Consider the following 357,565-nt stretch of genomic DNA (forward strand, 5'->3'; position numbering starts at 1 on the left):
CCGCAACGGGCCCGTGGCAACCGACCCTGCCGCCGCTGCCGGCGGTCGAGGCCATACCGCCCGCCCATTTGGCGCGGCTGCTGGCGGCGGGGGATGTCACCCTGCTGGATGTCGGGTCCAGCCCGGCCTTCCGCCGGGGCCACATTCCGGGCGCCCGCTTCATCATCCGCGCCCGGCTGGCGACCGACCTGCCGGCGGCGGCACGGGCGGGGACCATCGTGGTCACCTCGCCCGACGGCGTCGCGGCCCGCTTCGCCGCCGCCGACCTCCAGGCCCTGATCGGCCGGCCGGCCCTGGTGCTGGTGGGCGGGACCACCGCCTGGACCGCCGCCGGGCTGGAGGTTGAGACCGGGGAGGGTGTCCGCCTGTCGGCGTTCGACGATGTCTATCGCCGCCCGTATGAGGGTACGGACAACGCGGTGGAGGCCATGCAGGCCTATCTCGACTGGGAATACGGCCTGGTGGGCCAACTGCGCCGGGACGGCACCCACGGCTTCTTCGTCATCCCGCCATCGCGCGAGGCGCACGACACGCCCCCCTCGTTGTCGCCGCACCTGGCGCACGGCCACTGAGGGCGCACGGCCACCGAGGCGGCAGGGTCGTTATCATTGATCAGGTTCCGTGGCGGCGGCCCCTGAAATGGCGGAGCGGGTCAGGGGTCGCGGTTCGGGTCGCGGCCTGGGTCGCGCATGGCCCGGAACAGCCCGACCATGCCGGCGGCGGCGCCCAGGAAAAACCCGATGATCAGCCCCCAGGGCTTGCTTCCCAGTCCCCAATCCAACGCCCAGCCCACACCGGTGCCGAAGGCGAGGGCGGCCACCAGTTCCATGCCCGCGCGGGAATAGGCGCTGGAGGCGGCGGCAAGGGGTGGGGGGGCGAGGCGCCCGCGCTGCTTCTTCCACGCCTCGTCCAGCCGTGTGGTCAGTGCCTGCATCTGGGCCTTGTCGTCGGGATCGGGCATGGGAGGCGCATCCTTGTGGTCGGGGGAGAAGGCGCCCTTGCGGACGCCGGGTGGTCCAGGGTGGGAAATCATCCCAGGCGGATCCGCACCTGGTGCAGGGCGGCATCATCCACCAGAGGCAGGCGTAACGGCCGTTCCAGCAGGGGCGTTCCATCAAGGCTGGCGTGCGCCACGCCGCGCTCCACGCCATCCGGGTTGTCGACCCGGATGTGATAGCGGGCGCCGCCATGACGCAGCGTGATGTCGAACCCGGGCCAGCCGCCAGGGATGCAGGGGTCCAGATGGAGGACCGCGCCCCGGATCCGCAGGCCCAGGACGCCTTCCATGCCCGCCCGCTGCATCCAGCCCGCCGACCCCGTGTACCAGGTCCAGCCGCCGCGCCCCAGGTGGGGCGGGACCGCGTAGATGTCCGCGGCCACGACATAGGGTTCCACCTTGTAGCGCTGCGCGTCGGCCCGGGTGAGGCTGTGGTTGATGGGATTGAGCAGGGACAGCAGTTCCATGGCCTTGCCGCCTTGGCCCAGGGCGGCGAGCGCCAGCACCGACCAGGCGGCGGCGTGGGTGTACTGGCCGCCGTTCTCCCGGATGCCGGGTGGGTAGCCCTTGATATATCCCGGGTCCTGCGGCGTCTGGTCGAAGGGTGGGGTGAACAGCAGCGCCAGCTTGTCGTTCGGCAGGATCAGGTGGCGTCCCACCGCCGCCATGGCGTGGGCCGCCCGACCCACCGGGGCGGCACCCGACAGCACGGCCCAGGACTGGGCGATGGCGTCGATGCGGCATTCCTGGCTGGCCGCCGACCCCAGCGGCGTGCCGTCGTCGAACCAGCCCCGCCGGTACCAGCCGCCGTCCCACGCCTCCCGCTCCAGCGCGTCCTGCAGGCCGGTGGCGTGGGCGCGCCACGCCGTCGCGCGGGGGGAATCCCCCCGGGCGTCGGCCAGGGGGGCGAAGGCCGTCAGGGTGGCGTACAGCAGCCAGGCCAGCCAGACGCTTTCGCCGCGGCCGTCTTCGCCGACGCGGTTCATCCCGTCGTTCCAGTCACCCGTGCCGATCAGCGGCAGGCCGTGGGCGCCGAGGGCAAGGCTGTCGTCCAGCCCCCGGGCGCAATGATCGAACAAGGTGCCGACGGTGTCGGAGATGGTGGGGGCGAAGAAGATGTCATGCTCCCCGGCCGCCAGGCGCGGCCCTTCCAGGAAGGGTACCGTCACGTCCAGGATGCCAGCGTCGCCCGCCGCGGCGACATAGTGCGCCGTGGCATGGGCCAGCCATACCCGATCATCGGAAATGCGGGTGCGCACGCCCTGGCCGGAATGCGGCAGCCACCAATGCTGGACGTCGCCCTCGATGAATTGCCGGCCCGCCGCCCGCAGCAGGTGGTCGCGCGTCAGGGCTGGGCGGGTATGGACCAGCGCCATGCCATCCTGCAACTGGTCCCGGAAGCCGTAGGCGCCACTGGATTGATAGAAGGCTGATCGGGCCCAGACCCGGCAGGCCAGGGTTTGGTACAGCAGCCAGCCATTCAGCATGATGTCCAGGGCGCGGTCGGGGGTCTTCACCTGGACCGCACCCAGCACCGCCGCCCAATGCGCCTCCACCCCGGCCAGGATGGCGTCGGGGTCGGTGGCGCGATACCGGGCGACCAGGTCGCGCGCCGCCTCGGCATCGGCCGCCTCACCCAGCAGCAGGATGACGTCGACGGTGCCGTGGGCGGCCAGGGCCAGCGGGGCGCGCAGGGCGCCGCAGGGGTCCAGCCCGGCCCCCACCGTGTTGGAAAGCGGCGCCCGGCCGCCCAAGGCGGCGGGGTTGGCCAGGGTGCCGTTGCGCCCGATGAATTCGCGGCGGTCGCCCGTCCAGTCGGTCTGGCGGCCGCCGAGGTCGATGAAGGCGACACGGGCGCCAAAGGCCGCGTTCCAGCGGTTGCGGGCGAACAGGGCGCCGGTGCCGGGGTCGATCTCCGTCATCACGAAGGGGGCCGAGCCCGAGCGCGATGGGCCCAGCACCCATTGCACATAGGCGGTGAGCGACAGACGCCGGGGACGGCCGGAAACGTCGTGAAGGCGCAGGCGGGTGATCTTGACCGGATCGTCCAGGGGGACGAACTGCACCAGGTCCACCGCCAGGCCATGGGCCGTGTGCTGGAACCGGCTGTACCCCCAGCCGTGGCGGGCGGTGTAGGTGGTGGCCCGCTCGCGGATGGGCTGGGCCAGCGGGCTCCACAGCGCGCCGCTGTCATCGTCCCGCAGGTAGAGCGCTTCGCCCGGGCGGTCGGTGACGGGATCGTTGGACCAGGGCGTTATCTGGTTCTCCCGGCTGGACACGGACCAGGTGTAGCCGCCGCCGTCGGTCGAAACCTGGAAGCCGAAGGCGGGGTTGGCGATGACGTTGATCCAGGGCGCCGGGGTGGACTGGCCGGGCCCGAGAATGGTGACATATTCCCGCCCGCCGTCGGCGAAGCCGCCCAGGCCGTTGAAGAACTCCAGCGCCGCCGGCGGGGACGATGTGGTTTCCGTAAGCGCGGATGGGGGCGGAAGGTCGGGGCGCCGGGGGGGCGGCCTGGCCGGGACTTTGGCTTCCGGCGCCTGGTCCAGCTGGTCGGACAGGGGGCCGCGCCACCCCGCCAGCACCACGCGCGCCACCGACAGCAGCAGGGCGCGGGCGTCTGTCGGCATGAGATCGGCGCGCAGCAGGAAGACCTGTCCGGACGGCCCCGCCACGTCGACCTTGGGCCGGGCCTGGGCGGACCGGGTCAGCGCCTCCAGCGCCACCTGGAGATCCTGGACATAGGAGGAGCCACGCTCGTTCAGGATGACGACGTCGACGGCGAACTGCTTCATCCGCCAATATTCGTGGGCCCGCAGCACCTGGCGGGCGAGGTCGAGTTCGTCCGTCTCCGTGATGCGCAGCAGCAGCAGGGGCAGGTCGCCGGAAATGCCGTGCGGCCACAGTCCCGCCTGTCCCCCAGCCCCGCGCCGGATGGTGTCGGAGGAGGGGCGCAGGGTGGGTGCCGCGTGCAGCAGATGCCCCGCCAGGCGCTGGAACACGCCGGCCTCGCCGGGGTCGATGCCCAAATGGTGAAGCTGAACCTGCGCCTGCGTCCAGGCCAGGGTGGCGGTGCGGTCGAAGGCGGTGATGTCGCGATGGGCGTCGGCCAGGTCCAGAACGGCGTCACGGCTGGGCGCGACCAGGGTCCAGAAGGCGATCCGCGTGACGCCGCCGGGAAGCACGCGGACCCGGCGGCGCAAGGCGAAGATCGGATCCAGCACCGTGCCGGTGGTATTGGACAGGGGCCGGCCGTCGACCACGGCGCCCGGCGCCCGCACCTCCCGGCCGCGCCCCAGGAAGCGGGCCCTGTCGGTCTCGATCTCCGCCTTGCCCACGGCGTCCCCCTCGACGACGGCCATGTGGGCCGCCCAGACCTCTGGCTCCATCGGCGTCCGCCGCCGCCGGGTGGCCAGGATGGCGCCGACCTCCGGCAGGTATTCGGTCTGGACGAACAGCTTGGAGAAGGCGGGATGCGCCATGTCGGCCGCTTGCGGGGCCAGCACCAGCTCCGCGTAGGACGTCACCTCGATCTCCCGCGTCCGCTCGCCGGTGTTGTACAGGGAGACGCGGCGGACCTCGCCCGCATCCTCGCCGGAGACCAGCACGTCCAGGGTCGTGGTCAGGCTACCGTCGCGCCGGGTGAATTCGGCGCGGTCTTCCTTGAACGCCACCTCGTAGGCATCGGGTTCGGCACCGCTGGGCTGGAAGGCGGCGGACCACACGGTCTCGCTGGCGACATCGCGCAGGAAGATGTAGCTGCCCCAGTCGTCGCAGGTGGCGTCCTCGCGCCACCGGGTCACCGCCAGGTCGCGCCAACGGCTGTAGCCGGACCCGGCGGCGGTGATCATCACCCCGTATTGCCCGTTGGACAGCAGGTGGGCGGCGGGTGACGCCCCATGCGGGGAGGTGAGGCGCCGGCCGCTGACCAACCTGACGTCGGGGACCGCCGCGCCGGACGTCGCCTCCGCCGCCAGCGGCCGGGCGATGGCCACGTCGCGCGGCGTGCGCTCCTGCAACAGCAGTTCCGCCGCCTTGACCATGGGTTCGGCATGGAAGCGGGTCCGCATCAGCCCGTCCAGCAGGGTGTCGGCGATGGCGACGATGGTCATGCCCTGGTGATGCGCCATGTAGGCGCGCACGATGGCCAGGCTGTGCCCCTGGGGCAGGCGCTGGGCGGTGTAGTCCAGCGCCTCGTAATAGCCGTAGCGCCCCCGCGCCCCGACCCGGGCCAGCAGCGCCAGGTTGCGGGCGGCGGCGGCCGGGTCGACCATGGTGGCCAGCGCCGTGGCGTAGGGCGCGATCACGGTGCTGTCGCCCAGGCCGCGCTTCAGCCCCAGGCTGGGGACGCCGAAGTTGGAATATTGATAGGTGAATTCCAGGTCGCGGGCGTTATAGGCGGATTCCGAGACGCCCCAGGGGACGTTCCGGGTCGCCGCGTAGTCCTGCTGGCGCCGCACGATCAGCCGGCTGGTCTGTTCGATCAAGCTGCCGGCCGGCGCGCGCATGACCAGTGAGGGCATCAGATACTCGAACATCGATCCCGACCAGGAGATCAGGGCGGCGCCATGGGCCACGGGCGTGACCGTGCGGCCCAGCCGGAACCAGTGCCGCGCCGGGACGTCCCCCTTGGCGATGGCCAGGAAGCTGGCCAACCGCGCCTCGGACGCCAGCAGATCATAGCAACTGGGGTCCAGCGTGCCCTCGGGCACGAGGTAGCCGATGGACAGCAGCATACGCTCCCGGTCCAGCAGGAACTCGAAGTCCATGGCCAGCGCCATGGCCCGGGCCGTTTCCTCCAGGGTCGACAGGCGTGAGGTCAGATCGCCGTCCAATCCCTCCGGGACCGTGCCGTCCGGTGTGTCCAGGTCGCGCCGATGGCTGGCGATGGAGCGCTGGACGGCCCCCACCCAGAACAGCATGTCCAGGCCCTCGCCCGCCGTGGTCTGCTCGCCGTCCAGCGTGCTGGCGATGCTGTCCAGCGCGCCGGTTTCAGCCGCCAGATCGGCCAGCCGCCGCGCCAGGGTTTCGCCGTCCAGCGGACTGCGCGCCAGGCCCTCCGTCAAGGCGGCCAGCGCCGCATCGAGATGGCGCCGGGTCGCCGTGGCGCCTTGGCCAGCACCCTGGCCGCGATCGTCCAGCCGCTGGATCTCCTCGCCCGCCACGTCCAGCGCGTCCATGATGCCGGACAGTCGCCGGGCGTCGGCCAAAGGCGCGCGCCGCCAATCCGCCACGGCGTTGGCCAGCGCGATCAAATGGCCCGCCAGGTTGCCGCTGTCGACCGAGGAGATGTAGGGCGGGTCCAGCGGCCGCCGATCCTGCGTGTCGTACCAGTTGTAGAAGTGCCCGCGAAAGCGGCTCAGCGAGGCCATGGTGGCCAGGGTGGCCTCCAGCCGCTCCACCGCCTCGATCGATCCCAGCCAGCCGAAATCCCGGGCGCTGGCCACCGACAGGAGGTAAAGGCCGAGGTTGGTGGGCGAGGTGCGGTGGGCCAGCACGGGCGCCGGGTCTTCCTGGAAGTTGTCGGGCGGCAGCATGTGGTCGGCGGCCGTGACGAAGCGCTCGAAAAAGCGCCAGGTGCGGCGGGCGGTGCGGCGCAGGGCTCCGGCCTCCGCCGCCGACAGGGCCATGCGCTCCATCATGCGGGGCGACAGGCTGATCCGATGGGCGATGGCGGGGGATGCCAGCCACAGGACGGCGAAGGCCGCCGCCAGCGGCTCCGTTCCCTGGCCCGACAGCCAGGCGGCGCCGATGGCCACGACACCGAGGGCTGGCGCCGCGGCCATGCGGCGATAGAAGCCCAGGCGGCCTGGGCGCGGACCATCGGCGGCCTGCGCCGCGGTGACCCATTCCAGCAGGTGCCGGCGGGTGACGAACAGCCGCCCCAGGGTCCGCCCGATGGCGTCGGCCATCAGCCACGCGCGGTGGGCCAGGAACGTGACCTGCAGGGCCGACAAGGTCAGCGCCAGGCGCAGATCGCCCGCCAGGGCCCGGAGGTGGCTGCGCAGGGTGATGTCGCCATGGCGGGGCAGGACCGCGCCCAGCAGGGGAACCAGGGGCGGCAGCAGAAGCGTCACCAGCATGAAGGCCGTCCACGCCAACGCGTCAGGGAACGGCAGGGTCCAACCCGCCAGCAGCGCCGCGACCGCCAGGGGCGCTGTCAGCGTCCGCCGCAGATTGTCGATCATCTTCCAGCGGCCCAGGATCGGCACCGTCCCGGGCGCGCGCCCCAGGCCCAGTATCCAGGGCAGCAACTGCCAGTCGCCCCGCGCCCAGCGGTGGTCGCGCTGGGCGGCGACGTCATAGCGGGCGGGGAATTCCTCCACCACCTCGATGTCCGAGGCCAGCCCGGCGCGGGCGTATACCCCCTCGAACAGATCGTGGCTGAGCAAGGTGGAGTCCGGCACGCGGCCGGCCAACGCCGCCTCGAAGGCGTCGACCTCGTAGATGCCCTTGCCGGCGTAGGAGCCTTCGCCGAACAGGTCCTGGTAGACGTCGGAGACGGCGCCCGCGTACGGGTCGATGCCGCCGATGCCGGAATAGGCGCGCTGGAACAGCGACCCCTCGCGCCCGATGGGCAGCGCCGGCGTCACCCGTGGCTGCATCACCGCATATCCCTCCACCACCCGGCCGGCGCGCGCGTCGAACCGCGGCCGGTTCAGGGGGTGGGCCATCTTGCCGATCAACCGCCGCACGGTGTCGCGGGGCAGGCGCGTGTCGGCGTCCAGGGTCAGGACATAGCGGATCCCCGTCGGCACGGTGGGGATCTGGCCGTCTGTCGCCACGAAGGTGGTGGCGGTGTCGCCCCGCAACAGGCGGTTCAGTTCATGCAATTTGCCGCGCTTGCGCTCCCATCCCATCCACCGCCCTTCGCCGGCGTTCCACACCCGGCGGCGGTGGAGCAGCAGGAAGCGCGGGCCGCCGTCGCCCGGCACCGGGCCATAGCGCCCGTTCAGGCGGTCGATGCCGGCCGTGGCATTGGCCAGCAGGACGTCATCGCCTTCCGCGCGCTCCCCGTCGGCATCCAGCCAGTCGGTCAGCAGGGCGAAATGAAGGTTGTCCTCCGGGTTGGCGAGATGATGGACCTCCAGCTGTTCCAGCAGGTCCTCGACCGCGCGGGGCGTGCTGAGCAGGCTGGGAACCGCCACCAGGGTGCGCAGCGTGGCCGGAACACCATGGCGCAGTTCCAGGGCGGGCAGCAGGGCGGCGCCGAAGCCCCAGAGGGCCAGGCGATTGACGATGGCGACGGCGGCGTCGATGGCCGGGATCGCGCCCAGGGCGCCCAGCAGCGCCAACCTGGGGCCCGACAGTCCCGTGGCCGCGATCCCCAGCAGTGGTGCCGCCAACAGGACGGCGGTGATCAGGACGATGGCTCCGCCATAGCCGCCCAGCCCCAGCCGCTGGTTGAGGCGGCTGGACAGGCGGCGCAGCGGTGGACGATAGCCGATGGCGGCTTCGAAGGCGGCCCGGCCGCCGGCGATCAGATGGTATCCGGAATCGCCCCGGCGGTCGCCGTCTTCTTCGCGTTGCCGGCCCCGGGCCGCGGTTCCGACGGCATAGTGGGCGATGTCGATCTCGCTGAGCGCCGATCCCCGCGCCAATGTCTCTATGGCGCTGCGGTAGAGATTGCGCGTCGGGAAATCCATGGTCTGGAAGGTGCCGTCGGCGGCCAGCACGTCATCGACCAGGCTGACCCGTTCCACCAGGTCCATCCAGTCGACATCCGACACCAGGCGCATGCTGGTGACGATGTTGCGGACGGTGACGCTGGCGGCACCCTGGCGCTGATGCACATCCTGGACGACGGCGTCGACCGTGGTGTCCCGGTCCGCCAGCCGCTGGTCCAGCCAGGTCAGCGCCGGTGTCACCCGGGGGTCCTGGTCACGCAGACGGTATACCAGTTGGACCGCCAGGGTGTCGGGCAGGGGCGTGCCGTCATGGGGGGCCAGCACGGCCGCCGCCGGTTCCGCCTTGCGCTCGCCGGCGCCCAGCAACCGGTCGGCCAGGGCGTCCGCCGTTTGCCGGGCGGTCCGGTTGAACACCGTGGCCTCCGCCAGGCGGCGCAGGTTTTCGATCAGCACGAAGCGCAGGGTGATGGCCAGCGCCCACAGCTCGCCGACGGTCAGCGGCTGAACCTGCTGATAGGCCCGCACGTATCGGCACAGCGTCTCCGGATCGAAGCGGCTGTCGGTGTGGGCGACGAAGGCCCAGGCGACGCCCAATACCCGCGGATATCCCTGGAAGGGTCCCACGGCCAGCTTGGGTAGCTGCCGGTAATAGCCGGGCGGCAGGTCGGTGATGACCTCGTGTATCTGGCGCTCGACGAGATGATAGTTGTCGATCAGCCATTCCGCCGCCGGGGTGATGGCATCCCCCGCTTCGGCGGCCTTGACCAGGGTGCGGTGGGCGGCCAGCAGCGTGGCGGCGTTGTCCGCAAGTCGCGTCGCCAGGGGGCGCCCGGCCGCCGCCCTGGCCGTGACCGCCTGGGCGGCGGCCAGGCTGCGGGCATGGTCCTCCAGCCGTTCGACGCTGAACAGTTCGGCCCGGATGGGGGCCGTGTTGTCCCACGGCGCGGTCCTGGCGGGTCGGCTGAACGGATGGCGGAGGCGGTGGAGAAGGCTGGTGGCGTGAAGGGCGACGGGGGGGCGGGCCAAACTCATTGATCTCCTATGCGCCCGGTGTCTCGGGTGGGGGCTTTGCGGCGGCCGGCGGTCCCTTGAGCGCCGGCAGGGCGATGGCGTGCTGGATCGCCCGGACCAGGTCGGCCTCGTAAAACGGCTTCTGGATCGATACCGCCCCCGGGTTCCGCGCCTGGACGCCCGCGCGGTCCCCGCTGATGAACAGGTGCGGAATGGCGTCCTGGCGCGCGATCGTCGCCATGGCGCCGAGGCCGCTGCCTTCGCCCAACTGGGCGTCGACGATCATCAGGTCCGGCCGTAGCTGGGCCGCCGCCGCCACGGCACCGGCCTCCGTCGTCTCGATGGCGCACACCTCGTGCCCCAGATCGACCAGCATCTCGGCCAGCAGCAGGCTGATCAGGGCGTTGTCTTCCACCAGCAGGATGCGGAGCGTCCTCATGGGCGGGGGGCGCTGTCCGGCCCGCCTTCGTTGGTCCACGATTCCAGGGAACCATCGGGTTTCGACAGCGCCGTCATGCCACCGGGGCCGACTTCCCCCTCGCCCATGGCGCGGGCCAGGCGGCGGAACCGTGAGGGCTGGACCGCCGCCGGGGCGTGGTGGGACTCGACCAGCCATAGCTGCTGATCGATGCCGCGCGTGATCTCCATCAGGATGTCGGCCGTCGCCGGGTCGCCGGCCTCCACGGCGTTGCCCGCCGCCTCGCGCGTCGCCTGCCCGAAGGAGGCCAAGGCGCCCGACAGGGCGAACAGGTGGCGCGGCGCGTCGGCGACGCCCAGGTGATACGGCAACAGAAAGGATCGTTCCGCCGCCGCCTGGACCGTGCAGTGGGCGGTACCGCCCAGGGCGGCCGTGCGTCCGGCCAGCAGGTTCGCGTAGCCGTCCACCCGCGCCGCGACCCGATCAAACAGCAGGTGCAGTGCCACGCAATTGGCGCCGCGCACATTCCATCGCGCCTGCCTCACCTGGGCGTGCAGATCGATGGCGGACGCCAGATGGTGGTTCAGGGTGTCGACGGATCGCGTTCGCACCGTCGACGGCAAGGTGTTGCGGGTTGGGTGCATGGGCATGGTCTCCGGTGCGGGGCCCAACTGGCGTCGAGGGGCGGGCGTCGAGAGGCGGCCGTCAGTAGGCCGGGGGGCGCGGTGCCGCGGCTAGCGGCGTATCTTGGAAATCTTCGTGCCTTCGATGCTGATGCCGGCCATCAGCCCTTGCTGGTCGAAGATGAAGGCGTAGGCGTCGTCCTGCAGCGAGGAGGAGGACAGGTTCTTGGCGACGCCCTCATCCACGACGACGACCGTCGGCCCCACGCCGATCTCCCAGCCCTTGCTGTCGTAGACATAGGTTTCCGCCTTGGCGGTCATCAGGAAGACGACGTAGCCGTAGGACTGGGCGCCCGCCTGCAGGCCCCAGGAACCGGTGACGGAATTGTAATACCCCTGCACCTTCGGCCCCTGGCGCAGCACGCCCTCGCCATAGGCGCCGCCGAACACCAGGCCGGCCTTGACGATGTTGGGGAAGATCAGCACCGACCGCGCCTTGCGCGACAGCGTTTCCGCCAGCGGGTTGGTCTTGTACAGGCGGTGCAGGGCCTGGTCGGCATCCTTGTTCAGGTCGTCCGCCGTGGCGGCGGTGGCGGTCTGGCCCGGTGCCAGGGCTGTCATGCCGGCCGTGGCCAGTGTCGCCGCCAGGAAAAGGGATCGGATCATGCTCATGGCAATGCGGTCCTGATTTTTGAGGACGGCGGTTGAGCCCCCGCTTGGGAGGGTCAGCGCCAGGGCCCTGCCGCCGGATTTTCATCGGTCGGAACCCAGGGGAGACGGAACCGGGGGAGGTGACGGCGCCCAGGGCGGCCGGCGTCTCCGCCACGTCTAATGGCAGTGTGACGATAGCGGCATGCCTTCCGGCGCGGCAGCGTCGGAAACTACTCAGGCCGCCGACCGCGAATGTTGGCTATTCGGCGAAATGTCCCGGGCCCTGTCCGGCCAAGGAGGCCTTGAGGGCCCCGCTGATTTCCTGGATGAGGGCGGTTTCGAAGAAGGGCCTCTGCGTCGTGGCGAACCAAGGTCGCTGCGTCGCGATTTCGCTGCCGTCCCCGCGGATGAACAGGTGGGCGACCGGACCCGCGCGGTCGGTGTCGCCGATCCTGTCACCGACTTCGGCCAGCCGAGCGTCGACGATCATCAGGTCGGGCCGGTGCATGGTCGCGGCCGCCACCGCGCCCGCCCCGGTATGTTCAAGCGCGCAGACGTCATGCCCCATGCCGGTGAGCAACTCGGCCAAAAAGCGGCCGACCAGGACATTGTCGTCAACGACCACGATACGGAGCGACTTCATGGCTGCCTGCTTTCTAGAGGATGGCCCCCCCATCGCCGTTGACGGGGTCGGATGATGAACGCGATCCAGGTCCCCGGGCGGCGGTCAGCGCCGCATTCGGGCGATCCTGGTGCCGTCGATATTGATACCGGCCATCAGCCCGTCCTGATCGAAGATGAAGGCGTAGGCGTCGTCCGGCAGCGATGAGGACGACAGTTTCGCGGCCGTCCCCTCATCCACCAGGACCACCGTCGGGCCCACGCCGATCTCCCAGCCCATGCTGTCCTGGGCGTAGATTTCAGCCTTCGGCGTCATCAGGAAAACGACATAACCATAGGGCTGGGCGCCCGGCCACAGGTGGTCCGCCGGCAGGCCCAAGGGGGCGGCGACGCAATTGTAATAGCCCTCGACCCTCGATCCGCGTTTCAGCACCCCCTCGCCATAGGCGCTGCCGAGCACGAGGCCCGCCTTGACGACATTGGGAAAGATCAGTACCGAGCGGGCTTTTCGCGACAGGGTTTCGGCCAGGGCGTTGGTCTTGTACAGGCGATGCAGCGCCTGATCGGCGTCATTGTTCAAGTCGTTCACCGCCGGGAGGTCAAGCAATGACGCCCGGTCCATCGGCGTGAACGTGGCCAGCGACACAGCCAGAAAAAGCTGCTTTGCAATCAGAGCCATAGGCGCGCTCCTTTCCCATGATGGAAACGTCGGCACTATTCCAACTATAAATCCCGCTTGGGCCCGGTGGTGGAACCTCACCTCATGGTGGCCCCATCGGACTCGTGCCGCTCGTGCAGACCGGGCGTCACTAAAATCCCAGGATGAATGTGGGTAGGTGCGGCAATCTCTAATTGTCGAGCCTAGCGATGGTCCGCCGGTCGCCACAGAATCGGAAAATACTTATAGGCCGGGGGTATATGCCGTATCGGCAGTTTTTTATTCGAAGTTCATGTATAGTTCTCCTTTAATGAAGAAGTTGTGGTATCATTAAGTTCTTCGCCGTTTTTTGGCGGCAATCAAAAGAATGAGAGCATGGCACTGAACCTTCCGGCCCAAGGGGGCGCGTGGCCGTCGGGTTTGTGCAACGGGGTGGGGGATGCTGTCCTCAAAGGGGGCACCCTGTGGCTGCTGTGAACATCACCGTCGTTGGGATTGGTGCTTCGTCCGGGGGGCTTGAGGCCTGCCAGAAGCTCATGGACGCGCTGCCGCCGGACAACGGCATGGCCTTCATCCTGGTGCAGCATCTCGACCCCACGCATGACAGCATGATGGTGGAATTGCTGGCCGGCCACACCACGATGGCGGTGCGGCAGGCCGCCGACGGCATGGCTGTCGAGCGTGATCATGTCTACGTCATTCCGCCGGGCACCTACCTCTCGGTTGGCGACGGCGCCCTCCATCTTTCCCCGCCGCAAGCCCCCCACGGCGCCCGCCTGCCATTCGACTTCCTGCTGCACAGTCTGGCGGACGTCTACGGCCCGCGCGCCGTGGGCGTGGTCCTGTCCGGCACCGGGGCCGACGGCAGCCTGGGGATGAAGGCCATACGGGAGAAATGCGGCCTGGTCATCGCCCAGGACCCGACGGAGGCCGGCTTTGATGGCATGCCGCGCAGTGCCATCCGGACGGGTGTCGTCGATCTGGTCCTACCCGTGGCGGCGATACCGGACGCGCTGATCACCTATGACCGGCGCATGCTGTTGGTCCAGGCGCCCGATCCGGCGGCCCCGGCGGATTGGCTGCCGGAAGTCATCGCCCTGCTGCGGTCCCGCACCGCCTTCGATTTCACGCGCTACAAGGAGGGGACCCTGCGCCGGCGGACGGAGCGGCGCATGGCCATGGTGGCGGCCGGGGCGGACGGCATGGAAAGCTACCTGGATATCCTGCGCGCCGACCCGGGGGAGCTTGACCTTCTGGCCCGGGACCTCCTGATCAACGTCACCCAGTTCTTCCGCGACCCGGCGGTCTTCGACTATCTGGCGGAAAAGGTCGTGCCCGGCATGGTTGAAAGCCATCCGCCCGATCAACCCCTGCGCATCTGGATCGCCGGTTGCAGCACGGGCGAGGAAACCTATTCCCTGACCATGATCTTCCTGGAGGGGATCGTGGCGGCGAAGCGTGCGGTGAAGTTGCAGGTGTTCGCCTCCGACGTCGATCCCGACGCCGTGGCCACCGCCCGCAACGGCGTTTACCCGGAAACGATCGCCAACGACGTGTCCCCGGCGCGGCTGGCCCGTTTCTTCACCAAGGAGGACCAGGGCTATCGGGTGTCGTCCGACATGCGCGCGGTGGTGGTGTTCACGGTTCAGGACCTGCTGGCCGACCCGCCCTTCTCCCGCCTGGACCTGATCTCCTGCCGCAATCTCATGATCTATCTGCAGCCGGAGGCGCAGGCCAAGGTCATTTCCATCTTCCATTTCGCCCTGCGCGACGGCGGCGTCCTGCTGCTGGGCAGTGCTGAGACGGTCGGCGACACCGGCGGCCGCTTCACCGTCATTTCGAAGGCGGAGCGGCTGTACCGCCATGTCGGCGGGATGCGGCCCGGCGATTTCAACCTGCCGGTCCTGGCTGGTGACGGCATACGGCCCTTGGTCCGGGTGGGGCAGGGGGGCGCCCCCCCGCGGCAGGCCGTTCTGGCGGATCTGACCCGGCGGCTGGTGGCGGAGGGCTACGCGCCGGCGGCGGTATTGGTCAATCGCCGCTATGAATGCCTGTATTCCCTGGGGCCGACGGACCGCTATCTGCGCGTCGCGCCCGGATATCCGTCCCATGACCTGCTGACCCTGGTGCGCCCGGGTGTCCGTACCGCGCTGCGTTCGGCGCTGGAGCGGGCCAGCCAGGAGAATACGCCCGCCGTCGTCTCCTCCGGCCGGATGTGGGACCAAGAGGACGGGCTTTCTTTCAGCATCGATGTGCAGCGGGTTCGCCATGATGGCGAGGACCTGCTCCTCGTTTGTTTCATCGATGCGCAGAAGTCCCCCGTGGCCCGCGACCATCCGGCCCCGCGGCTCAACCCGCCCAACGCGACCGATCTGGAACGGGAGCTTGAGATCACGCGCATGGCGCTGCAGGACGCCATCCGCAACCTGGAGATATCCAGCGAGGAACAGCGGGCCATCAATGAGGAGGCGCTGTCGGTCAATGAGGAATACCAGTCCACCAATGAGGAACTGCTGACCTCCAAGGAGGAATTGCAGTCGCTCAATGAGGAACTGACGGCCCTCAACAGCCAGCTCCAGGAAACGTTGGAGCGCCAGCGCACCACCTCCGACGACTTGCAGAACGTGCTGTACAGCACCGATATCGCCACGCTTTTCCTGGACACGGAGTTGAAGATTCGCTTCTTCACCCCCGCCACCCGGGCGCTGTTCAGCATCATCCCCGGCGATGTCGGCCGCCCGCTGGCCGATTTGCGCGCGTTGGCGGCCGATGGCAGCCTGCTGACCGACGCGCAGGCCGTCCTGCGCGACTTGACCGCGGCGGAAAAGGAGATCGAGGCACCGGGCGGCCTGTGGTTCGTGCGGCGTATCCTGCCCTATCGCACCCACGGCCACGGGGTGGAGGGCGTCGTCGTGACCTTCACCGACATCACGGAGCGCAAGCGCACGGCCCAGGCTTTGGAAGACGCCAAGCGCGAGGCGGAGCAGGCGACGGCCGCCAAGTCGAGCTTTCTGGCGGCCGCCAGCCACGACCTGCGCCAGCCGTTGCAGACCTTGGCCCTGTTGCAGGGGATTTTGGCCAAGGCCGTGGACGGCCCAAAAGCCCAGGCCCTGGTGGCGCGGCTGGATGAGACGCTGGGCGCCATGGCGGGGATGCTGAACGCCCTGCTGGACATCAACCAGATCGAGGCCGGCGTCGTCAGCGCCGATGTCGCCGACTTCCCGGTCAACGACCTGTTCGACCGGTTGCGGGATGAATTCACCTATCATGCGCAGGCACAAGGGCTGCAGTTCCGCCTGGTCCCCTGCAGCGTGCCGATCCGCAGCGACCCACGTCTGCTGGAACAGATGCTCCGCAACCTTCTGTCCAACGCGCTGAAATACACCAAGCAGGGCCGCGTGCTGATGGGCTGCCGGCGCTATGCCGATCATCTGAGCATAGAGGTGTGGGACACCGGCATCGGCATCCCGGAGGTGGCCCTGAAGGCCATCTTCGAGGAATACCACCAGTTGGACAACACGGCCCGCGTGCGCAGCCGGGGCTTGGGTCTGGGCTTGTCCATCGTCCAGCGCCTGGGCGCCCTGCTGGGTCATCGCGTCAACGTCCGATCCTGGACCGGCCGGGGCTCCGTCTTCGCCATCGAGATCCAGCCGCCGCCGCACGGGCCCATTCCCGTGGCGGCGATCGCTGGCCGGCACCGCGATCCGGCCAAGGATGCCCACCGCACCGGCATCCTGCTGGTGGTGGAGGATGATCCGGAGGTGCGGAGCGTGCTGTGCACGCTGCTCAAGGATGATGGACACCACATCGTGTCGGCCGCCGATGGCGCCGAGGCCGTGGACCTGATGACCCGGGGCGGTGTGCGACCCGATCTGATGCTGGCCGACTATGACCTGCCGGGCGACCTGGATGGCCTGCAGACGGCGACCCGGGTGCGTGAGAAGCTCGGGACCCCGCTTCCCGTGATGATCCTGACCGGCGACATCTCGACCCGAACCCTGCGCGCCATCGCTGATCACGATTGCCTGCACCTGAACAAGCCGATGAAGGCCCGGGAATTGCTGTCGGCCGTCCAGGGGGTGCTGACGCGCATGCCCCCCCCGCCGGCGCTGTCCGCCGACCCGGAGGACGCCCCGGAGGACGCCCAGGATGACGCCCCTGGGGGGCCCGTCATCTTCATCGTCGATGATGACGCCCATGTCCGCGACAGCCTGCGTGAGGTGCTGGAGGCGGACGGGCGGATCGTTCGCGATTACGCCTCGTGCGAGGTTTTCCTGGAGGCCTATCGCCCGGGGGGCGAGGCCTGCCTGCTGGTCGACGCCGCCTTGCCGGGGATGAAGGGCTTGGACCTGTTGCGGCATCTGAAGCAGGCCGGTCATGCCCTGCCGGCGATCATGATCACCGGCAATGGCGATGTTCCCCTGGCCGTGGACGCCATGAAGGCGGGTGTTTCGGACTTCATCGAAAAGCCGGCCAGCCCGGGGGAGCTGCTGATCAGCGTGGACCATGCCCTGGAACGGGCGCGGGACGGGGGAAAGCTGCTGGCCTGGCACACCAGCGCCGCCGGCCATATGGCGGAACTCACCGATCGCCAGCGGCAGATCATGGACATGGTCCTGGCGGGCCATCCCAGCAAGAACATCGCAGCCGACCTCGGCATCAGCCAGCGCACGGTGGAAAATCACCGGGCCGCGATCATGAAGCGGACCGGGGCCAAATCGCTGCCGGCCCTGGCCCGCCTGGCCCTGGCGGCCGCCTGGACGGCCGAGGACTAAGCAGATTTTCCGAGCCCGCCCATGTGGGGGCGGAGTTCGGAAAATCTGCTGAACCGCTGAACCATAGAGTCGGCCGGCTTCCGAGACCGTCCCGTCCCGCGCGGCGGCGTCCTGGTCCCATCCTACCGTAGGTAATTTCCGATTCTACCGCCGGGCGGTGGCGGGCCTTATCCTTCACCATCATCCCAGGGTTTCGTTCCAGCGCTGGTCGTGGAACTGGGGCAGGCGGGTGGGGCCGGGGCACGCGATGCCCGTTTGTCCCCTCCGGCTGTCCAGGCTGTGCCCCAACACCATCAAGGGGCCGCCCGGGTGGTCAACCCGGCGCCATCCCTTCAGGAGTTCGTGTCATGAGCCTCGGTACCATTCTGCTGATCGTCCTGGTGTTGCTGCTGATCGGGGCCTTGCCGCGATGGTCGCACAGCGCTTCCTGGGGGTATTACCCCAGCGGGGGCCTGGGCCTGGTGGTCATCATCGTCCTGGTCCTTTTGCTCGTGGGCCGCATCTAGGGCGCGGAGCGGATTTTCTTGAACGGGAGGCCCCTGTCATGAACTTGGGCATCATCCTGCTGGTTCTCCTGGCGGCCTTCCTTGTCCACGCCGTGCCCCTGCGGCCGTTCACCGCCGCGAACTGGGCATACCATCCCAGTGGCGGGTTGAGCGGCGGCCTGGGCGTCATCCTGGTGCTGAGCGTGGCCCTGCTGGTCATGGCCAACCTGTGAAGATCGCGACCGCGAAAGCCGCCGCCGAACGCCGAGGATATGAGACCATTGACCACTGACGACCATGCCGTCCCGTCCGACCGCGCCACGCTGCGCCAGGCCACCCGGGCTTATGAGGGGACCAGCCTTTGGCGCAGCCTGGGACAGTTGGCGACCTCCGTTCCCCCGTTCCTGGCGCTGTGCGCGCTGATGTACGCCAGCCTCGACCGATCCTATCTGCTGACCTTGGCCCTGGCGGTTCCGGCGGCGGGCTTTTTTGTGCGCGTGTTCATCATCCAGCACGACTGCGGGCACGGCTCGTTCTTCCGGTCGCGCTGGGCCAACCGGGTGGTGGGCATGCTGTGCAGCCTGATCACCCTGACCCCCTACCTGATGTGGCGGCGCCAGCATGCCGGGCATCATAGCCACTGGAACAACCTGGACCGCCGCTTTTCCGGCAGCGACATCTATTCCGGCTGCCTGACGCTGGCGGAATTCCAGCGCCTGTCCCCCCTGCGGCGGCGGGTGCAGCGGATATTGCAGCATCCCCTGGTCGCCTGGGGCGTTCTGCCACCGCTGATCTTCCTGGTGCTGTACCGCCTGCCGTTCGATACGCCGCCCGACTGGCGCCGGGAGCGGCGCGCGGTGCATCTGACCAATCTGGCGCTGCTGCTGCTGTACGGCGGGCTGGGGATGGCGCTGGGCTTCACGGCCGTGGCCCTGGTCCAGGGCCCGATCCTCGTCATCGCCGCCACCGCCGGCGTCTGGCTGTTTTCGATCCAGCACCGCTTTGAACAGGCGCTATGGGCGCGGCAGGGGGCATGGGATCCCGTGTCCGCGGCCTTGCGGGGCAGTTCCCACCTGACCCTGCCCCGCCTTCTGCAATGGTTCACCGGCAATATCGGTTTCCACCATGTCCACCACCTCAATTCCCGCATCCCGAACTATCGCCTGGAGGCCTGCCACGACGCCATCCCGGCGCTGGGGACGGCCCATGTCCTGACGCCGTGGCAAGGCCTGCGGGCCTGGCGGGCGGCGCTGTGGGACGAGGCGGGCGGCCGCATGGTGCCCTTCCCCAAGCGCACCGCGCCGGATCGGCGCTGACGGGTTGGCGCTGAGGAGCCGGATCAGGTGCGCCGATGGCGGGTGAGCCACCACAGGACCAGCAGCCCGTTGGTCGCCGACAGGATCGAGGCCCCCAGGATGCCCAGCTTGGCGGAGTTGAGCAGGTCGGGGCCAAACGCCAGCTCGGCGATCAGCAGCGCCATGGTGAAGCCGATGCCGGTCAATAGGCTGCCGGCCGCCAGTATGGCCCAGGAAAGGTCCGGTGGCCGGATGGCGAGGCGCGCCGCCACGGCCAGGGCGCTGAACACGGTGACACCCAGCGGCTTGCCCACGACGAACCCCACCAGGATCGCCAGGGTCATGGTGCCGCTGACCCGGTCGGGAAAGATGGGAAGGCCGGCGTTCGCCAGGGCGAACAGCGGCATGATGGCGAAGGCGACCCAGGGATGAAGCAACATTTCCAGGCGTTCGATGGGCGATTGGGCTTCACGCGTGGCGACGACGGCCCGCTGCAGGTCCTGCGTGCTGGTGCCGTCACCGGTGTCGTGGTCGCCGGGCGGCCGCGCCGTGATCCGTTTCAGGATGGCGTGCAATCGGCGGTCGCTGACCCAGCTGCGCGCCGGCGTCATGAGGCCCAGCGCCACCCCCGTCAGGGTGGGATGGATGCCGGACGCGTCCACCGCCAGCCAGACCCCCACTCCCAGGGCGCAATAGACCGGGATGCCGCGGATCCCCAGCCAGGCGATCATCGAAACCGCCGCCAGGCCCAGTCCCGCCAGTCCCAAGGCCAGCCAGTTCACGGTCTCGCCATAGCCGATGGCCACCACCAGGATGGCGCCGATGTCGTCGAAAATGGCGAGCGACAGCAGGAACAGCCGCAAGGTCAGGGGGATGCGGCTTCCCAGAAGGGCCAGGCAGCCGATCATCAGGGCGGTGTCGGTCGCCATGACGGTCCCCCAGCCCTGCGCCCCGGTGGCGCCATGCTCAAGGGCCAGGAACAGGCCCGCCGGGACCACCATGCCACCCAGGGCCCCGGCCAGGGACAGCGTGGCCAGCCGTGGGCTGCTCAAGTCCCCCAGCACCATCTCGCGCTTCAATTCCAAGGCGCCGGTGAAGAAGAACAAGGTCATCAGGCCGTCGTTGATCCATTGTTTCACCGTCCGGCCATAGTCGATGTCCCCCAGGCGAATGCCGACATGCAGTTGCCACACCGCCATGAAGCGGGCCCCCGCCGTGGTGTTGGACAGGATCAAGGCCAGCGCCGCGCAGAACAGCAGGGCGCCGCCGGCCAGGGCCTCGATGCGCAGGAAGCGCATGAAGGGTTTGGTCACCCGGTCCGCCGGTTCCGTCGGCAACCGTTCCAGCGAATTGTTAGGCAGGCTGTGCTCCTTTCCTTGGGACTCGCCGGGGCTGATCGGGGGGCTGGCGACGGGACGCTATTCCGCCTCGGCCAATCTCACCAAGGCTGGCCGGTCGATAAGATCGATGTCCGCCGCCGCCCGCCGCGCGATCAGTCCCAGGCCATGCAACTTGGTCAAGGTGCGGCTGATGGTCTCCGTGGTCAGGCCCAGGTGATCGGCGATGTCGCCGCGCGACATGGGCAGGTGGACATTGATTTCCGATCCCGATCGCACCGCCATCTCCAGCAGGAACGCCGCGACCCGTTCATCCGCCGTCTTGCGGCCCAGCAGCATGACTTGCCGTTGCGCCTTGGCCAGCCGCCGCGTCATGTCGGCCAGCAGGGTGTGCATCAGGTGCTTCTTGCCCACCGGGAAGCCGTCGAGCAAGGCGCGGGGATAGGGCGCTACCGTCGTGTCGATCACCGCCTCGGCGGAATTGGCATGGCGGTCGGCACCGCCAAATCCGAAGAAATCGCCCACCATGTGGAACTCGCTGATATGGCGGCGGCCGTCCAGGAGGATGCGCGAGCTGCGCAGGGTGCCATTCAGCACATGGTAGAAAAAGCCAGCCGGGTCGCCTTCTTGGAACAGGGCTTGGCCGCGTCCGATGATGATGGGTATCGGTCGGCCGCCCTGGGCCGACACCTCCCGGGCCATCGCGTCGGACCTCTCCGGGGCGCCGACGTTGGCGGGGCGTATCCACGCTTTGCTGGCCACCGCCGCGTTGTGCGAGGTCACGATGTCTGTCGACATGGGGGCGCACCTTTCATCCTTTGGGGGCCGCGACCGCCGCGTGGCCCATATCCGCATCGCTGGGAAGGGATGGGGCCCCTGGATGCGTACGCGGGGGCCGTGGAGGGGCGTGCGCCCACACCGTTCCCCAACAGTGCCGCATCAACGGTTCGGCGGGCAATCCAACCGCCCCCGTCCTTTCTTGACCCCGATCAAGAACCGGGTGGATTTCCGGGTGTGTGGGGCACCGGCCCTTCTTTCCCGCGATACCTCGGCCCCCGATACCTCGGCCCCCGGTGCCCAGGCCCCCGGTGCCCAGGCCCTGGAACGCGGGGGGCGGGATGATGACAGTCACCCAGGCCCCGTTGAAACGACGGCCCCGGCCGGAAGGGGGGCGACCACCACCACCCGTTTGGCCGGGCGGCGGCTCCGCCTCTCCCTCCAGGCCGGGATGGCGCTGGCTGGCCCAGGTGGCGCTGGTGGTGCGCTTCGAAAAGGGCGAGGAACTCTACGGTGACGACAGCCGGGCCGATGCGATGTTCGCCATCATCACCGGCATGGTGAAAATCCACAAAGTCCTGCCCGACGGGAAAAGGCCCATCCTCGCCTTTCTGTTCGCCGGGGACCTGCTGGGGGTCACCGACCAGACGACCCACGCCGTCGCCGCTTCGGCGGGGAGTGCGGTCACCGCTTATCGATATCCAAGCGTCCTCCTGGAAAGGTCGCTTCATCAGGACGCCTTCCTGGAATTCAATCTGCTGATCCGGCAGACCCTGTGCCGGGAGGTGCGCGAGGCGCGCGAGCATGCCCTGATCCTGAGGCGCCTGGACGCCGCCGGCCGGCTGGCGGGCTTCCTGTCGCGCCTGCTGGCGCGGGCCCAAGGAATGGGGGAGGGTGATTGGGACCTGTATCTGCCCATGGACCGATCGGATATCGCCGCCTATATCGGCACGTCGCCGGAAGCGGTCAGCCGGGCCTTCCGCCGGCTGGCGGACGATGGTGTCGTGCGGTTTCGCGACAGGCGGCACGTCCGGATCACCAACCCGGATGGGCTGGCCGCCCTGGCGGCTGGCAAGACGCCCCGTTAAGGGATTTCCGATGCTGCCCTTTTCACCGGCCGTCGACTATCCTGCCGTCCGGCGATCTCTTCTCGGAATCACGTGGACGCTTCCCTGGGTAGGGGAAGCCATTTGGGGGCGTTTGGAAACATGATCGTAAGCCTTGACGACGCGCGTGGGGCTCTGACATGACGGCTGAAGGCGGGGCGGCGCCGGAATCCGCCGCCGTCCAGACGCCGCCGGTGGAAGCGGGGTGGGGCGGAATTCTGGGGCCCGGCCTGATCACCGGCGCCTCGGATGACGATCCCAGCGGCATCGCGACCTATTCGCAGGTGGGCGCTCAATTCGGCTATGGCCTGGCCTGGACCTTGTTGTTCAGCTATCCCTTGATGGCGGGGATTCAGGAAATCAGCGCGCGCGTCGGCCGGGTCACCGGCTTCGGCATCGCCGGCAATCTGCGGCGCCATTACCCCGGCTGGCTGTCGGGCGGGCTGGTGGCCATTTTGCTGGTGGCCAACGTCATCAATCTGGGGGCGGATCTGGGGGCCATGGGGGCGGCCCTCAAGCTCCTCATCGGCGGTCCCGCCCTGGCCTATGTCTGCCTGTTCGGTGTGGTCTCGGTGGTGGTGGAGGTGTTCACCCGCTATGCCACCTATGTCGCCATCCTGAAATGGCTGTGCCTGTCCCTGTTCAGCTACGTCATCTGCGCCTTTGTCGTCGACGTGCCGTGGGCCGAGGTCGGATGGGCCGTCATCTGGCCGCCGCTGTCGGCGCAGCCCAGCTACATCATGGCTGTGGTCGCCGTCCTGGGCACCACCATCAGCCCCTATCTGTTCTTCTGGCAGGCGGAGCAGGAGGTGGAGGGGGAAAAGGAAAGGGCGGGGGCCCGGCCCCTGATCCGGGCGCCGGAACAGGCGCGGGCCGCGTTCGCCCGTATCCGCGCCGACACCTATCTGGGCATGGCGCTGTCCAACATCATCGCGTTTTTCATCGTCGTGACGACGGCGGCCACGTTGCACGCCCACGGCCAGACGGACATTCAGACCTCATCCGAGGCGGCCGAGGCGCTGCGCGCCGTCGCCGGGCGCTTCACTTTCGCCGTGTTCGCCACGGGCATCATCGGGACGGGCCTGCTGACCCTGCCGGCCCTTTCCGGGTCGGCGGCCTATGCGGTGGGCGAACTGTTCTCCTGGCATGTCGGCCTCGCCCGGCTATGGTCCCGCGCCAAGGCGTTCTATGCCGTGGTCGCCGCCGCGACGGCGGTGGGCGTCGGCCTGAATTTCACCGCCATAGACCCGGTCAAGGCCTTGTACTGGAGCGCGGTGTTGAATGGGGTGGTCGCTGTGCCGGTGATGGTGGCCATCATGAATCTGTCCATGCGCGCCGACATCATGGGCCGCTTCACCTTGCCCCGTCCTCTCCAGGTGCTGGGGTGGGCCGCGACCGTGGTCATGGCAGTCACCGTGGCCGCCATGATGGCGGCCTGGCTTTTCCGGTTCTGACCCCCGACAGCCGGCGGGCGCTTATCCGGCGGCGTCCACCGGGACCACCCGCGCCTTATCGTCGTCCAGCGCGTTGGCCAGGTCCTGGGGATCGACCGGCACGGTCTGGCGCACGCCGCTGGCGGTCGCCAGCGCGGGAAGATGCAGCAAGGTGGCGGCACGGCGAAACGCCAGGAAGGAGAGGGCGTCGATGCTCTCCTCCTCCACGGACACCTGATAGGTTCCCGCGGGCTGTAACTCGTCAAGGGGCGCCAGCCGGAAGGCGTGGCGGAAGGTGACGGTGGTTTCCGTCGTCCGGGTCGCCATGGCCGACCGCCTAACCCTTCTTCTTGGTGGCGGTCGCGGGCTCCAGGATGCCTTTGATGGTCGCCGGGGGCGCGCTGGCGGCCGGCGACTTGACCATCTTCGGCTTACGGACTTCCCGATTGCCGTGTTTCCGATCCTTGCTCATATCAAAATCTCCTGATTTAAAAACAAAGCCAACGCCTTACAGGGTTGCGCCTGTGTATGTTCGGAAGGTGGAGGTCACGCCAAATAAATTTGGTGCGACCTAGCTAGTCCACTCTGCTCGTGTATTAATATTTAATCAAATCGTATATTTATTTTATTATTGGGCGCCGAAATAAAATGAAAATTATCGGGGAAGGAACGGCCAACGTCGGCGTGAAAATAGTCACTCGTCGAGCCTGGGCGGCGCTTTGGCATCGCTGCCGGGCGGTGACGATACGGGGGCATGGCTGTGGGCGGCGGAATAACCATTGCGTGGGAGTGGGCGTGCGCCCATGCTCCCGGGGCATACCGGCGGGGGATTGTCTTCCGTGACGGTGATCGGCATCCCGGCGGGAGAGTGCTTGGTGGAAATTCGCGTCGGCTGCCTGATGACCTATGAATTGGCGCAGGTCACGCCCATGATCCTGATGCTGACCGTCCACGCCTCACGGGTGGCGGATCTCACGCAACCGGACACGGTGGTGACGACGCCCGCAGTGCCCGTCACCGGATATCACGACGCCTTCGGCAACTGGTGCACGCGGCTGGTGGCGCCGGCCGGCCGGTTCACCATCCAGACCATGGGTATCATCCGCGACAGCGGCCAATGGGAAACGCCCGATCCCAGCGCGCGCGAAGTCGCCATTCCGGACCTGACCCCGGAAACGCTGGTGTTTCTCCTGGGCAGCCGCTACTGCGAAACCGATCGTTTGTCGGAGATCGCCTGGAAGCTGTTCGGGCAGGTGCCGCCGGGTTGGGCGCGGGTGCAGGCCATTTGCGACTATGTGCATGGCCACATCACCTTCGGCTATGAACATTCCCGGGCCACGCGCACGGCGGCCGAGGCCTTTGAGGAAAGGCGCGGCGTCTGCCGCGACTACGCGCATCTGGCGCTGACCTTCTGCCGTTGCCTGAACATCCCCGCGCGCTACTGCACCGGGTACATCAGCGATATCGGTCTGCCGCAGCCCCACGCCCCCCAGGACTTCGCCGCCTGGATCGAGGTGTTTCTGGACGGCCCGTCCGGGGGCCGCTGGCACGTTTTCGACCCGCGCAACAATGATCCGCGCATCGGCCGGATTTTGATCGCCCGGGGCCGCGACGCCGCGGACGTGCCGCTGTCGCTGACCTTCGGTCAACACACCCTCGCGGGCTTCCAGGTGACGGTCGAAGAGGTCGCGGCGTCCGCCGCCGCGCCGGTCTGACCCCCGGGGCGGCCGATCCGCCAAGGCTGGTGGAACGGCGTATCCTCCCTTAATCTCCTCCCTGCGCAAATTGCTGGACGGAGACTGTGCATGCACCCGACCCTCACCGCCTTGGCGGATGTCCCCGTACTCAATTCGGTGGACCAGAAGACCCAGGCCGTCCTGGTGAGCCTCAACGCGCTTGTGCCGTGGGTCGTGACCAACGGGGTCAACCTGCTGGCGGCGGTTCTGATCCTGCTGGCGGGATTGTGGCTCTCGGGCAAGGTTGGCGGGATGGTCGCGACGCTGCTGGCGCGCACCCCCCAGTTCGATGCCATGCTGCGCGGCTTCTTCAGCAGTCTCGCCCGCTATGCGGTGTTGACGCTCACCGTGTTGGCCGTGCTTGCCCAGTTCGGTATTCAGACGGCCAGCCTGGTCGCGGTCATCGGTGCCGCCGGCCTCGCGATCGGCCTGGCTCTTCAGGGCACGCTGTCCAGTCTCGCGGCCGGGGTCATGTTGCTGATCTTCCGGCCCTTCAAGATCGGCGACAAGGTGCAGGTCGGCGGCGTGACAGGTACCGTGCGCGACCTCTCGCTGTTCTGGACGGAACTCATCTCCGACGACCAAATTCAGATCATCATCCCCAACAACGGCGTTTGGGGGCAGGCGCTGCGTAACATGAGCATCCACGCGGCACCGCCCCATGCCGGTGAACTGCGCTTCCGCATTCCGGAAACCAGCGATCTTGATGGCGTGGCCGAGGCGGTGCGGCGGCTCGCGATGGCCGATCAGCGCATCCTCGCCATCCCGGCGCCGACCGTACTGTTTGATCGGACCGGTGACCAGCGGGCCCTTGACGTCGTTGTCGGGTTCGCCACCGCTGATGACGTCGTCCCGGCCGTGAAAAGCGACCTTATTCGCGCCTTGCACCGGGCGGGGCTGCCCACGGGCGCGCCGACCGACTGACCGGGAAGGCCGCTAGGTCGCGGCCGTCTCCTCCCCGATATGGACCGCAAGCCAAACGGTCGGCTGATCCGGATCGGTGAACGTCACGCGGTGGCTGACGTTCGCCGCGATGAACAGATGATCCCCGGGCCGGAGCGTGGTCTCCCGCCCGCCCATGTCCACTTTGGCCGCGCCGGCCAGGAGAAGCACCCATTCGTCATGTCCCTGGCGATAGGGACGGTCGATCGGTGTCGTCTGCCCGTGGGAGACGATGCGCTCGATCCGGCAGCCCGGACGGCAAAGGATATCCGTGAAGCGCTCCTCCTCCACGGCTGGGGGCAACGCTTCCAGTAGATTGCCAAGTGGCGGGACAGCAGCGGCCATGGGAAACGACACCATCAGCTTGTTCTGGTGGGCATTCTCCCCTCGTGGGGCGGGGATCGCAACCCGTTCCGTCGACACCTGTTCCGTCGTCAGGCGCCCGGCCGTCTGACGGATTCGGCCGCCGCCTTGTCGAACCGGGAGAGCAGGCACCTCAGGCCGGCAGGCCACATCATTCCGGACACGCATAGTATTTATGAATGGATAGTGAAATCATTACAATTTGACGTATCAAAGCCGGTAATTGATTTTTTCAACACCGATGGTTCGTTAACCGATGCCAGATTGAACGGTTTGGACGCGGCTTTCGGTGTCCAGGGGGCGGCGCCGTCATTCAGGCCCGCCATGGCCCCTTGGGTGGTCAGGCAAGCTACGCAGTGGGGAGATCATGAAAAAATCAACGTCCCGGTCGTTCAATCCGGGCAAAGGCCAGCAAGTGGGTGCTGGCGCGCGGGCCCTGTGGGCCGGAGCCGGTGTCGGCGCCCTGCTGCTCGGCATGGCGGCCTCGCCGGCCATCGCGGATGAAGCCCCGGCCGATGCCAGCGGCCTGCAGGAAATCGTGGTGACCGCCACCCGGCGCCCGGAGCGGCTGGACCAGGTGCCGATCGCCGTCTCCGTCCTCAGCGGCGACGTGGCGGAACGCCGTATCCTGAACGACATCCAGGACATCAGCACCGCCGTGCCCGCGCTCAATTTCCGGACCGGCGCGTCGAACAAGGACCGCAACATCTTCGTCCGCGGTATCGGCACGATTACCACATCGCCAGGTGTGGAACCCTCGGTCTCCACCGTCGTGGACGGGGTGGTGCTGGCCCGGCCGGGGCAGGCGACCCTGGATCTGCTGGACATTGACCATGTGGAGGTGTTGCGTGGTCCGCAGGGCACGCTGTTCGGCAAGAACGCCACGGCGGGTGTGATCAACATCGTGTCCAAGGACCCCACCGAAGAGGCCCACGGCTATGTCGACGCGGCCTATTTGAGCGGCGGCGATGAATACCGGGTGAAGGCTGGCGTTTCCGGCGCCCTGGTCCCGGGCAAACTGACCGGCCTGATCTCCGCCATGACCAGCGGCTATGACGGCAACGTCACCAACAAGGCCACGGGCGACACCGTCAACGGCTATACCCACAGCGGCGCCCGCACCAAGTTGCGCTTCACGCCCAATGACGATGTCACCGTGACGGTCGCGGCCGACTATCTGTTCTCCCGCGACAGCGTGCCCACCGGCGTCTTCGCCGGGACGACGCAGACGGCCTATCCGACCAACGCCGTCACCAACAGCGCGCCCTTGGCGGCAAGCCTCGCGGCGGCCGGGATCCACCCCTCGGCCTACAACACCGAGGTCAGCGCCAACACCAACAGCGGGACCAAGGACAATAACGGCGGCATCGCGGCCACCGTGGACTGGAACCTGAACGGCTACACGCTGACCTCCGTCACCGCCTACCGCAAATGGCAGAACATCCAGTCCCAGGATTATGATCAGCTGTCGGTGCTGTCGACCGGCCTGCCCAACGTCGTGGACAATGGGTATCTGCTGTTCAGCCAGACGTCGGAGGAACTGCGCCTGGCCTCGCCCAAGGGCGGTCTGATCGACTACGTCACCGGCGTCTATTACATGCACGCCGTCGACACCGAGGTTTACCAGCGCGCGGTGACCCAGGTGTCGGGTGGTGGCACCCTGTCGAACAACGGCACCTCGCGTTTTGGCACCACCGGCGACAACTATGCCGCCTTTGGTGAGGCCAACATCAACATCACGCCGGATTTCCGCGGCATCGCCGGCGTCCGGGTCGTGCATGACGACCTGGACTATCATTTCCAGCGCGTGGCCTCCTCCGCCACGGCGGTCACCGGCATCCAGCCATCCTATGCCAGCAACGGGTCTACCGGTACCACCGACTACGCGGATCGCCTGGGGCTGCAGTGGGACGTGGACAGGGATGTCTCGACGTATTTCACCTATTCGCGCGGCTACATGGGCCCGGCCTACAACGTCTTCTTCAACATGACCTCCACGGCGGCCCTGGCGCTGAAGCCGGAAACCTCCGACAGCTATGAGGTGGGCGTGAAGGCCAAGCTGCTGGGTGGGCGCCTGCAGGCCAACCTGGCCGGCTACATCACCAATTTCGACAACTACCAGGCCAATTTCTCCGACACCGTGGCGGGGGCCATCGTCACCCGCCTGATCAACGCCGGCCAGGTGTCGACCAAGGGTGTTGAGGCCGATTTCACCTACCGGCCTATCGACAACCTGACCCTGACCCAGTCCCTGGCCTGGACGCAGGCGCGGGTGGATCATTTCCAATGCCCGGCGGGGGCGGCCAGCAGCTGCGACATTGACGGCCAGCCCTTGCCCTTCGCGCCGGACTGGAAGCTGGACAGCGCGGCTAGCTATACCGTGCCGCTGTCCTCTGGTCTCAAGCTGGTGTTGGACACCGACTACCGGTGGCAGAGCAAGGTGCAGTACCAGCTGACACAGACACCGGACACCATCCAGGGCGCCTATGGCATCTGGAACGCGGGGGTGACGCTGGCCAGCGAGGATCAGGGCTGGCGGGTCACCGGTCTGGTGAAGAACCTCCTCGATACCCACTATTCCTCCTATCTCGCGCGTGGCAACCTCGCCGGCGTGGTGCGCTGGGTGCCGCGCGACGGCAGCCGGTACTGGGGCGTGGCCTTGCATAAGGACTTCTGACCGGTGCTTCCCGGACGCCGTTGGATGCTGGCGCTCATATTGGGCGCCTGTATCCTCAACTACGCTGATCGCCAGATCATCGCCTTGGTGAAGCCCCTGCTGTCCCAGGAGCTGGGGTGGACGGACGCCGACTATGGCCGGCTGACCGCCGTCTTCCAGCTGGCGGCGGCCTGCGCCTTCCTGTTCGCCGGCCGCTTCGTCGATGTCGTGGGGGTGAAGTGGTCCAACCCCCTGGCGGTGGGCTCGTGGAGCCTGGCGGCCATGGCCCACGCTTTCGCCGTCACCTTGCCGCAGTTTCTGGCGGCCCGGGTGGCGCTGGGGGCGACGGAGGCGCTGGGCACGCCGACCGCGGTCAAGACCATCGCCGCCACCTTCGGCCCCACCGGCCGGACGGCGGCCCTGGGTTTCATGAACGCCGCCGGCAGTGTCGGGGCCATCCTGACGCCGCTGGTCATCCCCTTCCTTGCCCAGCGTGTCGGCTGGCGCGCCGTCTTCCTTATGACCGGGGGACTGGGGTTGGTCTGGGTGGCGCTCTGGCTGTTGGTCATGCGCCGGGGCGGCCTGGAGGCCGGGACGGCTTCCGCCAGTCCCATTGGCCCGCGCGCGGGCCAATGGCGGGAGGCGCTGGCCGACCGCCGCACCTGGGCCATCGCCGGCGGCAAGGTGCTGTCCGATCAGGTGTGGTGGTTCCTGCTGTACTGGGCGCCCGACCTGTTCACCCGCGTTTTCCATCTGGACATGGCCGGGGTGGCGGTGCCGCTGGCCCTCATCTACCTGGCCGCGGCCGTCGGTTCGCTGCTGGGGGGTACGGCTTACGGCTGGCTGGTCCGGCGTGGCGGCTGGGACATGAACCGGGCGCGCAAGACCATCCTGCTCGTTTGTGGGCTGTGCGTGCTGCCCGTGCCACTGGTCCTGGCGGTGGGCAATTTGGGGGCGGCGGTGGCCCTACTGGCCCTGACCCTGGCGGCGCACCAGGGCTTTTCCTCCAACCTGTTCGGCATCATCACCGACATCGTGCCGCCATCGCGCATCGGCATGGTGACCGGCCTGGGCGCCCTGTCCGGCAACCTCGCCGGCATGCTGATCCTGCAGGTGACGGGTTGGGTGCTGGCGGGGGGCGGCGGCTATCTGCCCATGCTGGCGCTGGCGTCGGTGTCCTACCTGCTGGCCCTGGGCTGGATACACCTGTTGCAGCCTGTGCTGCGGCCGGCCGCTGGAACCTATAGACCCAACGACGTGAGCCATAGGCTCACATCGTCGTAGGACGCGACCGCGTCCGCCGGAAGTTTTCGGGGAGCGAAGCGGACTGAAAACTGAGGATAAGCCAAGCGGCCGGATGGCCGCGCCTGGCGACTGAGGGCGTTTTCAGACACCAAGCAGCATTCCCTCCACCGTCGCCATGTGCTGGGCCGCCACCTCCTTCACCAGATGGCGGAACCGGGCCACAAGGGCGGGGGTGGGGCCGATGGCCGTGGGTTCCAGCAGGGTGAAGTTGGAGGCCACGCGGGGATGGAAGCGCCGAATCTGAACGCCCACCTGGGCGAACAGGGGGGCGGAGAAGGGTTCCGCGATGGTGATGCCCAGGCCGGCCGCGACATAGCAATAGGCGGGGAAGGAATGCTGGGTCTCGATCAGGCGGTCGACCACCACGCCTTCGGTCATCAGCATGCGGTCGATGTCGTCCCACAGGGCGTCCGCCTCGTGCATGGGGCCGATGAACCGCTCCCCCGCCAGGTCGCCGGCCTCGATGACGGCCTTGGCGCCCAGGCGATGGCCCGGCGGCAAGACGCAGACATACTCGGCTTGCACCAGGGTGCTGGTGCGCAATCCCTGGCGGGACGGCGCCTCCACGCCCAGGCCCAGGTCCGCCTGGCCCAGGAACACCCTGTCCTCCACCCCCCGTTGCCCCTGCGATTCCACCGTCACCTTAACGTCCGGATATTGGGCGTGAAAGCGGGCCATCGTGGCCGGCAGGATGCCGCCGGCCAGGGCCGCCAGGGCGGCGACGCGGATGGTGCCCACGGGGTGGGCGCGGATGCGCCGCGCCGCCTGCTTCAGCAACTCCACGCCCGTGAAGCTCTGACGGACCGCCTCATAGAAGCTGTTGGCCTGTTCGGTGGGAACCAGCCGCCGGCCGCGCCGCTCGAACAGGGCGAACCCCACCGACCGCTCCAGATCGGAGATCAGGCGGCTGACGGACGGCTGGCTGATGTTCAGCATGGAGGCGGCGGCGGTGATGCCGCCGCTGACCATCACGGCGCGAAAGGCTTCGATTTGGCGTATCTGCATGCATCCATAGTATTCTGGGATGATTTGGGAAATCAATTCGATTGGAATGAATGGATCGGCGGTGGCACCGTACATTCGATGGATTTCACGATCCCCTTGTGGGGTAAGTGGCGCAACGATCAGAGGGAATTGAGCGGTGTCCGAGACGACCCTGCCGGCGACATGCGATGTCGCCTGGTTTTCCGCCCTGTGCGATGACGATTACGAATTTCTGGGCGTGCCCGACAGCCGCCTGCAATCATCGTTCGAGCATTGCCGCGACATCGTCTTGTCGGCGGAAAGCGGCGGGTACGACACCATCCTGCTGCCCTCCGGCTACGCCCTGGGCATCGACACCATCGCCTTCGCCGGCGCCATCGCGCCGCTGACCCGGCGCATCCGCCTGCTGACCGCCATCCGGTGTGGTGAGCTATGGCCGCCGCAGGCAGCGCGCCAGCTGGCGACGCTGGACCGCCTGGCGGGCGGGCGCCTGGCCATCAACATCATCTCCAGCGACCTGCCGGGCGAGACGCTGGAGTCCGGCCGGCGCTATCGCCGCGCGACCGAGGTGATGGCCATCCTACGCGCCTTGCTGAACGGCCAGTCCATCGACCACGCCGGGGAGTTCTATCGCCTGACGCTGGACCCGCCGCGTATCGGCACGGTCAGCGGCAAGGCGCCGCCCTTCTTCTTCGGCGGCCTGTCGGAGGATGCGCGCGAGGCGGCGGCGGAGGGGGCCGACGTCTACCTGATGTGGCCGGACACCATGGACGGGGTGGCGTCGGTCATCCGTGACATGAAGGCGCGGGCGGCGGCGCGTGGCCGGACCCTGCGCTTCGGCTACCGCGCCCACGTGGTGGTGCGCGAGACGGAGACGGCGGCCCGCGCCGCGGCTGACCGCCTGCTGTCGCGCCTGGATGCGGACACGGGCGCCACCATCCGCCAGAAGTCGCTGGACCATGCCTCCGTGGGCGTGCGCCAGCAGGCGCAGTTGCGCGAGGCGGCGGCCGGCGACGGCTATGTCGAGGACAATTTGTGGACGGGCATCGGCCGGGCGCGGTCCGGCTGCGGTGCCGCCATCGTCGGGGATCCGGACCAGGTGCTGGCCAAGCTGCGGGCCTATCAGGCGCTGGGCATCGAGGCCTTCATCCTGTCCGGATATCCGCACATGGCGGAGGGCGACCTGTTCGCCCGCCACGTCCTGCCCCACCTGCCGCACGCGCCGCTGGCGCTGGGCTGACGTTCTCCCAAGGAGTGAGCGAAGGATGAGTGCGCGTCTGCGTTTCGGTATCGTCGGCACCGGCATGATGGGGGTGGAGCATATCACCAGCCTGGCGCTGTCGCCGGAGGTGGCGGTGACGGCCATCGTCGACCCCACGCCGTCGTCCCTGGACTGGGCGCGGGACGCCCTGGGCGACCGGGCGGCCGGGGTTGCCGCCTACCGCACGGTGGCGGAGATGGTGCGGGAGGGGAAGCTGGATGGCGTGATCATCGCCTCCCCCAACCACACCCACCATGACGTGCTGCAACCCCTGCTGGGCACCGGCCTGCACATCCTGTGCGAAAAGCCGCTGTGCTCCAGCCTGGGGGACGCGGCCCGGGTGGCGGACGCCGCGACCGGTCATAAGGGCGTGTTCTGGGTGGGCATGGAATACCGCTACATGCCGCCGGTGGGCCGCTTCGTGGAGCAGGTGCATGGCGGCCGCGTCGGTCGCCTGGTCATGCTGTCGATGCGGGAGCATCGCTTCCCCTTCCTGACCAAGGTGGGGGACTGGAACCGTTTCAGCCGCAACACCGGCGGCACGATGGTGGAGAAGTGCTGTCACTTCTTCGACCTGATGCGCCTGACCGTGGGGGCGGAGGCGGTGCGGGTCTACTGCTCCGGCGCCATGGACGTGAACCACCTCGATGAGCGGTATGGCGGTGAGACGCCGGACATCATCGACAACAGCTATACGGTGGTGGACTTCGCCAACGGGGTGCGGGCCCTGCTGGACCTGTCCATGTTCGCTGAGGGCGCGCAGGAGCAGGAGGAGATCGTCGCCGTGGGCGACCAGGCCCGCCTGGACGTCACCATTCCCCGGGGCGATCTGGTCTACAGCCCGCGCGACGCCTTCCGCCGGCCGGAAAGGGTGGAGCGGACGCACGTGGCGGTGGATGGTGCCGCGCTGGCCGCCGGCAGCCACCATGGCGCCACGTATTTCCAGCACCGCGCCTTCCTGGACGCCATCCTGAACGGCGCTCCGGTGGCGGTGTCGGCGGAGGACGGCTACCGCGCCGTGGAGATCGGCGCGGCGGCGGAACTCAGCGCCCGGGAACGCCGGGCGGTGGACTTGGCCGAACTGCGGCGGTGAGGGGGGCGGCACCCGGTACGGACAGCCCTCAGCCCAGGGTCACGTGCTGCCCGTTGCGCAGCACCGGCACGGCGTTGCGGCGCAGGTGGCCGACGCCCGGGTCCAGGATGGGCAGGGCGGAATACTGCATCAGATAGACGCGGCGCAGGTTCGGCGTGTGATTGCCGCCGGTGGCGTGCAGCAGCCGGCTGCTGAAGGCGACGACACTGCCGGCCGGCACCTCCACCACCACGCCGTCCTCCGGCCCGGTCCACGTCGCCACCAGGTCACGGCTGGCCGGGTTGCGCTCATGCGGGAGGATGGCGTCGCGGCTTTCCGGCACCTGGGAGAAGGGCAGCAGGCGTACCGTGCCGTTCTCCACCGTCGCATCGTCCAGCGGGCACCAGCAGGTGAGATAGGGTAGGTGGTCCACAGGGCCGCCGTTGTGGGCCATGTAGCCGGAGTCCTGGTGCCAGCTGAAGGCCATGCCCTTGTCGGGCCCCTTCACCACGAACTGGTCATAGAAGAAATAGGCGTCCGGTCCCAGGGTCGCCCGGCAGATGTCGGCCATGACCTGGCCAAACAGCACCGCGCGCAAGGTTGGCTGCTGGCGCTGGCATTCGCCGGCGAAATAGCGGCGGCCGCGGTGGGTGATGCCGTCCACCTCCACGCCCAGCGCGTCCAGCCGCGCGTCCTCCAGGGCCACGAAGCGCTGACACTCGTCCCGCAGCAAACCCAGTGCCGCGCCCTGCAGCGCCCTGTCGAAGACAGCATAGCCCTCGGCGGCGAATTGCCGCCGCTGCGCCTCAAACATCATGTCCGGATTCCCTGAAATGTTTTCCTCCCGTTCAGGAGGAACGGTGCCCGCAGGGTGGGCGGAAATCCAATCGAATCAATTTCACCACTCATTTGGCGAGGCTATGCATGGGGGGATGGCCTACATTTGGAAACCCCGGGCCCTGCCGGTTCCCGGGCGACGAGCGGGACTTTAGCGCGGTCCGAAATTCAGGGTGCGGCTGAAGAAGGGCAGCACCTGATCTTGAATGCGGAACGCCACGTGGCTGGTGTGGGTGCCCGGATAAATCTCGAAGGTGTTGGGGATGTGATAGGCGTCCAGCGCCTCATGCAGCTTGGCCGCGTCGACCCTCAGTCCATCCTGGTCGCCGACGTCGATGGCGATGGCGCGATAGCGCCGCAGGGCCCCCACGTATTGGTCGATGAAGGTCAACGGGGCATTGGCCGCCCATTTCGCCAGCACGTCGGGACGCGCGGCACCGTCCTTGACCGGTAGATCCAGGTAAAGCGGCGGATTGAGCGGGTTGGGTGACCAGGCGGCGGCGGTGGCCAGTTGCGCCCGGGCCATGAACGGCAGCGCCGCGGAATCCGCCGGTGTCTTCACCGCCTCCAGCGCTGCCTCCGTCGCCGGATCGACGGCGCCGGGCGTGCGGGGGGACAGGCAGCAGGGGCTCAGCATGTACAACGCGCCGAAGACGTCGGCGTGCCTCATGCCGATGCGGGCGGTGCCGTATCCCCCCATCGAATGGCCGGCGAGCCCCCGGCTCTCCCGCGCCGCGATGGTGCGGTAATGAGCGTCGATGTAGCCGACCAGGTCGCGGGCGATGAACGTCTCGAAATCGCCCGTGGTCACGGAACCGGAATACATCGATCCGTTGTGCACCGTCTTGGCGTCCGGCAGGACGACAATCATTTCCCGGGCGCCCTGCGCGAACGCGCCCTCCACGGTTTGGGGAACATGGATTTCCGCCATCCATTGCGCCGCCCCGATGGAATAGCCGTGCAGGGCGTAGAGGACGGGATAGCGCTTGTGCGGATGGGCGGCGTATCCGGGTGGCAGGAGGACGAAGACGTCCCTGCCGGCGGCGTCCCCCTCCAGGCTTCCTTCCAAGGCCGCGCCATGGACTTTGATGTGGTCCACGGTCACCGGTTTCGCGCCCACCACTGGTGCGGGGCTTTCCGTGGCCATTTGGGCGCGGGCGGGTGCCGCGAGGGCGAAGGCCGCCAGCATCGCCGCCAATATCCTGTGGGCAGGCTTCTTCATCGCGTTCTCCCCTCCTGCGTGGTCGTCAGTCGGCGTTCCGGACGGGGAACGCATAGATGGATGTGGACAGCGGCGACACGGTCAGCCCGCCGCGGGGGGCGGGGGCCCGGCTCTCGGTGATCGTCACACCAGGGGTGGCCCCCACCTTGTTCTCCGCTTCCGGCGTGGCGCCGGACAGCCGCCATACCCGTCCGTCGCCCCGCAGTTGGGCGCCCTCCAGGGCGATGGACACCGGCTGGGGTTTGGTGGTGGCATTGACGACGGCGATCAGCAGCGTCCGCCGGTCCGGCGCCAGGCCGGCGATGATGTCCAGGGGATAGGTCGGGCTGCCCGCCTTCACCCGCGGGTGATCATAGCCGACCGGAAACCTTGGGTCGGGCCGCGGGGAATTGCCCGTCACCGCGACCGGGATCACGCCGGCCCCGAAATGGTCGCCGTACAGCTTGAAGATCTGTCCCGTGGCATTCAGCGTCGAGGCTGCGGGTGTGGTGTCCAGCGTGGAAATGCCGAAGGTGAAGGCGCTCATCGTGATGAAGTCGGTGTGCCGCAGCATCTCCTGCAACACCATGGCATAGGCCAGAGCCATCTTCAGGGTCGGCTTGGCGCCGATATAGGCGTACTCATCAATGGACAGGAAGATGGGCTTGTCCCGCATCGCCGGGAAGCGCTGCTGGTAGATGGCCCATTCCTCCGCCTTCATTCGCACCTGGTTGGAGGGGGAGCGGACGAATTCCATCAATTCGGCGTCGGGCGGCGCATCGGGACGCTTCTCCACGCGGTCGTACCAGTGCTCACTAAGGCCGTCGAAGTCGCCCCATGCCTTGGCCAGCAGGCCGCCGGTCCAGTCATCCTCCGTGCCGAATTTGGGCTGGATGCTGTCCAGGCTGGCGTTCTCCTTGGCATCGCGGGGATGCATCTGGTCCGGCATGGCGCCGGAGCCGATCAGGGTGATGGTGGGATCGACCGCGCGCATCGCGGCGGCGAAGTCGCGATGCTTGATGACGAAATAATCCAGCGTGGTCTTGCCGATCTGCCACCAGCCGTAGGGCTCGTTACCGATGTTCCAGAATCGGACGCCGTAGGGTGCCTGATGGCCGTTGGCGGCGCGCTTGGCGCCCCACGCGCTGGTGGCGGGGCCGTTCAGGTATTCCACCTCTTCCGCCGCCGAATGCGCGTCGCCCAGTCCGGCATTGACCGTGACATAGGGGGCGACGTCCAACAGCCGGGTCAAGGTCATGAACTCGTCCAGGCCCACGTCGTTGGGCTGCATGGCGCTCCAGGCATAGTCGTACACCGGCGGGCGACGGTCGCGCGGGCCGGTGGCGCCGTGCCAGTCCCAGTTGGACAGGAAGTTGCCACCCGGCAGGCGCCAGAAGCCGGAATGGAGCGTCTTCAGCAGTGCGGTCGTGTCGGCCCGCCATCCGTCGATGTTGTCAGCCGGCATCAAGGATACGGTTCCGACCGAGAACGCGCCGGTGCCCGTGCCGGTGATTTCAAACCGCGCGTCTTCGGTGTCGGCGCCAGCGGTGACGGTGAACGGCAGGCGTTGCCAGTCCGGGCCCAAGGCGGGCAGGTTGACCGTCCGACGCTGGTCCGGCCCGGGCCCCCAAACCAGCGCCACCTGGATCGCGGCTCCCGCCGCCCCCCTGGCCACGACATGCCCGGCGTACGCCTTGCCGACGGTGACCGCCACGCCGTTCTGGCCGAAGCCATGCGGCCCTATGCCATCCAAAGCGACGCGGACGCTGTGCGTGCCCACATAGGGCTGGGTCTTGTCCATGGTCACGGCGGCGGCGTCGCCCAGGGGGCGCCATTTCCGGTTCACCAGGGCGGGCTTGCCCTCCACGGACTCAGGCTGCGGCGGATCCTGGCCCTCCGCCACCACCGGGAAATAGAATTTCCGGTCGTCCAGCAGTTCAGCCCACAGCGCGCGGTTCAGCAGGCCGCCGATGGGTTCGATGAACATGCCGTAGGCATAAGGGGTGACCGCAGCCGCCGGATGGGTGAGATCGATGCGTGCCGTCACGGCTTGGCCATGGGCGGCGCCCGCCGTGAGCAAGGCGGCGGACATCACGCCGGCCAGCCGGACGGGCCAGGGCCGCAAGCCGCGTTTCATGGAGATCGCCATCTGTCCTCCCGGGGGCGCGAGCCCCTTGTTTTGCATCCACCAAGCGTCGAGGCTGGGCGTCCGGTACCGGTAACATTGAATCGGCACCATCCATTTGTCTGAGTATTGACATGGAGTCAAGATCTGCCAGTTTAGGCCGCAAAACCGGGGAGGATGGGATGTCCATGGGGGAAACAGGGCTGACGGGAGCAGTGGATGGCGCGGCGCGTGCCCTTTCGACCCCTGCCGTGTTCCGCCGCGACGATGCCATGTCAACCATGACGGGTGATCGCCGGGCCCTTTTGTCGGAGTTACACCGCTCTCGCGGCTTCCGGTGCGCATCCGCGCCCATCCCCGGGTGAGCGGCATCGGCTGACCTAGCGTTCCCGGCCGCCTTCAGGGGCTGGCCCTTAGAGCCTGAACCAATAAAACCGGAGGAAAACATCATGCGTCTGCCCAAGTCATTCCTGGCATCGCTGCTGGGCACGGTCTTCCTGACGCCCCTCCCGCCCGCGCGGGCGGCGGAGGATGCCAAGCCCGCCCCCGTCGTGGCCGAGGCACGGGAAAAGGCGGCGGCGCTGGTGGCCCGCATGACGCTGGAGGAAAAGCTGGGCCAGTTGGTCAACGTGGCGCCGGCCATCCCCCGCCTGGGCATTCCCGCCTACAACTGGTGGACGGAATCACTGCATGGGGCCATCGGCGCCGTGCCCACCACCAATTTCCCGGAACCCATCGGCCTGGCCGCGACCTTCGACACGCCCTTGATCCATGACGTGGCCGCCGCCGTCAGCCAGGAGGTGCGGGCGCTGCACACCCTTGGCCGCGACACCGGGCATCTGGGGCGCATCGGCACCGGGCTGGACACCTGGTCGCCCAACATCAACATTTTCCGCGACCCCCGTTGGGGCCGGGGGCAGGAGACCTATGGCGAGGACCCCTACCTGACCGCCCGCCTGGCTGTGGCCTTTGTCGGCGGCATGCAGGGCCCCAACCCCGACCTGCCGGACGTGGTGGCGACCCCCAAGCATTTCGCCGTGCACAGCGGACCCGAATCCACGCGCCACACCGCCAACGTCTATGTCTCGCCGCACGATCTGGAGGACACCTACCTGCCGGCCTTCCGCGCCGCCATCGTCGATGCCCGGGCCGGGTCCATCATGTGCGCCTACAACCGCATCAACGGCCAGCCCGCCTGCGCCAGCGACCTGCTGTTGAAGGAGCGCCTGCGCGGCGCCTGGCACTTCACCGGCTATGTCGTGTCCGACTGCGACGCGGTGAAGGACATCGCCGACAATCACAAATACGCACCCGATCCCGCGGCGGCGGTGGCGGCGGCGGTCAAGGCCGGCGTGGACAATGAATGCAACGTCGCCACCCTGTTCGGCGGCGGCCCCGGCCTGGCCGACCGCTACCGCGAGGCCTTTCGCCGGGGGCTGATCAGCGCGGCGGACATCGACCTGGCCCTGCTCCGCCTGTTTTCCGCCCGCTATCGCAATGGCGACCTGGCGGGGCTCAACGCCCGCACAGTGGCGCCCGTCCCCGTCCAGGCCATTGGCACGGCGGCGCACCGGCAACTGGCCCTCACCACCGCCGCCAAGAGCCTGGTGCTGCTGAAGAACGACGGCGTGCTGCCGTTGAAGCCCGGTCTGACGGTTGCGGTCATCGGGCCGCACGGCGATTCCACCCGGGTGTTGCGCGGCAATTATTCGTCATCCCTGTCGGCGCCCCCCGTCTCCCTGCTCGACGGTCTGCGGCAAAGCTTGGCCGGCGCCCGGGTGATCCACGTGCCCTTCCAGCCCACGCCCATGGACGGCGATCCGGTGCCGACGGCGGCCTTGCAGACACCCGATGGCGGGCCCGGCGTCCTGGCGCAGTACTTCAACGCGGTGGGGGAGCCCAAGCCGCCGGCGCCGGACGCGCCTTTCGGCCAGATGCCGCCGCTGACGGTGGCGGACCAGCCGGTGGTGACGCGGACGGAGCCGATTGTCGGCGGCAGCGGCCATGATCTGAAAGCCGTGGCCGATCAGTACCGCGTGGTCTGGAGCGGCTTCCTGGTGCCGCCGGAATCCGGTACCTACCGCCTGGGCCTGGCCGGCTTTTCCGGTGATTTTGAATTCGACGGCCGGCATGTCGACATTGGCCCGGTGCAATGGGGCGAACTGCCCAAGCTGGAAGCCGTCACGCTGGAAAGGGGCCGGCGCTATCCCATCCGCATCGCGACCGACGTGCACGGCATGGGCGGGGCGGAGTTCTTGTGGAAGCGGGTCTCCACCGCCGCCGATGCCGCCGCCGACCAGGAGGTGCGGGCGGCCATCGCCGGGGCCGACGTGGTGGTGGCCGCGGTGGGCCTCAGCTCCGACCTGGAGGGGGAGGAGATGAAGCGCCAGATCGAGGGCTTCGCCGGCGGTGACAAGACCTCCCTGGATTTGCCGGCGGAGCAACGCCACCTGCTGGAGGTGGCGAAGCAGGCCGGCAAGCCCCTGGTGGTCGTTCTGCTGAACGGCAGCCCCCTGGACCTCAGCTGGGCCAAGGACAACGCGTCCGCCATCCTGGAGGCCTGGTATCCCGGGCAGGCCGGGGGCCAAGCCATCGCCGACGTGCTGTCGGGCAAGGCCGACCCGGCGGGGCGCCTGCCCCTGACCTTCTACCACAGCGTCGCCGACCTGCCGCCGTTCGACGACTATGCCATGACCGGTCGGACGTACCGCTACTTCACCGGCCAGGCGGTCTACCCCTTCGGCTTCGGCCTGTCCTACAGCCGCTACAGCTATGGCCCGCTGACGGTGCAACCGGTGGGAGGGCGGGCGGAAAACGGCGTGCGCGTCACCGCCACCGTGACCAACACCGGCGGCCGCGCGGGGGAGGAGGTGGCGCAGCTGTACCTCAAGCCGCCCGCGTTCGACGGCGCCCCCCGCCTGGCCCTGCGCGGCTTCCAGCGCCTGTCCCTGGCGGCGGGCGAAAGCCGCACCGTGTCCTTCGACCTGTCGCCGCGCGACCTCAGCTTCGTCACCCGCGAAGGTGACAGGCAGGTCATGGCCGGGGCCTACGAGGTCAGCGTCGGGTCCGGCCAGCCGGATACCGGCGTCGCGGGCCAACACGCCCGCTTCACCACGGCGGCCGGCGTTCCCTTGCCCCGTTGACCGTCAGGCCTTCAGCGTCTGGGCCGTGTCCCGCAACGCCTCGGTGATCAGCAGCCGCATGGCGTTGCGGGCGGCCTCGGCATCGCCGGCGGCGACGGCGTTCAGGACATAGCGGTGCAGGGGGATGGGCTCGTTGGGCACCGCCCCCTGCCGAATCTTGTAGATGGTGGACCACCGCACGGCGGCGGCGATACTGACGGCCAGCGCACCCATCAGCGGGTTGCCGCTGGCCTCCAGCAGGGTATTGTGGAAGTCGCTGTCCGCCGTCTGGCCCGCCTCGGTCGCCAGGGTGTGGCGGTCCATGGCATCCAGGGCCGCCGTCATGCGCGTCAGTTGATCCTCCGTGCGGCGCTCCGCCGCCAGCGCGGCGATCCCAGGCTCCACGATCATGCGCAGCTCGAACAGGCTGTAGATGAAGTCCGCGCTGGGTTCGGTGGCGAAGTGCCAGGCCAGGATATCGGGATCCAGCAGGTTCCAACGGGAACGGGGGCAAACGTGGGTCCCCGTTTTGGGCCGGCTTTCCACCAGCCCCTTGGCGGCCAGGATGCGCAAGGCCTCCCGGTAGGCGGAGCGCGAAACCTTCAGCCGTTCACTATTGGCGATCTCGTTTTCCAATATCTCCCCCGGCCGGTACCGGCCGGAGACGATGTCAATGCCCAGCTGACGCGCCACCACCCCATGCAGGCGCAAAGGGGAACCACGGCCAAGCCGGGTCAGCCCGGCGATCATTTCATCCATGAACCACTGTCCGTTGGGACCTATGCCAATCGAGATATCTTTATTTACCGCAACGCGCGCCCGGGCCGAAGCCCCATGCGGCGGCGATGACCAACCGGAACGGCGCCACCTCAGCCGGAGCGGGCAGGGGGGCTGCGTAGCGGTCGCGCCATCGTTGACGGTCCGTATTTGCCCTTGACCCGCCCCCTTGCCGGCAATAAATATGCTTTAACGATACAGTTAACGTTAACTGACACCTCGTGGCGTCGGTTGCGGACAATGCCGCGCTTCGGGCGCGACTGGGGGAAGGGCTCATGGCATGGCGGTCCGCCTGAAGGACATCGCCCAGGATTTGGGGCTGTCTGTCGTCTCCGTTTCCAAAGCCCTGCGCGATCATCCGGATATCGCGGAGGAAACCCGCAGGCGGGTGCTGAAACGGGTGGGCGAACTGGGCTATCAGCCCAATCTCACCGCGCGATCCCTGGTCACCGGGCAGGCGTGGACCATCGGGTTGGTCGTCCCGGATCTGCTTCATCCCTTTTTCGCCGGTATCGCCAAAGTCATTTCCAGCGACATCCGCGCCCAGGGCTATGGCCTGCTCATTTCCTCATCCGACGAGGATCCGGATTTGGAACGGCAGGAAATCGAGCGACTGCTGGCCCGCCAGGTGGACGTCATCGTGCTGGCGTCCACGCAGTCGTCGGCGGCGGGTTTGCGCAGGATGGTGGAACAGAAGATGCCGTGCGTCCTGTTCGACCGTCGTCTCGACGGCCTTGACGCTCACTTCGTGGGGAATGAGGACCAGGAGGTCGGCGCGCTTGCGACCGCCCACCTGATCGAGCAGGGCTGTCGCCGTATCGCCCATATCCGGGGACCGGAGGTCAGCACGGCTGCCGGGCGTCTGGCGGGCTATCGCCAGGCGCTCGCGGCGCACGGCCTGGAACCGTTGCCGGGGCACGTCGCCCCGTTGGGCCGCTCGGGCGACCATCGCGGCGAACGGGCGGGCTATGAGGCCGCGCAACGGTTGCTGGCGACGCCGACCCCTCCCGACGGCATCTTTTGTTACAACGACCCGTCCGCGATGGGGGCGATGCGGGCCATTCTGGACGCGGGACTGCGCATTCCCGAAGATATCGCCGTCATTGGCTGCGGCAATGTCTCCTACTCCGACTTCCTGCGCGTGCCCCTGTCCTCCATCGACCAGGGGGGCGAGGCCATCGGCAGGCGCCTCGCCGCCCTCGTTCTCGACCTCGCCGACAAGAAGAATGGGCGCCGGTTGTCGCCGACCACCGACCTGGTGGCCGCGCGTCTGGTTCCGCGCGCCTCCACCCTGCGCCAGCCTCTCGTAAAGGATGATACCGTCTGATGACCAACCTCACCCGACGTGACTTTGTGCGCCGTGGCGGATCAGCCGCCGCCCTGTCCATGGCTGCCGGCGCGCTTCCCGCCACGGCGACGGCCGCGGGGGCGGGCCCTTTTCTGCCCACCTGGGATTCCCTGGCGGCCGGTTACACGCCGCCGCAATGGTTCCGCGACGCGAAATTCGGCATCTGGGCCCATTGGGGGCCGCAATGCGCGCCGGAGTTTGGGGATTGGTATGCCCGCCGGATGTATATGCAGGGCGATCCGGTCTATGAGCACCACGTCAAGACTTATGGCCATCCCGCCCAGTTCGGATTCATGGAGCTGATTAACCGCTGGAAGGCGGAACGCTGGGATCCGGAGGAGTTGACCACGCTCTACAAGGCGGCGGGCGCCAAATACCTGGTGTCGATGGCGTGCCACCACGACAATTTCGACAATTTTGATTCCCACCACCACGCCTGGAACGCCACGCGGGTGGGACCGAAGAAGGACATCGTCGGCGGTTGGGCCGCCGCCGCGCGCAAACATGGGCTGCGCTTCGGTGTCAGCAACCATGGCGCCCACGCGTGGCACTGGTACCAGACGGCCTACGGCTATGACGCCGTGGGGCCGCGGGCGGGGGAACGCTATGACGCCTTCCGCTTGGCCAAGGCCGATGGCAAGGGGACATGGTGGCAGGGGCTGGATCCGCAGGATCTGTATACCGGCCGCAACATCGTGATCCCCGATGGGATCACCGATGTCGCGGCGATGGAGGCCTGGCACCAGGCCCATGATGGCGTCTGGGATGAATCCGTGCCGCCGCACAATCGCGCCTTCGCCGAGCGCTGGCTGAAGCGCGCCAATGATCTGACCGACCGCTACCAGCCGGATCTGGTCTATTTCGACGATACCGGCCTGCCGCTTGGGGAATACGGCCTCAAGGCCGTCGCCCACTACTACAATCAGAGCCTGTCCCGGCACGGCAAGGTGGACGTGGTGGTGAACTGCAAGGAACTGACGGACCTGCAGCGCCGCGCCGTGGTGGCCGATATCGAGCGCGGTTTCAACGATCACGTGGTGGCGGAGCCCTGGCAGACGGACACCTGCATCGGTGATTGGCATTACAGCCGGCCGCTGTATGAACGCGACGGCTATCTGACCGCATCGCAAGTGGTGCAGCGGCTGGTCGACGTGGTCAGCAAGAACGGTTGCCTGTTGCTGAACATCCCCGTGCGCAGCGATGGCACCATCGACGAACGGGAACGCCGCGTCCTGCAGGACCTGGCCGGCTGGATGGCGGTGAACGGCGAGGGGATTTTCGCCACCCGGCCGTGGTCCGCCTATGGGGAGGGCCCGACCCAGGTGGCGGCGGGCAAATTCAACGAGACCAAGCTTCAGCCCTTCACGGCGCAGGACATCCGGTTCACCACCAAAGGTGACGCGCTCTACGCCTTCGCCATGGAATGGCCCGTGGGCGACCAGCTTACGATCCGTACGCTGGGGAAGCGGGCGAGGACGATCAACCGTGTCGACCTCCTGGGCGGCGACGCCCTGCGCTTTGACCAGGGCGATGATGGCGTCGTCATCACGCTGCCGGCCGGCCGGCCGACCTTCACCCCCGCTTTTCGCATCCGATGAGCGGTGGCGGTTCCGACCCGATCATAGTGACATGAAGAGAAAACAATGAAGACGCGTTTCTCCCGCCGGTCGCGCACGTCGCTGATCCGTTCCGCCATCATGGGCTTGCCCATCATGGGCTTGCTATGCGGCGCATGGGGCGGACTGGCCGCCGCCCAGGATATGCAGGCGCATCCAAACTGGCCTGGGCCGGGACAGCTGTTCGTGGGGGCCTGCTATCAGCCCATCGACCGCTCGCCCGAGGAGATCGACCGCGATATCGCCATCATGAAGCGCGCCGGCTTCACCGTCGTGCGCCTGGGCGATCTCTCCTGGGATTCGTTCGAACCGGCGCAGGGCAAGTTCACTTTCGAGTGGTTCGACACCGTCATGGACAAGATGCGGGCGGCCGGCATCCGGGTGATCCTGGATATTCCGGGCACGCCCGCGCCCATCTGGCTGCACCGGAAATATCCGGGGGTCGACCTGGTCAACCAGTCGGGTGACCGCGTGCCGCCGGCGGAGCGCTACATGGACAACATCAGCGATCCTGATTACGTGCGCGAGGCGGGCATCCTCGCCGACATGCTGACCAAGCGCTATGCCCACCACCCCGCGGTCATCGCCATCGGCTACGACAATGAGATCGGTAACGGTTTCATGTCTTATTCGGAGGCGGACCGGCAGCGCTTCATCACCTGGCTGCAGCGGAAATACGGCACGGTGGAGGCGCTCAACAAGGCCTGGGCGACACAGCGCTGGTCGCGCCGGCTCAATGATTTCAATGACGTCGACCTGCCCCTTGCCGATGGGCCCGGCCCGGCGGAACGCTACCTGGATCTGCACCGCTACTGGTCTGACGTCACCGTGGCCCGCTTGCGCGAACTGGATGAGATCCGCCGCCGCAACATGCCGGACATGCCCACCCTCTCGAACCTCTGGGACAACGCGCCACGGCGCGGCTTCGACTATCTGTCGACCTACAAGTCCTATGTCACCTATGGGGCGGAGGGCTTCTACCCGGCGGATCCCGTCAGCGGCGCGCTGGGCGCCTTGATGACCAAGGGCGACCTGCCCACCCCCATCTGGTTCAACGAGTTCACCGCCGGGGGCGGGGGGGACTACGGGACGCCCGGCCGCAGCCGGATGTATGCCTATCTCAGCCTGATCCTGGGCGCCCAGGGCATCCTGGCCTGGACCTTCAACAGCCACCTGGGCGGGGAGGAGCAGGCCCTGTTCGGCCTGGTGGACCATGACGGCACCCCGTCATGGAAGGTGGATGAGTTCGGCCGCATCGCCACGGAGTTCCGGGAGCTCGCCAAATACGGCTTCCCGAGATACACCCACCCCGAGGTGGCGATCGCCTATTCCTTCGATTCCGCCATCGCCTCCCACCCCAACGGTCCGTCGAGCACCACCCGGCAATACTTCCAGTCCACCTATGGCGATCAGGTGCAAGGGGCCTTTGAGCCGCTGTTCCGCGACAACATCGACACGGCCATCATCAATGTCGGACACGACGCCCTGGCATCCTACAAATTGGTTGTCGTGCCGGCCGACTATCTGATGGACGCCGCCAGCGCCCAGGCGCTCCGCGACTATGTCGTCAACGGCGGCACCGTGCTGATGACCGGCTATTCGGCCAAGATCGACGAGCATGGGCAATGGTTCAACACGCCGCTGCCGGGGCGTCTGTCCGATGTCTTCGGGCTGAAGACGAACGCCTTCTATCGCGCCGACGCGCCGCTGAAGATTGGTATGGGCCAGGACACCATCACCACCGGTGTCCGGTACTACGAGGTCCTCGAACCCTCCACGGCGAAGGTCCTTGCCACCTTCACCAACACGCGGGAGCTGTCGCCGGCGGTCACCGTCAACAAGTTCGGCAAGGGCACGGCGATATACCTGGCCACGGAGTCCAACGTGTCGGTTGTCGGCCCCATTCTGCGCCAGGTTTACACGATGGCCGGCGTCCACCCCGGACCCCAGACGCCCGAGGGCGTCTACGCCCGGGTTGTCGACGGGCGTACGCTGTTCGTGAATACTACAGGCGAGGAAAAACGGATCCCGATCGCCTCCCGCAAGACCGGTATCATCAGTCGTCACGCCTACGACGGCGCCATCGTCCTTGGGCCGCAGGAAGCGGATCTTGTTCCGTGAGCATGGCTGGCGGTCCCTTCCATCCGCGCGGCGCCGCGCATAAAATGGAATGAAATTTCCGTTTATTGCTGAAATGAAAAATTGATACGATCAAGAGATGGCTGGGGTGGCCCGGCACGGGTTGAGGCGGGATCGGCACATGGCGGACGGCGGCACGGGGATCAGCAGGCGGCGGCTGCTCAAGACCGCCGGGGCGGCGACGTCATTGCTGGCCGTGGGGGCTGGTGTCAGCGCCGGGGCGCGGGCCGGGGGTATGCCCGCATCCACCGCCCCGCGCGATGTGCTGCTGCTGGACCAGGGGTGGCGCTTCTTCGAGGGGGATATTCCCTTTCCGGAAATCCTGGGCCAGGACGAATCCTACGACAATGCCAAGGCGGGCAAGGCGTGGGGGGCCGCTGCCCCGGGCTTCGATGATTCCGACTGGGCCGAGGTGCGCCTGCCCCATGATTTCGTCAGCTTCCAGCCGATCGAGCCGGACGCCAATCGGGCCCAGGGCTATCGCCGGCGGGGTATCGCTTGGTATCGCACGTCGCTGCGCTTCGATCCCGCTGATCAGGGGCGCCATATCGAATTGCAGATCGACGGGGTGGCCACCCATGCGACGGTGTGGTTCAACGGCACCGTCGTCGACCGGAACTGGAGCGGCTACAACGGCGTCACCATCGACCTGACACCCTTCGCCACCTTCGGCGATGACCTGAACACCTTGGCGATCCGGGTGGACGCGCACGCCATGGAGGGCTGGTGGTACGAAGGCGGCGGCCTCTATCGTCCCGTCCGCATCGTCAAACGGGATCCCGTCCATATCGTCACCGACGGGGTCTTCGCCCATCCCGTGCCGGAGGGGGGCGGCTGGGTCCTGCCGGTGGAGGTCACCGCCTATAACGCCGGCACGGAGGCGGCCGCGCTGACGGTGGTCAGCAGCCTTGAGGACGCTGACGGCCGGGTGCTGGTCGGCGGCCGGACGCCGGTTTCCGTCCCGTCGCTGGAGCGGGCCGTCGCGCGCCTGGATTTGCGCGTCGCGGCACCGCGGCTGTGGAGCGTGGAGACACCCACGCTCTATCGGGTGCGGACGGACCTGATGGCGGACGACCGCCGCGTCGACAGCGTCGTCACCACCTGTGGTTTCCGCGCCGCCCGGTTCGACAAGGACAAGGGCTTCTTCCTCAACGGCCAGCCGCTGAAGATCAAGGGCGTCTGCGTGCACCAGGACCACGCCGGCGTCGGTACCGCCATTCCGGACGCGCTGTGGGACTACCGCATCCGCCGGCTGAAGGAACTGGGCTGCAACGCCATCCGCTGCACCCACAACGCGCCCACGTCCGTGGTGTTGGATTTGTGCGATCGGTACGGGTTGCTGGTGATGGACGAGAACCGGCAATTCAACCCCGCGCCCGACTCCCTGGCCCAATTGCGGTGGATGGTGCGGCGTGACCGCAACCATCCTTCCATCATCCTGTGGTCGGTGTTCAACGAGGAACCGATGCAGGGTTCCGCCGCCGGCTATGAAATGGTTCGGCGCATGGCGCACGCGGTGAAGGCGCTGGACGGCACGCGGCCGGTGACGGCCGCCATGAACGGCGGCCTGTTCACGCCCGTCAACGTGGCCCAGGCGGTGGATGTCGTCGGCTTCAACTATCAGCAGGACAAGTACGACGCCTTTCACGTCGCCCACCCGGATGTCCCCCTGATCTCCTCGGAGGACACCAGCGCGCTCAGCACCCGTGGCGCCTATGTGACGGACAAGGACGCCCGCACCATCGCCGCCTACGATGACCCGGTGAAGGGCTGGAACACCCATCGCGGCGCCTGGAAGGAGATCGCCACCCGTGATTTCATCGCGGGCGGCTTCGTCTGGACCGGCTTCGACTACCATGGCGAGCCGTCGCCGTGGGGCTGGCCCTCCAATTCCTCTTTCTATGGCATCATGGATCTGTGCGGTTTCGCCAAGGCCGCCTTCCACATCCATCGGGCGCAATGGGTCACGGACCGGCCCGTCCTGGCGCTGGTGCCGCATTGGAACTGGCAGGGTCGGGAGGGCGAGGCCATCAAGGTCATGGCCTGCGGCAATGTCGAGGAGGTGGAACTGTTCCTGGAGGGGCGCTCGCTGGGCCGCCAGCCCGTCGACCCCTATGACATGAACCACTGGCTGGTCGTCTACGCGCCGGGCCGGCTTGAAGCCGTGGGCTACACCGGCGGCAAGGTGGCGGCCCGGGCCGGGGTCGAGACGACGGGGCCGGCGGTCGCGCTGAGACTGACGCCGGATCGCGACCGTCTGGTCGGCGATGGGCTGGACGCCATGCCGGTCACGGTCGAGGCGGTCGACGCCCGTGGCCGGTCGGTCCCGTTGGCCCAGGATTTGGTGACGTTCACGGTCGAGGGGGCCGACATCATCGGCCTGGGCAACGGGGACCCCAACAGTGCGGCCCCGGAGAAGGGGAACCGCCGCGCCCTGTTCAACGGCCTGGCCCAACTGATCGTGCAGACGCGGGCGGGCGGTCCCCGCACCCTGGTGGTGCGGGCGACGGCCCCCGGTTTGAAAGGCGCCAGCAGCCAGGTGGCGGTCGATGCGGCGCCATCCCCCCGCCGGCAGATGACCGCGCCGACCGACCTTCCCCTGGACACCTGGTACGCGGCCCCGCTGGCGCCAACGGCGGAAGACGCGCTGGCCTTCCGGGCCGCGGACATGACCGCTTGGGATGATTTCGGCACCCGGTGGCCGCACGATCCGCAGGCGGGGGACGGCTACACCTTGTGCTCCGTCCGGTTCACACCGCAGGCCAGGGTCGGGCGCCACGGTGGACGCGTGGTTTTCCTGAGCCTTGTCGGTGCCTGCGATGTGTACGAGGGGGGGCGCCTGCTGGGTCGCAAGACCGAAGCGGCATCCGGGCGGATGGAGGTGGCACTGGCCGCCGGCGCGGGGGGGCGGCGGCTGGATCTGCTGTTCCGGACACCCGCCGGCGCCGATTTCGGCTTCAGCGGCAACGTCCTGGTGCGTCAGGCCTGACCAATGGCGCGGGGCCGGCGCCCGGCGGTCTTTTGCAGGACATCATCCTTGGGCAGCAGCCGGTGCAGGAAGGGCAGGGTGGCGGCCCCGGCGGACATGGCGTGGGGGGCGACCACGATGCGGACGCGGCCCGGCAGCTTGTTCCCGCCCGCGAGGCGTCGCTCCAGCGCGCGGGCCAGAAGGTCCAGCAGGGATGGCGGCAGCCGGCCGCTCAGGTGGATGGCGGGCGGGTTGACCAGGCAGGTGATGGTGACGATGGGCCCCTCCAGCAGGCGGGCGCAGATGTCGACCCAATCCATGACCACACTGTCGCCCCGGTCGGCCAGGGTGGTCAGCGCCTCCTCGCCGTCGATGACCCGTCCATGGGCCGCCAGGTGGCGGTGCAGGCCGGCCAGGGAGACGGTGTTGCCCATCCCCATGGCGGCCGATGGCCCGCCATGGGGGATCAGCAGGTTGATATCGTTGCCGTGACCGCCCGTCCCGGGAAAGGGCCGGCCTTGCAGGACCAGGCCGCCGCTCAACGTCCGCCCGATCAGAATCTGGAAAAAGCTGGGTTCGTGCAGCCCGGGGCCGAAGTGCAGGTCGCCCAAGGCCGCCGCGATGGCTACGGTTTGGGCGTGGACCGGGTAGGGCAGCTGGCCGGCAAGCTGGCGCGCCACCGCCGCCGCCAAGGCGTGGCCGGGATCAGGCGCATAGGCCAACCCCAGCCCGATCGGCCCCCGGTCCCCGGCGCCCGGTGCCAGATCCCGGATACCGTCCAGGATGGCCTCCGCCCAGGCGGTCGGGATGGCGCGCGGGATGAGGCGGGTCAGCCGCTTCGGCATGCGGCCCCCCAACTCCATCAGCGTCAGGGTCAGCCGCCCCTCTTCCATGTCGGCCCCGATGGCCATCGCACCCGTCGGGTTGATGGACAGGATACGGCCCGGCCTGCCCCGGACGGCGACCGGCGGGTCCCGTTCCAGCAACAGCCCATCCCGGACGAGGCGCCGGCAGATGTAGGCCACGGCGGGACCCGTCAGGCCGGTGATGCCCGCCACCTCCGGTCGGGACAGGGAACCGGCCGACCGGATGGATTGCAGGATGATGCGCTGATTATAGTCCCGCGCCTGTGCGCCCGTGGTGCCGGACAGTCCCCGCCCCACGGCTGTCCGAGGCCCGTCATCGCCGGGCGGCGGAAGGGCGGGATGGGGTGGCCCGGCATTCATGGGCTGTCCCTTTTCTCGCGGGGGGGGCTGATCAGCAGTGGATGCAGCGGTCCAGCAGGTCATGCAGTAGCGGATCGGTGGGCTCCCACTCCCCGATCGCCGGGTGGATCAGGAAGGCCATGCGGGCCGTCAGCCGGTCCGTGTTCATGGCCGACCGGATGGCCGCCCGCTCATAGGACTTCACGGATTGCACCAGGCCGTGAACCTCATCGGGAAGGGCTTCCAGCGGCTCGGGTATGATGGTGTCGCGGCTGATCTGACAGGGCGTTTCGATGATGTCCCCATCCGGCAGGTTGGGCACCGCGCCATCGTTGCGCGTGTTGACGATGATCCGCGCCGGCTTGTCGCCGCGCAGCGCCGTCATGACATCCAGCGCGATGCGGTGGTAGCCGCTGGCCACCCGGAAGGGGTCTTCATCAAAGGGGGCGTCCTTGTCGAAGGCCGAGCCCGCCGAGGCCTCGAGCTTCATGTAGGACCCGGAACGGCGGTTGAGATAGGCGGCGTAGGCGGCGACCGCCCCCTCGCCATCATCGGCGCCCAGCCGGTCCTTCAGGGTGGTGAACAGGTCGCGGTTCAGTTGCTCCACCTCCGCCCCCCGGCTGCTGCCCTGGCGCTTCTGGTTTTCCAGCGCCCGGCGGCGGCTGTAGTAGAAGAACAGGTATTCCGTTGGGATCAGCCGCAAGGTGCGGATCATGGCGAAGTCGAACAGCGGGGCCGTGTACAGCTGCGACAGGATCGTGTCGTCGTTCAGCACCTGCTCGGTCACATCCTCGCCGCGCAGGCGGATGCGGCGCACCCAGCCCAGATGGTTCAGGCCGACATAGTCGCACACCACCTCGTCATGGCGGGCGCCCAGCGCCAGCGTGATCCGATGCAGCAATTCGGTGGGGGTGTCGCAGATGCCGACCACCCGCGCCTTGGTATGGCTGCTGATGGCCTGGGTGATCAGCCCGGCGGGGTTGGTGAAGTTGACGATCCAGCCGTCCGGCGCCAGACGCTCCACCGTGCGCGCCTGTTCCAAGGCCACGGGAACGGTGCGCAGCGCCATGGCGGCCCCCGCCGGCCCGGTGGTTTCCTGTCCCGGGTAGCCGTGCTTGATGGCCGCCAGCTCATCCGCCGCGCGGGAGGCGATGCCGCCGACGCGCACACTGTTGAGGATGAAGTCGGCACCCTCCACCGCCTCCTCGATGGAGGAGGTTTCACGGATCTTCAGGCTGCCGCCTTCCTTGGCGACCACGGCGCGACCCAGGGCGGCCACGATGCGCAAGCGTTCCTGGTCCGGGTCGTACAGCACCATTTCGCGGGCGCCCAAGGTCTCGGCCGCCTCGTTGACGCCGAAGATGACCAGCGGGGTGCGCACGCCGCCGCCGCCGATCATCGCGATCTTACGATCGGTAGGTTTGCTCATAGGTGCTCCATAGTTCCGTTCGGTCGGGGATGCCCCCCAAGGCGCCCGCCACCCGGGTGGACAGGGCGCCACAAATACAGGCGCGGCGCAGGCGTTCAAGCACCGGCGCGCCGTCGAGCAGCGCGTCGATATAGCCCGCGTCGAAGGCGTCGCCGGCGCCGGTGGTGTCCACCGCGTCCACCGGGGGCGGGGCGGCGGTCACGATGCCGTCATCGTCCAGGCCCATGGCGCCGCGCCGGCCCAGTTTCAGGACTGGGTTGGCGAGCGCCAGGCGGTGGGCCATGGCCAGATAGTCGTCCGCCGCGTCGCTGCCGCAGAACAGCGCCGCCTCCTTCTCATTGGGCAGCAGATGGTCCACCGCCCAGCAGGTGGCATGGTTCGCCGGATCGGGCAGCCAGATGGGCTGGAAGCCGACATCCAGCGACGTGGTGCAGCCGGCGGCCCGCAGCGCGGGCAACAGGGTGTCTGCCACGGCCCGGCCCAGCGGCAGCGCGAAATGGACATGGCGGGCGCGGCACAGGTCGGCCACCGTCGAGGGGGTGGCCAGCAGGGCCGGCAGGGCACCGTTGACGCCGACATGGGTGAAGAAGGACCGGTCCTCGCGGGTCGAGACGCTTATGCTGGTGCCGCTATGGCCCTCGCCGATGCGCAAGCCGCCGCTATCCAAGCCATAGGGGGCCAGGCGCCGCCGGAACCAGTCCGCGTCCGCCTCCCCGATGAAGCCGACCAATCGGACCGTGCGGCCCAGGCGGGCCAGGCCGCAGGCGGTGTTGGCGGCCCCGCCGCCCACCTCCCGGGTGTAGGCGTCGGTCGTCACCTCCTCCCCGGGCTGGGGCCAACTGGCGAAGCCGCTCAGCACATGGTCGATATACAGTTCGCCGACCACCGCCACGTCGATAATCTTGTCCGTCATGGCGCCGCCCGCCAGGCCGGATACCGGAAGGGCCAGGCTCCTTCGCGCCGGGACTGCGCCAGATAGACGACGACGCCAAGGCTCAACATCGCCACGCCGATGGCGATGTGCCGGGGCTGGCTGGTGGCCACGATGTACAGCCAGCCGGCGATGGTGATGATCACCGGCAAGGGGTACAGCGGCATGCGGAACTGTCCGGGCGCCGCGGGGCCTTGCCGGCGCAGCATGACGACGGCGACGCACTGGGCCGTGAATTGGAACAGCGTCTGAATGACGATCAGCACCGCGATGAGATCGGCCAGGGAGAAGAAGCAGGCGACGGCGGACGCCACGCCCATGAACAGCAGGGAGATGGTGGGGAAGCGCCCCTCGGGGTGCAGGGTCGCGAACGGCTTGAAGAAGCGGCCATCCACGGCGGCGGTGTAAGGCACGCGCGAGAAGCCGAGCAGCACCACCAGCGCCGACCCCCAGCTGGCGATCAGGATCAGCAGCGAGACGACGACACCGCCCCAGCGGCCGTAGATGACCTGCATGAACTCCGCCACCACCGCCTCGGACTTCTGCGCCACCTGCCAGGGCAGCGTGCCCAGGATGGACAGGTTGAGGCCCAGGTAGAGCAGGGCGACGATGCCGATGGACAGCAGGACGGCGCGTGGGATGGTCCGGCCGGGATTCTTGATCTCCTCCCCGATCATGCAGACGTTGTTGTACCCGCCGTAATCATAGACCGCGATCAGGGTGGCGGAGCCCATGCCCATCCAGAAGGCGCCGGTGGGCTTGAACGCGCCCTCGGGGAAGTCGAAGGCCAGCTTGGCGTCGAAATGCAGGGCGCCGCTCAGCACGATCCAGAGACAGGCGGCGACCACCACCACGGTGATGCCGATGGACAGCCGCTGGATGGAGCGGATATCGCGGTATAGCAGCGCCGTGTTCAGCAGGCACACACCCGCCGCGACCGCCATCATGTGCCAAGGCTTCATGTCGGGGGCGAGGAAGCTGGCGTACTGCGCCAGCCCCACGGTGCCGGAGGCGATGGACAGGGGCCCGATCAGCAGCGATTGCCAGAGGTAGAGGAAACTGAACAGCCGGCCCAGGCGGGCGGGCCCGAAGGCGTGGAGCAGATAGTGGTAAGGGCCGCCCGAGCGGGGAAAGGCGGACCCCAGCTCCGCCCACACCAGGCCGTCATAGGCGCAGAGGACGGCGCCGACCAGCCAGCCCAGCATGGCCTGCGGTCCGCCCATGGCCGAAATGGCCAGTGGGATGGTGATGAAGGGGCCGATGCCCACCATGTTGAGGATGTTGGCGGCAAGGCCACCGCCCAGGCCGATGCCGCGAACCGGCCTGAGGGTGGGGTTGGTCGAGGGCGCCGCGGCCGGCGTCATAACCGGACCGCCTGGCCGGTGGCGACGGATTGGGCGGCTGCCTCCGCCAGGGCCAGGGCGGCCACACCATCGGCATAGCCGACGCTTGGCTTGGCGCGGCCGGCCAGGATGTCCGCGAAATGGGCGACTTCGCGGCGATAGGCCTCGGCATAGCGATCCAGGAAGAAATTCTGGAAGGCGTCGCTGGCGATGCCCGGCGCGCCGGCGCTTCCGCCCCAGGTGGAGACGGCGCTTTCCAGGATATTGTCGGCGCGTAGCAGCCCGCGCGAGCCGAAGGCCTCGATGCGTTGGTCATAGCCATAGCCGGACCGCCGGCTGTTGCTGATGACGCACAGCTTGCCCGACGCGGTTCGCAGGATGGTCTTGGCGGTATCGACGTCGCCGGCGGCGGCGATGGCCGGGTCCACCAGGCAGCTGGCGGCGGCGTACACCTCCGTCACCGGTTCACCCAGCAGCCAGCGCGCCATGTCGAAGTCGTGGATGGCCATGTCCTTGAACAGCCCCCCGGACACCTTGATGTAGCTGACCGGCGGCGGGGCCGGGTCGTGGCTGGTGATCTGCAGGGTCTCCAGCGCGCCCACGGCGCCGGCGTCGAGTCGGGACTTCAGGGTGGCGAAATGCGGGTCGAAGCGGCGATTGAAGCCCAGCATCAGCGGGACGTCACCGCCCAGGGCGGGGGCGGCGGCCTGGGCGCGGGCCAGGTCCATGTCCAACGGCTTCTCGCACAGCACGGCCTTGCCGGCGGCGATGGCGCGGGCGGCCTGGTCCAGGTGCAGGTCGGTTGAACTGGCGATGATCACGCCCCGCACGCCCTCATCCGACAGGACGGCATCGATGTCGGCCACCGCGGCGCCGGTTTCAGCCGCCACCGCGCCAGCGGCCGTGCCGTTGGGATCGGTGACGTATTTCAGGCGGAGATCCGGATGGGCCGCGACGTTGCGGGCGTGGATGCGGCCGATGCGGCCGGCGCCCAGGATGGCGATGTCGAACATGCAGGCTCCCTGTCAAGGCCCGGCCGCCGGTGGTGCCGACTTTCGCGGTCCAGCGGGCGGTCATCATCATATTATGGAATGAAAATATCATACAACGGGGTATGATGGAATATCCATAACGCCGGGCGGCGTTGCCTTCACCCGGTCTGCGTCTATGCTTGGGGATACATTGAATTTTGGAGGGGCGATGACGGGAACTGCCACCGTGCCGCGCACGGCCGAGGAGCTGCGGGCCGCCATATTGGAACGCTACGATACCTTCAGCAAGCGGCTGCAGCAGATCGCGCGTTTCGTCCTGGACCATCCGGACGACCTGGCGCTGGAAACCCTGGCGGTCGTGGCGGAGCGCTCGGGCGTGCAGCCCTCGGCCATCGTCCGCTTCGCCAAGGCGCTGGGCTATTCCGGCGCCATGCCCATGCAGCGTCTGTTGCGCGACGGCCTGTTGGCCAACCATACCGCCTTGGGCTATGGCGAACGGGTGCGGCAATTCAACGTCGCCCTGGACCAGCAGGCCGGCGTCGACGGTGACGGCGATCTGCTGGCCGAATTCGTGGATCGGGACACGCTGGCGCTGGAAAATCTGCGCCAGACCATGACCAAGACCGAACTGACGCGCGCCGTGAAACTGATAGACCAGGCGCAAACCCTCTATGTCATCGGTTTCCGCCGCGCCTTCCCCGTGGCGTCATATCTGGCCTATTCGCTGCAGCAGGTGGGCAAGCGCACCATCTTTGTCGATGGGGTGGGGGGCCTGACCGGCCAGCAAATGGGTGCCGTGGGGGAAACCGATCTGCTGATCGCCATCAGCTACCATCCCTATGCGGAGGAAACCGTTCACGCGGTCGAGGCGGCCGTTTCCGCCGGCGCGAAGGTCCTGTCCATCACGGACAGCCTGGTCAGCCCCATGGCCAAAATGGCGGCCCATGTGCTGCAGGTGCGCGAGTCCGAGGTGCGGGGTTTCCGGTCGCTCGCCGCGTCGCTGTGCCTGGCGCAGACCCTGGTCATCACCCTGGCGTTCGAGCGTGAGCGGGCGGGCGCCAAGTCCGCGTCGCGCACCCGTCGTCGGAAGGCGTGACCCATTTCGTGATATGTTATTTACAGGAACATGAAACTTGGAATATATGTTCCATTCGATCGGGTGCTGATCCGGCACCCCCAAGGCTGGAACCGGCATGGCGTCTTCTGCGCAATCCCCCGCCCAAAACCCTCCCAAGTCGCTTGATCTGATCGCCATTGGCCGGTCCAGCGTGGACCTCTATGGCCAGCAGGTCGGTGGCCGGCTGGAGGACATGGCGTCCTTCGCGAAATACCTGGGCGGAAGCCCGACCAACACGGCTGCCGGCGGGGCCCGTCTCGGTTTGCGTACGGGGCTGGTGACCCGGGTGGGGGCCGACCACATGGGCCGCTTCATCCGCGAGGCGTTGGAACGGGAGGGGGTCGACGTCACCGGCGTGGTCTCCGACCCTGACCGGCTGACCGCGCTGGTGCTGCTGGGTATCCGTGACCGCGAAAACTTCCCGCTGATCTTCTATCGCGAGAACTGCGCCGACATGGCGCTGGATGTGGGGGACCTGGATCCGGACTGGCTGCGCGGTGCCGCGGCCGTGCTGATCAACGGGACCCACCTGTCCCAGCCCCAGGCCTTCGCGGCCAGCATGACGGCGGCCCGCCTGGTGAAGGAAAGCGGCGGTCGCGTGGTGTTCGACATCGACTATCGGCCCGTGCTTTGGGGCCTCACCGGCCGCGACCGGGGCGAGGACCGCTTCGTCGCCCATGGCGGGGTCACCAGCCGCCTGCGCGAGGCGTTGCCCCTGTGCGACCTGATCGTCGGCACGGAGGAGGAAATCCACATCCTCGGCGGCGTGACCGATACCCTGGCGGCGCTGCGCGCCATCCGCGCCCTGACCGACGCCGTGATCGTTGCCAAGCGCGGGGCGGCGGGGTGCGCCGCGTTCCCGGGCGCCATACCGGCCGCCCTGACGGACGGCATCGTCGTTCCCGGCTTCCCGGTGGAGGTCTTCAACGTCCTGGGGGCGGGCGACGCCTTCATGGCGGGCTTCCTGCGCGGCTGGTTGCGCGATGAGCCGCTGGAACGGTGCTGCACCTGGGGCAACGCTTGTGGCGCCATCGTCGTCTCCCGCCACGGCTGCGCCCCGGCCATGCCCACCTGGCCGGAACTGGAATGGCTTCTGTCACAGTCCAACCCGCCCCATCGCCTGCGGGATAGCGCCGAGCTGGAACATATCCATTGGGCCACCACGCGCACGCACCGCTATGACGAACTGACGGTGCTGGCGGTGGATCACCGCAGCCAGTTTGAGGACCTTGTGGCGGAACTGGGGGCCGATCCCGAGCGCATCCCGGTATTCAAGACACTGGCCCTGCGCGCGGTGGAGGCGGTGGCGGATGGCGACGACCGCTTCGGCCTGCTGCTGGATGGGCGCTATGGTTTCGAAGCCCTGGCCAGCGCCGCGGATGACCCCTACTGGATCGGGCGTCCCATCGAGGAGCCCAAGTCCCGCCCGCTGGTGTTCGAAAGCTCCGCCGACGTGGCGACGGAGCTGGCGGAATGGCCGCTGAACCATGTGGTGAAATGCCTGGTCTTCTATCATCCCGACGATCCGGCTGATTTGCGGGAGCGGCAGGAGCGGCAGCTGCTGCGCCTGTTCGACGCCTGCCGCAAGACCCGGCACGAGATGCTGGCCGAGGTGATCCTGCCCGCCGACCTGCCCGTCGACGCCATGACGGTGGCCCGGGCCGTCCGCCGGCTCTACGCCGTGGGGATCAAGCCCGATTGGTGGAAGCTGGAACCGGTGGCCGACCCCCTGGCTTGGCGCAATATCGAGGCGGCCGTGCTGGACAACGACCCCTATTGCCGAGGTGTGGTGCTGCTGGGCCTGTCGGCGCCGGAGGAGGAGTTGCTGGCCTCCTTCCAGGCGGCGGCGCCGTTCGGCATCGTCAAGGGCTTCGCCGTCGGGCGCACCATCTTCTATGATGCCGCGCGCGGCTGGCTCGCCAACCGCCTGGATGATGACGAGGTGGTGGCCATGATGGCGGGCAAGCTGAAGACCCTGGTGGATGCCTGGCGGCAGGCCCGGGCCGCGTCTGGCGGGGGGGCGGGGGCGTGACGGCGGCGACCGGCACGGGCCTGGTGCGCCTGACCGCCGCCCAGGCCATGGTGCGGTACCTGGCGGCGCAGCGGGTGCAGGGGCCGGACGGGCCGGTGCCGTATTTCGCGGGCTGCTGGGCGATTTTCGGCCATGGCAACGTCGCTGGCCTGGGAGAGGCGCTGCAGGCCAGTCAGGACGCCCTGCCGACCTATCGCGCCCACAATGAGCAGGCGATGGCCCATGCGGCCATCGCCTTCGCCAAGCAGGCACGCCGCCGGCGGGCCATGATTTGCACCACCTCCATCGGGCCGGGCGCCACCAACATGGTCACGGCGGCGGCGTTGGCCCATGTCAACCGCCTGCCGGTGCTGTTCCTGCCAGGCGATGTCTATGCCAGCCGGCGCCCGGATCCGGTCCTGCAACAGATCGAGGATTTCGGCGACGGCACCGTGTCGGCCAATGATTGCTTCCGGCCCGTGTCGCGCTATTTCGACCGCCTGACGCGGCCGGAGCAGATCCTGGACGTGCTGCCCAAGGCCATGGTCGTGCTGACCGACCCGGCCGCGTGCGGCCCCGTCACCCTGGGCTTCTGCCAGGATGTGCAGGCGGAGGCGTGCGACTACCCCGAGGATTTCTTCGCCCCCCGCCTGTGGCGGTTCCGCCAGCCCCCGGCCGATCCCTATGATTTGGCCGATCTGGTGATGCGCGTCCGCGCCGCGCGGCGACCGCTGATCATCGCCGGCGGCGGTGTGCTGTACGCCGGGGCCGAGGCCCTGCTGGCCGACCTTGCCGCCACCACCGGCATACCGGTGGCGGAGACGCAGGCGGGCAAGGGGACCTTGCCGTGGGACCATCCGTGCAACCTGGGCGCCGTGGGCGTCACCGGCACCGGGGTGGCGAACGCGGCGGCGGCCGGGGCGGACCTGGTCATCGGCATCGGCACCCGGCTTCAGGATTTCACCACCGGTTCCCGCGCCCTGTTCCAGGGGGCGGACCGGACCTTGGTCCAGGTCAACGTTTCGGCGCATGACGCCGCCAAGCAGGGGGCCGTGGGCGTGGTGGGCGACGCGGCCGCCGTGCTCACGGGGCTGGCGCCGCTGCTGACGGGCTGGCGCGTGCCGGCGGACTGGACGGAGGCGCTGGCGGCGCCGGTCTCGGGCTGGAACCAGGCATGGCGGGCGGCGACGGCCGCGCCGGATGGCGACGCCCTGCCCAGCGACGCCCAGGTGCTGGGCGCGGTCTGGCGCCAAACCGCCGAGGACGCGGTGGTGGTGTGCGCCGCCGGCGGCCTGCCCGGTGAACTGCACAAGCTGTGGCGGGTGCGGCGCCCCGGCGGCTACCATGTTGAATACGGCTATTCCTGCATGGGGTATGAGATCGCCGGCGGCCTGGGCGTGAAGATGGCGGAGCCGGAGCGCGACGTCCACGTCCTGGTGGGCGACGGCAGCTATCTCATGATGAATTCGGAAATCGCCACGGCGGCCATGCTGGGCCTGAAGCTGACCATCACGGTGTTGGACAATCGGGGCTTCGGCTGTATCAACCGGCTGCAGCGCGCCACCGGCGGCGCGCCCTTCAACAACCTGCTGGCCGACACGCGCCACACGGCCCTGCCGGCCATTGATTTCGCCGCCCATGCGGCCAGCCTGGGCGCGCGGGCGGTCAAGGTGGCGGACATCGCGGGACTGGAGGCCGCCCTGGCCGAGGCGCGGACTGGGGAGGACGTCCATGTCATCGTCATCGACACCGATCCGGCGGTGTCCACCGCCGCCGGGGGCGCCTGGTGGGATGTCGCCGTGCCCGAGGTGTCCGGCAGGGCGGCCGTCCGCCAGGCCCGCGCGGCCTACGAGTCGAGAAAAAAAGATCAACGCTAGGGAGCACGGTCCATGTCCATCCGCTTCGGTGTCAGTCCCATCGCCTGGATCAATGACGACATGCCCGAACTGGGCGGGGCGACACCGGTGGAAACGGTGCTGGCCGACGCCCAGGCCATCGGGTTCAGCGGGATCGAACTGGGCGGAAAGTTCCCCCGCGATGCCGCCGTGTTGAAGCCCTTGCTGGCCCGCCATGGCCTGGACCTGGTGGGCGGGTGGTACAGCGGCGGCCTGTTGGCCCACGACGCGGACGCCGAGATCGCCGCCCTGCAAGGGCACCTGGCCCTGCTGAAGGCCATGGGCAGCACCGTGTTCGTCCATGCCGAAACCAGCAACGCCATCCACGGCGACCGTGGCCAGGCCTTGGCGCGGACGCCCCGGCTGGATGACGCCGAATGGGTCGCGTTCGGCCGGCGGCTGACCGAGGTCGCCGACTACATCGCCGGGCAGGGGCTGCGCTTCGCCTATCACCATCACCTGGGCACGGTGGTGGAACGGCCGGAGGACTTGGCCCGCTTCCTCGCGCACACCGGCCCCGCCGTGGGCCTGACGGTCGATACCGGCCACGCCGCCTTGGGTGGCATCGACGCGGCGGAGATCATCCGCGCCCATCCGGGCCGGGTCGCCCATGTGCATTGCAAGGACGTGCGGCAACCGGTCTTCCAGGCCCTGATGGATCGCGGCGGCAGCTTCCTGGACGGGGTGCTGGACGGCATGTTCACGGTGCCGGGCGACGGGCGGCTGGACTATGGCGCCGTCATGCGGGCCCTGGCCGACATCGGCTATGCCGGCTGGGTCATCATCGAGGCGGAGCAGGACCCCGCCAAGGCCGACCCGCGCCGCTATGGCGAGATGGGCCTGCGCCACCTGCGGCAGGCGGCGGCCGGCGCGGGCCTGGCGGTGGCGCCATGACCGCCTCCCCGCTGCTGGTGCGCCCGCGGGCGCCGGGCGCCGACGGTCGGGTGCTGGAGGTGACGCCGGAGAGCGCTGGTTGGGCCCATGTCGGCTTCCGCCTGCACCGCTTGGCGGCGGGGCAGGCCCTGGACGGGGCGGAGCCCGGGCGCGAGGCCTGTCTGGTGGTGCTGTCGGGCACGGCGCGGGTGACGGCGGGTGGCCAGGATCTGGGCCCCATCGGCGGACGCGCCAGCGTGTTCGAGGACAGGGCGCCAGGCGCCGTCTATCTGCCGGCGGGGCGGGCCTACCGTGTGGTGGCGACGGACGCGGTCGAGCTGGCGGTCTGCACCGCCCCGGGGAACGCGAACGGTGCCGTCCGGATCATCGCCGCGGATGAAATGCCGCGCGAGGTACGGGGCCAGGGCACCAACACCCGTCACGTCCGCAACATCCTGCCGGAGGGCAAACCGGCGGACAGCCTGCTGGTGGTGGAGGTCATCACCCCTGGCGGCCATTGGTCCAGCTATCCGCCGCACAAGCATGACACCGCCGAGGCCGGGCGGGAGACGGCGCTGGAGGAGACGTATTATCACCGTCTGAACCCATCCCAGGGGTTCGCCTTCCAGCGCGTCTACACCGACGACCGCAGCCTGGATGAGACCATCTGCGTGCAGGATGGCGACGTGGTCATGGTGCCGCGCGGCTATCACCCCGTGGGCGCGCCGCATGGCTACGACCTTTATTACCTGAACGTGATGGCGGGTCCGGAACGGCGGTGGATTTTCCGCAACGACCCCGCGCACGACTGGATCATGCGCCGCTGATGCCGGTCAGGGACCGAGGTCCAAGCGGATCACCCGGTCCCAGCTGTCCATTGGGTCCCCCACCGGCGCCTCGCCCGCCGCGGACGGCAGGGTCAGTTCCAGGCCGTCGGGGCGGGCGTGGACAGCCACGCCACTGCCGTCGCGCAGCAGCGTCGCCTTGGTTACGGCCTGGGTCAGGGGCAGGAACAAAGGACCGTCTTTCCAATCCAGGACGTGAACATAGATGCGGCCCGGCGCCTGGGTGGTGACACCCCAGGGGCGGGGCGCCACTGGGCCGCCGCGGGTGCGATAGACGCTTTCGCCATAGCGCTTCAGCCATTGACCCATGTCCTTCAGGGTCCGCACGTTCTCCGGCTGCAGCTCGCCATTGGGCATGGGGCCGGTGTTCAGCAGGAAATTGGCGTTGCGGCCGGCGGCCCCCACCAGGCTGCGCACCAGGGTCGCCGTCGATTTGTACTGGTCGTCGATCAGGTTGAAGCCCCAGGACCCATTCATGGTCTCGGCCATTTCCAGGGGCAGGTCGCTGACGCCCGCTTTGTTGAACCCCATGCTGTTCTCGCCCGGGAGGTCGCGTTCGAACATCTGGAAGTCTTCACCCGGGAAGGGCGCCTGGTGATGGTTGTTCCCGATCAGCGCTGCCGGCTGCAGGCTGTGAATCAGGCGGTAGGTCTCATCCAAGCGCCAGCGGTTGCGGTAGGCGGTGTCCTTCTGGTCCCACCAGCCGTCGAACCAGATGCCGCCGATGGGGCCGTAGTGGGTCAGCAACTCACGCAACTGGGCCTGTTCGAAATCGATGTAGCGGTCCCAGTCGCCATCGGCGGGCCGTTCCGACCCATGGCCGGTTGTGCCTTGCGGGAAATAGTCGGGGTGGTGCCAGTCCAGCTGCGAATAATAGAAGAACAGTTTCAGCCCGGTCCTGCGGCAGGCGGCCGCCAATTCGGCCAGGGGGTCGCGATGGAAGGGGGTGGCGTCGACGACGTTGTAGGGGCTGGCCTTGCTGGCGAACATGGCGAAGCCTTCGTGGTGCTTCGACGTGATGACGACATAGCGGGCCCCCGCCGCCTTGAAGGCCTGCGCCCAGGCGTCGGCATCAAAGGCCGTGGGGTTGAAGAACCGGGCCAGGCGCTCGTATTGCCGGGCCGGGATCTGGTTGTCGTCCATGATCCATTCGGCGATGCCCATCTTGCCGGCGCCGCCCAACTCGCTATACAGCCCCCAGTGCAGGAAGACGCCGAACCGCGCGTCCTGGAACCATTGCCGGGCGGCCAGATTGTCGGGCGCGGGTGTGTAGGCGGGCGCGGGCGTCGTTTCCGCAGCACCGGCGGTGGTGATTGCCCCGATGTCCATGGCCAGAACGGTGGCAAGGGCGGTGCCGGCCAAGGCGGCGGCCAGTCGGCGAGGGATGACAGCCATGGGGGCGCCTTTCGTCTCGTAGGGCGAAGATATGATAATTATATTCCGGTAAAGTAAATAATGAAAATGATATTTCATTTTGGTGGTTGACCTTGGCTGCCGAGTCGGGGCGATGGTGGCACCCGGTGGATGTCTCCGGAAAGGGGGGCCTTCCACCTCTGCACCGGTAAGTGGTGGCCGCCTGGAAACCGGGCGACGAAGGTGTCCATTGGCAGAGCAATGAAACGACACCGTGCGCGTCCGTCATGCTGAAGGCGGGCCCCGTCGTTGCCCTTGTTTTAGTGATATTAGCGATTCCAAGATGTTCAACGGCGGCATCCTCGGCATCCTTGAACCACGGTTTCATGCCGACGCCCGCATGGAATGGAATTTTTAGATCAAAAATAAAGAAAATAGAAAAATTGAATTGACTTGGGCGGCCGGCCTGCGTTCCTCTGTAGGTAGAACGGTGGGCTGGACCGAACCTCAGCCGGGGACCGATGCCCCGGGGGAAGCCGGCTACCGCTCCACCAAAATCGGGGAGCACAAAATGGGCCTGGGCAAATTCAAGGCTGGCCTTCTGGCGGGATCGACGGTGATGGCGTTCTCGCTGCCGGCCATGGCAGGGAACATCACGGGCACGATCGTGGATCCGGCGACGGGCAAGCCGTTGGCCGCCACATCCATCACCATTCCGGGCACATCCTATTCGGCCTCCTCGGCCGAGGACGGGTCCTTCACGCTGGCCAACGTGCCGGAGGGGACCTACATGATCACGGCGTCGCGCGCCGGCCTCCACACCAGTTCAACCCGCGTCACCGTGCCGAAGGATGGCGCCGTGGCCGTGAGTTTCGAGGCCTACTCGGCCGCGCTGGAGGAGATCGTGGTGGCGGCCAACCGCTATCAGGCCTCCAGCCTGCAAATGAATGCCAGCAACACGGTCGACGTCATGTCGGCGGCGGATCTGGAACATACGGCCGTCCACAACGTCGCCGAGGCGCTGGGCCTGCTGCCGGGCGTGAACGTCATGAACACGGGCCAGTCCTTCGTCGGGGGCGTCGATGGCGCGTCGCGGGGCGAGGGCATGTTCACCTCCATCCGCGGCCTCAATGGCGAATACAACGTCAACCTGATCAATGGCGTGAACGTGGCCCAGGGCATGCCCTACAGCCGCGAGGTGCAGCTGAGCCTGCTGCCGCCGTCGGGCTTGCAAACCATCGTGGTCAACAAGACGTCCAAGGCCGATATGGATGGCGACGCCATCGGTGGTACCGTGGACTTCCGTACCCCCACGGCGTTCGACTACAACGAGCCGCTGATGTTCAGCTTCACCGCCAGCGGGCGGCTGGAGACGCGGGCGCAGGATTACAAGAAGGACAGCCTGGGCTACGGCCTGGCGGGCGAGGGGGCCGGCAAGTTCGGCCGTGACAACCAGTTCGGCGTCTACGTCAGCGCCTATTACGACATCCGCCACTACGCCAACAGCGAGATGGGTGCCGTGATGGAATCCACCTGCTGCGACAACGCCTGGGCTTTTGCCGTGGCCAACGCCGACGGCACCAACCCCAGCGGCATGGACCCGGCCAAGAACCTGGAGACGACGGGCTTCAATGTCGGCGTCTCGTCGGGCTACACCGAACGCTACGGCGGCAACGTCTCGCTGGATTGGCAGCCGGACGACACCACCAGCGCCTATTTCCGTCTGGGCTATGCCGTGGCGAAGACGGAGCAAAACAGCACCCTGAGCCAGCTGGTCGGTATGGGTGTGAGCTATGACCAGATTGGCAGCACGGGCCTGTACCATCCCAACATCCAGTACCTGTCCACCCGCTTGTGGTACGAGACCAACCCGGAATACTCGGACCTCGCCACCGCGCAGTTGGGAGGTGAGAAGAAGTGGGGCAACTGGACCATTACCCCCAACGTCTTCCTGAGCTGGGGTGACAACGACCGCCCCAACCATATCGAGATTTCCACCCGCTCCACCCAGAACGACGGCAACGGCTTCGCCTACGGCAACAGCACGCTGGCCACATATGTGAATGACCTGCCGTATCCGCTGGTCAGCTCGCAGGTCATCTCGCAGTTGGGCAACGTGGCCAGCCTGCCGGCCCGTGACCGGGGCGAGCTGACGGAACAGTACAGCGGCCAGGTGCGTGGCGGCGGCAAGCTGGACGCCCGCTACGACATCAACGCCGGCCCGCTGGATTACATCAAGTTCGGCGTCAAGTACCAGGACAGCCAGCGCCAGGTGACCAACCGCGATTGGTACAACGGCAATTTCAGCGACGGCCGCACCTTCGGCTCGCTGGGCATCATCAGCGGCAACTATTCCTCGGTCTATCCCGGCGTCTACAACTGGTCGGTCCCGGTCATCGACCAGGCGGCCCTGTTCCGCCTGTACAACACCTATGCCAGCGCCAGCAATCTGGACAGCTGCGGCAGCCTGTACGTCAACAACTGGAACTGCAACACCCAGAAGGGGACGGAGGCGGTGTCCGCCGCCTATGTCCTGGCCAACCTGAAGTTCAACGACCTGGAGGTCATCCCGGGCTTCCGCTTCGAACACACGGCCATCCACAACACCTATTGGGTCACCCCCCACGACAGTGACGGCAACGAGTTGGCGGGCCACTGGGGCTACAACGCCACCCATTATGACGAGCCCCTGCCCAGCATCTTCGCCAACTACCGGCCCGACGACAATTCGGTGTACCGCGCCGCCATCTGGACCAGCTACACCCGGCCGCCCTTCGTGCAGCTGGGCGGCGGGTCGCAGACCAGCATTTCCAACGGCGTCACCACCATCACCGAGGGCAACCCCAACCTGAAGGCCATCACCGCCGTCAATTACGACGTTTCCGGCCAGTGGGAAACCGGCCACGGCGGCAATCTGTTGGTCGCCGGCTATGCCAAGCAGGTTTCCAACTACATCTATGACAACGGCAGCACGTACGCGAACCAAATAAGCAGTGGCAGCAGCTCTGTGATCTACAAGCACCCCACCAACGGCGGGGATGGTCAGATCTACGGTGTCGAAATCTCGGCCCGGCAAAAGTTCCAGGACATGCCGGCGCCGTTCGATGGCTTCGGCATCGGTGCCAACCTCACCCGCCAGTGGACGTCGGTCAACACCCTGGCGCCCGGCCTGGACAAGAACGAGCGTATTCAGAACGCCCCGGACTGGATGGCCAATATCGAGGCCTTCTATGAAAAGGACGGCTTCACCCTGGACCTGATCTACCACTACACCGGCGCCTACGTCGCCCAGTACGACTACCTGGGGCAGGGCAGCAGCTGGGACGACCTGTGGGTCCGGTCCTCCCAGCGGGTGGATCTGCACGCCGGCTACGATTTCGGCCATGGCGTGCGGGCCGACCTGTCGGTCGCCAACCTGTTCGACGACATCTCGTACTGGTCGCATATCGGCAAGCAGAGCCTGGCCATCTCCGACGTGGTGGAGACCGGCCGGACCATCCTGGTCAGCGCGAAGTACAGCTACTGATCCCGTTGGAGACGAAGGGTCCCGGTGACATGCCCGCGTGGCGGTCACTGGGACCTTTCCCTATTCTACCCTCGACGGGAACCGGATCACGGCCGCCATCAGGCCCCAGCGACGGGATGAGCATGCCGGCACGCCGAGATATCTTGAAAATGGCCCTGGCCGGGGCGGGACTGGGCTTGGCGGGTCCCGTTCCGGCCGGTGCCATGCCCACCCCCTCCCGGCGGCCACCGCCCGGCCAGAGAAGCTATGCCAGCCCGGCGGTGGAGGCGGTGCTCCGCGACGCCCGGGGGGCCATCGCGGACGCTGAACTCTATTGGCTGTTCCAGAACTGCTATCCCAACACCCTGGACACCACCGTGTCGCTGGGCACGCTGGAGGGCGGGCCCGACGCCTTCGTCATCACCGGCGACATCCCCTGCCTGTGGTTGCGCGACAGTTCCGCCCAGGTGTGGCCCTATCTGCCCCTGGCGCGCGCGGACGCGGCCTTGCGCCAGCTCTATCAGGGCCTTATCCGCCGGCAGGCGCGCTGCATCCTCATCGATCCCTACGCCAACGCCTATACCCGCGATCCGGGTGCTGCCACCCCCTTGGGCTGGGCGGCGCAGGACATGACCGAGATGAAGCCTGGCGTCGCCGAACGGAAGTGGGAGGTGGACAGCCTGTGCCACGTTATCCGCCTGTCGCATGGCTACTGGCGGGCCACCGGCGACACGGCGCCCTTCGATACCGATTGGCGCCAGGCCATGCGCCTGGTGGTCCGCACCTTCCGGGAGCAGCAGCGGCTGGACGGGCCGGGCCCCTATCGGTTCCAGCGGCCGACCGAGACGCCCACCGACAGCCTCCCCCTGGACGGCCAGGGCTTCCCCACGGCGAAGGTGGGGCTGATCCATTCCATGTTCCGGCCATCGGACGACGCCTGCGTCCTGCCCTTCCTCATCCCCGCCAACCTGTTCGCGGCCACCAGCTTGCGCCAGCTGGCGGAGATGGCGCAGGTCATCCATGATGACGCTGGCTTGGCCGCCGCCTGTCGCAGCCTGGCGGAAACGGTGGAGGGGGCGTTGGTCCGGCATGGCCGCATGGCCGATGGGGAGGGGCGGGACATCTGGGCCTATGAGGTCGACGGCTTCGGCAACGCCCTGTTCCTGGACGACGCCAACGTGCCCAGCCTGCTGGGCCTGCCCTATCTCGGCTGTTGCCACATCCATGACCCGCTGTATCAGCGGACGCGCGGCCGGGTCTTGAGCGGGCGCAACCCCTATTTCTTCAAGGGCCGCGTGGCGGAAGGCGTGGGCGGCCCGCATGTCGGTCTGGGCATGATCTGGCCCATGGCCATCATCATGCGGGCCCTGACCAGCGACGACGATCGGGAAATCCGCCAGTGCCTGATATGGCTGAAGACCACGCACGCCGGCACCGGTTTCATGCATGAGGCCTTCGGCCAGGACGATCCCGCGCATTTCACCCGGCCCTGGTTCGCCTGGGCCAATAGCCTGTTCGGTGAATTGATCCTGAACCTGATGGCGCGAAAGCCGGCGCTGCTGCGCCAGCCCCTGAATTGACGGCGCCGAATTGACTGGGCGAATTGACGGAGGGCCTATCCCATGATGACACGGCGTGACCTGCTGGGCGGTGTGGCCGCCGCCGCCCTGATGCCGGTGACCCTTGCGCCGGGGGCGGCGTTGGCCGGCATCGCCCGGGGGCAGGGCGGGGGCTTTTGCCGCCATGTCGACCCCTTCATTGGCACGGGCGGGCATGGCCACACCTATCCCGGCGCCACCGTCCCCTTCGGCATGGTGCAGCTGAGCCCGGACACCAACACCGCTGGCTGGGACGCCTGCTCGGGCTATCATATCCAGGACAGCACCATCCTGGGCTTCTCCCACACCCATCTCAGCGGCACGGGCGTGGGCGATATGCTGGATGTGCTGGTGGTGCCCCGGGTCGGGCCCGTCCGGCTGGACCCCGGCACGCCGGAAAACCCGGACGAGGGCTATCGTGCCCGCTTCGACCATGCCGAGGAGCGGGCCACCCCCGGCGATTACCGCGTGCGCCTGAAGGATAGCGGCATCGAGGCGGAGTTGACCGCAACGGCGCGGGCCGGTTTGCACCGCTACCGCTTCCCGGCGGCGACGGGCGCCCACCTGCTGATCGACCTGGCCCATGGCTACCAGGATCCAGCGGGCTCCGTCACGCGGATCACCGGCGCCTCGTTGCGTCTGGTGGGCGATGACACGCTGGTCGGTGGACGCCACGTCCACCAGTGGGGTCAGGGCCGGGTGATCCACTTCGCCCTGAAGCTGTCCCGGCCGTTCGCCGGCGCGCGGCTCTACAGCAACGACCGCGCGCTGCCCGAGGGCGCGCGGGAGGTGGAGGGGGCGGCGCTGAAATGCGTGCTGGATCTGCCCGATGCCGCCGCGGCGCCCGTGCTGGTCAAGGTGGGGTTGTCCGCCGTGGACGTCGACGGCGCCCTGCGTAACCTGGAGGCGGAAATTCCGGGCTGGGATTTCGACGCCGTGCGCGCCGCCGGCGCCGCCGCCTGGGAGGCGGAACTGGGCCGGTTGGCCGTGCGGGGGGGCGACGCCGCCGATCTCAAGATTTTCTACACGGCGCTGTACCATGCCCTGCTGGCGCCCACCTTGTTCAGCGATGTGGACGGCCGCTACCGGGCCATGGACAGCACGGTGCGCCAGTTGCCGCCGGGGGCGAACAACTACTCGACCTATTCGTTGTGGGACACCTACCGCGCCCTGCACCCCCTGTTCACCCTGGCCCAGGATCCGCGGCGGGTGGGCGACGTGGTGGGCGGCCTGGTGCGCATGGCGGAGGAAAGCCCCGCCGGTCCGCCCGTTTGGCCCCTGCAGGGCACCGAGACAGGTTGCATGATCGGCTGGCATTCGGCCGTGGTCCTGGCCGAGGCGGCGGCCAAGAACATCCCCGGCGTGGATTATGCCCGCGCCTGGCCCATCTTCCGCGACCGGGCGTTCAAGGGCCAGACCAGCGGCCTGCCGGAATACCGGTGCCTGGGCTACATCCCCAGCGACACGGTGGAGGAGGCGGTCAGCAAGACCCTGGAATACGCCTATGACGACTGGGCCATCGCCCGGCTGGCGGAGGCCGCCGGCGCCCGGGACGACGCCCAGGCCCTGCGTCAGCGCTCCCTGAACTACCGCAACCTGTTCGACCGCGACACCACCTTCATGCGCCCGCGCTTCACGGAGGGCGCCTGGGCCCAACCCTTTGATCCGCGCGGCATGGGCCATAGCCGCAAGTGGCGCGACTTCACGGAAAGCAACGCCTGGCAGGCCACCTTCCTGAACCAGCATGACGTCTATGGCTACATGGACATGTTCGGCGGTCCGGCCGCGTTCGAGCGCAAGCTGGATGAATTGTTCACCACCAGCTCAGACCTGCCGGATGACGCGCCGCCCGACATCGCCGGCCTGGTCGGCCAGTACGCGCATGGCAACGAGCCCAGCCACCACATCGCCTATCTCTACGCCTATACCGGCGCCCACCATAAGACCCAGGCCCGGGTGCGCAGCCTGCTCAAGACCATGTACCGGGCCGATCCGGATGGCCTGGCCGGCAACGAGGACTGCGGCCAGATGAGCGCCTGGTATCTGATGAGCGCGCTGGGGCTTTACGCCGTCGATCCGGTGACACCCATCTACGTCTTCGGATCGCCGCTGTTCGACCGGGTGGACGTGACGGTGGGGGATGGCCGGACCTTGACCATCGAGGCGCCGGGCAACGGGCCGGGCAGTCCCTACATCCAGTCCGTCACCTGGAACGGAAAGCCGTACACCCGCACCTGGATCAGCCATGCCGACCTGACGCGGGGGGGACGCCTGGTTTTCGTCATGGGGGACAAGCCGAACCCCCGTTTCGGCGCCGGCCGGGACGACCGGCCGCCGTCCTTCGACATGGCGCGGGCTTGAGGCGCTTTTACCGTTTCGTCAGGCCCCCCGGCGTGGCATCATTAATTTAATTTGGTTTCATTAATGATAAGCCATGGTCGTGGGAGGCCTGTCGATGTCCCGTATTTCCTTGCCGTCGCGCCGTGCCGTCCTGGCGACCGGGGCGGTTTCCAGCGTGGTGTCCCTGGCTGGGAAGGGCGCCTGGGCGGGGGCAGCCGCGCCGGCACCCTGGGGGGCGGTTCCCACGGCGCGGCAGCTGGCCTGGCACGAGATGGCGGCCTACGCCTTCATCCACTTCAGCATCAACACCTTCACCGACCGCGAGTGGGGGTATGGTGATGAATCGCCGGCCTTGTTCAATCCCACCGACTTCAGCGCCGACCAGATCGCGGGCGCGGCCAAGGCCGCCGGCCTCACCGGCCTGATCCTGACCGCCAAGCACCACGACGGCTTCTGCCTTTGGCCCAGCCGCCATACCGATCATTGCATCCGCAACAGTCCCTACAAGGGGGGCCAAGGTGACATCGTCGCCGAAATGGCGGACGCTTGCCGGCGGGCAGGCCTGAGGTTCGGCATCTATCTTTCGCCCTGGGACCGCAATCACGCGGAATACGGCCGGCCCGCCTACATCACCTATTACCGCAACCAGCTGCGCGAGCTGCTGACCGGTTATGGCCCCTTGTTCGAGATGTGGTTCGACGGAGCCAACGGCGGCGACGGCTATTACGGCGGGGCCCGGGAAAAGCGCTCCATCGATGCCGAGACCTACTACGACTGGACCAACACCTGGGCCCTGATCCGGCAATACCAGCCGGATGCCGTCATCTGGGGCAACTGGGGCCGAGACGCCCATGGGCCGTGGGGGGCTGATGCGCGCTGGGTCGGGAACGAGGAAGGCTATGCCGGCGATCCCTGCTGGGCCACGGTTGGTGACGATGCCTATACCCAGGAGATCGGTGAACACGGCCGGCGCGGCGGGGCGCATTGGCGCCCGGCGGAGGTCGATGTCTCCCTGCGTCCGGGCTGGTTCTGGCACGCGCGGGAGGATGCGGACGTCAAGCCGGTCGGCCGGCTGGTTCGGCTTTATTTCGAATCCGTGGGGCGGGGTGCCAACCTGATCCTGAACCTGCCGCCGGATCGGCGGGGCCGCATCCCCGACCAGGACGCCGCCATGCTGAAGGGGTGGGGCGATGTGCTGCGCGCCGCCTTTGGCACCGATCTGGCCCGGGGGGCGGTGGCGCGGGCCAGCGCCGTGCGCGGTGCCGGCTTCGGCCCTGAAAACGTCCTGGACGGGCGGAAGGACACCTATTGGTCGACGCCGGATGGCGCCCGCGCCGTGGACCTGACATTGGAATGGCCGGACACCCGCACCTTCGACGTCGTCCGCCTGCGCGAACACCTGCCCTTAGGCCAACGTGTCGGTGGCTTCACTCTGGAGATTTGGGAGCCGGGGCGGGAGACCTGGCGGGAAGTGGCCCGCCATACCGCCATCGGCAGCCAGCGCCTGGTGCGCTTGCCGGCGCCGGTCAGCGCGACGCGGCTGCGCCTGCGCATCCTGGACGCCGACGCGTGCCCCGCCCTGCGTGAGATGGCCGTGTTCCGCCTGCCGGATCTGGTGGAGGAGCCCACGATCCACCGCGACCGCAAGGGCATGGTGACCCTGTCCAGCGACGTGTCCGGCGCCGTCCTGCGTTACACCATCGATGGCGGCGCGCCCACGCCATCCTCCCCGGTTTACCAGTCCCCCTTCGCGCTGCCCGACGGCGGCGTGGTCCAAGCCCTGGCCTATCTGCCGCGCACGGGCATCGCCAGCGCCGTGGTCACGCGCGCGTTCGATGTCTCCAAGACGGAATGGCGGGTGGTTTCCGCGACGGCGCCGGGAGCGGAGGCCGTCATTGACGAGGATCCGGGCAGTGTGTGGACCACCAGCGGCCGGGCCTTGCCCCATGCCGTCGTCGTGGATCTGGGCGCCGTGCACCCGCTGAAGGGTGTGACCCTGCTGCCGGCCGGCCAGCACGCCACGGTCCAGCGCGCGGCGGGCGTGGGCGCGCCCGGCGATTATCGCATCCAGGTCAGTGCCGATGGTCAGGCGTGGGGGCCGGCGGTGACGGGGGAGTTCGCCAACATCGCCGCCAATGTGGGGGAGCAGCGGGTGATGTTCCCCGATGTCCGGGCCGCGCGCTTCGTGCGTCTGGAAATCAGCCGTGCCGCTGGTGGCGAGGGGCATATCGCCTTCGCCGAAATCGGGGTGGTGACCCGCTGAGGGGGCGGGGCCACCAGGGGAGTCACGGCTGGGGGATCAGCCAGGCCTCGGCCACCTGATGTCCCCGGCCACTTCCGCCCAGCCCGGGGGGGCGCGTCCACTCCAGGTCCAGCTGGCCATCGCGGATGGCGCCGACCGGGATGTTGAACTCCAAGGTCGCCGGGTTGTTGGGCCGGGGCAGGGCGGCATGGATTTCCACCCCGGTCCCGGCCTTCAGCCGCATGGGCAGGGCATAATCCTCCCCGGCATAGGTCACGCGCAGGGTATAGCGGCGGCCGGGATCAAGGTGGCGATAACGCAGGTGGATGGGCCGCTCATACAGGGTTTCGGCATAGGTGATCCAGGACAGGCGCCAGCCGTCATCCGGGGTGCGGTCGGCGATGCCATCGATGGCGCTGGCGTATAATTCCGGATCACGGTCGAACCCCGCTCCCCGGACCAGGTGCGGTTCGCGCCGGGGATCACCCAGGTCGTCGTACAAGGTGCCCGGCGCCGGTTGCGTCCAGGCGACGATGTCCGCCAGGTCCCGCTGCCGCGTGGCCTCGTCGGGCTGGCGCGCGATGTCGGCGAACCGCCGGGTCAGCCAGACGCGGTCATTCAGGCTGGTGTCCACCCTGTCCAGGTTGGCACCCCGCTCGATGCCCGAGGCGCCGTAGAGCGGGACGCTGAGTTGCAGGCCAACATGGGTCCACAGGCGGTGGGCGAGATCGAACAGCTGGTCGCGCAGGCGCGCAGTCTCCGCGTCGTCGGGCTGGGACAGGGCGGCTGTGGCGGCGGCCATGGCGTCGTGACTGCCCTGGACGGGCGCCTGGGTCAAGGCGGCCATGGCGTCCGTCTGGCGACCCGCTTCCGCTCCCGCCCGTGCGCGGGCGTAGGCATCATAGGTGGCGCGATAGAGCAGCGACTCGAAACGCCAATTGTCCTTCAACGCGGGCTCAGTCGCCAGGGCCTGGAAACCCTGCAGCGTGGCGTTGATGCCGGTGTTTTCCGCGATCGGACCCGTCCAGTTGCGTTCCAACGCCGGGATCAGGGCCGCCAGCCGGTCGTCGGGGCCACCACCCATGAAATAGCGGGCATAGTCGCGCAGCGTCTCCTCCGGCCGGGTGGCGGGCGACCATCCCAGCCGTGTCCACAGCACCTTGTTGACGTCGTCGTTCACCCCCTCCGAATAGGTCATGAAACCGGTGGTCAGGCCGGCAAGGCGGTTGAAGATGAGCGTCTGGTCCCGGGGGCGGGGATTGATCGGCTCCCGCCCCTCCAGCAGGGCGAAGACGGGATCGAATTCGGGCACCGGGAACTGGGCGTGCAGGGTGTGGCCGATGTCGGGATAGAACTGGATGGGGTAGCGGCGGGGGATGCGGGCGCGTTGCACCGGCAGCGGGTCGCGCGATTGCGGCCCGAAGAACACCCCGGTCAGCCAGGCGGGGCGCCTGCTCAGCAGGCGGTAGAAATCTTCATAGAACGCTTGGTCGAAACCCTGGGCCGATACCCACAGCTGGGCTCCGGGGTGGTAGCGCCGCAGGATGTTGGCCTGTCGCTCCAGCAGGGGGAACAGCAGGTTCGGCGGCGTATGCCCCGGGTCGCCGCCCGGCACGTACAGCGCGTGGATGTGGGGGAAGCGCTTTACCAGATCCTCGAACGCCGCCAGTTCCGCCGCCACCGTGGCCGGGTCCGCGTAGTCCTTGCGCATTTCGGGATAGTACAGGTCGCAGTCCAGGCCATACTTGTCCAGCAGCTGGGCGATGCCCAGGACCGTGTCCAGGGCGGGGGCCGGGAATAGCGGGCTGGTGGGTTCGTCATCCGAATCGGGGGCGATCAGTTGGATGGCGTTGGCGCCGAACACGGCCAGGTCGCGGATCTGCTGTTCGAACTGGGCCAGCGTCCAGGCGTCGTACGTGTTGTTCTTGAAGCGATAGCCGATCTGATGGCCACGCTCCGCCTGTGCCGGGCTGGTGGACAGGTTCAGGGGCTGGTCCAGGACGACGCGGCCCGGGGCCATCGCCAGCGTGCGCAGAACGTGGCCGATGCCGAACAGCACGCCCCGGTGGTCGTTGCCCGCGATCACCAGCGTGGCCTGATTTCCCCGCCGTTCGGTTCTAAGGCTATACCCCTCCGGCTTTTTCGCGCCGGTGGCGTGGGTGATGACGATGCGGACCTTGGCTTGGCCGGCCGCCGGGACCAGCGGCCAGCTGACGCCGGTGCGCTTGCTCACCTCGTCCACCAGCATGTCGACGGCGGCCTTCTCAGGCCCGGCGGCATCGGGCGCGACGACGACGGCGGCTGTCAGATCCAAGGCGGGCAGGGGGGAAGCTGCGTCGGCGAAAGGCGCCGCGCCGCCGATGGCCAGGGTGGCCAGCAGCACGGCGGCCCAATGCCGGCTGGTGGGCATTACCGGGTGCGTTCCCACAGGCGGGCCGCACCCCGCACGCCGGAGGAATCACCCCAGCGCGCCGGGACCAGCTTCGCCTCCCAGACGTCGGTGAACATGTAGGGGCGGATGGCGGCGGGCAGGCGGTCGTAGATCTCGGACACGTTGGACAGACCGCCGCCGAAGACGAAAACGTCAGGGTCGACGATGTTGCTCACCAGCGCCAGCCCACGTCCCAGACGGTCGATGAACCGCTCGAAAGCGGCGACGGCTTCCGCCTCACCCCGGCGCATGCTCTGGATGATGGTTTCCGCATCCAGCGCGCGACCGGTGACAACCTTGAATTCCCGGCTGAGGCCGGTGCCCGACACCCATGTCTCCAGACAGCCCTTCTTGCCGCACCAGCAGTCGGGGGCCGGCATCTCATCCGCCTTGGGCCAGGGCAACGAGACGTGGCCCAACTCACCGGCAAGCCCGTTGGCGCCCTCGACCAGGCGGCCGTCGATGACCAGGCCGCTGCCGCAGCCGGTGCCCAGGATGACGGCGAAGGCGGTGTGCGCCCCGGCCGCGGCACCGTCCACCGCCTCGGACAAGGCCAGGCAATTGGCATCGTTGGCGACCCTGACCTCACGACCCAGCGCCGCGCTGATGTCGCTGTGGAAGACACGGCCGTTCAGCCAGACCGAATTGGCGTTGCGCATCAATCCGGTTTGCGGGGAGATGGAGCCCGGGACCCCGATGCCCACCGTTCCCTGCGTTCCCGCCTCAGCCTCCACCCGGTGGATAAGGCGGCAGATGGTGGCAAGGGCAGCGTCATAGCTGCCTGGATTGGGTTCGCGCAGCCGTGACAGGAAACGGCCATTGAGATCCAGGGCAGCGGCCTCAATCTTCGTGCCGCCAAAGTCGACCCCGATTTGAATCATGCGTGCGCCCTCGTGCAAGCCGGCTGGAAATACATGGCGGGCGGTGATACGGCCCCGTGCCCCTGTTCCGGACCCATTGTTATGTTCATCGGAACATACTCATTAAAAAGGCAAAATGAAATAATTAATGAGATCACTCGGCCGCTGTTTTCATCAGCGTCGTCCTGGTTGGCAGCAGCCGGTCGGTGAACGGCAGCAGGGCTGCGCCTATCGCCGGAGCGTCGGTGGAGGTGGCCGCCCGATGGACGGGGACAATGACTGGAACAGTGCCTGAATGCGCCCACAGCCGGTCGTTGATCATCTGCGCCAGTCGGTCAATGAGAGGGGCCGGGAGGCGACCGCCGAAAAACACCGCTTCCGGGTTGATCAAGCAACTGACGGCCAAAATGGGGGTGGTCAGCAGTTCGGCCGCCAGGTCCAGCCAGTCGTTCAGCAACTGCTGGCCGACGCCGTCCAAATCCAGCAGCTGTTCGGGCCGGGTGACGGGCCGCCCACGGGCGGCCATGAAGGCATAGAGCGCGGATAGTGAAACCGCCTCTTCCAAGGTGCTGGCCGATGTGCGGGGGGAGATGATGGGCAGAAACCCCAGTTCACCGCTCCGCCCGTGGGCGCCGCGGAAATACTGGCCGTCGATCACCATGCCGCCGCCCAGTCCCTGGTTTATCAGCACATAGAAGAAGCTGGGATCCCGCAGGCCGTAGCCGAACTGAAGTTCCCCCAGGGCGGCCGCGGCCGCGTCGTTTTCCATGAAAACGGGAAGGGAAACGCTGGCCGTGAACAGGCCGGGGATATCCGTCGTGCTCCAGACATCAAAGCTTTTCGGCCGGTTCGGCAGGTTCACCTGGCCCAGGTCATCGGGAAGCGCCACCCCGACACCGATGATGCGCCGGGGGGGGAACAGCTGGCTGCGCGCCAACTCATCCATTTGGGCCTTGAAGAAGGCATTGACGGCGGCGGGCAGGGGAAAGTCGACTTCCAGGACGGCGCGATGGCGCACCTGGCCCAGCAGGTCCAGAACCACCAGGGTGACGTGGTCGCGGTCCACGTTGACGCCGATGGCGAAACAGCCATCCGGGTTGATCGCCAGGCGCATGGCCGGCTGGCCCCGCGTGCCGTGCAACAGTCCGACCTCCCGGATGAGATCGTCGTTCAGCAGGCGTCGGGTGATGTTGGCGATGGCCGGCGGGGTCAATCCGGTGATTCGGCCCAAATCCGCCCGGGTCAGGGGGCCGCTGACCCGGATGGCCTGTAGCATGACCCGCTGATTGTGATCGCCCGCCCGCTCCAGGTTGGTGCCGGAAAGGCTGGCCCCCAGGGTTGGATGAAGCTCGGGCTGCTGACTGAAGGGCGGCTGCATCCGGCCGAATTCCCTTTTCAATTTGAAATTTTTATTCGCTCCGCATGATGAGACACCGTTGTCAGAGACTCAACGACACATTTGCGCCTGGGCAAAGAAAGTCGCTTGCGCAGTCGCGATGAACGGTTGTGGCGCCCTCGGGGCTGCTAGCGGAGGCCCCTCAGACGGGCCCTCCGCCATCGCGTTGACCGGTGACCCAGGTGCCAAGGACATGCAGATTCGCGTCCAGCAGCACCAGATCGGCCTGGAAGCCCGCCGCCAACTGGCCGAGGCGCCCATCCAGTCCCAGGAAGCGCGCGGGATAGAGTGACGCCATGCGCAATGCCTCCTCCAGGTCCACGCCCAGGAGGCGCATGGTGTTGCGTACCGCCTGCGCCATATCGATGTCGGCGCCGGCCAGCACGCCGTCATCCGTCACCAACCGGCCATCGCGGCGGTGGATGCGGTTGCCGTACAGGGTGAAGCTGGTGGCGTCGGTGCCGGTGGGCGGCATGGCGTCGGTGACCAGCATCATCTTGCCCCGTGGCTTGGCGGCCAGGGCCAATGTCAGCAGGTCGGGATGCACGTGCACGCCGTCGACGATCAGGCCGCACCAGGCGTCCTTCGCGGCCATGGCGGCCAGGGCGATGCCCGGCGCCCGGTTGCCGATGGGTGGCATGGCGTTGAAGAGATGGGTGAAGCCCCTCAAGCCGGCGCGCAGCGCTGCCTGCGTGCGCTCCAGGCTGGCGGCGGAATGACCACCGGCCAAGATCAGGCCGGCGCGCACCAGGCGGGCTATGTCGGCGTCCTCCACCTGCTCCGGCGCCAGGGTCAGCAGCACGCGGCCAAGATCGCCGAAATGACGGGGCAGCGCGGACAGCCGGTCCAGGTCCACGCCGTTGGGGCGGCGGATGTGGTTTTCGTTATGCACGCCGCGCCGCCCGGGACTGATGAACGGGCCTTCCATATGGACGCCGATGACGCCGCCGCCTGGCACAGCGGCCGCTTCGGCGGCCGCCTCGGCGGCGGCCATCATGGTGTTGAGATCATCGGTGATGACGGTGGGCAGCAGCGCGGTGGTGCCGAAGCGACGGTGTGCCGCGGCGATGGCGAGCGCACCGGCGGCGGTGGGCGTGTCGTTGAACAGCACACCGCCGCCGCCGTTGACCTGGGTGTCGATGAAGCCGGGCGCCAGCAGGCTGCCCTCAGGCAGGGTCACCCGCGTCGCCCCCGCCACGGTGGCGACCGCCGGGACGATGTCCAGGATGTCGGGCCCGTTCAGCAACAGGGCGTGGTCGTCCAGCAGCATGTCGCCCGTGAACAGGCGGGCACCGGTCAAAAGGTGGCGCATGTCACACCGTCTCCGTCACCTTGGCGAGGTTGGGGGGAACGTCGGGGTTCAGGCCCCTGTCGGTGGCGACGCGGTGTATGCCCATATAGAAGCTCAGCGTCGCCGCCAGCGGGGCCAGTTCCACGGGAACGCCGGGGACGGTGGGCAGGGGCACGACGCCTGGGACATCGGTGGCGGTGGACAGCACGGTGCCGCCCATGGCGACCATGCGCCTGATCGCGGCGATGGTGGGGGGCAGGGTGACGTCATCCTGCGTCAGGGCCAGGACGGGGAAGTCGGGACCAACCAGGGCCAAGGGGCCATGGATGACCTCGGCCGCGCTGAAGGCGTCGGCCTGCAGACGGCTGGTCTCCTTGCATTTGAGCGCCATTTCTTGGGCCGCCGCGGCACCCAGTCCCCGGCCGATGATGTAGAGGCCGCGGGCCGCCGTCAGGTGGGACAGGCCGGGATACCAGTCCAGCGCCACGGCGCGTTCCATCCATTCCGGCGCCTGGGCCAAGGTCGACACCAGGAGCGGATCGGCCTTCCAGTACGCCACCATCTGCAAGAAGGCGAACAGGGAGGTGAGATAGGACTTGGTCGCGGCGACGCTCTTTTCCGGGCCGGCGCACAGCGGAATGGCGACGTCGACCAGTTGGAACAGGGGGGACGTCTCATCGTTGACGAACGCCACGGTCAAGGCGCCGCCGGCCTTGGCCGCTTCCGTCAGGCGCAGCAGGTCGGGGCTGCGCCCGGACTGCGACACCGTGACGTAAAGCGAGTCTTTCAGCTGCAGGGGCGTCTGGTACAGCGACACCACCGAGGGGCCGATGGACGCGACAGGCAGGCCCAGCCGGGTTTCGATCAGGTACTTGCCGTAGGTCGCGGCATGGTCGCTGCTGCCGCGGGCGCCGGTCACGACGAAGCGGGGCGCCAGGCGGCGCAGTCGGTCGCCCAGGTCCTGGAACAGGGGCGTGCAGCGGTCTATCTGCCGGCGGATCGCGTCGGGTGTCTCGGCGGCCTCGCGGGCCATCAGGGGCGTCAGGGTCATGACAGGGCGCTCTTGGCGATTGGAAGGTGGGTATTGCGGCGGGCCATCAGAAGGGCGCCCTCCAGGGCGTCGCCTTCCGGTTCGACCAGCAGGGACCGGGCCCAAGGGCTGAGCCAGGGGGTCAGCGGGGTGGACAGACCGCCCATCAGGCACAGGTGCGGCGCCCCCAGGGCGTGCAGATGGCGGATATAAACCTCCAGTTCCTTGGCGGCCTTGGCGAGGATGGCGCAGGCGACGGCATCGCCCTGGGCGGCGTGGGCCAGGACATCAGGGGCCAGATGGCCATAATCGGCGGGTCCGGCGTCGTTCACCCAGGCGATGATGGCGGCCGGGGAGCCGCCCAGTCGCTGCCGGACCTGACGGGTCAGTCCGGTTTCGGGGGAGAGGTTGTCATGGGCGCGCAAGGCGACGCGGATGGCCTCGCGACCAATGCTGGCGCCGCTGCCCTCGTCGGAAACCTCGAAGCCCCAGCCCCCGACGGCGTGGCCTTGACCGTTGATCAGGGCATAGCCCGCGCTGCCGGTACCGGCGATCAGGATGGCGCCATCCCGGCCGGAGAAGGCCCCCAGGCAAGCGGTGTGGGCATCGGTTTCGGTGGACAGGCTGGCGAAGGTGGGCGCGGTGGCCCGGGTTCGGACGCGGTCCGCCGGCGTCACGATGCCGGCCAGGCCCATGCCGACATGCAGGCGGGCGAAGGCGCTGGCGTCGAGGCCGGCCTGGGCCAGGGCCTTCTGGATGGCGTCAAGGATGCTGGACCAGGCACGGTCCAGACCCAATCGGATGTTGGCGGGGCCACCCAGGCCCTCGCCCAGCAACAGGCCATCGGCGGTGCGCAGGCGGGCGCGGCATTTGGTGCCGCCGCCATCGACGCCCAGATAAAAGTGTTCGGAGGTCATGAGCATTTTTCGAGAAGAAGCGGATGATCAGGCGAGGGAGGGGGCGGTGGCGGCGGCCTTGCGGCCAACGCGATGGCCGTGGAGGGCGAAGTACAGGATGTAGAGATAGGCCGGCGCCATGAGGCACAGGAAGACGGCCTGGAAGGGGTAGTGCTGCTTCAGTTGGACGAAGAGCTGCGGGATGACCGCACCGCCGGCGATGCCCATGATCATCAGCGCGGACCCGATTTCCGTATGCCGACCCAGGCCGCGTATGCCCAAGGGGAAGATGGCGGGCCACATCATGGCGTTGGCGAAGCCCAACGCCGCCACGCACGCGACCGAGGCATAGCCGTGCGTGGCATAGGCCGCGACCGTCAGGACCACGCCAAGGATGGCCGACAAGGCCAGGTAGCGCTCCTGCGACACCACGCGGGGGATCATCACCAGGCCGCCCAGATACCCGGCCAGCATGGCGGCCAGGGTGAAGGAGGTGAAGAACTTGGTTTCATCCAGCGGCAGGTCGAAGCCATGGCCATAGGTGCCGATGGCGTCGCCGGCCATGACCTCCACCCCGACATAAAGGAACAGGCAAAGGACACCCAGCCAGAGGTGGGGCGTACGGGCCAGGCTGGGCGTGTCGTCCACGGCATCGCCGCCGCCGTTGCTGGACTTGGCCGACACCTCCGGCAGGGGGGAGCGGACGACCCACACCGCCAGCAGGGCCAACAGGGCGGCCATCACCAGGTAGGGAGCGTGGATCTTCGACGCGAAGGCGGTCAGCAGAGCCTCGCGCGCTTCGGGCGTGGGGGCGGCCTGCACCTGCTGGTCCAGCGTGTCGATACCGCTCAGCACCAGGGCGCCGATCACCACCGGCGCCAGCATGCCCGCGAGCTTGTTGCAGATGCCCATCACCGCGATGCGCTGGGCGGCGCTGTCAATGGGGCCGAGGATGCTGATGTAGGGGTTGGCGGCTGTCTGCAGAAGCGACAGGCCGGCGCCGATCACGAACAATCCCGCCAGGGCGCCGGGATAAATCCGAATCGTGGCGAATTCACCGAAGACCAGGGCGCCGATGGCCATGACGAACAAGCCGGCCGCCATGCCCTTCTTCATCCCGGTATACCGCAGCACCCAGGACGACGGGATCGAAAGGAACAGGTACGAGAGGTAAAAAACCATCGGGATCAAGAAAGCGTTAACATCGTCCAGATCAAACGCCAACTTCACGAAGGTGATCAGCGGCCCATTCAGCCAGGTGACGAATCCGAAGATGAAAAACAGCACGCCAATGACGATCATTGGTCCCCGATACTGGTTTGGGGCAGGCGGTGGTTTCACAGAGGCCATGGGCGCTGTCCTTGATCTAGGGTCGAGAATGGGCTGCCGGTCCGCATTGTGGCTGAATTATGACTGGCCGGAGGGGGAGGTCACGGGGAAAGTAACCCGTATGATGCTGATATCCCTCACTTCCACTGCTGCCCGTTGATCCTATCATCGGGGCAAATGACGAATTATGAAAGCAAATTAAAAAAAAATTGACGGCGGGCAGGTTTATCCGGCAGTTTGGGTACCGCTAACACCGCCCGCAGCACTGCTGGCGCGCAATGTAATGGCGTGAGGCGTGCGGCCTCGCCAAAAATAAAATTCAAGCAGGGGAACGAAGACAATGGGAATCCGGAAATATGCCTTGGCGACCACCATGCTGATGAGCATGGGGATGTCGGCTGGTGCGTTGTCGCAAGCCAGCGCAGCAGAAGCCAATGGTGGCGATGAACTCCAGGAAATCGTTGTTACCAGTATCCGTAAGAGTCTTGAGCGTTCCATCGAAGTAAAGCGTGAAGCAAACGCTATCGTAGACGTGATTTCCGCGGAAGGTGTTGGCAAGTTCCCCGACACCAACGTCGCGGAATCGTTGTCGCATCTGCCGGGCATCAGCGTCGATCGCCAGTTCGGCGAGGGCGAGAAGATCAGCATCCTAGGTACCGACCCGGCGCTGAACCGCGTCTTGGTTGACGGCCAGACCATTGGATCGGCCGACTGGGGTGGCAATCCCAACGATCCGAACAGCCGTACGTTCAACTACACGCTGCTGTCGCCGGAAATCATCGATCAGGCCGAGGTCTACAAGTCGACCGAAGCCCGCATCGACGAGGGCAGCCTGGGTGGCACGGTCATCATCCACACCCGCAAGCCGCTGGACCTGGACGCCAACACGATGCGCGCGTCCTTGGGGTATTCCTATAACACCCGGTCGGCCGAAGGGAATCCCCGCGGGTCGCTGCTGTACAGCTGGAAGAACGCCGCCAACAACTTTGGCGTCATGGTCGCTGGCACCTACGACAAGGAAGATCTGTCGCGCGCCGGTATCGAGTTCTTCGGGTATTCGAAGGGCAGCACCATCACCTCCAACCCGACGGTGACGGGCAGCGGCAGCCTGGCCACGGCGACCTACCCGGCCGGCATCAACGCGGCCTATTTCCAGCAGACCCGTGAGCGCCAGGGCCTCCAGGGTGCCATCCAATACCAGCCGACCGACACGCTGGACCTGAACCTGTCTGGTATTTACATCCACGGCAACTACAACAACTTCAGCCAGTCGCGCTTCATTTACCCGGCGGCCAGCACCAACGCCTTCACGGCGGTGACGTTGAACAACGGCCTCATCACCGGTGCCACGCTGGGCAACGGCGCCTACACGGAACTGGACACGAACTACCGCAAGACCACCGTCCAGACGGCCCGCGTCAACTTCGCCGGCACGTGGACGCCAACGGCGGATTGGAAGGTCGTCACCGATGCGGGCTTCACCCGCGCCTATGGTGGCAAGGACCCGGAATACCTGCTCTCGTTCTATTCTTCGGCGCCCTACAGCTTCTCCTATGATGGTTCCAAGACCAGCGTGACCTATGCTGGCGGGTCTTCCGCCGCTGACGATATGACCACCAAGGCCACTGGCCAGCAGGTTGGCGGTATCGCCGCGCAGATGAACACGGACCAGGAAGCCTACTTCCAGCAGGACGTCACGCATGACGTCAATTGGGGTCCTCTCAGCAGCGTGCAGGCCGGTGTGAAGTACACCGACCACATGAATTCCGTCCGCGCCTACGGTAGCAAGACCTACTCCAACGGGTCGGTCAGCCTCAGCTCGCTGGGCGCCAGTTCCATTCCCACCGACCTGTTCGATGGGCTGGACGCCAGCGGTGACTTGGTCAAGTTCTCGACCATCAGCAAAGACGCGGTCATCAAGTACCTGGACTCGCTGAACACCACCTACTACCGCGACTATGGTTCCGAGTATAAGGTGACGGAGGCCAACAGCGCCGCCTACGTCCAAACCAACTTCAAGGGTGACAAGTACCGCGGCAACCTGGGTGTCCGGTATGTGCACACGGCGGACGACATCAAGTATTGGGACTCGCCTGACAGTGGAAAGACTTATGACGGTGTGACCCAGACCAGTCGTTATGGTCGTTTCCTGCCGTCGTTCAACTTCGCCTATGACGCGGCCGACAATGTGGTCGTGCGTTTCGGCGCCGCCGAGGTGGTCGCCCGTCCCCGTTACGCCGACATGGCCGGCGCCTTCTCGAAGGACGACACCCAGCACACCGCCAGCGGTGGCAACCCCAACCTGAAGCCCTACGAGTCCAACAATTACGACCTGTCGGCCGAGTGGTACTTCAACAAGGACTCGCTGGTTTCCGGTGAATTCTTCTTCCGCCAGATTTCCTCGTACATCGTCACGACCACGACGACCCAAGTTCTGGCGGATAACACCCATGGCGGAACGGCCTCTTACGACGTGTCGCATCCCGTGAACTTCACGGATGCCAACGTGAAGGGCTTCTCCGCGATGTTCCAGACCAACATCGCCTATGGCTTCGGTATTCAGTCCAACTATACCTACGCCATTGCCGACACCAGCAACGGCTACAACATGCCGTATCTGTCGCGTCATACCTACAACATCATCCCGTATTACGAGGATGGCCCCATCCAGGCGCGTGTCAGCCTGGGCTGGCGTTCCAACTATTTCACCAGCATCGGCCGGTTGGCTTCGAACAACATGACCGACAGCTATATGCAGCTTGATTTCTCGACCACGTACAGCATCAACGACAACCTGCAGGCCACCTTCAACGCCTCCAACCTGCTGGATGAGATGTACTATCAGTACAACAACACCAAGGCGGCGCCGATCGGTTACTACCGTAACGGCAGCGTCTACTCGATCAACATGTCCTACAAGATGTAAGCCTTCCTCCCCCTGGGCCGTCGCCGCGCGTTTTGGCGACGGCCCATTCTTTTTCAAATTAAAGAAAAAATTTGGCAGAATACGTCCATCGCGTTCGCGATTGGCTTGGGTCCGTCTCCGTTCCAACAGCAGGGTGGAGGCCAATGGCAAGGAGCCCCGGGGTGCTGGGATCAGATACAAGAGCGGCTCAGGTCTTCCGGCCCCCGGTTCTGGTTCCCGTGCCCTGTCGTGTACCGCCCACCATGGCCTCCACCCGGCTTGGCCCGGATAGTCCCCGACAGTTCCGCGGCCCCCTTGCCGGTGCGCGCGGCGGCGATGGCGCGCCCGCCCTCCAATTGGATGGCCGCCGTCTCATCATCGCCCTCGACAATCGGGCCGGTTTGGCCACCATGTCCGCCGATACCATGCCTGAGACTGGGCTAGACCCGTCTCCGCTAAGGCGCCCGTCCCGCCTTGATTCCAAGCAACAGCCCGTTACGGAGAGCAAGCCATGACCTGCCGTTCCCCCGGTTCGATCATTCGGGCGCGCGTGCGCGCCGGCCTGATGGCGGCGGCCATGGCGTTGGTGACGCCCATGGTCGTGGCCGCCAAGCCGGTGCCCGCCGACGCGACCGCGCCCACCGCCGACACCGTGTCCCCCGCGCAGATCGATGCCCAGTGGCAGAAGGCCACGGCCAAGCACGCCCCGGAACGCGCCGCCGAACTGAAGCGCGTCGCGGAAGGGGACGGGCAGGGGCCCTTCCGTCCGGACTGGGCGTCGCTGAAGGCCTATCAGGTGCCGCAATGGTATGCGGATGCCAAGTTTGGCATCTTCATCCATTGGGGTCTGTACTCGGTGCCCGCCTTTGGCAACGAGTGGTATTCGCGCAACATGTACACCAAGGGCAGTGCCGCTTACGAACACCATATCCAGACCTATGGGCCGCAGGCGAAGTTCGGTTACAAGGACTTCATTCCCCTCTTCACAGCGCAGAAATACGACCCGCAGGCGTGGGCCTCGCTGTTCCGTGCCGCCGGCGCCCAGTATGTCGTGCCGGTGGCGGAGCATCATGACGGTTTCGCCCTATACGCGACCAAATTGTCGGATTGGTCGGCGGTGCGCATGGGCCCCAAGCGAGACCTGATCGGCGATCTGGCCCGGGCCGTGCGGGCCCAGGGACTGCATTTCGGCCTATCCTCCCACCGCGCGGAACACGACTTTTTCTTCGATGAAGGGCGCAAGATCGCCTCTGACGTCAATGATCCGCGCAACGCCGACTTCTATGGCCCCGCCCAGCTGCGGGTGAAGGAGAAGGGGACGGACGATGCCGACGTGTTTGGCGATTTCACGCCCGTGTCGCAGGGCTGGCTGGACGATTGGCTGTCCCGCTCGGCTGAACTGGTGGACCTCTACCATCCCGATCTGATCTATTTCGACTGGTGGATCAGCCAGCCCAACTTCCGCGGCACGCTGCCCAAGTTCCTGGCCTATTACTACAACACCCAGGCCAAGCTGGGCGGTTCCGCCATCGTCAACTACAAGGTCGGTGCCTTTCCGGAGGGCGCCGGCGTGCTGGACATCGAGCGCGGTCAGCTGCCGGGTATCCAGCCCCGCGTCTGGCAGACCTGCACCTCCATCAGCAACGACAGCTGGGGCTTCATCGAGAACGACACTTATAAGACCCCGCTGGCGCTGATCCATCTGCTAGCCGACGTCGTTTCCAAGAATGGCAACCTGTTGCTGAACGTCGGGCCGCGCGCCGACGGCAGCATCCCGCAGGCGGCGCAGGATACCCTGACCGCCATGGGCGGCTGGCTGAAGGTGAACGGCGAGGCCATTTATGGCACCCGGCCGTGGCACCAGTTCGGCGAAGGCCCGACCGAGGTCGCCAGCGGTTCCTTCCAGGAAGGCAAGGCCAAGCCGTACACGGCCCAGGATTTCCGCTTCACCACCAAGGGTGATGCCCTTTACGCCATCGAGCTGGGATGGCCGGCGGATGGCGCCACCGTCATCCACGCGGTGAAGGCCGATGACCATGTCACGTCCGTCACCCTGCTGGGGGCCAGCGGCCCCACGCCGCTGAGCTTCCGTCAGGAGGACGACGGCCTGCATCTGGTCTTGCCCAAGCAGCCCAGCGGCGACTTCGCCTACGTCTACCGCATCGAGACGCGCTGATGCCGGCGCCGCCCCGGGACCCATCGTCCCGGGGCCCGGCGCCCCACCGACAACCTCAAGGAGACTTCATGAAACGCCTGCTGGGAATTCTGGCCGCTGGCCTGTCGAGCCTCGCGCTGGTCTGCGCGGCGCCGTCCATGGCGGCCGCCAAGGCGCCGACGGCCTTGTTCTATATGATGGAAACCCAGAAATCGATTAACTCGTTCGAGCAGCACATCGACAAGATCGACTTGCTGGTGCCGACCTGGTACGGCGTCGACCAGAACGGGATGCTGTATGGTCAGCCCAATCCCTACGTGCTGAAACTGGCCCACCAGAACAAGGTGCCGGTGATGCCCATCGTCTCGCCGGTGGACAAGCAGAAGTTCCATGAGTTGATCACCAGCGAGGTGGCCAAGAAGGCCATGATCTCCGCCCTCGTGCAGCAGGGCAAGGAACACGGCCTGGTTGGCTATCAGTTCGATTTCGAGAACATCGTCTGGACCGACCGCGACGCCTTCACCCTGCTGATCAAGCAGACGGCCGACGCCCTGCACGCGGCCGGCATGAAGCTGTCCATCGCCGTCGTGCCCAACGCGCCTGGCCATGCCGGCCGGGGCCCGTTTTCCAAATGGATGTGGGAATACTGGCGCGGGGCGTTCGACTACAAGGCCATCGCCGACGCGGTAGACCTGTTCTGTCTCATGACCTATGACGAACACACCCGCTGGACGGTGCCGGGCCCGGTGGCCGGCATGCCCTGGGTGATGGAACACCTGAAGTACGCCCTGCAGTACGTGCCGAAGGAAAAGCTGTCCCTGGGCATTCCGCTGTACGGCTACCGCTGGTACACCGACAATCCGGTGAAGCCGGATGGCACCGAGGCGTCCAACATCGCCGGCGCCTACTTCGATGCCGATGAATCCATCCCGATGGCCAAGCAGTATGACGCCAAGATCCAGTGGGATCCGGTGGAACATGAGGCCTTCTACTATTTCTACCGCGACCAGATGCGGGAATGGGTGTTCATGCCCGAGGCCCGCAGCTTCCATGACCGTTACGCCCTGGTGAAGGAATACGGCCTGGAAGGCTTCTGCTCCTGGGTGCTGGGGTCCGAAGATCCCAAGGTCTGGGATGAGCTGCCGAAGTCGCAGCGGTAGAGCGTAATAGGTGATGAGCGGGATGCGGTCACAGATGATCGCATCCCGCTGTAAGGCATAGAGGGAGAGCGTCAGGGTGAAGGGACTGGGATTGCGGGCCGCGCTGGCGGCACTGGCCATGGCCTTGGGTGTGCCGTCGATGGCATCGGCGGACGACGGGGCCCCGCTGCCCATGATCCCCCTGGCGGCGGAGGTTCTTCCGGGCCAGGGCGCGTTCACCGTGTCGGCGGGGGCGGTCATCGCCGTCCCGGCAGGCGATGCCCAGGCCCGGTTCGCGGCGTCCCAACTGGCCGACATGGTGCGGCGGGTGCGGGGCCTGAACCTGGTGGTGCGGGAGGGCGGCCAGGGGGCCGCCATCACCCTGGCCATACGGCCCGACGCGCCCGTCGCCCAGGCGGAGGGTTATGCCCTGCGCGTCACCGCCCAGGGCATCCGTGTCACCGCCCGGGACGAGACAGGTTTGTTTTATGGCGCCATGACGGTGGCCCAGCTGCTGACCCCCGAGGGGGCGTCGGGGGCCGACCAGGGCCCGGCGACGGTGGCTGCCCGGGAAATCCGTGATTGGCCGCGCTTTTCCTGGCGCGGCATGATGCTGGACGTGGCCCGCCACTTCCAGCCCTTGGACAGCGTCAAGGCCCTGGTCGACCAGATGGCCGCCCATAAGCTGAACCGCCTGCACCTGCACCTGACGGACGACCAGGGCTGGCGGCTGGAGATCAAGCGCTATCCCGAGCTGACCAAGGTCGGGGCCTGGCGCACGCCGCCCACCGCCGGCGGGCCGGCCAATCCGGACGAACGGTGTGGCGGTTTCTACACCCAGGACCAGATGCGCGATCTGGTGGCCTACGCGGCCGCCCGCCATGTGACCGTGGTGCCGGAAATCGACATGCCCGGCCATGCCCAGGCGGTCATGGCCTCCTACCCCGCCATCGGCGTGACCGGCGAACGGCCCAAGGTGGCGGTGGATTGGGGGGTCAACCCCTATCTCTTCAATGTCGACGAGGGCAGTTTCACTTTCATCCAAGGGGTCTTGGATGAGGTGATGGCCCTGTTCCCCTCCACCTACATCCATGTCGGTGGGGATGAGGCGCTGAAGGACGAATGGAAGGCCTCCCCCCGCGTTCAGGAACGCATGCGGGCATTGGGCCTCAAGGACGAGAACGCGCTGCAGACCTGGTTCATCGAACGGGTGGGCCAGTACCTGGCCGCCCATGGCCGGCGCATGATCGGTTGGGATGAAATCCTGGAGGGCGGCATCCCGCCCACAGCCACCATCATGTCGTGGCGGGGCATCAAGGGGGCGGTGGACGCCGCCCGCATGGATCACGACGTCATCCTGTCCCCGGCCCCCACCCTGTACCTCGATAGCCTGCAAAGCCGCCGGAATGATGAGCCGGCCGGCCGCCTGGCCATCGTCGGCCTGGCCGATATCTACGCCTATGACGCCATGCCCGCCGAACTGGACGCCACCATGGCGCGGCATGTGCTGGGCGCCCAGGCCAATGTCTGGACCGAATACATGATGACGCCGTGGCATGTGACCCACGCCGTCTATCCCCGCATCGACGCCCTGGCGGAAGGGCTGTGGTCGCCCAAGGAACGGCGCGACTGGCACGGGTTCCTGGCGCGGCTGCCGGCCCAGCTGGCCCGCTACCGTCACCTGGGCGTGGATGCGGCGGACAGCGCCTTCGCCGTCGATTTCACGGTGGAGGGCGGCGCCAACGCGGCACTCGCCGCCGGGGCCGCCACGGTCGCCCTGTCCAATCAGGCCGGATTCGGCACCATCCGCTACACGACGGACGGCAGCGCGCCGACCGTCGCGTCCCCGCGTTATGAGGCGCCGCTGCGCCTCACGCCGCCGGCTGTCATCGACGCGGCCGTTTTCAGCGACACCGGCCAGCTGTTGGCGGCCCCCCGCCACTATGACCTGACGGCGGAGGCGTTGCGCACCCGGCAGAGCGGCGAACTGGCCGCGTGTCCGCAGGGCGAAATGGGCTTGCGCGTGCCGCTAACACCCGACGCCACCGGGCGGTCCCCCGTGTTCAACGTCAACCTGTTCGACACCTGCTGGGTCTATCCCAAGGCCCGCCTGGATGGCGTTACCGGGATCATGGTGCGCGCCGCCCGCCTGGCGCGCAATTACGGCCTGGCGCATGACATCGTGAAGGTGCGCAGCCATCCCGCCACCACCCCGGATGGTGAACTGGTGGTGCGCATGGACGGCTGTGACGGGCCGGTGGCCGCCACCATCCCCTTGCCGCCGCCGTCCCAGGCGCCCGCCCAATTCCCCCTGACCGCGCGCCTGCCCGTCACGGTCGGTGAGCACGATTTGTGTCTGACATACACTGCGTCCATCCAGGGGCCGCTGTACGCCATCGGCAGCGTCACCCTGCGGACCGAACCATGACCAAGCCCACGCAGCACCAGAGGAAATCCGCGATGCCACGCACCCGCCTCCCGTTCCGCCCCCTGTCCTTGGTCCTGGCCCTGGTTCTGGCGGCCCCTGGCCTGGGGCGCGCGGCGCCGGTGGTGCGGGAACTTGACCAGGGTTGGACCTTCCGTCTGGCGCCGCAGGACCCCGCCGCCAAGGCCCACGCCGCCGAGACCCAGTGGCGCGCGGCGCGCGTGCCAGGGGCGGTGCAGACCGACCTGTTGGCCCTGGGCCGCATCGCCGATCCCTTCTACCGGGATGCGGAAGCGGGTTTGCAGTGGATCGGCTTGGCGGATTGGGATTACCGCACCACCCTGACGGTGGACGAGGCGACGCTGCGCCATCAGCATGTGGACTTGATGTTCCAGGGGCTGGACACCTTTGCCGATGTCAGCCTGAACGGCGGTGCGATCCTCTCGGCCGACAATATGTTCCGCACCTGGCGCGTGCCGGTGAAGACCGCGCTGCGGCCGGGCGCGAACACCCTCACGGTGGCGTTGCACTCCCCCATCGCCAAGGTGCAGCCCTGGCTGCTGAAGCAGCCCTATGCCCTTCCCGGCGAGTTCGACAGCGCGTTTGGCGATGAGCCCGCGGGCAAGCAGACCTCCAATTACGTGCGCAAGGCCAACTACCAGTACGGCTGGGACTGGGGCCCCCGCTACGTCACGCTGGGCATTTGGCGGCCCGTGCGGCTGGAGGTCTGGGATGGGCCCCGCCTTTCGGATTTCCATATCGACCAGCGCAAGGTCGATGCGGGCTCGGCTGTGCTGGAGGCGCAGGCGGAGATCACCGCCGACCGTAGCGGCCCTGTGCGGGTCACCGTCACCGCGGTGGCGCCCGATGGCACCACCCTGCCGGCCGTCAGCCAGGATGTGACGCTGGACGCCGGCGCCAACCATGTCGAACTGCCCATCCGGGTGGAGCATCCGCAGCTGTGGTATCCCGTGGGCTACGGCGCCCCGGATCTTTACACTTTCCACGTCGAGGTCAGCGACGGCGCCGAGGTGGTGGCGTCGGGCACCCGCCGTACCGGCCTGCGCCATGTCGAACTGCGCCGTGCGCCCGACCAGTGGGGCAAGAGTTTCGAGTTCGTGGTGAATGGCATCCCGGTTTTCGCCAAGGGCGCCAACCTCATCCCCATGGACAGCTTCCCCAGCCGTGTGCCGCAGGAGACGGCGCGGGCCCTGCTGCAATCCGCCCGTGACGCCAACATGAACATGCTGCGCATGTGGGGCGGTGGCCATTACCAGGATGACGCCTTCTACGACCTGGCCGACGAGATGGGGGTCATGGTGTGGCAGGACTTCATGTTCGGCGGCGCCATCACCCCCTACGACGTCGCCTTCCGCGAAAGCAGCCGGGCGGAGGCGGTGGATCAGGTCAAGCGCCTGCGCGACCACCCCAGCATCGTCCTGTGGTGCGGCAACAACGAGGTGCAGACCGGCTGGGAATCCTGGCCCGACCGCCAGCAGTTCAAGGACAGCGTCGCCCCGGCGGAGCGGGAGCGCATCGTCACCGGCATGACCGTGCTGTTCGGCGATGTGCTGCGCGGCGTGGTCGCGAAGTACGCCGGCGACGTGCCCTATGTGGCCAGCACGCCCAGCACCGACTTCGACGGCCCCGCCGACCAGATGGACGATGGCGACAAGCATTATTGGAAGGTGTGGTCCGGTTCCGCCCCGCTGGAGGATTACCTGGACACCACGCCGCGCTTCCAATCGGAATACGGCCTGCAATCCTTCCCGGTCATGGCCACGGTCCGGGCCTTCGCCAACGCCGACGACCTGGCCAGCCCCAATTCCCCGGTCATGCGGGCGCATCAGAAGTTCGCCAACGGCAATGGCAACGACCGCCTGCTGTTCTATATCCGCAAATATTATGGGGAGCCCAAGGACTTCGCCTCCTTCGTCTATCTCAGCCAGGTGATGCAGGCCGAGGGCATCCAGATGGCGGCGGAGCATCTGCGCGCCTCGCGGCCACACAGCATGGGGTCGCTGTACTGGCAGTTGAACGACGTGTGGCCCGGCGCCTCCTGGTCCAGCGTCGATTATTTCGGCCGGTGGAAGGCGCTGCAATTCCACGCCCGCCGCTTCTACGCGCCGCTGCTGGCGGCGGCGCAACGGCATAACGGCAAGACCGAGGTGCATCTGGTCTCCGACCTGACGACGCCGGTGGACGCCCAGTGGCGCCTGCGGGTCATGGACATGGACGGCACCGTCCGGCAGGAGCGCGTGACACCAATCACCCTGGCGCCGTTGGCCAGCACGGATGTCGGCACCTTCGATGACGCGGCCTTGCTGAAGGGGGCGGATCCCAAGCGCACCGTCGCCGTGGTGGAACTGCTTCAGGGTGGGCAGCCGGTGTCGCACGAGGTGGTCTACTTCGCCGACGCCGTGGATCTGGCGCTGCCCGATCCCGGCATTACGGCGGAAGTGTCGCCGTCCGCCGGCGGCTATGTCCTGACGCTGAAGGCCGGGAAGCTGGCCCGTGGCGTTTGGGTGGAGTTCGGTGAGCAGGACGCCACCCTATCCGACAACGCCTTCGATCTGCTGCCGGGCCAGAGTGTCGTCATCGCGGTGCGCAGCGCCGCCGATATCGCCACCCTGCGGCGCACCCTGGTGGTGCGATCCCTCGCCAACGCCACCAAGGGGGGGCGGGCATGATCCGTCGCCTCTCGCTGGCGGGCGTGGCGCTGCTGTCGCTGGCGCCCGCCGCCGGGGCCCAGACGGCCGACAGCGACGCCCTGGTGAGCCGCATGACCCTGGCGGAGAAGGTCGGCCAGATCCAGAGCGCGGCACCGGCCATCCCGCGCCTGGGTCTTCCCTCCTACGAATGGTGGAACGAGGGGCTGCACGGGGTCGCCCGCGCCGGATATGCCACCGTCTTTCCCCAGGCCATCGGCTTGGCCGCCACCTGGGATGCCGACGTGCTGCGCCGGGTGGGCGACACCGTCTCCACCGAGGCGCGGGCCAAGTACAACGCCGGTGGCGGGGCTAAGGCGGATCACGACCGCTACCAGGGCCTGACCATCTGGTCGCCCAACATCAACATCTTCCGCGATCCGCGGTGGGGGCGGGGGCAGGAGACCTACGGCGAGGATCCCTATCTGACGGGGCGCCTGGGCGTGGCCTTCATCCAGGGTATCCAGGGGCCGGATCCGGCCCATCCCAAGGCCATCGCCACCGCCAAGCATTTCGTCGTCCATAGCGGGCCGGAGGCCGGACGCCACGCCTTCGATGTCGATGTGGCGCCCCATGATCTGGAGGCCACATACCTGCCGGCCTTCCGGGCGGCGGTGACGGAAGGGCAGGTGGGCTCCATCATGTGCGCCTACAACGCGCTGCACGGGACGCCGGTCTGCGCCGATCCGGAGTTGCTGAACGGCAGGCTGCGGCGGGATTGGGGCTTCAAGGGCTATGTCGTGTCCGACTGCGACGCGGTGGACGACATGACGCGCTTTCATCACTATCGCCCCGACAACGCCGCCTCGGCCGCCGCCGCGCTGCTGGCTGGCACCGATCTGAATTGCGGTGGTGGCGGTCGCTACGCCTATGCCGATCTGGGCGCCGCCGTCAGCCAGCGCCTGGTCACGGAAGGGGCGGTCGACCAGGCCGCCCGCCGGGTCATGGCCGCCCGCGCCCGGTTGGGCGCTTTCGCGGCCACCGATCCGTACGCCGACATCGGGACGGAGCGCATCGACGATCCCGCCGCCCGCGCCCTGGCGCTGGAGGCGGCGCGCAAGTCCATCGTGCTGTTGAAGAATCGCAACAACGCGCTGCCCTTGGCGCCCGGGGTCAACCTGGCGGTGGTGGGCCCCAACGCCGATGCGCTGGGTGTCCTGGAGGCCAACTACCACGGCACCATGGTGGAGGCCTACACGCCGCTGGCCGCCCTGCGCATGGCGCCCGGGGTGGGCACGGTCCGCTACGCCCAGGGATCGACCTTGGCCGACGGGGTGCCCGTGCTGGTGCCGGAGACCGCATTGCGGACGGGGGCCGGCAGCGGGGCGGAGCCCGGCCTGACCGGCGACTATTTCGACAACACCGATTTCAGCGGCGAGCCGCGTCTGACGCGCACCGATCGCACGGTCGATTTCGACTGGGACAAGGTGCCGCCCGTGCCAGGGATGGATGCCGGCCGTTACGCCGTGCGCTGGACCGGCCTGCTGGTGCCCCCCGGGGCGGGCGATTACACGCTGGCCGTGCGGGTGGACCGCTGCTTCGATTGCGCGGGCCATGACGCCATTCGCCTGTACCTGGACGGCCGGCTGGTGCTGGACGATCCCGGCACCGGCAAGGATGGTGACCTGACGGTGCGCCTGCATGCCGAAGGCACGGCCCCGCACCGCCTGCGCCTGGAACTGGTGCACAGTGGCCAGGACCAGGGCGTGCGTCTGCAGTGGCTGGCCCCGGCGGACGTGCAGCGGGTGGAAGCCGTCGCGGCGACCCGGGGCGCCGACGCCATCGTCGCCTTCGTCGGTTTGTCGCCGGACTTGGAAGGGGAGGAGCTGGGCATCGCCGTGCCGGGCTTTGATGGCGGTGACCGCACCGATATCGATTTGCCCCAGCCGCAGCGGCAATTGCTGGAGGCCCTCGCCGCGACCGGCAAGCCCCTGGTGGTGGTGCTGATGTCGGGCAGTGCCGTGGCATTGAATTGGGCGCAGGATCACGCCGACGCCATCCTCGCCGCCTGGTATCCGGGCGAGCGGGGAGGGCGCGCCATCGCCGAGACGCTGACCGGCGCCAACAACCCATCGGGCCGCCTGCCCGTGACCTTCTACCGGTCTGTGCGCGACCTGCCGCCTTTCGTGGATTATGCCATGACCGGGCGGACGTACCGCTATTTCCAGGGGACGCCCCTCTATCCCTTCGGCTTCGGGCTCAGCTATACCCGCTTCACCTATGACGACCTGACATTGTCCGCCGAAGCGCTGCCGGCGGGCCAGCCGCTGACGGCCACCGCCATGGTGCGCAACGTCGGCGACCGGGGCGGCGAGGAGGTGGTGCAACTGTACGTCACGCCGCCGTCGACGCCACTGGCGCCCCGGCGCCAGCTGGTCGGGTTCCAGCGCGTGCGCCTGGAACCGGGGGAGAGCAAGCGCGTCACCTTCCAGGTGCAGCCCCGCGACATCAGCGCTGTGGATGCCGCCGGCAATCGCGCGGTGGAGGCTGGGCGCTATCGGATTTTCGTGGGCGGCGGCCAGCCGGACTTCACCGCCGGCATGGAAAAGTCCTTGGACGTCCAAGGCCGTCAGCCGCAAGCGAAGTGAGGCACAAGCGAAGTGAGGAATGCGCCATGATCAGCCGTCGTGACGCGGTATGGGGCCTGGCCGGCTGCGCGCTGGCCGGGGCCCTGCCGGCCGCGCGGGGGGCCGCGGCGCCGGCCGCCCGGCCCAGCCGCCGGCCGGCGCCGGCCCAGCGCAAGGTGTCCAGCCCGGCGGTGGAACGGGAACTGGCGAGGGTCAAGGCCGCCATCGCCGATCCGGACCTCGCCTGGTTGTTTGAGAACTGCTTCCCCAACACGCTGGACACCACGGTTGAGCTGGGGCGCCTGGACGGCAAGGCCGACAGCTTCGTCATCACCGGCGACATTGAGTGCCTGTGGCTGCGCGACAGCTCCGCCCAGGTGTGGCCCTACCTGCCGCTGGCCAAGGGCGACGCCGTCCTGCGCCAGGTGTTCCAGGGGCTGATCCACCGCCAGGCGCGCTGCATCCTGATCGACCCCTACGCCAACGCCTTCCTGCCCGATCCCAGGGGGACCACGCCCAACAAATGGGCGGTGGGCGACCTGACGGACATGAGGCCCGGCGTGGCGGAACGGAAGTGGGAAATCGACAGCCTGTGCTATCCCATCCGCCTCGCCCACGGCTACTGGCAGGCCACGGGCGACCTGACGCCCTTCGATGAGGAGTGGCGGGCCGCCATGCGCCTGGTGGTGGCGACCTTCCGCCAGCAGCAGCGCAAGGACGGCCCTGGCCCCTATCGCTTCCAACGCAAGGCGGAGGCGCCGACGGAGACGCTGGCGCTGGACGGCTACGGCTTTCCCACGCGCAAGGTCGGCATGATCCACGCCATGTTCCGGCCCTCGGACGACGCCTGTCTCTACGCCTTCAACATCCCGGGCAACCTGTTCGCGGTGACCGCCCTGCGCCAGTTGGCGCCGCTGTGGCGGGCGGCGGGCGGGGACGAATCCTTGGCGCTAGACGCCTTGGCGCTGGCGACCGAGGTGGAGGCGGCGGTCCACGCGCATGGCCGCATGACCGACGCAGAGGGACAGGACATCTGGGCCTATGAGGTCGACGGCTTCGGCAATCGGCTGTTCATGGACGACGCCAACGTTCCCAGCCTGCTGGGGCTACCCTACCTCGGCTGCTGCGCGCCCACCGATCCCCGCTATCGCCGGACGCGGGCGCGGGTGTGGAGCGCCGACAACCCCTACTTTTTCCAGGGTACGGCGGCGGAGGGGATCGGCGGCCCGCATGAGGGCCTGCGCATGATCTGGCCCATGGCCATCATCGTCCGCGCCCTGACCAGCGACGATGACGCCGAAATCCGCCAATGCCTGGCCTGGCTGAAGGCCACGCACGCCGGCACCGGCTTCATGCACGAGGCTTTCGACCAGGATGATCCGGCGCATTTCACCCGATCCTGGTTCGCCTGGGCCAATACCCTGTTCGGGGAACTGATGATAGACCTGCTGGCCCGCAAGCCGGCGCTGCTGCGGGCGCCACTGCCCTGAGGGTTGTTGCCCTGAGGGGGGCGGGGCCTTCACCCCCGCCCTTACGCGCCCCGCGCCATTGATGAGGTGGAAATCCCATGATCCCCCGCAGAACCTTCATGGCCGGTGCCGCCGGTCTCGCCCTGGGGGCGGCGCTGCCAGCGTCGGCCGCGCGTGCCGCCGGTGGCCGTTTCACCGTCCAGGGTGACCAGTTCCTGCTCGACGGTCAGCCGCTATGGCTTCTGGCGGGGGAGCTTCACTATCCCCGCATCGCCCGCGCCGACTGGCGCGACCGCTTGCGCAAACTGAAAAGCCTGGGCCTGAACACGCTCAGCACCTACGTCTTCTGGAACGCCCACGAAAAAGCCCCGGGTCACTATGACTTCACCGGCAACCTGGATTTGGCGGCCTGGGTGTCCCTGGCGCAGGAAGAGGGCCTGCATGTCTTCCTGCGCGCCGGCCCCTATGCCTGCGCCGAATGGGATGGCGGTGCTCTGCCGGCCTGGGTTTTCCCGGATGAGACGGTGAAGGCGCGGACGCTGGACCCCACCTACATGTCCCTGTCGGGCCGGTGGTTGAAGCGCCTGGGCCAGGAGGTGGCACACCTGGAGGTCGACAAGGGCGGCCCCATACTCATGACCCAGGTGGAGAATGAGTACGGCTCCTTCGGTCAGGACCGCGCCTATATGGAGGCCGTGCGCGACCAGATCCGGGCGGCGGGCTTCGATGGGCCGCTTTACACGGTCGATGGCGCCTCGGTCATCGAGAAGGGTGCGTTGCCGTCGCTGATCAACGGCATCAATTTCGGCACCACCGACAAGGCGGAGGAGGAGTTCAAGCGCTACGCCGCGTTCAAGCCCACCGGTCCGCGCATCTGCACCGAACTCTGGGGCGGCTGGTTCGATCATTTCGGCGAGGTGCATTCCTCGATGCCGGTGCCGCCGCTGCTCGACAGCCTGAAATGGATGCTCGACAACCACATCTCCATCAGCTTCTACATGGCGCATGGCGGCACGTCCTTCGGCTTCGACGCCGGCGCCAATTTCGACCGCAAGACCCAGACCTATCAGCCCGACATTTCCAGCTATGACTACGACGCCTTGCTGGACGAGGCCGGGCGGCCGACGCCGAAGTACGACGCGGTGCTGGATCTGTTGAAGCGGTACCTGCCGCCAGAACGCTTCGCGCCGCTGCCCGAGCCCCGCAAGGCCCTGGAGGTGCCGCGTTTCCGTCTCACGGAGACGGCGGCGCCGACGCCGCTGTGGGGCAAGGCGGTTGAGGCATCTGCCCCCCGCACGCTGGAATCCCTGGGCCAAAGCCATGGCCTGATGCGCTATCGCCACCGCTTCGCCAAGGCGGCCAAGGGGACGCTGCGGGTGGGTGAGGTCCGCGACTACGCCGTCGTGTCGGTCAACGGGCGCCGTGTCGGCGTGTTCGACCGGCGGCTGAAGCAGCGCGAAATCGACATTTCCGCCCAGGCCGGTGATTGGCTGGAGGTGCTGGTCGACACCATGGGGCACGTCAATTATGGCGAGCGCATCGGCATGGACCAGAAGGGCCTGATGGGCGGGGTGACGCTGGACGGCCAGCCGGTGACGGGCTGGAGCCATCAGGGTCTGCCCCTGGACGATCTGACCGGCCTGACCTTCCAGGCGGGAGCGGGCGACGGCCCCGCCTTCCATCGCGGCACCTTCGAGGTGACGGAGGCGGGGTACACGTTCCTCGACATGCGCGGCTGGGGCAAGGGCTATGCCTGGGTCAACGGCCACAACCTGGGCCGCCACTGGTCGGTCGGGCCGCAGCGCAGCCTGTTCGTGCCCGAGAGCTTCCTGAAGATCGGGACCAATGAGGTCGTCGTCTTCGACCTTCATCCGGCCACGGAAGGAAGCATGGCCGGCGGTCGCGCGCAGATTTGGGACCTGCCCGGGCAGGTCAAGGAATGAATGCCGGTGCCCGCGGCCATGAGCCGTGGCGCGGATGGGGAAGGAGAGCATCATGTTGACACGTCGGACGCTGCTGGGGGGGACCGCCGGCCTGGCGCTGCTGGGCGGAAGCGGGGTGCCCATGGGGCTGGCCCGGGCAACGGAGGGGGAGGACCTGACCCGTTGGGTCGATCCCTTCATCGGCACCGGCGGGCATGGCCACACCTACCCTGGCGCCACCGTCCCCTTCGGCATGGTGCAGGTCAGCCCCGATACGGACAATGGCCGTTGGGATTCCTGTTCCGGCTATCATGACGACGACCGTACCCTGATGGGCTTCTCCCATACCCATCTCAGCGGCACCGGGGTGGGCGACCTGCTGGACGTGCTGGTGGTGCCCAGGGTGGGCCCCGTGGTGCTGCAGCCGGGTAGCCTGGAAAAGCCGGAGGGTGGCTATCGCGCCCGGTTCGATCATGCCGACCAGCAGGCGTCGCCCGGCTACTACCGCGTGCGCCTGAAGGACAGCGGCATCGTGGCCGAGCTGACGGCCACGGCGCGGGCGGGCCTGCACCGTTATGACTTCCCCAAGGGCGGGGACGACGCCCACCTGCTGATCGATTTCCATCACGGCATGCAGGACAAGCCTGGGGTGCCCACCCGGGTGACCGACGCCACCTTGCGCCTGGTCGGTGACGATACCCTGGTGGGCGGCCGGCGCGTGCACCAGTGGGCCGATGGCCGCCATATCTATTTCGCCCTGAAGCTGTCCCGCCCCTACACCCGGGCGCAGCTCTATTCCGATGACCAGCCGGTGGCGGGGAACCAGGTGGCCGGCACGGTGCTGAAATGCGCCCTGCATTACCCCGACGCGGACAAGGCGCCCTTGCTGGTCAAGGTCGGCCTGTCGGCGGTGGACATCGACGGCGCGCTGCGCAACCTGCAGGCCGACATCCCCGGCTGGGATTTCGACCGGGTGAGGGGCGCGGCGCGCGACGCCTGGCAGGCGGAACTGTCGCGCGTGCGCATCGAGGCTGACAGCGCCGCCGACCGTCGCATCTTCTACACCGCCCTGTATCATTCCTTCGTGGCCCCGACGCTGTTCAGCGACGTGGATGGGCGCTATCGCGGCATGGATGACGCGATCCATCAGATGCCGGCCGGGCGCCAGACCTACTCGACCTACTCGCTGTGGGACACCTACCGCGCCCTGCACCCGCTGTTCACCCTGGCGCAGCCGGAGCGGGTGCCCGATCTGGTGGACAGCCTGGTGCGCATGGCGGTGGAAAGCCCGGCCGGCCCCCCGGTTTGGCCGCTGCAGGGGCGGGAGACCGGCTGCATGATCGGCTGGCACTCGGCCGTGGTGCTGGCGGAGGCCCAGGCCAAGGGCTTCAAGGGCATCGACTACAAGGCCGCCTGGCCCGTCTTCCGCAAGCGGGCGTTCGAGGATACGGTCCTGGGCATGGGCGAGTACCGGCGCCTGGGCTACATCCCCAGCGACACGGTGGATGAGGCGGTCAGCAAGACCCTGGAATATGCCTATGACGATTGGGCCATGGCCCACTTGGCGGCGGGCGCTGGCGCCAAGGATGACGCCCGCGCGCTGGTGGAACGGTCGCGCAACTACCGCAACGTCTTTGACCGCGACCTGGGCTTCGTGCGTGCCCGCGATGGCGCCGGCAAGTGGATCGAGCCGTTCGATCCCCGCGCCATGGGTCATATGAAGAAGTGGCGGGATTTCACCGAGACCAACGCCTGGCAGGCCACTTTCCTCAACCAGCACGATCTTTACGGCTACATGGCCCTGTTCGGCGGGCCCGAGGCGTTCGAGCGCAAGCTGGACGAGCTGTTCACCACCAGTTCGGAAATGCCGGCGGATGCCCCGCCCGACATCGCCGGCCTGGTGGGGCAGTACGCCCATGGCAACGAGCCCAGCCACCATGTCGCCTATCTCTACGCCTATACCGGGGCGCATCATAAGACCCAGGCCCGGGTGCGCATGCTGCTGCGGACCATGCACCAGGACCAGCCGGATGGCTTGGCCGGCAATGAGGATTGCGGCCAGATGAGCGCCTGGTACCTGATGAGCGCGCTGGGCCTGTACGCTGTCGATCCGGTCACCCCCCTCTATGTTTTCGGCGCGCCGCTGTTCCAGCGGGCGGAGGTGGCGGTGGGCGCCGGCCGGCGTCTGGTGATCGAGGCGCCGGGCAATGGCCCCGACAGCCCCTATATCCAGTCGGTCACCTGGAATGGGGCCGCCCACACCAAAAGCTGGATCAGTCACGCCAGCCTGGCCATGGGGGGGCGGCTGACCTTCCATATGGGCCCGAAGCCCGATCCCCTTTTCGGTGCCGCCGCTGCCGACCGGCCCCCCTCCTTCACGCCCCTTGGGGCCGCCGGGGGTTTTTAGGAAAAGGGGGACAGGGCATAAATCACGGCTGCGGAAACGGCCGCCCGCGCGCATGAATGGCCCGTGCGCGCGGGAAATTCACGGGGGAGGATAGCGATGAACCGCCATGTCCTGATGCTGGATCTGAAGTCGGATCCCGCGCTGATCGAGCGATACCGCCAATGGCATGCGCCGGGAAATGTGCCGCCGGCGGTGATCCGCGCCATCCGTCAGGCCGGCATTACGGAGATGGAAATCCATCTCTGTGGCGACCGGTTGGCCATGATTATCGAGGTGACGGACGCCTACGATCCCGCCGGGAAAGCCGCCGCCGACGCCGCAGACCCTGATGTGCAGGCCTGGGAGGCGCTGATGGACACGTTCCAGCGTCCGCTGCCCTGGGCGCGTCAGGGGGAGAAATGGGTGCCGGCGGACCGAATTTTCAGTCTGTCGGCGCAACCGGAGGGCTGATGGCTTAGAGCTTCACGGACAGACTCAGCTATAGCCGGCTGTGGTTTCGATTAAACGCTGTTGGCTATAGCTTCTAAGCCGTACCGATGTCCTTGCTCCAAATCGACACGGCCAGCCCGTATTCCGTATCATGGGCGCGAGCCATCACATCGTCGACGTCATCAACGGCAGGAGCGGCCCGAATGCCTCCTCGGTAACGACGCGTGCCGTTCAGGCGAACAAGTTGATCATGCTGCCCATCAGCTTCTGGGTGCCCGTTTGGCCGATGGTCCAGTTTTTCATCGTCGTCAGCTGGTCGCTCAGGGCGTTGGAGATGGCGGCGGCGTTGGGGGAGATGCTGGCGCTGGTGCTGGCGGCGGTAACAGTGGTGGTGTAGTCCTTGGAATAGTCGCCAGCGGCGACCTGGACGCCATAGTTGACCTTTTCCGTCAGCTTGGTTCCGGTGGCGCGCGATACCTTCAGCACATAGGTCCCGGCATCCAGCGTCGTCTGGCCGTTGATCATGCTGGTGAACGCGTCGTAGGCCTTGCCGGACTTGCTGTCGCTGTCCGCCAGGACGGTACCGGTCTTGTTCATCACCTGCAGACGGGTTTTCCCTTGGTCCAACAGGCCGAGATTGATGGCGCTTTTCCGGCTCAGCTTGAAACTCAGATAGTCCGCCTGGTCGCCAGCGGCCAGGCTGCCGAAAGCGTTCACGCGGGTCTGTCCCTTGGTCACCGTGCCGATGTCGGTGGCGGACGCGACGGTGTTGTAGACGGATTTCGCGGTCGACTTGGTGAAATTCTGAACGGTCCCCACCGCGCTGGAGGTCTGGGCCGACCCTTGGGTGTTCAGCGCGTCATTCTGCGCCTGCAATTGGGCCTGGATCTGCGCCAACTGCGCGAACACCGACGCGTTGGAGGCAGCGGTCGCTGTCGTTGATACGGCGGTGGTGGCTACGTTGCTCACGGGAAAGGTTCCCTGCTGATGATGCCCTTAGCGCCAAGGGCGGAACGAGGCCGTTGGGCCGTTAAACCAAACTGGACCAAGCGCGACCGCCAAGTCGGATTTATGACGAACTACCTTGCAACAGTCTGAAAGATAGAAACATAAAATGCAAGATATTTACCGTCGCCTCAATGGGGGGTGAATTTTTACCGCCCGCTTTGGCGCCGTCCTCCGTTTAGATCGATATGTTGAACTTGCCTACCCCACCTGCCGCCATTCCCGGGGCCATACCGGGTCGGGGCGCCGCTGGCGCCGCGCCGGTCGGCTGCGCCATGCCCGGCGGGCGGGGGGCGCCGACCGGCATCGCCGGGGCGGCCGCGTTGGTCGCGTCGCTGGGACGCTGGGACAGGCCGGCCGCGATGTTGCGATTAATGTCGATGAGCGAGTCCAGCTTGGTTGCGTCCAGGTCGCCCAGCCGCTCGAAGGTCTGGCGATCGACGATCAAGGACAGCACCAGGATTTTTTCGCGTAAGTCCTTGGGCAGGGGACAGTCAGGTTCCGCCATCGATGACTGGAAGATGGTCCAGAGGCGCTGGTTCAGCGACAGCGCCTGGCGCATTGGCTCCGGGTCGTTGGGGGTTTGCTGCGCCTGCAGCAGGCGCCGCGCGGCCTCGGTAAGGCCCCAGGCCTCGACATCGCGGGGGTTGTCCGACGCGGGACGGTTGGAATATCCGGCCGAAGGCTTCATCAGATCACGTGATCCCTGGCTAACTCGTTTGCGGGTGGCGGGCACCGCAACGGCGCCGTTACCACCCTCCACCTTCACCGGCATGTCCGTGGCTCAAGCACCCTGGACCTGCCGGACCTTGTCCTTCCCAACCACCCCGAAGGGTGGTCCAACCCCCTAGGCGTTCCCCCGCCCCGCCCGGAAGCAGGCGGGACGCGGGAGGCGTATGCCTAGGGTAGCACCCTTGTCAGTATTTCATACTCACTTGGGGCCAGCAACCCGGCAACGTGCCGGGGGAAAGGCCGGTGCATACCCGTGTGGTCGCCGCCGGTCCCAACCATCGTCGCACCTGTTTAGGGCATAAAGGTAAAAATACCCTGAACTGGTTTATTCCCTGATGGGGACCTGTCCGTTTGGGCGGGAAGGGGTCAGGGGGTGCCGTAGGCTTCCACGATCGGTATCCGGGCGGCCCGCCAGGCGGGAAAGAAGCCACCGACGAAACCGACGATCAGTGCCAGGATGACACCCTGCAAGGCCACGGCCGGTGTCAGGCGGAAGGTGAAGACGATTTGCGAGAACGTGGTGCCGGACAGGGTCGAGGCCGTCAGGCCGTCGAACGCCGCCCAGGTGACCAGCGCGCCCAGGATGCCGCCCGCCAGTGACAGCACCAGGCTTTCCGCCAGGGTGCCGAGAAAGGATGATGTGCCGCTGAAGCCGATGCAGCGCAAGGTGGCGATTTCCTGCGCCCGGGCGGCCACCGAGCTGTACATGGTGTTCAGCGCGCCGGCCAAGGCGCCGAACGCCATGGCGATGGCCAGGGGCCAACCGAGCTTTTGAATCAGGTCCGACGTGCGGCTGGCCTGTTGGGCGTAGTAGTCCGCCTCCGTCGTGACATCCAGTTTTAGCTGCGGGTCGTTGGCGGCATAATCCTTCAACGCCAGCAGGGCATCGGGGCTGGTAAGGCGCGCGCGGATGGATTGGAAGACGTTCTGGCGGTGGAACAGGTCCTGGACCACCGGCGTGTCGGCCCACAATTCCGACTCAAAGACACTGCCATCCAACTCGAACACGCCGACCACCACCCAGCTGGCGTTGCCCAGCTTGACGGTATCGCCCAGGTTCATGCCCACGAAGTCCTTTTGCAGCGCGCGGCCCACCATCAGTTCGTTGGTGCCGGGGGTGAACCGACGCCCTTCCACGATCTTCAGCCCCGGGCGGACGGCGATGCCGGCGGGCCCGAGGCCGCGGAGCGTGACGTTGGATTTGGGCGCCTTCTTCATGTTGCCGTCGTCCGGCAGCGCGGACTTCTTCACGGCGTCGACGATAACGTACAATTCTGGCGAAACCAGGGGCTTGCCGTCCGGCCCCTTGAGGACGCCGGGCGCCTCCTCGATCAGGCGGGCCTGGTCGCGGCTGACGCCGCTGTTGAGTTCCGCCTGCGCGCCCGCGCGCATCAGGATGGCCATGTCCTTGGCCCCCGTGCCGCGCAGGGTCTGCTGAAAACCGGCCGCCATGGCCAGGAAGGCCAGCAGCACGGTAACCACCAGGCCCACCGCCACCACGGTGGACAGCGACGCCCAGAAGCGTTGCGGGATGCTCTTGATGCAGATGACGGTGACCACCGCGATCTCGTTGAACACGCGCATGACGGTCTTTCCCTTCAGAGGCGGTCGGTCACAAGCGGCCGAGGGCGGTGACGATGTTCAGGCGTAGCGCGGTCCAGGCCGGCACGAAGCCGGTGATCAGCCCCAGCAGCACCATGAAGCCGACGCCCAGGGCCGTCACCGGCAGGGTCAGCGCCAGGCCGGGAATGGCCCCGGACACGCCTTTCGCCAGCAACGTCACGAGAAGGGCGGCCACTGCCAGTCCGGGCACGCCACCCAGCAAGGCGAGCAGGACGGATTCGCCCAGCACCTGGCGCCAGATGCGCCAGGAGGGGAAGCCCAGGGTCTTGAGCACCGCGATCTCCTTGGTGCGTTCCCGCACCGCCATCACCATGGTGTTGCCGACGATCATCAGGATGGTGGCGAAGGCGGCGCCCACCACCAGGGTGATGATCAGGGCGATGTTGCCCAACTGCGCCAGGAAGGCCTTGCCGAAGGCTTTCTCCGACTGCGTGTTGGTTTCGGCGGTCGAATTGGCGAACAGGTCATCGATGGCCGCCGCCACCTTGTCGTTCACCGTCGCGCTGTCCGTTTCCAGCGTGATCCAGCCCACGGTGTCCTTGCCGAAGGTTTTGCTCTCGTTGAAGTTCTCATGCTGGAACAGGATGAAGTTGGTGTTGGACGCCTCCTTGGCGGCGTAGGCGATGCCGGCCACGGTGAGTTCCCAGGTGTGGCTGCCGTCCGCCTTGTTGGTGAAGATGTTGGAATTGAGGGGGATGCGGTCGCCGGCCTTCCAGCCATACTTCTTCGCCACGGCCTCGCCCACCAGCATGGTGGTGCGGTCATGGATGAAGGTGTCGTGCGCCTCGGGATCGATGCGCAGGTCATCCCGGTAAACCCGCATATAGCTTTCCGGATCGACGGCGTAGGTGCCGATCTGATTGCGTGGATCCTGGTAATAGCCACCGAACCAACTGGCGTAGGTGACGTTCTTCACGCCCTTCACCGCCGCGATCTTGTTGACGTAGGCGAAGGGCATGGGCTGGATGAAGGTGATCTTGTTGGTCACCACCAGCCGGTTGTCGGCCACCGAATCCACGCCGTGCTCAAAGGCGTAGTTGATGCTGCCCAGGACGCCGTAGATGACGAAGGCCACGAAGATGGCCAGCATCATCAGGAAGGTGCGCAGCTTGCGGCGGAACAGGTTGCGCCAGAGCAGGTAGAGGTCGCTCATGCCACCAGATCCCGTTCGGTGAAGCGCCCCTTGTCCAGGTGCAGGGTGCGCCGGGCATACTTGGCGGCCTCGGGGTCATGGGTGACCATGACGATGGTCTTGCCCATTTCCCGGTTCAGCAGTTGCAGCATGGCCAGGATCTCATCCGCCGTGGCGCGGTCCAGGTCGCCGGTCGGTTCGTCGCACAGCAGCAGCTTGGGGTCGGAGATCAGGGCGCGGGCGATGGCCACGCGCTGCTGTTGGCCGCCCGACATTTCCCGCGGATAGTGGCTGGCACGTTCCGCCAGTCCCACCAGGCTCAGGGCGGCCTCCACCCGCCGGCGGCGCTCCGCCCGGCCGAAGGAGGTCAGCAGCAGGGGCAGTTCCACGTTGCGCGCCGCCGACAGGGTGGGCATCAGGTTGTAGAACTGGAAGATGAAGCCGACGTTGTGGGCCCGCCAGCGGGCCAATTGCCCCTCCGTCAGGGTGTCGACCCGGGCGCCGTCGAAGGTGATGGCGCCCTCCGTCGGCTGATCGATGCCGCCCAGCAGGTTCAGCAGAGTGGTCTTGCCGGACCCGCTGGGACCCATCACCGCGACGAAGTCGCCGACGGGGATGGTCAGGCCCAGATGGTCGAAGATGGTGATGGTGTCCTTGCCCTTCACGAACCGTTTGGAAACATCCTGCAGATGGATCAGCGTCTGGCCCGTCATGGCCTCAGGCTCCCGGTTTGGTGGTGTGGGACTGGATGGGGATCAGGCGAGGCGGCGTGGTCAGCCGCCCTTTTGGTCATCGAGGAAGGTCACCTTGGCCGCCATGTTGGGCAGGATTCGCGGGTCCTTGGCCGCGATGGCCACGCGCACCTTGATGGTGGCCTTCTCCCGGCTGGCGGTGGGGATGATGGCCAGGACGGAGGCTGGCACCTTCCAGTCCGGATAGGCGTCCAGCGTCGCCTCAACCTTTTGGCCGGGGCGCACCCTCGCGATGTTGGCTTCGTTGACCTCCACCTCGAATTCCAGGCTGTCCATGTCCACCAGCGTACAGACGCCGGTACGGGTGAAGCCGCCCGAGGACAGGGGGGAGATGATCTCGCCCGGCTGGGCGTTCTTTTCCGTGACCACACCGGTGAAGGGTGCCCGCACCAGGTGGCGATTCACCATCTCGGTGTCATAGGCGACGGTGACCCGCGCGGCGTTGACGTCAGCCTTGGATTTCACCAATTGCGCCCGCAACGAGGCCGCGCGGCTATCGGCCTTGATCAGGTCCGCTTCGCTGGAAAAGTGGTTGCCGGTCAGCGCGCGGGTGCGCTCCAGCGTCTTTTCCGCGTCGACCAGATCGGCTTGGTTGGCGACGACGGCGGCCTCCGCCGACGCCTGGCGGGCACGCGCCAGATCCAGATCGTTGCGCGCCAGCACATCGTCCAGGGTGGCCAGCACCTGACCCTTCTGGACCAGCATACCCTCCTGGACCATCACCTCCTGCACGCGGCCGGTGATGTCGGCGGAAACAGTGGCGACGCGCCGGGCGACGACATAGCCCGAGGCGATGAGGCTGCCACCCCGCACCTGCGCCACCGGGGACGCCGATACCGGTTGGGTCAAGCCGGTGGACGCCGCCAGCGCCGGTGTCGCCGCTGCCTGAGGCGGGTCACCGCCGCCTGGGCGGTTGAACAGGCCGGTCGACCAGGCCACGGCGGCGGCGATCGCCACCACCGCGACGCCGGCCCCCAGGCCCAGCGCCAAGCCACGTCCCCCGCCGCCGCTGCTCACCGGCACCGCCGCCCGATCAATGGCGATGGACCGCAAAAGTTCCGCTTTGTCCCGCTGCACCTGGCCCCCCGACTGGCACATGTTTCACGGCCATCATAGCGCTTACCACCTAGGGTCGCACCACAAATGGTTGATCTGGAAGGCGGCGGGCGACAGGGCCACCTGGCGTATGTCGGTGGGGGCCATTTGGAAGGTGGACCAATTGGAAGGCGAAAAGGCGAAGGGCCGGCGGATCGCTCCGGCCGGCCCCTCGTTTAACGGTGTTGGGCGTCGCAATCAGATGGCGGCGCCATCCACCAGATCGGCGTCCTCGTCGAAACGTGACAGCAGGGTGAAAATGTGGTTGGCCGCCTGCTCGGCGGTCATGGCCTGGGTGTCGATGCGCACGTCCGGGGATTCCGGCGGCTCATAGGGGCTGTCGATGCCGGTGAAGTTCGGCAGCTTGCCGGCGCGCGCCTTGGCGTACAGGCCCTTCACGTCGCGCCCCTCGGCGACCGACAGGGGCGTATCCACGAACACCTCCAGAAACTCCCCCGGGCCCAGCAGCTCGCGCGCCATGCGCCGCTCCGCCCGGTAGGGGGAGATGAAGGAGACCAGCACGATCAGGCCCGCGTCCACCATCAGCTTCGAGACTTCCGCCACCCGCCGGACGTTTTCGACCCGGTCGGCGTCGGTGAAGCCCAGGTTGCGGTTCAGGCCCTGGCGGACATTGTCACCATCCAGCAGCATGGTGTGGCGGCCGTGGGCGTGCAGCTTCTTTTCCACCAGATTGGCGATGGTGGACTTGCCCGCACCGGACAGGCCGGTGAACCACAGCACGCGCGGACGCTGGCCCTTCATCTGCGAGCGGGCGCGCTTGTCCACGTCCAGGATCTGCCACGGCACGGTGCGCACGATGGCGGATCGGATGAGGCCGGCGGCCACCGTCTCGTTGGTCAGGCGGTCGATGAGGATGAAGCCGCCGGTATCCCGGTTGTGGCGATAGACGTCGAAGGCGACGGGCTGGTCCAGGCTGAGTGTCGCCAGGCCCACCTCGTTCAGGCTCAGGGTCTTGGTCGCCAGCTGCTCCAGGGTGTTGACGTTGATCTTGTGCTTCAGCGTCGCCACCGTCGCCGGAACCGACTTGGCGCCCACCTTCAGGATGTAAGGGCGGCCCGGCAGCAGCGGCGCCTCCGACATCCACACCAGCGTCGCCTCCATCTGGTCAGCCACCTCGGCGGCCCCATCCAGGGCGGAGATGATATCGCCGCGGCTGATGTCGATCTCATCCGTCAGGGTCAGGGTGACGGACTGGCCAGCGGCGGCCACGTCCAGATCGCCGTCATGGGTGACGATGCGGGCCACCCGGCTTTCCTGGCCGGAGGGCAGGACGCGGATGCGGTCGCCCGGTCGCACGGTGCCGGCGGCGATGGTGCCGGCATACCCCCGGAAGTCCAGGTTGGGACGGTTGACCCATTGAACCGGCAGGCGGAAGGGGTCGTTGGCGCGGAGGTCGGTGACCGCCACCGTTTCCAGATGGCCGATCAGGGTCGGGCCCTGGTACCAGGGCATGGCGCCGGTGAGGGTGGTGACGTTGTCGCCTTTAAGGGCGGACAAGGGAATCGCCTGGATGTCGGTCAGATCCAGTTGACGGGCGAAGGCGCGGTATTCGGCGACCACCCGCTCGAAGACGGCCTGGTCATAGCCCATCAGGTCCATCTTGTTGACCGCCAGAACGATCTTGCGGATGCCCAGCAGGGAGACCAGGAAGCTGTGGCGCCGCGTCTGGGGCAGCACGCCCTTGCGGGCGTCGATCAGGATGATGGCAAGGTCGGCGGTGGAGGCGCCGGTGACCATGTTACGGGTGTATTGCTCATGGCCCGGCGTGTCGGCCACGATGAACTTGCGCTGGTCGGTGTTGAAGAAGCGATAGGCGACATCAATCGTGATGCCCTGCTCACGCTCCGCCGACAGGCCGTCGACCAGCAGCGCGAAATCGAGATCGCCGCCCTGCGTGCCGACCTTGCGGCTGTCGGCCTCTAGCGCCGACAGCTGATCCTCGAACAGCATCTTGCTGTCGTAAAGCAGGCGACCGATCAGGGTGCTCTTGCCATCGTCGACGCTGCCGCAGGTGATGAAACGCAGCAGGCTCTTGGACTGTTGTGCGGCCAGATAACGCTCGATCTCGGACACGCCTGCCTCTCCGGTGCTGGGCAAGGTATCGGGGGCCATCAGAAATACCCTTCCTGCTTCTTCTGTTCCATCGAGGCGCCGCCGTCACGGTCGATGACGCGGCCCTGCCGCTCCGACGTCCGGGCCAGCAGCATCTCGCGGATGATGGCGGGCAGGCTGTCGGCGTCGCTGTCGATGGCGCCGGTCAGGGGGTAGCAGCCCAGTGTCCGGAAGCGGACGCGGCGCTGCTGCGGCACCTCACCCGGCTTCAGGGGCATGCGGTCGTCATCCACCATGATCAGGGCGCCGTCACGCTCCACCACCGGACGGTCGGCGGCGAAATACAGCGGCACGATGGGAATGTTTTCGACGTAGATATATTCCCAGATATCCAACTCGGTCCAGTTGGACAGGGGGAAGACGCGGATGCTTTCGCCCTTGTTCTTGCGGGCGTTGTACAGCTGCCAGAGTTCCGGGCGCTGGTTCTTCGGATCCCAGCGGTGCTGGTCCGTGCGGAAGCTGAAGATGCGTTCCTTGGCGCGGCTCTTCTCCTCGTCCCGGCGGGCGCCTCCAAAGGCGGCGTCGAAGCCGTAGCGGTCCAACGCCTGCTTCAAGGCCTCGGTCTTCATCACCTGGGTATGCACGGCGGAGCCGTGGGTGAAGGGGCCGATGCCCCGGGCCAGGCCCTCAGGGTTGGTGTGGACCAGCAGATCAAGCCCCAGATCGGCCGCGCGCTGGTCGCGGAAGGCGATCATCTCCCGGAACTTCCAGGTGGTGTCCACATGCAGCAGCGGAAAGGGGGGCTTCGCCGGATAGAACGCCTTCATCGCCAGGTGCAGCATCACGGCGCTGTCCTTGCCGATGGAGTACATCATCACCGGGTTTTGCGTCTCCGCCACCACTTCGCGCAGGATGTGGATGCTTTCCGCTTCCAGGCGCTGCAGATGGGTCAACCGGTGGGATGGAAGTGCGCCTGCGAGCGCGGCCGGAAGGGGGGAAGAGGGGGGCTTAAGGATGCTGTCCAGCACTGCCGCGTCTTTCACGTCAATCGCTCTTCCGTCATGCAAAGGCATGGGATTCAACGCCTGTCCACCTTTATACGGCCACCAGCTTAGTACGCCTGCGGTGGCACGCCAAATGTTCCCCCGGCTGTCGGGAGGTTCCTCAATACGCATTCAAGAAACGTATAAAGGAAACTTTTACAGTTGGCATTGCGATTATGGAATTCCTGTGGTGGCGAAAATCGCCTGCTGTTGATGGCAATAAATAACATTTAGCGACATGTGGTTTCCCGATGAGGGCGGGAATGCGCCCCCGTTTGACCCTATCAATCCGCTGGTTCCAGGAAGCGCTGGCCCAGCGCCTCCCAGGACTGGGCTCCGATGGTGCTGATCAGGCGGCCAAGCGACCGCGCGCGATGCGTGTCGCCGGCCTCGCAGGCGGCCTGCAGCTGGCGTGCGGCATTCTCCAACTGTCTTAATCCACAGTTTCCGGCAGTGGAAATCAGGTCATGCGCCTGGCGGCCCAGCGCCCCAAGGTCCAAGTCGCCGGTCTGCGTCGCCAGCCGGCTGACGATGTCGACCCGGCTGCTGCCGCCATCGATGAAGTCGCGGATCAGGCTCTGGAAGGCGGGAGGGCCGGCCAGGGGCTTCAAACGGGCCAGCACCGTGTCCTCCAGCAGCGGCAGGGTGGGGTCTATGGTCATGGCCGCGGTCGCTTCGACTGGAAGACTCGGCGCAGTCCCCTGGCCGGCCGACCACCGATATACCGCCTGCAGCATTTGCTGCTGGCGGAAGGGCTTGTAGACGCAATCATCCATGCCGGCGGCGGTATAGTCCGCGCTCATCCCGGCCATGGCGTTGGCGGTCATGGCCAGGATGGGGGTGCGTCCGCGCCCATCGGCGGTCTCAGCCGCCCGGATGCGGCGGGTGGCTTCCACACCATCCATCACCGGCATCTGCACATCCATCAGGATGATGTCGTAACGATCGTGGGCGCAGGCCGCGACGGCCTGGGCACCGTCTTCCACCACGGCGACGGTGTAACCGGCCTTGCGCAGCATCAGCGCGGCGACGGCTTGGTTAGTGGGGTTGTCCTCAACCACCAGCACCCGGCGGCCTTGGCCGTCCGGTACCGCGTCCGGTTCGGCCGTTTTCGCCGCGCAGGGTGGCATCAAGCAGCCGAAAGCCCTGGCCACCGCCTCATTCAGGGAAAGGCGCCGCACCGGCTTCGGCAACAGGGCGTCGTAGCGTATCCCCTCCGACCCATCTTCGGGCTCGACGGAACTGACCAGTATGATGCGCAGGTTCTGGAAGCGGGCGTCGGCGCGGATGCGGGTCACCACCTCGGGGCCGCTCAGGCCCGGCATGCGGTTGTCGATCAGCAGGATGTCATAAGGATCGGGTCCGTCCGCCGCCGACCACAGCCGCTCCAGCGCCGTTTCCCCGTCTGAGGCCTCATCAACACGGAGTCCCAGGTCGAAGCCCAGGTTGTGGGTCAGAATCAGGCGGTTCATGGCCAGATCGTCCACCACCAGGGCGTGGCGGCCGCGCACGCTTTCCAGCGAGGGCAAGGGGGCCGTCGCCGGTTCCGCCGGCGCCAGGGGCAGCTCGAACCAGAAGACGGAGCCCTGGCCCGGCGCGCTCTCCACACCGATATCCCCATCCATCAGCTCCACCAACTGCTTGCAGATGGCCAGGCCCAGACCGGTTCCACCAAAGCGGCGGGTGACGCTGGCGTCCGCCTGGGTGAATTTCACGAACAGGCGACGCACCTGATCCTCGCTAAGGCCGATGCCCGTGTCCTGCACCGTGAAGCGGAGACGGTGGGTGCCCGGCGTGTTGCCGGCCATGCAGGTGACGATGATGCTGACCCAGCCGCGGTCGGTGAACTTCACGGCGTTGCCAGCAAGGTTCAGCAGGACCTGGCGCAAGCGGGTGGGGTCGCCATGCCAATGGCGCCGCGCCTCCTCCACCACCAGGACACCCAGTTCGATGCCCTTGTCGCGGGCACGGGGGGCCAGGATGGCCGCCACACCCTCCACCAACTCACCCAGATCGAAGGAAAGGTTCTCAAGATCGATCTTGCCGGCCTCAAGCTTGGAGATGTCCAGGATGTCATTGATGACGCCCAACAGGGCGTCGGCACTGTCACGGATGGTTTCGGCGTAGCCCCGCTGTTCGGCGCTGAGGTTGGGGGTGTCCAGCAGCAGTTGCACCATGCCGACCACCCCGTTCATGGGGGTGCGGACCTCATGACTCATATTGGCCAGAAAGTCGTTCTTGGCGCGGTTGGCCTCCTCCGCCCGGCGCTTTTCGGCCGTCAGCGCCTGCGCGCTTTCCCGTGCCGCCGTCACATCCCAGTTCACGCCCACGATCTTGAGCGCTTGCCCGCTCCCGTCCCGTTCCACCAGAGCGTTGGTTTTGACGTGTCGGACCGCGCCACCCGGCAGACGGATACGGAATTCCGTGTCCAGTGGGGTTTCACCACGGATGGCGGCCTGCACCTCCGCCTGCATGCGGCCCAGATCGTCGGGATGGCAGCGCGATTGCCATACGGCGAGGGGCAGAGGCCCCGGAATATTGGGGTCCACATCGTACAATTGGAACATGCGGGCATCCCAGACCAACTCGTTGGTGAGCAGGTCCAGTTCCCAGACGCCGATACCGCCGGCCCGCGTCGCCAAGGTCAGGCGGTTGCTGGTGGCCAGCAGTTTGGCGTTGATGGCGCTCAACTCCCGCGTCATGCCCTCGGCGATCGCGGTGGCGCGGGCGCTCACCAGATGCAGATTGGCGGTCAGCGCGGCCAGCATGAGGGCGATGAAGGACAGGCTGGCGGCCGCCAGGGCCGCCCCCGCCTGACCGGCCGAGGCGAAAGTGGGGCTTCGTGTCCAGGCCAGGGTCAAGGCGTGGCCGCCCTCATCAATGCGGCTGGTCTGGTCATGGCGGTCTGGCTTCAGCCCCAGGCGCGTGGCGAGACGGCTGCCAAGGCTGGCGGCGGAGGTCTTGCGGTACAGCAAGGCGTCGGGTTTCACCTCGCCGCCGTCGTAAACGGCGACGTCAACCTCATCCACCATGCCGCGCAACGCCTCGCGGAAGAAGACTTCGGAGATGAAGGGGGCGTAGATCCAGCACCGCAGGGCCTGGCGCCGTTGCGCCACGGTGTCCAAGGGGAGACCGGGGACATAGACGGGAATGAAATAGAGAAAGCCCGCCCGCCGCTGGGTGTCCTGCACCAGGGTGATGCGTTTGGTCATGGCTGGCTGGCCCGTGTCGCGGGCGCGGCGGGCGGCCTCCCGCCGGTTGGCCTCCGTCGCGATGTTCAGGCCTTGGGCGGCGGCGTTGATGTCCGCCGGCTCGATATAGGTGATGACGTCGTATTCCAGAGCGTCGGCGAAATCGTCGAGGATGGGCTCGTGGGAGGCGGCGCGAAGCGTGAAGTTGGGGGCGCCGTCGGCCCGGACCTTGCGCAGAAAGGCCTCCAGCCCGTCGGCGGCGACGGGATAGATGACGCCAATGCCGTTGATTCCGGGGTAGCGGCCGTCGACGTTGATCGTTTCGGCGAAGGCCTGCCATTCACGGCGGCCCACGGGCAAGCCGGTGGCATAAAGGGCGGCCCCCGCCTCCAGCGCGTTGGAATAGACCAGCAGGCGTTCATGGATGCGGCCCATGGCGGTGTCGACGATCTTGTTCAGGTGGGCTTCATCGCGGGACCGGGCGATGTCCGTCCTGTCCAGGAAGACGCCCGTGGCCACCAGGCAACCGACCAGGAAGACCATGGAACCCAAATGTGCCGACTGTCGCGGGATGTCGGAGAAAACGATGGCTGTCAGGGCGAAGGTGGCCAGCATCGCCTGCATGTTCAGCAGACTCTGGTTCAGGCCGGCATCGATGAAGGGGCCGACGCCCGCCGCGGTGGCGACGACGAAGACCGCGGCGGTGAGCACCACCACCAGCTGGGCCGCCGCCGGGCCATAGCGGCGGGCGGTCAGCAGAATGGCCGGGTAGAGAAGGAAGATTCCCAGCGCGGATGCCGGACCCAAGAGGGAATGGGCGGCCGGCAGGAAGGCCAGGATAAGCGCCGCGGCGCTCAGGCCCAACACGGGCAGCAGGCCACTGAACAGGGAGGCCCACAGGCGCGCCGGATGGTAGTCGGCGGGCTTGACCTCCCGCAGGGCCACCAGCAGGGCGTTGACGATCAGGATGCCCAGGGCGTCGCCCGTCCACCAGGTGACCCAGATGGCCCCCAGGTTCACGTCCCAGGTCAGGTTGCCGGCGACCAGCAGGGTGGAGATGCCCACCGTGGCGCTGCATACCGGGGCGACGATGGCGGCGAGGCCATGGGCCGCGGCGCGCGAGACCTGCAGGCGTTCCTTGTCGATGCCGTCGATACGGGCGAACAGCATCGCGCCCAGCAGCGCCTCACCGGTGTTGCCCAGGGCGATGGAGGCCGCCGCCGGCAAGCCAACCTCTGGTGTCAGGGCGTTGGCGACGAAGGCGCCCAGAAAGACGAAAGGCCAGGTTTCCCGGCCGAATATCAGCAGCCCCGCCACCGCCAGGCCCGATGCTGGCCAAACCGGGCTGGCACTGTCGCTGAGGCTGGCCAGCGCCAGCCCCAGCCGGGCCGTGGCCAGGTACAGCACGGCCAGGGCCAGTATCTTCACCGTGGTCGCCAGGGCGTGCCCCGGGGATGGACGCATGTCGCCGCCTGTTGCTTGGAACGTGCGGCCATTTGGGCGCCGCCCTTTGAGCACCAAGTCTAGCGGGACGGGGCGGGCGATAGAAGCGGTGCAATTGGTTGTAAAAGAGCGGCCGGGCGGCGGGCGCCCGGCCTTACTCTGCGGGGAAGGCCGCCTTCAGGGCGGGCGGTGTCAGTTCGCCGGCACCACCGGCAGGTCGATGAAGCTGGCCTGCGCGCCCTGGTGGAAGACGCGCTGGGTCGCCTTGTGATAGTCGCCGGGCTTGGCCAGGAAGATATTGTCGACGAAGGTCTGCGGGTTGCGGTCATAGAGCGGGAACCAGCTGGACTGGACCTGCACCATGATGCGGTGGCCGGGCAGGAAGACATGGTTGGCGTTGGGCAGGGCGAAACGGTAGCGCTGCACCTTGTCGGCCGGGATGGCGGTCGGGTGTTCCAGGCTGTCGCGGTAGCGGCCGCGGAAGATGTCCATGCCGACAGCCAATTGATAGCCGCCCATCTCGGGCTGCGACGGCACCTCGTCGGGGTAGACGTCGATCAGCTTGACCACCCAGTCGCTGTCGGTGCCGGAGGTGGACGCGTAAAGATTGACCACCGGTTCGCCACTGATCTTCAGCGGCGCGGTCAGGACCTCGCTGGTGTAGACCAGCGCGTCGGTGCGGTCCGCCACGGCGCGCTGGTCGGTCACCAGCCAGGGCTTCCACGTGTCGCCATCATTGAAACGGATCGGCCGCCGGATGTAGGGCACCGGTTTCGCCGGATCCGAGACATATTCATCATAGGCTGTGCCGCCCTTGCCTGGGGCGGTGAAGCCCAGGCCGCTGTTGGCCTGGAGGTACAGCGGTTGGGGCGTGGCGGCGCAGCCCGTCGGGCAGGAGATCGGCCAGGCCTGCAGACGTCGCCAGACATTGGTGCCGGTCTCGTACGCCAGGACCGGCGGGGTGTCGGCCTTGGGCGCGCCATCCTTCAGGTGCTCGTTCAGGAAGGGCAGCATGGTGTCGCGCCGGAAGTTCAGCGCGGTGTCGCCATTGAACTTCAGCGGGCCCAAGGTGCTGCCGTCATAGTTCACGCCGCTGTGCCGCCACGGACCCAGCACCAGATAATTCAGGTCGTTGCGCACGTCCTTGGGCTCGATCGCCTGATAGGTGTGAACGGCGCCGTATATGTCCTCCTGGTCCCACAGGCTGGCCACGATCATGGTGGGCACCGTGGGCGTGCGGGCGGCGAGGATCGTGTCCACCGCCTGATTCCGCCAATAGGAGTCATAGGCCGGGTGTTCCGACAGCTTGCGCCAGAACGGCAACTGATCGAGGCCGTGCTTGTGGGCGAAATCGGCGGCGGAACCGGCGCGCAGGAAGGCCTCGTAGTCGTCGCGGGTGCCGTGGGCGAAATCGTCGCCCTGGCCGCGCACGGAGGTCTGATGCTGGATGTAGTCGAAGTTGCTTTGACGGAAGGCGCCGTTATGGAACCAGTCATCGCCCTTCCAGCCATCGACCATGGGGTTGATGGGTACGGCGGCCTTCAGCGCCGGGTGGGGATTGACCAGGGCCATCAGCACCGTGAACCCTTCATAGGACGACCCGATCATGCCGACCTTGCCATTGCTTTCCGCAACGTTCTTCACCAGCCAATCGATGGTGTCATAGGCGTCGGTGGAATGGTCCACTGGGGTGTCGTTCAAGGGGCCGTGCAGAGGGCGGGTCATGACATAGTCGCCTTCCGACCCGTATTTGCCCCGGACATCCTGGAAGACGCGGATGTAGCCTTCCTGGACGAAGCTCTCATCCCCCATCTGCAGGGTGGACAGCATGGACGGGCTGACGTCCCGCTCGGCCCGCCTGCTGGCGTTGTAGGGGGTGCGGGTCAGCATCATGGGCGCGTTGCTGGCGCCTTTGGGGATGACGATGACGGTGTGCAGTTTCACCCCATCGCGCATGGCGATCATGACATCGCGCTTGATGTAGTCCGCACCCTCGATGGTGCGGTCGAGCTTGGCTGGAATGTCTGGCTGCATGTACGGCGTCATGGCCGCCTGTGGCGCCGCTTGCGCCCATGCCCCTTGGGTGACTGCCGTGCCTGCCAGCAGCAGGCTCAGCCCCAACCCAGCCCCGGCGCGCGCCCATCCGCCCACCGGGGACCCCTTCACCAACCACGCCATGACTTGCCCCTTTTTATCCGATATCCCGCCCACATTCCGGGCGGGCATGACGATACCGGGGTAGGCCGGCGGGTCAAACAGCCTTCGGTAACGGAAGTGTTACAGGGCGGTATTTTAATTCCTCAGGTAGAACTATTTAACGCCGATGCGCGCCATGATATTGTTGCGCCGCAACAAGGAGGCGCGTTCCATGCTGATCAACCCCTTCATTACCGACCCGACCAAGGCGCTGACCCAGGATCTGCTGACCGAGTTCGAGGCCATCCTGGGCAAGGGGGTCTTGGGCACGCCGGTGGAAATTCCGGGTGGCCTGATCGTCCCCGTCAACATCACCACCTTCGGCGTGGGGGTCTACGGCGGCAGCGTGTGGGGGGAGGCTGTGGGCGGCGGTGGTGGGGGTGGGGTCATCCCCTGCGCCGTGCTGGTGGTGCAGGACGGCAAGGTGACCTTCCATCCCATCTCGCCGGAGGCCACTCGGGCGGCGGCGGAGCATGTGACCGACATGGTGACCAAGATGCGCGGTCCCCGCCTGCCGCAGGATGACGTGCCGCCAGCCAAGACCTCGGTCACGGCGGTGGTTCCCGCCGACGCTTAAGGCGCTCCGGTGTCCGGCACCAGGGGGTAGTAGGTGGCCAGGAAGGACCAGAAGGCATTGTCCATCAGGGTCTGCGCCCGCTCTGGCAGGGTCTTGTACTTGCCCACCATGCCGTCGCCGATGTGCGTCTTGTGCCAGTGGGTGACAGGGTCGTAGAGGTTGGGAAGGGTGTCGGTGCCGGCGTTTTCCACAAAGCGGCCGCCTTGCTCCATATCCGCCAGCTTGCGTTTGACCGTGCCGGTCAGCAGGCCCTTATGGATGCTCCGCAGCACGTCATCGGGCGCCCGCGCTCCGATCAGGTCGGCGATCCGGGCCACGGACTCCATCTGATCGTGGAAGCCGTCTTCATAGCGGAAGACCAGGGTGCGCCGGCCCTGGGCCACGCAGGGCTGAACCCGCCGCACACTGCGCAGGACATAAGCGAAGGCCTCGTTGAACGGCATGCCGAAGCGCTGCATCAGCGAGGCGACGCAGTCGCGCGGATCGCGCAGGGTGATGACGGTCGGGATGTCTTCGTGCGCGATGCGCACTTGGGTCATGCTGTCCGGGTGATGCGTTTTCAGCACCAGGGGAACCTTGGCCCTTTCCCCGATTTCGACATAGTGGTTCAGGTCGTTGCGATAGTCGGACTTGAAACCATCGTCGCCGTGCGTGTGCGCCAGCAACTGGCGCACCACGTTGAAGGACCAGGTCGAGGCGCTGCCCGGCATGCCGACGCAAATAATGGCACTGCTGTTATTAATGTCGGCCGCGCTTTCATTTTCTTGCAGCATTGCAATAACTGGAATCCCTGTTATAGTTAACTGGGCTTGGCCCAAATGATTTGTACGATTGCTAGCGGATAATTTGTCGCACTCCCATCGTCGGAAGGGCGGAGTGGTCTAGCCAATTCGGCAGAGAGGGGCGGTGCGACGCCTTTTCGACGTCTTCGCGGAAAGACGTCTTCGCGTAAATGGGGGTTGAACTAAGTCACTCGACTTCCTATGTCGGGCGGGCATGGCTTCGAGGGGGCGGATGATGTCGCCCGCACCCGGGGGGGACACCGGGAAGTCATGTCAGCGAAATCTAGCCATCTGAGAGAGGGGCTGACGTGATCAAGACCTTGGGATATGCGGCCTATAAGGCCAAGGAAGCGCTGGCGCCGTTCACGTTCGAGCGCCGTGACCCCCGTGACCACGATGTGGTCATCGACATCCAGTACTGCGGCATCTGCCATTCCGACGTGCACCAGGCGCGCGACGAATGGGGCGGCAGCGTATTCCCCATGGTGCCGGGGCACGAGATCGCCGGCATCGTCACGGCGGTGGGATCAGCGGTCACCAAATACAAGGTGGGTGACAAGGTCGGCGTCGGCTGCTTCGTCGACAGCTGCCGGCAGTGTGAGTATTGCCGTCAAGGGCTGGAGCAGTTCTGCGTCCAGGGGATGACCGGCACCTACAACGCCCTGGAGCGGGACGGCAAGACCTTGAGCCAGGGCGGCTATTCCGGCGCCATCGTGGTGGACGAGAACTACGTCCTGCGCATTCCGGATAACCTGCCCCTGGACGCCGCCGCCCCGCTGCTGTGCGCCGGCATCACCCTCTATTCTCCCCTGTCCCATTGGAAGGCGGGGCCGGGCAAGAAGGTGGCCATCGTCGGCATGGGCGGCCTGGGCCATATGGGCGTGAAGCTGGCCCATGCCATGGGTGCCGAGGTCACGGTGCTGAGCCAGTCGCTGCGCAAGCGGGACGACGGCCTGCGCCTGGGTGCCGACCATTTCCACGCGACCTCCGACGCGGAGACCTTCAAGAAGCTGCGCGGCACTTTCGATCTGATCATCAATACGGTGTCGGCACCCCTCGATTGGAACGCCTACCTGGGCCTGTTGAAGGTCGACGGCGCCCTGGTGGTGGTGGGCGTGCCGGAGGAGCAGGTGCCCGTCGGCGCCTTCTCGCTGATCATGGGGCGTCGCAGCCTGGCCGGTTCCCTGATCGGCGGCATCCAGGAAACGCAGGAGATGCTGGATTTCTGCGGCCAGCACAACATCACCAGCGATATCGAGACCATCGCCATCCAGCAGGTGAACGAGGCGTATGAGCGCGTCGTCGCCAGCGACGTCCGCTACCGTTTCGTTATCGATATGGCCTCGTTGAAGGGCGCCGAAGCGGCGTTCTGAGCTATCCCGCAGGATGATTCGGACGGGCGGCAGGGGCGACCTTGCCGCCCGTTTCGTTTTGTGAAATTGAATTTAAGCCGCTCGCGTCGCGGTCTGGTTGCCGGCCATCCCGACGCGGACTACGCTTGGGGCCATCCCTCGGGCTTGAAGCGGTGACGTCATGCGTCCTGGTATGCTTATCCTTGCCGGCGTGGCCGCCCTCCTGTCATCCGGGGCCTGGGCCCAGTCCACCGACAGCCCGGCCGCCGGCCCCGCCGCGGCGCCAGCCTTGAAGACAGACCAACTGCCGCGCGACATCATCATCACCCCGCGCGTGCTGCCGTCACCGGAGGAGGAGAAGGCGTACCACGATGCGGAATACGCTCGGCTGAAGGCGCTGTTCGGTCCGCCGGAGCTGCCACCCATTTCGCGGGGCGATGCCTTGAGCAGAAACGAATCCCTGAACACCGGCACCGTCGCCGGGCCCAAGGCGGTGAACTGCCCGGATATCGTCGCCTGCTACGCGCCGCCCCAGTAACGCTCAGTGCGGCATGTTACGCCGCAGCCAGCGGGCGGCGACGGCGACGACGCCGGCGCACACCGGCACGGCGATGGCCACGATGCGGCTGGTGGAGGGCCATCCCTCCGTTTCCGGTAGGCCGTGCATCACCTTTTCCACCAGGGACACCAAATAATAGGTGATGCCGACGATGGACAGGGCCTCCACCGCCTCCTGGATCCGGACATGCATGCGGGAATTACGGTCCAGTGAGGTCAGCAGGGTGGCGCTTTGGCTGGAGAGGCCAACGTCCACCCGGGTGCGCAGGCTGGCCTGGGCGCGTTCCATGCCGGCCGCCAGTTCGCCCTGCAGGCGATCGGCGGCCTCCACCGTGCGGATGCCGGGGCGCAGCCGCCGTTTCAGGAACAGGCCCACCCGCTGCAGGCCGGGGATGCGCTCCTCCCGCAGTTCCTCCAGCCGCTCGCTGACGATCTCGCCATAGGCCAGGCTGGCGCCGAAGCGCCAGCGGTTGCGGGTCACCAGGTGGCCGAGGTCGACGGCCAGGTCGGTCAGGCTGTCCAGGATGGCGCGGTCCTCGGCGGCGGTCTTGCTGTCGCGGATGCGGCTGACCGTACCCTCCAACCGGCGTTCCATCTCAGTCAGCACGGCCATGGTCTCCCGCGCCTGGGGGAAGGCGAGGAAGGCGGCGGCGCGATAGGTCTCGATTTCCAGGATGCGCTGCACCAGCCGGCCCAGCCTGTCCTCGGTCAGGCCCCAATTCTGGATCAGGGCGCGGCTGTACCCGTCGTCATCGATGTGGAAATCCAACGCCACCAGCGCCTCGCCGCCATTGACCACGGCACCAGCGCAACTGCCGGTGGGAAAGCGCGCCGTCAGGGTCCGGGGGGCGGGCAGACCATCCGCCTGTTCCACCTGGATATGAACGGCGGCCAGGCGGCGGGGGCCCAAGGGGCTGAACACTTCATCCAGTAGAGCTTCCACCGCCGGGCGCGTGTCGGCGCCGGCCTCGCCGCTGACCGCCACGCTGGTGCTGAGGAATTCGGTGTGGTGTTCCCACTTCACCTGCGCGGCCCGGCCGGCGATGGCGGTTTCGATGACGCCATAGCGTGGCGCCTCCGCCTCGGGAGAGGGTAGGGCGGCCAGTGCGGTCAGCAGGCGCCCGGCGCAGGCGGTCCCCTCCACCGGGGTGCAGAGGAAGGTCACATGGAAAATCTCCGCCGGGGCCCGCAGGGGCATGGCCATGCGGGAGTGCAACTCCTGCATCAACACGCTCCGCAATGGGTGATCCGCCCCGATGCCCATGATGCCCCGCCCCCAAATCCGATGCCGCCCGAACCGGTGGATCCTATCAATGTGGGGTGGTGAGGGCCAGGGGCGCGGCCATGTGACAGTGTGGAATTTTCCGGGGCCGAGGCCGGCTCCCGCGCGCGTCCGTCCGCGCGCCGCTTCACGCCCAAAGGCGATGCCGCCTTCGGGCGATCCGCTTAAGGCCCTTACGCGGCCTGGGGGCGCCCCTTGCTCAGGATCTCCAGGATTTCCGCGGCGGCGGTGGGGATGTTGGTGCCGGGGCCATAGATGGCGGCCGCACCTGCCTGGTACAGCATGTCGTAGTCCTGCGGCGGGATGACGCCGCCGCACACCACCAGGATGTCGCCCGCACCCTGGGCCTTCAGGCTGTCGATCAGGGCCGGCACCAGGGTCTTGTGTCCCGCCGCCTGCGACGACACGCCGATGACGTGCACGTCGTTCTCCACCGCCTGGCGGGCCGCCTCCTCCGGCGTCTGGAACAGCGGGCCGACGTCGACGTCGAAGCCGATGTCGGCGAAGGCGGTGGCGATGACCTTGGCGCCCCGGTCGTGGCCGTCCTGGCCCATCTTCACCACCAGCATGCGCGGCCGGCGGCCCTCCGCTTCCGCGAAGGTCTCCACATCCTTGCGGATGCGGGCGAAGCCCTCATCGCCATCGTAAGCCGAGCCATAAACCCCGCTGACGGAGCGGATGACGGCGCGGTGGCGGGTGAAGACCTTTTCCAGCGCGTCGCTGATTTCGCCCACCGTGGCGCGGGCGCGGGTGGCCTGGATCGCCAGATCCAGCAGGTTGCCGGTGCCATCGGCCGCACCCTGGGTCAGCGCTTCCAGTGCCGCCGTGACCGCCGCGTCGTCGCGGGTGGCGCGGATCTGCCGCAAGCGGGCGATCTGGGCCTCACGCACGGCGGTGTTGTCGATGTCCAGAACGTCGACCCGTTCCGGGTTCTGGGGGCGGTACTTGTTGACGCCGACCACCACTTCCTCGCCCCGGTCGATACGGGCCTGGCGGCGGGCCGCCGCCTCCTCGATCATCAGCTTGGGCAGGCCGCTGTCCACGGCCTTGGTCATGCCGCCCATGCCCTCCACCTGATCGATCAGCTTTTCTGCCTCGGCCACCAGGCTGTGGGTCAGGCTCTCCACGTAATAGCTGCCGCCCAGCGGGTCGACCACGTGGGGCACACCCGTTTCCTCGGCGATGATCAACTGGGTGTTGCGGGCGATGCGGGCGGAGAAGGGCGTGGGCAGGCCCAGCGCCTCGTCAAAGCTGTTGGTGTGCAGCGACTGCGTGCCGCCCAGCACGGCGGCCAAGGCCTCGATGGTGGTGCGCACCACGTTGTTGTAGGGGTCCTGCTCCGTCAGACTGACGCCCGAGGTCTGGCAGTGGGTGCGCAAGGCCAGCGAGCGCGGGTCCTGCGGATCGAAATGCTTCTTCATCAGCTTGGCCCACAGCAGGCGGGCGGCGCGCAGCTTCGCCACCTCCATGAAGAAGTTCATGCCGATGGCGAAGAAGAAGGACAGGCGCGGCGCGAACTGGTCGACCTTCAGGCCCTTGGACGCCGCCGCCCGCACATATTCCAGCCCGTCCGCCAGGGTGAAGGCCAGCTCCTGCACCGCCGTCGCCCCGGCTTCCTGCATGTGGTAGCCGCTGATGGAGATGGAGTTGAACTTGGGCATGTTCAGCGCCGTGTACTCAATGATGTCGGCCACGATGCGCATGCTGGGGGTGGGCGGGTAGATGTAGGTGTTGCGGACCATGAACTCCTTCAGGATGTCGTTCTGGATGGTGCCAGACAGCTTGTCCTGGGTGACGCCCTGCTCCTCCGCCGCCACGATGTAGCCGGCCAGCACGGGCAGCACGGCGCCGTTCATGGTCATGGACACGCTCATCTTGTCCAACGGGATGCCGTCGAACAGTGTCTTCATGTCCTCCACGCTGTCGATGGCCACACCGGCCTTGCCCACGTCACCCACCACCCGGGGGTGGTCGCTGTCATAACCACGATGGGTGGCCAGGTCGAAGGCGACCGACAGGCCCATCTGGCCGGCCGCCAGATTGGCCTTGTAGAAGCGGTTGCTTTCCTCCGCCGTGGAAAAGCCCGCGTACTGGCGGATGGTCCACGGCCGGTGGCTGTACATGGTGGCGCGGGGACCACGGGTATAGGGGGCGAAGCCTGGCAGGCTTTCCACCGCCAGACCTTCCAGGTCGGCCGCCGTGTAAAGCGGCTTCACCGCGATGCCTTCGGGCGTGGTGCGCACCAGTCCTTCGGCATCGGCACCGAATTCCTTGGCGGCCAGGCGCTGCCAATCGGCCAGGGTCTTTTGCGGGAAGTCGCTCATGATGGTCACTCGAACTCGATGATGATCTGGTCGACGGCCAGGGACGAACCCTTCTCGGCCGCGATCTTCTTGACGGTGCCGTCGGCTTCGGCGCGCAGGATGTTTTCCATCTTCATGGCCTCCACCACCGCCAGTTCCTGGCCGGCCTTGACCTCGTCGCCCACCGACACCGCCACGGTGACCAGCAGGCCCGGCATGGGCGACAGCAGGAACTTGGACATGTCCGGCTTGGCCTTGACCGGCATCAGGGCGGCGAACTCCGCCGCGCGGGCCGTCAGCACCTGGACCTCGATCTCCGCCCCGCCGTGGAACAGGCGATAGCCGATGCCGGTGCCGTCCACCTGCACCGCCAGGGCATGGCCGTCCACGGTGCCGGTCCACAGCGGCTGGCCGGGTTCCCATTCGTCGCCGCGCACCGCCAGCGTCTGGTCCCCCAGCGCCACGTCGTGCCCGCCATCCACGGCGGTGACCTCCACCGGGTGGTTGTCACGGCCGGCGCGCACCACCCAGGATGACGGCACCACGCGGTGGTGCCCCGGCATCTGGCCGGAAATGGTGGCGTCCCGCTCCACCCGGCGGCGGTGGATGCTGGCGGCCACGGCCAGCAGGCGGGTCAGCACCTCGGCCGGCAGTTCGCGGCCGTGGAAGCCGTCGGGGAATTCCTCGGCGATGAAGTTGGTCGTCAACCGGCCTTCGCCGAAGCGGCGCGACTCCACCAGTGCCGCCAGGAAGCTGATGTTGTGGCCCACGCCGCGAATCTGGAAGCGGTCCAGCGCGTCGCCCATGGCCGCGATGGCGGTGGCGCGGTCGGGGCCGTAGGTGATCAGCTTGGCGATCATGGGGTCGTAGAACATGCTGATCTCGCCGCCCTCATGGATGCCGGTATCCACGCGGACGACACTGCCGTCCTGGGCGCCCGGGCCCTCGGCCGGCGGGCGGTAGCGGGTGACGCGGCCGATGGACGGCAGGAAATTACGCGTCGGCTCCTCAGCGTAGACGCGGGATTCCAGGGCCCAGCCGGTGAGTTTCACGTCGTCCTGGGTCAGCGGCAGCTTTTCGCCCGCCGCCACGCGGATCATCAGTTCCACCAGGTCCAGGCCGGTGATCATCTCCGTCACCGGATGTTCCACCTGCAGGCGGGTATTCATCTCCAGGAAATAGAAGTTACGGTCCTTGTCGACGATGAACTCCACCGTGCCGGCGCTGCGGTACTGCACCGCCTGCGCCAGGGCCACGGCCTGCTCACCCATGGCCTTGCGCGTGGCCGCGTCCAGGAACGGGCTGGGCGCCTCCTCGATCACCTTCTGGTGGCGACGCTGGATGCTGCATTCACGCTCACCCAGATAGACGCAGTTCCCAAAGGCATCGGCCATCACCTGGATTTCGATGTGCCGGGGCTCGGTCACGTACTTCTCGATGAACACCCGGTCGTCGGCGAAGCTGGACCGCGCCTCGTTACTGGCGCTGCGGAAGCCTTCGCGCGTCTGGGTGTCGTCCCAGGCGACGCGCATGCCTTTGCCGCCGCCGCCAGCCGAGGCTTTGATCATCACCGGATAGCCGATGTCATGGGCGATGCGCACCGCCTCCTCATCGTCCTTGATGACGCCCAGATAGCCGGGCACGGTGCTGACGCCGGCGGCCTTGGCCAGCTTCTTGGACTCGATCTTGTCGCCCATGGCGCCGATGGCGTGGACGTCGGGCCCGATGAAGGCGATGCCGGCGGCCTTGAGCGCTTCGCAAAACGCGGCCTTTTCCGACAGGAAGCCATAGCCGGGGTGCACGGCCTCGGCACCGGTGTCCAGGCAGGCCTGGATGATGCGGTCGGCCACCAGGTAACTCTGGGCGGAGGGTGCCGGGCCGATGGCCACGGCCTCGTCCGCCATCTGAACGTGCAGGGCGCCGGCGTCAGCCTCGGAATACACGGCCACCGTCTTGATGCCCATGCGGCGCGCCGTCTTGATGACCCGGCAGGCGATTTCGCCCCGGTTGGCGATCAGGATTTTGGAGAACATCGCGGGTCAGGCCCCCAGAGCGGCTGTTTCAGAGCGGCAGGTTGTCGTGCTTCTTCCAAGGGTTCTCCAGCGTCTTGTTCTTCAGCATGGAGAACGCCTTGATCAGGCGGCGGCGGGTGTTGTGCGGCATGATGATGTCATCGATGTAGCCGCGCGACGCCGCGACGAAGGGATTGGCGAACTTGGCGCGGTATTCCTCCGTCCGGGCGTCGATCTTGGCGGGGTCGCCGATGTCGCCGCGGAAGATGATCTCGACGGCGCCTTTGGGACCCATCACCGCGATTTCGGCTGACGGCCAGGCGTAGTTGACGTCGCCGCGGAGGTGCTTGGACGCCATCACGTCATAGGCGCCGCCATAGGCTTTGCGCGTGATCAGGGTGACCTTGGGCACCGTCGCCTCGCCGTAGGCGAACAGCAGCTTGGCGCCATGCTTGATGATGCCATTGTATTCCTGAGACGTGCCGGGCAGGAATCCCGGCACGTCCACCAGGGTGCAGAGGGGGATGTTGAAGGCGTCGCAGAACCGCACGAAGCGCGCCGCCTTGACGGAGCTGTCGATGTCCAGGCAGCCGGCCAGGACCAGCGGCTGGTTGGCGACGAAACCCACGGTCGACCCGTTCAGACGGCCAAAGCCGATGATGATGTTCCGGGCGTAGTCCGCCTGCAACTCGAAGAAGTCACCCTCATCCACGACCTTCAGGATCAACTCCTTCATGTCGTAGGGCTTGTTCGGGTTGGCCGGCACCAGGGTGTCCAGCGACGGCTCCGGCCGGTCGATGGGGTCGGCGGTGACGCGGGCGGGCGGCTGTTCCCGGTTGGACAGCGGCAGGAAGTCGAAGAACCGGCGGGTGTGCAGCAGCGCCTCGACATCGTTGTTGAAGGCGAGATCGGCCACGCCGGATTTGGCGGTGTGGGTCACGGCCCCGCCCAGTTCCTCCGCCGTCACCACCTCGTGCGTCACCGTCTTCACCACGTCCGGGCCGGTGACGAACATGTAGCTGCTGTCCTTCACCATGAAGATGAAGTCGGTCATGGCCGGGCTGTAGACGGCGCCGCCGGCGCAGGGCCCCATGATCAACGACAGCTGCGGCACGACACCGGAGGCCAGCACGTTGCGCTGGAACACCTCGGCATAGCCGCCCAGGCTGGCGACACCTTCCTGGATGCGGGCGCCGCCGCTGTCATTCAGGCCGATGACCGGGGCGCCCACTTTCATCGCCTGGTCCATGACTTTGCAGATCTTCTCCGCGTGCGCTTCCGACAGCGACCCGCCGAAGACGGTGAAATCCTGGCTGAAGACGAAGACCAGGCGGCCATTGATGGTCCCGTGGCCGGTGACGACGCCGTCGCCCGGCACCTTCTGCTCCGCCATGCCGAAATCGGCGCAGCGGTGCTCCACGAACATGTCCCATTCCTCGAAGGAACCGGTGTCCAGCAACAGCTCCAGCCGTTCGCGCGCCGTCAGCTTGCCCTTGGCATGCTGGGCCGCCACGCGCTTTTCGCCACCGCCCGCCCGGGCGCCCTGGCGTTTGGCTTCAAGGGTTTCAATGACCGTGAGCGTCAACGCCCGTCTCCTGACCGGTTATGGCGGCACCTTAGCGGTGGCGATTGGTGGCTTCTGCTGGGGCGGGGCAAAGGCGTGACGGGGCCCGCCCGCCCCGATTGACAGCTGCGATGTTTGCAAACACTGTGATCCCAGTTCAAGCGGATGCCACGCGAAATCGTGCGACGCCGGGCCGGTTATTTTGTAAATTTTGTGAAGACATAGGGTGGATCGGCGGTCATGGCGGGCAAGATTTTCGCGGGCGAACGGGTGCGGCGGCTGCGTCAGCAGCGGGGCATGGCGCTGTCCGCCCTGGCGCGGGCCAGCCACCTGTCGATGAGCTATCTAAGCCAGATCGAGAACAATCAACGTCCCCTCAGCATCGCGGCCCTGGGCGCCATCTCCGCCGTCTTCGGGGTGGAACCGCGCCATTTCGCCGATGACCGTGACTTGCGGCTTGGCAGCGAACTGCGTGAGGTGCTGGGCGATCCCCTGTTCGCCGACGATGGCTCGGGCTTGAGCGCCATCAGCGACGCCGTGCGCGCCGCCCCCGGCATCGCCAGCCAGTTCATCAAGCTCTATCGCGCCTACCAGCATTTGATGGAGGAGGGGGCGCGCCATCGCCTGGACCAGGATTTCGAAGCCGCCGGGGCGGAGGCGGGGGGCACCGCCCCCTTCCCCTACGACGACGTGCGTGATTTCGTGCAGAGCAAGCGCAACCACTTCGCCGCCTTGGACGTGGCCGCGGAAACCCTGTTTGAAAACCAGGGTTTCGCCTCCACCCGTCTATTGGAAGATCTGATCGACTATCTGCGCGACCAGCACGCCGTGACCTGCGCCGTATCGGCGGCGCTGGGAAACGAAGGGGTGCTGTGGCGCTATGATCCGGGATCCCGCCAGCTGCACCTGGCGGAAAGCGCGCCGCGCGAAAGCCGCATCTTCTTCCTGGCGCAGCAGATCGGCCGCATGCAATTCGCCCCCCTGATCGAAGAGGAGGTGCGCAAGGCGCCGCTGGGCAGTCCGGAGGCGCGCGCCCTGGCCTACACCGGCCTGGCCAACTATTTCGCCGGCGCCCTGATCCTGCCCTATGGTCGCTTCCTCACGCAGGCGCGCCTGGTGCGCCATGATATCGAGCGGCTGCAGCACCATTTCGGCACCAGTTTCGAGCAGGTGTGCCACCGGCTCAGCACCATGCAGCGGCCGGGCAATGCCGGCATCCCGTTCTATTTCCTGAAGGTCGACCGGGCGGGTAACATCTTCAAGCGCAGCAGCGCCACCCGGTTCCAGTTCGCCCGCTTCGGCGGCGCCTGCCCCCTGTGGAACGTGCATGAGGCCTTCGCCCAGCCGGGCCGCATCCTGGTGCAGGTGGCGCGCACGCCGGACGGCATCACCTATCTCTGCATCGCCCGGACCGTCACCATGACCGGCGGCGGCCACCTGTCCCGCCCGCGCGAGGCGGCGCTGGGCCTGGGCTGCGAGATCAGCCATGCGGCGGATCTGGTCTATTCCGCCGGTCTGGATTTGCAGAACCAGGAGACGGCGGTACCGATCGGCTCCAGCTGCAAGGTCTGCGACCGCGACGACTGCCGCCACCGCGCCTTCCCCTCCATCGGGCGCGGACTTGCCATCGCGGGCCACGAGCGTCACGTCGTGCCGTTCAGCATGACGCCGGCGGGGGTGAAGTAGCCCCAGGGGGGGCGTCTCGGGCTATCCAGGAAGTCAGCCTTCCGGTTCGGCCCGTTCCACTTCCCAGCTGACGGCGTAGACGTAGGGTTCCAGGCTGAGGCGTCCCACCATCTGTTCCAGCGCCGCGTCGTTGCGGGAGGGGGAGACCGCCTTGGCGGTCACGTCGACCTTGGTGGTCTCCGGCACGTCCTGACTGTCGATGCGGCGCAGGCCCAGCCCCCCGTGGGTCAGGGCGTGCATGAGCAGGGACCGGATGTGCGCCTCCTCCGCCCCCTTGCAGGTGACGGAGACGGTGTAGTGCGTCTCCACATCCACGGCCACCAGGATGCGCCGGTTCATGCGGCGTACCAGCGGGCGCAGGATCAGGTTGGTGACCACCACGAAACCCGCCGCCGCCAGGCTGGGCAGCAGATAGCCGCCACCGGCGAAGGTGCCCACCATGGCGGAGCACCACAATGTCGCGGCGGTGTTCAGCCCATGGACGTTCACGCCCTCGCGCAGGATGACGCCGGCGCCCAGGAAGCCGATGCCCGACACCACCTGGGCGGCCACGCGGGTGGGGTCGCCCTGGCCCACCATGGCGGAGAAGATGACGAAGCCGGCGGAACCCAGGGCCACCAGGGCGTTGGTGCGCAGGCCGGCCATCTTCTGGTGCAACTGGCGCTCAAAGCCGATGGTCGAACCCAGGGCCAGGGCCGTGGCCAGGCGGAGCACCACCTCCAGCGGGTTCGTCAGATCGCCTATCATCCTTGTCTTCTCTTTATCTTTGGGACGCGGGCCGGACGGCGCGCCGGGGCGCTAACAGGCGGTGTCGTTTATGACCGCCGCCGGTCTATAAGACAAGCGCCGGGGAGGGGGCTGGTGCCGTTGCGACGATGTGGCAAAGCGCGGACGCGCGCCCCATATCGATGGTGATTTGAGCGGAGACGGGCGGCGGTGAGCCGCCACCGGAAAGGAGCTTGGGGCATGGGTGACTACGAGGTCGTGCGCACGGACGAGGAATGGCGCCAGTTGCTGACACCGGAACAGTACGCCGTCATGCGCGGCCACGGCACCGAGCGGCCGGGCAGCTGCGCCCTGAACCATGAGAAGCGGCCGGGCCTGTTCTCCTGCGCCGGTTGCGGCCAGCCGCTGTTCCAGTCCACCCGCAAGTTCGAGAGCGGCACCGGCTGGCCCAGCTTCAACGATCCCGTGGAGGGTTCCGTCGCCACCACGGTGGATCGCAGCCACGGCATGGTGCGGACCGAGGTCCACTGCGCCCGCTGCGGTAGCCACCTGGGGCATGTCTTCCCCGATGGGCCGCCGCCGACGCACCAGCGTTATTGCATCAACGGCGTGGCCATGAACTTCGAGGCCGATTGAGGCCGGCGGGGCGAGAAGGACCTCAGTGCCGGCCCAACTTGGCCGCGGCGGGGCCGGCGGCGGTGACCACCTGGTCGGCGCACTTGTCCAGGGTGTTCTCCTGGCAGGTCACCTCGCTGAAGCCCAGGGTCTGGCCCTGGACTGAGGTGAAGCGGATGGGGAAGGCCAGCTTGTAGTGGATTCCGGCGCGCGCGGCGGCCGTGGGGCTCTGCACCACCACCACCAGGGCGTTGGCCCTTCCGCCGCCGCTGAGCACGAAGGCGTCGCTGCGCCCGAAGGCCTGGGCGACGCTGGCGGCCAGGGTGACGGTCACGCCGTCATCGCCGTTGCGCACCACCTCGACCTCCGTTGGCGCGCCGGCATGGGCCGTGAGGGGAAGGCTGGCAAGCGACAGCGCCGCCGCCGCGATCCTGGAAATTGAGCGCACCGCTACCCCCATCCAAAAAGCTTTGCCGAAGATCCACCGGTGATCATGCCGCCGGTGAAGTGCTTGTTATCGGCCGTCATATGATCTCCGCGCCCCGAAGGCAACGTGCCTCGGACGGGCGCCTACCGTATAGCCTATGGCCTTACGTCGATTGCCGGATAAAGGTGCCAGACTGTAAAAGAAAAGGCGTATGAACCGGTTAGGTCGCCGGGTCGCGGTCCCGGCGGGGAAGCGGTTGCGCAAATGCGGATGGCCTGTGGGCTGCGGGGTCCGCTTCGGGGGTACGAACATGGCGTTGGTTAAGACCTCACGGCTGGCAGGGGTAAAAGGCAGGGCGCGTGGCCAGGCCCCCAGTCAGACGGCGGAGCAGCCGACCGCCCCGATCCCGGGGGCCCCGACGCCCAAGCGCCCTCGGCGCCCGGTGGCCGCCACCCGACAGACCGTGACGGAGCGGGTCGCCGCGGCAACCGAGGAACTGGCCAGCGGCGTGGCCGAGGCGGCGGCGGCGGCCGAGGAATTGCGCCGGTCCATGGAGCAGATTTCCGCCGCGGCGGAGGAGGCGGCCAGCGCCAGCCACGAATCGTTGGCGGCGGTGGTGGCCATGGCGTCCGCCTTCGCGCAGTCACGCGGGCGGGCGGACCAGTCCCGCACCCGCACCCTGAGCCTGCAGACCCAGCTGACCGAGGCGGCGACCCTGATCGAGGCGTCGGTGGCGGCCGTGATGGCCAGTGCCGAGCGGCAACTGAAATCGGTCGAGGTGGTGGTCACCCTGGAACAGCATGCCGGCGCGGTCGGCGACATCACGCGGGTGGTGGCCGACATTTCGGACCAGACCGGACTGCTGGCGCTGAACGCCGCTATCGAGGCGGCCCGGGCCGGGGACCATGGCCGGGGGTTCGCCGTGGTGGCGGACGAGGTGCGCGCCTTGGCGGAGGCGTCGGAAAAGCGATCCCATGACGTGCAGACCCTGGCCGATGCCATCATTGATGAAGTGCGGGTGATCGCCGCCCGGATCCGCGCCGCCGCCGCCGCCGCGAAGGCCGAGGCGGCGGCGGCCCGCGCGGTATCGGGGCAGTTGGCCATCATGCGTGCCGACCTGGCGGAACTGGTGGACGGCGCGCAGGACATTCTGATGGCCACGGTGGAGGCGGACGCCGCCGCGCGAGAGGCCCAGAAGGCGGCCGAATCCGTCTCCAGCGCGGCGGAGGAACAGGCGGCCGCCGCGGCGGAAGCCCAGCGTTCCATCGCGCAGCAGAGCGAGGCGCTGGACCAGAGCCGGCAGACGGCCGAGGCCCTGGCCGAACTGTCCGAGGGGTTGCGCGAGGATGACCGCCGCGCCACGCTGGCGGAAGAGGTCGGCGCGTCGGCGGAGCAGTTGTCGGCCGCCGTGCAGCAGCTGGCGGGGGCGGCGGGGGAAATCCTGATCGCCATCAACCAGATCAATCGCGGCGCGCAGATGCAGGCGGCGGCCACCCAGGAGTCCGGCGCCGCCATGGCCCAGATGCAGCGGGCGGCCCAGTCCACCGGGGAGATCGCGGCCAGGGCGTTGGACGGGGTGGAGCGTGCGCTGGCCCGCCTGCGGGAAAGCCGGGGGGTGGTGATCCGGTTGACCACCGGGGTCAGTGACGCCCTGGTTGAAACCCGCGCGGTGATCGGCCTGGTCGGCACGCTGGAGGATACGGGCCGGCGCATGGAGAAGATCGTCGACGCTATCGCCATCCTGGCGGTGCAGACCACCATGCTAGCGGTCAGCGGCTCGGTCGAGGCGGCGCGGACGGGCGACCAGGGGCAGGGGTTCGCCGTCGTGTCCACCGACATTCGCGCGCTGGCCAGGGAATCGGCTGAAAACGCGGACCGGGCCAAGGATCTGGTGCGGGTGCTGCAAAACCAGGTGAATTACGTCCGCCGCGACCTGGAACAGATCGTCGTCGTGACGGAAGCCGAGGTCCAGAAGAACAAGGAAATCAACGTCCGGCTGGGGACTGTGGAGCAGGGTGCCGACGATCTGCGCGCCATCAGCGTCGAAATCGCCAGCGGCGCCGGGGCGATCGCCAACACGGTGCGGGACGTGCAGTCCGGTGTTGAACAGATCGCCCAGGCGGCGGAGCTTGCGGGTGCCGCCGCCATCCAGGCGGCCACCGCCGCCCGGCAGCAATCGCGCGGGGCGGAGGATTTGGCCGCCGCCATCGAGGAGATCGCCTCCCTGGCCGATGAACTTCAGAAGTCCGGGGGCTGAGGTGGGGCCGGGGCCCGGCATGGGCCGGCAAAAGGTTCTGACCTTCCGCATCGGCGCCACCCGACTGGCCGCCGCCGCCGGTGACGTGACCGAGGTGTTCCGCCGTATGAAGGTCACCCGCGTGCCCCATGCGCCGTCCGGCCTGATGGGGGTGACCAACGTGCGCGGCGCCGTGGTGCCGGTCGTCTCCCTGGCCCGCCTGATGGGCGGTCAGGAGGCACCGGTCACGGCCGCGTCGCGCGTTCTGCTGTTGCAGGCGGGCGAGCCGGTGGCCGTGTCCGTGGACGAGGTGGGGGCCCTGGTCACGCTGGAGGCGGACGCGAGTGGTGGCCCGGTGGCGCCCGGCACCCTTTACGCCGATTGCGACGGCGCCACGCGCCTGCTGGACCTCGCGGCGTTGCTTCGACGTGATTTCGCTGGCCTGGCCAAGGGCGGCGGGGCCGGGACCGGGGGCCGGGCTACGCCGCCCGCCGCCGTGCGGGCCAAGGACGAGCGGGCGTTCCTGAGTTTTGAGTTGGCGGGCCAGGATTACGCCCTGCCCTTGGCGGAGGTGGGGGAAGCCATCACCGTGCCGGATCATCTGGCCACACTTCCCCGCACGGATGAGGCCATGGTGGGCGTGGTGACCCTGCGCGGCACCCTGCTGCCCATCGTTTCGCTGCGCGTGTTGCTGGGTCTTGGCCGGGGGGGCATGGATGCCCGCGCGCGGGTCATCGTCGCCCATATCGGCAACGCCCGCGTGGGCTTGCTGGTGGATCGCCTCAACGCCATTCTGCGCGTGCCGGCCACCAGCGTCGGCGCCGTACCGGCACTGCTGAACCGCGGCCGGGGGGAGGCCCAGATCGGGGCCATCTGTCGGCTGCCCGATGGGCGCGGGCTGGTTTCCATCCTGTCCGGCGAGCGGCTGTTCCGGGAGGACGGCATGGCCCGCATCCTGTCGGACGGCCGGCGGGCGGAAGAGGGCGATGAAAGGTCAGCCGACATGACGGACCGGCATCAGGACGCGGCGGGGGAGCGGATCGTCGTCTTCCGATTGGGGGACGAGGAATATGGCCTGCCCATCGACGCGGTCGAGGAAGTGGTGCGCCTGCCCGACACGCTGACCCGCTTGCCCCGGGCGCCCGCGTTCATCGAGGGGGTCATGAACCTGCGCGGCCAGGTGCTGCCGGTCATTGACCAGCGTGGACGCTTCGGCATCGACGGCGCGGGGGCGGCCCGTCGCCGGCGCGTGATCGTCACCCGTGTCAACGGCACGCTGGCGGGGTTCGCCGTCGACGCCGTGTCGGAGATTCTGCGCCTGCCCGCCGACCGGGTGCGGGAAACGCCGGGCCTGGCGGCGGCGGACGGGGCCCCCCTGTTCGACCGTATCGCCAACCTGGAGACGGCCGACGGGGTGGGCCGCATGATCTTGCTGATCCAGCCGCAGGCGCTGCTGGATCAGGCGGAGCGCGATCTGTTGGCGGCGCTTGACGACACGCTGGGCGGGGCGGAGGGCGCCCCCGGTTCGGCGGCGCCGTGATCCGTCTTCTGATCGTCGATGACAGCGCGCTGATCCGCCGCCTTCTGGGTGACCTGTTCACCGCCACCGGCGATTTCGAGGTGGCGCTCGCCCGCGACGGGGTGGAGGCGCTGGCGCAGGTGCGGGAGTTCAAGCCGGACGTGGTCACCCTGGACGTCAACATGCCCCAGATGGATGGGCTGACCTGCCTGGATCAGATCATGGTGGAGCGCCCGTGCCCCGTCGTCATGGTGTCGTCGCTGACCGAGGCCGGGGCCGAGGTGACGCTGGAGGCCTTGGCGCTGGGCGCGGTTGATTTCATCCAGAAGCCGGATGGCGCCATCTCGCTGAAGATGGATCAATTGGGACCCAGCCTGGTGGAGAAGGTGCGGGTGGCGGCGACCGCGCGCCTGCGCCGGTCCCATCGCTTGACGGAGCGGGTGCGGCGCCAGGGAGGAGGCCTGGCCGCCAAACCCACGCGTGTTCGCGCCCTAACGGATGTCGCCGTCGAGGGAAGCGAGGGGGCTGCCGTGGGGAAGCGGGCACCGCCCGGCTTGGTGATCGTGGGATGCTCCACCGGCGGTCCGCCGGCGCTGGACGCCCTGTTGACGGGCCTTCCAGCGGCTTTCCCCTGGCCCGTCCTGGTGGCGCAGCACATGCCGGCCAGCTTCACCGGCCCCCTGGCCCGCCGGCTGGACGGCTTGTGCGCCCTGACGGTGCGGGAGGTGACACGGCCGACGCGCATCGAGGCCGGCCACGTCTATATCGGCAAGGGGGATGCCGATCTGGTGATGGGCATGCGGCCTGCCGGCCTGATGGCCTTGCCGGTGCCAGCCAAGGCCGAGTATCGCTGGCACCCCAGCGTCGACCGGCTGGTCGAGAGCGCGTTGGGCTTGGTCGACCCCCGCCGCCTGGTGGGGGTGCTGATGACGGGCATGGGCTATGATGGGGCCGAGTTCATGACCCGCATGCGTGACGGCGGCGGCCGCACCATCGCCGAGGCCGAGGAGACGGCGGTGGTCTGGGGCATGCCGGGGGAACTGGTCCGGCGGGGCGGGGCGGACTGCGTGACGCCGCTGGATCAGATCGCTGGCCAGCTCGTTCGCCTGGTGGAGGGCCGATGACCCGTCGCCGCGCCCCGCCGCGCCCACCACCGCAGGCCGGGCAACCGCCCTTGCTCAGCGCCACCGATCTGGGCCGGTTTTGCGAGTTCCTGTACGTGCGCACCGGCATGCAGTTCGGCGAGAGCAAACGCTATTACATCGACCGCCGGCTGGCGGGCCGCATGGCGGCCATCGGTGCCGCCACCTTCGCCGACTACTTCGCCCGGCTGCGGGCGGATGCCAGCGAAATCGAGCGGCTGATCAACAGCTTCACGATCAACGAGACGTATTTCTACCGCGAGGACCGTCAGCTGCTGAGCATGAGCCGCGACCTGTTGCCGGAAGTCGTCGCCACCCGGGGGGCCGGTGACAAGATCCGCATCTGGTCACTGCCGTGCTCGACAGGGGAGGAGCCGTACTCGATCGCGCTCTGGCTGCTGGAAAATTGGCGGCTGGTGGATGCCTATCATGTGGAAATCGTCGGTTCCGACATCGATACCCAAGCCTTGGCGGAGGCGCGTCTCGGGCGCTACTCCGTCAGGGCGCTGGCCCACCTGCCGGAGGAGCTGGTGCGGGACTACTTCGAACCGCTGCCGGGTGGCGTCCGTGGCGCCGACTTCGAACTGATCCAGGACCTTCGGGAATCGGTCAGCTTCACCACCGCCAATCTGGTGGATGCCGAAACCTTGGCCATCCATGGGGCGTTCGACATCATCTTTTGCCGTAACCTACTGATTTATTTTGATGATGCGTCCCGTCACGTCGCGGTCGACAATCTTTATGATCGCTTGGCGCCGGGCGGCTTCCTGTGTCTCGGGCATTCGGAATCGCTGGCGCGCCTGACCGACCGGTTCGAGGTGCGGCGGTTCGAGGATGCCGTCATCTATCAGCGGCCCCGGGATAGCAGGGCGGGCGGGCGCAAGGATGGGGGCGGCCCCCATGGATGAGCTTCTGGAACAATTCCTGGTCGAAGGCCCGGAGCAGGTGCAGCAGGCGAGCGACGCCCTGCTGGCATTGGAGGACACCCCCGACGATGCCGGCCTGATCGACCAGGCCTTCCGCGCCATCCATACGCTGAAGGGATCGGTGGGGTTGTTCGACCTGCCGGCCATGGGCCAGGTGCTGCACGTGGCGGAGGACCTGTTGGGGGCCTGGCGCGATGGCCGCCTGCCTCTGTCGCGCCCAGGAGTGGATGCCCTGATCTCCGCCACCGCCCAGACGGAGCGCTGGCTTGGGGCCTTGGCGGCGACGTCGGGCGCGCTGCCGGCCGACGCGGGCGAGGCGGCGGCCCACCTGGTGGGACGGCTGCGCCGCTTCCTGGGCGATGATGGCCCCGCCGCCTCAGTTGGCACGACGCTCCCGGCGGACACCGCCTGGATCGAGGATCTGTTTCGGACGCGGGGATTGGACCCGGCGCGCCATCCCACGCTGACGGCCCTGCGCTACGCGCCGGACCCGGGCTGCTATTTCCGGGGGGAGGATCCCATCGCCTTGGTTCGCCGGGTCCCTGGCCTGGTCGCCTTGCGCATCGGCCGGGCGGGTGATGCCGTCGCCCCGCCGGATGACGTGTACGACCCCTATGCCTGCGACCTGGTGGTGGAGATATTGTCCAACGCCGCGCCGGACGCGGTCAGGGCGCCCTTCCGTTTCATGCCCGACCAGATCCAAGTGGTCGCCTGGTCACCCCCTCCGGCTGTCCTGGCGGCCGTCGCCCCCCCGGCCCCAATGATCGCGGATACGGTGGGCCGCACCCTGCGCGTGGATTCAGGGCGGATCGATGCCCTGGCGGAACTGGTGGATGAACTGGTCGTCACCAAGAACGCCCTGTCCGATCTGGTCGCTCAGATGACAGGCCCGGCGGTGGGCGCCGCCACAGGGGGGGGGGAGGCTGCGGTCCGCAGCCTGGGCGACCGGCAGGCCGCCCTGGATCGGCTGGTGGGCCGTCTGCATCGCACGGTCATGGGCATCCGGCTGGTGCCCCTGCTGCCCCTGTTGCGCCGCTTTCCCCGGATGGTGCGGGAAATGGCGACGGCACTGGGCAAGGAGGTCGACCTCGCCGTCGAGGGCCAGGACGTCCAGGTCGACAAGGGCGTCGTTGAGGGGTTGTTCGAGCCGCTGACCCATCTCCTGCGCAATGCCGTCGACCACGGCATCGAGCTGGCCACGGAGCGGACGGCCCAGGGCAAGCCCGTCCGGTCGCGGATCGTTTTGCGGGCCCGGCGCGAGGACGACCAGGTGGTCATCGAGGTGACGGACGATGGTCGGGGCATGGATCCCGCCCGCATTCGGCGGGCGGCGGCTGAGCGGGGCCTGATGCCCGCCCGCGCCCTTGACGCCCTGCCCGACGATCAGGTTCTGGACCTGGTGTTTCGCCCCGGCTTCTCCACCGCGGCGGCGGTCACGGACCTCTCGGGCCGCGGGGTCGGCATGGATGCCATGCGCGCCGCCGTCGGGCGGCTGGGGGGCAGCGTCGGCATCGACAGCACGCCTGGGCAGGGAACGACGGTGCGCCTGGTTCTGCCGCTCAATCTGGTGCTGGCCCGGGTCATGGTCGTGTCCGTGAATGGTGAGCGCTATGGCATTCCCATGGACGGGATCGTGGAGACGACCCGCGTGGCGGGGGACCATATCCGTCCCATCCGCGCCGGCCGCGCGTTCGTGCTGCGCGACGCCGTGCTGCCTTTGCTGGCGCTGGCCGACCTGTTGGGTCTTCAGTCTGGGACGGCGGCGCCCAGTATGCCGGAAGGCGGCGACGCGCGGCGGGCGGTGGTCGTGCGCGTGGGCGGGGAACGGGTGGCGGTGGAGGTTGACGCCTTCATCGGCCGCCGGGATGTCGTCCTGCGCCCGATGACGGGATTGCTCCGCGCCATGCCCGGCCTTCTGGGCACAACTCTTTTGGGGGATGGGCAGGTGCTGATGGTTCTGGATGTCCCCGGCCTGATCGACGCCATCCCCGGCCCGTCGAGGGAAGCTGAATCATGACCGTGGTGGTGGAAAATGATTTCATCCGGCTGGAGGGGGCATGCGCCGCCGAGGACGCAGAAACCCTGGTATCAGCCCTGCAAGGGGCGGCTGATCCCATAGTTGACGTCAGCCGATGCCTTCATCTCCATGGCGCGGTGGTGCAGGTATTGCTCGCCTTCCGGCCATCTGTACGCGGTATGGCCGAGGATATATTTCTCCGGGACTGGGTCATACCCCATTTGGTGGCAGACTGATAAGTCTTTCGCGGGTGAGATTATTGGCGCGCCCCTATACATAGCAGGGAGCCGGCAGTATATGTGGAACCCGATGACTTGCCGGAAAAGACAATTGGCGGATTGGACGACTTGGGTGGGATGGGTCAAATGGGTACTACGGTTTTAATCGTCGACGACAGCAAGCTGGCGCGCATCGTCGTGGCCAAGGCCATCGCGGCGTTGCAGCCCGGCTGGGCCAGGGTCGAGGCGAGCAACGCGGATGAGGCGCTGGCCGTCCTGCGCGATGGCAAGGTCGATCTGGCCATTTTGGATTTCAACATGCCTGGCCGCAACGGCCTGGAACTGGCGGAGCAAATGCGACACCGCTATCCTGACATGCCCATCGCCTTGGCCACCGCCAATGTGCAGGACGAGGTGATCGCCCGCGCCCGGGCCGCCAACACCACCTTCGTCAGCAAACCCATCACCGAGGAGGGAATTCGCGATTTCCTGACCGGCGCAGCGTTGAAGCTGCGCGCGGTGCACGGATGACCTTCGCGCCCTACGCCCTTGAGGACCTGGAGACCGATGCGCTGACCGAGTTGGTCAACATCGGTGTGAGCCGTGCCGCCGTCAGCTTGCGCAAGATGGTCGGCAGTCAGGTGACGCTCTCCGTTCCGTCGGTGGAGGTGGTGGGGCGGCGCGCGGCGGTCACCCTGATCCGGGAGCGTGAAAGCGACCAGCTGGTGGCCGTGCGGCAGGATTTCAGCGGCGCGTTCAGCGGCCGCGCGCTGCTCATCTTTCCCGAGGCCAATAGCCTGGAACTGGTGCGCGCCGTCACGCATGACGAACTGTCCGGCCAGGAGATTGTGGACATCGAGGAGGAGGCGTTGGCGGAGACGGGCAACGTCGTCCTCAATGGCTGCCTGGCCACCATGGCCAACATCCTGCAGCGGCCTCTGGCCATGTCGCTACCCCAGGTCATGAAGGGGGATGGCCAGATTCTGTTCGAATTGTCAGAGGAACCGGACGACAATGGCGTCGTCCTGTTCCTCTACATCAATTTCGCGATCAGCGGCCGCGACATCCGCGGGTATATCGCCATGCTGATGGATCTGCCGTCGCTGCGTTCGCTGAAGGAACTGATCGGTGAGTTCATCGCGCGGGTGGTGGGCGCGGGTGGTGGGGACGGATGATGATGCGCGGTGACCGGCGATGCCGCCAAGGCGGTTGGGGGACACGGGCATGAGCGGCCGGGCGGAGGCTGTGGTCATGGGGGTGGAGCGAGGTGGCGTGCCGCCTGAGATACGCGCATTGTGCGGCCCTTTACTGGACACCTTGATCCAGTCCGGCATGCCCTTGACCGTGACCGATCATCGCCGCCCCGGCGAACCGTTGGTTTTCGCCAATCCAGCCTTCGAGCGCCTGATCGGCTGCGGCTTCGCCGAGCTGGTGGACCTTCCGTTCGGCTTTCTGGCGGCCGCCGATGCCGACCCCGGCATCCTCGCGGGGATAGAGGAGGCGCTGTCCGCCGACAGGCCGCTGACCGCCGACCTGCGCGTGGTACGCAAGGATGGCAGCGTGTTCTGGGATCGGCTGCGCTTGACCCCCGTGGTTGACTCCCTGGGGGCCACGCCCTTCTTCCTCTGGACCCATTGCGACCAGACGTTGGAACTGGCCCGCGCGGAGGTGGAGGCCGAGCTGGCCGCCAGTCGTCAGGCCCTGACCAATGCCCGGGAAAGGGCCCGCTTGGCCCAGGCGGTGGGCGGCACCGCAGGGGCCTGGGAGTGGGATGTCGCGACAGGGCGGTTCTACGCCGATGCCCGTTTCGCGGAGCTTTACGGCCTCGACCCCGTGGCTGCCGGCAACGGCCTGGGCACGGACGCGTTCTTCGAATCCATCCATGCCGATGATCGCATGCGCATCCGCATCGCCGTGGCGGGCGTGATGCATGGCGCCGACATTTTTTCCAAGGACTATCGCGTCGTGGGGCGCGACGGGACGGTGCGCTGGGTGTCCGCCCGGGGCGGCGCCGACCGTACCGCCGACGGCGGCGTCCATCGGTTCCGGGGCGTTCTGGCCGATATCACCGAACAGAAGCGGGTCGAGGAACAGCTGCGCGTCGCCCAGACCGCTGGCGGCGTCGGCACCTTTGAGTACGTCAGCGGCTTCGGTACCGTATCGGTATCGGAACAGTTCTGCCGCCTGTTGGGTCTGCACCCTACCCGGGCGTTGCCGGTGCGCACGGTCAACGCCGTGGTGCACCCCGACGACGCCCCCCTGATCGCCAGTCTGGACGGAAGCAATCCCGGCGAGCCCTATCGGGAATTCCGGATCGTGCGTCCCGACACCGGACAAATCCGTTGGCTGGCCCAGCGCGGGGAGCATCGCCGCGATGGCAAACGGGACCGTGACGGTGGTCAAGGGGCCGGTGGGCTTGGTGGTGGCGTCCGGGCGGGAAGCCGCTTCATCGGCGTCATCTACGACATCACCGCGTCCAAGGACGCGGAGGAGAAGCTGCGCCTGTTCGCCGAAACGCTGGAGGCGCGGGTGGAGGAACGGACGCGGGAGCGTGACCGTGTCTGGAACAATTCCCGCGACCTGTTGGTGATCATTGGCGCGGACGGCGTCTGCCGGGCCGTCAGCCCGTCCTGGACCGCCATCCTGGGCTATGACGTCAACGAGATCGTCGGTCGCCAGATCCAGGATTTCGTCCATGAGGAAGAGGTGGAGACGACGGCCGAGGCGTTGAAGGGCGCGATCCATGACCAGAACCTGACGAATTTCGAAAACCGCCAACTGCATAAGGATGGCGGCACGCGCTGGATTTCCTGGAACACCTCCAAGGAAGGGGATCTGGTCTACGCGTACGGCCGCGACATCACCGAGGACAAGCAGCGGGCGGACACGCTGCGCCAGACGGAAGAGCAATTGCGCCAGGCCCAGAAGATGGAGGCCGTGGGCCAGTTGACCGGCGGTTTGGCGCATGACTTCAACAACATGCTGATGGGTGTCATCGGTGGCCTGGACATCGTGCGCCGGCGCATCGCCCAGGGCCGTCTGAACGATTTGGACCGATTCATGGACGCGTCCATGGCGTCCGCCCAGCGGGCCGCGGCGTTGACCCACCGGCTGCTGGCCTTCTCCCGTCGACAGACGCTGGACCCCAAGCCCATCGACATCAACGACTTGGTGATGTCGATGGAGGACCTGCTGCGCCGGACCCTGGGTGAGCAGATCGAGCTGCGCGTCACCATGGCGGAAAACCTGGCGGCGGCGCGCAGCGACGTGAACCAGCTGGAGAGCGCCATCCTGAACCTGGCGATCAATGCCCGCGACGCCATGCCGGATGGCGGCATCCTGACCATAGAGACCGGCCGCGCCACTCTGGATCGGGCTTATACCATCCGGCATGATGGCCTGTCGGCCGGCGACTACGTTATGATCCGGGTCAGTGACACCGGCATGGGCATGCCGCCCGACGTGGTGGCCAAGGCCTTCGATCCCTTCTTCACCACCAAACCCATCGGCCAGGGCACCGGCCTGGGTCTGTCGATGATTTACGGCTTCGTCAAGCAGACGGGCGGCCATGTGCGCATCGACAGCGAACCCTGGCGCGGAACGGCCATCACCATGTACCTGCCGTGTGACGGGGGCGAAAGCATGGTGGATGGTAGCCTGATCGGTACCGGGGAGACGCCGGAAGGGGCGGGGGAGATCGTCCTGGTGGTGGAAGATGACGAATCCGTGCGCTTGCTGGTCCTCGATGTGCTGCAGGAGTTGGGCTACACCGCCCTGCACGCGGCGGAGGGACGCGCGGCGCTGAATGTCATCGAATCCTCCAGCCAGATCGACCTGCTGATCACCGATGTGGGCCTGCCTGGCCTGAACGGCCGCCAGCTGGCGGAAATCGCCCGCCGGCGGCGGCCCGACTTGCCGGTGCTGTTCGTCACCGGCTACGCCGCCAACGCCGTCGTCCGGGGTGATTTCCTGGATGAGGGCATGGACATGGTGATGAAGCCCTTCGCCATGGATGAATTGGCGGCCAAGATCCGGGGCATCCTGGAAAATCGCCATAAGGAGCGGGTGGGCGCGACACCCTTATAGCGCGCGCAAAAATAATAAGATGATCGCGAAGATTGCGTATCGGCCCGCTTTGCGGCATACAGCCCACTCGGTGTATCCAACCCGGGGGGCGGTCATGTGGGGGAAGCGGTTTTTCGGTGTCGCGGTTCTAGCCCTTCTCACGGGCTGCGCCACGACCGGAATGGGGCAGGGCGGTGGTGGGCAGCAGGCCACCCCGGCGCAATTGTTCGCCCGATCCCTGAACGCGGCGGCGGTGGCGCGGCCGGATCTCCTGGGGCCTGACCTCGTGCGCATCGCGCCGGACAACCCCAAGCTGGTGTGGCGGGACGGGCCGCATGGCCGCCAGGTGCTGGTGGCTTCCACCATGGCGGCGGCGGCCTATGAGAAATACTACGCCGGCAAGGCGGGCGGCACCTCGCCTGACGCCTGGGGCACCATGTGGGTGACGGCCGTGCCGCAATTGCAGGAGTTCTGCGCCCGCGCCACGGGGGACGCCACCGCGACGGCGGAGCGGGTGAAACAGTATCTGGGCCTGGATCCCGCCCGCGACTATTCCCAGGTGGTGGAGATGTGGGTGTCGCCCGATGCCCTGGCCCGGCCCTGCCCGGACACGGATGTGACGGCCGCCCACTGCACCTTGGACGCGTCCGCGACCGTGGCCCGGCCCAGTTGCGCCGCCGGCGATACCCCGTGCCTGGAAAAGCAAGGCTATTGGGATTGGTTCGCCCGCAACATGCGCGTGAACTATGTTGAGGGCGGCGCCCCCTGGACGCGCCTGGGCTATACCTACGACTGGCATCCCAAGGCCGACGCGCCCGATGGCGCCGTGCGCTATGGCGCCAGTGAATTCATCCTCAAGCCCAGCAAGCCTTATGACATCCGTGCCGCCCATACCTTGGCGGACTATTGCCGTAAGCCCGGGGCGTGAGGTCGCTCACTCCGGCAGGACCGGCGGCGTCTGCCGCCGGGCGCTGAGCGTGGCGCCGATGGAGGCGACCATGATGGTGGCGATGGCCAGCCAGTGCAGGGGCGACAGCGCCTCCCCGAGCAACAGCAGGGCCATCAACGCCCCCACCGCGGGTTCGGCGCTGGTCAGCGTGCCGAAGGTCTGGGCCGGCAGGCGCCGCAGGGCGAACATCTCCAGCGTATAGGGCAAGGCGCTGGACAGCGCCCCCACCATCACGGCGCTGACCAGTATCGCCGGCTGGAACAAGGTGGCGGCGCCGGTGTGGGCGATGCCAACCGGCAACACCAGACACGCGGCGATCAGCGTGCCCGCCGCCGTGGCCTGGGTGCCATGGGCGCCCCCCACCTTCTTGGCGGCCAGGATGTACAGCGCCCAAAATACACCGGCGCCCAGGGCGCAGGCGATGCCATGGGGGTCCAGCTGGGCGGCGGCCGGCTCCAGCGGCAGCAGCAGCGCCAGGCCCGCCACCGCCAACCCGATCCACAGGAAGTCCGCCTTGCGCCGCGATGACAGCAGGGCCAGGCCCAGGGGGCCGGTGAACTCCACCGCGATGGCGATGCCCACGGGAATGGTTTGCAGGGACAGATAGAACAGGAAGTTCATGCCCGCCATGGCGCCGCCATAGGCCAGCAGCGGTCGCCAGCTTCCCCGCGTCAGCCGCAGGCGCCAGGGCCGCAGCAACAGGGTCAGCAGGATGGCCGCCGTCGTCAGGCGCAGGGCCGTGGTGCCCTCCGCCCCCGTGACCGGGAACAGCGTCTTGGCGATGGAGGCGCCGGTGGTGACGGACACCATGGCGGCGAACAGGGCGGCCACGGGCACGAACAGGGGCAGGGTGGCTGCCCCTTGGACGGTGCCGGCGGGGGGAAGGGCGGTATCGGGGGACATGGAACGGGGCGGTCTTCGACGGCGGTATGGCCGGGACGGGGCGCCCGGACGACGCGGCATTTTACCCGGTGATGGCGCCCAGCATTGTCAATTATGGGCGATTGATGATAATTTTTATCGCATGCGGCGATGTTGAGGATAAATGCTCTTACCGGACCTGGACGCCCTCGACCGCAAGCTGCTGGAGCAACTGCAGGCGGACGCGCGTCTGCCAATACCGGTGTTGGCCGAACGCGTCGGCCTGTCCGGTCCGGCGTGCTATCGCCGTATCCGCCGCCTGCGTGAGATCGGGGCGATAGAGCGCGAGGTCGCCGTCGTCCGTCCCCGTACCCTGGGCTGGCCCCTGACCATGATCGTGCTGGTCACGCTGGAACGCGACAGCGGCCGGGCGTCCGACGCCGGCGGCGGTCATGCGATCGACCAGTTCATGCGCAAGATCGCCGCCGTGCCGGAGGTGGTGGAGGCGTGGTACGTCACCGGCGACCATGACTTCGCGCTCCGCATTGTCGCCCGCGACATGGAGGGCTACGACGACCTGACCCGCCATATCCTGCTGGATGACGAAAACGTCCGGACCTTCAAGACGCTGGTTGTCATGCGGCAGGCCAAGGCGTTGAGCCCGGTTCCGGCGGCGCCGTGATCCCGCTGGGGCGTCGCGGCCCTCATCGCCGCGCCAGGCCGACCAGTCCGGTCATGCCGCCGGGAAGCGGCACGGCCCTGATCGCGATCCCATCCGCGGCGAAACCCCCGGCGATCATCAGGGCCCGCAGGCCGTTCGCGTCGAACAGGCGATGCGTCTCCGCTTCGGCGAAGGGCCAGCGCCGCATGGCGTCGGCGTCGGTGACGTACACCGCCATCACGCCATGGGGCCGCAGCACCCGCCTGACTTCACCCAGCACCGCGCCGGGTTCGCTCCAAAAATAGGCGACGTTCACCGCCAGAACCTTGTCTACCGACGCCGTCGCCAGCGGCAACGCGGTGAACCGCCCCAGGTGAAGATGGACGCGACCGGCCGCGATGTCCCGCCGATTGCGCCGTCGGGCATGGGCCATCATGACGGCCGACTGGTCGATGCCATGGACAACGGCCGGGGCGACCCGGGCGGCGGCCAGGGCGATGCCGTGGCCGGGCCCGAAACCCAGTTCCAGAACCGTGTCGCCCGGCGCCAGGCGAAGGGCGTCGATGGCCAGGCGATTGGGACCGGCGTTGATCCGTCGCATCAGGTGGCCAACCACCCGCCCGGTCCAGCCGGTGGGGTGGCGTAGTTGCCGCCCCAGCATGGCCCAGGCGGTCATTGGTTCGCCGCCAGCTTTTGCTGCGCGCGTGCCAGGAGGGCGCGCACCTCACCACGCCGCCCGGCGTCCCATACCGGCCGGTCAGGCGCGGGGGGGGCCGCCAAGGCGTGCGTCAGCACCTCCGCCGCGTGGCCGTAGTCCTTCAATTCCAGCAGGAAGTCGCCATAGAAATAGTTGGAATCCAGGCCGTCGGGGTTGATGGCCAGCCCTTCCTCAAGGTACCGGCGGGCCTTGGTATCGTCACCAAAGCCCAAGGGAAATCCGGGGACCTTGGCGTAGAGCGACCCCAGGCTGATGGGAATGGCGCCGTTCAGGGCGCGATAGTCCAGCCGGGCCGCCTGCTCGAACAGCTCGCGCGCCTGGCGGGCCCGGCGCAGGGCGCCCAGACCGCCTTCGAAGCCGGCCTCGCTGCACAGGGCCAGGGCCTGCCAGACCAGGGGTTCGGCATGGCCTGGATTTTGGGCCGCCACCGCCGCGGCGGCATCGATAAGCCGCGTCATCTGGGTCTGCTGTGCCTGGGGATCGCCGACCTCATAGTTGATGTGCGACCAGGTTTGCTCCAAGCGGCGGAGGGATTCATCCAACGGGGCCGCCGGCAAAGGGGCCGCCGGATCGACCGGCGTTTCGATACCGACGCCGACAGGGGCGGCCTGGGCGCTTCCGCGCCCGTGGGGCAGGGCGGTCCCGATGGCCAACAGGGAAACGGCGAGAAGGCCGGTGGCGAAAAGGCGGGCGGACATGGCGGCTTCTCCTATCGGGGCAGGGCGGCGGGGCGCAGGGCGTGACGGATGGCGTCGTCCATGCCCGCCCGCCGCAGCTGACGGTTGATGACCCGGTCCAACAGGCCGGGCAGCAAGGCTTGAATCAGGCCGTAAAGGCGTTCCGGCCCGGCGGGATAGATGGTGTCGGCGCCCCGCAAGGCGCCGTCCCAGATGGTCCGGGCGATGTCTTCCGGTTCATCCAGGCGCATGCCCAATGGCTCCACCACGGCTTCCAGGCCGTCCAGCGCCGGGGTGTGGGCGCCGCGCGGGGCGGCATGACTGACGCCGATCCCCAGGTCCCGCACCTCCCGCCGCAGGGCGCCGGACAGGCCGCGCAGACCATGCTTGGTGGCGCAGTAGGCGGTGAACAGGGGGTAGGGGATGTCACCGAACAGGGAGCCGATGTTGACGACCCGGCCCCGGGCCGCCGCCAGCAGGGGAAGCAGGTCGCGGGTCAGTGCCAGCGGCGCCACCAGATTGACGGCCACCATGGTCTCCAGCGTGGCGTCCTCCAGATCCGACAGGGGGCCGGCCGTCAGCACGCCGGCGTTGTTGACCAGGAAATCCAGCCGGCCCCAGACGGCCGCCACATGCTGGCACAGGGCGGTGCGGGCGGCGGCATCCGTCACGTCGCCTGGCACGATGGCGCAGACCGTGCCGGCGGCGACGCGTGCCGCCGTTTCCTGCAGCGCCGTGAGCCGGCGGCCCGTCAGCACCAGCGAGGCGCCGCGGTGGGAGGCGTCCACCGCCAGGGCGCGGCCGATGCCGGAACCGGCACCGGTGATCATGACGACCTTGCCCTTAAGCGGCATGAAGGACCTCCTGCCGCTGACCCAGGTCCCGGAATATGTCGCCGTACAGCTGATAGACGACGCGCGCGGTTTCGGTGATGACCGGGAGGGCGTCCGGGTCGCACAGGGTGTTCACCAGCCTCTCGAAAAAGGCGACATGGTCCACGTCCAGGGCGCCGTGGGTGGTGAGATAGCGGAAGCCGGCGCCGCCCTGATGGCGGAACGCGTGGGAGAGGGCGTCGGCCGCCCGCTGCGCCAACAGGGTCGACATGCCTTCCAGCACGTGCACCATGCCCAGCATGGCATAGGGGCTGATGCGATCGATGGCGTAGTGGACATAGCCCACCAGGGCGCTGCAGGCGGCGCCCGGTTGACCAGACGCGACCCCGACGGCGTCTCCGCCCAGGGCGGCGATGTCATCCAGGATCCAGGCCTCGTGCCCGCGCTCCTCGGCGATGTAGTCGAACAACGCTTCCCGATAGGGCGTGTCCTCCGTCCGGGCCGCCGCCAGGGCCAGTAACCGGCAGGTGTGGCGGACATGGTGGTAGGCTTGTTCTAGGAAGGCCAGGTACAAGGCCGGCGTGATGCCCCCTGACAACGCCTGGGTCAGGACGGGAATGGCGAGGAAGCGGTCGCGGGCCGCGGTCGTGTCGGCCAGCAGGCGGTGATAGCGCGTCGGATTCATGGCAATGCCTGTGCGGTGGAATGGGTGGGGGCCAGCACGAACCGGTAAGCGGCGGCGGCCTCACGGCGACGGATACGACCGTTGCCGGTCAGCAGTCCCCGATGAAACAAGTCGGCCAAGGGCACGACGGCGTGGCGGCGGGGGCGGGCGTAGGCGGGGACCGTGGCGCAGCACTCGTTGATCAGGGCTTCGACCTGGGCCGGGGTGGCGGTATCGAACCAGGGCCGTCCGGCGGTGGAGGGAGCCAGCAACAAGGCCAACTCCATGTCGGGCCCGCCGGTCAGCAGACACAGGCCCACCCGTGGATCGCCCAAGACCAGGGATTCGATCCATTCCGGGCTGACGTTGCGGCCCCAAGGGGTGACGATGATGGTGTCCAGACGGCCGTGGACCGTCAGGTAACCATCCGCATTCAGGCTGCCGTGGTCGCCGGTGCGCCATACGCCCGGTCCCTTGGCGCGATGAGGTTTCGCATGAAGGTAGCCGCGCATGACCGGCGGGCCGGCAACGATGATTTCACCACCATTGATGGACACGGCAAGGCCGGGCAGGGGTGGTCCCGCCGTTTCGGCGCGGCGCGCGCCCGGCCGGTTCAGGCTGACCACGGAACAGCATTCCGACAGGCCGTAACCCTCATAGACGGGGATGCCCAGATTCCAGGCCCGGCGGGCCAGGGCTGGCGGCACCGCCGCCCCGCCCACGGCCACCACGCGCAGGCTGTCGGGTGTGGCACCCGCCGTGCGGGTCAATTCCTCCACCCACAGGGCCAGCAGGTGGGGCACCAGGACCAGACAGGTGGGGCGCGTCGCGGCCACGGTGGCGGCCAAGGGCGGACGGTCCCCGGTGCCGAAGCCGTCCGTCAGTGACGGCGCCAGCGTCACGCGGCCCCCGGCCAGCAGGGGAACGGCGATGGCGCACAGCGTTTCCAGCAGCAGCGCCAGGGGAACCGCCGACAGGTAGTGATCATCGGGCCCGGCGTTGACGGCGTTGGCCAGCGCACCCGCCGTCCAGGCCAGCTGGTCGTCCCCCAGACAGACGCCCTTGGGCGTTCCGGTACTGCCGGAGGTGTAGATGATCTGGGCGATCTCCGCGCCGGCCTTCGGCGGCGGTGGGGCTGATGCCAGGATGGGCGCCAGGCGGAGGGTCACGACACCCGGGAATCCGGCGGCGTCCGCCGCCGTCAGCACGTGGGTGACACCGGCGTCCCGCAGGATGTGGCGTGTCTGGTCCGGGCTGAAGAAGGGCGGCAGCGGCACCGCCGTCAGGCCCGCCTGCCACGCGGCCAACTGGCCGACCACCCAATCCACCCGGTTGCCACCGGCCAGCCCGATGACCGGATCACCGGCACCATCCGGTGAAGGCAGCGCCCGCAACTGCGCCGCCGCCCCCCAGACCCGGCGGGCCAGGGTGGCATAGTCCAGCGTCTCGGCGCCGTCGCTGAGGGCGATCTTGTCGGGCGTCGCCGCGGCGTGGCGGTGCAAGGCGTTCAAGACCTCATGCATGGGAAGGGGTCTCCCAGGCGTTGCCGCCGGCACAGACCATGGGCGCCTGGTCGTAATAGCGCCCCCACTGGCCGGCGTTCGGCAGGCGCGCGGGGTCGGCGGCTGCCAGTTCCCGCACCGGCAGGCCAAGGCGGTTCAATAGCCCGCGCAGGCGCCGGGTGGCGGTGAAGAACGACCATTCGAAGCCGACCACCTCACCAAAGCGCGCGATCTGGCAGACGAAGCGGGGGCACAGGCTCGGGCTGCGGCTGGCCAGAGTCGTCACCTCGAACACCTGGCTGCGATGCACATGCCGGCCCGCCTGGACGGACAGCACCCGGTCAACCGGGTTGTCGAGGTAGCATTCGGAAAAAAAACCGTCGCTCGAGGTGCGCAGCCCCGCGGCGCACACGGGCCTTTCGGCGGCGTCGAAGGTCGCGACCATCAGGCGGGGGAAATTCGGTAGGCGCGCGCCGAACGTGTCGCGGTACAGGTCACGGACCATGTCCTCGGCGGCGGGCCGCAGCGGATGGTCCCGCATCAGCAGTTGCAGGTTGGGGCCCTGACCGCCGGCATGGATCGCCGGGCCGGGGGCATCAGGGCTGGAAAGGCCCTGAGCGGGAACGGGCGCCGCGCCGGATGCGGATCCGGGTGATGAAACGGGAAGCGACGAGAACATCGGACCACCCTCGCTGGGTTGCTGGGCCTCGTCATGGTCGGGCCCTGGTCCCACGGGGCCGGCCCTCGGGGCCATGGCGATGGATGGATGGTAGCGATGGGGGTGTGGAGTTGTGTGGAGATGGACACGCGATCCATCTCATCTTTCAGCGCTGTATGTCCGGATTCCCGTCGGCGTCATGGCCCAGGGGCAGGTCCATCTCCACCACCAGGCCGTGGGGGTGGTTATGGCGGGCGCGTATGCCGCCCCGGTGCAATTCCATCACCCGCTTGCAGATGGTCAGCCCGATGCCGCTGCCGCCGGTGGCGCGCGCCCGTGCCTGATCGACGCGGTAGAAGGGCTCGAACAACTGATCCATGGCGTCGTCGGGCACGCCGGGTCCCTGATCAGCGACGGTGATGCGCAGCCCGCCGGTGCCCGCCCCGGCCGGATGGTCCAGGCGTTCCAGCGCCACCGCCACCGGCACGCCGGGGCTGGTGTAGAACAGCGCGTTGCGCACCACGTTCTCCACCGCCCGGCGCAGCAGGTCGGCGTTGCCGTCAAGGATCGCGGGTTGACCATCCGGGTTGAAATGGACATCGCCGGCGCGTTCCGGCACCTCGAACAGGGCGTCGTCGATCACGTCGGCGATCAGGCTGGCCAGATCCACCGGCCCGACGGCCACGGCACTGTCCGCCCCCTCCAGCTTGGCCAGCGTCAACAGTTCCGTCGCCAGGCTGGCGATGGTCGCGATCTCGCGTTCCATGCGGTCGAATTGCAGCGGCGCGTGGGCATCGGCCACCCGTCGCGCCAGGCCCAAGGCCATGCTCAGACGGGCCAGGGGCGACTTGACCTCGTGCGAGATGTCGCGGATCAGCCGGCGCTGGGCGGCGATGGCGGCCTCCAGCTCGGTGGTGCGGGCGGCCACCTTGCCTTCCAGCGACTGGTTCATGCCCTCCAGCTCCGCCATCGCGCGCTGCAGCGTTTCGGTCATGCGGTTGAAGGACTGGGCGAGGAACCCCAGCTCATCCTCGCTGGAGACGGGGACCCGGATGTCCAATCGGTCGGTGTCGGCGATCTCGCGTACCACCCGGGTCAGGTCGCTGACCGGCGCCGTCAGGCGCCGCGCCAGCCAGCGCACGGAAATGACGATGGGCAATCCCAGGCACAAACCCAACAGCACCAAATCCAGCGCCACATGGCGCAAGGGCCGGGTGACGGTCGGCACGTCTTGGGCCACCACCACTTGCCAAGCCCGCAGCAACCCGTCGTGGGTGACCGAGCGGCCGATGATATAGGCGTTCGCGCCCGTCGGCGGATTGGCCGAATCCAATCCGGCCTGCCGGGCCAGGGCGGCCGGGCTGGCCGACAACACGTCCACGCCCGGGCCCAGGCGGAGCAGGACCGTTCCGGTATCCAGCCCGTACAGCAAGGTTTCCAGCGCGGGCCAGGGCAGGGTGACCACCAGCGTGCCCAGGCGGAAGTCCGGCGCGAAGGTTCCGAGGATGGGGATGGCCAGGGCCACGGTCCAACCCCCGGAAATGGGATCGCGATGCTTGTCGAGGAAGGTTGGCGCCCGCCCCTCCACCCGCCATTCCGGCGGCAGCGACCGGAGACCACCTGGGGTGGGAGCGGTGGGCGGCTTGACGGCGGGGAGGGGGTGCGGGCTGGAACTGGCGATCAGCGTGCCGGCGGTATCGAAGGCATAGATGTCGCCCGGCAGGTCATAGAGGCGCTTCAGCCCCTCCAGCGCGGCCGTCACCCGCTTGTCCACGTCGCCGGACACCAGATCGTTCATCACCTCAAGTTGCGACCAGGCCGTCAGGTTGTCGGCCAGGGCGTCGATGCGGGTGGCCAGCCGTTCGTATTTCAGGTCCGCCAGTTGGTTCAGGGCGCCGGTGCCGGCCTCCATCAGGCCGTTGCGGATACCGGAATAGACCACCAGGGCGGTCGCGACATAGGTGACGACATAGATGGCCATCAAGGCCGCCAGGATCTTGGCGCCGATGGACCGGGTGATCAGTCGCATCATGGCGGACCACCATTGTTGGGGCTCCAGCCATCGGGAACGGTGACGCGGGCCACGACGTGCACGTCAGCGGGCAGCGGGATGCCGCCGCTGACATACCCCACGGCGCCGGGCACGCGTTCGACGAAGGCCAGGACCGACTGCTCGGATTCCTGCACCAGGGGCGGGAACTTGCCCCGGAAGTGCATTTCATTCCAGTAGGCGGCCAGACTGCCGGGGTCCTGGCGCAGCACCAGGGTGGTGAATTTGCGGCGGAGGTCGCTGGCGATCTCGCGGTTCACAGGCACGATGGGATGGCCGTCAGGCCAGACGGTGGTGCGCAGCAGGTAGATCGCCGCCACCTCGCCGACGCCGATGGAGCGCGTCAGGGCGACCGAGGGATGGGCGATGATCACGATGTCTTCCGCCCGGACGGGGCCGGCCAGCGCCAATCCGGAGAGAAGCAGCGCCATCAAGCGGTGGCGTGGCATCCTCGCCACCGCTAAAACAGCACCGACCAGGAGGCGAACAGCCCGGTGGGATTGACCGGCCGCCCCCCGACGTTCTGCACATATTCCAGCTTGAAGACCATCGCCGGATGGGGGCGATAGGCCACGCCGCCCAGGAGGTCCTGGGCCGCGGCGTCTTGCAGGCGGCCGCTGTAGATCTCGTACCAACCGTAGACGGACCACTGGTCATCCAGCGCGTATGAGGGCGACAGGAAGCCGCCCCATTCCCGGGAACGCGTCCGCGTGCCGGGTCCCGACAAGGTTGAGTATGTCCATTCCCCCTGAAGGGTCAACCGGTCGACCGTATAGTGCCCATCCAGCCCGTAGAGGTGCTGCTCCGTCCCCTGGTCATCGACGGAGCGTTGAAACGACAGGCCCACCTTGTCCAGCAGGGCCAGGGGCACGCTGACATGGGCGCCCTGGACCAGACGGTAGCGGTTATCGACGATGCTGTCGGGGCGGGCGGAAAGCTCCTCCGCCGGTTGCCAATAGACCTGGATGTCGGGCAATGCCGCCGCCGGGTCGGCGTATAGGACGGACAGGCCCGTCGCGTATTCGCTGAAGTTGCGATACGTGACGGCCGGTCGCACGGTGGACAGCACCAGCGGGGCCGCGTGGATCTGGTTCCATTCGCCGACGGGTGCCAGCATCTTTCCGGCGCGCAGGGTGAACCCGTCGGGCAGGTAGATGTCGTTGTAGACCCGTTCCAGGACGACGTAGCCGTCACGATGCCGATCGCCGTCGCCACCCCACCGCGTGAGATCCAGTCCCGTCAGTTCCGCTTCCACGAACGGATTGACCAGGGAGGTGACGTGGCCGCTGATGAACAGGCTGAGGTCGTCTATCGCCAGCGATTTGTGTCCCTGGTCGGGCAGGGCGGCGGTGACGCTGGAGTAGCCCGCCAGATTGATCGGCCCCAGCTCCAACCCCTGGCCCAGCTGGTAGTCGTCAATGCCGGCCTGGGCCGGCGCCGCCAGCAGCAGGCCCGCCGTCAAGGCCAGAGACGCCAGGAGGGGGGACGCCAGAAGGGCGCGCGTCAGGCGGGCGGCTGGGGGGCGGCGGCGCACGGCGGGGATCACGGGACCGATACGGCGTAGATATAGCCGGCGTTGCGCACGGTCTTGATGCGCTGTTCCTGGTCGCCGGCGGGTCCCAGCTTGCGCCGGACCTTGCTGACCAGGGTATCGACGTTGCGGTCGGCGGTCGCCGAATGATGGCGGCCGAAGGCCGCCACCGACAACTCATCCCGGCTGACGATCCGGCCGGCGTTGCGCAACAGATGTTCCAGCAGGCTGAATTCGGCGGAGGTCAGATCCAGGCGCCGGTCCTCGCACCACGCGCTTCGCGCGGCGGGGTTCAGGCGGACCTCGCCCACCTGCACGTCGCCATTGGACCGACTGCCCTGGCCGGTGCGGCGCAGGACGGCGCGGATGCGGCCGACCAGCTCGCGGGGATTGACCGGCTTGGACACATAATCGTCGGCGCCGATCTCGAAACCGACGATGCGGTCGACGTCGTCGTCCCGCGCGGTCAACATGATGACCGGAACCATCGACCGTTGCCGAAGACGCTTCAGGACATCGAAGCCGGATAGGGCGGGCAGCATGACGTCCAGGACGATAAGATCCTGGCGTTCGGGATCGCGGCGAAAACAGGTGGCGCCGTCATGCGCGAGGTCCACGGCGAATCCTTCCTGTTCCAGGTATTCGCGCAGCATTTCGGCAAGGGCGACGTCATCGTCAACGATCAGGATACGGTCCATGCACGTCAATCTACAGTCGGTGCGACGGTCGGCGCCAGAGGGCGGTTACCAGGGGGGGGCGGTTGCCAGGGGCGCTGTTGACGGCGGGTGGTTGACCGGCGCGCCCGGGTGGGCGGGGGGCTCGCCAAGCGAACCGGTCAACGCATCCCGGCCCGGGATCCGCCCGGCGAGCGCCGCCGGTCACGGAACCCGTTTCGGGACAGGGCTGGTCAGAGGATGGCCTCAGGCCAAGATGTTGACGTTGTTGCCACGGTCCTTGTCGACCACGCCCGGAACGTCCCGATCACCGTCGTGGTCGGAGTCCTGGGTCGCGGCCGGCGCGGGTGCCGCGGCCGCGGCCGTCGGGGTGGCGGACTGCAGCGGGGTATAGGCGGCGGAACCGCCGATGGAGGAAATATTCATGATGAGCACTCCTTGGCGGGTCCGAATGGGCTGATCCGACTGCGAACCCGCAAGACCGATTATAGCCGCTCGCCCCTCCGCTGATTGTGGAGTTTTGTCGACTTCTATGGCGTCTGATCCACAGCTCCCGCGACAATGATGCAAACAGCGGGGCGTCCCGGCGGTCGTGGGCCCCGTTGACCCCGGCCCGGTCAGCGGGCCGGTTCCGCCGCCTTGTTGGCGTGCGTGGAGGTCCGCAGGCGCGGGCGGGGCTCCATCCGCCCCAGCAGCACCAGCATGGCCGCCGGCGGCAGGCTTAGCGCCAAGGCCGCCAGCCATTGAATCCGGCCGGCCTGGTCGAGGGATGGGGGCAGCGCGGCGCGCGGGTCGAAGCCGGTGAACGCCAGGGCGTGCAGCACCAGGAAGGTGGTGACGGCGGCGGCGACGTCGAGCAGGAAATGGAAGGAGGCGTAGTAGCTGGCGGCGGGAACGTCGGCGTTGCGGGCGGCATGGCTGTCCAGCAGCCGCCCCAGCAAGGCACGGATGAGAATGAACTCGGTGCCGTTGACCAGGCCCCGCAGGACCGCCAGCGCGATGAAGGGCGCCAGCCGTCCATGCGGCAGGAAGGCCAGCCCGATGGCACCCGCCACCTGCAGCAGGGCGATCAGGCGCAAGGTCGGCACGGTGCCCAGTCGGCGATGGACCGCCAGCCACGGGGGGATGGAAACCAGGCCGCAGGCGAACTGCAGCAGCATCAGGGTCATGCCCCAATCCCCCAGGCCCAGGCCGGCCCGGACCAGGAACAGGTAAAGTGCCGCCTCCACGGCGGTATAGACGCCCATGGCCGCGAATAGGGCGGCCACGGGGGCGAAGTCGGCGCCTCGCAGTGGCAAGACATAGATGCGCCACACCTGGCGAAGCGACAATCGGCTGGGCGTCGCCGGCCGTTCCGGGACCCTGCGGGCCAGGAAGACCAGGCTGACCGGCAGGGTGACAAGGATCAGGCTACCGGCGAAGATCATGTGCGGCGCCACACCCGCGACCGGCCACACCTGTTCGGAAATGGCGGGTGCCAGCGAGAACAGGATCATGGCGCCATAGCCGATGAACTGGCGCATGCCGAAGATGCGGGCGCGCTCGTCAGCCCGGGCGCTGATTTCCAGGGACCAGGCGCCATGCGGCACGTTGATCATGGTCCATCCGGTGCACAGCACCACCATGGCCAGGACGAGGCACCAGGCAGGCAGGTCCGGCCTGGCGAAATAGATGGTCGCGGTCGCCGCCATGACCCCAGGCGTGGCCGCCACCATCCATAACTTACGGCGGCCGAAGCGGCTGGATGTCGCGTCGGACAGGGCGCCGATCAAGGGCGCGATCAGGGTTTCCCAGAGACGGACGACGGACAGCAATGTCGCGGTCATGCCCAGCGACATTCCGAAATGCTGGGTGAAGTAGCTGGGGAAGACGACGGTTATGGACCAGTAGAAGCCAACGAACGCGATGCCCGGGGCTGATAAAACAGTGATTTTTCCCCAAGTAAAGATTGGGCTCGGCCGGTTGTTCTGCACGTTCTGGCCCTGGTCGCGGATCAGGCGGGCGGGATCATGAAGCCAACCGGGCAACGATGATTGTTAATTTTTTGGGTCCAGCCAGGCGTGCAGGCTGGCAACCACGGCGGCGGTGGCGGCGACTTGATCGGGGTGTTCGCCCGCCAGCATCGTTTGACCAAGGCTGGCCATGGCGAACGCCTGATTGGTCAGGGCGTCGTGGTCATGAGGCGCGCCGGTCTTGGCGGTCAGGTAACGATTGACGTTTTCGCCCCGGCGGCGGCGCATGGCGGCGGCGCATGCCACCAGTTCCGGCGCGCGTGTCGCCGCCAGGGCGATGGCGAAGGTGCCTCTGGCGATCGGTGCCGGGCTGTACGCGTCATCGCCGGGCACGACCGTGGACGAAGCGGACGGCAGTGAGTCCAGCTGCCGCCACATCTGGCGGATGATCCCTTCAAGGCCGGCCTTCAGCAGGTCCTCCTGCCGGCGAAAATGATAGGCCAGGGTGGAGACGGGGACGTCCGCCGCCTTGGCCACGGCGCGATGGGTCACAGCCTCCGCCCCCCGCCGGACGATCAGGATGGCCGCGTGGGCCATGGCCTTGATCTCCAACGGGTTGTGGAACAGTTGGGCCCGGTCCAGGGCCACGGTGTCGGGCAACTGCGCCGACTCGTCATAGAAGACCTGGAACAGGCGCAGGTCGGCCGCCCTCTCCGCCACCGGCGCACGGGGGCCGCACAGTCGCCGGAGTGTCAGCTTGCGCAGCCAGGCATAGGGGGAGTGTGATCCCAGGGCCAAGGAGAAGGCGGTTTCATCAATGCTATAGGCGTGCAGCAAGGCGGCCAGATTGACGGTGGGCGGCGCCCTATGCGGCGCGGCGGCGGCACATAGTTGGCGCCAAAAGGCCTGCCGTGTTTCCAGCCACGGCCCCAGCGCCGCGCGGACCGTGTCATCCCAGGCGCTGGCCTGGACCAGTTCGCAGAAGAACAGCGTCCGGGTGGGGTGATCCCGCGTCAGCCCGTCGACAACCGCCTCCGCGATATCGGCCAAGGCGGTGCCGCTCAGGCCGGCCACCCCCTCAATCCTCCGCGTCCAGGCGTGCCAGAACATCCGCTCCTGCCGATGCGCCGCGTCGATCAACTGGGTGATCAGGTGTTCCTTCTTGCCGAACCGGTAGGTGAGCGACGACAGGCTGACACCAGCCGCCGCCGCCAGCCGCCGCAGGCTCAACGCGCCCACCCCCTCCTGCGCGACCAGGGTCAGGCTAGGAAGCAGCATGTCCGTACAACTGTTCTGTTCTGGTTCAGTCATGGGGTCCGGAGAAGGTTCTCGGTCGCCAGGGGACGACATCACTATACGCGTCCAGTGGTCGCGTCGTTCAGGAAAATACCCAATTTTAAGGCGAAAATCCAGTAACGACTGTTAGCATCTGGCTCAAATTCCCGGCGGCGAGCGGATCTTCGCTGGTGCTGCCAAGCTCTGCACTCAGGCGTGAAATCCGTACATGTGTCACAATCTCTTCACTCGGCGCTTCTGGGGACGTGGGTTAAAAGCCGCGGGACCATGCACGGCACCGCCCCGCCGTCGCCCCTTTCGAGCCCCGGGAAAACATCAATGTGGAAGAATCGGATCACCGCCCTGATGGGCGCCACCATGCTGGCCACGTCTGGCGTCAGCGCCGCCGCGATAGCGGCCGAGGGCTCCCAGTCCCAGGTGCTGGATGAGATCGTGGTGACGGCGCAGCGCCGTGAGGAAAGCCTGCAGGAAGTTCCCATCTCCATCACGTCCCTCAGCGGCAAGGCCCTTGAGGAATCAGGCTACCAGTCGGTGACGGACCTGCAATACATGGTCCCGGGCCTGCAGTACGATCCCACCCAGGGCGCCGCCTTCCAGATTCGCGGCGTGGGCAGCGAGTCCTTCGATTTCTCCAACGAGAAGTCGGTCAGCATTGTGGTTGACGACGTGGTGATGGACGGTCAGCGCGACAATGGCATGACCGGGCTGGACGATATCAAGCGCGTCGACGTACTGATGGGCCCCCAGGGCACCCTGTTCGGCAAGAACGCCACCTCCGGCGTCATCGCCATCACCACCAACGATCCGGAACTGGGCCGCTTCTCCGGCAAGGTCAGCGCCAGCTATGGCGAGAACAACGACAAGATCGACAGCGCGCGGGTGAACGTACCGCTGGGTGACAAGGCCGCGCTGCGGTTGTCGACCTTCTACCAGGGCCAGGACGGCCATGGCGAATACAAGGTCCTGCACCAGTCGCTGGGGTCTTTTGAAGACTACGGCACCCGCGCCAAGCTGCTGGTCCAGCCGACGGACACCCTGGAAATCCTGGCCGCCGGCGACTACGCCCACCATTGGGACAGCACCATCCGCACCGCGGTGTCGGGTGCGCCGGCCACGGTCACGGCCCACGAGATCGCCCTGGGCGTCACCCCGGGGCCGGAGAATGTCGACAGCGCCGACGGCTCCAAGGGCCAGATCACGACGGATGAATACGGCGGGTCGGTGCGCGTGAAAGCCGACATCGGCAGCGATACCCTGACCGCCATCACCGCCCTGCGCTATACGACCTATAACAACGACACGCCGGCCGATTTGCTGCCGGGCAACATCTACGCCTACATCCCCTACAACCAGGGGCGCCTGGACACGACGAAGTTCAGCGAGGAAATCCGCTGGGCCTCGCCCACCGGGCAGTTCCTGGAATATCTCGGCGGTGTCTTCTTCAACGTCCTGACCGCCGACCAGACCCAGTTGCAGCTTTATACGGCGGGCCAGCCCCTGGTGAACGCCGCTGGCCAAAAGCTGACCAGCTTCTACAGCACGACCTCGCCCTACGGCAGCGGCAACGAGGCGCGTTTCAAGTCGCGCAACCGCACGGCCGCCGCTTTCGGCCAGGTCAAGCTGAACCTGACCGACAAGGCCAGCATCGCCTTTGGTGGACGCTTCAGCGACGACCGTAATTCACAGGGCCTGACCTTCCCCACCGCCGACGTCGACGCCATCACGGGGGTCAAGACCACGGTCATCGGTACCAGCAAGGTCCCCTACCTGACCCACGGATCGGTCTCGGGCCAGGACTTCTCCTACCGCATCTCGCCGCAGTACAAGTTCAACGACGACGTCATGGTCTATGCCACCTATTCCACCGGCTACAAGCCGGGCGGCGTGGCTTTCGTCGGCAGCCTGTACGACCCTTACAAGGCGGAAACGGTCAAGAGCTACGAAGTCGGTGTGAAGTCGGAACTGTTCGACCGGCGCCTGCGCGTGAACTTCGATCTGTTCCAGGAGGACTTCACCGATTTCCAGGCCTCGATCCTGACCAATGTCCCGGGCGCCGTGGTCCAGCAGGTGGTGATCGGCAACGCCGGTGGCCTGACCAGCAAGGGGGCGGAACTGAACGTCGCCTGGCGGGCCACCGACGCCCTGACGCTTAACGGATCGGTGACCTACACCGACGCCGCCTTCACCGATTACGTCTACAACACCACGACCGACTACACCGGGACCAAGCTGACCAACTCCCCGCGCTGGATGACCACGGTCAGCGCCAACTATGACCAGCCGATCGCGGAGGACATGACCTTCCACGGCACCGTCAGCTACAGCTACCGTTCCACCATGTTCACCGTGGTTGGCGAGCCGGCATATTCGCGCACGCCGGGGTATGGTCTGGTCAATCTGCGCGCCGGCGTCAGCCTGGACGACGATGCCCTGCAACTGGGCGTCTACGCCAAGAACCTGTTCAACACCTACTTCTCCACCGGCTGGCAGATGTACGGATCCTTGGGCCTGCTGCACTACACCTCGCTGGATGCGTACCGCACCGTGGGTGTCTTCGCCCAATATTCCTTCTGATCCCGCCGAACGCACGGACACCCGGAAATGAAGAACCGATTTGTCGTGGCCGCCCTGTCCGGGCTGGCAATGACCGTCGCCGCCCACGCCGGTGCGCAAACCACTTCGGCGGCGGGGGAGTATGCCAACGCTCCCGACAGCCTGAAGATCAACCAGCTGCAGGTCCTGGGCACCCATAACAGCTACGCCATGCCGGTCGACCCCCGGGTGCTGGCCCTGGCCGCACCAGGCTTTGAAAAGATGGTGGCCGCCCTGCGACAACTGCCGGCGGAGCGCCGCGCCCTGTTTGAGGAGGAGCATCCCAACCCGATAGGCATCCTTGAAGCCTTGAATTATGCGCACCCCGATCTGAAGACGCAGTTGGAGGAGGGGGTGCGCAGCCTGGAAATCGACGTCAATCCCGACCCCAAGGGCGGCACCTTCAGTGATCCCGTGGCCTATCGGATGCTGCGCGCCCAAGGCGTCACCGATCTGCTGCCCTTTGATGCCACCGGCCTGGACAAGCCGGGCTACAAGGTGCTGCACATTCCCGATGTGGATTTCCGCAGCCATTGCCCCACGCTGACGCTGTGCCTGCGGCAGATCCGCGATTGGTCGGATGCCCATCCGCGCCACGGGCCGCTGTTCATCATGCTGGAGGCCAAGGTGGACGACGCGTCGCCTCTGCCGAACGCGACGCGCACCGTGCCGTTCGACGCCAAGCTGTTCGATGATCTGGACACAGAGATTCTGTCCGTCCTGGGGCGTGAACGTCTGATCACCCCCGATGACGTGCGGGGCCGTCATACCACCTTGAACCAGGCGGTGCGGGCGGGCGATTGGCCGACCCTGAAGGCCGCGCGGGGCAAGATCATGTTTTTCATGATCACCGCGTCGGGCCCGGCCGGCACGCTGGCCTACCTGGACGGCCACCCGTCGCTGAAGGGGCGCGTCGCCTTCCTGCGGGCGGAGCCGGGGGAGGACCACGCGGCCGTGCTGCTGATGGACAACGCCCTGGTGCGCGCCGACGACATCCGTCGCTATGTGAAGGAGGGATACATCATCCGGTCGCGGTCGGACATCGAGACCTATGAGGCCAAGGTGAACGACATGGGGCGGGCGAAAGCCGCCTTCGCCAGCGGCGCGCAGATCGTTTCCACCGACTTCGAACATCCCGGCAACGCCTATGGTACCGATTATGTGGTCCGCCTGCCGGACGGGGGGCCGGTCCGCTGCAATCCCGTGCTGGCGCCCAATTGCAAGCCGACGCCGACCGCCCCGCCGAGGTGATCGGCACTACAGCCAATATTTCCATAACGTATATTATCGGCTCTTTATGAGTTTCAACCAGATTGAAGTGTCAGGGCACAGGGCACTGCGCGAGGTGGAAGTGTCAGTGCCGGGGCGGGTGATGATTTGCGGATCCCCGCACGTCATCGCAGACCTGATCACCGGTCGCCGCCCGGCGATAGAGACTGCGGAGCCGGCGATCAACCGCTATTAATTGCCCGCTTCAAGCCCTTAAATTGAAGGAAGGACTGACCATGACCATCACCCGCATCGATCAAGGCCCGCGCATGAGCCAGGCCGTGATCCACGGCGACACCGTCTATCTCGCTGGCCAAGTCGGCAATCCCGGCGACAGTGTGACGGAACAGACCAAGACCGTCCTCGCCAGCATCGAATCCCTGCTGGCGCGGGCCGGCAGCAGCAAGAACCACCTGCTCGCCGCCACCATCTGGTTGGCGGACATGGCCGATTTCGCCGAGATGAACGCCGTGTGGGACGCCTGGATCGCCGGCGTGCCGGCCCCGACCCGCGCCACCGGTGAGGCCAAGTTGGCCGCCGCCGGTTACAAGGTCGAGATCATCATCACCGCCGCCAAGGCCTGACGGTCCGGTGAGGCGCCGCCGCTTGGACGGTGGCGCCTCCCATGGACAGCGGGAAAATCAGCGACCAATCCGTCCCTACGCCGGAAGCACGTCCCAGCGGGCCTTGTTGAACTGTCGGATCAGGTTGGGGTCCATGTTGGTGTGCTGGGCCACCAATTCCGGTGGGGTGCAGGCCAGCCATTGCGCCAGCGAGACCTCCTGGAAGCGGTCGGCCTTGAAGATTTCCAGGAACACCAGATCGTCGGTGCCGGTGTTCTGGACATAGTGGCCGAAGCTCTTCTTGACGTAACCGAGATCCCCGGGGCGGAAGTCGGCGGTCTGCGCCCGGGGGCCGGTGCTGAACACCGTCATACGTCCCTGCCCCTTCAGGTAGTACTGCCATTCATCGGCGTTGGGGTGCCAGTGCAACTCCCGCAGTCCGCCGGGCTTGATCGTCACCAAGGCGGCGGCGATGGTCTTGCTGACCGGGAAGTTGCGGGTGTCGACCACTTTGACCGAGCCGCCGCGCGTCACCCGCGTGGGCTTCATGGTGCCCATGGAGAAGGTGAACTCGAACTCCGGCTCACCCAGTGGCGACTTCACGGCCTTCTGCACCTCCTCCAGCGGCGGGATCGGGTCCTTGGCCTGGTAGATCCACAGGTCATCCACGGGAATGTTCCGAAAGGCGCTTTGCGGCAAGCCGAAATTATCGGCCAGCACTTCCGGCGGGGTGTGGGCCATCCATTCCGTCAACAGCAGCGTGTTGAATTCCGACGCCCGGCCATTGTCGAACACCAGGGTGAATTCCGCGCCGCTGGTGCCGATGCCCTGCAATGAATGCGGCAGGCCGGGGGGGAAGTACCACAGGTCCCCTTCCCTCACGTCGCGCACGGCGGGGCGGCCGTCGGCGTCGATGACGGTGATGCGGCATTTGCCGTCCGTCATCACCGCCCATTCCGCCTGCTGGTGCCAATGCAGTTCGCGCACGCCCCCGGGCCCGAGCCGCATGTTCACGCCCGACACCGCCTCGGAAATGGCGAAATCGGCCTGCGTCACCTCCCGCGCCCAGCCGCCGTCCTGGATGCGCTTGTGCGCGTTGTTGAAGGAGGCCCAGAACAGGTCCATGCCGGCCACGTCGGTGGCGGGCGGGTCCTGGAAGGACGGGAACTGGTTGGCCAGCGCCGAATTTTGCGGCCCCGGTTCCTGCCCCGCGATGGGGTTGCTGAGGTTGACGCGGCCCTGGGCCGGGCGGTCGGGGTTGCCGAAGGTGGCGGCACTGGCGGAGCCGGCGGCGGCGGCCGCCGCGACGGCGCAGGCCGCGATGATGTTGCGCCTGGTAAAGTCTGTCATGACAGGAACCTCGGGCAAGGCACGGCGGGTCCCGTTCATACACCCCTCCATACCAATGTATGGTTTCGGGGTGGGCACGGGACTGCTGTGATCTTCTGGGACGATTTGTCGCCGGGTGGCCAGCCATCCGTTCCGATGACTTGATCCCGGCCCGCCAACTATGGCTTAAGTCGACGAACGATTTGCAGTAATAACAGTCATTACTGAGGGGAATGACCCCGTGTTCGATCTCCACCAGCTGCGCACCTTCCTGGCCGTGGCCGAGGCCCGCCATTTCACGGCGGCGGGCACGGCGCTGGGCATAAGCCAATCGACCGTCAGCCAGCACATCCGCCGGCTGGAGCAAGCCTGCGGCCGCCAGCTGTTCGAGAGGGACACGCATACCGTGGCGCTGACGGCCGACGGTGCCGTCCTGGCGGAATTGGCGCGCGACATCGTGGGCCTCAGCCAGCGGGCGGCGGACTATTTCGCCGACAGCGCGCCGCGCGGCCGGGTGCGGCTGGGCGTGTCGGACGACCTGACCCTCACCCGCCTGGCCGACCTGTTGCGCGACGTGGGCCGCGCCAACCCGAATCTGGGGGTGGAACTGACGGTGGGCCTTACCAGCGCCCTGTACCAGAAGCTGGATTCCGGCCGCCTGGACCTGGTGTTCGCCAAGCGCCAGCCGGGCGATGACCGGGGCGTCCTGATCCATCGCGAACGCCTGGCCTGGCTGGCCCACCGGGAATTCACCCTGGGCACCGACGAGGCCGTGCCCCTGGTGCTTTACCCCAACTCCAGCATCACCAGCACCCTGGCGCTGGAGGCCCTGAACGGCGTCCAGCGGCCCTGGTTCGTCGCCTGCTCCAGTGAGACGCTGGCGGGGTTGCGGGCGGGCACGCAGGCTGGACTGGGGGTGATGGCGCAGTCTCCCCTGCTCATGCGGGCGGCGGGGTCGGACCTGGTGGTGGTGGACGGGCGCGCGGCCCTGCCACCCCTGGCGGAGGTGGAGTTCGTCGTGCTGGGTCGCAGCCGCCGGCTGCAGGGCGCGCCCGGGGCCTTGGCCGACCTGATCATGGAAAAGGGTCCGGGCCTCTGGGCCTGAGACACAAAACCAGAAACCCTGGGCGGAAAACTCAAGACTGGGCGACCACCCGCAGGCGGCCGTCGCCGTCCACCACCGGCATCAGACGTTCATAATTGGGCACCAGGGGATGGTGGGTCTCCATCGGCTGGTGGTGGGTGGCGGAGATCACCGCGATGGCGGCGCCCGCCGCGTCCCCGGCCGCGATTCCGGCGGGCGCATCCTCCCACACCAGGCAGTCCGTCGCCGCCACCTCCAGCCGGCGGGCGGCCAGCAGGAAGGGATCGGGTGCGGGCTTGCCGCGTCTGACGTCATCGGCGGTGATCATCATTGGCGGCGGCGTCAGGCCCGCGGCCGCCAACCGCACCAGGGCCAGCGCCCGGGGGGCCGAGGTCACGATGGCCCAGCGCTGTGGCGGCAGGGCCGCCAGGAAGGCTGACGCGCCAGGGATCGCGACCGTGCCGGCCACATCGTCGATCTCATCCCGGGTCAGTTGGGCGGCCTCCGCCTCCACGTCCGTGCCGGGTGCCGCCCAGCGGCGGATGGTCTCCACCGCGCGCACGCCGTGCATGGTCGCCAGAATGGCGGTCGGATCCTGGCCGTGGCGCACCGCCCAGCGTGTCCACGCGCGGTTGGCGGACGCGATGCTGTCGATCAGGGTGCCATCCATGTCGAACAGGAAGGCGGCGAAGGAGCGGTCGGGGTGGGGTATCGGGGGCATGCGGGATCCGGCGGGCGGGACAGGGGGCGCCATCCTGCGGTGGTGGCGGCCCCCTGTCGACGTCCGCGAACGCACGGCACCGAAGACGTGGACAGGGGCATGGTCCGGCGGGTGGGCCCGGATGGACCGAGGTCAGACCGGCAATGGATTGGCCGATGACACGCGGTCACGGCCATGCGGGGCGGCGAAATCCAGGGCGGGCCCCACGGGCACGATGCCGGTGGGGTTGATGGACCGGTGGCTTTCGTAGTAGTGGCGCTTGATATGCTCCAGGTTCACGGTCGCGGCCACGCCCGGCAGTTGGAAGAGGTCGCGCAGGTAGGCCGACAGGTTGGGATAGTCGGCGATGCGGCGGATGTTGCATTTGAAGTGGCCGACATAGACGGCGTCGAAGCGCACCAGGGTGGTGAACAGGCGAATGTCCGCCTCCGTCACATGGTCGCCGGTCAGGAAGCGGCGGCTGGCCAACCGCTCGTCCAGCCAGTCCAGGGTGTTGAACAGGGGGGCGACGGCCTCTTCATACGCGGCCTGGGTGGTGGCGAACCCCGCCTTGTAGACCCCGTTGTTGACGGTGTCATAGATGCGGCTGTTCAGCGCGACGATCTCCGGCCGCAACGCCACCGGATAATAGTCACCGGGCGTGGCGCCCACGCCGTCGAACGCGGTGTTCAGCATGCGGATGATTTCGGAGGATTCGTTGTTCACGATGGTCCGCCGCTGCTTGTCCCATAGCACCGGCACGGTGACCCGGCCGGTGTAGTGGGCGTCCGCGGCAAGATAGACCTGATACAGCGCGTGGGCGCCGTTCACCGTGTCCGGCACGGTGCCGGGCCCTTGCGTGAAGGTCCACCCCTCCTCCAGCATGCGCCAGTGGACGACGGAGACGCTGATGGCGTCCTCCAGCCCCTTGAGCGCCCGCAGGATCAGGGTGCGGTGCGCCCAGGGACAGGCCAGGCTGACATACAGGTGATAGCGTCCGGGTTCGGCCTTGAAGCCCCCTTCCCCACTGGGACCGGCGGCGCCGTCGGCCGTCACCCAATGGCGGAAGGCGCTGTCCTTGCGCACGAAGCGGCCGCCGGTCGATGTGGTTTCATACCAGACGTCGCGCCATTCACCATCAACCAGCAATCCCATATCCATCTCCGCGATCCTGGGCCGGTCGCCCAGGGGGGCGCCAGCCGTCCGCCCATACATAGCCCCGAAGGGCGGCGGGCGTCAGGGGCATAATCCTGCGCCTGTCGTTCAGGAATGCGGAACGGTGTGGCGGATGCCAATGCCACCGATCGGCAATTTCATCGTGGATGAGGTGGCGTGGCGCATGGCGTTGGACTTGGCCTCCGAGGTGAAGCGCCTGACCGTCAAGCCTGGCCATCAGCGTTCACCGCGAAAGTATTTCCACCGTGCCGTGCTTCTTTGAGGGGAACCGCGCCGTTTCCGTCACTAAGTGGTCCTATCCTGGCCTGTGTATAACTTTAGTATGAATTCCGCGCCATGAACCGATGACGCGCTTCCTGAGATTAATCTAGGCCATGGCTATGCCTATGTTCCCACCACGACCCTGTCCCTCCTGCACAAAACCCACCGTGCCCAGCATGGCTGATTTGGCTAAGAGTGCCCCCTTTATCTGTCCCAACTGCGGGGCGGAGGTTTATGCGAAGTGGACTTTCATTCTGCTCATCCTGTCGCTTGAGCCGTTCGTCTGGCTGATCATACTGCTGTTCGCTTTCGCGGCATTGGCTCTGGGGCGATATCTGCCGGGCGTCGTTGTCGTCGCCATCTTGGTGGCGGGAGCCATTTTGTGGATTGTGGCGACCAAGCTACTTTGGCCGTTGGGGGTGAAGAAGGACAATGCCAAACGGGGTGACGCGCCCGCTATGCGTCCGTCGGGAGGGAGGACCGGATCATTGCCGACCCGGCCCTCCTGACACTGTTGGGCTTTACACCCCCGTCTCCGGCGGCTTCGGCCGTTTGACCAGCTGGTCCAGCCCGCCCTGGGCCATCAGCAGGCTGACCAGGGCGTCGACCAGGGTGCCGTGGCCAGCCTCGTTGCCGCCCAGGGCCACGGTGGGCACCAGGGGCACCTTGGCCTGGGTGATGGCGCCGCTCAGCATGGCGGCCACCTCCTTGGACAGGGCCATGTCGGCGCCGCCGAAGGCGTCGACCTGGGCCTTGGCGGCCTGGGCGTTGGCCTCGCCGATGGCGGCCACGCGGTCGGCCTCGGCCCGGCCCTCGGTGCGGGTGCGCATGGCCGTGGCCTCCGCCATCACCTTGGTCGCCTCCGCCTCCTGGGTCTTGCGGGCCAGCTCGGCGCGGCCGTGGTTCTGCGCGACCTCGATGGAGACGGAGGACTTGGTCAGGTCGCCCTGGGCCGCCGCCCTGGCCTCCGCCGCGCGCAGTTCCAGTTCCTTGGCGGCGGCCACCTGCTGGCTTTCATAGGTCTCCACCTTCTCCCGCGCCACCTGGCGGGCGCGCAGCTGTTCGAAGATGGTGTCGATGTGGGTGTCGCCCTTGGCGGCGCGCGGCGTGCCGATCATCACCTCCTTCACGTTCAGGCGGTATTTGGCGAAGCGGGCGCTCATCGCCGCCAGGGCCTCGCGCTGCACGTCCGCCCGCTGGTTGACCAGTTCGATCAGCGTGCGGCTCTGCGCCGCATCCTTGAACCAGGCGCTGACCATGGGATCCAGGGTCTGTTCCACCAGCTTCTTGATGTCGGCGAACTGCTGCACCACCCAGGGGGCGTCGTCGTAACCGATGTGGACGACGATGGACAGGGGCAGCACCGGCTCGAACGCGTCCTTGGTGATCAGCTTGATCTCCGCCAGGTTGTCGTCGAAGCCGTGGGCCTCGCTGCGCCCCTCGATCCAGCGCAGGACGAAGTTGGTGGTCGGCACCGTGCTGACCTTCACGGCGTAGGGGTTGATGGCGTACTTGCCGGGGTGCAGCGGCGTGCGCCAGACGCCGCGCTGCCCCTGCTCCACCAACTCGCCATGCTTGTGGTCCATGCCCGACACGTCCAGCCCGCGCGGCCCGGTGAAGCTGACCACCACGCCGACATTGCCGATCTCCACCTGGGTTTTGGGCCGCACCTCCACCGTGGCGAACAGGCGGTTGATGTAGTAGGTGCCCTCCACCAGCACCTGCTCCTGCCGGCCCCGGCGGCCGCCGGCGGCCAGGAAGGTCTCCGGATCCTGGAAGGAGTTGTGGAAGGTGGCGCCGTCACCGGCGTGGGTCCCCACCGTGGGGGCGATGATCTCGCCATGGTCCAGCGCCGGGCCGTCATGGACGGTGACGACGCCCACCGCGTCCTCATGGTCACGGATGATCAGCGGGCGGAAGCCGTCGCGCTGCTCGATCAGCTGGCGCATGGTTTCAACGGCGCGCGCGTCGCTGGCGTCGCCCAGCACCACGGCATGGGTGGCGGATTCGGTGAAGACGATGAACTGTGCCGTGTTGATGGCGTAGACGCCCTCGCGCAGGATGCGGCGTTGGGGGCCGCGCTGGCCGCCTTGCTGCAGGAAGGCGCGGGCGTTCTCCACCCCCACCCCGTTGGTTCCCACCCCGGTCGGCCAACGGGCCAGCGCCTGGGAATTGGGCAGGGCCTGGCCGCCGCGGGCGAACAGATAGGCCAGGCTGCCCTGGGGTACCGTCACCAGATTGGCGCGGTGGACGCGATATTGCAGCGGCACGAAGAAGTGGAAGCCGCCGCGCAGCGTCTCCGGCCGGAAGCCGGCCTCGCCGGCCATGGCCAGGAACCCCTCCTCGACCGAGCCGCCCAGCGCCCAGAGCTTCTCGACGATGCCAACGGCATCGTTGCGGATATAGACGATGGCGCCGGTCGCGAACGCCAGGATGAGCACACCCAGGACGCCACCCGCGACATAAAGCGTGGGGATCGCCCAGGACGGTAATTCCAGCATGTGAGCCTCGTGGAAAGCGGGTCTGGGATGGGTGGCCAGGGCGGACCCGCATCGGATCCTGGCGCATCGCCGGCCCGGCCGGCACGAAAGGCCGCGCCGGCCGGAAAGCGGATGAAGAAGATGAAGGGGCGTTACTTCGACGGGGCCGCGTCCGGCTTGGCGTCGCCCTTGCCGAACATGCCGCCCAGCGCGCCCAGCAGGCGGTCGGGCACGGCCACCAGGCTGGCGGGCAGGCCCCGCGTCCGCAGGCCATCACCCAACCCTTCCTTGACCCGCACATCGGCCAGGGCCTGCAGCACCGGCAGGGAACCGGCCACGGTGGTGGCGATATAGGCGTCGTTGATGGCCTTCTGCACGGTCGCGTCGAACTGGAAGGTGTCGGCCCAGCCCAGGAATTCCAGGGTGATGCCCATGGTGGCGAACCAGGTGGCGGCCTCCTTGGTGACCTTGTCCATGATGATCCCGGCCTCGGCGTTGCCGGCGTTCAGCGGACGCGCCGTCAGTTCGGCACAGATCAGGGTGCCGATCTTCTTGCGGCCGACATCGTCCATGACGTCACCCAGCGACCGGCCATAGAAGACGGAGGTGAAGATGACGTTGGGGTCGGTCCTGTCGATGCCCTTGTAGCCCTGTTGCTGGACGCCGAAGTGATAGAGGAAACGGGCGGCGTTGGTTTCCGACACCGAGGCGGCGACGGAGACGCCGACCGTCACGTCCAGCCCCTCCTTGCTTTGGCAATGGATGCCCTCGTCCCGGCTGGACGTGCCGCGCTGGGCGCTGGACACCCACTCCCGCGAATAGGGGCTGCGGTCGACGATGATCAGGCGGCCATCGGGAACATAGGCGTCCCAGCCGATGTAGCCTCCGGAATTGGCCAGCTTGTGGTGCGGAATGATGAAGCGCTTCAGCGCCACCTTGTGGGAGGTGAGATAGGCCTCGGAGTCATATTGGACCTGCCCGTCCTTGTTGTCGCCGATGTCTGGGATCCAGAACGCGGACTCGTTGGGCAGGATGGTGTAGGCCTCCGTCCGGTCGCTGTTGTTGTAATAGGCGCGGGCCTCATTGGGCAGGCTGGCCACCATCAGACCGGCGACCGCCGACAGTGTCGCCAGGTGCCGGACCAGGACCGCCAGCGGACGGCGCCAGATCAGGAACAGCAGCACCGCCGCCACACCCATGATCAGGATGTTGGGCAGGGACCAGAGCGTGGCGGCGGTGGCGAAGCTGACGGCACCACCGTCACTGGCCTGGAACTGCCGGCCTGCGGCGGCGGCGCCCGCCCGCGTGGCCGATGGGGAGACCAGCGCGCCGACGGCGCCGGCCGTGAGGGTGACGACCAGCGTGGCGGCGACGCGCCAGGCGACGCCGGTGACCTGGCGAAGGGGGATGTTTTCCATGATCTGCGCCTTACTAGGGGCTAAGACGGGCGTGGGGGGGCCGGCGCCGGCTGGCGGGGCCAGGGCGTGGGACGACGGCCGCGCAGGAGCGGCCGGCAATGGGCGGCATGGATGCCCTCGTTATCGCGGACCAGGATGTGGGCGCCCGGTCCGGATCCGCTGACGGGATCCGGGCGCACAACCGCTTTGGCCGGCACCCGGGCAAAGGGCGTCCGACAGGCGGGAACAGTGTGGAATTGAGGAAGGGTCAGGGGCCGCCGGTGTCAGGGGCGGCGCTGGCTCATACCGATCTCGATGAAGCCTTAAACACGGGGGCCGAAGGCGGCGGGACGCCGCGAGGCCAGGGCACTGGGCCGGGAAAGCCGGAAACCGGAACGCCGCATCAGGGGGTATCCGAACCGTTTGTCGATGGCACCGATTTTACCATGACGCCCGTGTGACACAACGCACAGTCGCAATGCCGGCGTTTTCATCCAGTGCCGCGCGCCGCGCATACCGGTTTGCGTGGACAAGGCTTGCGATCGGAGTCCGCAGGCGCTTCACGGCCCCGGGGCCGCTGCCGCTAGATCTGGCAGGACAGGGTTGATGAAGTTAAAATATAATTTAACCCTTGCCCTCATCTCAATGACCAGAACTCGTGCCATTAAAATAAATTTTAATTGCGCCTTATAAATCATGTGGTGTTATTTGAGTGAAATAAAAGATGGTGTGAAACCAGATCTATATTTATCGATAGCGTTCATTTATCGAATGATCATCAAATATTATCAGGCACCTTCACTCAAAACGTAACAATTCTCGGTAGGATTGGGCCTCGCGCTGATTGGGCGCGATCGTTGGTCGATGAAGGGTCCTCAAAATGTCCAAGCAAACGCGGACGTCCCCATACGGACGAACCGGCGTGTTCCTGTTCACCGCCGCTTGCGGCCTGCTGGCCGGCCTGCCGGCGCGGGCCGCCGACACCACCAGCCAGGAGGTTCAGCGCCTGCGCGCCCAGTTGGAGGCGCAGATGAAGGTCAGCCAGGCCATCCAGGCGCGTCTTGACGCGCTGGAGGCGCGCGAGGCGACGGATGCGAAGGCGTCGGCCGATACCAAGGTCCAGGCCGAGCAAGTGGCGGCCCAGGCCGCGACGCAGGCGAAAACCATCGCCAAGCTGGAAGCCAGCGGTGGCGAGAACGGCAGCTTCACCATGGCCGGCGGCCGTCCCACCTTCACCGCCTTCGGCGGCAAGGGCACCTTGCAGATTGGCCTGCAGGCGCAGTTCGACGCGGCGGCCTATTTCGAGGACAACGCCAGCGTGAAGCGCTCCGGCGTGGATCTGGGCGATGGTGTCAACGCCCGCCGCATCCGCATCCCCTTCGTTTTCCGTTATGGCGATCTCACGGCGACGGTGACGCCGGACTTCGGTGGCTCCCCCGACGGCCGGCAGAACAGCCAATACCTGTATGAGGCCAACCTGGCCTATATGCCGTTCAAGGGCTTCACCGCGGCGTTGGGCTATCTGCAGCCCAACATCAGCCTGCAGGACGCGCCCAGTTCCAACGACTTCATGTTCATGGAACGGCCGGCCATCATGGATGTGGAACGCAACATCGCCGCCGGCGACGCCCGCGCCGCCGTGGGCGCGCGGTACTATCAGGACCGATTCTTCGTGTCCGGCTTCCTGACCGGCCAGGCCTATGGTGGCCAATCGACCACCACCGCGACCTCGACCGTAGGCGGCAGCGGCTCGGTGACCACCGCCATCTCCACCACCCAGCCGTCGAACGGCCAGCAGACCGGCGCGGTAATGCGCGTGGCGGGGCGGCCCCTCTATGGCGAGGACTACGACATCCACCTGGGCTTCAGCGGTTCCAAGGTGTTCAGCATGAACCAGAACGACGGCAACCGTCTGGCGCAGAACATCGCCCTGTCGGTGCAGCCGGAACTGCGGGTGGACGCGAACAAGCTGATCAATACCGGGTCCATGCCCGCCACCGGCATCTATACCTGGAACCCGGAACTGGGCTTGCGCTATCAGAACTTCCTGATCCAGGGCGAGTATGTGGAGATCGGCGTCAATCGCCAGCATCAGGCCAGCGCCGGCCTGGGCGGCTCAACCCAGACGCCGGATCTCACTTTCTCCGGCGCCTATGTCGACGCCTCCTGGATCATCACCGGCGAAACACGCGGGTACCAGACGGCGCGCGGCGGCTTCGGCGGCCTCAAGGTGGCGCACCCCTTCGATCCCGGGACAGGCGACTGGGGTGCCTTCGAACTGGTGGCGCGCTACAGCGACATAAACCTGAACAGCCATGTGCAACGCTTCCTCGCCCAGTCGGTGACAGGCGGCGTGGCCGGCGGCCGGCAGGACGTGATCGGGCTGGGCCTGAACTGGTACCCCAACGACCATCTGAAGTTCATGGCCGATTATCAGATCGTGGACGTGGACAAGCTGAGCGGCGCCACGCTGCAAAACCAGACCGGCCTGCGTTACCAGGCCGTGGGCTTCCGCGCCCAGGTCGCGTACTGAAGCTGAAGACGGTCAACGGACAAGGCGGACTTGGCCCTTACGGGGGCCAAGTCCGCGTCTATAGAATGACGGCCCATAAATAATAGGGCCAGCACAGGCCTTGCCACCAGGCGGAGGCGAAAAGCAGGTCGAAGACCATGCCGGGCAGGACGAACCAGAGGATCATGTGGAAGGAGACGCGCTTGTCCATGCGAGTCACCACACGCCTGCTGAGTCTGACGGTATGGCCGGTGATGATGCCCTGGTAGCCGTCCTCCTCCACAACATCGGAGTCCGGCCGTTTGAATAGCAGGCGGCTGACAATGGTCAGCAGGATGCCGGTTCCCGCCAATGTGCCGAGGGACGCCGTCACCAAGGCATAGCCGGGTATGGGGTTGGCACGCCGGAGCGCGCGTTCCAGTTCAACGGCGAGCAGGACCGATCCGTAACTGCTGACCAGCGCCGAGAAAATGCCTGCTATGGACCAACCGAGAAAATCATTGAATCGCCACACTCCAGCGCGCTCCCAATCGTTCGGCGGCGGCGATACAGTGCTTGAAATGCCAGCACAACCCTAGAGGGTATTCAAGCGATCTCAGTCCATCTCCAGCATCAAGCCATCATGGGCCGGCTCCACCCCCCGGCGGCAGGGTCGCCATCAGGGTACGGTAGTCCAGGGTGTGGTTCATGTTGTGCGATCGGGAATGGAATTATAACTTCCAGATACGCTCACTCCGAGCGATATGAGAGGATAATGGTATGAATTTATTTCGTATTTTAGTCACTTGCGCTGTTCTGGCGTTGCCCGCTACGGCGCTGGCAGATATCACGCGCGTCGGTCGCGTGAACGTCAACGTGTCGCCCGCCAGCGGTTCTGTCATCACTGTGCTGGCGCCGGCCAATAATGTCGGTGGCGCAATCATCCGCAATGCGAATATGAACGTCGCCGGTGGCCAGATCGTGCTGATCGTCAGTCCGACTACGCCCACCGGCATCAAGGATGGGACCATCCTGCTGATGGCCGCATCTGCGAACACCTCAACGGATGGCACGGCCGTTCTGCCGCGAGAGGCATACGTGCCACCGGGGTATGGCATTTACGGCCTGGCGTCCACCAGCGTTTCCGTGAACTCCACCATCTGGGTCAATTTCGACGTCCAGCAGTGACCGGCATGACGTGCGGCCCCATCCGGACCGCTCACGTCATGGACTTACGCCATGTCGATGCCCCACCCGTCGTAGGCCGGCTCCACTCCCGGCGGCAGGGTCGCCATCAGGGTGCGGTAGTCCATGGTGTGGTTCATGTTGCGCGATCGGGAATGGAAATATAACTTCCCGATACGCTCACTCTGGGCAATATTGAGAGGATAGCGATATGAACTTATTTCGTATTTTAGTCACTTGCGCTGTTCTGGCGCTGCCCGCGACGGCGCTTGCCGATATCACGCCCGTCGGTCGTATGAACGTCAACGTGTCGCCCGCCAGCGGTTCTGTCGTCACTGTGCTGGCGCCGGCCAATAATGTCGGTGGCGCAATCATCCGCAATGCGAACATGAACATCGCTGGTGGCCAGATCGTGCTGATCGTCAGTCCGACCACGCCCACCAGCATCAAGGATGGGGCCATCCTGCTGATGGCCGAATCCGCGAACACCTCAACGGATGGCACGGCGGTTCTGCCGCGCGAGGCATATGTGCCGCCGGGGTATGGCATCTACGGCCTGGCGTCCACCAGCGTTTCCGTGAACTCCACCATCTGGGTCAATTTCGACGTCCAACAGTGACCGGCATGGCGTGCGGCCCCATCCGGGCCGCACGCCATGGACTCACGCCATGTCGATGACTAACCCATCATAGGCCGGTTCCACCCCCGGCGGCAGGGTCGCCATCAGGGTGCGGTAGTCCATGGTGTGGTTCATGTGGGTCAGATAGGCGCGGCGCGGCTTCAGCCGTTCGATCCAGCTGAGCGCCATGTCCAGGTGGGCGTGCACCGGGTGGGGCTCGATGCGGGTGGCATCGACGATCCAGGTGTCCACGCCGGCCAGGACATCCCAGGCCTTCTCATCCAGATGCACCACGTCGGTGGAGTAGGCGAAATCACCGATGCGGAAACCCAGGCTGGGGAGCCGGCCATGGTCCTGGTGGAAGGGGATGAATGTCAGGTCGCCGATAGTGACGGGGCCGGTGATGGTGTGGGGCACCAGGCAGGGCCGGGGGAACCAGTCCGGGCGGTCCTGCGGCTTGAAGCAGTAGTCGAACCGTTCGACCAGCTGTTCCAGGTTCACCGTGTCGGCGTAGACCGGCAATGGCTTGCGGGTCAGCCAGTTGACCTGCCGCAGGTCGTCGATACCATGGGCATGGTCGGCATGGGCATGGGTGTAGACCACGGCGTCGATGCGGGTGACGTGCGCATCCAGCAATTGCTCCCGCATCTCCGGTCCGGTGTCGATCAGGACGGTGGTCGTCCCGCTCTCCACCAGGATGGAGGCGCGGCGGCGGCGGTTGCGCGGCTCATGGGGATCGCAGTCGCCCCAGACGTTGCCGATCATGGGCACGCCGCCAGAGCCGCCGCAGCCCAGGACTCGGACCCGGAACGGCACCGTCACAGCCCCCTCCTCATGCGGGGAGGTCCTTCACGAAGGTGCCGCACTCGGCCGGTGGGATGCGGTCGAACAGCGTCAGCATGGTGGCGCTGGTCTGGCGCGCCAGCTCGGCCGGGTCCATCCCCTTCACCTCCGCCAGCAGGCGGGCGGTGTGGGCGACGAAGGACGGTTCGTTGGTCTTGCCGCGCATGGGTACCGGCGCCAGGAAGGGCGCATCGGTTTCCACCAGCATGCGGTCCAGCGGCACTTCCTTGGCGAAGTCGCGCAACTCTTCGGATTTCTTGAAGGTGACGATGCCGCTGAAGGAGATGTGCAGGCCCATCTCCAGCGCCTGGCGCCCCAGCTCGGGCGAGGAACTGAAACAGTGGAGCAGGCCGCGCAGATTGCCCTCGGATCCGCCCTCCTCCCGCAGGATGCGGACCATGTCCTCATCCGCGTCGCGGGTATGGATCACCACCGGCAGGCCGGTTTCGCGGGCTACGGTCAGGTGGGCGCGGAAGCTGGCTTCCTGCACTTCCTGCGGGCTCTTGTTGTAGTAATAGTCCAGACCCGTCTCACCCAGGCCCACCACCTTGGGGTACGCCGCCAGCTCGCGCAGCTTGTCGACGGAGCAGAGCTCCTGCTCCTCCAACGCCTGATGGGGGTGGACACCCACCGTGCACCAGACGTCGGGATAGGCCTGCGCCACGGCATGCACCTGGGGGAAGCGGCTGAGATGGGTGCAGATGGTCAGCATGGCGCCAACCCCGGCCGCCCGCGCCCGCTCCACCACCGCGTCGCGCTGTTCGGCGAAGTCGGGAAAATCCAGGTGGCAGTGGCTGTCGATCAGGAAAGGTTTCAGGGAAAGACCGTCCGGCATCAGGCCGCCCCCTCCGCTTCCTCGACATGGCGGGGGAACACGCCCTGCGGCGGCGGCAGGGGCGTGCCCGGCACCAGGGCCTGGTCCAGGTGGGCGAAGTCGCGGGCATCCTCCGGCACGGCCAGCAGGTCCAGCACCTTGGCCATGGCGCCCGGCATGAAGGGCTGGGTCAGGATGGCGACACGGCGCACCGCTTCCGCCAGCACGTACAGCACGGTGGCCATGCGCGCCGGATCCGTCTTCTTCAGGGCCCAGGGGGCCTGCTCGTCGATGTAGCGGTTGGCATCGCCCACCACCACCCACAGGGCATCCAGCGCCTTGTGGAAGGCCTGCACGTCCAGTTCGGCGCGCAGGGTGGCCAGCAGGCCGCGGGCGGCGTCCAGCAGGGCGTTATCGGCTTCGGTGAACGGGCCGGGCGTGGGTACCACGGCGCCGCAGTTCTTCTGGATGATGGATAGGAAGCGCTGGGCCAGGTTGCCGTAGCCGTTGGCCAGTTCGCTGTTGATGCGGGTGACCATGGCCCGGCGGGAGAAGTCACCGTCGTTGCCAAAGGGGATCTCGCGCATCAGGAAATAGCGCGTCTGGTCCAGGCCGTACTTCTCCAGCAACTCGGCGGGCGCCACCACGTTGCCCAGGGACTTGGACATCTTCTCCCCTTCAACCGTCCACCAGCCATGGGCGAACACGCGGGTGGGCGGCTGCAGGCCGGCGGCCATCAGAAAGGCCGGCCAATAGACGGTGTGGAAGCGCAGGATGTCCTTGCCCACCATGTGCATGGCGCCGGGCCAATACTGGGCGTAGGGCGTGCCCTCCCCCGTCTCGGGATAGCCGATGGCGGTGATGTAGTTGGTCAGCGCGTCCAGCCAGACATACATGATGTGCTTTTCATCGCCCGGGACGGGAATGCCCCAGTCGAAGGTGGTGCGGCTGACCGAGAGGTCTTTCAGCCCGCCCTTCACGAAGCTCATCACTTCATTGCGCTTACCGGGCGGGAGGATGAAGCTGGGGTTGGCCTCATAGAAGGCCAGCAGGCGGTCGGTCCAGGCGCTGAGGCGGAAGAAATAGCTGAGCTCCTCCACCCATTCGCATTCGGCGCCGGTGGGCGCGAACTTGCGGCCCTGGTCGTCGGTGCGCAGCTCGTCCTCGCCGTAATAGGCCTCGTCACGGACGGAGTACCAACCGGCGTAGGAGCCCAGGTAGATTTCACCATTCTCGACCAGCGTGCGCCACAGCGCCTGGACGGAGGTGACGTGGCGCGGCTCCGTCGTGCGGATGAAATCGTCGTTGGAGATGTTCAGCAGGCCGGTCAGGTCGCGGAAGTTCTGCGACACCTTGTCGGTGAAGGCCTGCGGGTCGATGCCGGCGGCCTTGGCCGACTTCTCCACCTTCTGGCCGTGCTCGTCCGTGCCGGTCAGGAACTTGACGTCAAAACCGTCCAGGCGCTTGAAGCGGGCCATCACGTCGCAGGCGATCGTCGTGTAAGCGTGGCCGATGTGCGGCACGTCGTTCACGTAATAGATCGGCGTGGTGATGTAGAAGGGCGGGCGCCCGGACATGGCAACTTCTCCGGCTTTGCAGGCTGTCAGAATATCATTTGGGGCACGGACGCCCCGTTGTCAGCGCCTCAGGACGCCGCCGCCTCGATCGTGCGCAGCGCGCTCAACATCACCTGCTTGCGATCGAGATTGGCGCCTTCCGCCTTGGCGAACAGGCGGTTAACGTTGTCCCATACCTCCATCCAGCGATCAAGCGCACGATCCCGGCGCGCGGCGAAGGACAGACGTTCCATCAGCGCCGCCTCGCCCTCCACGATTTCAGCCGCCGCCTGACCCCGGGCCAGCGCGCGGTTGAAGCGGGCCAGCCACCACAGCAGCAGGTCGGTGGTGGTCTCCCATACCGTGTCCTGGCCGGAGCGCGCCACCTGGTCGGCCAAGGCGTGGGCGGCGGCCAGGTCCAGGCGCGGCAGGGTGTCCAGCACCCCCAGCAGCACGCGGTAGAGATCCAGCCCGCCGGCGGCGGCCAGGTCCAGGCCCCGGCCGATGCTGCCATCCGACAGGGTGGTCAGGGCGGCGGCGTCCGCCATCTCCAGGTCCGGCATCATGCGGTTGACCAGGCTGCGCACCGTGGTGGTGGGCAGCGGTTCCAGCATCAGGGTGCGGGTGCGCGAGCGGATGGTGGGCAGCAGCGCGCCCGGATTGTCGGCCACCAGCAGGATCAGGGCCCGGGGCGGCGGCTCCTCCAGGATTTTCAGGATGGCGTTCTGGCCGCTGGGGTTCATCTGGTCGGCGCCGTCAACGACGACGATGCGCCAGCCACCTTCCGCCGCCGTCAAGCGCAGGAAGGGGGCGATGCGCCGCACCTCCTCCACCGGCAGGTCGCGCTTGAAGCGCTTGCGCTTCTCATCCCAGGTGCGCTGGATGGTCAGCAGGTCGCCGTGCGCGCCGGCGGCCACCCGCCGCGCGGTGGGGTTTTCGGGCGAGACGTAGAGGCTGGTGGGTGGCGGGGGGGCGCCGAACAGTCCGTCTTCCTGCCGCTCCGCCCCGCCTGTCAGCAGGAAGCGGGCGAAGCGATAGGCCAGCGTGGCCTTGCCGATGCCAGGTGGGCCGCCGATCATCCAGCCATGGTGCAGTCGCCCGCCGGTGGCCGCCTTCAGCAGCGTCTGCTCCGCCGCCGCGTGGCCCATCAGATCATGGGTGGCGATGGGGGTGGGCACGCTCTCGCGGTCGAAGGCTGGCGCGGCCATCAGGCGGCCCCCCGCAAGAGCCGCCCGGCCACCGCGTCGAGGAGGCGGGCGTGCACCGTCGCGATGTCGCCGGTGGCGTCAATGATGGCGCAGCGGCCGGGATCGTGGGCGGCGATGTCCAGGAAGCCCCGGCGCAAACGTTCATGGAAGGCCATGCCCATGCGCTCATAGCGGTCTTCCAGGCCAGGCCGGGTGCCGGCACGGGCCAGACCGGCCTCCACCGGCAGATCCAGCACCAGGGTCAGGTCGGGCATGAGGTTGCCGGTGGACAGGCGGTGCAACTCGGCCAGGATGCCCCGGTCCACACCCATGGCGTAGCCCTGATAGGCCACCGTGCTGTCGACATAGCGGTCGCACAGCACCCAGGCCCCCCGGGACAGGGCTGGGCGGACCAGCGCTTCGACATTCTCATGCCGGGCGGCGTTGTGCAGCAGCGCCTCCGTCAGGCGCTGCCAGGGCGTGTCACCGGCGACCAGCAGGCCGCGGATGGATGCCGCGCCATCGGATCCGCCGCCCGGCTCCCGCGTGGTCACCACCTCCACGCCCCGGTCGGCCAGGGCCTGGGCCAGCAGGCGGATCTGGGTGGACTTGCCCGCCCCCTCCCCGCCTTCCAGGGTGATGAACCGACCGGTCGCCATCAGGTCCCTCAGCTGCCGAAGATCATGCGGTGCAGGCCGGCGCCCATGCGGCCGAACAGGCCCAGCCGCGGCACGTCGTTGGCTGCCACCAGGGGGATTTCCACCGTCTGCAGATCGGGCGCCGTCACCTTCAGCGTGGCGACGACGCTGCCCTTGGCGACCGGTGCCGCCAGCGGCAACTGGCTTTCCACGGCCACCTTCATGGCGCGGCGCTGTTCATTGGTCAGGGTGATCTTGAGGCCGTCGGCGACGGTCACGGGCACGGTGGCGGCGGTGCCGAGCGACACCGGCAGGGTGTCAACCGTCTCGCCGGGCTTGAACAGGGCGTAGTCATCGAACTCATGGAAACCCCATTCCAGCAGGCGGGCCGGCTCATCCGCGCGGCTCTGCATGCTGGTCAGGCCGTTGACCACCAGCACCAGCCGGCGGTCACCGCGCTTGGCCGACGCGATCAGGCCGTAGCCGCCGGCCTCGGTATGGCCGGTCTTCAGGCCGTCCACGCCCATGCCACGGTACAGCAGGGGGTTGCGATTGCCCTGCTTGATCTTGTTGTAGGTGAACTCCAGCTCCGAGAAATAATGATAGTACTCGGGGAAGTCGTGGATGGTGTGGATGGCCAGGATGGCCAGGTCGTGCGCCGTGGAATAGTGATTGGCGTCCGGCAGGCCGGCGGCGTTGGTGAAGTTGCTGTCCTTCATGCCCATGTCGTGGGCGCGCTTGGTCATGTTGCGGCAGAAGGCTTCCTCCGTGCCGCCCAGGCCTTCCGCCAGCACGATGGTCGCGTCGTTGCCGGACTGCACCAACACGCCGCGGATCAGGTCCTCCACCTTCACGTTGGCGCCCAGCGGCAGATACATGGTGGAGCCTTCGGTCTTGGCCCCGCCCAGGTCCCAGGCGCGCCGGCTGACCGGCAGACTATCCTCCAGCGACAGCTTGCCGTTCTTCAGCCGGTCGAAGACCATGTACATGGTCATCACCTTGCTCATCGACGACGTCGGCATGTGCTGATCGGCGTTCTTGGCGAACAGGACGGTGCCGGTGTCGGCATCCATCAGGATGGCCTGGCGGGCCTCGGTGTCGATGGTGGCGGCGGAGGCCGCCGTGCCCAAAAGGCCGCTCAACAGCCCCAAGGCCAGGGCCATCCGCCTGACGGCGCCGCGTGTCGCCAAAACCTTCAATTCCATGTCTCTTCTATCCCGACTACGTGTCCGATAGCTCTAATAGCCTTAAAGCACGGCGGGGCACTGATGCCCCATGAACGGCCGCCATACCAGTCTCCAGACGGCCTATGGCCAAAATGTCCCACAGCCGGCGGCACTCCCAGGGGCGTGGGCCCGGCGATAGGGTGCGGCGGCGGGTGGGGGCATTTCAAGCCTTACTCGACGATCACCCGGGCGCCATTGTTGCCGGCCGCCACCACCTGGTCCAGCACCTGGTCGGCCTGTTCCGGCGTGTCCAGCGGCCCGACGCGGACCCGGAAGAACTGCGTTCCCCCCACCATGGTGGGCGCCAGGAAGGACGGCCCGATACTGGCCAGGCGCGCGCGCAGCTTGTTGGCGTTGTCGTACAGGGTGAAAGAGCCCGCCTGCACATAGATGCGCTTCACGCCCGGCGTCACCGCCACCTGCTGCACCACCGGTGCCGGCATGAAGCGGCCGTCGGGCTCGGTCGTGCCGGGGATGGTGGTGGGGGCCGCCACGGTGCGTGCCGGCGGCACCGGCTTGGCCGGCGGCAGGGACTGACCCTGTACCGTCACGCTGGGGCGCGGGGCGGCCTTGGGCACGGGGCTGCCGTCCGCCATGGTGGTGGGCACGGGCGCGCTGGCCGCCGGTTCGTTCAGCGCCACCTGGCTGCCGCCGGCCTGCATGGCGGCGGCGGCGATGGCGCGGCTTTCATCGGCCAGGATCTGCACGCGCACCTTGGCCGTACCCTGTTGCTCCATGCCGAGCAGTTGGGCGGACCGGCGCGACAGGTCGATGATACGGCCGGCGGCGAAGGGGCCGCGGTCGTTGATGCGCACGACGATGGAGCGGCCGTTGTCCAGGTTGGTGACCCGCACCAGACTGGGCATGGGCAAGGTTTGGTGGGCGGCCGTCAGTTCGTTCTGGTCGAAGGTTTCGCCGTTGGCGGTACGTTCCTGATGGAAGCCCGGCCCATACCAACTGGCGATGCCGGTCTGGTCATAATCATAGTCGGCGCGCGGATAGTACCAGATGCCGCCGATCTGATAGGGGTTGCCCACCTTGTAGGTCGGCTGTCCGGTGGCGGCCGCGCTGGGCGTCGGCGTCTTGACGGCGGCGGCGGGGCCGGGCGCCTCCTGCTTGTGGGCGCAGCCGGCCATCAGCAAGGCGCCCAGCGACAAGCCGGCCAGCGCCCCGGTCTTCCAGGGGGACCTGTTTGTCGATTCGTTGGCGGCGATGGCCGTCGCCGTCCGCCTCACCAGATTTGCCCGGCTCATCACTTGCACACCGCTATGGATTGTGGTCGCACCCTACAACAACTCACAGTGCCGCGCCAAGTTGATCGGCCAGCAAACCAACGGTGGTCGCAAAATAAGTCGACCGGTTCCAGTTCATGATGGTGCGGTAGTTGTCATAGACCAGGAAGGCCCGTCCGTCCGGGCCGTCCGGGATGACCAGCGAGGCCGACAGGGCGCGGGCGGGCAACGGCTTGCCTTCCAGCGTGCGCACGCCCGCCTTGGCCCATTCCCCGAGGGTACGCTTCTTGTCCAGGCCCGCTGCGGCGGCGGCGTCCAGTCCCTTCGCGGGCAGCTTCACCTCCCTGCCCCAACTCGTGCCGGCGTCCCAGCCCACGGTGGACAGGTAGTTGGCGGCGGAGGCCAGCACATCCGGCGTCCTGGTCCAGATGTCGCGGCGACCGCAACCGTCGAAATCCTGGGCGAACTTGAAGAAGGCGCTGGGCATGAACTGCACCTGCCCCATGGCGCCGGCCCAGGAGCCTTTCATGGTGGCGGGGTCGACCTTGTCCTCCTCGACGATGCGCAGGGCCTGGATCAGTTCCTTGCGGAAATAGGCCGGGCGGCGGCCGTCATGGGCCAGCGTCGCCAGGGCGTCGATGATGCGGAATCCCCCGGTGATCTTGCCGTAATTGGTCTCCAGGCCCCACAGCGCCACGATGTATTGCGGTTGCACATGGTACTTGGCGCTGACCTGGGCCAGCAGCGCCGCGTTTTGGCGCATCAGCTCCCGCCCCTTCTCCACCCGATCCTTGCTGAGCACGCGACCGGCATATGTGGCGAAGGTGACGGTACCCTCAGGCTGCTTGCGGTCCAGGTCGATGACGCGCGGCAGCTCCTGCACATTGCCCAGCGCCGCGTCCAACGTCGCCTTGCTGATGCCCTGGGCCATGGCCTCCTGGCGCACGCCGTCCAGCCAGCGGGCGAAATCCGCCTGTTGTTCCGGGGTGATGACGGTGGGCGGGGGGACCACCGGGGGCTTGTCCACCATGACCGTGGCCGCTGGCGGTGCTGCGACGGGTGACCCGGCGGCGGCCGGCGGCCCCCCGGCGCAGCCCGTCAACAGCAGTGCCGACAGCAGGCCGATGCCGATGCTGCGGGACGGAAGGGGGCGGCTGAAGGCGGACCGGAAAGGGATGGAGGGCACGGGGGCGGGTTCCTTGAAGGCGGGCGGATGGTCGTCAGCGGAATTAGAAACGGGATCAGGGCGTTTTGGTGGCGGGTTCGGGCGCCGGGAACAGGGTGTCGGTTCGGCCCAGCAGACGATAGGCCGCAAGGCCGATATACTCGTGCACCGACTGGGACAGCAGTTCCAGGCCGCGCAGCAGATCGAAGTCCAGCCGGTACAGCAAGGCTTTCGGCGCCCGTATGTCCACGGGATAGGGCACCACCGGCCAGCCGATGTGGCGGAAAATGCCAACGGACCTGGGCATATGAAAGGCCGACGTCACCAGCACCCAGGTTTGGCCCGGTGCCGGACGCATCAGGTCGCGGGTGAGCAGGGCGTTCTCCCAGGTGTTGCGCGACTCCCCTTCAAAGGTCACGCGGCTGATGTCCATGCCCATCTGCTCCAGGGCGGCGCGGGCCACCGGCGCCTCCTTCTCATCCGGTGACCGCAGCTCACCGGAGCCGCCGGAAAAGACGATGCGGGCATCGGGATAGCGCCGCGCCAGCTCGGGAACGACCATCAGGCGTTCGGCGGCGGCGTTCACCTCCGGCCGACCCGTCTCCGCCGTGGCGACCTGATCGACCGAGCCCCCCAGGATGATGATGCCGTCGACCCGGTCAGGCAACGCCGCCGGGGCGGGAAAGCGGGCTTCCAGCGCCCGCATGCTCCACGCTCCCACCGGCACCAAGGCGATGATCAGCAGGCCCAGAGCCGCAGCACGGGCGCAACGCAAGTGGTGTTGAAGCCTAAAGCTTCCAGTTGTAAAAAGTCCAAATATTAGAAATATAAGTAACAAATTGCCCGGGGCACTCAGTGCCCAGAAGACTTTGGACAGGGCGAAACTCAAGGTACTTGCCTCCCATAATAATTTGTCAGGTCCGTCGAATCAGCGGCGATGCAAGCCGTTCTAACCAGCGGCCGGGTGGGACGGTGCACTGAATCGTCAGATTTGCTGGGGTTTGCCGAATATTGCGGGAGCAGCGCAGTTTCCTCATGCGGGCCGGACAGAAAATGGTCTAAGGTCAAAATCAATCGAGAACAAGCTGGCCTAGCCCTTATCGTGACCGAAGCCTGCCTGACCGTCGCCGCCCGATCCGACGCGGCCCCCCCCAGTGCTGGTGCTTTGCAGGATATTTCCGTCTTCACCCGCCGGATTGACGATCACCTGACCAGCCATAGCGGCCCCTGCGCCGTCCTGGTCATCGAGATCTCGCGCATGGCGGAACTCTATAAGCTGCTCGGCCAGCAAGCGCTGGACACCTCCATGGCCATCATGGCCGAGCGGGTGTTGGGACTGTGCGGCGGCGAGGATGCGGTTTGCCGAATCGCGCGGGCGCAGTTCGCGGTGTTCCTGCCCGACCTCAGTCACGCCAGCAAGGCGCTGTTCACCGCATCCGCCCTGTCTTCCCGCGTCGGCGAACCCATCCTGGTCGAGGGCCGGCTGCTCTACATGGTGGCCAAGATCGGTGTCGCCGTGTCCCCCGATGACGGCACTAGCGGCCAGGCGCTGCTGCGCAACGCCGCCATCGCCCAGGGGGAAGTGGCCAAGTCAGGCTCCGTCCACTACCTGCATTACACCGAACAGATGCGGGAGCGGCTGCGCCACCAGTTGATCACGGAGACGGAGCTGCGCCAGGCCCTCCTGGATGAGGCGTTCGTCCTGCACTATCAGCCCAAGGTTTCCATCGCCGACGGGACACCGATCGGCGGGGAGGCGCTGATCCGCTGGCGGCATCCCACCCGCGGCTTGGTCTACCCGATGGAATTCATTCCCATCGCCGAAGAGACGGGGCTGATGGTGCCCATCGGCGAATGGGCGCTACGCGAGGCCTGCCGCCAGATTCAGACCTGGATCGAAGCGGGGAGCCAGCCGCTGCAGATCGCCGTCAACGTATCGGAGCGGCAGTTCCGCTGGGGCCACTTGCCCGCCTTGATTGACGTGCTGCTGCGGGAAACGGGCATCCCTCCCCATCTGCTGCAACTCGAGATCACCGAATCGGTGCTGCCGGAGGATCTGGAGGGCGCCTTGCGCCAAATGGCCTGGATCGCCGATTGTGGTGTGGCCCTGGCCCTGGATGATTTCGGCACGGGTTACTCTTCGCTGTCCTATCTGCGCGAACTGCCGCTGGACTGCCTGAAGGTCGACCGTAAATTCGTGCAGGACATGGAACAGGATATCGGCACCCGCCATATCGTGCAGGCCATCGTCGCCATGGCCAAGGCCATGGGGCTGAAGGTGGTGGCGGAAGGCGTGGAAACCGAGGGTGAACGCAACCTGTTGCACGGCATGGGGGTGGAAGAGGGCCAGGGCTACCTGTTCGCCCGCCCCCTGCCCGTCAAGGAATTCGAGCTGTTCTGCGGCCTGTGATCGTCGGCGCCAGCCTCGCTAAGCCGGCGGTTGCGCCGTATCGTCCTGCCTGACGGGTTTCGTGCCGCTCACTGCGCGAACCCAGCCGGCGACGATGGCGCCAACGCCGTCGCGCTCGAACTCGATGCCCACACCGGCATCGGTATGGCGCACGATGCGCACGGCGGCGGCCACCGGCGCACCGGGCAACCGCAGGACCCCTTCCGTTCCAATGGACAGATTCGCCCCGGGGGCGCGGGGGATAAGGAAGGCGCCACCGGCGGAAACATCGGCGATGCGGCAGGAGACGACGGCGTCACCACAGCTGAGCTGCACTTCGCTGTCCACCGACAGGCGGTCATAGGTGCGACGGTTGCTGGGCCGCACCAGACTGGACAGGACACGCTTGAGACCGCCCCAGGCCATATGCCGCCCCCTCCTCTAGAGTGCGATGGGTTCAGGCGGAACGCGCGGCGGTCCGTCGGGAAGGCGGGCGCGCTCAGCCATGTCATGGTCGCAGTGTGACGCCAAAGTTGCGGCGACGCAAATGCCTGGGGGGAATGCCTTTACCGCGAGCATCTCCTGGCCGCCACGCCCTGTGGTTTGTGTGCATTTTATTTCGGCAACGGAATGATTGTCGCCATTCGGAACGGGCGTTCAGCGGCGCGCAGGGACGATACCGTTCTCAGAACGGATATCCGCCAAGTCGAGGACATAGGACTCGAGTGCCAGCCGCTCCGCTGGACTGGCATCGGCGTATGCCCGAGTGCCACGGATGCGGGATAGCATCTCCGCCGCCCGCGCCAGGGCGATATCGGCGACTGTGCATGGGGATACGGCATTGCCCCTGGGCTGGGGGCTCCCTATCGTTGCGCCGGGATCGCCCTTGCGATCGTCTTGAGGATTGGACATCGTCCAAAATCTCCCCTGACAACAGTGGGCACTGATCTACAACGGAAATTGTTTATACAGCTTGCGTAGAGGCGGAGGAACGGAGGCGGGGGGACTATCTCCAAATCGACAGGAACAGGCGGACGCTTCTTCAATTATGCCGGGCGGCCGCCTCTGACGGGCCCACGACGGTCAAGGAAGGATCGCCACCTTGACGGGCATCAAGCACCTTGTGCACCGACTGGCCGATCATGCGGATCTCGTCGAACTGGGTGACCAACTCGAAACAAAACAGGAAAGCCAGGGTATAACAGGGCGCGGGAAAGCGCATCATGACCCGCAGGATAGGGGTGGCGTACAGCGGCCGGACGGCGTCGCGGGTCATCGCCAAGGTGATCAGTATGCCGATCACGGCGCCGCCCAGGATGTCTGTGGGGTAGTGAAGCCCCAAATAGACCCGCACCAGGCAGACGACCAAGGCCGTGTAGATTCCGGCGATGATGCCAATCCGACGCCACACCAGGAAGATGCCGGTGGAAACGGACATCCACAGCATGGCGTGGTCGCTGGGAAACGAACTCCATGTCCTGAGGATGGTTTCGGTTGTGCCGCTCAAGGGAAAGCGGAAAGGCACCTCCGGATCATAAATGGGACGCGGGCGGAAGGGCAGGAAATGGGCCAGCAAGCGCCCAGCGGCCAGCGACAGCAGGCCACTGACGAAGGTGGCGATGACCATCTCCTTTTCCCACGCCCCGCGCCTGCCCCCTCGAAACCAGACCCACCACAGGATGGCGACGAGAAACAGCCCCTTGAACAGGGAGAAGTCGGCGATGGTGCGGATGGCGTGATTGACCACCTCGGATGTGAAGGCGTGCCGGGTCAGAAATTCCTGGATGGCGCTGTCGAAGCCGTTCATGCGTCGTTCTTCCTCCCAGACCTCCAGCCGGCCCTTGGCACCAAGGACAATCCCTCAGGGCATGACGACAGCGTTTCCGGCCGCGATCATGCGGCCGGAGGATACGGTCATCCCCGTTTGCCCCAGGAATTTGGCTGGCGTCGGGAACGCGGAGACCAGCGGTTCCGACGCCTGACATTTAAATGCCAATAAAATGTAATAAAAACTTTATCTTCAGGAGCGCCGCCCCCAAAGCGATCTTTAGAAATAGGCCGTGCCGGCCGACTTAGCGGCCGAGCGGGGTATAGGCACGCTGACGAGTCCAGGCGTCCAACGCCAGTTCCACTGGGCGGAACAGGGGCTGCGGCAAGGCGTCCAGACCGTACCAGCCCCAGTCCGCGATTTTGTGCGGTTCCAGCACCTGGGGTTCCCCCGGTTCCACCTCCTCGGCAATGAACTGGATGTCCACATAGTGCTTGTCGTAGGCCAGGATGTTGTGCAGGCAAAGGAAGCGCAGACGGCGCACCACCAGGCCGCATTCCTCCCGCACCTCACGGATGGCGCATTCCTCGAAGGTCTCGCCATATTCCAGGTGTCCCCCACACCAGGAGTAGCTGCCATCGCCATGACTGTTGCGTCGGCGGCCCAGCAGGATGCGTCCCTCCCGCTGGATCAGGACCCCGATGCCGACCTTGGGCACGCCATCGGCGGCGGATGCTAGGGATGGGGTCATGGGGGTGCTCCGGATACTAATTGTGGCGGCTCAGGCCCGCCGAGCGGTATCATGATCGCCACGTCCCGCCAAGTGTCCGTCTTTCTTTCCGGAGTCGCCCCCCCATGTGCGGTCGTTACGCCGCCGTCACGCCGGCCCAGGCCATGGAAGCGCTGTTCCAGACCTTGGGCGCCCTGCCCAACTTCCCCGGCCGCTTCAACATCGCGCCCACGCAAACCGCCCCAGTGGTACGCTGGAACGCGCAAACGGGGGAACGGCGGCTGGATCTGCTGCGCTGGGGCCTGGTGCCGTCGTGGGCGGAGGATCTGTCGGGGGGCGCCCGGATGATCAACGCCCGGTCGGAAAGCGTGACCGAGAAGCCAACCTTCCGCCAGGCCTTCGCCCGCCGCCGCTGCCTGGTGCCGGTGACGGCCTTTTATGAATGGCGGGTCGAGAATGGGGCCAAGCAGGCCTACGCCATCGCTCCCGCCGATACCGGGACCGCCGCCTTCGCCGGCCTGTGGGAAGGCTGGAAGGATCCGACCAGCGGCGTATGGGTGCGCACCTACACCATCCTGACCACGGTGGCCAACGACGCCATCAGCCACATCCACCATCGCATGCCGGTCATCCTGGCGCCCGACCATTGGCCGGCCTGGCTGGGCGAGACGGATGCCGACGCGCCAGCGCTCCTGGACCTATTGCGTCCCTACCCCGCTAACGAGACGCGCTTTTGGGCGGTGGGACCGCGGGTCGGCAACGTGCGCAACGACGATGCCGACCTGCTGGTGCCCCAGGCGGCCCTGAGCCTGTTTTGACAATTACCGTTAGGCTTGTCGCAGGGCCCCCATCTTTTCGGTGACGCCGTCAAAGACGCAGCCCGATCTGCATCCAGAAATTCTCCCCCTGGGCCCGGTGCTCGGCCATGAACTCATGCTGCCAGGTGAAGGTGGCATCCAGCGGGCCGATATTATGGCTGATGGCCGGGCCTGCGGCGAAAGCCTTGCCACGGTAGCCGTCGCTGTCCACCTTCAACCCGTTCTGGGTGTCATCCTCGTACTGGACATAGAAGTAGCCGGAAACGCCGAAGCGCCATCCATCGACATTGCGGGCGACGGCGAAGTCCAGGTCGAAGTCCGAACCGGAGTGGTAGTGGGTGGCGTCGTTGGTGGTGTTGAACGCCAATCGTGGGGAAATCTGCGCCTGCCAACCTTCGGGATCAATGTAGGCCAGTCCAAGCGTGGGCTGGAAGGACCAGACATTGCGGCCGATGTTGGCCAGCGAGTTGGCGCTGTATTGTCCCACCGGCATGAAAATGTCGGTGCCCCATACCAGCGACAGGTTGGGGGCCAGATGCCATCCCAGCAGAATGGGGGTGATGCCGATATCGCCAAAACCCAACTTGCTGGTCTTTTGGCCGGCCACTTCGGCATGCAAGTCGACGATGGGGACGATGACTTCCGTTGCCACCTGCGCGCCGAACAGCTGATAGGGCGTCACCACGAAGCCGCGAAAGGTTTGGGAGACGGATTCCACGCTGAAGGCCAGCGGCAGCTTGTTGCCGCCGCCATCATTCATCTGATCTGCAGTATAATAGTTGGGCTGTAACAGAAGGTATTCACCGGGGGGCGGCATCGCGCCAGCCAGGTATATACTGGCACCAGGTGGGTAGCTGTTGCCACCGCTTTCGGTGGCGGTCGCTGTTTCCAGATTTGCAAACGCAGTTACGCACAGAATTGCTGCGCCAATCGCCCAATTTTTCAAAGAGCACGTCCTCCACATTGTTGAGACCATACGCGGGTGGCCTCATTTTATTCTGATGTGGAGAAAATCGACGAAAGTGGCCGCCTGGGACAAGGCGCATTATTCAATAGGGACTTATCTGTTCGGACGATACACCGTGCGGTTGCCACGGCGTCGCGGCGATATGTCGCGACGCCGGTGTCGGTGCCGGCACCCGCCATGAAACAGACTAAGCTATTGAAAAGATGGTGATCCCGGTGGGATTCGAACCCACGACCCCATGATTAAAAGTCACGTGCTCTACCGGCTGAGCTACGGGATCGACCGCGGGGAAAACGCCTTGGCTTTCCGCGAACGAAGACGGCGCCCGTGGGCCGTCCCGGTGTGGCGCGCACCATAATGACGGGTATGGGCGCGGTCAATGGAAAGAGGCGGGGTCCCGCCTTTTAGCGGCGCATAGGGCCCCTGCCCCAAAAAGATCACCTTGACGGACGGCTTACTCGCCGGCCCCGCCGGTGGCAGGATCTATCCCTTGCCGGGAGTCCTGGGCGAACCGTTCGGCCAGACGGTGGGCGACGCGCGGACTGACGAAATGGGCGATGTCCCCGCCCAACCGGCCGATTTCCTTCACGAAGCGGGAAGAGATGAACTGGTGTCGGTCCGACGCCATCAGGAAAACGGTCTCGACCTGCGGGTTGAGGCGCGCGTTCATGCCGGCCATCTGGAACTCGTACTCGAAGTCCGACACGGCGCGCAGGCCGCGGATGATCACCTTGGCCTGGCAGCCCACGGCGAAGTTCATCAGCAGGGTGTCGAAGGGCCGCACCTCCACCGAGATGCCCTTGGCGATCAGGGGCGCCACCTCGTCCTGCACCAGGGCCACCCTCTCCGGGGTGGAGAACAGCGGCCCCTTGCCGGCATTGCTGGCCACCCCGATGATCAAATGGTCGACCAGTTTGGCCGCCCGCTGGATGATATCGAAATGCCCGTTGGTGATGGGGTCGAAGGTGCCGGGATAAACCCCGATGCGACGCTCGCTCATCCTTCCCCCCGCCGATCCAATCCGCCCATCGTTCAGCTCCGTCCGCCGGCTTCGCCCTTGGGCCGGGTTTGAATCCCCTGCGGGGTCAAACCCGGTCGCCCTCAGTTGCCGGTTCCCTCGTCCGGACCCGCAGCGGGCCCGGCTTCACCTGGCGCGGCGTCATCCACCCCGCCTTCATCGGTACCGTCGTCGGCCAGCCGTGCCACGGACACCACGCCTTCATCCGCCGACAAGCGGAACAGGGTCACGCCCTTGCTCTTGCGCGCGGTGATGCGCACATCGTGCACGGGCATGCGGATGACCTGGCCGCCGTTGCTGACCATCATCACCTGGTCGGTCTCGGCGATGGGGAACACGGCGGCGATGGCGCGGTTGCGATCGCCCATGTCCATGTTCCAGATGCCCTGGCCACCACGGCCGGTCAGGCGGTATTCATAAGCCGACGTGCGCTTGCCGAAGCCCTGGACCGACACCGTCAGCAGGAATTCCTCACGCGCCTTCATCTCAGCGTACATATCCGGTGCCAGGGTGCCGACATCGCCGGTGGCTTCAGCCTCGACATCCGCTGGCGCATCGTCGACCTCCTCGCCCTGCTGGCGCCGCTCCGCCCCCGCTTGCTTGAGGTAGGCCGCCCGCTCCTCGGGGCTGTACGGGGTATGATGCAGGATGGACAGGCCGATGACCTCATCACCATCCGCCAGACGAATGCCACGCACGCCGGTCGAGGTGCGCCCGGCGAACACCCGGACATCCTCCACGGGGAAGCGGATGCAGCGGCCCAAGCGCGTGGCCAGCAGCACGTCATCCGCCTCGGTGCAGGTGCGGGCCGCGATCAGCAGTTCGCCCTCCTCCTCCAGCTTCATGGCGATCAGGCCATTGGCGCGGATGTTGGTGAAGTCGGACAGCTTGTTGCGGCGGACATTGCCGTGGCTGGTGACGAACAGCACATTCAGGTCGCCCCAGCTGGCCTCGTCCTCGGGCATGGGCATCACGGTGGTGATGACCTCGCCCTCCTCCAGCGGCAGCAGGTTGACCAGGGCCTTGCCCCGGGTCTGCGGCTGGCCCAGCGGCAGGCGCCAGACCTTCAGCTTGTAGACCATGCCTCGGCTGGTGAAGAGCAGCATGGGCGTGTGGGTGTTGGCCACGAACAGGTCGCTGACCGTATCCTCCACCTTCAGCTGCATGCCGCTGCGGCCCTTGCCGCCACGGGCCTGCGCCCGGTAGGTCGAGACCGGCACGCGCTTGATGTAGCCGCCCTGGGTGACGATGACGACCATGTCCTCGCGCTGGATCAGGTCCTCGATGTCCGCCTCGAACTCCAAATCCTCGATCTTGGTGCGGCGCGGCGTGTTGAAGCGGGCCTTCACCTCGATCAACTCGTTGCGCAGGATGGTCAGCAGCAAGGAGCGGGAGGACAGGATCTCCAGGAAGTGGCGGATCTGGTCGACCACGGCCGTCAGGTCGGCGCCGATCTTGTCACGCTCCAGCCCGGTCAGGCGGTGCAGGCGCAACTCCAGGATGGCCTTGGCCTGGGCCTCGGACAGGCGGTAGGTGCCGGCTTCCGACAGGCCGCGGCCAGGCTCGTCGATCAGGGTGATCAGCGGCGCCACGTCGCTGGCCGGCCATTCACGGGCCACCATCTCCTCACGCGCCGTCGCCGGATCCGGCGCCCGGCGAATGAGGGCGATCATCTCGTCCAGGTTGGCCACGGCCACGCCCAGGCCGACCAAGGTGTGGGCGCGTTCGCGGGCCTTGCCCAGCTCATACTCGGTGCGGCGGGTGATGACCTGTTCGCGGAACTTCACGAAGGCCGCGATGATGTCCTTCAGGTTCATCATCTCCGGCCGGCCGCCGTTCAGCGCCAGGGTGTTGACGCCGAAGGAGGTCTGCAGGGCGGTGTGGCGGAACAGCTGGTTCATCACCACGTCGGCCACGGCGTCGCGCTTAAGCTCCACCACCACGCGCACGCCGTCGCGGTCGGACTCGTCACGGACGTCGGAGATGCCCTCGACCACCTTCTCGCGCACCACCTCGGCGATGCGTTCGATCAGCTTGGCCTTGTTCACCTGATAGGGGATTTCGGTGAAGACGATGGCCCAGCGGTCCTTGCGGATCTCCTCGATCTCGCTCTTGGCGCGCATGACGACGGAGCCGCGGCCCGTCTCGAAGGCGGAGCGGATGCCGGCGCGGCCCAGGATCAGGGCGCCGGTGGGGAAGTCCGGACCGGGGACGATCTCCATCAGTTCGGGGATGGTGATGCCCGGGTTGTCGACATAGGCGCAGCAGGCGTCGATCACCTCGCCCAGGTTATGGGGCGGGATGTTGGTGGCCATACCCACGGCGATGCCGCTGGCGCCATTGACCAGCAGATTGGGGAAGCGGGCCGGCAGGACCGTCGGCTCGTCCTTCGACTCGTCATAGTTCTTCTGGAAGTCGACCGTCTCTTTGTCGATGTCATCCAGCATGGCCTCGGCCGACTTGGCCAGGCGCGCCTCGGTGTATCGCATGGCGGCGGCGGGGTCGCCGTCCATGGAACCGAAGTTGCCCTGCCCGTCGATCAACGGCAGGCGCATGGAGAAATCCTGCGCCATGCGGACCATGGCCTCATAGATCGAGCTGTCGCCATGGGGGTGGTAGTTACCCATGACGTCGCCGACCGCCTTGGCCGATTTGCGGTACGGTTTGGTGCTGTCGTACCCGCTTTCCTTCATCGCATACAGGATGCGACGGTGCACAGGCTTCAGGCCGTCGCGCACGTCGGGAAGCGCGCGGCTCACGATCACGCTCATGGCGTAATCGAGATAGCTGCTGCGCATCTCCTCTTCGATGGCGATGGGGGTGATATCGCTGGCGGGGGGGGCCGCGGGGGGCGTCGGAGTCGTGACCAAACCAGAATCCAGAATCAAGGAAAACCAAGCCCTCGGGGCGGATGGACACCCGTCCCGGGGCGATGGGGATATGTCGCTTTTCTAACACCATTCGCGCATGCGAACAATGAAACCGGCATCCGCGTCCCATATGGGCGGCACCGCCGGGCGGCGACTCGCCCATCCGGGCTCCTCCGGGTTTTGACGTCCCTGGCCCTGGGATGCGACAGTGCCGCCGTTTCCCCGTGGCACCGGTCCCTTCGCATGACTCCCCCCTTCCGCGTCCGCGGCTTCGATCACGTGGCACTGCCCGTCACCGACATGGCGCGGGCGCTGGCCTTCTATCGTGATATCCTGGGATGTCCGGTCACGGCGACCTATCCGGAGGATGCCCTGGTGCGCCTGGCGGTGGGTGACGCCGACCTGTTCCTGGTGGATGTCTCGGCGCCCAACGGCGCCTGGGCCAAGCCGCCGGCGGGGCCGGGGCGCAACCTTGACCATCTGTGCATCGCCCTGGCGCCCTGCGACGAAGGGGCGCTGCGGCGCCACCTGGCCCGGCATGACCTGAGCGTCCTTGAGGAAAGGGTGGGGGACAACCGCCATGGTCCCACCCTCTCCCTGTACATCCGCGATCCGGAAGGCACCCAGGTCGAGCTGTCGCTGCCGCGCTGATCGCCCGCGAGGTCCGCGCGCTTGAGGCTTCCTATGACCGGCTTTCGCGCCGCGACAGCAGGTGGAACCGCGCCATCAGCACCGACACCGCCACGACGCTCGCCACCAGGATGCCCTGGAAGATGCCCATGACGCCGTGGCCCAGGTGGAAGGCGGCATAGGCCGCCGTGGGGATCATGACGCCATAATAGCTGAAGAAATGCAGGGCGGTGGGGATCCAGCTGTCGCCCTGGCCGCGCAGCGCGCTGGCCATCACCGCCTGCCCGCCGTCCGCGACCAGGATCCACGCCATGAAGGCGATCAGCGGCACCAACTCGCGGATCAGGGCCGCATCGCTGGCGTAGAGGCGGGCGATGGCTTCCGGCAGGCCGGCGAACAGCAGGCCCACGCCGGCCAACACCAGAGCGGTGATGGCCAGACCCGTCCAGCCAGCCACCGAGGCCTCGCGCCGATGTCCCGCCCCATGCGCCTGACCCACCTGCACCGCCGTGGCCGAGGCCAGGCCCAGGGCCGCCATAAAGGCCAGGGCCAGCAGATTCAAGCCCACGGCGTAGGCGCCCAGCCCCAGGGCGCCCAGCCAGCCGGCAAAAATGCCCATGGTGCCGAAGGCGGATGATTCCGCCCCCTGGCTGAGGCCGGCGGCATAGCCCAGGTGCCGGTGCGGCCGTCCGGAGCGCCAGTCCAGGAAGGAACCGCGGACGCCGTAGCGGGCATGATCGCGCATGGTCCAGACATAGGCGCACAGGCCCAGCGCGGTGACCCAGCGGATGGTGGTGGTGGCGATGGCCGAGCCCATGGCCCCCAGGGCCGGCAGGCCGAAATGGCCGAACACCAGGGTGTAGTCCAGGGCGAAGTTCAGCAGGTTGGCGATGATCATGGAGATCATGGCCGGGAACGGCCGCTTGATTCCCTCCAGGAAGAAAGAGGTGCTGATCTGCACCACCGCCGCCGGCATGCCCAGCCCCAGGATGATGATGACGGGGGCGGCGCCATGGGCGATGCGCGGGTCCTGCCCCGTCAGCCGGAAGAAGGGCTCGCCGAACAGGCAGCCCACCGCCACGACGCAGCCCACCAGCAAGGCATAGGGGACGGAGCGGCGCCAGACCGCCCCCGCCTCCCGCGCCCGGCCACCCCCCACCGCCTGGGCCACCAGGATGATGGTGCCCATCATCAGGCCGACCACCGTGGCGAAGGCCGTGCCCACCGGGGTGTTGCCCAGGCCGAAATAGGCCAGTTCCTCCGCGCTGTGGCGGCCAACCATGGCGGTATCCACGGTCTGCATGAACAGCTGGCCCATGCGTGTCAGCATCAGCGGGGTGGCCAGCACCACCAGATCCCGGGCGTGCGCCAGAACCCGTGCCAGCAACGCGCCCCCCGGAGCCTCGGGCACAGCTCCGCCCGCCGTCGCCTCGTCCAGGGGCGGCAGGGGCGTCACCGTGGCTGACAGCTCCGGCGGCACGGGGGTTTCATGCTGGGCCATGGTGGAACGCTCTGGCGGCTTTATCGTTGCCCGGAAAGGCGGCCGGGCGGCCCTTCTGCCTACCGCGTGGCGCCGCGTCCCGCAACCCACGAGCGGCGCACGGCAGCTGGGCGCTCTTCTAGAAATTACCCGTCACCCGTACCCAGGCGCGGGTGCGTCGTCGCAGACCATCGCTATCCAGGCCGTTGATGCGGCCGGGATTATCGCCCACGACCTGGGCCAGGGTGGCGTCGACCGCCAGGGCATCCCCCGGGCGCCAGGAGACGGCGATGCCCAGCCCCTGCACGCCATAGTCGTTGGGCAGGTCCGTGCCCCGATTCCACCTGGCCCAGGGGGTGACGAACTGGCGGATCCAGCCGCCGTCCCAAAAAGCGGCGAAGCGCAACCCGGTCACCGGGCGCCAGCGCAGTTCCAGCGTGCCCACCGCCCCTTCCGCCCCCTGCCCCTCATTGACGGGATAGGCGCGGACGCCATCCGGACCGCCCAGGGCCAGGCGCTCGGAGCTGTCCAGATTGCCACTGGCCCATTGCCCGGACAGTCTCAGCATCACCTCCACCCCCTCACCCAACGGCTGCGCGTGGCTGGCGGTCATCGCCAGCTTGGCATAGGCGCCGCTGGTGCGGACGGATGCGGCGTCCAGCGCCAGGTTGTCCGGTACGCCGCCCAGGTCGACAGTGCCCCCGGTGAGCGCCACGTCCACCTGATTCGCCCCGCCCCAACCATCGCGCACCACGCCGCCCGCGCCCAGGGTGGCGGCGTCGATGACGCTGACACTGGTGACGATTTGGGCCGTGCGGTTCACCAGCCGGCGATGCTCATAACTTAGGCGCCCGTCCAGGGCGGTATCCTCCGACCGCCACACCGGCAGGGTGGCCATGGCCCCACCGGTGGCACCCCAGCCATCCGGCGTACCGGCGTTGAAGTCGTGGGCGACGCGGTAATCGAAGGCACTGCCATTCAGGCCCAGCCGCAGGCCGGAATAGCCCACGGGCGCGGTAGCCGCCAGCCGGCCGTAGGTCGTGCCCAGGCTGCGCATGCCGGTCAGGATGGTCTGGTCGCCGATGCCGTCCACGTCATTGGCCGACAGCACGGCGATGCCGCGCCAGCCCCCACTGGCCCGTTGCGCCTGGTTGTCCACCAGGGCAATGCCGTTGAACAGCGGCCCCTCGGTCAGCTTCAGGCGGATGTCGGTCTGGTCCGGCGCGCCGCCCGCTTCCGCCGTGGCCGTGGCGGTGATGCCGGGCACGGCGTCCAGGGCGGCGACCCCCTGTTCCAGCGCATTTAGGCGGAGCGTTTCTCCCACCGCCTGGCGGTTCAGCAGATAGCCGGCGGCCAAATCGCCGTCCAGCCGGGTGTCGCTGGCGGAATCCACCACCACCCGACCCAGCCGGCTTTCCTGCACGGCGATGGTGACGACACCGTCGCGGATCTCCTGCCGGGGCAAGTAGGCCCGGGCCAGGTAGCCATGCTGCCGGTAGTAGGTGCTGATGGCGCCGGCGGCCGACTGCAACCCGCCCAGGGTGAGGTCGCGGTTGCGGAAAGGCGCCACCACCGTCTGGAGGTCGGCCTCCGGGAACAGGGTGGTGATGATGTGGAAGGCCGTCACCCGCACCGTGGGGCCCTGGGCCGCCGGCACCCGAGGGGGGCCCTCGGGTGCAAGGGGGCGCAAAGGGGCCGGTGGGGCGGACAGGCTGGGGGATGAACGTTCGGTGTCACGCAGGATGCTGCCGGCGTCGGGTGTCTGCTGCCCGTGCGCCCATGCAGGCAATAAGACCACGCCGGCCAAGGCCGCCATACCCCAGGCCGGACATGATCGAGACATCGGAGTTCCAGCCTGCGGGCGAGCATTGCACCAACAGGTTGAACCCTACATCCGTAGCCGGCCCGCCGGCGGCATGATGGTGGGTCCGCTACAGAAAGGTCACTGCGGGATCACCCGGTGAAGCGCGCCGTCAGGGGGAAGCGCCGGTCCTTGGTGGTGGGGGACTTGCGGTGGACCTTGGGGCCGGGTGGCGACTGGAAGCGCTTGAACTCCGCCCGGCGGACGCGGCGGCGGATGTCCTGCACGAATTCCAGTGGCTCGCCCAGCTTCTCGGCGATCTGGGCGTCGGTCTGGCGCTCCTTGGCGTCCTCCATCTCCCACAGCACCGCGTCCAGGCGGGGATATGGGGGCAGGCTGTCGGTGTCGCGCTGGTCGTGCTTCAACTCGGCGCTGGGGGGCACGTCGATGGTGGCGCGCAGCGCGGCCTGGGCACCGGCGTCGTAGGGTTCCAGCGGCTTGCCGAAGGCCTGCCGCCAGACGCTGGCGAACAGCGGGTCGGGCGCCTGGGCCTGGGCCAGGCGCATCTCCAGCATGGGGAAGACGTCGATGGCCTTGTACAGGTCCTTCAGCGGGTTGAAGGCGCCGCGCATGTCGCCGTAGAGCGTGCCGTATCCCATCAGGATCTCGCTCTTGTTGCTGGTGCCCAGGATGGCGCGGCGGCCGTGGTCGTTGGAGATGGCGGACAGGGTGTTGCCGCGGATCTGCGCCTGCAGGTTCTCATCCGCCAGGCTGCCCATGTCGCGACCGAAGGCGTTGCGGAACTTGGCCAGCCCCGCCTCATACTCCACCGTGATGGGCAGGCTGATGGCGCTGAAGCCGCCGCCCACGCCGGCGGCGAAATCCGCCGCCCGGGTGTTGGAGCCGGCGGTGGTGTAGGGCGACGGCATCATCACGGCGTTGACTTTGGCCGGCCCGAAGACGTCGGCCGCCAGCGCCGCCACCAGGGTGGAATCGGCACCGCCCGACAGGCCGAAGACCACATCCTGGAAGCCATTCTTTTCGATGTAGTCGCGCAGGCCCAGGCCCACGATCAGATAGCGCTCCTGCGCATCGGTCAGTTGCACCGGCGCCTGGGTGTGGGTCAGGCGTAAGCCCTGGCCCGTGTCCGCCAGGGTGACGGTGTCCGCCCCTTCCCGCCCGATCTCCATCTCATAGATGGCCCCGGCCGGGTCGACGACGGCGGAGCAACCCTCCCACACCAACTCGTCATTGCCGCCCACCTGGTTGACATAGACCAGGGGCAGGCCCGTCTCCTGGATGCGCTGGTCGAACAGGCGGCGGCGGAAGTTGCCCTTGGCGATGGCGTAGGGGCTGGCGTTCAGCGAGACGATGACCTCCGCCCCCAGGTCCTTGAGCGCCCGGGTGACGTCATCGAACCAGATATCCTCGCAGATGCAGAATCCCAGGGTGACCGCCCCGCCATCGGCCTGGAACGACAACACCCCCAACGTCGCGTCGGGGCCCTTCTGCTCCGCCCGGCTTTCAAACCAGCGCACGTCATCGAAGACGTCGTAATTGGGCAGGTGGGTCTTGAACTGGCTCAGCGCCTCCCGGCCCTTGTCGAACACCACCAGGCCGTTGCCCATCTTGCGGCCCGCGACCTTCCCTCGCAGCGGCGTGCCCACCGCGATGGCGACCTGCGCGGCCTCCGACAACAGCCGGTATTGCTCCGTCCAATGGACGACGGCCTGCTGGTAATCGGCCTCCAGCAGATAGTCGCCGGCGGCGTAGTTGGCGACGGCGCATTCCGGCAGGACGTGCAGGTCGGCATCCCGGCAGGCCAGGATGCTGGCCTTGGTGCGCTCGAAATTCCCCCGGAAATCGCCCGTGGTGTAGTTCATCTGATGCAGGGCGACTTTAAGCGTGCGCATGCGGTTCCGTCTCTCGATTCCAGTGCCGGGGCGCCACCCTATCATCCGGGGGCGGGACGCGGGCAGTCCCTGGAAATCGACGGCGGCTTTTACGCCGCCGCATGCGTGGCTTCACCCGGCGTGCCGCCGCAGGAAGGGCAGCAGGAGGCACGGCGCATGTCGTTCAGGGGGGGCGCCAACGACAGGGCGGGCCAGGCCTGGGGCACATCACCGATGGGGAATGCCGTCACCCCGGCCGCTCCCGGGTGCGGATACCGTCGGGAACGAATGTCGGGCCCCGGGCCTTGAACCAGGGTCGCCCCCAACGAACGCCCCCAAACGAACGCCGGAGACGCGGGATCATGCCCCAGGATGAAGATGCCCCTCAAACAGCCCCCCGGGATAAGCGGCAGTCGGACCAGCGCGCCACAGCCGACAGCAAGCGCGACGTGGGGGATGCCAGCGACACCCAGCGCCTCAAGGACGAATGGGCCATGACGGGCCACGCCGCGACCAGAAAGCCGGGCGGGCCGGAGCACGCGCCGCCACCGCAGCAAGGGGGCGCCCGCCCCGCCCCGGGCAGCAAAGGGGACTGGGACGCCAGCGGCAGCGGCCAGCGCGGCCCCCAGGGCGACCGGTCGGAAAGCACGGCGGGTACCGGTGCGCGGGCCAACAGCAACCGGGGGCGGGGCAGCACCTCCTGACGCCGAAAGCATGGCACGCATCGCGAATGGTCCGCGATAACGCGGCCCTAGGTTGATGTGTCCACACCGTTGTCGTCACCAGAAATTCCGTGCCAATCTGCGATGATGCACGGGAGACTGGTATGGTGTTGCTGGATGATCTGAAAAAGGCGATCGCGGACAAGCGGGCGGTGATCGTCGCGGGTGCGGGCACCACCATCGCCGCCGTGGGGCCGGGGACAAGACATGCCAGTTGGACGGGCCTGATCGAGCATGGACTGCGGCGGGCCCACCAATTGGGGAAGATCAAGGACAAGGCGCTGAACGCGGCGCTGGCCAACCTTGAGGCCGACGACATGACCCTGCTGCTGGCGGCGGCGGAGATGGTCGCCCATAGGCTGGGGCAAAAGGACGGCGATGGTGAGTTCGCTGGCTGGTTGCGGACCACGGTGGGCGACTTGACAGTCATCGACGGCGCGGTGCCATCCGCGTTGGCCCACCTGCATCGGCATGGCGTCCTGATCGCCACCACCAACTATGATTCCATCCTGTGCGACGCCTGCGACAGCGCGTCCGTCGTCCTGCCCACGGACAGCGGAAAGAGCCTACGGTGGTCGCGGCGGGAAGACCGGGGCATCTTGCATTTGCACGGCCATTGGGAACGGCCCGAAAGCGTCGTGCTGGGTGTCCAGCGATACCGGGAAACGGCGCAATCCCCGTTTCAGCAATTCCTGCAACAGGTGCTGGCCGCCAGTGCCTCCCTGGTCTTCGTCGGCTGCGGCGGCACCCTGGACGATCCCAATCTCGGCCCGCTGCTGGATTGGATCGATACCACCCTGCGGGGCGCCGAGCATCGGCATTACCTGCTGTGTCGCGACGGTGAGCTTGCCAGCTGGCGGGCCAAGGGCTGGATGCGGATCGTGCCCCTGGCTTTCGGCCCCGGCCACGCTGACCTGCCCGGATTCCTTGCCAGCCTGCCGCCCGCCAGCGGGGCGCTTGCATCCACCGGCACGGGGGGCAATCCCGCCCCCTCCCCCCTGGTCACCGCCGTGCCCCGCCCTACGGACAATTTCGTGGGGCGGGCCGGGGAGGTGGCGTCGGTGGTGGCCGCTCTGCTGGCCGGCAGCCACGTCGCCATCCTGGGGCCCGGCGGCATCGGCAAGACGGGCCTGACCCAGCATGTCGGCCATGACCAGCGGATCATGGCGGCCTTCCCCCGGCGGGTTTTCGTGCGGCTGGAGGCGGCCGGGACCGGCGCGGACATGGCCCTGAAGATCGCCACCGCCCTGGGCCTGGAGGCCGGCCCCCCCCCGCTGGAACGCGCCGTGGCGGATTTGGGACGACAGCCGACCTTGCTGATCCTGGACAACGCCGAGACGCCGTGGACACCGGACCCCCATGGCGTGGGACAGGTTCTGGCAGAGTGTGGCGCCGTCGCCCGAATCCTGTTGTCCATCCGCGGCCGGCAATGCCCCCAGGGACTGACATGGCAACGCCTGGAACTCGACCGCTTGGGCGGGGCGGACGCCCGCGCCCTGTTCCTGGGCCTGGCGGGCCCGCAGTTGGCGACGGACGCCCTGCTGCCCATGGTCATTGGCGTGGCCGATGGTGTTCCCTTGGCCATCCGGCTGTTGGCGGCGCAGGCGGATGGCTTGGCCGACCTGCGCGACCTGTGGGCACGTTGGCAGGCCGAACCCGCGGCCCTGCTGCGGCTGGGCCGTGCGGCCAACCGGGAAACGGATTTCACCACCTCGGTCTCCCTCAGCCTGGAAAGCCCCCGCCTGACGCCGGACGGCCGCCGTCTGTTGGGCCTGCTGGGGCGCCTGCCGGACGGCCTGGCCCGTTCCCTGCGCGATGATTTGCTGGGCCAGAACGCGGCGGCCGCCGCCACCAGTTTGGTGCAACTGGCCCTGGCCCGGGAGGAGAAGGACAGGCTGCGCCTGTTGGTCCCGGTGCGGGAGGTGGTGAGGGCGAGGGTGACTCCGTCGCCAGCGGACGCCGCCGCCCTGCACGATGCCATGATCGCCCTGGCCGAACTGGGCGATCAGCTGGGGCGGGAGGATGGCCAGGACGCAGCCGCCCGCATCACCGTGGAATTCCAGAACATCAACAGCGTTCTGGACATGGTCTTGGACGACGATGGATGTCAGCGCGCCATCGACGCCATCGTCTCTTTAGCGCAGTTTCAGCGCTTCTCCGGGGCCGGCACTCCCGAGTTGCTGGAAAGGGCGGTAGGGCGAGCCCAGGCCCTGAACGACACGCGTCGTCAGGCCCGCTGCATCAAGAGCCTAGGGGACATCGCCCTGGCACGCTCCGACCACGACGCGGCCCGTGCCCGCTATGAGGACGCCCTGCCGCTCTACCGGCGGGTCGGTGACGTGCTGGGCCAAGCCAACTGCATCCGGAGCCTGGGGAACATCGCCCTAAGACGCTCCGACCACGACGCGGCCCGTGCCCGCTATGAGGACGCCCTGCCACTGTACCAACAGGTCGGTGACGTGCTGGGCCAAGCCAACTGCATCCGGAGCCTGGGGGACATCGCCCTAAGACGCTCCGACCACGACGCGGCCCGTGCCCGCTATGAGGACGCCCTGCCGCTCTACCGGCGGGTCGGTGCCGTGCTGGGCCAAGCCAACTGCATCAAGAGCCTGGGGGACATCGCCCTGGAACGCTCCGACCACGACGCGGCCCGTGCCCGTTATGAGGACGCCCTGCCGCTGTACCGGCGGGTCGGTGCCGTGCTGGGCCAAGCCAACTGCATCCGGAGCCTGGGGGACATCGCTCTAAGACGCTCCGACCACGACGCGGCCCGTGCCCGCTATGAGGACGCCCTGCCGCTGTACCGGCGGGTCGGTGCCGTGCGGGGCGAAGCCAACTGCATCCGGAGCCTGGGGGACATCGCTCTAAGACGCTCCGACCACGACGCGGCCCGTGCCCGCTATGAGGACGCCCTGCCGCTCTACCGGCGGGTCGGTGACGTGCTGGGCGAAGCCAACTGCATCCGGAGCCTGGGGGACATCGCCCTAAGACGCTCCGACCACGACGCGGCCCGTGCCCGCTATGAGGACGCCCTGCCGCTGTACCAACAGGTCGGTGACGTGCTGGGCGAAGCCAACTGCATCCAGGGCTTGGGGGATAGTCTTGCACGGGAGGAACAGCCCGAAAAGGCCCGCCGGCACTATCAGCAGGCGCTGGGCCTGTATGAGCGTATCCCGGAGCCCTATTCCATGGGCTGGGCGTCGCTTCGCCTTTCCCGGATGGCCGGAAGTGAAAGCGAGCGGCGCGCCCATGTGGCGGCGGCGCGAAAGGCGTGGGAAGGACTGGGGGATTGGGGGCTACGCTTGATCGCCGAGCATCTGGGGCCCGAGGCGGATGACGCGGAGGTGCCTTGAAAAGGAAAGGGCGCGTCCCGTTTCCCGGACGCGCCCCTTATCCCTGCCCCGTGCCGGCCGGTCAGAACGGGATTTCGTCGTCCAAATCGTCGGCCGGCTTGCCGCCGCCGAAGCCGCCGCGCGAACCGCCACCGCCGGCGGCGGGGGAACCGCCACCGCCGTAGCCCCCACCGCCGGCCGGGGCCCCGCCACCGCCATAGCTGGGGGCGCCGCCGCCGAAGTCGCCGCCCGATTCGTAGCCGCCGCCACCGCCGCCGCCGCCGTCACGGCCTTCCAGCATGGTCAGTTCGCCGCGGAAGGGGCGCAGCACCACCTCGGTCGTGTACTTCTCCTGGCCCGACTGGTCGGTCCATTTGCGGGTTTCCAGCTGGCCCTCGATATAGACCTTGGAGCCCTTCTTCAGGAAGCGCTCGGCCACGCCGATCAGCGCCTCGTTGAAGATCACCACCTGGTGCCATTGGGTGCGTTCCTGCCGCTCCCCGCTGTTGCGGTCCTTCCAGGTCTCAGAGGTGGCGATGCGCAGGTTGCACACCTTGCCGCCGTTCTGCATGGACCTGACCTCCGGCTCCTTGCCGAGGTTGCCGATGAGGATGACCTTGTTGACGCTGCCAGCCATGTCCGATCCGTCCTGAATCACAAAAGGGGGCGTGAAAGCCCCGTCGTTGATGGGGAGAGCCTACACCGCCGCACCCGTGCGATGCCACAGCGATGGTGGTGCCGGCCCCCGGCATGCCCAAAATATCGATCCGGTCCCCCCAAACGGGCAGTCCCGACCCGACCCCGGCCCCCTACAAAAGGGGATGAATCCTGCTGTCGCCTTTTGACACCGGCATCCCCATATTAAGACGCTGCCCGGCTGGCCCGGGGGAACGGTGGCGGGTGCCGCCTATTCCCCCTTGCCAGCCCCCGCCCCGATCGACTATTCAGAACATACCATGAACAAATATATCAGTGTCCGCGGCGCGCGGGAACATAATCTGAAGAACGTTGACGTGGATCTGCCGCGCGACCAGCTGGTGGTCATCACCGGGCTGTCGGGTTCCGGCAAATCCTCGCTGGCCTTCGACACCATCTACGCCGAGGGGCAGCGGCGCTATGTGGAAAGCCTGTCGGCCTACGCGCGTCAGTTCCTGGAACTGATGCAGAAGCCGGACATGGACAGCATCGAGGGGCTGTCCCCCGCCATCTCCATCGAGCAGAAGACGACCAGCCGCAATCCCCGCTCCACCGTCGGCACGGTGACGGAGATTTACGACTATATGCGCCTGCTCTATGCCCGGGTCGGCGTCCCCTATTCCCCGGCCACGGGCCTGCCCATCGAAAGCCAGACGGTCAGCCAGATGGTGGACCGCATCCTGGCCATGCCGGAGGGCACCCGCCTCTACCTGCTGGCGCCCACGGTGCGCGGCCGCAAGGGCGAGTACAAGAAGGAGCTGCAGGAGCTGCGCAAGCGCGGCTTCCAGCGCGTGAAGATCAATGGCGAGATGATGGAGATCGACGAGGCGCCGGCGCTGGACAAGAAGCTGAAGCACGATATCGAGGTGGTGGTCGACCGCATCGTCGTGAAGGAGGGCTTAGGGAATCGCCTGGCCGATTCCCTGGAAACGGCGCTGGAACTGGCCGACGGCCTGGTGTTCGCGGAGAACGCGGACACGGGCGAGCGCACCGTCTTCTCCGCCAAGTTCGCCTGCCCGGTCAGCGGCTTCACCATCGAGGAGATCGAGCCGCGCCTGTTCTCCTTCAACAACCCCTTCGGTGCCTGCCCGGCCTGCGACGGCCTAGGCCAGAAGCTGTATTTCGATCCCGACCTGGTGGTGCCGGACACGCGCCTGTCACTGAAGAACGGGGCCATCACCCCCTGGGCGGGGTCCACCTCGCAATACTACGCCCAGACGCTGGAAAGCCTGGCCCGCCACTGTGGCGCCAGCATGGACACGCCGTGGAGCGACCTGCCGGACACGCTCAAGAACCTCATCCTCTACGGCTCCGGCGGCAAGCCGGTCACCCTGCGCTATGATGACGGCCTGCGCGCGTACGAGACCAACAAGCCCTTCGAGGGCGTGGTGCGCAACCTGGAACGCCGCTGGAAGGAGACGGAAAGCAACTTCATGCGGGAGGAGCTTTCCAAGTACCAGTCCGCCCAGCCGTGCGAGGCCTGCAACGGCGCCCGCCTGAAGCCGGAGGCGCTGGCCGTCAAGATCAGCGGCAAGAACGTGGCCGAGATCAGCCGCATGTCCATCCAGGAGGCGGGAGCCTGGTTCGCCGGCCTGGATGAGCACCTGTCGCAGAAGCAGAAGGAAATCGCCTCCCGCATCCTCAAGGAAATCAATGAGCGGCTGGGTTTCCTCAACAATGTCGGGCTGGAATACCTGGCCATGGACCGCGCCTCCGGCACCCTGTCGGGTGGGGAGAGCCAGCGCATCCGCCTGGCCTCGCAGATCGGCAGCGGCCTGACGGGCGTGCTCTACGTCCTGGACGAGCCCTCCATCGGCCTGCACCAGCGCGACAACGACCGCCTGCTGATCACGCTGAAGCGCCTGCGCGACCTGGGCAACACCGTCATCGTCGTCGAACATGACGAGGACGCCATCCGCACCGCCGACTATCTGGTGGACATGGGGCCGGGCGCCGGCATCCATGGCGGCACGGTGGTGGCGGCCGGCACCCCGGCGGAGGTCATGGCCAACCCGGCCAGCGTCACCGCCGACTATCTGACCGGCCGGCGCCGGATTCCCCTGCCGGAGCGTCGCCGCGCCGGCCACAAGGGCCAGTTCCTGGAGGTCATCGGCGCCCGGTCCAACAACCTGCAGGACGTCAACGCCCGCATTCCGCTGGGCACCTTCACCTGCGTCACCGGCGTATCGGGCGGCGGCAAGTCCACCCTGATCATCGAGACGCTGTACAAGGCCCTGGCCAAGCGGCTGAACGGCGCGCGGGAGCATCCGGGCGCCCATGACGACATCCTGGGCCTGCACCATCTGGACAAGATCGTCGACATCGACCAGTCGCCCATCGGTCGCACGCCCCGGTCCAACCCCGCCACCTACACCGGCGCCTTCACCCCCATCCGCGACTGGTTCGCCGGGCTGCCGGAGGCCAAGGCCCGCGGCTATGGCGCCGGCCGGTTCAGCTTCAACGTCAAGGGCGGCCGGTGCGAGGCCTGCCAGGGCGACGGCGTCATCAAGATCGAGATGCACTTCCTGCCCGACGTCTACGTCACCTGCGACGTCTGCCACGGCAAGCGCTACAACCGCGAGACGCTGGAGGTCCTGTACAAGGACAAGAGCATCGCCGAGGTGCTGGACATGACGGTGGAGGAGGCCGCGACCTTCTTCCAGGCCGTGCCCGCCATCCGCGACCGCATGCAGACGCTGGATGAGGTGGGGTTGGGCTACATCCATGTGGGCCAGCCGGCCACGACCCTGTCGGGCGGCGAAGCGCAGCGCGTGAAGCTGGCCAAGGAGCTGTCCCGCCGCGCCACCGGCCGCACCCTCTACATCCTGGACGAGCCCACCACCGGCCTGCATTTCGAGGACGTGCGCAAGCTGCTTGAGGTGCTGCACGCCCTGGTCGACCAGGGCAACACCGTGCTGGTCATCGAGCATAACCTGGAGGTCATCAAGACCGCCGACTGGATCATCGACATGGGCCCCGAGGGGGGCGCTGGCGGCGGCCGCATCGTGGCGGAGGGCACGCCGGAACACGTGGCCACCATCACGGGCAGCTACACCGGCCACTACCTGAAGCCCTACCTGTCGGAGGTGGCGCCAACGGTGGAGGCCGTGGCGCCGAAGAAGCGCAAGGCGAAGGCGGCGTCCTGAAAGGGCGCCGCGCTTCTGCCCCTCAGGTGGGATCAGCGGCTGTGATGGCCCGGGGAATCCGGCCGCGTCTTCTCCGCCTCCTGCCGCTCATCCCCTTTGCCGGTGACGGCATTGTCCTTGGACGGACGCACCTCATGGGGGATGGGGGGGAAGATGTCCGGCGTGGGCGACCGTACCGCCTCAATGGCCTCCACCACCTCTTCCAGGATGATGTTGCCCAGGATGCTGCCGTTGTCGGCGTCGTCCTTCGGGTGGTCTGGCTTCTTGGTCATGGATCCATTTCCTTCGTGCGGGGGCGCGGATAAAGCAGTATACGCCGCCCAAAGGTTCAAGGGGGCTGCGTTGGATCACTTTGCCGTCCTATTGGCCGCCCTATTGGATAACCCCGAACCAATAAGGCGTCTTGGCTGACCAGGGCGAGTGAGAAAAGCGGCGGTGCAGTTCCTGATAGGCCGCGCGGGACCAGGGGCCATTGTCCACCCGGCAGCTATAGCGCGTCGCCATCACCGCCCGGTGCAGGGCTTCCGCCAGCAGGTCATCGCCTTCCAACCAGCGGGTGACCACCCCCTCGTCCCGCGCCCAGGCCAAGACATCCTTGGTCAGGCGCTCGGACGCGTCACCCCAGCGGCCTGGAGTTGTGGGCGTCTGCGGATCCATTGGCTTCAGCAGGGGAATAACGGCGAGTACCTTCGCCTTTTGCTGTTCCTCTGCTTGCCGACTCTGTTTCCAATACGGGTCATTCGGATCGGAGGATCGCGGTGGCGGCAGGGCTTCCCGCGCGGCGGCGTCTATATCGAACACCAGATAAGGACCGAACGGTATCGAAGCAAATATAAGACTGTCAGCGGCTTCTGACCGGAAGACCGCCGGATCGGCGGAACACCACCAATTGCCATCGCGGGGATTTTCCCGGTCGAAGGCGTTCCAATCGCCGGGCCGGGCTGGGCCGTCTCTCAGGCTGTCCGTCAGGATGCTGTAGTGGTCCTCCCCACCCGGCGGGCGCGCCCAGGATGGTCGTGCCACCAATCCTGGGTTACGCAACAGCAGCATGGTGATGAGGTGGCGTTGTTTGGGGGGCCACCAGGTGCGCTCGATCCGGTCGATGTCGGGGGCCAGGGATGGCTGCGCCAGCCGCAGATCCGGCAACCATGCCCGTATGTCGGCCCAGCGACGCTGAGCGTAGGCTTGGGCAATGGCGGCCCCCACCAAAGCCCTGCGGTCGTCAGGAGCCAACCGGGGATGTCGGGCGAATTCGACCAATGCCTTGGGCGGCATCAGGTCGAATAAAGCCCTGGCCCAACCCAGCTCGATCAGGCCATCAACCGGCCGCAAACCCACAATGGGATGGTTGTAAAGATCGTCTACGGATTGTGCCAGCGCCGGCTTCAACTCTTCTGACACGGGGATGCCGGTGGCCTGCCCCACCGTGATAGCCCAGTGGCGCGCCGCCTCCAGATCGGCACGGGCCACGAACCAGCGAACGCCATCGTCGAGGATGGTTTTGGATGCGGTGGCGATATCTGGAACCCGATCCCTCCGCGTCAAGGCCCGGCGATCTTCCCGCGTAAGACTATCGAGAGCGGCAATGCCCTCGTCGGCCCGCCCAGCTTGGTAGAGGATGCGCACCCGTTGGGCGACCAACCGCCAAGTCAGAGCGGCGCGGGCCGTGGCTGTCAAACCCGGCCAGGCGCGTACGGCGGTCACCGCTTCCGCGATAACGGCACCGTCGGCCGGGTCTCGGCTATGCTCCGCCACCGCCAGGGCCCAGAGCGGGTTGCGGCTCTTCCGCCACTGTTGGCGGGCGTGGTCCAGAAGGGTTGGGTTCAGGATGGCGTCGCGGCTGCCCGCCTGCCCCGGTGTGTGATAAGGCCAGGGAGCCACGAGGGCCGCCAGGGCATCGATGACCGGATCGCGGGCGGCCATGGCGGCCGCGGCCCGGTCATAATGGGGCAGCGGCCAACGCTGATCGCGGTCCGGCTCCGGCGTCTCGTCCGCCAGCCAGATATCAGCTTCCGCAGCGCGTCGAAGCTTGAGGATGGTTTCGTAGCCCTGCAGGGTCAGCGGGAGCGGTTTTGTCAGTTCCTCCGAGGCTCGATCAGGTGGGCAAATGGCGGCGGTGGGCGCCGTCATGAAACGGCTGACCTCCGCCAACCGGGCTGCCGCCAGCGGAAGGGCACTCGTCCCGTAACGCATCCTGCCAATCAGGGTCGCCGCGGCATGCTCGAACTCCGATAGCGTCTCGTCCCGCAAAAGGGCATCGATGCGGCGTACGCCTTCATCGAACATGCCTGCGCGAAAAGAGGCCCGTGCGGCGCTGTAAGCCGCCGCCGCCCGGAAGGGTGACGACGTGTCCTTCACCACTTTGTCGAAGCCAGAAATGGCCTGGGTGAAGTACCCCAGTTCGTAGGCAAACGCCGGTTCGGCATAGGCCGCCAACTGATCCGGCTTCGGTTCCCAGGGGCGGTAGTACTGCTGCCCCTCTCCGAATGAAACCGGCAAAGGCTTGTCCAAGGGCACAGCACGCAGTGCCGCCAGAATTTCCTGGGTCGGGAAGAAGGCACGCTCCCGGATGTCTTCATCCGTCCACGGATGAGGTGATAGGGCGCTCCACAACGGCCAGTACTGCGTCAGGATCCGGCAATCGGTCGGTGGCGCATCCTTCGCGGCGGCAACGGTCACGGTCAGGAAAAGCATCGCCGCCGGCAACAGTGCGGACGGCGCCTTCAATACCCGCAAGCCCATCTTTACACCAATAGCGCGACTGATTGTGGGGGAGCGGCGCACACAATCCACCGCGCCGCGCGCCCGGTCAATTCAAGCTTGAAGGGCTATTCGGCCTTCTGCTTCCCCTGCCCTATCTTGGGCTCCGTCCCCGCCAGAAGACGGCGGATGTTGGCGTGGTGGCGGAGCCAGACCAGGATGGCGATGGCCAGGGCCAGGACGGATTCGGCCGGGCCGGCGCCGAAGCCGGCAGCCGCCGGGCAGACCGTGGGCAGGACCCCGGCGACCACGGGCGCCAAGGCCAGGGCCACCAAGGCCGAGAGGGAGGAGATGCGGAACAGCACGGCCACCAGCAGCCAGGTCAGGCAGGCGATGACGCCCACTGGCCAGGACGTGGCCAGCAGCACGCCCAGCGCCGTCGCCACGCCCTTGCCGCCCTTGAAGCCCAGCCACACCGGGAAGGTGTGGCCCAGCATGGCGCCGCCGCCGGCCACCAGGCCCGCCAGGTGGGGCGCGTCGGGCGCCTGCAGGAAGTTCAGGGCCAGGCAATGGGCCAGGCCCACGGCGATGGCGCCCTTGCCGCTGTCCAGGATCAGCGTGGCGGCGGCCAGCGGTTTGTTGCCGGTGCGCAGCACGTTGGTGGCGCCAATGTTGCCGGAGCCGATCTTGCGGATGTCGCCATGGCCGCCGAGATAGGCCAGCACCAGGCCAAAGGGAATGGACCCCAGCAGATAGCCGCCGGCCAGCGCCAGGATCAGGGCCGCCACGGGCAGGGTAGCGCCGTCCATGGGGTCAGCCCGCCCGGGCGGGAGCCAGGGTGAAGACGGTGCGGCCGTCCACCAGGGTGCGCAGCACCCGGCCTTGCACGGGGTGTTTGTCGAAGCAGCTGTTCTTGGACTTGCTGTGCAGCGCCTCCGCGTCCACCCGCCACGGCCGTTCGGCGTCGAAGATGACCAGGTCGGCGGCGGCCCCGGTGCGCAGGCGGCCCAGGTTCAGTCCCAGGATGGCGGCGGGCTTGACCGTGACGGTGGCCAAGGCGTCCAGTAGGCTCATATGCCCCTTGTGCACCAGGTCCAGGGTCAGGGGCAGCAGGGTTTCCAGCCCCACCGACCCGAAGGCCGCCTGGGCGAAGGGCACGCGCTTGGCGTCCTGGTTCCAGGGCAGATGGTCGCTGGTGATGCAATCGATGGTGCCGTCGGCCAAGCCCTCGACGATGGCCTGGCGGTCATCCTCGCCGCGCAAGGGCGGCGACAGCTTGAAGAAGGTGCGATAGTCGCCGACGTCCCGCTCGGTCAAGGTGAAGTATGGCGGGGCGGTGTCGCAGGTGATCTTCAGGCCCCGGCGCTTGGCGGCGCGGATGACCGCCACGGACTCGGCGGTGGAGATGTCGGCGGCGTGGTAACGGCCCCCCGTCGCCTCCACCAGGCGCAAATCGCGCTCCAGCATGATCACTTCGGAATGCGCCGGGATGCCGGACAGCCCCAGGCGGGTGGCGATCTCGCCGGAATTCATGGCGCCGCTGCCCGACAGGCGCGGCTCCTCCGGATGCTGCAGGATGGGCCGGCCCCAGATGCTGGCGTAGGACAACGCCCGCTGCATCACCAGGGCGTCGGCCACCGCCTTGCCGCCGTCGGTGAAGCCCACGGCGCCAGCCTCGGCCAGCAAGCCCATCTCGGTCAGTTCCTTGCCGCCCAGGTCGCGGGTGATGCCGGCATAGGCGAAGACTTTGACCAGCCTGACCTCGCGCGCCCGCCGCGCGATGAACTCCAGCCCCGCCACGTCGTCGATCACCGGATCGGTGTCGGGCAGGCAGGCCAGGGCGGTGACGCCGCCGGCCGCCGCCGCCTGGCTGGCGGTCTTCAGCGTCTCATTGTCCTCGTGCCCCGGCTCCCCCACCTGGGCGCGCAAATCGACCAGGCCGGGCGCGACGCAGGCGCCATCCGCGTCGATGACCTCGACACCCTCCGGCACCCCGTCCCGGAACAGGCCGGGGCCGTGGTCGGCGATCTTGCCGCCGTCGATCAACAGGGAGCCGCGCTGGTCGAGACGGCTGTCCGGGTCCAGCAGGCGGGCGTTCAGGATGGCGGTGCGGGGATGCGGGGGCATGGGCGGCGGGTCCGGGAAGGCGGGAGACGGGGGTGGGGCGGGCGACGCTGGGGCCGGGCGTCAGGCCGGGTCGTTGCGGCCGTGCTGGGTCAGCAGATCCAGGCAGGCCATGCGCACGGCCACGCCGAATTCCACCTGCTGCAGGATGACGCTGCGGTTGATGTCGTCGGCCACCAGGCTGTCGATCTCCACCCCGCGGTTCATCGGGCCGGGATGCATGATCAGCGCGTCGGGCTTGGCCGCCGCCAGCTTCTCATAATCCAGACCGAAGAAGTGATAGTACTCCCGCACCGATGGCACGAACTGGCCCTGCATGCGTTCCATCTGCAGGCGCAGCATCATGACGATGTCGGCGTCCTTCAGGCCGGTGGCCATGTCGTGATGCACCTCCACGCTCAGCTCGCCGATGGCGCGGGGCAGCAGGGTGGGCGGGGCCACCACGCGCACGCGGGCCCCCATGATGTTCAGCAGCTGGATGTTGGAGCGGGCGACGCGGCTGTGCAGGATGTCACCGCAGATGGTGACGGTCAGGCCGTCCAGCCGCCCCTTGTTGCGGCGGATGGTCAGGGCGTCCAGCAGGGCCTGGGTCGGGTGCTCATGCGCGCCGTCACCGCCGGAGATGACGGCGCAGTTGACCTTGTCGGCCAGCAGCTTCACCGCGCCCGACTCCGGATGGCGCACCACCAGCACGTCCAGGTGCATGGCGTTCAGCGTGGTGGCGGTGTCCAGCAGGGTCTCGCCCTTCTTCACGCTGGACCCGTCGACCGACATGTTGATGGCGTCGCCGCCCAGCCGCTTGGCCGCCAGTTCGAAGCTTGTGCGGGTGCGGGTGGAGTTCTCGAAGAACAGGTTCACCACCGTCTTGCCGCGCAGCACGTCCGACTTCTTGTTGGGGCTGCGGTTCTGATCGACGTAGGTGTCGGCCAGATCCAGGATGGTGTTGATCTGGGCCGGGCTCAGGCCTTCGATGCCAAGCAGGTGCCGGTGCGGAAAGCGCATGGGATCCCTTGGGGGGTCAGAGGGGACGGCTTCGCCCCCGGCCACGGGGACGCCACCGCATCGGGGCCGGACTATGGCCCCGCCGCCGCGCGCAGGCAAGAACGGGATGGCTGCCCGGCGGGTGGCGCAGGCCCGCGCCCGTTTGCGCCCACCTTTCGCGCCGCCTGGCGTCCAGGCCGGCCGGAGCCCCATGAAACGCGATGATTTGTGACAAATAGTTATATTGGATTTGATGCAATTATTACAATCACCATTGAAAATGGAGACCATACCTGGGTAGCTCGCCTCCGCCACCGAGTTAGTACTTTACTAGTATTCGATAAGAACTATGCTGTCAGACGGTTACAGGGATGGCAGTCCCTGCCCCGCATCGATGGGACGGCCGTCGCGCTTGCAGGACGGACCGCATTACGGCTTTCAGGAACGACGACATGCCGCTTGCAGTCCACGGTGCGCCCCTGGGGGCCGACCCCACGGCGCCCCCGCCCGGCCCCCTTCCCCGCCCCTTGGCGCCGCATCCCGTGATGTTGGAGCCACCCCGGGCGGATGGCGTCTCCCGCGTGGCGCGCGATACCGGGGCCTGGTCGGATGAGACGGACGCCCTGCACCTGCTGCCGCTGCATCTGCTGCCCTTGACCGTCAGCGGGTTGAAACGGGCGCGCCTGGTCAAGACCGCCCGCCTGGAAACCATGGTGGAACTGTTCCGCGACGCCCGCGCCGGCACCGGCCTGATCCAGATCGAGGGACTGGGGCGGGAGTTCGCGGCCGACCCGACGTTGCTGGAGCGCGACATGGCCTTGCTGCTGAAGCTGGGCACCATCGCTTCCTTCGATGTCTATTCCCTGCGCATCGAGTTGCGGGCCCTGGGCATCGCCGTGGATGAACACCAGCATCTGGTGCTGTCGCCAGAGAAGCAGGAGGAACTGACCCAGTACATGCAGGGCTTCACCCGCCCCCTGCTGCGCCGGGTCTATGGCGAGCAGGCCAGCCAGGTGGACAACATGGGCGACCTGACGGCCCTGCTATCCAACCCGGACCGGGAGGAGACGCTGGCCAACCTGCGCCATATCGCCGGCCGCCTGGGCCTGAAGCTGAGCGAGATTCCCGAGTTCCTGGCCCAGTATGGCGACATCTTCCTGTCCGTGGCCTATTTCCGCAGCTGCCGCGACGGCGCCCACGCCCTGCTGGAAGAGTTCGATCGCTGGCTGGCCGAGTTGAGGCGGGCGCCCCTGGTGCAGGGCGACAGCGCCACCCAGCGCCTGATCGCCGCCGTGGATGCCAGCCTGGACACCATCATGACCCAGCTGGAGGGCTGCTTCCGCAGCTTCGACCGCATGACCCGCCAGTTGTGGGACGATTTGTCGGCCGAGGGCTTCCAGGCCATGCGCCGCGAGATCGAGGCGCACCACACCGGCGTGGGCGCGTTGTGCTGTGGCCTGGCGGTGAAGCTGGGCGGCTGGAAACGCGCCTTCCCCACGGTGGGGCGCGGCGCCCCCGGTCAGAAGCTGGACTGGATACGGCAGGAGATGGTGCCGGGCCTGGCCGACCTGGTGGAGACCGGCCTTGCCGCCAACCGACGCCAGCCGTCGAGCCCGCTGGCCTGATCGGCTTGACGATCATCAACGCCGCGACGGCCGGACCATTTCAAGTCTATAGCCGGCTGCGTTCACTCAGAACCACAGCCAGCTATAGATGAGTCTGTCCGCGAGCAGCTTCACGTCCAAAGGCGACCGCCTTTGGACGATCTGCTCTAATCCGGCACCTTCGTCCGCAACGTCACGAATTCCTCCGCCGCCGTCGGGTGCAGGCCGATGGTGCTGTCGAAGACGGCCTTGGTGGCGCCGGCGTTCATGGCCACGGCCACGCCCTGGATCATCTCCGGCGTGTCGTCACCCACCAGATGGCAGCCCACCACCCGGTCGCTGGCCCGCTCCACCACCAACTTCATCAGCATGCGCTGATCGCGGCCGGAGAGGGTGTGCCGCATGGGCTTGAAATTGGTGCGGTAGGTGTCGACCGCCGGATAGATCGCGCGCGCCTGGGCCTCCGTCATGCCGCAGGTGGCGACCGGCGGGTTGGAGAACACGGCGGTGGGGATGTTGTGATAGTTCACGCCGCGCGGCTTGTTGCCGAACAGCGTGTCGGCCAGCACGTGCCCCTCGGCGATGGCCACCGGCGTCAGGTTCACCCGGTCGGTGACGTCGCCCAGGGCGTAGATGTTGGGTACGGTGGTGCGGTACTGCTCGTCCACCTTGATGGCGCCGCGGTCGTTCAGTTCCACGCCCACGCGTTCCAGCCCCAGGCCGCGCACGTTGGGCCGGCGGCCGGTCGCATATAGCACGGCGTCCAATTCCAATGTCGCGCCATCCGATAGGGTCGCCACCAGGCAGCGCTCCGTCTTGTCCAGCCGCTTGATGGTGGTGTGGGGGCGCAGGTCGACGCCGGTCTTGGCGATTTCAGCCCCCAGGAAATCCCGCACATCCTCGTCAAAGCCGCGCAGCAGCTTGTCGCCCCGGAAGATCTGGATGGCGTGGGAACCCAGGCCGTTGAAGATGCCGGCGAATTCCGTGGCGATGTAGCCCCCGCCGACAATCGCGACCCGCTCTGGCCGCTGGTCCAGGTGGAACACCTCGTTGGAGGTGATGGCGTGGTCGCGCACGCCGGGCTTCTCCGGCAGTTCCGGCCAGCCGCCGGTGGCGATCAGGATGCGCTCCGCCGTCACGCGCTTGCCGCCCACGTCCACCGTATGCTCATCAACGATGGTGGCGCGCGCCTCAAAGATGGTGGCGCCCGCATTCTCCAGCAGGCGGCGATAGATGCCGTTCAGGCGGGTGATCTCCGCATCCTTGTGGGCGATCAGGCGTTGCCAGTCATGCGCCTTGGCCGAGACGTCCCAGCCATAGCCGGCGGCGTCCTGGAAACCGGCGGAATACTGGGCGGCATAGACCAGGAACTTCTTGGGCACGCAGCCGACATTGACGCAGGTGCCACCCAGGTACCGTTCCTCCGCCACCGCCACACGGGCGCCGTGGCCGGCCGCGATTCGGCTGGCGCGAACCCCGCCGGAACCGGCGCCGATGGTGAAAAGGTCGTAATCATAGGCGGCCATGACGGCATTCCCTGTGGTGAGGACGGCGCCCTGCGCCGATCGGACGTGCCCAGATGTCGTATCTTTTCCCATTCCGCGCAAGGGATGGCGATGCGGGTGGCGGACCCGCGACGGGCCCATGCTACCCTCGGCGGCGCGGGGCGGTGATCATCGCCCACCAGGGATGGAATGGGGGACTGGGTATGAAGGGCTTGGTTGGAAACACGCGGACGCGGCGCGGGATGGGCCGGGTTGCGGCCGTCGCGCTCGTGATGGCGGCGGGCATGGGCGCGACTGCCGCCCATGCCGACATCAAGCTGGGCCTGGGCGCCCCCTTGACCGGCCCCAACGCCGTGGTGGGCGAACAGCTGCGCCGGGGCAGCGAACAGGCCATCAAGGATCTCAACTCCAAAGGCGGCGTGCTGGGGGAGCAGATCGTGCTGATCCAGGCCGACGACGCCAGCAACCCCAGCCAGGGCGTGGCGGCGGCCAACAAGCTGATCACCCAGGGCGTCGTCGCCGTCATCGGCCACTACAACTCCGCCGTCTCCATCGCCGCCGCCAAGGTCTATTCCGAGGAAGGCGTGGTGCAGATCTCCCCCGGCTCGACCAATCCCCAGCTGACGGAAATGGGCAGCCACACCACCTTCCGCACCTGCGGGCGTGACGACCAGCAGGGCGAGGTGGCGGCGGCCTACATCGCCCGGAATTTCCCCAAGGCGCGCATCGGCATCCTGCAGGACCAGACGACCTATGGCCGGGGCCTGGCCGATGCCACCCGCGCCGCCCTGGCCAAGGCGGGCCTGAAGGAGGTGGTGTATGAGGCGGTGACCGTGGGCGACCGCGACATGTCCTCCGTCATCACCCGCATGAAAGATGCCCAGGTCGACTTCGTCTATTTCGGCGGCCTGCATACCGAGGCCGGGCTGCTGGTCCGCCAGATGGCGGAAAAGGGCCTGAAGGCCCGGTTCATGGCCGGCGACGGCATCGTCTCCAACGAGTTCTGGAACATCACCGGCCCGACCGGCAATGGTGTGCTCAACACCTTCGGCGCCGATTACCGCCAGCAGCCGGTGGCAGCGGAGGTGGTGAAAAGCTTCCGCGCCCAGAACTATGAGCCCGAGGCCTACACCCTCTATTCCTACGCCGCGGTGCAGGCCTGGGCCCAGGCGGTGACGGCGGCCAAGAGCACGGATTCGGCCAAGGTGGCGGAGGCATTGCACAAGGGCGGCTTCCAAACCGTGATCGGCCCCCTCTCCTTCAATGCGAAAGGAGATCGCACCACTGCCGATTACACAGTTTACCAATGGCGCGATGGCACCTATACCGAGGTCAAGTAGTGTGAATTAGCCCCCTCCCGGTTCAGGAATAACAGTTCAATGCGCGTTCCCGCCTTCGCCCGTGTCGCCGTTTTCGCCCTGCCCCTGCTGTCGATCAGCCTGCCCGCCTGCGCGGACATCAAGATCGGCGTCGGTGTCCCCCTCAGCGGCCGGCTGGCGGCGGTGGGGACCCAGCTGCGGCGCGGCGCCGACCAGGCCGTGGCGGACATCAACGCCAAGGGCGGCGTCCTGGGGCAGAAGCTGGTGGTGGACGCCGTGGATGATGGGGGGGAGCCGACGCAGTCCGTCGCCGCCGCCAACCGCCTGGTGACCGACCGGGTGGCCATGGTCATGGGCCACATGACCACCGGCACCACCATGCCGGCGGCCCAGGTCTACGCCGATGAGGGCGTCATCGTCATCACCCCCAGCTCCACCAGTCCGGAGCTGACGGCCCAGGGCTGGGACACGCTGTTCCGCACCTGCGGCCGCGACGACCAGCAGGGCCAGGTCATCGGCGCCTATCTGGCCGACCATTACAAGGGCGGCAAGATCGCCGTCGTCGACGACCAGACCACCTACGGCAAGGGCCTGGCCGACGCCGTGCGGGCTACGCTGAAGGCCCGGGGCGTGCCCGTCGCCCTGAGCGGCACGGTGACCGCCGGCGAGAAGGACTTCAGCAGCATGGTCACCCGCCTGAAGTCGGCGGACGTGGACGCCGTGTTCTACGGCGGCCTGTACCCGGAGGCGGGATTGCTGGTGCGCCAGTCGCGCACCGCCGGCGTGAAGGCCGCCTTCCTGGCCGGCGACACCCTGGCCAGCGATGAGTTCTGGACCACCGCCGGCAGCATGGGCGAAGGCGTCATGATGGCCTACAACGCCGACGTCCGGCAGAGCCCGGCCGCCAAGGAGGCGCTGGACAGCTTCCGCAAGAATGGCGGCGAACCGAACATCTTCTCCCTCTACTCCTACGCCGCCGTCCAGGTCTGGGCCCAGGCGGCGGCCAAGGCCGGCACCGTGGACCCGAAGAAGGTGGCGGCCGTGCTGCACAGCGGCCAGGAATTCACCACCGCCGTCGGCACCGTCTCCTACGATGCCAAGGGCGACCGCAAGCAGAACGATTACGTCATCTACAGCTGGCACAACGGCGCCTACGCCCCGCTGGCCAAGCCGTAAACACCGGGAAAGGCAGACCGTTTATGGATTCCGTGGCGCTCATTGATGCGGATGGGGGCGTCACGGTGAGCGGCGCATCCGATCGGGTGCCCTGGTGGAGCTTCACTAAAACGGTCCTGGCGATCGCCGCGTTGCGTCTTGTCGAGCACGGTCTGCTTTCCTTGGACGGGAAAGTCGCCGGAGAGTCCTATACCTTGGCGCACCTCCTCCGCCACCAGGCGGGGCTGCCCGACTACGGCGGCCTGGCGCGATATCATGAGGATGTCGAGGCGCGGAAATCGCCCTGGCCGGTTGGCCGCCTTCTCCAGGCGCTGGACGTGGCGCGACCTCGCTACGAACCTGGAGCCGGATGGGCCTATTCAAACATTGGCTATCTCAAGATACGGGGGCTGATTGAGACCACGACCGGCGGATCCTTGGCGGACGCGCTCGACCGGCTGGTATTCGGGCCCGCGGGATTGACGACGGCGCGCCTGGCCACCCAACCGGCGGACCTCGCCGACGTCCGAATGGGGCCTGGCGGGGAAGGCTACCACCCCGGATGGGTTTATCATGGCCTGGTGACCGGGACCGCCGCCGACGCGGCCCGACTGCTCAAGGAACTGATGGTGGGCCCCCTGCTGCGGCCCGTGACGTTCGCGGCGATGCTCGAACGTCACGCCCTGCCGGAATACCGGAACGGCATCTTCAAGGATCCCGCTTACGGGCTGGGCCTCATGCTGAACGCCGCCTCCCCTCTCGACCACCCCATTGGTCATCGAGGCGCGGGACCGGGCAGCACCATCGCCGTCTATGCCCAGGGCCAAAGAGCGTGTGCCATCTGGCAGGCATCGGCGCAAGACCCCGACCTGGTGGTGGATAAGGTCTTCCAGCGACTGGCCCTCGCCGGGTAAGGCGGGCCGTCTCCCCGCCCTCAGGGAGATGGGCGGATTCTTCCTCCTCGGTCAGTTCGCCGCGACCGGCAAGCCCAGCGCGTGGCGCACCTTGCCCTCTGCCGTGGTCGGCGGCTCGAAGGGGTTGATGGTGCTTTTCAGATGGCCGTCGGGGCCCATCAGGAAGATGGCGGCGTTGTGCTCCATGGCGTACTCGCCGGGATGGGCATCGGGTGGTAGCGGCGCGCCATCAGCCGACACCTTGCGGTAGACGACCTTGTAGCTGGCGGCGGCCCCGGCCACCTGGGCGGGGGTGCCGGTCAGCGCCGCGATGTGCGGGTTGAAGTTGGCCATGTAGTCCTTCAGCACCGCCGCCGTGTCGCGCGCCGGGTCCACGGTGATGAACAGGCCCTGCACCCGGTCGGCGTCGGCGCCCAGCCCGTCCAGGATGACGCTCATGGAGGCGAGGCCCGTGGGGCAGACATCGGGGCAGTTGGTGTAGCCGAACATGACCATCAGCGTCTTGCCGGCATAGGTCTTGTCCGTCACCGCCCGGCCGTCCTGATCCACCAGATCGAAGGGGCCGCCGATGCTGGCCAGGGTGGGCACGGCCGGGTCCTGGGACGCCGGGTGGCCCAGGAAGCCCCAGGCGCCGATGGCGATGGCGGCCAGCACCAAGGCGGGGGCCGCCCAGCGAACGACGGGGGAGCGGCGGCGGGCGGTCTGGCGCGGCATGGTCGTTCTCAAGGCAACCGAAGGGCGTCGGCATTTGGAACCGTGCCGCGCGTCCGGTCAAGAAGCTAGCTTGCGGCCTGCTCCAGCCACAGGGTATCCAACGGTCTGGACGACCCGGCGCGGGGCCAGCGGCCCCCAGACGCCCGCTATTGAGGATGCCGCCATGGCCAAGGACTATATGCCCCCGTCGGATTTCCTGCGGGACCTGATCGACGAGGATGTGGAGATCGAAGCGGACGATGAGGCCACCATCGCCCGCCTGCTGACCCTGTTCCGCGACGCCGACGCCGCCAACCGCGATTGGGCGGTGTTCCTGCTGGGCCAGTCGGAGGCCGACACCAAGGCGGTGCGCGCGGCCCTGGTCGCCGCGCTGGACGATGCCGACGACGGCGTGCGCGCCGAGGCCCTGGTGGCCCTGGCCCAGCGCGATGGCGATCTCGCCCGCCCCCATGTGCTGGAGGCGCTGAGCGCCGAGAGCGTCTATCCCACGCTGTTCGAGGCGGCGGCGCTGTGCGCCCACCCCGACCTGATCAAACCCCTGCGCGGCTGGCTGAAGGCCACCGGCGACAAGGAAGTGGACCAGCTGGTGGTGGAAGCGGTGGCCGCGTGCGAGGCCAGCGCAAAATAGAGGTTTAGGCGCAAGCGGGCCGCCGCCAGGCGCCTGAGGGCGGAAGAACTAATCCTCCACGCTGTCCTCCACCGCCCGGGGCATGGCGGCATCGTCGCCGCCCCGGGGCAGCAGGGTGGTGATGGCCGGGCGCGCGTCCAGCAGGCCGGCGGCGCGCAAATCGTCCACGCCGGGCAGGTCGCGCAACGATTCCAAACCGAAATGATCCAGGAACGCCGGGGTGGTCAGCCAGGTCAGCGGCCGGCCCGGCGTCTCCCGCCGGCGGCCAGGCTTGATCCAGCCCGCTTCCATCAGGATGTCCAGCGTGCCCTTGCTGGTGGCGACACCCCGGATGCTCTCAATCTCCGCCCGGGTCACCGGCTGGTGATAGGCGATGATGGACAGGGTCTCCACCGCCGCGCGCGACAGGCGGGACGCCACCTCCGTCTCCCGTTGCAGCAGGGGGGCGAGGTCTGGGGCGGTGCGGAAGGCCCAGCGGCCGGAGGCGGCCATCAGGTGCACGCCGCGATGGCTGTAATGGGCCTGCAACTCGGTCAGCAGGCCGCGCAGGTCGGCGCCCTCGCCCAGGCGCGCGGCCAGGGCGGCCTCCTCCACCGGCTCGGCCGAGGCGAACAGCACCGCCTCCACCAGGCGCAACTGTTCGGCGCGGCGGTCGAAGCCGTCTTCGGTCTCACCGGCAGGCACGGGTGACGATGTTTCGGCGGTCATGGCTTCTTATCCGTGATCTCGGCGGCGGGCGCGTCCACGCGGCGGACGTACAGGGTGCCAAAGGTGCCGTCCTGCCGCACCTCCAACTGGCCGGCCTTGGCCAGTTCCAGCGTGGCGACGAAGGTGGCGGCCAGGGCGGAGCGGGCCTTCAGCTTGTCTTCCCGGCTGCCGCCACCGCGCCAGTCGGGCGGCAGGAAATGGTCCAGGCGCGTCCAATCCGGCAGGCGGCCCAGCATCGCCTCCACCCGGCGGATGGCGTCCTCGATGGTGAACAGATCGACGGGCGGCAGGTGCAGCGGCCCGGTCTTCTGCTGCCGGCGCTTGATGTCGCCATAGGCGCGCAGCAGGTCATAGAGCGTCACCTCAGTCACCCGCCGTTCGAACACCGGCAGGTCCTCGGGCGCGCCACGGGGGAAGATGTCGCGCCCCAGGCGGGGGCGGGCCATCAGGCGGGCGGCGGCGTTCTGCATCGCCTCCAGCCGCTGCAACTGGAAGGCCAGGGCCTGGGCCAGTTCCTCGCCGGTCGGCTCCTCCGTTTCGGGGGATGGCAGCAGCAGGCGGGACTTGAGATAGGCCAGCCAGGCGGCCGTCACCAGATAGTCGGCCGCCACCTCCAGCCGCAGGCTGTGCGCCGCCGCGATGAAGGCCAGATACTGCTCCGCCAGCGCCAGGATGGAAATGCGGGTGAGGTCGACCTTCTGGTCGCGCGCCAGGGTCAGCAGCAAGTCGATGGGGCCTTCGAACTCCCCCAGATCGACCAGCAGGGCGGGTTCCCCATCAGCCAGGTCGGCCGTGGTGGTGGCACCCCATTCCTCATCCTGCCCCTTGGCGTCGGCCATCAGTTCAGTCCCGTCACCTTCATCAGCACGTCGTACAGCAGGGCCACGGGCACGCCCACCAGCCAGCGCATGGGGTTCAGGTTGCCCAGGCCCATATGGTCGAACAGGTAGGGCAGCAGGAAGAACGCGGTCAGCAGGATCATCATGCCCTTGTCCTCCAGCGCGGCGAAGCGCTGGCCCAGACGTGGGGGCAGCAGGCCCGTCACCACCCGGCCGCCATCCAGCGGCGGGATGGGCAGCATGTTGAAGACCGCCAGGAACAGGTTGATCTGGATGCCCGCCGTCAGGTTTTGCCCCACCCAGGCCTGGCCCGCGCCGGGCAGGAAACCCACGACCTTCAGCAGCAGCAGGCAGACCAGGGCCAGCAGGATGTTGGTCATCGGCCCGGCCAGGGCCACCAGGATCATGTCGCGACGCGGCTTGCGCAGGTTGCGGAAATCGACCGGCACCGGCTTGGCCCAGCCGAACATGGCGCCGGTGCTCAGGAACAGGGCCGCCGGCAGGATGACGGTGCCGAAGGGGTCGATGTGCTTGGCGGGGTTGAAGCTGACCCGCCCCAGGCGATAGGCGGTCGGGTCCCCCAGCTTCATCGCCACCCAGCCGTGGGCGGCCTCATGCATGGTGATGGCGATGATCATCGGCAGGGCGATGACCGTCAGGGTAAGGGCCAAGTCTTGAAGAGTGGTGATGTCCAAGGGGTCAGTCCCAATGTCCGGCGAGATCGGTGAGGCGCGCGCGCCAGGCGGCGACGGCGGGCGCATCGGCGGCGGCGGAAACCCGGCGGCCTTGCGCGCGGGCCCAGCGGGCCTGCGCCTCAGGCGTCAGCGGCGGCATCAGCGCCGCCACGGCGGCCATTTCCGCCACCGTGCCATTGCAATGCAGGGCCACGTCGCAGCCGGCGGCCAGCACGGCCACGGCCCGTTCCGCCACCGTGCCCGACAGCGCCTCCATGGCCAGATCGTCGCTGATCAGCAGGCCGTCGAAGCCGATGCGGCCGCGCACGATGTCCCGGATCACGGTGGGCGAGATGCTGGAGGGGCGGTCGGCATCCACCGCGGTGAACAGGATATGGGCCACCATGCCCAGCGGCAGGTCGGCCAGGGCCTTGAACGGCGCGAAGTCGATGGCGTCCAGCGTCGCCAGGTCCGCCGTCACCCGGGGCAATTCCTTGTGGCTGTCAGCCAGGGCCCGGCCGTGGCCCGGCAGGTGCTTCACCACCGGCAGCACGCCCCCGGCCATCAGGCCGTTGGCCTGGGCCTGGGCCAGCAGGGCCACCCAGGCCGGATCATGGCCGAAGGCGCGGTCGCCGATGACGTCGTGGGCACCCGCCTGGGGCACGTCGGCCACGGGCGCGCAATCGACATCGATGCCCAGCGGCGCCAGGGTGGCGGCCAGCAGCCGGCCGTGCAGCCAGGCTGCCTCCTGCGCCAGATCGGCGTCGGCGATGGCCCCCACCCGGCCGGCCGGCGGCAGGGACGGCCAGTGCGGCGGGCGCAGGCGGGCCACCCGCCCCCCCTCCTGGTCGATCAGGATGGGGGCGTCGGGACGGCCGACACTGTCGCGCAGGGCGGTGGTCAGGGCCGCCACCTGCTCCGGCGTCTCGCAATTGCGGCGGAACAGGATGAAGCCCAGCGGGTTGGTCGCCGCGAACAAGGAGCGTTCGGCCTCGGTCAGGACCGGGCCGGTGCAGCCGAAGATGATCGCGGCTGGTGCGGGGGAGAGGGGCATGATGGTCACCGTCAGCGCACGGGAATGCAGCCGTCCTTAGCCGCCTTCACCGCCTCGCAGATGCGTTTCGCCTGGGCCTCGTCAACCGGCCCCGACTGGACCCGGTAATAGATGCCCTTGGCGCCCAGGTCGGCCTTCACCAGCCGCAGGCTGAGCCCCCCCAGAACGGCGGCATGCTTGCGCTGGATGCGCTGCAACTCCGTCTGGGCCTGGCCCTCCGACGGGATGGAGGCGAACTGCAGCTTCACCGTTCCGCCGCCAGCGGCGACCGGCGCGGCGGCGGGCGGCGGCGGCGGAACGGGCTTCTCGACCGGTTTGTCGGCTGGCTTGGGCGCCGGCGGCACCAAGGATGTCGGTGGTGCTGTCACGGCCGTCGTCTGGGGCGACGGGGCCGGCGGCACGGCGGGCTTGGCGGCCGGCTGGGCCGCTGGCGCCACGGGCCTCGTCTCCGCCGGTGCTGGCGGCAACACTGTGGGCGGCAACACCGTGGGCGGCTGGACGGTGGGAGCGGATGCGGGCGCCGTCTGCGCCGGGGCGGCGGCTGGGGCCGGCGGCGACGGCGGGTCGGCGACAACGGGCGGCGGCGGGGCCTTGGGCCGCTCCATCGGCGCCTCCGGCGGCGGCAGCAGGCGCTCCACCCCCGGTTCCGTCTTGTTCTCGCCGCGCAGGCGGTCGTAGATCAGCCGGTCCTGGTTGGGCACTTCCATCCCGCCCGGCGTTTCCGGCTTCACCTTGGTCGGGCCGGGATCGGCATGGATGATAGGGGCCACCGCCTCCGTCCCCGCCCGCTGGCCCTGGGTGTAGACGAAATAGATCAACGCGCCGAAGGAACCGACGGCCGCCACCACGACGCCCAGGCTCAACAGGCCACGCCGCCGGGGGGCGGGCTTGCGCCGCCCCTGCCAGTCGTATCCCGGATCGTAGTCGTAGTCGGGGTCGCCGTGATGGTCGTGCATGTCACTCATGGATCAGCGCAACTCCTCGGCCGGAACCACGCCCATGATGGCGAGGCCGGACGCGATGACCAGCGACACGGCGGTCACCAGGGCCAGGCGGGCCCGGGTCAGTGCCTCGTCGCCCTCGATGATGAAGCGCAAGGTGGTGTCGTCCTTGCCCTGGTTCCACAGGCCGTGGAAGGCGGCGGCCAGTTCCTGCAGGTAGTAGGCGACGCGGTGCGGCTCATGCGCGTCCGCCGCCGATTCCACCGTGCGCGGCCAGTTCAGCATCAGACGGACAAGGTCGACCTCCGCCGTGGAGGCCAGGCCGTCGAAGGAGACGCCCGCCAGGGCCGGGGCCGACAGGTCCCAGTCCGGGTGCAGGCTGGCCGCCTGACGCAGGACGGAGCGGCAGCGGGCATGCGCGTACTGCACGTAGAAGACGGGGTTGTCCTTGGACTGTTCCGTCACCTTGGCGTAGTCGAACTCCAGCGTCTGGTCGTTGCGCCGGGTCAGCATGATGAAGCGCACCACGTCGCGGCCCACGGCGTCCATGACGTCGCGCAGGGTGACGAAGGTGCCGGCGCGCTTGGACATCTTCACCGGCTCGCCGTTCTGCAGCAGGGTCACCAGCTGGCACAGCTTCACGTCCAGCGCCGCCTTGCCGTCGGAGATGGCCTTGGTCGCCGCCGTCATACGCTTGACGTAGCCGCCATGGTCGGCACCCCAGACGTCGATCAGCACCGGGCAGCCGCGCTGGTACTTGTCGTAGTGATAGGCGATGTCGTTGGCGAAATAGGTCCACGACCCATCGGACTTCTTCAGCGGACGGTCGACGTCGTCGCCGAACTGCGTGGCCTTGAACAGGGTCTGGGGCCGTGGCTCCCAATCATCCGGCTTCTTGCCCTTGGGCGGCTCCAGCACGCCGGTATAGATCAGGCCGGCATCCTCCAGCGCCTTGAAGGCACGGTCGACGGCACCGTTCTCCACCAGCGCGCGTTCGGAGCTGAACAGGTCATGATGGACGTTCAGGGCCGTCAGGTCTTGCCGGATGCCGGCCATCATCTCGTCGATGGCGAAGGCGCGGACCTCCGGCAGCCACACCTCTTCCGGCACGTCGCGCCACTTGATGCTGTCGCGGTCGGCCAGGGCCTGGCCCACGTCCTTCAGATATTCGCCCGGGTACATGCCGGCCGGGATCTCGATGTCCGTCTCGCCCAGCGCCTCGCGGTAGCGCAGATGGGTGGAGCGGGCCAGCACGTCGACCTGGGCGCCGGCGTCGTTGATGTAATATTCCCGCGTGACGCTGTAGCCAGCCTTTTCCAGCAGGGCGGCCAGGGCGTCGCCGACGATGGCGCCACGGGCATGGGCGGCGTGCAGCGGGCCGGTGGGGTTGGCGGAGACGTATTCCACATTGACGTGGATGCCGTTGCCGACGGTGCTGGCGCCAAAGCCCACACCCGCCGTGAGGATATCCGCCAGGCGGGCGCGCCAGTAGCTGGCCGCCACCCGCAAATTGACGAAGCCGGGACCGGCGATGGTGACCTCGGTCACGTCCGGCAACGCCCGCAGGTGGGGGGCCAGCGCCTCGGCGATGGCGCGTGGCGGCTTGCCGGCGGGCTTGGCCAGCACCATGGCGGCGTTGGTGGAGATGTCGCCATGCGCCGCCTCACGCGGCGGTTCCACCGTCACGCGGGAGAGGTCCAGCCCGGCGGGGATGCCGCCTTCGGCCGCCAGAGCCTCCAGCGCGCGACGGACCAGGGCTTCGAATTCCTTGTAGACGTTCATGGCGATCAGACCGGCAAATCCAAAAGAGATACGTTCACCGATCCATGGTGACCGGCGGTGCGGCACCATACAAGGTTCCAACCGTTCAGGTCACGGGTGGAGTTGGGAGGGCAGATCCGCCGGGCCGACGTCAGGCCAGCGGATCGGGACCGAAGCGGTTGTCGCCACGCTTGCTTGGCATGAATGCAACCTGCGCCATTACCCAGTATTCTCCGAGAAAGGGGACACCGCCGAGCAGGAGGTACCAAGCGCTGAAATTGCGGTCGTGCATGCGTTTGACTTGGACCGCGAATCCCGGCCACGCGGAAGCGATGAGCAGGAAGGCCAGCGCCGCGCCGGCCACGGCGTTGTGCCCGGACCCATCCGCCGTCAGCCATCCAATGACCACCACGGCCAGGAACGAGCCAATCCAGGGCAGTTGGTATTTCAGCCAATATTCGCGCCGCGTGACGCGGCCCTGGATGGAAAACAGGAACCACGGCCAGGTAAAGGGCCGACGGTGCCGCCGGACAGGCATAAGGCGCCCCTCCTCAACGAACTCCACCTCCGCTCCCACTGCGGGCGGCGCCACTCCCAGCCACTGGTCCTGGGCGAAATCGACGCGCGTACCATCAGGGGTGGCCACCGAGCCCTTGCCAGTCACTTCATCGAATTCAAGAATCTTTCCCCGCATCCCCATCTCCAAGCACAACCGGACGCATCCGATTTCCGCCAGTTTCGCCCTATGGCGGCGTAGGAAGCAAGACCACCCCCCGCTGGCGGACTACCCCGCGATCAGCTGCGCCTGGCGGATGGCGAAGCGGTCGGTCATGCCGGCGACATAGTCCAGCAAGCCCTGCGCCCAGCCCGCCCGCTCATAGGGCAGCAGCCGCGACTCAGGCATGGTTTCCAGCAGGGAGGCCCAGCGGCGGGGCAGCTTGGCGCCAGGGCCCAGCTTTTCCCGGCCCAGCAAGGCCTCGCCATAGGCGTCCAATAGGGTGGTGATGGTGCGGGCGGCGATGATGTCGGTCTCGCACCGCTGTTGACCGCGATAGATGCGCTCGTGGCTCACCTGTTCGATCTGGCGCAGGGCGGGGGCACGGGCGGATAGGGTCAGCAGCGGCTTGCAGAACTCCCCGGCCATCAGGCTGGGCAAGCGGTCCAGGAAGATTTCCGCGGCGTCGCGCACCAACCGGTCGATCGCCTGGGCCCGCAGGAAGATCAGCTTGCGGTCCTCATCCTCCAGCGTCTTGTAATCCGCCTCCCAATCCTTGGTCTTGTCGTCGCGGATGAAGGCCAGGAGCAGATCCTCGGCATGCTCGAAACTCAGCATACGCATCTTGGCCGCGTCCTCGATGTCCACGACATGGTAGCAGGCGTCATCGGCCGCCTCGACCAGATAGGCCAACGGGTGGCGGCACCAGGCGCCGGGGCCCGTCTCAACCAATCCCACCTCGGCGGCGATCTCAGCGAAAACCTCCTGTTCGCTTTCGAAAAAGCCGTACTTGCGCTTGTGCGGCCGCTTCACCGGTCCGCCCGGGATCTCCACGCCCCAAGGATACTTGGCGCCGGCCGCCAGGGTCGCCGCGGTCAGCTGCAACCCCCCCACCCCGCGCCACCCCTGCAGCCGGGTCAGCACCCGGAAGCCCTGGGCGTTCGCCTCGAATTTGCACAGTTCGGCCTGGTGGACCTCGCTCAGCCCCTCGCGGATGCGACGGCCGGTGGCGCTGTCGGCGAACCAGTCGGAAATGATGTCCTCGCCCGTGTGGGCGAAGCACGGTGTGCCGACGTCATGGGCCAGCGAGGCGGCGGCCACGACATGGCCGATGTCGGCGGGGGTCGCCTTCAAGGGGTAGGCGATGCTGCCCAGGATGGCCGGCCCCACCCACATGCCCAACGACCGGCCCACCCGCGCCGCCTCCATGGAATGGGTCAGGCGGGACCGCACATAGTCCGATCCGCCGATGCCGTGCACCTGTTGCTTGTCCGCCAGGCGGCGGAAGCTGGTGGTGAAGGTGATGCGGTCGATGTCGATCTCATAGGCGCTGCGATGCGGCAGTTCGGGGTCGGCCGTGGTCTTGGCCAACCGCTTGCGCGACAACAGGCTGTTCCAATTCATCATCGCCGCATACCTCATGCCAGACCCGTGCGGGCACCGAATGGTTCCAGGTCCTTTGACGGATCGGGTCGGAGCGCCTACATACTATGGGCGTTACAGAGGAACGTGGTCCCTGTCCAGCCGCCTTTTTACCGGAGACGTGGGCGCGGGTACTACATTCTACAACCGGAAAGACCCGTCGATGACCGTCACCGACACCACCCCGACCGAGACGTTCGCCCCGCCCCCCGCCCGCGCCATGAGCCTGAGCGCCAGCGCCGCCAAGCGTGTGCGCAAGCTGGCGGAGATGGAGGGCGGCCCCCACTTCATGATGCGCCTGACCGTGTCGGGTGGCGGCTGCTCCGGTTTCCAATACGGCTTCAGCTTTGACGACACCACCACGGACGAGGACCACGTGTTCGAGCGGGAGGGCGCCAAGCTGGTGGTGGACGACACCTCGCTGGACCTGCTGGCCGGCGCCGAGGTCGACTTCGTCGAGGAACTGGCCGGTTCCTACTTCAAGATCAACAACCCCAACGCCAGCTCCTCCTGCGGCTGCGGGCAGAGTTTTTCTCTTTAAGCTTTCCCTCAGACGCCGGGCGCGGCCATCCGGCGCTTGGCTATCCTCCCTTTTCAGTCCGCTGACGCTCCCCGAAAAGGTCCGGCGGAAGCGGTCGCGTCCTAAAGCGCCGTCGGGCTGATACCCTGCTCGCGTTGACCGGGGCTTCGCTCTATGGTGCGCCGGAATTGCCCATTAGAGAGCCCCTGATATGCGCATCGCCACCTGGAACGTGAACTCGGTCAAGGCCCGCCTGGCCAACGTGACCGGCTGGCTGGACAGCGCCAAGCCGGACGTCGTGCTGTTCCAGGAAATCAAGTGCGAGACGGCGGCCTTCCCCCTGCAGGCTTTCCAGGATCTGGGCTATCACTGCGCCGTGGTCGGGCAGAAGGCCTACAACGGCGTGGCCCTGCTCTCCCGCCAGCAGCCGCATGACATCATCACCCGCCTGCCGGGGGAGCCCGAGGACGAACAGGCCCGCTATGTCGAGGCCACGGTGGGCGGCGTGCGCATCGCCAGCCTGTACCTGCCCAACGGCAACCCGGTGGGCACGGAGAAATATCCCTACAAGCTGCGCTGGATGGACCGGCTGAAGGCCCACGCCGCCACCCTGCTGGTGCAAGAGGTCCCCTTCGTCCTGGGCGGCGACTACAACGTCATTCCCGAGGCGCGCGACGTCTACGACCCGCAGGCCTGGATGACCGACGCCCTGTTCCGGCCCGAGACGCGCGCCAAGTTCCGTGAGATCACCCATCTGGGCCTGACCGAGGCCTTCCGCGCCGTGCACCCCAATGCCGAACGCGCCTACAGCTTCTGGGACTATCAGGCCGGCGCCTGGCCCCGCGACATGGGCCTGCGCATCGACCATTTCCTGCTGTCGCCCCAGGCCGCCGACCGCCTGGTGGGCTGTTCCATCGACAAGGGCCCGCGCGGCCAGGAAAAGGCGTCCGACCACACGCCGGTGGTGCTGGAACTGGCGGACTGAGATTTCTGTCCCCGCAATGGCGTGAACTGGTGTCTCACGCCATTGGCCCTACCCCTCCCGCTTGCCTGTCAGCAATTCCACGGGGCCGCTGAAGGGGTAGAGGAACTGGCGGAAGAAGCCGCCAGGGATGGGCTTCACCGTGCCGTATTTCTCTGGCCAACGGTCCTTGGGCTGATGATAGGTGCGGAACACCAAATCCCAGAAGGGCGTGTGGGCGCAATAGTTGCGGTCCAGCGCCTCCGCATCGGAGGCGTGATGCCAGTGGTGGAACTGCGGCGTCACGATGACGTAGCGCAGCCAGCCCAGATCCATGGCGATGTTGGAGTGGATCAGCACCGCCTGGATTGACACGAAGATCAGGTAGGCGAATACGGTATCCTGCGGGAAGCCCAGCAGGAAGATGGGCAGCAGGATCAGCGACCGGGTGATCAGCACCTCCAGCACGTGCAGGCGGGAGCCAGAGAGCCAGTCCATGTGCTGGGGCGAATGGTGGACGGCATGCAGGCGCCACAGCCACGGCACCTCATGATAGGCGCGGTGGCTGACATACTCCACGGCGTCGGCCGCCAGCAGCACCAGCAGGAAGCGCACCACGGCCGGCAAGGCCGTCACCTGCGCCTGCACCCAGCCGTTCACCGCCCAGCCGAACAGATCGTGCGCGAAGTGGTTGGAGATCAGCAGGAAGGCGCCAATCAACAGATGATTGACGGTGAAGTAACTGAGATCCAGTTGCCAGCCCTCGCGCAGCACCGGCTGGTCTGGTGCGACGCGGGGCAACAGGCGTTCCAGCAGGATGAAGGCGCTGCCGGTGAAGAACAGGTCCAGGACGAACCAGTCCAGCCCCACCCAGGTGCGGGCCTGATCGAAATCCTCATACGGCACATAGGGGCCGCCCAGGAACAGGGCCAACAGCACGCCGCAGATACCGATGATTCCCGCCCGCCGGCGACGATTCCGCACGCAATCGGCCAGCCCCAGGAACACGCCCACGCCCATGGACAGCGCCAAGGTGAGGCGCAGCAAGTCCATGTTGTAATGGGGCCGCAACTCCGGCGTCGTCAGCCAGGCGGGATAGCGCAGGCACAGAACGGCGGCGATGCTGAGCAGGCCGATGGCAAGGGAGATGGTGCCCGCGACCCTGCCCGCGACCAGCCTGGACCACAGCGTGCCCACGGTCCGCGACTTTTCCGGGGCCATGCCCGCCTCCTTCTCGATGGAATCAGCTAGCCCCCGACTCAATCAAGAACGCGGCAAGGATGCAACCGAAACGGTGTGAACGCCGCGTATCATGGACGCGCCACGGTGGGGCACATGATGGCGTGAATTGTCCCATCTTTGTCCGCCAGGGCCATTATCCCATGCTACGCTGCGGGCTAGCATCCAGGCCATCCCCCACCCCAGATGGCAGGAGACAGCCCATGGCCGCCACATCCGACACCGCCCTCATCGTCATCGACGCGCAAGAATCCTTCCGCCACCGGCCCTATTGGGTCCAGGCCGAGTACGACGCCTATCGCCCGCTCCAGCAGGATCTGGTGAACGCGGCCAAGGTCCGGGGCATCCCGGTGGTCCAGGTCTTCCATGTGGATGGGGAGGCGCCGTTCAGCCATGAGTCCGGCACCATCCGCACCCTGGACGGGCTGGACATCACCGCAGACGCCACCTTCCACAAGGCGCGGCACAGTGCGTTGGTGGGCAGCGGGCTGGATGTGTGGCTGATCAGCCAGGGCATCCGCCGCGTCGTCATCTCCGGCGTGCGGACGGAACAGTGCTGTGAGACCACGACGCGTCACGCCTCCGACCTGGGTTTCGACGTCACCTACGTGACGGAGGCGACGCTGACCTTCCCCATGACGGACGCCAAGGGACGGACCTGGGGCGTGGACGAGATCAAGGCCGCCACCGAACTGGTGCTGGACGGACGCTTCGCCCGCATCGCCACGGTCGCCACGGCCTTCGACGCCTGAGGGCCGCCGCATGACCGTTTCCACCGGCCCCGCGCGCACCCTGCCCGTCTATGTGGTGCTGCCGCCCAAGACCCTGTTGCTGGACGTGGCGGGGCCGGTGGAGGTGCTGCGGCGGGCCAACGTGGAACAGGACGGCCTGCGCTTCGCCGTCCGCTACGTCGGCCCGGCGGCATCGTTGGTCACCTCCATCGGCCTCAAGGTCACGGGCATCGAACCCTTGCCGGACGCCCTGCCGGCCGACGCCATGGTCCTCGTGGTCGGGTCGGTGGAGGAGATGATGGGGGACGATCCGCCAGACGCCGCGGATGTCGCCGCCGGCAACCAGGCCATCGTCGACTGGCTGCGTCGCGCGGTGGGGCCGGGCCACCGCCTGGTCTGCATCTGCGCCGGCGCCCTGCTGGCCGGGCGGGCGGGCCTGCTGGATGGCCGGCCCTGCACCACCCACTATAGCGATTGCGCCACCCTGGCCAGCCTGGCGCCCCAGGCGCGGGTGCTGGAAAACCGGCTGTATGTCGAGGATGGCCTGGTGGCGACCAGCGCCGGCGTTACCGCCGGCATTGATCTGATGCTGCATCTGGTGGCGGAGCTGGTGGGGCCAGCCGTGGCCCTGGCGGCGGCGCGCGCCCTGGTGGTCTACCTGCGCCGGGCGGGCGGTGACCCGCAACTGTCCGCCTGGTTGGAGGGGCGCAACCACGTCCACCCGGCGGTGCACCGGGTTCAGGACGCCATCGCCGCCGATCCCGCCCGGCCCTGGACGCAGGAAACCCTGGCGGACGTGGCCGGGGCCAGCCCCCGCCACCTGTCACGCCTGTTCAACGATCATACCGGGATGACGCTGCCGGACTATGTCAATCGGCTGCGGGTGGCGCTGGCGGCCCAACTGCTGGGCCACACGCGGCTGGACATGGAAAGCGTGGCGGAGCGTGCCGGTTTCGCCTCAACCCGCCAGATGCGGCGCGTCTGGCGAAGCTATCATCCAACGTCCCCCAAGGCCGCCCGTGGCGCCCACGGGACTATGCCCGACCACCAATAAAGGCCCGCCCCTCGATAAGGGGAACGACGATGGACGGGGATCAGAAGCTGTGGATACGGGCCACCGCCAATTGCTCACCGGCGTAGGCCTGGCGACTGGCCAGGCAGGCGTTCAGATGGTCGGCGCGCTGGGCGCCCTGTTCGAGCCCGGGGAAAAGGTCGGACGCGGACTGCGCGCAGCTGGAAAAGGCGGGATTCTCATCGGCCACCTGGACATAGTCATGGTCCGGCGCGCCGCTGCAGGCGGCGATGGGCAACAGCACGCCCAGGGTGGGCAACAGGCGGCCGGGCAACAGTCTGCGCACCCAATGATTGATTTTCCGGGCCATGGCGTCATCCTCGAATTTCAGCGTCGTTCCGTATCGGAAGGTAGCGGAGGGCGACGCGGTCGGGAGTGACGACCGTCATAAAGGCGTCATTACACGGGCATAGGGGGGCCCCGCCTCCTGCATGACGGGGCCGGGCCTGTTATCCCTGCGCGTCCTGGTGGGTGCGCCAGGCGTGCGTCAGGCGGACGAAGCCCGCCACCTCAATCTCCTCCGCCCGCGCGGTGGGGGCGATGCCGGCAGCCTCAAGCAGCGGTTCCGGCTGGGGCACCAGGCCCCTGAGGCCGGCGCGCAGCATCTTGCGCCGCTGGTTGAAGCATGCCGCCACCACCCGCTCCATATCCTTGAAGGACGGGGCGTCGGGCGGCAGGACGCGCGGGGTGATGTGGACCACCGAGGACATGACCTTGGGTGGCGGGGAAAAGGCCTGGGGGGGAATGTCGAACACCAGCTTAGGCACGGCCAGCCACTGGCTCATCACCGCCAGACGGCCGTAATCCTTGGTGCGCGGCGTGGCGACGATACGGTCCACCACTTCTTTCTGGAACATCAGCGTCAGGCTGCGGAATTCCTGGATCTGCCGCAGCCAGCCCACCAGCAAGGGCGTACCCACGTTGTAGGGCAGGTTGGCGACGATGGCGCGGGGGCTGGGGGCGATGGCCGTCATATCGACCTCCAGCGCGTCGCCCTCCACCAGGGTCAGGCGACCGGCCGCCGCTTCCACCACATCGGCCAGGGCCGCCACGAAGCGGCTGTCCCGCTCCACGGCGATCACCGCCTTGGCGTCGCTTTCCACCAGGGCGCGGGTCAGGCCGCCGGGGCCGGGGCCCACCTCGATGACGGTGACGCCGGCCAGGTCGCCGGCGGCGGCGGCCACCCGCGCGGTCAGGTTCAAATCCAGCAGGAAGTGCTGGCCCAGCGCCTTGCGGGCCCCCAGGTCGAAACGGGCGATGACGTCGCGCAGCGGCGGCAGATGGGCAAGGCTGGTCATGGGGACTTCTTGAATGAAAGGGATGTCAGGTCGCGAGCGCCCGCCGCCGGGCCAGCCGGTCGGCGGAGAGCAGCGCCGCGACCAGGCTGGACGGGCTGGCCTTGCCCGTACCCGCCAACGACAGGGCCGTGCCGTGGTCGGGGGAGGTGCGGATGAAGGGCAGGCCCAGCGTGATGTTGACGCCGGTGTCGAAATCCAGGGTCTTCAGCGGGATCAGGCCCTGGTCATGGTACTGGCAGATGACCGCGTCGTAGGTCGCCCGCGCGCCGGCGTGGAACAGGGTGTCGGCGGGCAGCGGACCGGTGACGGCCAGCCCCTCCGCTTGCAAGGCGGCCACGGCCGGGGCGATGATCTCGATCTCCTCCCGCCCCATGGCGCCGCCCTCGCCCGCATGGGGGTTCAGCGCCGCCACGGCCAGGCGCGGCCGGGCGATGCCGAAATCGCGGCGCAGGGCCTGATACGTCACCCGCGCCGTGTGCAATAGCACGTCCTGGGTCAGCAGGCCGGCCACATCCTTCAGCGCCACGTGGATGGTGGCCAGCGCCACGCGCAGGCCACCGCCTTCCAGCAGCATGATGGGCTCGTCCGTCAGCCCGGCCAGATGGGCCAAGTATTCGGTGTGACCCGGATGGCGAAAGCCGGCGGCGTAGAGGCTGCTCTTCTGGATGGGGTTGGTGACCATCGCCGCCGCCCGCCCCTGCCGGACCAGGCTTACCGCCCGGTCGATGCTGGCGATCACGGCGCCGCCATTGGCCGGATCCGGCCGGCCGGGCACGACGACGGCGGGAAGATCCTGGCGCAGCACCGGCAGGGCGTCGCCGAAGACGCCCGCCGCCTCCGCCGGCGTCGCGATCTCCCGCACCGGCACGTCGAGGCCGGTGGCCGGGCCCAGGGCGGCCAGGCGGGTCGGATCGTCGATCAGGAAAAACGCGGGCAAGCCGCGTTCCCGCCGCAGGCGCCAAGCCATCAGCGCGATCTCACCGCCGACGCCGGCCGGCTCCCCCATGGTCAGGGCCAGGGGCGGGACGATCGAGGCGGTTGGCGCTGTCATGGGAGCGGATACGGGGGGCGCGTGACCGCCCCCCGCCCTTCAGCTGCGGATGTCGATGGTGGCGGCCCGCCGCAGATCGCGCAGGTTGCGCCGCTGTAGCATGTCCATGCGCTCGCCACCGATGATGTTGGCCACCTGGTCACGCGGCGGGGCGCTGCCCTCCGGCACCTTGCGGTCGCACACCATCAGCAGCATCAGGCCGGCCTGGGTTTCCAGCGGATCGGTCGCTTGGCCCACGCCCAGCCGGCCGATCAGCTTGGCGACATCGCCGGGGATGTCACCCAGGCGGGTCATGGCCTGGGCACGGGTGGTGGCTCCGGGCAGATTGGCCTTGGCGGCGGCGGCCAGGGCCTCGCAGCTGTGGGAGTTGTCGCCAACCTTCTTCACGGTTTGGCCCAGGGTCTGGACATCGGTGCCCGGCGGCACCGGCACCACCACCTGCCCCACCGCCACCTGGATGTCGTTGGGATCGCCGGCGGTCACCAGGCGCTCATCGCGGACCAGGAAGATGTAATAGCCCCCGGCGCCCCGCAGCGGAACGGAGACCTGGCCTGTCGGCAGGCGCTGCAGCGCACGGTCCAGCGCCGGCTCCAGCTGCCCTTGCTGCACCCAGCCCATGTCGCCGCCGGTGGCGGCGGTGGCGCTTTGCGAGAACTGCTGGGCGACGGCGGCGAAGTTGGCGCCATGGGTGATTTCACCCACCAGCTTGTCGGCCAGCTGGTGCGCGTCCTGGTCCAGCTTGGGATTGTCGACGGAGATGAAGATTTCCGTCAGCAGGTATTCCGGCTTGCCGGCGTTGGCGATGATGCGCGAGGTGCGGCTGTCAATTTCCTCATCGCTCACCTGGATGGTGGGGCGGATGCGGCGCTGCACCACCTTGTTCCAGGCGATGTTGGCGCGCATCTGCTCCTTCAGCGAGGAGACGGGGACGCCGCTACGTTCCAGCGTGGTGGCGAAGTCGTCCGGTGTGGCCGCCTTGTTCTGCTTGGCCAGGCGGGCGAATTCGCGATCAACCTCCTCGTCCGTCACGACCAGGTTGTTCTTTTTCGCTTCCTGAAGCTCCAGCTTCTCGTCGATCAGCAGGCGTAGAACCTGGGGCTTCAGCTTCTGCGCCACGTCCGGCGTGTCCGGCAGGCCGGTGTTGATGATGGCCAGGCGCATGCGTCCGGCCAGATCGGTCTGGGAAATGGCCTCGTCGTTCACCACGGCGACGATGCGCTCCTCCTGCTGCCCCATGGTGGGGACGGCGCGCGGGCCAGGCAGCGCCATGCCGCTGGGGGCCGCCGCCGCGCGGGGGCCGGCCAGCTGCGCCAGCGCCGGGGTGGCCAGACAAGTGGTCAGGGCCAAGCCAAAAACGAACGCGGCAGCGGCGGAACGGCGGGAGAGTTGGATCATCTGACCTTACCGAGAGAGCGAGGAACGGAACTTATAGTGCCAAGGATGGGCGAAGGCAAACGGGCCCCGCAGGGGGGGCGGCCAGGGCGGGCGGGCGCTCAGCCATCCTCCAGATGCAGCAGCGCCGCCGCCCCCAGCATCAGGCAGATGCCCGCCGGCGCCCAGGCGGCCAGGAACACCGGCAGCACGCCGCTGCGCCCCAGCGCCAGGATGATGTTCTGGCTGACATACAGCACCAGCGCTGTCACCAGCCCGGTGCCCAGCATCTGCAAGGTGCCCCCGCGGCGGGTGTGTCGCAGCGAGAAGGTGCCGGCGAGGAACACCATGGCGCAGAAGAAGGCGGGCACCGCCAACATCGACTCGTAGTACATGCGGTGGCGCACCGACGACAGCCCTGTCTGTTCCAGCGTCTGGATGAAGCTGGGCAACTCCCAGAAGGACAGGGTGTCGGGCTGGGCGAAGCTTTCCTGGATGCGCGCTTCCGTCAGGTCCGTCGGCAGGGCGATCACGTCGACATGCTGGGTGGGACGGCCTGGCCGGTTCATCCACGCGTTACGCAGGACCCATTGGCCCTTTTGCAACTCGGCCGTATCGGAATCCAGGCGCCCCACCGGAATCTGGTCGCTGCCGTTGAACAGCAGGATGGTGACGGTGCGCAGGTTCACCGGCTTGCCCGGCCCCACCTGTTCGGCATGGATCAGATAGTTGCCGTTCTCCCCCTCCTGCACCTGGCGCAGCCAGACGCCGGAGCGCGCCACATCCAGCGAGCTTTGCTGGCCGCGCAGATAGCGGCCCTCCAACTGCTCATACCGCGTCAGCATGGTGGCGAACACGGGGCTCAGCAGCGTGATGTTGATGATCCCGGCCAACAGCGCCGTCAGCAGCACCGGCGTCATGAATTGCCAGACGGAGATGCCGGCGGCGCGCACCACCACCAACTCCTGACTGCGGGTCATGCGGCCGAAGGTGTACATGGCACCCCCCAGGACGCCGAAGGGGAAGATCTGCTGCCCGATCTCCGGCAGCTTCAGGATGGCCATCCCCAGCACGATCTGGAAGGTGGCGTCGGTCTTGGCCGCCGCCCGGCGCAACAGCTCCACCGTGTCCAGCAGCAGGACCAGGGCCAGCATGCCGCCCAGGATGACAAGGAACCAGAACAGGAACTGGCGGGTGATGTAGACGGAAAGCGTGGGCGAGATACGCATGGGATCAGGCTGCCTTTCCGCCCAGGGGCCCCGGAGGGGCCGCGTGCCCGGGCCTGGCCCGGCTGAAGCGGCGCCAGTTCCGCAGATACCAGTAGCCGGCGACGACGGGTCCGATGCCGACCAGATACATCACGGCGTTGAAGGCTTGGGTCTTCACCGCCAGGTTGGAAATGCCCAGCATCATGGCCTGCAGCAGCATGCCGAAGACGACGGCCAAGGCGATGCGCCGGGCCTGGCCGCGGCGGGAAAATTCCCCCGACATCAGCGCCGTCAGGGCGATCATGGCGAAGGCTGGCGCCAGCAGGGGTGTCGCGAAGCGCTGATGCAGTTCCTGATTCAAACGGGGCCGCAATTGGGTGTCGGTTGGGTTGCCGGTGTCGAACAGCAGGTCGCTCAAGGGCCGTTCGCGGGGGTCGGGCCAGCGCGGCGCCTCCCCCGCGCTCAGCACCTTGAGGTCCACGGTGTAGCGTTTGAATTCCAGGTTGGAGGCATGACCGGTATCACGGTCATATTCCTGGCGCACACCGTCATAGACGATGACGCGGGGGCCGGCCTCGGCCGAAACCAGGATGCCGTGATCGGCGATGGTGGTGACGGGATGCTGCGGCTTGCTGCCGTCATAGATGATCAGGCCGCTCAGCATACCCTCCGCCCCGCGCTGACGGACATACACGGTCTTGCCCTCGCCCACGTCGTTGAACATGCCCTCACGCAGCAGGACCGAGGAATAGTCGGTCCGGATCTCCTCCCGCAGGCGCACGAACTCCCGCTGGGCCGCTGGCGCCAGGAACAGGTTCAACAGCAGGCAGAGGAACAGCACGGCGGCGGACAGTTGCAGGGCGGGCCGGGCGAGTGTGACCGGCCCCATACCGGCGGCGCGCATCACCACCAACTCGCTGTCCAGCGTCAGCCGGTTATAGGTGAACAGGGTCGCGATCAGCACGCCCCAGGGCATGACCAGCGCCAGGAAGGTGGGCAGCGTCGAGAACGCCAGGCGCAGGAACATGCTGATCGGCGCGCCGCCTTCGACCACGAGCTGGATCAGGCGCAGGGATTGCGTCATCCAGATGGTCGATGACAACCCGGCCGTGATGAAAACCATCGCCACGACGAGGTTGCGCGACAAATACCGGCCGATCAGGTTCATCGTGCTCCACAACACCAAAAGCGGTACCGCACCGGCGGACCGGGCCACTATAGGGTCCCACACTTTGGCGAAACCAGGGCACTTTGCCCCAGGCCCCGAAGCGGGGCAGCCGTGCGGACCCCGCCCAACAGGCAATGGCACGGCTGTTCTTATCGACTCCCGTCTCTGGAAACAACCGCCAGGGACATCGGGGCTGGATTTCCAGCGTTGACGTACAACATTGAGAAATCCTGTATAGGAGTTCAAACGCCATAAAGGCGAAGCCATCCGGACGGGCTTGGCGCCAGGGGCGCCACCGTCCAAAGGGACGACCAAGAGAGGCAAGATGAAGATCGCGTACGCCCAACCCGCCCTGCCGCAATCCGGCATGCTGGCCATCACGGTGTCGCAGGGGCGCGGGCTGGGCAGCCTGGGCGCCGAACTGGACCAGAAGACTGGCGGCGCGCTGGCCCGCGCCATGGAAGCGGGCCGCTACACCGGCAAGGCGGATGAGACGCTGACCGTGCTGGCCCCCGCCGGCACCGAGTATTCGCGCGTCCTGCTGGTGGGCATCGGCCCGGCGGAGAAGGTGACCGACCTCAGCGCCCAGTCCCTGGGCGGCACGGTCGCGGCGGCCCTGGCCCGCGCCGGCGACTCCGACGTCACCCTGGTGCTGGACGACCATGCCGGCCTGGTGCTGTCGGTCGCCGCCTTCGCCGCCAACGTGGGCTTTGGCGCCCGCCTGCGCTCCTACCGTTTCGACAAGTACAGGACCAAGGAGCCTAAGGACCAGAAGCCGACGCTGAAGAAGCTGACGCTGGCCACGGCGGAACACGCCGCCGCCAAGAAGGCCTACGGCAAGCTGGAGAAGGTCGCCGACGGCGTCTTCCTCACCCGCGACGTGGTGTCCGAGCCGCCGAACGTCATCTATCCGGAAACCCTGGCCGAGCGCTGCCAGGCCCTGACCGACCTGGGCGTCGAGGTCGAGGTTCTGGACGAGAAGAAGATGGCCAAGCTGGGCATGGGCGCCCTGCTGGGCGTGGGCCAGGGGTCGTCCCGCCCGCCGCGCCTGGTCATCATGCGCTGGAATGGTGGCGACAAGAACGACGCTCCGCTGGCCTTCGTCGGCAAGGGCGTCACCTTCGACACCGGCGGCATCTCGATCAAGCCGGCCGGCGGCATGGAAGACATGAAGTGGGACATGGCGGGCTCAGGCGCTGTCATCGGCCTGATGGCGGCGCTGGCCGGCCGCAAGGCCAAGGCCAACGTGGTGGGCGTGGTGGCCCTGGCCGAGAACATGCCGGACGGCAACGCCCAGCGCCCGGGCGACGTCGTCACCTCCATGTCCGGCCAGACCATCGAGGTTCTGAACACCGACGCGGAGGGCCGCCTGATCCTGGCAGACGCCCTGTGGTACACCCAGGCGACCTTCAAGCCCAAGTTCATGGTGGATCTGGCCACGCTGACCGGCGCCATCATCGTGTCGCTGGGCAATGAGCATGCCGGCCTGTTCTCCAACAATGACGAACTGGCCCAGCGCCTGACCGACGCCGGCCAGAAGACGGGTGAAACCCTGTGGCGCATGCCGCTGGGGGCCGCCTATGACAAGGACATCGACTGCGACGTCGCCGACATGAAGAACATCGGCAGCCCCGGCAAGGCCGGCAGCATCATCGGTGCGGTCTTCCTGCAGCGCTTCGTCAACGACGTGCCGTGGGCCCACCTAGACATCGCCGGCACCGCCTGGGCCAAGAAGGACGGCGCCACCGTGCCCAAGGGGGCCTCGGGCTACGGTGTCCGCCTGCTGGACCGGCTGGTGGCCGACCACTATGAGGGCTGATGGCCCTAGTGGCTGACAAGGGGAGCTGACTGGGGGCTGACATCAGTCCACCCAGTCAGGGTAAGATCGGGGGCGGCCCGCGCGACGGGCCGCCCCTTTCCTTTCGCGTCGGATGCCCCATGACCGAGGTCAACTTCTACCACCTGCAGCGCAGCAGCCTGGAACAGACCCTGCCCGACCTGCTGGAACGGTCGCTGGCGCGCGGTTGGCGGGCGGTGGTGCTGTCGACGGTCGAGGACCGGTCGGAGCAGCTGGCCCAGCACCTGTGGACCTGGCGCACGGACAGCTTCCTGCCCCACGGCACCGCCAAGGACGGCCATGCGGCGGACCAGCCCATCTGGCTGACGGCCACCGACGAGCGGCCCAATGAGGCCCAGGTGTTGTTCCTGATCGATGGCGCCACCAGCGCGCGCATGACCGAATACACCCGCGTCTGCGACATCTTCGACGGCATCGACCCCGACGCCGTGGCCGCCGCCCGCCAACGCTGGAAGGCCGCCAAGGACGCCGGGCTGGACCTGACCTACTGGCAACAGACCGACAAGGGCTGGGAAAAGAAGGCGTAAAGGCGGGGAGTCGCGGCAGTAACGTTATCCCCCGCAACCACTCCGTCGGGATTCCTATCGGTTAATTTTTGTAACGCTGCCGGCGTTTCAGGTTCCCAACGCGTTGAACGCCCCTAAGAGTGGCCGGCGCGAATTGAAGCGGAGCTGGACATGGGCATGGCGCGTCGTACGATCACGGGGCTGGCGATCGTGGGGCTGGTGTGTGGCGCGTCGCTCGCGGTGTGCCGACCGGCGCGGGCCGGCTTGCCCGCGATCATGGTGGCGACGGATGCTGACAACCATGCGCGGTTCGTCACCACGGCTGGCCAGTCCTTCATTCCCCAAGGCGTCAACTGGGTGGTCGTTTCACCCGGGACCCCTGCCACCCAAAAGAACATCAGCTTCAACCCAGACTATTACCTGTCCCACCGCTCAGTCATTCATGAGAGCCTGACGGAGATCGCCCGCAGCGGATTCAATTTCGTCCGCATACGGCTGGATGCGGACGGCATCTCCGGACCGGCGGGGACGGTCGAACTGAACCGCGCCTATATGGCCAACGTCATAGACTTCATTCGCGCGGCGGCGGACAGCGGCCTTTACGTCGAGCCGACGGGGCAATGGCTGCCGGCGAACTACTATATGTTGGTATCGCGGGACGGCTTCCCCGACCCGGATCGAGCGAACACCTCGGGGGTCAACGCGTTGCTGCTGAGCCAGGGTCTCATCCACGCCTATGGCCGCTATATGGCCGATGTCCTGGACGCCATACGCGCGGCCGACCCTGGATTGCTGTCCGCCGTCTTCTGTGTGGATCTGTGGAATGAACTGGCGTTCGAGTCCACGGATCTGCCTTTTTCCCGCGAGGCGGGCCGGTACACCGCGGAGGATGGCAGCCTTGTCGAGCTATCGGACGCCGCCAGCCGCCAACGCCTGGCGGATACGGCCGCCCGGCGTTGGATCGACGGCGTGGTCACGCTGGCCAAGCAGGCGGCCCCAGGCGTGCTGTTCACAGTCAGCGTCTTTGCGCCCAGCGATGTCTTTCGCTCTGGCTATCTCGGCGTTTTCCAGCGCGATGCGCAATGGGGTGATCCACGCCAGCCCTTACGCCTGTCCGCCGTCCAGGACTCAAAGGCCGACTTCCTGGAAATACATCTCTATCCCCACGCGGCGGGCGCCACGCTGGATGACCAGCTGGCCTCGCTGGAATACCTCCCGGCCCGCGACAGCAAGCCGGTGTTGCTGGCGGAAACCGGCGCGTTCAAGAGCGAGATCAAGGAAATCGGACAGGTCGACGGCACGCTACGGGGAATCTTGCGCCAGTCCTGCGCGCTGCGCTTCGCCGGCTGGGCCTTTTGGACTTGGGATACCGATGGGCAGACAGACCTGTGGAACCTGAGGGAAAGCGACGGATATCTGCAAAAGCGGTTGTCGCCCAGAGGCTTCGACTGGTGCGGCGCGTAGCCTGGGCCATCTCCATCACCGCCACTGTGCATATGCAGCATGGATGAGCCCCGCCCCCCTGGAAAGGTGTCGGGGCTTTCTTATCTAAGGCCGATGAACAGCCTATCCATCGCGCGCATCCTGCTGGTCGAGGACGATCCGGCGATGCGCACCCTGATCTTGCGTGTGCTCAAGGAAAACGGGTTCGAGGCCACGGGTGTCCGCGATGGCCGGGAGATGGCCGACGCCCTGGGCCAGGGCAGCTACGATCTTGTGCTGCTGGACGTGATGCTGCCCGGCCAGAGCGGGTTGGACATCTGCCGCGAACTGCGGCGCGTGAGCCAGGTACCCATCATCATGGTCAGCGCCCATGGCGAGGAGATCGACATGGTGCTGGGGCTGGAGATGGGGGCCGACGACTATGTGCCCAAGCCCTTCCGCGCCAAGGAACTGCTGGCCCGCATCCGCGCCCTGCTGCGCCGGTCCGCCAACACCGGCACCGCCGCCGGATCGATCGGCGGCGCCCCGCAGGATGTGATGGTCTTCGCCGGCTGGCGCCTTGACCGCCGCCGCCGCGAGCTCACCGATCCCGATGGTGTCGCGGTGGAGTTGTCGGGGGCGGAACATGACCTGCTGGTCAGCTTCCTGGAAAACCGCCAGCGGGTCATCGGCCGTGACCGCCTGCTGGAACTGTCGCGCGCGCGCCTGGGCGAGGTGAACGATCGCAGCATCGACGTGCTGGTCAGCCGCCTGCGCCGCAAGCTGGGGGACGAGAACCGGCTGATCCGCACCGTGCGGGGCGTGGGCTATATTTTCACGGCCGATGTCACGATCCTATGACCGGAGGCCCCGCTATCCACAGATGGCCCCACCGCTGGGCCCATCTGTGGCCCCGCAGCCTGATCGGCCGTCTGGGTGTGGTGTTGTTCGGCGCCGTGCTGCTGGCGGTCATCGGCAACGCCATCGTCCTGGTCCAGGCCGAACAGGACTATGGCGACGAAACCCAGACCTGGCACATCGCGGAGCAGGTGGAAACGGCGGGCCACGTCCTGTCGGCCATCGAGCCTGAGCGCCGCGAGGCGGTTGCCGACTCCCTGTCCTCCCCCTTCCTCACCTTCACCTGGGTCCCCGCGCCGACACAGCGGGCCGACCAGGGCGACAACCCCGCCAGTTGGCTGCTGCGCCATGAGATGATCGAGCATAGGCCGGCGCTGGCGGGGCTGGATTTGCGCCTGCGCACCGGCGCCCAAACGCCATCCAAGGCGTTCGACGGCGACCTGCTTCTGGCGGATGGCAGCGCCCTGCGCTTCGGCGCGACCGATCTGCCCGCCTACGTTCCTGTCCTCTACGCCCAGTTGGGCTCCATCGCGCTGCTGTCCATCGGCGTGTTGCTGATGGCCCTGTTCCTGGTGCAGACGCTGGCCGCCCCGCTGAAGATGCTGGTGAAGGCGGCGGACGCGGTGGGCCACGGCCCGCCGGTCTTTGTGCCCACGCGCGGGCCCCAGGAAATTCGGCGGGTGGCCCAGGCTTTCAACGCCATGCAGCGCCGCATCGACCGGCTGATCGCCAGCCGGACGGAGGCGCTGGCCGCGGTGTCCCATGATCTGCGCACCCCCATCGGTCGTCTGCGCCTGCGGGCGGGCTTCCTGTCCAGCGCCGAGGACCGGGCCGCCTTCGACGGCGATCTGGATGAGATGGAGGCCATGGTGAATGACCTGCTGGACTATCTGGGTGGGGAGGAGGACCCGGAGAAGCCGCGACGCACCGACCTGCCGGCGCTCTTGTCCACCCTGGTCGACAACGCCACCGACGCCGGCCACGTGGCGCGCTACGACGGGCCTGAGCGCCTGACGCTGAACGTGCGGCCACTGGGCATGCGCCGGGCGTTCTCCAACATCATCAACAACGCCATCGCCTATGGCGGCACTGCCCGGGTGGAGGTGCGCGACACCGGCGCCAGCGCCCTCGTCCGCGTCAGCGACGACGGCCCCGGCATCCCGGAAGCGCATTTTGATGCGGTGTTCGAGCCCTTCCACCGGCTGGAGGAATCCCGCAACCGCGGCACGGGCGGCACGGGCTTGGGCCTGACCATCGCCCGCCAGGCGGTAGCGCGGGAGGGTGGGACCATCACGCTTCAAAATCGGCCAGGGGGCGGGCTGACAGTAGTCATTTCGATTCCGAAATAGTATCAACCGGCGCAAAAGGTCGGCAGACACACTTTGTCATAAACGAAACGTACCTGGGAAAAACTCGGGCGCTACGTCTTGAGGGCCCCCAACGGGGACGGTGGTTCGCGGTGATCCCGCCCAGCGCCGTCCGACCGGGGATCATCGACTAACGCGAGGGTCTTCCCATCATGGACAGCATCATCGACGGCGTGTCGCATTTCCGATCTGTTGTCTTCCCCGAGCAGCGCTCCCTCTATCAGCGCCTAGCCCATCACGGCCAGCAGCCTAAGGCGCTGGTGATCTCCTGCGCCGACAGTCGCGTCGTCCCGGAGATCATCACCCAGAGCGGGCCGGGGGAAATGTTCGTCTGCCGCAACGCCGGCAACATCGTGCCCCCCTTCACCCAAGCCAACGGCGGCGTGTCGTCGGCCATCGAATACGCCGTGGTCGGCCTGGGCGTGGTCGACATCGTCGTCTGCGGCCATTCCGACTGCGGCGCCATGAAGGCCCTGCTGAGGCCGGAGGCGCTGAAGGACATGCCCAACGTGGCCGCCTGGCTGCGCCACGCCGAAAGCGCCCGTCACGTCCTGCGTGAGGCCTACAGCGTGCTGTCGGACGCGGAGGCCGCCCGGGTGCTGGCCATGGAGAATGTGGTGGCGCAGCTGAACCATCTGCGCAGCCACCCCTCCGTCGCCGCCAAGTTGGCATCGGGCCAGTTGAACCTGCACGGTTGGTTCTTCGACCTTGAAGTGGGCCACATCCTGGCCCTGGACGGGGAGACGGGCAAATTCCTGCCCGTGGGCGACCGCAACACGACGCTGCAGGTGGCCGTGCGCGGCCTGCGCCGGGCCGTGGCGGACCCCTGCTGCGGGCACCACGCCGCCGCCGTCACCGCCGCCGAATAAGGATAGCGATCCATGCAGCGGTTCTTACCCGCCACGCTGGCGCGCGATCTGCCCGCGTCCATCGTGGTCTTCCTGGTGGCGATGCCCTTGTGCATGGGCATCGCCATCGCCTCGGGCGCCCCGCCGGAAAAAGGGCTGATCACCGGCATCATCGGCGGCATTGTCGTGGGTCTGCTGGCGGGGTCGCCCTTGCAGGTCAGCGGCCCCGCCGCCGGCCTTGCCGTCATCGTCTTCGAACTGATCCGCGATGCCGGCATCGGTGCGCTGGGGCCGGTGCTGATCCTGGCCGGCCTGATCCAAATGGCGGCCGGCATGCTCAAGCTGGGGCAGTGGTTCCGCGCCATCTCCCCCGCCGTGGTGCACGGCATGCTGGCCGGCATTGGTGTGCTCATCGTGGCGGGCCAGCTTCACGTCATGCTGGACGCCAAGCCCCAGGCCGGCGGCTTGGCCAACATCCTGACGGCGCCCGCCGCCTATCTCGGTCTTTTCCCCTTCAACGGCGACGCGGCGGAGGCGGCGCTGGGCATCGGCCTCCTGACCATCGCCACCATGCTGGTATGGGAATGGGTGCGGCCCCAGCGCCTGCGCCTGGTGCCGGGCGCCCTGGTGGGCGTGGCGGTCGCCACCTTGGCCGCCACCCTGCTGAGCCTGCCCGTCGCCAAGGTGGCGGTGCCGGAAAGCCTGTGGGGCGCCATCCAGCCGCCTGACTTCGCCACCGGCTTCGGCCTGCTTGAGCCCAAGCTGATCATCATGGCGGTGGCCATCGCCTTCATCGCCAGCGCCGAAACCCTGCTGTCGGCGGCGGCCGTGGACCGCATGCACGACGGCGTGCGCACCAACTACAACAAGGAACTGACCGCCCAAGGCGTGGGCAACCTGCTCTGCGGCCTGGCTGGCGCCCTGCCCATGACCGGCGTCATCGTCCGCAGTTCCGCCAATGTCCAGGCCGGCGGCGCCACCCGGCTGTCCACCATCCTGCATGGTCTGTGGATCCTGGGCGCCGTGGCCTTGCTACCGTGGCTGTTGCGGGCCATCCCCATGTCGGCCCTGGCCGGCGTGCTGGTGGTCACCGGCTATCGCCTGGTCAGCGTGACCCATGCCCGGCACCTGTTCGACCGGTACGGCGCCCTGCCGGCCGCCATCTGGGCCGCGACGCTGATCACCGTGGTCGCCACCGACCTGTTGACCGGCGTGTTGGTCGGCCTGGGCCTGAGCCTGATCGAACTGCTGCCCCAGGTGCGCCGCTTGCGCCTGCTGGTCATCACCCGGGAGAAGGCCCCGGGCGAGTGGGAGGTGGTGCTGTCCGGCTCCGCCAGCCTGGTGCAGTTGCCCCGCCTTGCCCATGCGCTCGAAAGCCTGCCGCCAGCCCGTCACGTGACCTTGCGCCTGCGCTCGCTCTGGTTCGTCGACCACACCTGCGCCGAGCTGATCGGCGGCTGGCTGGACCGTCGACGGGCCCAGGGCGAGCGGGTGGTGATCGACGACGGTGACGTCGTCCGCCACCAGGAACTGGCCGCCAAACTGCAGTTCAGTCCCGGCTGATCGCCCCACATCCCATCATTATCGTCGCAAGGAGGAAAAACATGCGCACATCCCTGTCCAAGGCCCTGGCCGCCCTTCCCCTGTTGGTCGCCCTGACCGTGCCGGTGGCGGCGGCCCACGCCGCCGGCACGGCCCAGATCCCCGCCATCACCGTGACGGCCGCCCAGACCGACGCCGCCCGCCGCGTCTGCCGCGACACCCTGGGCCTCGCGCCCGCCAATGTCGACTATGCCGCCTGCGTCGAAAGCCTGAAGACCCAGGCCGCCGCCGCCCAGCAGCCAGTGCCGGAGGCCCGCGCCTGTGCCGAGATGGGCCACACCCCGGGGGGCAGCGATCATCGCCATTGCGTCGCCCAGCTGGCCTCCGCCGTCAGCCATGCCCAGACACCACTGAACTAAAGCGGCCTCCGCTTCTTCCCTTCAGAGACTTCAGATCCGGCGGCGGTCTGACTGCCCGGGTGCGGCTCCCATCCACCCGGTCCCTACCCTCCCGTCCGCTGGTGCCCATCCCTCGTCCCCCGGGGGATGGGCTTTTTTCATCCCGAACGGTTCGCTTCATGATATGAAGGCGCATAAGATGGATATGATTTACATTTTTTACCACGCAATCGCCGCTTGGCCGCCCCATGCATCCCTATCTGCGTTCCTTCCGCCCGACCCAGCCCGGACTGGTGCCGCTTGAACGGGCGCGCGTTTTCGCGGGCGCCCTGCTGGGTCTTCTGCTGACCACGTTGATCAGCCGCTGGTGGCTGGGCGGCACTGCCGGCCTGCCCTATCTGGTGGCGCCCATCGGCGCATCCAGCGTGCTGGTGTTCGCCGCCCCCGCCACACCGCTGGCGCAGCCTTGGGCCGTGCTGGGCGGGAATGTCGTTTCCGGCCTTGCCGGGGTGCTGTGCGCCAGGCTGATCCCCGATCTGGCGCTGGCTGGCGCCGCCGCCGTGGCCCTCGCCATCGTCGCCATGTCGCTGTTGCGCTGCCTGCACCCGCCAGGCGGGGCCGTGGCGTTGACGGCGGTGCTGGGCGGACCGGCCATCCAGGCGGCGGGCTTCGGCTTCGTCCTGGCACCCGTGGCGGTGAACACCGCCCTGCTGGTCGCCATGGGGCTGGTTTTCAACAACTTGACCCGGCATCGCTATCCCCATACCGCCCCCGCCCAGCCCCAACCGGCGGCGCGCAACAGCGCCGGCTACACCATCGAGGATCTGAACCAGGTGCTGGCCCACTACGGGGACCAGCTGGACGTGGACCGCGACGATCTGGACGCCGTTTTCCGCCAGGTCGAGGCACGGGCCTATCAGCGCCGCCATGGCGACATCCGCTGTGGCGCCATCCAACGTAAGGTGCCGGCGGCGGTGGGGCCGGAGGATACGGTGGCCACCGTGCGCGGCCTGATGGCCGACTATCACCTGCGCACGGTGCCGGTGACGGATGAGAAGGGACGCCTGCTGGGCGTCATCCCCAGCCAACCCGCGAGCATCCAGGGCCGGCATGGCATCCGGCGCCTGGTCCAGCCGGCGGTGACGGCCCTGGTCGGCACGCCGGTGGTCAACATCCTGCCCGCCATGACCAGCGGCGCGCACGAGGCCATGGTGGTGGACGAGGCGGGTCGCCTGGTCGGCATGATCACCACCGCCGACCTGTTGTCGGCGCTCTATGGGAATGAGCCGGTGGCGCTGGCGGGGTGACAGCCCCCGCTGCGGCCCGAACCCTTAGCGCTGCGCCTTCTCCCGCAGGTCGCGCCAATTGGCAACGTTGCGGTTATGGGCATCGAGCGTCGCGGCGAAGGCGTGGCCGCCGCTGCCGTCGGCGACGAAGTAAAGGTCGTCGCTGGCCATGGGGTTGGCCACGGCGCGCAGGGCCTCACGGCCCGGGTTGGCGATGGGGCCGGCGGGCAGGCCCGTCACCTTATACGTGTTGTAGGGCGAATCGACCGCCAGATCCGCATGGGTCAGCGGCCGGCCGAGGGGGCCGGCGCCATCGGTCAGGATGTAGATGACCGTCGGGTCGGACTGCAGGCGCATGCCCAGGCGCAGGCGGTTGTAGAACACGGCGGCGATGTGTGGCCGTTCCGCCGGAACGCCTGTCTCCTTCTCCACCAGGGAGGCCAAGGTGACCATGTCTTCCGGCGACTTCAGGGCCACGCCCTCGGCACGGCCGGCCCAGATCCTGGCCACCGTCCGGCGCATCTCCGCCCGCATGCGTTCCACCATCAGCGCCCGGTCGTCGCCCAGGGCGAAGTTATAGGTCGCGGGCAGCAGGCTGCCATCGGCGGGCCGTTCGGGGCCTTGCGTGGGCAGTGGCGCGCCGGAAAGTGCGGGGTCGGCATTGATCAGGGCCATGATCTGGGCCGAGGTCAACCCCTCGGGCACCGTCAGGCGGTGGACCACCGTCTTGCCGCTGCGCAGCAAGGCAACCGTGTCCTTCAGGGAGATATGGGCGGGAAAGGCGTATTCGCCGGCCTTGATGACCTGTTCGGACTCGGTCAGGCGCACGGCGGCGACGAAATCCAGGGCGCCGCGGATCACCCCGGCGTCGGCCAGGGTCTGGGCCACGCGTTGCAGGCCGCCATCCCTGCCCACCACCAGGGTGGTGTCCTGCGCCAGTGGCCCGGCATCGACGTAGCGGTGATACCCCACCCAGGCCAGGGCGGCGGAGACCAGAATCACCAAGGCCGCCGCCCACAGAAGGCGGCGGCCCAGGGATGGACGTGTCGGGGGAACCGGGGCCGGAACCTTCGGGGTCACGAGCCGGCGTATTCCTTGAAGATCAGGGACGCGTTGGTGCCGCCGAACCCGAAGGAGTTCGACAGCGCGGCGCGAACACGGCGCTTCTTGGACTTGTTGGGCACGAGGTCAACACCGGCGCATTCGTCCGACGGCGTGTCCAGGTTCAGGGTGGGCGGCACTTCCTGGTCCCGGATGGCGAGGACGGAGAAGATGGCCTCGATGGCGCCCGCCGCCCCCAACAGGTGGCCGGTGGCCGACTTGGTGGACGACATGGAGGCCGTCTGCAAGGCGTCGCCGAACAGGCGCTTCACAGCCCCCAGCTCGATCAGGTCGCCCAGCGGCGTGGAGGTGCCATGGGCGTTGACGTAGTCGATGTCCGCCGGGGTCATGCCGGCGCGCTTCAGGGCCATGGCCATGGAGCGGTAGCCGCCGTTGCCGTCATCGGCCGGAGCGGTGATGTGGTGGGCGTCGCCAGACAGGCCGTAGCCCACGACCTCGGCATAAATCTTGGCGCCACGGGCCTTGGCGTGCTCCAGCTCTTCCAGCACGACCACGCCGGCGCCTTCGCCCATGACGAAGCCGTCGCGGCCCTGGTCATAGGGCCGTGAGGCCTTTTCCGGGGTTTCGTTGTAGCCGGTGGACAGCGCGCGGGCGGCGGCGAAGCCGGCCATGCCCAGGCGGTTGATCGCGGCCTCGGCACCGCCGGCGATCATCACGTCGGCATCTTCCCACATGATCAGCCGGGCGGCGTCGCCGATGGCGTGCGCGCCGGTGGAACAGGCGGTGACGGCCGAGTGGTTCGGGCCCTTGAAGCCGTGGATGATCGACACATGGCCGGAGACCAGGTTGATCAGGGCCGACGGGATGAAGAACGGGGAAATACGGCGCGGGCCCTTTTCGGCCAGCAGCAGCGACGTCTCGTAGATGGCGGACAGGCCACCGATGCCGGAACCGATCATGACGCCCGTGCGCTCACGATCCTCTTCCGTCTGCGGCACCCAACCGCTGTCCTTCACCGCCTGGGCCGCCGCGGCGACGCCGTAGACGATGAAGTCGTCCATCTTTTTCTGGTCCTTGGGCGGCACGAACTCATCAGCATTGAAGGTGCCGTTGGTGCCGTCGCCCCGGGGAACCATGCCGCCGATCTTGGCGGGCAGATCCGACACATCGAAAGTGTCGATGGCGCGGATGCCCGACTGGGCATCGAGCAGCCGTTTCCACGTGTGCTCAACGCCCGTTCCCAGAGGAGTGACCAACCCGAGACCGGTGATGACGACGCGACGCATGGGGCAGACCTGTACTTAGTTCCAGAAAAAGAAAGGTCCTGAATCGGGAATGAACTGGAGGTTCCACCCTCCTCAGGCCCTGATAACCAACAAGATCTTTTCCGGTTCCGGGCGCGACACCGGCCAAGGTGGCGGTGCCGCGCCCGAAGTCCCGGGAAAGCGGGGATCAGCCCTGCTTGCTGGAAATGAAGTCGATGGCGTCCTTCACGGTCAGGATCTTCTCCGCCGCGTCGTCCGGGATCTCGATCCCGAACTCTTCCTCGAAGGCCATGACGAGTTCGACGGTGTCGAGGCTGTCGGCACCCAGATCGTCGATGAAGCTGGCGGTGTCAGTGACCTTGCCCTCTTCCACACCCAGGTGCTCGACGACGATCTTCTTAACCCGTTCGGCGATGTCGCTCATTTCCTATACCTTCCCGAATTTCCACAGTTGGGGTTGTTTACTGACTTGTCTGATCGGCGTGGCACGTCCGGCAGGACGAATTCGAGCGCCCATCCTTTGGAAAAGTGCCGTCAGATACCACAGGTGGGCTATCTTGCCTAGCGCCCGCAGGACATTGGATGTCCATAGGTGCCGGGCGCCCGTCGATACGTTGGGGGCCGCCCCCGAAAGGGCAACCCCCAAGACCCTTTTGATGCCGATCAGATCATGGCCATGCCGCCGTTGACGTGCAGCGTCTGGCCGGTGACGTAGCCGGCCTCGGTAGAGGCCAGATAGAGCACGGCGGACGCGATTTCGTCCGGCGTGCCCAGGCGACCGGCCGGCACGCCGGCGGTCAGCTTTTCCTTTTGCGCGTCGGCCAGCACGTCGGTCATCGCCGTCGCGATGAAACCGGGGGCCACGCAGTTGGCGGTGATGTTGCGCGACGCGACCTCGGCAGCCAAGGCCTTGGTCATGCCGATCATGCCGGCCTTGCTGGCGGCGTAATTGACCTGGCCCGGGTTGCCGGTGACGCCGACGATGGAGGTGATGCCGATGATGCGGCCCCAGCGGCGCTTCATCATGCCCTTCACCAGGGCGCGCGACAGGCGGAAAGCCGCCGTCAGGTTGACGTCGATGACCGACGCCCAATCCTCATCCTTCATGCGCAGGATCAGGCCATCGCGGGTCAGCCCGGCGTTGTTCACCAGGATGTCCACCTGGCCCAGCTTGGCCTCCGCGTCCTTGGCCAGGGCCTCGACGGCCGCCGGGTCGGACAGGTTGGCGGGCACGACCACGGCGCGGTCGCCCAGCTCGGCGGCCAGGGCCTCCAGGGCCTCGACCTTGGTGCCGGATAGGGCCACGGTGGCGCCGGCCTGGTGCAGGGTGCGGGCGATGGCGGCGCCGATGCCGCCGGAGGCGCCGGTGACGAGCGCGGTCTTGCCGGTCAAATCGAACATGGGGTGTCCCCTATCGTTCCGAAAAAGGTGTCCGTTCAGGCCTTCAGGAAGGCGTCGATGTCGGCGGGCAGGCCCAGTGACACGGCCGTCAATTCCTTGTCGATGCGCTTGGCCATGCCGGCCAGCACCTTGCCGGCGCCCAGCTCCACCAACTGGTCCACGCCCTGTTCCTTCATGAACAGCACGCTCTCCCGCCAGCGGACGGAACCGGTGACCTGCTCCACCAGCAGGCGGCGGATCTCGGCGGGGTCGGTGACGGTGCTGGCGATGACGTTGGCGACCAGCGGCACGCGCGGCGTCTGGATCGTGGTTCCGGCCAACGCCTCGGCCATGGCGTCGGCGGCCGGCTGCATCAGCGGGCAATGGAAGGGGGCGGACACCGGCAGCAGCACGGCGCGCTTGAAGCCACGCTCCGCCGCGATGGCGATGGCGCGTTCCACCGCCGTCTTGTGGCCGCTGATGACCACCTGGCCCGGCGCGTTGTCGTTGGCGGCGGTGCAGACCTCCCCCTGGGCGGCGTCGGCGGCGATACCCCGGGCGGCCTCGAAATCCGCGCCGATGATGGCGGCCATGGCACCCACGCCCACCGGCACGGCGCGCTGCATGCTCTGCCCACGCAGCTTCAGCAGCCGGGCGGTGTCGGCCAGCGTCAAGGCACCGGCGGCGCACAGCGCGGAGTATTCACCCAGCGAATGCCCGGCGACGAAGCGGGCGGCCTTGGCCAGATCCAGCCCGCCGTCCTTTTCCAGCACGCGGGCCACGGCCACGGACACCGCCATCAGGGCCGGCTGGGCGTTTTCCGTCAGGGTCAGCTCATCCAGCGGTCCCTCGAACATCAGGGCCGACAGCTTCTGCTTCAGCGCCTCGTCCACCTCGCCGAAGACATCGCGGGCGGTGGCGAAGGCGTCGGCCAAATCCCGGCCCATACCCACAGCCTGGCTGCCCTGGCCGGGAAACACGAAAGCGCGAATCATGTGCAGATACCCTGGAAGCTCAATTCAGGCGCGATGCCCCATCCCCAACCCCCGGTTCCCCAACCGGGGGCCGGTCATGACGATTACCGTCACGGGCCTGAAGTCGGCATCGCAAGTCGCGCCATGCATACCGCCTGCAATCAATCTGTCAATCGTCATTGCGCGGCATGGTGCAGGGGTGACGTGGGCTGCGCCTGGCTTTCAGGGCCGCCAAGCAGACTTTCCGAACTCCGCCCCCCCCATGGGCGGGCTCGGAAATCTGCTGAACCATAGAGTCGGCAGGTTACTCCAGGCCGGGCCAGGTGTGGCCCGATCTGGAGTAACCTGCTTAGGCCGCCGTCCAGGGGATGAAAGGCCGGCCATGGCCCTGCGGCGTCTCCGCGTCGAGGAAGCCGTCCAGCGCCGACGGCGCCACATCCGCCTCCGCCGCGATCCGACGCGCCAGATCCACCGCGGCGGCGCGCATGCGCCCCGGCGGGCGGTCCAGCCAATAGCTGGTGGGGTTCAGCACGGTGCGCGGATCCACCGGCACCACCCCGCCGTTCCGCAGCGTGGATTGGACCAGGGGCGGCCGGGCCAGCGCCACGCCCAGGCCGCAGACGCAGGCGTCCAGCACCAGGTTGTAGTCTTCGAAGCGCCGATCCTGCGGCCGGGGGCGATAGTCCAGGCCATGGGCGGCGAACCAGGTGCGCCACCCCGACGCGTCGGAGTCGTGGATCAGCGGGAAGGCCAGCAGGCGTTCCGGTTCCCCCTCTCCGATCTGCGCCGCCAGCGTGGGCGCGGCCAGGGGATAGCACCATTCCTCGAACAGCTTCAGCGATACCCGGCCCGGCAGGGCGCCCCAGCCGCAGCGGATGGCCAAGTCCATGCCCTCGTCCGCCAAATCCAACGCGCGATGGTCGACCGACAGCAAGATTCGGAGTGCCCCGCCCGGATCGCCCCCCCTACCTTCCAACCCAGCGAGCCGGGGCATGAGCCACAGGCCGCACACCGACGGCAGCGAGGTCAGCCGCACCACGGCCGTGCCCCGGGGTTCCGTCCAGCGGTTGGAGGTATCGGCGATGAGGGCGAAGGCTTCACTGGTGCGCTGGAACAGGCGCTGGCCATCCGGCGTCATGGTCACGCCGCGCGCCTGGCGGTGGAACAGCCGCAGGCCCAGCCACTGTTCCAGCTTGGCGATCTGGCGGCTGATGGCGCCGTGGGTGAGGTTCAGCGCCTCCGCCGCGGCGGAAAAGCTGCCAGTCCGCGCCGCCGCCTCGAAGGCGCGCAGCGTGTCCAGGGGCGGCAAGGGCTGTGAGCTGTGATCCATGCTCACAGTTGGCTGATGATTTGTTCGATTGTCAATCAGCTGCACCCGGCGCGTACTGCGTTTCGTGTTTTCCGTTCACTCCAGGATCGTCCGCGATGTCCGCCACGCCGCTCACCGTTCCCTGCCCCTCCCCCGCCGTCGCCAAGGGCGCGCCCCGTCTGGACGGCGCCACCGCGTTCGCCGTGGTGGTGACCGTCATCATCTGGGCTTCCGCCTTCGCCGCCATCCGCGCCGGCCTCAAGGCCTTTGGCCCGCTGGAACTGGGCGCGGCGCGGTTCACCATCGCGGCGGTGCCCGCGGGCCTCTACCTTGCCTTCATCCGCCCGGCCCTGCCCCGCCTCAACGAGCTATGGCGCTTCGCCGCCGGCGGCCTGCTGTTCGTGGCGCTGTACACCGCGCTGCTGAACATGGGGGAGCGGACGGTGCCGGCCGGGGCGGCGGCCTTCATCATCAACATCAATCCCATCATCACCGCCGTCCTGGCCTCCTTCCTGCTGGGGGAGCGATTCGGCCGCTGGGGATGGATCGGCACCGCCGTGTCGTTCAGCGGCATCGGCCTGATCGCGCTCAATGAGACAATGGGGAACGAGGCGATGGGCGCCGGCCTGCACCTGGGCTGGGGCGCCGTGCTGGTGTTGGGGGCCGCCCTCTGCAACTCCGTCACCACCGTGGTGCAAAAGCCCCTGTTCGCCCGGCACAAGGCCCTGACCGTGTCGGCCGGCAACATGGTCATCGGCGCGCTGGCCCTGTCCCCCTGGCTGCCCGGGGCCTACGCCCAGGCCCAGGCCGCCCCCCTGCCCGGCCTGATGGCCGCCCTGTACCTGGGTGTCATGCCCAGCCTGGTCGCCTACGCCACCTGGACCGTCGTGTTGTCCCGCCTGCCCGCCGCCCGCGCCAGCAACTTCCTCTACAGCGCCCCGCCGCTGGCCATGCTGCTGGGCTATCTCTGGCTGGGAGAGGTGCCGACCCTTCTGGGCGTCATCGGTGGCGTGATGGCGCTGGGCGGCGTCGCCGTCGTCAACCTGAAGCGCTGAGCCTATCCCTTCCAGGGTAGGGGGATTTTCTACCGGCGGAGCGGCCGGGACGGTAGACTGCGACCGTTCCGTCCGCTCCGCCGCCCTTAAAGTCCTCATGTCGCTTCCCCGGCCCCGGATCCTCCTGGCCATCCTTGTGCTGACGTGCGCCGGCGCCGCCACGGCGGCGTTGCTCCCGCCCCGTCCGGGAGGCGGGACGGCGCCACCTCTTTTGCCCAACGACGTCTATGTCTGGCAGCGCGCCTGGACCCCGGCCCTGGGCCTGGCCATGGACCAGGCGGCCCCGGATGTGGCCGCGTGGCGGGTGCTGGCGGCGGAGGTGGCGCCGGACGGGCGGACGGCCCCGGTGCTGCTGAACGACGGGCGCCTGGAATCGGTGCGGGCGCACCTGGCCGGCCGACCCGTCACCCTGGTGGTGCGCATCGATGGCCGGCTGAGCGACGCGGAGCCGGCGGCCCTGGTGGAAACGGCGCTGGCGCCGCTGCGGCGCTGGCGACAGGCCGGAGTCGCGGTGGCCGGGCTGGAGATCGACCATGATTGCCCCACCGCCCGCCTGCCTTTCTATGCCCGCTTCCTGGCGGCGCTGCGGACGGGGTTGCGCCAGGAAGCGGGCGACATCCACCTGTCCATCACCGCCCTGCCCACCTGGCTGAACGCGCCCGCCCTGCCCGCCCATGGCCTGAATGACGTCGTGGCGATACCAGACGAGGTGGTGTTGCAGGTCCATGCCGTCGCCGCCCCCACGGATGGGCTGTTCAACCCCGCCCAGGCCGCGCGGTGGGTCGCCGCCTGGGCCGAACGCTTCCCCACCCCGTTCCGCGTCGCCCTGCCCGACTACGGCGCGCGGGTCAGTTGGAACGCGGACGACAGCCTGGCGACGGTGGAGGGGGAGGCGCCGCTGCTGGCCGGTGGGGCGCATGCCCGCGAACTGATGGCCCGGCCGGCGGACGTGGCCAACTTCCTGAAGACCCTGCGCCTCCAGGCACCCGCCAACCTCAAGGGCATCGCCTGGTTCCGCCTGCCCACGGCGGACGACCGCCGCGCCTGGTCGCTGGCGACATGGGCCATTGTGGCGCGCGGCGGAACGCCGACGGGCCGCCTGACGGCGATGGCGGAGGCCACGGCCACGCCCGCCCTGTACACGCTGACGCTGGCCAACGACGGCGATGCTGACGCCGATCTGCCGGCCGGCCTGGACTTGCCCGCCGCCTGCCCCTTGGGCGACGGCGCCAACGGCTATGCCCGTGACCCTCTGGCGTCCCGCCTGGCGCGCCAAACCCCCGGCCTGCTGCCCCCCGGTGCGCGCCGGGTGGTGGGCTGGCTGCGTTGCTCCGATTCCCCCTCGCCTCCGGTGATCCATGTCCGCCCGTGACCACGCCCCCTTGGGGCGCCCCGCCCTCGCCCTGTCCGTCTTGTTGCTGGCCGGTGCCGCCAGCGTCGCCATCGCCTGCGGCCCGGATTTTCCCTGGCAGCTGCTGGACCGCCGCGAGGTGACGCTGGCCGAAACGCCAGCCAATCCCTTCGCCTGGGAAGCGACGCACCTGGTGGCCGCGCCCGCCGACCGGTTGAAGGCGGTGGAGAACAGGAGGGCGACCGATGACACCCGGGCCATGCTACGCACCGACGCGGAAACGGCCGGCCTGGCGCCCGACGCACCGCTCCTGATCGCCGCCATGCGCGCGGCCGGCGATGGCGACAAGGCCTACGCCCTGGGGGAAAAGCTGCCGGCCGCCGTGCGCCTCTACACCGCCGCCGCCGTGGATTACCAGACTGGCCGGCTGGACCAGGCCGCCGCCCGCTTCCAGTCGGTGCTGGACCTGCCGGCGGCCGACAGCGCCAGCCGCGCCGTCTGGGCCGCCTACATGCTGGGGCGGGTGGCGGTGCGGCGCGACCTGGCGGATTCGGCCGCCGCCTTCTTCGCCAAGGCCCGCGCCCTGGCCCAGGCCGGCGCCCCCGATCCCCTGGGCCTGGGCGTGGCCAGCCTGGGGGAGGAGGCGCGTGTGCGCCTGACGCAAGCCGGGCTGACGGTTCAAGAGGCGGCGGATGACGACACACCGGCGCGCGTCGCTCCGACGGAGGCCGTCCAGATACGCGCGATCGGCCCCTTCGATACCAATGCCCTGGCCCAGGCGGTAAACCTGTATGCCCAGCAAGCCGCCCATGACTCCTATCATGGTGTCGAATCGCTTTACCTCATCGCCGTCTATTTGCTGGAGAATCCGGCACCGTTGAAGGCGGCCATAACCGATCCGCTGGTGCAGCGCCTACTGGCCGCCCATGTCCTGGCGTTCGAGACGGACACGCCCAGCTGGCGGCCTTACCGGGGCATGGACCCGACGCCCCCGGCAGACCCGCATCTGGCGGCGCTGACCACGGCGTTGATGGAGGCCCATATTGGGGAAACCGGCGGGCCCGCGCCGGCCGCCGCTGATCAGCTGGCCGCCCTGGCCTATCGCAAGGGCGACTATGAACTGGCGGCCCGCCTGGCGGCGATGAAGCCGGGGCCGCTGGCCAGTTGGGTCCAGGCCAAGCTGGCCTTACGGAAGGGCGACCTGGCGCAGGCGGCCAAGCTTTATGCCGAAGCCGCCGCCGCCTTCCCGGCCACTGGCGACGGGCCCCAGGGGAACACCATGACGGCGGCCGAACGCAACCGCCTGATCGGCGAAGGCGGCACCGTGGCCCTGGCGCGGGGCGAGTATGTGGTGGCGCTGGACCTGCTGATGCCCGTCGCCGCCACCTATTGGGGCGACGTGGTGCACATCGCGGAACGGGTGCTGACCGTCGATGAGCTGAAGGCCTATGTCGACGCCAAGATTCCGGCCAGCGTCGCCGCCGGCTGGGCACAGAAGGTCGACAACACCCAATGGCCCAACACCCTGCTGGACACCATGGGTGTGGGCTACAAGTATGACGAGTCGGTCGACCGCCTGCGCTACCAGGGGGCGCCCCTGGCCCTGCGCAGTCTGCTTGCCCGCCGACTGATGCGGGCCGGACGGGGGAAGGAGGCGCTGGCTTACTACCATGACCCGGCGGTGGCCAAGGACGCCCGCGCTTACATGGACGCCTTGAACGACGCCGGCGGCGCCTGGTGGCCCGCAAGCCGCGCCCGCGCCTGGTTCCAGGCCTCGACCTTGGCCCGTGGCCGCGGCATGGAGATCATGGGAACCGAGGGTGCGCCGGACGAGGCCGCCTTGAAAGGCGCTTACAATGTCGGGATCGGCCAAGCCAACCTGCCGCCCACCGGCGCCACCTTCGTCACGGATGGGGAGCGCAAGCGCTTCGCCGACAGCGCCCTGCAACCCGATTTCCGCTTCCATTACCGCCACCTGGCGGCGGACGCGGCGGAACATGCCGCCGACCAGTTGCCACATACCAGCCAAGCCTACGCCGCCTCCCTATGCTGGGCCGTGACCTATGTTCAGAGCACGCTGGCCGACGTCCGCTATCTGGACCCCGCCCACTACGCCAGCGATCCCTATTGGGGGCCCATCCTGGCGCAGAACCGCCAGTCGGAGGGGCGGATCAGGGCGCTGTACCAGCGCTATGTCGCCACCGGTCCACTGGTCCCTTGGGCCACCCATTTCGGCCACGCCTGCCCGGCGCCGGACTTCGACGCCGCCGCCAAGGAATGGTGGCAGGCGCCGGCGCGCCACGTCCACACCTGGGTGCGTCAGAACCATCGCAAGGCGGTGGTGGCTGGCGCAGCGGTCCTGGCCGTGCTGGTGGCCGGAACCACCCTGCTGCTGGTCCGCCGCCGGCGTCCCGTCAGCTGAGGAAGTAGGACAGTTCCTTGCCCTTGGCCCCCGACAGATAGCCGTCCTGCCAATGGTCGTTGGTGGAGAGGAAGCCCCCCTGCGGGGTGCCGGGGGCCGGCTGGCCCTGCAGCAGGGCGTCCCGCTCCCGCTCTTCCAGGATGGCGCGCTGGCGATAGTGCTCATAAACGTCCAGGACATGGACGGCATAGGCCTGAGCCAGCGGCTGGTTGCCCTGGATGATCAGCAAATTGTCATCGTTGGCGTATGAAGCCTTGTAGCCCAGGTTATGGCTGCCGGTGATGACGACGCAGTCGGGGGAGAAGGGGTCGATCACCACGATCTTGTCGTGGATGATGGCGGCGCCGGCGGTCAGCAGCTCGGGCTGCAGATCGCCCGTTGGCGTGTCGATGGCGGCGGCGCGCACCACCAGCACCTGCGGCGCGTCCTTGGGCGCATAGACGGACGGCTTGGGGATCCTGGTGCCCTGGGCATCCGTGTCGTCGCCCGCGCCATCACCGCCGCCGGCGCCCCCCTCGATGGGCAGGGCCTGCGGGCTGCTGACGGCGCCCATGACCATCAGGTCGGGGCGTTGCTTGCCCAGGTCCACCGCCGCCTCGATGATGCTCTGCTTGCCTTCGACGGAGGGGTAGAAGGTCAGGAACAGGATGGCATGCTGCGCCCGGTCCATCAGTTGGAACACGTCGGCCAGGTCCGGAGGCGTGGCCGCGGTCTTGGTGGTGGCCTGTGTGGTGGGCGCGCACCAGACGCGGGGGTTGGCGCCGGCATCCGGATAGGCATGGCCACCCGCCCGGCGCAGGGGCTTTTGCTGGACATTGTGGTTGGGGGCGCCGGTGTCCGCCTGCACCGGAAAGCTGGCCGTGTCGGTCTTCAGCCGCTTCCAATAGTCCAGGTAGGCCCGCGCCAGATCGGCATCCTGGGTGAGGATGGTGTTGTTGGACTGGGTGCACAGGCCGGTGGGCGTCCAGTTGGTGCTGCCGGTCAGCAAGGCCAGCGGTGTGTCGTTCGCGTCGGTGCGCACCAGGAACTTGTTATGGCCGATATGGGCGCTGTTGTTGAACAGCCGGTCGATGACCTCGCCCGCCGTGCCGTGCAGGGCCTGGCGTGCCGCCTGGTTGGTGCGGTCCCAGGCGGGGTTGGTTTTCGTCCCCTCACCCGCCGTCGACAGGATCAGGCGCAGCCGGTCACCAAGACCGCTCAGACCGGCCAGCAGTTCCTGGTCCGACAGCTCATAGAGGGCGGCATAGACCCTGTCATCCGGCCTCACCTGGCCCAGGAAATCGGTCAGGGTGGGCAGCACGTCGCCGGTCAGGAAGGTACGGATGGCGTTGCCCGGTTGCCGCACCTGATCCAACACATAGCCCTTGCTGGGCGCCTGGCCGGCGGGGGTGTGCAGTTGCTGGCGCAGGTTCTGGGTGGACAGGATGCCGTTGGTGAAGACAGCGGTGAAGTCGCCATAGGTCCAGGTGACGGTGATGGCGTTGGTCTCCACCGCGTCGCCGCAGATGAACAGGGGTAGGGGCGTGCCGGTGTAGGCGCCGGGCTGGGCGCTGCTGAAGGTTTCCGTCCGCTTGATCCAGCCGGCCACCGCCTCCCGCCCCGGCGCGGCGTAGCCCACCGGGATGATCTCGTAATGGCAGGTGAAGGGCTGACGCACCGACAGGCTGTCGCGGCTGCGCCGCAGGGTCAGGTCGCGCCAGGAGAATTTCTGAATGGGCCAGACACTGCTGTCCTGTTGTTGCCAGTTGGGGTTGGATTGGTCCGTGAACGCCACCCAGGTGGGCAGCAGGCGGCGTTCGCCGTCCTCATGCACGCGGGTGATCATGAAACCCAGCAGGCCGTCGATGCGGCTTACGGGGCGCCACGCCAGGTAGGCCACTTCATTGTTGCACCAGGCGCGCGCGGGAACCTGAGACATGAGCCACCTCCATCATGACGGGGAGGGGCCATGGTGTGCCTGGGATATGACGGTCACCACCACAGCGTGCATTCCTGTCGACGTACGTCCTTGGGTGAAGTCCCTCGCCATCCCTGTGACCGCGACGCCTATCGCCCACCGACCTGTGAGCGCACGGGCGGGGCCTGCGGCAACCTTTGACGCTTTGGGCGGGTTTCCGGGTGACGGACGCGGCGCGGGCGGGATAGTCTGCGGCCTGTCATCGCCAAGGCAGCCCCCATGAACCGCAACCAGCGCCGTTTGGACAAGAAGCAGGCCGCCCCTGCCCCAATCCCGGCGCAGGCACAGGCGCTGTTCGGCCAGGCGACACAGCAGCACCAGGCCGGCCGCCTGGATGAGGCCGAGGCCACCTACCGCCAGGTGCTGGCGCTGGCCCCCCGCCATGCCGACACCTTGTACCTGCTGGGTGTGCTGCACCACCAGACCGGCCGCCCGGTGGAGGCGGAGGAACTGCTGGGCCGGTCCATCACCGCACGCGGCGACGCCGCCCATGTCCACGCCGCGCTGGGCACCGTGCTGCTGACCCTGGGCCGCCCGGCCGACGCCGCCGCCGCGCTGAAACGGTCGCTGGCGCTGAAGCCCGACCAGGCGGAGGCACACAACAACCTGGGCAACGCGTTGAAGGAACTGGGCCGGGCGGATGAGGCGGTGCCGCATTATCAGCGCGCCATCACCCTGAAGCCCGACTACGCCAACGCCCATAACGGCCTCGGCTCCGCCCATATGGCCCAGGGCCGGTATCTGGAGGCCACCAGCCACTACCGCCGCGCCCTGGCGCTGAACCCCCGGCTGGTCGTGGCGCAGGTGAACCTGGGCAAGGCGCTGCGGCAGCTGGGCGACCTGGCGGGGGCCGAGGCGCAGTTGCGCCAGGGCCTGGCGCTGGACGCCACCAATGCCGACGCGTTGAACAATCTGGGCGCCGTCTATCAGGCGCTGGGGCGGGCGGACGAGGCCACGGCCTGCCTGCGCCAGGCGGTGACGCTGGCGCCCGATGACGCCGAGGCCCAGCTGAACCTCAGCCGGCTGCTGGCCGGCGATATCCTGATGCGCGATCCAGGCCTGCTGCGCCAGGCGCGGGCGCATGCGGAGCGGGCGGTGGCCCTGCGCCCCGGCCACGCCGACACCCTGGACGCGCTGGGCACCATCCTGCAGCGCCTGGGCCAGCTGGATGACGCGGCGGCGCGCTATCGCCAGGCCATGGCCCTGGCGCCGGATGACGCGGAGATCGCGTACAACCTGGGCACCACGATGCAGGCGCTCTGCCGCCAGCAAGAGGCGGCCGCCCTCTATGGCAGGGCCCTCGCCCTGAATCCCAACCATGCCGACGCCCGCTTCACCCTGGGGCTGATCCAGTTGGCCGAGGGGAATTTGGCGGAAGGCTGGGCTGGCTATGACACCCGCTGGCGCAGCCGGCAACTCGCGCCACACTGGCGCCCCTTCCCCGCCCCGCTCTGGCGCGGCGAGTCCCTGGCGGGCAAGCGCCTGCTGGTCTGGGGGGAGCAAGGCCTGGGCGACGAGATCATGTTCGGCAGCCTGTTGCCCACCCTGCGCGCCCGCGTGGCGGCGGAAGGTGGACAATTGGTGGTGGAGTGCGAGCCCCGCCTCACCAGCCTGTTCGCCCGCACCCTGCCCGATGTCATGGTCAGGCCGCACACCTCCGGACCTGGCGCCCCCACCCCAGGCGACATGGACCTGCATCTGCCCATGGGCAGCCTGCCGGCGCTTTTGCTGCCCCGGTTGGGGGACTGGACGGGCGGCCCCTTCCTGACGGCGCGGCCCGACCTTTCCGCCTTGTGGCGGGAAAGGCTGGCCGGTCTGGGGGATGGCGTCCGGGTGGGGATTTGCTGGCGCAGCGGCATCCAGCGGGGTGACCGGGCTGGCGCCTACACGGCGCTGGCGGATTGGCGGGCGTTATTGACCCTGCCCGGCATCATTCCCGTGACCCTGCAATACAGCGCGCCGGAGGAAGAAATCCGGTCGGTGGAAGAGGCGACGGGCGTCACCGTGCATCGCTGGCCGGACCTGGATCTGCGCGCGGACATCGAGGGCGTCGCCGCCCTGATGACCGGGCTGGACCTCGTCATTTCCGCGCCCACCGCGGTGGGTGAGTTGGCCGGCGCCCTGGGCGTGCCCTGCTGGCGGGTGGGCACCAACACCGACTGGTCGTCACTGGGCGCTGGCGCGCGCCCCTGGTTCAGCAGCATGTCGATCATGAGCGTGACCGGCGCCGCGCCGACGGCGGCCGACTGCGTCGCGCTGGCGACGCACCGCCTGTACGCCCTCACCGGCCGGCGGGCTGGCCATCTTTTGCCTTGTCCGGCATCCCCCTTTCCTATATAAGCCCGCGCTTCAACCGCTCCTTGCCGGTGCCTAAGCCATGGCGCCGGCTAGGTCCGTGCGGCTGATCCGCCACCCGCGATATCGGAATGATCCGGCATCCGGAGGCGGCGACAGCGGCGGACCACGTAACAGCCATGAGGAGTATCAAATGGCTTTGTATGAGACCGTGCTGATCGCACGGCAGGACATCACGTCCGCTCAGGTGGAAGCCCTGACCGAGACCTTCACCGGTATCCTCAAGGAGAACGGTGGTCAGGTCGCCAAGGTCGAGCAGTGGGGTCTGAAGACCCTCACCTACAAGATCAAGAAGAACCGCAAGGGCCACTACGTCTACTTCGCCCACGACTCCGCCCCGGCCGCCGTTGCCGAGATGGAGCGTAACATGGGCCTGAACGAAGACGTCCTGCGCTTCATGACCACCCGGATCGAAAAGATCGAGGAAGGTCAGACCGCGATGCTGTCCAACAAGGGCGATCGTGGTGAGCGCGGCGAACGCGGTGAGCGTGGCGATCGCGGCCCGCGCCGCTTCGAGGATCGTGGTGACCGCGGCGATCGTGGTGATCGCGGCCCCCGTCCGCCCCGCCGCATGGAAGCCTCTTCTGAAGGAGACCGGGCATGAGCTTCACCCAGGGTAACACCGGCGCGCCGCGCCCGGCCGGTGGTGGTGGCGGCGGTGGCCGTCGTCCGTTCTTCCGCCGTCGCAAGACCTGCCCGTTCTCCGGTCCGAACGCTCCGGCGATCGACTACAAGGATGTGAAGCTGCTGTCGCGCTTCATCTCCGAACGGGGCAAGATCGTGCCCAGCCGCATCACTGCGGTTTCGGCCAAAAAGCAGCGTGAGCTGGCCCGCGCCATTAAGCGCGCCCGCTTCCTCGCCCTGCTGCCCTACCTTGTGAAGTAAGGGCGGGAGTAGGAACGATGGAAGTCATTCTGCTGGAGCGTGTCGAGAAGCTCGGCCGCATGGGTGAAGTGGTGTCGGTGAAGCCGGGCTTCGCCCGCAACTACCTGCTGCCCCAGAAAAAGGCGCTGCGCGCCTCCAAGGACAACCTGGCCTTCTTCGAAAGCCAGAAGGCCAAGTTGGAGGCTCAGAACGCCGAGCGTAAGGTCGACGCCGAGAAGCTTGCCCAGAAGATCGCCGACCTGTCGGTGGTCATCATTCGCCAGTCTGGCGAAACGGGCATCCTGTACGGTTCGGTCAGCGCCCGTGACGTTGCCGAGGCGGTCACCGCCACCGGCACCGTCGTGGAGCGCAGCCAGGTCGCCATCGAGACCCCGATCAAGACCCTGGGCCTGTTCAAGGTCCGTCTGGTCCTGCATCCGGAAGTGTCGGTGGCCATCACGGTGAACGTCGCCCGCACCACCGAAGAGGCCGGCCTGCAGGCCGCCCGCGGTGGCATGGTCGCCGGCCGGCGTGATGAGGACGAGGAAGAGGAGGCGGTGGAAGCTGCCGACGAGGCCACGGAAGACACCGAGGCCTGATCCCGTCCCGGATCGGTTGAGTATCAAGACGGCGCGGTTCTTTTGGACCGCGCCGTTTTCTTGTCCGCCACCGCCGCCCTTCCCCGTTGCCCTGCCCCCGGCGGCCCGCTAGCCTGCGGGCGGACGACAAAGGTGGGGAACAATGACGATTGAAGCGGGCGGTGCACGCCAAGCGGCGAAATGGGTGGCGATCATCGGCCTTGCCGGCAACCACGTGCTCGCTTATCAGCAGGCGGTGGACCGCCTTCGCGCGCCCTCCCGCGCCCTGGCCGACATGGCCGGCGCCATCGGCCAGATCTTCGGCCAGTCCCCCGATAAGTTCAAAGCCGGCGACCTCAGCTTCAGCGACAAGGTCGACCTGTTCGTGAACCCCTACACCTCCGTCCGCGATATGGCGCATTGGGAGGGGCTGAACCACCTGCTGTTCTGGCCGGGTCTGGCGGCGCTGATCCTGTTCCTGATCCTGTCCTTTGGCGGCAGGACGCGGCCTTGACGACCGCGCGGCTCAACCCGCCGTCCCGCCGCCCTAATCCGCCAGCCACGACGGCCGCCGGTTGAAGCCGACGTGATAGACCAATCCCTGGCGAACCAGTTGATGCCCGTCGACGGTCAACAGTTGGACACTTTTTTCCAGGCCGATGATGCGCCCCCTCGGCGTGTCGCTAAGGCAACGGTTGAGCACGTACATGGCAGCTTGGCTTTGCGCGTCAGAGCCTGGCGCGTCCCCATCCGCGGTGCCGATGACGATGCGATGGACATAGCGGACATCAGCCAGATTGAAGTTATCGGTGGTCATTCCCCTGAAAGCCCTCTGCCTTGACGGTTCCGGAAGCGTGCATGATCCCGGCAAACCGCGCATTCCTTGTTCTATCCAGGACAGACCCTACCCATCGGCGACAGATTATGCCAACAGTCCCGCGCGTGCGCCGCGTCGGATGCCCCGTGCTTCCTCGTGGCGAAACGACACCGGGGTCCAGGTTCGTCCGCTTGGTCTCGCTGTTCTGCCTGTTCCTTCTCCTGGCGACCACGGGCGCCCGCGCCGCCACGCCCGTCGCCCACGTCAGCCTCAGCGTCCAGGGCGCCAGCCTGCGGGCCAGCTATCACCTGGACCAGCTTGTCACCACCCTTCCTTTGGGACAGGGGCCTATTGCCTGGCGGAACCCGGTGTGGCGGGTGGAGACACCCGGGCTGATTCTGCGAGATCAGGAAATACGGGCGGCGGACGGGCGGCCCTTCAGCGACTTCAGCCTGGTCATCAACGAGGACAAGCGCTTCGTCGACCGGACATATCCCGTGCTGCTGCGGCTGGGGGACGGCGGCTTCCTGGTCTACGGTCCCTTCCTGCTGGTCCGGTCGCCCGACTGGCGGACCAGCCTGGCGCGCGGTCCGGTCGCCACACTGCCGGAGGGCGCGGCCGCCCTGGGCGGCTATTTCTTCGCCGGTCCGACGAGCTACGTGACCCCCATCGATGCCCAACACCTGGACCTCGGTCGCTTCATCGCCCGGCCGGATCTGCCGGATGCCTGGCGGCGGGAGGTGGCGCCGGGCCTGGCCACGGCGCTGGCCTATTACCGGTCGCGGCTGCCGCCGCGCGACGCCGTGGCGCCGATCATCGTCTACCAGGACCGGCCCGCCCCCTTCCTACGCGGCAGCGTCACCGGCGGCGGCATGTTGCTGTTGCAGGTCGGCGGCGTTTGGCGGGTCCCCCGGCTGGAACTGAAGCCGGAGCGGGACCGCGTGCTGGCGCATGAGGTCTTCCATCTGTTCCTGCGCCGGCATGACAATGCCGATTTCCCCGACTGGATGAACGAAGGGGCGGCGGACTACGCCGCCGGCCTGGTCATCCGTCACGGGTCCCTTCCCAGCCTGGCGGAGGCGCAGATCCAACTCGACCTGTGCGTCACCAGCCTGGGGGAGCGGCCGCTGGACAATCCCGCCACGGTGGCACGCAACCGCATGCCCTACGCCTGCGGCTTCATCGCCCATTGGCTGGTGGACCAGGCGCTGCGTCGAGGCGGTGCCAAGGACGACAGGGACTTGTTCGCCCTTTGGGCGGACATGGCGGGGCGCGACGAGGCCACCGCCGGCGACAGCCTGCGCCAGGCCGCCGCCGCCGTTCCCAGCGCCGCCCGGGCGCTGTCCCTGCTGCTGACCGGCTCGGGCGCCGGCCGCTGGGCCGTGTGGGCTGCGGCGGTGACCGAAATGGGAATCGTCGCACACTACATCGACGGCGCCGATCCCCGTGTGGCGCTGGAACCTTAAGCGGCCCGGATCCCCGCCAGGAAGCGGTCCACCGCGTCGCGCAAGCGGTCAGCATCCCCGGTCAGTCCCTCCGCCGCCCCGTGCATGTCGGCCACGGCGCGGCCGGTTTCGCCCACCGCCGCCGAGACATCCGCCACGTTGCGGGAAACATCGCGGGTGGCGTCGGCCGCCTGGCGGACGTTGCGGCTGATCTCACCCGTGGCGGCGGCCTGTTCCTCCACCGCGGCGGCGATGGCGGTCGACACCTCGCTCATGTTGCGGATGGAATGGCCGATGGTACCGATGGCGCCCACGGCCTGGTTGGTGGCCTTCTGGATGGCGTTGATCTGGGCGCCGATCTCCTCCGTGGCCTTGGCCGTCTGGCCGGCCAGTTGCTTGACCTCATGCGCCACGACGGCGAAGCCCTTGCCGGCCTCCCCCGCCCGCGCCGCCTCGATGGTGGCGTTCAGCGCCAGCAGGTTGGTTTGTGACGCGATGTCGTTGATCATCTTGACCACGTCACCGATGCGCTGCGCCGCCTCCGCCAGGCTGGCAACGGTGCCGTTGGTCTGTTCCGCCTCATCCACCGCCCGACTGGCCATGGAACTGGAGTGGGCCACCTGCTGCCCGATCTCCCGGACGGAGCTCTCCATCTCCTCCGCCGCGGCGGACACGGTCTGGACGTTGCCCGACGTCTGTTCCGCCGCCTCGGCCGCCGCCGTCACCTGCGCCGAGGTGGCGTCCGCCATGCCGCCCAGCGCGCTGGCGATTTGCGTCAACTGCTGGGATGACGCTTCCACCGACTTGAGCACGGCGCCCACCTGGGTACCGAATTCGCCCACCAGGGCGTCCACCGCCCGGGTGCGCCGCTCCCGGCCCGCCTGCTCCGCCCGCTGCGCCTCCTCCAGCCGCTGGCGCTCCAGGGCGTTGGCCCGGAAGGTGCCCAGCGCACCAGCCAGATCACCGATCTCATCCTGGTTATCCGCGTAGGGAATTTCCGCATCCAGATCGCCCCGCGCCACGCGCAGCATGACGCCGGTCATGGCGGTCATGGGACGGGTCACCCGCCGCGCCACCATCACCATGCCGCCAGCGCCCAGACCCAAGCAGAGGATCAGTAGCGCACCGTCCACCACCAGCCGCCGAAGGGCGGCCGCCCCTTCCTGCCGTGCAAGGTCACCGGCCGCATCCAGTGCCGCCATGGGTACGCCGGCCAGCACCTCGAACGAGGCGTTGCTGCGGGCCATCCATTGGTCCAATGACACGGGCGAGGGCGTGCCGGCCAGCACCGCCTTCTCGATGGTCTCGTGCAGACCCAGCACCTCCTTGAAATAGGCCGCCTCCCCCGCCGCGATGGCTTGCCGCACGCTGTCCGGCACCTCGGTCCGCAGGCTCAAGGCCTTGGTCAGCTTCCACCCGGCCTCCCACTGGCCACGCAGCCCGGCGGATTGGATCTGCATGGCCGAGGTGTAGGGCTGGCCCTGCAGCGCGAACATCAGGATGTTGCGCTCCAATCCCGCCGCGTCACGGGTGACGTAGGAGGCGTCCTTCAGCGCGATCAGGGTGGCGAAGGCCGGGCTCTCATGGCTGATGCGGGCGCCCAGGCTGGTGCCCACCGCCTCCAGCTTGCCGACCAGACCGTCACTGGCCGCCGACCAGCTCTTGAACAGATCGGCTGGGCGCTGGTCCTGGGGCTGGGTCACCGCCTTGTCCACCACGGCGCGCAGATCGTTCAACGTCTGGCGCGCGGCCACCAGCTCGGCCACGCTGGCCCCGGCACCGCAATCCAGGTCGGCGCATTCGGACAGCACCTTGTCCATGGCCGGGTTGGACTTGGCGCGCAAGGCCGCCACCTCCGCCAGGCCGGCGGGCGTGGCCACCGTCTTTTCCGGGATCATGCGCTTAAAAGCACCGCGTTCCAGCCGGGTGTTCTGCAGGGCGCGGAAGACGTCGCCGACGGCATCGCCCATGCGCGCCGTCCGGGTGGCCTGGTGATAGTCGGCGTAAGCACCCACGGTGGCGGTTCCCAGCACCACCAACAGCACAGCCAGCAGGATGCCCAGCACAGCGTTCAACAGGACCGCGATGCGCACGGACTTCAACAGGCCAATCATGGCTTTCCCCCCATTCCACTGGCCCTGGCGACGGCCGGGACACCGTTGCGAAACTGTGGGGTCATCGTGGGCGCGTTGGGCTTCCGGGCCTATCTATCCGAAGGGATCAATACGGGTGTAGTCAGGCCGCGTCCCTCCCCGCTGTCAGGTAGGCCATCACCGCTCGCACAGTCTCCCCCTCCAGGAGGTCCGGATCGACTCCCGGCGGCGGATCGATGACGGCGGCGTGGATCAACGCATGGGCCATACGCCCGACGACGAAGGTCGCCACGCGCAGGTCAGGCACGGTGACCACAGCATGGGCGCCCAGGGCGTACCGCTCCAGCAGGGCGTGCAGCAGCCCCTCCGTCTCATCCTTCTCATGATGCGTCTCCAGGTGCGCCGCCTCCGTCGCCAGCACCTTGTGTAGCGCCGGTTCCAGCCGGTGTGCCTGCATGGCCGCGCGGATGGTCCGGGCGATCATAATGGCGAGGCCGGGCTCCTCCCCCGCCATCTGCGCCACGATCAACGCGTGCATCTGCCGCGAATGGCGCTCGCGCAGCGCCAGGACCAATGCATCCCTGTTGGGGAAGTACTGATAGAGCGAGCCGATGCTGACCCCGGCCATCGTGGCGACGGCGTTGGTAGTAAGCGCGGCGTAGCCATCGCGCACCAGAACGCGAGCGGTCGCATCCAGGATGGCGTCCACCAGGGCGCGCGACCGGGCCTGGCGCGGCCGTTTCCTTGGGGCTGGGCGCGGCGACGCCGGGCGGTCGGGACGCGAGTTTCCCACCATGAGCCGTCCCCTTAAGATGATGCGAGCGAAAACTCGTATTTAAGGGGAGCGGCCATGGCCGACAACACCAATTGCAAACAGGCGCCCGGCGTCATCATCCCGCGCATCGACCGCAACCGCTGCGAAGGCAAGGACGATTGCGTGCGCGTCTGCCCCTACGACGTGTTCGAGATCGCCGTGTTGCCCGCGGCGGAGCGGGCCGACCTCAGCCTGGCGGGCCGGCTGAAGGGCTTTTTCCACGGCTATCATCAGGCCTTCGCCGTGCGGGCCGACCAGTGCCGTGCCTGCGGCCTGTGTGTCAGCGCCTGCCCGGAACGCGCCATCACCCTTGTCCGTGCCGCTTGAGGAGACGCCCCATGGCCGCCTCATTGGGTTTCCGCCCTATCTCCTGACCGTTGCCGGCACAGACCGCGCGGCCACCTGAAAAGCAAACCGGCGGCGCTGGGGTTCGGCGCCCTCACTTCCGGCCCGCCCGGCAGCCTGGGCGGCATGGACCATCTTGGTGGCCGCTGGCGGCCGGTTGCTGGAAAAGCGCGACCTGGACGGCTATCTGGTCCAGATCTACAGCTTCGCGCCCGGAACTGCGGATCCGGGTGCCCTGCGCTCCTGGCTCTGGCCATCGCCTGCGCCCTGTCGCACGCCACCACCGTGCTGCTGCCAAACCGCTCCACACTCATGGAGAAGGTGGCGCGACGTGATTGCTGGCGGTGCGTAGCGTCAGCCTGCACTAGGAACACCGGCGGGAGGCGCTGCTGCGGCTTGGAGGGCCTAGACGGTAAGTTCCACGTGATGGATCTCGGCGTTCTGGGCCATCAACGCCTGAAGGTATGTCGAGATTTTGCGGGCGCCATCGCTGTGGACGGCCAGGCATTGGCGCAGGGCGTCGGCCAGGCGGGCATTCTCCAGCCGGTCAGCGTCGCTGAGATTTTCGTGCTGGGGCGCCAACTGGTCGACCACATGGGCCAGTTCCTGGCCCGACGCGGGTGCCGGCACCTTGGTCCCGCTCCGCACCAAACCCCGCAGGTTCTGGCGCAGCCGCTCCTCATGGTCCGGATCCAGCGCCCCCGTCGGATCGACCTCATCCACAATGTCATCGAACAGGGAGCGGCCGTGGCGTTGCCCCTCCTCCATCTGTTGCGGATCCCGGCGCCGCCGACGATCACGCTCCCTCTCCCCACGATCCTGGATCGCCCCCACGCGGTCGACATGCAACGTGCTCGCCGGCGGATGGGCGGGGCTGAGATCCAGAACCGGGGCGGGCACGAAGATCATGATGGGTCAACCGTACAGCGAATCGGCGACGGCCGCAAGAGAATGCCACAATGTCAAGTAGTAGACGCCGAAAACGAGGCCAAACCGCGCCAATATCCGGCAGGCGGGTGCCCAGCTTGGCCAGTGGCGGTCAAAGGACACCGAGAAATGACAGAGTTCCTGCGCGGGATAGCCCGTGAGAAAAGGACCTATGTCCATTGGATAGGACAATCCCGTCCGGTCCTGGCGCAATAGCCGGTGGTCCCTTTTCTGGAAAAGCCGGCCTCGAGCCGTAATTCGGTGTGTCCGCCACAGACATTCCCCTCAGTGACAGGGTGTCGTCATGCGCGGACGGCGCCGGGACGCCGGCGCGTTTGGCGATGACAGCCCGGCGATAGGCCGGACGGAGGCTTGCCCCCAGCCCCCCCGGCCCGGTACGGTCGCGTCAAACGGCTTGAAGGACGTCCACGATGGACATTACCGGCGAATACTTGATCGCAGCGCCCCGGGATCGGGTCTGGGCGGCGCTGACCGACGCCGAGGTGTTGCGGCAGAGCGTGCCGGCCGATCACAACGGCACGATAACCCTGACCGTGTTGGATGCGCCCCACGCTTGCGTCCTCCACGGCGATGGCCAGCAGGCCCGCGTCCACCTAACCGACACCGGCGACGGGCAGACCCGCCTGGCCTTCGACGCCACCATCGACGCGGAAGCCGAGCCGGACACCAGGGCCTTCTTCGCCCACCTGGCCGGCCTGCTGGGCGATGTCGGGGCCCCCGTACCGGCGGTCATCGCCGATGTGGCGCTGGCCGAACCTGCCGTGGACTCCACCGCCATCGCCGACGTCATCGGCGACACCGCGATGGTCGGAGATGCGCCGACGTCAGCCTCCCCTCCCAAGCGCAGCCGCGCCAAGGCGAAGACGGCGACCGAAATGACAGCCGTCGCGGCCGAGCCATCGCCCAAAGCCAAGGGCACGCACAGGAAGGCCGCCCAGCCCCCGGCGCCGGAAGCTCCGCCTGCCCCGCCCGAGTCCATTCCGCTGGTCGAACTGTCCCCCGTCACCGAGGTCATCGCCCCCACCCTGATCCCGGCCGCCCAGGACGCCGCGGAAAATGAAGCACGGGCCATCGAACACCAACTGCGCCCGACGGAGGCCGAAGCCCTCGGCTCCGCCAGCGTCTCACTACCGCCGGAACCGACACCGGAGGGAACACCGGCCCCGTCCCTCTCCCCGCCCCCGGCCCACCCTGGCCTGAGGCCCATGATCTGGATCCCCATCCTGGTCCTCATCCTGCTGCTGATGATCGTGCTGGTCCGCTAGGCGCCTGACCCGCTGGGCATCGCAACGCTTATGGGCTGGCAATCCATGGGTGGGCCGCCTATTTGGGAAAGGCCGCACAGCCGTCATTGGAGCGCTGGGTATTCATGACATCCGACTTCTGTCCCCCTTCCTCCCCCTATCATGACCTGGCGGCTCTCCCGGCGCCGGTGGACGATCTCTCCATCCTGCGGACGGTGGACGGTTGGCTCGCCCAAGGGCAGGTCGCCGCGGTCGCCACGGTGATCGCCACCTGGGGCTCGTCCCCCCGGCCGGTGGGCAGCAAGCTGGCGGTGGACGCCACGGGCGCCATGATCGGTTCGGTATCCGGCGGTTGCGTGGAAGGCGCGGTGGTCGAGGAGGCGCTAAAGGCGTTGGAGGATGGGGAGCCGCGGCTGCTGACCTTCGGCGTCCCCGACGAGCGGGCATGGGAGGTGGGACTTGCCTGCGGCGGCACCGTGCGCATCTACGTCGCCCCGATGGGGCCGGGCCATGGCGCCTCGCGCCGGCGCCTGTTGTCGGCCCTGCTCGCCGCCGCCGACGCGAAGCGGCCGGCGGCCCTGGTGACCGATCTCGCCACCGGCCAGCAGACACTGGTCCACCCGGACCGTCAGCAGGGGGAAACCGCCCTGCCGGAGGCCATCCATGCCCGCGTGCTGGAGAGCCTGGCCCAAGACCGTTCCCTCCTCATCACCGATGAGGAGGAAGAGGGGGAGTGGTTCGCGCATGTATGGAACCCGCCCCTGCGCCTGATCCTGGTCGGTGCCGTGCACATCGCCCAGGCGTTGACGCCCATGGCCCGGTTGGCCGGGTACGACGTGACCGTGGTGGACCCCCGCGCCGCGTTCGCCAGCGCCGCGCGCTTTCCGACCGGTGAGGGGATAAGCCTGCTGCGCGAGTGGCCGGACGATGCCGTGGCGGCTTTGGCGCCGGACCGGCGCACCGCAATCGTCACCCTGACCCATGACGCCAAGCTGGATGAGCCGGCGTTGCGCGCGGCCTTGGAGAGCGACGCCTTTTTCATCGGCGCCTTGGGCAGCCGCAAAACCCACCAACGGCGCCTGGAGCGGCTGGCGGACTTCGGCCCCACCGCGCTGGAGCGCATCCACGGCCCCGTAGGCTTGGACATCGGCGCCCTGACGCCGGCCGAGATCGCCATCGCCATCCTGGCGCAGGTGACCTTGGCGTTGCGCGGCACCAAGGCCCAGGGGCGGGGGCGCTGAAGGGCCATGCGCTTCGGTCCCCTGCCTGTCGCCGACGCCGAGGGGGCCCTGTTGGCCCACGGCCTGAAACTGGGCGGCCTGCGCTATGCCAAGGGCCGCCGCCTGACCGCCGCCGATCTGGCGGCGCTGGCCGCCGCCGGGCTGGCGGAGGTTGTGGCCGTTCGGTTGGACCCGGGCGACCTGGGGGAGGATACGGCCGCCACCCGGGTGGCGCGCGCCATCGCCGGGCCCGGCCTGAGCATCACGCCCGCCACCACCGGCCGGGTGAACCTGATGGCCACCAACCCCGGCCTGCTCCTGATCGACACCCCGCGCCTCAACCGTCTGAACCAGGTGGATGAGGCGGTGACGGTGGCCACAGCGCCACCGTATACGCCGCTGGATGGCGGCGCCATGGCCGCCACCGTCAAGATCATCCCCTTCGCCATCGCCGAGGACCTGGCCGCCAGGGTCGAACTCCTCGCCCGGGAGGGGGAAGGTCCGGCCCTCCGGTTGGCGCCCTGGCGGGGCATCCGGGCGGGCCTGGTGCAGACCCGCCTCCCCGGCCTGAAGGCGGCGACGCTGGAAAAGACCTCCGGCGTCACGGCGGCACGGCTGGCCCAGGTCGGCGGCACGCTGGTCGCGGAAACCCGCGTTGCCCACGACGCGGCCGCCGTGGCCGGTGCCCTGACGGACCTGTCCCGCCTGGCCCTCGACCTGCTGCTGGTCATCGGCGCGTCGGCCATCACCGACCGCCGCGACGTGCTGCCCAGCGGCATTGAGCGAGCGGGTGGCCTGATCCGGCATTTCGGCATGCCGGTGGACCCGGGCAACCTCATGCTGCTGGGCCGGTTGGGAGAAGCGCCCGTCCTGGGTCTGCCCGGTTGCGCCCGCTCCCCCCGCGTCAACGGCTTCGATTGGATTCTACAGCGCGTCGCCGCCGGGCTGGATGTCACCCCGGGCGACATCATGGGCATGGGTGTGGGCGGTCTGCTGACCGACATCCCCACCCGCCCCATGCCGCGCCTCCGCGCCGTGACGACGGTCCCCGCAGTGGCCCCGGTGGCCCCTCCCGTCGCCACCCTGGTGCTGGCGGCCGGGTCGGCGCGGCGCATGGGGGACAACAAGCTGCTCGCGGACTACGCCGGCCAGCCCCTGGTGCGGCACGCCGTGGCGGCCGCCATAGCCGCCAACCCGGGCCATGTCACCGTCGTCCTTGGCCATCAGGCACCCTTGGTGCGCGCGGCGCTGGATGGCCTGGAGGTCACCTTCGTCGAGGCCGTCGACCACGCCCAAGGCCTCAGCGCCTCGCTCAAGGCGGGCGTGTCGGCGGTGGAAGACGGCGTTGCCGGCGTCCTGGTGTGCCTGGGCGACATGCCCCGCGTGAGGGCCGACACCCATCGCCGTCTCCTGGCGCGGTTCACAGACGCCGGGGCGCGTGCCATCGTCGTGCCGGTGGCGGAAGGGCGCCGGGGCAACCCCGTGCTGTGGCCGGCCGACCTTCTCCCGGCCATGCAGGACATCACCGGCGACCAAGGCGCCCGAGGCCTGTTAGCCACCCACGCCGCCCGCGTGGCGGAGGTGCCAACCGATGACGGGGTCCACCTGGACGTGGACACCCCCGACGCCCTGGCGACGCTGCGCGCCTTGACGCCGCTGGAATAGCGCGTCCATAGGTCTAATTCAGCCGCCAGCCGATGCAGAAGCTCTGACGGAAGGGATCGGCATGGCCCATGGCCATCGCCAGGATGGTCAGGCGGCTTAGCGGCGCCATCAGCGCCCCACGCCCCGCTTCCCCCGTGAGGCGTAGCCAGTCAGCCGCCCGCTTGGCATCCAGCTCATTGCACGATAGGGCGTGCAAGATGACGCCCTCGGGCTCCATCGTGTCTTCCCGGGGCATGCGGTGGAGCAGACCGGCGCACAACAGACGCACCCGTTCATACTCTTCACCCGTCAGCGTGCCATTGCCGGATAGCTGCGAAATCTGCGTGGCCAGGAAGGCGTCCACCGTCTGAAGGCGCTCAGCCCAGGGGGCGCGCAGCAACGCCTGACGCTGCGGCTCCCCCATCAAGGCCAGCAATTGCTCCAATTGCTGGTCCACGGCCAGCGGCGCGTCGGCATAGTGGGAGAAGTCCAACTTGCTCACCAGGTCCGCCGGCAGGCTGTCGCTGGCATAGCGCTTCCAGCGGGCCGCCTTCTGGGCATGCACCATAGGCAGGTCGGTCAGCTTGTCAAAGGACAGTTCCTCCTGCCCCTCGCGCAGCAAGGTGATGCGCAGGGGCGATGGCTTCACCGGAATCATGGCCACGGTGTCCAGATACTGTCGCAGGATGACTTCCGGCTGGAAGACGGGACGGGCGTGGCCTTCCATGCCGCGGGGCAACCAGGTGCTGAACGCGGCGTAGAGACGCATGAACGCCGGACGGCCAAAGGCGAATTGGTCGTTGTATCCCTCCGGCGGGGCCCAGCTGTCCGGTGTGATCAAGGCTCCCGCCTTGAACCAGGCGTCCGGCAGAACGTCGTCGAAGCGGCTGTCATAGCGCACCCGCAGGACGGCATCGAAGGGGGCGCTCCTGCCGTCCTCCCCCTTGTGCGCCAACGCGAGGGTCAGGCTGAGGTTCACGGCATGGAACATGTCGAAAATGGAAAAGGGCGGGCGATAATTCCATCGCTCCGCCATGCGGCGCTTTTCGTCGAGAAAAGGTGGCCGCGCCGTCACCAGATGGGCGGCGGGTTGGTAGGCCGCCAGCATTTCCGTCAGTTCCGTCCCCGGAACATCGTCCCACACATGCAGAAAGGTGGTGACCGCATGCCCCCCGACGAAGCGGTGCAGGCTGTCGACACAGTGTCGCCAGGTTCGCGGCTGGCCGCTCAGGCACAAGGCGACGCGCATACCCACCCCTTCTTCCAGAAAACCGACGCACCCGGCTGTCCCGGTGGGCGTTGACAGGCCCCAGAATGGATTTATCATCCCGCCCGAACAAGCATATTGACACCGCGCGCCCGTCCCTCTACAAACCGCCCCCACGACGGATGGGCGCGTAGCTCAGCGGGAGAGCATCGCCTTCACACGGCGGGGGTCGTAGGTTCAATCCCTACCGCGCCCACCATCCGACGACAGCAATGTGATCAATACCTTAGATCACATCGCCGCCAATTTGATTGGCACATCCAGACGGATGGGCGCGTAGCTCAGCGGGAGAGCATCGCCTTCACACGGCGGGGGTCGTAGGTTCAATCCCTACCGCGCCCACCATCCGTCGCTTTCCTCAGTCACGTCAAGACAACGCCTGATCTACGGCATGGCCGGGGGGCGTGTGCCGAGCGCGGTGGGCGCCACCGCGCTCAAATGATCATTTTGGTGTCCGGCATCCCTCACGGAAAGAGGTGCATCACGATCGGCGGTGATGTTTATAGGTTGGACAGGGGATGCACCCCGGATACCCCATAGGCTGACCGCTCTTCCTTCATAACAGACATATGCGGAACCTGTTGCCTTGCCACATTCCACAGTACGCGCCGCAACCGACCTTCAGGCGATCAAGGACCGCGTATGGTTCTACGAATTCGAGCTACCGGATGGATCGACAACCAAAACCGACATTCCCTCTGATGCGCTCCCCATCCACACCACGCGGCGTGACAAGCTGCGCCAGGTCATCCGGGAGCATGTCGAGACGCCAGGCCAACTGACGGCCATCGACTTGGCCTCGCATGAAGGCTATTTCTCGATCGAACTTTCCAAGCATTTTCGAAGCGTTCTGGGGGTCGAGTTCAAGGAGGACAGCATCGTGGCCGCCCAGGCCATGGTACGGGCGCTGTCCATCAGCAACGTCAGCTTCATGCAGGCCGATCTGCAAAAGGCTCAACCGACGGAATCGCCCACGGCGGATTTCGTGTTGCTATACGGCCTGATGTATCATCTGGAAAATCCCGTCCACACTCTGCGCCTGGCATCAGCCATGTGCCGCCAGCACATGCTGATCGAAACCCAGGTCATGCCCTACGACATCGGCGGCAGGATGGAGGATGGCCACTATCGCTGGCAGCGCGACATCCAAGGTATCTTTGGCTTGGCCGCCGACTATGCGACAGGTCGCGAAGGGGGCTCGACCGACATCGCCCTTGTCCCCTCCGTAAACACCCTTTTCTTTCTGTTGCGCGCCTTCGGCTTCACCACCATCAAAAGGCTGGATGCGGGCCCGGAAGACTATGAGCAGTTCCAGCGAGGCTCCCGGGTCATCATCTACGCCGCCAAATAGGCTCAGGCCATGCCCACGTCGCGGTCCAGGCTGAGGAAACGCAGGCCACAATCGACCGCGATGTCCTGGTCGGTGATGGTGTCGTGGTTCAGCAGGAACACCACGGCGTCGGCCACCTGCTGCGGATCTGGCGCGCTGTCCAGGGGGTTGCGGCGGCTTAGGCGCCGGAACTCCGCCTCATCCTGTCCCGGGGCCGGCAACACATAGCCGGGGGAGACGGAGTTGACCCGCACCCGAGGCGCCAGCGACCGGGCCAACACCCGTGAGGCGCCCGCCAGGGCGTACTTGGACACGGTATAGGACAAGTGGTCCGGGTTGGGGTTGGCCAGTTTGAAATCGAGGACGTTGACCACCGCCCCGCGTTGATCGGGGGACAGGCTCTGGTGCAGGGCGCGGATCAGCAGGATCGGGGCCAGGGCGTTGACCGTCTGATGGTTCACGAAACCCTGTGCCGTCAGGCTGGCGGCATCATCCCACTCAAAGAGTGACGCCGAATTGACCAACCCTTCCAGCGGCTCTCCGGCGGCGGCGGCGGCCCTTTGCACCAGGGTCTCCACCTGCGCGGCGTCGGCCAAGTCGGCCTGCGCCACCGCCGCTTGGCGTCCCAGGGCGCGAATCTCGCCAGCCGTGGCGGCGGCCGCGGCGGCCGACGCGTTGTAGTGCAGGACCACGTCCCAGCCTGAGCGCGCGGCGGTCAGCGCGATCAGGCGTCCTAGGCGCTTGGCCCCCCCCGTCACCAGCAGCCAGCGGCTCATCGGCGCGTCCCCCCCTGGCCGTTGGCGGGCATCAGGGGCGTCGACGGTTGACGGGATGGGGGCAAAGGCAAGGGGTGCATCCGGCATGGCTTCTTTGAAACGGTCCAGTAAGATTTATAAGGCCGCCCTCCCCACCCGCAAGGCGCAAATCCCGCCGGGTGAAGGGATGCGCGGCACCGCTTCCGTCCATGGGGCGCCGTGGGTATGCTCCCGTGGCACCTGACGTTAACCCGTTCGATGGGAAACACCCGATGACCGCCCGTACTGTCCGCCGTGCCCTTCTGAAGACCGGCCTGGCGCTGGCCGCCCTGTTGGGCGCCACCTCGCTGGCGGCGCCCGCCTGGGCCGCGGAAAAGCTGGTGTTCATGCTGGACTGGCAGGCGGAGGCCGAACACGGCGGCTATTTCCAGGCGGTGGCCGAGGGCCTGTACCAGAAGGCCGGCCTGGATGTGACCATCGTCCCCGGCGGCCCGGGGATGAGCGCGCAACAGATGCTGGCCGCCGGCAGGATCGACGGCACCATTGGTTCCAATGCCTTCTACGTCCTGAACCTGGTGGAGGCCGGCGCCAAGGTGAAGGCGGTGGCGGCCATGTTCCAGAAAGACCCCACCATCCTGATGGCCCACGCCCAGAACACCAGCGGCCTGGCCGACCTGAAGGGCCGTCCCATCTTCTTGGGCGATCCCAGCATCAACACCCTGTGGCGCTGGCTGAAAAGCAAATATCCCTTCGAGGATAGCCAGATCCGCCGCTATGCCGGCAATATCGCGCCCTTCCTCACCACGCCCACGGCCGCGGTGCAGGGGTACGTGACCAGCGAGCCCTTCACCGCCAAGAAGACCGGTGCCGACGTGAAGGTGTTTCTGTTGGCCGACCAGGGCTATGACGGCTATAGCGGCCTGGTGATGTTCAACCAGGCCTATATCGACCAGCACGCGGCGGCGGTGAAAGCCTTCGTGGCCGCCACGGCGGAAGGCTGGCGCCACTATCTGCACGGTGACGCGGCCGCCGCCGACGCCCTGATCCGCAAGGCCAACCCGGACATGGACGCCGAGACCCTGGCCTATGCCCGCAAGGCCTTGGTGGACAATGGCATCGTTGAGGGCACCCCCGCCAACCCCGACGCCGTGGGCCACATGACCGCCGCCCGCTGGGAAGGCTTCACCAATGAGATGAAGCGCCTTGGCATCTACCAGGCGGGGACGGCGTGGAAGGCCGGGGTCGACCTGGGCGCTCCGTAAGCCCCTTGGAGGCCGGGCGCTGCCAGGGAAAATCAGTTCCCGGACACCACCACCTGCTTGGTCGCGATTTCCGCGGACACGATTTCCGGCGCCATCAAGGCCATCAGCTGCGCCTCCGGCATGGGCCGGCCCAGCAGATAGCCCTGGATGAAGTCGCAGCCCAACTCGCGCAGACAGTCCAATTGGGCCTGGGTTTCGATGCCCTCGGCGATGGTTTCCAGGCCCAGATGATGGGACATGGCGATGACGGCGGCCACGATCTGCCGGCTGGCGTCGTCATCGGGCAGGCCGTCGACGAAGGATTTGTCGATCTTCACATACGCGGCGGCGAATTTGCGCAGGTAGGCCAGCGAGGAATAGCCGGTACCAAAATCGTCGATGGCGAAGCGGAAGCCGCTGGCGCGCAGGTCGTGCACCGCCTGCAGGTTGCCCTCGGCATCGCCCATCAGGGCGCTTTCCGTGATCTCCAGCGCGATATCGGCCGGGGTGCAGCCCTCCTCCTCCAGGATGCGGCGCAGGCGGTCGCCGCAGCCCTTGTCCCGCAGTTGCACCGCCGACAGGTTGACCGCCATCTTGAAGCCGCTCACCCCCCGATCCCGCACCTTGCGGGCCGTGCGGCAGGCGGTCCGGAACACCCAGTCACCCAGGGGAACGATCAGGCCCGTTTCCTCCGCCACGGGGATGAAGCGTGCGGGCGAAACCGGGCTCAAATCCTCCGGATGGTTCCAGCGCAGCAAGGCCTCCGCCCCCATCAGCGCGCCGCCCGTGCCGTCGGCGCCGGGGCGGTATTGCGGTTGATAGACCAGGGTGAAACCATCGACCAGATCGTCCCCGCCCACCCCCAAGGAGACACGCAGACCTTCCTCGATCCAGGTGCGGTCGCGCACCCGATCGCCGATCTCCGGCGTGAAGAAGTGATAGCGGTCGCGGCCGGCGTGCTTGGCGGCATACAGCGCCACGTCGGCATGGCGAAGCAGCGTTTCCCATGTGTCGCCATCGGCCGGCGCCACGGCCACGCCCACGGAACAGGCCAGGCGCACCTCGCCGCCGCCGGCGGTACCGTTCACCCCCTCCAGCATCAGGGGCTGCTGGAACGCCGCCACCAGACGGTCGGCGATGTGGGCCACGGCGCCCAGGGCGCCGCCGCGCCCATCGCCGTTTGCCAGTGAGGCCCCCCCCAGGATGACGGCGAACTCATCCCCGCCCAGGCGGGCCACGGTGTCGCCCGGACGCACCGTGCGGCGGATGCGTTCGCCGGCGGCGACGATGGCCGCGTCACCCACCGGGTGGCCACGGGTGTCGTTCAGCAGTTTGAAATGGTCCAAGTCCAGCAACAGCAAGGCCACCGCCTCGCCCGTGCGCCGGCTGGCGGACAGGGCCAGGCGCATGCGGCCGATCAGCAAGGCGCGGTTGGCGAGGCCGGTCAGGGGGTCATGGAAAGCCAGGTGGCGGCTACGCTCCTCCGCCTCCTTCTTCTCGGTCAGGTCGCTGAAGACGGCGATATGGTGGGTCACGTCCCCATTCTCATCCCGCAGCAGGGTGATGCGCAGCCATTCCGGATAGACGGTGCCGTCCTTGCGCCGGTTCCAGATCTCCCCGCTCCAGCTGCCCTCATCCCGCAACGCCCGCCAGAGGACGCGGTAAAATTCCGGTCCTTGCCGGCCGGAATTCAGCAGGCCCGGGTCGTGGCCCAGGACCTCCGCCTCGGTGTAGCCGGAGATATCGGTGAAGGCGCGGTTGACCAGGACGATGCGGTTGTCGGCGTCGGTCACCATGATCCCGTCGACGCTGTGCTCGATCACGCGGGCGGCCACCCGCAGGTCGCGGTTGGCCATGGCCAGGACCGCCGCCTGTTCCTCCGCCAGCACCCGCGCCTCTTCCAGCTCCCGCGTACGCTGCCGCACCAGGCTGCGCATGATCTCATGCCGGCGCACGCGGCCGTGCACCAAGGCGGCCAGGGTCAACCCCGCGACGACGCCGATCGCCCCCAGTCCCATGACCAGGGGCACGCCCATGCCGGCCTCCCGTCCGAGGCCGGCGGCGAACAAGCCGGCGAACGCCAGGCCGGCCAAGCTGACCAGCAGCACCAGCGGCATCCAGCGGTGCTCAACCGCGGCCACGGCCTTGCCGGGCAGGGCCGGCACATCGCCGGAAGAGGCATCGCTTGAAGGCGGCATCAAAAAAACCATTCATGATTGTGATAGGCCACAACGGCTCAACGTCAACTTTGCGGGTGCCCTACCAAAAAAGCAAAGGGCGCAATTGGTTTGGGAAACGATGTTGCGGGGAGATCGTATACGCCATGCATCATGGGCCACGCGGGCCCCAAGAAATTTGATCCACCGCAATGCATCTGCGAACGCGTCGTAAAACCGGGAGGGCCGGCGCCTTCGGCAACCGCTTGGATCCGATTGTCTATTCCGGGCGGCTGGCTTGTTCGCGGTACCCCGGATCGGGCATGATCGCAGCCGTGGGCCTGCCCATCTCCGCGGCCATGGGAATGGCCAGGGGCTGGTGGAGCGAATGGGGCGACCCGGATGGGATATGATGGCGGCGGCAAATAGAGAGTTCCCGGTTCCCGACCTGGGGCCCGTTGACCTGGGCGGGCGGGCGGAGATCCAGCCCACGGCCCCCTTGCCCGCCTTTGACACGGCCGGTGGCAGGGCCTATCTCTGCCATCGCGCGCGGGAGAAGAAGACGGAACTGTTCGCGATCATCTGCGACAAGCCCGTTCCGCCCCGTATCGAAGCGATGAGCAGCTTTCGCGCCATCGACAATAACAATTTATTGCATCTCATGGACTGGGGCGTCGTCGATTGGACGCCGGAACACCGGCGCCGATTCGTCTGCGTGTTCGAGCGCCCCTCCGGCCGCCGCATCATGGAACGGCTGGACGATGTCATTGAGGGAGTCGCGGATGACGCCCTGGTGCGGGTGGTGTTGCCGCAGCTAACCGGCGTGCTGCGCGACATCGCCCAGCGCAGCCTCAGCTGTGGCGCCCTGAACCCCACCAACCTGTTCATCCGCGAATCGGCCGCCGCGGCGGTGGTGTTGGGCGACTGTGTCAGCCTGCCGCCGGGCTATGCCCAGCCCCTGGTGTTCGAACCGCTGGACCGGGCGCTGGCGGATCGCGCCGGCCGGGGCAATGGCACCATCGCCGACGACCTGTACGCCCTGGGCGTCACGCTGCTGTCACTCTATCTGGGCCGCGCGCCGGGCCGGGGGATGGATGAGCAGACGCTGTTGCAGGCGCGGATGGACAAGGGCAGCTACTCGGCGCTGACCTCCGGCAGCCGCATCCCCCAGTCGCTGGTGGAGCCGCTGCGCGGCCTGATCACCGACGATGCCCGTCAGCGCTGGACCCTGAACGACCTGGACATGTGGATGCAGGGGCGGCGCCTCAGTCCCAAGCAGGCGCAGTTGCCCAAGCGCGCGCCCCGGCCGCTGGAATTCCAGGGCAAGGAGATCTGGCACGTGCGCGGCGCCGCCTGGGCCTTTTCCAAGGCGCCGGTCGCCGCCGCCCAGGTGATCGAGCGGGGGGAACTGGAGCGTTGGCTGCGGCGCACGCTGAATGACGAGGCCAAGGCGGAGGCCGTGGTCAACGCCGTGCGCAGCGCCACCTCTGGCGGTCGCGCCTCCAACGTGGAGGAGCGGCTGGTGGCCCGCGTCTGCACCGCCCTCGATCCCCCCGGCCCCCTGCGCTATAAGGGCCGGGCCATCATGCCCGACGGCTTCGGCACGGCGCTGGCGGAGGCCATGGCCTCCGGCGAAGGCGGGCAGGCGCTGGCGGAGATGATCGTGGGCCAGCTACCCGCCTTCTGGATCAGCGTGCAAGCGGAGTACAAGGCCGAACAGGTGGTGATGATCCAGCAGTTCGACGCCGTGCGCGCCGTGCTGGAAAACACCAGCCCCGGATTCGGCATCGAACGCGCGCTCTATGGCCTGAACCAAGTGGCGCCCTGCCTCAGCCCGGCGGTGGCGGACTGGTACCCGCTGACCCTGGGCGATCTGATGGCGGCGCTGGATGCCGCCGGCGCGGGCGCCACCTCCGGCCGCGACCCCATGGACCGTCACGTCGCCGCCTTCATCGCCACCCGGAATCCCAAGCTGAACGAGCGGGTGTTGGCCACGTTGGCGGCGGAATCGGCCCGGCGGCCCGTGGGCGTCCTGGCCATCCTGGCGGACACCCAGCGCCGGGCGGGGCCGCCCAAGGTGCCTGGCCTCGCCCTGTGGATGACCAGCATTCTCGATCCGTCGTTCAAGCGCTTCCGCAACCTGCGCAAGCGGGAGGAGGTGCGGACGGCGGCGCAGAAGGCGGCACGCGAGGGTGTGCTGGACGCCCTGCTGAGCATCGTCGACGATCCCAAGGCCCTGACCCAGGATCATCATGGCTTCCTGGACGCCATGCGCCGTCATGAGAGCCTGACAGCCCGCATCAACAAGATCGAGGAAGCGCTGGGCGACCGCAGCGAAGTGGCGGCCTCACGCGGCAAGCGCGTGGCCGCCATGGTGGCCAGCGGCATCTCGCTGGCGGGCCTGGCCTTGATCGTTACCTTGATGGCGGGCCTGAAGTGAGCCAGGGTGGTGTCATGAACAGCGCCTCCTCCCCCCGACGCCGCTCTTATGGCGGTCTGCTGGCCGCGGCCGTGCTGTTGCTGCCTTTGGGCGCGCTTGTCATGCCCACGTCGGTGCTGACCATCATCGGCATGGTGCCGACCATCGTCGCCTGGATCGTCGATCGTGACCCGGACAAGCCGGCGGCCGTCACCGTCGGCGCGCTGAACATCTGCGGTGTCATGCCCTTCTGCATCCAGCTCTGGCAGCATGGGCATACCATGGACTACGCCGCCGGCCTGCTGGTGCAACCGGTGACCTGGTTGGTCATGTATTCCGCCGCCGCTGGCGGTTGGCTGCTCTACTTCGGCATTCCGCCGCTGGTGGCCGGCTGGTCCGTCGCCCGCGACCAGGCCCTCATCCGTGAATTGGCGGAGGAGCGCCAGGCTTTGGTGGAGGAATGGGGCGTGGAGGTCAGCGGCAATGGCCTGAAACCCGACGGCCCGGCCGAGGGGCAAACGCCGTCGGACGATCCGCCCGATCCATTGGCGGAGGCCACCGCACCCGACCGTCCGGCGGAATCATAGGCGCCGATCCCCGCCTCCCGGCCCCGTGCATGGGCCGTTCCCCCTTTGGCCGTTTCCTTTCCCGTACGAGCCCGACCGCCATGCCTTTCGCCCGCCTTCGCGCCCTGATCCTGGCCCTTCTCCTGGTCGGCCCGGCGGCCCACGCCCAGCAGGCGCCACAGCAAGCGCCACAGAAATACGGCGTCGAGGTCGTGAAGACATATCCGCACGACAGCCAGGCCTTCACCGAAGGCCTCTTCTACCTGGACGGCTTCCTGTATGAGAGCACGGGCCTGGAACGGCATTCCACGGTGCGCAAGGTCGATCTCGCCACCGGTCAAGTGGTCCAAAGCCGGGAGTTGGCGCCCCAGTATTTCGGCGAAGGCATCGTCAACTGGAAGGATCGGCTGGTACAGCTGACCTACCGGACGGAGGTGGGATTCGTCTATGGCCTCGGCGATTTCAAGGCGCGCAAGGAGTTCCGCTACCGGGGCGAAGGCTGGGCCCTGACCCAGGACGGTCACCGCCTGATCATGAGCGACGGCACGCCGGAGCTGCGTTTCCTGGACCCTGAGACCTTGGCGGAGACGGGGCGTGTGACCGTCACCGACAACGGCTACCCCATCCGCAACCTGAATGAGCTTGAATTCGTGAAGGGGGAGGTCCTGGCCAATATCTGGCAAACCAACCTGATCGCCCGCATCAACCCCGCCACCGGCGCCGTCACCGGCTGGATCGACCTCACGCCCCTGGCCGCCCTCTCGGGCCGGGTGGAGAACATCGACAACGTGCTGAACGGTATCGCCTACGACGCCAAGGGTGACCGGCTGTTCGTCACCGGCAAGCGCTGGCCCAAGCTGTTCGAGATCAAGTTGGTGCCCCAGCGCTGATCGACGTCACCCCTGTCCCAGGGCCGCCGACAGCCGGCGAATGCGGTCACGCAGATCCGCCACCTCCGCGATCTCCATCGGAAAGCGGCACAACATGGCGCCGGGTATGGCCAGGGCCTTTTCCCGCAACGTCCAGGCAGCGGGCGTGAGGTCGACCAGCACCCGTCGTTCATCCGCCGGATCCCGCCGGCGCGCCACCAGGCCCGCCGCCTCCATCCGCTTCAGCAACGGCGTCAGGGTACCGGAATCAAGATCCAGGCGCCCGCCCAGATCCCCCACCGTCAGGGGCGCGCCCTCCCACAGCACCATCAGCGCCAGGTACTGCGGATAGGTCAGGCCCAGGGCGTCCAACAGCGGACGGTAGGCGCGGGTGATGCGGTTGGTCGCCTGGTACAGGGCGAAGCACAGCTGCCGGTCCAGTTCCAGCGGGTTGCCGTCCAGAACGGCCGTGGCTGCGTCGGTGGCGCAGGCGGGGGCGTCTTGTGGCGGCCGGCGCTCGTCATCGGTCTCGGGTACGGTCATGGCGGACATAGGGACAGAGCCAAGCGGCGGTGGCAACCCACGTTTGGTCCGCTCCGCCCTTGCCACGTCTCGCGCATCAAACCTGCATAACCTCGACTTTCACGCCGTTGGGGCCTGTGATGCCCTCCACCCCGCTTTTCAACTTGGACAGGAACGTGAAATTGATACCGTCGCGGCCGGCCAGCAGGGTGGTCAGCTTATGGCGCGGCAGATCGACGCGCCGGGACAGGTCATCCATGATGCCGCCGCCGCGCAGCGACTTGACGGCGTCCGACGACAGTTCCGGGTCGACGTACAGCTTACCCTCCCTGCGGGTCAGGTACAGCGTGCCGGACGCGGCCCCCGCCCCCGGCGCCGCCGGGGCGCCGGCGTCGCCTGGCCCGCGCAGATAGGCCCGTACCGTCTGTTCCTGGCGATCATTGGAGAAATCGCGTAAGGCCGGCGCCGATTGCACGATGTGCAGCGCCAGCACCCGCGACCGGGCGATGGCGCCTGTCAGCCGGCCATACCCGGCCACCGCCGTCTCATAAGCCGCCTCCACCGCGTCGCGCTTCAGCAACGGCGCCGCCGCCTCCCCCGGCGGGGCCGCGTCCGCCAAGTCCGCCGCGCGCTGGGCATCATGATGCAGGCGCTCCAGGTCAGCCACGGCTTGCGCCACCTCCTGCCCGGTCACATCCAAATGGGACACCCATTTTTCCATGACGTAGCCCGTTCCCAGGCCCATCGGCTCATCCCGGTCCACGATGGCCTGCAACACCGGCTCCACCGAGCGGATGTGCAGTTCCGTCACCGTTTGGCGCAGCTGCGCCAGACGGATCAGCGTGGCCGGGCGCTTGGTCTCATCCAGGCTTTCGCCACGCGACGCCAGCACGGTGATAAAGGACAAGGTATCCCCCACCTCCACCCACAGCTTGCGGAAAGCGTTCAGCTCCTTGGTGCGCGCCACCATCTGGCAGGTGCGCTGCAAGGCCGCCACGGATTGTTCCAGCTGCCGGATATCGCCGATGATACGGGTGTACAGCTGCCCCTTGTCGGGCTGCTTTTTCCACGGGTTGCTTGCATCGCCACGCGACAAGGGGGGAACTCCAGAAGGCGGGGCCGGAGCGAATCCGACTAGGGATGGTATCAGGCGCACCCAGGCCTTCCCAAACCTATTGAAGCACGCATTCGCATAGGGTCAGCGCCACCGGCACACCGTAAGCTATGCCCGGCACCGTTCAGATCGGAAAATTGGAAAGCGCGCCCGGTACGAGCGTTGGCCGGATCTTCCGGCGACGTAGGGGCGGGTGTCAATCAAAGGGAATTGTTTCGGAACCGATCCCATCCCTTGGTCAGGCCTTTCTATACGAAATGACTACCTCTTCAGATTAGGTTGGGCACCGCCGCGAGCGCCCGCGCTGAAACGCATAAATCCGCCCAAACAAGGCGATCCGCGGAAAAGCTTAACCCATCAACATTTTTGGCCGCCGTTTAAGGTGACAGCGCCCCCGCCAGCAGGTACATCGACATTCAAGCAATACGCGGGGCATCACATCACACTGGCGGCACCTGGGCGCGACAGCGCCCGTTCGCCGGTTGGGTAGAGAAACGGGAGAGGTGGTTTTGAGCCTTTGGACGAAGAAGAGTATTGATCAGGCCCGCGCCGACGGCGACGGCGATGAAGGCCAACCCACCCTGGCGCGCAGTCTGAATGCCTGGAATCTGACGGCGCTCGGTATCGGCGCCATCGTCGGCGCCGGTATTTTCGTCCTGACCGGTTCCGCCGCCGCCCAGTATGCCGGTCCCGGCATCGTCCTGTCCTTCGTGCTGGCGGCCACGGCCTGCCTGTTCGCCGGCCTATGCTACGCCGAGTTCGCGGCCATGGTGCCGGTCGCCGGCAGCGCCTACACCTATGCCTATGTCACGGTGGGCCAGTTTCTGGCCTGGATCATCGGCTGGGATTTGGCGCTGGAATATCTGTTCGCTTCGGGAACCGTGGCTGTCGGCTGGTCCGGGTACTTCGTCAACCTGCTGAAACAGGTGGGGCTGGTCATCCCCCCGGCTTTGACCTCCGCACCGCTGACGGTGAAGAATGGCTTCCATTTCGAAACCACCGGCGCCTTGCTGAACCTGCCGGCCGTGGTGCTGGTGGGCGTCATCACCGTGCTGCTGTATCTGGGCATCCGTAACTCCGCCCGCGTTAACGGCTTCATCGTGCTGCTGAAGCTGCTGGTGGTGTTCCTGGTCATCGGCTTCGGCCTGTTCTATGTCGTCCCCGCGCATTGGTCGCCCCTGATCCCGCCCGAGGTAGTGGACGACAAGGGCTCCCACTATGGCTGGAGCGGCGTGCTGCGCGGTGCGGGCGTGATTTTCTTCGCCTATATCGGCTTTGACGCCGTCTCCACCACCGCGCAGGAGGCGGTGCGGCCGCAGCGCGACATGCCCATCGGCATCCTGGGCTCGCTGATTTTCTGCACCGTGCTGTACATCCTGATGTCGCTGGTTCTGACCGGCTTGGTGCCCTACGCCGACTTGAACGTCGCCCACCCCGTCGTTGTCGCCATCGAGGCGGTGCAGCAACTGCATTGGCTGGCCCTGCCGGTGGACATCGGCGCCGTCGCCGGGCTGACCACGGTGATGCTGGTCATGATGCTGGGCCAGTCGCGCGTGCTGTTCGCCATGTCGCGTGACAAGCTGCTGCCCTCGCCCCTGGGCAAGGTGCATCCCAAGTTCCGCACCCCCCACGTCGCCACGGTTGTGACCGGGGTCTGCGCCGCCGTCCTGGCCGGCCTGTTCCCCATCGACATCCTGGGCGAGTTGGTCTCCATCGGCACGCTGCTGGCCTTCGCCATCGTCTGCGGGTGCGTCCTGATCCTGCGCATCACCCAGCCCGACACGCCGCGGCCGTTCAAGACGCCGCTGTTCTGGCTGGTCTGCCCCTTGGGCGTGCTGGTCTGCGGCTACCTCATGTATGGCCTGCCGGGCGACACCTGGCTGCGGCTGATCATCTGGATGGTCTTTGGCTTCTTCGTCTACTTCGGCTACAGCCGCCGCCGCGCCGCCTGACCACAGGCTCAAGGCGTCAACTGAGGGGCCGGGCGGCACAGTCGCCCGGCCCTTCGTCATTTCGCGTCAACGACGGGCGAAGCTACCCAGCGGGCCGCCGCTGGCGGCGGGCCAGCCGAAGCCCAGCACGGCCATGAGGTCGGCTGACGCCGTCTCGTTCACCAGCCCCTCGGCCAGAGCCTGCACCACGGCCGTGCGTACGGCCGCCAGCAGGCGCGGGCCGGCATCGGCCTGTGGTGGGTCAAGCGGGACCGACTCCGTCGCCGGGCGCTTCAGGGTGGCCAGCACGGCGCCCGCCCCATCCTCCCCCACCAGATCGGTCACGGCGGCATAGCCCAACCGGCGGGCCAACGCCCAGGGCCCTTCGGCCAGTCCAGCGGCACGGGCGGCGGCATCGGTGTCGGCGGGCGCCACCAGGGGGCCAAGCTCCAGGGCCGCTCGCAGATAGGCGGCGGTCAGCCGGGCGAGGTAGCGCCCCTCGCCATCCCCCACCTTGAAGGGGGTGCGGCCCAGGCGGCGGGCGGCGTCCACGGCGATGGCCAGGGCGGGCGCCGACGTCTTCGGCCCGGCCACAATCTCGGCGACGCCGCCGTCCGGCGGCAGGGACAGGCCCACCAGGCGGTCCGGCCAGGACAGGCCCCGCCCCACCGCGGCAACGCTGAGCCTGGGACCCGTCAGCGCCAGCAAGGCATCATCACCCAGCACGGCTTCCGCCCGCGCCAGCAGCGCGTGCTTGGCCGCGAGGTCCTCGCGGGTGGCGTCAAACAGGATCTCGATCTTGCGCTCGCCCAGCAGCGCCGGCGCCAACTCGTCCAGTCCCTCGGCATCGGCCACGGCATGCACGTCCAAGCCGGCGCGGCGCGCCGCCAGGGCCACGGAATCAGCCATGGGCCCCCGACCCAGCACGGCCACCCGCGCCAGTTCGGCCGTGGGCAACGCCGGCCGCCAGGCGGCCTTGTCCGCCGCCCCCTTCGCCACCACCAGGGTACGCACCAGGGCCGCGACCTCCCCCCGACGCAGGAGACCGGCGGCAACCGCCCGTTCCAGGCCCAGGCCCTCATCCAGCGACAGGGCCAAGCCCTGGCCGACCGCCGTCTCGATCGCCATGGTGGAGGAGATCACCGCCACGGGCTTGCGCTTGTGGGCGACAATGAACGGCGGCTCCTTCCCGTCAGCCAGGTGGCGGCGGACCCAGGCAAGGGCGGCTGAGCGCACGTGGGAGGCCGGCACCACCTCGTTCACCAGCTTCAATTCCAGGGCCGCCGCCGCCGTCACCATATGCCCGCCCGACAGCAGGTCGTGCGCGCCGACCCACCCCAATAGGCGGGGCAGGCGCTGGGTGCCGCCGGCCATGGGCATCAGGCCCAGGCGCTGGTCGGGAAAGCCGAATCGGGCGGCGGGGTGATCGCAGGCCACCCGGTAACCGCAGGCCAGCGCCAACTCCAGCCCCGGCCCCAGGGCGGATCCGGTGAGCGCGGCGGCGATGGGCTTGGCCGTCCCCTCCAGTCGGCGCAGGGCGTCGCCGTAGGGGGCGATCGCGGCCAACAGCGCGTCATCGGACAGGCCGGGGGCGGCATCGGCCAGGGCCAGCAGGCCCAGCGGCTCCCGCCCCAGCAGGAAATGACCCTTGGCGGAGGTGATGATAAGGCCGCGCACCTCCTCACGGGTCTCCAGCACTTCGGCCAGTTCGTCCAGGGCGGCGATCAGGGCATCGTCCAGCAGGTTGGCGCGGCCGGGCGCCTCCAGCGTGGCGACGGCGATGCCGTCGTCTTCCAGCCTCAGATGCAGGGGGGAGAAAGTGTCGGTCATGGCGTCACTGTGCCGGGCGGATGGCACCCCGGCAAGGTGCAAAGAAGGGCGCCGGCGGTGCCCCGCCCACGCCCTTCCCCGAACCCTAGCGCCCCCCTTTTATAGGTCAGAACTCACAGGTCATGCCCCAGAGGAAGGTCCGCCCGCTGGAGGTGTTGACCTCGATGCGATGGGCGGCCAGGTCGGTGAACTGCACGATGTGCTCGTCCGTCAGGTTCAGGCCTTCCAGCGTCACCTTGATATGCGGGGTGACGTTGTAGTGGGCGGAGAAGTCGACGTTGTTGGTCGGCTCATACCCCTCGCCGATATTGCCGTTGCTGCCGATGCTGTTCAGATACTGACCGCGATAGGCCTCGGAAATGCGCACGCCCCAGGTGTCGGTTTCGTAGTAGAGCGTGGCGTTGGCCGAGAAGCGCGACAGGTTGACCAGCGGCAGCTCCACCGTCTTGCCGCCGATGATGGCGGGCGAACTGCCATCGGCGAAGGTGCCGTTGGCCAGCATGCCCAGATGGTTGAAGGGTTCCGGCAGGAAGTCGAAGTCGCGCTGGGCCGCCACCTCCACGCCAGTGATGCTGGCGCCGCTGACGTTCACCGGCTGCGACACGTTGTAGGGGATGGACCCGGTCTGCCCCGGCAGCAGGAAGGACAGCGGGTAGCCAGTGGCCGAATAGGGCTCCACCACCGTGGTGGAGCTGATGAAGGAGTTCAGCTTCTTGTAGAAGGCGCCGACCGACACGAAGCCGACCTTGCCGTCGTAATATTCCAGCGAGCCTTCCACCGCGTCGGCGGTGAAGGGCTTCAGGTTGGGGTTGCCGATGGTCAGGCTGCCGCCAAAGGGGGCGGTGGTGATGGTGCCCGCGGCGGCCAGGTCCGACAGGGCCGGCCGGCTGATGTTGCGATTGGCGCTGACGCGCGCCACCAGGTCGGGCTCCACGAAGTACGCCACGTTGGCCGACGGCAGGACGCCGCTGTAGGTGTGCGGCACCGACACCGCCGTCAGCTTGCCGCCGGAATTGATCGAGCCGGCGGAGGTCAGGTCGGTGGAGTAGTAGCGCAGGCCGGCATTGGCCTTCAGCCGGCGATCCCAAACGGTGGTGTCCAGGTCGTACTGGACGTAGCCGCCCATCGTCTCTTCGGTCACGTGATAATCGGACCCGGGCGACAGGAAGGCCGCCGTCATGATGTCGCGCGTCTGGCCGATATACTTGTAGATGCCGTTCACGTCGCCGACGATATAGGGCGCCAGCGTGTCATAGGGGACAAGGTATTTGGACTCCGCCGGTACCGCCCTGTCGGTCGGCACGTTGTAGAAGACCTTGTTGTTGTACTGCGCGCCCTCATCATCGAATTTCTTGTATTCGAAGCCGGTCTTGATGGTCGACGCCTCCGACAGCGCGTATTCGACGTCCAGCTTGCCGGTCTTGTAGGAGTTGACGATCTTGCTGGCCTGGGTATCCAGGCGCATCAGGTTCCACTGCGCCGGGTCGGTGGGATCGAAATCGTAGGTGTTGACCGGCATTCTGGAGCGGTCATCAAAGCTGATGCCCTTGTTCTTGGCCTCCAGGAACACCTTGTCGAAATAGGGCAACTCATAGTCGGAGCGGGAATAGCCCGCCATGCCCTTGACCAGCAGCCGGTCGGTCAGCTGGTCGGACCCATGCAGCACCGTCTGGTAGAAATCGGTGCTGTCGGTTTCGGTGTTGTATTCGTTGCGCATGTCCACGCCGGTATAGCGGGCCGCCACCAGCGTGTTGCCTTGAATGACGGCCGACTGCAACAGCTGCGTGCCCGAGACGTTGCCGGTCAGGGCGTTGCTGCCGCCCGCCGCCATGGCGTAGTTGTCGCGGTCATTGGTCAGGCGGCTGTACAGGGCGTCGAAACCCAGCTTCAGGCCATTCTCCGGCTCATACTGCAGGGCCATCGTGCTGCCCAGGCGGGTGCGGTGATCGAACCAGGTGGAATAGGTGTCGGCCTGGGGGGCGTAGATGGTGCCGGACTGCATCTTGGCGGCGTCCGCCGCGCTGACGCCCGCGCCAATGTTGGCGGGACTGACCTTGATCTGGTTCCAGCCCCAATTGCGGTAGCCGAACTCATTGCTGTCGTTGGTGCTGTAGGCCACCGACACCAGGGCGCCGAAATCGCCCCAGCGGTCGGAGATCAGGCCCACCAGGCGCGGGGTCACCCCGTCGGTGTTGCTGTTGTCCTGCCCCTTCAGGGAGAACACGGCCTTGAACCCGTCATAGTCGAAGGGCTTCGCGGTGTTCAATTGCACCGTGCCGCCGATGCCGCCCTCATCCTGCTCGCTGGCGTAAGATTTCTGGATGGTGACCTTGTTGAACAGTTCCGAGGCGAACAGGCTGTAGTCGAAGCTGCGGGTGCGGCTGACGCCGCCGCGGTTGTCCATGCCCGAGGCCGTGTTGCCCAACACCTCCATGCCATTCAGCTGGGTGCGGGTGAAATCCGGGCCCAGGCCGCGCAGGGTGATCTGCCGGCCCTCGCCGGAATCGCGGTTGATGGTCACGCCGGGCACGCGCTGCAGCGATTCCGCCAGGTTCAAGTCGGGAAACGCCGCGATGTCCTCTGCGACAATCACCTCCTCCGATCCGACGGCGTCGCGCTTGAGGACCCGGGCCTGTGCCAGACTTTCATGGAAGCCGTTGACCACCACCTCCTCCAGAGTGTCGTCGTCGGCATGGACTTGCGGCTTGGTGCCGGCGACCGGCGCCTTGGCCGGTTGCGCCAGCTGCAGGACCACCACCGCGCCATCATCGGACGACACCGTCAGCGGCGTCCCCTGCAACAGCGTGGCCAGGGCCTTGTGACGCTCCAACTCGCCATGGATGGCCTGGGTGGTGATGCCCGCCAGCTGGCCCGCCGGCGCCACGATCTGGATGCCGGCCTGTTTGGCGAACATCGGGATGGCGCTGACCGCCGGCTGGGCCGGCAGGTCAAAGCTGCGGGTCTGCGCGCCAGCCGGCACGCTGAGGGCGATGACGATGGACGCCGCACCGCAAAGCAGTGCCGGACGCAAATGCCTGAACATTCTCACTGACTCCCCAACCAATATCAGTGTGGTGACTGGCTTGTGCGGGGCATTCACCGCCCTCACGCCCCTTAGATTATTTTCGATGGCGAACCAAGCCATCCGTCACGAAAGTTTTATATTTGGCAAATCCGATGTTTGAACTGCGTGACGCTGGTATTGAAACTTTCCATGTGCGCCAGTTATTGCGCTTTCTCTTATTTATAAAGGGTGATGACGTCCCCTTCCCGCTTGACCTTGATGCGCAGGCCCTGGGCAATGGCGCGGGCGAAGCCCGCCGGATCGGTGGCGGCGAACAGGCCGGAAATGCGTTCCTGCGCCGGCCCGCCTTTGACAGTGATCTTCTGCCGGGAATAGCGGGCGAACTCGGCCGCCGCTTCCGCCAAGGTGACGCCTTCGAAGGACAGCAGGCCTTCCCGCCACATCAGGCTGCGCCCGAGCGCGCCCGACGGCACATCGCGCAGGGAGACCTGCACCTCCTCGGCCCCGGCCGCGCCGTGGCCAATGCGCACCTCCGCCTCCTGGTTGGCGGTGACGTGGGTGCCGTTGGTGGCGGTGGACGGTGTCCATAGCCGTTCCAGCGCCTGCCAGGCCGTGGCCGGCGGGGCCGGCGGCGGCAACTCCACCGCCACCCGGCCGCTGGTCACCTGCACCCGCATGCCGCCGCCCTCATCCGCCAGGCGCACGGCGTAGGCGGTGCCCACGGCACGGGCTTGCGCCTTGGGACCCTGGACGACGAACGGCCGATCCGGGTTCTTGGCGACTTCGAAATAGGCTTCGCCGCGCAGCAGACGGACCAGCCGACACTGCTCGCTATAGGTCACCTCCAGCACGCTGTCGGTGTTCAGCGTGACCTGGGAGCCGTCGGGCAACGGTATCCGCCGCACCTCCCCCACCTCGGAGACGTAGCGGCGCCCCGGGGCCGGGGGCGGCCGGCGGATGACGACGGCCGCCCCCAGCGCCGACGCGGCGGCGCCCGCCAGAAAGGCCCGCCGGGGCAGCGGTCCCCATTTGGCCACCGACGGCGCCGGCGGGCGGCGCAGGACGCGCATGGCCAGTTCCAGGCGCGGGCTGATGAAATAGGCCTGGGCGCGCGCCAGCGCCCCGACACAGCGGGTATCGCTCTCCAGCCACGCCGCCAGGGCGGCCTCCTCATCCGCTGTCAGCGCGTCACCATCCAGGCGCGCGACCCAGCGGGCCGCCGCCTCGTCAATGGACTTTGCGCTTGGCCTGTGCGTGATCACGCTCTTCCAACCCTGTCTTTTTCTTCGGCGTCGCCTGTACCGTCTGTCCGCCGTCCCGGCTGAACTGGGCCAGCAGCAGCTTGATGCCCCGGGCGACGTGCTTCTGGATGGTGTGTTCGGAAAGGTTCATGCGCCGGGCGATTTCCTGCTGCGACAGGCCCTCGACCCGGCGCATGACGAAGGCGGCGCGGGTCTTGCGCGGCAGGGCATCGATGGCCCGTTGCACCTGTTCCAGTTCAAAGCGTGCCAGCACGGTGTCTTCCGGCGACGGCTCGTCCATCACCGTTTCCAAGGTGCCGATGTCGGCAACGGCGGTGATGGGCACCACGCGGGAGTGGCGCAGCTGCTGCAGGATGACGGAATAGGCCACCTGGAACGCATAGGTCTTGGGATCGTTGATGGTGTCGACCGACGCCTTGGTCGCCAGGATGGCGTAGGTCTCCTGCACCACGTCGTCGACGTCGAACCGCAGCGACGCCTTGCCCTTCAGCCAGGACCGCAACGCCGGCTCATGCGGCACGACGTTGACGGCCAGCCAGCGCGCCCGTTCGTTCGTGATTGGCTTTGCTGATTTCAACATTGATCCGCCCATCTAACCTTCCGCCATTAGATGCGCGCCGATGGTGAACCCAGCCATCTGTCATGAAAATTTAGGAATTGAGGCGCCCTCACGGCGGAACGTGGACCGCGAAACGTGGACATGGAAAAGGCCGGGCGGCGCCAGAAAGCGCCACCCGGCCTTCATCCCCAGCCGCTATTGGGCCCTTAGTGAGTGGCGCCGACCTGAGACGCACCACCCTGGAAAGTCTCCGCCAGCACGGCGATGAAGGCCTTGATGTTCTCGCGCACCGCGCCCTCTTTCGCGATACGGGCCCGTTCGACACCCAGCAACGCATCGGAGAAATTCGCGGTGTAAGGGGTCTCGACGGTCTTGTCCAAGGCCACGCTCTTGTCGTCCAGCCGCGTCATCTGGTAATGCACCTTGGACGTCACGGTGGCATCGAAGCCAGCCCACGGCACGTCCAGCGCGATCAGGTTCGCGCTGATGACATACTTGGCGGAGTTGCCGGGAGCAATCACGGCCTGCAATGCCAGGGACTGTTCCAGCGACTGTTTGAACGCGGCGTTGTCGACGGAAGAGCCCCACTCGCGGTTGTTCTTGTCACCACCCGTCACATCACCGACCTGCACCGCCGCGTGCAAGGGAGACGCCGTCTGCACGATATGCTGGGGGTCCAGAGGCGCCGTCATCGCACCCACGCGCGGACCAGAGGCGCAACCAGCCAAGGACGCGACCAAAGCGATGGCGACACCCAAACGGATAAATCTTAATGCATTGACGGACAAGATCGCACCCCATAAGTTATATGCAATTCCACAAATGGTGCGAATATGAAATTAATTGTCAATAAAGCAAGCGATTTTTCTTTATCGCGTTCACATTCCGTAAATATAGTGATTGCCACTGCATTATTCGTTGGGCTCAGCGGCTGCGGCGGCCGCGTGGCCAACCCAGTAAAGGCGGTCAACGCCTATGATGACCAGTTGAGCTGCGACCATCTTCGGGCGGAATTGCAGGTCAATCAGGCCCACATCCTGGACCTCAATGGCGAGCGGGCGGCGGATCGTCAGCACAATGTGGGCCAGCTGTTGGTCGGCCCCATGTTTATCGACCTCTCGGACTCCGAGAAAAAGGAGATCAAGGCGCTAGAGGCGCGGGATACCGTGCTGAACGGCTATCTGGCTCAGCGTTGCCCCACTGATGCCGCTGCACCCGCGCCGGCCGCCCCCCCAGCGACCGCACCGGCCGCTGCGTCGCGCTAATCCCCAACTGCGGTCCCAGGAAAAAGGGATGGCCCGGCGACGGACCATCCCTTTTTCATAAAAACCAATGTCCTAGGCTGCCCCAGACTCAGCCGCGCAGGGCCGAGGCCTCGCGCGCCAGCTGGGTGATGCCGGCCCAGTCCTTGGCCGCCACCAGGTCAGCCGGGGTCAGCCAGGAGCCGCCGACGCAGGCGACGTTGGGCTGCGCCAGATAATCGGGTGCCGTCTTCACGGTGATACCGCCCGTAGGGCAGAAGGTGATACCCGGCAGGGGCGAGGCCAGGGACTTGATCAGCTTCAGGCCGCCCACGGCTTCCGCCGGGAACAGCTTCACGTGGCGCAGGCCCCGGGCCTGCAGCGCCATCACCTCCGACGGGGTGGCGGTGCCGGGCAGGAAAGGCACGCCCTGGGCCAGCACCTCGTCCAGCAAGGCGGGATAGCAGCCGGGGCTGACGATGAACTGGGAACCGGCGTCACGCACCCGTCCCACCTGGTCGGGCGCCACCACCGTGCCGGCGCCGACGACGGCATCCGGCACCTTGGCGGCGATGATCTCGATGGCGGCCAACGCCGCTTCCGTCCGCAGGGTGACTTCCAGGACGCGCACACCACCCTCGACCAGGGCCTCGGCCAGCGGCAGGGCGTCCTCCACCCTGTCGATGATCAGGACGGGAACGACAGGGCCCAGGGCGAGGATCTCGGCAACACTGAACTTGCTCTGCGAACTCATGCGAAATCCTCTCCGAAGCTATGGGCGCCTTCCTCGGCGCCGGTCACGTGGGCGCGCATGCCCCCGAACAGGTTGCGACCGGTGCCCCAGCTGTTGCCGGTCAGGTCAGGCGTGAGGGCCGGGCGGGCGGCGAACTCGGCCGCGTCCACCAGGATGTCCAGCGTGCCGGTCTCCCCATCCAGGCGGACGATGTCACCGGTCCGGATGCGGGCCAGCGAGCCGCCCTTCAGCGCCTCCGGCGTCAGGTGGATGGCGGCGGGCACCTTGCCCGACGCGCCGGACATGCGGCCGTCGGTGACCAGCGCCACCTTGAAGCCCTTGTCCTGCAAGATACCCAACTGCGGCGTCAGCTTGTGCAGTTCCGGCATGCCATTGGCGGCGGGTCCCTGGAAGCGGACAACGGCGATGAAGTCCCGTTCCAGCTCCCCGCGCTTGAAGGCGGCCAGCATCTCGTCCTGGGCCTCGAAGACGATGGCCGGCGCCTCGACGATGCGATGCTGCGGCTTCACCGCCGACACCTTGATGATGGCGCGGCCGGCGTTGCCGGTGAGCAGGCGGATGCCGCCCGAGGGGTCGAACGGGTCGGCGGCCGGACGCAGGATGGTGGTGTCGGCGCTGGTGGGCGTGCCAGGGCGCCAGGCGGCCTTGCCATCCTGCAACCACGCCTCATGGCGGTAGGCGTCCAAGCCCCTGCCCTGCGCCGTGCCGTCCGCAACGGTGGTGACGTCACCGTGCAGCAGGCCGGCATCCAGCAGGGTGCTGATCAGGAACTGCAGGCCACCGGCGGCGTGGAAGTGGTTCACGTCGGCGACGCCGTTGGGATAGACCCGCGCCAGCAGGGGCACCGCCCCGGACAAATCGCTGAAATCCTGCCAGTCGATGCGAATGCCGGCGGCGCGCGCCATGGCCACCAGATGCAGGGTATGGTTGGTCGACCCGCCCGTGGCCAGCAATCCGACGATGGCGTTGACGATGCTGCGTTCATCCACCAGGCGGCCGATGGGCGTGTAGTTGCCCGCCTGCTCCGTCAGCTGCGCCACCCGCTGGGTGGCGGCCACGGTCAGGGCGTCGCGCAATTCGGTGTTGGGGTTGATGAAGGAGGATCCGGGCAGGTGCAGGCCCATGATCTCCATCAGCATCTGATTGGAATTGGCCGTGCCGTAGAAGGTGCAGGTGCCAGGCGAGTGGTAGGACTTGGACTCCGCCTCCAGCAAATCGTCGCGGGTGGCCTTGCCCTCCGCATAGAGCTGGCGGACCTTGGCCTTCTCCGGGTTGGACAGGCCCGAGGGCATGGGGCCGGCCGGTACGAAGATGGCCGGCAGGTGGCCGAAGGACAGGGCGCCGATCAGCAGGCCGGGGACGATCTTGTCGCAGACGCCCAGGTAAAGGGCGGCGTCGAACATGTCATGCGACAGGGCGATGGCGGTGGACTGGGCGATGACATCGCGGGAGAACAGCGACAGCTCCATGCCGTCGCGTCCCTGTGTGACGCCGTCGCACATGGCGGGCACGCCGCCGGCGAACTGGGCCACCACGCCCGCCTCGTGCGCCGCCTGCTTGATCAGGGCGGGGAAGCGCTCGAACGGCTGGTGGGCCGACAGCATGTCGTTATAGGCCGACACGATGGCGATGTTGGACTTGCGGCCGGTGGCCAAGGCCGCCTTGTCGTCCGGGGCGCAGGCGGCGAAGCCGTGGGCCAGGTTGCCGCAGGCCAGCGCGCCACGGCGCGGGGTCTGGCCCTTCTGGGCGTCCAGGCGTTGCAGGTAGCGGGCGCGGCTGTCCGTGCTGCGCTGGATGACGCGGTCGGTGACCCGCCGCAGGGTGTCGTGTAGCGCCATGGGATCCTCCCTGGCTGTGAAGCCATGAACAAGGGGACGCCGGCGGGATCGACGATGCGGCGCCGATCCCGGGGTGTCGGTCTAGAACTCAGCCCCCGCGCCGCTTACAGCTCGGGGTCGTGCCAACGGCGGCCGTCGCGGTCCAGCAGCAGGGCGGCGCTGATGGGCCCCCAGCCGCCGGCGGCGTAGGGATCGGGCCGCAGGTCCGTCTGTTCCCAGCCGGCCAGGATGGTGTCGATCCACGACCAGGCGGCGTCCACCTCGTCACGGCGCATGAACAGCGACGGGTTGCCCCGCACCACGTCCATCAGCAGACGCTCGTAAGCCTCCGGATAGCGGTCCTTGAAGGTTTCCGCATACGACAGGTTCAGGGGCACCGAGCGCAGACGCAGGCCGCCGGGTCCCGGCACCTTGGTCATGATGGTCAGCTGCACGCCCTCGTCCGGCTGCAGGCGGATGACCAGGCGATTGGCCGTCAGCTCGCCCGAGCCCTTGGGGAAGACGCTATGGGGCACGTCCTTGAACTGGACGACGATCTCCGAATACCGGACCGGCAGGCGCTTGCCTGTGCGCAGGTAGAAGGGCACGCCGCTCCAGCGCCAATTCTCGATCTCGGCCTTGATCGCGACCAGGGTCTCGGTATTGGAGGAACGGGTCAGCTCATCCGCATAACCCGCCACTGGCTGGCCGTTGATGGCGCCGGCGCGGTACTGGCCGCGCACCGTCTTGGTCTTCACGTCCGCCGGGGTGATGGGACGCAAGGCGCGCAGCACCTTGATCTTCTCATTGCGGATCTGGTCGCCCGACAGATGCGCCGGCGGCTCCATCGCCACCAGGCAGAGCAGTTGCAGGAAGTGGTTCTGCACCATGTCCCGCAGGGCGCCGGCCTTGTCATAATACTCCGCCCGGCCTTCCACGCCCACGCTTTCGGCCACGGTGATCTGGATGTGGTCGATCCAGCTGCTGTTCCACAGCGGTTCGAACAGGGCGTTGCCGAAGCGCAGGACCATCAGGTTCTGCACCGACTCCTTACCCAGGTAATGGTCGATGCGATAGATGCGGTCTTCGGGGAAAACGGCGCCCACTTCCTCGTTCACGGCGTTGGCGGACTGGCCGTCGTGCCCGATGGGCTTTTCCAGCACCACGCGGCAGGTGTCGGTCACCAGGCCGGCGGCCTGGAGGTTGCGGCAGATGGCGCCGAACAGGCTGGGCGCCGTCGCCAGATAGCAGACGCGGGCCTTGCCCTCATGGCCCTTCAGCAGGTCCTGCAACGGTTGCCAGCCAGCGGGCTTGGTGGCGTCCAGCGAGACATAGGACAAGCGGGCGGAGAACCGTTCCCACACCGCGGTGTCCAGGTCCTCGGCCGGCACATGGCGCTGCAGCGCCGCCCACACCGCGCCCCGGAAATCGGCCACCGTCTGGTCGGTGCGGCTGACGGCGATGATACGGCTCTCGTCCGTCATCTGCCGGTCGCGCTCCCGGTAATAGAGGCCCGGCAGCAGCTTGCGCATGGCGAGATCGCCCGTACCGCCGAAAACAACGAAATCGAAGGGATTGACTTGCAGCACTTCAGCCATGATGGCGCCTTGGCTTGGTTTCCCAGGATGGCAGGGCCATCCGCCCGTTATCGATTATGCGGTTATTTCACTACCATAATTCCCTGGAAGTGCCACCGGAAAATCACTCCATCGGGAATGGCAAGGGTGATTTTCCGGTAATTCCGTAACATGACAGCCTTGCTGCGCGAATGGCGCTTCCACGACCTGACAGCCTGGCGGATCAGGCCTTCAGCCCGCCCATCAGCAGGTATTTCACCACCAGGTAATCCTCGATCCCGTACTTGGAACCCTCGCGTCCCAGGCCGCTTTGCTTCACGCCGCCGAAGGGCGCCACCTCGGTGGAGATGATGCCCTCGTTGATGCCGACCATGCCGTATTCCAGCGCCTCCGCCACCCGCCAGATGCGTCCGATGTCGCGGCTATAGAAATAGGCGGCCAGGCCGAACTCCGTGTCGTTGGCCATGCGGATGGCCTCAGCCTCATCCTTGAAGCGGAACAGGGGCGCCACGGGACCGAAGGTCTCTTCCCGGGCCAGGATCATTTCCGGCGTGGCGTCCAGCAACAGGGTGGGCTCGAAGAAATTGCCGCCCAGGGCGTGAGATCGGCCGCCCATGGCGACCCTTGCCCCCTTCGCCACGGCGTCGGCGATGTGCCGTTCCGCCTTTTCCACGGCGGCCCGGTTGATCAGCGGGCCGGTGGTCACATCCTTGTCGGCGCCGTTGCCCACCCGCAAGCGGCCCACCGCCTCCGCCAGGCGGGCGGCGAAGGCGTCATAGACACCGTCCTGCACCAGGACGCGGTTGGCGCAGACGCAGGTCTGGCCGGCGTTGCGGTACTTGGACGCCATGGCCCCCTCGACCGCCGCGTCCAGGTCGGCGTCATCGAAGACGATGAAGGGTGCGTTGCCGCCCAACTCCAGCGACAGCTTCTTCAGCGTGTCGGCGCTCTGCTTCATCAGCAGCTTGCCCACGGGCGTGGAGCCGGTGAAGGACAGCTTGCGCACCAGCGGGTTGGACGTCATCTCCCCGCCGATGGGCTTGGGATGGCCGGTCACCACGCTGAACACCCCCGGCGGCACGCCGGCCCGTTCCGCCAGCGCCGCCAGCGCCAGCGCGCTGTAGGGGGTGACCTCCGACGGGCGCACGACGATGGGGCAGCCGGCGGCCAGCGCCGGCCCCACCTTGCGGGTGATCATGGCGATGGGGAAATTCCAGGGGGTGATGGCGGCGGCCACGCCGATAGGCTCCCTCACCACCACGATGCGCTTGTCGCTGGCGAAGCTGGGGATGGTGTCGCCATAGGTGCGCTTCCCCTCCTCAGCGAACCATTCAATGAAGCTGGCGCCGTAGGCGACCTCACCCCGCGATTCGGCCCGGGGCTTGCCCTGCTCCGCCGTCATGATGCGGGCCAGATCCTCCTGCGCCACCATGATCATCTCGAACCAGCGGCGCATGACGGCGGCACGCTCCTTGGCGGTGCGGGTGCGCCAGCCGCCCCAGGCGGCGTTGGCGGCCTCGATGGCGCGTGCCGTCTCCGCCGCCCCCAGGGCGGGGATGGAACCGATGATCTCACCCGTCGCCGGGTTGTCCACGTCTATGGTGGTGCCGTCGTCGGCATCGATCCAAGCGCCGGCGACATAAGCCTGATCACGCAACAGGGCGGGGTCCCGAAGGTCCAGTCGGCGGGCCGTCGCGGCCAGCGACGCATGAACGGAACGGGGGGCGGGCGTGGCCATGGGCGGGGTCTCCGGGCTCGGGTCCGATAGGGGATTGGTTAATAAATAGGGTGCCCGGCCCGCCGATGAAAGCGGCGCAGGGCACCCTCCCGCAACGGCGGGGCGGCCGCCCGGGTTCCCCGAAGGGCGGATTTCAGTCTGCTGGTCTCACGCCTCCCCGTCGTCCGGGACCTGCGACCCACCGCCCGGCGCGCGCCCCAAAACCCGCCGGACGCGCGCCAACGCCTGCTCCTGCGTCCGGCCGAAATACACCCGCGGCGCTTTCAGCCCATGGGACGACAACAGGTGCCGCGCCTCGGGGTCGGCCAGCGCGATGGCCACGACGGCCCCTTGCCTGCGCGCCTTGGCGGTCAGGCCGTCGATGACGGTGGCGGCGGTGGAATCCAGAAGCGGTACCGCCGTCAGATCCAGCACATAAGCCCGGGGACGGGCGGCGACGCGGTCGAAGAGGGCCGACACGCCGGCCGCCGCGCCGAAGAAAAAGGCGCCAGACAGGCGGAAAACCAGGATGTCGTCGTCGCGGACGGTGGGCTGGTCCGGCAGGGGGCCGGAACGGTCGGCGACATCGGGTGCCACCAGGGGCGCGCTTCCCTCCACCCGCAGGGTCCCGGCCATGCGATGGATGAACAGCAGCGATCCCGTGGCGAAGCCGACGGTGATGCCCAGGGTCAAATCCCGCAGGATGGTCAACAGGAAGGTGGACAGCAGGACGGCGGCGTCGCCCCAGGACGCGCGCAACAGAAGCGCGAAGGCATGCTTCTCGGCCATGTTCCAGGCCACCACGGCCAGCACCGCCGCCAGCGCCGACAGGGGGATGTAGCTGGCCAGGGGGGCCGCCACCGCCATGAACAGCGCCAGGAACACGGCGTGCGCCATGCCAGACACCGGCCCCCGGGCACCCGCCCGCACATTGGTCGCCGTGCGGGCGATGGTGCCGGTGACGCAGATGCCGCCGCAGAGCGCGCTGGCGATGTTGGCCACACCCTGGGCCACCAGTTCGGCGTTGGCGCGATGACGCCGCCCCGTCATGCCGTCGGCCACCACCGCCGACAGCAGGCTTTCGATGGCGCCCAACAGGGCGAAGGCGACGGCATCAGGAAACACCGCCACCACCAGATCCAGCGACAGCGGCGGCAGCTGGGGCGGCGGCAGGCCACGCGGCAGGGCGCCGAAGCGGGTGCCGATGGTCTCGACCTTGATGCCGGCCAGGGCCACGGCCACGCTGGCCACCGTCACCGCGATCAGCAGCACCGGCCAGTTGGGACGCCAGCGGCGCAACAGCGCGATCATCAGGATGGTCGCCACCGCCGTGCAAAGGGCCGCCGGGTTCAGCGTGGGCAGGGCCTGTTCCAGCGCCAGCAGCTTGGGCACCAGGGGGCCCGGTTCCTTGCCCGGCAGGGTCAGGCCCAGCAGATCGCGCATCTGGCTGGCGCCAATGATGACCGCGATACCGGCGGTGAAGCCCACGGTGACGGGATAAGGGATATACTTGATGAAGGTGCCCAGGCGCAGGGCGCCGACAGCCATGAGGATAAGGCCGGACAGCGCCACGGCCAGGGCCATCCCCCCCAATCCCAGCCGCTCCACCGTGGCCGCCACCAGCACGATGAAGGCGCCCGCCGGGCCGCCGATCTGGAACCGGCTGCCCCCCAGCATCGACACCAGGAAGCCGCCGACGATGGCGGTATAGAGGCCCCGGTCCGGCGTCACGCCCGAGGCGATGGCGATGGCCATGGACAGCGGCAACGCGACGATGGCCACGGTCAGGCCGGCGACCAGATCGGCGCGCAGGTCCTTCAGGCCATAGCCTTCCCGCAGCACCGTCACCAGCTTGGGCTTGTACAGTTCCCGCCAGCTGGGCTCCGCCATCGTCCTATGCATACGGCCCCCGTCGTCAATGCGCCGCCATGGCCCTTTATCTCATGCCCTCACCCGGTTAAGCCATGCCGGACTGCTGACCGCCCTATGCTCATCCTTTTTTCTGCGCCGCCTTGCGTTCCTTCTGCTTGGCGGCGAAGGCGGTGGCCCAGCCCTCCTTCACCACCTGACGGCCCCGGCCCACGGCCAGCGCGCCGGCGGGCACGGGCTCGGTGATGGTGCTGCCGCCGGCGACGAAGGCGCCGTCCCCCACCTGCACCGGGGCCACCAGGGTGGCGTTGGTGCCGATGAAGACGTTGCGTCCCACCTGGGTGCGGTACTTGAAGGTGCCGTCATAGTTGCAGGTGATGGCGCCTGCACCGATGTTCGTCCCCTCCCCGATATCGGCATCGCCGACATAGGCCAGGTGGTTGGCCTTGGCGCCCGCCCCCAGGGTGGAGGCCTTGATCTCCACGAAATTGCCGACATGGGCGCCGGCCCCGACGTCGGATCCGGGACGCAGGCGGGAATAGGGGCCGATGATGGCCTCCCGCCGCACCACCACGCCTTCCAGGTGGCAGAAGGGGCGGATGGTCACGCCATCCTCCACCACCACACCGGGGCCGAACACCACGTTCTGGCCCACGGTGACATCGCGGCCCAGCACGGTGTCGGCGGAGAACCACACCGTGTCAGGATCAGCCAGGGTGGCGCCATTAGCCATGGCAAGCTCCCTCAGGCGGCCTTGCATCAGCTTCTCCAGCTTGGCCAACTCGCTGCGGGAATTGACGCCCTCGACATCGGCCGGGTCGCCCTCCGCCACGGCGCAGGCATGGCCCTGGGCGCGGGCCACGGCCACCGCGTCGGTCAGGTAATACTCGCCCTTGGCGTTGTCGTTGCCGATGGCGTCCAGGATGGACCACAGCCGCCGGCCGTCGAAAGCCATCAGCCCGGCATTGCACAGCCCGATGGCCCGTTCCTCCGGCGTGGCGTCCAGATATTCCACGATCTTGGTCAGGCCGCCCTGCTCGTCCCGCACCAGCCGGCCGTAGGCCTTGGGCTCGGCCGGGCGCATGCCCAGGACCGCGACGGCCGGATCGCCGGCCCCGCGCCGGGCATCCACCAGCAGCGACAAGGTCTCCGGCCGCACCAGGGGCGTATCGCCGAACAGCACCAGCACGTCGCCGTCGAAGTCGCCCAGGGCGTCGCGCGCCGCCTTCACCGCGTCGGCCGTGCCTTGCTGGCGCGGCTGCAACACGGTGGCGTGTGGCGCCACCGCTTTGGCCACCCCCTCCTGCCCGGGTCCCACCACCACCACCACCCGGTCCGGCGACAAGGCCGCGGCCGCGCGCAGGACATGGGCCACCATGGGCTCATTGGCGATGGGGTGCAGCACCTTGGGCAGGTCGGACTTCATCCGCGTCCCCTTGCCCGCCGCCAGGATGATACAGGCGAGGGCGGGCGTGGTCGGTGTGGTCGAAGCGGTCATGGCGATACCCTTTTTCGGCGGCGGCGGGCGTCGTCAGATGGGATGAGGCGGCAGCCCCGCGATCCTGACGCCGTTGCCAGATCCGCCCCCTTACTGCCACAACAAGGGTCATCGCGAAACCGCCTTCGCCCGGAGCCACCGCATGCCCCAGACGCCCGACCGGTCCCCCGCCCCGCCGCCGCAAGCCGCTTGGCCCGCCGCGATCCTGTTCGACTTCGACGGCACGCTGATCGACAGCGCGCCGGACATCCTCACCGGCATCAACCGCCTGCTGGACGAGGAAAACCTGCCGGCCCTGGACCTGGGGCAGGTGCATCAGTTCATCGGCGACGGCGCCCCGACGCTGGTGACCCGCGCCTTCGCGGCCACCGGCCGGCCGTTGGCTCCCGACTCCGTGCCCGCCATGACCGACCGCTACATGGCGATCTACGAGGCGCTGCCGGCCGATCCATCGTGCGTCTTTCCCGGGGTGGCGGAGACGCTGGCCCACCTCTGCGCCCACATCCCATTGGCGCTGGTGACCAACAAGCCGGAACGGGCCACGCATGCGGTGCTGCAGGCCATTGGCCTGAACAGCTATTTCAAGGCGGTGGTGGGCGGCGACACCCTCCCCACCCGCAAACCCCACCCTGGCCCCTTGCTTCACGCCATGGCCCAGCTGGGGGCGGAACCCGCCCGGACGGTGATGGTCGGCGACGGCGCCAATGATGTGACCGCCGGGCGGGCAGCGGGCGCCCGTGTCGTGTGTGTTACCTATGGCTATCCACGAATGCCCGTGGAAGAACTGGGGGCCGATCGACTGGTCGACCATTTCCATGAGCTGCCGGCGGCCTTGCTGGACCTGTCCGTGGGGTGAGGGTGTCCTTTTCGGCGTTGCGCCGCCGGCGACAACGCCGCACCGTCACGTCGGTCAATAAGAAAGCCTTGAGGGAATTGGTATGCAGGGAATTTTAGCCATCGGCCAGTCCAACCGCCTGCGCGTTGTGGCCGTATGCGGCGTGGCGTTCCTGCTCGCCATCGCGGAATTCCGGCTGCTCAGCTTCTACTTCTTCGACTATCTCCTCCAGAACGTGGCGGCGGCGCAGGGCGTGCTGGACGGCCTGCCGCACTGGCGCGTTTACCAATCGCGCGTGCTGGGCCCCCTGGTCATGGCGGCGGTCAGCGGCCTGGGGCCCTCCTTCCTCAACGCCTATTTCATCACCGGGATCGCCACCCTGTCGGCCACGGCGGTGGTCATGTTCCGCGTCGGTCACCGGCTGGCCGGCCCCCCCGGCGGATGGGCCGCGATGATGGGCCTGTTCGTCCTGTTTTCGGTGCTCCTGACCCGCCCCTGGCTTTATATCTGGGACTTCTTCATCCTGCTGATCGGCGCCACCTTCCTTCTGTTGGTGGTCCGCCGCGCGCCGTGGTGGGCGTTCCTGGCGCTGATGGGCGTGGCCTTCCTCAACCATGAAAGCGCGCTGTTCATCGCCATATGGATGGCAGGACAGGGTCTGGCCGACAATTGGACACGGTGGCGGCTGGACTGGCGGCGATGGGATTGGCGCCTGTTGGGCGCGGGCGTGGTTGGCGGCATCGCCGGCCTGGAACTGGTCGAGCTGCTGCGCGAACTGCTGCTGAAGCGCGAGATCGGACCGGAGCTGTTCCAGGATGCCAATCTGGCCGGTGATCATAGCGGCAGCATGCATATCAAGCTGCTGCGCAATTTTGAATCGATCATCGGATGGTTCGTCAGGGCCGACTATTCGTTCCCGTTCCTGGTTCCCTTGCTGCTGCTGTCCGCCTTGGCCGTGGCCGGGGTGCTGCTGGCCCGCCACCGCCTGAAAGTGGCGGGGCTCTCCCTCTATATCGTGGCCCAGGTGGCGGCCCTCCTGATCGCCGCTGAACTGGCGGAAACCCGCGTGCTGCTGCAACTGGCTCCGTTCCTGGCCCTCTCCCCCCTGCTGTTGAACTGGAACGGGGGGCAGGATGATGAGGCCGGCCAGTCCTCCACATCCTGACGCATCCTATGGAAAGGCCGCCCCGGTATTCCAGACACGGCCCCTCCCTGCCGACAGCTATTTGGTGGCCGGGGTCGGCGGCACGCCGCCGCCTTGCACGGTGATGGTATAGGTCAGGGTCTGCGCCGGGCCGGTGGGCCAGTATATCTGGAGCAGGACGACATCGGTCCCGATGAAGCCAGGCGCCGGCTGGTACCAGAGTTGCTGTCCGGGCGCGGTCGCCTTGTTGCAGGAGGCGCGGGGATTGCCCGCAGGGAAGGACGGATAGTCCTTTTCCCCCTGCAAACGGGCCGTGCCATGGGTCGGTGACGTCAGGATACGGATATCCAGGCCGGGAACGACCGTGCAGTCCTCATGCAACGAGACGAAAAATCCCAGCTTCCGGTCCAGGTCGGCCGGCACCGTGCGAGCCACGGACAAATGTTCCGGCATTGGCATCCCGGCCGGGCGGGCAACGCCGGCGGCGGTCCCGCCGTTGGCATTCAGCGTGACGGGTGTCACGTCCACGCGCTGCATGCAGCCCGCGACCAGCGCCACGGCCGCCGCCGCAGCCATCAAACGCCCAGTGATCATCATGTCCCCAACGATTGGATTTCCCGAGTGGCGCCGGGTCAGGCGCCCTCATAGGTGGCATTAATCCAATCAGTGCAGCCATGTGACAAACGGCCGCCCCTGGCATTCCTGGGCGGCCGTTCATTGGATACAGCTGTTAAGGACTGACAGATGTCAGCCCAGACGGGCCAGCGCCTCGGCCAGCTTGGCGCGGGTGCCGTCAGCTTCCGCCCGGCGCTCGCGCTGTTCCTCGATCACTTCGGGCGGGGCTTTGTCAACGAAGTTGGGGTTGCCCAGCTTGGCATCGACCTTGGCGATCTCGCCCGCCAGCTTCTGGATTTCCTTGGCCAGGCGGGCCTTTTCCTTGTCGAGGTCGATGAAATCGGCCAGCGGCAGGACCAGCGTGGCCTCATCCACCACCGCCTGCACCGCACCGGTGGCTGGGGCATCATTCGTCAGGGTGATGTCGGACAGACGGGCCAGCTTCAGGATCAGGTCGCGATGGGTGGCCAGGCGCACAGCCGTCTCCGCCCCCGCCCCCTTCACCAGTAGCGGCAGCTGGGCCGACGGCGGCACGTTCATCTCCGACCGGATGGTGCGGATGGTGGAGATGAAGCGCACCACCCAGTCCATCTCAGCCTGCGCGCCCGCGTCCTTGTAGGCGGCCGGGTATTCCGGCCAAGCGGCGGTGATCAGGTCGCCCCTTTCCTGCCCCTCGCCCAGCTTCTCCCACAGCTCTTCCGTCAGGAAGGGCATGATGGGGTGCAGCAGATGCAGGATCTGGTCCAGCACCCAGGCGGTGACGGCGCGGGTCTCCGCCTTGGCGGCCTCATCCTCGCCCTGCAGGATGGGCTTGGTGAACTCCAGGTACCAGTCGCAGAAGCCGCCCCAAGCGAAGTGGTAGAGGGCGTTGGCGGCGTCATTGAAGCGATAGCCTTCCAGCGCCTCCGTCACCTGGGCGGCGCAGTCGGCCACGGCGCCCACGATCCAACGGTTGACCGTCTGGGTCAGGTCGGTGGGGGCGAAGCCCGGCACCGGCGCCACCTGGTTCATCTGGGCGTAGCGGGCGGCGTTCCACAGCTTGGTCGCGAAATTGCGGTAGCCCTCGACACGGGAGGTCGCCAGCTTGATGTCACGGCCCTGGGCCGCCATGGCGGTCAGCGTGAAGCGCAGGGCGTCGCAGCCGTACTGGTCGATCAGGTCCAGCGGGTCGATGACGTTGCCCTTGGACTTGGACATCTTCTGCCCCTTCTCATCCCGCACCAGGGCGTGGATGTAGATGGTGCGGAAGGGCACGTCGCCCATGAAGTGGATGCCCATCATCATCATGCGGGCGACCCAGAAGAAGATGATGTCAAAGCCGGTGACCAGCACATCGCCGGGGTAATAGCGCGCCAACTCCGGCGTCTTCTCCGGCCAGCCCAGCGTGGAGAACGGCCACAAGGCGGAGGAGAACCAAGTGTCCAACACGTCGGCGTCGCGGACCAGGGGCGTGGCGGCGCCGTAGTGGGCATCGGCCTCGCTCTGCGCCTCGGCTTCCGTCTCAGCCACGAAGTACTTGCCGTCCGGCCCGAACCAGGCGGGAATCTGGTGGCCCCACCACAGCTGACGGCTGATGCACCACGGCTGGATGTTGCGCATCCACTCGTAGTAGGTGTTTTCCCACTGCTTGGGCACGAACTGGGTGCGCCCCTGCTCCACCGCCTCCAGGGCGGGCTTGGCCAGGGTGACGGCGTCGCAGTACCACTGGTCGGTCAGCCACGGCTCGATGACCACGCCGGAACGATCGCCATGCGGCTGCATCAGGGTGTGTGGGTCGATCTTCTCCAACAGGCCCAGCGCCTCGATCTCCTCCACCACCTTCTTGCGGGCGACGAAGCGGTCCAGCCCCTGGTACTCCGCCGGCGCGTGCTCGTTCAGCTTCGCGTCGCGGTCGAACAGGTTGATCATTTCCAGGTTATGGCGCTTGCCGACCTCGAAATCGTTGAAGTCGTGGGCGGGCGTGATCTTCACGGCACCGGTGCCGGTCTCGGGATCGGCATACTCGTCGGCGACGATGGGGATGCGACGGCCGGTGATGGGCAGGATGACGTTGCGCCCCACCAAATCCTTGTAGCGCTCATCCTCCGGATGGACGGCCACGCCAGTATCGCCCAGCATGGTCTCCGGCCGGGTGGTGGCGACGGTGATGTACGTGCCGTCCAAACCTTCAACCGGGTAGCGGAAATACCACAGGCTGCCCTTCACCTCCTTCTGCTCGACCTCCAGGTCGGAGATGGCGGTGTGCAGCTTGGGGTCCCAGTTGACCAGACGCTTGTCGCGGTAGATCAGGCCCTGGCGGTACAGTTCCACGAACACCTTGCGGACGGCGGCGTTCAGGCCCTCATCCATGGTGAAGCGCTCGCGCGACCAGTCGGGCGAGGCGCCCAGGCGGCGCAGCTGGCGGGTGATGGTGCCGCCGGATTCGGCCTTCCACTCCCAGACCTTTTGCAGGAAGCCCTCACGCCCCAAGTCATGGCGCGTCTTGCCTTCCTTGGCCAGGTTGCGCTCCACCACCATTTGCGTCGCGATGCCGGCATGGTCGGTGCCGGGCTGCCACAGGGCGTCGCGGCCGCTCATACGCTTGTAGCGGATCAACAGGTCCTGCAGCGTGAAGGTCAGCGCGTGGCCCATGTGCAGGCTGCCCGTCACGTTGGGCGGCGGCATCATGATGGTGTAGGGCTGGGCGTTGCTGTCCACATGGGCGGCGAAGGCGCCCGAACGCTCCCAACGCTCATAGCGGCTGCGTTCGACATCGGCGGGGGAGAAGGTCTTGTCCAGCATGGCGGGCACCTGAAGTCACGGGCTCAAAAAGCGGAAAAAGGAAAAGGGCGGCGCGGGGTCCGGCGCCGCCCTTGACCGGGCAAAGGTGTAGCGAAGCGGCGCGCCTCAGTCGAGTCCGCGCCGTACCACCTTCTCGATCTCGCGCTTGACCAGACGCTCCACCAAGGACGGCAGGTTCTCATCAAGCCATTCGCGCAGGATGGGGCGGACCAGCACGTGCACGATCTCCTCCAGCGTGGTGTCGGAGCGACCGATGGGGCCATCGCCCGTCAGGCTGGGGCCGCCGCGGCGGAAACCCGACAGGCCGGAGAAGGCGCGGCTGGCCGCCTCCTCCGTGAATTGCGACATCAGGCGATCGTCGTCCATGGGCGGGGGACGGCGCGGCGGGGGGGGCGGTTCATAGGCGAACGGATCCGGCAGCGGCTCGGGCTCCGGGAAAGGCTCATCCGGCACAACCTCCGTCAGCTCCAGCACATCGTCCTCGGGCGGAGGCGGCGGCGGCGGGGGAGGAGGCGGGGGCGGCATGGGCACCGCCTCGAAAATGTCGTCCTCTGGTGGAGGTGGAGGCGGCGGTGGGGGAGGAGGCGGGGGCGGCGGCTCCTCGACCGGCGGGGCATCGGTGTCTTCGGAAATGATCCGCCGGATGGAGGCGAGGATTTCCTCCATCGAAGGTTCTTGTTGTGACTTGTCAGCCATTGTTGCCTAACCTGACCTATAACGGCGTGGACCTGTACCGCGCGGGCGCCCGCTCCGACATCTGGGGCAGCCTAGGGCAAGAACAGTAAAAATGCCATTGGGTTAATCATTGGACGCGGCGGCCGCCAATGCTGGACAGTCGCATTTTCGCCCCGGTTCCCAGGGGGGCGCCTGTCCACCGGTATTGCAGGGCGCCGAGGCGAATAGGGCGGCCCCCGACTCCCGCAAAAGAATAGGGCGGCCCCACATCCCGGTGGAACCGCCCTGGCATCCGGCAGCGGCCCCGGAACCGGGGCCGCTTGCCCATTGATGGGCCTACTTCTCGATGGACGGGCCCCAGAGCTTGTCCTTGACCTCTTCGTAGTGGGCCTTGGCGTCGTAGATCGGCACGTTCAGGCCCAACTTAACGGCGGTCAGGTCCCCGACCGACGACAGAACCTGATAGGCCGCCACCTGTTCGTCATGCTGGGCCTTCACCAGGTTCACCTTGGCGTTCACCAGTTCCTGTTCGGCGTTCAGCACGTCCAGAATGGTGCGCGAGCCCACCGACTGCTCCTGACGCACGCCTTCCAGCGCGATCTCGTTGGAGGCGACGGCGCTCTTGTACGCCTCGATCGCCGCGCGGGCGGTCATCAAGGACTGCCAGGCCTTCACCGCCGTCTCATCGGCTGAGCGCACCGCTTCCATCACCTGGGTGCGGCGCTGTTGCTCCGTCTGCTTGGCGCCCCGCACCTTGGCGGAGGTGCCGCCCCCCTCATACAGCGGGATGGTGACGCGGGCGGAGATGACGGCCGTGTCATACTGGGTGTTGGGCGTCGACTGGTCCCAGTTGCGGTAGTACTGGGCGGTGGCCGAGAGCTGCGGCAGCATCTGGCCGAAGGCGCCGTCCACAGCGTCCTGCGAGGCCTTGTGGTTGTAACGCGCACTCACGACCACGGGCGCCGACACCTCGGCGGCGGCCACGGCCTCCTCCTGGTTCACCGGCAGATGCACCACACGGGCCGGCTGCTTCAGCGTGCCGGGCATCTGGCCCATCAACTTGGCGTAGGTGGCACGGCTGGCGGCCAGCGAACCCTGGGACGAGATGCGATCCGCCGTGGCGCTGGCCAGACGCGACTCGGACTGGCTGACGTCAGTGCGGGTCAGCTCACCCACGCGGAAGCGGTCGCGCGACGCTTCCAGCTGACGGGTCAGCACCTGTTCGTTATTGATGTTCAGTTCCAGGACGGCCTGGTCCCGCACCACGTCAAGATAGGCGGTGACGGCGGACAGCAGCACTGACTGTTCGGTGTCCAGCAGGCTGGCGCGACCAGCCTCAACCAGGTTTTCCGCCTGGCTGATGCCGGCCTGGATGGTGCCGCCGGCGTAGATGGCCTGATTGACGGTCACGCCGCTCTGGGCCGGATTCATGTGCTCAATGAAGCGGCCCTGGCTCAGACGCTCCTTGCCCACGTTACCATCGGCGGTGACGGTGGGGAGCATGGAAGCGCGGGCCTGCGGCACCTGTTCGTCCGTGGCCCGCTGGCCGGCGCGACCGGCTTCCAGTGTGGGATTGTTCTGATAGGCCTGGGTCAAGGCGTCTTCCAGCGTCTGCCCATGGGCCCCGCCCCCGGCCAGGATCAAGGCCAACGCCGTCAACGGCAGGGCGGCGGCCAGCCGACGAGCGCGCTTCACCCTATATCCGGTCCCCATGCCCTCAGCCCCATGTTCCGCGGTGTTCATTCGCATCGCCATTTTCCCCAAACACCTTAATAAATATTATGGCAAGGAGGCGGCGCCGCACCCGCGCACGTGGTAGAGCGCCACCCTTAATCCCCATCGCGCGAAAGCGCCTTTAAAAACACTCTGTAACATGTCGGCTGGGCCGGCATAGGTCCACTTAAGGCCATACCCGGGGGCCTGTCCTGGCAGGACCGCCCTTAGAACACGAACTCGGCGCGGCGCTCGAAGCCCGGCAAGGGCTGAACCGCCGCGTCGAACAGGATGCGGTGCGACACGACGCCCCCCACCTTGCGGTAATAGCGCGCCTCGCCCAAGCCGGCGGCATTGATGACAACCGCCGCCAGGCGGCCGCCCTCGGGCAGCTGGTCCAAAAGGCTGGCCGGCACCTCGGGCACGGACCCATCCACCAGGATGGCGCCATAGGGGGCCTTGGCGGCATGGCCGGCGGCCAGGTCGCCCTGCACCACGGTGACGCCGGCGACGCCGGACAGGGCCTTGCGCGCGGCCTCGACCAGGGCGGGGTCGCTTTCCAGCGCCACCACCGAGCCGGCCAGTTCAGCCATGATGGCGGCGGAATAGCCGGTGGCCACGCCCACGGCCAGCACCTTGTCGGCCCGGGTCAGGGACAGTTCCTGGACCAGACGGGCCAGCACCATGGGCTCCAGCAGGTAGCGGCCGGGGGCCACGGGCACATCCTCGTCGACATAGGCGACGCCGGCCAGCGCCTCGGGCACGAACCGCTCACGCGGGATGGCCAGGAAAGCCTCCACCACGAAGGGGTCGGTGACCTTGTTGGGGCGAATCTGACCCTCGATCATGTTGACGCGGGCGGCGGTGTAGTCGGCGGCCATGGGATATACCGATCTGATGGAAACGATGCGGAGGGGGCATGCGCCAGCCAGGCGACCCGCACATGCTTGAAAAACCAGGATCGGTATATATCGCCCCTGCCGCCGGATGACAATTGGCGCCTGCACCGGGCGCCCTCCCCGGGGACACGTCATCGAAACGTCAGAAAGCGACGCCAGCATGCTTGACCGCCCCGACCGGCAACGCTATAGAGGCGCCCTGCCCTGACCGCAGGCGCCGCTGGCCGGCCCCTCCGGTCGGTTCTCGTGGATGGCGCGGTGGCAGAATGGTGATGCAACGGACTGCAAATCCGTGAATCCGGGTTCGATTCCCGGCCGTGCCTCCAAATCCTCCTTTCAAATATTCTCCCCTTGGTGGGCTGGCCCATGGATGCCGGGGCCGGATCACGCCCGCTGATCGGCATCACCGTCTGCGCCATCGAATCCGGCCGCCACAAGTGGCGCCAGGTCGGGCGGCAGGGCGCCTTCCAAATGCATCAGGCGCACATGCAGCAAGGCGGCGATGGTCATGGCATCCAGGATCTCCCCCGAAAGCGCCATGGCCAGGGCCTCGCGCAGGGGAAGACGCCGCAGCACAAGCTGCTCGGTTTCCTCCGGAGCCACCGGCACGGGGGAGAGGTCCCAAGCCAGATAAAGATGGGCGTGCTCGTTGGTCATGCTGTTGGACATGTCCATGCTCAGGATTTCCAGCCAGCGACCGGCGCGCAGGCCCGCTTCCTCCCGCAATTCGTCGGCCGCACCGGCCAGGGGGCCAACCGCCTTGGGCCCCACCAGCGGAATGCCGCCCTCCACCATCTCCCAGCTATAGCGCCCGGCACCGAACCGCCACTGCCCCACCAGCCAGGTGTCGCCGTTTTGCGCCACGGGCAGGACACCGACGGCCACGGTGGTCAACTCCACCGTGCCATAGATGCCGGGGCTGCCGTTGGGGCGCAGCACATCGTGATGAAACACCCGCATCCAGGGAGTCTCATACCGCATCTCCCGCGACAGGACGGTCCAGGGGTTGGACAGCGTGTCGCTAGGACCACCAGGATGGTCGCCCGAGGGACCGGACGAGGGACAGTCGGATGCGGGGGGACAGGACATGATCGTATGAGGTCCTTGACGATGGTCAGCCGTGGCCGGCGCCCCAGGGATACGGCAAACCGCACCCGAGTTCACCCCCTATCCATTGCCGTCCCCTTCGCCATAACCCGCAAGGTGCTGATTCCCGCGCTCAGCCAGAGGGCCGCATCCACCTCCCGGGACACTCAAATCGGGGGACGTCACATTTTTTTCGAATTCCCCAAACAAAGGGGTTCCAATCCCAAAATCGCTTTGCTATATCACCGCCCACCGCAGCGCCGCTGACTGATCGGTCAAACGAAAACGAAGCAGGCGCGCTGATCCCAGGTAGCTCAGCCGGTAGAGCAGGTGGCTGTTAACCACCGGGTCGGGGGTTCGAGTCCCTCCCTGGGAGCCAATAGAGCCCCCGGAACCGCAAGGTTCCGGGGGTTTTTCTTTGCCCAATGGCTACCATCTCCTTGATCTATAAGAGATTCTAGAGCCGGCTGCGTTTAATTGAAACCACAGCCGGCTATAGTTGAGTCTGTCCGCGAGCAGCTTCACGCCCAAAGGCGATTCTGCCTTTGGGCGATCTGCTCTAGAGCGTCGATCCTTTAATTGGACGCATATCCTGCGGCCTTGAGGTAGTTCCAGCACTCGTCGGGGGCATAGAGGTCGCAGATATTCCCGACTGCTTTCCAAAGGTCATTGATGGTCCTGGCGCCGACGCGCCTGAGGTGAGCCTTGAGCTTTGCGAAGGCCATCTCGATGGGGTTGAGGTCTGGGCTGTGGGGCGGCAGGAAGAGGAACCAAGGGCCCACCTCCTTGAGGATGGCCTTGGCCTTTTCGCTCTTATGGCTGGCCAAGTTGTCTGGACATCGACGAGCGGGTCCAGGCCTTCCTGGGCCGTCCGCTGACGGGCGACTGGCCCTATCTGTGGCTGGACACCACCTATCTCAAGCAGCGAGAGGGCGGGCGTACCGTCTCCGTCGCCGCCATAACTCCGGACAACGTGATGTCCGTATCAGCGTCCGCCTGCCAAAGAAGCTTGCCTCGGCCTGCGATACTGCGATGCGTCTGAACGTCCTGGCCGGTAACCAGGTTCTTGCCGAAGCCGTCCCCCTGGTTCTCGCACATCACCGCCGTACTCGCCATAAGCCCCTTGGCCACCCCGCCGCTCACATAGCCCAACGTGCCAACCGTGTTGTAATTGCCGTAGGTGGTCTGCAGATCGGCGGTGAAATCAGGTGTCGGCGTCCGGCTGGTCACCTGGATCAGGCCACCGGTCGCATTACGGCCAAACAGCGTACCCTGCGGCCCCTTGAGGACGGCCACCTGATCGACGTTGATCAATGAAAACAACGCACCCGCTTGGCGAGGCGATGTAGACGCCACCACATACAAAGTGGTGGATGATCTTTGCTGGCGCGTAGCCCCCTATGTCAGCAATTGGAAGATAGGCGCACCGTGGCGCTGGGGTGATCGACACTCATCGCGAAGCGATAACTTCTGTGCCCGGCCCCATGAACACCGCGCCCGAGGCGGATACCAATATTTCAAGATTAATTCGGCAACGATTGTGACATCGGCGCTTCTGCTTCCTTTGCCGTGTGGTAATGTATAGTGCGCTGGCATGGCCCTTTTTCGGTATTGCTTCAGTGATGAGCATTGGCTGGCAATGGCGCGGGTGATCGATGTCGTGCAGACTGTACCGTGCTGGTTATTCTGAACCGATGGCGCGCCCTGGCTTATGACGAGGGAGACTGAGCATGAAGACGACGATCAGCATCATGGCGGCTGTGGTCTATTTCAGTGTCGCGGCGACGGCCCTGGCCTCCAGTCCAGGCACGGGCGCGGCGGGCATGCCCGCGCTGCCCCATACGATCATCCCTCCGTCGGCGGGAATGGAAGTCAACTCATACTCCCCCCCTTACTTGCCACGCGCGCCGGAACCGACCGGCATGACCGACGCCACCAAGGCCCGGTTGACGGCGGTCGCGCGGCGGGTGGACACGCTGATTGACCAGCACAAATGTAGAGAAGCCGCCAGCACCGCGAATCAGGGCGGCCCCGTCATGGCCGATATGGCCGCCAAGATCTGCGCGCTACGTTATGGCGACGCGCAATAAAGGTCAGACGATAAGCGCCTGAGGCTGCGCCGCCGCCTGCGCGGCCTGAACGATGCTGGCGTCGAGGGCGCCTTGTCCCTTGCGATAGGCGGCAGCGCCCTGGCGGCTGGTGATGCCGCCCAGCCCCACGCCGGCGGCGGCGGCACCCCGACCGTCACCACCGTCATTGCCCGTCGTCTGTTTCGCCTCCTGCCCCTGGGCGGCGACAATCCCGGCCTCGGCCTGGGCGGCGACCGCGCGGTCCTGACCGGACGGGTCCGCCGGCGCGAGCGCCGCCCGGCGCACGGTTTCAAGCTTGGTGATGGTCGCCTGGGGATCACCTTGCACCGACCCGATATCGATGGAGACCTCGCCGGCGGTGGCATAGTGCTGTCCATCAGGGCCGGTGCTGAAGCTGAAGGTTTCTGACCCGGCATAGGGGCCGCCTGCCGCCTTGTGCGCCGCCTCATGCGCCCGTACCGCCCGGTCGACCGCCTTCAGCTTGTCGACCTGTTGCTGCTGGGCATCGGTCAGCTTGCTGCCGTCGGCCGCCGTGCCCTTGCCTGCGGCGGCCTGCGTCGTGGATCCCCCGCCGCCAGACTGGGAAGCGTCATTCGGTGATCGGACCGCCGCCGGCCCGCTTCCCAAAGCACCCTGGCCATTCACCCCATAGGGATTGACCGGCTGCACCGGCTGGGTGGTATTGGTGGCAGTCCCTCCCTGCCCCGCCGTGACGACAACGGCAGGGGTTTGGCCGGAAAGGGCGCGCGTCCACAAGGGGGCCGCGGAAATGCCACCGATGGCGGACATGCCGATGCGTGTCGCATTATTCTTAATAATGCAACTATTTCAGCACCAACGGGCCGCGGACGCAAGACAAAGCCGCCCGCGCCCCTCTGGGTGCGGACGGCCCTGCAGCGTAAGCATCTGGAAAGTATCGCCATCCAGGTCCGGACAGCGACGATATGTCCCGCCCGGACCGTCAAGCGATCAGGCCCTTACCTCTTCAGATTGATGGTGTCCTGCAACAGGTCGTCGGCGGTGGTGATGACCTTGGTGTTGGCGGTGTAGGACCGCTGCGCCACGATCAGCTGGGTGAATTCCGACGCGATATCGACGTTGGAGCCTTCCAGGCTGCTGCTGGCGATATCGCCCGCGCCGTTGACGCCCGTGTCGTTGAACCGGGCCTTGCCGCTGTCCACCGTCTCGGTGAAGACGTTGCCGGTGGAGCGGGACAGGGCGTCGGGGTTGTTGAACAACACGATCGGAACCTTGGCGATGGTGCGCTGGCGGCCGTTGTCGTAATTGGCCAGCACGGTGCCGTCGGCGTTGATCTGCACGTCCTTGAAGGTGCCGGCCGGGCTGCCGTCCTGCACCTTGGAGGTGACGTTGATGCTGGTTCCGTCGAACTGGGTCAGGCCGGCGGGCTGGGCGAAGGTGCCAAGGTTCAGCACCATGTGCTGCAGGCCATAGCCGAAGTCGAAGTCGAAACCCACCTGGGCGGCGGAACCGCTGCTCTGGTCGGCGCTCACGGTGGCGTTGCCGGTGCCGATCGACGCCGTGTCCATATGGCTCAACGTGCCGGCCTTGGCGGTGGTGCCATCGGACAAGGTACCGCCAAAGGTCAGGCTGATATGGCCCGGCGTCTTACCGACCACCACGCCCGGCGTCGCGGCGGTGGAGCCGCCAGGGATGCTGGTGTAGAAGGCGGACGAGTCCGTGTTGCCGGTCAGGGTGATGGTGCCACCCGACGAGGTCGCCTGTACCGGGATGCCGGAGATGGCGTTGATCTTGGCGGCGATCTTACCGCTGATGTCGCTGAGGCTCGTCTCCGTCCCGTCGGTCGTATAGCTGATGGCCTGGGAGAAGCTGGTCGGCACCACCTGGGTGGTGGCCAACGTGGCGTCGTTGGCCTTGGTGGACAGCTGCAGCACGCCGCTGCCCGACGAGGTCACCGTGAAGGGCGAGTTGGTATCGGCCGTGACCTTGGCCGCGAGATCCGTCACCACCGACGCCACGTCGGGATAGTTGGCGATGTTGGCGTTGGTCATCTGCAGGTTATAGGTCGATGACCCCAACGTCACGGTATACAGCTGACCAACCGCGGGCGCGGTCGCCCCATAAAGGGTCTGGAAGTCATAGCTGTAGGTCGTCGGGGCGCCAGCGTTCAATGTCTCCACCGGCGTCACCGTCTTGGCTTGCGGTGACTGGATGGTGATGCTGTAGGTGGTGCCCACGTCACCAGGCTGGCCGGTGATGCTGATCTTCTCCACCTCCTTTGAGCCGGTGATATTGCCGATGTAGGTCGACTGGGTGGCCGTGTTGGTCAAGCCTGGCGAGTCCGCCTTCGTCGACACCTGGGTGAAGGCGGTGTTCACGGCGGTCGCCTTGACGGTGACGGTGCCGTTGGACGGCGTCGCTGTGAAATTGCCGCTGAGGGTCGCGTTATTGTTGATCAGCGACGCCAACTTCTGGACCACGCCGTTGATGTTGGAGAGCGAGCCGAGGTTCTGGGGCGTCACCGTGACGGACACCGTCGTCCCGTTGACGTTCATGCTGTAGACGTCATCGATGTTGATGGTGCTACCCACGAAGGTGGAAGCACGGACTTCCTGGGTGCTTGCCGTGGCGCTCTGCACCAAGGAGTCGGTAGCCGTGTGCGTGGTGATCGCGCCCGCCGACACGCTTTGGTCCAGCGTGAACGGCGTGCCGGCGGTCTTAGACGTCAGGCGCAAATCACCCGTGGTCGTGACGGCGGCCAGCACGCCGGAAGAGGTGTCGGCACCGTTGATCTTGTCGGCCAGCGCCTGGGCGATATCCTTCATCGAGCTGAATTGCGCGGCGTTGCTGGTGGTGATGCTCTGGCTATAGGTCGTGCCATTGACCACCACGGAGTAGGTGTCGCCAACATTGAAGCCGACACTCGGTGCCGTCGCCGCCGTGGCGAAGGTCACGTCACTGACCTGGGCGCGGTCATTCTTGCCGACCAGCAGGCTGGATTCGGTGACGGCGGCGGGGAAGCCGGTGCTGAGCAGCGACTGAATCGGCTGGGACCCCTGGGTACCATCGGCCGTGACGCCCAACTGCCAGGTATCGGCGGTGTTACCCTGCCGCCATGTCAGGTTCAGGTTGTGCGCCGTGCCGGCACTGTCATAGACCTGGATTTGGGTGGGGGTGACGGCGCCCGACGGGTCGGTGGGCAGGTTCGCCTTAAGGTCGATTTCCTTGGTCGGCACCGGGCTGTCGATGTCCGATTGCACCTGCACCGGCGTGGCCGAGGTGGCGTACAGGCCGGTCGTGCTGTCATAGGCGAAGCCGTTGAGCGCGAAGCCCGAGTTGTTGACCAAGGTACGGGTGGAGTTCAGCGAGAAGCTGCCGTCGCGGGTGTAGAAGCGTTCCGTCGATGCCGATGTCGTGCCATTCACCGTCGTCAGTTTGCTGACGCTGAAGAAGCCGTTGCCGCGGATGGCAAGGTTGGTCGGCGTATCGGACGTCGAAATCGTACCCGACACGTTGTTCACGTAGTTGGGCGAGGCATGGACGCCACCCGCCTGGTACTGGGTGCTGCTGGCGGAGATGACCAGGGATTCGAATGAGGTGTCGATGCGCTTGAAGCCCGTCGTCTGGGCGTTGGCGATATTGTCGGAGATGTTGCTGAGCGCGGTGGACTGCGCCTGCAAACCCGAAATACCGACGGACATCGAGCCGAAAATGCTCATGGTGCGGGCCCCCAGAAGAGCGGTTACGTATCTGGACCCCTAGGAAAGCAAAATGGATGCCAGATTGCGAAGATCGGGATGGTATCGCAGCATTTCCTTGACCCGCGTCGGGGCTGGCGAGGGCTCCATCACATAAGTGCCTGGTTTCCCTTGTCATTGCCTGGCTCGCCTGACTAAGGGCCACCCCCGGACATCCTTGTCCCCAAGCCAAGGCGGTGATCGCCCCGCCCTTCCCGCTTGGCAGGATGTGCCGGGGTGGGGCTTTTTTTCCTAGCTGGCACCAGCACTCGGCCGTTTCTTCCCGGTTCCCATCCGCCGGCGGGTTCGACCGCCTCGAAAAGCCCTGTCCCAAAAACGAGGAAAGCCGGGTCGGCATTCCCCCTTTTGGGGTAGCCGGCCCGGCCCTTCCTGGTCCGTTCCTGCGGGCCCTTTTGGCCCTTGACGCGTCGGAGACGCCGGGATCACGCGCCCGGCTTCACCGAGAATTCGCCGGAACGCACGCTTTCAGCCATGATTTCCAGGTATTCGGCGGTCGTGGTCTTGCCGTACTTGGCGAGGATGCCATAGACGGCGGCCATCACCGACATGGTGCCGATGGTGTCATAGGGCACGCCCTCGTTGGCGGCGTTCACCCAATAGGCGTTGAACTGGTCGAACAGGCGGACCCGCTGGGCCTCGTCGTTCAGGGGGGAAGCGATGGTGGCGTTGGCGAAGGCTTCGGCAGGCGAGTAGGCGTTCATGGCGAGATCTCCTTAGCTCAGGAAGTTGACAAGGGATAGGGAAGCGATTTTGCCGGCGACCGTGTAGGCCCCCTGCTGCTGGTTCATCATCGCCTGCAACTGCGCGGCGACGGTGGTGGGATCGACGTTCTGGATGGTGCCGATCTGGGTTTCGATGTCCGCCAAGGCGTTCTGGTGGCTGGTCGACGCCGCGCCGAGCACGCTCTGCGCGTTCACCGTGCTGGCGTCCAGCTGCCGGATCTGCGACTGCGCCGCCACGATGGTGGAGCGGGCGCTGCTCATCAGCGCGGTGTAGTTGCCGGGGTTGCTGACCGCCGACAGCATCTGCTTGATGCCGATGACCAGGTTCTGGATGGCCGGATCGTTGGAGCTGACCCCATAGGTCGCCTGGGTGCTGTCATCGACGTTCAGCGTGCTGGCGGCGTAGGCCTGCGTGCTCTGCGCCCCGCTGGAATACTGGCTGTCGTAGACCGGCAGCACCGGCGGTTTGGTGATCGACGTGCTGAACGAGCTGGTGTCCTGGAAGGGATCCAGCGTGGTGGAGGTGAAGCTGTTCTGGTTGGTGTTGTTTTGCACCACCGCCGTGGTGGCGAAGCGCTGCGAGCCGTTGCCGGTGAGCGTGATCGTCGCGGCACCGGTGCCGGTGCTGGTGATGGTGGCCTGGGCCGACGCCTTGGGATCCGCGTTGACCAGGTTCTGCAGCTTGTAAGCGACATAGCCCATGGCATCGCCGGCGACGATGGGCGGGGTGGCGGTCGGGACACCGTTGGCCTTCATGTCGGCCAAATCGGCCGAACTCATGACATAGCTGTAGGTCGTGGGGGCGTCCACCTTGTCATAGGTGACATTGTTGGCCGGATTGGCGCTATCGCTCGTCACATTGACGGTGTTGCGATTGCCCATCGTGACGGTGAAGACATCGCCCACGTCGACATTGGCGCCATTCAGGGTTATCTGGTCGATCTGCGACTGGGCCGCGACCGGGGGCACGGCGGTGGGATCGGCCGTCACCGCCTGCTGGGTCATGAACTTGGCGTAGGTCCCATCCAAGCCGTCGTTCGTGGCCGGGGTATAGGCGCTGGCGGGCGTGGCGGCACCGTCCAGCGTGTTGTTGTACCCGGGCTGGGTGTAGACGTTGGACTGGACATCGAAGGTATAGCCCGCATCCATGCCGGTGAACGTCAGCACGTTGCCCGAAACCGACGCCGTCACCGGTGGGTTCGGCTTCTGGCCGTTGGCGATCAGCGTCTGGTTGGGACCATTGATCTGTGACGCCAGGCCGTTGAGGATGTCGGACGGGCTGGTTTCGCTGCCGGTGGTGACATAGGTGTAGCGCTTGTCGCCCACGTACATTTCATAGGTGTCGCCGGCGACGCCCAGCGTGCCCTTGAAGGTCATCTTGCTGACCTGCTTGGTCGCGGACAGGTCGCCCACCGGCGCCGTGTCATAGCGGCTGCCGGAGAAGATGTAGCGGTCGCCAGCCTTGGTGTTCAGCAGGCTGGACAGCTGGGTCAGCGCTCCCTGCAGCAGCGCCTTGGGCGCCGACAGGTCGGGATAGTTCACGCTGAACGTGGCGCTGCCCGTGCCCTTCAGCTGGTTGATGTTCAGGCTGATGGCCGCGCCATCGCCAGGCCCACCCGTAATCTGAAAGGTCTGCTGGCCGTCATCGGGCGGAACCGTGCTGAGGTTCAGGGTCTTGGTCGACACCCCACCCATGCCGTCCGCGACGGTGACGTCATAGCTGCCGGACTTGCCGCTTTTGGACGGCACGGCGGAGACGGTATAGGTCGCTGCGGAGTTGAAGACCGACTTGGTGGTGTCAACCGCCAACCCCAGATTGCCGCTGTTTGACGCGGTGACGGCGGAAACGGTCGGCTTTCCGGCGCCCGCCGGGATATTGGCGGAGCTCAACAGGTTGGAGACGATGGTCTGCATCGACGACAGCGCCTTCTCCGTCGCGTTCACCTGGGTGGTGGCCGCCGTGATAGCGCTGGAGTAGCCGGTGCGCTGGGCATACTGGGCCTTCAGCGACAACAGCTGGCTGGCCTGCACCCCATATGCGGACAAGTCCTGCGACTTGATACCCGAGGTGAACTGCTGTTGCAGGTCACCCAGGGACGACGAGGTGTTGTTCATGCCGCTGAGCATAGACAAGTAATTGCCGTAGGTGCTTACGCGGGAGATGGTCATGTCACGGCCTGCGAGAGTGTGTCGAACATCTGCCCGATGACCGAAATCACCCGGGCGGTGGCCGAATAGTTGCGCTGCAAGACCTGAAGGTTCGCGACCTCCTCATCCATGTTGACGCCCGTCGAGCTGGAGTAGCGCGTCTGCAGGCTGGTCATGAAGGACGAGGTGGTGGTGGCTTGGGTGCTGACGTTGGACTGCACGGTGGACCAGTTGCTGGCCACGCCGTCGACCATGCCGCCGTAACTGACATTGTTCAGGGCCAGGCCATCGGCGGTCAGCGTGCGTCCGGTGGCGGTCATGGCGGTGACCATGGCGTTCACCGCCGATTGCTTGATCGTCTTGGTACCGTTCAGCAGGCTTTTGTTCACCGCCAGCGTGCCGGAGTCGCTGCCCGTGAACAGGCCGCCGTCCAGCTCACCGTCGTTGGTTGGCCCCGCCTTGTTGTAGGCGTCCGTGATGCTGGTGGGCTGGCCCGCCTGGGTCGCCCCGGTCAAGGCGCCGGCGATGGCGTCCAACTGCGAGTGCAGCTTGCGGAACACTTCGGTCGTGGGATCGGAACTGGCGGGTGCCGGAGAGCCATCGGCGACCAAGTCGAGCAGGCCGCCCAGCTTTCCGCTGCTGATGGCGGCGGTGATGTCGGCGCCGCCGGCGCCGGAAACCACCTTGCCGTCGTAGTTCAGCTGGGTGGCGGTACCGTCCACCAGGGTGGCGCCGGTGGGGGTGAACACGGCGATGGAGCCGTCATCGCGCGTCGTGGTGCGGATGTTGATCATGGAGGACAGATCACGCAACGTCGTGTCGCGTTGGTCCTCGAAGTCGGCTGTCGGCTGGTTGCTGGATTTCAGGTCGGCGATGGTCGCGTTCAACTGGTCGATCTGGGTCAGGTCGGTGTTGACCTTCTTGATCGTCTCATTGATGTCCGACTTGGCCTGCGTTTCCATCTGGCTCACGCCGGCCGACAGACTATGGACCGTCTGCACCAGCGCCTGGGCCTTCTGCACCACTTGGCTCTGCGCCACGGCGCTTTCCGGCGCGGCGGACAAATCCTGCAGGGCGGAGGTGAAGTCCTGCATCGCCTGTGTCAGCTTGGGCGTCGCGGTATCACTGGCCGACGTGGAGGTCGTATTGCCGAGCAACGTCCCCACCTGGCTCATGTACTGAGACAGGATCTGCTGCATCCCGTTCTCGGACGTCGTCCCCTGCAGCTGCGCCTGCAGGGCCACGTCCACCGAACGCGAGTACTGCGAGATGCTGACACCACTCAGCGGGTCGGTCGTCTGCGAAACGGTATGTTTCGTGCGATCCGCGCTGTTGGCGTTGTTCATGTTGTCTGAGACGACCTGAATGCCCGCCTGAATGACATTCAGGCTATTGGCGGCCGAATTCAGCGCGCTGAACAAACTCATGGACCGGGCCTCGGGGGGCGGGGAGTTCCGCACAGGGGACCGACCCCCATGGCCGATCCGATCCCCCTATACGCAAGCCCCGGGCCAATTGGTCCCTTGGATTATCGCCCTGGAATCATTCGTATTTTTGCAAACTACAGGAATTGGGTAGGGCGGCAATTTCTGCCGCCCGCATCTCCCTTGCCCCGCTCCCGCTAGGCAGGGATGACCGGGTCAGCGTGCCCCCTTGCCCGGATCCAAAACATCCATGGGATCCAAGACCTTGTTGCCCTGCCGCACCTCGAAGTGCAGTTGCGGGCTGGTGACGTTGCCGGTGGATCCCACGGTGCCGATACGCTGGCCGCGCGCCACCCGGGCGTTAGCCTCGACCATGATCTGGTCCAGCTGGGCATAGGCCGTCACCATGCCGTCGGCATGCTGGATCAGGACCAGATTGCCAAAGCCTCGCAATTGATTGCCGGCATATTTGACGACGCCGGCATCGGCGGCCACCACCGGGGTACCGGTGGGCGCGGCGATGTTGATGCCGTCGTTATACTGCCCGCCGGGCTTCGCCCCATGGGTGGAGATCACCTGGCCGGTCACCGGCCAGAGGAAGCGGGCGCCGCCCTTGGGCAATGGCGACGGCGCCGTGGGCACCGCCGAAGACGGCGGCACGGACGGGCCGGCCGCAACGGCGCCGGGCGACGATGGAACCGACGCCGGGGCCGGCGACGACTGTACCGGCGGCGTCTGTGCCGGGGCTGGAGACGGCACCGAAGAAGGTGCCACCGGCTCCGACGAGGCGCCGGGGGTCGCTGGAGCCCAGCGGGCAGAGGGGGCGACGGTGGCGCCGGGTGGAATGGTGGCACCGGTGCTGCCGGTCGGCACGGCGGGCGTGGCGGCAGGGGCGGACGCGGACGGCGATGCCAGTTCCTGGCTTTCCACCGCGCGCCGGGGGGCCGTGGTGACGGGTGGAACGGGGCCGGTGCCGGCCGGCGCCACCGTGACCGTGCCCCGACCGCCGCTGGTGGCCGGTACCGATGCGCCAGGCCGCGCGGCCGGCGCCACCGCGACACCACCGGCGGGAGCGGCCCCTGAATAGGGCAGATTCAGCGTCTGCCCCACCCGCAGCAGGTAGGGGGGCGCCAAGCCGTTCAGGCGTGCCAACTCATTGCTGTCGACATTGAAGGTTCGGGCGACACCGTACAGGGTATCGCCCGGCTTGATCACGTAGGTGTGGGGCGTCGGCACCACCAACCGCTGCCCCGGCACGACGGTATAGGGGGGCTGTAGCCGGTTCTCCTCGATGAGGTCGCGCAGCGGGATGTTGTAGCGCTTCGCCACGTCGTAGATCGTCTCCCCCTTGGAGACGAAGATGACGTTGGACGGCGTGGGCGGCGGCGTGACCACCGGCGCCGGCTCCGGCCGGGTGCCACAGGCCGACAGGCCCAAGGCCAGGCCGGCGGCAAAGGCGCCCTGGATCAGCAGACGGGCGAGCGGCGAACCGGGCTGGCCGCCCACGGGCGCCAGGACTGGGTTCGACGGGACGACGGGACCGGCGGGCCGGTGGGAAGTGTTCAGGGCCATCGCGCTTTGTCGTTCGAGGGGAGGCATCACGCCCGCTGATGGATAACTTCGGAAAAATCCGGCGGAATTAGGGCTGGCGTGGGCACGGCCCCCTGCTCCACCCCTGGTCCCGCTTCTGCGGGCACCTCGGGCAACAAGGGGACGAAACGGACGGGCCAGAGCTGTTCCCGTTCCACCCCCGTCTCCGTCTTGCGCAGGCGCACCACGTGCAGGCTACGCCGGTCGGGGCCCAAAGGTATGACCATGACGCCCCCCACGGCAAGCTGGTCCATCAGGTCCGGCGGTGGATCCATGGCCCCACCGGCGGTCACCAGGATGCGCTCGAATGGCGCCGCCTGGGGCCAGCCGCGCATACCATCCCCGTGACGCGCGGTGATATTGTGCAGGCGCAGGGCCTGGAAGCGCGCCTCCGCCTCCGCCAACAGCGGGCGGTGGCGTTCGACGGTGTAGACCCGCCGGGCGATCTTGGCCAGGACGGCCGCCTGATAGCCGGAGCCGGTGCCGATTTCCAGCACCTTCAGCCGATCGGACAGGTTCAGGGCCTGGGTCATCAACCCCACCACCATGGGCTGGCTGATGGTCTGGCCATGGCCAATGGGCAGGGCCGTGTCCTCATAGGCCTGGTCATGGAAGGTCGGGGGCACGAACAATTCCCGGGGTATCAGCTCCATGGCGCGCAAAACGTCCGTGCTGCCCACGCCATTGCGGCGCAACAGCATCAGCAGACGGATTTTGCGCGCAGCACTGCTCACCCGAACACCCCCTCCAGCCGCGCCAAGGTCTCGTAATGCGTCAGGTCCAGGTGGATGGGGGTGACGGATATGCCGTCCATCGCCTCCACCACATGGACATCCGTGTCTTCGGGAACGCCCGACAGGCCCCGGGCCGCACCGATCCAGATGTACGGCCTGCCGCGTGGGTCCATACGCTCGAACAGGTCGTCACCGGCCTTGCGATTGGCGTGACGCACCACATGGATGCCGGTGACCTTATCCGGATCCACCGCCGGGAAATTCACGTTCAGCAACACGTGCGGCGCCCAGGCGACGGCAAGCCCCTTGCGCACCACGTCCGGTCCCCAGCGCTCCGCTGTTGCCCAATCGGGGTCCCGTCCTTCGCGCAGGCGCTGGCTGAAGGCGAAGGCGCGCACGCCCAGCAGCGTCGCCTCCATGGCGGCGGCGACGGTGCCGGAATAGGTGACGTCCTCGCCCAGGTTCTGGCCGTGGTTCACGCCGGACAGCACCACGTCCGGCCGCCGGTCGGCCATCAGGTGGTTGACCGCCAGCAACACGCAGTCGGTCGGCGTGCCGTCGACGGTGTAGCGCCGGTCGGACACCCGCTTCAGCCGCAGGGGCCGGTGGATGGTCAGCGAATGGCTGGCGGCGGACTGTTCCGCGTCCGGCGCCACCACCCAGACATCATCGGTCAGTTGGCGCGCGATACGCTCCAGCGCCGCCAGGCCCGGGGCGTGGATGCCGTCGTCATTGCTGATCAGGATGCGCAAGGGGCGGCCGCCGACCATCTCAACCACGAACGATGCGCTCCAGCCCGTTCATGTAGGGGACCAACGCGTCCGGCACGCGGATGGAGCCATCAGCCTCCTGATAGTTCTCCATCACCGCCAGCAGGGCGCGGCCCACCGCCACGCCCGAGCCGTTCAGGGTGTGGACGAACTGGGTGTTCTTGTCGCCCTTGGCGCGCCAACGGGCCTTCATGCGTCGTGCCTGGAAATCCCCACAGTTGGAGCAGCTGGAGATCTCGCGGTAGGTGTTCTGACCCGGCAGCCAGACCTCGATGTCATAGGTCTTGGCGGCGGAGAAGCCCATGTCGCCCGTGCACAGGGTGACGGTGCGGAAAGGCAGGCCCAGGCGCTTCAGCACCGTTTCCGCCGCCTCGGTCATGCGCTCATGTTCCGCCACCGACTGGTCGGGGGTGGTGATGCTGACCATCTCCACCTTGTAGAACTGGTGCTGGCGTATCATGCCGCGGGTGTCGCGGCCGGCGGCCCCGGCCTCCGCGCGGAAGCATGGCGTGCGCGCCGTCAGGCGCAACGGCAGTTCGTCCGCGTCCAGGATGCTGTCGGCCACCAGGTTGGTCAGCGGCACCTCGGCCGTCGGGATCAACCAATGGCCGGTATTGAGGCGGAACAGATCCTCGGCGAACTTGGGCAGCTGGCCCGTGCCGAAGGCGGCCTCATCCCGCACCATCAGGGGCGGCGACACCTCGGTATAGCCGAACTCGGTGGTGTGGATGTCCAGCATGAAGTCGCCCAGCGCGCGCTCCAGCCGCGCCAGCGGGCCCTTCAGCACGGTGAAGCGGGCGCCCGACAGCTTGGCGGCACCGGCGAAGTCCATGAAGCCCAGGGCTTCACCCAGATCGTAATGTTCCTTGGCGCCGTCGATGGCCGGCGGGGTGCCGACGCGGTGGCGTTCCACGTTGTCGTGTTCATCCTTGCCCGGCGGCACATCGGCGGCCGGCAGGTTGGGGATGGTGGCCAACAGGCCGTCCAGCTCTTCCGACAACGCCTTCTCGGTGACCTCGGCCTCCGCCATGCGCTCTTTCAGGCTGGCGACCTCATCCATCAGCGGCTGGGCGTCCTTGCCGTCCTTCTTGTAGGCGCCGATCAGCTTCGAGGCCTCGTTGCGGCGGGCCTGCATGTCCTGAAGCGCCGTCTGCGCCGCGCGGCGGCGGGCGTCCAGGTCCAGCACGACGGCGGACTGGGGCGGCAACCCGCGGCGGGCAAGGCCGCCGTCGAAGGCTTCGGGATTGTCGCGGAGAACGCGGAGGTCATGCATGGCAGGCTTCTTGGAAGACGGTGAAACGGTATCCCCGACTTATAAGCGGGAAGCCCCATCGGGGTCCAGCCCGCCCGGCCGCCCAACATGCTGGGCCCTCAGCTTTCCTTAGCCGGCGGCTTTCCTCAGCCGGATGTGCCGCCGCCATCGGCCTCGGCCGCCTCGGCGCGGGCCTGTTCCCGGGCGCGGGTGCGCTCGATCCGACGCGCGGCGATCACGGAAATCTCATACAGCACGATCATGGGGGCGGCGAGCGTGGTCTGGCTGATGGGGTCCGGTGGGGTCAGGATGGCGGCCAGCACGAAGATCAGGACGATGGCGTAGCGCCGCTTGGACGCCAGCTGATCGGCGGTCAGGATACCCACGCGCACCAGCAGGCTGAGCAGCACCGGCATCTGGAAGGCGATGCCGAAGGCGAAGATCAGCGACATGGCGAAGGACAGGTACTGCTCCACCCGCGTCTCCGCGACGATGGGCAACACGCCGGCCCCGCCCGTCTGCTCGAAACTGAAGAAAAACTTCAGGGCCGTCGGCATGACGAAAAAATAGACCATGCCGGTGCCCATCAGGAACAACACGGGCGTGGCGATCAGGAACGGCAAGAAGGCCTTGCGCTCATGCCGATACAGGCCGGGCGCGACGAACTTCCAGATCTGCTGGGCGATGATGGGGAAGGACACCAGCAGCGCCGCCCACAGGGACACCTTCACATAGGTGAAGAAGGCCTCGGTCGGGGCGGTGAAGATCAGCTTGCGTTCCGCCGCCCGGTCACCCAGGGCGCTGATCATGGGCATCAGCAGCCAATCATAGATGCGGCCGGCGAACTGGTAGCAAACCAGGAACGCGACCAGGAGCGCGCTCAGGGAGACGATCAGGCGGTTGCGCAGCTCGATCAAATGATCCAGCAACGGCATGCGCGACGCGTCGATCTCGTCTTGGGTGGGTTCGGCCATGGGGGGTGCTGGCCCTTCAGGATTTGATCTGGGCCGGCGCCTCGGCGCCAGCGTGTTCGGAGGGGGCGTGTTCGGGAACGGCGGGCGGGGCGGCATGATGCACCGGTCCGGCCTGCGGCGGCGTCACTGGAACGGGCTCGGCCGCAGTGTCCGGTGTCGACTCCGGCAGGATCAGGGGCATGGCTGGTGAGCCTATGGCCGGCAGTTCGGGCTCGGCGGGGTGGGCATCAACCGGCGTTTCCGACACTGGGACGGCAGCCTCAACCGTGGGCGGCGTCACCTCGGAGGCGGTCAACGACGCGGTGGGGTTGATCTCCAGGGCCTGACGCACGCTGTCGGTGGGGTCCACCATCTTGGTGACCTCGGCCGTCAGGTCGAACTGAGCCACCTTCTGGGCCTGCTTGCGCAGATCCTCCAGTTCCGCCTGGCGGACCATCTCATCCAGATGGGACTGGAAATCGCGGGCCAACAGGCGCGCTTTGCGCATCCATTTGCCAGCGGTATAGAGCGCCACCGGCAGATCCTTGGGTCCGATGACGACAAGCGCCACCACACCGATAAGCGCGAGTTCGGACCATGCGATATCGAACATGGGCGGCGTGCCTTATTCCCGACGATTCCCTGGCCGCCCGGAGTCCCCACCGGGGTGGCATACCACCCCGGCCGTTCCGGCACGACGAATCCGTTCCTGCCCCACACTGGCCCCCAAGGCCGGTGCCGGAACCGGCTCAGCCCTTGGAAACGGTGTCCTTGGGCGCGGAGGTCGTCGGCGCGTCGGTATGACCGTCGATCGAGCGAGGCGCGGACGCATCGCCCTCTCCCTGTTCGTTCAGGCCGGCCTTAAAGTTCTTAATGCCCTTGCCGAAGTCGCCCATCATGCGGGGCAGACGGTTGCCGAACAGCAGCAGAGCGATGAAAAGAACGATCAGCCAATGCCAAATGCTGAAAGAGCCCATGGGTGGGTCCCGTGTCCTGAAAAAAGGTGTACGTCAATAGCGACGCCCGTTAAGGCGCGGCACTATGGCATGGCCGTACGGCCCGCCGCAATGCTCCGCACCCCAGACATGGGAACGAGGGGTGGCGGATTTAAGAGGCGCCCCCTCGGCCGGTCCAGGTGAGCGGGGGGAATCGGTAGACCAGATGAGGGTAGGCCTGTTCGGCATGAAGCCGTCCCTCATGACTCCATTCCTCGACAGCTTGCAAAGCGCCCAGACACGATCCTTGGAGGGGATCATCGAAGACAATATAGCCGCCTTCAGGGTGAAGCTTAGGCTGGATGGTACGGATGCAATAACTAACAGCGCTGTAGATGTCGCAATCAATGTGAACGGCCGATAGGGCTGAAATATCGCGCAAGAGAGTCGGCAAGGTATCCTGAAACAGGCCCTTGATGATCTTGATGTTCGTCAAACCCGTTTCGGCAATGTAATTTACGACATCCTCATATGAAGCATCATCAAAATTTCCCGCAAAATGGAGGTCGAGCACCCGATCAGTGGGGGGCATGCCGCTGAAGGTGTCGAGCGCGTAAATGGTGGCATTGATCCCCAGCCTGCGGGCGACATTCGCCATAAAAACGGCCCCTCCCCCCCGGTAGCTGCCACACTCCACAATATCGCCGACCAGGTGAGCGGCGCCGTACTTCATGATCAGAAATATGTTCATCAGCTTGCTTTCGGTCAAAAGCGACCTGCCGCGCGCAAGTTCGAAACTTTCCAGATAAACGGGATCGTTTTTAATTAAGTTCCTCAGATCACCAAATTCAAGCCCCCATCCCCGGGTATATCCGGCCATCACGTTGCGGCCGTTCGCCAATGAAACTGCTGTATTTTCGTGCAAGCTTGACAGATAAACGTCCAACTCTTCCAAATTGGCGGCGTTTTTAACCACGGAGACTTGAGAGTAATGTGTATCCATTATTGTGTCGCTCGGGTTGATATTGCCAACATCGCAGACGTATGCTCCTGAAGCATATAGTATATGCCCAAGGGCACCAACCTCCTGTAAGGCATGGCCGAAGGCGCCTCGTGACTCAGCGATGTCGGCCGCCGTTGTTGTGGCCGCATGAAATCCCCGCCCGCCGACTGTCACCAGGGCTTGACGGACGGCGCCGGCTAGCGTCTTTGCCGCACATGATTAAAATGTCATACGAAGGTAAGGTCCGGTGATGAGTGACAGCCGCATTCCCTCCGTGCATGTCATCGGTGGCGGCATGGCCGGCAGCGAAGCCGCGTGGCAGCTGGTCCAGGCCGGCGTGCCCGTGGTGCTGCATGAGATGCGCCCGGTGCGGGGAACCGAAGCACACCAGACGGAGCATTTCGCCGAGCTGGTCTGCTCGAACTCCTTCCGCTCCGACGACCATGAGTACAACGCCGTCGGCCTGCTGCATGAGGAGATGCGTCGCTGCGGGTCCCTGATCCTGGCCTGCGCCGATGAGCACAAGGTGCCGGCGGGCGGCGCGCTGGCCGTGGACCGCGACCGTTTCGCCGAAGCCGTGACCGCCAAGCTGACCTCCCACCCGTTGGTCACCGTGGTGCGGGACGAGGTGGCGGGCCTGCCGCCGGAGGACTGGGACAGCGTGATCGTCGCCACCGGCCCCCTCACCTCCCCGGCGCTGGCCAACGCGGTGCTGGAATTGACGGGTGAGGCGCAGCTGTCGTTCTTCGACGCCATCGCCCCCATCGTCCATTTCGACAGCATCGACCTCAGCAAGGCCTGGTTCCAGTCGCGTTACGACAAGGTGGGACCGGGTGGAAACGGCAAGGACTACATCAACTGCGCCATGGACAAGGCGCAGTACGAAGCCTTCATCCAGGCGCTGATCGATTCGCCCAAGACCGAGTTCAAGGAGTGGGAGAAGGACACGCCCTATTTCGAGGGGTGCCTGCCCATCGAGGTCATGGCCGAACGCGGCGTGGACACCTTGCGTTACGGCCCCATGAAACCGGTGGGCCTGACCAACCCCCACGATGAGCGCCGCCCCTATGCCGTGGTCCAGCTGCGCCAGGACAACGCGTTGGGCACGCTCTACAACCTCGTGGGCTTCCAGACCAAGCTGAAGCATGGGGAACAGGCGCGGGTGTTCCGCATGATCCCCGGCCTGGAAAACGCGGAGTTCGCGCGGCTGGGCGGCCTGCACCGCAACACCTTCCTGAACAGCCCCCGCCTGCTGGACGCGACCTTGAGGCTGAAGGCCGCCCCGCGCCTGCGTTTCGCCGGCCAGATCACCGGCTGCGAGGGTTATGTCGAAAGCGCGTCCGTGGGCCTGATGGCCGGCCGCTTCGCCGCCGCCGAACGGCTGGGCAGAACCCTGCCGACGCCCCCCGTCACCACCGCGCTGGGCGCCTTGCTGGGCCATATCACCGGCGGGGCGGAGGCGGAAACCTTCCAGCCCATGAATGTGAACTTCGGCCTGTTTCCCCCGCCCGAGGAGCGCGACGCCCGGGGCCGCGACCTGCGCGGCAAGGAGCGCAAGCTGGCCTACTCCCGCCGTGCCCTCAACGATTTGGCCGGTTGGCTGGGATAATTGCCGCTTGTCCCAGCCGCCTCGGCTGGTGTCACCACCGCCCGCTGAAGGCCGCCCAGCCCAGCCGGGCGGCGCGCAGGCCGTCGGGGCGGAGCAGATCGGGCGCCAGCGGGTCGTACCCGGCCTTGGCCAATCGGTTCAATGCCGCGCCGGCCAGCCGCGCCGGCAGCAGGGCCGGCACGGCGGCGCGGGGAACATGCCGCCGCAGGCGCCGGGCGGCGGCCAGCTCCGCCCGCGCGGCACCCGCCACCTCCTTGGCCACGGCGGCCAGGCCCGGCTGCGGCTTCAGTTCGAACAGCAGCGGTTCGGACGCCGCGTACTTGTCCATCAGATCCAGCGGCATGCGGGAGCGATGGCCGCGCGCCAGGAAGGGCACGGCCCGAAGGATGCCGGTCAGGGCCCAGGCCCGGCCGACATGGGCGGCGACCGTGTCCACCACCCCTTCCGGCGGAACGCCCAGCACCTGCAGCGCCAGGCGCACCAGCGGGGCCGACGTCACCTCCGCGTAGTTCACCAAACACGCGAGGTCGGCTGGCGTGGCGTCGTCCATGTCGGCTTCACGGGCATCGACCAGCAGGTCGAACTGCGCGCGGTCCAGGCCATGGCGACGCACCGCCTGGGCCAGGGGCTGCACCACCTCATGCCGCCGGGGCTCCCCCTCATAAATGCCGGCGATGCTGTCCCGCCACCATTGCAGGCGGATCTGGCCCAGCATGGGTTCGGTCACCACCTCGCGCGTCTTCGCCACCTCATGATTGAAGGCATAGAGCGCGGCCAAGTCCTCCCGCCGGTCCGCCGGGGCGAACAGCAGGGTGAGGAACCGATCCGGATCCTGCCGGCGGACGGTTTCCAGGCAATAGGACAGGGCGGGTGGGGACGCGGTCATGGGATGAATTTCCGGTGTCGGGCGGGCTCGGCCGAGGCCGGTGCCTTTATGGACCGCCGGCACCGGCGCTGACCAGCGCCAGCTTCATCCCCCGCCCCACTCCCTTCCCTCCTTCGAATCCCTGGCCCAAATGCCGCCGCGCCGGTCCTTACCCCAAACGCGGGCTTCATCCGGCGGCCAAGCTCTGGCACTGTGTCCCGGCCCGCGTCCCCGTTGCTATCGGACAGAAGACCACCCATGGCCGACTTCCGTATCCAGACCGCCCGTACCGGACGTATGCCCGCGGCCCCCCGGCGCCCCCCTGTCCAGGGCGGCTACGCCTCGGCCTTGCGTCGGGTGCCCAAGGCCATGCGCCGCCACGCGGCCGCCTTCGCCTCCTTCCTGAAGCTGGCGCACGACATCACCGGCGACGCCAACCTGGAACCCGAGGCCAAGATCGCCCAGCTGGACGCGCTGGAGCGCGCGTTGGTCAGCGGCGGCGGCGTGCCGTCCTGGCTGGCCCCCGCCCTGGAACTGAAGGCCAGCCTGGCGATCACGGGGGGCTCCTCCCTGCATGCCCGGCAGTTGTTGCAGGCCTTCCGCCGCGATGCGGAGGGCCACAGTCCGCGCGGCTGGGGCGACGTGCTGACCGCGTGCCGACTGGCCGCCAACCCGGTGGGCCATCACATCCTGGAGCTGTACGGCGAGAGCACCGAGGCGCTGGCCGCCACCGACGCGTTGTGCACCGCCATCCGGCTGCTGCGGGTGGTGCAGGAATGCCGGGACGACTGGGTGCGCCTGGGTCGCTGCTATTTTCCGCTGGATTGGTTTGACGCCGTGGGCGCCAGCCCGGAGCATCTGGTGGAGCATCGCGCCACCCCGGCCGTGCGCGTGGTGCTGGACCGCATGCTGGACCGGATCGACCGCCAGCTGGAACATGCGCGGGCATTGCCCGGCGCGCTCCGCGACCCGGGCCTGCGCATGGAAACCGCGGTGTTGCTGCACGCCGCCCGCCTGATGGCCGGTCGCCTGCGCCGCCGCGATCCGCTGGCCCAAGGCATCAGCCTGGGGCCGCTGGCGAGAGGCTGGGTGATGATCCGCGCCCGCCTGGCGCTGGCCCGCAGCATGGCCGGCATGGCCCCGGCCCCGCCGTCCGGTCCGCCCGCCGATCCTGACGCCGACGGCGGTCAGGGAACGGAACAGCATACGCGACAATAACGTTAATCTTTCCGCCCCCAAACCGGTTCTATTCACTTCCCGGGATGGGAATGTTCATGATACCCCCTTCCTCCGGGTGCGGATACCAGGCTGCGGGCGGCTGCCTTGTTGTGACCGCGCCCACATGCCCCGGCGTATCGGTCAGGGCATGATCTCGCCCGAAGAATAACGGTCCCGGTGGACCAGCGGCCCCCGCATGACGGCCGCCTGCCCACTCCCCGAATAACCCCGTAGAAGACGAGGAAAACCATGGCTTTCGAACTTGCCCCTCTGCCCTACGCCAAGGACGCGCTGCAGCCCTACATGTCGTCCGAGACGTTGGACTTCCACCACGGTAAGCACCACAACGCCTACGTGACCAAGCTGAACGAGCTGATCGCCGGTACCGCGTTCGAGGGCCAGAGCCTGGAGGACATCGTCAAGGCGACCGCCGGCAAGGCCGAGTCCCAGGCCATCTTCAACAATGCCGGCCAGCATTGGAACCACACCTTCTTCTGGAACAGCCTGACCCCGAAGGCCACGGCCATCCCGGGTGAGCTGGAGAAGCGCATCGTCGCCGACTTCGGCAGCGTCGAGGCCTTCAAGAAGGCTTTCGTGGACGCCGGCATCGGTCAGTTCGGCAGCGGCTGGGCCTGGCTGGTGGAAGACACCGCGGAAGGCAAACTGAAGATCACCAAGTCGGCCAACGCCGACACGCCGCTGGCCCACGGCCTGAAGCCGCTGATCACCGCCGACGTGTGGGAACACGCCTACTACATCGACTACCGCAACCGTCGCCCCGACTTCCTGAAGACCTTCGTGGACACGCTGGCCAACTGGGAATTCGCGGCCCAGAACCTCGGCTGATCGAACTGGGCATCGCCCAGGGCGGATGCCTATGTAAGAACCCCGGCCCCCTCAGGGAGGCCGGGGTTTTCTTTGTCCGGACCGTCTCGATCAGGCCAGGAATAAGGCCGTCGCCACCCGCCGGCCTTCGGCCAGCAGCACATTGTAGGTACGGCAGGCGGCGCCGGTGTCCATGGCGTCGATGCCGCCCAGTCCCCGCTCCTTCACCAATCGGCGCAGGGACGAGGGGAACAGCTGCATGGTGGGGCCGGTGCCGAGCAGCACGATTTCCAGCGGGGGCTGTTCCGCGATCAACGCGTCGAAATCCTCCGCCTTCAGGCTGGCGAAATCGGCCACCGGCCACACCAGGGTGCGGTCGGGAAAGACGAGGATGGGCGTCTCATAGACGACGTTGCTGACACGGAAACGGCCGGGGCCATAGGCGTCGATCACCTGGCGGTCGGCCGGGATCAGGGGGGTGATGTCCATGGGCGTCCTGCCCTCCCACGAATGAAAAAAGGCCAGCGCGCATGATCCTCAGGGATATGGACGCTGGCCTTTCAACTGGCATACGGCGGCGGTGGTTTCGATCCCGCCGCCGGACCTTGTGCCTATTTGGAGTCGGTATCGGCCTTGGCCGGCTCGGTCTTGGCCAGCACGGTGGTGATGGTGCTGCGCAGGACGCGGAACTTCACGCCTTCGCCGGCGTCGATGGTGACCTCGTCATTGTCGCCAACCTTAACCACGGTGCCGATGATGCCACCACCGGTGACGACCTTGTCGCCACGGCGCAGGGACTCCAGCATATTCTTGTGTTCCTTCATCTTCTTCTGCTGCGGCCGCATCAGGAAGAAGTACATGACCAGGAACACGGCCGCGAAGGGCAGGATCTGCATCAGCGTACCGGCATCGGGACCGGCGCCGCCGGTGGTCTGGGCCTGGGCGGTAGACACGAACATGGGACGGTTGCTCCAGCGTGCGGACTATCAAAGCAACGGGGGCGGACATGCCCGCGTTTTCGCCGCGACTATACCGACCGCCGGCCATGTTGCAACCCAATCTCAGCCCTCCACCCGGCGCGGGTTGCCGCCCGCCACGCATCCCCGTACCGTTCGCCGGTTGAATAGGCAGGCCGCCGCCCAAACGCATCCCTGCCCCCGGGGCTCACGGACAAGGGCGGCGATAAGAAGCAGACAGAAGGAAACTCCCCCGTGACCGCGACCGCCGACTCCGCCTTGCTGCCGCTCCTGGCCCGCATCGCCGACGCCCTGGACCGCCTGGCCCCGCCGCCGCCGGCCCCCTTGGATCTGCACGCCGCCGACGCCTTCGTCTGGCACGCGGAAGGCGACACACTCTCGCCCGTGCCCGAAGTCTCGAAAGTGGATATCGGCCTGCTGCAGGGCGTGCAGCGCCAGCGTGACACCCTGCTGGAGAACACCCGCCGTTTCGCCCTGGGTTTGCCCGCCAACAACGCCCTGCTGTGGGGCGCGCGCGGCATGGGCAAAAGCTCCCTCGTCAAGTCGGTGCATGCGGCGGTGAACGAGGCGGCGGGCCAACCCGCCGGGCATGGCCCGCTGGCCCTGGTCGAAATCCACCGCGAGGACATCCCGTCCCTGCCCCGCCTGTTGGCCGTCGTGCGCGGGAGCGACCGCCGCTTCGTCCTGTTCTGCGACGACCTGTCCTTCACCAACGACGACGCGCACTACAAGTCGCTCAAGGCCGTGCTGGAAGGCGGGGTGGAAGGGCGCCCGGCCAACGTGGTGTTCTACGCCACCTCCAACCGCCGCCATCTCATGCCGCGTGACATGATCGACAATGAACGGTCGACGGCCATCAACCCCTCCGAGGCGGTGGAGGAAAAGGTCAGCCTGTCCGATCGCTTCGGCCTGTGGCTGGGCTTCCACAACTGCGACCAGGACACCTATTTCGCCATGGTCGACGGCTACGCCGCGGCGCTGGGCCTCACCGTGCCCGCCGAGGAACTGCACGCCCGCGCCGTGGAATGGGCCGTGACCCGCGGCAACCGCTCCGGCCGTGTCGCTTGGCAGTTCATTCAGGACATCGCCGGGCAGGACATCGCCGGGCAGGACATCGCCGGGCAGGCCTGAGCCGCGACCATCCGCCCGCTCGACGCCGGCCATGGCCGGCGTCGAGCCTTTCCCGGGAGACGTTGGCAACGGATCGGGAGCCGACGTCAAGGCGACTTCCCTTCCCTGTCATGTAACGGTTTGCAGCTTCCGATTCTCAGGGGTTTTCGCCTTGCAAGGGTGGTTAACAGCGCCGCCCATTACTCAACACCCCCAAGTTTTGCGCCTTTTTTGCCATTCCAAGGGGGGGGCCACTTCTTTTCAATACAAACAAGAGAAATTCGGTTATAGTCCGCTCAACAAAACCTGCAACAAGTGACAAACAACGCCAGGGCTGGACATGACACAACCGATATCCGATTCCAATGACGACCTGCAGATCATCGCCCTGACTGGAAAGATCGTCACGAGCTATGTTGCTGGAAACACGCTCGCGCCGACCGCCCTGCCGGATCTGATCAAGCAGGTGCATGACACCCTGCGTCGCCTGGTCACGCCGGAAGAGGTGGTCGCCACACCGGCGGAGCCCTTGACCCCGGCTGTTCCCATCCGCAAGTCGGTCACCCCCGATTACATCGTCTGCCTCGAAGATGGCCGCAAGCTCAAGATGCTGAAGCGCCATCTGCGTACGGCCTACGGTCTCTCGCCGGAGGAATACCGCGTGAAGTGGGGCCTGCCGTCCGACTATCCCATGGTCGCGCCGAACTATGCCGAGCAGCGGTCGGGCCTGGCGAAAGCCATTGGCCTGGGCCAGCGCTCCCGGACCGAGGGCAAGCCCAGCGGCAAGCGCCGTCGGGGCAGCGCGGCGGCCGAGTAAGGCGTCAGCGCCAAGTGAAGAAAAAGGCGGGCCGCTGTGCCCGCCTTTTTCTTTTGGCGTTCCTGCGGCCTCATACCAAGGGCATTTGATCGTGACCGGTCAAATGCCCCCTCAAACGCCCGGCGCCGCAGTCGCGGGCTACAGCGGCACGCGTCAAAACCTCCTGCCGCTGGTATCATCCCCAGGATTGGCGGCTATCATTTCGCAGCCGTCATGATCCCTCATGGGGCGCCAGCCTCTTCTGCACGCCCCGCGCGTCGGTATCCGGCGCAGCGGGCGCGGTCGGTGATGGCAACGGCCGCAACTGAAAACGCTCCCCCTCCGGGACGGCGATACGCGACAGGTCGTAGGTGGCCAGCGCCACGCGGTCCAGACGATCCACCGTCATCACGTTCCACACGCCGTGCGGCCTGCCCTCCAGCGCCCGCACGGCCAGATCCACGGCGATGCGAGCCTGCAGGATGGGGGAATCCGACGCCGCCAGCTCGACCGTGCCACTCCGCACCAAATCGGCCACCACATCGGTGGCGTAGGTGGCCACAAGGTGGGTGTCGTGGTCATGACGGGACCGCAGATAGTTGGCGGCGGCCTGGATGGCCACGGCGTTGCCAAAAACCACGTCCACGTCCGGCGTATGGTCAAACAGGTCCCGTACCAGATCCATCTGCGTCGGCAGCGCGGTGGCGCCATAGCCACCGTGGACAACCGCCACGCCCGCGCGCCGCAGGGCGGTAAGCGCCGTCACCTCCATGGCGTCCGCCCACTCCGCCCCCCTTGGTCCGGGGAGCCAGCCCACCTTCAGCGGCCGACCGGCCGCCATCTCCCATTCCGGGCGATGCTCCAGGATATACTCCGCGCCATAACGGGCATTTTCCCGGAAGTTGGCCAGGATGTGGGCGGTGACATAGGGCGAGCCGATCCCGTTGATGAGATCGATCAGCGGCCGGCGGCTGTCGGCGATGGCCGCCACCTGCCCGTCCAGGCCGCCCGTGGTGATGGCGGCCACGATATAGGCGTCGGCATTCAGATCACGGCAGGCGTCCAGCTGGGCCTTCTGCACGTCCAGCTTGTCATAGCCACCGGCCTGATAGATGCCGACCACCACACCCTGGCGCTCAGCCTCCCGCGCCAGGCCCCAGGACACGCCCCACCAGAACTTGTCCTGCGTACCGGGCAGCAAGGCGCAAATCCGCCAGGGACGCGCCGCGCCGGCCAGGGGAACATAGGGCGACAGCTGGCCGTCACTGGCCACGGGCACCGATGGCCAAGCGGCCGGCACCGGTGGCGTCAGACTGGCCGGGGTGACCGGCGGAACGCCCCCGCTGGCGGTCAGCCCGCCGCTGGTCAGGACGAGCACGGCAAGCATTGGCACCAGCCGCGGCCGCCACGCCCGGCCGCCCCGGCGCCCGTCGCCCCAAATCTCCATGCAAATCCCCGCCGCCATTCAACCTTATGCTGACATCCCGCGCCCGGTGATGAAAGGCCGATGGCAGCGGCTTCGCCCAGTCGCAGGGTATCCGCCCCATGAAGCGTACCAACAGCCGACATCAGCGTTTGCCGCCCATCGCCGAGCCGCAGACCTTTCCAGGCGCCGGAAGCGACTCCAGACAACATCCCGGGCCGAACGGCTTGGGCCCCGGCGGCAGTTTGAGGACACCCCATGACCCTGCAAGCGGCCATCGCCACCAACCGATTCGGCCTGGGCGCCCGTCCCGGCGACATGGCCCAGGCGCAATCCGATCCCCGCGGCTGGCTGGAAGCCCAACTGGCCCCGCCCACGGCGCTGCCACCCGAACTGCGGGAGGTGGAGGACAGTGCCACCCGGCTGACGGCGACATACGCTGCCCGCAAGGAAAAGGATGAAGAGGCACGCAAGCCCCTGCGGGACGCCTTGCGCAACGCCTATCGCGGTGACGTGGCGCGCCGCACCCGCGCCGCCATCACCAGCGACGTCCCCCTGCGCGAACGGCTGGTGCACTTCTGGTCCAACCACTTCACCATTTCCACCAGCCGGCCCATCGTCGCCGCCGCGGCCGTGCCGTATGAGAATGAAGCCATCCGCCCCCATGTCCTGGGGCCCTTCGCCGACCTGCTGCTGGCGGTGACCCGCCATCCGGTCATGCTGGCCTATTTGGACAACGCCGTGTCGGCCGGACCCGAGAGCGTGGCCGGCATCCGGCGCCAGCGCGGCCTGAACGAGAATCTGGGCCGCGAGTTGCTGGAGTTGCACACCATGGGCGTGGATGGCGGCTACAGCCAGACCGATGTGCGTGAGTTGGCCCGCATCCTCACGGGGTGGAGCGTCGCGGCGGAACGCGACCGCGATACCGGCACCTTCCTGTTTCGCGCCAATCTGCACGAGCCGGGCGACAAGCTGCTGCTGGGCCAGCGCTACAACGAGGATGGCATGGGCGAAGGCCTGCTGGCCCTGCAACGCCTGGCCCGTCATCCCGCCACCGCCCGCCACGTCGCCACCAAGCTGGCCCGCCACTTCATCGCCGACGAGCCGCCGCCGGCGGTGGTGGCGGCGCTGGAAAAAAGCTACCGCGACAGCGACGGCCATTTGGGGGAGGTCACCCGCACCTTGCTGCGGCAGGACGCGGCCTGGGCGCCGGACGCCCGCAAGGTGAAAACCCCGACAGAACTGGTGGTTTCCACCGCCCGCGCCCTGGCCGGCGCCCTGGCCGGCGCCCTGGCCGGCGACGTCCACCCCGTCGCCACGGACGCCGGGCCCGACCAGGATGCCGCGCGCGCCGATCCCGCCCTGCGCTCCCTGGCGTTGCTGGGCCAGATGCCCTTCGCCGCCCCCTCGCCCGCCGGCTGGCCCGACCAAGCCGCCGACTGGGTGGGGCCGGAGGCCATGGTGCAACGGGTCGACTGGGCGCTGACGGTGGGGGAGAAGCTGGGCGACCGCATCGATCCCCGCCAGGTCGCGGAACAGGCGCTGGGCCCCCAGGCGAGCGACGCCACCCGACAGGCCGTCGCCCGGGCGCCCAGCGCCGCCGAGGGCCTGGCCTTGCTGATCTCCGCCCCCGAATTCCAGCGGCGCTGAAGGAGTGCCCGTGTCATGACCATTCTGAATCGTCGCCACCTGCTGGCCCACCTGGGCGGGGCCGCCACCTTGATGGGCCTGTCCCCCATCCTCCCGCCCCGGGTCGGCTTCGCCCGTACCCTGGGCGACCAGCGCTTCGTCCTGATCGTGCTGCGGGGCGGCATGGATGGCCTGGCCGCCGTCGCACCGTATGCCGACCGGGATTACGCCAGCCTGCGCGGCCGCCTGGCCCTGCCTGATCCCAACACCCAGGGCGGAGTGCTGGATCTCGACGGCTTCTTCGGCCTGAACCCGGCACTGGCTGAAATCCACCCCTGGTACAAGGAGGGTCAGTTGCTGGTGGCCCACGCCGTCGCCACCCCCTACCGCGACCGCAGCCATTTCGATGGCCAGGATTTGCTGGAGAACGGCACGCTGACACCGCACGGCACGGCCTCAGGCTGGCTGAACCGCGCCATCGGCGAACTGGGTGGGGGGCGACTGGACGGTTCTGGCGGCCGGCGCCTGGGCCTGGCCGTGGGCCAAAGCGTGCCGCTGGTGCTGCGCGGTGGTGCCCCGGTGGCATCCTGGGCACCGTCGCCGCTCAAGGAGGCGGACGGCGACTTCCTGGACCGGGTGGCGGCGCTGTACGCCAATGATCCATTGCTGGCCAACGCGCTGAAAGCCGGCATCGACTCCGCCAGCATGGCCGATCATGCGCTCGCCGCCGACGCGGACATGGGAATGCCCCCCGGCATGGAAGCCCCGATGGAGGGCGGCGCGACCACGCCCAAATCCCTGCGCCTGGACCCCACGCAACTGGGCACCAGCACCGGCCGCCTGCTGGCCGACCCCGGCGGCCCACGGGTGGCGGTCATGGATCTGCAAGGCTGGGACACCCATGTCCAGCAGGGCACGACTGCGGGGCGCTTGGCCGGCGCCCTGGGCAACCTCTCCAAGGTGCTGGTGGCGCTGCGCACCGGATTGGGGCCGGCCTGGCGGCAGACGGTGGTGGCGGTGGTGACGGAGTTCGGCCGCACCGCCCGCCCCAACGGCACCGGTGGCACCGACCATGGCACAGCCACCGCCGCTTTCCTGGCGGGTGGTGCCATCCAGGGCGGCCGGGTCCTGGCCGACTGGCCCGGCCTGGCCGATGGCCGGCTGTACCAGGGCCGCGACCTGGCCCCCACGCAGGACCTGCGCGCGGTCATGAAGGGCATCCTGCGCGACCATCTTGGCTTGGACCAGGCGGCGCTGGACAAGGCCGTCTTCCCGGGCGGCGGCACGCCCGCGCCCCTTCGCGGCCTGATCCGCACCTGATCCCCCCCGAGTCCCTAGCCGCCACCCCGCCGAACGCGCTATCTCTGGGCGGGGACGCCACCATCGGGGCGGGCGGGGCGGGAGCATAGGGTATGACGGGTGAGGCACGGGCCTGGGTCAGGCTGCCCTCAAAGCGCCATCTGAACCTGCTGGCGCCCACGCCGCTGGACTGGGATGACGAGGACCTGGCCATGGGGCTGGCCCGCACCTATCGCTGGGGCGGCCATTCCCGCTGGCCCCTGCCCCTGTCGGTGGCGCAGCATTCCCTGACCGTGCTGGCCCTGGCCCGTGCCCAGGCGGAAAGGCCGCTGAGCCCGGCCGCGGAACTGCGCGAATTGCTGCACGACGCCGATGAGGGGCTGCTGGGCTTTGACGCCATCTCTCCGCTGAAACCTTTCCTGGGGCCGGAATACAAGGCGCTGGCCACCCGCCTGGAGGGGGCGATCACCCTGCGCTATCAGATCCCCGCCTGGAACCCCACCACCAAGAAGACCCACAAGCGGGCCGACCGCGTCGCCGCCGCGAGCGAAGCGCTGCATGTCGTCGGCTGGTCACGGGAGGAGATCCGCCGCACCCTGAAGATCCCCTATCAACCGCTGGACGACGATCCCCTGCATGCCGACTACGCCGGGACGCCCTGGGAACCCTGGCCCGCGGATTTGGCGGCGGAGCGCTTCTTGGCGGCGCTGCGCGCCCTGCTGGACAAGCGGGACGGCCGGGCATGACGATACCGATCCTGACCCGCGCCCGGGCAGCCGTCGCCGCCGGCCGTGCCGCCGAGGCGGAATCCCTGTACCGCCAGGCCCTGGCCGGTCCCGAGGCCGCCGCCGCCTGTCGGGGCCTGGCCGACCTGCTGGCCCTGCAAAACCGGTTGGAAGAGGCCGCCAGCCTGTATGAGCGGGCCCGTGCCCAAGCCCCTCTGGATGGCCCCGGTTGGCTGGCGCTAAGCCTGGTCCACGTCGCCCTGGGGCGCGAGGCGGAGGCACTCGCGGCGGCGGAGCACGCCGCCGCCCTCCTGCCGGCCGACGCCACCGCCTGGGCCACCGTGGCGGAGCGGCGGAGGCGGGCCGGCCGCATGGCTGAGGCCGGCGCCGCCTATGCCCACCTGGCCGCCGTGCCCGGCGTGCCGGCATCCCTGGCCGCCGACGCGGAAAACGGCCTGGCCATGGTGGCCAGGCACGACGGCCGGGCCAAGGCGGCGGAGGCGCATTGGCGGCGCGCCATCACCTTGGACCCCACCTTCGCCGGCGCCTACGCGAACCTGGGCAACCTGCTGCTGAACCAGCGCAACCTTCCCCGGGCCCTGTCGGCCCTACGGCGGTGCCTGGAACTGGACCCCACCCAGGGAAGCGCCCGGATGGACCTGGCCCTGGTCCTGAAGGGGCTGGGGCGCGGGGACGAGGCGGAGGCGGCCCTGCGCCAGGTTTTGGCCGAGGCCGGCGCCAATCAGCGGCTGGCCAACGACGCCGGCTTCAACCTGGCCCGCCTGCTGCTGCTGCGGGGACCGGGGGATGAGGCCTGGACCCTGAATGAAAGCCGTTGGAAAGCCAGCAGCTTCCCCTCCGTCCGGCGCAGCTTTCCCGTGCCGGTGTGGCGGGGGGACAATCTGCTGGGCCGGACCTTGCTGTTGTGGGGCGAACAAGGTCTGGGCGACGAGATCATGTTCGCAAGCCAGGTGCCCGATCTGGCGGCCGGCCTCAGCGAGGCCGTGCGCGCGGCGGGCACGGCGATCCTGCTGGAATGCGATGCCCGCCTGGTGCCACTGTTCGCCCGCTCCTTCGCGCCGGTGACGGTGGTCGGCCGTCCGCCCCAGGGACCTGGCGAGGATCAGGCCGACCACCGGACGCGCACAGCCACGGCACAGCTGCCCACCGGCAGCCTGGCGCGCTATTGCCGCCCGCATCTGAGCAGCTTCCGTGGCGCGCGCCCCTATCTGACGCCCGACCCGGACCGCACCGCGTTCTGGTCCGGCCGCGTTGGGGCGTTGGGGCCCGGGCTGAAGGTCGGCATCTGTTGGACAAGCGGCCTGATCACGGCGGACCGGGCGGCCAGTTACGGCGGCCTGGAGGACTGGATGCCTCTGGCCAAGGTTCCCGGAATCCATCTGATCAATCTGCAGTACAACCGCGATGCCGTCGTGGAGGAGCTGTCGCGCGCCCAGAGCCGTGGCCTGGCCCTGACCGACTGGCACGACCTGGACCTCAAGAATGACCTGGACGGGACGGCGGCGCTGATCAGCGCCCTGGACCTGGTGGTGACCGCGCCAACGTCGATCGGGGAGCTTGCGGCGGCCCTGGGCGTCCCCACCTGGCGCCTCTCCAATCCGCGGGATGACTGGAGCGCGCTGGGAACGGCGGTAAGGCCCTGGTTTCCCGCCATGCGGGTCATCCCCCCCATCGGGGGGGAAACGCTTGCCGTCACCCTACGCCGGGTGGCGGGGGAACTGCGGCGCCTGGCGGCACCGGTGGATGCGCCAGTCCCCGCGCCGACGCTGGCCCAGGCGTTGGCCTTGCACCAAAACGGCCAGGTGGCGCAGGCGGAAGCGGCATACCGCCGCCTGCTGACCGACGCGCGGGATCAGACGCGGGGCGATACCCTGCACCTGCTGGGCCTGCTGCTGCATCAAACTGGCCGCACGGCGGAGGCGGAGCCGTTGCTGCGGGAGGTGCTGCAGGCCGAGCCCGGCTTCTTCGAGGCGTGGAACAGCTTGGGCGCCGTCCTGCTGGCCCTTGGGCGGCGGGACGAAGCCGCGGACGCCTGGCGCGCCGCCCTGCGCCTTAATCCCGGCTATGACAAGGCGGCGGCCAACCTGGGGCGGCTGATGTCCGGGCCTTGAGCGGAACACTCAAACTCGCCCGCCGCGCCACCGCAGACAGCTCCCGGCTTCAAAACAGCGGCAAAGCTGACGCCAGTTCTCGTCCGTGGAGCCGCCAACGAGCGCCCTACGGTCAATCCAACCCCATCAAAAGCCATCCAACGGGCCCGGATCAGCGTCGCCAACCAAGCCCCAAATCCACATTCCCCATGGCCAGTGCTCGTCATCCCCCGGCTTCGCCCAGACCGGCCTGTGTGAGGTCGCGGTCGTGCCCGGTAGCACCCTCGGCACAACGCGACCTCACAGAATCCTCCAGACTCTATTTAAGCCAGTGGAGTGATTCGGCAGCGCCGATTTACAATCAGAGATGCTCACGCACCAGCGGATAGAATTCCCGCTCCTCAAGCTCTATACGCTTCTTCAATGCGGTGAGAATACTGGTCGTTTCCGATGCGAACTTGCTCAAATCCTTCGAAATGGAATTTGAATTCCAGACTGCGACATATTGAGCGAAAGCATCCGCTATGCCCAACATTTCCGCCTGCATCCTCTTGGCCGTCGACTGCAGATCGATGTTCGCCGAGGTCACGGCTTTGGGATAAACGAACTTGTCTTCCATCGAGAGATGGAAATTCAGCTTGCCTGACAACTCGATCAGGATCTCGACGATTTCCTGGACGGGCGCCGGTGATTCCTCAAGCTTTTTCTGTAATTGCTGGGCGAGCCCCAGCGCTTCCTGGTGCTGCTTCACATAGGGAACGATATTCATGAACTTGCCTTCGCAAAAATAAGGTTGGCCGCAGGTTATTTGGTGGTGTAGCCACCATTCACCAGAATAGTCTGACCAGTCATCCACCAGCCATCGGAAACCAGCAAACGGATCCACGGAACGATGTCTTCCGGATCCGTCAGCCCGGTCTTGGAGCGCGCGGAGAGCGCCGCGGCCGTCTTGTGGTAGGCTACGGCGTCGGCGCCCTCTGCGGGATAGAAGAACGGGGTATCCATCGGGCCGGGGGCGATGGCGGTGACCGAGATTCCGCGGTCGCCCAACTCTTTCGCCGCAGCCCGGGTGAAATGCTCGACCGGCGCCTTGGTACCGGCATAGCTCGAATAGAAAGGGGTGAAAGCCCCGAGCAGGGAGGTCACGACCGATACGATCTTGCCCTGGTCGTTGACGTGGCGGCCGGCCTCCTTGAGGAAGAAGAATGCCGCCTTGCTGTTCACGGCGCTCATCTCATCGTACTCAGCTTCCGAAATCTCGGTCATCGGCTTCTTCAATACCTTGCCAACGGTATTGATCGCGATGTCGGGGCGCCCAATGGCGGCGGCGGAATCAACGAACAGCTTCTCCACCGCCCTGGCCGATGTGAGATCCGCCTGGAAGGCGACAGCTTGCGCTCCCGCAGCCGTCAGCGCCGCCAGGGTCGCCTCGGCGTCCGCCCTGCTCGACGCGCTGTTGTAATGGATCGCGATCGCTTTGGCGCCGTGGGAGGCAAGATCCCGCGCCACAAGCCCTCCGAGGTTCTTCGCGCCGCCCGCGATGAGGACCGTCTTTCCCGCAATGCCATGGTCGGCCATTGATGCGCACTCCCCGCATATCCGCGGCGGCGAACCGCCGCCTCATTTCGGAATGCAGGATAGCGTCTAGATTCTGCCTATAAAGGCCCCATTTCGAACATAACCTGTCGAGTATTCTGCATAATAGGAGATAGCCACGACATGGATCGCATCGACCTGTTCCGCATTTTCATCCGCGTCGTCGATTGTTCGAGCTTTACCCGGGCGGCGGATCTGCTCGGGATGCCGAGGACAAGCGTCTCGGCGGCGATCCGGGAATTGGAAGGAAAGGTCGGGACGCGCCTGCTTTACCGCACCACGCGTAGGGTTTCGCCCACCCAGGATGGCATGGTGATGTACGAACGGGCCGGCCGCCTCGTCACCGATGTCGAGGAGGTGGAGGGCCTGTTCCGCCAAACCGCCACCCGCCCTTCCGGCAAGATCAGGATCGACGTTCCCGGCCGCATCGGCAGGCTGATCATCGCACCCGCCTTGCCCGGTTTCCTCGACGCCTATCCGGAGATCGACATCGATCTGGGTGTCGGCGATCGCGCGTTGAACCTCGTCGAAGAGGGTGTCGATTGCGTGTTGCGCGTTGGCACGCTCGCGGCTTCAGGGCTGATCGCCCGCCCGCTCGGCAAGCTGCCTCTCATCAATACCGCCAGCCCGGCCTATCTCGCACGCTTCGGCACCCCCCTCACGCCTGCGGACCTGCGGGATCACTGGGCGGTGAATTATGCATCCCCCACCAGCGGCCGGGTGGACCATTGGCAATGGATCGAAGGGGGGAGCGAGAAGTCCCTCCCGATGCGGGGGCGCGTCACCGTCAACAGCGCCGAAGCCTATATCGCCTGCTGCCTTTCCGGGCTCGGCCTGATCCAGATTCCGGCTTATGACGTCAGGCACCATCTGGAGACCGGAGCCTTGACGGAGGTCATGCCCGATTATCGCGCCGCGGCGATGCCGATGACGCTGCTCTATCCGCAGCGGAGACACCCGTCCCGCCGCCTCCAGGTCTTCGCCGATTGGTTGGAACGGCTACTTTGGCGGGAACTGGCGGCAATGCCCTAGGGCCTGGACTCATAAACACTGGCACCAAATTCTGGCCGCGACATCACCATCCGGCCGCTGAGGCCGAAGTGTGAATCGGCGTGGAATAAGGACCCCGTATGAGGGGTGATCGGCGTCCAATCGGGACCCCTTTTGTGCGGGTTCATACTGGCTCCCATGGCAATGGCGGGAGCCTTGATTGGGATGCTGATAGTGGAGACGATCGCGAAGATCCGGCGCGCCTATTTTGTTCAGCAGAAGCCGATCAAGGCGATCTGCCGTGAACTGGGTTTGTCGCGGAAGGTAGTCCGCAAGGTGCTTCGTTCGGAGGCGACGGAGTTCCGGTACGAGCGGACGGCGCAGCCCCAGCCGAAGATCGGCCCGTGGCGGGAACGGCTGGACGCGCTGCTATTGGCCAATGAGGCCAAGGCGGCGCGTGAGCGGCTGACGCTGGTGCGGATTTACGAGGAGTTGCGGGGCGCCGGGTACGACGGCAGTTATGACGCCGTGCGGCGCTACGCCCGTTCCTGGCAGAAGGGGCGCGGGGCGTCGCAGGCGGCTGCCTATGTGCCGTTGAGCTTTGCGCCGGGGGAGGCCTACCAGTTCGACTGGAGCCACGAGGTGGTGTTGATCGGCGGGGTGACGGTCACGGTGAAGGTGGCGCATGTCCGCCTGTGCCACAGCCGGATGCTGTTCGTGCGGGCATATCCGCGCGAGACGCAGGAGATGGTGTTCGACGCCCACGACCGGGCGTTCGCCTTCTTCAAGGGCACCTGCACACGCGGCATCTATGACAACATGAAGACGGCGGTGGACACGATCTTCGTGGGCAAGGAGCGGGCCTACAACCGGCGCTTCCAGCAGATGTGCAGCCATTACCTGGTGGAGCCGGTGGCCTGCACCCCGGCGGCGGGATGGGAGAAGGGGCAGGTGGAGAACCAGGTGGGCCTGGTGCGGGAACGGTTCTTCACGCCGCGCCTGCGGGTGGCGAGCTACGAGGAACTGAACGGCTGGCTGCTGGACCAGTGCATCGCCTATGCCAAGGCGCATCGGCATCCCGAGCAGCGGGACCGCACCGTCTGGGAGATGTTCGAGGCGGAACGGCCCAGCCTGGTGGGTTATGCCGGGCGGTTCGACGGCTTCCACGCCACCCCGGCGTCAGTGTCCAAGACGTGCCTGGTGCGGTTCGACCACAACAAGTACTCGGTGGCGGCCAAGGCGGTGGGGCGCCCGGTGGAAGTGCGGGCCTATGCCGACCGGATCGAACTGCGCCAGGACGGCCAGGTGGTGGGGACGCACGCGCGCTGCTTCGGCCGCGACCGCACTGTCTACGATCCCTGGCACTATGTGCCTGTGCTGGCGCGCAAGCCGGGGGCCCTGCGCAACGGCGCCCCCTTCAAGGATTGGGTGCTGCCCACGGCGCTGGACCGGGTGCGGCGCAAACTGACGGGCAGCGACGACGGCGACCGGCAGATGGTCGACATCCTGACGGCGGTGCTGAGCGACGGCCTCCCGGCGGTGGAGGCGGCCTGTGCCGAGGCGTTGCGCGAGAACGTCCATTCCGCCGCCGTCGTCCTCAACATCCTGGCCCGGCGGCGGGAAGCGGCGGCGCCGGCGCCCATCCGGACGCCCGCCACGCTGATGCTGCACCAC

282 protein-coding genes, 5 tRNA genes and 2 pseudogenes (1 of these 289 only partly in view) are annotated in these 357,565 nt (G+C 67.4%); 125 read left to right on the plus strand and 164 right to left on the minus strand.

Translation table 11 applies throughout. From position 1 onward, the window contains the following. On the plus strand, positions 1 to 572 hold the 3' portion of the coding sequence (locus tag FHS74_RS08145; RefSeq protein WP_184799320.1) for a rhodanese-like domain-containing protein. Its footprint begins 1,069 nt before the window's first position; only the last 572 of its 1,641 coding nucleotides appear in the window; its start codon lies off the left edge, out of view; it ends in the stop codon at positions 570 to 572. Positions 573 to 652: 80 nt separating this feature from the next. On the opposite strand, the gene FHS74_RS08150 is transcribed toward FHS74_RS08145, so the two are convergent. From FHS74_RS08150 to FHS74_RS08180, 7 genes are all read right to left on the minus strand, one after another. Further along, on the minus strand, positions 653 to 961 hold the full coding sequence (locus FHS74_RS08150; protein ID WP_184799322.1) for an AtpZ/AtpI family protein: 309 nt from the start codon (positions 959 to 961) through the stop codon (positions 653 to 655). Between the two features lie 68 nt (positions 962 to 1,029). Continuing rightward, positions 1,030 to 9,651, minus strand: a complete 8,622-nt coding sequence (locus FHS74_RS08155) for a GH36-type glycosyl hydrolase domain-containing protein (RefSeq protein WP_246462995.1) — start codon at positions 9,649 to 9,651, stop codon at positions 1,030 to 1,032. 13 nt (positions 9,652 to 9,664) lie between these two features. Beyond that, positions 9,665 to 10,075, minus strand: coding sequence for a response regulator (locus FHS74_RS08160; RefSeq protein ID WP_184799326.1), 411 nt, complete (start codon positions 10,073 to 10,075; stop codon positions 9,665 to 9,667). Further along, entirely contained in the window at positions 10,072 to 10,698 is a 627-nt protein-coding gene (gene dps / locus FHS74_RS08165) for a DNA starvation/stationary phase protection protein Dps (protein ID WP_184799328.1), read from the minus strand. The genes FHS74_RS08160 and dps overlap by 4 nt, the downstream gene beginning before the upstream one ends. 90 nt (positions 10,699 to 10,788) lie before the next feature. Further along, positions 10,789 to 11,349 carry a lipid-binding SYLF domain-containing protein gene (locus FHS74_RS08170; protein ID WP_184799330.1) on the minus strand — a complete coding sequence of 187 codons (561 nt, stop codon included), beginning with the start codon at positions 11,347 to 11,349 and terminating at the stop codon, positions 10,789 to 10,791. A 238-nt stretch (positions 11,350 to 11,587) separates the two neighbouring features. Beyond that, the gene (locus FHS74_RS08175) at positions 11,588 to 11,953 is read right to left on the minus strand and encodes an ANTAR domain-containing protein (protein WP_184799332.1); all 366 of its coding nucleotides are present in this window, start codon (positions 11,951 to 11,953) and stop codon (positions 11,588 to 11,590) included. Between the two features lie 102 nt (positions 11,954 to 12,055). Further along, positions 12,056 to 12,628, minus strand: coding sequence for a lipid-binding SYLF domain-containing protein (locus tag FHS74_RS08180; RefSeq protein WP_184799334.1), 573 nt, complete (start codon positions 12,626 to 12,628; stop codon positions 12,056 to 12,058). A gap of 443 nt (positions 12,629 to 13,071) precedes the next feature. Here FHS74_RS08180 and FHS74_RS08185 point away from each other — a divergent pair, with 443 nt between their 5' ends. The 4 genes from FHS74_RS08185 to FHS74_RS08200 all read left to right on the plus strand — a co-directional run bounded on the left by FHS74_RS08185 (position 13,072) and on the right by FHS74_RS08200 (position 19,183). Then, positions 13,072 to 17,382 (plus strand): chemotaxis protein CheB, encoded by a 4,311-nt coding sequence (locus FHS74_RS08185; RefSeq protein ID WP_343066884.1) that lies wholly within the window; start codon positions 13,072 to 13,074, stop codon positions 17,380 to 17,382. Between the two features lie 347 nt (positions 17,383 to 17,729). After that, entirely contained in the window at positions 17,730 to 17,888 is a 159-nt protein-coding gene (locus tag FHS74_RS08190) for a DUF3309 family protein (RefSeq protein ID WP_184799335.1), read from the plus strand. Between the two features lie 38 nt (positions 17,889 to 17,926). Then, entirely contained in the window at positions 17,927 to 18,100 is a 174-nt protein-coding gene (locus tag FHS74_RS08195; protein ID WP_184799337.1) for a DUF3309 family protein, read from the plus strand. Between the two features lie 48 nt (positions 18,101 to 18,148). Continuing rightward, entirely contained in the window at positions 18,149 to 19,183 is a 1,035-nt protein-coding gene (locus FHS74_RS08200; RefSeq protein WP_246462996.1) for a fatty acid desaturase, read from the plus strand. 23 nt (positions 19,184 to 19,206) lie between these two features. Here the strand turns inward: FHS74_RS08200 and nhaA are convergent, their stop codons facing one another. Together nhaA and FHS74_RS08210 are read right to left on the minus strand one after the other, a co-directional pair. Continuing rightward, a complete protein-coding gene (nhaA, locus tag FHS74_RS08205) occupies positions 19,207 to 20,475 on the minus strand; it encodes a Na+/H+ antiporter NhaA (RefSeq protein WP_343066885.1) in 1,269 nt (422 codons plus the stop codon). Between the two features lie 105 nt (positions 20,476 to 20,580). Beyond that, positions 20,581 to 21,297: a helix-turn-helix domain-containing protein gene (locus FHS74_RS08210; RefSeq protein WP_184799341.1), complete on the minus strand. Its 717-nt coding sequence runs from the start codon at positions 21,295 to 21,297 to the stop codon at positions 20,581 to 20,583. A 320-nt stretch (positions 21,298 to 21,617) separates the two neighbouring features. Between FHS74_RS08210 and FHS74_RS08215 the strand changes: the two genes are divergently transcribed. Together FHS74_RS08215 and FHS74_RS08220 are read left to right on the plus strand one after the other, a co-directional pair. After that, positions 21,618 to 22,364 (plus strand): Crp/Fnr family transcriptional regulator, encoded by a 747-nt coding sequence (locus tag FHS74_RS08215; protein WP_184799343.1) that lies wholly within the window; start codon positions 21,618 to 21,620, stop codon positions 22,362 to 22,364. Between the two features lie 158 nt (positions 22,365 to 22,522). After that, positions 22,523 to 23,836: an NRAMP family divalent metal transporter gene (locus tag FHS74_RS08220; RefSeq protein WP_184799345.1), complete on the plus strand. Its 1,314-nt coding sequence runs from the start codon at positions 22,523 to 22,525 to the stop codon at positions 23,834 to 23,836. A 21-nt stretch (positions 23,837 to 23,857) separates the two neighbouring features. Here FHS74_RS08220 and FHS74_RS08225 read toward each other — a convergent pair whose 3' ends face one another. Continuing rightward, positions 23,858 to 24,142 carry a hypothetical protein gene (locus FHS74_RS08225; protein ID WP_184799347.1) on the minus strand — a complete coding sequence of 95 codons (285 nt, stop codon included), beginning with the start codon at positions 24,140 to 24,142 and terminating at the stop codon, positions 23,858 to 23,860. Positions 24,143 to 24,152: 10 nt separating this feature from the next. Then, positions 24,153 to 24,287: a hypothetical protein gene (locus FHS74_RS30920; protein WP_281384627.1), complete on the minus strand. Its 135-nt coding sequence runs from the start codon at positions 24,285 to 24,287 to the stop codon at positions 24,153 to 24,155. Between the two features lie 331 nt (positions 24,288 to 24,618). Here FHS74_RS30920 and FHS74_RS08230 point away from each other — a divergent pair, with 331 nt between their 5' ends. Both FHS74_RS08230 and FHS74_RS08235 read left to right on the plus strand, forming a co-directional pair. Further along, positions 24,619 to 25,530 carry a transglutaminase-like domain-containing protein gene (locus FHS74_RS08230; protein WP_343066886.1) on the plus strand — a complete coding sequence of 304 codons (912 nt, stop codon included), beginning with the start codon at positions 24,619 to 24,621 and terminating at the stop codon, positions 25,528 to 25,530. Between the two features lie 90 nt (positions 25,531 to 25,620). Next, complete coding sequence (locus FHS74_RS08235; RefSeq protein ID WP_184799349.1) at positions 25,621 to 26,475, plus strand: mechanosensitive ion channel family protein; 855 nt, start codon at positions 25,621 to 25,623, stop codon at positions 26,473 to 26,475. 12 nt (positions 26,476 to 26,487) lie between these two features. On the opposite strand, the gene FHS74_RS08240 is transcribed toward FHS74_RS08235, so the two are convergent. Continuing rightward, positions 26,488 to 26,838: a cupin domain-containing protein gene (locus FHS74_RS08240; protein WP_184799351.1), complete on the minus strand. Its 351-nt coding sequence runs from the start codon at positions 26,836 to 26,838 to the stop codon at positions 26,488 to 26,490. Between the two features lie 385 nt (positions 26,839 to 27,223). Between FHS74_RS08240 and FHS74_RS08245 the strand changes: the two genes are divergently transcribed. Both FHS74_RS08245 and FHS74_RS08250 read left to right on the plus strand, forming a co-directional pair. Continuing rightward, positions 27,224 to 29,533, plus strand: a complete 2,310-nt coding sequence (locus tag FHS74_RS08245; protein WP_184799353.1) for a TonB-dependent receptor — start codon at positions 27,224 to 27,226, stop codon at positions 29,531 to 29,533. A 24-nt stretch (positions 29,534 to 29,557) separates the two neighbouring features. Continuing rightward, positions 29,558 to 30,796 carry an MFS transporter gene (locus FHS74_RS08250; protein ID WP_184799355.1) on the plus strand — a complete coding sequence of 413 codons (1,239 nt, stop codon included), beginning with the start codon at positions 29,558 to 29,560 and terminating at the stop codon, positions 30,794 to 30,796. Between the two features lie 102 nt (positions 30,797 to 30,898). On the opposite strand, the gene FHS74_RS08255 is transcribed toward FHS74_RS08250, so the two are convergent. Beyond that, positions 30,899 to 31,822 carry a LysR substrate-binding domain-containing protein gene (locus FHS74_RS08255; protein WP_184799357.1) on the minus strand — a complete coding sequence of 308 codons (924 nt, stop codon included), beginning with the start codon at positions 31,820 to 31,822 and terminating at the stop codon, positions 30,899 to 30,901. 136 nt (positions 31,823 to 31,958) lie between these two features. On the opposite strand from FHS74_RS08255, the gene FHS74_RS08260 reads away from it, so the two are divergent. Together FHS74_RS08260 and FHS74_RS08265 are read left to right on the plus strand one after the other, a co-directional pair. Continuing rightward, a complete protein-coding gene (locus tag FHS74_RS08260) occupies positions 31,959 to 33,041 on the plus strand; it encodes an LLM class flavin-dependent oxidoreductase (protein ID WP_343066887.1) in 1,083 nt (360 codons plus the stop codon). Positions 33,042 to 33,066: 25 nt separating this feature from the next. After that, positions 33,067 to 34,155: a Gfo/Idh/MocA family protein gene (locus FHS74_RS08265; protein WP_184799359.1), complete on the plus strand. Its 1,089-nt coding sequence runs from the start codon at positions 33,067 to 33,069 to the stop codon at positions 34,153 to 34,155. A 28-nt stretch (positions 34,156 to 34,183) separates the two neighbouring features. On the opposite strand, the gene FHS74_RS08270 is transcribed toward FHS74_RS08265, so the two are convergent. From FHS74_RS08270 to FHS74_RS08280, 3 genes are all read right to left on the minus strand, one after another. Next, on the minus strand, positions 34,184 to 34,951 hold the full coding sequence (locus tag FHS74_RS08270; protein WP_184799361.1) for a phytanoyl-CoA dioxygenase family protein: 768 nt from the start codon (positions 34,949 to 34,951) through the stop codon (positions 34,184 to 34,186). A 171-nt stretch (positions 34,952 to 35,122) separates the two neighbouring features. Further along, a complete protein-coding gene (locus tag FHS74_RS08275; RefSeq protein WP_184799363.1) occupies positions 35,123 to 36,193 on the minus strand; it encodes an alpha/beta hydrolase in 1,071 nt (356 codons plus the stop codon). A 25-nt stretch (positions 36,194 to 36,218) separates the two neighbouring features. After that, positions 36,219 to 38,321: an alpha-L-arabinofuranosidase C-terminal domain-containing protein gene (locus tag FHS74_RS08280; protein ID WP_246462997.1), complete on the minus strand. Its 2,103-nt coding sequence runs from the start codon at positions 38,319 to 38,321 to the stop codon at positions 36,219 to 36,221. Positions 38,322 to 38,746: 425 nt separating this feature from the next. Here FHS74_RS08280 and FHS74_RS08285 point away from each other — a divergent pair, with 425 nt between their 5' ends. Next, complete coding sequence (locus tag FHS74_RS08285; RefSeq protein WP_184799365.1) at positions 38,747 to 41,440, plus strand: glycoside hydrolase family 3 C-terminal domain-containing protein; 2,694 nt, start codon at positions 38,747 to 38,749, stop codon at positions 41,438 to 41,440. A gap of 3 nt (positions 41,441 to 41,443) precedes the next feature. Here FHS74_RS08285 and FHS74_RS08290 read toward each other — a convergent pair whose 3' ends face one another. Then, positions 41,444 to 42,178 carry a FadR/GntR family transcriptional regulator gene (locus FHS74_RS08290; RefSeq protein ID WP_184799367.1) on the minus strand — a complete coding sequence of 245 codons (735 nt, stop codon included), beginning with the start codon at positions 42,176 to 42,178 and terminating at the stop codon, positions 41,444 to 41,446. A gap of 298 nt (positions 42,179 to 42,476) precedes the next feature. On the opposite strand from FHS74_RS08290, the gene FHS74_RS08295 reads away from it, so the two are divergent. The 4 genes from FHS74_RS08295 to galA all read left to right on the plus strand — a co-directional run bounded on the left by FHS74_RS08295 (position 42,477) and on the right by galA (position 50,288). Further along, positions 42,477 to 43,523, plus strand: a complete 1,047-nt coding sequence (locus FHS74_RS08295) for a LacI family DNA-binding transcriptional regulator (protein ID WP_184799369.1) — start codon at positions 42,477 to 42,479, stop codon at positions 43,521 to 43,523. Next, complete coding sequence (locus tag FHS74_RS08300; protein WP_246462998.1) at positions 43,523 to 45,142, plus strand: alpha-L-fucosidase; 1,620 nt, start codon at positions 43,523 to 43,525, stop codon at positions 45,140 to 45,142. The genes FHS74_RS08295 and FHS74_RS08300 overlap by 1 nt, the downstream gene beginning before the upstream one ends. A gap of 45 nt (positions 45,143 to 45,187) precedes the next feature. Further along, positions 45,188 to 47,281: a beta-galactosidase gene (locus FHS74_RS08305; protein WP_246462999.1), complete on the plus strand. Its 2,094-nt coding sequence runs from the start codon at positions 45,188 to 45,190 to the stop codon at positions 47,279 to 47,281. Between the two features lie 139 nt (positions 47,282 to 47,420). Next, complete coding sequence (gene galA / locus FHS74_RS08310; protein WP_184799371.1) at positions 47,421 to 50,288, plus strand: beta-galactosidase GalA; 2,868 nt, start codon at positions 47,421 to 47,423, stop codon at positions 50,286 to 50,288. Here the strand turns inward: galA and FHS74_RS08315 are convergent. Genes FHS74_RS08315 through iolG form a run of 5 tightly spaced genes read right to left on the minus strand, consistent with a single transcriptional unit; the run spans position 50,279 to position 56,188 of the window. Further along, the gene (locus FHS74_RS08315) at positions 50,279 to 51,493 is read right to left on the minus strand and encodes an ROK family transcriptional regulator (RefSeq protein ID WP_184799373.1); all 1,215 of its coding nucleotides are present in this window, start codon (positions 51,491 to 51,493) and stop codon (positions 50,279 to 50,281) included. The two genes, galA and FHS74_RS08315, sit on opposite strands and share 10 nt — an antisense overlap. 31 nt (positions 51,494 to 51,524) lie before the next feature. Then, complete coding sequence (locus tag FHS74_RS08320) at positions 51,525 to 52,901, minus strand: family 4 glycosyl hydrolase (protein WP_184799375.1); 1,377 nt, start codon at positions 52,899 to 52,901, stop codon at positions 51,525 to 51,527. After that, positions 52,879 to 53,814 (minus strand): carbohydrate kinase family protein, encoded by a 936-nt coding sequence (locus tag FHS74_RS08325; RefSeq protein WP_184799377.1) that lies wholly within the window; start codon positions 53,812 to 53,814, stop codon positions 52,879 to 52,881. The genes FHS74_RS08320 and FHS74_RS08325 overlap by 23 nt, the downstream gene beginning before the upstream one ends. Then, a complete protein-coding gene (locus tag FHS74_RS08330) occupies positions 53,811 to 55,196 on the minus strand; it encodes an APC family permease (RefSeq protein WP_184799379.1) in 1,386 nt (461 codons plus the stop codon). The genes FHS74_RS08325 and FHS74_RS08330 overlap by 4 nt, the downstream gene beginning before the upstream one ends. Continuing rightward, positions 55,193 to 56,188: an inositol 2-dehydrogenase gene (gene iolG / locus FHS74_RS08335; RefSeq protein WP_184799381.1), complete on the minus strand. Its 996-nt coding sequence runs from the start codon at positions 56,186 to 56,188 to the stop codon at positions 55,193 to 55,195. The genes FHS74_RS08330 and iolG overlap by 4 nt, the downstream gene beginning before the upstream one ends. Before the next feature lie 187 nt (positions 56,189 to 56,375). Here iolG and FHS74_RS08340 point away from each other — a divergent pair, with 187 nt between their 5' ends. From FHS74_RS08340 to iolB, 5 genes are all read left to right on the plus strand, one after another. Next, positions 56,376 to 57,263 (plus strand): MurR/RpiR family transcriptional regulator, encoded by an 888-nt coding sequence (locus tag FHS74_RS08340; RefSeq protein ID WP_184799383.1) that lies wholly within the window; start codon positions 56,376 to 56,378, stop codon positions 57,261 to 57,263. 97 nt (positions 57,264 to 57,360) lie between these two features. Further along, positions 57,361 to 59,316: a bifunctional 5-dehydro-2-deoxygluconokinase/5-dehydro-2-deoxyphosphogluconate aldolase gene (locus FHS74_RS08345; RefSeq protein ID WP_184799385.1), complete on the plus strand. Its 1,956-nt coding sequence runs from the start codon at positions 57,361 to 57,363 to the stop codon at positions 59,314 to 59,316. After that, entirely contained in the window at positions 59,313 to 61,172 is a 1,860-nt protein-coding gene (gene iolD / locus FHS74_RS08350) for a 3D-(3,5/4)-trihydroxycyclohexane-1,2-dione acylhydrolase (decyclizing) (protein ID WP_343066888.1), read from the plus strand. Before FHS74_RS08345 ends, iolD begins: the two co-directional genes overlap by 4 nt. Before the next feature lie 12 nt (positions 61,173 to 61,184). Then, positions 61,185 to 62,084: a myo-inosose-2 dehydratase gene (iolE, locus tag FHS74_RS08355; protein WP_184799387.1), complete on the plus strand. Its 900-nt coding sequence runs from the start codon at positions 61,185 to 61,187 to the stop codon at positions 62,082 to 62,084. Then, a complete protein-coding gene (iolB, locus tag FHS74_RS08360; RefSeq protein WP_184799389.1) occupies positions 62,081 to 62,890 on the plus strand; it encodes a 5-deoxy-glucuronate isomerase in 810 nt (269 codons plus the stop codon). Before iolE ends, iolB begins: the two co-directional genes overlap by 4 nt. Before the next feature lie 6 nt (positions 62,891 to 62,896). On the opposite strand, the gene FHS74_RS08365 is transcribed toward iolB, so the two are convergent. Then, complete coding sequence (locus FHS74_RS08365) at positions 62,897 to 64,303, minus strand: alpha-L-fucosidase (protein WP_246463000.1); 1,407 nt, start codon at positions 64,301 to 64,303, stop codon at positions 62,897 to 62,899. A gap of 529 nt (positions 64,304 to 64,832) precedes the next feature. Here FHS74_RS08365 and FHS74_RS08370 point away from each other — a divergent pair. The 4 genes from FHS74_RS08370 (at position 64,833) to FHS74_RS08385 (ending at position 73,967) form a co-directional block, all read left to right on the plus strand. Next, positions 64,833 to 67,787 carry a TonB-dependent receptor gene (locus FHS74_RS08370; RefSeq protein ID WP_246463001.1) on the plus strand — a complete coding sequence of 985 codons (2,955 nt, stop codon included), beginning with the start codon at positions 64,833 to 64,835 and terminating at the stop codon, positions 67,785 to 67,787. A 149-nt stretch (positions 67,788 to 67,936) separates the two neighbouring features. Next, a complete protein-coding gene (locus tag FHS74_RS08375; RefSeq protein WP_211106183.1) occupies positions 67,937 to 69,346 on the plus strand; it encodes a glycoside hydrolase family 125 protein in 1,410 nt (469 codons plus the stop codon). Positions 69,347 to 69,388: 42 nt separating this feature from the next. Then, entirely contained in the window at positions 69,389 to 71,725 is a 2,337-nt protein-coding gene (locus FHS74_RS08380; RefSeq protein WP_184799393.1) for a GH92 family glycosyl hydrolase, read from the plus strand. 94 nt (positions 71,726 to 71,819) lie between these two features. Continuing rightward, positions 71,820 to 73,967, plus strand: a complete 2,148-nt coding sequence (locus tag FHS74_RS08385; protein WP_246463002.1) for an alpha-L-fucosidase — start codon at positions 71,820 to 71,822, stop codon at positions 73,965 to 73,967. A gap of 22 nt (positions 73,968 to 73,989) precedes the next feature. Here the strand turns inward: FHS74_RS08385 and FHS74_RS08390 are convergent, their stop codons facing one another. The 7 genes from FHS74_RS08390 to FHS74_RS08420 all read right to left on the minus strand — a co-directional run bounded on the left by FHS74_RS08390 (position 73,990) and on the right by FHS74_RS08420 (position 83,152). Next, the gene (locus FHS74_RS08390) at positions 73,990 to 76,356 is read right to left on the minus strand and encodes a beta-N-acetylhexosaminidase family protein (RefSeq protein ID WP_184799397.1); all 2,367 of its coding nucleotides are present in this window, start codon (positions 76,354 to 76,356) and stop codon (positions 73,990 to 73,992) included. Next, the gene (locus FHS74_RS08395; RefSeq protein ID WP_184799399.1) at positions 76,356 to 77,258 is read right to left on the minus strand and encodes an ROK family protein; all 903 of its coding nucleotides are present in this window, start codon (positions 77,256 to 77,258) and stop codon (positions 76,356 to 76,358) included. Before FHS74_RS08395 ends, FHS74_RS08390 begins: the two co-directional genes overlap by 1 nt. Before the next feature lie 133 nt (positions 77,259 to 77,391). Next, on the minus strand, positions 77,392 to 78,615 hold the full coding sequence (locus tag FHS74_RS08400; RefSeq protein ID WP_184799401.1) for an ROK family transcriptional regulator: 1,224 nt from the start codon (positions 78,613 to 78,615) through the stop codon (positions 77,392 to 77,394). Between the two features lie 160 nt (positions 78,616 to 78,775). After that, positions 78,776 to 79,945: an N-acetylglucosamine-6-phosphate deacetylase gene (gene nagA, locus FHS74_RS08405; protein ID WP_184799403.1), complete on the minus strand. Its 1,170-nt coding sequence runs from the start codon at positions 79,943 to 79,945 to the stop codon at positions 78,776 to 78,778. A gap of 1 nt (position 79,946) precedes the next feature. Further along, on the minus strand, positions 79,947 to 80,975 hold the full coding sequence (locus FHS74_RS08410; protein ID WP_184799405.1) for an SIS domain-containing protein: 1,029 nt from the start codon (positions 80,973 to 80,975) through the stop codon (positions 79,947 to 79,949). After that, positions 80,972 to 81,871 (minus strand): glucosamine kinase nucleotide-binding domain-containing protein, encoded by a 900-nt coding sequence (locus tag FHS74_RS08415; protein WP_211106184.1) that lies wholly within the window; start codon positions 81,869 to 81,871, stop codon positions 80,972 to 80,974. The genes FHS74_RS08410 and FHS74_RS08415 overlap by 4 nt, the downstream gene beginning before the upstream one ends. A 27-nt stretch (positions 81,872 to 81,898) precedes the next feature. Next, a complete protein-coding gene (locus FHS74_RS08420; protein WP_246463003.1) occupies positions 81,899 to 83,152 on the minus strand; it encodes a sugar MFS transporter in 1,254 nt (417 codons plus the stop codon). Positions 83,153 to 83,552: 400 nt separating this feature from the next. Between FHS74_RS08420 and FHS74_RS08425 the strand changes: the two genes are divergently transcribed. The 10 genes from FHS74_RS08425 to FHS74_RS08470 all read left to right on the plus strand — a co-directional run bounded on the left by FHS74_RS08425 (position 83,553) and on the right by FHS74_RS08470 (position 103,326). After that, a complete protein-coding gene (locus tag FHS74_RS08425; RefSeq protein ID WP_246463021.1) occupies positions 83,553 to 86,105 on the plus strand; it encodes a TonB-dependent receptor in 2,553 nt (850 codons plus the stop codon). 490 nt (positions 86,106 to 86,595) lie between these two features. Further along, positions 86,596 to 88,260: an alpha-L-fucosidase gene (locus FHS74_RS08430; RefSeq protein WP_184799411.1), complete on the plus strand. Its 1,665-nt coding sequence runs from the start codon at positions 86,596 to 86,598 to the stop codon at positions 88,258 to 88,260. A 68-nt stretch (positions 88,261 to 88,328) separates the two neighbouring features. After that, positions 88,329 to 89,399 carry a glycosyl hydrolase family 18 protein gene (locus FHS74_RS08435; protein WP_184799414.1) on the plus strand — a complete coding sequence of 357 codons (1,071 nt, stop codon included), beginning with the start codon at positions 88,329 to 88,331 and terminating at the stop codon, positions 89,397 to 89,399. 76 nt (positions 89,400 to 89,475) lie between these two features. After that, positions 89,476 to 91,806 (plus strand): family 20 glycosylhydrolase, encoded by a 2,331-nt coding sequence (locus tag FHS74_RS08440; protein WP_343066889.1) that lies wholly within the window; start codon positions 89,476 to 89,478, stop codon positions 91,804 to 91,806. 32 nt (positions 91,807 to 91,838) lie between these two features. Next, on the plus strand, positions 91,839 to 94,493 hold the full coding sequence (locus tag FHS74_RS08445) for a beta-mannosidase (protein ID WP_246463004.1): 2,655 nt from the start codon (positions 91,839 to 91,841) through the stop codon (positions 94,491 to 94,493). Continuing rightward, the gene (locus tag FHS74_RS08450; RefSeq protein ID WP_184799417.1) at positions 94,490 to 97,099 is read left to right on the plus strand and encodes a glycoside hydrolase family 3 protein; all 2,610 of its coding nucleotides are present in this window, start codon (positions 94,490 to 94,492) and stop codon (positions 97,097 to 97,099) included. The genes FHS74_RS08445 and FHS74_RS08450 overlap by 4 nt, the downstream gene beginning before the upstream one ends. 26 nt (positions 97,100 to 97,125) lie before the next feature. After that, a complete protein-coding gene (locus FHS74_RS08455) occupies positions 97,126 to 98,568 on the plus strand; it encodes a glycoside hydrolase family 125 protein (protein WP_184799419.1) in 1,443 nt (480 codons plus the stop codon). Between the two features lie 77 nt (positions 98,569 to 98,645). Then, complete coding sequence (locus FHS74_RS08460) at positions 98,646 to 100,490, plus strand: glycoside hydrolase family 35 protein (RefSeq protein ID WP_184799421.1); 1,845 nt, start codon at positions 98,646 to 98,648, stop codon at positions 100,488 to 100,490. A gap of 52 nt (positions 100,491 to 100,542) precedes the next feature. Then, complete coding sequence (locus FHS74_RS08465; protein WP_184799423.1) at positions 100,543 to 102,876, plus strand: GH92 family glycosyl hydrolase; 2,334 nt, start codon at positions 100,543 to 100,545, stop codon at positions 102,874 to 102,876. A 114-nt stretch (positions 102,877 to 102,990) separates the two neighbouring features. Next, the gene (locus FHS74_RS08470; protein WP_246463005.1) at positions 102,991 to 103,326 is read left to right on the plus strand and encodes an L-rhamnose mutarotase; all 336 of its coding nucleotides are present in this window, start codon (positions 102,991 to 102,993) and stop codon (positions 103,324 to 103,326) included. Positions 103,327 to 103,536: 210 nt separating this feature from the next. Here the strand turns inward: FHS74_RS08470 and FHS74_RS08475 are convergent, their stop codons facing one another. The 10 genes from FHS74_RS08475 to FHS74_RS08520 all read right to left on the minus strand — a co-directional run bounded on the left by FHS74_RS08475 (position 103,537) and on the right by FHS74_RS08520 (position 119,572). After that, the gene (locus FHS74_RS08475) at positions 103,537 to 104,274 is read right to left on the minus strand and encodes a hypothetical protein (RefSeq protein WP_184799427.1); all 738 of its coding nucleotides are present in this window, start codon (positions 104,272 to 104,274) and stop codon (positions 103,537 to 103,539) included. A 214-nt stretch (positions 104,275 to 104,488) separates the two neighbouring features. Beyond that, entirely contained in the window at positions 104,489 to 105,085 is a 597-nt protein-coding gene (gene flaF, locus FHS74_RS08480; RefSeq protein ID WP_184799429.1) for a flagellar biosynthesis regulator FlaF, read from the minus strand. Between the two features lie 323 nt (positions 105,086 to 105,408). After that, positions 105,409 to 106,626 carry an ABC transporter permease gene (locus tag FHS74_RS08485; RefSeq protein WP_184799431.1) on the minus strand — a complete coding sequence of 406 codons (1,218 nt, stop codon included), beginning with the start codon at positions 106,624 to 106,626 and terminating at the stop codon, positions 105,409 to 105,411. A gap of 28 nt (positions 106,627 to 106,654) precedes the next feature. Next, on the minus strand, positions 106,655 to 107,818 hold the full coding sequence (locus tag FHS74_RS08490; protein WP_184799433.1) for an ABC transporter permease: 1,164 nt from the start codon (positions 107,816 to 107,818) through the stop codon (positions 106,655 to 106,657). Further along, complete coding sequence (locus tag FHS74_RS08495) at positions 107,815 to 108,510, minus strand: ABC transporter ATP-binding protein (RefSeq protein ID WP_184799435.1); 696 nt, start codon at positions 108,508 to 108,510, stop codon at positions 107,815 to 107,817. The genes FHS74_RS08490 and FHS74_RS08495 overlap by 4 nt, the downstream gene beginning before the upstream one ends. A gap of 60 nt (positions 108,511 to 108,570) precedes the next feature. Further along, positions 108,571 to 109,626, minus strand: a complete 1,056-nt coding sequence (locus tag FHS74_RS08500; protein WP_343066890.1) for an efflux RND transporter periplasmic adaptor subunit — start codon at positions 109,624 to 109,626, stop codon at positions 108,571 to 108,573. A gap of 216 nt (positions 109,627 to 109,842) precedes the next feature. Further along, entirely contained in the window at positions 109,843 to 111,777 is a 1,935-nt protein-coding gene (gene cysN, locus FHS74_RS08505) for a sulfate adenylyltransferase subunit CysN (RefSeq protein ID WP_184799439.1), read from the minus strand. Further along, a complete protein-coding gene (cysD, locus tag FHS74_RS08510) occupies positions 111,777 to 112,670 on the minus strand; it encodes a sulfate adenylyltransferase subunit CysD (protein WP_246463023.1) in 894 nt (297 codons plus the stop codon). The genes cysN and cysD overlap by 1 nt, the downstream gene beginning before the upstream one ends. 374 nt (positions 112,671 to 113,044) lie before the next feature. Then, positions 113,045 to 117,415 (minus strand): CHASE domain-containing protein, encoded by a 4,371-nt coding sequence (locus FHS74_RS08515; protein ID WP_184799444.1) that lies wholly within the window; start codon positions 117,413 to 117,415, stop codon positions 113,045 to 113,047. Positions 117,416 to 117,586: 171 nt separating this feature from the next. Next, positions 117,587 to 119,572: a CocE/NonD family hydrolase gene (locus FHS74_RS08520; RefSeq protein WP_246463006.1), complete on the minus strand. Its 1,986-nt coding sequence runs from the start codon at positions 119,570 to 119,572 to the stop codon at positions 117,587 to 117,589. Between the two features lie 190 nt (positions 119,573 to 119,762). Between FHS74_RS08520 and FHS74_RS08525 the strand changes: the two genes are divergently transcribed. After that, a complete protein-coding gene (locus FHS74_RS08525) occupies positions 119,763 to 120,167 on the plus strand; it encodes a spore germination protein GerW family protein (RefSeq protein WP_184799446.1) in 405 nt (134 codons plus the stop codon). On the opposite strand, the gene FHS74_RS08530 is transcribed toward FHS74_RS08525, so the two are convergent. After that, positions 120,164 to 120,940, minus strand: coding sequence for a sulfotransferase domain-containing protein (locus FHS74_RS08530; protein WP_184799448.1), 777 nt, complete (start codon positions 120,938 to 120,940; stop codon positions 120,164 to 120,166). The two genes, FHS74_RS08525 and FHS74_RS08530, sit on opposite strands and share 4 nt — an antisense overlap. 317 nt (positions 120,941 to 121,257) lie before the next feature. On the opposite strand from FHS74_RS08530, the gene FHS74_RS08535 reads away from it, so the two are divergent. Next, positions 121,258 to 122,322 (plus strand): alcohol dehydrogenase catalytic domain-containing protein, encoded by a 1,065-nt coding sequence (locus FHS74_RS08535; protein ID WP_184799450.1) that lies wholly within the window; start codon positions 121,258 to 121,260, stop codon positions 122,320 to 122,322. A gap of 172 nt (positions 122,323 to 122,494) precedes the next feature. Further along, on the plus strand, positions 122,495 to 122,839 hold the full coding sequence (locus FHS74_RS08540) for a hypothetical protein (RefSeq protein ID WP_184799452.1): 345 nt from the start codon (positions 122,495 to 122,497) through the stop codon (positions 122,837 to 122,839). 3 nt (positions 122,840 to 122,842) lie between these two features. Here the strand turns inward: FHS74_RS08540 and FHS74_RS08545 are convergent, their stop codons facing one another. The 4 genes from FHS74_RS08545 to FHS74_RS08560 all read right to left on the minus strand — a co-directional run bounded on the left by FHS74_RS08545 (position 122,843) and on the right by FHS74_RS08560 (position 130,041). Next, positions 122,843 to 124,123, minus strand: coding sequence for a DUF3422 domain-containing protein (locus FHS74_RS08545; protein ID WP_281384628.1), 1,281 nt, complete (start codon positions 124,121 to 124,123; stop codon positions 122,843 to 122,845). Between the two features lie 191 nt (positions 124,124 to 124,314). Beyond that, entirely contained in the window at positions 124,315 to 126,465 is a 2,151-nt protein-coding gene (scpA, locus tag FHS74_RS08550; protein WP_184799456.1) for a methylmalonyl-CoA mutase, read from the minus strand. Positions 126,466 to 126,470: 5 nt separating this feature from the next. Beyond that, positions 126,471 to 128,477, minus strand: a complete 2,007-nt coding sequence (locus FHS74_RS08555; protein WP_184799458.1) for an acetyl-CoA carboxylase biotin carboxylase subunit — start codon at positions 128,475 to 128,477, stop codon at positions 126,471 to 126,473. A 28-nt stretch (positions 128,478 to 128,505) separates the two neighbouring features. Then, positions 128,506 to 130,041, minus strand: a complete 1,536-nt coding sequence (locus FHS74_RS08560; RefSeq protein WP_184799460.1) for an acyl-CoA carboxylase subunit beta — start codon at positions 130,039 to 130,041, stop codon at positions 128,506 to 128,508. A gap of 219 nt (positions 130,042 to 130,260) precedes the next feature. Between FHS74_RS08560 and FHS74_RS08565 the strand changes: the two genes are divergently transcribed. Then, positions 130,261 to 131,706, plus strand: coding sequence for a helix-turn-helix domain-containing protein (locus tag FHS74_RS08565; RefSeq protein ID WP_184799462.1), 1,446 nt, complete (start codon positions 130,261 to 130,263; stop codon positions 131,704 to 131,706). Between the two features lie 33 nt (positions 131,707 to 131,739). Here the strand turns inward: FHS74_RS08565 and FHS74_RS08570 are convergent, their stop codons facing one another. After that, entirely contained in the window at positions 131,740 to 132,453 is a 714-nt protein-coding gene (locus tag FHS74_RS08570; RefSeq protein ID WP_184799464.1) for an MgtC/SapB family protein, read from the minus strand. A 219-nt stretch (positions 132,454 to 132,672) separates the two neighbouring features. Here FHS74_RS08570 and msrB point away from each other — a divergent pair, with 219 nt between their 5' ends. Continuing rightward, on the plus strand, positions 132,673 to 133,068 hold the full coding sequence (gene msrB, locus FHS74_RS08575; RefSeq protein ID WP_184799466.1) for a peptide-methionine (R)-S-oxide reductase MsrB: 396 nt from the start codon (positions 132,673 to 132,675) through the stop codon (positions 133,066 to 133,068). Between the two features lie 22 nt (positions 133,069 to 133,090). Here the strand turns inward: msrB and FHS74_RS08580 are convergent, their stop codons facing one another. After that, complete coding sequence (locus tag FHS74_RS08580) at positions 133,091 to 133,495, minus strand: hypothetical protein (RefSeq protein ID WP_184799468.1); 405 nt, start codon at positions 133,493 to 133,495, stop codon at positions 133,091 to 133,093. Between the two features lie 421 nt (positions 133,496 to 133,916). Here FHS74_RS08580 and FHS74_RS08585 point away from each other — a divergent pair, with 421 nt between their 5' ends. The 10 genes from FHS74_RS08585 to FHS74_RS08630 all read left to right on the plus strand — a co-directional run bounded on the left by FHS74_RS08585 (position 133,917) and on the right by FHS74_RS08630 (position 146,525). Beyond that, a complete protein-coding gene (locus tag FHS74_RS08585) occupies positions 133,917 to 135,731 on the plus strand; it encodes a methyl-accepting chemotaxis protein (RefSeq protein ID WP_211106186.1) in 1,815 nt (604 codons plus the stop codon). A 19-nt stretch (positions 135,732 to 135,750) separates the two neighbouring features. After that, positions 135,751 to 137,250, plus strand: a complete 1,500-nt coding sequence (locus FHS74_RS08590; RefSeq protein WP_184799472.1) for a chemotaxis protein CheW — start codon at positions 135,751 to 135,753, stop codon at positions 137,248 to 137,250. Next, positions 137,247 to 138,353 carry a chemotaxis-specific protein-glutamate methyltransferase CheB gene (cheB, locus tag FHS74_RS08595; protein ID WP_184799474.1) on the plus strand — a complete coding sequence of 369 codons (1,107 nt, stop codon included), beginning with the start codon at positions 137,247 to 137,249 and terminating at the stop codon, positions 138,351 to 138,353. Before FHS74_RS08590 ends, cheB begins: the two co-directional genes overlap by 4 nt. Next, positions 138,350 to 139,279, plus strand: a complete 930-nt coding sequence (locus FHS74_RS08600; RefSeq protein WP_184799476.1) for a CheR family methyltransferase — start codon at positions 138,350 to 138,352, stop codon at positions 139,277 to 139,279. Before cheB ends, FHS74_RS08600 begins: the two co-directional genes overlap by 4 nt. Further along, positions 139,272 to 141,314 carry a chemotaxis protein CheA gene (locus FHS74_RS08605; protein WP_184799478.1) on the plus strand — a complete coding sequence of 681 codons (2,043 nt, stop codon included), beginning with the start codon at positions 139,272 to 139,274 and terminating at the stop codon, positions 141,312 to 141,314. Before FHS74_RS08600 ends, FHS74_RS08605 begins: the two co-directional genes overlap by 8 nt. Beyond that, positions 141,311 to 141,550, plus strand: a complete 240-nt coding sequence (locus tag FHS74_RS08610; RefSeq protein WP_184799480.1) for a hypothetical protein — start codon at positions 141,311 to 141,313, stop codon at positions 141,548 to 141,550. Before FHS74_RS08605 ends, FHS74_RS08610 begins: the two co-directional genes overlap by 4 nt. 129 nt (positions 141,551 to 141,679) lie before the next feature. Further along, on the plus strand, positions 141,680 to 142,063 hold the full coding sequence (locus FHS74_RS08615; RefSeq protein ID WP_184799481.1) for a response regulator: 384 nt from the start codon (positions 141,680 to 141,682) through the stop codon (positions 142,061 to 142,063). Further along, positions 142,060 to 142,707 carry a chemotaxis protein CheX gene (locus FHS74_RS08620; protein ID WP_184799482.1) on the plus strand — a complete coding sequence of 216 codons (648 nt, stop codon included), beginning with the start codon at positions 142,060 to 142,062 and terminating at the stop codon, positions 142,705 to 142,707. Before FHS74_RS08615 ends, FHS74_RS08620 begins: the two co-directional genes overlap by 4 nt. Positions 142,708 to 142,756: 49 nt before the next feature. Next, the gene (locus FHS74_RS08625) at positions 142,757 to 145,618 is read left to right on the plus strand and encodes a hybrid sensor histidine kinase/response regulator (RefSeq protein ID WP_184799483.1); all 2,862 of its coding nucleotides are present in this window, start codon (positions 142,757 to 142,759) and stop codon (positions 145,616 to 145,618) included. Between the two features lie 94 nt (positions 145,619 to 145,712). Next, on the plus strand, positions 145,713 to 146,525 hold the full coding sequence (locus FHS74_RS08630) for a hypothetical protein (RefSeq protein ID WP_184799484.1): 813 nt from the start codon (positions 145,713 to 145,715) through the stop codon (positions 146,523 to 146,525). A gap of 6 nt (positions 146,526 to 146,531) precedes the next feature. Here FHS74_RS08630 and FHS74_RS08635 read toward each other — a convergent pair whose 3' ends face one another. Next, positions 146,532 to 147,449 (minus strand): EamA family transporter, encoded by a 918-nt coding sequence (locus FHS74_RS08635; protein ID WP_184799485.1) that lies wholly within the window; start codon positions 147,447 to 147,449, stop codon positions 146,532 to 146,534. Between the two features lie 142 nt (positions 147,450 to 147,591). On the opposite strand from FHS74_RS08635, the gene FHS74_RS08640 reads away from it, so the two are divergent. After that, positions 147,592 to 148,089 (plus strand): Lrp/AsnC family transcriptional regulator, encoded by a 498-nt coding sequence (locus FHS74_RS08640; protein ID WP_184799486.1) that lies wholly within the window; start codon positions 147,592 to 147,594, stop codon positions 148,087 to 148,089. A 22-nt stretch (positions 148,090 to 148,111) separates the two neighbouring features. On the opposite strand, the gene FHS74_RS08645 is transcribed toward FHS74_RS08640, so the two are convergent. The 13 genes from FHS74_RS08645 to FHS74_RS08705 form a co-directional block, all read right to left on the minus strand. Continuing rightward, positions 148,112 to 148,744 carry a class I SAM-dependent methyltransferase gene (locus FHS74_RS08645; protein WP_184799488.1) on the minus strand — a complete coding sequence of 211 codons (633 nt, stop codon included), beginning with the start codon at positions 148,742 to 148,744 and terminating at the stop codon, positions 148,112 to 148,114. Then, the gene (locus tag FHS74_RS08650; RefSeq protein ID WP_184799489.1) at positions 148,741 to 149,484 is read right to left on the minus strand and encodes a tetratricopeptide repeat protein; all 744 of its coding nucleotides are present in this window, start codon (positions 149,482 to 149,484) and stop codon (positions 148,741 to 148,743) included. Before FHS74_RS08650 ends, FHS74_RS08645 begins: the two co-directional genes overlap by 4 nt. Positions 149,485 to 149,495: 11 nt before the next feature. Next, entirely contained in the window at positions 149,496 to 150,317 is an 822-nt protein-coding gene (locus FHS74_RS08655; RefSeq protein ID WP_184799490.1) for an SDR family NAD(P)-dependent oxidoreductase, read from the minus strand. Continuing rightward, a complete protein-coding gene (locus tag FHS74_RS08660) occupies positions 150,307 to 150,981 on the minus strand; it encodes an iron-containing redox enzyme family protein (RefSeq protein WP_184799491.1) in 675 nt (224 codons plus the stop codon). The genes FHS74_RS08655 and FHS74_RS08660 overlap by 11 nt, the downstream gene beginning before the upstream one ends. Further along, on the minus strand, positions 150,978 to 152,483 hold the full coding sequence (locus FHS74_RS08665; protein WP_184799492.1) for an AMP-binding protein: 1,506 nt from the start codon (positions 152,481 to 152,483) through the stop codon (positions 150,978 to 150,980). Before FHS74_RS08665 ends, FHS74_RS08660 begins: the two co-directional genes overlap by 4 nt. After that, positions 152,476 to 153,141: a thermostable hemolysin gene (locus FHS74_RS08670; RefSeq protein ID WP_184799493.1), complete on the minus strand. Its 666-nt coding sequence runs from the start codon at positions 153,139 to 153,141 to the stop codon at positions 152,476 to 152,478. The genes FHS74_RS08665 and FHS74_RS08670 overlap by 8 nt, the downstream gene beginning before the upstream one ends. A gap of 145 nt (positions 153,142 to 153,286) precedes the next feature. Next, positions 153,287 to 155,152: a sensor histidine kinase gene (locus tag FHS74_RS08675; protein WP_184799494.1), complete on the minus strand. Its 1,866-nt coding sequence runs from the start codon at positions 155,150 to 155,152 to the stop codon at positions 153,287 to 153,289. Further along, positions 155,149 to 155,604, minus strand: a complete 456-nt coding sequence (locus FHS74_RS08680; RefSeq protein ID WP_184799495.1) for a hypothetical protein — start codon at positions 155,602 to 155,604, stop codon at positions 155,149 to 155,151. Before FHS74_RS08680 ends, FHS74_RS08675 begins: the two co-directional genes overlap by 4 nt. A 26-nt stretch (positions 155,605 to 155,630) precedes the next feature. Beyond that, the gene (locus FHS74_RS08685) at positions 155,631 to 156,704 is read right to left on the minus strand and encodes a hypothetical protein (RefSeq protein WP_184799496.1); all 1,074 of its coding nucleotides are present in this window, start codon (positions 156,702 to 156,704) and stop codon (positions 155,631 to 155,633) included. Between the two features lie 8 nt (positions 156,705 to 156,712). Then, positions 156,713 to 157,399, minus strand: coding sequence for a response regulator transcription factor (locus tag FHS74_RS08690; RefSeq protein ID WP_184799498.1), 687 nt, complete (start codon positions 157,397 to 157,399; stop codon positions 156,713 to 156,715). 222 nt (positions 157,400 to 157,621) lie between these two features. Continuing rightward, positions 157,622 to 157,801, minus strand: coding sequence for a hypothetical protein (locus tag FHS74_RS08695; RefSeq protein ID WP_184799499.1), 180 nt, complete (start codon positions 157,799 to 157,801; stop codon positions 157,622 to 157,624). 191 nt (positions 157,802 to 157,992) lie between these two features. Next, positions 157,993 to 159,348, minus strand: coding sequence for an MFS transporter (locus FHS74_RS08700; protein WP_343066896.1), 1,356 nt, complete (start codon positions 159,346 to 159,348; stop codon positions 157,993 to 157,995). Between the two features lie 63 nt (positions 159,349 to 159,411). Next, positions 159,412 to 160,605 (minus strand): TetR/AcrR family transcriptional regulator, encoded by a 1,194-nt coding sequence (locus FHS74_RS08705; RefSeq protein ID WP_184799501.1) that lies wholly within the window; start codon positions 160,603 to 160,605, stop codon positions 159,412 to 159,414. Between the two features lie 336 nt (positions 160,606 to 160,941). On the opposite strand from FHS74_RS08705, the gene FHS74_RS08710 reads away from it, so the two are divergent. The 3 genes from FHS74_RS08710 (at position 160,942) to FHS74_RS08720 (ending at position 165,068) form a co-directional block, all read left to right on the plus strand. Beyond that, positions 160,942 to 163,197 (plus strand): TonB-dependent receptor, encoded by a 2,256-nt coding sequence (locus tag FHS74_RS08710; RefSeq protein ID WP_184799502.1) that lies wholly within the window; start codon positions 160,942 to 160,944, stop codon positions 163,195 to 163,197. 27 nt (positions 163,198 to 163,224) lie between these two features. Then, a complete protein-coding gene (locus FHS74_RS08715) occupies positions 163,225 to 164,466 on the plus strand; it encodes a Ca2+-dependent phosphoinositide-specific phospholipase C (protein WP_184799503.1) in 1,242 nt (413 codons plus the stop codon). A gap of 254 nt (positions 164,467 to 164,720) precedes the next feature. Beyond that, positions 164,721 to 165,068, plus strand: a complete 348-nt coding sequence (locus FHS74_RS08720; RefSeq protein WP_184799504.1) for a RidA family protein — start codon at positions 164,721 to 164,723, stop codon at positions 165,066 to 165,068. Between the two features lie 75 nt (positions 165,069 to 165,143). Here FHS74_RS08720 and FHS74_RS08725 read toward each other — a convergent pair whose 3' ends face one another. Then, positions 165,144 to 166,397: a cupin domain-containing protein gene (locus FHS74_RS08725; RefSeq protein WP_184799506.1), complete on the minus strand. Its 1,254-nt coding sequence runs from the start codon at positions 166,395 to 166,397 to the stop codon at positions 165,144 to 165,146. Between the two features lie 220 nt (positions 166,398 to 166,617). On the opposite strand from FHS74_RS08725, the gene FHS74_RS08730 reads away from it, so the two are divergent. Next, positions 166,618 to 167,481, plus strand: a complete 864-nt coding sequence (locus tag FHS74_RS08730; RefSeq protein WP_184799508.1) for a LysR family transcriptional regulator — start codon at positions 166,618 to 166,620, stop codon at positions 167,479 to 167,481. Positions 167,482 to 167,512: 31 nt separating this feature from the next. On the opposite strand, the gene FHS74_RS08735 is transcribed toward FHS74_RS08730, so the two are convergent. Together FHS74_RS08735 and FHS74_RS08740 are read right to left on the minus strand one after the other, a co-directional pair. After that, positions 167,513 to 168,181 carry an HAD-IA family hydrolase gene (locus FHS74_RS08735; RefSeq protein ID WP_184799510.1) on the minus strand — a complete coding sequence of 223 codons (669 nt, stop codon included), beginning with the start codon at positions 168,179 to 168,181 and terminating at the stop codon, positions 167,513 to 167,515. 132 nt (positions 168,182 to 168,313) lie between these two features. Further along, positions 168,314 to 169,315: a glutathione S-transferase family protein gene (locus tag FHS74_RS08740; RefSeq protein WP_184799831.1), complete on the minus strand. Its 1,002-nt coding sequence runs from the start codon at positions 169,313 to 169,315 to the stop codon at positions 168,314 to 168,316. A 133-nt stretch (positions 169,316 to 169,448) separates the two neighbouring features. Here FHS74_RS08740 and FHS74_RS08745 point away from each other — a divergent pair, with 133 nt between their 5' ends. Next, positions 169,449 to 169,598: a hypothetical protein gene (locus FHS74_RS08745; protein ID WP_184799512.1), complete on the plus strand. Its 150-nt coding sequence runs from the start codon at positions 169,449 to 169,451 to the stop codon at positions 169,596 to 169,598. A gap of 175 nt (positions 169,599 to 169,773) precedes the next feature. Beyond that, positions 169,774 to 170,106, plus strand: coding sequence for a hypothetical protein (locus FHS74_RS08750; RefSeq protein ID WP_184799514.1), 333 nt, complete (start codon positions 169,774 to 169,776; stop codon positions 170,104 to 170,106). A gap of 12 nt (positions 170,107 to 170,118) precedes the next feature. On the opposite strand, the gene FHS74_RS08755 is transcribed toward FHS74_RS08750, so the two are convergent. Then, positions 170,119 to 172,098 carry an SPFH domain-containing protein gene (locus FHS74_RS08755; protein ID WP_184799516.1) on the minus strand — a complete coding sequence of 660 codons (1,980 nt, stop codon included), beginning with the start codon at positions 172,096 to 172,098 and terminating at the stop codon, positions 170,119 to 170,121. Between the two features lie 131 nt (positions 172,099 to 172,229). Further along, positions 172,230 to 173,495 (minus strand): hypothetical protein, encoded by a 1,266-nt coding sequence (locus FHS74_RS08760; protein ID WP_184799518.1) that lies wholly within the window; start codon positions 173,493 to 173,495, stop codon positions 172,230 to 172,232. Between the two features lie 901 nt (positions 173,496 to 174,396). Here FHS74_RS08760 and FHS74_RS08765 point away from each other — a divergent pair. Then, positions 174,397 to 176,007: a porin gene (locus tag FHS74_RS08765; RefSeq protein ID WP_211106187.1), complete on the plus strand. Its 1,611-nt coding sequence runs from the start codon at positions 174,397 to 174,399 to the stop codon at positions 176,005 to 176,007. A gap of 58 nt (positions 176,008 to 176,065) precedes the next feature. Here the strand turns inward: FHS74_RS08765 and FHS74_RS08770 are convergent, their stop codons facing one another. Further along, positions 176,066 to 176,500: a hypothetical protein gene (locus tag FHS74_RS08770; protein ID WP_184799522.1), complete on the minus strand. Its 435-nt coding sequence runs from the start codon at positions 176,498 to 176,500 to the stop codon at positions 176,066 to 176,068. A 245-nt stretch (positions 176,501 to 176,745) separates the two neighbouring features. On the opposite strand from FHS74_RS08770, the gene FHS74_RS08775 reads away from it, so the two are divergent. After that, positions 176,746 to 177,153: a hypothetical protein gene (locus FHS74_RS08775; protein ID WP_184799524.1), complete on the plus strand. Its 408-nt coding sequence runs from the start codon at positions 176,746 to 176,748 to the stop codon at positions 177,151 to 177,153. 208 nt (positions 177,154 to 177,361) lie between these two features. Beyond that, positions 177,362 to 177,769: a hypothetical protein gene (locus tag FHS74_RS08780; RefSeq protein ID WP_184799526.1), complete on the plus strand. Its 408-nt coding sequence runs from the start codon at positions 177,362 to 177,364 to the stop codon at positions 177,767 to 177,769. Between the two features lie 42 nt (positions 177,770 to 177,811). Here FHS74_RS08780 and FHS74_RS08785 read toward each other — a convergent pair whose 3' ends face one another. The 9 genes from FHS74_RS08785 to FHS74_RS08825 form a co-directional block, all read right to left on the minus strand. After that, positions 177,812 to 178,591, minus strand: coding sequence for an MBL fold metallo-hydrolase (locus tag FHS74_RS08785; RefSeq protein ID WP_343066891.1), 780 nt, complete (start codon positions 178,589 to 178,591; stop codon positions 177,812 to 177,814). A gap of 10 nt (positions 178,592 to 178,601) precedes the next feature. Further along, a complete protein-coding gene (locus FHS74_RS08790) occupies positions 178,602 to 179,447 on the minus strand; it encodes a TatD family hydrolase (protein WP_184799528.1) in 846 nt (281 codons plus the stop codon). Continuing rightward, on the minus strand, positions 179,447 to 181,003 hold the full coding sequence (metG, locus tag FHS74_RS08795) for a methionine--tRNA ligase (protein ID WP_184799530.1): 1,557 nt from the start codon (positions 181,001 to 181,003) through the stop codon (positions 179,447 to 179,449). Before metG ends, FHS74_RS08790 begins: the two co-directional genes overlap by 1 nt. Before the next feature lie 68 nt (positions 181,004 to 181,071). After that, entirely contained in the window at positions 181,072 to 182,190 is a 1,119-nt protein-coding gene (locus FHS74_RS08800; protein ID WP_184799532.1) for a DNA polymerase III subunit delta', read from the minus strand. Further along, positions 182,190 to 182,828, minus strand: a complete 639-nt coding sequence (tmk, locus tag FHS74_RS08805) for a dTMP kinase (protein WP_184799534.1) — start codon at positions 182,826 to 182,828, stop codon at positions 182,190 to 182,192. The genes FHS74_RS08800 and tmk overlap by 1 nt, the downstream gene beginning before the upstream one ends. 8 nt (positions 182,829 to 182,836) lie before the next feature. Next, complete coding sequence (locus FHS74_RS08810; RefSeq protein ID WP_184799536.1) at positions 182,837 to 184,012, minus strand: D-alanyl-D-alanine carboxypeptidase family protein; 1,176 nt, start codon at positions 184,010 to 184,012, stop codon at positions 182,837 to 182,839. Positions 184,013 to 184,203: 191 nt separating this feature from the next. Beyond that, positions 184,204 to 185,286: a septal ring lytic transglycosylase RlpA family protein gene (locus tag FHS74_RS30925; RefSeq protein ID WP_184799538.1), complete on the minus strand. Its 1,083-nt coding sequence runs from the start codon at positions 185,284 to 185,286 to the stop codon at positions 184,204 to 184,206. Positions 185,287 to 185,329: 43 nt separating this feature from the next. Next, positions 185,330 to 186,451, minus strand: a complete 1,122-nt coding sequence (locus FHS74_RS08820) for a lytic murein transglycosylase (protein WP_343066892.1) — start codon at positions 186,449 to 186,451, stop codon at positions 185,330 to 185,332. Between the two features lie 55 nt (positions 186,452 to 186,506). Beyond that, positions 186,507 to 187,205 carry a YdcF family protein gene (locus tag FHS74_RS08825; RefSeq protein ID WP_246463007.1) on the minus strand — a complete coding sequence of 233 codons (699 nt, stop codon included), beginning with the start codon at positions 187,203 to 187,205 and terminating at the stop codon, positions 186,507 to 186,509. A gap of 327 nt (positions 187,206 to 187,532) precedes the next feature. Between FHS74_RS08825 and FHS74_RS08830 the strand changes: the two genes are divergently transcribed. Beyond that, on the plus strand, positions 187,533 to 188,840 hold the full coding sequence (locus tag FHS74_RS08830; RefSeq protein WP_184799542.1) for an EAL domain-containing protein: 1,308 nt from the start codon (positions 187,533 to 187,535) through the stop codon (positions 188,838 to 188,840). A gap of 18 nt (positions 188,841 to 188,858) precedes the next feature. Here the strand turns inward: FHS74_RS08830 and FHS74_RS08835 are convergent, their stop codons facing one another. The 3 genes from FHS74_RS08835 to FHS74_RS08845 form a co-directional block, all read right to left on the minus strand. Beyond that, the gene (locus FHS74_RS08835; protein WP_184799544.1) at positions 188,859 to 189,245 is read right to left on the minus strand and encodes a PilZ domain-containing protein; all 387 of its coding nucleotides are present in this window, start codon (positions 189,243 to 189,245) and stop codon (positions 188,859 to 188,861) included. 616 nt (positions 189,246 to 189,861) lie between these two features. Continuing rightward, positions 189,862 to 190,626, minus strand: coding sequence for a phosphatase PAP2 family protein (locus FHS74_RS08840; RefSeq protein ID WP_184799546.1), 765 nt, complete (start codon positions 190,624 to 190,626; stop codon positions 189,862 to 189,864). 265 nt (positions 190,627 to 190,891) lie between these two features. After that, positions 190,892 to 191,338 (minus strand): nucleotide triphosphate diphosphatase NUDT15, encoded by a 447-nt coding sequence (locus FHS74_RS08845; protein WP_184799548.1) that lies wholly within the window; start codon positions 191,336 to 191,338, stop codon positions 190,892 to 190,894. Between the two features lie 104 nt (positions 191,339 to 191,442). Here FHS74_RS08845 and FHS74_RS08850 point away from each other — a divergent pair, with 104 nt between their 5' ends. Beyond that, on the plus strand, positions 191,443 to 192,135 hold the full coding sequence (locus tag FHS74_RS08850) for an SOS response-associated peptidase (protein WP_184799550.1): 693 nt from the start codon (positions 191,443 to 191,445) through the stop codon (positions 192,133 to 192,135). Between the two features lie 49 nt (positions 192,136 to 192,184). On the opposite strand, the gene FHS74_RS08855 is transcribed toward FHS74_RS08850, so the two are convergent. The 4 genes from FHS74_RS08855 to gyrA form a co-directional block, all read right to left on the minus strand. Beyond that, positions 192,185 to 192,895 (minus strand): SphA family protein, encoded by a 711-nt coding sequence (locus tag FHS74_RS08855; RefSeq protein ID WP_184799552.1) that lies wholly within the window; start codon positions 192,893 to 192,895, stop codon positions 192,185 to 192,187. Between the two features lie 411 nt (positions 192,896 to 193,306). Further along, a tRNA-Lys gene (locus FHS74_RS08860) sits at positions 193,307 to 193,382 on the minus strand. Positions 193,383 to 193,556: 174 nt separating this feature from the next. Next, on the minus strand, positions 193,557 to 194,102 hold the full coding sequence (gene coaD, locus FHS74_RS08865) for a pantetheine-phosphate adenylyltransferase (RefSeq protein WP_184799554.1): 546 nt from the start codon (positions 194,100 to 194,102) through the stop codon (positions 193,557 to 193,559). Between the two features lie 101 nt (positions 194,103 to 194,203). Continuing rightward, positions 194,204 to 196,918 carry a DNA gyrase subunit A gene (gene gyrA / locus FHS74_RS08870; protein WP_246463028.1) on the minus strand — a complete coding sequence of 905 codons (2,715 nt, stop codon included), beginning with the start codon at positions 196,916 to 196,918 and terminating at the stop codon, positions 194,204 to 194,206. Between the two features lie 315 nt (positions 196,919 to 197,233). Between gyrA and FHS74_RS08875 the strand changes: the two genes are divergently transcribed. Continuing rightward, on the plus strand, positions 197,234 to 197,641 hold the full coding sequence (locus FHS74_RS08875) for a VOC family protein (protein ID WP_184799556.1): 408 nt from the start codon (positions 197,234 to 197,236) through the stop codon (positions 197,639 to 197,641). Between the two features lie 31 nt (positions 197,642 to 197,672). Here the strand turns inward: FHS74_RS08875 and FHS74_RS08880 are convergent, their stop codons facing one another. The 4 genes from FHS74_RS08880 to FHS74_RS08895 form a co-directional block, all read right to left on the minus strand. Further along, on the minus strand, positions 197,673 to 199,121 hold the full coding sequence (locus FHS74_RS08880) for an MATE family efflux transporter (protein ID WP_184799557.1): 1,449 nt from the start codon (positions 199,119 to 199,121) through the stop codon (positions 197,673 to 197,675). 118 nt (positions 199,122 to 199,239) lie between these two features. Then, entirely contained in the window at positions 199,240 to 200,757 is a 1,518-nt protein-coding gene (locus FHS74_RS08885) for a POTRA domain-containing protein (protein ID WP_184799558.1), read from the minus strand. A 296-nt stretch (positions 200,758 to 201,053) separates the two neighbouring features. After that, positions 201,054 to 202,814, minus strand: coding sequence for an NAD(+) synthase (gene nadE / locus FHS74_RS08890; protein ID WP_184799559.1), 1,761 nt, complete (start codon positions 202,812 to 202,814; stop codon positions 201,054 to 201,056). An 89-nt stretch (positions 202,815 to 202,903) separates the two neighbouring features. After that, positions 202,904 to 203,044, minus strand: coding sequence for a hypothetical protein (locus tag FHS74_RS08895; protein WP_184799560.1), 141 nt, complete (start codon positions 203,042 to 203,044; stop codon positions 202,904 to 202,906). A 111-nt stretch (positions 203,045 to 203,155) separates the two neighbouring features. Here FHS74_RS08895 and FHS74_RS08900 point away from each other — a divergent pair, with 111 nt between their 5' ends. After that, a complete protein-coding gene (locus tag FHS74_RS08900; protein WP_184799561.1) occupies positions 203,156 to 203,497 on the plus strand; it encodes a hypothetical protein in 342 nt (113 codons plus the stop codon). A 122-nt stretch (positions 203,498 to 203,619) separates the two neighbouring features. Continuing rightward, entirely contained in the window at positions 203,620 to 206,868 is a 3,249-nt protein-coding gene (locus FHS74_RS08905) for a tetratricopeptide repeat protein (protein WP_184799562.1), read from the plus strand. A gap of 61 nt (positions 206,869 to 206,929) precedes the next feature. Here the strand turns inward: FHS74_RS08905 and ssb are convergent, their stop codons facing one another. After that, a complete protein-coding gene (gene ssb, locus FHS74_RS08910) occupies positions 206,930 to 207,484 on the minus strand; it encodes a single-stranded DNA-binding protein (RefSeq protein WP_184799563.1) in 555 nt (184 codons plus the stop codon). 319 nt (positions 207,485 to 207,803) lie between these two features. Between ssb and uvrA the strand changes: the two genes are divergently transcribed. Next, entirely contained in the window at positions 207,804 to 210,689 is a 2,886-nt protein-coding gene (uvrA, locus tag FHS74_RS08915) for an excinuclease ABC subunit UvrA (protein WP_184799565.1), read from the plus strand. Between the two features lie 32 nt (positions 210,690 to 210,721). On the opposite strand, the gene FHS74_RS08920 is transcribed toward uvrA, so the two are convergent. From FHS74_RS08920 to FHS74_RS08940, 5 genes are all read right to left on the minus strand, one after another. Beyond that, a complete protein-coding gene (locus FHS74_RS08920; protein WP_184799567.1) occupies positions 210,722 to 210,961 on the minus strand; it encodes a hypothetical protein in 240 nt (79 codons plus the stop codon). 100 nt (positions 210,962 to 211,061) lie between these two features. Continuing rightward, positions 211,062 to 213,425, minus strand: a complete 2,364-nt coding sequence (locus FHS74_RS08925) for a hypothetical protein (protein ID WP_184799569.1) — start codon at positions 213,423 to 213,425, stop codon at positions 211,062 to 211,064. A 92-nt stretch (positions 213,426 to 213,517) separates the two neighbouring features. Next, a complete protein-coding gene (plsY, locus tag FHS74_RS08930) occupies positions 213,518 to 214,198 on the minus strand; it encodes a glycerol-3-phosphate 1-O-acyltransferase PlsY (protein ID WP_184799570.1) in 681 nt (226 codons plus the stop codon). Positions 214,199 to 214,202: 4 nt separating this feature from the next. Further along, the gene (gene pyrC / locus FHS74_RS08935) at positions 214,203 to 215,516 is read right to left on the minus strand and encodes a dihydroorotase (RefSeq protein WP_184799571.1); all 1,314 of its coding nucleotides are present in this window, start codon (positions 215,514 to 215,516) and stop codon (positions 214,203 to 214,205) included. A 60-nt stretch (positions 215,517 to 215,576) separates the two neighbouring features. After that, a complete protein-coding gene (locus FHS74_RS08940) occupies positions 215,577 to 216,515 on the minus strand; it encodes an aspartate carbamoyltransferase catalytic subunit (protein ID WP_184799572.1) in 939 nt (312 codons plus the stop codon). A 431-nt stretch (positions 216,516 to 216,946) separates the two neighbouring features. Between FHS74_RS08940 and FHS74_RS08945 the strand changes: the two genes are divergently transcribed. Next, the gene (locus FHS74_RS08945) at positions 216,947 to 218,119 is read left to right on the plus strand and encodes a hypothetical protein (protein ID WP_184799573.1); all 1,173 of its coding nucleotides are present in this window, start codon (positions 216,947 to 216,949) and stop codon (positions 218,117 to 218,119) included. Between the two features lie 146 nt (positions 218,120 to 218,265). Here the strand turns inward: FHS74_RS08945 and gor are convergent, their stop codons facing one another. Further along, on the minus strand, positions 218,266 to 219,624 hold the full coding sequence (gor, locus tag FHS74_RS08950; RefSeq protein WP_184799574.1) for a glutathione-disulfide reductase: 1,359 nt from the start codon (positions 219,622 to 219,624) through the stop codon (positions 218,266 to 218,268). 263 nt (positions 219,625 to 219,887) lie between these two features. On the opposite strand from gor, the gene FHS74_RS08955 reads away from it, so the two are divergent. From FHS74_RS08955 to FHS74_RS08965, 3 genes are read left to right on the plus strand one after another with little or no spacing between them, the layout of a single operon-like run. Next, entirely contained in the window at positions 219,888 to 220,943 is a 1,056-nt protein-coding gene (locus FHS74_RS08955; RefSeq protein ID WP_246463009.1) for a branched-chain amino acid ABC transporter substrate-binding protein, read from the plus strand. A 39-nt stretch (positions 220,944 to 220,982) separates the two neighbouring features. Continuing rightward, entirely contained in the window at positions 220,983 to 222,098 is a 1,116-nt protein-coding gene (locus FHS74_RS08960; RefSeq protein WP_184799577.1) for a branched-chain amino acid ABC transporter substrate-binding protein, read from the plus strand. Between the two features lie 23 nt (positions 222,099 to 222,121). After that, positions 222,122 to 222,991, plus strand: a complete 870-nt coding sequence (locus FHS74_RS08965; protein WP_184799837.1) for a serine hydrolase domain-containing protein — start codon at positions 222,122 to 222,124, stop codon at positions 222,989 to 222,991. Positions 222,992 to 223,042: 51 nt separating this feature from the next. Here FHS74_RS08965 and FHS74_RS08970 read toward each other — a convergent pair whose 3' ends face one another. Continuing rightward, positions 223,043 to 223,705 carry an SCO family protein gene (locus FHS74_RS08970; RefSeq protein WP_184799579.1) on the minus strand — a complete coding sequence of 221 codons (663 nt, stop codon included), beginning with the start codon at positions 223,703 to 223,705 and terminating at the stop codon, positions 223,043 to 223,045. A gap of 163 nt (positions 223,706 to 223,868) precedes the next feature. Here FHS74_RS08970 and FHS74_RS08975 point away from each other — a divergent pair, with 163 nt between their 5' ends. Beyond that, positions 223,869 to 224,333 carry a HEAT repeat domain-containing protein gene (locus FHS74_RS08975; protein ID WP_184799581.1) on the plus strand — a complete coding sequence of 155 codons (465 nt, stop codon included), beginning with the start codon at positions 223,869 to 223,871 and terminating at the stop codon, positions 224,331 to 224,333. Between the two features lie 48 nt (positions 224,334 to 224,381). On the opposite strand, the gene scpB is transcribed toward FHS74_RS08975, so the two are convergent. The 8 genes from scpB to dgt all read right to left on the minus strand — a co-directional run bounded on the left by scpB (position 224,382) and on the right by dgt (position 232,432). Next, a complete protein-coding gene (gene scpB / locus FHS74_RS08980; RefSeq protein ID WP_184799586.1) occupies positions 224,382 to 225,041 on the minus strand; it encodes an SMC-Scp complex subunit ScpB in 660 nt (219 codons plus the stop codon). Further along, entirely contained in the window at positions 225,038 to 225,880 is an 843-nt protein-coding gene (locus FHS74_RS08985; RefSeq protein WP_184799588.1) for a segregation and condensation protein A, read from the minus strand. The genes scpB and FHS74_RS08985 overlap by 4 nt, the downstream gene beginning before the upstream one ends. Further along, positions 225,880 to 226,575 (minus strand): site-2 protease family protein, encoded by a 696-nt coding sequence (locus FHS74_RS08990; protein WP_246463010.1) that lies wholly within the window; start codon positions 226,573 to 226,575, stop codon positions 225,880 to 225,882. The genes FHS74_RS08985 and FHS74_RS08990 overlap by 1 nt, the downstream gene beginning before the upstream one ends. Before the next feature lie 4 nt (positions 226,576 to 226,579). Next, the gene (gene nagZ, locus FHS74_RS08995) at positions 226,580 to 227,608 is read right to left on the minus strand and encodes a beta-N-acetylhexosaminidase (RefSeq protein ID WP_184799592.1); all 1,029 of its coding nucleotides are present in this window, start codon (positions 227,606 to 227,608) and stop codon (positions 226,580 to 226,582) included. Between the two features lie 11 nt (positions 227,609 to 227,619). Next, the gene (locus FHS74_RS09000) at positions 227,620 to 228,573 is read right to left on the minus strand and encodes an SPOR domain-containing protein (RefSeq protein ID WP_184799594.1); all 954 of its coding nucleotides are present in this window, start codon (positions 228,571 to 228,573) and stop codon (positions 227,620 to 227,622) included. A 3-nt stretch (positions 228,574 to 228,576) separates the two neighbouring features. Further along, positions 228,577 to 230,331: an arginine--tRNA ligase gene (argS, locus tag FHS74_RS09005; RefSeq protein WP_184799596.1), complete on the minus strand. Its 1,755-nt coding sequence runs from the start codon at positions 230,329 to 230,331 to the stop codon at positions 228,577 to 228,579. 130 nt (positions 230,332 to 230,461) lie between these two features. Beyond that, positions 230,462 to 231,004 (minus strand): DUF805 domain-containing protein, encoded by a 543-nt coding sequence (locus FHS74_RS09010; RefSeq protein ID WP_184799598.1) that lies wholly within the window; start codon positions 231,002 to 231,004, stop codon positions 230,462 to 230,464. A gap of 90 nt (positions 231,005 to 231,094) precedes the next feature. After that, on the minus strand, positions 231,095 to 232,432 hold the full coding sequence (dgt, locus tag FHS74_RS09015; protein ID WP_246463011.1) for a dGTP triphosphohydrolase: 1,338 nt from the start codon (positions 232,430 to 232,432) through the stop codon (positions 231,095 to 231,097). A 178-nt stretch (positions 232,433 to 232,610) separates the two neighbouring features. Here dgt and erpA point away from each other — a divergent pair, with 178 nt between their 5' ends. Next, on the plus strand, positions 232,611 to 232,988 hold the full coding sequence (gene erpA, locus FHS74_RS09020; RefSeq protein ID WP_184799602.1) for an iron-sulfur cluster insertion protein ErpA: 378 nt from the start codon (positions 232,611 to 232,613) through the stop codon (positions 232,986 to 232,988). Positions 232,989 to 233,178: 190 nt separating this feature from the next. Continuing rightward, complete coding sequence (gene xth / locus FHS74_RS09025; RefSeq protein WP_184799604.1) at positions 233,179 to 233,952, plus strand: exodeoxyribonuclease III; 774 nt, start codon at positions 233,179 to 233,181, stop codon at positions 233,950 to 233,952. Positions 233,953 to 234,000: 48 nt separating this feature from the next. On the opposite strand, the gene FHS74_RS09030 is transcribed toward xth, so the two are convergent. Then, positions 234,001 to 235,149: a sterol desaturase family protein gene (locus FHS74_RS09030; RefSeq protein ID WP_184799606.1), complete on the minus strand. Its 1,149-nt coding sequence runs from the start codon at positions 235,147 to 235,149 to the stop codon at positions 234,001 to 234,003. Between the two features lie 221 nt (positions 235,150 to 235,370). On the opposite strand from FHS74_RS09030, the gene FHS74_RS09035 reads away from it, so the two are divergent. Both FHS74_RS09035 and FHS74_RS09040 read left to right on the plus strand, forming a co-directional pair. Then, positions 235,371 to 235,919 (plus strand): isochorismatase family protein, encoded by a 549-nt coding sequence (locus tag FHS74_RS09035; RefSeq protein WP_184799608.1) that lies wholly within the window; start codon positions 235,371 to 235,373, stop codon positions 235,917 to 235,919. A gap of 10 nt (positions 235,920 to 235,929) precedes the next feature. Beyond that, complete coding sequence (locus FHS74_RS09040; protein WP_184799610.1) at positions 235,930 to 236,952, plus strand: GlxA family transcriptional regulator; 1,023 nt, start codon at positions 235,930 to 235,932, stop codon at positions 236,950 to 236,952. A 40-nt stretch (positions 236,953 to 236,992) separates the two neighbouring features. On the opposite strand, the gene FHS74_RS09045 is transcribed toward FHS74_RS09040, so the two are convergent. The 6 genes from FHS74_RS09045 to lptF all read right to left on the minus strand — a co-directional run bounded on the left by FHS74_RS09045 (position 236,993) and on the right by lptF (position 243,066). Further along, the gene (locus FHS74_RS09045; protein ID WP_184799612.1) at positions 236,993 to 237,280 is read right to left on the minus strand and encodes a hypothetical protein; all 288 of its coding nucleotides are present in this window, start codon (positions 237,278 to 237,280) and stop codon (positions 236,993 to 236,995) included. A 139-nt stretch (positions 237,281 to 237,419) separates the two neighbouring features. Further along, positions 237,420 to 238,268, minus strand: a complete 849-nt coding sequence (rsmA, locus tag FHS74_RS09050) for a 16S rRNA (adenine(1518)-N(6)/adenine(1519)-N(6))-dimethyltransferase RsmA (protein WP_184799614.1) — start codon at positions 238,266 to 238,268, stop codon at positions 237,420 to 237,422. Between the two features lie 25 nt (positions 238,269 to 238,293). Beyond that, positions 238,294 to 239,319, minus strand: coding sequence for a 4-hydroxythreonine-4-phosphate dehydrogenase PdxA (pdxA, locus tag FHS74_RS09055; protein ID WP_184799616.1), 1,026 nt, complete (start codon positions 239,317 to 239,319; stop codon positions 238,294 to 238,296). A 39-nt stretch (positions 239,320 to 239,358) separates the two neighbouring features. Next, complete coding sequence (locus FHS74_RS09060) at positions 239,359 to 240,714, minus strand: peptidylprolyl isomerase (RefSeq protein ID WP_184799618.1); 1,356 nt, start codon at positions 240,712 to 240,714, stop codon at positions 239,359 to 239,361. A 98-nt stretch (positions 240,715 to 240,812) separates the two neighbouring features. Next, positions 240,813 to 241,919: an LPS export ABC transporter permease LptG gene (gene lptG, locus FHS74_RS09065; RefSeq protein ID WP_184799620.1), complete on the minus strand. Its 1,107-nt coding sequence runs from the start codon at positions 241,917 to 241,919 to the stop codon at positions 240,813 to 240,815. 4 nt (positions 241,920 to 241,923) lie between these two features. Next, positions 241,924 to 243,066 (minus strand): LPS export ABC transporter permease LptF, encoded by a 1,143-nt coding sequence (gene lptF, locus FHS74_RS09070; RefSeq protein ID WP_184799622.1) that lies wholly within the window; start codon positions 243,064 to 243,066, stop codon positions 241,924 to 241,926. A 325-nt stretch (positions 243,067 to 243,391) separates the two neighbouring features. Here lptF and FHS74_RS09075 point away from each other — a divergent pair, with 325 nt between their 5' ends. From FHS74_RS09075 to FHS74_RS09115, 9 genes are all read left to right on the plus strand, one after another. Then, complete coding sequence (locus FHS74_RS09075) at positions 243,392 to 244,885, plus strand: leucyl aminopeptidase (RefSeq protein ID WP_184799625.1); 1,494 nt, start codon at positions 243,392 to 243,394, stop codon at positions 244,883 to 244,885. 119 nt (positions 244,886 to 245,004) lie between these two features. After that, positions 245,005 to 245,451: a DNA polymerase III subunit chi gene (locus FHS74_RS09080; RefSeq protein ID WP_184799627.1), complete on the plus strand. Its 447-nt coding sequence runs from the start codon at positions 245,005 to 245,007 to the stop codon at positions 245,449 to 245,451. 156 nt (positions 245,452 to 245,607) lie between these two features. Continuing rightward, positions 245,608 to 246,894: a hypothetical protein gene (locus FHS74_RS09085; protein ID WP_184799629.1), complete on the plus strand. Its 1,287-nt coding sequence runs from the start codon at positions 245,608 to 245,610 to the stop codon at positions 246,892 to 246,894. A 93-nt stretch (positions 246,895 to 246,987) separates the two neighbouring features. Continuing rightward, positions 246,988 to 247,713, plus strand: coding sequence for a response regulator transcription factor (locus FHS74_RS09090; protein WP_184799631.1), 726 nt, complete (start codon positions 246,988 to 246,990; stop codon positions 247,711 to 247,713). Next, positions 247,710 to 249,059, plus strand: coding sequence for an ATP-binding protein (locus tag FHS74_RS09095; RefSeq protein WP_184799633.1), 1,350 nt, complete (start codon positions 247,710 to 247,712; stop codon positions 249,057 to 249,059). The genes FHS74_RS09090 and FHS74_RS09095 overlap by 4 nt, the downstream gene beginning before the upstream one ends. 170 nt (positions 249,060 to 249,229) lie before the next feature. Further along, on the plus strand, positions 249,230 to 249,946 hold the full coding sequence (locus FHS74_RS09100; protein ID WP_184799635.1) for a carbonic anhydrase: 717 nt from the start codon (positions 249,230 to 249,232) through the stop codon (positions 249,944 to 249,946). 12 nt (positions 249,947 to 249,958) lie between these two features. After that, positions 249,959 to 251,488 carry a SulP family inorganic anion transporter gene (locus FHS74_RS09105; RefSeq protein ID WP_184799636.1) on the plus strand — a complete coding sequence of 510 codons (1,530 nt, stop codon included), beginning with the start codon at positions 249,959 to 249,961 and terminating at the stop codon, positions 251,486 to 251,488. A gap of 41 nt (positions 251,489 to 251,529) precedes the next feature. Further along, on the plus strand, positions 251,530 to 251,886 hold the full coding sequence (locus FHS74_RS09110) for a hypothetical protein (protein ID WP_184799638.1): 357 nt from the start codon (positions 251,530 to 251,532) through the stop codon (positions 251,884 to 251,886). Between the two features lie 227 nt (positions 251,887 to 252,113). Beyond that, positions 252,114 to 253,172 (plus strand): HPP family protein, encoded by a 1,059-nt coding sequence (locus tag FHS74_RS09115; RefSeq protein WP_184799640.1) that lies wholly within the window; start codon positions 252,114 to 252,116, stop codon positions 253,170 to 253,172. Positions 253,173 to 253,196: 24 nt separating this feature from the next. Here the strand turns inward: FHS74_RS09115 and mltG are convergent, their stop codons facing one another. The 6 genes from mltG to FHS74_RS09145 all read right to left on the minus strand — a co-directional run bounded on the left by mltG (position 253,197) and on the right by FHS74_RS09145 (position 259,162). Continuing rightward, entirely contained in the window at positions 253,197 to 254,231 is a 1,035-nt protein-coding gene (gene mltG / locus FHS74_RS09120; protein ID WP_184799642.1) for an endolytic transglycosylase MltG, read from the minus strand. Continuing rightward, positions 254,228 to 255,499: a beta-ketoacyl-ACP synthase II gene (fabF, locus tag FHS74_RS09125; RefSeq protein ID WP_184799644.1), complete on the minus strand. Its 1,272-nt coding sequence runs from the start codon at positions 255,497 to 255,499 to the stop codon at positions 254,228 to 254,230. Before fabF ends, mltG begins: the two co-directional genes overlap by 4 nt. Positions 255,500 to 255,665: 166 nt before the next feature. Further along, positions 255,666 to 255,902: an acyl carrier protein gene (locus FHS74_RS09130; RefSeq protein ID WP_004272228.1), complete on the minus strand. Its 237-nt coding sequence runs from the start codon at positions 255,900 to 255,902 to the stop codon at positions 255,666 to 255,668. Between the two features lie 239 nt (positions 255,903 to 256,141). Beyond that, positions 256,142 to 256,879: a 3-oxoacyl-[acyl-carrier-protein] reductase gene (gene fabG / locus FHS74_RS09135; protein ID WP_184799646.1), complete on the minus strand. Its 738-nt coding sequence runs from the start codon at positions 256,877 to 256,879 to the stop codon at positions 256,142 to 256,144. A 35-nt stretch (positions 256,880 to 256,914) separates the two neighbouring features. Next, positions 256,915 to 257,853, minus strand: coding sequence for an ACP S-malonyltransferase (fabD, locus tag FHS74_RS09140; RefSeq protein WP_184799648.1), 939 nt, complete (start codon positions 257,851 to 257,853; stop codon positions 256,915 to 256,917). 328 nt (positions 257,854 to 258,181) lie between these two features. Next, entirely contained in the window at positions 258,182 to 259,162 is a 981-nt protein-coding gene (locus FHS74_RS09145; protein WP_184799650.1) for a LysR family transcriptional regulator, read from the minus strand. A 95-nt stretch (positions 259,163 to 259,257) separates the two neighbouring features. Here FHS74_RS09145 and FHS74_RS09150 point away from each other — a divergent pair, with 95 nt between their 5' ends. From FHS74_RS09150 to FHS74_RS09160, 3 genes are all read left to right on the plus strand, one after another. After that, complete coding sequence (locus tag FHS74_RS09150) at positions 259,258 to 260,196, plus strand: DMT family transporter (RefSeq protein ID WP_184799652.1); 939 nt, start codon at positions 259,258 to 259,260, stop codon at positions 260,194 to 260,196. A 97-nt stretch (positions 260,197 to 260,293) separates the two neighbouring features. Further along, a complete protein-coding gene (locus FHS74_RS09155) occupies positions 260,294 to 261,568 on the plus strand; it encodes a DUF3142 domain-containing protein (RefSeq protein WP_184799654.1) in 1,275 nt (424 codons plus the stop codon). Further along, a complete protein-coding gene (locus FHS74_RS09160; RefSeq protein WP_184799656.1) occupies positions 261,555 to 263,969 on the plus strand; it encodes a hypothetical protein in 2,415 nt (804 codons plus the stop codon). The genes FHS74_RS09155 and FHS74_RS09160 overlap by 14 nt, the downstream gene beginning before the upstream one ends. Here FHS74_RS09160 and FHS74_RS09165 read toward each other — a convergent pair. After that, the gene (locus FHS74_RS09165) at positions 263,962 to 265,887 is read right to left on the minus strand and encodes a phospholipase D-like domain-containing protein (RefSeq protein WP_184799658.1); all 1,926 of its coding nucleotides are present in this window, start codon (positions 265,885 to 265,887) and stop codon (positions 263,962 to 263,964) included. The genes FHS74_RS09160 and FHS74_RS09165 overlap by 8 nt on opposite strands. Positions 265,888 to 266,145: 258 nt before the next feature. Here FHS74_RS09165 and FHS74_RS09170 point away from each other — a divergent pair, with 258 nt between their 5' ends. The 5 genes from FHS74_RS09170 (at position 266,146) to FHS74_RS09190 (ending at position 270,237) form a co-directional block, all read left to right on the plus strand. Next, on the plus strand, positions 266,146 to 268,266 hold the full coding sequence (locus tag FHS74_RS09170; protein WP_184799660.1) for a tetratricopeptide repeat protein: 2,121 nt from the start codon (positions 266,146 to 266,148) through the stop codon (positions 268,264 to 268,266). A 148-nt stretch (positions 268,267 to 268,414) separates the two neighbouring features. Next, on the plus strand, positions 268,415 to 268,885 hold the full coding sequence (rpsF, locus tag FHS74_RS09175) for a 30S ribosomal protein S6 (protein WP_184799662.1): 471 nt from the start codon (positions 268,415 to 268,417) through the stop codon (positions 268,883 to 268,885). After that, positions 268,882 to 269,166, plus strand: coding sequence for a 30S ribosomal protein S18 (gene rpsR, locus FHS74_RS09180; protein ID WP_184799664.1), 285 nt, complete (start codon positions 268,882 to 268,884; stop codon positions 269,164 to 269,166). Before rpsF ends, rpsR begins: the two co-directional genes overlap by 4 nt. Positions 269,167 to 269,183: 17 nt before the next feature. Further along, positions 269,184 to 269,744 (plus strand): 50S ribosomal protein L9, encoded by a 561-nt coding sequence (rplI, locus tag FHS74_RS09185; protein ID WP_184799666.1) that lies wholly within the window; start codon positions 269,184 to 269,186, stop codon positions 269,742 to 269,744. 142 nt (positions 269,745 to 269,886) lie between these two features. Further along, positions 269,887 to 270,237: a hypothetical protein gene (locus tag FHS74_RS09190; protein ID WP_184799668.1), complete on the plus strand. Its 351-nt coding sequence runs from the start codon at positions 269,887 to 269,889 to the stop codon at positions 270,235 to 270,237. Positions 270,238 to 270,270: 33 nt separating this feature from the next. On the opposite strand, the gene FHS74_RS09195 is transcribed toward FHS74_RS09190, so the two are convergent. Beyond that, positions 270,271 to 270,540: a hypothetical protein gene (locus FHS74_RS09195; protein WP_184799670.1), complete on the minus strand. Its 270-nt coding sequence runs from the start codon at positions 270,538 to 270,540 to the stop codon at positions 270,271 to 270,273. 146 nt (positions 270,541 to 270,686) lie between these two features. On the opposite strand from FHS74_RS09195, the gene FHS74_RS09200 reads away from it, so the two are divergent. Beyond that, positions 270,687 to 272,006, plus strand: a complete 1,320-nt coding sequence (locus FHS74_RS09200) for a hypothetical protein (protein ID WP_184799672.1) — start codon at positions 270,687 to 270,689, stop codon at positions 272,004 to 272,006. On the opposite strand, the gene FHS74_RS09205 is transcribed toward FHS74_RS09200, so the two are convergent. Both FHS74_RS09205 and FHS74_RS09210 read right to left on the minus strand, forming a co-directional pair. Further along, positions 272,003 to 274,099 carry a methyl-accepting chemotaxis protein gene (locus tag FHS74_RS09205; protein WP_184799674.1) on the minus strand — a complete coding sequence of 699 codons (2,097 nt, stop codon included), beginning with the start codon at positions 274,097 to 274,099 and terminating at the stop codon, positions 272,003 to 272,005. The genes FHS74_RS09200 and FHS74_RS09205 overlap by 4 nt on opposite strands. A gap of 121 nt (positions 274,100 to 274,220) precedes the next feature. Next, entirely contained in the window at positions 274,221 to 274,874 is a 654-nt protein-coding gene (locus FHS74_RS09210; RefSeq protein WP_184799675.1) for a TetR/AcrR family transcriptional regulator, read from the minus strand. A 54-nt stretch (positions 274,875 to 274,928) separates the two neighbouring features. Between FHS74_RS09210 and FHS74_RS09215 the strand changes: the two genes are divergently transcribed. Further along, entirely contained in the window at positions 274,929 to 275,219 is a 291-nt protein-coding gene (locus FHS74_RS09215; RefSeq protein WP_184799677.1) for a 4Fe-4S dicluster domain-containing protein, read from the plus strand. Between the two features lie 423 nt (positions 275,220 to 275,642). Here the strand turns inward: FHS74_RS09215 and FHS74_RS09220 are convergent, their stop codons facing one another. Continuing rightward, positions 275,643 to 276,146, minus strand: coding sequence for a hypothetical protein (locus FHS74_RS09220; protein WP_184799679.1), 504 nt, complete (start codon positions 276,144 to 276,146; stop codon positions 275,643 to 275,645). Positions 276,147 to 276,595: 449 nt separating this feature from the next. Here FHS74_RS09220 and FHS74_RS09225 point away from each other — a divergent pair, with 449 nt between their 5' ends. The 3 genes from FHS74_RS09225 (at position 276,596) to FHS74_RS09235 (ending at position 280,314) form a co-directional block, all read left to right on the plus strand. Further along, complete coding sequence (locus FHS74_RS09225; RefSeq protein ID WP_184799681.1) at positions 276,596 to 277,450, plus strand: SRPBCC family protein; 855 nt, start codon at positions 276,596 to 276,598, stop codon at positions 277,448 to 277,450. Between the two features lie 104 nt (positions 277,451 to 277,554). Then, positions 277,555 to 278,670 carry an XdhC family protein gene (locus FHS74_RS09230; RefSeq protein WP_184799683.1) on the plus strand — a complete coding sequence of 372 codons (1,116 nt, stop codon included), beginning with the start codon at positions 277,555 to 277,557 and terminating at the stop codon, positions 278,668 to 278,670. A gap of 6 nt (positions 278,671 to 278,676) precedes the next feature. Continuing rightward, positions 278,677 to 280,314: an NTP transferase domain-containing protein gene (locus FHS74_RS09235; RefSeq protein ID WP_184799685.1), complete on the plus strand. Its 1,638-nt coding sequence runs from the start codon at positions 278,677 to 278,679 to the stop codon at positions 280,312 to 280,314. Between the two features lie 13 nt (positions 280,315 to 280,327). Here the strand turns inward: FHS74_RS09235 and FHS74_RS09240 are convergent, their stop codons facing one another. After that, a complete protein-coding gene (locus FHS74_RS09240) occupies positions 280,328 to 281,542 on the minus strand; it encodes a hypothetical protein (RefSeq protein WP_184799687.1) in 1,215 nt (404 codons plus the stop codon). A 142-nt stretch (positions 281,543 to 281,684) separates the two neighbouring features. Here FHS74_RS09240 and FHS74_RS09245 point away from each other — a divergent pair. The 3 genes from FHS74_RS09245 to FHS74_RS09255 all read left to right on the plus strand — a co-directional run bounded on the left by FHS74_RS09245 (position 281,685) and on the right by FHS74_RS09255 (position 282,911). Beyond that, positions 281,685 to 281,759, plus strand: a tRNA-Val gene (locus FHS74_RS09245). Between the two features lie 71 nt (positions 281,760 to 281,830). Continuing rightward, positions 281,831 to 281,905, plus strand: a tRNA-Val gene (locus FHS74_RS09250). A gap of 241 nt (positions 281,906 to 282,146) precedes the next feature. Further along, entirely contained in the window at positions 282,147 to 282,911 is a 765-nt protein-coding gene (locus tag FHS74_RS09255; protein WP_184799689.1) for a class I SAM-dependent methyltransferase, read from the plus strand. Between the two features lie 2 nt (positions 282,912 to 282,913). Here FHS74_RS09255 and FHS74_RS09260 read toward each other — a convergent pair whose 3' ends face one another. Further along, positions 282,914 to 283,666, minus strand: a complete 753-nt coding sequence (locus tag FHS74_RS09260) for an SDR family oxidoreductase (RefSeq protein WP_184799691.1) — start codon at positions 283,664 to 283,666, stop codon at positions 282,914 to 282,916. A gap of 251 nt (positions 283,667 to 283,917) precedes the next feature. On the opposite strand from FHS74_RS09260, the gene FHS74_RS09265 reads away from it, so the two are divergent. Further along, positions 283,918 to 284,907, plus strand: coding sequence for an ABC transporter substrate-binding protein (locus tag FHS74_RS09265; RefSeq protein ID WP_184799693.1), 990 nt, complete (start codon positions 283,918 to 283,920; stop codon positions 284,905 to 284,907). A gap of 32 nt (positions 284,908 to 284,939) precedes the next feature. On the opposite strand, the gene FHS74_RS09270 is transcribed toward FHS74_RS09265, so the two are convergent. Beyond that, complete coding sequence (locus FHS74_RS09270) at positions 284,940 to 287,084, minus strand: putative bifunctional diguanylate cyclase/phosphodiesterase (RefSeq protein WP_184799695.1); 2,145 nt, start codon at positions 287,082 to 287,084, stop codon at positions 284,940 to 284,942. Positions 287,085 to 287,451: 367 nt separating this feature from the next. Here FHS74_RS09270 and FHS74_RS09275 point away from each other — a divergent pair, with 367 nt between their 5' ends. The 3 genes from FHS74_RS09275 (at position 287,452) to FHS74_RS09285 (ending at position 290,917) form a co-directional block, all read left to right on the plus strand. Continuing rightward, on the plus strand, positions 287,452 to 289,482 hold the full coding sequence (locus FHS74_RS09275) for a serine/threonine-protein kinase (RefSeq protein ID WP_246463012.1): 2,031 nt from the start codon (positions 287,452 to 287,454) through the stop codon (positions 289,480 to 289,482). Between the two features lie 14 nt (positions 289,483 to 289,496). Then, positions 289,497 to 290,048: a hypothetical protein gene (locus FHS74_RS09280; protein WP_184799699.1), complete on the plus strand. Its 552-nt coding sequence runs from the start codon at positions 289,497 to 289,499 to the stop codon at positions 290,046 to 290,048. Positions 290,049 to 290,128: 80 nt separating this feature from the next. Beyond that, the gene (locus FHS74_RS09285) at positions 290,129 to 290,917 is read left to right on the plus strand and encodes a glutaminyl-peptide cyclotransferase (RefSeq protein WP_184799701.1); all 789 of its coding nucleotides are present in this window, start codon (positions 290,129 to 290,131) and stop codon (positions 290,915 to 290,917) included. Between the two features lie 6 nt (positions 290,918 to 290,923). Here the strand turns inward: FHS74_RS09285 and FHS74_RS09290 are convergent, their stop codons facing one another. Both FHS74_RS09290 and FHS74_RS09295 read right to left on the minus strand, forming a co-directional pair. Beyond that, positions 290,924 to 291,439 carry a MarR family winged helix-turn-helix transcriptional regulator gene (locus FHS74_RS09290; RefSeq protein ID WP_184799703.1) on the minus strand — a complete coding sequence of 172 codons (516 nt, stop codon included), beginning with the start codon at positions 291,437 to 291,439 and terminating at the stop codon, positions 290,924 to 290,926. Between the two features lie 76 nt (positions 291,440 to 291,515). Beyond that, the gene (locus FHS74_RS09295; RefSeq protein WP_184799706.1) at positions 291,516 to 292,514 is read right to left on the minus strand and encodes a hypothetical protein; all 999 of its coding nucleotides are present in this window, start codon (positions 292,512 to 292,514) and stop codon (positions 291,516 to 291,518) included. 521 nt (positions 292,515 to 293,035) lie between these two features. Between FHS74_RS09295 and FHS74_RS09300 the strand changes: the two genes are divergently transcribed. Next, the gene (locus FHS74_RS09300; protein ID WP_343066893.1) at positions 293,036 to 294,484 is read left to right on the plus strand and encodes an amino acid permease; all 1,449 of its coding nucleotides are present in this window, start codon (positions 293,036 to 293,038) and stop codon (positions 294,482 to 294,484) included. 66 nt (positions 294,485 to 294,550) lie between these two features. Here FHS74_RS09300 and FHS74_RS30930 read toward each other — a convergent pair whose 3' ends face one another. The 5 genes from FHS74_RS30930 to FHS74_RS09325 all read right to left on the minus strand — a co-directional run bounded on the left by FHS74_RS30930 (position 294,551) and on the right by FHS74_RS09325 (position 301,927). Then, entirely contained in the window at positions 294,551 to 296,293 is a 1,743-nt protein-coding gene (locus FHS74_RS30930; protein ID WP_184799708.1) for an enoyl-CoA hydratase-related protein, read from the minus strand. Between the two features lie 106 nt (positions 296,294 to 296,399). Next, positions 296,400 to 299,336, minus strand: coding sequence for a TonB-dependent receptor (locus tag FHS74_RS09310; protein ID WP_246463013.1), 2,937 nt, complete (start codon positions 299,334 to 299,336; stop codon positions 296,400 to 296,402). A gap of 197 nt (positions 299,337 to 299,533) precedes the next feature. Continuing rightward, a complete protein-coding gene (locus FHS74_RS09315) occupies positions 299,534 to 300,580 on the minus strand; it encodes a FecR domain-containing protein (RefSeq protein ID WP_184799709.1) in 1,047 nt (348 codons plus the stop codon). Next, complete coding sequence (locus FHS74_RS09320; RefSeq protein ID WP_184799711.1) at positions 300,546 to 301,160, minus strand: RNA polymerase sigma factor; 615 nt, start codon at positions 301,158 to 301,160, stop codon at positions 300,546 to 300,548. The genes FHS74_RS09315 and FHS74_RS09320 overlap by 35 nt, the downstream gene beginning before the upstream one ends. Before the next feature lie 185 nt (positions 301,161 to 301,345). Further along, positions 301,346 to 301,927, minus strand: a complete 582-nt coding sequence (locus tag FHS74_RS09325; RefSeq protein WP_184799713.1) for a putative periplasmic lipoprotein — start codon at positions 301,925 to 301,927, stop codon at positions 301,346 to 301,348. A gap of 45 nt (positions 301,928 to 301,972) precedes the next feature. On the opposite strand from FHS74_RS09325, the gene FHS74_RS09330 reads away from it, so the two are divergent. Beyond that, the gene (locus FHS74_RS09330) at positions 301,973 to 302,404 is read left to right on the plus strand and encodes a hypothetical protein (RefSeq protein ID WP_184799715.1); all 432 of its coding nucleotides are present in this window, start codon (positions 301,973 to 301,975) and stop codon (positions 302,402 to 302,404) included. Positions 302,405 to 302,492: 88 nt separating this feature from the next. Here the strand turns inward: FHS74_RS09330 and eda are convergent, their stop codons facing one another. The 6 genes from eda to glmU form a co-directional block, all read right to left on the minus strand. Further along, positions 302,493 to 303,134 (minus strand): bifunctional 4-hydroxy-2-oxoglutarate aldolase/2-dehydro-3-deoxy-phosphogluconate aldolase, encoded by a 642-nt coding sequence (eda, locus tag FHS74_RS09335; RefSeq protein WP_184799717.1) that lies wholly within the window; start codon positions 303,132 to 303,134, stop codon positions 302,493 to 302,495. After that, complete coding sequence (gene edd, locus FHS74_RS09340; RefSeq protein WP_184799719.1) at positions 303,131 to 304,972, minus strand: phosphogluconate dehydratase; 1,842 nt, start codon at positions 304,970 to 304,972, stop codon at positions 303,131 to 303,133. Before edd ends, eda begins: the two co-directional genes overlap by 4 nt. 104 nt (positions 304,973 to 305,076) lie before the next feature. Next, complete coding sequence (zwf, locus tag FHS74_RS09345; RefSeq protein WP_211106189.1) at positions 305,077 to 306,549, minus strand: glucose-6-phosphate dehydrogenase; 1,473 nt, start codon at positions 306,547 to 306,549, stop codon at positions 305,077 to 305,079. 202 nt (positions 306,550 to 306,751) lie between these two features. After that, positions 306,752 to 308,266, minus strand: a complete 1,515-nt coding sequence (locus tag FHS74_RS09350; protein ID WP_184799721.1) for an NAD-dependent succinate-semialdehyde dehydrogenase — start codon at positions 308,264 to 308,266, stop codon at positions 306,752 to 306,754. Positions 308,267 to 308,413: 147 nt separating this feature from the next. Next, positions 308,414 to 310,147, minus strand: coding sequence for a SulP family inorganic anion transporter (locus FHS74_RS09355; protein ID WP_184799723.1), 1,734 nt, complete (start codon positions 310,145 to 310,147; stop codon positions 308,414 to 308,416). Positions 310,148 to 310,235: 88 nt separating this feature from the next. Then, complete coding sequence (gene glmU / locus FHS74_RS09360; RefSeq protein WP_184799725.1) at positions 310,236 to 311,612, minus strand: bifunctional UDP-N-acetylglucosamine diphosphorylase/glucosamine-1-phosphate N-acetyltransferase GlmU; 1,377 nt, start codon at positions 311,610 to 311,612, stop codon at positions 310,236 to 310,238. A 142-nt stretch (positions 311,613 to 311,754) separates the two neighbouring features. Here glmU and gph point away from each other — a divergent pair, with 142 nt between their 5' ends. Together gph and FHS74_RS09370 are read left to right on the plus strand one after the other, a co-directional pair. After that, on the plus strand, positions 311,755 to 312,468 hold the full coding sequence (gph, locus tag FHS74_RS09365) for a phosphoglycolate phosphatase (RefSeq protein WP_184799727.1): 714 nt from the start codon (positions 311,755 to 311,757) through the stop codon (positions 312,466 to 312,468). An 82-nt stretch (positions 312,469 to 312,550) separates the two neighbouring features. Beyond that, on the plus strand, positions 312,551 to 313,612 hold the full coding sequence (locus tag FHS74_RS09370) for a hypothetical protein (RefSeq protein WP_184799729.1): 1,062 nt from the start codon (positions 312,551 to 312,553) through the stop codon (positions 313,610 to 313,612). A gap of 57 nt (positions 313,613 to 313,669) precedes the next feature. Here FHS74_RS09370 and FHS74_RS09375 read toward each other — a convergent pair whose 3' ends face one another. The 5 genes from FHS74_RS09375 to FHS74_RS09395 form a co-directional block, all read right to left on the minus strand. After that, entirely contained in the window at positions 313,670 to 314,167 is a 498-nt protein-coding gene (locus tag FHS74_RS09375) for a hypothetical protein (protein ID WP_211106190.1), read from the minus strand. 171 nt (positions 314,168 to 314,338) lie between these two features. Beyond that, on the minus strand, positions 314,339 to 316,987 hold the full coding sequence (locus tag FHS74_RS09380) for a valine--tRNA ligase (protein WP_184799733.1): 2,649 nt from the start codon (positions 316,985 to 316,987) through the stop codon (positions 314,339 to 314,341). Positions 316,988 to 317,092: 105 nt separating this feature from the next. After that, positions 317,093 to 317,683, minus strand: a complete 591-nt coding sequence (locus tag FHS74_RS30935; RefSeq protein WP_184799734.1) for a DUF2497 domain-containing protein — start codon at positions 317,681 to 317,683, stop codon at positions 317,093 to 317,095. Between the two features lie 315 nt (positions 317,684 to 317,998). Continuing rightward, positions 317,999 to 319,357 (minus strand): TolC family outer membrane protein, encoded by a 1,359-nt coding sequence (locus FHS74_RS09390; RefSeq protein WP_343066894.1) that lies wholly within the window; start codon positions 319,355 to 319,357, stop codon positions 317,999 to 318,001. A gap of 245 nt (positions 319,358 to 319,602) precedes the next feature. Beyond that, positions 319,603 to 320,256, minus strand: coding sequence for a protein-L-isoaspartate O-methyltransferase family protein (locus tag FHS74_RS09395; protein ID WP_184799736.1), 654 nt, complete (start codon positions 320,254 to 320,256; stop codon positions 319,603 to 319,605). Between the two features lie 270 nt (positions 320,257 to 320,526). Between FHS74_RS09395 and FHS74_RS09400 the strand changes: the two genes are divergently transcribed. Then, a tRNA-Cys gene (locus FHS74_RS09400) sits at positions 320,527 to 320,600 on the plus strand. A 58-nt stretch (positions 320,601 to 320,658) separates the two neighbouring features. Here FHS74_RS09400 and FHS74_RS09405 read toward each other — a convergent pair. Beyond that, positions 320,659 to 321,363 (minus strand): NUDIX hydrolase, encoded by a 705-nt coding sequence (locus FHS74_RS09405; RefSeq protein ID WP_184799737.1) that lies wholly within the window; start codon positions 321,361 to 321,363, stop codon positions 320,659 to 320,661. 300 nt (positions 321,364 to 321,663) lie between these two features. Here FHS74_RS09405 and FHS74_RS09410 point away from each other — a divergent pair. After that, positions 321,664 to 321,739, plus strand: a tRNA-Asn gene (locus FHS74_RS09410). Positions 321,740 to 321,935: 196 nt separating this feature from the next. On the opposite strand, the gene FHS74_RS09415 is transcribed toward FHS74_RS09410, so the two are convergent. Further along, positions 321,936 to 322,187, minus strand: coding sequence for a transposase (locus FHS74_RS09415; protein ID WP_211106191.1), 252 nt, complete (start codon positions 322,185 to 322,187; stop codon positions 321,936 to 321,938). A 2-nt stretch (positions 322,188 to 322,189) separates the two neighbouring features. On the opposite strand from FHS74_RS09415, the pseudogene FHS74_RS09420 reads away from it, so the two are divergent. Next, a pseudogene (locus FHS74_RS09420) lies at positions 322,190 to 322,321 on the plus strand (transposase); the annotation flags it as partial. On the opposite strand, the gene FHS74_RS09425 reads toward FHS74_RS09420, so the two are convergent. Then, on the minus strand, positions 322,273 to 322,674 hold the full coding sequence (locus tag FHS74_RS09425; protein ID WP_184799738.1) for a hypothetical protein: 402 nt from the start codon (positions 322,672 to 322,674) through the stop codon (positions 322,273 to 322,275). The pseudogene FHS74_RS09420 and the gene FHS74_RS09425 overlap by 49 nt on opposite strands. Positions 322,675 to 323,090: 416 nt before the next feature. On the opposite strand from FHS74_RS09425, the gene FHS74_RS09430 reads away from it, so the two are divergent. Further along, positions 323,091 to 323,450 (plus strand): hypothetical protein, encoded by a 360-nt coding sequence (locus FHS74_RS09430; protein ID WP_184799740.1) that lies wholly within the window; start codon positions 323,091 to 323,093, stop codon positions 323,448 to 323,450. A 3-nt stretch (positions 323,451 to 323,453) separates the two neighbouring features. Here FHS74_RS09430 and FHS74_RS09435 read toward each other — a convergent pair whose 3' ends face one another. From FHS74_RS09435 to FHS74_RS09495, 13 genes and pseudogenes are all read right to left on the minus strand, one after another. After that, positions 323,454 to 324,239 carry a putative metalloprotease CJM1_0395 family protein gene (locus FHS74_RS09435; RefSeq protein WP_184799742.1) on the minus strand — a complete coding sequence of 262 codons (786 nt, stop codon included), beginning with the start codon at positions 324,237 to 324,239 and terminating at the stop codon, positions 323,454 to 323,456. A 188-nt stretch (positions 324,240 to 324,427) separates the two neighbouring features. Further along, a complete protein-coding gene (locus FHS74_RS09440) occupies positions 324,428 to 327,148 on the minus strand; it encodes a flagellar hook-basal body complex protein (protein ID WP_184799744.1) in 2,721 nt (906 codons plus the stop codon). Between the two features lie 461 nt (positions 327,149 to 327,609). Then, positions 327,610 to 327,888: a hypothetical protein gene (locus FHS74_RS09445; RefSeq protein ID WP_184799746.1), complete on the minus strand. Its 279-nt coding sequence runs from the start codon at positions 327,886 to 327,888 to the stop codon at positions 327,610 to 327,612. Between the two features lie 12 nt (positions 327,889 to 327,900). Beyond that, a complete protein-coding gene (locus tag FHS74_RS09450; RefSeq protein ID WP_184799748.1) occupies positions 327,901 to 330,078 on the minus strand; it encodes a hypothetical protein in 2,178 nt (725 codons plus the stop codon). Then, positions 330,075 to 331,484, minus strand: coding sequence for a flagellar hook-associated protein FlgK (flgK, locus tag FHS74_RS09455; RefSeq protein ID WP_184799750.1), 1,410 nt, complete (start codon positions 331,482 to 331,484; stop codon positions 330,075 to 330,077). Before flgK ends, FHS74_RS09450 begins: the two co-directional genes overlap by 4 nt. Positions 331,485 to 331,697: 213 nt before the next feature. Next, positions 331,698 to 333,053 (minus strand): LysM peptidoglycan-binding domain-containing M23 family metallopeptidase, encoded by a 1,356-nt coding sequence (locus tag FHS74_RS09460; RefSeq protein WP_184799752.1) that lies wholly within the window; start codon positions 333,051 to 333,053, stop codon positions 331,698 to 331,700. A 26-nt stretch (positions 333,054 to 333,079) separates the two neighbouring features. After that, positions 333,080 to 333,805 (minus strand): protein-L-isoaspartate(D-aspartate) O-methyltransferase, encoded by a 726-nt coding sequence (locus FHS74_RS09465; RefSeq protein ID WP_184799754.1) that lies wholly within the window; start codon positions 333,803 to 333,805, stop codon positions 333,080 to 333,082. Continuing rightward, positions 333,802 to 334,575 carry a 5'/3'-nucleotidase SurE gene (surE, locus tag FHS74_RS09470; RefSeq protein WP_184799845.1) on the minus strand — a complete coding sequence of 258 codons (774 nt, stop codon included), beginning with the start codon at positions 334,573 to 334,575 and terminating at the stop codon, positions 333,802 to 333,804. The genes FHS74_RS09465 and surE overlap by 4 nt, the downstream gene beginning before the upstream one ends. Position 334,576: 1 nt before the next feature. Next, positions 334,577 to 335,848, minus strand: coding sequence for a serine--tRNA ligase (gene serS, locus FHS74_RS09475; RefSeq protein WP_184799756.1), 1,272 nt, complete (start codon positions 335,846 to 335,848; stop codon positions 334,577 to 334,579). Positions 335,849 to 335,973: 125 nt separating this feature from the next. Further along, on the minus strand, positions 335,974 to 336,801 hold the full coding sequence (tatC, locus tag FHS74_RS09480) for a twin-arginine translocase subunit TatC (protein WP_184799758.1): 828 nt from the start codon (positions 336,799 to 336,801) through the stop codon (positions 335,974 to 335,976). A gap of 387 nt (positions 336,802 to 337,188) precedes the next feature. Beyond that, positions 337,189 to 337,393 (minus strand): annotated as a pseudogene (tatB, locus tag FHS74_RS31285) (Sec-independent protein translocase protein TatB); the annotation flags it as partial. Between the two features lie 136 nt (positions 337,394 to 337,529). Then, complete coding sequence (locus FHS74_RS09490; RefSeq protein WP_184799762.1) at positions 337,530 to 337,757, minus strand: Sec-independent protein translocase subunit TatA; 228 nt, start codon at positions 337,755 to 337,757, stop codon at positions 337,530 to 337,532. Between the two features lie 130 nt (positions 337,758 to 337,887). After that, positions 337,888 to 338,718, minus strand: coding sequence for a TylF/MycF/NovP-related O-methyltransferase (locus FHS74_RS09495; RefSeq protein WP_184799764.1), 831 nt, complete (start codon positions 338,716 to 338,718; stop codon positions 337,888 to 337,890). Between the two features lie 250 nt (positions 338,719 to 338,968). Between FHS74_RS09495 and trmFO the strand changes: the two genes are divergently transcribed. Continuing rightward, on the plus strand, positions 338,969 to 340,327 hold the full coding sequence (gene trmFO / locus FHS74_RS09500; protein ID WP_184799766.1) for a methylenetetrahydrofolate--tRNA-(uracil(54)-C(5))-methyltransferase (FADH(2)-oxidizing) TrmFO: 1,359 nt from the start codon (positions 338,969 to 338,971) through the stop codon (positions 340,325 to 340,327). Between the two features lie 31 nt (positions 340,328 to 340,358). On the opposite strand, the gene FHS74_RS09505 is transcribed toward trmFO, so the two are convergent. Continuing rightward, positions 340,359 to 341,213: a phytoene/squalene synthase family protein gene (locus FHS74_RS09505; protein WP_184799768.1), complete on the minus strand. Its 855-nt coding sequence runs from the start codon at positions 341,211 to 341,213 to the stop codon at positions 340,359 to 340,361. A 237-nt stretch (positions 341,214 to 341,450) separates the two neighbouring features. Here FHS74_RS09505 and FHS74_RS09510 point away from each other — a divergent pair, with 237 nt between their 5' ends. Beyond that, a complete protein-coding gene (locus tag FHS74_RS09510; protein ID WP_184799770.1) occupies positions 341,451 to 342,410 on the plus strand; it encodes a squalene/phytoene synthase family protein in 960 nt (319 codons plus the stop codon). Positions 342,411 to 342,659: 249 nt separating this feature from the next. Beyond that, positions 342,660 to 343,256 (plus strand): superoxide dismutase, encoded by a 597-nt coding sequence (locus FHS74_RS09515; RefSeq protein ID WP_184799772.1) that lies wholly within the window; start codon positions 342,660 to 342,662, stop codon positions 343,254 to 343,256. A gap of 90 nt (positions 343,257 to 343,346) precedes the next feature. On the opposite strand, the gene FHS74_RS09520 is transcribed toward FHS74_RS09515, so the two are convergent. Beyond that, positions 343,347 to 343,724, minus strand: coding sequence for an Mth938-like domain-containing protein (locus FHS74_RS09520; RefSeq protein ID WP_184799774.1), 378 nt, complete (start codon positions 343,722 to 343,724; stop codon positions 343,347 to 343,349). Positions 343,725 to 343,846: 122 nt separating this feature from the next. Next, entirely contained in the window at positions 343,847 to 344,194 is a 348-nt protein-coding gene (yajC, locus tag FHS74_RS09525) for a preprotein translocase subunit YajC (RefSeq protein WP_184799776.1), read from the minus strand. A 252-nt stretch (positions 344,195 to 344,446) separates the two neighbouring features. Here yajC and FHS74_RS09530 point away from each other — a divergent pair, with 252 nt between their 5' ends. Together FHS74_RS09530 and FHS74_RS09535 are read left to right on the plus strand one after the other, a co-directional pair. Beyond that, a complete protein-coding gene (locus tag FHS74_RS09530; protein WP_184799778.1) occupies positions 344,447 to 345,343 on the plus strand; it encodes a DUF815 domain-containing protein in 897 nt (298 codons plus the stop codon). A gap of 319 nt (positions 345,344 to 345,662) precedes the next feature. Beyond that, positions 345,663 to 346,139: a Ros/MucR family transcriptional regulator gene (locus FHS74_RS09535; protein WP_184799780.1), complete on the plus strand. Its 477-nt coding sequence runs from the start codon at positions 345,663 to 345,665 to the stop codon at positions 346,137 to 346,139. A gap of 211 nt (positions 346,140 to 346,350) precedes the next feature. Here the strand turns inward: FHS74_RS09535 and torT are convergent, their stop codons facing one another. Continuing rightward, positions 346,351 to 347,505 (minus strand): TMAO reductase system periplasmic protein TorT, encoded by a 1,155-nt coding sequence (torT, locus tag FHS74_RS09540; RefSeq protein ID WP_184799782.1) that lies wholly within the window; start codon positions 347,503 to 347,505, stop codon positions 346,351 to 346,353. A gap of 294 nt (positions 347,506 to 347,799) precedes the next feature. Here torT and FHS74_RS09545 point away from each other — a divergent pair, with 294 nt between their 5' ends. The 4 genes from FHS74_RS09545 to FHS74_RS09560 all read left to right on the plus strand — a co-directional run bounded on the left by FHS74_RS09545 (position 347,800) and on the right by FHS74_RS09560 (position 353,326). Further along, positions 347,800 to 349,191, plus strand: a complete 1,392-nt coding sequence (locus FHS74_RS09545; RefSeq protein WP_184799784.1) for a DUF1800 domain-containing protein — start codon at positions 347,800 to 347,802, stop codon at positions 349,189 to 349,191. Positions 349,192 to 349,206: 15 nt separating this feature from the next. Further along, entirely contained in the window at positions 349,207 to 350,490 is a 1,284-nt protein-coding gene (locus tag FHS74_RS09550; RefSeq protein ID WP_184799786.1) for a DUF1501 domain-containing protein, read from the plus strand. A gap of 92 nt (positions 350,491 to 350,582) precedes the next feature. Then, on the plus strand, positions 350,583 to 351,215 hold the full coding sequence (locus FHS74_RS09555; protein WP_184799788.1) for a phosphohydrolase: 633 nt from the start codon (positions 350,583 to 350,585) through the stop codon (positions 351,213 to 351,215). Then, a complete protein-coding gene (locus FHS74_RS09560; RefSeq protein ID WP_184799790.1) occupies positions 351,212 to 353,326 on the plus strand; it encodes a tetratricopeptide repeat protein in 2,115 nt (704 codons plus the stop codon). The genes FHS74_RS09555 and FHS74_RS09560 overlap by 4 nt, the downstream gene beginning before the upstream one ends. A 340-nt stretch (positions 353,327 to 353,666) precedes the next feature. Here FHS74_RS09560 and FHS74_RS09565 read toward each other — a convergent pair whose 3' ends face one another. Then, positions 353,667 to 354,074, minus strand: coding sequence for a hemerythrin domain-containing protein (locus tag FHS74_RS09565; RefSeq protein ID WP_184799791.1), 408 nt, complete (start codon positions 354,072 to 354,074; stop codon positions 353,667 to 353,669). Positions 354,075 to 354,109: 35 nt separating this feature from the next. Then, the gene (locus FHS74_RS09570) at positions 354,110 to 354,883 is read right to left on the minus strand and encodes an SDR family oxidoreductase (RefSeq protein WP_184799793.1); all 774 of its coding nucleotides are present in this window, start codon (positions 354,881 to 354,883) and stop codon (positions 354,110 to 354,112) included. Between the two features lie 141 nt (positions 354,884 to 355,024). Between FHS74_RS09570 and FHS74_RS09575 the strand changes: the two genes are divergently transcribed. Together FHS74_RS09575 and istA are read left to right on the plus strand one after the other, a co-directional pair. Further along, positions 355,025 to 355,933: a LysR family transcriptional regulator gene (locus tag FHS74_RS09575; RefSeq protein WP_184799796.1), complete on the plus strand. Its 909-nt coding sequence runs from the start codon at positions 355,025 to 355,027 to the stop codon at positions 355,931 to 355,933. A gap of 183 nt (positions 355,934 to 356,116) precedes the next feature. Next, the coding region (istA, locus tag FHS74_RS09580; protein WP_184799798.1) for an IS21 family transposase at positions 356,117 to 357,565 on the plus strand (1,449 nt) is incomplete at its 3' end.

The sequence above is a fragment of the Nitrospirillum iridis genome, from assembly GCF_014205765.1.
In the GTDB taxonomy this organism is placed as follows: domain Bacteria; phylum Pseudomonadota; class Alphaproteobacteria; order Azospirillales; family Azospirillaceae; genus Nitrospirillum; species Nitrospirillum iridis.

Coding starts and splice junctions, on each gene's coding strand:
- FHS74_RS08150 (WP_184799322.1), bottom strand. CDS start 961: ATGCCCGATCCCGACGACAAGGCCCAGATGCAGGCACTGACCACACGG.
- FHS74_RS08160 (WP_184799326.1), bottom strand. CDS start 10,075: ATGAGGACGCTCCGCATCCTGCTGGTGGAAGACAACGCCCTGATCAGC.
- dps (WP_184799328.1), bottom strand. CDS start 10,698: ATGCACCCAACCCGCAACACCTTGCCGTCGACGGTGCGAACGCGATCC.
- FHS74_RS08170 (WP_184799330.1), bottom strand. CDS start 11,349: ATGAGCATGATCCGATCCCTTTTCCTGGCGGCGACACTGGCCACGGCC.
- FHS74_RS08180 (WP_184799334.1), bottom strand. CDS start 12,628: ATGGCTCTGATTGCAAAGCAGCTTTTTCTGGCTGTGTCGCTGGCCACG.
- FHS74_RS08190 (WP_184799335.1), top strand. CDS start 17,730: ATGAGCCTCGGTACCATTCTGCTGATCGTCCTGGTGTTGCTGCTGATC.
- FHS74_RS08195 (WP_184799337.1), top strand. CDS start 17,927: ATGAACTTGGGCATCATCCTGCTGGTTCTCCTGGCGGCCTTCCTTGTC.
- FHS74_RS08210 (WP_184799341.1), bottom strand. CDS start 21,297: ATGTCGACAGACATCGTGACCTCGCACAACGCGGCGGTGGCCAGCAAA.
- FHS74_RS08215 (WP_184799343.1), top strand. CDS start 21,618: ATGATGACAGTCACCCAGGCCCCGTTGAAACGACGGCCCCGGCCGGAA.
- FHS74_RS08220 (WP_184799345.1), top strand. CDS start 22,523: ATGACGGCTGAAGGCGGGGCGGCGCCGGAATCCGCCGCCGTCCAGACG.
- FHS74_RS08225 (WP_184799347.1), bottom strand. CDS start 24,142: ATGGCGACCCGGACGACGGAAACCACCGTCACCTTCCGCCACGCCTTC.
- FHS74_RS30920 (WP_281384627.1), bottom strand. CDS start 24,287: ATGAGCAAGGATCGGAAACACGGCAATCGGGAAGTCCGTAAGCCGAAG.
- FHS74_RS08230 (WP_343066886.1), top strand. CDS start 24,619: ATGCTCCCGGGGCATACCGGCGGGGGATTGTCTTCCGTGACGGTGATC.
- FHS74_RS08235 (WP_184799349.1), top strand. CDS start 25,621: ATGCACCCGACCCTCACCGCCTTGGCGGATGTCCCCGTACTCAATTCG.
- FHS74_RS08240 (WP_184799351.1), bottom strand. CDS start 26,838: ATGGCCGCTGCTGTCCCGCCACTTGGCAATCTACTGGAAGCGTTGCCC.
- FHS74_RS08245 (WP_184799353.1), top strand. CDS start 27,224: ATGAAAAAATCAACGTCCCGGTCGTTCAATCCGGGCAAAGGCCAGCAA.
- FHS74_RS08250 (WP_184799355.1), top strand. CDS start 29,558: ATGCTGGCGCTCATATTGGGCGCCTGTATCCTCAACTACGCTGATCGC.
- FHS74_RS08255 (WP_184799357.1), bottom strand. CDS start 31,822: ATGCAGATACGCCAAATCGAAGCCTTTCGCGCCGTGATGGTCAGCGGC.
- FHS74_RS08265 (WP_184799359.1), top strand. CDS start 33,067: ATGAGTGCGCGTCTGCGTTTCGGTATCGTCGGCACCGGCATGATGGGG.
- FHS74_RS08270 (WP_184799361.1), bottom strand. CDS start 34,951: ATGATGTTTGAGGCGCAGCGGCGGCAATTCGCCGCCGAGGGCTATGCT.
- FHS74_RS08275 (WP_184799363.1), bottom strand. CDS start 36,193: ATGAAGAAGCCTGCCCACAGGATATTGGCGGCGATGCTGGCGGCCTTC.
- FHS74_RS08280 (WP_246462997.1), bottom strand. CDS start 38,321: ATGGCGATCTCCATGAAACGCGGCTTGCGGCCCTGGCCCGTCCGGCTG.
- FHS74_RS08285 (WP_184799365.1), top strand. CDS start 38,747: ATGCGTCTGCCCAAGTCATTCCTGGCATCGCTGCTGGGCACGGTCTTC.
- FHS74_RS08290 (WP_184799367.1), bottom strand. CDS start 42,178: ATGGATGAAATGATCGCCGGGCTGACCCGGCTTGGCCGTGGTTCCCCT.
- FHS74_RS08295 (WP_184799369.1), top strand. CDS start 42,477: ATGGCGGTCCGCCTGAAGGACATCGCCCAGGATTTGGGGCTGTCTGTC.
- FHS74_RS08300 (WP_246462998.1), top strand. CDS start 43,523: ATGACCAACCTCACCCGACGTGACTTTGTGCGCCGTGGCGGATCAGCC.
- FHS74_RS08305 (WP_246462999.1), top strand. CDS start 45,188: ATGAAGACGCGTTTCTCCCGCCGGTCGCGCACGTCGCTGATCCGTTCC.
- galA (WP_184799371.1), top strand. CDS start 47,421: ATGGCGGACGGCGGCACGGGGATCAGCAGGCGGCGGCTGCTCAAGACC.
- FHS74_RS08315 (WP_184799373.1), bottom strand. CDS start 51,493: ATGAATGCCGGGCCACCCCATCCCGCCCTTCCGCCGCCCGGCGATGAC.
- FHS74_RS08320 (WP_184799375.1), bottom strand. CDS start 52,901: ATGAGCAAACCTACCGATCGTAAGATCGCGATGATCGGCGGCGGCGGC.
- FHS74_RS08325 (WP_184799377.1), bottom strand. CDS start 53,814: ATGACGGACAAGATTATCGACGTGGCGGTGGTCGGCGAACTGTATATC.
- FHS74_RS08330 (WP_184799379.1), bottom strand. CDS start 55,196: ATGACGCCGGCCGCGGCGCCCTCGACCAACCCCACCCTCAGGCCGGTT.
- iolG (WP_184799381.1), bottom strand. CDS start 56,188: ATGTTCGACATCGCCATCCTGGGCGCCGGCCGCATCGGCCGCATCCAC.
- FHS74_RS08340 (WP_184799383.1), top strand. CDS start 56,376: ATGACGGGAACTGCCACCGTGCCGCGCACGGCCGAGGAGCTGCGGGCC.
- FHS74_RS08345 (WP_184799385.1), top strand. CDS start 57,361: ATGGCGTCTTCTGCGCAATCCCCCGCCCAAAACCCTCCCAAGTCGCTT.
- iolE (WP_184799387.1), top strand. CDS start 61,185: ATGTCCATCCGCTTCGGTGTCAGTCCCATCGCCTGGATCAATGACGAC.
- iolB (WP_184799389.1), top strand. CDS start 62,081: ATGACCGCCTCCCCGCTGCTGGTGCGCCCGCGGGCGCCGGGCGCCGAC.
- FHS74_RS08365 (WP_246463000.1), bottom strand. CDS start 64,303: ATGGCTGTCATCCCTCGCCGACTGGCCGCCGCCTTGGCCGGCACCGCC.
- FHS74_RS08370 (WP_246463001.1), top strand. CDS start 64,833: ATGGGCCTGGGCAAATTCAAGGCTGGCCTTCTGGCGGGATCGACGGTG.
- FHS74_RS08375 (WP_211106183.1), top strand. CDS start 67,937: ATGGCCCTGGCCGGGGCGGGACTGGGCTTGGCGGGTCCCGTTCCGGCC.
- FHS74_RS08380 (WP_184799393.1), top strand. CDS start 69,389: ATGATGACACGGCGTGACCTGCTGGGCGGTGTGGCCGCCGCCGCCCTG.
- FHS74_RS08385 (WP_246463002.1), top strand. CDS start 71,820: ATGTCCCGTATTTCCTTGCCGTCGCGCCGTGCCGTCCTGGCGACCGGG.
- FHS74_RS08390 (WP_184799397.1), bottom strand. CDS start 76,356: ATGCCCACCAGCCGGCATTGGGCCGCCGTGCTGCTGGCCACCCTGGCC.
- FHS74_RS08395 (WP_184799399.1), bottom strand. CDS start 77,258: ATGATTCAAATCGGGGTCGACTTTGGCGGCACGAAGATTGAGGCCGCT.
- FHS74_RS08400 (WP_184799401.1), bottom strand. CDS start 78,615: ATGCAGCCGCCCTTCAGTCAGCAGCCCGAGCTTCATCCAACCCTGGGG.
- nagA (WP_184799403.1), bottom strand. CDS start 79,945: ATGCGCCACCTTTTGACCGGTGCCCGCCTGTTCACGGGCGACATGCTG.
- FHS74_RS08410 (WP_184799405.1), bottom strand. CDS start 80,975: ATGACCCTGACGCCCCTGATGGCCCGCGAGGCCGCCGAGACACCCGAC.
- FHS74_RS08415 (WP_211106184.1), bottom strand. CDS start 81,871: ATGACCTCCGAACACTTTTATCTGGGCGTCGATGGCGGCGGCACCAAA.
- FHS74_RS08420 (WP_246463003.1), bottom strand. CDS start 83,152: ATGATCGTCATTGGCGTGCTGTTTTTCATCTTCGGATTCGTCACCTGG.
- FHS74_RS08425 (WP_246463021.1), top strand. CDS start 83,553: ATGCTGATGAGCATGGGGATGTCGGCTGGTGCGTTGTCGCAAGCCAGC.
- FHS74_RS08430 (WP_184799411.1), top strand. CDS start 86,596: ATGACCTGCCGTTCCCCCGGTTCGATCATTCGGGCGCGCGTGCGCGCC.
- FHS74_RS08435 (WP_184799414.1), top strand. CDS start 88,329: ATGAAACGCCTGCTGGGAATTCTGGCCGCTGGCCTGTCGAGCCTCGCG.
- FHS74_RS08445 (WP_246463004.1), top strand. CDS start 91,839: ATGCCACGCACCCGCCTCCCGTTCCGCCCCCTGTCCTTGGTCCTGGCC.
- FHS74_RS08450 (WP_184799417.1), top strand. CDS start 94,490: ATGATCCGTCGCCTCTCGCTGGCGGGCGTGGCGCTGCTGTCGCTGGCG.
- FHS74_RS08455 (WP_184799419.1), top strand. CDS start 97,126: ATGATCAGCCGTCGTGACGCGGTATGGGGCCTGGCCGGCTGCGCGCTG.
- FHS74_RS08460 (WP_184799421.1), top strand. CDS start 98,646: ATGATCCCCCGCAGAACCTTCATGGCCGGTGCCGCCGGTCTCGCCCTG.
- FHS74_RS08465 (WP_184799423.1), top strand. CDS start 100,543: ATGTTGACACGTCGGACGCTGCTGGGGGGGACCGCCGGCCTGGCGCTG.
- FHS74_RS08470 (WP_246463005.1), top strand. CDS start 102,991: ATGCTGGATCTGAAGTCGGATCCCGCGCTGATCGAGCGATACCGCCAA.
- flaF (WP_184799429.1), bottom strand. CDS start 105,085: ATGCCGGTGAAGGTGGAGGGTGGTAACGGCGCCGTTGCGGTGCCCGCC.
- FHS74_RS08485 (WP_184799431.1), bottom strand. CDS start 106,626: ATGCGCGTGTTCAACGAGATCGCGGTGGTCACCGTCATCTGCATCAAG.
- FHS74_RS08490 (WP_184799433.1), bottom strand. CDS start 107,818: ATGAGCGACCTCTACCTGCTCTGGCGCAACCTGTTCCGCCGCAAGCTG.
- FHS74_RS08495 (WP_184799435.1), bottom strand. CDS start 108,510: ATGACGGGCCAGACGCTGATCCATCTGCAGGATGTTTCCAAACGGTTC.
- cysN (WP_184799439.1), bottom strand. CDS start 111,777: ATGGCCCCCGATACCTTGCCCAGCACCGGAGAGGCAGGCGTGTCCGAG.
- FHS74_RS08515 (WP_184799444.1), bottom strand. CDS start 117,415: ATGCGTCCATCCCCGGGGCACGCCCTGGCGACCACGGTGAAGATACTG.
- FHS74_RS08520 (WP_246463006.1), bottom strand. CDS start 119,572: ATGGCGTGGTTGGTGAAGGGGTCCCCGGTGGGCGGATGGGCGCGCGCC.
- FHS74_RS08525 (WP_184799446.1), top strand. CDS start 119,763: ATGCTGATCAACCCCTTCATTACCGACCCGACCAAGGCGCTGACCCAG.
- FHS74_RS08530 (WP_184799448.1), bottom strand. CDS start 120,940: ATGCTGCAAGAAAATGAAAGCGCGGCCGACATTAATAACAGCAGTGCC.
- FHS74_RS08540 (WP_184799452.1), top strand. CDS start 122,495: ATGCTTATCCTTGCCGGCGTGGCCGCCCTCCTGTCATCCGGGGCCTGG.
- FHS74_RS08545 (WP_281384628.1), bottom strand. CDS start 124,123: ATGGGCATCGGGGCGGATCACCCATTGCGGAGCGTGTTGATGCAGGAG.
- scpA (WP_184799456.1), bottom strand. CDS start 126,465: ATGAGCGACTTCCCGCAAAAGACCCTGGCCGATTGGCAGCGCCTGGCC.
- FHS74_RS08555 (WP_184799458.1), bottom strand. CDS start 128,477: ATGTTCTCCAAAATCCTGATCGCCAACCGGGGCGAAATCGCCTGCCGG.
- FHS74_RS08565 (WP_184799462.1), top strand. CDS start 130,261: ATGGCGGGCAAGATTTTCGCGGGCGAACGGGTGCGGCGGCTGCGTCAG.
- FHS74_RS08570 (WP_184799464.1), bottom strand. CDS start 132,453: ATGATAGGCGATCTGACGAACCCGCTGGAGGTGGTGCTCCGCCTGGCC.
- msrB (WP_184799466.1), top strand. CDS start 132,673: ATGGGTGACTACGAGGTCGTGCGCACGGACGAGGAATGGCGCCAGTTG.
- FHS74_RS08590 (WP_184799472.1), top strand. CDS start 135,751: ATGGGCCGGCAAAAGGTTCTGACCTTCCGCATCGGCGCCACCCGACTG.
- FHS74_RS08600 (WP_184799476.1), top strand. CDS start 138,350: ATGACCCGTCGCCGCGCCCCGCCGCGCCCACCACCGCAGGCCGGGCAA.
- FHS74_RS08605 (WP_184799478.1), top strand. CDS start 139,272: ATGGATGAGCTTCTGGAACAATTCCTGGTCGAAGGCCCGGAGCAGGTG.
- FHS74_RS08610 (WP_184799480.1), top strand. CDS start 141,311: ATGACCGTGGTGGTGGAAAATGATTTCATCCGGCTGGAGGGGGCATGC.
- FHS74_RS08615 (WP_184799481.1), top strand. CDS start 141,680: ATGGGTACTACGGTTTTAATCGTCGACGACAGCAAGCTGGCGCGCATC.
- FHS74_RS08620 (WP_184799482.1), top strand. CDS start 142,060: ATGACCTTCGCGCCCTACGCCCTTGAGGACCTGGAGACCGATGCGCTG.
- FHS74_RS08625 (WP_184799483.1), top strand. CDS start 142,757: ATGAGCGGCCGGGCGGAGGCTGTGGTCATGGGGGTGGAGCGAGGTGGC.
- FHS74_RS08630 (WP_184799484.1), top strand. CDS start 145,713: ATGTGGGGGAAGCGGTTTTTCGGTGTCGCGGTTCTAGCCCTTCTCACG.
- FHS74_RS08635 (WP_184799485.1), bottom strand. CDS start 147,449: ATGTCCCCCGATACCGCCCTTCCCCCCGCCGGCACCGTCCAAGGGGCA.
- FHS74_RS08640 (WP_184799486.1), top strand. CDS start 147,592: ATGCTCTTACCGGACCTGGACGCCCTCGACCGCAAGCTGCTGGAGCAA.
- FHS74_RS08645 (WP_184799488.1), bottom strand. CDS start 148,744: ATGACCGCCTGGGCCATGCTGGGGCGGCAACTACGCCACCCCACCGGC.
- FHS74_RS08650 (WP_184799489.1), bottom strand. CDS start 149,484: ATGTCCGCCCGCCTTTTCGCCACCGGCCTTCTCGCCGTTTCCCTGTTG.
- FHS74_RS08655 (WP_184799490.1), bottom strand. CDS start 150,317: ATGCCGCTTAAGGGCAAGGTCGTCATGATCACCGGTGCCGGTTCCGGC.
- FHS74_RS08660 (WP_184799491.1), bottom strand. CDS start 150,981: ATGAATCCGACGCGCTATCACCGCCTGCTGGCCGACACGACCGCGGCC.
- FHS74_RS08665 (WP_184799492.1), bottom strand. CDS start 152,483: ATGCATGAGGTCTTGAACGCCTTGCACCGCCACGCCGCGGCGACGCCC.
- FHS74_RS08670 (WP_184799493.1), bottom strand. CDS start 153,141: ATGTTCTCGTCGCTTCCCGTTTCATCACCCGGATCCGCATCCGGCGCG.
- FHS74_RS08675 (WP_184799494.1), bottom strand. CDS start 155,152: ATGATGCGACTGATCACCCGGTCCATCGGCGCCAAGATCCTGGCGGCC.
- FHS74_RS08690 (WP_184799498.1), bottom strand. CDS start 157,399: ATGGACCGTATCCTGATCGTTGACGATGACGTCGCCCTTGCCGAAATG.
- FHS74_RS08695 (WP_184799499.1), bottom strand. CDS start 157,801: ATGAATATTTCCTCCATCGGCGGTTCCGCCGCCTATACCCCGCTGCAG.
- FHS74_RS08705 (WP_184799501.1), bottom strand. CDS start 160,605: ATGCTGCTTCCTAGCCTGACCCTGGTCGCGCAGGAGGGGGTGGGCGCG.
- FHS74_RS08710 (WP_184799502.1), top strand. CDS start 160,942: ATGTGGAAGAATCGGATCACCGCCCTGATGGGCGCCACCATGCTGGCC.
- FHS74_RS08715 (WP_184799503.1), top strand. CDS start 163,225: ATGAAGAACCGATTTGTCGTGGCCGCCCTGTCCGGGCTGGCAATGACC.
- FHS74_RS08720 (WP_184799504.1), top strand. CDS start 164,721: ATGACCATCACCCGCATCGATCAAGGCCCGCGCATGAGCCAGGCCGTG.
- FHS74_RS08725 (WP_184799506.1), bottom strand. CDS start 166,397: ATGACAGACTTTACCAGGCGCAACATCATCGCGGCCTGCGCCGTCGCG.
- FHS74_RS08735 (WP_184799510.1), bottom strand. CDS start 168,181: ATGCCCCCGATACCCCACCCCGACCGCTCCTTCGCCGCCTTCCTGTTC.
- FHS74_RS08740 (WP_184799831.1), bottom strand. CDS start 169,315: ATGGGATTGCTGGTTGATGGTGAATGGCGCGACGTCTGGTATGAAACC.
- FHS74_RS08745 (WP_184799512.1), top strand. CDS start 169,449: ATGCCAATGCCACCGATCGGCAATTTCATCGTGGATGAGGTGGCGTGG.
- FHS74_RS08750 (WP_184799514.1), top strand. CDS start 169,774: ATGGCTGATTTGGCTAAGAGTGCCCCCTTTATCTGTCCCAACTGCGGG.
- FHS74_RS08755 (WP_184799516.1), bottom strand. CDS start 172,098: ATGCTGGAATTACCGTCCTGGGCGATCCCCACGCTTTATGTCGCGGGT.
- FHS74_RS08760 (WP_184799518.1), bottom strand. CDS start 173,495: ATGGAAAACATCCCCCTTCGCCAGGTCACCGGCGTCGCCTGGCGCGTC.
- FHS74_RS08775 (WP_184799524.1), top strand. CDS start 176,746: ATGAATTTATTTCGTATTTTAGTCACTTGCGCTGTTCTGGCGTTGCCC.
- FHS74_RS08780 (WP_184799526.1), top strand. CDS start 177,362: ATGAACTTATTTCGTATTTTAGTCACTTGCGCTGTTCTGGCGCTGCCC.
- FHS74_RS08790 (WP_184799528.1), bottom strand. CDS start 179,447: ATGCCGGACGGTCTTTCCCTGAAACCTTTCCTGATCGACAGCCACTGC.
- metG (WP_184799530.1), bottom strand. CDS start 181,003: ATGTCCGGGCGCCCGCCCTTCTACATCACCACGCCGATCTATTACGTG.
- FHS74_RS08800 (WP_184799532.1), bottom strand. CDS start 182,190: ATGGCCGCGCCAGCCTTCGACCGCGAGAGCGTGCCCACCCCCATCGCC.
- tmk (WP_184799534.1), bottom strand. CDS start 182,828: ATGGCGACCGGTCGGTTCATCACCCTGGAAGGCGGGGAGGGGGCGGGC.
- FHS74_RS08810 (WP_184799536.1), bottom strand. CDS start 184,012: ATGGAATTGAAGGTTTTGGCGACACGCGGCGCCGTCAGGCGGATGGCC.
- FHS74_RS30925 (WP_184799538.1), bottom strand. CDS start 185,286: ATGAGCCGGGCAAATCTGGTGAGGCGGACGGCGACGGCCATCGCCGCC.
- FHS74_RS08835 (WP_184799544.1), bottom strand. CDS start 189,245: ATGGCCTGGGGCGGTCTCAAGCGTGTCCTGTCCAGTCTGGTGCGGCCC.
- FHS74_RS08840 (WP_184799546.1), bottom strand. CDS start 190,626: ATGAACGGCTTCGACAGCGCCATCCAGGAATTTCTGACCCGGCACGCC.
- FHS74_RS08845 (WP_184799548.1), bottom strand. CDS start 191,338: ATGACCCCATCCCTAGCATCCGCCGCCGATGGCGTGCCCAAGGTCGGC.
- FHS74_RS08850 (WP_184799550.1), top strand. CDS start 191,443: ATGTGCGGTCGTTACGCCGCCGTCACGCCGGCCCAGGCCATGGAAGCG.
- FHS74_RS08855 (WP_184799552.1), bottom strand. CDS start 192,895: ATGAATGATGGCGGCGGCAACAAGCTGCCGCTGGCCTTCAGCGTGGAA.
- coaD (WP_184799554.1), bottom strand. CDS start 194,102: ATGAGCGAGCGTCGCATCGGGGTTTATCCCGGCACCTTCGACCCCATC.
- gyrA (WP_246463028.1), bottom strand. CDS start 196,918: ATGCGCAGCAGCTATCTCGATTACGCCATGAGCGTGATCGTGAGCCGC.
- FHS74_RS08875 (WP_184799556.1), top strand. CDS start 197,234: ATGACTCCCCCCTTCCGCGTCCGCGGCTTCGATCACGTGGCACTGCCC.
- FHS74_RS08880 (WP_184799557.1), bottom strand. CDS start 199,121: ATGGCCCAGCATGAAACCCCCGTGCCGCCGGAGCTGTCAGCCACGGTG.
- nadE (WP_184799559.1), bottom strand. CDS start 202,814: ATGCGCACGCTTAAAGTCGCCCTGCATCAGATGAACTACACCACGGGC.
- FHS74_RS08900 (WP_184799561.1), top strand. CDS start 203,156: ATGCCCCAGGATGAAGATGCCCCTCAAACAGCCCCCCGGGATAAGCGG.
- FHS74_RS08905 (WP_184799562.1), top strand. CDS start 203,620: ATGGTGTTGCTGGATGATCTGAAAAAGGCGATCGCGGACAAGCGGGCG.
- ssb (WP_184799563.1), bottom strand. CDS start 207,484: ATGGCTGGCAGCGTCAACAAGGTCATCCTCATCGGCAACCTCGGCAAG.
- uvrA (WP_184799565.1), top strand. CDS start 207,804: ATGAACAAATATATCAGTGTCCGCGGCGCGCGGGAACATAATCTGAAG.
- FHS74_RS08920 (WP_184799567.1), bottom strand. CDS start 210,961: ATGACCAAGAAGCCAGACCACCCGAAGGACGACGCCGACAACGGCAGC.
- plsY (WP_184799570.1), bottom strand. CDS start 214,198: ATGGACGGCGCTACCCTGCCCGTGGCGGCCCTGATCCTGGCGCTGGCC.
- pyrC (WP_184799571.1), bottom strand. CDS start 215,516: ATGCCCCCGCATCCCCGCACCGCCATCCTGAACGCCCGCCTGCTGGAC.
- FHS74_RS08940 (WP_184799572.1), bottom strand. CDS start 216,515: ATGCGCTTTCCGCACCGGCACCTGCTTGGCATCGAAGGCCTGAGCCCG.
- FHS74_RS08945 (WP_184799573.1), top strand. CDS start 216,947: ATGCCGCTTGCAGTCCACGGTGCGCCCCTGGGGGCCGACCCCACGGCG.
- gor (WP_184799574.1), bottom strand. CDS start 219,624: ATGGCCGCCTATGATTACGACCTTTTCACCATCGGCGCCGGTTCCGGC.
- FHS74_RS08955 (WP_246463009.1), top strand. CDS start 219,888: ATGGGCGCGACTGCCGCCCATGCCGACATCAAGCTGGGCCTGGGCGCC.
- FHS74_RS08960 (WP_184799577.1), top strand. CDS start 220,983: ATGCGCGTTCCCGCCTTCGCCCGTGTCGCCGTTTTCGCCCTGCCCCTG.
- FHS74_RS08965 (WP_184799837.1), top strand. CDS start 222,122: ATGGATTCCGTGGCGCTCATTGATGCGGATGGGGGCGTCACGGTGAGC.
- FHS74_RS08970 (WP_184799579.1), bottom strand. CDS start 223,705: ATGCCGCGCCAGACCGCCCGCCGCCGCTCCCCCGTCGTTCGCTGGGCG.
- FHS74_RS08975 (WP_184799581.1), top strand. CDS start 223,869: ATGGCCAAGGACTATATGCCCCCGTCGGATTTCCTGCGGGACCTGATC.
- scpB (WP_184799586.1), bottom strand. CDS start 225,041: ATGACCGCCGAAACATCGTCACCCGTGCCTGCCGGTGAGACCGAAGAC.
- FHS74_RS08985 (WP_184799588.1), bottom strand. CDS start 225,880: ATGGCCGACGCCAAGGGGCAGGATGAGGAATGGGGTGCCACCACCACG.
- nagZ (WP_184799592.1), bottom strand. CDS start 227,608: ATGCCCCTCTCCCCCGCACCAGCCGCGATCATCTTCGGCTGCACCGGC.
- FHS74_RS09000 (WP_184799594.1), bottom strand. CDS start 228,573: ATGAGTGACATGCACGACCATCACGGCGACCCCGACTACGACTACGAT.
- argS (WP_184799596.1), bottom strand. CDS start 230,331: ATGAACGTCTACAAGGAATTCGAAGCCCTGGTCCGTCGCGCGCTGGAG.
- FHS74_RS09010 (WP_184799598.1), bottom strand. CDS start 231,004: ATGCGGGGAAAGATTCTTGAATTCGATGAAGTGACTGGCAAGGGCTCG.
- dgt (WP_246463011.1), bottom strand. CDS start 232,432: ATGATGAATTGGAACAGCCTGTTGTCGCGCAAGCGGTTGGCCAAGACC.
- erpA (WP_184799602.1), top strand. CDS start 232,611: ATGACCGTCACCGACACCACCCCGACCGAGACGTTCGCCCCGCCCCCC.
- xth (WP_184799604.1), top strand. CDS start 233,179: ATGCGCATCGCCACCTGGAACGTGAACTCGGTCAAGGCCCGCCTGGCC.
- FHS74_RS09030 (WP_184799606.1), bottom strand. CDS start 235,149: ATGGCCCCGGAAAAGTCGCGGACCGTGGGCACGCTGTGGTCCAGGCTG.
- FHS74_RS09035 (WP_184799608.1), top strand. CDS start 235,371: ATGGCCGCCACATCCGACACCGCCCTCATCGTCATCGACGCGCAAGAA.
- FHS74_RS09040 (WP_184799610.1), top strand. CDS start 235,930: ATGACCGTTTCCACCGGCCCCGCGCGCACCCTGCCCGTCTATGTGGTG.
- FHS74_RS09045 (WP_184799612.1), bottom strand. CDS start 237,280: ATGGCCCGGAAAATCAATCATTGGGTGCGCAGACTGTTGCCCGGCCGC.
- rsmA (WP_184799614.1), bottom strand. CDS start 238,268: ATGACCAGCCTTGCCCATCTGCCGCCGCTGCGCGACGTCATCGCCCGT.
- pdxA (WP_184799616.1), bottom strand. CDS start 239,319: ATGACAGCGCCAACCGCCTCGATCGTCCCGCCCCTGGCCCTGACCATG.
- FHS74_RS09060 (WP_184799618.1), bottom strand. CDS start 240,714: ATGATCCAACTCTCCCGCCGTTCCGCCGCTGCCGCGTTCGTTTTTGGC.
- lptG (WP_184799620.1), bottom strand. CDS start 241,919: ATGCGTATCTCGCCCACGCTTTCCGTCTACATCACCCGCCAGTTCCTG.
- lptF (WP_184799622.1), bottom strand. CDS start 243,066: ATGAACCTGATCGGCCGGTATTTGTCGCGCAACCTCGTCGTGGCGATG.
- FHS74_RS09075 (WP_184799625.1), top strand. CDS start 243,392: ATGAAGATCGCGTACGCCCAACCCGCCCTGCCGCAATCCGGCATGCTG.
- FHS74_RS09080 (WP_184799627.1), top strand. CDS start 245,005: ATGACCGAGGTCAACTTCTACCACCTGCAGCGCAGCAGCCTGGAACAG.
- FHS74_RS09085 (WP_184799629.1), top strand. CDS start 245,608: ATGGCGCGTCGTACGATCACGGGGCTGGCGATCGTGGGGCTGGTGTGT.
- FHS74_RS09090 (WP_184799631.1), top strand. CDS start 246,988: ATGAACAGCCTATCCATCGCGCGCATCCTGCTGGTCGAGGACGATCCG.
- FHS74_RS09095 (WP_184799633.1), top strand. CDS start 247,710: ATGACCGGAGGCCCCGCTATCCACAGATGGCCCCACCGCTGGGCCCAT.
- FHS74_RS09100 (WP_184799635.1), top strand. CDS start 249,230: ATGGACAGCATCATCGACGGCGTGTCGCATTTCCGATCTGTTGTCTTC.
- FHS74_RS09105 (WP_184799636.1), top strand. CDS start 249,959: ATGCAGCGGTTCTTACCCGCCACGCTGGCGCGCGATCTGCCCGCGTCC.
- FHS74_RS09110 (WP_184799638.1), top strand. CDS start 251,530: ATGCGCACATCCCTGTCCAAGGCCCTGGCCGCCCTTCCCCTGTTGGTC.
- FHS74_RS09115 (WP_184799640.1), top strand. CDS start 252,114: ATGCATCCCTATCTGCGTTCCTTCCGCCCGACCCAGCCCGGACTGGTG.
- fabF (WP_184799644.1), bottom strand. CDS start 255,499: ATGCGTCGCGTCGTCATCACCGGTCTCGGGTTGGTCACTCCTCTGGGA.
- FHS74_RS09130 (WP_004272228.1), bottom strand. CDS start 255,902: ATGAGCGACATCGCCGAACGGGTTAAGAAGATCGTCGTCGAGCACCTG.
- fabG (WP_184799646.1), bottom strand. CDS start 256,879: ATGTTCGATTTGACCGGCAAGACCGCGCTCGTCACCGGCGCCTCCGGC.
- fabD (WP_184799648.1), bottom strand. CDS start 257,853: ATGATTCGCGCTTTCGTGTTTCCCGGCCAGGGCAGCCAGGCTGTGGGT.
- FHS74_RS09145 (WP_184799650.1), bottom strand. CDS start 259,162: ATGGATCACAGCTCACAGCCCTTGCCGCCCCTGGACACGCTGCGCGCC.
- FHS74_RS09150 (WP_184799652.1), top strand. CDS start 259,258: ATGTCCGCCACGCCGCTCACCGTTCCCTGCCCCTCCCCCGCCGTCGCC.
- FHS74_RS09155 (WP_184799654.1), top strand. CDS start 260,294: ATGTCGCTTCCCCGGCCCCGGATCCTCCTGGCCATCCTTGTGCTGACG.
- FHS74_RS09160 (WP_184799656.1), top strand. CDS start 261,555: ATGTCCGCCCGTGACCACGCCCCCTTGGGGCGCCCCGCCCTCGCCCTG.
- FHS74_RS09165 (WP_184799658.1), bottom strand. CDS start 265,887: ATGTCTCAGGTTCCCGCGCGCGCCTGGTGCAACAATGAAGTGGCCTAC.
- FHS74_RS09170 (WP_184799660.1), top strand. CDS start 266,146: ATGAACCGCAACCAGCGCCGTTTGGACAAGAAGCAGGCCGCCCCTGCC.
- rpsF (WP_184799662.1), top strand. CDS start 268,415: ATGGCTTTGTATGAGACCGTGCTGATCGCACGGCAGGACATCACGTCC.
- rpsR (WP_184799664.1), top strand. CDS start 268,882: ATGAGCTTCACCCAGGGTAACACCGGCGCGCCGCGCCCGGCCGGTGGT.
- rplI (WP_184799666.1), top strand. CDS start 269,184: ATGGAAGTCATTCTGCTGGAGCGTGTCGAGAAGCTCGGCCGCATGGGT.
- FHS74_RS09190 (WP_184799668.1), top strand. CDS start 269,887: ATGACGATTGAAGCGGGCGGTGCACGCCAAGCGGCGAAATGGGTGGCG.
- FHS74_RS09195 (WP_184799670.1), bottom strand. CDS start 270,540: ATGACCACCGATAACTTCAATCTGGCTGATGTCCGCTATGTCCATCGC.
- FHS74_RS09205 (WP_184799674.1), bottom strand. CDS start 274,099: ATGATTGGCCTGTTGAAGTCCGTGCGCATCGCGGTCCTGTTGAACGCT.
- FHS74_RS09210 (WP_184799675.1), bottom strand. CDS start 274,874: ATGGTGGGAAACTCGCGTCCCGACCGCCCGGCGTCGCCGCGCCCAGCC.
- FHS74_RS09215 (WP_184799677.1), top strand. CDS start 274,929: ATGGCCGACAACACCAATTGCAAACAGGCGCCCGGCGTCATCATCCCG.
- FHS74_RS09220 (WP_184799679.1), bottom strand. CDS start 276,146: ATGATCTTCGTGCCCGCCCCGGTTCTGGATCTCAGCCCCGCCCATCCG.
- FHS74_RS09225 (WP_184799681.1), top strand. CDS start 276,596: ATGGACATTACCGGCGAATACTTGATCGCAGCGCCCCGGGATCGGGTC.
- FHS74_RS09230 (WP_184799683.1), top strand. CDS start 277,555: ATGACATCCGACTTCTGTCCCCCTTCCTCCCCCTATCATGACCTGGCG.
- FHS74_RS09235 (WP_184799685.1), top strand. CDS start 278,677: ATGCGCTTCGGTCCCCTGCCTGTCGCCGACGCCGAGGGGGCCCTGTTG.
- FHS74_RS09240 (WP_184799687.1), bottom strand. CDS start 281,542: ATGCGCGTCGCCTTGTGCCTGAGCGGCCAGCCGCGAACCTGGCGACAC.
- FHS74_RS09260 (WP_184799691.1), bottom strand. CDS start 283,666: ATGAGCCGCTGGCTGCTGGTGACGGGGGGGGCCAAGCGCCTAGGACGC.
- FHS74_RS09265 (WP_184799693.1), top strand. CDS start 283,918: ATGACCGCCCGTACTGTCCGCCGTGCCCTTCTGAAGACCGGCCTGGCG.
- FHS74_RS09270 (WP_184799695.1), bottom strand. CDS start 287,084: ATGCCGCCTTCAAGCGATGCCTCTTCCGGCGATGTGCCGGCCCTGCCC.
- FHS74_RS09275 (WP_246463012.1), top strand. CDS start 287,452: ATGATGGCGGCGGCAAATAGAGAGTTCCCGGTTCCCGACCTGGGGCCC.
- FHS74_RS09280 (WP_184799699.1), top strand. CDS start 289,497: ATGAACAGCGCCTCCTCCCCCCGACGCCGCTCTTATGGCGGTCTGCTG.
- FHS74_RS09285 (WP_184799701.1), top strand. CDS start 290,129: ATGCCTTTCGCCCGCCTTCGCGCCCTGATCCTGGCCCTTCTCCTGGTC.
- FHS74_RS09290 (WP_184799703.1), bottom strand. CDS start 291,439: ATGACCGTACCCGAGACCGATGACGAGCGCCGGCCGCCACAAGACGCC.
- FHS74_RS30930 (WP_184799708.1), bottom strand. CDS start 296,293: ATGACCGACACTTTCTCCCCCCTGCATCTGAGGCTGGAAGACGACGGC.
- FHS74_RS09310 (WP_246463013.1), bottom strand. CDS start 299,336: ATGTTCAGGCATTTGCGTCCGGCACTGCTTTGCGGTGCGGCGTCCATC.
- FHS74_RS09320 (WP_184799711.1), bottom strand. CDS start 301,160: ATGTTGAAATCAGCAAAGCCAATCACGAACGAACGGGCGCGCTGGCTG.
- FHS74_RS09330 (WP_184799715.1), top strand. CDS start 301,973: ATGAAATTAATTGTCAATAAAGCAAGCGATTTTTCTTTATCGCGTTCA.
- eda (WP_184799717.1), bottom strand. CDS start 303,134: ATGAGTTCGCAGAGCAAGTTCAGTGTTGCCGAGATCCTCGCCCTGGGC.
- edd (WP_184799719.1), bottom strand. CDS start 304,972: ATGGCGCTACACGACACCCTGCGGCGGGTCACCGACCGCGTCATCCAG.
- zwf (WP_211106189.1), bottom strand. CDS start 306,549: ATGGCTGAAGTGCTGCAAGTCAATCCCTTCGATTTCGTTGTTTTCGGC.
- FHS74_RS09350 (WP_184799721.1), bottom strand. CDS start 308,266: ATGGCCACGCCCGCCCCCCGTTCCGTTCATGCGTCGCTGGCCGCGACG.
- FHS74_RS09355 (WP_184799723.1), bottom strand. CDS start 310,147: ATGCATAGGACGATGGCGGAGCCCAGCTGGCGGGAACTGTACAAGCCC.
- glmU (WP_184799725.1), bottom strand. CDS start 311,612: ATGACCGCTTCGACCACACCGACCACGCCCGCCCTCGCCTGTATCATC.
- gph (WP_184799727.1), top strand. CDS start 311,755: ATGCCCCAGACGCCCGACCGGTCCCCCGCCCCGCCGCCGCAAGCCGCT.
- FHS74_RS09370 (WP_184799729.1), top strand. CDS start 312,551: ATGCAGGGAATTTTAGCCATCGGCCAGTCCAACCGCCTGCGCGTTGTG.
- FHS74_RS09375 (WP_211106190.1), bottom strand. CDS start 314,167: ATGGCTGCGGCGGCGGCCGTGGCGCTGGTCGCGGGCTGCATGCAGCGC.
- FHS74_RS09380 (WP_184799733.1), bottom strand. CDS start 316,987: ATGCTGGACAAGACCTTCTCCCCCGCCGATGTCGAACGCAGCCGCTAT.
- FHS74_RS30935 (WP_184799734.1), bottom strand. CDS start 317,683: ATGGCTGACAAGTCACAACAAGAACCTTCGATGGAGGAAATCCTCGCC.
- FHS74_RS09395 (WP_184799736.1), bottom strand. CDS start 320,256: ATGGCCGCCGACTACACCGCCGCCCGCGTCAACATGATCGAGGGTCAG.
- FHS74_RS09405 (WP_184799737.1), bottom strand. CDS start 321,363: ATGTCCTGTCCCCCCGCATCCGACTGTCCCTCGTCCGGTCCCTCGGGC.
- FHS74_RS09430 (WP_184799740.1), top strand. CDS start 323,091: ATGAAGACGACGATCAGCATCATGGCGGCTGTGGTCTATTTCAGTGTC.
- FHS74_RS09435 (WP_184799742.1), bottom strand. CDS start 324,239: ATGTCCGCCATCGGTGGCATTTCCGCGGCCCCCTTGTGGACGCGCGCC.
- FHS74_RS09440 (WP_184799744.1), bottom strand. CDS start 327,148: ATGAGCATTTTCGGCTCGATGTCCGTCGGTATTTCGGGTTTGCAGGCG.
- FHS74_RS09445 (WP_184799746.1), bottom strand. CDS start 327,888: ATGAACGCCTACTCGCCTGCCGAAGCCTTCGCCAACGCCACCATCGCT.
- FHS74_RS09450 (WP_184799748.1), bottom strand. CDS start 330,078: ATGACCATCTCCCGCGTAAGCACCTACGGCAATTACTTGTCTATGCTC.
- flgK (WP_184799750.1), bottom strand. CDS start 331,484: ATGAGTTTGTTCAGCGCGCTGAATTCGGCCGCCAATAGCCTGAATGTC.
- FHS74_RS09460 (WP_184799752.1), bottom strand. CDS start 333,053: ATGGCCCTGAACACTTCCCACCGGCCCGCCGGTCCCGTCGTCCCGTCG.
- surE (WP_184799845.1), bottom strand. CDS start 334,575: ATGGTCGGCGGCCGCCCCTTGCGCATCCTGATCAGCAATGACGACGGC.
- serS (WP_184799756.1), bottom strand. CDS start 335,848: ATGCATGACCTCCGCGTTCTCCGCGACAATCCCGAAGCCTTCGACGGC.
- tatC (WP_184799758.1), bottom strand. CDS start 336,801: ATGGCCGAACCCACCCAAGACGAGATCGACGCGTCGCGCATGCCGTTG.
- FHS74_RS09490 (WP_184799762.1), bottom strand. CDS start 337,757: ATGGGCTCTTTCAGCATTTGGCATTGGCTGATCGTTCTTTTCATCGCT.
- FHS74_RS09495 (WP_184799764.1), bottom strand. CDS start 338,718: ATGGATACACATTACTCTCAAGTCTCCGTGGTTAAAAACGCCGCCAAT.
- trmFO (WP_184799766.1), top strand. CDS start 338,969: ATGAGTGACAGCCGCATTCCCTCCGTGCATGTCATCGGTGGCGGCATG.
- FHS74_RS09505 (WP_184799768.1), bottom strand. CDS start 341,213: ATGACCGCGTCCCCACCCGCCCTGTCCTATTGCCTGGAAACCGTCCGC.
- FHS74_RS09510 (WP_184799770.1), top strand. CDS start 341,451: ATGGCCGACTTCCGTATCCAGACCGCCCGTACCGGACGTATGCCCGCG.
- FHS74_RS09515 (WP_184799772.1), top strand. CDS start 342,660: ATGGCTTTCGAACTTGCCCCTCTGCCCTACGCCAAGGACGCGCTGCAG.
- FHS74_RS09520 (WP_184799774.1), bottom strand. CDS start 343,724: ATGGACATCACCCCCCTGATCCCGGCCGACCGCCAGGTGATCGACGCC.
- yajC (WP_184799776.1), bottom strand. CDS start 344,194: ATGTTCGTGTCTACCGCCCAGGCCCAGACCACCGGCGGCGCCGGTCCC.
- FHS74_RS09535 (WP_184799780.1), top strand. CDS start 345,663: ATGACACAACCGATATCCGATTCCAATGACGACCTGCAGATCATCGCC.
- torT (WP_184799782.1), bottom strand. CDS start 347,505: ATGCTTGCCGTGCTCGTCCTGACCAGCGGCGGGCTGACCGCCAGCGGG.
- FHS74_RS09545 (WP_184799784.1), top strand. CDS start 347,800: ATGACCCTGCAAGCGGCCATCGCCACCAACCGATTCGGCCTGGGCGCC.
- FHS74_RS09550 (WP_184799786.1), top strand. CDS start 349,207: ATGACCATTCTGAATCGTCGCCACCTGCTGGCCCACCTGGGCGGGGCC.
- FHS74_RS09555 (WP_184799788.1), top strand. CDS start 350,583: ATGACGGGTGAGGCACGGGCCTGGGTCAGGCTGCCCTCAAAGCGCCAT.
- FHS74_RS09560 (WP_184799790.1), top strand. CDS start 351,212: ATGACGATACCGATCCTGACCCGCGCCCGGGCAGCCGTCGCCGCCGGC.
- FHS74_RS09565 (WP_184799791.1), bottom strand. CDS start 354,074: ATGAATATCGTTCCCTATGTGAAGCAGCACCAGGAAGCGCTGGGGCTC.
- FHS74_RS09570 (WP_184799793.1), bottom strand. CDS start 354,883: ATGGCCGACCATGGCATTGCGGGAAAGACGGTCCTCATCGCGGGCGGC.
- FHS74_RS09575 (WP_184799796.1), top strand. CDS start 355,025: ATGGATCGCATCGACCTGTTCCGCATTTTCATCCGCGTCGTCGATTGT.